The organism is Streptomyces cyaneofuscatus (assembly GCF_033109485.1).
GTDB classification, from domain to species: domain Bacteria; phylum Actinomycetota; class Actinomycetes; order Streptomycetales; family Streptomycetaceae; genus Streptomyces; species Streptomyces cyaneofuscatus.
Genome location: NZ_CP137002.1, coordinates 7,662,099 through 8,117,999 on the forward strand (window position 1 = coordinate 7,662,099; position 455,901 = coordinate 8,117,999).

Annotated in this window: 373 protein-coding genes, 24 pseudogenes and 2 riboswitches (1 of these 399 cut by a window edge); of the genes and pseudogenes, 230 read left to right on the forward strand and 167 right to left on the reverse strand. The window is 71.4% G+C overall.

The genetic code is table 11. The features are described from left to right. Both R2B67_RS33955 and R2B67_RS33960 read right to left on the reverse strand, forming a co-directional pair. Positions 1-1,449: the 5' portion of an FHA domain-containing protein gene (locus R2B67_RS33955; RefSeq protein WP_317824097.1), read on the reverse strand. The gene continues 915 nt to the left of window position 1, outside the view; only the first 1,449 of its 2,364 coding nucleotides appear in the window; its start codon is at positions 1,447-1,449; its stop codon lies beyond the left edge, outside the window. A 103-nt stretch (positions 1,450-1,552) separates the two neighbouring features. Beyond that, the gene (locus tag R2B67_RS33960; protein ID WP_026241989.1) at positions 1,553-1,969 is read right to left on the reverse strand and encodes an ATP-binding protein; all 417 of its coding nucleotides are present in this window, start codon (positions 1,967-1,969) and stop codon (positions 1,553-1,555) included. A 709-nt stretch (positions 1,970-2,678) separates the two neighbouring features. Between R2B67_RS33960 and R2B67_RS33965 the strand changes: the two genes are divergently transcribed. The 15 genes from R2B67_RS33965 to R2B67_RS34035 all read left to right on the forward strand — a co-directional run bounded on the left by R2B67_RS33965 (position 2,679) and on the right by R2B67_RS34035 (position 23,383). Next, a complete protein-coding gene (locus tag R2B67_RS33965) occupies positions 2,679-3,989 on the forward strand; it encodes an MFS transporter (RefSeq protein ID WP_317824101.1) in 1,311 nt (436 codons plus the stop codon). A gap of 69 nt (positions 3,990-4,058) precedes the next feature. Next, positions 4,059-7,196 carry a condensation domain-containing protein gene (locus R2B67_RS33970; protein ID WP_317824109.1) on the forward strand — a complete coding sequence of 1,046 codons (3,138 nt, stop codon included), beginning with the start codon at positions 4,059-4,061 and terminating at the stop codon, positions 7,194-7,196. Then, on the forward strand, positions 7,193-8,029 hold the full coding sequence (locus tag R2B67_RS33975) for a thioesterase domain-containing protein (RefSeq protein WP_317824117.1): 837 nt from the start codon (positions 7,193-7,195) through the stop codon (positions 8,027-8,029). Before R2B67_RS33970 ends, R2B67_RS33975 begins: the two co-directional genes overlap by 4 nt. 329 nt (positions 8,030-8,358) lie before the next feature. Then, positions 8,359-9,375: a hydroxymethylglutaryl-CoA lyase-like TIM-barrel protein gene (locus tag R2B67_RS33980; RefSeq protein ID WP_317824127.1), complete on the forward strand. Its 1,017-nt coding sequence runs from the start codon at positions 8,359-8,361 to the stop codon at positions 9,373-9,375. Positions 9,376-9,508: 133 nt separating this feature from the next. Beyond that, the gene (locus R2B67_RS33985; protein WP_317824135.1) at positions 9,509-10,351 is read left to right on the forward strand and encodes a fumarylacetoacetate hydrolase family protein; all 843 of its coding nucleotides are present in this window, start codon (positions 9,509-9,511) and stop codon (positions 10,349-10,351) included. Then, positions 10,348-12,102 carry a non-ribosomal peptide synthetase gene (locus R2B67_RS33990; protein WP_317824142.1) on the forward strand — a complete coding sequence of 585 codons (1,755 nt, stop codon included), beginning with the start codon at positions 10,348-10,350 and terminating at the stop codon, positions 12,100-12,102. The genes R2B67_RS33985 and R2B67_RS33990 overlap by 4 nt, the downstream gene beginning before the upstream one ends. 4 nt (positions 12,103-12,106) lie before the next feature. Further along, positions 12,107-13,879: an asparagine synthase (glutamine-hydrolyzing) gene (gene asnB / locus R2B67_RS33995; RefSeq protein ID WP_317824149.1), complete on the forward strand. Its 1,773-nt coding sequence runs from the start codon at positions 12,107-12,109 to the stop codon at positions 13,877-13,879. After that, complete coding sequence (locus R2B67_RS34000) at positions 13,876-15,315, forward strand: AMP-binding protein (protein ID WP_317824156.1); 1,440 nt, start codon at positions 13,876-13,878, stop codon at positions 15,313-15,315. The genes asnB and R2B67_RS34000 overlap by 4 nt, the downstream gene beginning before the upstream one ends. After that, positions 15,312-15,545, forward strand: coding sequence for an acyl carrier protein (locus tag R2B67_RS34005; protein WP_317824164.1), 234 nt, complete (start codon positions 15,312-15,314; stop codon positions 15,543-15,545). The genes R2B67_RS34000 and R2B67_RS34005 overlap by 4 nt, the downstream gene beginning before the upstream one ends. Then, entirely contained in the window at positions 15,532-16,764 is a 1,233-nt protein-coding gene (locus tag R2B67_RS34010) for a cytochrome P450 (RefSeq protein WP_237324536.1), read from the forward strand. Before R2B67_RS34005 ends, R2B67_RS34010 begins: the two co-directional genes overlap by 14 nt. Beyond that, positions 16,761-17,486, forward strand: coding sequence for an alpha/beta fold hydrolase (locus tag R2B67_RS34015; protein ID WP_317824172.1), 726 nt, complete (start codon positions 16,761-16,763; stop codon positions 17,484-17,486). The genes R2B67_RS34010 and R2B67_RS34015 overlap by 4 nt, the downstream gene beginning before the upstream one ends. Then, entirely contained in the window at positions 17,483-18,757 is a 1,275-nt protein-coding gene (locus tag R2B67_RS34020) for an APC family permease (protein WP_317824175.1), read from the forward strand. Before R2B67_RS34015 ends, R2B67_RS34020 begins: the two co-directional genes overlap by 4 nt. A 39-nt stretch (positions 18,758-18,796) precedes the next feature. Continuing rightward, entirely contained in the window at positions 18,797-19,537 is a 741-nt protein-coding gene (locus R2B67_RS34025; protein WP_317824176.1) for a thioesterase II family protein, read from the forward strand. A gap of 52 nt (positions 19,538-19,589) precedes the next feature. Beyond that, a complete protein-coding gene (locus tag R2B67_RS34030) occupies positions 19,590-19,898 on the forward strand; it encodes an NIPSNAP family protein (RefSeq protein ID WP_317824177.1) in 309 nt (102 codons plus the stop codon). A gap of 116 nt (positions 19,899-20,014) precedes the next feature. Beyond that, entirely contained in the window at positions 20,015-23,383 is a 3,369-nt protein-coding gene (locus R2B67_RS34035; protein ID WP_317824178.1) for a LamG-like jellyroll fold domain-containing protein, read from the forward strand. 108 nt (positions 23,384-23,491) lie between these two features. On the opposite strand, the gene R2B67_RS34040 is transcribed toward R2B67_RS34035, so the two are convergent. The 3 genes from R2B67_RS34040 to R2B67_RS34050 form a co-directional block, all read right to left on the reverse strand. Further along, positions 23,492-23,989 carry a hypothetical protein gene (locus R2B67_RS34040; protein WP_317824179.1) on the reverse strand — a complete coding sequence of 166 codons (498 nt, stop codon included), beginning with the start codon at positions 23,987-23,989 and terminating at the stop codon, positions 23,492-23,494. Between the two features lie 295 nt (positions 23,990-24,284). Then, positions 24,285-26,624 (reverse strand): AbfB domain-containing protein, encoded by a 2,340-nt coding sequence (locus R2B67_RS34045; RefSeq protein WP_317824180.1) that lies wholly within the window; start codon positions 26,622-26,624, stop codon positions 24,285-24,287. A gap of 49 nt (positions 26,625-26,673) precedes the next feature. After that, positions 26,674-29,118: an RICIN domain-containing protein gene (locus tag R2B67_RS34050; protein WP_317824181.1), complete on the reverse strand. Its 2,445-nt coding sequence runs from the start codon at positions 29,116-29,118 to the stop codon at positions 26,674-26,676. Positions 29,119-29,758: 640 nt separating this feature from the next. On the opposite strand from R2B67_RS34050, the gene R2B67_RS34055 reads away from it, so the two are divergent. The 7 genes from R2B67_RS34055 to R2B67_RS34085 all read left to right on the forward strand — a co-directional run bounded on the left by R2B67_RS34055 (position 29,759) and on the right by R2B67_RS34085 (position 39,126). Continuing rightward, entirely contained in the window at positions 29,759-30,844 is a 1,086-nt protein-coding gene (locus R2B67_RS34055; protein ID WP_018514882.1) for an ABC transporter substrate-binding protein, read from the forward strand. An 85-nt stretch (positions 30,845-30,929) separates the two neighbouring features. Further along, complete coding sequence (locus R2B67_RS34060; RefSeq protein ID WP_317824182.1) at positions 30,930-32,615, forward strand: sugar ABC transporter ATP-binding protein; 1,686 nt, start codon at positions 30,930-30,932, stop codon at positions 32,613-32,615. Beyond that, positions 32,612-33,586, forward strand: a complete 975-nt coding sequence (locus R2B67_RS34065; RefSeq protein ID WP_317824183.1) for an ABC transporter permease — start codon at positions 32,612-32,614, stop codon at positions 33,584-33,586. Before R2B67_RS34060 ends, R2B67_RS34065 begins: the two co-directional genes overlap by 4 nt. Then, positions 33,583-34,629: an ABC transporter permease gene (locus R2B67_RS34070; RefSeq protein WP_317824184.1), complete on the forward strand. Its 1,047-nt coding sequence runs from the start codon at positions 33,583-33,585 to the stop codon at positions 34,627-34,629. The genes R2B67_RS34065 and R2B67_RS34070 overlap by 4 nt, the downstream gene beginning before the upstream one ends. 59 nt (positions 34,630-34,688) lie before the next feature. Beyond that, positions 34,689-35,708: a LacI family DNA-binding transcriptional regulator gene (locus tag R2B67_RS34075; protein WP_317824185.1), complete on the forward strand. Its 1,020-nt coding sequence runs from the start codon at positions 34,689-34,691 to the stop codon at positions 35,706-35,708. Between the two features lie 210 nt (positions 35,709-35,918). After that, entirely contained in the window at positions 35,919-37,013 is a 1,095-nt protein-coding gene (locus R2B67_RS34080) for an aldose epimerase family protein (protein WP_317824187.1), read from the forward strand. Positions 37,014-37,122: 109 nt separating this feature from the next. Then, on the forward strand, positions 37,123-39,126 hold the full coding sequence (locus tag R2B67_RS34085) for a GTP-binding protein (RefSeq protein WP_317824188.1): 2,004 nt from the start codon (positions 37,123-37,125) through the stop codon (positions 39,124-39,126). A gap of 5 nt (positions 39,127-39,131) precedes the next feature. Here the strand turns inward: R2B67_RS34085 and R2B67_RS34090 are convergent, their stop codons facing one another. Next, entirely contained in the window at positions 39,132-42,161 is a 3,030-nt protein-coding gene (locus R2B67_RS34090; protein WP_317824191.1) for a carbohydrate binding domain-containing protein, read from the reverse strand. Between the two features lie 199 nt (positions 42,162-42,360). On the opposite strand from R2B67_RS34090, the gene R2B67_RS34095 reads away from it, so the two are divergent. Next, complete coding sequence (locus tag R2B67_RS34095; RefSeq protein ID WP_317824199.1) at positions 42,361-42,777, forward strand: acyl-CoA thioesterase; 417 nt, start codon at positions 42,361-42,363, stop codon at positions 42,775-42,777. 72 nt (positions 42,778-42,849) lie between these two features. Here the strand turns inward: R2B67_RS34095 and R2B67_RS34100 are convergent, their stop codons facing one another. Beyond that, positions 42,850-43,383 (reverse strand): EF-hand domain-containing protein, encoded by a 534-nt coding sequence (locus tag R2B67_RS34100; protein WP_317824207.1) that lies wholly within the window; start codon positions 43,381-43,383, stop codon positions 42,850-42,852. 259 nt (positions 43,384-43,642) lie between these two features. On the opposite strand from R2B67_RS34100, the gene R2B67_RS34105 reads away from it, so the two are divergent. Beyond that, positions 43,643-44,464, forward strand: a complete 822-nt coding sequence (locus R2B67_RS34105) for a helix-turn-helix domain-containing protein (protein ID WP_317824214.1) — start codon at positions 43,643-43,645, stop codon at positions 44,462-44,464. A 28-nt stretch (positions 44,465-44,492) separates the two neighbouring features. Here R2B67_RS34105 and R2B67_RS34110 read toward each other — a convergent pair whose 3' ends face one another. Then, on the reverse strand, positions 44,493-45,590 hold the full coding sequence (locus tag R2B67_RS34110; RefSeq protein WP_317825025.1) for a MerR family transcriptional regulator: 1,098 nt from the start codon (positions 45,588-45,590) through the stop codon (positions 44,493-44,495). A 268-nt stretch (positions 45,591-45,858) separates the two neighbouring features. Here R2B67_RS34110 and R2B67_RS34115 point away from each other — a divergent pair, with 268 nt between their 5' ends. Genes R2B67_RS34115 through R2B67_RS34130 form a run of 4 tightly spaced genes read left to right on the forward strand, consistent with a single transcriptional unit; the run spans position 45,859 to position 49,887 of the window. Then, on the forward strand, positions 45,859-46,899 hold the full coding sequence (locus R2B67_RS34115; RefSeq protein ID WP_317824221.1) for an iron-siderophore ABC transporter substrate-binding protein: 1,041 nt from the start codon (positions 45,859-45,861) through the stop codon (positions 46,897-46,899). Positions 46,900-46,934: 35 nt separating this feature from the next. Continuing rightward, positions 46,935-47,939 carry a FecCD family ABC transporter permease gene (locus R2B67_RS34120; RefSeq protein WP_237329349.1) on the forward strand — a complete coding sequence of 335 codons (1,005 nt, stop codon included), beginning with the start codon at positions 46,935-46,937 and terminating at the stop codon, positions 47,937-47,939. Further along, positions 47,936-49,009: a FecCD family ABC transporter permease gene (locus tag R2B67_RS34125; protein WP_317824228.1), complete on the forward strand. Its 1,074-nt coding sequence runs from the start codon at positions 47,936-47,938 to the stop codon at positions 49,007-49,009. Before R2B67_RS34120 ends, R2B67_RS34125 begins: the two co-directional genes overlap by 4 nt. Beyond that, the gene (locus R2B67_RS34130; protein ID WP_317824246.1) at positions 49,006-49,887 is read left to right on the forward strand and encodes an ABC transporter ATP-binding protein; all 882 of its coding nucleotides are present in this window, start codon (positions 49,006-49,008) and stop codon (positions 49,885-49,887) included. Before R2B67_RS34125 ends, R2B67_RS34130 begins: the two co-directional genes overlap by 4 nt. Here R2B67_RS34130 and R2B67_RS34135 read toward each other — a convergent pair. Beyond that, positions 49,818-50,969, reverse strand: coding sequence for a Dyp-type peroxidase (locus R2B67_RS34135; RefSeq protein ID WP_317825030.1), 1,152 nt, complete (start codon positions 50,967-50,969; stop codon positions 49,818-49,820). The genes R2B67_RS34130 and R2B67_RS34135 overlap by 70 nt on opposite strands. A 336-nt stretch (positions 50,970-51,305) precedes the next feature. Between R2B67_RS34135 and R2B67_RS34140 the strand changes: the two genes are divergently transcribed. The 7 genes from R2B67_RS34140 (at position 51,306) to R2B67_RS34170 (ending at position 62,247) form a co-directional block, all read left to right on the forward strand. Then, positions 51,306-52,541 (forward strand): cytochrome P450, encoded by a 1,236-nt coding sequence (locus R2B67_RS34140; RefSeq protein ID WP_317824253.1) that lies wholly within the window; start codon positions 51,306-51,308, stop codon positions 52,539-52,541. Between the two features lie 19 nt (positions 52,542-52,560). Then, the gene (locus R2B67_RS34145) at positions 52,561-53,694 is read left to right on the forward strand and encodes a type III polyketide synthase (RefSeq protein ID WP_317825032.1); all 1,134 of its coding nucleotides are present in this window, start codon (positions 52,561-52,563) and stop codon (positions 53,692-53,694) included. 104 nt (positions 53,695-53,798) lie between these two features. Next, a complete protein-coding gene (locus R2B67_RS34150) occupies positions 53,799-54,986 on the forward strand; it encodes a S8 family peptidase (protein WP_317824254.1) in 1,188 nt (395 codons plus the stop codon). 230 nt (positions 54,987-55,216) lie between these two features. After that, positions 55,217-59,506 (forward strand): discoidin domain-containing protein, encoded by a 4,290-nt coding sequence (locus R2B67_RS34155; RefSeq protein WP_317824258.1) that lies wholly within the window; start codon positions 55,217-55,219, stop codon positions 59,504-59,506. Between the two features lie 119 nt (positions 59,507-59,625). Beyond that, entirely contained in the window at positions 59,626-60,633 is a 1,008-nt protein-coding gene (locus tag R2B67_RS34160) for a LacI family DNA-binding transcriptional regulator (protein ID WP_317824264.1), read from the forward strand. A gap of 172 nt (positions 60,634-60,805) precedes the next feature. Then, complete coding sequence (locus R2B67_RS34165; protein ID WP_109976627.1) at positions 60,806-61,123, forward strand: cupin domain-containing protein; 318 nt, start codon at positions 60,806-60,808, stop codon at positions 61,121-61,123. A gap of 191 nt (positions 61,124-61,314) precedes the next feature. Continuing rightward, a complete protein-coding gene (locus R2B67_RS34170; protein WP_317824266.1) occupies positions 61,315-62,247 on the forward strand; it encodes a YihY/virulence factor BrkB family protein in 933 nt (310 codons plus the stop codon). Here the strand turns inward: R2B67_RS34170 and R2B67_RS34175 are convergent. Both R2B67_RS34175 and R2B67_RS34180 read right to left on the reverse strand, forming a co-directional pair. Next, positions 62,231-63,241, reverse strand: a complete 1,011-nt coding sequence (locus R2B67_RS34175; protein WP_317824268.1) for a zinc-binding dehydrogenase — start codon at positions 63,239-63,241, stop codon at positions 62,231-62,233. The genes R2B67_RS34170 and R2B67_RS34175 overlap by 17 nt on opposite strands. A gap of 64 nt (positions 63,242-63,305) precedes the next feature. Continuing rightward, positions 63,306-64,151, reverse strand: coding sequence for a M12 family metallo-peptidase (locus tag R2B67_RS34180; RefSeq protein WP_317824270.1), 846 nt, complete (start codon positions 64,149-64,151; stop codon positions 63,306-63,308). A gap of 225 nt (positions 64,152-64,376) precedes the next feature. Between R2B67_RS34180 and R2B67_RS34185 the strand changes: the two genes are divergently transcribed. Beyond that, positions 64,377-65,228 carry an ABC transporter substrate-binding protein gene (locus R2B67_RS34185; RefSeq protein ID WP_317824271.1) on the forward strand — a complete coding sequence of 284 codons (852 nt, stop codon included), beginning with the start codon at positions 64,377-64,379 and terminating at the stop codon, positions 65,226-65,228. A gap of 12 nt (positions 65,229-65,240) precedes the next feature. Here R2B67_RS34185 and R2B67_RS34190 read toward each other — a convergent pair whose 3' ends face one another. Beyond that, positions 65,241-65,666 carry a nuclear transport factor 2 family protein gene (locus tag R2B67_RS34190; RefSeq protein WP_317824272.1) on the reverse strand — a complete coding sequence of 142 codons (426 nt, stop codon included), beginning with the start codon at positions 65,664-65,666 and terminating at the stop codon, positions 65,241-65,243. A gap of 125 nt (positions 65,667-65,791) precedes the next feature. Here R2B67_RS34190 and R2B67_RS34195 point away from each other — a divergent pair, with 125 nt between their 5' ends. The 10 genes from R2B67_RS34195 (at position 65,792) to R2B67_RS34240 (ending at position 77,081) form a co-directional block, all read left to right on the forward strand. Next, complete coding sequence (locus tag R2B67_RS34195) at positions 65,792-66,346, forward strand: PadR family transcriptional regulator (protein WP_317824274.1); 555 nt, start codon at positions 65,792-65,794, stop codon at positions 66,344-66,346. Between the two features lie 232 nt (positions 66,347-66,578). Next, entirely contained in the window at positions 66,579-67,544 is a 966-nt protein-coding gene (locus R2B67_RS34200) for a carbohydrate kinase family protein (protein WP_317824276.1), read from the forward strand. 228 nt (positions 67,545-67,772) lie between these two features. Next, the gene (locus R2B67_RS34205; protein WP_317825034.1) at positions 67,773-68,807 is read left to right on the forward strand and encodes a beta-ketoacyl-ACP synthase 3; all 1,035 of its coding nucleotides are present in this window, start codon (positions 67,773-67,775) and stop codon (positions 68,805-68,807) included. Further along, positions 68,791-70,047, forward strand: coding sequence for a beta-ketoacyl-[acyl-carrier-protein] synthase family protein (locus tag R2B67_RS34210; RefSeq protein WP_317824277.1), 1,257 nt, complete (start codon positions 68,791-68,793; stop codon positions 70,045-70,047). The genes R2B67_RS34205 and R2B67_RS34210 overlap by 17 nt, the downstream gene beginning before the upstream one ends. Before the next feature lie 63 nt (positions 70,048-70,110). Beyond that, positions 70,111-72,165 carry an acyl-CoA dehydrogenase family protein gene (locus R2B67_RS34215; protein ID WP_317824278.1) on the forward strand — a complete coding sequence of 685 codons (2,055 nt, stop codon included), beginning with the start codon at positions 70,111-70,113 and terminating at the stop codon, positions 72,163-72,165. Positions 72,166-72,253: 88 nt separating this feature from the next. Continuing rightward, positions 72,254-72,535 carry an acyl carrier protein gene (locus tag R2B67_RS34220; protein ID WP_018514917.1) on the forward strand — a complete coding sequence of 94 codons (282 nt, stop codon included), beginning with the start codon at positions 72,254-72,256 and terminating at the stop codon, positions 72,533-72,535. After that, positions 72,532-73,755, forward strand: coding sequence for a beta-ketoacyl-[acyl-carrier-protein] synthase family protein (locus R2B67_RS34225; RefSeq protein WP_317824285.1), 1,224 nt, complete (start codon positions 72,532-72,534; stop codon positions 73,753-73,755). The genes R2B67_RS34220 and R2B67_RS34225 overlap by 4 nt, the downstream gene beginning before the upstream one ends. Positions 73,756-73,859: 104 nt before the next feature. Further along, positions 73,860-74,046, forward strand: a riboswitch (cobalamin riboswitch). 61 nt (positions 74,047-74,107) lie between these two features. Next, entirely contained in the window at positions 74,108-75,160 is a 1,053-nt protein-coding gene (locus R2B67_RS34230; RefSeq protein WP_317824304.1) for an ABC transporter substrate-binding protein, read from the forward strand. Between the two features lie 107 nt (positions 75,161-75,267). Next, complete coding sequence (locus R2B67_RS34235) at positions 75,268-76,299, forward strand: FecCD family ABC transporter permease (protein ID WP_239476149.1); 1,032 nt, start codon at positions 75,268-75,270, stop codon at positions 76,297-76,299. Next, positions 76,296-77,081, forward strand: coding sequence for an ABC transporter ATP-binding protein (locus R2B67_RS34240; RefSeq protein ID WP_317824319.1), 786 nt, complete (start codon positions 76,296-76,298; stop codon positions 77,079-77,081). Before R2B67_RS34235 ends, R2B67_RS34240 begins: the two co-directional genes overlap by 4 nt. 141 nt (positions 77,082-77,222) lie before the next feature. Here R2B67_RS34240 and R2B67_RS34245 read toward each other — a convergent pair whose 3' ends face one another. After that, complete coding sequence (locus tag R2B67_RS34245; RefSeq protein ID WP_317824326.1) at positions 77,223-78,269, reverse strand: PRC and DUF2382 domain-containing protein; 1,047 nt, start codon at positions 78,267-78,269, stop codon at positions 77,223-77,225. Between the two features lie 218 nt (positions 78,270-78,487). On the opposite strand from R2B67_RS34245, the gene R2B67_RS34250 reads away from it, so the two are divergent. Further along, entirely contained in the window at positions 78,488-79,234 is a 747-nt protein-coding gene (locus R2B67_RS34250) for an adenosylcobinamide amidohydrolase (RefSeq protein ID WP_317824333.1), read from the forward strand. Here the strand turns inward: R2B67_RS34250 and R2B67_RS34255 are convergent. The 8 genes and pseudogenes from R2B67_RS34255 to R2B67_RS34290 all read right to left on the reverse strand — a co-directional run bounded on the left by R2B67_RS34255 (position 79,227) and on the right by R2B67_RS34290 (position 87,365). Next, positions 79,227-80,522 carry a sulfite oxidase gene (locus tag R2B67_RS34255; RefSeq protein ID WP_317824340.1) on the reverse strand — a complete coding sequence of 432 codons (1,296 nt, stop codon included), beginning with the start codon at positions 80,520-80,522 and terminating at the stop codon, positions 79,227-79,229. The two genes, R2B67_RS34250 and R2B67_RS34255, sit on opposite strands and share 8 nt — an antisense overlap. Then, a pseudogene (locus tag R2B67_RS34260) lies at positions 80,519-81,417 on the reverse strand (homoserine O-acetyltransferase family protein). Before R2B67_RS34260 ends, R2B67_RS34255 begins: the two are co-directional and overlap by 4 nt. After that, entirely contained in the window at positions 81,414-82,775 is a 1,362-nt protein-coding gene (locus R2B67_RS34265; RefSeq protein WP_128852687.1) for a bifunctional o-acetylhomoserine/o-acetylserine sulfhydrylase, read from the reverse strand. The pseudogene R2B67_RS34260 and the gene R2B67_RS34265 overlap by 4 nt, the downstream one beginning before the upstream one ends. A 203-nt stretch (positions 82,776-82,978) precedes the next feature. Beyond that, positions 82,979-83,482, reverse strand: coding sequence for a thioesterase family protein (locus tag R2B67_RS34270; protein WP_317824345.1), 504 nt, complete (start codon positions 83,480-83,482; stop codon positions 82,979-82,981). Beyond that, on the reverse strand, positions 83,479-84,477 hold the full coding sequence (locus tag R2B67_RS34275) for a 3-hydroxyacyl-CoA dehydrogenase NAD-binding domain-containing protein (protein WP_317824347.1): 999 nt from the start codon (positions 84,475-84,477) through the stop codon (positions 83,479-83,481). The genes R2B67_RS34270 and R2B67_RS34275 overlap by 4 nt, the downstream gene beginning before the upstream one ends. 62 nt (positions 84,478-84,539) lie before the next feature. Then, complete coding sequence (locus R2B67_RS34280; RefSeq protein WP_317824349.1) at positions 84,540-85,433, reverse strand: beta-keto acid cleavage family enzyme; 894 nt, start codon at positions 85,431-85,433, stop codon at positions 84,540-84,542. Between the two features lie 83 nt (positions 85,434-85,516). After that, positions 85,517-86,383: a TetR/AcrR family transcriptional regulator gene (locus R2B67_RS34285; RefSeq protein WP_317824351.1), complete on the reverse strand. Its 867-nt coding sequence runs from the start codon at positions 86,381-86,383 to the stop codon at positions 85,517-85,519. Between the two features lie 106 nt (positions 86,384-86,489). Further along, a complete protein-coding gene (locus tag R2B67_RS34290; protein ID WP_317824353.1) occupies positions 86,490-87,365 on the reverse strand; it encodes a SigB/SigF/SigG family RNA polymerase sigma factor in 876 nt (291 codons plus the stop codon). A gap of 628 nt (positions 87,366-87,993) precedes the next feature. Between R2B67_RS34290 and R2B67_RS34295 the strand changes: the two genes are divergently transcribed. The 6 genes from R2B67_RS34295 (at position 87,994) to abc-f (ending at position 94,979) form a co-directional block, all read left to right on the forward strand. After that, positions 87,994-88,758 (forward strand): GNAT family N-acetyltransferase, encoded by a 765-nt coding sequence (locus R2B67_RS34295; protein ID WP_381074763.1) that lies wholly within the window; start codon positions 87,994-87,996, stop codon positions 88,756-88,758. Between the two features lie 178 nt (positions 88,759-88,936). Then, a complete protein-coding gene (locus R2B67_RS34300) occupies positions 88,937-90,145 on the forward strand; it encodes a PP2C family protein-serine/threonine phosphatase (protein ID WP_317824355.1) in 1,209 nt (402 codons plus the stop codon). Between the two features lie 78 nt (positions 90,146-90,223). Then, entirely contained in the window at positions 90,224-90,934 is a 711-nt protein-coding gene (locus tag R2B67_RS34305) for a TetR family transcriptional regulator (RefSeq protein ID WP_317824357.1), read from the forward strand. Beyond that, positions 90,931-91,713 (forward strand): SDR family NAD(P)-dependent oxidoreductase, encoded by a 783-nt coding sequence (locus R2B67_RS34310; protein WP_317824359.1) that lies wholly within the window; start codon positions 90,931-90,933, stop codon positions 91,711-91,713. Before R2B67_RS34305 ends, R2B67_RS34310 begins: the two co-directional genes overlap by 4 nt. A 74-nt stretch (positions 91,714-91,787) precedes the next feature. Then, positions 91,788-92,828 carry an NAD(P)-dependent alcohol dehydrogenase gene (locus R2B67_RS34315; protein ID WP_317824361.1) on the forward strand — a complete coding sequence of 347 codons (1,041 nt, stop codon included), beginning with the start codon at positions 91,788-91,790 and terminating at the stop codon, positions 92,826-92,828. Positions 92,829-93,161: 333 nt separating this feature from the next. Continuing rightward, complete coding sequence (gene abc-f, locus R2B67_RS34320) at positions 93,162-94,979, forward strand: ribosomal protection-like ABC-F family protein (RefSeq protein WP_455679984.1); 1,818 nt, start codon at positions 93,162-93,164, stop codon at positions 94,977-94,979. Here abc-f and R2B67_RS34325 read toward each other — a convergent pair. From R2B67_RS34325 to R2B67_RS34355, 7 genes and pseudogenes are all read right to left on the reverse strand, one after another. Continuing rightward, a pseudogene (locus R2B67_RS34325) lies at positions 94,915-95,310 on the reverse strand (NUDIX domain-containing protein); the annotation flags it as partial. The gene abc-f and the pseudogene R2B67_RS34325 sit on opposite strands and share 65 nt — an antisense overlap. A 106-nt stretch (positions 95,311-95,416) precedes the next feature. Next, positions 95,417-95,827, reverse strand: a complete 411-nt coding sequence (locus tag R2B67_RS34330; RefSeq protein WP_109976600.1) for a PTS-dependent dihydroxyacetone kinase phosphotransferase subunit DhaM — start codon at positions 95,825-95,827, stop codon at positions 95,417-95,419. Continuing rightward, positions 95,824-96,438 (reverse strand): dihydroxyacetone kinase subunit DhaL, encoded by a 615-nt coding sequence (dhaL, locus tag R2B67_RS34335; RefSeq protein WP_317825039.1) that lies wholly within the window; start codon positions 96,436-96,438, stop codon positions 95,824-95,826. The genes R2B67_RS34330 and dhaL overlap by 4 nt, the downstream gene beginning before the upstream one ends. Positions 96,439-96,512: 74 nt before the next feature. Further along, positions 96,513-97,505 (reverse strand): dihydroxyacetone kinase subunit DhaK, encoded by a 993-nt coding sequence (gene dhaK / locus R2B67_RS34340; protein ID WP_317824366.1) that lies wholly within the window; start codon positions 97,503-97,505, stop codon positions 96,513-96,515. 275 nt (positions 97,506-97,780) lie between these two features. Then, positions 97,781-98,428: a SpoIIE family protein phosphatase gene (locus R2B67_RS34345; protein WP_317824368.1), complete on the reverse strand. Its 648-nt coding sequence runs from the start codon at positions 98,426-98,428 to the stop codon at positions 97,781-97,783. A 119-nt stretch (positions 98,429-98,547) separates the two neighbouring features. Then, positions 98,548-99,045, reverse strand: a pseudogene (locus R2B67_RS34350) (GAF domain-containing protein); the annotation flags it as partial. Between the two features lie 915 nt (positions 99,046-99,960). Beyond that, positions 99,961-100,731, reverse strand: a complete 771-nt coding sequence (locus R2B67_RS34355) for a response regulator (RefSeq protein ID WP_317824370.1) — start codon at positions 100,729-100,731, stop codon at positions 99,961-99,963. 112 nt (positions 100,732-100,843) lie between these two features. On the opposite strand from R2B67_RS34355, the gene R2B67_RS34360 reads away from it, so the two are divergent. Both R2B67_RS34360 and R2B67_RS34365 read left to right on the forward strand, forming a co-directional pair. Then, positions 100,844-102,451, forward strand: coding sequence for a CHASE3 domain-containing sensor histidine kinase (locus tag R2B67_RS34360; RefSeq protein WP_317824372.1), 1,608 nt, complete (start codon positions 100,844-100,846; stop codon positions 102,449-102,451). Next, entirely contained in the window at positions 102,448-103,653 is a 1,206-nt protein-coding gene (locus R2B67_RS34365; RefSeq protein WP_317824374.1) for a PP2C family protein-serine/threonine phosphatase, read from the forward strand. Before R2B67_RS34360 ends, R2B67_RS34365 begins: the two co-directional genes overlap by 4 nt. 219 nt (positions 103,654-103,872) lie before the next feature. On the opposite strand, the pseudogene R2B67_RS36125 reads toward R2B67_RS34365, so the two are convergent. The 4 genes and pseudogenes from R2B67_RS36125 to R2B67_RS34390 form a co-directional block, all read right to left on the reverse strand. Next, positions 103,873-104,353, reverse strand: a pseudogene (locus R2B67_RS36125) (hypothetical protein). After that, complete coding sequence (locus R2B67_RS34380) at positions 104,275-104,742, reverse strand: redoxin domain-containing protein (protein WP_317824376.1); 468 nt, start codon at positions 104,740-104,742, stop codon at positions 104,275-104,277. The pseudogene R2B67_RS36125 and the gene R2B67_RS34380 overlap by 79 nt, the downstream one beginning before the upstream one ends. Positions 104,743-104,807: 65 nt before the next feature. Next, positions 104,808-105,347 (reverse strand): annotated as a pseudogene (locus R2B67_RS34385) (HARBI1 family protein); the annotation flags it as partial. Positions 105,348-105,449: 102 nt separating this feature from the next. Then, entirely contained in the window at positions 105,450-106,142 is a 693-nt protein-coding gene (locus tag R2B67_RS34390) for a hypothetical protein (RefSeq protein ID WP_317824378.1), read from the reverse strand. Between the two features lie 619 nt (positions 106,143-106,761). Between R2B67_RS34390 and R2B67_RS34395 the strand changes: the two are divergent. Beyond that, a pseudogene (locus R2B67_RS34395) lies at positions 106,762-106,997 on the forward strand (NAD(P)/FAD-dependent oxidoreductase); the annotation flags it as partial. 270 nt (positions 106,998-107,267) lie between these two features. Then, positions 107,268-107,495, forward strand: coding sequence for a hypervirulence associated TUDOR domain-containing protein (locus tag R2B67_RS34400; protein ID WP_317824380.1), 228 nt, complete (start codon positions 107,268-107,270; stop codon positions 107,493-107,495). 106 nt (positions 107,496-107,601) lie between these two features. Here R2B67_RS34400 and R2B67_RS34405 read toward each other — a convergent pair whose 3' ends face one another. Further along, positions 107,602-108,252, reverse strand: coding sequence for a class F sortase (locus tag R2B67_RS34405; RefSeq protein WP_317824382.1), 651 nt, complete (start codon positions 108,250-108,252; stop codon positions 107,602-107,604). A gap of 52 nt (positions 108,253-108,304) precedes the next feature. Continuing rightward, positions 108,305-108,925, reverse strand: coding sequence for a hypothetical protein (locus R2B67_RS34410; protein ID WP_114928974.1), 621 nt, complete (start codon positions 108,923-108,925; stop codon positions 108,305-108,307). 286 nt (positions 108,926-109,211) lie between these two features. On the opposite strand from R2B67_RS34410, the gene R2B67_RS34415 reads away from it, so the two are divergent. Continuing rightward, positions 109,212-110,690 carry an aminotransferase class I/II-fold pyridoxal phosphate-dependent enzyme gene (locus tag R2B67_RS34415; RefSeq protein ID WP_317824389.1) on the forward strand — a complete coding sequence of 493 codons (1,479 nt, stop codon included), beginning with the start codon at positions 109,212-109,214 and terminating at the stop codon, positions 110,688-110,690. A 199-nt stretch (positions 110,691-110,889) separates the two neighbouring features. On the opposite strand, the gene R2B67_RS34420 is transcribed toward R2B67_RS34415, so the two are convergent. Both R2B67_RS34420 and R2B67_RS34425 read right to left on the reverse strand, forming a co-directional pair. Next, positions 110,890-112,215, reverse strand: coding sequence for an APC family permease (locus tag R2B67_RS34420; RefSeq protein WP_317824392.1), 1,326 nt, complete (start codon positions 112,213-112,215; stop codon positions 110,890-110,892). A gap of 182 nt (positions 112,216-112,397) precedes the next feature. Further along, a pseudogene (locus R2B67_RS34425) lies at positions 112,398-113,699 on the reverse strand (catalase); the annotation flags it as partial. On the opposite strand from R2B67_RS34425, the gene R2B67_RS34430 reads away from it, so the two are divergent. From R2B67_RS34430 to R2B67_RS34480, 11 genes and pseudogenes are all read left to right on the forward strand, one after another. Further along, the gene (locus tag R2B67_RS34430; RefSeq protein ID WP_381075138.1) at positions 113,655-115,058 is read left to right on the forward strand and encodes a PP2C family protein-serine/threonine phosphatase; all 1,404 of its coding nucleotides are present in this window, start codon (positions 113,655-113,657) and stop codon (positions 115,056-115,058) included. The pseudogene R2B67_RS34425 and the gene R2B67_RS34430 sit on opposite strands and share 45 nt — an antisense overlap. Positions 115,059-115,255: 197 nt before the next feature. Next, positions 115,256-116,140, forward strand: coding sequence for a SigB/SigF/SigG family RNA polymerase sigma factor (locus R2B67_RS34435; RefSeq protein WP_317824402.1), 885 nt, complete (start codon positions 115,256-115,258; stop codon positions 116,138-116,140). Positions 116,141-116,532: 392 nt separating this feature from the next. Next, complete coding sequence (locus tag R2B67_RS34440; protein WP_317824410.1) at positions 116,533-116,775, forward strand: nuclear transport factor 2 family protein; 243 nt, start codon at positions 116,533-116,535, stop codon at positions 116,773-116,775. A gap of 17 nt (positions 116,776-116,792) precedes the next feature. Then, positions 116,793-116,897: pseudogene (locus R2B67_RS34445) on the forward strand (DUF4440 domain-containing protein); the annotation flags it as partial. 168 nt (positions 116,898-117,065) lie between these two features. Then, positions 117,066-117,359 (forward strand): hypothetical protein, encoded by a 294-nt coding sequence (locus tag R2B67_RS34450; protein ID WP_018514966.1) that lies wholly within the window; start codon positions 117,066-117,068, stop codon positions 117,357-117,359. Beyond that, a complete protein-coding gene (locus R2B67_RS34455; protein WP_381075140.1) occupies positions 117,349-118,788 on the forward strand; it encodes a sensor histidine kinase in 1,440 nt (479 codons plus the stop codon). The genes R2B67_RS34450 and R2B67_RS34455 overlap by 11 nt, the downstream gene beginning before the upstream one ends. Continuing rightward, positions 118,785-119,444, forward strand: coding sequence for a response regulator transcription factor (locus R2B67_RS34460; RefSeq protein ID WP_018514968.1), 660 nt, complete (start codon positions 118,785-118,787; stop codon positions 119,442-119,444). Before R2B67_RS34455 ends, R2B67_RS34460 begins: the two co-directional genes overlap by 4 nt. A 135-nt stretch (positions 119,445-119,579) precedes the next feature. Further along, the gene (locus R2B67_RS34465; RefSeq protein WP_317824431.1) at positions 119,580-121,013 is read left to right on the forward strand and encodes an SLC13 family permease; all 1,434 of its coding nucleotides are present in this window, start codon (positions 119,580-119,582) and stop codon (positions 121,011-121,013) included. After that, a complete protein-coding gene (locus R2B67_RS34470; protein WP_317824438.1) occupies positions 121,010-122,212 on the forward strand; it encodes a glycerate kinase family protein in 1,203 nt (400 codons plus the stop codon). Before R2B67_RS34465 ends, R2B67_RS34470 begins: the two co-directional genes overlap by 4 nt. Before the next feature lie 164 nt (positions 122,213-122,376). Beyond that, entirely contained in the window at positions 122,377-122,817 is a 441-nt protein-coding gene (locus R2B67_RS34475; protein WP_317824445.1) for a hypothetical protein, read from the forward strand. Positions 122,818-123,038: 221 nt separating this feature from the next. Next, entirely contained in the window at positions 123,039-123,695 is a 657-nt protein-coding gene (locus R2B67_RS34480) for an SDR family NAD(P)-dependent oxidoreductase (protein ID WP_317824453.1), read from the forward strand. Between the two features lie 111 nt (positions 123,696-123,806). On the opposite strand, the gene R2B67_RS34485 is transcribed toward R2B67_RS34480, so the two are convergent. The 3 genes from R2B67_RS34485 to R2B67_RS34495 all read right to left on the reverse strand — a co-directional run bounded on the left by R2B67_RS34485 (position 123,807) and on the right by R2B67_RS34495 (position 127,390). Further along, positions 123,807-125,477 (reverse strand): sensor histidine kinase, encoded by a 1,671-nt coding sequence (locus R2B67_RS34485; RefSeq protein WP_317824460.1) that lies wholly within the window; start codon positions 125,475-125,477, stop codon positions 123,807-123,809. 123 nt (positions 125,478-125,600) lie between these two features. Then, positions 125,601-126,407 (reverse strand): ABC-2 transporter permease family protein, encoded by an 807-nt coding sequence (locus R2B67_RS34490; RefSeq protein ID WP_317824468.1) that lies wholly within the window; start codon positions 126,405-126,407, stop codon positions 125,601-125,603. 2 nt (positions 126,408-126,409) lie between these two features. Continuing rightward, positions 126,410-127,390 carry an ABC transporter ATP-binding protein gene (locus tag R2B67_RS34495; RefSeq protein WP_317824476.1) on the reverse strand — a complete coding sequence of 327 codons (981 nt, stop codon included), beginning with the start codon at positions 127,388-127,390 and terminating at the stop codon, positions 126,410-126,412. Positions 127,391-127,678: 288 nt separating this feature from the next. Between R2B67_RS34495 and R2B67_RS34500 the strand changes: the two genes are divergently transcribed. Beyond that, the gene (locus R2B67_RS34500; RefSeq protein WP_381075141.1) at positions 127,679-128,323 is read left to right on the forward strand and encodes a response regulator; all 645 of its coding nucleotides are present in this window, start codon (positions 127,679-127,681) and stop codon (positions 128,321-128,323) included. A gap of 27 nt (positions 128,324-128,350) precedes the next feature. Here R2B67_RS34500 and melC2 read toward each other — a convergent pair whose 3' ends face one another. From melC2 to R2B67_RS34520, 4 genes are all read right to left on the reverse strand, one after another. Beyond that, positions 128,351-129,178, reverse strand: a complete 828-nt coding sequence (gene melC2 / locus R2B67_RS34505) for a tyrosinase MelC2 (RefSeq protein ID WP_018514977.1) — start codon at positions 129,176-129,178, stop codon at positions 128,351-128,353. Between the two features lie 62 nt (positions 129,179-129,240). Continuing rightward, a complete protein-coding gene (gene melC1, locus R2B67_RS34510; RefSeq protein ID WP_317824484.1) occupies positions 129,241-129,651 on the reverse strand; it encodes an apotyrosinase chaperone MelC1 in 411 nt (136 codons plus the stop codon). A gap of 381 nt (positions 129,652-130,032) precedes the next feature. Continuing rightward, positions 130,033-134,256 carry a bifunctional nitrate reductase/sulfite reductase flavoprotein subunit alpha gene (locus tag R2B67_RS34515; protein WP_317824486.1) on the reverse strand — a complete coding sequence of 1,408 codons (4,224 nt, stop codon included), beginning with the start codon at positions 134,254-134,256 and terminating at the stop codon, positions 130,033-130,035. 217 nt (positions 134,257-134,473) lie between these two features. Then, on the reverse strand, positions 134,474-136,255 hold the full coding sequence (locus R2B67_RS34520; RefSeq protein ID WP_317824488.1) for a cytochrome c biogenesis protein DipZ: 1,782 nt from the start codon (positions 136,253-136,255) through the stop codon (positions 134,474-134,476). A 176-nt stretch (positions 136,256-136,431) separates the two neighbouring features. On the opposite strand from R2B67_RS34520, the gene R2B67_RS34525 reads away from it, so the two are divergent. Next, positions 136,432-137,076, forward strand: coding sequence for a molybdopterin-dependent oxidoreductase (locus tag R2B67_RS34525; protein WP_317824490.1), 645 nt, complete (start codon positions 136,432-136,434; stop codon positions 137,074-137,076). A gap of 285 nt (positions 137,077-137,361) precedes the next feature. Next, the gene (locus R2B67_RS34530; RefSeq protein ID WP_317825064.1) at positions 137,362-137,484 is read left to right on the forward strand and encodes a hypothetical protein; all 123 of its coding nucleotides are present in this window, start codon (positions 137,362-137,364) and stop codon (positions 137,482-137,484) included. Positions 137,485-137,552: 68 nt separating this feature from the next. Here R2B67_RS34530 and R2B67_RS34535 read toward each other — a convergent pair whose 3' ends face one another. Together R2B67_RS34535 and R2B67_RS34540 are read right to left on the reverse strand one after the other, a co-directional pair. Beyond that, positions 137,553-138,035, reverse strand: coding sequence for a molybdopterin-binding protein (locus R2B67_RS34535; protein ID WP_317824492.1), 483 nt, complete (start codon positions 138,033-138,035; stop codon positions 137,553-137,555). A 163-nt stretch (positions 138,036-138,198) separates the two neighbouring features. Further along, entirely contained in the window at positions 138,199-138,618 is a 420-nt protein-coding gene (locus R2B67_RS34540; protein WP_026242010.1) for a TOBE domain-containing protein, read from the reverse strand. A 256-nt stretch (positions 138,619-138,874) separates the two neighbouring features. Here R2B67_RS34540 and R2B67_RS34545 point away from each other — a divergent pair, with 256 nt between their 5' ends. The 8 genes from R2B67_RS34545 to R2B67_RS34580 all read left to right on the forward strand — a co-directional run bounded on the left by R2B67_RS34545 (position 138,875) and on the right by R2B67_RS34580 (position 159,164). Continuing rightward, entirely contained in the window at positions 138,875-140,230 is a 1,356-nt protein-coding gene (locus R2B67_RS34545; RefSeq protein ID WP_317824495.1) for a lysine N(6)-hydroxylase/L-ornithine N(5)-oxygenase family protein, read from the forward strand. Between the two features lie 87 nt (positions 140,231-140,317). Then, complete coding sequence (locus R2B67_RS34550; RefSeq protein WP_237324424.1) at positions 140,318-141,376, forward strand: FecCD family ABC transporter permease; 1,059 nt, start codon at positions 140,318-140,320, stop codon at positions 141,374-141,376. 11 nt (positions 141,377-141,387) lie between these two features. Further along, positions 141,388-142,476, forward strand: coding sequence for a FecCD family ABC transporter permease (locus tag R2B67_RS34555; protein ID WP_317824499.1), 1,089 nt, complete (start codon positions 141,388-141,390; stop codon positions 142,474-142,476). Positions 142,477-142,540: 64 nt separating this feature from the next. Beyond that, positions 142,541-143,404, forward strand: a complete 864-nt coding sequence (locus R2B67_RS34560) for an ABC transporter ATP-binding protein (protein ID WP_317824501.1) — start codon at positions 142,541-142,543, stop codon at positions 143,402-143,404. Positions 143,405-143,555: 151 nt separating this feature from the next. After that, entirely contained in the window at positions 143,556-144,605 is a 1,050-nt protein-coding gene (locus tag R2B67_RS34565) for an ABC transporter substrate-binding protein (protein WP_317824503.1), read from the forward strand. Positions 144,606-144,651: 46 nt separating this feature from the next. Then, positions 144,652-146,439 carry an ABC transporter ATP-binding protein gene (locus R2B67_RS34570; RefSeq protein WP_317824505.1) on the forward strand — a complete coding sequence of 596 codons (1,788 nt, stop codon included), beginning with the start codon at positions 144,652-144,654 and terminating at the stop codon, positions 146,437-146,439. A gap of 56 nt (positions 146,440-146,495) precedes the next feature. Next, positions 146,496-157,433, forward strand: a complete 10,938-nt coding sequence (locus tag R2B67_RS34575) for a non-ribosomal peptide synthetase (RefSeq protein ID WP_317824507.1) — start codon at positions 146,496-146,498, stop codon at positions 157,431-157,433. 24 nt (positions 157,434-157,457) lie between these two features. Next, positions 157,458-159,164: an ABC transporter ATP-binding protein gene (locus tag R2B67_RS34580; protein ID WP_317825041.1), complete on the forward strand. Its 1,707-nt coding sequence runs from the start codon at positions 157,458-157,460 to the stop codon at positions 159,162-159,164. A gap of 37 nt (positions 159,165-159,201) precedes the next feature. Here R2B67_RS34580 and R2B67_RS34585 read toward each other — a convergent pair whose 3' ends face one another. After that, positions 159,202-160,299 carry an alpha/beta hydrolase-fold protein gene (locus R2B67_RS34585; RefSeq protein WP_317824509.1) on the reverse strand — a complete coding sequence of 366 codons (1,098 nt, stop codon included), beginning with the start codon at positions 160,297-160,299 and terminating at the stop codon, positions 159,202-159,204. Between the two features lie 222 nt (positions 160,300-160,521). Between R2B67_RS34585 and R2B67_RS34590 the strand changes: the two genes are divergently transcribed. Beyond that, positions 160,522-161,199, forward strand: a complete 678-nt coding sequence (locus R2B67_RS34590; protein ID WP_317824511.1) for a helix-turn-helix domain-containing protein — start codon at positions 160,522-160,524, stop codon at positions 161,197-161,199. A gap of 57 nt (positions 161,200-161,256) precedes the next feature. Here R2B67_RS34590 and R2B67_RS34595 read toward each other — a convergent pair whose 3' ends face one another. Continuing rightward, the gene (locus R2B67_RS34595) at positions 161,257-162,129 is read right to left on the reverse strand and encodes a universal stress protein (protein ID WP_317824513.1); all 873 of its coding nucleotides are present in this window, start codon (positions 162,127-162,129) and stop codon (positions 161,257-161,259) included. A gap of 234 nt (positions 162,130-162,363) precedes the next feature. On the opposite strand from R2B67_RS34595, the gene R2B67_RS34600 reads away from it, so the two are divergent. Next, the gene (locus R2B67_RS34600) at positions 162,364-163,269 is read left to right on the forward strand and encodes a universal stress protein (RefSeq protein ID WP_317824515.1); all 906 of its coding nucleotides are present in this window, start codon (positions 162,364-162,366) and stop codon (positions 163,267-163,269) included. A gap of 50 nt (positions 163,270-163,319) precedes the next feature. Here R2B67_RS34600 and R2B67_RS34605 read toward each other — a convergent pair whose 3' ends face one another. Next, positions 163,320-164,318 carry an Acg family FMN-binding oxidoreductase gene (locus R2B67_RS34605; RefSeq protein ID WP_317824517.1) on the reverse strand — a complete coding sequence of 333 codons (999 nt, stop codon included), beginning with the start codon at positions 164,316-164,318 and terminating at the stop codon, positions 163,320-163,322. A 215-nt stretch (positions 164,319-164,533) separates the two neighbouring features. Here R2B67_RS34605 and R2B67_RS34610 point away from each other — a divergent pair, with 215 nt between their 5' ends. Then, positions 164,534-166,291, forward strand: coding sequence for a sensor histidine kinase (locus R2B67_RS34610; protein ID WP_317825043.1), 1,758 nt, complete (start codon positions 164,534-164,536; stop codon positions 166,289-166,291). A gap of 75 nt (positions 166,292-166,366) precedes the next feature. Here the strand turns inward: R2B67_RS34610 and R2B67_RS34615 are convergent, their stop codons facing one another. Beyond that, positions 166,367-167,059, reverse strand: a complete 693-nt coding sequence (locus tag R2B67_RS34615) for a response regulator (RefSeq protein WP_317824519.1) — start codon at positions 167,057-167,059, stop codon at positions 166,367-166,369. A 243-nt stretch (positions 167,060-167,302) separates the two neighbouring features. On the opposite strand from R2B67_RS34615, the gene R2B67_RS34620 reads away from it, so the two are divergent. From R2B67_RS34620 to R2B67_RS34645, 6 genes are all read left to right on the forward strand, one after another. Continuing rightward, positions 167,303-168,640: a radical SAM protein gene (locus tag R2B67_RS34620; protein WP_317824521.1), complete on the forward strand. Its 1,338-nt coding sequence runs from the start codon at positions 167,303-167,305 to the stop codon at positions 168,638-168,640. A gap of 272 nt (positions 168,641-168,912) precedes the next feature. Continuing rightward, on the forward strand, positions 168,913-169,674 hold the full coding sequence (locus tag R2B67_RS34625; protein ID WP_030566284.1) for a DeoR/GlpR family DNA-binding transcription regulator: 762 nt from the start codon (positions 168,913-168,915) through the stop codon (positions 169,672-169,674). A 142-nt stretch (positions 169,675-169,816) separates the two neighbouring features. Beyond that, entirely contained in the window at positions 169,817-171,190 is a 1,374-nt protein-coding gene (locus R2B67_RS34630; protein ID WP_317824523.1) for an ABC transporter substrate-binding protein, read from the forward strand. Continuing rightward, on the forward strand, positions 171,187-172,152 hold the full coding sequence (locus R2B67_RS34635) for a carbohydrate ABC transporter permease (RefSeq protein WP_030566280.1): 966 nt from the start codon (positions 171,187-171,189) through the stop codon (positions 172,150-172,152). The genes R2B67_RS34630 and R2B67_RS34635 overlap by 4 nt, the downstream gene beginning before the upstream one ends. After that, positions 172,149-173,039 (forward strand): carbohydrate ABC transporter permease, encoded by an 891-nt coding sequence (locus tag R2B67_RS34640; protein WP_317824524.1) that lies wholly within the window; start codon positions 172,149-172,151, stop codon positions 173,037-173,039. The genes R2B67_RS34635 and R2B67_RS34640 overlap by 4 nt, the downstream gene beginning before the upstream one ends. After that, positions 173,036-174,025 (forward strand): zinc-dependent alcohol dehydrogenase family protein, encoded by a 990-nt coding sequence (locus R2B67_RS34645; protein ID WP_317824525.1) that lies wholly within the window; start codon positions 173,036-173,038, stop codon positions 174,023-174,025. Before R2B67_RS34640 ends, R2B67_RS34645 begins: the two co-directional genes overlap by 4 nt. A 99-nt stretch (positions 174,026-174,124) precedes the next feature. Here R2B67_RS34645 and R2B67_RS34650 read toward each other — a convergent pair whose 3' ends face one another. From R2B67_RS34650 to R2B67_RS34660, 3 genes are all read right to left on the reverse strand, one after another. Further along, positions 174,125-174,583 (reverse strand): peptidoglycan-binding domain-containing protein, encoded by a 459-nt coding sequence (locus R2B67_RS34650; RefSeq protein ID WP_317824526.1) that lies wholly within the window; start codon positions 174,581-174,583, stop codon positions 174,125-174,127. Between the two features lie 243 nt (positions 174,584-174,826). Then, entirely contained in the window at positions 174,827-175,618 is a 792-nt protein-coding gene (locus R2B67_RS34655) for an AraC-like ligand-binding domain-containing protein (protein ID WP_317824527.1), read from the reverse strand. A 9-nt stretch (positions 175,619-175,627) separates the two neighbouring features. Further along, complete coding sequence (locus R2B67_RS34660) at positions 175,628-179,314, reverse strand: ABC transporter ATP-binding protein (RefSeq protein ID WP_317824528.1); 3,687 nt, start codon at positions 179,312-179,314, stop codon at positions 175,628-175,630. A 447-nt stretch (positions 179,315-179,761) separates the two neighbouring features. Here R2B67_RS34660 and R2B67_RS34665 point away from each other — a divergent pair, with 447 nt between their 5' ends. Continuing rightward, positions 179,762-180,127 carry a hypothetical protein gene (locus R2B67_RS34665; RefSeq protein WP_018515003.1) on the forward strand — a complete coding sequence of 122 codons (366 nt, stop codon included), beginning with the start codon at positions 179,762-179,764 and terminating at the stop codon, positions 180,125-180,127. Between the two features lie 146 nt (positions 180,128-180,273). Next, entirely contained in the window at positions 180,274-180,981 is a 708-nt protein-coding gene (locus R2B67_RS34670; RefSeq protein WP_109981417.1) for a TetR/AcrR family transcriptional regulator, read from the forward strand. A 73-nt stretch (positions 180,982-181,054) separates the two neighbouring features. Here R2B67_RS34670 and R2B67_RS34675 read toward each other — a convergent pair whose 3' ends face one another. Further along, positions 181,055-183,244, reverse strand: a complete 2,190-nt coding sequence (locus tag R2B67_RS34675; RefSeq protein WP_317824529.1) for a pectate lyase-like domain-containing protein — start codon at positions 183,242-183,244, stop codon at positions 181,055-181,057. 364 nt (positions 183,245-183,608) lie between these two features. Here R2B67_RS34675 and R2B67_RS34680 point away from each other — a divergent pair, with 364 nt between their 5' ends. After that, a complete protein-coding gene (locus R2B67_RS34680) occupies positions 183,609-185,342 on the forward strand; it encodes a discoidin domain-containing protein (protein ID WP_317824530.1) in 1,734 nt (577 codons plus the stop codon). A 45-nt stretch (positions 185,343-185,387) separates the two neighbouring features. On the opposite strand, the gene R2B67_RS34685 is transcribed toward R2B67_RS34680, so the two are convergent. Beyond that, positions 185,388-186,398, reverse strand: a complete 1,011-nt coding sequence (locus R2B67_RS34685; protein WP_317824531.1) for a DUF3048 domain-containing protein — start codon at positions 186,396-186,398, stop codon at positions 185,388-185,390. Positions 186,399-186,755: 357 nt separating this feature from the next. Between R2B67_RS34685 and R2B67_RS34690 the strand changes: the two genes are divergently transcribed. The 3 genes from R2B67_RS34690 (at position 186,756) to R2B67_RS34700 (ending at position 188,497) form a co-directional block, all read left to right on the forward strand. After that, the gene (locus tag R2B67_RS34690) at positions 186,756-187,211 is read left to right on the forward strand and encodes a hypothetical protein (RefSeq protein WP_317824532.1); all 456 of its coding nucleotides are present in this window, start codon (positions 186,756-186,758) and stop codon (positions 187,209-187,211) included. A 264-nt stretch (positions 187,212-187,475) separates the two neighbouring features. Continuing rightward, positions 187,476-187,856: a hypothetical protein gene (locus R2B67_RS34695; RefSeq protein WP_317824533.1), complete on the forward strand. Its 381-nt coding sequence runs from the start codon at positions 187,476-187,478 to the stop codon at positions 187,854-187,856. Further along, on the forward strand, positions 187,805-188,497 hold the full coding sequence (locus R2B67_RS34700) for a hypothetical protein (RefSeq protein ID WP_317824534.1): 693 nt from the start codon (positions 187,805-187,807) through the stop codon (positions 188,495-188,497). Before R2B67_RS34695 ends, R2B67_RS34700 begins: the two co-directional genes overlap by 52 nt. Before the next feature lie 597 nt (positions 188,498-189,094). Here R2B67_RS34700 and R2B67_RS34705 read toward each other — a convergent pair. The 7 genes from R2B67_RS34705 to R2B67_RS34735 all read right to left on the reverse strand — a co-directional run bounded on the left by R2B67_RS34705 (position 189,095) and on the right by R2B67_RS34735 (position 197,927). Beyond that, a complete protein-coding gene (locus R2B67_RS34705) occupies positions 189,095-189,646 on the reverse strand; it encodes a membrane protein insertase YidC (protein ID WP_317824535.1) in 552 nt (183 codons plus the stop codon). Between the two features lie 230 nt (positions 189,647-189,876). Further along, positions 189,877-190,425: a CchlQ gene (locus tag R2B67_RS34710; protein WP_317824536.1), complete on the reverse strand. Its 549-nt coding sequence runs from the start codon at positions 190,423-190,425 to the stop codon at positions 189,877-189,879. Between the two features lie 46 nt (positions 190,426-190,471). After that, a complete protein-coding gene (locus tag R2B67_RS34715; RefSeq protein WP_317824539.1) occupies positions 190,472-191,308 on the reverse strand; it encodes an ECF transporter S component family protein in 837 nt (278 codons plus the stop codon). Further along, positions 191,305-192,957, reverse strand: a complete 1,653-nt coding sequence (locus R2B67_RS34720; RefSeq protein ID WP_317824541.1) for an ABC transporter ATP-binding protein — start codon at positions 192,955-192,957, stop codon at positions 191,305-191,307. The genes R2B67_RS34715 and R2B67_RS34720 overlap by 4 nt, the downstream gene beginning before the upstream one ends. Continuing rightward, positions 192,954-194,192, reverse strand: coding sequence for an energy-coupling factor transporter transmembrane component T (locus R2B67_RS34725; RefSeq protein WP_317824543.1), 1,239 nt, complete (start codon positions 194,190-194,192; stop codon positions 192,954-192,956). The genes R2B67_RS34720 and R2B67_RS34725 overlap by 4 nt, the downstream gene beginning before the upstream one ends. Before the next feature lie 7 nt (positions 194,193-194,199). Continuing rightward, positions 194,200-195,150: a hypothetical protein gene (locus R2B67_RS34730; protein WP_317824545.1), complete on the reverse strand. Its 951-nt coding sequence runs from the start codon at positions 195,148-195,150 to the stop codon at positions 194,200-194,202. Beyond that, positions 195,147-197,927, reverse strand: coding sequence for a prenyltransferase/squalene oxidase repeat-containing protein (locus R2B67_RS34735; protein WP_317824547.1), 2,781 nt, complete (start codon positions 197,925-197,927; stop codon positions 195,147-195,149). Before R2B67_RS34735 ends, R2B67_RS34730 begins: the two co-directional genes overlap by 4 nt. Before the next feature lie 363 nt (positions 197,928-198,290). Beyond that, positions 198,291-198,367, forward strand: a riboswitch (cobalamin riboswitch). Between the two features lie 119 nt (positions 198,368-198,486). Here R2B67_RS34735 and R2B67_RS34740 point away from each other — a divergent pair. After that, positions 198,487-199,905 carry a hypothetical protein gene (locus tag R2B67_RS34740; protein WP_317824554.1) on the forward strand — a complete coding sequence of 473 codons (1,419 nt, stop codon included), beginning with the start codon at positions 198,487-198,489 and terminating at the stop codon, positions 199,903-199,905. A gap of 43 nt (positions 199,906-199,948) precedes the next feature. Here the strand turns inward: R2B67_RS34740 and R2B67_RS34745 are convergent, their stop codons facing one another. Further along, complete coding sequence (locus tag R2B67_RS34745; protein ID WP_317824560.1) at positions 199,949-201,475, reverse strand: short-chain fatty acyl-CoA regulator family protein; 1,527 nt, start codon at positions 201,473-201,475, stop codon at positions 199,949-199,951. A 373-nt stretch (positions 201,476-201,848) separates the two neighbouring features. Here R2B67_RS34745 and aceA point away from each other — a divergent pair, with 373 nt between their 5' ends. The 5 genes from aceA (at position 201,849) to pgm (ending at position 208,890) form a co-directional block, all read left to right on the forward strand. Beyond that, complete coding sequence (gene aceA, locus R2B67_RS34750; RefSeq protein WP_317824561.1) at positions 201,849-203,129, forward strand: isocitrate lyase; 1,281 nt, start codon at positions 201,849-201,851, stop codon at positions 203,127-203,129. Positions 203,130-203,211: 82 nt separating this feature from the next. Then, positions 203,212-204,804, forward strand: coding sequence for a malate synthase A (gene aceB / locus R2B67_RS34755; RefSeq protein WP_317824563.1), 1,593 nt, complete (start codon positions 203,212-203,214; stop codon positions 204,802-204,804). Continuing rightward, on the forward strand, positions 204,801-205,670 hold the full coding sequence (locus R2B67_RS34760; protein WP_317824565.1) for a 3-hydroxybutyryl-CoA dehydrogenase: 870 nt from the start codon (positions 204,801-204,803) through the stop codon (positions 205,668-205,670). The genes aceB and R2B67_RS34760 overlap by 4 nt, the downstream gene beginning before the upstream one ends. A gap of 282 nt (positions 205,671-205,952) precedes the next feature. Continuing rightward, entirely contained in the window at positions 205,953-207,023 is a 1,071-nt protein-coding gene (locus R2B67_RS34765) for a chitinase (protein ID WP_317824568.1), read from the forward strand. A gap of 223 nt (positions 207,024-207,246) precedes the next feature. Further along, positions 207,247-208,890: a phosphoglucomutase (alpha-D-glucose-1,6-bisphosphate-dependent) gene (gene pgm, locus R2B67_RS34770; protein ID WP_317824572.1), complete on the forward strand. Its 1,644-nt coding sequence runs from the start codon at positions 207,247-207,249 to the stop codon at positions 208,888-208,890. Between the two features lie 73 nt (positions 208,891-208,963). Here pgm and R2B67_RS34775 read toward each other — a convergent pair whose 3' ends face one another. Beyond that, a complete protein-coding gene (locus tag R2B67_RS34775; protein WP_317824575.1) occupies positions 208,964-210,508 on the reverse strand; it encodes an MFS transporter in 1,545 nt (514 codons plus the stop codon). An 89-nt stretch (positions 210,509-210,597) separates the two neighbouring features. Here R2B67_RS34775 and R2B67_RS34780 point away from each other — a divergent pair, with 89 nt between their 5' ends. Then, a complete protein-coding gene (locus R2B67_RS34780; protein ID WP_317824577.1) occupies positions 210,598-210,999 on the forward strand; it encodes a winged helix-turn-helix transcriptional regulator in 402 nt (133 codons plus the stop codon). A gap of 14 nt (positions 211,000-211,013) precedes the next feature. Here the strand turns inward: R2B67_RS34780 and R2B67_RS34785 are convergent, their stop codons facing one another. The 5 genes from R2B67_RS34785 to R2B67_RS34805 all read right to left on the reverse strand — a co-directional run bounded on the left by R2B67_RS34785 (position 211,014) and on the right by R2B67_RS34805 (position 215,227). After that, positions 211,014-212,327, reverse strand: a complete 1,314-nt coding sequence (locus tag R2B67_RS34785; RefSeq protein ID WP_109981404.1) for an NtaA/DmoA family FMN-dependent monooxygenase — start codon at positions 212,325-212,327, stop codon at positions 211,014-211,016. Next, positions 212,324-213,148, reverse strand: a complete 825-nt coding sequence (locus tag R2B67_RS34790) for a creatininase family protein (protein WP_317824583.1) — start codon at positions 213,146-213,148, stop codon at positions 212,324-212,326. The genes R2B67_RS34785 and R2B67_RS34790 overlap by 4 nt, the downstream gene beginning before the upstream one ends. After that, complete coding sequence (locus R2B67_RS34795; protein ID WP_018515025.1) at positions 213,145-214,008, reverse strand: beta/alpha barrel domain-containing protein; 864 nt, start codon at positions 214,006-214,008, stop codon at positions 213,145-213,147. The genes R2B67_RS34790 and R2B67_RS34795 overlap by 4 nt, the downstream gene beginning before the upstream one ends. A gap of 40 nt (positions 214,009-214,048) precedes the next feature. Further along, a complete protein-coding gene (locus tag R2B67_RS34800) occupies positions 214,049-214,594 on the reverse strand; it encodes a nucleoside 2-deoxyribosyltransferase (RefSeq protein WP_237324389.1) in 546 nt (181 codons plus the stop codon). 120 nt (positions 214,595-214,714) lie between these two features. Beyond that, positions 214,715-215,227, reverse strand: a complete 513-nt coding sequence (locus R2B67_RS34805; protein WP_317824584.1) for a flavin reductase family protein — start codon at positions 215,225-215,227, stop codon at positions 214,715-214,717. Between the two features lie 743 nt (positions 215,228-215,970). Here R2B67_RS34805 and R2B67_RS34810 point away from each other — a divergent pair. Next, complete coding sequence (locus R2B67_RS34810; protein WP_317824585.1) at positions 215,971-217,776, forward strand: CTP synthase; 1,806 nt, start codon at positions 215,971-215,973, stop codon at positions 217,774-217,776. Here R2B67_RS34810 and rho read toward each other — a convergent pair. The 6 genes from rho to R2B67_RS34840 all read right to left on the reverse strand — a co-directional run bounded on the left by rho (position 217,743) and on the right by R2B67_RS34840 (position 223,919). Then, complete coding sequence (rho, locus tag R2B67_RS34815; protein ID WP_317824586.1) at positions 217,743-218,885, reverse strand: transcription termination factor Rho; 1,143 nt, start codon at positions 218,883-218,885, stop codon at positions 217,743-217,745. The two genes, R2B67_RS34810 and rho, sit on opposite strands and share 34 nt — an antisense overlap. Positions 218,886-219,216: 331 nt before the next feature. Beyond that, positions 219,217-219,447 (reverse strand): phosphopantetheine-binding protein, encoded by a 231-nt coding sequence (locus R2B67_RS34820; RefSeq protein ID WP_018515030.1) that lies wholly within the window; start codon positions 219,445-219,447, stop codon positions 219,217-219,219. Positions 219,448-219,452: 5 nt separating this feature from the next. Further along, on the reverse strand, positions 219,453-220,085 hold the full coding sequence (locus R2B67_RS34825) for an isochorismatase family protein (protein WP_317824587.1): 633 nt from the start codon (positions 220,083-220,085) through the stop codon (positions 219,453-219,455). Positions 220,086-220,145: 60 nt separating this feature from the next. Continuing rightward, complete coding sequence (locus R2B67_RS34830; RefSeq protein ID WP_317824588.1) at positions 220,146-221,795, reverse strand: (2,3-dihydroxybenzoyl)adenylate synthase; 1,650 nt, start codon at positions 221,793-221,795, stop codon at positions 220,146-220,148. Further along, the gene (dhbC, locus tag R2B67_RS34835; RefSeq protein WP_317824589.1) at positions 221,792-222,997 is read right to left on the reverse strand and encodes an isochorismate synthase DhbC; all 1,206 of its coding nucleotides are present in this window, start codon (positions 222,995-222,997) and stop codon (positions 221,792-221,794) included. Before dhbC ends, R2B67_RS34830 begins: the two co-directional genes overlap by 4 nt. A gap of 91 nt (positions 222,998-223,088) precedes the next feature. Further along, a complete protein-coding gene (locus R2B67_RS34840) occupies positions 223,089-223,919 on the reverse strand; it encodes a 2,3-dihydro-2,3-dihydroxybenzoate dehydrogenase (protein WP_317824590.1) in 831 nt (276 codons plus the stop codon). A 103-nt stretch (positions 223,920-224,022) separates the two neighbouring features. Between R2B67_RS34840 and fhuB the strand changes: the two genes are divergently transcribed. Beyond that, positions 224,023-226,401 (forward strand): Fe(3+)-hydroxamate ABC transporter permease FhuB, encoded by a 2,379-nt coding sequence (gene fhuB, locus R2B67_RS34845; protein ID WP_317824591.1) that lies wholly within the window; start codon positions 224,023-224,025, stop codon positions 226,399-226,401. Positions 226,402-226,415: 14 nt separating this feature from the next. Beyond that, positions 226,416-227,699 (forward strand): enterochelin esterase, encoded by a 1,284-nt coding sequence (fes, locus tag R2B67_RS34850; RefSeq protein WP_317824592.1) that lies wholly within the window; start codon positions 226,416-226,418, stop codon positions 227,697-227,699. A gap of 117 nt (positions 227,700-227,816) precedes the next feature. On the opposite strand, the gene R2B67_RS34855 is transcribed toward fes, so the two are convergent. Genes R2B67_RS34855 through R2B67_RS34865 form a run of 3 tightly spaced genes read right to left on the reverse strand, consistent with a single transcriptional unit; the run spans position 227,817 to position 236,820 of the window. After that, positions 227,817-229,280 (reverse strand): DHA2 family efflux MFS transporter permease subunit, encoded by a 1,464-nt coding sequence (locus tag R2B67_RS34855; protein ID WP_317824593.1) that lies wholly within the window; start codon positions 229,278-229,280, stop codon positions 227,817-227,819. Beyond that, complete coding sequence (locus R2B67_RS34860) at positions 229,277-229,480, reverse strand: MbtH family protein (protein ID WP_018515038.1); 204 nt, start codon at positions 229,478-229,480, stop codon at positions 229,277-229,279. Before R2B67_RS34860 ends, R2B67_RS34855 begins: the two co-directional genes overlap by 4 nt. Before the next feature lie 5 nt (positions 229,481-229,485). Further along, positions 229,486-236,820, reverse strand: coding sequence for a non-ribosomal peptide synthetase (locus R2B67_RS34865; protein ID WP_317824594.1), 7,335 nt, complete (start codon positions 236,818-236,820; stop codon positions 229,486-229,488). A 140-nt stretch (positions 236,821-236,960) separates the two neighbouring features. Here R2B67_RS34865 and R2B67_RS34870 point away from each other — a divergent pair, with 140 nt between their 5' ends. Continuing rightward, a complete protein-coding gene (locus R2B67_RS34870) occupies positions 236,961-238,160 on the forward strand; it encodes an amidohydrolase (RefSeq protein WP_317824595.1) in 1,200 nt (399 codons plus the stop codon). Between the two features lie 112 nt (positions 238,161-238,272). Here the strand turns inward: R2B67_RS34870 and R2B67_RS34875 are convergent, their stop codons facing one another. After that, on the reverse strand, positions 238,273-239,283 hold the full coding sequence (locus tag R2B67_RS34875) for an ABC transporter substrate-binding protein (protein WP_317824596.1): 1,011 nt from the start codon (positions 239,281-239,283) through the stop codon (positions 238,273-238,275). 149 nt (positions 239,284-239,432) lie between these two features. Here R2B67_RS34875 and R2B67_RS34880 point away from each other — a divergent pair, with 149 nt between their 5' ends. Continuing rightward, positions 239,433-240,224, forward strand: coding sequence for an ABC transporter ATP-binding protein (locus R2B67_RS34880; protein ID WP_026242023.1), 792 nt, complete (start codon positions 239,433-239,435; stop codon positions 240,222-240,224). 82 nt (positions 240,225-240,306) lie between these two features. Here R2B67_RS34880 and meaB read toward each other — a convergent pair whose 3' ends face one another. Genes meaB through R2B67_RS34895 form a run of 3 tightly spaced genes read right to left on the reverse strand, consistent with a single transcriptional unit; the run spans position 240,307 to position 245,438 of the window. After that, positions 240,307-241,302: a methylmalonyl Co-A mutase-associated GTPase MeaB gene (gene meaB / locus R2B67_RS34885; protein ID WP_018515043.1), complete on the reverse strand. Its 996-nt coding sequence runs from the start codon at positions 241,300-241,302 to the stop codon at positions 240,307-240,309. Positions 241,303-241,314: 12 nt separating this feature from the next. After that, positions 241,315-243,576: a methylmalonyl-CoA mutase gene (gene scpA / locus R2B67_RS34890; protein WP_317824597.1), complete on the reverse strand. Its 2,262-nt coding sequence runs from the start codon at positions 243,574-243,576 to the stop codon at positions 241,315-241,317. Further along, entirely contained in the window at positions 243,576-245,438 is a 1,863-nt protein-coding gene (locus R2B67_RS34895) for a methylmalonyl-CoA mutase family protein (protein WP_317824598.1), read from the reverse strand. Before R2B67_RS34895 ends, scpA begins: the two co-directional genes overlap by 1 nt. Positions 245,439-245,730: 292 nt before the next feature. On the opposite strand from R2B67_RS34895, the gene R2B67_RS34900 reads away from it, so the two are divergent. The 3 genes from R2B67_RS34900 to R2B67_RS34910 all read left to right on the forward strand — a co-directional run bounded on the left by R2B67_RS34900 (position 245,731) and on the right by R2B67_RS34910 (position 247,395). Then, positions 245,731-246,258, forward strand: a complete 528-nt coding sequence (locus tag R2B67_RS34900) for a DUF6325 family protein (protein WP_317824599.1) — start codon at positions 245,731-245,733, stop codon at positions 246,256-246,258. 77 nt (positions 246,259-246,335) lie between these two features. Next, positions 246,336-247,133: a tyrosine-protein phosphatase gene (locus R2B67_RS34905; RefSeq protein ID WP_317824600.1), complete on the forward strand. Its 798-nt coding sequence runs from the start codon at positions 246,336-246,338 to the stop codon at positions 247,131-247,133. Positions 247,134-247,182: 49 nt separating this feature from the next. Further along, positions 247,183-247,395 carry a hypothetical protein gene (locus tag R2B67_RS34910; protein WP_317824601.1) on the forward strand — a complete coding sequence of 71 codons (213 nt, stop codon included), beginning with the start codon at positions 247,183-247,185 and terminating at the stop codon, positions 247,393-247,395. Between the two features lie 85 nt (positions 247,396-247,480). On the opposite strand, the gene R2B67_RS34915 is transcribed toward R2B67_RS34910, so the two are convergent. After that, complete coding sequence (locus tag R2B67_RS34915) at positions 247,481-248,149, reverse strand: hypothetical protein (RefSeq protein WP_317824602.1); 669 nt, start codon at positions 248,147-248,149, stop codon at positions 247,481-247,483. After that, positions 248,146-248,727, reverse strand: coding sequence for a hypothetical protein (locus tag R2B67_RS34920; RefSeq protein WP_317824603.1), 582 nt, complete (start codon positions 248,725-248,727; stop codon positions 248,146-248,148). The genes R2B67_RS34915 and R2B67_RS34920 overlap by 4 nt, the downstream gene beginning before the upstream one ends. A 195-nt stretch (positions 248,728-248,922) precedes the next feature. Between R2B67_RS34920 and R2B67_RS34925 the strand changes: the two genes are divergently transcribed. Next, the gene (locus R2B67_RS34925) at positions 248,923-249,417 is read left to right on the forward strand and encodes a GNAT family N-acetyltransferase (protein WP_317824604.1); all 495 of its coding nucleotides are present in this window, start codon (positions 248,923-248,925) and stop codon (positions 249,415-249,417) included. Positions 249,418-249,427: 10 nt separating this feature from the next. Here R2B67_RS34925 and R2B67_RS34930 read toward each other — a convergent pair whose 3' ends face one another. Beyond that, positions 249,428-249,808, reverse strand: coding sequence for a VOC family protein (locus R2B67_RS34930; protein ID WP_109981381.1), 381 nt, complete (start codon positions 249,806-249,808; stop codon positions 249,428-249,430). 223 nt (positions 249,809-250,031) lie between these two features. Between R2B67_RS34930 and R2B67_RS34935 the strand changes: the two genes are divergently transcribed. After that, a complete protein-coding gene (locus R2B67_RS34935) occupies positions 250,032-250,565 on the forward strand; it encodes a DUF6328 family protein (RefSeq protein WP_317824605.1) in 534 nt (177 codons plus the stop codon). 5 nt (positions 250,566-250,570) lie between these two features. On the opposite strand, the gene R2B67_RS34940 is transcribed toward R2B67_RS34935, so the two are convergent. From R2B67_RS34940 to R2B67_RS34950, 3 genes are all read right to left on the reverse strand, one after another. Continuing rightward, a complete protein-coding gene (locus R2B67_RS34940) occupies positions 250,571-251,395 on the reverse strand; it encodes a VOC family protein (RefSeq protein WP_317824606.1) in 825 nt (274 codons plus the stop codon). A 100-nt stretch (positions 251,396-251,495) separates the two neighbouring features. After that, entirely contained in the window at positions 251,496-252,410 is a 915-nt protein-coding gene (locus tag R2B67_RS34945) for a cation diffusion facilitator family transporter (RefSeq protein ID WP_317824607.1), read from the reverse strand. Between the two features lie 54 nt (positions 252,411-252,464). Beyond that, positions 252,465-252,821, reverse strand: a complete 357-nt coding sequence (locus R2B67_RS34950; protein ID WP_018515056.1) for a DUF6479 family protein — start codon at positions 252,819-252,821, stop codon at positions 252,465-252,467. An 88-nt stretch (positions 252,822-252,909) separates the two neighbouring features. Between R2B67_RS34950 and R2B67_RS34955 the strand changes: the two genes are divergently transcribed. The 9 genes from R2B67_RS34955 to R2B67_RS34995 all read left to right on the forward strand — a co-directional run bounded on the left by R2B67_RS34955 (position 252,910) and on the right by R2B67_RS34995 (position 263,759). Continuing rightward, positions 252,910-253,875 carry an LLM class F420-dependent oxidoreductase gene (locus tag R2B67_RS34955; protein WP_317824608.1) on the forward strand — a complete coding sequence of 322 codons (966 nt, stop codon included), beginning with the start codon at positions 252,910-252,912 and terminating at the stop codon, positions 253,873-253,875. 90 nt (positions 253,876-253,965) lie between these two features. Then, positions 253,966-254,361, forward strand: coding sequence for a hypothetical protein (locus tag R2B67_RS34960; protein ID WP_317824609.1), 396 nt, complete (start codon positions 253,966-253,968; stop codon positions 254,359-254,361). Positions 254,362-254,409: 48 nt separating this feature from the next. Then, positions 254,410-254,973 (forward strand): (2Fe-2S)-binding protein, encoded by a 564-nt coding sequence (locus R2B67_RS34965; RefSeq protein WP_317824610.1) that lies wholly within the window; start codon positions 254,410-254,412, stop codon positions 254,971-254,973. Further along, a complete protein-coding gene (locus R2B67_RS34970) occupies positions 254,970-255,980 on the forward strand; it encodes an FAD binding domain-containing protein (RefSeq protein ID WP_317824611.1) in 1,011 nt (336 codons plus the stop codon). Before R2B67_RS34965 ends, R2B67_RS34970 begins: the two co-directional genes overlap by 4 nt. A 28-nt stretch (positions 255,981-256,008) precedes the next feature. Then, positions 256,009-258,105 (forward strand): xanthine dehydrogenase family protein molybdopterin-binding subunit, encoded by a 2,097-nt coding sequence (locus R2B67_RS34975; RefSeq protein ID WP_317824612.1) that lies wholly within the window; start codon positions 256,009-256,011, stop codon positions 258,103-258,105. Between the two features lie 171 nt (positions 258,106-258,276). Continuing rightward, entirely contained in the window at positions 258,277-258,735 is a 459-nt protein-coding gene (locus R2B67_RS34980) for an ATP-binding protein (protein ID WP_030566170.1), read from the forward strand. A gap of 162 nt (positions 258,736-258,897) precedes the next feature. Continuing rightward, a complete protein-coding gene (locus R2B67_RS34985; protein WP_317824613.1) occupies positions 258,898-260,310 on the forward strand; it encodes an NADP-dependent succinic semialdehyde dehydrogenase in 1,413 nt (470 codons plus the stop codon). A 45-nt stretch (positions 260,311-260,355) separates the two neighbouring features. Then, complete coding sequence (locus R2B67_RS34990; protein WP_317824614.1) at positions 260,356-262,734, forward strand: phosphoketolase family protein; 2,379 nt, start codon at positions 260,356-260,358, stop codon at positions 262,732-262,734. Positions 262,735-262,799: 65 nt separating this feature from the next. Then, positions 262,800-263,759: a D-2-hydroxyacid dehydrogenase family protein gene (locus R2B67_RS34995; RefSeq protein ID WP_317824615.1), complete on the forward strand. Its 960-nt coding sequence runs from the start codon at positions 262,800-262,802 to the stop codon at positions 263,757-263,759. A 49-nt stretch (positions 263,760-263,808) separates the two neighbouring features. Here the strand turns inward: R2B67_RS34995 and R2B67_RS35000 are convergent, their stop codons facing one another. Further along, entirely contained in the window at positions 263,809-264,924 is a 1,116-nt protein-coding gene (locus R2B67_RS35000; protein WP_018515066.1) for a baeRF3 domain-containing protein, read from the reverse strand. A gap of 141 nt (positions 264,925-265,065) precedes the next feature. Here R2B67_RS35000 and R2B67_RS35005 point away from each other — a divergent pair, with 141 nt between their 5' ends. Then, positions 265,066-265,662 carry a hypothetical protein gene (locus R2B67_RS35005; protein WP_317824616.1) on the forward strand — a complete coding sequence of 199 codons (597 nt, stop codon included), beginning with the start codon at positions 265,066-265,068 and terminating at the stop codon, positions 265,660-265,662. A 12-nt stretch (positions 265,663-265,674) separates the two neighbouring features. Beyond that, positions 265,675-267,027, forward strand: a complete 1,353-nt coding sequence (gene glsA / locus R2B67_RS35010) for a glutaminase A (protein WP_317824617.1) — start codon at positions 265,675-265,677, stop codon at positions 267,025-267,027. Between the two features lie 18 nt (positions 267,028-267,045). Here glsA and R2B67_RS35015 read toward each other — a convergent pair whose 3' ends face one another. Together R2B67_RS35015 and R2B67_RS35020 are read right to left on the reverse strand one after the other, a co-directional pair. Next, complete coding sequence (locus R2B67_RS35015; RefSeq protein ID WP_317824618.1) at positions 267,046-267,876, reverse strand: endonuclease I family protein; 831 nt, start codon at positions 267,874-267,876, stop codon at positions 267,046-267,048. Positions 267,877-268,081: 205 nt separating this feature from the next. Then, a complete protein-coding gene (locus R2B67_RS35020) occupies positions 268,082-268,636 on the reverse strand; it encodes a GH25 family lysozyme (RefSeq protein WP_030566155.1) in 555 nt (184 codons plus the stop codon). A gap of 164 nt (positions 268,637-268,800) precedes the next feature. On the opposite strand from R2B67_RS35020, the gene R2B67_RS35025 reads away from it, so the two are divergent. The 7 genes from R2B67_RS35025 (at position 268,801) to R2B67_RS35055 (ending at position 277,751) form a co-directional block, all read left to right on the forward strand. After that, positions 268,801-269,013: a hypothetical protein gene (locus R2B67_RS35025; protein WP_030566153.1), complete on the forward strand. Its 213-nt coding sequence runs from the start codon at positions 268,801-268,803 to the stop codon at positions 269,011-269,013. 126 nt (positions 269,014-269,139) lie between these two features. After that, the gene (locus R2B67_RS35030) at positions 269,140-270,294 is read left to right on the forward strand and encodes a methyltransferase (protein WP_317824619.1); all 1,155 of its coding nucleotides are present in this window, start codon (positions 269,140-269,142) and stop codon (positions 270,292-270,294) included. A 102-nt stretch (positions 270,295-270,396) separates the two neighbouring features. Then, positions 270,397-271,575 (forward strand): acyl-CoA dehydrogenase family protein, encoded by a 1,179-nt coding sequence (locus R2B67_RS35035; RefSeq protein WP_317824620.1) that lies wholly within the window; start codon positions 270,397-270,399, stop codon positions 271,573-271,575. 182 nt (positions 271,576-271,757) lie between these two features. Then, positions 271,758-274,373 (forward strand): tetratricopeptide repeat protein, encoded by a 2,616-nt coding sequence (locus tag R2B67_RS35040; RefSeq protein WP_317824621.1) that lies wholly within the window; start codon positions 271,758-271,760, stop codon positions 274,371-274,373. Continuing rightward, complete coding sequence (locus tag R2B67_RS35045; RefSeq protein WP_317824622.1) at positions 274,370-274,789, forward strand: helix-turn-helix transcriptional regulator; 420 nt, start codon at positions 274,370-274,372, stop codon at positions 274,787-274,789. Before R2B67_RS35040 ends, R2B67_RS35045 begins: the two co-directional genes overlap by 4 nt. A 10-nt stretch (positions 274,790-274,799) precedes the next feature. Beyond that, positions 274,800-275,216: a VOC family protein gene (locus tag R2B67_RS35050; RefSeq protein ID WP_026242028.1), complete on the forward strand. Its 417-nt coding sequence runs from the start codon at positions 274,800-274,802 to the stop codon at positions 275,214-275,216. Positions 275,217-275,357: 141 nt separating this feature from the next. Continuing rightward, positions 275,358-277,751 (forward strand): ATP-binding cassette domain-containing protein, encoded by a 2,394-nt coding sequence (locus R2B67_RS35055; protein ID WP_317824623.1) that lies wholly within the window; start codon positions 275,358-275,360, stop codon positions 277,749-277,751. A gap of 98 nt (positions 277,752-277,849) precedes the next feature. On the opposite strand, the gene R2B67_RS35060 is transcribed toward R2B67_RS35055, so the two are convergent. Continuing rightward, complete coding sequence (locus R2B67_RS35060) at positions 277,850-278,527, reverse strand: TetR/AcrR family transcriptional regulator (RefSeq protein ID WP_317824624.1); 678 nt, start codon at positions 278,525-278,527, stop codon at positions 277,850-277,852. 120 nt (positions 278,528-278,647) lie between these two features. Between R2B67_RS35060 and R2B67_RS35065 the strand changes: the two genes are divergently transcribed. Then, entirely contained in the window at positions 278,648-279,574 is a 927-nt protein-coding gene (locus tag R2B67_RS35065; protein ID WP_317824625.1) for an SDR family oxidoreductase, read from the forward strand. A 19-nt stretch (positions 279,575-279,593) separates the two neighbouring features. On the opposite strand, the gene R2B67_RS35070 is transcribed toward R2B67_RS35065, so the two are convergent. After that, positions 279,594-280,046, reverse strand: a complete 453-nt coding sequence (locus R2B67_RS35070) for a hypothetical protein (protein WP_317824626.1) — start codon at positions 280,044-280,046, stop codon at positions 279,594-279,596. A 274-nt stretch (positions 280,047-280,320) separates the two neighbouring features. Here R2B67_RS35070 and R2B67_RS35075 point away from each other — a divergent pair, with 274 nt between their 5' ends. Both R2B67_RS35075 and R2B67_RS35080 read left to right on the forward strand, forming a co-directional pair. Next, a complete protein-coding gene (locus R2B67_RS35075; protein WP_317824627.1) occupies positions 280,321-282,630 on the forward strand; it encodes a serine/threonine-protein kinase in 2,310 nt (769 codons plus the stop codon). 208 nt (positions 282,631-282,838) lie between these two features. Further along, entirely contained in the window at positions 282,839-284,434 is a 1,596-nt protein-coding gene (locus R2B67_RS35080) for a phytoene desaturase family protein (protein ID WP_317824628.1), read from the forward strand. A gap of 3 nt (positions 284,435-284,437) precedes the next feature. Here the strand turns inward: R2B67_RS35080 and R2B67_RS35085 are convergent, their stop codons facing one another. Then, entirely contained in the window at positions 284,438-285,601 is a 1,164-nt protein-coding gene (locus R2B67_RS35085) for an SGNH/GDSL hydrolase family protein (RefSeq protein WP_317824629.1), read from the reverse strand. Positions 285,602-285,827: 226 nt separating this feature from the next. Beyond that, the gene (locus R2B67_RS35090) at positions 285,828-287,723 is read right to left on the reverse strand and encodes a serine hydrolase domain-containing protein (protein WP_317824630.1); all 1,896 of its coding nucleotides are present in this window, start codon (positions 287,721-287,723) and stop codon (positions 285,828-285,830) included. 222 nt (positions 287,724-287,945) lie between these two features. Between R2B67_RS35090 and R2B67_RS35095 the strand changes: the two genes are divergently transcribed. Then, a complete protein-coding gene (locus tag R2B67_RS35095; protein ID WP_317824631.1) occupies positions 287,946-289,055 on the forward strand; it encodes an NAD(P)H-dependent flavin oxidoreductase in 1,110 nt (369 codons plus the stop codon). Continuing rightward, on the forward strand, positions 289,052-290,602 hold the full coding sequence (locus tag R2B67_RS35100; protein WP_317824632.1) for an acyl-CoA synthetase: 1,551 nt from the start codon (positions 289,052-289,054) through the stop codon (positions 290,600-290,602). The genes R2B67_RS35095 and R2B67_RS35100 overlap by 4 nt, the downstream gene beginning before the upstream one ends. A 60-nt stretch (positions 290,603-290,662) precedes the next feature. On the opposite strand, the gene R2B67_RS35105 is transcribed toward R2B67_RS35100, so the two are convergent. Continuing rightward, positions 290,663-293,089 carry an acylase gene (locus tag R2B67_RS35105; RefSeq protein ID WP_317824633.1) on the reverse strand — a complete coding sequence of 809 codons (2,427 nt, stop codon included), beginning with the start codon at positions 293,087-293,089 and terminating at the stop codon, positions 290,663-290,665. Between the two features lie 199 nt (positions 293,090-293,288). On the opposite strand from R2B67_RS35105, the gene R2B67_RS35110 reads away from it, so the two are divergent. Next, positions 293,289-294,788, forward strand: a complete 1,500-nt coding sequence (locus R2B67_RS35110) for an acyl-CoA synthetase (protein ID WP_317824634.1) — start codon at positions 293,289-293,291, stop codon at positions 294,786-294,788. Between the two features lie 103 nt (positions 294,789-294,891). On the opposite strand, the gene R2B67_RS35115 is transcribed toward R2B67_RS35110, so the two are convergent. Further along, on the reverse strand, positions 294,892-296,754 hold the full coding sequence (locus R2B67_RS35115) for a glycoside hydrolase family 18 chitinase (RefSeq protein WP_109981351.1): 1,863 nt from the start codon (positions 296,752-296,754) through the stop codon (positions 294,892-294,894). A 563-nt stretch (positions 296,755-297,317) separates the two neighbouring features. Between R2B67_RS35115 and R2B67_RS35120 the strand changes: the two genes are divergently transcribed. Beyond that, positions 297,318-297,455, forward strand: coding sequence for a hypothetical protein (locus R2B67_RS35120; RefSeq protein WP_317824635.1), 138 nt, complete (start codon positions 297,318-297,320; stop codon positions 297,453-297,455). A 99-nt stretch (positions 297,456-297,554) separates the two neighbouring features. Here the strand turns inward: R2B67_RS35120 and R2B67_RS35125 are convergent, their stop codons facing one another. The 5 genes from R2B67_RS35125 to paaK form a co-directional block, all read right to left on the reverse strand. Then, entirely contained in the window at positions 297,555-297,875 is a 321-nt protein-coding gene (locus R2B67_RS35125) for an STAS domain-containing protein (protein ID WP_237324328.1), read from the reverse strand. Positions 297,876-297,943: 68 nt separating this feature from the next. Beyond that, entirely contained in the window at positions 297,944-298,696 is a 753-nt protein-coding gene (locus R2B67_RS35130; protein ID WP_317824636.1) for an amino acid ABC transporter ATP-binding protein, read from the reverse strand. Next, entirely contained in the window at positions 298,693-299,571 is an 879-nt protein-coding gene (locus tag R2B67_RS35135) for an amino acid ABC transporter permease (RefSeq protein WP_317824637.1), read from the reverse strand. The genes R2B67_RS35130 and R2B67_RS35135 overlap by 4 nt, the downstream gene beginning before the upstream one ends. Next, on the reverse strand, positions 299,568-300,470 hold the full coding sequence (locus tag R2B67_RS35140; RefSeq protein WP_317824638.1) for an ABC transporter substrate-binding protein: 903 nt from the start codon (positions 300,468-300,470) through the stop codon (positions 299,568-299,570). The genes R2B67_RS35135 and R2B67_RS35140 overlap by 4 nt, the downstream gene beginning before the upstream one ends. A gap of 179 nt (positions 300,471-300,649) precedes the next feature. Next, on the reverse strand, positions 300,650-301,945 hold the full coding sequence (gene paaK, locus R2B67_RS35145) for a phenylacetate--CoA ligase PaaK (RefSeq protein ID WP_317824639.1): 1,296 nt from the start codon (positions 301,943-301,945) through the stop codon (positions 300,650-300,652). Between the two features lie 170 nt (positions 301,946-302,115). Between paaK and R2B67_RS35150 the strand changes: the two are divergent. Further along, positions 302,116-302,991, forward strand: a pseudogene (locus R2B67_RS35150) (alpha/beta fold hydrolase); the annotation flags it as partial. 44 nt (positions 302,992-303,035) lie between these two features. Here R2B67_RS35150 and R2B67_RS35155 read toward each other — a convergent pair. After that, positions 303,036-304,658 (reverse strand): acyl-CoA synthetase, encoded by a 1,623-nt coding sequence (locus R2B67_RS35155; RefSeq protein ID WP_317824640.1) that lies wholly within the window; start codon positions 304,656-304,658, stop codon positions 303,036-303,038. 166 nt (positions 304,659-304,824) lie between these two features. Here R2B67_RS35155 and R2B67_RS35160 point away from each other — a divergent pair, with 166 nt between their 5' ends. The 4 genes from R2B67_RS35160 to R2B67_RS35175 are packed head-to-tail and all read left to right on the forward strand — an operon-like array spanning position 304,825 to position 308,875. Further along, a complete protein-coding gene (locus R2B67_RS35160) occupies positions 304,825-305,670 on the forward strand; it encodes a crotonase/enoyl-CoA hydratase family protein (RefSeq protein ID WP_317824641.1) in 846 nt (281 codons plus the stop codon). 45 nt (positions 305,671-305,715) lie between these two features. Next, positions 305,716-306,663: a Zn-ribbon domain-containing OB-fold protein gene (locus R2B67_RS35165; RefSeq protein WP_317824642.1), complete on the forward strand. Its 948-nt coding sequence runs from the start codon at positions 305,716-305,718 to the stop codon at positions 306,661-306,663. Next, complete coding sequence (locus R2B67_RS35170; RefSeq protein WP_317824643.1) at positions 306,664-307,716, forward strand: thiolase family protein; 1,053 nt, start codon at positions 306,664-306,666, stop codon at positions 307,714-307,716. It abuts the gene before it with no gap. Next, positions 307,709-308,875, forward strand: a complete 1,167-nt coding sequence (locus R2B67_RS35175) for a thiolase family protein (protein WP_317824644.1) — start codon at positions 307,709-307,711, stop codon at positions 308,873-308,875. Before R2B67_RS35170 ends, R2B67_RS35175 begins: the two co-directional genes overlap by 8 nt. A gap of 23 nt (positions 308,876-308,898) precedes the next feature. Here the strand turns inward: R2B67_RS35175 and R2B67_RS35180 are convergent, their stop codons facing one another. Continuing rightward, positions 308,899-310,467: a hypothetical protein gene (locus tag R2B67_RS35180; RefSeq protein WP_317824645.1), complete on the reverse strand. Its 1,569-nt coding sequence runs from the start codon at positions 310,465-310,467 to the stop codon at positions 308,899-308,901. A 283-nt stretch (positions 310,468-310,750) separates the two neighbouring features. Here R2B67_RS35180 and R2B67_RS35185 point away from each other — a divergent pair, with 283 nt between their 5' ends. Next, positions 310,751-311,251 carry a hypothetical protein gene (locus R2B67_RS35185; RefSeq protein ID WP_026242033.1) on the forward strand — a complete coding sequence of 167 codons (501 nt, stop codon included), beginning with the start codon at positions 310,751-310,753 and terminating at the stop codon, positions 311,249-311,251. 120 nt (positions 311,252-311,371) lie between these two features. On the opposite strand, the gene R2B67_RS35190 is transcribed toward R2B67_RS35185, so the two are convergent. From R2B67_RS35190 to R2B67_RS35200, 3 genes are all read right to left on the reverse strand, one after another. Beyond that, the gene (locus R2B67_RS35190; protein WP_317824646.1) at positions 311,372-313,585 is read right to left on the reverse strand and encodes a terpene synthase family protein; all 2,214 of its coding nucleotides are present in this window, start codon (positions 313,583-313,585) and stop codon (positions 311,372-311,374) included. Positions 313,586-313,758: 173 nt separating this feature from the next. Continuing rightward, positions 313,759-314,472: a transglycosylase SLT domain-containing protein gene (locus tag R2B67_RS35195; protein WP_317824647.1), complete on the reverse strand. Its 714-nt coding sequence runs from the start codon at positions 314,470-314,472 to the stop codon at positions 313,759-313,761. Positions 314,473-314,999: 527 nt separating this feature from the next. After that, positions 315,000-316,136: an aminoglycoside phosphotransferase family protein gene (locus tag R2B67_RS35200; RefSeq protein WP_026242034.1), complete on the reverse strand. Its 1,137-nt coding sequence runs from the start codon at positions 316,134-316,136 to the stop codon at positions 315,000-315,002. 231 nt (positions 316,137-316,367) lie between these two features. Between R2B67_RS35200 and R2B67_RS35205 the strand changes: the two genes are divergently transcribed. Then, positions 316,368-317,864 (forward strand): DNA-binding protein NsdB, encoded by a 1,497-nt coding sequence (locus R2B67_RS35205; RefSeq protein WP_317824648.1) that lies wholly within the window; start codon positions 316,368-316,370, stop codon positions 317,862-317,864. A 93-nt stretch (positions 317,865-317,957) separates the two neighbouring features. Here R2B67_RS35205 and R2B67_RS35210 read toward each other — a convergent pair whose 3' ends face one another. Continuing rightward, the gene (locus R2B67_RS35210; protein ID WP_317824649.1) at positions 317,958-319,382 is read right to left on the reverse strand and encodes a PP2C family protein-serine/threonine phosphatase; all 1,425 of its coding nucleotides are present in this window, start codon (positions 319,380-319,382) and stop codon (positions 317,958-317,960) included. A gap of 272 nt (positions 319,383-319,654) precedes the next feature. Between R2B67_RS35210 and R2B67_RS35215 the strand changes: the two genes are divergently transcribed. From R2B67_RS35215 to R2B67_RS35225, 3 genes are all read left to right on the forward strand, one after another. Continuing rightward, on the forward strand, positions 319,655-320,503 hold the full coding sequence (locus R2B67_RS35215; RefSeq protein WP_317824650.1) for a phosphotransferase: 849 nt from the start codon (positions 319,655-319,657) through the stop codon (positions 320,501-320,503). A gap of 128 nt (positions 320,504-320,631) precedes the next feature. After that, positions 320,632-320,796 (forward strand): 50S ribosomal protein L33, encoded by a 165-nt coding sequence (gene rpmG, locus R2B67_RS35220; protein ID WP_018515115.1) that lies wholly within the window; start codon positions 320,632-320,634, stop codon positions 320,794-320,796. 88 nt (positions 320,797-320,884) lie between these two features. Continuing rightward, positions 320,885-321,145, forward strand: coding sequence for a type B 50S ribosomal protein L31 (locus tag R2B67_RS35225; RefSeq protein ID WP_317824651.1), 261 nt, complete (start codon positions 320,885-320,887; stop codon positions 321,143-321,145). A gap of 224 nt (positions 321,146-321,369) precedes the next feature. On the opposite strand, the gene R2B67_RS35230 is transcribed toward R2B67_RS35225, so the two are convergent. Both R2B67_RS35230 and R2B67_RS35235 read right to left on the reverse strand, forming a co-directional pair. Further along, positions 321,370-322,005, reverse strand: a complete 636-nt coding sequence (locus tag R2B67_RS35230) for a DUF1275 family protein (RefSeq protein WP_317825046.1) — start codon at positions 322,003-322,005, stop codon at positions 321,370-321,372. A 147-nt stretch (positions 322,006-322,152) separates the two neighbouring features. Continuing rightward, on the reverse strand, positions 322,153-322,653 hold the full coding sequence (locus R2B67_RS35235; RefSeq protein ID WP_317824652.1) for a tetratricopeptide repeat protein: 501 nt from the start codon (positions 322,651-322,653) through the stop codon (positions 322,153-322,155). Between the two features lie 146 nt (positions 322,654-322,799). Here R2B67_RS35235 and R2B67_RS35240 point away from each other — a divergent pair, with 146 nt between their 5' ends. From R2B67_RS35240 to R2B67_RS35270, 7 genes are all read left to right on the forward strand, one after another. Then, entirely contained in the window at positions 322,800-323,564 is a 765-nt protein-coding gene (locus R2B67_RS35240; protein WP_317824653.1) for a VanZ family protein, read from the forward strand. Positions 323,565-323,740: 176 nt separating this feature from the next. Further along, complete coding sequence (locus R2B67_RS35245) at positions 323,741-324,529, forward strand: DUF4389 domain-containing protein (RefSeq protein WP_317824654.1); 789 nt, start codon at positions 323,741-323,743, stop codon at positions 324,527-324,529. A gap of 102 nt (positions 324,530-324,631) precedes the next feature. Further along, positions 324,632-325,336, forward strand: coding sequence for a DUF4230 domain-containing protein (locus R2B67_RS35250; RefSeq protein WP_317824655.1), 705 nt, complete (start codon positions 324,632-324,634; stop codon positions 325,334-325,336). 286 nt (positions 325,337-325,622) lie between these two features. After that, the gene (locus tag R2B67_RS35255; protein WP_030566051.1) at positions 325,623-326,138 is read left to right on the forward strand and encodes a lytic polysaccharide monooxygenase auxiliary activity family 9 protein; all 516 of its coding nucleotides are present in this window, start codon (positions 325,623-325,625) and stop codon (positions 326,136-326,138) included. 194 nt (positions 326,139-326,332) lie between these two features. Further along, entirely contained in the window at positions 326,333-327,001 is a 669-nt protein-coding gene (locus tag R2B67_RS35260; protein ID WP_317824656.1) for a TNT domain-containing protein, read from the forward strand. Positions 327,002-327,007: 6 nt separating this feature from the next. Continuing rightward, a complete protein-coding gene (locus tag R2B67_RS35265) occupies positions 327,008-327,241 on the forward strand; it encodes a hypothetical protein (RefSeq protein WP_317824657.1) in 234 nt (77 codons plus the stop codon). Between the two features lie 155 nt (positions 327,242-327,396). Next, positions 327,397-328,401 carry an alpha/beta fold hydrolase gene (locus R2B67_RS35270; protein WP_317824658.1) on the forward strand — a complete coding sequence of 335 codons (1,005 nt, stop codon included), beginning with the start codon at positions 327,397-327,399 and terminating at the stop codon, positions 328,399-328,401. Positions 328,402-328,408: 7 nt separating this feature from the next. Here the strand turns inward: R2B67_RS35270 and R2B67_RS35275 are convergent, their stop codons facing one another. Further along, positions 328,409-328,774 (reverse strand): iron chaperone, encoded by a 366-nt coding sequence (locus tag R2B67_RS35275; RefSeq protein ID WP_018515126.1) that lies wholly within the window; start codon positions 328,772-328,774, stop codon positions 328,409-328,411. Positions 328,775-328,845: 71 nt separating this feature from the next. Between R2B67_RS35275 and R2B67_RS35280 the strand changes: the two genes are divergently transcribed. From R2B67_RS35280 to lepB, 3 genes are all read left to right on the forward strand, one after another. Then, a complete protein-coding gene (locus tag R2B67_RS35280; RefSeq protein ID WP_018515127.1) occupies positions 328,846-329,355 on the forward strand; it encodes a mycothiol transferase in 510 nt (169 codons plus the stop codon). A 112-nt stretch (positions 329,356-329,467) separates the two neighbouring features. Beyond that, a complete protein-coding gene (locus R2B67_RS35285) occupies positions 329,468-329,761 on the forward strand; it encodes a hypothetical protein (protein ID WP_317824659.1) in 294 nt (97 codons plus the stop codon). 136 nt (positions 329,762-329,897) lie between these two features. Then, positions 329,898-330,587, forward strand: a complete 690-nt coding sequence (gene lepB, locus R2B67_RS35290; RefSeq protein WP_018515132.1) for a signal peptidase I — start codon at positions 329,898-329,900, stop codon at positions 330,585-330,587. A gap of 190 nt (positions 330,588-330,777) precedes the next feature. On the opposite strand, the gene R2B67_RS35295 is transcribed toward lepB, so the two are convergent. The 4 genes from R2B67_RS35295 to R2B67_RS35310 all read right to left on the reverse strand — a co-directional run bounded on the left by R2B67_RS35295 (position 330,778) and on the right by R2B67_RS35310 (position 335,042). Next, positions 330,778-332,784: a PTS fructose transporter subunit IIABC gene (locus R2B67_RS35295; protein WP_317824660.1), complete on the reverse strand. Its 2,007-nt coding sequence runs from the start codon at positions 332,782-332,784 to the stop codon at positions 330,778-330,780. Between the two features lie 102 nt (positions 332,785-332,886). Continuing rightward, the gene (gene pfkB, locus R2B67_RS35300) at positions 332,887-333,834 is read right to left on the reverse strand and encodes a 1-phosphofructokinase (RefSeq protein ID WP_317824661.1); all 948 of its coding nucleotides are present in this window, start codon (positions 333,832-333,834) and stop codon (positions 332,887-332,889) included. After that, positions 333,831-334,592, reverse strand: a complete 762-nt coding sequence (locus tag R2B67_RS35305) for a DeoR/GlpR family DNA-binding transcription regulator (protein WP_317825047.1) — start codon at positions 334,590-334,592, stop codon at positions 333,831-333,833. The genes pfkB and R2B67_RS35305 overlap by 4 nt, the downstream gene beginning before the upstream one ends. 201 nt (positions 334,593-334,793) lie before the next feature. Then, on the reverse strand, positions 334,794-335,042 hold the full coding sequence (locus R2B67_RS35310) for a DUF6296 family protein (protein ID WP_018515136.1): 249 nt from the start codon (positions 335,040-335,042) through the stop codon (positions 334,794-334,796). Positions 335,043-335,228: 186 nt separating this feature from the next. Here R2B67_RS35310 and R2B67_RS35315 point away from each other — a divergent pair, with 186 nt between their 5' ends. Beyond that, positions 335,229-336,053, forward strand: a complete 825-nt coding sequence (locus R2B67_RS35315) for a PepSY domain-containing protein (RefSeq protein ID WP_026242040.1) — start codon at positions 335,229-335,231, stop codon at positions 336,051-336,053. Between the two features lie 66 nt (positions 336,054-336,119). On the opposite strand, the gene R2B67_RS35320 is transcribed toward R2B67_RS35315, so the two are convergent. From R2B67_RS35320 to R2B67_RS35335, 4 genes are all read right to left on the reverse strand, one after another. Then, positions 336,120-337,349: a serine hydrolase domain-containing protein gene (locus R2B67_RS35320; protein WP_317824662.1), complete on the reverse strand. Its 1,230-nt coding sequence runs from the start codon at positions 337,347-337,349 to the stop codon at positions 336,120-336,122. 297 nt (positions 337,350-337,646) lie between these two features. Beyond that, positions 337,647-337,826, reverse strand: coding sequence for a hypothetical protein (locus tag R2B67_RS35325; RefSeq protein ID WP_381075265.1), 180 nt, complete (start codon positions 337,824-337,826; stop codon positions 337,647-337,649). A gap of 64 nt (positions 337,827-337,890) precedes the next feature. Further along, complete coding sequence (locus R2B67_RS35330) at positions 337,891-339,924, reverse strand: ATP-binding protein (protein WP_317824663.1); 2,034 nt, start codon at positions 339,922-339,924, stop codon at positions 337,891-337,893. A 150-nt stretch (positions 339,925-340,074) separates the two neighbouring features. Further along, positions 340,075-341,049 (reverse strand): LLM class flavin-dependent oxidoreductase, encoded by a 975-nt coding sequence (locus R2B67_RS35335; RefSeq protein ID WP_317824664.1) that lies wholly within the window; start codon positions 341,047-341,049, stop codon positions 340,075-340,077. A 131-nt stretch (positions 341,050-341,180) separates the two neighbouring features. Here R2B67_RS35335 and R2B67_RS35340 point away from each other — a divergent pair, with 131 nt between their 5' ends. From R2B67_RS35340 to R2B67_RS35365, 6 genes are all read left to right on the forward strand, one after another. Further along, positions 341,181-341,885, forward strand: a complete 705-nt coding sequence (locus R2B67_RS35340; RefSeq protein ID WP_317824665.1) for an alpha/beta fold hydrolase — start codon at positions 341,181-341,183, stop codon at positions 341,883-341,885. 268 nt (positions 341,886-342,153) lie between these two features. Then, a complete protein-coding gene (locus R2B67_RS35345; protein WP_018515143.1) occupies positions 342,154-342,315 on the forward strand; it encodes a hypothetical protein in 162 nt (53 codons plus the stop codon). Positions 342,316-342,961: 646 nt separating this feature from the next. Then, positions 342,962-344,314, forward strand: a complete 1,353-nt coding sequence (locus R2B67_RS35350; RefSeq protein WP_018515144.1) for an ABC transporter substrate-binding protein — start codon at positions 342,962-342,964, stop codon at positions 344,312-344,314. Between the two features lie 3 nt (positions 344,315-344,317). After that, positions 344,318-345,286: a carbohydrate ABC transporter permease gene (locus R2B67_RS35355; protein WP_317824666.1), complete on the forward strand. Its 969-nt coding sequence runs from the start codon at positions 344,318-344,320 to the stop codon at positions 345,284-345,286. Between the two features lie 18 nt (positions 345,287-345,304). Continuing rightward, positions 345,305-346,258, forward strand: a complete 954-nt coding sequence (locus R2B67_RS35360; RefSeq protein ID WP_317824667.1) for a carbohydrate ABC transporter permease — start codon at positions 345,305-345,307, stop codon at positions 346,256-346,258. 193 nt (positions 346,259-346,451) lie between these two features. Then, on the forward strand, positions 346,452-348,053 hold the full coding sequence (locus tag R2B67_RS35365; RefSeq protein WP_317824668.1) for a glycoside hydrolase family 13 protein: 1,602 nt from the start codon (positions 346,452-346,454) through the stop codon (positions 348,051-348,053). 83 nt (positions 348,054-348,136) lie between these two features. Here R2B67_RS35365 and R2B67_RS35370 read toward each other — a convergent pair whose 3' ends face one another. After that, on the reverse strand, positions 348,137-349,105 hold the full coding sequence (locus R2B67_RS35370; RefSeq protein WP_317824669.1) for an aminoglycoside phosphotransferase family protein: 969 nt from the start codon (positions 349,103-349,105) through the stop codon (positions 348,137-348,139). Positions 349,106-349,350: 245 nt separating this feature from the next. Here R2B67_RS35370 and R2B67_RS35375 point away from each other — a divergent pair, with 245 nt between their 5' ends. Next, complete coding sequence (locus R2B67_RS35375; RefSeq protein ID WP_317824670.1) at positions 349,351-349,998, forward strand: lysophospholipid acyltransferase family protein; 648 nt, start codon at positions 349,351-349,353, stop codon at positions 349,996-349,998. A gap of 96 nt (positions 349,999-350,094) precedes the next feature. Further along, positions 350,095-350,898, forward strand: coding sequence for a VOC family protein (locus R2B67_RS35380; RefSeq protein ID WP_237324296.1), 804 nt, complete (start codon positions 350,095-350,097; stop codon positions 350,896-350,898). 33 nt (positions 350,899-350,931) lie between these two features. Here R2B67_RS35380 and R2B67_RS35385 read toward each other — a convergent pair whose 3' ends face one another. The 4 genes from R2B67_RS35385 to R2B67_RS35400 all read right to left on the reverse strand — a co-directional run bounded on the left by R2B67_RS35385 (position 350,932) and on the right by R2B67_RS35400 (position 354,839). After that, complete coding sequence (locus R2B67_RS35385; RefSeq protein WP_317824671.1) at positions 350,932-351,780, reverse strand: endo alpha-1,4 polygalactosaminidase; 849 nt, start codon at positions 351,778-351,780, stop codon at positions 350,932-350,934. 72 nt (positions 351,781-351,852) lie between these two features. Beyond that, on the reverse strand, positions 351,853-353,178 hold the full coding sequence (locus R2B67_RS35390) for a sensor histidine kinase (RefSeq protein WP_317824672.1): 1,326 nt from the start codon (positions 353,176-353,178) through the stop codon (positions 351,853-351,855). Next, positions 353,175-353,837: a response regulator transcription factor gene (locus R2B67_RS35395; protein ID WP_317824673.1), complete on the reverse strand. Its 663-nt coding sequence runs from the start codon at positions 353,835-353,837 to the stop codon at positions 353,175-353,177. Before R2B67_RS35395 ends, R2B67_RS35390 begins: the two co-directional genes overlap by 4 nt. An 87-nt stretch (positions 353,838-353,924) precedes the next feature. Further along, the gene (locus R2B67_RS35400) at positions 353,925-354,839 is read right to left on the reverse strand and encodes a LysR family transcriptional regulator ArgP (RefSeq protein ID WP_317824674.1); all 915 of its coding nucleotides are present in this window, start codon (positions 354,837-354,839) and stop codon (positions 353,925-353,927) included. A gap of 66 nt (positions 354,840-354,905) precedes the next feature. Here R2B67_RS35400 and R2B67_RS35405 point away from each other — a divergent pair, with 66 nt between their 5' ends. Beyond that, on the forward strand, positions 354,906-355,517 hold the full coding sequence (locus tag R2B67_RS35405) for a LysE/ArgO family amino acid transporter (RefSeq protein WP_317824675.1): 612 nt from the start codon (positions 354,906-354,908) through the stop codon (positions 355,515-355,517). A 32-nt stretch (positions 355,518-355,549) separates the two neighbouring features. Here the strand turns inward: R2B67_RS35405 and R2B67_RS35410 are convergent, their stop codons facing one another. Next, positions 355,550-356,188: a ScbR family autoregulator-binding transcription factor gene (locus R2B67_RS35410; protein WP_018515156.1), complete on the reverse strand. Its 639-nt coding sequence runs from the start codon at positions 356,186-356,188 to the stop codon at positions 355,550-355,552. Between the two features lie 226 nt (positions 356,189-356,414). On the opposite strand from R2B67_RS35410, the gene afsA reads away from it, so the two are divergent. From afsA to R2B67_RS35425, 3 genes are all read left to right on the forward strand, one after another. After that, the gene (gene afsA, locus R2B67_RS35415) at positions 356,415-357,284 is read left to right on the forward strand and encodes a 2-oxo-3-(phosphooxy)propyl 3-oxoalkanoate synthase (protein ID WP_317824676.1); all 870 of its coding nucleotides are present in this window, start codon (positions 356,415-356,417) and stop codon (positions 357,282-357,284) included. An 80-nt stretch (positions 357,285-357,364) separates the two neighbouring features. Then, positions 357,365-358,225: an NAD(P)H-binding protein gene (locus R2B67_RS35420; RefSeq protein WP_317824677.1), complete on the forward strand. Its 861-nt coding sequence runs from the start codon at positions 357,365-357,367 to the stop codon at positions 358,223-358,225. Positions 358,226-358,391: 166 nt separating this feature from the next. Further along, positions 358,392-359,078 carry a ScbR family autoregulator-binding transcription factor gene (locus R2B67_RS35425; RefSeq protein ID WP_317824678.1) on the forward strand — a complete coding sequence of 229 codons (687 nt, stop codon included), beginning with the start codon at positions 358,392-358,394 and terminating at the stop codon, positions 359,076-359,078. 9 nt (positions 359,079-359,087) lie between these two features. On the opposite strand, the gene R2B67_RS35430 is transcribed toward R2B67_RS35425, so the two are convergent. Next, on the reverse strand, positions 359,088-359,519 hold the full coding sequence (locus R2B67_RS35430; protein WP_317824679.1) for a GNAT family N-acetyltransferase: 432 nt from the start codon (positions 359,517-359,519) through the stop codon (positions 359,088-359,090). Between the two features lie 31 nt (positions 359,520-359,550). Next, positions 359,551-360,489: a helix-turn-helix domain-containing protein gene (locus R2B67_RS35435; protein WP_381075270.1), complete on the reverse strand. Its 939-nt coding sequence runs from the start codon at positions 360,487-360,489 to the stop codon at positions 359,551-359,553. A 153-nt stretch (positions 360,490-360,642) separates the two neighbouring features. On the opposite strand from R2B67_RS35435, the gene R2B67_RS35440 reads away from it, so the two are divergent. Continuing rightward, on the forward strand, positions 360,643-361,683 hold the full coding sequence (locus R2B67_RS35440; RefSeq protein ID WP_317824680.1) for an NAD(P)-dependent alcohol dehydrogenase: 1,041 nt from the start codon (positions 360,643-360,645) through the stop codon (positions 361,681-361,683). 73 nt (positions 361,684-361,756) lie between these two features. Here the strand turns inward: R2B67_RS35440 and R2B67_RS35445 are convergent, their stop codons facing one another. Further along, positions 361,757-362,119, reverse strand: a complete 363-nt coding sequence (locus tag R2B67_RS35445; RefSeq protein WP_317824681.1) for an ArsR/SmtB family transcription factor — start codon at positions 362,117-362,119, stop codon at positions 361,757-361,759. A gap of 159 nt (positions 362,120-362,278) precedes the next feature. Here R2B67_RS35445 and R2B67_RS35450 point away from each other — a divergent pair, with 159 nt between their 5' ends. Next, positions 362,279-363,412 carry an NADH:flavin oxidoreductase/NADH oxidase gene (locus R2B67_RS35450; RefSeq protein ID WP_317824682.1) on the forward strand — a complete coding sequence of 378 codons (1,134 nt, stop codon included), beginning with the start codon at positions 362,279-362,281 and terminating at the stop codon, positions 363,410-363,412. A 76-nt stretch (positions 363,413-363,488) separates the two neighbouring features. Next, positions 363,489-365,636 carry an FUSC family protein gene (locus tag R2B67_RS35455; RefSeq protein ID WP_317825049.1) on the forward strand — a complete coding sequence of 716 codons (2,148 nt, stop codon included), beginning with the start codon at positions 363,489-363,491 and terminating at the stop codon, positions 365,634-365,636. Here R2B67_RS35455 and R2B67_RS35460 read toward each other — a convergent pair. Beyond that, a complete protein-coding gene (locus R2B67_RS35460; RefSeq protein WP_317824683.1) occupies positions 365,599-367,227 on the reverse strand; it encodes an FAD-binding oxidoreductase in 1,629 nt (542 codons plus the stop codon). The two genes, R2B67_RS35455 and R2B67_RS35460, sit on opposite strands and share 38 nt — an antisense overlap. 61 nt (positions 367,228-367,288) lie before the next feature. On the opposite strand from R2B67_RS35460, the gene R2B67_RS35465 reads away from it, so the two are divergent. Continuing rightward, positions 367,289-367,936, forward strand: a complete 648-nt coding sequence (locus tag R2B67_RS35465) for a TetR/AcrR family transcriptional regulator (protein ID WP_317824684.1) — start codon at positions 367,289-367,291, stop codon at positions 367,934-367,936. Between the two features lie 60 nt (positions 367,937-367,996). On the opposite strand, the gene R2B67_RS35470 is transcribed toward R2B67_RS35465, so the two are convergent. Continuing rightward, the gene (locus R2B67_RS35470; RefSeq protein WP_317824685.1) at positions 367,997-369,895 is read right to left on the reverse strand and encodes an RICIN domain-containing protein; all 1,899 of its coding nucleotides are present in this window, start codon (positions 369,893-369,895) and stop codon (positions 367,997-367,999) included. A 330-nt stretch (positions 369,896-370,225) separates the two neighbouring features. On the opposite strand from R2B67_RS35470, the gene R2B67_RS35475 reads away from it, so the two are divergent. Continuing rightward, positions 370,226-370,783: a TetR/AcrR family transcriptional regulator gene (locus R2B67_RS35475; protein ID WP_449336632.1), complete on the forward strand. Its 558-nt coding sequence runs from the start codon at positions 370,226-370,228 to the stop codon at positions 370,781-370,783. A 345-nt stretch (positions 370,784-371,128) separates the two neighbouring features. Continuing rightward, positions 371,129-371,617: a DUF4430 domain-containing protein gene (locus R2B67_RS35480; protein WP_109981297.1), complete on the forward strand. Its 489-nt coding sequence runs from the start codon at positions 371,129-371,131 to the stop codon at positions 371,615-371,617. A gap of 59 nt (positions 371,618-371,676) precedes the next feature. Here the strand turns inward: R2B67_RS35480 and R2B67_RS35485 are convergent. Then, positions 371,677-372,099 (reverse strand): annotated as a pseudogene (locus R2B67_RS35485) (TetR family transcriptional regulator C-terminal domain-containing protein); the annotation flags it as partial. Between R2B67_RS35485 and R2B67_RS35490 the strand changes: the two are divergent. Continuing rightward, a pseudogene (locus tag R2B67_RS35490) lies at positions 372,087-372,543 on the forward strand (SDR family NAD(P)-dependent oxidoreductase); the annotation flags it as partial. The pseudogenes R2B67_RS35485 and R2B67_RS35490 sit on opposite strands and share 13 nt — an antisense overlap. A 7-nt stretch (positions 372,544-372,550) precedes the next feature. Here the strand turns inward: R2B67_RS35490 and R2B67_RS35495 are convergent. Then, complete coding sequence (locus tag R2B67_RS35495) at positions 372,551-373,525, reverse strand: MerR family transcriptional regulator (RefSeq protein WP_317824686.1); 975 nt, start codon at positions 373,523-373,525, stop codon at positions 372,551-372,553. Positions 373,526-373,618: 93 nt separating this feature from the next. Here R2B67_RS35495 and R2B67_RS35500 point away from each other — a divergent pair, with 93 nt between their 5' ends. Next, positions 373,619-375,154, forward strand: coding sequence for an alpha/beta hydrolase (locus tag R2B67_RS35500; protein WP_317824687.1), 1,536 nt, complete (start codon positions 373,619-373,621; stop codon positions 375,152-375,154). 60 nt (positions 375,155-375,214) lie between these two features. Here R2B67_RS35500 and R2B67_RS35505 read toward each other — a convergent pair whose 3' ends face one another. Continuing rightward, entirely contained in the window at positions 375,215-375,625 is a 411-nt protein-coding gene (locus R2B67_RS35505) for an Ohr family peroxiredoxin (RefSeq protein ID WP_317824688.1), read from the reverse strand. Positions 375,626-375,740: 115 nt separating this feature from the next. Between R2B67_RS35505 and R2B67_RS35510 the strand changes: the two genes are divergently transcribed. From R2B67_RS35510 to R2B67_RS35520, 3 genes are read left to right on the forward strand one after another with little or no spacing between them, the layout of a single operon-like run. Then, positions 375,741-376,229: a MarR family winged helix-turn-helix transcriptional regulator gene (locus R2B67_RS35510; RefSeq protein ID WP_317824689.1), complete on the forward strand. Its 489-nt coding sequence runs from the start codon at positions 375,741-375,743 to the stop codon at positions 376,227-376,229. A 58-nt stretch (positions 376,230-376,287) separates the two neighbouring features. After that, complete coding sequence (locus tag R2B67_RS35515) at positions 376,288-376,914, forward strand: hypothetical protein (RefSeq protein ID WP_317824690.1); 627 nt, start codon at positions 376,288-376,290, stop codon at positions 376,912-376,914. Beyond that, positions 376,911-377,747 (forward strand): class I SAM-dependent methyltransferase, encoded by an 837-nt coding sequence (locus tag R2B67_RS35520; RefSeq protein ID WP_317824691.1) that lies wholly within the window; start codon positions 376,911-376,913, stop codon positions 377,745-377,747. The genes R2B67_RS35515 and R2B67_RS35520 overlap by 4 nt, the downstream gene beginning before the upstream one ends. Positions 377,748-377,756: 9 nt before the next feature. On the opposite strand, the gene R2B67_RS35525 is transcribed toward R2B67_RS35520, so the two are convergent. Further along, positions 377,757-378,617 (reverse strand): isocitrate lyase/PEP mutase family protein, encoded by an 861-nt coding sequence (locus tag R2B67_RS35525; protein ID WP_317824692.1) that lies wholly within the window; start codon positions 378,615-378,617, stop codon positions 377,757-377,759. A gap of 286 nt (positions 378,618-378,903) precedes the next feature. Continuing rightward, a complete protein-coding gene (gene thpR / locus R2B67_RS35530) occupies positions 378,904-379,524 on the reverse strand; it encodes an RNA 2',3'-cyclic phosphodiesterase (RefSeq protein ID WP_317824693.1) in 621 nt (206 codons plus the stop codon). 390 nt (positions 379,525-379,914) lie between these two features. Here thpR and R2B67_RS35535 point away from each other — a divergent pair, with 390 nt between their 5' ends. From R2B67_RS35535 to R2B67_RS35545, 3 genes are all read left to right on the forward strand, one after another. Beyond that, positions 379,915-381,165 (forward strand): cytochrome P450, encoded by a 1,251-nt coding sequence (locus R2B67_RS35535; RefSeq protein ID WP_317824694.1) that lies wholly within the window; start codon positions 379,915-379,917, stop codon positions 381,163-381,165. Continuing rightward, a complete protein-coding gene (locus R2B67_RS35540) occupies positions 381,162-381,368 on the forward strand; it encodes a ferredoxin (protein WP_317824695.1) in 207 nt (68 codons plus the stop codon). The genes R2B67_RS35535 and R2B67_RS35540 overlap by 4 nt, the downstream gene beginning before the upstream one ends. A 109-nt stretch (positions 381,369-381,477) precedes the next feature. Beyond that, on the forward strand, positions 381,478-382,062 hold the full coding sequence (locus R2B67_RS35545; protein WP_317824696.1) for a DUF998 domain-containing protein: 585 nt from the start codon (positions 381,478-381,480) through the stop codon (positions 382,060-382,062). Between the two features lie 47 nt (positions 382,063-382,109). Here the strand turns inward: R2B67_RS35545 and R2B67_RS35550 are convergent, their stop codons facing one another. Both R2B67_RS35550 and R2B67_RS35555 read right to left on the reverse strand, forming a co-directional pair. Continuing rightward, the gene (locus R2B67_RS35550) at positions 382,110-383,294 is read right to left on the reverse strand and encodes a GDSL-type esterase/lipase family protein (protein WP_317824697.1); all 1,185 of its coding nucleotides are present in this window, start codon (positions 383,292-383,294) and stop codon (positions 382,110-382,112) included. Between the two features lie 28 nt (positions 383,295-383,322). Further along, complete coding sequence (locus R2B67_RS35555) at positions 383,323-383,895, reverse strand: TetR/AcrR family transcriptional regulator (RefSeq protein WP_317824698.1); 573 nt, start codon at positions 383,893-383,895, stop codon at positions 383,323-383,325. Positions 383,896-383,977: 82 nt separating this feature from the next. On the opposite strand from R2B67_RS35555, the gene R2B67_RS35560 reads away from it, so the two are divergent. Continuing rightward, positions 383,978-384,469 carry an FBP domain-containing protein gene (locus R2B67_RS35560; protein ID WP_317824699.1) on the forward strand — a complete coding sequence of 164 codons (492 nt, stop codon included), beginning with the start codon at positions 383,978-383,980 and terminating at the stop codon, positions 384,467-384,469. Positions 384,470-384,515: 46 nt separating this feature from the next. Here R2B67_RS35560 and R2B67_RS35565 read toward each other — a convergent pair. Continuing rightward, positions 384,516-385,108, reverse strand: a pseudogene (locus tag R2B67_RS35565) (NADPH-dependent FMN reductase). 114 nt (positions 385,109-385,222) lie between these two features. On the opposite strand from R2B67_RS35565, the gene R2B67_RS35570 reads away from it, so the two are divergent. After that, complete coding sequence (locus tag R2B67_RS35570; RefSeq protein WP_317824700.1) at positions 385,223-386,056, forward strand: helix-turn-helix domain-containing protein; 834 nt, start codon at positions 385,223-385,225, stop codon at positions 386,054-386,056. Positions 386,057-386,082: 26 nt separating this feature from the next. On the opposite strand, the gene R2B67_RS35575 is transcribed toward R2B67_RS35570, so the two are convergent. Continuing rightward, positions 386,083-386,652: a DoxX family protein gene (locus R2B67_RS35575; protein WP_317824701.1), complete on the reverse strand. Its 570-nt coding sequence runs from the start codon at positions 386,650-386,652 to the stop codon at positions 386,083-386,085. A gap of 247 nt (positions 386,653-386,899) precedes the next feature. Between R2B67_RS35575 and R2B67_RS35580 the strand changes: the two genes are divergently transcribed. The 4 genes from R2B67_RS35580 to R2B67_RS35595 all read left to right on the forward strand — a co-directional run bounded on the left by R2B67_RS35580 (position 386,900) and on the right by R2B67_RS35595 (position 390,364). Beyond that, complete coding sequence (locus R2B67_RS35580; RefSeq protein ID WP_317824702.1) at positions 386,900-387,412, forward strand: toxin-antitoxin system HicB family antitoxin; 513 nt, start codon at positions 386,900-386,902, stop codon at positions 387,410-387,412. A gap of 99 nt (positions 387,413-387,511) precedes the next feature. After that, positions 387,512-388,354 carry a DUF4097 family beta strand repeat-containing protein gene (locus R2B67_RS35585; RefSeq protein ID WP_317824703.1) on the forward strand — a complete coding sequence of 281 codons (843 nt, stop codon included), beginning with the start codon at positions 387,512-387,514 and terminating at the stop codon, positions 388,352-388,354. Between the two features lie 109 nt (positions 388,355-388,463). Then, positions 388,464-389,573 carry an efflux ABC transporter ATPase subunit, DrrA-related gene (locus R2B67_RS35590; RefSeq protein ID WP_317824704.1) on the forward strand — a complete coding sequence of 370 codons (1,110 nt, stop codon included), beginning with the start codon at positions 388,464-388,466 and terminating at the stop codon, positions 389,571-389,573. Further along, complete coding sequence (locus tag R2B67_RS35595; protein ID WP_317824705.1) at positions 389,570-390,364, forward strand: ABC transporter permease; 795 nt, start codon at positions 389,570-389,572, stop codon at positions 390,362-390,364. The genes R2B67_RS35590 and R2B67_RS35595 overlap by 4 nt, the downstream gene beginning before the upstream one ends. 97 nt (positions 390,365-390,461) lie before the next feature. On the opposite strand, the gene R2B67_RS35600 is transcribed toward R2B67_RS35595, so the two are convergent. Then, the gene (locus tag R2B67_RS35600; protein WP_317824706.1) at positions 390,462-391,724 is read right to left on the reverse strand and encodes a ricin-type beta-trefoil lectin domain protein; all 1,263 of its coding nucleotides are present in this window, start codon (positions 391,722-391,724) and stop codon (positions 390,462-390,464) included. A 526-nt stretch (positions 391,725-392,250) separates the two neighbouring features. Between R2B67_RS35600 and R2B67_RS35605 the strand changes: the two genes are divergently transcribed. The 3 genes from R2B67_RS35605 to R2B67_RS35615 all read left to right on the forward strand — a co-directional run bounded on the left by R2B67_RS35605 (position 392,251) and on the right by R2B67_RS35615 (position 398,336). Next, the gene (locus R2B67_RS35605) at positions 392,251-395,088 is read left to right on the forward strand and encodes a PQQ-dependent sugar dehydrogenase (RefSeq protein WP_317824707.1); all 2,838 of its coding nucleotides are present in this window, start codon (positions 392,251-392,253) and stop codon (positions 395,086-395,088) included. Further along, a complete protein-coding gene (locus R2B67_RS35610) occupies positions 395,085-396,842 on the forward strand; it encodes a ThuA domain-containing protein (RefSeq protein ID WP_317824708.1) in 1,758 nt (585 codons plus the stop codon). Before R2B67_RS35605 ends, R2B67_RS35610 begins: the two co-directional genes overlap by 4 nt. Positions 396,843-397,139: 297 nt before the next feature. Next, complete coding sequence (locus tag R2B67_RS35615) at positions 397,140-398,336, forward strand: glycoside hydrolase family 64 protein (protein WP_109981278.1); 1,197 nt, start codon at positions 397,140-397,142, stop codon at positions 398,334-398,336. A gap of 1,308 nt (positions 398,337-399,644) precedes the next feature. Here the strand turns inward: R2B67_RS35615 and tpg are convergent. From tpg to R2B67_RS35635, 4 genes and pseudogenes are all read right to left on the reverse strand, one after another. Continuing rightward, entirely contained in the window at positions 399,645-400,202 is a 558-nt protein-coding gene (gene tpg / locus R2B67_RS35620) for a telomere-protecting terminal protein Tpg (RefSeq protein ID WP_317824709.1), read from the reverse strand. Positions 400,203-400,214: 12 nt separating this feature from the next. Further along, positions 400,215-400,785, reverse strand: a pseudogene (locus tag R2B67_RS35625) (telomere-associated protein Tap); the annotation flags it as partial. 817 nt (positions 400,786-401,602) lie between these two features. Next, a complete protein-coding gene (locus R2B67_RS36130; protein WP_398869543.1) occupies positions 401,603-403,033 on the reverse strand; it encodes a DNA polymerase Y family protein in 1,431 nt (476 codons plus the stop codon). Then, positions 403,030-403,835, reverse strand: a pseudogene (locus tag R2B67_RS35635) (DNA polymerase III subunit alpha); the annotation flags it as partial. The pseudogene R2B67_RS35635 and the gene R2B67_RS36130, both read right to left, overlap by 4 nt. Here R2B67_RS35635 and R2B67_RS35640 point away from each other — a divergent pair. Beyond that, a pseudogene (locus R2B67_RS35640) lies at positions 403,821-404,645 on the forward strand (IS5 family transposase). The pseudogenes R2B67_RS35635 and R2B67_RS35640 sit on opposite strands and share 15 nt — an antisense overlap. Before the next feature lie 114 nt (positions 404,646-404,759). On the opposite strand, the gene R2B67_RS35645 reads toward R2B67_RS35640, so the two are convergent. Then, positions 404,760-405,155: a hypothetical protein gene (locus tag R2B67_RS35645; RefSeq protein ID WP_317824710.1), complete on the reverse strand. Its 396-nt coding sequence runs from the start codon at positions 405,153-405,155 to the stop codon at positions 404,760-404,762. A 6-nt stretch (positions 405,156-405,161) separates the two neighbouring features. Here R2B67_RS35645 and R2B67_RS35650 point away from each other — a divergent pair, with 6 nt between their 5' ends. Both R2B67_RS35650 and R2B67_RS35655 read left to right on the forward strand, forming a co-directional pair. Next, complete coding sequence (locus R2B67_RS35650) at positions 405,162-405,767, forward strand: hypothetical protein (protein ID WP_317824711.1); 606 nt, start codon at positions 405,162-405,164, stop codon at positions 405,765-405,767. Next, positions 405,751-406,245, forward strand: a complete 495-nt coding sequence (locus R2B67_RS35655) for a PilN family protein (protein ID WP_317824712.1) — start codon at positions 405,751-405,753, stop codon at positions 406,243-406,245. Before R2B67_RS35650 ends, R2B67_RS35655 begins: the two co-directional genes overlap by 17 nt. 35 nt (positions 406,246-406,280) lie before the next feature. On the opposite strand, the gene R2B67_RS35660 is transcribed toward R2B67_RS35655, so the two are convergent. Genes R2B67_RS35660 through R2B67_RS35670 form a run of 3 tightly spaced genes read right to left on the reverse strand, consistent with a single transcriptional unit; the run spans position 406,281 to position 408,209 of the window. After that, positions 406,281-406,688 (reverse strand): arsenate reductase ArsC, encoded by a 408-nt coding sequence (locus R2B67_RS35660; protein ID WP_317825052.1) that lies wholly within the window; start codon positions 406,686-406,688, stop codon positions 406,281-406,283. Positions 406,689-406,692: 4 nt separating this feature from the next. Continuing rightward, a complete protein-coding gene (gene arsB / locus R2B67_RS35665) occupies positions 406,693-407,811 on the reverse strand; it encodes an ACR3 family arsenite efflux transporter (protein WP_317824713.1) in 1,119 nt (372 codons plus the stop codon). After that, a complete protein-coding gene (locus R2B67_RS35670) occupies positions 407,808-408,209 on the reverse strand; it encodes an ArsR/SmtB family transcription factor (RefSeq protein ID WP_317824714.1) in 402 nt (133 codons plus the stop codon). Before R2B67_RS35670 ends, arsB begins: the two co-directional genes overlap by 4 nt. Before the next feature lie 106 nt (positions 408,210-408,315). Here R2B67_RS35670 and arsM point away from each other — a divergent pair, with 106 nt between their 5' ends. From arsM to R2B67_RS35695, 5 genes are all read left to right on the forward strand, one after another. Beyond that, positions 408,316-409,206, forward strand: a complete 891-nt coding sequence (gene arsM / locus R2B67_RS35675) for an arsenite methyltransferase (protein ID WP_317824715.1) — start codon at positions 408,316-408,318, stop codon at positions 409,204-409,206. A gap of 333 nt (positions 409,207-409,539) precedes the next feature. Further along, positions 409,540-410,196, forward strand: a complete 657-nt coding sequence (locus R2B67_RS35680) for a hypothetical protein (RefSeq protein WP_317824716.1) — start codon at positions 409,540-409,542, stop codon at positions 410,194-410,196. A gap of 403 nt (positions 410,197-410,599) precedes the next feature. Then, complete coding sequence (locus R2B67_RS35685; RefSeq protein ID WP_317824717.1) at positions 410,600-411,460, forward strand: alpha/beta fold hydrolase; 861 nt, start codon at positions 410,600-410,602, stop codon at positions 411,458-411,460. A gap of 334 nt (positions 411,461-411,794) precedes the next feature. After that, positions 411,795-412,172 (forward strand): ArsR/SmtB family transcription factor, encoded by a 378-nt coding sequence (locus R2B67_RS35690; RefSeq protein ID WP_317824718.1) that lies wholly within the window; start codon positions 411,795-411,797, stop codon positions 412,170-412,172. Then, entirely contained in the window at positions 412,169-412,678 is a 510-nt protein-coding gene (locus tag R2B67_RS35695) for an SRPBCC family protein (RefSeq protein WP_317824719.1), read from the forward strand. The genes R2B67_RS35690 and R2B67_RS35695 overlap by 4 nt, the downstream gene beginning before the upstream one ends. A gap of 118 nt (positions 412,679-412,796) precedes the next feature. On the opposite strand, the gene ligD is transcribed toward R2B67_RS35695, so the two are convergent. The 4 genes from ligD to R2B67_RS36135 all read right to left on the reverse strand — a co-directional run bounded on the left by ligD (position 412,797) and on the right by R2B67_RS36135 (position 416,230). Beyond that, positions 412,797-413,729 carry a non-homologous end-joining DNA ligase gene (gene ligD, locus R2B67_RS35700; protein WP_317824720.1) on the reverse strand — a complete coding sequence of 311 codons (933 nt, stop codon included), beginning with the start codon at positions 413,727-413,729 and terminating at the stop codon, positions 412,797-412,799. A gap of 46 nt (positions 413,730-413,775) precedes the next feature. Beyond that, positions 413,776-414,711: a non-homologous end joining protein Ku gene (gene ku / locus R2B67_RS35705; protein WP_317824721.1), complete on the reverse strand. Its 936-nt coding sequence runs from the start codon at positions 414,709-414,711 to the stop codon at positions 413,776-413,778. 271 nt (positions 414,712-414,982) lie between these two features. After that, positions 414,983-415,300 carry an STAS domain-containing protein gene (locus R2B67_RS35710; protein ID WP_317824722.1) on the reverse strand — a complete coding sequence of 106 codons (318 nt, stop codon included), beginning with the start codon at positions 415,298-415,300 and terminating at the stop codon, positions 414,983-414,985. A 204-nt stretch (positions 415,301-415,504) separates the two neighbouring features. Further along, positions 415,505-416,230, reverse strand: a complete 726-nt coding sequence (locus R2B67_RS36135; RefSeq protein WP_398869549.1) for a helix-turn-helix domain-containing protein — start codon at positions 416,228-416,230, stop codon at positions 415,505-415,507. Between the two features lie 48 nt (positions 416,231-416,278). Here R2B67_RS36135 and R2B67_RS35720 point away from each other — a divergent pair, with 48 nt between their 5' ends. Continuing rightward, positions 416,279-416,884, forward strand: coding sequence for a hypothetical protein (locus R2B67_RS35720; protein WP_317824723.1), 606 nt, complete (start codon positions 416,279-416,281; stop codon positions 416,882-416,884). A gap of 977 nt (positions 416,885-417,861) precedes the next feature. Here R2B67_RS35720 and R2B67_RS35725 read toward each other — a convergent pair. Further along, positions 417,862-418,251: pseudogene (locus R2B67_RS35725) on the reverse strand (IS5 family transposase); the annotation flags it as partial. 549 nt (positions 418,252-418,800) lie between these two features. Between R2B67_RS35725 and R2B67_RS36140 the strand changes: the two are divergent. Further along, a pseudogene (locus tag R2B67_RS36140) lies at positions 418,801-418,907 on the forward strand (site-specific integrase); the annotation flags it as partial. A 12-nt stretch (positions 418,908-418,919) separates the two neighbouring features. On the opposite strand, the pseudogene thrS reads toward R2B67_RS36140, so the two are convergent. Both thrS and R2B67_RS35735 read right to left on the reverse strand, forming a co-directional pair. Then, positions 418,920-420,145 (reverse strand): annotated as a pseudogene (gene thrS / locus R2B67_RS35730) (threonine--tRNA ligase). 268 nt (positions 420,146-420,413) lie between these two features. Further along, a complete protein-coding gene (locus R2B67_RS35735) occupies positions 420,414-420,548 on the reverse strand; it encodes a hypothetical protein (protein WP_317824724.1) in 135 nt (44 codons plus the stop codon). 74 nt (positions 420,549-420,622) lie between these two features. On the opposite strand from R2B67_RS35735, the pseudogene R2B67_RS35740 reads away from it, so the two are divergent. Further along, positions 420,623-420,760: pseudogene (locus tag R2B67_RS35740) on the forward strand (ATP-binding protein); the annotation flags it as partial. A 71-nt stretch (positions 420,761-420,831) separates the two neighbouring features. Here R2B67_RS35740 and R2B67_RS35745 read toward each other — a convergent pair. Continuing rightward, positions 420,832-421,728, reverse strand: coding sequence for a polysaccharide deacetylase family protein (locus R2B67_RS35745; protein WP_317824725.1), 897 nt, complete (start codon positions 421,726-421,728; stop codon positions 420,832-420,834). 332 nt (positions 421,729-422,060) lie between these two features. On the opposite strand from R2B67_RS35745, the gene R2B67_RS35750 reads away from it, so the two are divergent. From R2B67_RS35750 to R2B67_RS35795, 12 genes and pseudogenes are all read left to right on the forward strand, one after another. Next, on the forward strand, positions 422,061-422,882 hold the full coding sequence (locus R2B67_RS35750; RefSeq protein ID WP_317824726.1) for a nucleotidyltransferase domain-containing protein: 822 nt from the start codon (positions 422,061-422,063) through the stop codon (positions 422,880-422,882). Between the two features lie 83 nt (positions 422,883-422,965). Further along, positions 422,966-423,156 (forward strand): annotated as a pseudogene (locus R2B67_RS36145) (hypothetical protein); the annotation flags it as partial. Positions 423,157-423,336: 180 nt separating this feature from the next. Continuing rightward, on the forward strand, positions 423,337-423,582 hold the full coding sequence (locus R2B67_RS35755; protein ID WP_317824727.1) for a hypothetical protein: 246 nt from the start codon (positions 423,337-423,339) through the stop codon (positions 423,580-423,582). A 680-nt stretch (positions 423,583-424,262) separates the two neighbouring features. Continuing rightward, on the forward strand, positions 424,263-425,198 hold the full coding sequence (locus R2B67_RS35760; RefSeq protein ID WP_317824728.1) for a serine O-acetyltransferase: 936 nt from the start codon (positions 424,263-424,265) through the stop codon (positions 425,196-425,198). 55 nt (positions 425,199-425,253) lie between these two features. Beyond that, entirely contained in the window at positions 425,254-426,399 is a 1,146-nt protein-coding gene (locus tag R2B67_RS35765) for an ATP-grasp domain-containing protein (protein ID WP_317824729.1), read from the forward strand. Positions 426,400-427,133: 734 nt separating this feature from the next. Beyond that, positions 427,134-427,253, forward strand: a pseudogene (locus tag R2B67_RS36150) (HNH endonuclease); the annotation flags it as partial. A 376-nt stretch (positions 427,254-427,629) separates the two neighbouring features. Then, positions 427,630-427,782, forward strand: a pseudogene (locus tag R2B67_RS35770) (HNH endonuclease); the annotation flags it as partial. A gap of 102 nt (positions 427,783-427,884) precedes the next feature. After that, positions 427,885-428,295, forward strand: coding sequence for a DoxX family protein (locus R2B67_RS35775; protein WP_317824730.1), 411 nt, complete (start codon positions 427,885-427,887; stop codon positions 428,293-428,295). 96 nt (positions 428,296-428,391) lie between these two features. Continuing rightward, a pseudogene (locus R2B67_RS35780) lies at positions 428,392-428,562 on the forward strand (DUF4287 domain-containing protein). Between the two features lie 135 nt (positions 428,563-428,697). Then, positions 428,698-429,651, forward strand: a complete 954-nt coding sequence (locus tag R2B67_RS35785) for a DMT family transporter (RefSeq protein ID WP_317824731.1) — start codon at positions 428,698-428,700, stop codon at positions 429,649-429,651. Positions 429,652-429,720: 69 nt separating this feature from the next. Continuing rightward, positions 429,721-430,656, forward strand: coding sequence for a LysR family transcriptional regulator (locus tag R2B67_RS35790; protein WP_317824732.1), 936 nt, complete (start codon positions 429,721-429,723; stop codon positions 430,654-430,656). A 28-nt stretch (positions 430,657-430,684) separates the two neighbouring features. After that, entirely contained in the window at positions 430,685-430,828 is a 144-nt protein-coding gene (locus R2B67_RS35795; protein ID WP_317824733.1) for a hypothetical protein, read from the forward strand. A gap of 517 nt (positions 430,829-431,345) precedes the next feature. Here R2B67_RS35795 and R2B67_RS35800 read toward each other — a convergent pair. From R2B67_RS35800 to R2B67_RS35810, 3 genes are all read right to left on the reverse strand, one after another. Next, positions 431,346-431,891, reverse strand: coding sequence for an MFS transporter (locus tag R2B67_RS35800; RefSeq protein ID WP_317825054.1), 546 nt, complete (start codon positions 431,889-431,891; stop codon positions 431,346-431,348). A gap of 12 nt (positions 431,892-431,903) precedes the next feature. Next, positions 431,904-432,659 carry an MFS transporter gene (locus R2B67_RS35805; protein ID WP_317824734.1) on the reverse strand — a complete coding sequence of 252 codons (756 nt, stop codon included), beginning with the start codon at positions 432,657-432,659 and terminating at the stop codon, positions 431,904-431,906. A gap of 306 nt (positions 432,660-432,965) precedes the next feature. Next, positions 432,966-433,391: a DUF3592 domain-containing protein gene (locus R2B67_RS35810; protein ID WP_317824735.1), complete on the reverse strand. Its 426-nt coding sequence runs from the start codon at positions 433,389-433,391 to the stop codon at positions 432,966-432,968. Between the two features lie 268 nt (positions 433,392-433,659). Between R2B67_RS35810 and R2B67_RS35815 the strand changes: the two genes are divergently transcribed. After that, complete coding sequence (locus R2B67_RS35815) at positions 433,660-433,992, forward strand: DUF6234 family protein (RefSeq protein ID WP_317824736.1); 333 nt, start codon at positions 433,660-433,662, stop codon at positions 433,990-433,992. Positions 433,993-434,296: 304 nt separating this feature from the next. Here R2B67_RS35815 and R2B67_RS35820 read toward each other — a convergent pair whose 3' ends face one another. Both R2B67_RS35820 and R2B67_RS35825 read right to left on the reverse strand, forming a co-directional pair. Next, complete coding sequence (locus R2B67_RS35820) at positions 434,297-434,917, reverse strand: hypothetical protein (protein ID WP_317824737.1); 621 nt, start codon at positions 434,915-434,917, stop codon at positions 434,297-434,299. A 308-nt stretch (positions 434,918-435,225) separates the two neighbouring features. Next, positions 435,226-435,927 (reverse strand): restriction endonuclease, encoded by a 702-nt coding sequence (locus R2B67_RS35825; RefSeq protein ID WP_317824738.1) that lies wholly within the window; start codon positions 435,925-435,927, stop codon positions 435,226-435,228. A gap of 1,113 nt (positions 435,928-437,040) precedes the next feature. Here R2B67_RS35825 and R2B67_RS35830 point away from each other — a divergent pair. Next, the gene (locus R2B67_RS35830; protein ID WP_317824739.1) at positions 437,041-437,283 is read left to right on the forward strand and encodes a hypothetical protein; all 243 of its coding nucleotides are present in this window, start codon (positions 437,041-437,043) and stop codon (positions 437,281-437,283) included. 1,013 nt (positions 437,284-438,296) lie between these two features. Then, the gene (locus R2B67_RS35835; RefSeq protein WP_317824740.1) at positions 438,297-438,557 is read left to right on the forward strand and encodes a hypothetical protein; all 261 of its coding nucleotides are present in this window, start codon (positions 438,297-438,299) and stop codon (positions 438,555-438,557) included. A gap of 225 nt (positions 438,558-438,782) precedes the next feature. Here the strand turns inward: R2B67_RS35835 and R2B67_RS35840 are convergent, their stop codons facing one another. Beyond that, positions 438,783-439,811, reverse strand: a complete 1,029-nt coding sequence (locus R2B67_RS35840) for a hypothetical protein (RefSeq protein WP_317824741.1) — start codon at positions 439,809-439,811, stop codon at positions 438,783-438,785. Between the two features lie 278 nt (positions 439,812-440,089). Between R2B67_RS35840 and R2B67_RS35845 the strand changes: the two genes are divergently transcribed. Continuing rightward, positions 440,090-440,287 (forward strand): hypothetical protein, encoded by a 198-nt coding sequence (locus R2B67_RS35845; RefSeq protein ID WP_317824742.1) that lies wholly within the window; start codon positions 440,090-440,092, stop codon positions 440,285-440,287. A 556-nt stretch (positions 440,288-440,843) separates the two neighbouring features. On the opposite strand, the gene R2B67_RS35850 is transcribed toward R2B67_RS35845, so the two are convergent. Beyond that, a complete protein-coding gene (locus R2B67_RS35850) occupies positions 440,844-441,050 on the reverse strand; it encodes a hypothetical protein (protein ID WP_317824743.1) in 207 nt (68 codons plus the stop codon). A 250-nt stretch (positions 441,051-441,300) separates the two neighbouring features. On the opposite strand from R2B67_RS35850, the gene R2B67_RS35855 reads away from it, so the two are divergent. Together R2B67_RS35855 and R2B67_RS35860 are read left to right on the forward strand one after the other, a co-directional pair. After that, positions 441,301-442,980 carry a TrbL/VirB6 family protein gene (locus tag R2B67_RS35855; RefSeq protein ID WP_317824744.1) on the forward strand — a complete coding sequence of 560 codons (1,680 nt, stop codon included), beginning with the start codon at positions 441,301-441,303 and terminating at the stop codon, positions 442,978-442,980. A gap of 66 nt (positions 442,981-443,046) precedes the next feature. Next, positions 443,047-444,033 (forward strand): hypothetical protein, encoded by a 987-nt coding sequence (locus tag R2B67_RS35860; RefSeq protein ID WP_317824745.1) that lies wholly within the window; start codon positions 443,047-443,049, stop codon positions 444,031-444,033. Between the two features lie 230 nt (positions 444,034-444,263). Here R2B67_RS35860 and R2B67_RS35865 read toward each other — a convergent pair whose 3' ends face one another. After that, the gene (locus R2B67_RS35865) at positions 444,264-445,562 is read right to left on the reverse strand and encodes a helix-turn-helix domain-containing protein (protein ID WP_317824746.1); all 1,299 of its coding nucleotides are present in this window, start codon (positions 445,560-445,562) and stop codon (positions 444,264-444,266) included. A gap of 658 nt (positions 445,563-446,220) precedes the next feature. On the opposite strand from R2B67_RS35865, the gene R2B67_RS35870 reads away from it, so the two are divergent. After that, a complete protein-coding gene (locus R2B67_RS35870; protein ID WP_099126444.1) occupies positions 446,221-446,409 on the forward strand; it encodes a hypothetical protein in 189 nt (62 codons plus the stop codon). Positions 446,410-446,573: 164 nt separating this feature from the next. Here R2B67_RS35870 and R2B67_RS35875 read toward each other — a convergent pair whose 3' ends face one another. After that, positions 446,574-447,977 (reverse strand): hypothetical protein, encoded by a 1,404-nt coding sequence (locus R2B67_RS35875; RefSeq protein ID WP_317815759.1) that lies wholly within the window; start codon positions 447,975-447,977, stop codon positions 446,574-446,576. A 179-nt stretch (positions 447,978-448,156) separates the two neighbouring features. On the opposite strand from R2B67_RS35875, the gene R2B67_RS35880 reads away from it, so the two are divergent. Together R2B67_RS35880 and R2B67_RS35885 are read left to right on the forward strand one after the other, a co-directional pair. Further along, positions 448,157-448,282 (forward strand): hypothetical protein, encoded by a 126-nt coding sequence (locus tag R2B67_RS35880; RefSeq protein WP_317815758.1) that lies wholly within the window; start codon positions 448,157-448,159, stop codon positions 448,280-448,282. Between the two features lie 1,052 nt (positions 448,283-449,334). Further along, positions 449,335-449,631, forward strand: a complete 297-nt coding sequence (locus R2B67_RS35885; RefSeq protein ID WP_317815757.1) for a hypothetical protein — start codon at positions 449,335-449,337, stop codon at positions 449,629-449,631. Between the two features lie 877 nt (positions 449,632-450,508). Here the strand turns inward: R2B67_RS35885 and R2B67_RS35890 are convergent. Next, entirely contained in the window at positions 450,509-450,664 is a 156-nt protein-coding gene (locus R2B67_RS35890) for a hypothetical protein (protein WP_317815756.1), read from the reverse strand. Between the two features lie 413 nt (positions 450,665-451,077). On the opposite strand from R2B67_RS35890, the gene R2B67_RS35895 reads away from it, so the two are divergent. Further along, entirely contained in the window at positions 451,078-451,233 is a 156-nt protein-coding gene (locus tag R2B67_RS35895; protein ID WP_317815755.1) for a hypothetical protein, read from the forward strand. Between the two features lie 595 nt (positions 451,234-451,828). On the opposite strand, the gene R2B67_RS35900 is transcribed toward R2B67_RS35895, so the two are convergent. Next, positions 451,829-452,017, reverse strand: coding sequence for a hypothetical protein (locus tag R2B67_RS35900; protein WP_317815754.1), 189 nt, complete (start codon positions 452,015-452,017; stop codon positions 451,829-451,831). 412 nt (positions 452,018-452,429) lie between these two features. Between R2B67_RS35900 and R2B67_RS35905 the strand changes: the two genes are divergently transcribed. Both R2B67_RS35905 and R2B67_RS35910 read left to right on the forward strand, forming a co-directional pair. Beyond that, entirely contained in the window at positions 452,430-452,705 is a 276-nt protein-coding gene (locus R2B67_RS35905) for a hypothetical protein (protein WP_317815753.1), read from the forward strand. Positions 452,706-452,844: 139 nt separating this feature from the next. Then, positions 452,845-453,183, forward strand: a complete 339-nt coding sequence (locus tag R2B67_RS35910) for a hypothetical protein (protein ID WP_317815752.1) — start codon at positions 452,845-452,847, stop codon at positions 453,181-453,183. 91 nt (positions 453,184-453,274) lie between these two features. Here the strand turns inward: R2B67_RS35910 and R2B67_RS35915 are convergent, their stop codons facing one another. Next, on the reverse strand, positions 453,275-454,381 hold the full coding sequence (locus tag R2B67_RS35915; protein ID WP_317815751.1) for a hypothetical protein: 1,107 nt from the start codon (positions 454,379-454,381) through the stop codon (positions 453,275-453,277). 277 nt (positions 454,382-454,658) lie between these two features. Between R2B67_RS35915 and R2B67_RS35920 the strand changes: the two genes are divergently transcribed. Both R2B67_RS35920 and R2B67_RS35925 read left to right on the forward strand, forming a co-directional pair. Beyond that, positions 454,659-454,994 carry a hypothetical protein gene (locus tag R2B67_RS35920; protein ID WP_317815750.1) on the forward strand — a complete coding sequence of 112 codons (336 nt, stop codon included), beginning with the start codon at positions 454,659-454,661 and terminating at the stop codon, positions 454,992-454,994. A gap of 590 nt (positions 454,995-455,584) precedes the next feature. Then, positions 455,585-455,901 (forward strand): annotated as a pseudogene (locus tag R2B67_RS35925) (hypothetical protein); the annotation flags it as partial.

Here is a 455,901-nt window from a genome sequence, read left to right on the forward strand (position 1 = left end):
GTAGGTGGCCGCCCAGTCCCGGTCCCGGTCGTTCTCGAAGGCCTCGAACGCCTCGGGCCACTCGGAGAAACCGAAGAACGCGAGGGCGTCCTCGGGCGGTCCGTAGTAGGCGATGCGGCCGCCGGGCGCGAGGACGAGGAGCCGGTCGCAGACCTCCAGGCTCAGCACGCTGTGTGTGACGACGACGACCGTACGGCCGTCGTCGGCGAGGCCGCGCAGCATGTGCATGACGGAGCGGTCCATCCCCGGGTCGAGCCCCGAGGTCGGTTCGTCCAGGAAGAGCAGCGAGGGCTTCGTCAGCAGCTCCAGGGCCACGCTCACGCGCTTGCGCTGACCGCCGGAGAGACTGTGGATGGGCTGGTTCGCCCGTTGTTCCAGGCCGAGTTCATGGATGACTTCGGAGACGCGGGCCTGCCGCTCCTCCTTCGCCGTGTCCTGCGGGAAGCGGAGCTCGGCGGCGTACCCGAGGGCTTTGCGTACGGTCAGCTGGGAGTGGAGGATGTCGTCCTGCGGGACGAGGCCGATGCGCTGGCGCAGCTCGGCGAAGTCGCGGTAGAGGTCACGGCCGTCGTACAGGACGGTGCCGGTGTCGGCCGGGCGCAGTCCGGTGAGGGCGTTGAGCAGTGTCGACTTCCCGGCGCCGCTGGGCCCGACGACGCCGAGCAGGCACTTCTCGCCGACGGGGAAGGAGACTCCGTCCAGCAGCGTCTTGCCGCCCTTGCCCGCCTTGCCGACGGTGACCTCCAGGTCCTGGACGTCCAGCGACACCTCACCGGTGTCCACGAACTCCTGGAGCACCTCGCCGACGAGGCTGAACGCGGAGTGGCCGATACCGACGATGTCACCGGCGCCGACGACGGCCCGGGCGACGGGTTGTCCGTTGAGGAAGGTGCCGTTGTGGCTGCCGAGGTCGACGATCTCGTGCCGGCCGTCGGGGAGCGCCCGCAGCTCGGCATGGTGCCGGGAGACCGCGAGGTCGTCGATGACGAGGTCGTTGCCGGCGTCGCGGCCGATGCGCACGGTCTTCGCGGGCAGCGGCCGTACGGTGGTCGGCTGCCGGAAGGTGCCGGTGGCGGCGGGCATCGAGACGGCGGAGGGCCGGTCGGCTGCGGCGGGACGTCCGGGAGGCTCCCGGCCTTGGAGGACGGCGCGTGGGCCGTCGCTCGGGTTGCCGAAGTGGATGACGCTGCCGGCGCCGACGTCCGACTCGTGGATGCGGTGACCGCCGGTGTACGTGCCGTTGGTGCTGTCCTCGTCCTGGAGCATCCAGTGACCGTCCTCGGGGTGGAGGACCGCGTGGTGCCAGGAGACCCGGGCGTCGTCGATGACGATGTCGCTCTCGGGGTCGCGCCCGACATGGTAGTCCCGGCTCGGACTCATCACCGTGGAGCCGATATCGGTCTCCAGGACGAGCTCGGGCGCTGTCGGCGCTGCGGGCCGCTCTGCCATGTTCGAATTCTATCGAGACGTCACGATGGGCGCCCGTTGCGGCCGGGGGGCCGTCGCAGCCGGAGGGGAGAGGGTCCCGGAGGGGTGGAGGCAGAGGCAGGGGTCAGCGGAGCACGGTGGCGAGGATGACCTTCCCGCCGTCCGCCGACTCGCGGACCGTGAGCTCCTGGGACAGCCGCTGGACCATCGGCCAGCCGAAGCCGCCGGTGCGGCCCGTCAGGTCGGGCGTGCGGTCCTGCGGGTGGGCGGGGCTCGGATCGGCGACCCGGACATGGACGCCCGTACGGTCCGCGGTCAGCCGGAGCGCGGTGACGGCTCCGGCGTGCCGTACGGCGTTGGTGACCAGCTCGGTCACGAGGAGCAGCAGGTTCTGCACCACGTGCGCGGCCGGCGCCGGGTGGAGCCGTGCGATGAAGCTGCTGACCGCGTCCCGTGCGTCGGCGGCCCTCTCCGGCCGGCAGACGTAGTCCGTGCGGGTCTCCCCGTCCGGCGAAAGTGTCATCAGCATGCGGTCGTTCATGGCGGTCACCCCGTCGCGTGAGCTTTCTGTGTCAGCTCACGTACCCCCGGATCCGTCTTTCATGAGGAGGAGCCGTGGGAGGCCGGCGGCCGCAGATTCGTCAGCCCGTTGCCGCTCAGTGCCGGTCATGTGAGGACGAGCGGCCGGTCCGCTCCGTACCTTCTGGTCCCGTCAGGTGCGACATGCCGGCCCATGGGAGGCATGAGCCGCTATCCGGTCCCATTTCACGACGGTCGTGAGCCGCCCTGATGGCGAGAATACATATGGCTGGAATTTTGAGGGCCGGATGAAGCATCAGGCGAAAGATCGAGAGCGGTTCCGAAAATGTTCCTTCGGCGGTGATCAACGTCGATGATCCTTTCTCTCCTCGATCCGAAGGGGTGAGGTCGGGCAGGGTCGTTGAGCTGGTCCTCCGTTCCGTTTCGGACGGTAGCGGAAGTGATCGACTCCCGTATGGCAGAGAGGCATTGATGGCTTCTTTCGGCCATAAGGAGATTGCCTCGTGTGGCGCGGGACTGCTCGGGCAGACGAAGCCCGGCACACCACCAGCGAGTGCAGAAGAATTTGCTTCTTTGCCGTTGTTTTCCTTGCGGTGAATCCGGACCTGTGGGAGACGAGAAATGTTCCAGCGTGTTCACCGGCTTCAGCCGCACGCCGTCGGCTTATCCGTCTTCCGCGCCCGCAGCGACCTCGGCCGGGGTGACGGCTGATGTCGGAAGAGACCGAAAAGGCATCCCCCGGTCAGGCGGAGGAAGCGCCGAGAAGCCTGTGGCGCAGTCGTGACTTCCTGACCTTCTGGTCCGGTGAGGCGTTCTCCCTGTTCGGCGCGCAGATCACCAATCTGGCGCTGCCACTGACGGCGCTGCTCGTGTATGACGCCACACCTCAGCAGATGGGGCTCCTCAGCTTTCTCCAGCTGTCCCCCTATCTCTTCCTCTCCCTCGTCTTCGGGGTCCTGGTCGACCGGAACCGGCGCAAGCCGCTGATGCTCACGGCCAACGCGATCCGGATGGTTCTGATCGCCTCGGTCCCCTTGCTGTCGGCCCTGCACCTGCTCTCCATCGAGGGGCTGCTGATCATCGCCTGTCTGGTGGGCACCTGCTCCGTGCTCTTCGACGTCAGCTGGATGTCCTTCGTACCGACACTCGTCAAGGACCGGCGGCTCTACGTCGAGGCGAACCAGAAGCTCGGCGTCACCCAGTCCACCTCGGACGTGGCCGGTCCCGGCGCGGCAGGCCTCCTGGTCGGCTGGCTCGGGCCGCCCACCGCGCTGATCCTGGACGCCGTCTCCTACCTGGCCTCGCTGGTCAGCCTCCTGGCGATCCGGATCAAGGAACCGCGTCCGGCCCGTACGCGTGCCGAACGGCACCTGGGCCGCGAGCTCAAGGAGGGGGTGAACTGGGTGTTCGGGCACCGTCTCCTGCGTCCCCTGGCTCTGCTCGCCCCCTTCACCAACTTCTCGCTGACCAGCGTCTCCACGCTCTTCCTCCTCTACGGTGTCCGTGAGAAGGGCCTGAGCCCGCAGGTCATCGGCCTGGTCTACTCGGTCTCCTCCGTCGGAGCCCTCCTGGGGGCGCTCGGCTCGGCCGCGATCATCCGCCGCTACCCCACCGGACTGATCTACGGTGCCGCCCTGACCGGCATCTACGCCGGCCCGCTCCTGCTGATCTTCGCCGGCGGGCCGAGGCCCCTGATGATCGCCACCTTCATCCTCTCGCTGCTCATCAGCTACTTCGGCAGCGGCCTCTCGAACGTCGTTCAGCTGACATTGCGTCAGACGCTCACCCCGCAGTCCTTGATGGGCAGGATGAACGCGGCCTTCCGCACCCTGCTGTTCGGCGGTGGAGCACTGGGCGGGCTCTGCGGCGGGCTGCTGGGCGGAGCCCTCGGGCTCCGCAACGGCCTGGTCGTCCTGGTGATCTGCTCGGCGGCGATGGTCGTCCCGCTGCTCCTGTCTCCCGTCCTCCGACTGCGCGCCATGCCCGATCCCGCGAAGGAGACCGCCACCGTGGCCCCTTAGGCCCGCCTCCTCCCAGGACGATCTCGTTGCCCGCACCGCAGCCGCCCCTAACGCCGGAGATGAAGTGACATGCCCGCCAGCGAAGAACGCCAGACCTCACCCGTCCCGGCGGTTCACCCCGCCTCCTACGCCCAGGAGCAGCTGTTCTTCCTCGACGAGCTGGCCTCGGGCAACGCGGTCTACAACATCCTCATGGTGTGGCGGCTGAGCGGCCCCCTGCGGATCGACGCTCTTGAGGACGCCCTCGAACTGGTCGTCTCCCGCCACCAGGCCTTGCGCACCACCATCCGCCGCACGGACGAGGGCATCCATCAGGCGGTGGCCCCGCCCGAGTCGTTCACCCTGCCGGTCATCGATCTGTCGGACCTGCCCGCGGCGGACCGTGAGAAGAAGCTCGACGCGGAGATCGACACCCTGAACGCGCGCCCCTACGACCTCGGCCAGGGCCCGCTGCACCGCTTCGCCCTCTTCCGCCTGGGCCCCGACGAGCACGTGTTCTGCCAGGGCTACCACCACATCGTCACCGACGGCTGGTCCACCGGCCTGATCAACGCCGAGATATCCGCGGCCTACCGGGACCTGTGCGCGGGGACAGCCCCGTCGCTCGCGGACGTCTCCCTCGACTACACCGACTTCGCACGCGCGCAGCGCGAGCGGCTGGACGGCGCCGGGCTCAAGGAGGACCTCGACTTCTGGAAGGCGAAACTGGACGGCGTGCCGGTGCTCCAGCTGCCCGCCGACCGGACCGGGACGGTGGGCGGATCAGGCCGTGGCGCGACCTTGCACCGCACGCTGTCGCCCGATGTACGGGAGCTGGTGGCCCGGCTCGGCGATGGCGGAGCCTCGCCGTTCATGGTGCTCGCCGCCGCGCTGAACGTGGTGCTGAGCCGCGCCACCGGACAGAGCGACATCCCCATCGGCGTGCCCATGCTGGGCCGTCCTCAGCCACAGCTGGAATCCGTCGTCGGCATGTTCGTGAACATGGCGGTCCTGCGCTGCGACCTCTCCGACGACCCGTCCTTCCGGGACGTCGTGGACCGGGTGATGGACGGCACCTTCGAGCTGTACGATCACCAGGAAGCCCCGTTCAACCAGGTCGTCGACGCCGTGCGGCCGGTTCGGGAGCCGGGCCGCAACCCGCTCTTCCAGGTCAGCTTCCAGGTGCTGGGCGGCGGCACCTCCGGAGAGAACCTGAACCTGGAGGGTGTCACGGCCCGGCTGCTTCCGCAGGCCGCCGAAGGCGCCCGGTTCGATCTCGCGATCACGCTCGTGGACGACGGCCAGGCACTTGACGCGAGCGTGGAGTTCTCCACCGATCTGTTCGACGCCTGGCGCACCGAGGCCCTCCTCACCCAACTCGAAACGGTCCTCCGCGCCGCCGCGGAGAACCCGGACCTGCCGGTGTCCACCATCCCGCTGGCCGATGAGGGGGAGCAGGACCTGCTCCTGGAGGCGGGCCGCGGCGGCGAGGCGGGGGAGGGCAGCGGGACCGTCCCCCAGGCGGTGGCGCGTACGGCGCGGGACCGGCCCGGGACAGCGGCGGTCATCAGCGGCGCGACGTCCCTCACCTACGCAGAACTCGACCGCCGGTCCGGCGTGCTCGCCGCGGAACTCGGCGCCGCCGGTGTCCGGCAGGGCGGGCACGTCGTCCTGGTGAGCGACCGCTGGGACCACACCGCTGTCGCCGCCACGGCGGTGTGGCGCGCCGGGGGAGTACTGACCCACCTCTGCGTGGCCGAGGCCGTCGAACGGCTCGCCTTCGTCGCGGTCGAGACCGGTGCGACGGTGGTGCTGACCGACGACCGGGCGCGGCCCCGCCTACCGGAACCCTCCGGCTGGGCCCTGATCTCGGTGGACGCCCCGGAGGCGGGGGAGTCGCTCCCGGACCACCTCCCCACGGCGTGGCACGAGCCCGAGGTGCGGTTCCCTGCCCTGGTGCGTCACGCGCATGGCGAGGCCGGCGCCCCAGCAGGTCTCAGCCTCCCGCACAGCGCTCTGTCCTTCGACGCGGAGAGCCGCCGCCTGCTGCTCCGGCTGGACGCCGACAGCCGCCTGTTCCTCCCTCCGATCGCCACCGGCCCCCGGCACGGGGACCTGTGGGCGGCGCTGACCTGCGGGGCCACCGTCGTCGCCGTGGCTCCCGAGGACGCCTGGGACGCCGCCGCGGTGACCACGGCGCTCGTGGAACACCACGTCACCCACGCCCACCTGCCCCCGGCGCTGCGCGGGGCGCTCGACCCGACGGCACTGTCCGATCTGGTCTGCGTACGCGGCTCGGACCACGAGGTGCGCACCGCCGTGTCCGGGGCGTGGGCACAGGGCGGGCGGCACTTCGTCACCCTGCTGGATCTGCCCGGTGCCCCGGTGGCCGGCGCGCGGACCGGGGACGGAGACCTCGTTCCGTACCGGAACCGTTCGCTGTACGTCGTCGACGACGCCCTGAACCCGGTCCCGCGCGGCGTCGAAGGGCGCCTCCTGGTCGGCGGCGCACCCGGCACTCTCGCCGACGGCGCGCTCGGCCGGCCCGAGGGCGGGAGCGCACAGATTGGGGCGGACCCCTTCCGGCCGGGGCAGGCGGCCTTCCTCACCGACGAGCGCGCGCGGTGGGACCACGAGCTGCGCCTGGAACTGCTCGGCGGGCCCGGTGACCGGATCGCGTCGGGAGGCGTGGTCCTGCCGGCGGCCCGGGTGGAGGCAATGCTGTCCGGGCATCCCGACGTGTCGGCGGCCCTGGTGGTCCAGGACGGCACCGGTGCGGTGACTGCCTACATCCGTCCCGCGGACGGGCGCACCGCGGAACCCGGCGGCCTCGCCGACCACCTCGGCGCTCACCTTTCCGAACGGCTGATCCCGGGGCGGTGGGTGATGGTTCCCGAACTGCCCGTGCGTGCCGACTGGGAGACGGACCGCGAAGCCCTGCGCGACACGGCCGCAGCGGATCCGACCGGCCCGGACGGCATTTCCGCCCTCACCCCGACCGAGGAATCGGTTGCCGAGGTCTTCCGCGAGGTGCTGGATGTCGCCGAACTCGGCGCGGACGAGAGCTTCTTCTCGGCGGGTGGCAATTCCCTCCAGGCCATGCGAGCCATCAGCCGGGTCAATGCCGCCTTCGGTATCAAGCTCAGTGTCCGGGTCATGTACGGGAACGTCACCGTGCGGGCGATCGCCGAGCTGGTCGACGGCAAACTCCAGGAGGCGCGGTCATGACCCCTTCACCCGCACCGCTCGCGGACGTGGAACTCTTCGTCCCGCTCGATCCCCAGGGCACCGCGACTCCACTCGTCTGCCTGCACGCCAGCGCCGGATCGGCCTTCTCCTACCTCCCGCTGGCCCGACTCCTCGGCCCGGACCAGCCGGTGTGGGGCGTCGAGGCACCGGGATTCGACGGCAGCCAGGAACCCGTCTCCTCCGTGCCCGGACTCGCGGCCCGCTACACAGCCGCACTCCCTGAGGCACTGCCCGCCGGCCCGGTCCATCTGCTGGGCTGGTCGCTGGGCGGCCTGATCGCCTTCGACATGGCCCGGCGCATGGCGGAGGCCGGCGCCGAGGTGGGCCGGGTGATCCTGGTCGACGCCAGCCCGCCGTACGTGGTTCCAATGCCACCGGAGTCGGAGACCGTGCGCCGGTTCCTCCATGAGATCGCCGCCTCGCTCGGCCTGGACGTCCCCGCGGAGATCGACACCCTGGTCGCTGCCGCGGGCGAGGACGTGTCCGCCGTGTTCGAGGAGCTCGGCCGGCTGCGTTCGTGGCCGCCCGAGCTGGACGCCGAGCTGCTGAGCGAGCGCTACACGGTCTTCCGCGCGCATGCCGAGGCCGCCCACTCCTATGAGCCCTCCGGCCCGTACCGAGGACCGGCCTGGCATCTGCTGGCCGAGAAGTCCCCTCCTCAGGACGGACGTTGGGCGGAGCTGCTGCCCGACCTCACCGAGCGCCAGGTGCCGGGCGACCATCACACGGTCTGGCAGGGCGACAGCCTCCAGCAGCTCGCCGCCCATGTGCGGTCCGCTCTGAGCGGTCCGGCACGGCTCGAAGTCGATTGAATTCTTCATCGTTCCGCCCGGAAGCAAATATTCCCAAGGAATCCTGCAGCACGCTTGCTCATGAGGGAGAGTGGACCGTAATATCATTCGAGAAAGCGCAGGAATTGCTGAAGGTGCCGCCCCTCGTGGTGTGCCGGCCGCAGTGATTTTGCCCTGCTCGTACCCCACTTCAAGTGGTGGTCATTTCTTCGAAGAATTCGCATATGTCGAATTCCCCACGTGTTCTGGTGGAAGTTCAGACCGGCCTTCCGTCGACACGTAGTGACCATGTCCCGCACGACAGAAGCACATCTCGTGTCAATCGGTTCTCGCTCGTAAGGAGTAGCGGTATGTCTTTAACGGACGGCCGGCCCGCAGAAGTACAAGAGATCGACCTGCTCGACTGCACGCTCCGCGACGGAATGTACGCCGTGGATTTCCAGCTCGACGAGGAATTCGTTGCCGAGCTCCTCACCCGCATGAACGAGACGCCCGTCACCAAGGTCGAAGTCGGCCACGGCCTGGGCCTCGAAGCGGAGCGGACGGGCATCACGGCATGCAACATCGACCACCAGCGCTGGAGCGAACTGGCGGGCGCGACCCTCTCCGCCAAGCCCTGGGGCATGTTCGCCCAACCCGACTTCACCCGGCTGGAGACCGTGGAAGACCTGGTGAGAAAGGGCATGACCTTCCTCCGGGTCGGTGTCGAACCCGACCGGGTGGCCGCCCACCTCCCGTACATCCGGCAGGCCACCGAGTTGTGCGACGAGGTCTACGTGAACCTCATGAAGTCCAGCGCCACCCCGGTCGACCAGCTCGTGGACTCTCTCGACGGCCTTCCCGACGCGGTCACCGGCGTCTACGTCGTGGACTCCTACGGTGCCATGCTGCCCGACGCGGTCACCGAGTACGTGAGCGCCGTCCGCCGCCACTTCGATGTCGTCGGCTTCCACGGCCACGACAACCTGGGACTGGCCAACTTCAACAGCGTCACGGCGTACGAAGCCGGCGCGAGCATCGTCGACGCCACCCTCAACGGCATCGGACGGGGGTCCGGCAACGCCTCCCTGGAGGCGATCGCCGGCATCATCAAGCTCACCCGCGGCGACCTGTTCGACTACCAGGAGATCGCCCGGATCGCCGAGTACGCCCACGTCAACATGGAAGCCGTCCGCGAGGACCGCACCATGCAGGTGCTCGGTGCGGTGATCGGCATCCACTCCGGCTTCTTCCCGCTGGTGGAGCGGCTCGCCGCCGAATTCTGCACCGACCCCGCGCGGCTCATGGAGACCGCGGTGGAGATCGCCGACCACAGCCCCCGCAAGAACGACTTCCAGAGCGCCGCGGCACGCTGCTGCGCCGCCTAGGGGGTGTCCGGCGGACCTCCACCACAACCGCCGGCCCCGCTCCCGCACCACCGCGCCACGGCCGGGGCGTCCAGTTGAGCCCCGGCCTCCGCGCCGTACGCGCGATGACCATCGAGCACCTCAAGGAGCAGCAGTGAAACTGGCCAGGACCTCCCTCTCCGACGGCTCCGCCGAGATCGTGGTGAGCCTTGGTGGCGACTACCTTCCGGTGAGGGCGCTTCCGGGATACGCCGAGGCCGGGCGGCTCGCCGGACTCCTCGGCGAGCAGGAGTTGCGCGCGCTCGCCGAGACCGTCGAGCGGCACGGCGCACAGGTGGCACCGGTCGACTTCGATCCGACGCGGGCCGCCCCGCTCCCCGACCACGAAGCCGACATCTGGGGGGCCGGGCTCAACTACCTTCGGCACAGCGAGGACCTGGCGGCCCAGCAGCCCGCCTCCGGGCCCGGCTCCTACCTCCGGCCCGGCAACTGCCTCATCGGCAACAACGCACACATCGAGCTGCCCGAGCAGTCCGGGCGCGTCACCGCCGAGGCCGAACTCGGCCTGGTCATCGGAACCGCCTGCAAGAACGTGAAGCGGCAAGACTGGCGGTCCGTGATCGCCGGGGTGACCGGGGTCTTGGACATGACGGCCGAGGACGCCATCCGGGAGAACCCCCGTTACATCCCGTGGGCCAAGGGGTTCGACACCTTCTGCAGCGTCGGACCGGTCCTGATCACCATGGACGAGTTCCCCGACGGCCTCGACGGGATCCAGATCTCCACCGTCCTCAACGGCGAGACCGTCGCCTCCGCCACCCCGACTTCCATGAAGTACGACGTGGGCTACCTGGTCGAGTACTTCACCGCGGGCCGCACCCTCGCCCCCGGAACCATCCTGTGCACCGGAACGCCGGGCGCCACCGTGATCAGCGCCGGTGACTCGGTCCGGTCGGTCGTCGAGGGTGTCGGCACCCTCACCCACCCCGTGCGGTGACCGCCCCGTCCACCACCCACACACCCGACGCGAAGGAGGGCGAGGTGTTCGACCACCGCAGAACGGTCGTCGACCGGATCGACCAGACAGTACGGCGTCACCCCGACGCCGCGGCCTTGCGGAACGCCAGGCACGAGCTGACCTACCGTGAGTTCGGCGCCCTGACGGACGATTTCGCCCGGCTCGTCGCCGAACGCACCCGGCCCGGTGAGTTCGTCGGCATCCGGAGCCACCGCGACATCGGGGCGATCGTGGCGATCGTCGGAGCGCTCAAGGCCCGGCGCCCCTTCGTCGTCGTCGACGGCCGGGACAGCCCGGCCTCCAACAGCGCCAAGGCCGGTCTGCTGGGGCTGCGGTCGGTCGCGGACACCACGTCGCCTGACGGCCGGGTCACCCTCGACGACGTACCGGCCGAGTGGCTGCCCGCGGAACACCCGGACCGGCCGGCCCGGGCCGCACTGCCCGACGGCATCGGTTACGCCATCCACACCTCCGGCTCCACCGGCCGGCCCAAGTGCGTCCTGGTGCGAGCCGACCCGCTGGCCCACGTGGTGAGCGATCACGTGGACCGGCTGGAGGTCGGACCGGGTGCCCGGACCCTCCAGTTCGCCCGGCTCACCTTCGACGGCTGCCTCACCGAGATCCTCTGGACGCTCACCGCCGGCGCCTGCCTGGTGGTGCTGGAGGAGGCCCGGCTGACGCCCGGCACGATCCTTGCCGAGACCCTGGAGGAGTTCGGCATCACCCACCTCAAGACGACGCCGTTCGCCCTGACCGTCACCGAGCCCACTCCCGGGATGCGGCTGCGCCACGTGATCAACGGCGGCGGCCCGTGCCGGCCCTCGGTCATCCGCACCTGGTCCACGGCGGCCGCCTTCCACAACGCCTACGGTCTCACCGAGACCACCGTCTGCAACCTCCTCAGCGACCCCCTGGACGCGGAGGCGGAACGGCAGGCGGTGCCGCTCGGCACCATCGTCGGCGACTGCGACTACCACCTGCGCCCGGTGGCCGGCGAGGAGGCCTCCGCGGACCGGGGCGAACTCGTCATCACCGGGGAGAGCGTCGCACTCGGCTACCTGGCCGAGGACGGCCTGACCCCGTTCGGGGAACCTGGCGGCGAGGCCGCGTACGCCACCGGCGACATCGTCGAAGTACGCGACGGCGCGCTCCACTTCGTGGAACGGGTGGACCGCCAGGTCAAGGTCCGCGGCTACCGGCTGGACCCGGGCGAGATCGAGAACGCCGTCTGCCGCCAGGACGGGGTGCTCGACGCGGTGGTGGCCGCCGAGGCCCACGACGGCGCCCGAGGCGGCGGAGCCGACGTACTCGTCTGCTACTACCGCGGCGACGGCGACCCCCGCCTGCTGCGGAAGAACCTGGAAGGGGTCCTCGACCCCTACAAGATCCCCTCCGTCTTCGAACACGTCGACGTCTTCCCGCACACCCCGAACGGCAAGATCGACCGGGACGCCCTCGGCGCGGGCCGGCGCGAACAGCTCGCCCGTCAGGAGGCTCCGGAGACGGCGGGAGCGGACGAGCGCATCCTGCACCTCGTCCGCAATCTCACCGGAGTGGAGGACATCGCCCTGGAGGACAACTTCTTCGAGGTCGGCGGGGACTCCGCCACCGCCGTGGTCCTGGTCACTCAGATGCGCGGGCTCGGCTGGGTGGACGCCGGTGTCCGCGACGTCCTGCGCGCGGACAGTCTCCGGGTCCTCGCGGACCAGCTCCAGGAACGGGGCGTGTAGCGCCATGTGCGGCCTGTGCGGCACCTTCGCCCCCGACGGCACCCTCGACCGGACCGTCTCCGCCACCATGCACGCCCGGCTCGTCCACCGCGGACCCGACGAGAGCTATTCGCTCAGCACACCCACGCTCTCCATGAAGCTCGGCCGGCTCGGCATGACCGGGCTGCGCGACGGCTGGCAGCCCGCCGAGGACGCCACCGGCCGCTACGCGGCGGTGACCAACGGCGAGATCTACAACGCCTCCGAACTGACCCGCCGCCTGAGCATCGACAGCGCGAACCGGGTCGACGTGGCCCTCGTACCCGAACTGTTCGCCCGGCACGGCACCGACGGACTGAAGCTCATCGACGGCCAGTTCGCCACCGCGATCTACGACCGCCACCGGGACACCCTGCACCTGGGCCGGGACCGGTTCGGCATCTGCCCGCTCTTCTACACCGTCGCCGGCACCCACACCCACTTCGCCTCCGAACTCCGGACCCTGGTCACCTCGGTCCCCGGCCCGTGGAGGACCGACCTCACCGCCGTCGACCAGTACCTCTCCCTCGGCAACATCGTCGCGCCGAGAACCCTGGTCCGCGACATCCACGCCGTACCGCCCGGCTGCGTCGTCACCTTCGGCGACGGCGAACCGCAGGTGGTTCGCTACTGGCGCTACGGCGAGTTCGACACCTCCGCCCCACCCGCCTCCGGCGAGGAGATCCGCTCCACGCTGGGCGGCGCGGTCCACGACCGGCTGCGCGCGGACGTCGAGATCGGCGCCTACCTCAGCGGAGGGTTCGACTCCTCGACCCTGGTGATGGAGGCGACCCGCACGCTCGGCCGGGCACCCCGCACCTTCTCCGTACTCTTCGAGGACGCGGCCCTGGACGAAGGGCGCTTCCAGCGCGAGGTCTCCGGGGCCGTGGGCAGCGAGCACCGGGAGATCCCCTGCGGGCCCCGGGACATCGCCGCCGGGTTCGAGGACATGGTGCGGCACTGCTGCTACCCGCAGCGCGAGACGTACAACGTCGCCGCCCGCATGCTCTCCGACGAGGTGCGCCGGGCCGGGGTCAAGGGCGTCATCTCGGGGGAGGGCGCCGACGAACTGTTCTTCGGTTACGACTCCTACGTCTTCGACGCCGCGCGGCGCAGGCCGCCCGCCACCCGGGAGGAGAACGCCCACGCCTGGGGCCGGGCCGACTTCGGCTGGGAGGTCGACTGGGACCGGGCCGCCCGCCGGCGCGCCCACTGCTTCACCCCGCGCACCGAAGAGGCCTTGGCGGGAGCGGAGTTCTGGCGGGACCGGCTCATCCCCTACAGCGACAAGGAAGCCGCCGCCCTCACCCCCATGCAACTGCGCTCCATCGCCGACGTGTACGTGCAGCTCGGCGGCCACCTCCTCGGCGACCACGGCGATCTGATGCTCATGGCCAACTCCATCGAGGGCCGCTACCCCTTCCTCGGCAACGAGGTGGTGGAGCTGTCCCTGCGGACCGCCGACGAGCGGAAGGTGGCCGATTTCGAGGGCAAGGCCTGCCTCAAGGCCGCCTACGCCGACATCGTGCCCGCCCGGGTGGTGAACCGCGCCAAACAGGGCTTCACCGCCTACGGCCTGGACGCCGTCGCCGACGACCGCCTGACGGCGCGCTGGCGCGACCTCGTCGCGGCCAGCGGCATCTTCGCACCGGACGCGCTCGACCGGCTGACGGCCGATCCGGTACCCGACAAGTGGGACGTACGGCTGAGCCTCATCAGCATCAGCGCGATCATCGACGAGTTAGGACTGACGCTGTGACCGGAGCCGAGGCGGACGCCTGGCAGGAGGTGATCGGCGAGCACCGCTGGCGCTCCGCCGGGACGGTCTGGGTGGAGGAGGAGGTGGAGTACAGCCGGGAACAGGTCGGTGCCCTTGCGGCGGCAGTCGAACGGGCGGTCGGCCGGTGCGAAGGCGCCCGCGTGGTGTGCCTGCGCGCGGACACCCGGCTCGGCTTCTTCGCCGGCCAGCTCGGGGTGTGGCGCGCCGGGTGCGTCGCGGTGGCCGACGACGGGAGCCTGGCCGCCGACGCGCTCGACCGCGTACGCCCGGACCTCACCCTCTCCGTCCGGGGCACGGACGCGGGGGAGGGCGAACCGGTCCAGGAGGTCCACCGAGCCCCCGACCGGCTGCCGGCCGACCGCATCCCCGCCGACGTGGTGGCGGTCAACTTCACCTCCGGCTCCACCGGGCGGCGCAAGGCAGTCGCGGTCACCCGGGGCAACCTGCTCGCCCTGTTCGGCTGCCGCGGACTGGACGTCCCCACCGACGGACCACCGACGGCGGGCGGCTTCGCGGCCCCGGCCTTCGACGGCTGGTGGTTCGACACCTGGAAGGCGGTGGCCGCCGGCGGACGGGTCGTACGGCTTCCGCACGTCAACGAGGACGTGTTCGCCTGGCCCGAGCTGGCCGAGCGCTACCGCATCGACCGGGTCCTGCTGCCCGCCGCCGTCATCACCACGGTGGTCGGCGCCATGCCCGAATGCCTCGCGGGCATCCCCTGGATCTTCAGCGGTGGCGAGCAGTTCCACACCGCCACCTACCGGCAGGCCCGAGACGCCGGACTGGCGAACCGCTTCGTCAATCTCTACGGCCCCACCGAGGCGACCTTCGCCACCCACCGGTACGACCTCCCGGACGGCTTCGCGGCCGACGCCATCCCCATCGGCTTCCCGCTGGACGGCTGCGAACAGACCCTCCTCCCGGCCGGCGACTCCCCGGACCACCTGCGCCACCTCGTGGTCTCCGGCCCCCTGGTCTGCGCCGGCTACCTCGACGAGGGGCGTCTCACCGAGCCGTTCCCCACCCGGGCGGCACGGACCACCTACAGCACCGGCGACCTGGTCCAGCAGGAACCCTCCGGCGCACTGGTCTACGCGGGCCGCCTGGACAGCCAGATCAAGGTCAACGGCTCCCGCGTGGACACCGTGGCGCTCCAGACCGCCGCGACGGGCCTGGCCGGCGTACTGGACTGCCGGGTCGCCCAGGACGTCCGGGGCACCGTGGCCTTCGTCCATCTCGCCCCCGATGCCCCGGACGAGGAGGCTCTGCGGGGCCGCCTCGAACCGCTCGTCCGCTCCTTCTCCGACGCGATACGGCTCCACCTCGTCCACGCGTTCCCGACGAAGGCGGGCGGAAAGATCGACTTCCCCTCACTCCTGGACGACGCCCACACCGAAAGGGCCGGCAACCGATGACCGAGATAACCCCCGACCTGATCCTCGAATGCATCTCCAAGGTGTTCCACCGCGAACTCGACGAGGACACCGACATCTTCGAAGCCGGCGTCGACTCCCTCGTCGTGCTGCGCGTCCGTGCCCTGATCAAGCAGCAGACCGGCCTCAAGGTGCCGGGACACGTGTTCTTCGAGGGCCGTACGCCGGCCCTCATCGCCCGGAAGGCGGGAGCGCTCCATGTTGGTGGTTGAGAACAGCCCGCTCTACTCGGCCGAGTTCTTCGCCGCCGACGACCCCTGGTCCTACCTCAACGACCTGCGGGAGAACCACCCGATCTCCATCCACCGGCGGGCCGACGGCTACGAGTTCTACGCCCTGACCCGCTACGCCGACGTCTACGAGGCCTACGTCGACCACACGCGGCTCAGCTCGGCCTACGGCACGATGGTCGACGGCTCCTACCGCCCCGAGAAGGACTCGGCCTCCGGCCGGATGCTCATCGTCGCCGACCGGCCCGAGCACACCGCGCTGCGCCGCCCGATCAAGCACAGCGGGTTCAACCGCGAGATGCTGGAGAAGGTCGGCCGGACCGTGCGGCGCAACCTCCGCGCCTCTCTGGACCAGCTCTCGGTCGGCGACGTCATCGACTTCGACAAGGTCGTGGCACCCGAACTCCCCAAGGGCGTCCTGGAAGTCCTCTTCGGCATCGGCCCCGCCGACGCCCACACCCTGCTCGAAGCCACCCGCATGATGATCGGCTACCGGGACGAGGCCTATACCGGCGCCTCGCCCCTGGAGTCCCTGGTCGACGCCCAGATGGAGGTGCTGGACTTCATCGACGGCCTCATCGGGCAGCGTATCGAGTCCGGGGCGAGTGACGACATGATCGGCTTCCTCGCCCAGCTCGTCGCCTCCGGCGACATGCCGCGCGATGTCGCGCTCCTCAACGGACTCAACGTCGCCGTCGGAGGGAACGAGACCACCCCGCACACCGCCAGTCTCACCGTCGATGCCATCCATCAGGAGCGGGCCCAGTGGCTGAAGGTGGTCGCCGGGGACGTCCCCGCGGACGTGGCCACCCAGGAGTTCCTGCGCTGGACCTCCACCAACAGCTATGTGCAACGGCTGACGGTCGAGGACTTCGAGGTGGGCGGCGAGGTGATCCCCTCGGGCAGCTTCGTGACCCTGTGGAACATGGCCGCCAACCGCGACCCCGCCGTCTTCGACCAGCCCGACACGTTCATGATCGACCGTCAGGACAACAAACAGCTCGCCTTCGGCGCCGGCGTCCACCGCTGCATCGGCGCACCGGTGGCCACGCTGGAGATCCAGACCTTCGTCGAGGAACTCGCCGCCTGGGACAAGGCGTTCGTCGTCGTCAAGGAGCCGCAGCGGCTACGCTCGAACTTCATGCTCGGCATGACCGAACTGCGGGTCGAAGTGGTCGACGCCAAGGAACTGGGCGCATGAGCGGGACGGAGGAGGACAGCCTCCTGATCGCCTTTCCCGCCGCCGGCTCCGGCGGCACCACGATGGAGCAGCTGGAGAAGCTCGCCGCCCTGCGTGGCATGGGCTTCCTGGCCCTGCCGAACCCGCCGTCGGACGAGGCCGTCGAGTCCGGCAACTGGCAGCGCGACTGCCTGGCCCGGGTGTCCGGAGCACTCCAGGCGGACGGCGGCGGCCCGACGCTGCTCGCCGGGCACTGCATGGGCGGCTTCTCCGCGCTGCGGCTGCGCGACGAGCTCACCGCGCACACCGGACGGCCTGCCCCGGTGCTGCTCCTCAACACCCCCTGCCCGGACGGGGAGGGCCGCATCCCGACCATGTCCGTCCTGACGGACGACGAGATCGCCGAGATCCTGGCCCACGAGGGGTTTCCGCAGGACCTCCTGGACGACGAGGACGTACGGGAGGAGATCGCCGGGCGGCTGCGGGCGGAGGCCAAGGTCGCCGACGGCCTCGTCCGGTGGCTGCACACCGGCGGCACCGTGCCGGACGTCCTGCACATCCTGTCCACCCGCGGCGACTTCTTCATCCCGCCCCGGTACTGCGTCACCTGGCACGAACGCGTCCCCGGCGAGGTCCACCTGACGGTCGCCGACGGCGGCCACGCCATCGACGCCCCCCTGGCCGGACTGCTCGAGCGCTGTGTCGACGCCGCTCTGGCACCGAATCCGACGGAGATTGCGTGAAAGACCTGCACAAGTCGCTGGGCGGTGGGGTCGGGACCTTCCTGGCCCTGTCCACGATCCTGGGCAGCGGGATGATGATCCTGCCCGGAACCAGCTACCACACCCTGGCCCGGTCCGCCTGGATGCCCTGGGCGGTGGCCGCGCTCGCGGTGGTTCCCCTGCTCTACTGCTACGCCTGGCTCGGACGGCGCCACCCGTCCGCGGCCGGCGTGGCGCACTACGCCGAAGTGGCCTTCAACCCGTCGCTGGCGCGGACGTCCGGGACCGCCGCGACGTTCGCCCTGATGGCCGGCATCCCGGCCACCGCACTCACCGGCGGCCGCTACCTGGCCGAGTTCACCGGCTCGGCGCCCCTCACGTGGCTGTTCCCGCTGCTCGTCCTGTGCGCCGCCACCGCCGTCGCCTACGCGGGCACCGGATTGTCGGGGAGGCTCCAGGTCGCCCTCGTGCTGGCCCTCTTCGCGATGGTCGTCACCGTCGCCCTCGTGGCGCTCGGCTCCAGCGGCTTCGAGGCGCCCAGCACCCGCCTGCCGCCGGCCGGCTCCTTCGGCATGGTGCTCACCGCCGTCTTCGTCGCCTTCACCGGCTGGGAGACGGTCGCCTTCACCTTCGAGGAGCACAAGCGCCCCGACATCATCCCGCGGGTCTTCGCCGCCTCGTACATCATCGTCGTCGCCCTCTACGGACTGCTGCTCCTCAGTCTCTTCGCCACCGTCGACCCCGGCGAGGAGGGGCTGAACTCGGCGCCCCTGATGCTGCTCGCCGAACGGGCCCTGGGCGATCTGGGCCGACCGGTGGCCGTGGTCCTGGTGACCGGGGTCATCACGGCGAACGTCCTGGCCTCCGTCCTGGCCCTGTCCCGTCTCGTCTTCGGCATGGCGCGCAGCGGCCACCTCCCCTCCGCCCTGGTACGGCTGCGCGAACGGGACGCCAACCCCGTCACCGCGGTCCTGGCCGTGGGGGCGCTGCTCATCCTGATCGCCCTGCTGAGCACGAGCGGTCTCGTCCCACTGGAGCACCTGTTCACCTTCTCGGGAGGCGTCTACTTCGTCCTGTACGGGGTCGGGGCGGCGGCCTTCGCCCGGCTCGCGACCGGCGGCGTGGCCCGGGCCGTCACGCTGCTGTGCGCGGTGACCGTCATCGGGGTCACTCTGCTCGCGGGCCCGTCCATGTGGTTGTGCTGGGGCCTGTTCGCGGTCCTCGCCGTCGTCGTCGTGCTGACGCGCCGGAGCGGCCCGCGCACGGCCGAACCCGAACGGACCCGGGTGTGACCGGGTACTGCCGGATCCGAACAGCAGGAGGCAGCAGACATGACGGGTGACGGACACCGACTCGTCCTCTTCCCGGGTGCCGGATCGTTCGGCAGCGAGTTCCAGCCGCTGCGGGCGGCGGCCGGCCCTGACACCAGGATGATGCGCTACCCGGGCCGGAGCGAGGACCCGGCGGACGCGGTCTCCTTCGCCACGGTCGTGGCCGCGTGCCACGACCAGATCGCGCGCCTGCCGACCGGCCCGCCCCCGGTCCTTCTCGGGCACAGCTACGGCGCCTACCTCGCCTACGCGACGGCCCTGTCGCTCCACCGCCGGTCGGTGGAGGTCGCGCTGCTCGTGGTGGTGGGGGCCTCGGCCCCCGATCTCGCCCGCGTCCCGGCGGAGGTGACGGCTTCGGCCGAGGCGGCGCTGGACTATCTCGATGCCGCCGACCCGGAGCGGCTGGCCGCCGCGGCGCCGGAGTGGCGGGAGGCGGTCGCCGAGACGGCGCTCGCGGACCTCCGGGTGCTCGCGGAGATGGACGTGCCCTCCCCGCCCGACCGGGTGCCGTGTTCCGTTCTGGCCCTGCGCGGCGCGCGGGACCCGCTGACGAGTGACGCGTCGGTGGAGGCGTGGCGGCGGTTCAGCGACGGCGATGTCGTCCGGCACACGTTCGCCGGCGGCCACTCCGAGCTGCTGGGCGACCCCGGATGCGTCGGCCTCGTCCACGACCGCCTCGCGCCGGGGGCGGACGGCACGCGCCAGGGAGGCTACCGCGTCGGGCGTCCCCCGGCCCGGTGACCGCCCGGAGATTCGGCGCTGCCCGGGACGGGGGCGCGTCTACGCTCGGCCCATGATCACCTGTGTAGTGAGGTACGTCATCGATCCGGCGAAGGCCGAGGCGTTCGAACGCTTCGGCCGTCGCTGGATCGAGCTGGTCGGAGCGCACGGCGGCATCCATCACGGCTACTTCCTCCCTGCCGAAGGCGCCAGCGACGAGGCGCTGGCGCTCTTCAGCTTCCCCGGCCTCGCCGAGTACGAGCGGTATCGCGAACTGTTCGGCAAGGACCCCGATTTCATCGAGGCCGACCGCATCCGGGACGAGAGCGGTTGCGTGCTCCGCTTCGAGAGGACCTTCATGCGGCCGCTGCTGCCCGGTTGACATCCCGACCCCCGGAAGGGCCTACCGTGCACGAGCTCGTTAGGCTGTGCCGCACTTTTCTATCGTTGAAAATTCTCCGTGCACGACCGTTGTGCAGTGTTTGGTGTTGTGGCTCAATGTTCGACTATGTGCAGTGCCTCAGTGGTTCGAGGTACTCCCGGCTCTTCGACGAGGACGACGCCTTGAGACGACAACACCCGCGCCCCCGTGCCCTGTTCAGGGCCCTCACCTGCGCCGCCGCGCTTCTGATACCGGTCGGCGCCACCCTGGTCCCGACGGCCGCCGCCGCACCCGCCGCCCTGGCGCCGGCCACCGCCACCACCTTCACGGCCGACGACCCGGTCACCGATGTGCACGGGCTGAAGGGCGAGTACTTCAGCATGTCCGCCCCGGGCGCCCGGGACTTCGCGGAGCTCGGCGCCACCTCCCTGGACCCCGAGATCAACTTCCCCGGCCTCACCGGGACGTTCGAGTCGGCGACCGGCAGAACCGAGCACACCACCGCCCGCTGGACCGGGCAGCTCGAAGCGCCCGAGACGGGTTCGTACACCTTCTCCGCCATCGGCGACAACGGCTTCCGGCTCTTCCTCGACGGCAACGTTGTCATCGACCACTGGGAGCCCGACTGGGACAAGGAGCAGCACAGCGCGCCGATCGCCCTGAAGGCGGGCGAGAAGCACGACTTCAAGCTGGAGATGTTCCAGGATGTCGGCGGCGCCAGCATGTTCCTGCGCTGGCAGAGCGACACGCTCAAGAAGCAGATCGTGCCCGAGTCCGCCTTCACCCCGCCCGCGGACTTCGAGGTCTACCCGGTCGCCCTGAGCATCGCGAAGAACGGCAAGCGCCTCCAGGCCACCTTCAAGGACCGGGTCGCGAACTACGGCAAGGTCAAGGACCACCTCAAGATCGAGGTCGACACCTCCCCGATGCCGGTGAAGTCGGTGACCCGGGCCTCGGACAACCCCCGGGCGCTGATCATCGATCTCGCCGCCCCCGTACTCAAGGACCAGCGGGTCAAGGTCGTCTACGACGGCAAGAGCGGACTGACGTCGGGGACCGAGACCGTGCCGGAGATCGGCCGCACGGCGAAGAACCTCTCCACGCACCGCCTCACCACCACCTGGGGCGACAAGCTGGACAAGAACCACCCGCTGCCCGAGTACCCCCGGCCGCAGCAGGTCCGTGACCAGTGGAAGAACCTCAACGGCCCCTGGGAGTTCGCCGGGGCCACCGAGGGCGAGAAGCCGGTCTTCGGCAAGAAGCTCGGCGAGCGGATCATCGTGCCGTTCCCGGTCGAGTCCCAGCTCTCCGGGCTGGAGCGCGACGAGGACCACATGTTCTACCGCAAGCTCGTCACCGTGCCGAAGAACTGGTCGGTCGGCAAGGAGAGGAACGGCAAGGACAAGAACGGCCAGGACAAGCGGCTGAAGCTCAACTTCGACGCCGTCGACTACCAGTCCACCGTCTGGGTCAACGGCACCAAGGTCGCCGAACACACCGGCGGTTACACCGGGTTCAGCGCCGACATCACCGACGCGCTGAAGGGCACCGGCGCTCAGGAGATCGTCGTCGCCGTCACGGACAAGACCGGGCCGAACCAGCCCAAGGGCAAGCAGTCCACCAACCCCGGCGGCATCGTCTACACCCCGTCCTCCGGCATCTGGCAGACCGTCTGGATGGAGCCGGTCGCGCCCGCCGCCATCGACTCCCTGACGACCACCCCGAACATCGACACCGGCCGCCTCGCGGTCACCGTCAACTCCGCGAAGGCGTCCGGCAACGCCCGTGTCACCGCCGTCGCCCGCGACCGCAAGGGCAAGGCCGTCGGCACGGTCACCGGACCCGCCAACCGCGAGCTGAACCTCCAGCTCAAGAACCCGCGCCTCTGGTCCCCGGACGACCCCTACCTGTACGACCTCGACGTCTCCCTCACCGACGGCCGCTCCAAGGACAGCGTCGAAAGCTACTTCGGGATGCGCCAGCTGAAGATCGACAAGGTCGGCGGCTACCAGAAGCTCGTCCTCAACGGGAAGCCGTTCTTCTCCCTCGCCATGCTCGACCAGGGCTTCTGGCCCGACGGGCTGTACACCCAGCCCAGCGACGCGGCCCTCACCTTCGACCTGAAGGCGCAGAAGGACCTCGGCTTCAACGCCGTACGCAAGCACATCAAGGTGGAGTCGCCGCGCTGGTACTACCACGCCGACCGGCTCGGCCTGCTGGTGTGGCAGGACTTCGTCAACGCCGACATCGACAACGACGCGGGCAAGAACGCCTTCCTCACCCAGAGCAAGGAGTTGATGAAGCAGTTCCACAACTACCCCTCGATCAGCGGCTGGATCGTCTTCAACGAGGGCTGGGGCGAGTGGGACCGCACGGAGACCGGCAAGATCGCCGAGGACGTCAAGGCGCTGGACCCGTCCCGCGTGGTCAACGCGCACAGCGGGGTCAACTGCTGCGCGTCCAAGGGTGATTCCGGCAAGGGCGAGATCATCGACCACCACGACTACGTGAACAACGACCCGGCCTTCCCGGACGACCGCCGCGCCGCGATGGACGGCGAGCACGGCGGCTTCACGCTCCGGACGCCGGGGCACATGTGGCCGGGCGCACCTGCCAACATCTACTCCGGGGTGGCTGACAAGGCCGCTCTCACCGCGAAGTACGTCGACAACACCCGTACGTACTACCTCGCCGCCGCCGGCGCCGAGCTGTCCGGCTCCGTCTACACCCAGGTCAGCGACCTGGAGAACGAGCTCAACGGGCTCTGGACGTACGACCGTCGAGAGATCAAGGTCGACCCCAAGAAGGTCCGCGAGATCAACCGCCAGGTCATCGCCGCCGGGGCCAACGCCGGTCAGCGCGACGAGCTGAAGGGCGGCGGTTCCTGGTCGCTCGACGAGAACAAGGGCACCACGGCCCGCGACAGCGGCCCCAACAAGGCCCATCTCGCCCTGGAGGGCGGCGCGTCCTGGGCCCCGGGCGTCACGGGCTCGGCGCTGAAGTTCAACGGCGAAGGCCAGTACGCGCAGAGCACCGGCCCCGTCGTGGACACCACGAAGGACTACACCGTCTCCGCGTGGGCCTCGCTGGACGCCCTGCCCGGCAACTACGCCACCGTCGTCAGCCAGGACGGCCGGCGCACCGAGAACCCCTTCTATCTCCAGTACGGGCAGGGCGCGTTCGCCTTCTCCACCCCGGGCGGCAAGCGCGCCCGCCTGGAGATCACGCCGGAGACCGGGAAGTGGTACCACCTGGTCGGCGTCCGGCAGGGCGGCGAGGCGAAGCTGTACGTCGACGGGAAGCTCGCCGCCACGACCGAGGCCGGGCCCGCCGATGTGAGCACCGGCCCGCTCTCCGTCGGCCGGGCCCAGTACGCCGGGGCGAAGGGCGACTTCTGGAACGGGTCCGTCGACCAGGTCGGGGTGTACGACAAGGCCCTGACCGCCGATGAGGTGACCGCCCTGTACGGCAGCCGGAAGCCTTAGCGGTAAGTGAAGTCGGTCCGCTCCCGGCACCGGGAGCGGACCTTCGCCGTGATGGGCACGCCGGGGCCACCCTCGCGCATGAGGGGCCTGCGGTGTCAGGGGTCTCGCCTACTCCCAGCCGATCAGATATCCGCGGTGCCGGACGCATCCGCGGTCCGCGGTCAGGGTCGGCTCCCCCGAGTACCGGTCGGGCTTCAGCGACAAGTCGACATCGTGCTCACCCTCCGCCCGCACCCCCGGCAGGCCCGCTCCCCGTTCACCCTTGCCGGGCGCGGGGATGTCCTCGACCGTCAGGCCCTGCGCCGACCATGCCGCGCGGAGGGTAGCGACGGCAGCCCGGTACTCGGCGCCGCTCTCGAAGCGGGGTGCCCACGTGACGCGCGGCTGGTCGCGGGTGACGTCGTCACCGTCCGACCCGAACTCGTCCTTGCAGGAGGCGTTGGCCATCTCGTGGCCGTCCACGATGGAGGAGGGGTCCATTCCCAGCCGCCGTACCGCCTCCTCGCCCGCCTCCTCCGTGAGCCGCATGTGCTCGCGGAACTCCGACTCCGCCATCACCCGCCCACTCGCGCACCCTTGCGTGAGCGCCCCGAGGAGCAGGGCCACACCGCTCGCGATCAGGGCCCGGGCGCGGTGTCGGGGAGCGGAGCGGGGGTGAGGGGGCGTCCGGTGGGCGTGGCTGTCGTCATGCGCCCATGTCAGCAGGTGAGGGCCGCCCGGCAACACCGCTCAGCTACTCAGATGAGGCCGGTGCCGTGAACACCAGACCGGCCCGACAGCGACGGGCGCTTCCCGTCGCTGCCGGACCGGCCGGTTATCGCTCATCGGGCTCCGAGCTCATCCGCTCCGAGCGCAAATCGGCTCTCAGCTCATCGGCTCTCAGCTCATCGGCTCCCAAGGATCACGGAGCCCAGGGAGCGTCCACCGCCCACGTCGTGTCCTCGGCGAAGAGAGCGGGGCTGTCGAAGGCCCGTCCGCCGCCCGGGGTGGCCAGCCACACCTCCGAGTCGATGTGGCGCAGATAGCTGCCCGGCAGGTTGGCGCTGGTGAACCGCACCCCGCCGTTCCCCGCCACCGCGCACCAGGTCGCATCCGCCTTGAACAGCGCGGAGTTGTCGTTGGCGTCGCGGTGGACCCGGAAGTCCCGGTGGCGGAGGAACTGGCCGGGGTAGTTCCGGGACTCGAAGGAGTAGCAGTTGCTGTTGGCGAGGCCGGTGACGATCTTCCAGGTGGCGTCCGCCTTCAGCACGGCCGGGCTCCCGCTGTTCACCACCTCGGTGAAGGCCTGCGCGTCGTAGTGGCGCAGGTGCTTCGTCGTGTGCCCGGGGGTGGTGACCCGCAGCGACTTGAACTGGCCGGTGGGCAGCGTCACCGGGGGAGCGGGGTTGCGGGACGCCTGGATGAGGGCCTGGTTGGCGGCCTTCACCCGGGCGGTGTCGACCTTGACGACCTGGCGGTCGTAGGTCAGCAGCCCGTTCGCCTCGTTCTCCACGTCCGTGATCTCCGTGTAGACCGACGCGGAGAGCCCGGCGGGGAGCTGGCCGATCCGGATGGCGTCGAGCAGGCCGACGAAACGGTTGTTGAGGGCCGCGATGCTCGGCTGGTCCTCGTAGCTGAACCCGCCACCCGGGTACCACTCATGGCCCGGCACCTTGTAGCCGAGCCCGCCGAACTCGCCCAGCACGGCGGCCCGGGTCGCGGTCGGCGCGGTGTTGCCGGGGCCGACGTAGATGTGGTTGTCGACCACGTCACCGTTGCCGCCGTCGACCGAGCCGCAGCAGTTGACCCCGCTCATGTTGTTGACGAGACGCGAGGGGTCCTGGGCCTTGACCTCGTCGGCGATCCTGGCCTGGTCGTACTGGCCCCAGCCCTCGTTCTGGTTCACCCACATGACGACCGACGGCGAGCTGCGGTGCTGGTCGATGATGGCCCGGTACTCCGCCTCCCACTGCGTACGCGACGGCCCGTCCGGGACCTTTCCGGTGTCCATCGACGGCATGTCCTGCCAGACCAGCAGCCCCAGCCGGTCCGCCCAGTAGAACCACCGCTGCGGCTCCACCTTGATGTGCTTGCGGACCATGTTGAACCCGAGGTCCTTGTGGGCCTGGAGGTCGTACTTCAGGGCCTCGTCGGTCGGCGCGGTGTAGATGCCGTCCGGCCAGTAGCCCTGGTCCAGCGTGCCCGTCTGGAACACGAACTTCCCGTTGAGCACCGGCCGCAGGATGTTGTCGACCTTCGCCAGGCCCACGGATCGCATACCGGTGTAGCTGCCCACGGTGTCGGTGACCGCCGAGCCGTCGAGGAGGTCGGCCCGTACGTCGTACAGGAACGGGTCCTCCGGGCTCCACAGCCGCGGATTCGGAACGGGTACGGAGATCTCCCCGCCCACCCCACCGGTCGCCGAGCCCACCACCGTACCGCCGGTCGACACGGTGATCCGGGCGCTCCTGCCTGCCGCGCCGGCCGTCTGGACCCGCACCCGCAGGGTGCTGTTGCCGAGGTTCGGCGTCATGTCGAGGCGGGTGATGTGGGCGGAGGCGACCGGTTCCAGCCAGACCGTCTGCCAGATGCCGGAGGCTGCGGTGTAGAAGATCCCGCCGCCCGGATGCGGCTTCACATCGTTGATGCGCTGCTTGCCGACCGCCTGGCCGCCGGTCTGGCTCGGGTCGTAGACGGAGACCACGACCGTGTTCGTACCGCCGCTCAGCTGGGGCGTGATGTCGTATGCGAACGAGTCGAAGCCGCCCTTGTGCGCGCCGACCTGGGTGCCGTTGACCCAGACCGTGGTCTGCCAGTCGGAGGCCCCGAAGTGGAGTTTTACCCGGCGGTTGTTCCAGTTGGCGGGGACGGTGAAGGTCCGCTTGTACCAGAGCTTGTCGTTCTCGGTGATCCGGCGCTGGATGCCGGAGAGCGCCGACTCGGCGACGAACGGGACGCGGATCTGCTCGGGGAACGTGGCGGGCTGCCCGGCGTCACGGCCGGTGACGGCGAAGTCCCAGATGCCGTTGAGGTTCGTCCAGTCGGGGCGGGTCAGCTGCGGGCGCGGGTACTCCGGCAGCGGCTTGTCGACCGGGACCTGGTTCGTCCACGGCGTCGTCATGGGCGCCGGCTTCGGCGTCCAGGCGGCGGGCGCGGCGGCCGCCGGGGAGGTGCCGCTGCCGACGAGTGCGGTGGCCACCAGGGCGAGGAGGCCGGTGGTGGCCGTTAATCTCCGCCACCAGGTGCGGGGTGCTGGGTGCATGGTTGGTCCGTCCCTTTCTCGGTTGTACGGGGTGGGGTGAGCGGCGACGTCAGAGCAGCCGCCACAGATGGTCGGCCGTTCCGTTGTCGTCGTACTGGACGACATGGGCGCTGTCGGCCGTGGACATCCGGTCCACGCCGAGCACCTTGTCCGAATTCCGGTTGCGGACGCGGTACCAGCCGCCCCCGTCCGGGACGAGCTGCCAGAGGTGGTCGGCGGTGTCGTTGTCGTCGAACTGCACGACGTGCGCGCTGTTCGCGGTGGACATCAGGTCGACGCCCAGGACCTTGCCGGAGTGCCGGTTGCGGATCCGGTACCAGCCGTCGCCGTTGGCCACCAGCCGCCAGAGGTGGTCGGCCGTCCCCGTGTCGCCGAACTGGACGACGTGGGCGCTGTTGGCGGTGGACATGCCGTCGACGGCGAGCACCTTGCCGGAGTGCCGGTTGGCGATCCGGTACCAGCGGTCCGCCAGCCATGGTTCCGCTTCCGGGGCGGCCATCGGGAAGGACGTGATCCGCAGCCGCGCCGCACCCATCGGGATGAGCGTGACCTCCTCGACCGGCTCGGTGGAGCGCGCCGGGCTCGGCTGGAGGGGCGCGACCACGTGCTCGTCGTCCGCCGTCCACTCCGGGATGCGGCGGGCCCGGGCGGTCATCGTGAGCGGGGTTCCGGTATGGGTGAACGGGTTGTCGCCGGGGGCGCGGCCCGTGGAGCGGGGGCGCAGGTCCGCGGTGGGGCGGGCGGGATCCAGGACGAGGCCGTAGTTCCAGGGGCTCGTGGCGTGGACCGCGTACTCCGGGAACGTATCGCTGCCGCCGATCCGTTCGTACCGCTCCCCGATCCGGAGCGAGTACGTCAGCGGCCCGTGGTCCACGCTGACGGAGCGGTGGTTCTCCGCCCAGGTCCGTACGGCGGTCCGCTGCGGCAGTCGCAGGGTGACCCGGTCGCCGCTCGCCCAGGCCCGGTCGATCCGGGTGAAGGCCGGGCCGGCGGGGGCGGTGACCCGTCGGCCGTTGACCCGGATCTCGGGGTCCGTGCACCAGGCGGGGACGCGCAGGACGAGCGGGAAGCGCAGGGGTTTCGGGGTGGTGAGGGAGAGTGTGACCGTGTCCGTGAAGGGGTAGCCGGTCTCCTCGGTGAACGTCACCTCGGTGCCGTCCGCGACCTTCGCCGTCACCTGGCTCGGCGCGTACATCGCCGCCGCGAGCCCGCCGTCCGGGGTGGCGAGCCACAGCTCCTCGGTGAAGTAGGGCCAGCCCATACCGTAGTTGTGCGGGCAGCAGCGGTACTGGTCCACGCCCGGTAGGTACGCCAGCATCGCGAACGGGTTCTGGAACTGGCGGTCGCGCTTGGGCTCGTCGTCCAGGTCCACGCTGTTGGCGCAGGTGATGTAGTGGACCGCCTTGCCCGAGGGGTCGAGCGACGCGGGAAGCGAGTTGAACGCCAGCTCCTCGCACCGGTCCGCCCAGAGCGGGTCCCCGGTGATCCGGGTGAGCAGCTGGTGGCTCGCCATGAACTCGACGATCCCGCAGGTCTCGAACCCCTGGCGGGGGTCGCCGTGGCCGGGCCGGGCGTTCTCGTCCCCGGCGAACCCGCCGCCGGGGAACTGCCCGTAGGCGTCCATGGCCTTCGCGTACGTGCCGTAGGTGTTGCGGGTGTCGGTGGCCGAGCCGCTGCGCAGCGCGAACTGGGCCGGTTCGCGAAAGCCCTGGGCGATGTTGACGTTGTGCGGGTTGACCAGGTTGTCGCCCCAATTCGCCCCGTAACGGTGGATCTTGTCGACGAGGTCCATGAGGAAGGCGTCGCCCGTGCGGTTGTAGAGCCACATGGCGCTGTCCAGGCCGTCTCCCCAACGCAGAGCGATCCAGCTGGTGTTGAAGGCGCCGGGGCCCTGCGCGTTCATATAGCGGAAGAAGCGGCTGAGGAACGGGATGATCCGGGTGTCTCCGCTGTACTCCTGCCAGGAGCGCATCGCCTGGATCAGCGGCAGGAACGGCCAGAAGTCGGGGCCGCCGTTGAGCGAGGTCCGCAGCGCCTTGGGGCCGAAGAAGCCGTCGCTCTGCCCGGTGGCGAGGATCGCGTCCATCCAGCGGCGGGTGGTGGCCAGCGCGGCCGCGTCCCCGGTGACGATCGCGAGATCGGCGTATCCGCGCAGCCAGTACGGGACTTCCTCCCAGCCGCCACGGTCGGGGCGGACCCAGCCGGTCGCCGTGAAGTCCAGGAAGTGCGAGAGCTCCTCGTACCGGCCGCACAGCCCCTCCAGCTGGAGCTTCAACTGACCGGCCAGCCAGCCGCGCGCCTTCACCTTGCCCGGCGGGAGCTTGAGGAAAGCGGTGGGGTGCAGCGGCGCGGCGTTGGGGGAGTAGTGGCCGCCGGGCTCGGCCGCCACCCGGTGACGGTGGGGCGTCGCGGCGGTCGCCCACCGGCTCGATGCGCCGGTGGCGACGGCGGTGGCCACGGCGGTGGTGATGAGCTGCCTGCGGTTCAGGGGCATCGGTACGGCTCCTGCTCTGAGCCGGGGACCGCCTGAGCTGCGGACCGGCTCGGTGGGGGTGGTGGCCACGCGCGGTGCGGCGCGCGTGGCTGGTGCAGGGCGTGGTGCGGGTGCGCGGGCTGGTGCAGGGCGTGGTGCGAATGCGCGGGCTGGTGCGCGAGCCTGGTGCGGGGGCCTGGTGCGGAGGCCGCCCGGCCGGGGGAGCGGCGGGGCGGCCGGTCGGGCGCATGCTGAAGATCGCCGTCGCCCGGGCTTCCCGGCGAACGGCTCCGTTCTTGCAACGTTGGAAATGCGGCGTCCGGCGGTATGACAGCACGGCGCCGGGCGGCTGTCCAGAGGGTGCGCAGGAGTCGTTGCCGTACGGCGGGCCGCTGCGCGCACCCGCACTCCATCCGGTCGCCGACACATTTTGGAAACGCATCGACCCTGCTCTTGCCGCCCGTGCCGCACCGCATATATAACGTTGTAAACCGAGCCGCCGACAGCCCGAGCAGGCCCTCGTGACCACTGTTCCCGCACGTCGGAGCAGGGCTCTGAGGAGTGCAGTGGCATCAGCCGCCGAGCGGCCCATGCCTCGTCCCGCCATGCCCGACCGCACGCCGATGCGCGTGCCGTCAACCCGCCAAGGAGCGTTCCGCGCATGATGATCCAGCGTCGACCCCGTACCCTCGCCGTGGCCTGCCTCCTCGCCGCCACCGCCACGCTGGCCGCCGCCGGCTGTGCCAAGTCGGAGACCTCGAACACCGCGGGCGGCGACAGCAGCCAGGGTGCCCAGGAAGCCAAGTCCCCCGACTCCACCTCCGGTTCGGGCTGCTCGCTGGAGACCTACGGCGCGCCGAAGCTGGACCTGAAGAACGCCGTGGTCGGCTTCTCCCAGTCGGAGAAGGAGGCCAACCCGTTCCGCATCGCCGAGACCCAGTCCATCAAGGACGAGGCGAAGAAGATCGGCGTCAAGAAGCTCCTCACCACCAACGCCCAGTCCCAGCTGTCCAAGCAGATCAGCGACATCCAGGACATGCTGTCGCAGGGTGCCCAGTTCCTCATCGTCGCGCCGCTCAACTCCGACGGTCTGGAGCCCGCGTTGAAGGCGGCGGCGGCCAAGAAGGTCCCCGTCCTCACCATCGACCGCAAGGTCAACTCCACCGCCTGCAAGGACTATGTGGCCTTCCTCGGCTCCGACTTCGTCGAGCAGGGCAAGCGCGCCGCCGACGCGATGATCAAGGTCACCGGCGGCAAGGGCAAGGTGGCGATCCTGCTCGGTGCCTCCGGCAACAACGTCACCACCGACCGCACCAAGGGCTTCGTCGACCAGGTGAAGGCCGAGGCGCCCGGCCTGGAGATCGTCGCCCAGCAGACCGGCGAGTTCGCCCGCGACAAGGGCCAGCAGGTCATGGAGCAGCTCATTCAGTCCAAGCCCGACATCACCGCCGTCTACGCGGAGAACGACGAGATGGGCCTCGGCGCCCTCACCGCGATCAAGGCCGCCGGGAAGAAGCCCGGCAAGGACGTCAAGATCGTCTCGGTCGACGGCACCCGCAACGCCGTCCAGGCCCTGGTCAACGGCGAGTACAACGCGGTCATCGAGTCCAACCCGCGCTTCGGCCCGCTCGCCTTCGCCACCGCGCAGAAGTTCTACGCCGGTGAGGAGATCCCGGAGAACGTGATCATCACCGACCGGGAGTACGACGAGGCCAACGCCAAGGACTCGCTCGGCGGAGCGTACTGACCCGACCGGACGGCCGGCCGCTGTGAAGCCCTTCGCGCTCACGGCGGCCCGGCCCCATTCCCGTAACACCGGAAGGCCAGGATCCATGGCACCCACCGAAGCGACACCCCAGCACGCGGAGACCGCCGTGGCGGATGCCGTGCTCGAAGCCCGCTCGGTCAGCAAGCGGTTCCCCGGCGTCGTCGCCCTGGACGACGTCTCCTTCTCGCTGCGCGCCGGGGAGACCCACGCGCTCGTCGGCGAGAACGGGGCCGGCAAGTCCACCCTCATCAAGGTGCTGACCGGCGTCTACCGGAGCGACGACGGCGAGGTACGGGTGGCGGGCGCGCCCGTCAGCTTCTCCCGGCCCTTCGAGGCACAGCAGGCCGGGATCTCCACCATCTACCAGGAGGTCAACCTCGTCCCGCTGATGAGCGTGGCGCGGAACATCTTCCTGGGCCGCGAGCCGAAGAACCGTTTCGGCCTCATCGACTTCGGCCGGATGAACCGCGAGACCACCGAACTCCTCGACGGCTTCGGCGTCCGCGTCGACCCCAAACGCCCCCTGCACACTCTCGGCATCGGCACCCAGCAGATGGTCGCCCTCGCCCGCGCCGTCTCCGTGCAGGCCCAGGTCGTCATCATGGACGAACCCACCTCGTCCCTGGAGCCCCGCGAGGTCGAGACCCTCTTCCGGGTCATCGAGAACCTCCGCGGCCAAGGCATCGCCGTCCTCTACGTCAGCCACCGCATGGACGAGCTCTACCGCATCTGCGACCGGGTCACCGTCCTGCGCGACGGCCGCCACATCCACACCGGCGACCTGGCCGACCTGGACCGGATGCGGCTCGTCTCGATGATGCTCGGCCGCGACCTCGCCGAGGTCCGCCGCGAGGGCCTCACCAGCTTCGACGCCGCCGGCCACGAGGTGGCCCGTACGCCCGTCCTCACCGCCACCGGCCTCGACCGCCGCCACCAACTACACGACATATCACTCCAGTTGTACGGGGGTGAGGTGCTGGGACTCGGCGGGCTGCTGGGCTCCGGCCGCAGCGAGACCGCCAAGGCGCTGACCGGCGCGCTGCCCCTGGACGGTGGCGAGATCACCGTCGACGGCGAGCGCATCGGCCGCCCCACCCCGGCCGCCGCGATCCGCGCGGGCATCAGCATGCTGCCCGAGGACCGCAAGGCGGAGGGGATCATCCCGCAGCTCTCCGTACGCGAGAACATCGTGCTCGCCGCGATGCCCCGGCTCTCCCGGGCCGGGATCGTCTCCCGCGAACGGCAGGACCGCATCGTCGACATCTTCATGGAGCGGCTGCGCATCAAGGCCTCCAGCCCCGAGCAGAAGGTCGGCGAACTCTCCGGCGGCAACCAGCAGAAGGTGCTGCTCGCCCGCTGGCTCTGCCTGGAACCCAAGGTGCTGCTCCTGGACGAGCCGACCCGGGGCATCGACGTCGGCGCCAAGGCCGAGGTGCAGGGCCTCATCGACGACCTCGCGCGCGAAGGCCTCGCCGTCCTGCTGATCTCCTCCGACATCGAGGAGCTGATCGAGGGCGCGGACCGCATCGTCGTCCTGCGCGGCGGTTCCGTCGCCGGTGAACTCGCCGGTGACGAGGTGGCGGAGAGCCGCCTCCTCGAAGTGCTCGCCGACCACACGCCCGCCGCCGTGCTCCCGGACAACAGGCCCGCGTCCGTGCTCCCGGACCACACGCCCGCCGCCAAGCCTGCCGACCACACGCCCGAAACCGGCCGGAAGGCCCCGGCGGCCGGCCAGGAGGACCCCCGATGACCACCCAGGCCACCCTGCCACGCCCCGCGAAGCCGCTGGCCCGGCTGCGCGACCCCGCCTGGTACCAGGAGTACGGCGTGTACGCGGCCGTCGCCGTCGTCCTGCTCTTCAACGCCCTCTTCACCGAGCACTTCCTGACGGCCGACAACCTGCGCACCCAGCTCGTCCAGGTCGCCCCCATCGTGATCGTCGCGCTCGGCATGGCCCTGGTCATCGGCACCGAGGGCATCGACCTCTCCGTCGGCTCCACGATGGCGCTCGCCGCCGCCCTGCTGCCGCTCTACCTCGGTTACGGACTGGTGCCCGCGCTCCTGATCGCCCTGCTGGCCGGAGCGGTCGTCGGCGCGGTCAACGGGACGCTCGTCTCGCTCGTCGGGCTGCAACCCATCGTTGCGACCCTCGCCCTGTTCGTCGGCGGCCGGGGCCTGGCCCTGGTGATGGCGGACGGTCAGCTCAAGCAGATCGTCAACCCCGACATCCTGGCGCTCGGCACCGGCTCCTTCCTCGGCATCCCGCTCGTCGTCCTCATCGCGGGCGTGCTCGCCCTGGCCGTCGCCTTCCTGGTGCAGCGCACCACCTTCGGCCGCCAGATCGTCGCCATCGGTGGCAACCGACCGGCAGCCGCCCTGTCCGGGCTGCCCGTCAAGCGTGTCCTGATCGGCGTCTACATCCTCTGCGGCACGATGGCCGCGCTCGCCGGGATCCTCGCCACCGCCCGGCTCACCGCCAGCGACCCGTCCTCGCTCGGCACCCTCATGGAGCTCTCCGCCATCACCGCCGTCGTCGTCGGCGGCACCCCGCTCAACGGCGGCTCCATCCGGGTGCTCGGCACCGTCGCGGGCGCCCTGCTGATGCAGCTGCTGCGCGCCACCCTCGTCAAGCACGACCTGCCCGACTCCACCGCACAGATCGCCCAGGCGGCCATCATCATCGCCGCTGTCTACGTCGCCCGGGAGCGTCGGTCCCGATGAAGAACTCCACCTCCGCCGCCCCGGCCCCCCAGGTGCCGGCGCCGCTCAAGAACGCCCCCTCGCGCACCGAACCCCGGCCCGAGCGCTCCACCGGCTCCCGTATCGGCGAACTCGTCCAGCGCCAGGGCGTCCTCGCGGTCCTGCTGACCGTGATCCTCATCGCCTCGTTCGTCTATCCGACCTTCGCCAGCCTCGACAACGCCCGGGGCGTCACCGTCCAGGCCTCCTTCCTCGCGATCGTCGCCCTCGGTATGACCCTGGTCATCATCACCGGCGGCATCGACCTGTCCGTCGGCTCCGTCTTCGCGCTCGGGGGTGTTCTTGCCGCCTGGGCCTCGCAGTGGGGCTTCCTCGCCGCCCTGCTCGTCCCCCTGGTGGTCTGCGGGGCGATCGGCCTGGTCAACGGCCTCCTCATCGCCCGCGCGAACATGGCGCCCTTCATCGTCACGCTCGCCTCACTCCTCGCGGCGCGCGGCATCCTGCTCGCCTTCACCGACGAGGGCGCCACCACCTACCTGGTCCCCAAGGACTCCGCCTTCGCCGAACTCGGTCAGGGCAGCGTCTGGGGCTTCGGCTACCCGATCCTCATCGCCCTCGTCCTCTTCGGGGCCGGCGGACTGCTGCTCCAGCGGACCTCGTTCGGGCAGACCCTGTTCGCCGTCGGCGGCAGCAGCGACGCGGCCACCCTGATGGGCCTGCCCGTCGCCCGTACGAAGATCCTCGTCTACACGCTCAGCGGTCTGCTCGCCGGACTCGCCGGTGCGCTCAACGCCGCTCGCCTCTCCTCCGGCGTCACCATCGTCGGCGTCGGCATGGAGCTGGACGCGATCTCCGCCGTCGTCATCGGCGGCACGCTCCTCATCGGCGGCGCCGGATCGATCAGCGGCACCCTCTGGGGCGTCCTGCTGCTCGCCGTGATCCAGAACCTCATCAACCAGATCGGCTCGCTCAACTCCTCGTACCAGTCGGTGGTCAGCGGCGGCTTCCTTATCGTTGTCGTGGTGGCGCAGCGTTACCTCGCGCGCAGCCGGAGAACCACCTGAACTGGACGGGACCGTACGGACCGGGGCAGGGACGAGTCGAACCGAGTACAAGGAGTGCCGTGGGCGTCAGCCTCAAGGACGTGGCTCAACGGGCGGGCGTGTCCATCAAGACCGTGTCGAACGTGGTCAACAACTACCAGCACGTCACCCCCAAGATGCGCGCCAAGGTGCAGCAGGCCATCGACGAGCTCGGCTACCGGCCGAACCTCACCGCCCGCCACCTCCGCAAGGGCCGCACCGGCATCATCGCGCTGGCCGTCCCCGAGTTCGGCAACCCGTACTTCGCGGAGCTCGCCGGTGAGGTCGTCGACGCCGCCGCCCGGCACGACTACACGGTGCTGGTCGACCACACCGGGGGCCTGCGCGAGAAGGAGCTGCTGGTCAGCCAGGGGTTCCGGTCCCATGTCATCGACGGGCTCATCCTCAGCCCCATCCACCTGGAGACCGAGGACCTGATGGCCCGTACGGAGACGGCACCGCTGGTGCTGCTGGGGGAGCGGGAGTACGAGGCCCCCTACGACCACATCGCCATCGACAACGTGGCCGCCGCCCGCGAGGCCGTCGCCCACCTCATCGCCCTCGGCCACCGCCGGATCGCCTTCCTCGGCTCCCGTACCGGCCAGGAACGCCAGCCCGCCCACCTGCGGCTGCGCGGCTGGCGCGAGGAGCTGGTTGCCTCCGGCATCACCCCCGACGAGTCCCTCGTCGTCGTCACCGACGGGTACGGGAGGGACGACGGCGCCGCCGCCATGGCCTCGCTCCTCGACCGGGGCGAGCAACCCGACGCCGTCTTCGCGTACAACGACATGATCGCCATCGGCGCCATGCGCACCATCACCGAGCGCGGCCTCACCATCCCGGGCGACATCGCCGTCGTCGGCTTCGACGACATCGAGGAGAGCCGATACGGGACCACCACCCTCACCACCATCGCCCCGGACAAGGCGGCCATCGCCCGGCTCGCCGTCGACAGCCTCGTCGAACGCCTCGCCGGAACCCCGGTCGCCGAACCCCGGCGGCCCCGCCCCGGCTACCGCCTCGTCGTCCGCGAATCCACCGCGCCCCGCCCGTCCCGCTAGGGGGTGTCTTGCCGATCACGCCGGGCTCGCGGGGCCTGGCACCGCACCTCGCGGCGTTGTCGTCGGTCACCGACGCTCCGCGTCGACTCCCTCCTCCGCCTTGCGATGCACGGCACCAGACCCCGCTCCCTGATCCGGCCTGACCGACAAGACACCCCCTAGACCCGCCCGTCCCGCCAGCCGTCGTCCGCACCCCCCCAAGGACTCCTCATGCCCACCGTGCACCGCAAACCGTTCGGCCACGCCCCCGGGCAGGGCGAGACCGACCTCTGGACCCTCGAATCGGGCACCGGGGTACGGGCCGAGATCCTCACCTACGGCGGTGTCCTGCACAGCCTCACCGTGCCGGACACCGCCGGCACCCCGGGGCCCGTCGTCCGCTCGCTGCCCGCCCTCGACGACTACACCGACAAGAACCCCTACTTCGGGGCCATCGTCGGCCGGTACGCCAACCGCATCGCCCACGGCCGCTTCACCCTCGACGGCACCACGCACCACATCCCCGCCAACGACCGGGGCCACGCCCTGCACGGCGGCCCGGACGGCTTCCACACCCGGGTCTGGGAGGCGGAGGCCGACCGTACGGACTCCGCCGCCGTCCTCCGCCTCACCCTGCACAGCCCCGACGGCGACATGGGTTTCCCCGGAGCGCTCGACATCACCGCCACCTACACCCTGGACACCACCGGCACGCTCGCCCTGGAGTACACGGCCGTCACCGACCGGCCCACCGTCGTCAACCTCACCAACCACGCCTACCTCAACCTCGGCGCCGACGACATCCTCGGCCACACCCTCCAGGTCGACGCCGACCACTACCTCCCCGTCGACGCCACCTCCATCCCGGAGGGCCCTCCGGCCCAGGTGGCCGGCACGCCGTTCGACCTCACCACCCCGCAGCCGATCCGGAGCGCCCTCTCCCGCTCCCACCCCCAACTCGCCCTGGCCGGCGGCTTCGACCACTGCTGGGTGCTCCGCGACCCGGCCCCCGGCACCCTCCGCCGCGCCGCCCGCCTCACCGCCCCCGGCGACCGGCGCACCCTGGAGCTCTGGACCACCGAACCGGGGGTCCAGGTCTACACCGCCAACCAGCTCGACGGCGCGTTCACCGACGGCACCGGCCGCCGCCACGAGCGCCACGGATCGCTCTGCCTGGAGACCCAGCACCTCCCCGACTCACCCAACCGCCCCGCCCACCCCAGCACGGTGCTCCGCCCCGGTGAAACCCTGCGCAGCCGTACCGAATGGCGCTTTCCGCACCTGGGCTCCCAAGAAAACCGGTTGCGGCCTTCCACCGCCCCCTGATCTACTCCCCGCAAGCCACCAGGACGACCCAGGAGTTCTCTGACCATGCGCCGAGCTTTCGTGTTCCTCCCGACAGAAACTGACCTTTCTCTCAAGGACATGAAGCTTCTTGCATACGTTGAACCTGGGAATTCTGGCGCATGTCGACGCCGGTAAGACAAGCCTGACCGAGCGGCTCCTCCACACCGCCGGAGCCATCGACACCCTCGGCAGCGTCGACGACGGCAGCACACGGACGGACTCCCTCGCGCTGGAGCGCCGACGCGGCATCACCATCAAGTCGGCCGTCGTCTCCTTCGCCCTCGGCGCCACCACGGTCAATCTGATCGACACCCCCGGCCACCCGGACTTCATCGCCGAGGTGGAACGGGTCCTCGGCGTCCTCGACGGGGCCGTCCTCGTCGTCTCCGCGGTGGAGGGCGTCCAGGCCCAGACCCGGGTCCTGCTGCGGACCCTGCGACGGCTGCGCATCCCGACCCTGCTGTTCGTCAACAAGACCGACCGCCCGGGCGCACGCTACGACTCGCTGCTGACGAGCATCACCGAACGGCTCTCCCCGGACACCGTGGCCATGGGCTCGACCCGGCACCTCGGCACCCGGTCCGCTTCCACCACGCCGTTCACCGGGTCCGACCCCGGCTTCACCGGCGCGCTCACCGACCTGCTGACCCGCCACGACGACGAACTGCTGACCGCGTACGTCGACGACCCGGCGGCCCTCACCCACGCCCGGCTCCTGGAAGCCCTGGCCGAGCAGACCGCCCGGTGCCGCGTCCACCCGGTCTTCTTCGGATCCGCCGCCACCGGCGCGGGCATCGACGCCCTGGCCGACGGCATCACCGCCCTGCTGCCCGCCGCCGCGGGGGACGCGGAGGCGCCGGCCCGGGGCACGGTGTTCAAGGTCGACCGGACCGCCAACGGCGAGCGGACCGCGTACGTCCGCATGGTCGAAGGCACCGTGCGCGCCCGCGAGGTGCTGCGCTTCCGCAGCCCGGACGGCCGGGAGGGAGAGGGCAAGGTCTCGGCGGTCACCGTCTTCGAGGACGGCGGTGAAGTGCCGGCCCCCGCTGTCGGCGCCGGCCGGATCGCCAGGCTGAAGGGGCTGGCCGGCATCCGCATCGGCGACAGCGTGGGGGAGGCGCGGGCGGAGGCCGGGCGCCGCCACTTCGCCCCGCCGACCCTGGAGACGGTCGTCGTCCCCGTGCGGCCGGAGGACCGCGGCGCCCTGCACATCGCCCTCGGCCGCCTCGCCGAACAGGACCCGCTGATCGCCGTCCGCCGCGACGACCTCCGTCAGGAGGTGTCCCTCTCGCTCTACGGGGAGGTGCAGAAGGAGGTCATCCAGGCGACCCTGGCCGATGAGTTCGGGGTCGACGTCACCTTCCGTGGGACCACGACGATCTGCCTGGAACGGCCGGCCGGTACGGGGGCGGCCGTCGAGATCATCGACACGGACCCCAACCCCTTCCTCGCCACCGTCGGCCTGCGCGTCGACCCGGCCCCGTACGGCAGCGGGGTGGAATTCCGCCGAGAAGTGGAACTCGGCTCCATGCCCTATTCCTTGATGCGGGCGGTGGAGGAAACCGTGCTGTCAACTCTGACCCAGGGAATTCACGGCTGGCAGGTGACCGATTGCGTCGTCACCCAGACGCATTCCGGCTACTGGCCCCGGCAGAGCCATTCCCACGGCACGTTCGACAAAAGCATGTCGAGCACGGCGGGCGATTTCCGCCATCTGACCCCGCTGGTCCTGATGGACGCGCTGCGCCGGGCCGGGACCCAGGTGTACGAGCCGATGCACCGCTTCCGCCTGGAGCTGCCCACCGACACCTTCGGCGCCCTGGTCCCGGTCCTCGCCCGGCTGCGCGCCGTGCCCGGGCCGCCCGGGATGCGCGGGCCGCTCTGCACCCTGGAGGGTGAGCTCCCGGCGGCCCGGGTCCACGAACTCCAGCAGCTGCTCCCGGGGTTGACCCGGGGCGAGGGGATGCTGGAGTCGGCTTTCGACGGCCACCGCCCGGTGACCGGCCCGGTCCCGGAACGGCCGCGCACCGACCACGACCCGCTGCACCGCAAGGAGTACCTGCTGCGCACGGTGCGGCGGGTCGCCGGTTGAGGCCGCTACTTCAGGTACGGGCCCGCCGCGCCGATCTTCCCGGGCGCGGCGTTCTTCCCGCCGAGGTCCAGGACGTACACGCGCAGGTTCCCCTTCCCGGGCGCCGGGACCGCGAGCGTGCCCCCGCTCACCACCTTGGTGTCACCGGTCACGGCGTCCTTGTAGGTGCCGTTCGGGATGCCGGTGTACGTGGCACTCCCGGAGACCGTCACCAGGGCGAAGCTGTCGGTGCCGCTCGCCGCGTCGGTGTAGCGCCGCTTGTACGCCATGGAGCCGCTGATGCCCTCCGTGGAGTACTGGCCCAGCTGGAGGGCGGGTACCGCCCGCCGGATCTCGTTGAGCCGCTGGAGGTGCCGGGCCAGCGGCGCGGCCAGGGTGTCGGCGACCTTGCCGGTGGCCGAGGACACCTTCCCGAAGTCCGATGCCGTCACCTCGCCGGCCAGCTGGTCCCCGAAGTAGGCCCGCCCGGTCGAGGCCAGCGGGCAGCGGGGCCCGCAGTCGATCTGCTTCCCCTTCTGGAACTCGATCTCGGAGCCGTAGTAGAGCGTCGGGATGCCCCGGAAGGTCCACATCAGCGACATGTTCTCCGCCCACGCGTCTGTTCCGCCCGTGTACCGCTCGCTGCTCTTGTTGGGCCCGTAGTCGTGGCTGTCGACGTACACCACGTTGTAGGTGGCGTCGTTGTAGCTGTCGTCGGAGTCCTTGCCGTTGTGGAAGGCGTTGTTCGCGTCACCGAAGTTCATGTGCATCCGCATGTCGATGACGTTCATCCCGGAGAACCGGCTGCGGTCCGGTGCGTGGTAGGCGTTGCCCTTGAGGAACGCGTTGTCGGAGACGGGCTGGGACCCCGTGCCCTGCTGCTGCTCGTAGTCGTACATCTCCAGGGCGGCCTTCTCGTCGTCCGCGCTGTACTCCTTGCGCTCCTTCCAGGTGAAGAACTGCGCGGAGTGGTTGACCGAACCGCGGTTCCACTTGTCGTTGACGAAGGCGGCGACCTCGCCGAAGACGAAGAAGTTCTTGGCCGCCTCGGCGCCGAACTTCTGCGTGACCCGTTCCTGGATCGCGGGCAGGAAACGGCGGTTCCAGGTGGTGCGGGGGATGTGCACCGCCGTGTCGAGCCGGAAGCCGTCGACGCCCATGTCGATGTACTTGTTGTAGGCGCCGATCAGATAGTTCTGCACCTGGGCGTTCTCGGTGTTGAAGTCGGCGAGGTCGTCGTGGAGCCAGCAGGAGCGGGAGTCCTCGCCCTCCCAGTTGCCGATCCAGCAGTTGTGGTAGAGCGCCTTGGGGAACATACCCGAAGTGGGGCTCGGCCACTGGCAGTTGTAGATCCGGTAGCCCTCCGGTGAGGTGTGCCCGGTGGGTGTGCCCCAGCCCACGCAGGTGTTGCCGGTGGGCTCGGCCGTGGACCACAGGTCGCCGTTGTAGTACGACTTCCCCGACTTGGGCTCGACGGTGAGCCCGTCGTAGGTGAAGCCGTCGTTCCTCTCGTCGTAGTACCAGCTCCACTGGGTGTCGCGGACGCCGTAGGCCTTCGGGGTGAACAGGCCCTTGGCGCCCCAGCGCGAGGAGTGGTTGTGGATGACGTCCTGGTAGATCTTCATGCCCTTGGCGTGGGCGGCGTTGATGAGGTCCTGGTACGAGGCGCCGGCGGACTCCAGGCGTGGGTCGACCCTGTAGAAGTCGTAGCCGTGGTAACCGTGGTAGTCGTAGTCCGAGCGGTTGAGGACGACCGGGGTGACCCAGATCGCGGAGAAGCCGAGCCCCTTGATGTAGTCGAGCTTCTGCACCAGCCCTTTGAAGTCCCCCCGGAACATGGGGTCGTTGTTGGCCGCGTTGCCGGACTTCTCGTGCTGGCTGCCGCCCCGGTTGTTCGTGGGGTCGCCGTCGTTGAAGCGGGCGGTCAGCACGAAGTAGATCGGGTCCTTGCGGGGATCGGTGCCCAGCGGTGTGCCGGTCGCCGGGGCGGTGGGCTTCTCGCCGGTGGTGGCGGTGGCCGCCGCGGACTCGGCCGACACGTTCCCGGCGGCGTCGACGGCCCGCACGGTGTAGCGGTAGGCGGTCTTCGCCTCAAGTCCGGTGTCGGCAAAGACGGTGGAGCCGACATCGGTGACGAAGGTGCCCTTCGTGCCGCCCGTCCGGGTGACCTGATACTTCGTCACGCCCCGGTCGTCGGTGGAGGGTTCCCAGCTCACCAGGACGGACACCCCGTCGGCCGCGGCCTTCACCGCGGTGGGCACGGAGGGCGCCTCGGTGTCCGGCTCCTCGGCGGCGCAGGGGTCCTTCGCCGTGGCGGTCACCTTGCGGTCCTTCACGGTGGTGAGCCCGGCCGGGAGGGTGTAGTCGCTGCCGTTGTTGTTGTCCCAGACCCCGTTGCCGTTGTTGAACGTGGCCTGGAGGCCGGTGGCGCTGCCCAGGTCCACGGTCCGCCGCACCCAGCCGGTGCAAGCCGCCTCCATGCCGACACCCGGAACCGCCGTCCAGGCTCCGCCGTGCGGGCGGTAGTGCAGGTTGACGGTGGACCAGCCGACGGTGGACGTCGCGTAGTAGACGGACGCGGTGTTCGGCCCGCCGGGATCAGGCTCCTCCGGGTCCGTGCCCGCACACGGGTCGCTGTGCGCCACGACCCCGTCCTTGACGGTGATGTTCCCGGTGCCCAGGTCGTAGTTCTTGCCCGCGTTGTTGTCCCAGGTGCCCGAGCCGTTGTTGAAGGTGGCCTTCAGCCCGCTCGCACCGCCCAGGGGAACGGTCAGCTTGACCCAGTCGGTGCAGGCGGAGGCCATACGGGTGCCGGGCACGGCGGTCCAGGAGCCGCCGTCGGGGGCGTAATGCAGGTGGTACGCCGACCAGTTGCGGGTCTTCGTGGAGTAGAAGACGGTCGCCGTGGTCTCGGCGGCGGCGACGGGTGCGGTGGCCGGTTCGGCGACCGGAGGGGGAGCGGCTTCCGGTACGGCGGTGAGGAGTCCCAGCAGTCCGGCTGCCGCAACGGCCGCCGCGAGCGGGCGGCCGGGCAGTCGGCGGGAGGTGCGTCTCATACGTGTCTCCAGGGGAGGGGAGAACCCTGACGCGCCTCGGGGTTCGGCGAGGGGGAACACGGTCCGGCGGCAAGCTCTGCCGGAATGTTGCTGCAATCTCTTGCGCCGTGGAAGTTACCGGTGCATGACAGGCCCGTAAAGGGGTGCGGCAGAACCGGCTCACCGGAATGGACCACCGGGCGGGGGCGTTCGCACGGTCATGACCTTCTCCGTTGATGTGACCGTGCGCGGCTACGAGCTCGACACCCAGGGCCATCTGAACCAGGCCGTCTACCTCCAGTACGCGGAGCACGCCCGCTGGGAGCTGCTGCGGGCCGCCGGGCTCCCCCAGGAGAAGCTGCTGGCGGACGGCATCGGCCCGGTGCAGCTGGAGGTCACCGTGAAGTACCGCCGGGAGCTGCGGGGCGGCGAGAAGGTACGGGTCACCTGCCGTTTCGACTACGGCACGGGGAAGACGTTCACCCTGGCCCAGCAGGTCATCAACGAGGACGGCACGGTGGCCGCCGAGATCACCGGGGTGGCCGGCGTCCTCGACCTGACCGAACGCCGCCTCGTCCCGGACCCGCAGGGCCGCCTGGCCGCACTGGCGGGTAACCCGGACCTGCTGACCGGCTGAGCCGCCGAAATGGAGTGGACGCCCCTTGCCCGGTAGGCGGGGGCGTCCACGGTGCATCGAGGGCGGGGAAGGTCAGACGGGCGTGCCGACGACCAGGTGGTCGCCCGGGATACCGGCCTTGCCGGGGGCGTAGTAGTCCTTGATCCCGGCGACCCACGTCTCCACCCGGATGCGGTCCCCGTCGGTCGGCTCGAACGCGTCGAAGAGCGCGTCGATGTTGGCGGGCTCGAACCCGATCGCCGTCATCAGCGCCATGAACAGCGGCCGCTCGATCAGACCGTCGCCGTCCGGGTCGCCGAGCGCCGCGAGCGCCTCGGCGAACACGGCGATCGTCGCGTCGAACCGCTCCGGCGACAGCACACAGGCGGTGAACTCCTCGAAGCTGATCTCGCCGTCGCCGTTCTCGTCCAGCTCGGTGAGCAGGGTCGTCCAGTACCGCCGGAACGCTCCCCGCATCGCGTCCTTGGCCGCCTGGTCCGAGGCGTGCGCCTCACGTACGACGCGGTCGGCCATGATCTCGAAGTCGTCGGCCTCCAGGACCCCGTTGGCGTTGGCATCGAACAGGGAGAAGACGAGCGCGACCCGCCGGGTGGCCTCAGTGGTCATGAATCCGTCACCTTTCGCCGTACGGTCCCGCCGACCGGAGCCCCGGTCGGCCCACCCACTCTCCGGCCGGAGCGCGACTGGCACGGCGAAAGCCGTATCCCTTTCACCTGAAGGACGTAACCACCCTCGCGTAAACGTCGAGTTGAGGCAGACGGCGAGGCGCAGCGCCCCCGCACGCCTCGGTCCGGGCCGTCGGCGGCCGCGTCGTAGCGGGGGAGCGGGGGAACCTGTTCCCGCGCCCACCTTCTAAGCTGGGCGGATGCGCGTGAGGCCCACCGCCGGGGAGGCCGGACCGTCCGCGACCAGGGAGACCCGGTCGCTGCCCGCGCACGCGCCCGGTGCGGTCGACACCCCCTTCGTCATCAAGGGCTACGACGAGGTCGTCTCCCACGACACCCTCTGGGACGCGCACTCCCACCCCTTCCACGAACTGCTCTGGAACGAGCGGGGCGCCTCCTCGGCGGTGGTCGGCGAACGCATCTGGACGATCACCCCCGCCCTCGGCCTGTGGATGCCCGCCGGGACCCTGCACTCCGGGTCGGCGACGGCGGGGACCTGGTTCCGGGCGAGCTTCTTCGGCTTCCGTACGACGTCGTCGATCTCCGACACCCCGGTCGCCGTCGAGATCACCCCCTTGCTGCGCCTCCTGCTGGAACGGCTCGGCGAACCCGGCCTGGCCCCCTCCTCCCGGGCCGCGACCGAGGCGCTCGTGCTCGACGTCCTCGCGCCGTCGCCCCGCGAGCTGCTCGTCCAGGTCCCCACCTCCGCCCTCCTGCGCCCCATCGCGGACGCGGTCCGCGAGGATCCGGGCGACCAGCGGACGCTGGCGGACTGGGCGTCCGAGCTGGGGGTCAGCACCCGTACGGTCACGCGCGCTTTCAGCGCCGAGACGGGCACGAGCTTCGTACGCTGGGTCGCGACGGTCCGCGCCCAGCACGCGATCGGCCTGCTCACCCGGGGCTGGGACGTCGAGTCGGTCGCCGAACAGGTCGGCTACCGCTCCGCGAGCGCCTTCGGCGTGGCCTTCCGGCGGACCACCGGGCTGACCCCGGGCACGTTCCGGCCGGAGCTCACGCCCTGAGTCCACGCCCGGAACTCACGTCCCGAGCTCACGCCCTGAGCAGGCGGAGGCCGAGATCCGCCTCGTCGAGCCCGGCCAGGTCGCCGTTGCGTTCGGCCCACCGGCCGGAGGCGAGGTCGTCGCCGAGGCTGCGCACCGCACGCTCCTCCGCCTCCGGCCCGACTCTCGTCCACACCGACATCGCACGGCGCACCCGCTCCTCCAGATACGCCCCCGGCCGGCGCCAGTACGCCTCGAACAGGCCGTCGGTGCAGTCCCACGGGACGGGTACCGGCGCGGCGCGGCCGCCGATCGCGTCGGCCATCCCGGCGAGCGAGGGGAACTCCGCGAGGACGCCGGTGAACTCGGGCAGATAGTCGCGGGTGAGCCAGAACCGGTCCTGCCATCCGGGCTCGTCGGTGTCGAAGGTGAGCACCACCACGCGGCGGGCCACCCGCCGCATCTCGCGCAGCCCCGCGATCGGATCCTCCCAGTGGTGAACGGTGGAGACGGCCATCGCGACATCGAAGGAACCGTCCGCGAACGGCAGGCTCTCCGCCGCGGCGTCGACGCACGGCGCCGAGCCGGGGGGCCGCTGCCCCCGCATGACCGCCGACGGCTCCACCGCGGTCACCTGGCGGTCGGCGGGCTCGTAGGAGCCGGTGCCGGCCCCGACGTTCAGTACCGTCCGCGCGTCCCCGAGCGCGTCCCAGATCTGCGCGGCGATCCTGGGATCGGTCCGCCGGGTCGCCGTGTAGGCGTCGCCGATCGTGTCGTACAGCTGTGCACCGAGCACTTCCAGCTGCTCTTCCGGTGTCACCTTGAGCCCCCTAGCCCTTGTCCTGAGTTCCCTGTCGATGGCCGTCACCATCGCGTCGGCGCGATCACGCCGCTTCACCAGCAGGCCGCGCAGCCGGTGCAGGTGCGCGACCGCGTCGGCCGACGGGTCGTCGACCAGCTCCGCGATCTCCCGCAGTCCGAAGCCCAGCCGCCGGTAGGCCAGCACCTCACGCAGCCGTTCCACATCGCCCGCCGCATAGGCCCGGTACCCGGCGGCGGTCCGTGCGGACGGCCGGACCAGCCCGATGTCGTCGTAGTGATGCAGCGTGCGGACGCTCACACCGGCCAGCTCGGCCACGCGTCCCACGGTCCAGTGTTCTTCCACGGCACCGACTATGCGGCCTGACGCCACGTGAGGGTCAAGAGCCTTCCTCACCGCCCATCGCATGTCCTTATCGCTACAACACCTGTCTCAAACAGTTGATTGCGACAGTCGTACCTCCTCTCATAAAGTGCGAAGGCAAGCCTTACCTAAGCCGCTCTGCCTCCGCAGTGCACCCCTCCCACGACGGCGGCCCCTGCCCGGACGTGCGGGAAGCGGCACCCCGACCCTCCGGAAAGCCGGGTACTCACCCATGTCCTCACACCGCCTCCGCCTGCTCGCCGTGGCAGCCGCCCTCGTCTCCGTCGCCGCCTGCGGCGGGAGCGGGAGCGGTGACGCCGAGAACAAGAAGAGCGAGGGGAGCGCTGCCGGCGGCTTCCCGCTCAAGGTCGAGCACGCCCTGGGCACGACCACCATCCCCGCCGAGCCGAAGCGCGTCGCCACGGTCAACTGGGCCAACCACGAGGTGCCGCTGGCGCTGGGCGTCGTGCCCGTCGGCATGGCCTCCGCCAACTTCGGCGACGACGACGGCGACGGGGTGCTGCCCTGGGTCGAGGACCGGCTGAAGGAGCTCAAGGCCAAGACCCCGGTGCTGTTCGACGAGACCGACGGCATCGACTTCGAGGCCGTGGCCGACACGAAGCCCGACGTCATCCTGGCCGCGTACTCCGGACTGACCAAGAAGGACTACGAGACCCTCAGCGAGATCGCCCCCGTCGTCGCCTACCCGGACGCCGCCTGGGCCACCCCGTGGCGCGAGATCATCCGCACCAACAGCAAGGCGATCGGCCTCGCCGACGAGGGCGAGAAGCTGATCACGAAGCTCGACGGCGACATAGCGAAGACCGCCGCCAAGTACCCGCAGCTCAAGGGCAAGTCGGCGATGTTCATGACGCACGTCGACCCCAACGACGTCAGCGAGATCGGCTTCTACACCACGCACGACACCCGGACCCAGTTCTTCAAGGACCTGGGCATGACGACGCCGGGCAGCATCGCGAAGGCGTCCGAGGGCACCGACAAGTTCGCCCTCACCAAGAGCGCCGAGCAGATCGACGCGTTCGACGACGTCGACATCATCACCGGGTACGGGGACGACACGGGCGAGCTGCTGAAGACCATCAGCAAGGACCCGCTGCTCTCCAAGATCCCGGCCGTCAAGCGCGGCTCCACCTATCTCCTGCCCGGCAGCTCGCCCCTGGCCACCGCCGCCAACCCGACGCCCCTGTCGATCAGTTACGTGCTCGACGACTACGCCGCCGCCCTCGCCAAGGCCGCGGACAAGGTCAAGTGACCGCTTCCACCGACCGGCGCCCGCCGGACGCCACCATGGCCCGGCGTCCGGCGGGCGTCCGCACGCTCTGGCTCCTCGCCGCCGTCCTCGCGCTGGCCGCCGTCATGGTGGCGTCGATCGCCTTCGGCTCACGCGATGTGCCGTGGGCCGACGTCCAGGCGGCGCTCGGCGGCGCCGAGGAGACCCTCGGGCAGGCGGCGGCCACGAAGCGGATCCCCCGTACGGTTCTCGCGGTCGTCATCGGCGCGGCGCTGGGCCTGGCCGGTGGGGTGATGCAGGGCGTGACCCGTAACCCGCTGGCCGACCCCGGCATCCTCGGCGTCAACATGGGCGCTTCGCTCGCCGTCGTCACCGCCGTCGCGTTCTTCGGGCTCTCCTCGCCGACCGGCTACATCTGGGTCGCCATCGCGGGGGCTGCCCTGTCCGCCCTGTTCGTGTACACCGTCGGGACGCTCGGGCGGGGCGGGGCCACCCCGCTCAAGCTGGCGCTCGCCGGGGCCGCCACCTCGGCCGCGTTCGCCTCGCTCGTGAGCGCCGTCATCCTGCCCCGTAACGACATCGCCGGATCCTTCAAGCTCTGGCAGATCGGCGGCGTCGGCGGCGCCTCCTTCGAGCGCATCGGGCAGGTGGCGCCGTTCCTCGCGGTCGGCTTCGCCATCTGCCTGCTCTCCGCCCGCGCCCTCAACTCCCTCGCCTTGGGCGATGAGTTGGCGGCCGGGCTGGGTGAACGGGTCGCCGTCGCCCGGGCGGTGGCCGCGCTCGGCGCCGTACTGCTGTGCGGAGCGGCGACCGCCGTCGCCGGGCCCATCGGCTTCGTCGGCCTCGTCGTCCCGCACACCTGCCGGCTGCTCGTCGGCGTCGACCACCGTTGGCTGCTGCCGCTCTCGGCGCTGCTCGGCGCCGTCCTGCTCACCGCCGCCGATGTGGCCGGGCGGATCGTCGCGCGCCCGGCGGAGATCGACGTGGGCATCGTGACCGCGCTGATCGGCGCCCCCTTCTTCATCTACATCGTCCGCCGACAGAAGGTGCGTGCCCTGTGAGCGCCCCCGCCCTCACCCGGCCGGCCCCCCAGGAGGCGTCGCCCGCGTCCGTCGCGGCCGCCACCCGCCGCCGGATCCGCGGCGCCTCGCGCAGGCGCCTGGTGATCCTCGTCCTGGCCGTCCTCGTCGTCGCCGCGTTCGCCGTGACCCTGATGGCGGGCCGTACGTTCTACCCGCCCGGCGACGTCTGGCGCGTCATCCTCGGCGAGCAGGTGCCGGGCGCCTCCTTCACCGTCGGCCGGCTGCGGCTGCCGCGCGCGGTCCTCGCCCTGGTGGCCGGGTTCAGCTTCGGCCTGGCCGGTGTCACCTTCCAGACGATGCTCCGCAACCCCCTCGCCAGCCCCGACATCATCGGCATCAGCTCCGGGGCGAGCGCCGCCGCGGCCATCGCCATCGTCACGCTCTCCCTCGGCGAGGTGCAGGTCTCGGTCCTCGCCATCGCCGCCGGACTCGGCGTCGCCCTGCTCGTCTACTCCCTGGCGTTCCGGGGCGGGGTCGTCGGCACCCGGCTCATCCTCATCGGCATCGGCATCTCCGCCATGCTCGACAGCATCACCTCCTACGTCCTGTCCCAGGCCGCCGAATGGGACCTCCAGGAGGCGATGCGCTGGCTGACCGGCAGCCTCAACGGCGCCACCTGGGACCAGGTCCTCCCCGCCCTCGCCGCGGCCGCCGTCCTCACCCCGCTCCTCCTCGGCCAGGCCCGCAGCCTCTCCGCGATGCAGCTCGGCGACGACACCGCCTCCGCCCTCGGCGTACGGGTCGAACGCACCCGGATCACCGTCATCGTGGCCGCCGTCGGGCTCATCGCCTTCGCCACGGCGGCCGCCGGACCCATCGCGTTCGTGGCGTTCCTCTCCGGACCCATCGCGGCCCGGATCGTCGGCGCGGGCGGCTCCCTGCTGGTGCCCGCCGGGCTCGTCGGCTCGCTGCTGGTCCTCGTCGCCGACTTCACCGGCCAGTTCGCCTTCGGCGAGCGCTACCCGGTGGGCGTCGTCACCGGCGTCCTCGGCGCCCCCTACCTCGTCTACCTGATCATCCGCACCAACCGGGCGGGAGGCTCGCTATGACCACCGACCACCAACTGACCGCCGAAGACCTCACCCTCGGCTACGGCGACCGTACGGTCGTCTCCTCCCTCGACCTGGCCGTACCGCCTGGCGCGATCACCGTCATCGTCGGCGCCAACGCCTGCGGCAAGTCCACCCTGCTGCGCTCGATGTCCCGCCTCCTCGCCCCCCGCGAGGGCCGCGTCGTCCTGGACGGCAAGGAGGTGCACCGCCTCCCCGCCAAGGAACTGGCCCGTACGCTCGGCCTGTTGCCGCAGTCACCGGTGGCGCCCGAAGGCATCACCGTCTCCGACCTAGTGGGCCGGGGCCGCCACCCGCACCAGTCCATGTTCTCCCGCTGGAACGAGAAGGACGACGCGGCCGTGGCCTCGGCCCTGGAGGCGACGGCGACCGAACCCCTCGCCGACCGCGCGGTCGACGAACTCTCCGGCGGCCAGCGCCAGCGCGTCTGGATCGCCATGGCCCTGGCCCAGCAGACCGACCTGCTCCTGCTCGACGAGCCCACCACGTTCCTCGACGCCAGCCACCAGATCGAGGTCCTCGACCTGCTGACCGACCTCAACCGCTCGCGCGGCACCACCATCGTGATGGTGCTCCACGACCTCAACCTCGCCGCCCGGTACGCCGACCACCTCATCGCCCTCGCCGACGGCACGCTGCACGCCGCAGGCTCCCCGGCCGACGTGCTCACCGAGGCGACAGTCCGCGCGGTCTTCGGCCTGGAGAGCCGCGTCGTCGAGGACCCGGTCTCCGGCCGCCCCCTGATGCTGCCGATCGGCCGCCACCACGTGCGGGAGCGGCCGGGCCCTCAGGAGCCGAGCAGCGCGGAGCCGTACCAGTCCGAGGAGCCGGTCACCCCCGGCAGCGCGAGGAAGTAGCCGCCGCCCGTCGTGGTGCTGAAGTCGGCGAACCGCTCGCCCTCCAGCCGCTTCTGCACGGTCGCGAACTGCCGGGCGATGTCCCGCTGGTAGCAGCAGAAGACCAGCCCCACATCGAGGGTGCCGTCGGGCGCGAGGCCCCGGTCGATGTTGTAGCTCCGGCGCAGCAGCACCGAGTCCTCGCTCCCGGCGGTCCGCGGATTGGCCCGGCGGATGTGCGAGTCCAGCGGGGTCACCCGGCCCTCCGGGTCCCGCCCGTAGTCGGGCAGGTCGCTCTCCTTGCGTCCGTCGAGCGGCGCCCCGGTCGACTTGCGCCGGCCGAAGATCCGCTCCTGCTCGCCGAGGGGGACCCGGTCCCACGCCTCGGCCCGCAACCGGATGGTGCGCAGCACCTGGTAGCTCCCGCCGCGCGCCCAGCCCGGCCCCTCCGGCCCGACCCAGACCAGCCGGTTCATCTCCCGCGCGGACGCCGTGTCCGGGTGCGCGGTGCCGTCCTTGAAGCCGACGAACGACCGCGGCGCGCCCTCGGGGCGCGGCGGGTTGAGGAAGCCGTCGGTCCGCCACCGCGTCCGCAGCAGCCCCGAGGTCTCCCGCGCCAGATCCCGTACGACATGGAGGACGGCGTCCGGGTGCTGGGCGCAGACCTGCACCGAGAGATCGCCGTGGCAGCTCCCCGGCTCCAGCCGGTCCCCGGGGAACTCCGGCATCGGGACGAGTCCGGGCGGCCGTGCCCCCGCCAGCCCGTACCGTCCGTCGAACAGGGAGGCACCCACCCCGACGGTGATGGTCAGCCGGTCCTCCGGGCCCCGCACCGCCGCCACGTCCGGGTCCAGCGGGGTGACCCCGGCCGTCAGGGTGCGGCACCGCGCGGTCAGCTTCTTCAGGAGCGCCGCCAGTTCGGCCCGGTCGCGCGCGAGCACGTCGAAGGCGGCGAAACCACCGAACCGCTGCTGCCGGGTGAGGATCCCCGCCTGGTGCGCCCCGTGGAACGGCACCCGCCCGTCGTCGGCGCCGGCGACGGCCGCCGGCGCGCCGGAAGCGGCCCCCACCGCCACCGTGCCGGTCAGGCCCGCGGCCCCCACGACACTCGCGGCTCCCCGCACGAAGACCCGTCGGCCGGGACGCGTATCCCGGCGTTGGTCACTTTCCGTCATGGCCGTTCTCCTTCCGGGATCGCGGCGGTCTGCTCCGGCTCCTCGGCCCTACCGCGCGGAACGCCAGCTCAGCACGGTTTCCCCGGGCATGGCGGGTCGCTTGGGCCGGGCGGCTGAGCGCCGGGGCGTACGCCCCCCTGATCGGCTGACTGCGGAGGGTGAGTGACATGTTTCGCGGCCCGGCGGGGGACACAGGGGAGGTCTGTTCCCCGGCCCGGAGCCGGGACGGCCTCACACCCCGAACCGGCCATTGGGAGAACCTCGGTGGAGAACACCTCGGTGCAGCACGCCTCGGCGCAGGACACGGAAACCGTACGGAGCTGTCCGTTCGACTTCGCACAGCAACTGGAGTTCGACCCCCAGCTCAAGGAACTGCTGACCGAGGAGCCCGTCTCCCGTATCCGTATGGCGTACGGAGAGGGCGAGGCGTGGCTCGTCACCCGCTACGAGGACGTCCGGACGGTCACCACCGACCGGCGCTTCAGCCGCAGCGCCGTACTCGGCCGGGACTTCCCCCGGATGACCCCGGAGCCGATCGTCCAGGCCGAGTCCATCAACCTCATGGACCCGCCCGCCAGCAGCCGGCTGCGCAGCCTGGTCGCCAAGAGCTTCACCCCGCGCCGCGTCGAGCAGATGCGCGAGGGCACCCAGCGGGTCGTGGACCGGCTGCTGGACGGGATGGAGGACGAGGGCTCACCCGCCGACTTCGTCGCCCGGGTCTCCTCGCCGCTGCCGCTGATCACCATCTGCGAGGCCCTCGACATCCCCGAGGCCGACCGCCCGTGGCTCCGCGCCCACGCCATGACCATGATGAACGTCGGCGCGGCGGGCAAGGAGGACGCCGTACGGGCCAAGGCCGAACTGCGCGGCTACTTCACCGAGCTGACCGCCGAGCGCCGCCGCTCCCCGGGCGAGGACCTCATCTCCACCCTGGCCACCGCCCGCGACGGCGACGAACTGCTCGACGACAAGGAACTCGCCGTCATGGCGATGGTCCTGCTCATCACCGGCCAGGACACCACCACCTACGAACTCGGCAACATCGCCTACACCCTGCTCACCCGGCCCCAGCTGCTGAAGACGCTCCAGGCGGAACCGGAGCGGCTGCCCCGCACCATCGAGGAGCTGCTGCGGTACATCCCGTTCCGCAAGGGCGTCGGCATCCCCCGGATCGCCCTGGAGGACGTGGAGCTCGGCGGGGTCGCCATCAAGGCCGGCGACGTGGTCCATGTGTCGTACCTGACGGCCAACCGGGACTCCGCCAAGTTCGACCGCCCCGACGAGCTGGACCCCGACCGGCCGTCCGTCCCGCACATGACGTTCGGCTGGGGCGCCCACCACTGCCTGGGCGCGCCGCTCGCCACCATGGAAATGGAGGTGGCCTTCGCCACGCTCCTGGCCCGCTTCCCGGCCCTGCGTCTCGACGCGGAGCCGGAGGACATCCGGTGGAACACGACGTCCATCTGGCGTTACCCACTGGCTCTGCCCGTCACCTGGTGACGAGAGCCTCCGCTCCCAGATACGAGGAGAACCCATGGCGACCCTGTGCCGACCGGCCATCGCTGTGCCCGAACACGTCATCACGATGCAGCAGACCCTGGAGCTGGCCCGGGAGACCCACCACGGGCACCCCCAGCGCGACCTCGTCCTGAGGCTCATCCGGAACACCGGAGTCCAGACCCGGCACCTGGTCCAGCCGATCGAGGAGACCCTCAAGCACCCCGGCTTCGAACTCCGCAACCAGGTGTACGAGGCCGAGGCCAAGACCCGGGTCCCCGAAGTGGTGCGGCAGGCCCTGGCCAACGCCGGGACCGAACCGGCCGACATCGATCTGATCGTCTACGTCTCCTGCACGGGCTTCATGATGCCCTCGCTGACCGCCTGGCTCATCAACACCATGGGGTTCAGACCCGAGACCAGACAGCTGCCCATCGCCCAGCTCGGCTGCGCGGCCGGCGGCGCGGCGATCAACCGGGCGCACGACTTCTGCCGCGCCTACCCCGACTCCAACGTCCTCATCGTCTCCTGCGAGTTCTGCTCGCTCTGCTACCAGCCCACCGACATCGGCGTCGGATCGCTGCTCTCCAACGGCCTGTTCGGGGACGCCGTCTCCGCCGCCGTCGTACGGGGGCAGGGCGGCACCGGCATGAAGCTGGAGCGCAACGGCTCCCACCTGGTGCCCGACACCGAGGACTGGATCTCCTACGCCGTCCGCGACACCGGATTCCACTTCCTGCTGGACAAGCGGGTGCCCGGCACCATGGAGATGCTCGCGCCGGTCCTGAAGGACCTGGTCGACCTGCACGGCTGGTCGGTGCCCGCCATGGACTTCTTCATCGTCCACGCCGGCGGCCCGCGCATCCTGGACGACCTCTGCCACTTCCTCGACCTGCCGATGGAGATGTTCCGCTACAGCCGGGCCACCCTCACCGAACGCGGCAACATCGCCAGCTCCGTCGTCTTCGACGCGCTCGCCCGCCTCTTCGACGACGGCGGTGCGGCCGAGTCGGCGCAGGGCCTGATCGCCGGATTCGGACCCGGCATCACCGCCGAGGTCGCGGTCGGCAGCTGGACGCACCACGACCCGGCCGTCGACCCCGACCGGGAGCTGGCGGACCTGGAGCTCGACGCGGGCGTTGCGCTGTCCGGCTGAACCCGTGTTAAGGCGCCGCAGGCGGCGGGGACGAAGGACCGGGTATTCGCGCTTCGCGGCCGCACACCCGCACCGCGGACGTAACCCCACCCAAGGAGACCTGCATGCGCCTGCGCGCCCGATGGGCCCCGGCCGCCCTGCTGCTGATCGCCCCGCTGATCGGCACCACCCCGGCCACCGCCGACACCGGACCGGAAGGGGTCCCGGTGGAGCGGTCCGCCCGGGCCGTCCCCGGGCAGTACATCGTCACCCTGGAGCCCGAACTCTCCCCGGACACCGTCCTGGAGGAGTTCGGGCTCCGCCCGTTGTTCACGTACGGGAATGTCCTGCACGGGTTCGCCGTCACCCTCACCGCCACCGAACTGGAGGCTGTCCGGGCCGTCCCCGGTGTTCTCGCCGTCGAGGAGAACGCCGAAGTGGCCGTGGAGACGCCCCGGGCTGGCGGCCTCTTCCGGGCCCCCGCGGCCACCTGGGGCACCGACCGGATCGACCAGCGCGCCCTGCCGCTGGACGACACCTTCACCACCACCGCCACGGGTGACGGCGTGAAGGTGTACGTCGTCGACACCGGGATCGAGGCCGGTCACGCCGAGTTCGGCAGCCGGGTCGTCAAGGGCTACGACGCGGTCGGCGACGGCCGTGACGGGCAGGACTGCAACGGCCACGGCACCCATGTCGCCGGCACCGTCGGGGGTTCCGTCTCCGGGGTGGCGAAGGACGCCTCCCTGGTCGGCGTGCGGGTCCTGAACTGCCAGGGGCGCGGCACCTGGGCCGGCATCATCGCCGGGTTCGACTGGGTGGCCAAGGACGCGGCGGGCAGCTCGACCCCCGCCGTCCTGAACGCCTCGCTCGGCGGGGCCCGCTCCCGGGCCGTCGACGCGGCCGTCGAAGCCGTCGCGGACGCGGGCGTCCTGCCCGTCGTGGCGGCGGGCAACGAGGACCAGGATGCCTGTGACGTCTCCCCGGCCGCGGCCGACGGCGTGGTCACGGTGGGCGCGAGCGACCGCCAGGACCGGGAGACCGCGTTCAGCAACTGGGGCTCGTGTGTCTCGCTCTACGCTCCCGGCGCCGACATCGTCTCCGCGAAGCTCGGCGGTGGCACCGTCTCCCTGAACGGCACGTCCATGGCCAGCCCGCACGTCGCGGGAGTCGCCGCCCTGTACAAGCAGGACAACCCCTCGGCCACGCCGGCAGCTGTCACGCGCTGGCTGACCGACACCGCCACCCCCGACGTGCTCTCCGGCCTCGGCCAGGGCTCGCCGGATCTGCTGCTGTACACCGGCGGCCTCTGACACACCGCCGGCCGGGGCCGGTGAGCGACGGCCGAGGGGCCTTCCGCTCACCGGCCCCTTCTGCGTCCGGCTGTTGCCGGAACAGTGGACGGTCTCTCATTTCTCTGCAACTCTCTGACCGCACAACGCAAAACCGAGCCGTAGTGCGTGCAGAATCGCGTGTTTCCTGACTACGGATCCAGAGCCGCGCCCTCGTCGCGCCGTGCGCCGAGGCCGAAGATCGGGGAGCTATGAGAGCCCAACGCTGGAGATGGCGGGCGATATCCGCCTTGGTCACGACCAGTCTTCTGATGATCGGCTGGCCGTCGCTCACCGCTTCGGCGGCCGACGGCCCCAACCTCGCCGCGGGCCGGGCCGCGGCCGCGAGCAGCGCTCATGCCGAGTACCCCGCACCCAACATCACCGACGGCAACGCGTCGACGTACTGGGAGAGCGCGGGCGGCAACCTGCCCCAGTGGGTGCAGACCGACCTCGGCTCGGCCGCCCGGGTCGACGAGGTGACGCTGAAGCTCCCGCCGTCCTGGGAGAGCCGCACGCAGACCCTCTCCCTCCAGGGCAGCGCCGACGGCACCAGCTTCGCCACCCTGAAGAGCTCGGCGGCCTACTCCTTCAGCCCGGGCTCCGCCAACGCGGTGAAGGTGACCTTCCCGGCCACGCTGACCCGCTTCGTCCGGGTCCACATCACCGCCAACACCGGCTGGCAGGCCGCCCAGCTCTCCGAGCTGGAGGTCCGGGCGGCAGCCGCATCGTCGGGCAACCTCGCCGCCGGAAAGACGCTCAAGGCCAGTAGCAGCAACGGAAGTTACTTCGCCGCCAACGCCAACGACGGCAATCGGGCCAGCTACTGGGCGAGCCGCGAGAACGACTTTCCGCAGTGGATCGAGGCCGACCTCGGATCGTCGGTCCGGGTGGACCGGGTCGTCCTGCGCCTCCCCGACGGCTGGGCGGCCCGCAGCCAGACGCTGAAGCTCCAGGCATCCACCAACGGCACGGAGTTCACCGACCTCACCGCCTCCAAGGACTACCGCTTCGACGCGGCGGGCGGACAGTCGGCGACGATCTCCTTCGATCCCACGACCACCCGGTACGTACGCGTCCTGGTCACCGCCAACTCGGGCAGCACCTCGGCCCAGTTGGCCGAGCTGGAGGTCTACGGCCCCGCGACCGGCGACACCCAGGCCCCGACCGCACCGGCCGACCTGGCGTTCACCGAGCCCGCCACCGGCCAGATCCGGCTGACCTGGAAGGCCGCCACGGACAACACCGGCGTCACCGGCTACGACGTCTACGCGAACAACACCCTGCTGGCCTCCGTCGCGGGCAACGTCACCACCTACACCGACACCCGGCCCGCCGGGCAGACGGTCTCCTACTACGTGCGCGCCAAGGACGCGGCGGGCAACGTCTCGCCCAACAGCAACACCGTCACCCGCACCGGTGACACGGGCGACACCCAGGCCCCCACCGCCCCCACCGCACTGGCCTTCACCGAACCGGCCGCCGGCCAGATCCGGCTCACCTGGCAGGCGTCCACCGACAACAAGGGCGTCACCGGCTACGACATCTACGCCAACAACGTGCTGCGCGGCTCCGTCGCGGGCAACGTCCTGACGTACACCGACACCCAGCCGGCCACCACCACGGTCAGCTACGTCGTCCGGGCCAAGGACGCGGCGGGCAACGTCTCCACCGACAGCAACACCGTGACCCGCAACGGCTCCACGGGCGCCGCCTCCAACCTCGCGGTCAACAAGCCGATCACGGCCTCCTCGGTGGTGCACACCTTCGTCGCCGCCAACGCCAACGACAACAGCACCTCCACCTACTGGGAAGGCGCGGGCGGCAGTTACCCCAACACCCTCACCGTCCAGCTCGGCTCCAACGCCGACACCCAGAGCGTCGTCGTCAAGCTCAACCCGGACAGCAGCTGGGGCCCGCGCACCCAGCGCATCGAGGTCCTGGGCCGCGAGCAGAGCTCCTCGTCCCTCAACTCCCTGGTCGCCGCGAAGGATTACGCCTTCAGTCCGGCGAGCGGCAACACGGTGACCATCCCGGTCTCCGCCCGCGTCGCCGACGTCCAGCTGAAGTTCACCGCGAACAGCGGCTCCGGCGCCGGCCAGGTCGCCGAGTTCCAGGTGCTGGGCGCCCCGGCGGCCAACCCCGACCTCCAGGTCACCGGCATCACCGCGTCGCCCGCCACCCCGGTGGAGTCCGACACCATCACCCTGACCGCCACCGTCCGCAACGCGGGCGCGCTCGCCGCCCCGGCGAGCAAGGTCGAGTTCCGGCTCGGCGACTCCAAGACCGCCACCGGCAACGTCGGCGCCCTGGCCGCCGGCGCCTCCACCCAGGTCAGCGCGTCCATCGGCGCCCGGGGCGCGGGCAGTTACGTCCTGAGCGCGGTCGCGGACCCGGACAACGAGGTCATCGAGCAGAACGAGACCAACAACACCTACACGGCCGCCTCCCCGCTGGTCGTGCAGCCGGTCTCCAGCTCCGACCTGGTCGCGAGCTCCGTCACCACCTCACCCTCCGCCCCGGCGGCCGGCAACACGGTCACCTTCTCCGTCGCCATCAAGAACCAGGGCACCATCGCCTCCGCCGCCGGCAGCCACGGCATCACGCTCACGCTGCTGAACTCCCAGGGCGCCACGGTGAAGACCTTCACCGGCGCGCACAACGGGGTCATCGCGGCCGGCGCCACCACCGCACCCGTCACCCTCGGCACCTGGCCCGCCGCCAACGGCTCGTACACCCTGCGCACGGTCCTCGCGGCCGACGCCAACGAGCTCCCGGTCAAGCGCGAGAACAACACCTCCACCGAGTCCCTCTTCGTCGGACGCGGCGCCAACATGCCGTACGACATGTACGAGGCGGAGGACGGCACCACGGGCGGCGGCGCCCAGGTCGTCGGCCCCAACAGGACCGTCGGCGACATCGCGGGCGAGGCCTCGGGACGCAAGGCCGTCACCCTCAACAACAACGGCAACTACGTGGAGTTCACCACCAGGGCGGCCACCAACACCCTGGTCACCCGGTTCTCCATCCCGGACTCCGCGGGCGGCGGGGGCATCGACTCCACGCTGAACGTCTACGTCGACGGCACCTTCCTCAAGGCGATCGACCTCACCTCCAAGTACGCCTGGCTGTACGGGAACGAGGCCGCACCCGGCAACTCCCCGGGCGCCGGAGCGCCCCGCCACATCTATGACGAGGCCAACGTCATGCTGGGGAAGACCGTCCCGGCCGGGTCGAAGATCCGGCTCCAGAAGGACGCCGCCAACTCCTCCCGGTACGCCATCGACTTCGTCAGCCTGGAGCAGGTCGCCCCGGTCGCCAACCCGAATCCCGCCACGTACACCGTGCCGGCCGGGTTCACCCACCAGGACGTCCAGAACGCCCTGGACCGGGTCCGCATGGACACCACCGGCACCCTGACCGGTGTCTACCTCCCGCCGGGTGAGTACAGCACGGCCAGCAAGTTCCAGGTGTACGGCAAGGCCGTCAAGGTGGTCGGCGCCGGGCCCTGGTACACCCGGTTCAACGCCCCCGCCACCCAGGACAACACCGACATCGGCTTCCGGGCCGAGGCCAGTGCCAAGGGGTCCTCGTTCGCGAACTTCGCCTACTTCGGCAACTACACCTCCCGCATCGACGGTCCTGGCAAGGTGTTCGACTTCTCCAACGTGTCGGACATCGTCATCGACAACATCTGGAACGAGCACATGGTGTGCCTCTACTGGGGCGCCAACACCGACAACATCACCATCAAGAACTCCCGGATCCGCAACATGTTCGCCGACGGCATCAACATGACCAACGGGTCCACGGACAACCTCGTGACCAACAACGAGGCCCGCGCCACCGGTGACGACAGCTTCGCGCTCTTCTCGGCGATCGACGCCGGGGGAGCGGACATGAAGAACAACATCTACGAGAACCTGACCTCGATCCTCACCTGGCGGGCGGCAGGCGTGGCCGTCTACGGCGGCTACGACAACACCTTCCGCAACATCCACATCGCCGACACCCTGGTCTACTCCGGGATCACGGTCAGCTCGCTGGACTTCGGCTACCCGATGAACGGTTTCGGGACCCAGCCGACGAAGATCGAGAACGTCTCGATCGTCCGGTCCGGCGGCCACTTCTGGGGCTCGCAGACCTTCCCCGGGATCTGGCTCTTCTCCGCCTCCAAGGTGTTCCAGGGCATCCGGATCTCGAACGTGGACATCGTCGATCCGACGTACAGCGGCATCATGTTCCAGACGAACTACGTCGGCGGACAACCGCAGTTCCCGATCAAGGACACCGTGCTCACCGATGTCTCGATCTCCGGTGCGCGCAAGAGCGGTGACGCCTTCGACGCCAAGTCCGGCTTCGGGCTCTGGGCGAACGAGATGCCGGAGGCGGGCCAGGGTCCGGCGGTCGGTGAGGTCACCTTCAACCGTCTGAAGCTCAGCAACAACGCCCAGGACATCAGGAACACCACCTCCACCTTCAAGATCAACCTCAACCCGTAGGGAGGAGTCGGCAGACCGTACGAAGGGGCGCCTCCCGTTGGCTGGGAGGCGCCCCTTCCGCGTACATTCCTTGCATCAAGAAGTCTGAGAATTGCATAGTTTACGTTAGCCTTGCGGTCATGACGCGACGACTTGCTCAGGTTGCCAAGAAGGTTGGGGTCAGCGAGGCCACGGTGAGCCGGGTGCTCAACGGCAAGCCCGGGGTGTCCCGCGCCACCCGGCAGTCCGTGCTCACGGCGCTGGACGTCCTCGGCTACGAGCGGCCCACCCAGCTGCGGGGGGAACGGGCCCGGCTGGTCGGCCTCGTCCTGCCCGAGCTCCAGAACCCGATCTTCCCGGCCTTCGCCGAGGTCATCGGCGGCGCCCTCGCCCAGCAGGGACTCACCCCGGTCCTCTGCACCCAGACCAAGGGCGGCGTCTCGGAGGCGGATTACGTGGACCTCCTGCTCCAGCAGCAGGTCTCCGGGGTGGTCTTCGCCGGCGGCCTCTTCGCGCAGGCGGACGAGGCGCACGAGCACTACCACCGGCTCGCCGAGCGGCGCATCCCCGTCGTGCTGATCAACGCCCCGATAGAAGGCCTCGACTTCCCCTGCGTCTCCTGCGACGACGCCGTCGCCATCGAGCGCGCCTGGCGCCACCTGGCCTCCCTCGGCCACGAGCGCATCGGCGTGGTGATCGGCCCGTCCGACCATGTGCCCTCCCGCCGCAAGCTGGCGGCGGCCCGTTCGGTCGCCGAGGCCACCGGAGGGCAGCTGGCGGAGGAGGACATCGAACGGTCGATGTTCTCGCTGGAGGGCGGGCAGGCCGCCGCCTCCCGGCTGCTGGAGCGCGGCGTCACCGGCATCATCTGCGCCAGCGACCCACTGGCGCTGGGCGCGGTCCGGGCGGCCCGCAGGCGCGGCCTCGGGGTGCCGTCGGACGTCTCGGTCGTGGGCTTCGACGACTCGGCCTTCATGAACTGCACCGAACCCCCGCTCACCACGATCCGCCAGCCCATCGAGGCCATGGGCCGAGCGGCCGTGGAGCTGCTCTGCGCGGGCATCCAGGGCGGTGCGGTGCCGCCCGGGGAGCTGCTGTTCGAGCCGGAGCTGGTGGTACGCGGCTCGACCGCGAAAGCGCCCCGCTGAGGCACGGTGCCCCCGTGGCCGCCGACTTGTGCGTACAGCTGTCGCCCACTTGCGTAACATGCGGGAAATTCTGCGTTCATCCGACGGCCCCGCTCCAGGCTCCGCGATCCGCCCGGTCACCCCGCGTCCGGCACGATCGCGGGGCGGCAGGCGCTGCGGCAGAGTGGGCAGCATGGACGACCTCAACGCACTCGCCGAGGAGCACCTGACCGCCGCCCGCGCGTCCGCACACGGCCGCAGCGCGCATCTCCTCATCCAGGAACCGCCCCTGCGCCAGACGGTGATCGCCCTCACCTCCGGCTCGGCGCTCGACGAACACAACGCCCCGCCCGCCGCCTCCCTCCTGGTGCTGCGCGGCACGGTCCGCCTCACCGCCGGCTCCGGCGACGCCGAGCTCCCGGCCGGCACGCTCCACCCGGTCCCGCAGGAGCGGCACGGGCTGCTGGCCCTCCAGGACGCGGTGGTCCTGCTCACGGCCGTGAACGACTGACCGCCCGTCGACGGCTCACCGCGCGCCGACGAGGCACGGAACAGACGACCCACGGAGCATCCGGGAAGGCCGTACGGCCCGGGCAGGTGTGTCCGGGCCGGGACGTGGCAGGAGAGGATCGAGGGAAGCCGGGGCGTCCGTCGGACGAGCACCCCGCCCGCCGCGTCCGACCACGTCCCCGGAGAACCAGCTTGACCACCCAGACCGCCGCAGCCGCGGAACGCACCGCCCCCGCCGCCGGGCGCCCCCGCACGCCGCGCCACTGGCTGACCGCCCTGCGCCGCACCCCCCTCTCGCTGTGGAACGACGACATCACCGACTGGGCCGCCGCCCTCACCTACTACGCGATCCTCGCGCTGCTCCCGGCCCTCCTCGTCACCGTCTCCGTGATCGGCCTCGCCAACCCCGACGCGACCACCGCCCTGATCGCCGACATCACCGCCTTCGCCCCCGCCGAGTCCGGGGAGGCCCTGCGCCGCCCGCTGGAGGCCGCCACCGAGAAGCGCTCCGCCGTCTGGCTGCTCGTCGCGACCGGATCCGTCAGCGCCGTGTGGTCCGCGTGCAGCTATCTCGCGGTCTTCCGCCGCGCGATGCACGCCATGCACGGTGTGCGGGACAACCGCCCGCCCCTGCGGCAGGCGCACATCATCGTCGTCTCGGCGATCGGTCTGCTCATTCTTCTGATGACCAGCGCCTTCGCCCTCGTGATGACCGGCCCCCTGGCCCGCTGGCTCGGCCGCCGCGTCGGCCTGCCCCACGAGGGCGAGACCCTGTGGGTGGTCCTGAAGTGGCCGGTGCTGCTCTGCCTCGTCGCCTGCCTGATCATGGTCCTCTTCAGCACCGGCCCCCGCTCCGCGCGCGGTGTCCGCCGGGGCCTGCCCGGCGGCGTGCTGGCCGCGTTCCTCTGGTTGACCGCGTCGGCCCTGTTCGCCCTGTACGCGACCCAGGTCGGCAGCTACAGCAGGCTCTACGGCTCCCTCGCCGGCCTGGTCGTCTTCCTGATCTGGGTCTGGTTCGCCAACCTCTCGCTGCTCGCCGGGGCCCAGTTCAACGTGGAGCTGGACCGCCCGCAGCCGGTGAAGGCGCCGGAGCCGAAGGAGGACCCCGCTACGGCCGCAGGATGAGGCGGACCGGGTCGCCCTCCTTGGTCTCCATCCGCCGCACCGCCGTCGCCGCCTCCTCCAGCGGCAGTACGTCGGTGATCGACCGGGAGAAGTCCAGCCGCCCGCCCTCGGCGAGCCGGACGAGCTGCGCCACATGGTGCTCCTCGGAGCCGTAGTGCCCCAGGATCCGGTGCTGGAGATAGCTGAACCGGGTGGAGTGGGCGACCGTCAGCGGCTGGTCGCTCAGCCCCACCAGCACCAGGCGCCCCTTCGGTGCCAGCACGCCCAACGCCTGCTCCCGGACGGCGGGTGCGCCCGCGAAGTCGAAGGCCGCCTCCAGGCCCGCGCCGCCCGTCGCCCCGAGCACCTGCTCCCGCAGCAGCGGGTCGCCGGAGTCCAGCGCCAGATCGGCCCCGAAGTGCAGGGCCCGGTCGCGGGCGGCGGGGGCCGGGTCCACCGCGATCACCGGGTACGCGCCCACCGCCCGCAGGAGTTGCACGGCGTGCGCCCCGAGCCCGCCCGCGCCCCACACCCCGACGGCCTGCGCCGGGCGCACCTCACCGGTGGCGGTGACCGCCGCCCAGGGGGTGGAGACCGCGTCCGGGATGATCGCCGCCTGGTCGAGGGGGAGCGTGAGGGGCAGGGCGACCAGGGTGGCGACGGAGGCGAGGGCGTACTCGGCCCAGCCGCCGTCGTAGTCGACACCCCGCGTGTGGGTCCGGCCTCCGCGCCGCTCGCCCGCCTGGAGGACCACCCGCTGCCCGGCGCTCCAGCCGTCGACCCCCGGTCCCAGCGCCTCGACCGTCCCGGCCACCTCATGGCCCAGAGTGACCGATTCTGCTTCGAGATACAGGGGCGTGAGCGTGCCGTCGACAAGATGCACATCGGAGAGACAGACCCCGGCCGCCGCCACCTTCACCAGCACCTCGCCGGGCCCCGGCACCGGCTTCGGCACCTCCTCGACGGAGAGCGTGCGGGTGGGCAGGTGCAGGCGCACGGCGCGCATGCGGTCCATGGCGGGGTCCTTCTCGTGACGGCGTGACGGTTCGATCCGGTCACGGGCCACGGGACCCGGCCGGTCAGGCCTTCGAACGGTATCCGGCCACGATCGGCATCGTCTCGCGCAGCACCCGCACACTGTCGTTCGACGCGTCGCCGAGCCGGTGACCCTTCCAGAGCCCCTCGGCGCTGGAGAACCGGCTGATGCGCTTGCAGTGGGTGCCGCACGCGGCGCGGTACGCCATGAGGGTGTAGTGCCGCCCGTCCTCGGTGATCCAGCCGGTGTTGTACGGGCGGGTGCGGCTCACATTCATCGACCCGCCGCCGTCCGTCGCCAGCGTCGTGCGGTCGTGGGCCAGGCCCAGGTTGTGCCCGATCTCGTGGCTCGCCGAGTCCAGCTCGATCCCGTCGACCTCGACGACGGCGTACGCGTACTCGTCGGACGAGCTGTCGAGAGCGGACGTGTAGTCCGCCGTGCCGCCGCCGCGCTCGGCCCGCTCCACGACGAGCGTCACCAGATCGGCGCCGTACCGCTCACGCTGCTCGTGCACCTGGCGCCCGAGCCCGGAGGTGTGGTCCTTCAGTACGGCGTACGCGGCGCGGAACTCCTCCGAGCCGTCGTAGCCCTTCGCCGTGTACGGATGGACGACCCGGATGATCCCGCAGAGCCCGTCCGCGGCCAGCGAGCGGTTCATCCGGGTCGCGATCCGCTGGGCCGACGCCGGAACCCGGTGCTCGCCGCCGAGCCGCTCCGCGGCCTTGGGCGTGTGGACCACCAGGACGTCGACGACGGGACATCTCATCGCTCCCGAAGCCGCCGCCGGAGTGGCCGGGGCGCTCGCCGACGTATCGGTGAGGAACGGGGCGGCACAGAGGGACGCCGCGATGCCGACAGCCAGAACCGCTTTCAGGAGAGGTGCGCGCATGGGGAGTTGGCTCCATCCGGAGAGGGCGGGCGGAGGGGGTTGCCCTGGTCGCTGAACGTGCCTCTTTCTAACACTCAGTGACCCCGGCCGCCTGTCGCGCCGGATACCGGGTGGTACGAAGGTTGGTGCCGGGCCGAGGGGTGTCGAGGTGAAGAGGTGGGCAGGTACACCTGTACGAACTCGCACAAGCGGTACGGCAGTCGGTGGCAGAGGGGCGTGTGTGGCGTGACGGAACAGAGCGAATGGCGTTTCTCCGACGACCGGGGTCAGCTGTCGACGGCACCCCGGCGGCCCGAGCGGGTGCTCGCCTACGTCCAGGCCGGGGCGACGCTGTGGGGCCTCGGCATACGGCCGCAGGCGATCTTCGGCTCCGACCACGACGGCCCCGACCCCGACCGCGCCAAGACCGGGACGCTCCCGCTGGACGAGGTCGCGTACGTCGGCGCGGGCAGCGGGCTGGACGTGGAGCGGCTGCTGAGCGGCCGGCCGGATCTGGTGGTCGCGGTGAGCTACGGCAACGGCCATGTGTACGGGCTGGCGCCGGAGACCGCCAAGCCGCTGGAGGAGCGGGTCCCGGTCGTCGTCATCGATGTCAGCCAGGCCCGGACGTTCGAGGAGATCGGCGACCGGTTCGCCGAACTGGCCCGCTCGCTCGGCGCCGAGGACCGCGCCGACGCGGACGCCGACCTCGACGCCGCCCGGGAGCGGCTGCGGACGATCGCCGCCGCCGGAACGCCCCGCGTGCTCGCCCTCTCCCCGGCCGGACCCGACCAGGCCCATGTCGCCCGCCCCAAGATGTGGCCCGAGCTGCGCGTCCTGACCGAGCTCGGCGTTCACCTGGTGGAGCCGGCCCCGGGCCCCGGGGCCAACTGGTCCACCCTCGACCGGGCGGACACCTTCGCGCTGCGCCCCGACGTGATCCTCACCGACATCCGCGCCCACGCCGCCCCGCTCGACGAACTGCGCGGAGACGAGTACGGCGCGGCGCCCGTCGTGCCGTGGAACCCGGAGCCCCTGTACGGGCCCCGCGACCACGCCCGCTTCCTCGGCCTGGTCGCGGACGCGCTGGAGGGGTAGGCGCGCGGCCACCTACTCCGTCGGGACCAGCCCGTCGGCCACGAGCCCGGCGAGGACCGCCTCGCCGAGCGCGTGGACGGCGGACTGGGGGCGGACCATCACGGTGAACTCCTTGATCCGCCCGTCCTCGGCGAGGTGGACCATGTCGATGCCGTGGATCTCCTTGCCGTTCACGGTGGTCCGGAAGAGCAGGACCGCGGCCGGGGCCTCGGCGCCGTCCACGCTGGTCTGCGCTGTGCCCGCGAACTCTCCGACGTAACGGAAGTCCTCGAAGGTGCGCAGCAGCACCCCGAAGAGTCCCAGCACCATGGGCCGCCCCTCGAACGGGGTGAACTTCACCGGGCTGTAGAACCGGATGTCCTCGGTGAAGAGATCGTCCAGGGCGCTGAGGTCGCGGGTGTTCACGGCCGTGCGGAAGCGGTCCACTGCGCTGGTCATGGCGTCTCCTCGAAGGCTGTTGCTTGGGAAAGTGACTAGTCATAAATATGAGTAGTCACTTCCATGACTATCATGGGCCGCGCACTCCTGGACAGGGGTGGGTGGACAGGAGAGGGGGCGGTCCGATGGCCCTGCGTCACGCCGTGCTGGCGGCGTTGCTCGACGAGGAGCTGAGCGGGTACCAGCTCGCCAAGGCGTTCGACATGGGCGTCGCCAACTTCTGGCACGCACTGCCCCAGCAGCTGTACGCCGAGCTCGCCAAGCTGGAGAAGGAAGGCCTGGTCGCCGGGCGCGAGGTCGTGCAGGACACCCGGCCCAACAAGCGCCTCTTCCGGGTCACCGACGACGGCCTCGCCGAGCTGGAGCGCTTCGCGGCGGTCGCCGCCAAGCCCTCGTTCATCCGGGACGATCTGCTCGTCAAGGTCCAGGTGGCGGACCATCTCGACGCCGCCGAGCTGATCGCCCGGCTCACCGAGCGGGCGGAATTCGCCGAGGCCAAGGCCGCGCAGTTCGAGGCGCTGCTGAAGGGGATGCGCGGCGACCGGCCGGAGGGGGAGTTCCTGCGGTACGGGGAGCGGATCGGGCCCTATCTGACATGCCGGCGCGGGCTCGCCTTCGAGCGGGCCAACCGGGACTGGTGCCGGGAGGTCATCGACGTCCTGCGGGCGCGGTCCGCCTGATGGCCGCCGGGGTCGTGCTGGCCGTGGTCCTGCTCTGGGCCCGCCGGGCCGCCCCAGGTCCGCAGGTGCCCCTGCCTTCCGCGCAGCCCGTTCCGGCCGGATCGGCGCCCGAACGGTGACCGGCCGGTGCCCGATGGACCGGGTGGCTTCCGCCGAAGGGGCAGGATCGGGCTGAATGGGTGCGGAGGACCTGAGAGCACCCACGCGACAGCAGCTGAGGAGATCCACCCCCATGCTCGACCACAGCGAACTGCTGGTCGTCGGCGAATGCGTCGCCGACATCGTCCGGCAGCCGGACCAGGAGGACAGGGTCCACCCCGGCGGCAGCCCCGCCAACGTCGCCTACGGCCTGGCCCGTCTCGGCCGCCGCGCGACTCTCCTCACCCAGCTCGGCCCCGACCCGAACGGGCGGCTCATCCGGGACCACCTGGCCTCCGCCGGCGTCACCGTCCGTACCGACGGCTCCGCGGCCGCCACCCCGTCGGCCGTCGTCACCCTGGACGGGGCCGGGCAGGCCTCGTACGCGTTCGACATCGCCTGGACCCTCGCCCCGGTCACTGTGGAACCCGCCCCGGGCCATGTGCACACCGGGTCGATCGGTGCCGTGGTGGAGCCGGGGTCGGCCACGGTCCTGGACATCGTGCGGGGAGCCCGGGCCACCGCGACCGTCAGCTACGACCCCAATGTGCGGCCCGCCCTCATGGGCGACCACGCGGCGGCCGTGGCCCGGGTCGAGGAGTGCGTCGCGCTGAGCGATCTGGTCAAGGCGAGCGACGAGGACCTGGCGTGGCTGTACCCGGGGGAGGAGCCGGAGAAGGTCGCCGCCCGCTGGCTGGAGGGCGGACCCGCCGCCGTCCTCGTCACCCGGGGCGGTGACGGGGCCCTGGCCGTGCTGCCCGGCGGGCGGATCACGGTGGAGGCCGCGCCGGTCGAGGTGGTGGACACCGTGGGCGCGGGCGACGCGTTCATGTCGGGCACCCTGCACGCGCTGGCCGCGCACGGCCTCCTCGGCGCCGGAGCCAGGGGCGCCCTGCACGCCGTGGACCGGGACACCGTCACCGACGTACTGCGCCACGCGGTGGCCTCCGCCGCCGTCACCGTCTCCCGGGCCGGCGCCAACCCGCCCGACGCGGCGGAGCTCCGGGAGGCGCTGGCCCGTAGCGGGGCTCACGGAGTTTCCGGAGGCGCTCGCCCGTGACGGGGCTCAGGGGGCTTCCGGAGGCGCTCGCCCAGAACTGACAAACCGTCATGACCCGTTCGGCCCAGTCGAACGCACCCTCGCCAGGCGTCCCGCCGTTCGTCAACCGTTCGCAGTATGACAACGGGATCGGGGTAGCGGGTGGCGAGCAGACGGGCAGTGGGCAGCGGGGCGGGGCCGCAGGCGCGGGAGCGTGCCTTAGCGGGCGGTGGCGGCGGGCGCACGGCGGTGCTGGAGAGCGTGGCGGGCTGGGTGCCGGGCGAGCCGGTCCCCAACGACCGGCTGCCCGCCGGCTGGGGCGTCGACGACGCCTGGGTCCGCCGCCGTACGGGGATCGGCAGCCGGCACCGCGCCGCGCCCGGGACCGCCACCGGTGACCTCGCCTACGAGGCGGCCTCCCGGCTGCTCGCGGGCTCCCCGGCGGCGGGCCCGGTCGACGCGGTGGTCCTCGCCACCGCCACCCCCGACCACCTCTGCCCCGCCACCGCCCCCGCCCTCGCGGCCCGGCTCGGGCTCGGCACCGTACCGGCGCTGGACATCGCCGCCGTGTGCAGCGGCTTCGTCTACGGGCTCGCCCTGAGCCACGGCCTCGTCGCCTCCGGGCTCTACGAGCGCATCCTGCTGGTCGGCGCCGACGTCTACTCGACCTGGCTCGACCCCGACGACCGCTCGGCCGGCGTTGTCTTCGGCGACGGGGCGGGCGCTGCCCTGGTGGCGGCCGGGCGCACCGGTGACCCCGGTGAGCTGCTCGCCTTCGACCTGGGCAGCGACGGCACCGGCCGCGACCTGATCACCGTCCCCGGCGGCGGCGCCCGGGCCCGCGCGGACGGGAAACCGCCCGCGCTGTCGGACGCGTACTTCCGGATGCAGGGCCAGACCGTCTACCAGCATGCCGTGGAGCGGATGACCGGCTCCTGCCGCGTGCTGCTCGACCGGGTGGGCTGGGACCCGGCCGAGGTCGACCACTTCGTGCCGCACCAGGCCAACGCCCGGATCCTGCGCGCCGTCGCGGACCGGGTCGGCATCGCGCCGCAGCGCTGCGTCACCCATCTGGAGCGGGTCGGCAACACCGGCGCCGCCTCCATCCCCCTCGCCCTGGCCGACGCGGCGGGGCGCGGCGTGCTCCGGGGCGGGGACCGGGTGCTGCTCACCGCGTTCGGGGGCGGATTGACCTGGGGTTCGGCGGCACTTCGGTGGCCGGGGACCCCGCAGACCAACTCGACGATTTCTACGGAAGGAACACAGCATGTCGCAGTCCGCTGATCAGGGCCCCGGAGCCGCCACCGGCACCGCCATCGCGGTGACGGGGGTCGGCCTGGTGACACCCGCAGGGGCTGACGAGCACAGCTTCTGGGAGGGGCTGTGCTCCGGGCACTCCACCGCCCGGCACTGCGAGGAACTGGCCGGTCTCCCGGTCGACTTCGCCTGCCCGGTCGACTCCGTCGACCTGGACGAGGCGGTGGGCGGCCGCTCGGTGTGGCGGATGGCCCGGTTCGTGAAACTGGCCGTCGTCGCGGCCCGGCAGGCCGTCGCCGACGCCGGTCTCGACCCGGCGGTGTGGGACGGCGGCCGGGTCGGGGTCGTGCTCGGCGTCGGCGTCGGCGGTGTCTCCGTCCTCGTCGACAACGCCGCCAGGCTGGCCGCCTCGGGGCCTGAGGCGGTCTCGCCGCTGCTCGTCCCGATGATGATCCCCAACGCGGCGGCGGGCGAGGTCGCCATCGCCCTCAAGGCGGGCGGCCCGTCCCTCGCCCCCGCCACCGCCTGCGCCTCCGGGGCCACCGCGATCGCCGTCGCCCGCGATCTGCTGCTCGGCGGGTCCTGCGACGTGGTGGTGGCCGGGGGCGCCGAGTCGGTGCTGACGCCACTGGTGGTGACCGCTTTCGCGCGGATGGGCGCGCTCTCCACCCGTACCGCCGATCCGGCGGGCGCATCCCGGCCGTTCGCCGACGACCGGGACGGATTCGTGATCGGCGAGGGCGCCGCCATGCTCGTCCTGGAGCGCGAGGAGGCGGCCCGCGCCCGGGGCGGCCGGGCCCGCGCCCTGCTCACCGGGGCCGGTTCCAGCACGGACGCCCACCACCCCACCGCCCCGGCCCCCGACGGACGCGGCGCCCAGCGCGCGGTCCAGGCTGCTCTCGACCAGGCGGGCTGGGCGCCGGGCGATGTCGACCACGTCAACGCCCACGGCACCTCCACCCCCCTCAACGACGCCATGGAGACCACCCTCATCTCCCGGCTCTTCCCGCACCGCCCCCCGGTCACCGCACCCAAGGGCGTCATCGGGCACACCCTCGCGGCGGCGGGCGCGATCGAGGCGGTCGCCACCGTCCTGACGCTGGAACGTTCCCTCATCCCGCCGATCGCCAACCTGGACGCCCTCCCCGACGCGTTCCCGCTCGACTGCGTGGTGAAGGAGCCCCGCCACCAGCGGGTCGAGCGCGCGGTGAGCCACTCCTTCGGCTTCGGCGGACACAACGTGGCGCTCGCCTTCCAACGCACCTGACCCCGCAGGGCCGTTCGGGAACGGCGAGGGGTGTCCTCGCCGTTCCTTGATCGTTACTCTGTCGTGACCGTATCCACGCATAAACCACAACAGCCCTCCACGAACGATCTGCTCACCCGAGTGCTCTACGGCGACAACTTCCGCCAGGAGCACGGCTTCTGGCGACGGCTGCTCACAACAGAACCGTTTCGTCGATCCGGTGGCGGCACTCCCGACGAACGGCTCGCCCTCTCCTACCACCGGCTCCGCATCCTCAACGACGCACTGGACAGCGGCGCGAGGCTGGCCGCCGACCCCCGCGCCCTGGCCGCGCTGCACGAATGGCTCGGCCCGGTCGACCCGGCGCTGACCACCGTCGCGGGCATCCACTACAACCTCTTCCTCGGCAGTCTCCTGGACCACGATCCGGGCACGCTGCGCGACCTCTCGGACTTCCTGGAGCTGCGGAGTATCGGCACCTTCCTCTGTACGGAGGTGGCGCACGGCAACGACGCGGCGGCCGTCGAGACGACCGCGACGTACGACCGCGAACGCGACGGCTTCGTCCTGCACACCCCGAACTCCGGCGCCCAGAAGTTCATGCCCAACACCAGCCCCGCAGGCGGCCCCAAGACCGGAGTGGTGGCCGCCCGCCTCCTCGCCGACGGGACCGACCACGGCGTCTTCCTCTTCCTCGCCCCGCTCACCGACGCCGTCAGCGCCCTGCCCGGCGTACGGGTACGGCGGCTGCCCGCCCGCATGGGCTCCCCGGTCGACCACTGCCTCACCTCCTTCGACCGGTACTTCGTCCCGCGCAAGGCCCTGCTCGCCGGGGAGCAGGGACGGATCGGTGCCGACGGGCGGTTCACCAGCGAACTGGCCAACCGCAGAAGGCGGTTCCTCCTCTCCATCGGGCGGGTCACCCCCGGCAAGCTCTCCATGAGCGCCTGCGCGGTGGGCTCCGCCCGGGTCACCCTCGCCCTCGCCATCCGGTATGCGGGGCACCGACTGGTCTCCGGATCGCGGGGATCGCGACGGGTGCCCGTCTACGCGCACCGCACCCACCACGGCCCCCTCGCCGCGGCGATGGCCACCGTCTTCGCGATGAGCCTCCTCCACCGCAGGGCCCTGGACCGCTGGGAGTCCGCCCCCGCCGCCGACCGGGACGAGGCCGAGCGCCTGGTCGCCGTCGCCAAGGGGTGGATCACCTGGCAGGCGCGCGGCGTCATCGTCGAGTGCCGGGAGCGGTGCGGCGCGCAAGGGCTGCTGGAGAACAACGGCATGACCGAGCTGTTCACCGGCATCGAGGGCGCCATCACCGCCGAGGGCGACAACCTCGCCGTCCACGCCAAGGCCGCCGCCGAGATGCTGTTCAGCGTCACGGTCCGGGACGAGGAGGAGGCGGAGGGCCCCGGCGACCTGGACGACCCCCGCTTCCTGGGCCGGCTGCTCGCGGCCGTGGAGGACATCTGGTTCGACCGCGCCCGGGAGCGGATCAGCGCCGCCCCGCCCGGCGACCCGCTCGGCCGGTGGAACGCGGCCTCGGGTCCGGCGCTGCGCGGGGTGGAGGCGTACGGCTACCGCCAGGCGAGCGAGGCGTACGAGCAGGCTGCCGCAGCCCTGCCCGCAGGTGCGGCCCGCGAGCGGCTGACCGAGCTGCACCGGCTCTTCGCCCTCCGTTGGATCGCCCGCAACAGCGGTGACCTGCTGGCAGCCGGACGGCTGACTGCCGAACAGGTGTCCTCGCTGCCCGACGCGGTGGAGCGGCTCATCGCGACCGTGGCCCTCCACGCCCCCGACCTGGTCAAGTCGTTCGCGCTGCCGGAGCGCCTGATGTCGGACTGGCCGATCGCCGGACCCGGCTACGCGGACGCGTACGACGATCCGGACGGCTCCTGGCACCAGCGCCGCAGGCCGGGGGGAGCGGTGGGGCGCAAGGCGGGCGCGACCGGGCTCCGCACGGCGGATTTCCGGCGGCCCGCCTGCGGCAGCAAGCGGCGGCGCCCGCTGCGCGAGAAGGTGGCGGCGCTCGGCACCCGCGGGGTGCTGCTGGCGTACTGGGGAACCACGTCGATGCTCTCCCGGTGGTTCGAGAAGCCGCAGGTGAGCGCAGACGAATCGGTTCGCCCCAGGGCGTAACCGGAGGGGCATACTCCAGTTATTTCGGCGGTGGGCCTGTGCGTATCACCACCCGCCGTCCATGAGGCCGCCGATGAGAGGAAACACCGTGAAGAGCCAGAGCATCCACCCGAAGATCACCGAGGTGCTGACCGAGACGTTCAAGGTGCCCGCAGCCGAAATCCTGCCGGAGTCCACGATGGACAGCCTGGAGATGGACTCCCTGGCGGTCGCCGAGTTCGCCGTCATCATCAAGGAGACCCTGGGGGTCGCCGCCGACTCCGAGAAGCTCTACAAGGACGCCACGCTCGCCGACATCTCCGCGTTCATCGACGCGGCCGTCGGCGGCGAGGCGGCAGGCAGTGCGGTGCCGGTGAGCAACACCCGATGAACCGACCCGCCATCGCCGTCACCGGCCTGGGGATGATCACCCCGGCCGGCCACACCACCGACACCACCTGGGACGGGGTCTGCCGCGGGGAGTCCTTCGCGCGCACCGTCCCCGAACTGCACGGCTGCGCCGTCGACTTCGCCTGTACGGTCTCCGGCATCGACCTGGACGACGCGGTCGGCGGCCGGACCGCCTTCCGTATGGGCCGGTACGTGAAGTTCGCCGTCCTCGCCGCACGGGAGGCGGTGACCGACGCCGGGCTCGACCCCGCCCACTGGGACGGCGCCCGCGTCGCCGTCGTCGTCGGCACCAGCAGCGGCGGATCCGCCGGACTCACCGAACAGGCCGTCGCCCTGGAGCGGCGCGGCCCCGAGGCCACCTCGCCCTCGGGCATCCTGCTCACCATCCCGAGCATGCCCGCGGCCGAGATCGCCATCCAGATGAAGGCCACGGGCCCCAGCCTCGCCCCCTGCACGGCCTGTTCCTCCGGGGTGACCGCCCTCTCGGCGGCCCGCGACATGCTGGCGCTCGGGCAGTGCGACATCGCGATCGCCGGAGCCACCGAGTCGATCGTCTTCCCGGTCGCCATGACCGGCTTCGCCCGCTCCGGCGCGGCGGCCCTGCGGGACGGGGACCCCGCCCGCCTCTGCCGCCCCTTCGCCGCCGACCGGGCCGGGCTCGTCATGGGCGAAGGCGCCGCGATCATGGTACTGGAGCGGGCGGCGGACGCCCGGGCCAGGGGAGCCGCCCCCCGGGCGCTGCTGGCCGGTACGGGCGCCACGACCGACGCCCACCACCCGACCTCCCCGCACCCCTCCGGGGCGGTCGCCGAGGCCGCCGTCGACGCGGCGCTGGCCGACGCGGGGTGGCGGGCCGAGGAGGTCGGCCATGTCAACGCGCACGGGACCTCGACCCCCCTGAACGACGCGACCGAAGCCGCCCTCATCGGCCGGGCCTACCCGCACCGTCCGCCCGTCACCGCCCCCAAGGGCGTCCTGGGCCACTGCATGGGGGCGGCCGGAGCCATCGAGGCGGGGCTGACCGTCCTGACGCTCCAGCACGGCATCGTCCCGCCGATCGCCAACCTGGACGCCCCCGACCCCGGGTTCGCCATCGACTGCGTCACCAAGGCCCCGCGCGAGGTGCCCGTACGACGGGCCGTCAGCCACTCCTTCGGGTTCGGCGGACAGAACGCGGTGATCGCGCTCCAGGCTCCGTAAGCCGCCTCGCCAGCTGCCGGGCCGGTGCGGCGGGACGATCCCGCGCCGCACCGGCCCACCGGGGGAGCGGTCCGCGCACCGGCTCTGAGCTGCGCGAAGACCCGTGATAGCTTGCCGGGGCCAGTCGAACCCCAGCGACGGGGTCAGGGAATCCGGTGCGAGACCGGAACTGACGCGCAGCGGTGAGGGGGACGGGCGGGGCCACGGCCACTGGAGCGCACACGTGCTCCGGGAAGGCGTCCCGCCCGGACGAACCCGAGTCCGAAGACCTGCTGGCACCCGCGCCCCGCACCGGGGCACGGGAACCGTACGACGGGCTCCGCGGCTGGGCCCAGAGACACCGAGGTCCTCCGTGCTGTCCAAGGCCACCCCTGCCCCGATACGCACCGCCGCCCTGTTCGCGGCGGGCGTCGTCCTGCTCACCGCCTGCGGCGGCGGGACCACCGACTCCTCCGCCGACGGCGGCGGCGACAAGGCCGACGGCTTCCCGCTCACGCTGAAGAACTGCGGGCGCACCGTCACCGTGAAGGCGCCGCCCCAGCGGGCCGTCTCGGTCGACCAGGGATCGACGGAGATCCTCCTCTCGCTCGGCCTCGCCGACCGGCTCGCGGGCACCGCGACCTGGAGCGACCCGGTGATGAAGGGCCTGGAGAAGGCCAACAAGGGCGTCGAGCGCATATCGGAGAACCGGCCCTCGTCGGAGAAGGTCCTCGACAAGGAGCCCGACTTCCTCTCCGCCTCCTTCGCCTCCACCCTCGCCAAGGGCGGCGTCGCACCCCGCGAACAGTTCGAGAAGCTGGGCGTCCCCACCTACATCTCGCCCGCCGACTGCATCGGCAAGGACAACAGCGGCGGCGGCGACGGAGCCCGTACCGCACCCCTCACCATGGACAGCGTCTACACCGAAGTCCGGGAGCTCTCCCAGGTGTTCGGCGTCCCCGAGCGCGGCGACGCCCTGGTGAAGAAGCTCCAGGCGCGGGTGGCGAAGGCCACCGACGGCATCGACGGATCCAAGGCATCCCTCCTCTACTGGTTCTCCGACTCCAAGGCCCCCTACCTCGCGGGCTGCTGCGGCGCCCCCGGCGTCATCACCCGGGAGCTCGGCGCGAAGAACGTCTTCGACGACACCCACGACGAATGGCCCCAGATCAGCTGGGAGACCGTCGCCGACCGCAACCCCGACGTCCTGGTCATCGGCGACCTGAGCCGCACCATGCAGACCGCCGAGAGCGCCGAGAAGAAGATCGAGTTCCTGGAGTCCAACCCGGTCACCAGGACCATGGACGCCGTCAAGAACCGGCGGTACGTGCTGCTCAGCGGCCAGGCGATGAACCCGACCATCCGGACGGTCGAGGGGCTGGAGCGCGTCGCCGCGGGGCTGCGCGACTTCGGGCTCGCGGGGTGAGCAGCGGTGACCCGGCACTGAAGGAGGCCACGGACCCGAAGGAGGCCACGGACCCGAAGGAGGCCGCGGACTCGGACAAGACCGCGGACCGGAAGGCGTCGGCCGCGGTGGGCCCGGTCTGGAGCGGCGGCCCGCTCGCGGTGCTCCTCTGGACCGGCGGACTCCTGCTCCTGCTGCTCTCCATCGCCGTCGCCGTCACGATCGGGCCCGCCCGGATCTCGGTCCCCGACGTCTGGTCCGCCGTCGCCTCCCACCTCGGCTTCGGCGCCTCGGAGCTGAGCCCGATCCGCGACGGCATCATCTGGAACCTGCGCATGCCCCGCACCCTGCTCGCCGCCGTGTGCGGTGCCGGGCTCGCGGTGTGCGGCACGGTGATGCAGTCGCTGCTACGCAACCCGCTCGCCGACCCCTTCGTGCTCGGCGTCTCCTCCGGGGCCTCCACCGGGGCGGTCGTGGTGGTCGTCCTCGGCGTCGGCGGGGGAGCGGTGTCGCTGTCGGCCGGGGCCTTCGTCGGGGCCATCTGCTCGTTCGCCCTGGTCCTGCTGCTCAGCCACACCCTCGGCTCCACCACCGACCGGGTGGTGCTCTCCGGGGTCGCCGCGATGCAGCTCTTCTCCGCCCTGACCTCGTTCGTCGTGATGACCTCGGCCGACGCCGAGCAGACCCGAGGGGTGCTGTTCTGGCTGCTCGGCTCGCTCAGCGGCGTCGGCTGGAGCGAGGTCGCCCTGTGCACCGCCGTTCTCGCCGTATGCCTGGTCGTCTGCCTGGCCCACGCTCGTACGCTCGACGCCTTCGCCTTCGGGCAGGACGCTGCCGCCGCGCTCGGCGTGAACGTCGCCCGCACCCGGATCGTGCTGCTGTGCACCACCGCCCTGCTGACTGCCGCCCTCGTCAGCTCGGCCGGGGCGATCGGCTTCGTCGGCCTGGTCCTGCCGCACGCCGCTCGCGCGCTCACCGGCTCCGGGCACCGGCGCCTCCTGCCGGTCACCGCGCTCGCCGGGGCGATCTTCCTCGTCTGGGTCGACACGCTCGCCCGCACGGTGCTGGACCCGCAGGAGGTGCCGGTCGGTGTGGTCACCGCACTGATCGGCGTGCCCGCGTTCGTCGCCGTCCTGTACCGCACCCGGAGCACGCCATGAGCCTCACCGAGAACGGCGGCCTGCGCGCCGAGCGGGTCGGCCGGGAGGCCGGGGACCGCCTCATCCTCGACGGGGTCGACATCACCCCGCCGCCCGGCGCCACCGTCGGGCTGCTCGGCCCCAACGGCTCCGGCAAGTCCACCCTGCTGCGGATCCTCGCGGGCCTCCTCGCCCCGGACACCGGCACCGTCACCCTGGACGGCGACCCCCTCGCCGACCTCGGCCGCCGTACCGTGGCCCGCCGGATCGCCGTCGTCGACCAGCACGCCGTCACCCAGGTCGACCTCAGCGTCCTGGACGTCGTCCGCCTCGGCCGCATCCCGCACCGCCGCGCCTGGTCCGCCCCGGACCGTGGCGACGAGGAAGCCGTCACCGACGCCCTGCGGCGCACCGGCCTCACCGACCGGGCCGCACAGTCCTGGCACACCCTCTCCGGCGGCGAACGCCAGCGCGTCCAGATCGCCCGGGCCCTCGCCCAGCAGCCCCGCGAACTCCTCCTGGACGAGCCGACCAACCACCTGGACATCCAGCACCAGCTGGACCTGCTCGCCCTGGTCGCCGCACTGCCCCTCACCAGCGTCATCGCCCTGCACGACCTCAACCTCGCGGCGATGTTCTGCGACCGGATCACCGTGATGAAGGCTGGCCGGGTGATCGCGGGCGGCACCCCGGCCGAGGTCATCACCGAGGAGCTCATCGAGGACGTCTACGGGGTCCGGGCGGTGGTCACCCCGGACGGGCCGGAGGGACGTCCTTCGGTACGGTTCCTGCCGCGCCGCTGACCGTCGGCGCCCCGGTCCCGTATCGGACACCCTCCGGGCGGTCGCGTATCGGACAGCCCTCCGGGCGGACCCGTTGGCACGGGCCCGCCCGGAGGCCGAGGACATGGGAGCGGCCTTCCGGCCGCCGGAGGGGATGCGCCGTCAGCGGCGGCGCCCCTGGCCGAACTCGCCACCGGTGTCCTTGCCGGTGTCCATGTCCTTGCCGTCGCCGTAGTCGATCTTCTCCTTGCGGACCTCGGCGGAGACTTCCTTCTGCTCGGTGACCCGTTCGGTCTCCAGGCGGACCCGCTCCACCGGGACGGCCTCCTTGCGGACCGTGGCGCGCTCCGCGTGCAGCGTGACCTCCACGTCCTGCTCGCCGAAGTCCGTCGTCCCGGTCACCTTCTCACCGGGCCGCAGCGGCTCGCGGACCACCCGCACCTCCTCGTGGGAGACGGGCACGGACCGGGTGACCTCCTCGGTCACCACGTACTTGTGCAGCCTCGCCCGGCCGCTCTCGTACTCCTCCGTACCGACGTGCAGCTGCTCCTCGGAGCGGATCATCTCCTCCGTGCCGCTCATGTCGGCGGCCCGGGTGCCCGCCCCCGCGCCCGCCAGCGGGCGGGACGTGGCGGAGGTGTCGGTGTCGCGGTGCTTGCCGGTGCCGGCCATGCCGGCCGCTCCGGTCGTGCCCGCGGCCCCGGCGCTCGTGGTGGTCCTGCCGGTCGCCTTGGCGTTCGGCGGTGTGCCCGTGCCACGGGCCGCGCCCGCCGCACCGGCGCCCGCAGCACCAGCTCCGGCCGCGCCCATGGCGCCGGTTCCGGCGACGGTCCGGGCGTCGGCACCGGTGCCGGTGCCCTTGCCGGTGTCACCGAGGTTGCCGGACTTCCTGGTCAGGCCGTAGTGCCGGTAGAGCTCCTCCTCCTCGGCGACGGACAGGTGCGCGTCCGCGTCCACGCGAGGCGCTTCCTTGACCGTGTCCTTGGAGTGCGAGACATGCAGGTCGGAGCCCACTCGACGGGCTCCGGCGAGCGGTACGAAGCTCTCCTTCATGCCGAACATGCCGGTCTTGACCGTGACCCAGTCGGGCTTGCCGGTGTCGTCGTCGACGTACACCCGGCCCACGCTGCCGACCTTCTCGCCGTCGTTGTCGTACACGGTCAGACCGTCGAGCTCTCCGGAATCCGTGAAACCGTCAGCGGCTCCCATAACCGAACCCTCCTCGCTGGGCGCGCCCTGTGGGTGGCTCCACCAGATGTGGCACGTCCGGCTTCCATCGCGCCTCACCCGGTTGGACGCTGCAACCGCCCGGCCACCCGGCCGGAGGGGCCCCGGAGGCCCCGGGGTCCCTGCTGGCCCCGCACGACGCCGCTGGGCGGCCCCCGGATCAGTTAGGCCAATCGGGTGAGGGGGTGCGGGGCGCGCATATGATCGGCGGAGCACGGCAGCCCCGGGAGGACGGGCCACCGCCGGTCCCGCCGAGCCACCAGGGGTGCGCCATCCGTTCCGTACGCGTCCACCTGCCCGCCCAGCGCGGCGAACTGCGCGACCGGCACGAGGACGGCCACCACCTCCACCACCTCGTGTGGCGGCTGGGCCCGGGCGTGCGGGTGTGCAGCAGCGCGGTGCTCGGCGGCGGCATCGGCCCCCGGGCCTGGATCCTCAACGCCCAGGTCCCCGGCGGTTACCCGCGCCTCGACCCGGACCGCCACCTCGCCGAGATCGCCGCCTCCGAGGGGCTCACCGGCTCCGGCGCCGGGCTGATGACCGCCGCCGACGTCGCTGCGTACACGACCGGCCACGACGGCGGCGTCACCGCGACCGTCACCACAGGCCTCGGCGTACGGGGCTGGGCGGCCGCTCCTGACGTGGACTGTCTCCCGCACCGGCCGGGCACGGTCAACATCGTCCTCACGCTCCCCGCCGCACTCTCCGACGCCGCCCTGGTCAACGCCGTCGCCACCGCCACCGAGGCCAAGGTGCAGGCCCTCCTGGACGCCGGACTCGACTGCTCGGGCACCCCCACGGACGCCGTGTGCGTCGCCGCCCCCGAACCGGGGCCCGACGGCGGCGAACCCTTCGCCGGACCCCGCTCCACCTGGGGCGCGCGGATCGCGCGCGCCGTGCACACGGCCGTACTGGCGGGCGCCCGCCCGGCCCGGGACCTCAGCTGACGGTCACCGGGTGCCGCACCACCGCGTCGAACAGATACCCCTGCGTGTTGTGGGCCGTCGCTTTGGGCTGCGTACGCCCCGACCGGTCCGTGGCCCGGGCCAGCAGCTCCGTCGCGCCCTTGACCGTCGGCACCCAGTCCACCGACCACCGCACCCAGCTCCCGGCCCGGGGCACGTCGTGCAGCCGGGCCCGCCGCCAGTGCTGCCCGCCGTCGGTGCTGACCTCCACCGACTTCACCGGCGCCCCGCCCGACCAGGAACGGCCGGTCAGCACGGTGCGGCGATGGGCGGGGAACGAGGCGCCCTGCACCAGCTCGAAAGCGCTCTTCAAGGTCTGGCGGGTCAGCGGGGCGCTGCCCTCCGGCGGATACCCGGGACCGAACAGCCGGTAGAGGCCCGTGTTCCACGGGGTGAGCAGCGGATCGGCGCTCACCTCGATGTCCCCGACCCACTTGATGTTGGCGATGCCCACCCACGACGGCGCGATGACGCGGACCGGGTACCCGTGGTCGGGCGGCAGCGGCTCGCCGTTCATCTCGTACGCGAGCAGGACGTCGTCCAGCGCCTTCGCCACCGGCAGCGGCCGGCGCACCCGACCCAGGTTCACCCCGTCCGTGACGACCTCCGCGTCCAGACCGCGCGGCAGCACGTCCACCGCGTGCCGCCCGATCCCGGCCCGCCGCAGCACATCCCCCAGCCGCACCCCGCGCCAGCGGGCCGCCCCGATCGCCCCGAGCGTCCACGCGGTACCGCTGACCGCCTGCCCCTGCTGCGAGGCGAAGAAGCTGCGCCCGTTGCCCGCGCACTCCACGAACCCGGTGCGGGACACCGAGGGCAGCCGCAGGAGGTCCGCGTAACTGAAGTCCACCGGACCGCCGTTGAGCCCGTCGCCCCAGACCGTCAGCTTCCAGGTGTCCCGGTCGATCTGCGGGGTGGCGGTGTGGTTGCGGACGAAGAACCGGTCGGCCGGGGTGAGGAGCCCGGTGCCTTTCAGCGCGGCGAAGTTGGTCTCGGCGTTGGTGCCGCGCAGCGTGAACAGTTCCGGCGGCAGCGGTTTGACCACACCGGGCAGCCCGGCGGCCGCCTGTGCGGCTGCCGGGCTGCCCGGGGCGGCTGCCGCCTGTGCCGGGGCGGCGACCGAGGCCAGCGGTACGGCCGCCGAGGCGGCGGCGACGAGCTTCAGCAGATCGCGGCGGTCGATCCCGGCGGAACGCGCTGTTCCGGCGGACCACTGCCGCAGCCGTATCCGGTCGTAGGCGTCCTCGGACGGTGGGGGAAGCGGGCTCATGGAAGCTCCTCGTGGAGAAGGGGGGACGGGGTGAGTGGGGATGGTGGCGGAAGCAACTCCCGTACGAAGGAGCCCACCTGACTGGTCTCGATGAGGAAACCGTCATGGCCGTAAGGGGAGTTGACGAGCCGCAGGCCGTCGGACCCCGGCAGCAGGGCCGCCAACTCCTCCTGCTGGGGCGGCGGATAGAGCCGGTCCGAGTCGACGCCCACGACCAGCGCGGGCATCGCCGCCCGGCGCAGCGCCCGGGCGGTGCCGCCCCGGCCCCGGCCGATGTCGTGCCCGTTCATCGCCTCGGTGCGGCGGCGGCCGGGGCGGCGAGCACCAGCAGCGAACCCGTACGCTCCGGCCTGCTCACCGCCCACTCCAGGGCCCGCATGCCGCCCATCGAGCCGCCGACCACGGCCGCCCACCGGCCGATGCCCAGGGCGTCGGCCAGCGCCGCCTCGGCCGCCACCTGGTCCCGTACCGTCAGATACGGGAACCGGGACCCCCAGGGCAGACCGTCGGGCCCCGGGGAAGAGGGGCCCGTACTGCCCTGGCAGCCGCCCAGCACGTTCGGCGCGACGACGAACCACCGGTCGGTGTCCAGCGCCCGGCCCGGGCCGACCAGCGCGTCCCACCAGCCGGGAGTGGGGTGGCCGGGACCCGCAGGACCAGCGGCATGGCTGTCGCCCGTCAGGGCGTGCAGGACCAGGACGGCGTTGGAGGAGTCCGCCGCCCGCTGCCCCCAGGTCTCGTACGCCAGGCGGACCCCCGGTAGCCGGACGCCGGACTCCAGGGGCAGCGGGTCCTCGATCGTCACCCAGCGGCGACGACCGGGCGGGTCCCCCTCCCTCCGGCCACCGGAGGCCGGAGGGAGGGGAAGCGTGGCGGACGCGGCGCTACGGTTCAGGACGCCGCCTTCGCGGCCCGGAACCCTGCCTCCAGGTCGGCCTTCAGGTCGTCCACGTTCTCCAGACCGACCGAGAGCCGCACCAGTCCGGGCGTGGCCCCGGTGGCGACGAGCTGCTCCTCGGTGAGCTGGCTGTGCGTGGTGGAGGCCGGGTGGATGATCAGGCTCCGTACGTCACCGATGTTGGCGAGGTGGCTGAACAGCTCTACCGCGTCCACGAACTGCTTGCCCGCCTCGGCGCCGCCCTTCAGCTCGAAGGCCAGCACCGCTCCCGCTCCCCGGGGCAGATAGCGCTGCCCCGCCTCGTACCAGCGGCTGGACGGCAGACCCGCGTAGTGCACGGTCTCCACCTCGTCGCGCTGTTCCAGCCAGCGGGCCAGCTCCAGCGCGTTGGAGGTGTGCCGCTCCAGCCGCAGGCTCAGCGTCTCGACGCCCTGGAGCAGCAGGAACGCCGAGTGCGGGGAGAGCGCCGGGCCCAGGTCGCGGAGCAGCTGGACGCGGAGCTTGATGGCGAAGGCGCCCGGGCCGAGCGCCGGCCAGTACTGGAGTCCGTGGTAGCTGGGGTCGGGCTCGTGGAACTCGGGGAAGCGCTCGGCGTGCGCGCCGAAGTCGAAGGTGCCGGCGTCCACGACGACCCCGCCGATGGTGGTGCCGTGGCCGCCGAGGAACTTGGTCGCGGAGTGGATGACGATGTCGGCGCCGTGCTCGATGGGCCGCAGCAGAAAGGGCGTCGGCACGGTGTTGTCCACGATCAGCGGGACACCGGCGGCGTGCGCGGTGTCGGCGACCGCCCGGATGTCCAGCACGTCGCCGCGCGGATTGCCGAGCGTCTCGGCGAAGAACGCCTTCGTGTTGGGGCGGACGGCGGCCTGCCAGGCGTCGAGGTCCTCGGGGTCGTCGACGAACGTCACCTCGATGCCGAACCGGGGCAGCGTGTGACGGAAGAGGTTGTAGGTGCCGCCGTAGAGCGAGGGCGAGGAGACGATGTGGTCGCCCGAACCGGCCAGCGTCAGCAGGGCGAGGGTCTCGGCCGCCTGCCCGGAGGCGAGCGCCACGGCGGCGACACCGCCCTCCAGCGCGGCGATGCGCTGCTCCAGGACGTCCTGCGTGGGGTTGTGGATGCGGGTGTAGATGTTGCCCGGCTCGGCGAGGGAGAACACGTCGGCCGCGTGCTGGGTGTCACGGAAGACGAAGGACGACGTCTGGTAGATCGGCACCGCGCGGGCACCCGTCGTCGGGTCCGGGGCGGCGCCCGAGTGGATCTGCTTGGTCTCGAACGACCACGCGGCGCCGGGATCCTGCCGGTTGACGTCCTCGGGGGTGTGGCCTGCGGTGACGGAGTCGAGGGGCTGGCTCATGTGGTTCCTCGCACGTGGTTCGGTCGCCGTACGGCGTACGTCCGCCGGTCGGCGGAGGCCCGGGTGGCGACGGGCTGTTCACGGACCGTAGGACGTGCCGGACCGGCCCGGAAGCGTGTCGCCCCCTTGGCCACGAACCTGCAATACGGCGGCAACGCAGAGGCCGGCCCGGGGGTCCGGACCGGCCCTGCGCGGGTGGAGGATCAGCGCCGCGCAGGGACCTCGGCGATGGAGCGGCCCGCCCACTCCGGCGCCTCTTCGGTGAGCCCGTCCAGCCGCTCGCGTACGGCATCGGGGAAGGGCACCGCGCGGCCCGCCCGCTGGTCCACATGGAGGGCCAGCAGCTCACCGGTCGCCACCGGTCCGGCCTCCGGCTCCGGTACGTCGTCGGCCGCGCCGACCACGTACATCTCGTGGACGAAGCGCAGCTTCTTCGCGTCCGCGCCCAACAGTCGGGTGCGGACGACGAGATGGGCGTCCACGGCCACGTCGCGGAGGTAGCGCAGGTGCGACTCGACGGTGTAGAGCGAGCAGCCGGTGGATTCCCGGTAGCCGGCGTGCAGACCGGTCTCGATCATCATCGAGTCGGTGGCGTACCCGAAGACGAGGACGTAGAACGCCTCGCTCATATGGCCGTTGTAGTCGATCCACTCGGGCCGTACGGTCCTGCGAAAGAGGGGGAGGGTCGAGGAGTCGTTCTCGGTCATCGGGCGGCCTCCCCGGTGGCGGTGGCGCCGGGCAGCCGGCCGGTCGCCCGCAGCACGTCGATGACGCCCCGGTCGCGCTCGGCGACCAGATCCGCGATGGTCCGGCCCGCGGCGGCCTCGTCGCAGCCCGCCACCACCGCCTCGTACAGCGCGCGGTCCAGTTCGGGTGCCCCAAGCCGGGTCCAGGGGGACTTCAGCGAGGGGCCGAAGTGGTCGAGCATATGGGCCATGCCGCCTTCGCCGCCCGCCAGCGCGAACGTCAGCATCGGCCCCATGACCGCCCACCGCAGCCCGGGCCCCTCGATGATCGACGCGTCTATCTCCCGTACGGTCGCCTCACCGTTCGCCACCATGTGCAGGGCCTCGCGCCACAGCGCCTCCTGGAGCCGGTTGGCGATGAAGCCGGGGACCTCGCGGTCCATGGTGATGACGGACTTGCCCGCCACCTCGTAGAAGCGTGAGGCCCACTCCACCGCGCCGGGCGCGGTCAGTTCGCCGCCGACGACCTCCACCAGGGGGATCAGATAAGGCGGGTTGAAGGGGTGCCCGACCACGAGCCGTGCGGCGCCGGGGGTCCCCGTCTGCATGTCGGTCATCGGATAGCCGGAGGTCGAGGAGGCGATCACCGTACCGGCGGGGGCGGCCGCGTCCAGCCGGGCCAGCAGGTCCCGCTTGAGCTCCAGCTTCTCCGGCGCGCTCTCCTGGACGAACTCGGCGCCGGCCGACGCCTCTTCGAGGCTCGCGGTCACGGTCAGCCGGTCCTGCGAGGCGCCTTCGGCGAGCCCGAGCTGTTCGAGCGCGGGCCAGGCCGCCGCGACCAGCCGGCGCAGCCGGGCCTCCGCGTCGGGGGCGGGGTCCCAGGCGGTGACGTCGTAGCCGCGCGCGAGGAAGTGGGCGGCCCAGCCGCCGCCGATCACTCCGGCCCCGACGCACGCGACACGGCGTACGTCCTCCGGGGCGCAGGGAGCGAGGACAGGGGGAGTGGGAGAAGGCATGGGGGAAGGCACGGGCGGGACTCCAGCAACGTCAGGAAGGTCAAGAAGGGAGCGGCGGGCGGTCATATGCGCGGGCGGAGGCCGAGCTGCTGCCGCGCCTCGTCGGGCGAGGCGACCCGGGAGCCCAGAGCCTCGGTGATCCGCACTGCGCGCTCCACCAGCTGGCCGTTGGTGGCCTTGATGCCCTTGCCCAGATAGAGGTTGTCCTCCAGACCCACCCGGACGTGCCCGCCGAGCAGGATCGACTGGGCGACCCAGGGCATCTGCATCCGGCCGAGCGCGAAGCTCGCCCAACGGGCGCCCTCGGGCAGCATGTTGACCATCGACTGGAGCACCCCCGGATCGGCGGGCGCGCCCCACGGAATGCCCATGCAGAGCTGGAAGACCGTGGGATCGTCGAGCAGCCCCTCGGCGAGGAGCTGCTTGGCGAACCACAGCTGCCCGGTGTCGAAGATCTCCAGCTCGGGCCGGACCCCGAGCTCCTGGATGCGCTTCGCGCCGGTGCGGAGCATGTCGGGGGTCGAGACGTAGAGGTTGCTGCCGTCGCCGAAGTTCAGCGAACCGCAGTCCAGGGTGCAGATGTCGGGCAGCAGGTCCTCCACGTGCGGCAGCCGCTCCAGACCGCCGACCAGGTCGGTGCCCGGCAGCTGCTTCAGCGGGGCCGCCGGGTCGATGACCAGGTCCCCGCCCATCCCGGCGGTCAGATTGATGACGACATCGGTGCCGGTCTCCCGGATCCGCTCCACGACCTCGCGGTAGAGACGGGGGTCGCGGGAGGGAGCGCCGGACTCCGGGTCGCGGACGTGGATGTGCACCACGGCGGCACCGGCTCCGGCGGCCTCCACGGCGGACGCGGCGATCTGCTCGGGTGTCACGGGGACGTGGGGACTGCGGCCGACGGTGTCACCGGCTCCGGTGAGGGCGCAGGTGATGATGACGTCCTGGTTCACGGGCATGCGGGGGTGTCTCCTCGGCGTGGGGGGAGCGGGGTTTCGGAGGGGGAGCGGTTACGCGATGGGCACGGCACTGACGTACGGGGTCAGGCAGCCGGCGCGGTCAGGCAGGCGTCCACGTGGGCGGTGAGGGCGTCGTGCATGGCCTGGGCGCCGGTGCCCGTGCCGGGGCTGTCGGGCGCGGTGGCCAGGACCTGGGAGGCCAGACCGTCGATCAGGGCGGTGAGGGTGAGGGCCGCGCCGTCCGGGTCGACGGGACGGAACACCCCCTGCTCGACCCCGCGCCGGATCACGTCGGAGACGGTCGTCCGCCACTGCCGGTAGTACTCGCGGTGGAGCTGCCCGACGGTGGTGGAGCGCGCCGCCTCGGCCCAGAGGTCGAGCCAGACACACCACTGGCGGCGCTGCTGCTCGGTGCGCGGCGTCTGGAGGTCGAGCAGGAGGCGCAGCTCGTCACCCGCGTGGACGGTTCCTTCGGTGGCCGCTGCCCGGCGGCGGGTGTCCTCGTCCATGCACCACCGCACCGCCGCTTCGAGCAGCTCGTCGCGGCCGGGGAAGTGGTAGTGGATCGCGGCGGTGCTCGTGCGGCAGGCGGTGGCGATGTCCGCGACCCGGACGGCGTGGAACCCGCGTTCGGCGATCAGTCGGACGGTCTCCCGCACGATCTGCAGGGGTCTGCCGCCCTCGGGTGCCGGAGCGGGCTCCGACGGGGGTGCGGGTGGCGAAGTGGGCGGCACCGCGGGCGTGGACACGGCGCCCAGCAGCCAGTTGGCGTCCACGCCGCCGATGTCGGCGATCCGGGCCAGCTCCGCGGCGGTGAAACGACGGGAACCGTTCAGGGAACGCGACAGCTTCGACGGGTCGATGACGATCCGCCGGGCGAACTCACGTGCGCTGACTCCCGCCGCGTCGATCACCTGACGGACCCGCGCGGCCACCTCGTACTGCTGCATGGCGGCAACCGTAACGAGCTGGTGAGAAAATCTCAACGCAGAACTCAGAGCTAAAGCTCTACGTCAGGGAAATTGAGGATCTGACTGGTGCATCAGTCAGATCGCATCACTCCTGTGTGAGCATCCCGCTGCGCAGCTTGCCCAGCATCCGGCTCAGCAGCCGCGAGACATGCATCTGGGAGATCCCCAGCTCCGCACCGATCTGGGCCTGCGTCAGCTCCTGGCCGAACCGCATGTCGATGATCCGGCGCTCCCGCTCGTCCAGTTCGCCCAGCAGGGGAGCGAGGGTGTGCAGGTTCTCCACGGTCTCGATGGCGGGATCCGGCTCGCCCAGGACGTCGGCGAAGGTCCGCCCGCCGGTGTTCTGGGGACCGGATTCCGAGGAGTCGGTCGGCATGTCCAGCGAGCCTGCGGTGTAGCCGTTGGACGCGACGATCCCCTCGGTGATCTCCGCCTCGTCCATCCCGAGGTGCTCGGCCAGTTCCTGCACGGTCGGGTCCCGGTCGAGGTCGGCGGCGAGGGCCTCCTTCGCCTTGGCGAGGTCGACCCGGAGTTCCTGGAGGCGCCGCGGCACGTGGACGGCCCAGCTGGTGTCCCGGAAGAACCGCTTGATCTCACCGACGATGTACGGGACGGCGAACGAGGTGAACTCGACCTCGCGGGACAGGTCGAAGCGGTCGATCGCCTTGATCAGCCCGATCGTGCCGACCTGGATGATGTCCTCCATGTCGCCGCTGCCCCGGTTGCGGAAGCGGTTGGCGGCGAACCGGACCAGCGACAGGTTCATCTCGATGAGCGTGTTGCGCGCGTACTGGTACTCGTGCGTGCCCTCCTCCAGGACCTGGAGGCGGTCGAAGAAGACCTTCGACAGGGCCCGTGCGTCCATGGGGGCGATCTTTCCGGCATCCTCGATCCACGGAAGTTCCTCCGTGGTGCCCGTCCGCTGCTCGGTACCGGTGGTCTGCGCGGTGTGCGCCGTCATCTCGTCACCCTCCCCTGGTCGTAGGCCATGAGGTTTACTCGCCTGCCCGGCCGTCCGGTCCTCATGCGTGCGGGAAGGGGTTCGATCTCGCCAGGCGTCACGAGTTGGCCGAAAACGGCTGGAGAGCGCCCGAAACGGGCCCCGTTCGGCCCTGAAACACCGTCATGGGGAGAGGCAGAGCCACAGGGGGCGCACAGAACCGCCCCACCGGTACGGGGGAGCCCGGTGGGGCGGTCGCCACCAGAGTGCCACAACCGGCAGGCAGTTGGGACCGGACCGGCGCGGATTGGCCGACGGATGAGTCGAATTCGCCGCTCCTCCGGGCGGGCGCACGCCGGTCGTCGGCGTGCTCCGGAACCTCTCCCTCCGGGGTCGCGGAGCCGGCCGGGCACCCCGGTTGATTGCGGCATCGTGAACAGTTCCCCGGCACGGAATACGCCCTGCGTCCCTCAGCTTTTCGCGGGTGGCGGGCGCGCGGCGCCAGGGCACCGGGGTGCCCGCCGGAAGGAACCGCGCGATGGACCGGATCGAGGGAGAACATGCGCAAGCCGTACGCGTACGAAGAGTGCCGCGGAGGGGTGGCACGGGGTGCAGCCGAAAGGCCCGATCCGATCGCCGAGGTGGGCCCGTGAGCACCGTCGACCCCGCGACACGGGAGCAGGCCGCCGCCCCGCTCTCCGCCCCGTCCGCCGCCCCCGCGGCACCCCACCCGCTGGACAACCCCGCGCTCGCCTCGCTCACGGGCCCGCACGCCCACTTCGCCGAGCGCCGCGGCCGGATCCTGCGCTACCCCGTCGACGTCACCCCCTGGACCGCTCACCCCGCCGTCCCGGACGCGCGGGACTGGGCCGATCTCGCGGCGCTCGCCGGTCCGGGCGGAACCATCGGCATGAACACGCTGAGGGGGGAGCCGCCGCAGGGCTGGGAGATCCTTCACCGGATCGGCGGAGTCCAGCTCGTCGATGTGTCGGTGGTCCCGGAGCCCGACGCGGAGGCCGTACGGCTCGGCCCGGCGGATGTGCCGGAGATGCTGGACCTGGTGGCGCGCACCCGCCCCGGCCCCTTCCTGCCGCGCACCGTGGAACTCGGCACCTATCTGGGCATCCGCCGGGGCGGCGCCCTGGTCGCCATGGCGGGGGAGCGGCTGCACCCGCCGGGCTGGACCGAGATCAGCGGGGTCTGCACCGACGCGTCCGTACGGGGTCAGGGTCTGGCGAGCCGCCTGGTCCGGGCGGTCGCGTACGGGATCCGTGAGCGGGGCGAGACGCCGTTCCTGCACACCTCCGCCGCCAACGCGGTGGCGATCCGGCTCTACGAATCGCTCGGCTTCCAGCTCCGTGCCCACACCGAGTTCCTCTCCGTCCTGGCCCCGGTGAGTTCTCCGCAGCGGTGACCGGGGCCGACGGGCACCCGTACAGGGGGCCGAAGGTCCCGGGCCGGACGTCCCGGTCGGGACGTTCGGCCCCGCCTCCGGGCCCTATGCCCCCCTGCGCCGGGGCCCGGATGCCGGTCAACTGGAAGGGACCGTCCGGACCACGGGCGGCAGCGAGCGGCGAACAGGAGGAGCGGGCGTGTCCCTGGGGAAAGCGCGCAGGGCACCGGGCCGGAAGACGGTCCTTCCCGGCACGGACGCGGGCGCCACGGCGGCCACGGGCCGGATCGGGAACTGGGCGCTGGCCGGCCTGGTGCTGCTGCTGAGCGCGCTGATCGTCCTCCTCGACGTGGTCACGGGTGAGGACCTCCGGGTCGTCCCCCTCCTCGTGGTCGTCCCCGCCCTGGCCTCCGTCTTCTGCAGCCTCCGGCAGACCGTGTGGGTCGCGGTCTGGATCACGGCGGTCGTCGTCGGCTCCGGGCTCGGCGGGGACGGCACCTTCTGGGACTTCGTGTTCGGCATCGGCTTCACCGTGCTGGCCTGCGCCCTCGGCGTCGCCGCCTGCGCGGCCCGCATACGCCACGCCACCGAGATGGACCGGCTCCGCTCCGCCGCCGTCGCCCTGCAACGCCAGATCCTGCGCCCCCTGCCCGTCATCACCGACCAGGTCTTCGCGTACGGCATCTACGAGCCGATCGAGGAGGACCGCTTCGTCGGCGGTGACATCTACGAGGTCGTCCAGTCGCCGTACGGGACCCGCGTCATCATCGGGGACGTCCAGGGCAAGGGGATCGCGGCCATAGGGGCCGGGTTCGCCGCGATCGCCGCGTTCCGTGAGGCGGCGGTCCGGGAGCCCACGCTGACCGGGGTGGTGGAGGCGCTGGAAGCCGCCGTCGTCCGGCACAACGCGTTCTCCGCCCAGACCGGCGAGGCCGAACGCTTCGTGACCGCGCTGGTCCTCGGGTTCGACGAGGAGGACCGCGTACAGGCGGTGAACTGCGGCCATCTGCCGCCGCGGCTGCTGCACGATGGCCGCGCCTCCGCCGTACGGCTGGAGCGGACCTACGTGCCCCTCGGCCTCGCCGGCCTCAGCCGGGAGACCCGCATGGCGGAGTCGTTCGCCCTCCCGCCCGGCGCCACCCTCCTCGTCGTCACCGACGGGGTGACGGAGGCCCGCGACGCGGCCCGCGCCTTCTACCCGCTGGACCGGCGGCTGGCCGGCTGGGCCGGACACGGTCCGCGCGAGCTGCTGGACGCGCTCCGCGTCGACCTGGAGACCTTCACCGGAGGCATCCGGCGCGACGACGTCGCCGCGCTCGCCCTGGGCAGGGCACCGGGCGACGGCGGACCGCTGCCCGCGGCCGTCGCCGATGAGGTCCGACCGGTCGCGGGGGCCGTGAGCGACTGAGCGGCCCCGTACGGACCAGGTGAATGTCCCCACGAGACGAATGTCGCGCGGGGACATTTTCAGGTGTACGGTGCACATATGAGCCCGGAAGAGAAGGTCCCGGAGCGTCCGACGCCGGACCGGAGGACGCCGGAGCGGCGCAGCCGCAAGGCCCGCCGCACCCGCGACACCCTGGCGCAGGCCGCGTTCGAGCTGGTGCTGGACCGGGGGCTGCGGCACGTCACGGTCGAGGAGATCGCGGAGGCCGCCGACGTCGACCGTCGCACCTTCAGCCGGTACTTCGCGAGCAAGGAAGCCGCCGCCCTCGATTCCCTGCGCGGCGACGGCGACCGGATCAACGAGGCCCTGCGGTCCCGCCCGGCCGGGGAGCCCCCGCTCCTCGCCTACCGGCGCGCCGTCCTCGCCTGGCTCGCCGACCCCGAGGCGGAGCCCTGGCACCGCCGCCCCCGGATCTTCGACCTCCTGACCGTCGCCGAGGAGGAGCCGACGCTCTACGCGGCCTTCCACCACATCCGGGTGGACGCCCAGGAGGACTCGATCGCCATCGTCGCGGACCGGCTCGGCGTCGACCCGCGCCAGGACATCCGCCCCGCCGTCACGGTGGCGGCGGGAGCGGGCGCCCTGCTCGCCGCCCAGGCCGCCTGGGTGCGCGGAGGCCGCCCGGACGCTCTGCCCGCGCTGGTCACCGAGGCGTTCGACGCCCTGGCGGCGGACCTGCTCACGGCACCGAGCGCGTCGCAGGGCCGGGACAGCACCACAGAACACACAGCAGAAGAGGCAACCTCATGAGCACCACCAGCACCAGCCCCACCACCCCCTCGGCCGAGTTCGCCGGCCGGACCGCCCTCGTCACCGGCGGCGCCTCCGGAATCGGTCTCGCCGTGGCCCGGCTGCTCGCCACCGCCGGCGCGGCCGTCGTCGTCGCCGACTACGACGAGGAGAGCGCCCGCAAGGCCGCCGCCCAGCTGGAGAGCACGGGAGCGCGGGCGGCCGCCGTACGCATGGACGTCACCGACCCGGCCTCCGTCGAAGCCGGTGTGCGGTTCACCGTGGAGACCTTCGGCGCCCTCCACCTGGCCGTGAACAACGCGGGCATCGCCGGTCCGGCCGCGCCCACCGGGGCATACCCCGTCGAGGACTGGGACCGCGTCGTCGCCACCAACCTCAGCGGTGTCTTCTACTCGATGCGCCACGAGCTGCCCGCCATCGTCGCGTCGGGCGGCGGGGCGGTCGTCAACATGTCCTCGATCCTCGGCACCAACGGCTTCGCGGGCTCGCCCGCCTATGTCGCCGCCAAGCACGGAGTCGTCGGCCTGACAAAAGCGGCGGCGCTCGAATACGCGGCACAGGGCGTGCGGATCAACGCGGTCGGCCCTGGCTTCATCGACACCCCGCTCCTGCGGAACGCCGACCCGCAGGCCCGCGAGCACCTGGTCTCCCTGCACCCGGCCGGACGCCTCGGCACGGCGGAGGAGGTCGCCGAACTCACCGTCTTCCTCCTCTCCGACAAGGCCTCCTTCATCCACGGCAGCTACCACCTGGTGGACGGCGGCTACTCCGCCCCGTAACGGCGCCCGGGTGGCGGGCGGGGGATCCGCGGGCGACAAAGAGAGCACAGCGCAGCGAAGAAGCGAGGAGACCCATGAAAGCCGTCCAGTACCGGGCCGTCGGTGCGGCCCCCGAGGTCGTCACCGTGCCGGACCCCGAGCCCGGCCCCGGCCAGGTCCTGCTGAAGGTCACCGCCGCCGGTGTCTGCCACTCCGACATCGCGGTGATGAGCTGGCCCGCCGACCAGATCCCCTTCCCGCTGCCCCTCACCCTCGGCCACGAGGGCGTCGGCACGGTCGCCGCCCTCGGCGACGGCGTGGACGGCCTCTCCGTGGGCGACTCCGTCGCGGTGTACGGGCCCTGGGGCTGCGGCATCTGCGTGAACTGCGCCGAGGGCAAGGAGAACTACTGCCTGCGCGCCAAGGTGCTCGGCATCATGCCGCCCGGACTCGGCGCCCCCGGCGCCATGGCCGAGTACATGATCGTCGACGACCCCCGCCACCTCGTGCCGATCGGCGACCTGGACCCGGTGAAGACGGTGTCGCTCACGGACGCCGGACTCACCCCGTACCACGCGATCAAGCGCTCCCTGCCGAAGCTCGTGCCCGGCTCGACGGCCGTCGTCATCGGCACCGGTGGCCTCGGGCACGTCGCGATCCAGCTCCTGCGCGCCATGACGGCCGCCCGGGTCATCGCCCTCGACGTCACCGAGGAGAAGCTCGACCTGGCCAGGGCCGTCGGCGCGCACGAGGCCGTCCTCTCCGACGAGAAGGCGGCGGCCCGCGTCAAGGAGCTGACCGGCGGACTCGGCGCGCACGTCGTGCTGGACTTCGTCGGAGCCCCGCCCACCGTCGAGACCGCCGGGGCCGTCGCCCGGGTCGACGGCGACGTCACGATCGTCGGCATCGGCGGCGGCGCGCTCCCGGTCGGCTTCGGTTCGCTCCCGTACGGCACGAGCGTCAGCGCCCCCTACTGGGGCTCGCGCAAGGAGCTCGCCGAGGTGCTCGACCTGGCGCACGCGGGGGCCGTCGACGTCCACGTGGAGACGTACTCCATCGACGAGGCCCCGCTCGCCTACGAGCGGCTGCACGACGGCCGGATCAACGGCCGCGCGGTGATCCTGCCGAACGGCTGAGCCCGTTCCCGTACGCCGATCGCGGGGCCGGCGAAAAATCCCCGGCCCCGCTCCCCACCCGCCGTTACACTCGATGCCATGCGTTCGTACTACTACTTCCGCTGATTCCCGGCCCGGACAGCCGCCGTGTGACGCCTGACGTCACCGGCTGACGCACACCGGCCGACCGCCGAGCACCGCCCGTGACCGCACCGGGCGGGGTTCGGCCGTATCGGTCCCCGGTGTGCCGCTGTCCCTCCGCCGTCCGGACACCCACGTGTCACGCCCCGCCCCGGCGCGTCTCCGTACGCGCCGCCGCGGGCCGTCACCCCAGGAATCAGGGAACAGGCACCCATGCACCCCCAGCGCGACCGCGCCCAACTGACCATGAAGGACGTCTCCAAGGCGTACGGGGACCGCTCCGTACTCGACCAGGTGACGCTCACCGTCCGCCCCGGCGAGAAGGCCGCCGTCATCGGCGAGAACGGCTCCGGCAAGTCCACCCTCCTGCGTCTGCTCGCCGGGACCGAGCGCCCCGACAGCGGCGAGATCACCGTCCGCTTCCCCGGCTCCACCGGCTATCTCGCCCAGACCCTCGCCCTCGATCCGGCCGACACCGTGCAGGACGCCGTCGACGCGGCCCTGGCCGAACTCCGCGCCCTGGAGGCGGCCATCCGCGAGGCGGAGGAGTCACTCTCGGCGGGGCGCGAGGCCACGGAGGCGGAACTCGCCGCGTACGGAGACCTCCTCACCGCCTACGAGGAACGCGACGGCTACCGCGCCGACGCCCGTACCGAGGCCGCTCTCCACGGCCTGGGCCTCGCCCACCTCACCCGCGACCGTACGCTCTCCACCCTCTCCGGTGGCGAACAGTCCCGCCTCGCCCTCGCCTGCGTCCTGGCGGCCGCCCCCGAACTGCTGCTCCTGGACGAGCCGACCAACCACCTCGACGTACGGGCGGTGAACTGGCTGGAGGACCACCTGCGCGCCCACCGGGGCACCGTCGTCGCCATCACCCACGACCGGGCGTTCCTGGAGCGGGTCACCTCGGTGATCCTGGAGGTCGACCGCGACCTGCGCACGGTCACCCGGTACGGGGACGGCTGGGACGGCTACCGCACCGCCAAGGCCGCCGCCCGCCGCCGCTGGGCGCAGGAGCATCAGGAGTACCTGTGCGACCTGGCCCGTACGGCGGAGCTGGTGGACGCGGCCGGACAGCGGCTCGCTGCCACCGGCAAGGACCCGCAGCAGGGGTTCGGCAAGCACCGCCGCTCCCACGAGGCCAAACTCTCCGGCCAGGTCAGGGCGGCGCGCACCCGGCTGGAGGCGCTGCGGCGCACACCCGTACCGGCCCCGCCGAAGCCGCTCGCCTTCACCGGCTGCCCGGCCCTGGCGGGGGAGACCCCGTCCGGCCCCCTGGTCGAGCTGGAGGACGTCTCCGTGGGGGAGCGGCTCCACCTCCCCGCCCTGCGCGTGGCGGCCGGGGCGCGTCTGCTGGTCACCGGGGACAACGGGGCCGGGAAGACCACGCTGTTGCGCGTCCTCGCAGGGGACCTGGCGCCCGACACCGGGACGGTCCTCCGCCGCGCCCGGGTCGGCTACCTCCCGCAGGAGCTGCCCGCCCGGCCGACCCGGCGCACCCTGCTCGCCACCTTTGCCGCCGGGCGCCCGGGCTTCCCCGACGAGTACGCGGACGAGCTCCTCGGCCTCGGCCTGTTCCGCCCCGAGGACCTCGGCGTGCCGGTCGCGTCGCTCTCCATCGGCCAGCAGCGCAGGCTGGCCCTGGCACGGCTGGTCACCCGTCCGGCCGATCTGCTGGTGCTGGACGAGCCGACGAACCACATCGCGCTGAGCCTGGTGGAGGAGGTGGAGGCGGCGCTCGCGGCGTACCCGGGAGCGGTGGTCGTCGTCTCGCACGACCGAAGCTTCCGGGCCCGCTTCACCGGTGACGTCCTGGAGCTGCGGTCCGGCCACCCGGTCTCCCGCCCGAACCGGCCTACGCCTCCGGGGAAGCGGCGGCCTCCCCGCGCACCTGAGCGCGCAGCCGCTTCACGAAGACGCGCTGGCCGACGATCAGCAGTTCGGCGGCCTGCTCCGGCGTGCACCAGGCGAACCGGTCCATCTCCGGGAACTCCTGCTGCACGCCGGAGCCGCGCGGCCACTCCATCGTGAACGTCCCCGGCACCACGGAGGCCACCTCCAGCTCGGCCTGAACCGCCCACACGGTCACCGTCTTGCCGCTGCGCTGACGCGCCTCGCCGAGCGGCAGCCAGACCCCGTCCGGCACCGGCACCCCCAGCTCCTCCTCAAACTCCCGCCGCGCGGCCGCCGCCGGCTCCTCGTCGGGGCCGTACTCACCCTTCGGCACCGACCAGGCGGCCTCCTCCCGCCCCGCCCAGAACGGCCCGCCCATGTGCCCGATCAGCACCTCGACATCCCGCTCGCCCCCCGTACCCGTGGTCCGGAAGAGAAGAAGCCCCGCACTGCGCTTGCCTGCCGACATGTCGTCAAGTCTGCAAGCACGGTGTGCGGCACGCCAACCGACGGGCGCTGCACAGGCGGAAGGGGGCGGAGCCGCATGGCGGACCCCGCCCCCACCCGTCGTACGACTACGTCTTGCGGTAGCCGTACGCCTCCGAGGCCGCCGCCTCCACCGCGCCGATGTCCCCGCCCGACGACGCGGTCACCACGGCGGCGACCGCGCCCTCCACGAACGGCGCGTCGACCAGCCGCGTGTTCTCCGGCAGCTCGTCGCCCTCGGCGAGCATCGCCTTCACCGTGAGGACGGCGCTCCCGAGATCCACGAGAACCGCGACCCCGGCGCCCCGGTCCACCGAGGCGGCGGCCCGGCCGATCAGCTCGGCGCTGGTGCCGAGCCCGCCGTTCGGCAGCCCGCCCGCCGCCGCGACGGGGGCCGTCACGCCGCCGGCGGCAAGGCCCCGGGCCAGCTCGGCGACCGATTCCGCGACCGGACCGCTGTGCGAGACGAGCACGATGCCCACCTGCGGTGCGCCGCTCATGCCTCCGCACCCCCGTCCCGCGCGGTCTCCGCCAACGCCTCGACCAGCAGGGCCGCCGACGTCGCCCCCGGGTCCTGGTGGCCGATGCTGCGCTCGCCGAGATAGCTCGCCCGCCCCTTGCGCGCCTGCAACGGCACCGTGGCCTCGGCGCCCGCGCGGGCCGCGTCCGCAGCCCCCTGGAACGACGAGGCCAGGGCCTCCGCCGCCGGCAGCAGCGCGTCCAGCATCGTCTTGTCCCCGGCCTGCGCCCCGCCGAGCTGCCCCACCGCCGCCACACCCGCGGCGAACGCCTGGGCGAGCTGGTCCCGCGTCACCTCGGCGTCCTCGCCGAGCGCCTTGCCCGTACGGCGCAGCAGCGTCCCGTACAACGGTCCGGACGCCCCGCCGACGGTCGAGATCAGCTGCCGCCCCGCCAGGGTCAGCACCGCACCCGGAGTCGCGGGCGCGTCCTTCTCCAGGACGGCCGCCACCGCCGTGAAGCCGCGCTGGAGGTTGCTGCCGTGGTCGGCGTCGCCGATCGCCGAGTCCAGTTCGGTCAGTCGGTCCGCCTCACGGTCCACGGCGGTCGCGGTGGCCGCCATCCAGCGGCGGAAGAAGTCGGCGTCGAGCACATGATCTCCTGTTCCCCGGGCCTGTCCGGCACGGTCGGTACGGGTGACGAGCACGGCCGGGTCCGGCGCGGGGCTCACCGGCCCCAGCGGAGCGCGGGCGTTGCCACGGGCGCGTCCCACAGCCGCAGCAGCTCCTCGTCGACCTGGCACAGCGTCACCGAGCAGCCTGCCATGTCGAGCGAGGTCACGTAGTTCCCCACGAGCGTACGAGCCACCGGCACACCCCGTTCGGTGAGCACCCGCTGGACCTCGGCGTTGAACCCGTACAGCTCCAGCAGGGGCGTCGCCCCCATCCCGTTGACCAGCGCCAGCACGGGGCCGTCCGGCCGGAGGTCCTCCAGCACCGCGTCCACCGCGAAATCGGCGATCTCGCCCGAGGTCATCATCGGCCGCCGCTCCCGCCCCGGCTCACCGTGGATCCCGATGCCCAACTCCAGCTCACCGGAGGGCAGATCGAAGGTGGGGCTGCCCTTCGCCGGAGTGGTGACCGCGCTGAGCGCCACCCCGAAGCTCCGCGAGGACCCGTTCACCTGCCGGGCCACCGAGGCCACCCGCTCCAGGGGCGCGCCCTCGTCCGCGGCCGCCCCGGCGATCTTCTCGACGAAGAGCGTTGCCCCCGTACCGCGCCGCCCGGCCGTGAAGGTGCTGTCGCTCACCGCCACGTCGTCGTCCACCACGACCTGGGTGACCTGGATGCCCTCGTCCTCGGCGAGCTCGGCGGCCATCTCGAAGTTCAGTACGTCACCGGTGTAGTTCTTGACGACGAAGAGCACCCCCGCCCCGCTGTCCACCGCCGCTGCCGCCCGCACCATCTGGTCCGGCACGGGCGAGGTGAACACCTCCCCGGGACAGGCGGCCGACAGCATCCCGGGCCCGACGAACCCGGCATGCAACGGCTCGTGCCCCGACCCGCCCCCCGAGACGAGCGCCACCTTCCCGGCCACCGGCGCGTCCCGCCGTACGACGACCCGGTTCTCCACGTCGACGGTCAGCTCCGGGTGCGCGGCGGCCATGCCCCGCAGGGCGTCGGCGACGACGGTCTCGGGGACGTTGATGAGCATTTTCATGCCAATCTCCTGGTGAGCGTAGCAGAGGGCTTCGTGACCTGCGTTTTTCCAGGTCAGCAAGGGTGTGGCCAGTTGTGGATCTTGGCGGTCCGTGGCGGCTTGCCGCGCGTTGTGGCGGTACTGATGCTGCCTGCTCGCTGAGTTTCCTGACCAGTCGTCAGTTTGTTGGCGCGGTGCTTTTGATCTTGAGGGATGGCTTCTGGGCGCTTCAACGTGATGATGCCAACGTGGCGTGTGCGATGCCACCGCAAAGGCGGCTCGCGAAGATCCAGGGCTCAAAGCGTCAGGGGCGGGGGGTGGCCGGCGTTGGTCCAGGTCAGCTCCCAGCTCGATTCCTGGGGTGCGGGGCAGGGGCGCAGGTGGGCGTGGATGAGGGTGCCGCTGGCTCCGATGTCCAGGCGGGTGTTGGCGTGCTCGAACGCGGCGAGGGCGCGGGCGGGGCCGGCGCCGGGGTGGTCGAGGTCGGCCTGGCGGAGCATGCTGCGGACCTGTCCCATCAGGGTCGCGGCCCGCAGGTCGTGGCCGGTGATGTCCCCGATCGAGACCGCCAGCAGGGCCTGCTCCACGATGTCGACCTCGTGGGCCTCGTCCCAGCCCAGCACCAGGGTGCCCAGCGGGATCACCGTGCCGGGCAGCGGCACGCACACCGCGCTGGACAATCCGAGGCTGTGGAACGCCGCGACCGCCTCGGGGGCGTAGTCCCGGCGCAGCTCCGCCTCGTCGGTGACGACGATGGTGCGGTTCTCCTTCGCCGCCCGCGCGGTGGGCCACCCGGAATCCAGGTCGTAGGTCTCGTGGGCGCTCTCCATAGGCGCGCTGCCGGTCTCGTCGATCAGCCGCCGCAACCGGCCCTTGCGGGCGTTGTCGACCAGGACGAGGCCGACGTAGACGGGCTTCAGGTCGCTGGTGACCAGATCCCGCACCGTCGGCGGACCTCGCCCAGACCCGTGGTGTCGGCCAGGGCGTCGGCCGCGCTCAGCAACAGCTGCGAGCGGTCCAGCGCGCTCTGGTAGCGGCGGGCGCTCGTCTCGGCTTCGCCGAAGGCGTGCTGACGCTGGCGCGAGACGATCCGCAGCCGCAGCTCGGCACTGCACGCGGCGGCCAGGTCCTCCAGCAGCGCCAGTTCCCGCTCGCTCCACTGCCGGGGTTCGGTGTCGATCGCGCACAACGACCCCAGGACGTGCCCGTCACCGTCGGTCAGGGGCATCCCCGCGTAGCCGACCACACCCAAATTCGGAATGGCCAAGGACGCACAGGTGCGAGCGTCCTCACGGGCATCGGTCAGCACCAGGGGCTTCTCTTCGGCGACCACATGTTGGCACAGCGAGTGCGTCAACGGCGTCTGCCGGCTCTCCGCCCACGGATCGTTCAGCCCCACCATGCCCGGAAACACCTGCCGTGCCGGCTCCACCAACGACACCAGCGCCACCGGCACGCCCACCAGCTCAGCGGCGAGCCGAGCGAACCGCTCCATGCCTGCGTCTGACGCCGCGCTCAGCCCCGTTTCCCGCAGCGCACCGACCCGGCCCTCATCGCTCAGCAGCGACAGCGGAACGTCTCTGCCAGATCCCGCCATCACGCACTCCTGCAATCGCACCCAGGCGTCAAGACATTTGAGGCGCGGCAACAGTAGCCCAGCACGACACCCTCACGGCGATGCCGCCCGCACCACGTGGCTGGCCACATTCGGGGATCGGCCATCGTGACCGATACCCGAACGCTGTGTCCCCGGGCGCCGCACCGGGATCCACGGCAAGAAGGGACATTTGTGACGCGTCTCGGGGTAGACGGGCTCGCATGCACGGACAACATGCGCGTCCTACGAGCACTCTGTTCGGCCCGATGTCTCCAACTCAGGAAATGGCGAACAGCCAGGAAGGTCCCCGGCACTCTCGCCGTGGCCGACCCCTGGTCCGCTTGCGGCGTCGGCTCCTCGTCTACCGATCGATCGAGTTCCTGTCCTCCCGCGTCCCCGGCGGCCCCCATCCGGACGAGGAATGCCTCCTCCTGGTCCATATCCGCAAGGTCGTCGGCCAAGTCCGCTACCGGCTCTGTGATCATTGCGAACAAGGTGTCATCACCGGCGTAACTCTGGAAGAGCGCTTCCGTAGCACCGGGCTGGGAACCCGCGCCCTGTCGCATCTGCGCTCCCGTCACCCGCGCGTGAAATGGCGCAGCACCCTGAACCTGCGCGCGACACGTGATCTCCTGCGCCGCATGTCCATCCCTGCAACCGGTGCGACCGGCTCGTGCCCGCACACCGGAGAGCCGCGCCTGCGGCTTCAGAGGCCCTAAGAGGCTCGTGCCGGCATGCGGACATGGTGACTGACTTCGATCAGCCCATGACCGACAGCCCAGGCTCACGGGCCGAGGCGTTGGACGATCTCGTTCTGCTCGCCGTGCAACGACGTCACGCCGCGATGCCGTCTTCCGCACTTCGCGGCAGCCGGCGGGCTTACGGGTGCGGCCGGGTGGCGGTGTCGAGGTAGAACGCGTCGATGCTCTGGACGGCTTGCTCGAAGGCGTCCAGGTTGACGGGCTTGGTCACGTAGGCGTTGGCGTGGCTGGTGTAGGCGCCGGTGACGTCGTCCGGGGCGGTGGACGTGGTGAGGACGACGACCGGGATGGCCTGCAGTTTCTCGTCGGTCTTCAGGATCTTCAAAAGATCGTGGCCGTTCATGCGGGGCATGTTGAGGTCGAGGACGATGAGGTCGGGCCGGACCGTGCCGGGGGTACGGAGGTGCTCCAGAGCGGCAACTCCGTCGGTGACCTGGACCAGGTTGCGGGCTCCGCGCTCGGAGAGTGCTTCTTCGATGAGCATGGCGTCGGCGATGTCGTCCTCGACGAGCAGGACGTCGAAGGGGCGGGCGGGAGTGGTCATCGTCGGGTGCTCCGTGGGCTTTTCGTTCGAGTGGTGGAAGAGTCCCGGCCAGCGGCGCCGGGCGCCTTGGCGGGTCATGTCGCAGGCGGCGCCGATCTGTGGGTAGCCGGCACCCGCGCGGGCGGCGTCCGTGGCCGCCTGCCGCTGAAGGCGTTCCGTGGCCTGCTGCAACTGGTCCAGCACGTGGAGCAGTGTCAGCGGGTACGCCGCATCACCGGACGCGGGAGGTGCCGTGCTCTGCTGCAGCTGGCGGGCAAGACGATGCGCGAGATCGCCGATCCTCGCGTCCGCGATCGCGGCAGTCTCCTCAGGAGTGGTCCGCAGTACGAAGTCCTTGCCTGGCATACCCGGCACTGTAGGCCCCCGAGCACTGCGGCGACAACATGCGTTGTCGGATGGGTTTAGAGTGTGCTGGCCGCACTCCACCGAGCGGCTTCCCCAGCGAGGAGCGCTCAGGATGACCGGCGACGTACAGCAAGCGCGTGGACGAAGACTGTCCTCCTGGACGACCCGGCGCTGGCTCCGCGTGGGAGTGGCCGCGTCGCTGGTCGTGCTGACCCTGCTGGGAGCGACGGGCGCCTGGGTGATGGGACGCAGCCAGGCGATCAGCAACAACCTCACCGACGTACGGTCGCCTTCCCTCTCGACCGCGTTCCGCCTGGAGACGGCCCTGGTCAATCAGGAGACCGGGATCCGCGGCTACGGCCTGACCGGTACGGCGGAGTTCCTGGCCCCCTACCGCCAGGGAATCGCTGATCAGAGAACGTACACCCGGTCGCTCGGAGAGCTGCTCCATGGCGATCCGGCCCGGACGAACGACTTGAAGTCGGTCCAGGACGCCGTGGACGCGTGGCAGAGGGGGATCGCCGAGCCCGTTGCCGCCGCTCCGCCCGGATCACCCTCACCGCTGGCAGCGGAGCGGCTGGCCAACGGCAAAGCGGCCTTTGACGAAGTCCGCACAGCTCTGGCGAACCAGCAGGAGAGGCTGCGCGCGGACCGTGTCCAGGCCCGGGCGGATCTGCAGTCCACGGTGACCTTGCGGAACTGGGTGTTCGGCACCATCGCGCTGCTCATCGTCGTCCTCGCCGCCCTCATCTTCGAAGGGCTGCGCCGCGGCATCAACCGGCCCTTGGACCAGCTGGGTGCCGACGCCCGCATCATCTCCGCAGGCGACTTTGACCATCCCATCACCCCGACCGGCCCGGCCGACCTGCGGCGCCTGAGCGGTGAGATCGAGTCCATGCGCCGGCGCCTGGTACGGGAGCTGGCCTTCGCTGAGGAGGCGCGGCTGCGGCTGGACGCGCAGGCTGCGGATCTGCAGCGCTCCAACGCCGAGCTGGAGCAGTTCGCGTACGTGGCCTCCCACGATCTGCAGGAACCGTTGCGCAAGGTGTCCAGCTTCACCCAGCTCCTGCAGCGCCGCTACGGCGGCCAGCTCGACGAGCGAGCCGACCAGTACATCGACTTCGCGGTCGACGGGGCGAACCGTATGCAGACTCTCATCAGCGACCTGCTCAACTTCTCCCGCGTGGGCCGGGTCCACAACGCCCAACAGAGCATCGACCTGAACAAGACGCTCGAGGAGACTCTGTCGGCACTGAGCGTGGTCGTCGAGGAGACCGGGGCGACGATCACGCACGATCCCCTGCCCGACCTGGTCGCCGATCCCAGCCAGATGGCCATGCTCTGGCAGAATCTGATCGGCAACGCCGTCAAGTTCCGCCGTCCCGAGACAGCTCCGAAGATCCACATCACGGCGGCCCCGGAGGCCGGGCTGTGGCGATTCACCGTGACCGACAACGGCATCGGGATCCCGCCGGAGTACGCCGAGAAGATCTTCGTCATCTTCCAGCGGCTGCACACCAAGGACACCTACAGCGGCAGCGGCATAGGTCTGGCCATGTGCAAGAAGATCGTCGAATTCCACGGCGGCACCATCACCATCGATCCGGACTACCGCGACGGTGCTCGCATCGTCTTCACCCTGGCACCCGAACCACCGCAGATCCCCGGCCCGTCGGCCGCGCCGGAAGCCACGCGGCCAGAGGCGGAGCAGGCACGATGACCACCGCTGGGGAACAGGTTCCGGGCGCGCCCTCGGCTCTGCCCCTGTACCGCATCCTCCTGATCGAGGACGACCTGGGCGATGCCGTGCTCGTCGAGGAACTCCTCCACGACACGGGTCTGACCTTCGAGTTGACGACCCGCACCAGCCTGGCCGAAGCTCGTACCGAACTGGCCTCAAATCGGGCCGACTGCGTTCTCCTTGACCTGCATCTGCCGGACGTATCGGGCATTGACGCCCTCACCGCCGTACGGACGCTGGCACCGCACACCGCTGTCATCGTCCTGACCGGGCTCTCGGAGGCCCAGGCGGGCACCGAGGCGATGGCCGCCGGTGCCCAGGATTACCTCGTCAAGGGCAAGGTCGAGCCAGATCTCCTGCACCGAACCGTGCGCTACGCCGTCTACCGCAGCCGGACCGAACGCGCGAACGCCGAGGCCCAGGCAGCCCGACAGCGCGCGGAGGAGAACGCCCGACTGGAACGTGGCCTCCTTCCGCAGCCCATCCTCGACACGTCCACCGTCCGGGTCACCTCCCGCTACCTACCCGGCGCCGCACTGGCCCTGCTCGGCGGAGACTTCCTCGACGTCGTCGAAGGCGACGACGGCCTCCTCCACGCCGTCGTCGGCGACGTCAGCGGCCACGGCCCCGACGCCGCCGCCCTCGGCGTCTTCCTGCGCATCGCCTGGCGCTCCCTCGTCCTCGGCGGACACCGTGGCGAGGCCCTGCTCCACCTGATGGAACGCATCCTGATCGCCGAGCGAGGCAGCCACTCCCTGTTCGCCACCTGCACCCTTCTCACCCTGGACCAGCGCGCCGGCACCGTCACCCTCCACCTCGCCGGCCACCACGAGCCCCTGTTGACCACAGCGGAGGGCACCCACGAAGTGACGGCGGCGCACGGCGTGGCGCTCGGGATCGTCCCCGGACTTCGCTCCTGGCCCTCCACCACCGTCCCCCTCCCCGCCGCCGGAGCCCTGACCCTCTACACCGACGGCCTCACCGAAGGCCACAGCGGCGCGGACAACGACCGCCTCGGCGTCGAAGGACTCCTCACACTGATCGAAAACCTCCCCCCGGCCGACCCGGCCGTCCACGTCGACTGGCTCATCCAGGAGACCCACCGGCTGAACGCCGGACGCCATTCCGACGACCTGGCCGTCCTCCGTCTCGACTGGGGCGACGTGCCCTCCCAGCCCTGACGGAGACCTCGCCCTGCGCGCAAGGCAGTTGGTCGCCTGAACACGATTGCTGTGCCGTAGGAGCCCGGCACACCCCGAGCTGGAGAAAGGGCGACCGAGTCGCGGGGCGCCATCCAGCCCGACGTGGACGCACGTTGAGAGCCCGAAGACGCTGTGCGATCACGGGGCTGGCTGCGTCGCACCGGCTGCTGCCAGGCATCGGCCGGCGCGGCCCTTGATCTATCCGAAGGTGAAGGCGTACGCCTCAAGGCCCTGGTCGAAACGGATTTCGAGGCGCGCGGTGCGTGGGTCCTCATCGTCGGTGAGTCGGTGCAGGGTGGGCGAGCGGGACACGCTGATCGTCTTTGTCACCTTCCCGTCCACCAGGACGGTGACCCCCCCCGGTGCCGGCGAGGACGAGGTTCGCGTTCTTGGCCCGGTAAGTGAAGGCGAGGCGGGCCTCGGCTCCGGCGGTGAAGTGCTCGTACCCCGCTGTCCAGGTGCCGGCCAGGGAGAGCCTGTTCACCGGCAGCGGTTCGTTGGGGAAGCGGTACACGGCGGGCTTGCCGCCCGTGAGGGGGGTTCCGACGTAGCCGCGGATACGCAGGTTGCTGAGGTAGGTCTCGGGTGTGCGGTCGGCGGTCAGGTGTACTTGGCGGGCCAGAAGCCGTTGCGGTAGTTGTCCCAGGTGGTGAGCTTGTTGTCGAGCGCGACGGGCCAGGTCACGCCGAGCTTCTCGGCACCGGAGATGACGTTGGAGCGCTTCTTCTCGAAGGCGAACTCGGGGGAGTGCACCCCGATGATGCGCAGTCCGGCGTCCTTGTAGGCGCGCTCCCAGTCGCGCAGATGGGGCACGGCGCGCTGGCAGTTGATGCAGGAGTAGGTCCAGAAGTCGATCAGGGTGACCTTGCCGCGCAGGCTCTTGAGGTCGACGGGTTGGTCGCCGGGGGTGTTGAACCAGGAGTCGATGCCCTCCAGCGCCGGGGCCTTCCCGCAGGAGCGGAGTTCGTCGGCGCCGTCCTGGCAGCGGGAGAGTTCCTTGTTGGAGTCGTCGTAGAGCCCGGACAACTGCTGCCGGGCCGTTTCGTTGTCCTCGATCTTCTTCTGCACGCCGGAGGTGTAGTCCGGCAGTGAGCCCTTCTCGGTAACGTCTCGTGACGGTTCGTGATCTTGGGTTAAGTGGTGCGGCCGTGCTCCAGCTGGAGCAGGACGAGGGCGGCTCGGGCGATCCGGGTGATGCGGCCGGGGTCGAGGCTGACCCGGCGCAGGGCCTTGAAGGTGACCTTGAGCAGGGCGTTGGCCCGCTCGGAGGCACCGTGGGTGCCACGGATCACCTTGTTGAACGTCTGCTGCTCGGTGGAGAGCTGGCCGCCGTGCGGCTTCTTGACCGGGTGACGGAAGCCCCCCCGGCGTCTTCATGGCCCAGGTCCGTCAGGGTGGGCACGCCCAAGGTGGTCGAGAGTCGATCGAGGGTGGCGTTCAGGCCGTGGGTGCGGGCGCAGGTGGTGTCGTGCTCACGGGCCAGGGCGGACCGGAGAGACCCACAACGGCCAACCGTCGGGGGCGGGGACGACCTGTACGTTCCCGCCGTGGTGCTTGTGCTTTCCGGATCACCAGAGGTCGGCCCCGTTCGGTCCTGGGGCGGCGACGCGGTCGGTGCGGATGACGGTGCCGTGCAGGTTGAGGTGGGTGGAGCCGGCTGCGGCCGCGCGCTCGTGTGGAGCCTGTTGGTGTCCTGAACATGATCTAGGTCCTGGCTGTGCACGTCACTTCGCCGATTCCGATCCGTCTCCGACGATCAGTTCGTTCACGGGGGCTCAGCTCCGGGGTTCGGTTGGCTCCGGGATGTACCGGACGTCCTTGAGAGGCGCTGTGGGCTGTGCGCCGAACTTTTCCACGACGGTGCCGCTGGTGCCGACGTGCACGACCTGGAGGGCGACGCGGGTGTCCCATTCGCGCAGGTCGATCCGCACGCGGGGGGACCCGCTTTCGGGCTTCATATCCACGATCTGCTCGTCGAAGTATCCGGCCCGCTTGAGTGCGGCTCGCACTTCGGCGGCGCTCTCGCCCGTGCCCTTGAGGGCCGTGGTGATGTGCGCGGCGAACTTGTCCGCGTAGCAAACCTCGGGCTTGGTGAGCGGAACCGGATCCAGGAGGTTCCCGTCGGGCACGGCCGGTACGGGTTCATCGGTGGGGGGCGGATCGGCAGGCAGGGGAAGGCGGTCGCCGGGCTTGCCGGCGGGCTTGACGGAGGGGTCTTGGGCGACGGTGGGAATGTCGCTGGGGCCGAGGGGCTTGCCGGTCTTGGTGCCGTCCAGCGGCGGGCAGCCGTCGATGATCTCGAGGGACAGCTTCATGAAGTCAAGCTGCGGATCGCCGGCGTCCCCGCCCTCGGGTACGGAGACGACCTTGTCCGTCTCAATGGTTGCGGCCGAGGGAGTGCTGGAGCAGGCGGTGAGGGCGAACGCGCCCAGAGCGAGGGCGGTTGCGGTGTGTGCTATTCGGGACATGACGTCAACTTAGAGTCGCGCGCTGGCACCGCCATGAGTACACGTACTCATCTCGAAGCGGAAGAGTCGACTCGCGCCGCAAGGCAGCCAACTCGCCCCCAAACAGCAGACGTTCAACAAGGCCGCCCTCGTCCTGCTCCAGACGGAGCACGGCCGCACCACCTGGCCGAAAATCACGAAACGTCACGAGACGTTACCGAGAAGGGCTCATTGATGAGCATTTTCACGTCTGTCTCCTCGTCGGTGTGGCGGAGGGCTTGTCGGCCTGCGTTTTCCCTGGTGAAAGCAGGTACGGCGGATTATTGATCTCGGAGGTCCTCGGCGGTCCTCGCGCCCCATGATCCTGCAGACGCATCATGTGGAACACCTCCGAGGCATCCCAGCAGGTACCCCTCCGGTGGAGACGGCTCCCGCACAGCGCGGTCACCGCTCGCGGTGCGTCACGCCCGCGCCTGCGGCCGCCGACGCGCGCGACGGCGCCCGAGCCGACCGATGCTGAGAACAGCCCGCTTCCCGCACAGAGGATGACGCCCATGGTCGACGCAGTGGTGATCGGCAGCGGACCGAACGGGCTGGTGGGGGCGACCGCGCGGTCCACCCGGAATACGTCAACGACCTGTTCAGCTGGCTGATGTCCATGCTGGGGCAGTCGCTCGGCTTTCCCGTTCCGGTCGACGGCGCCGGGGCGCTCACCAACGCGCTGGTACGGCGGTTGCAGGGCCGCCGGGGAGGCCATTCTCGCCCGGCCGGCTGTTGGACGACATGCGGCGGTTCCAGTGGGACTCCGCCACGTTCAAGGTGGACTGGGCGCTCAACGGGCCCAGTCCCTGGATCAGCGCGGCCGCCGCATCGGCGTGGGCCTATACCCATGCCCCACACCGTGAAGGCGGACGCATGCGCGGAAGGGCGGCCCCGCACCACCTGAAACGAGGCTGAGGGCCGACGGGCCCCACAGGCGCCTTGTCCGCGCGAAACCGGCCCGTTCTGCTCCGGGGCCGTCGGTTCGGCTCAGCAGGCGATGACTTTCGGCTTTTCCCGCGGATGGGCTTTCCCAGCGGATGCGCAGCCGGGCTGCTGGGGCGAGCCTGGAGTGCGTGTGAACCGTCCGTAGGGAAAGGAATCGCCATGCCTCGACAGGGCAAACTCGGCAAGGGTGATGAAGTGTCGTGGAAGAGCCATGGCCAGGAAGTGACCGGCAAGGTGAAGAAGAAGATCACCGATCGCACCGAGGCGGCCGGCCGCACCGTCGACGCTTCCCCCGATGAACCGCAGTATGAGGTGGAGAGCGACAAGTCCGGCCGCTCCGCCGTCCACAAGCCCAGCGCCCTCCGCAAGAAGGGCCGTCACTCCTGAATGGCCGCCGGCAGGACTTCCGGTCCACCGCTCCCTGACTCCCGGTTGTGAAAGGGGAGGGGGCCGGCACCTCGCCCCCGAGGTACCGGCCGAATCCGGGCGGCGTTCAGGCCGCTGCCTTCTTCAGTGACGTGAGATGGGCGAAGACCACCACGTTCGCCGAGTAGCCCGCCTTCTCGTCGAACCGCCCGCCGCAGGTCAGCAGGCGGAGTTCGGGCCGCCCGGTCTCCCCGTACACCTTGTCGTCGGGGAACTTCTCCTTTGTGTACGTCTTCACCGCGTCCACGGTGAACACTGCGGTTTTGCGGTCTGCGCGCACCACGTTGACCTTGTCGCCCCGGCGCAGTGCGTTGAGGTTGAGGAAGATGGCGGGGCCGGTCCTGGTGTCGCGGTGGCCCACGAGCAGGGCTGTGCCGTCCTCACCGGGCGACGGCCCCTTCTCGTACCAGCCCGTCAGCTTGGGCTTGCTCAACGGCGGTGCTTCCAGCCGGCCTTTCGTGTCGAGGCCGAGTCCGGTGACCGGCGCCTCGATGAAGATGGCGGGAATGGCGACCTTGAGCGGGCGGGAGGGCACCAGGGGGGCGTGCGAGGCGGGCACGTGCTTCTCCGGTGTGTGCGGTGCCCGCCGGAACGGCTCGGGCGCGCCGCCCGCGGCGTCGCTGCCGCGGGCGGCGGTGACCGTCTGGGTGTCCTCGGAGGAGTCCGAGGACACCCAGACGATGCCGGCCACCAGAGAGAACGTCACGCACAGCGTCATGGTGAGACGGCACGCGCGTGTCGGTCCTCGTCGTCGCCGTCGGCAGTGGACGTTACGCCTCGCCACGGGCACGGCGACGGCGCATCATGATCAGCCCCGCGGCTCCTGCGGCGCCGGCGACCAGCGCGGCGGCGGCGGTTCCGGCGTTCGAGTCGCTCTCGGAGCTGATGGGCTCCATGTCCGGGACGCCGCCGCCGCCCGCGGGGACCGCGCCGATGGGCGGCTTGTGAGGCTTGCCGCCGCCGTGACCGCGGTCGGGGCACTCGACCTTGAAGCTCTTCTGCTTCGGGCCTGCCGGGACGACCCACACCAGCTGGTACGTGCCCTCCGGGAGCCGGTACGTCTCACTGCGCGCACTGCCGTTGATGAGCGGAAGGGTGTCCAGCAGGGTGGTGCCCGGCGGCACGGTCGGGGGCTGCTCGGTGATCGTCCAGGGGACCGAGGGGAACGACTCGAAGTTGCTCGCCGCCAGTACGAACTTGCAGACCTCGACCCCTTCGCGGTCACCGCTCGAGTGCCAGCTGACCGAGCGGATGTCGATGTCACCGCTGTCGCCGGGGACGGCATAGGCGGCGGGAGCCCCGGCCAGGGTGGCACCGGCTACTGCGACTGCGAGGGCCACCTTGGCGCCCGTGCGGACATTGCGGGATCGGACGGAACTGGGGATGCGCATGAAGGCTCCTTCAAGCCGAGATGATTGTCGTACTGATCACCTGATCGCCTAAGGGATGTCATGAATCGTCGTAAAAGTCAGATAAGACACGGGGATATTCCAGAAGTGCCCTGATCGGCAGATAGCGGACGAGTGGCATCCGGACTTCCGGACCGGGTCGAGGATGGGAGGCGGCAGCGTTGACGCGGCCGACGACCCCGGGGATGCGCGCCCGGGTGCAGGCGCTTTCCCTCTCCCGCGCCCTCCTTCGTCGTTTCCCCGCTCCTTCAATGGGAAGCTGCCGTTCATGGACCACTCGCAAGTTCCTGTACTTGACGCTCTGAAGGCGTACCACGCGCGAAATCTCCTGCCTTTCACACCGCCTGGCCACAAGCAGGGCCGCGGAGCCGACCCCAGAGTTCGAGCGGTCTTGGGAGATCCGGTCTTCGACGCGGACATGCTGGCCGTGTCCGGCCTGGACGACCGCACCTCGTCACAGCGGATCCTGAGGCAGGCACAGGAGCTGATGGCCGACGCGGTCGGTGCCGAGCACACGTTCTTCTCCACCTGCGGCAGCTCACTGTCCGTGAAGGCCGCCATGCTCGCTGCCGCCGGACCGCACGAGAAGCTGCTGGTCAGTCGAGACGCGCATAAATCCGTTGTCTCGGGCCTGATTCTCGCGGGCATCCGACCGGTATGGGTGGAGCCTCGATGGGATCCTGACCTGCACCTGGCACACCCGCCCACTCCTGAGGCACTCAGGTCGGCGTTCGCGGAACATCCGGACGCGCAGGGGGCCTTGATCACCAGTCCGACCCCCTACGGCACCTGCGCCGACCTGCAGGCCATGGCGACGCTGTGCCATGAGCGGGGCGTGCCGCTGATCGTGGACGAAGCCTGGGGTGCGCATCTGCCTTTTCACCCCGACTTGCCGACGTGGGCCATGGACGCCGGGGCGGACGTGTGCGTGACATCAGTCCACAAAATGGGTTCAGGTCTTGAGCAGGGGTCGGTCTTCCACCTGCAGGGAGACCTGATCTCCGCGAGCACGCTCGCCTCCCGAGCCGACCTGCTGGACACGACCAGCCCCTCGGTCCTCATCTACGCGGCTCTGGACGGATGGCGCCGTCAGATGGTGGAACACGGCCGTGGGCTTCTGGACGACGCTCTTTCCAGGGCCCGCAGCGTGCGTGCGGAGATCGAGAACATGGAGGGCCTGCACGTCAATGACCGCGCAGACTTCTGCGCGCCTGGGAGGGCCTTCGACATGGACCCGCTGCAGGTCTTCATCGATCTGAGCGGACTCAAGCTCAGCGGCTACGACGCGGCCGACTGGCTTCGACGGAACCATCGGATCAACCTGCACACGTCCGATCACCGGCGTATCAACGCCCAGCTCACTCATGCCGACGATGACACGACCACGGCACGCCTCCTTGATGGTCTGCGTGATCTCGTTGCGCACGCCGACGAGCTTCCTCCCGCTCCGGACATCCACGTTCCGGACCCGGGTGAACTCCGTCTACGGCAGGCGACGCTGCCACGCGACGCCTTCTTCGGTGACGTCGAGCAGGTGCCCGCAGGACAGGCGGTCGGCCGGATCTGCGCCGAAATGCTCACGCCTTACCCGCCCGGCATCCCCGCCGTCCTTCCCGGCGAAGTTCTTGACCGGGCCGTGGTGGAGTACCTCAGGACCGGTGTGGACGCAGGAATGCTTGTTCCCGATGCGGCCGACCCCACTTTGGCCACCATTCGTGTGTCCCTGCACGATGTCGGTGCCGACTGAAGGAGCCTTCACGCCCGGGCGCCAGGGGCACGTATCCTCCGCCGATCGCGGACAGACCGAGCCGAAGGACGAATCTCGGAACGCTCAGAAATGTCGTCCTCCGAGTGCCTCGACCCGGGCGTGCCTTTCCGCAGATGTCGCCGGCCACGTGCACGCCGCGCTTACTCCGCCCGCGGTGGGGCCTGCATGTACGGGCCGGTCAGGAAGCCCGGCGTGACCTGACCGACGCGATGGTGGCCAGGCCCGCGCCGACGGCGAGAACGATCGATCCCCGCAGCCAGACGTCCCGTTCGATCTGGGTGGCGAGAAGCACGCAGGAAAGGGCGCCGAGCACAGGGACGATCGTCGGTGCCCGGAAGTGGTCTTGGGACGTGGGGTCGCGGCGCAGGAGGAGGAGCGAGGTGTTGACCAGGAAGAAGACCACCAGAAGCAGCAGGACCAGCGTGGAGGCCAGCGTCGACACATCGCCGGTCAGTGCGAGGAGCAGCGAGAGCGCGGTGGTCGTGGCGATGGCGGCCCATGGGGTGCGGCGGACGGGAAGGACTTTCGCCAGGAAGCCGGGGAGGAGGCCGTCCCGCGCCATGCCGTAGGCCAGGCGTGAGGACATGATGCCCGTCAGCAGGGCGCCGTTCGCGACGGCCACCAGGGCGACGGCGCCGAACAGCTCGGTAGGGACGCCTCCGGCCGCCCGGACCACTTCGAGCAGCGGGCCGCTCGATTCCGACAGCGTCTCCGTCGGCACAGCGGCGGACGCGGCTACGCCGACCAGCGCGTACACCGCGCCCGCCGTCAGCAGTGCGCCGAAGAGCGCACGAGGGTACGAGCGCCGGGGGTCACGCGTCTCTTCGGCCACGTTGACGGACGTCTCGAACCCGACGAACGAGTAGTAGGCCAGCACCGCGCCACTGAGCACGGCGGCCACCGGCCCCTCGCGTGAGGTGCCCAGGTCGGTGAGGCGCTTCAGGTCTCCGTCCCCGCGGAGCACGATCCAGGCGCCGAGACCGATCACCAGGAGCAGCCCGCCGACCTCGATGACCGTGGCGACGACGTTGGCCCGGGTCGACTCGCTGATGCCCCGCGCGTTCAGCAGCGCCAAGACGGCCAGGAAGACGACGGTCACGAGCACGACGGGCAGGGTGATGAACTCGGAGAGGTAGTCCCCGCCGAACCCCCGGGCCAGGGCGGCCACCGACACCACACCGGCGGCGAGCATACAGAAGCCGGCGAAGAACCCGAGGAAGGGTCCGTAAGCCAGGGTCGCGTAGTGCGATGCGCCACCGGCGCGCGGATACTTGGTGACCAGCTCGGCGTAGGAGGCGGCCGTCAGCAGGGCCAGACACAGGGCCGCGACCAGCGGAGCCCATACGGCACCGCCGGACTCGGCGGCGACCTCGCCCACCAGGACGTACACCCCCGCTCCGAGGACGTCCCCCAGGATGAAGAAGTAGAGCAGCGGAGTGGTGAGAGCCTTCTTCAGCGGGGTCGGAGGGGCCGAGGCCGGGGGAGTCGTGCGAAGTGGTTTCACGTTGCGCCGGGTACCCAGCCCACCATCCACCAGTCGGTGAATCCCTCCGATGACCGTACGGGCATTCGCTCCTCGCCGGCGCGCCGCCTCGCATCGTCGGCCGGACCGCTTACGTGCGGCGCGGCACCGCTGACGACCGGCGGCCCCGGGACAGTCCGAGCCCGGGGCCGCCGGGACCGGTGTCAGACGGCCGGAGTGAACCGCTCCCAGGCCCGGTGACGGGCCAGCAGATCGGTCAGGCCGTCCAGGGCCGTGGCCGCGCCGTCGGCGGTCACCACGCCGGGTACGTCGGAGGTGAGGCCGGCGGCCTCCAGGGTTTCCAGGCCGTCCGCCCAGGCGCCGATGGCCTTCCCGTGCCGGAACGCCTCGGCGATCAGCAGCAGGACCCGGGGATCGATGCCGGCGGCAGCCGCAACGCCGTCGTCGACCTTGGCGTCGCGGGCTCCGTAGGCGTCGGCTCCGGGAGCGGGTGCGCCGGCGAGGAGGAGGGCGTCGAACTCGATGGAGCGCGCGGTGGTGAAGGTGCGCTGGACGGTGACCGGGTCGTCGTCGGGTCCGATGGTGCCGTCGGCCGGGGCGATGACCAGGGGGACCATCCTGGCGTCCAGGACTGCCTGCCGTACGGACCTGACGCCGTCCAGGTCGGCGTGCGCGTCGGCGACGATGCCGACGATCCGGCCGTCCAGCGGCCATGCCTGGCCGAGCTGGGAGAGCGCGGGGCTGGGGGCCGGGTCGGTGAGCGGGGTGTCGGCCGCCGGCGCGGGAAGGCCCAGGCCCGCGGCGACCTGGGCGCACAGTTCGCTGTCGATGTTGGCCAGTACGGTCAGGGCCCGTTCCTTGACAGCCTGCTCGTAGCACTTGCCGAGCTCGAAGGTGTAGGCGGCGATGATGTGCTCGCGCTCGGTGGGCGTCATGCTGAGCCAGAACAGCCGCGGCTGGCTGTAGTGGTCGTCGAAGGAGGCCGGCGCCTTGCGTTCCTTGACGCTCGCGGCGACCTCGGCGGGCACTTCGACGAACGCGCCGGTGTCCTCGCCGGCGAGGAAGGGGCAGCCGCCGTCGAGGCTGTTGGGGCGGTAGGGGGCGACACCGCGGTGGACGGCGGCCTGGTGCATGCCGTCGCGGAGCATGTCGTTCACCGGGGCGTGGGTGCGGTTGATCGGCAGCTGGCCGAAGTTGGGACCCCCTAGCCGGGTGAGCTGGGTGTCGAGGTAGGAGAACAGGCGACCCTGGAGCAGCGGGTCGTCGGTGACGTCGATGCCGGGGACGAGGTGGCCGAGGTGGAAGGCGACCTGCTCGGTCTCGGCGAAGTAGTTCGACGGGTTCGCGTTGAGGGTGAGCAGCCCGATCGGCTGGACCGGCGCCATCTCCTCGGGCACGATCTTCGTCGGGTCGAGGAGGTCGATTCCCGCGAAGTTCTGCTCCGGGGTGTCCGGGAACGTCTGTATGCCCAGCTCCCACTGCGGGAACGCTCCGGCCTCGATCGCGTGGACCTCCAGACGCTGCTCCACCCGGATGTCCGGGCGGACGGCGACGCGAGACGCCGGGGCGCCTGCCCGTCCTCGTCCTCGCGAACCCTTTCGGAGCGGGACCGTCTGGCTCTGCTCGCCGACACCACGGCCCAGCTGATCTACAACATCGACGTGGACGAGTCACTGCGCAGAGTGGTGGACCTGCTGCTGCCACGGATCGCCGACTGGGCGGTCATCGACCTGATCACGGAGACCGACGAGGTGAACCGGTCGCTCGTGGTCCACGCCCACTCCGGCGGCCTGAAGATACGGGAGGACCTGCAAGGGCCCATGCCGCCCGTGCCCGCATCCTCACCCATGCCGCTGTCCAAGGCCCTGCGCGGTGTGGCCTTCACCCTCGCCGGCCCGGAGACCTACGACGTACCACCTGACAGCGCGGTGGCGGTCGAGCAGCGGAAGCTGTTCACCGCGACCGGCATCAAGACGGCGGCCCTCGCACCCGTCAAGGGGCCGAGCGAGGTCCTCGGAGCCATCACGCTGGGCCGTACCGCGGGTGAGGAGCCGTTCAACCAGGCCGACCTGGACCTGCTGGAGAACATCGGCCGGCGCATCGGCATCGCCCTGGAGAACGCCCGCCACTACCAGCGCCAACGGCAGGTCGCCGCGACCATGCAGCGCTACCTTCTGCCCCAGCTTCCCCGGCCGGCCGGGGTGGAGATGACCGCGCGCTACCTCCCCTCGCCGGACGCCTCCCACGTGGGCGGCGACTGGTACGACGCCTTCCCCCTCCCCAACGGCGACACCGCCCTGGTCATCGGCGACGTCGTCGGGCACGACCTGGAAGCCGCCGCCGGCATGGCCCAGCTCCGCAACATGCTCCGCGCCTACACCTGGGCCCAGGACGATCCGCCGCACCACACCGTCGAACGCCTGGACCGGGCCATGGGCCACATCACCGACGTCTCCATGGCCACCTTGGTCCTGGCCAGGCTCACCATCGAACCATCCGGACACCGAGCCCTCCGCTGGACCAACGCGGGCCACCCGGCTCCGCTGCTCCTCGACTCCACCGGCAGGACGCGCTTCCTCGGCGAGGGCAGAGGGATCCTCCTCGGAGCCTCCGCCGACCGCTCACGGCCCGAGGCCCGGGTCCACCTGCCGCCGGGCTCGACGCTCCTGTTCTACACCGACGGCCTCATCGAGTCGCGCGGCCGGCCCTTGGACGCCGGCCTCAAGCGGCTGCGGGAAGCCGCCGCCGACCTGCGTCGGCGTCAGCTGGACGACTTCGTCGACGAGTTGCTCGTACGGTCACGTCCCGCCGACAACGACGACGACGTCGCCCTGCTCGCCATCCGCATCCCGCCCACCCCATGAACCGAGGGTCTGTCGGCTCCCGGCGCGCAGAGCAGACAGGCGACCGTGTTTGGGAACGTCGATCGGGGACATACGTCGGCTCGACGTGCTTGGGCAGACAGGCACACACTCGCGGGAGCGGCATCCGGCCGCCGTGAGGTGTTCCTTGTCGGTGCCCTCCCGTGTTGTCCGTGAACAGCAGTCATCGGGAGACGCGCATGACCACCACAACCCAACGTCTTCGGCCCACCGCCGCCTTGGACCACGGTGCAACCGCCACTGCCACTCCCACCGCGCTTCCGCGGATCGAGGATCCCGGGAAGGTCGCTCCGAAGGACGCACGAGCACTGGGGTCGTTGTTCTTCGAGCAGTTGCAGGTACTGGAAGAAGGCACGCAGGAGTATCAGTACGCGCGGAACACGCTGATCGAGATGAACCTGTCGCTGGTGCATTTCGCGGCGAAGCGCTTCCGCAACCGTGGCAGCGGAGAGATGGAGGACATCGTCCAGGTCGGCACGATCGGGCTGATCAAGGCGATCGACCGCTTCGAGCTGTCGCGCGAGGTCGAGTTCACCTCCTTCGCGATCCCTTACATCGTCGGCGAGATCAAGCGGTTCTTCCGCGACTCGACGTGGGCCGTCCACGTACCGCGCCGTCTGCAGGAACTGCGCGTGGCCCTGGCCAAGGCCAAGGAGAGTCTCACCTCCGTCCTGGGCCGTGACCCCGGCGTCGCCGAACTCGCCGATCACCTGAGCATGAGCGAGGAGGAGGTCATCGAGGGGCTCATAGCCGCCAACGGTTACACCGCGGGCTCCCTGGATCTGCCCATCGGCGCCGAGCAGAACAGCGCCGAGACGGTCACCTACGGAGACATCAAGGGTGACGTCGACCCGGCCATGGAACTGGTCGAAGACCTGCACGCGCTGGCGCCGCTGCTGGACCGGTTGGACGACCGAGATCGGGAGCTCGTCGCGATGCGCTTCGGCCAGGAGATGACACAGGCTCAGATCGGCGAACACCTCGGCATCTCGCAGATGCATGTCTCCCGGCTGCTGGCCCGGCTGCTCACCAAGCTCCGCAAGGAGATGCTCACCCAGAACTGACCGGCACGCGACAGCACTGACCGGCACGCGACAGCGAGGAGCGGGCCGCGGCGCCAGGCGGACATGATGCCAGGGCACTCGTCACCGTAAGGGGCATCGGCGAGAGCTCTGCGTGATCCTCGCGCCGCGATCCGCCGCGTGTCGAGCGATCGCCGTCAGCTTCGACGTCTCCTGTGGAAGAGGCTTCACCCCCCGATGCCGGACCTTCCCTGCGCACACGCAGACGGAGACCGAGAGGACTGAAGGACCATGAGGGACAACGCCGAGCAGATCCGAGCGCTCATCGAGGGCTGGGCCGAAGCGGTGCACGAGGGCCGTATCGACACGGTCGTCGCGACATCGAGGAGCTGGAGGTCACCGCGGGTGCGGACGTCACCTTCGCCCACGCCCTCGTGCGATGCGGCACGGAGGAGGAACTCACGGCTCACCCCGGGCTCCGGCTGCGGCTCACCCTCGGGCTGCGCAAGGAGGCGGGCCGCTGGGTGATCGCGCACGAGCACCACTCCTTCCCCGACCTCAGCACTCCCGGCGCCGAGGCCGAGATCCGCGCCGTGCACGATCACTGGTTCGACAGGACCGCGGCGAAGGATCTGGAAGGCGTGATGCGGCGCATCGCGGGGCACCGGGAACCGTGACCTGGGACGTTCCTGACATGCGCGTATTTGTCCGCGACGACATCGCCGTCGTCCGGGGCCTGAACCGCATGACCGCCGGGGAGGCCGACGGCACGACGGCTGCGTCCTGGTCACGGGGCACCCGGGTGCTCCAGCGGCGGAACGGCGGGTGGGTCATGATCCACCAGCACGTCTCCTACCCTTGCCGAGTTGCCACCGGCAGCCCCGGATGGACGGGAAGTGCATCCAAGATGAAGGATTGTTCATTTTCGCTTCATCTTCGTACCGCCCGGGACAGTCAGGGTGAACGCATGGCTTTCTCACCTCGTCTGGCGGCCCTGGCAGCCGTCGTCGCCGTGCCCCTCGGCATAGCGGCCACCAGCTATGCCATGACCGACACCCCGGAGGCACCGAAGGTGCCTCCCACCGTCCGGCTGGAGGAGACTCCGCGCGGCACACCGCCGCCGAGCGGGGTCACCTCGCCGACCGACGCCCCGTCGCCGAGCGGCTCCTCCACCCCGGCCCGTACACCGGACAGCTCCGTCGTCCCCGGCCCCTCGGCGGCCGACGACGATGACGACGACGACTTCGGTGATGACGGTTAGCTTCCCCAGAATCTCCGCCCGGGTACGGATCCTGCTGTGGCTGCTGGTGGTGATGGCCGTCGCGCTGGGCGCGGTCGCCATCACCGTACGCTCGCTCCTCCAGCGGGACGTGGACCACCGCATCGGCCAGCTGCTCACCCAGGAGACCGGCGAGTTCGCGAACTTCGTGCCGCAGGGGGTGGACCCGGACACCGGCGGCCGGTTCGACACCGCGGACAAGCTGCTCCGCGTCTATCTGCAACGGCAGTACGCGGACCCCGACGAGGAGCTGCTGGGGCTGACCGGACGGCCCGGCGACCGCCCCGGTGTCGTCCGGCAGCGCCGCGAACTGCCGCGGGACATCGCCCTGTGGCAGGACAACGCCTCGCTCACCCGGATCCATGCCTCCCCAGACTCCTTCGGGACCCTGGACCGCCCGCAGGGAGAGTTGCGCTGGGCCAAGGTCGCCATCGAGCCGTCCACGGGCGAGCAGCCCGGCGCGTTCGTCGTCGCCTTCCACCCGGAGCGCGAACGGGCCGTCGCCGACAAGACGTTCTGGACGCTGCTCGCCCTGTCCGGGGTCGCGCTGCTGATGACGACCGGGATCGGCTGGGCCGTCGCCGGACGCATCCTCGCACCCGTCCGGATCGTCCGTACGACGGCGGCGGAACTGACCGAGCAGGACCTCACCCGGCGTATCCCGGTGGAGGGCCGGGACGACATCGCGGCCCTCGCCGAGACGTTCAACGCGATGCTCGACCGCCTGGAGCGGGCGTTCGCCGCGCAGCGGGTCTTCGTCGACGACGCCGGGCACGAGCTGCGCACCCCCATCACCATCGTCCGGGGCCACCTGGAGCTGATGGGCGACGACCCGGCGGACCGGGAGGAGACGGTGCGGCTGGTCACGGACGAGCTGGACCGGATGAGCCGCATCGTCGAGGACCTGCTCCTGCTCGCAGGGGCCGAGCGCCCCGACTTCGTACGCCCCGAACCCGTCCAGCTCGCCGAGCTGACCGCCGACGTGTTCGTCAAGGTGCGGACCCTCGGAGACCGGGAGTGGCAGCTCGACGGCGTCGCTGACCTCGAAGTGCGCCTGGACCCGCAGCGGATGACGCAGGCGATGGTGCAGCTCGCGCAGAACGCCGTCCAGCACACCGTGCCCGGCCAGCGCATCCGTATCGGCTCGCGGGCCGAGGCGGGCCGGGACGGGACGGACCGCGTCGAGCTGTACGTCGCCGACCACGGGCCCGGGATCCCGCCGGAGGACGCCGAGGTGATCTTCGAGCGGTTCCGCCGGGGGACATCCCGGCGCGGCACCCGCACCAGCGGCGCGGGGCTGGGCCTCGCCATCGTCAAGGCCATCGCGGAGGGCCACCACGGCCGCGTCGAACTACGCCCGACCGAGGGCGGCGGAGCCACCTTCGTACTCACGCTGGAGACCGATTCATGAACCGCATACTGATCGCCGAGGACGAGGAGCGCATCGCCTCGTTCGTCCAGAAGGGCCTGCGGGCCAACGGCTTCACCACGGTCGTCGCCGAGGACGGGGACCTGGCGCTGGGCCACGCCCTGACCGGCGGGTTCGACCTGATGGTGCTCGACATCGGCCTGCCCGGACGGGACGGTTTCACCGTGCTGCGGGAGCTGCGCGAGGCCCGTGTCACGCTGCCGGTCATCGTGCTGACCGCCCGCGACTCCGTACGGGACACGGTGGCCGGGCTGGAAGGCGGGGCCGACGACTGGATGACCAAGCCGTTCCGCTTCGAGGAGCTGCTCGCCCGGGTACGGCTGCGGCAGCGCACCGCCGCCCGCGCGCCCGAGGTCACCATGTTGCGCAGCGGGAGCCTCGCCCTGGACCTGCGGACGCGGCGGGCCCGCGCGGGCGAACGGACGGTGGATCTGACGGCGCGCGAGTTCGTGCTCCTGGAGATGTTCCTGCGCCACCCCGGCCAGGTGCTGTCGCGCGAGCAGATCCTCTCCCATGTGTGGGGGTATGACTTCGATCCCGGATCCAACATCGTGGACGTCTATGTGCGCGCGCTGCGCCGGAAGCTGGGCGCGGAGCGTCTTGAGACGATCCGGGGCATGGGGTACCGCCTGCCCTGAGCCTGGCCCCGGGCACGCCCGGGGCTGGGGTGGAAGCAGGGTGCGGGCGGGGTGGGAGCGGCTCGGCGCATTCGATGAAAGGGCCTTCATCGGCCGCTCATCGGATACTCACCCCGCCTTCGGAGTCTGTACAGCGTGCCTCTACCACTCCGGCAGACCGTCGGCCTCTGTGCCGTCCTCGGACTCTGCGCTCTCCTCGCCGTCCCCGGCGCCGCCCCCGGCCTCGGTGCCGACGGCCGGCTCTGCCTCGCCGTCTTCGCCCTGGCCACCGCCGCCTGGATCGCCACTCCGGTGGACGACGCCTACATCGCGCTCGGCGCGGGCCTGGCGCTGACGGTCACGGGGGTGATCAGCAGCGAGACCCTGTTCGCCACCCTGGGCGACGAGACGGTGTGGCTGCTGATCTGTGCCTTCGTCCTGGCGGCGGCCGTGACCCGGACCGGTCTGGCCGGCCGGGCCGCCGTCTTCCTGGTCGGCGGGGCCAGGACCGTACGCCAGCTGGTGCACCTGACGACGGCCGGACTGGTCGTCACCGCGTTCGCCGTGCCGGCCACCTCGGGGCGCGCCGCCCTCGCCCTCCCGGTGTTCCTGGCGCTGGCCGCCGCCCTGCGCGAGCGCGCCCGGCTGGTGGTGATGCTGGCGCTGCTCTTCCCCACCGTCATCCTGCTGTCGGCCGTCGCGACCCTGATCGGCGCCGGGGCGCACCTGATCACCGTCGGGGTGCTCCTGGAGCAGACCGGGGAGCAGCTGAGCTTCGTGCGGTGGCTCGTCCTCGGGCTGCCGCTGGCCATCGTCTCCTCCCATCTCGCCGCCGAACTGGTGCTGCTGACGACGACCCGGCGGGCGGACCGCAAGGGTCCGGTCACCATCACGGCGGCACAGATCCAGGAACACTCCGAAACGGCCGTCGAAGGACCGTTCACCCCGGAGGAGTCCCGGTGCCTGCTCCTGCTGGCGACGGTCGTCGTGCTGTGGTGCAGTGAGCCCCTGCACGGGGTGTCGCCCGCCGTGGTCGCGCTCATCGGCGCGCTGGTGGCGACCTCTCCGGCGCTGGGGACCGTGCGTTTCAAGGACGGTCTGCGGACGGTTCCCTGGCCGCTGCTGCTGTTCATGGCCGCCACCATGGCCATGGGCGTCGCCCTCTCCGACTCGGGCGCGGCCGACTGGCTGGTGGGCTGGGTACCCCTCGGGGCGTCCACACCCCCCTGGGCGTTCCTGACCGGCGTGGTCGTGGTCAGCACGGCCGCCCACCTCGCGCTCCAGTCGCGCTCCGCCCGGTCCTCCGTCCTCGTCCCGCTGGTGGTCGCGGCGGCGATCGGGGCCGGGGTCAACCCGGTCGCGGCGGCGCTGGCCTCCACGGCCGCCGCCGGGTTCTGCCACACCCTGCCCTCCTCGGCCAAGCCGGTCGCGCTCTTCGCCGACGTGCCCGGTACCCCGACCTACACCCCGCGCGACCTGCTGCGGCTGTCCGCGTTCCTCGCGCCCCTCAGCGCGGCCCTCGTCCTTGCTTTCGCCCTCGCCGTCTGGCCGCTGCTCGGCGTGCCCGTCCTCCTGGAGACCCAGCCATGACCCACCGCATCGCCATCGCCCCCAGCGGCTTCAAGGAGTCCCTTTCGGCCGCCCGGGTGGCCGAGGCCATCGCCGTCGGCGTACGGCGCGTGATCCCCGACGCCGAACTCGACCTCATCCCGCTGGTGGACGGCGGCGAGGGCACCGCCGAGGCGCTGGCCCTGGCGGGCGGCGGCCGGCTGGTCCCGTGCACGGCGACGGGGCCGGTGGGCGAGCCGGTCGCCTCGCACTTCGCGCTGCTGGGCGGCGGCACAGCACCGGGGCCGCTCACCGCCGTCGTCGAGATGGCGGCCGTCGCGGGCCTTGCCCTGGTGCCGCCGGGCCTGCGCCACCCGGGCGCGACCACCACGTACGGCGTCGGCGAACTGATCCGTGCGGCCCTGGACTCGGGCGCCCGGCGCATCCTGATCGGCTGCGGCGACTCCGGCACGTCGGACGGGGGAGCGGGCGCCCTCCAGGCCCTCGGGGCCCGGCTGGCCGACCGGCACGGCCGTGAACTGCACCGGGGCGGCGGGGCGTTGCACGAGCTGGAGCGCATCGACGCCTCCGGCCTCGACCCGCGGCTGGCCCGCACGGAACTGCTCGTGGCCTGCAACCCGTACAACGTGCTGTGCGGGAAGCGCGGGGTGGCCCGGGTGTTCGGGCCGCAGAAGGGAGCGACCCCGGCGGAGGTGGAGCTGCTGTCCGCGGGCCTGGAGCGGCTGGCCGACGTCCTCACCCGGGACCTCGCCCCGGCCTTCACCCCGGCGACCGGCGCCCCGGTCGACCTGCGTACGGCTCCCGGCACGGGGGCGTCCGGCGGTCTCGGGGCCGGCCTCGCCGCCGTGGGCGCGCGTCTGCTCCCGCGGTACGACGTCCTGCTCGACGGTCTCGACCTCGACGCGCGCCTCGCCCGCGCCGACTTCGTGATCACGGCGGAGGGGGCGCTCGACAGCCAGACCGTACGCGGGAAGATCCCGGCGGAGGTCGCCCGGCGGGCGCACGCGTGCGAGGTGCCGGTTCTGGTGCTGGCGGGGACGATCGGGCCGGGCGCCCAGGACGTGCGGGCGGTGGGGGTGGACGCGTACAGCTCGATCCTGCCCGCGCCGATGACGCTGGTGGAGGCGATCGGGAGGAGCGGCGAGTTCCTGGCCGACGCCACGGAGCGCGCGATGCGGATCATGGCCCTGGGCACCCGGCTCGCACCGCTGGCCGCCTGACGCGCACGCTGTGCTGCGACGCCGGGGCGGACGTCTTCACCCCCTGGTTCACCCCCTTCGCTTCCGTCTTCGCGGGGATGTTCCCGGTATGCCGTGTCCGCCGGCCGGGGGTTCACCGTGGCCCTCGTGCGCGGGCGGCGACCGAAGGGGGCTACCTTGCTCGGATGAGCCTTCTCCATGATGTGGCCGAGCGCGACGGCTGGCGATGCTGGGTGTGCGACGAACCGGTCGACCCCGACAAGTCGGTGAACGACCCGCAAGGGGCCAGCGTCGACAGCCGTACCGCCGACCGGAAGGCCAAGGTCGCCGAGCGGCTCGCGCACCGTGGGTGCAACTCCCGCAAGGGAGCGGTCAAGGTGGTCATCGCCTGGCCGGACAGCCTGTACGTGGTCGAACCCGCGCCGCTGATCGCCGTCGCCTCCCGGCTGGAGCGCAAGGGGGGCCGTGAGATGGTGGGCCGCTGCCCGAGCAGGCAGGATGCCCAGGAGGCGGCGGACTGGCTCGTGGACCGGTTCTCCCGACTGGTGCCGGAACTGCCGGTGACCGCCGATGTCCAAGCGGGCGGCGGCCAGTTCCTCGTCACCCTCACCGCCGGCCGTCGCTGACCGGAAGCCACGCTCGTCCAGGAGAAGGGCGGCAAGGTGGTCCTGTTCACCGACACCTGGCTTTCCCGGCCTGTACTGATGCGCGTTCTCGAGCCGTCGGTGGCGGCCGGGCCGTCGGGCAGCCCGGCAGAGCCGGTCAGGTCATCGGGCGAGTCCGCCGCATCCGCCGCCGACCCGAGCCGAGAATGCCTCTCCGGGGATCATCCGACAGGAGGGCCGAAGTGAAGATCTCAGGCGCGCGCATCCTCATCCCGGGCGCCACGGGCGCCATCGGCAGCGCTCTGGCCGAGCAGCTGCACCAGCAGGGGGCGCACATCGCGATCGCCGGACGGGACGCGGCCGCTCTGACAAGGCTGGCCGACACCTGCTCCGGCGCGCCGTCCCGGCGCTTCGACGCCTACGACCTCGACTCCTGCGCGGGCACAGTCACCTGGGCGCACGAGGTGCTGGGCGGCCTTGACGCCGTCGTCGTATGCGTAGGGGTCGCCGGCTTCGGACGGGCCGAAGCCGTCGGGGACGCCATCGCCGAGCACCTGATCACGGTGAACGCGCTGGCGCCCATGGCGTTCCTCCGCGCCGCCCTCCCGCTGATGCCGCGCGGAGGTGTCGTGGCCGCTGTCACCGGAGTGGTGGTCGACCTGGCCCCGGTCGGCATGGCCGACTACACCGCGTCCAAGGCGGCCCTGGCGCTCTGGCTGACCTGCGTACGTCGCGAGCAACGCCGCAAGGGCGTGCACGTACTGGATCTGCGGCTGGACCACGTCGAGTCGGGTTTCGCCGACCGGGCCGTCATCGGGAGCCCGCCGTCCCTGCCGCGCGGACAGACGGTGCAGGAGGCCGTGAACGCGATCATGGAGGCGCTGAAGAGCGACGAGTGAAGCGGAAGGGCGTCACGGGCGTCACGCGCATCACAGGTGTCACAGGTGTCACAGGTGTCACAGGTGTCACAGGTGTCACAGGTGTCACAGGTGTCACAGGTGTCACGGGTGTCACGGGCGGCTTGCGGGCACGGTGTCCTTGGTCAGCAGCGTGTCGCCGGACCAGCAGAGCCGGTAGAGGTCGACTTCGTCCAGCAGGTCGCGGCCGGAACGGTAGAACTCGCAACGGGCGCCGGGTGGCCGGGGACCGGAACGGGCGTGGTCGGACGGGTAGGGGTAGGCACGGTCCGGCAGCAGAGGGGCCAGTTCGGCGCGCGGCCGGCCGGTGACCAACTGGTCGAACCGGGACGGAGGCAGCACGCTCGTCGTCAGCTGCCAGGCCAGGTAGACGGCGGACGGTACGAAGAAGAGGGCTGCGACCACGGGTGCCACGAAGGCGACGGCGGAGCGGCGACGGGCGTCGCTCCGTACGGTGGCGAGGCGCTGGGCGGACTCCGGTAGGTCGGCGCCCGGGACCAGGTCCGGGGCCGGGTGGGGAGCGGTGCCGGACGGCAGCGCGGGCCCCGGGGGACCGGTCGGCGTTGCGGGTGCCGTCACCGGTCCCGGCGACGGTATCCCGGTACGGGCGGTTGCCTGGTGCGGGAGGACGGCGGTGACACCGAACCCGTCTTTGTACGGTCCCGTCCGCAGGGAACCACCGAGGACCGTCACGCGCTCCTGAAGTCCTGTCAGTCCCCGGCCGACGCGGTTTGCTTGCGCCGGTCCGCCGGCCGACGGGACGGCGTTCATCACGCTCACGCGGGTGCGGCCCTCCTCGTGGGTGATGCGCACGCTGATCGAGCAGTCCGGCGCGTGCTTCGTCGCGTTGGTGAGTGCCTCCTGCACCACCCGGTACATCCCGCGTTCGACCAGGGAGGACAGCGGAGGCGACGCCCCGTGCCGCTCCCAGCGCACCGGCACTCCGGAGGCGACCGCCCGTGAGAGGAGGGCCTCGACGGTGTCGTCGACCGGCAGGCCCGTCCCCGTGTTCCCGCCGGGCGGGTCCCGCAGAACGGCGACGGTCTCCCGCAGTTGCTCCACCGCGTCCGCGATCGTCCCGCGCAGATCGGCGAGGTCCGCCCGGTCGCGGACGGTGAGGTCGGGCGAGAGCTCCAGGGCCCCGGCGCGCAGGGCGACCAGGCTCAGGGCGTGGCCGAGGGAATCGTGCATGTCGGCGGCGATCTCCGCGCGTTCGGTCAGCCGCGCCCGCTCCGCGACCAGATGTTGCCGCTCCTCCAGGCCGCGTGCCAACCGCCAGCCCTCCCGTACGAGTTGGCGTCGGCCACGCCAGTGCCGTCCCGCGAGCCAGGGGAGCAGCAGAGCTGCGGGCAGCACGGTCAACGCGTAGAACCACCACACCGGCTGCGCCCGCAGCACGGCGCACACCGCGAGGTCGACCGCAGCACATCCCGCGAGCACCAGGAGCGGCCGCCGTGCCTCGGCCACCCGGGCGCCGAGCAGACAGCTCATGGCGGCCAGCGACAGGACGTGGGCGTTGCCGGGGGTCGCGGTGTCGGCCAGGCCCCCTGCGCACAGCCCGTTGACCAGGATGACGGCGGCTCCCGGGCGGCTCCGGGACCACGGCACGGCCACCGCCAGGACGGCCAGCGGGAGGAGCAGGTCCAGCGTCAAGGAGGCAGTGGCCGCGTCCCGGAATCCGTAGCCGGTGGCGGCGGCGAGCACGACCCACAGGGCCGCGTCGCCGCACGCCGGCCGGGCTGAGGGAATGAGCGTGCGCAGCATGGTGGGTCGGCTCTCCTTCCGCTGGGTGTCTGCCGGATATCTGCCGGGTGTCTGCTGGATATCCGCTGGTTGTGCTCACCTGTCAGGGGAGATTCTGGCGGACGAGCCCGGACCCCCGCCCCCTCAGGCGTCCCGGCGTCGCAGCACGAAGAGACCGGCCGCATGGGCGGCGACGGCCCACACCAGCAGGATCAACAGGCTCACGGCGTCCGGGAACGGCGCCTTCCCGTCACCCAGCATGAGGTAGCCACCCACGGTCTGCGGCAGGTAGTCGTTGATGGCCAGCAGCACCGGACCCCCCAGGCCGACCAGCATGCCGGGCAGGGCGGACACCACGAAGAAGACCACGGCCATGGCGCCGGCCGCCGTCCGCAGAGCGAACGACACCCCCACGGTCAGCACGCAGACGAGGGCGCAGTACACGCCCATGGCGACGGTCTGGTACGCGACCGTCGACAGCTCGAAGCCGGCGTGCCCCTGGAAGGGGCCCCAGGCCAGGGCGATGCCCAGCACGGCCCACACCACCCCGGTGACGAAGCCCACCAGGGCGCTCAGCAGCGCCTTGGCCAGCTGCACGCGGGCTCTGACCGGCACCCACAGCAGCGAGGCGCGCACGCTGCTCGTGGAGTATTCGCTCGTCACCGTCGTCATCGCGAGAATCACCAGGGCGAACTGGGTGAGGATGACCGAGGAGACCGAGGCGTTGCCGACAGGCTGGACCGGCTTGTCGTTGATCCGGGCGATCGACCCGTAGTAGAAGGTGAAGACCGCCGTCACGATGACACCGGCCAGCAGGCAGACGTACGGCGTGCGAAGGGTCCATAGCTTGGTCCACTCCGAGGTGAACGCGCCGACGAACCCGCCCCCGGCAGGGCCGGAGTCCACATGGCCACGGCGGCCGTCACTCACGTCGGTCGATACGGTGCTCATGCTCATGCTTCCGCCCCCTGTGTCCGCTGATTGTCGATGCCGCTGGACACCGTGGCGCCGGACACCGCCTCGCCCGTTCCGTACTCCACGCTCTGCGCGGTCAGTTCCATGTAGACCTGTTCCAACGAGGCGGAGACGGCCCGCAGTTCGTGCAGCCGCACTCCCAGCCGGTGCGCCGAGTCACCCACCTGCTCGACCGTGCGCCCCTTCACGACGAGCTCGCCGGCCGCGGGTGACTCCACGCTCATGTCGCCGTCCCTCCGGAGACGGCCGATCAGCGTGGGCAGGTCCGCCACGTCCGGTGTGCGCAGGCGCACCGACGACAGGGAGCTGTTGGCCAGCAGGTCGGCCATCGGCAGGTCGGCCAGGAGCTTCCCCCGTCCGATGATGACCAACTGGTCGGCGGTCAGCTGCATCTCGCTCATCAGGTGACTCGACAGGAAGACCGTCCGCCCCTCTGCCGCCAGGGACCGCACGAGCTCACGCACCCAGCGGACCCCGTCGGGATCGAGGCCGTTGACCGGCTCGTCGAAGATGAGCACCTGGGGGTCGCCGAGCAACGCGCCCGCCACGCCCAGCCGTTGGTGCATGCCAAGGGAGAACGCCCCGGCGGAGCGCCGCGCCACCTTCGCCAGGCCGACCATCTCCAGCACCTCGTCCACCCGGCGCCGCGCGATGCCGTTGCTGCGCGCCTGTGCCACCAGGTGGCTGCGTGCGGAGCGGGCCGGATGCAGGGCCTTGGCGTCCAGCAGCGCGCCGACCTCGCGGATCGGGTGGCGCATCGAGGCGTACGGCCTGCCGCCGATGAGGGCTTCGCCCGCCGAGGGATGGTCCAGGCCGAGGATCATGCGCATCGTGGTGGACTTGCCGGCGCCGTTCGGGCCGAGGAAGCCGGTCACCCGCCCCCCTTTGATGTCCAGGGTCAGACCGTCCACGGCGACGGTCTCGCCGTAACGCTTGGTCAGTTCTCGAAGGGTGATCACAGAACTCCTCGGTGCCGGTCGCGGAACGCGGAAGCCGGCGGCGCGCCCACCGGACTGCCGGCACAGGGTGCTCAGCTCCGGAGCGGGCCGCCGCGATTTCCGTACGGGAGCGACGCTAGAAGTCCGGGGTCCCGGCGCCCATCGGTCGAACGGCAGCGGCGTTCTGCCCTTCGTCAGGGGTGCACCCCGTCCCGGGGCTGATCCCTGAAGCCGGCCGTCGGTACGGCGGTGCCCCGGCCGTAGGCTCACCACGTGGAAGAGACGACACCGGACAGCCGCCCGGTACGGGTGCTGATAGCCGACGACGAAGCGATGATCCGGGCGGGGGTACGGGCCATCCTCGCCCGGGACCCGCACGTCGACGTGGTCGCCGAGGCGGGCGACGGGCACGAGGCCATCGCCCTCACCCGCCGGCTCCGGCCGGACGTGGTCCTGCTGGACATCCAGATGCCCGGCCTGGACGGGCTGACGGCGGCGGCGCGGCTCCACCGGGAATCGGCGGCGGTGGGTGTGATCATGCTGACGACCTTCGGGCAGGACGAGTACGTCACCCGCGCCCTGGAAGAGGGCGCCGACGGCTTCCTGCTGAAGGCCGACGACCCGAGAGAACTCCTCTACGGGGTGCGGGCGGTGGGCGCCGGAGGTGCCTACCTGTCCCCACGGGTCGCCGGCCGGGTCATCGCCGGGATGCGCGCGCACCGGGCAGCACACCCGCACCGCTCACTGGAGCGCCTGACGGAACGGGAGCGCGAGGTGCTGGCCGGACTCGGGACGGGCCTGTCCAACGCCGAGATCGCGAGCCGGCTGCACCTCGTGGAGGGCACAGTGAAAGCGCACGTCAGCGCGGTTCTCGCGAAGCTCGGCGCACGCAACCGGGTGGAGGCGGCCATCTCCGCGTACGAGGCCGGCCTGGTCCCACGGTCCCCCCGCTGACCCCCTCCCCTCCCCGGGTGGCGAGTGCTACGCCAGCGTGTCGAAGGTGTAGAACTTCGTGTGATCCAGCATCTCGGCAGGCGTCACGTCGTTCCACGGGCGCATGACGTCGTTGAGGCTCACGACGTTCCGGGTCGCCCCGGCGGGCAGGTAGGCGGAGCGGGGGTGGCGCGCCTGCCACTGCGCCCAGAGCCGGTCGATGAACGCGTGGTGCAGCCAGAAGACCGGGTCGTTGGGTGAGGCGCCGGTGGCCATCTGGCCGCCCACCCACACATGCACGCGGTTGTGGAGATTGACGCCGCGCCAGCCTTCGAGGTGGTTGCGGAAACCGTCCGAGGCGCTGTTCCAGGGCGCGTTGTCGTACGTGGGCATGGCGAGGACCGAGTCGACCTCGGCGCGGGTCGGCAACTGCGGTACGCCGGACCCGAGGGCGCGGCGCAGGAAGCCGCGCCCGTCGACCGTCACCGTGACCGGCCATCTGCCGCCGCTGACGGCGAACGGCCCCTCGGTGACCTGCCCGTCCCTGCTCCGGCCGGTGCCTCCGAGGAAGCCGGGCGCCCACAGGGACGCCGAGGCGGTACGGTCCGCCGTCCAGTCCCAGTAGGGCAGGGCGACAGCGGGGTCGATGGCCTGGAGCGCCTGCTCGAACTGTATGAGGAATCTGCGGTGCCAGGGCAGGAAGGACGGCGACCGGTGACCCACCCGGTCACCGCTGTCGGTGTCGCTCATGATGAAGGCGTTGTGCGTGGTGACGAACGTGTCGTACTGGCCGGTGCGCTTGAGCTCCAGCAGCGCGTCGACGAAGCTGCGCTTCTCGGCGGCGGTGAGGCTCGCCTGGTTCTTGCGTACGGTCATGAGAGTGCTCCCCGGTTCAGGAAAAGGTCAGGTCGGCGGAATCGCGCGGGCGGGGGGCGGGTCTAGGTCAGGGGTACGAGTTCGGAGCCCTGGAGCTCGATCACGGCCGCCCGGGCGACCGCGCGCGGGGTGGCGAACGTCTCGTAGTGGTTGATGACGCTGACCCAGGTGCTGTCCGCGTTCTGCATCACGTGCAGTTCTTCGCCGTCGATCTGCACGGCGTAGCCCCCGTGATGCCCGTCGCCGTGCGACGGCGCGCCCTCGATGCGGCGCCCCCGGTAGGTCTCGCTGAACGGCTGCGGGCCCTCGTGCCCGGCGTGGCCCGTGTGCCCCTCGTGCCCCGCGTTGTGCTTCGGGTCGGCGGTCCGAGGTTCGGACGATGCCCCTGCCGTCCGCGCGAAGCTGGTCAGGACGAGGCCGGTGACAACGGTCGCGGTAGCCCCGAGGGCGCGACGACGGGTGAGTTGAGACATGGGAAAGTCCCCCAAGAGTGGCAGTGGTGAGCGGGAATCGAAGGCAGCTGCTCCCCGAACCCCCTTGAATGACGGCGCATCGCCGGAAGGGCGATCGACTCGGTCAGGGTCGGCGCGTCCGGCAGGCCGTTGCGGAATATGCCTACAGCCTCATGCGCGGGAGGCAGTAGTCGTGCCGGGGCGGTTGGCCGCCATACGGACAGGGTGAAGTGGGCAGTGCAGGGTTCAACCAAGTTGATCTTGCTGTTCGGGTGATGAAACGGGATCGCAGCAGAAGTTTCTGAGGAAGAAGCGTCAACTTCGTGAAGAATTTCCCGTCAAACGCCGAAAGTCGTGGCCTCACTCACATCCCGAAGCTGTCCGGAAACCCCCGCGTGGTGATCAGTAGACGTCGCGGACGTAGCGCCGGTCCGAGGCCAGGCGACGCACATACGCGGACGCCTCGTCGGCGTCCATGCCGCCGTGGGTGACGGCGATGTCCTTGAGGGCCTGGTCGACGTCCTTCGCCATCCGGGAGGCGTCACCGCAGACGTAGAAGTGGGCGCCGTCCTGGAGCCATTCCCACAGCCGGGGGCCGTGTTCGCGCATGCGGTCCTGGACGTAGACCTTGTTCCGCTGGTCGCGGGAGAACGCGAGGTCGAGCCGGTTGAGGTGGCCGGATGCCCGGTACGCCTCCAGCTCCTCGCGGTAGTAGAAGTCGGTGGCGCGGCGCTGCTCGCCGAAGAAGAGCCAGTTGGGTCCGGTATGGCCGCGGGCCCGGCGCTCCTCCAGGAAGCCGACGAAGGGAGCCACGCCGGTTCCGGGGCCGACCATGACCATGGGTGTGGCCGGATCGGCGGGCGGGCGGAAGTGCGGTGAGCGCTGTACGAAGACCTGGACCGGGCCGTCGTCGGCGTGGTCGGCCAGGTAGGCCGAGCAGACGCCCGTACGGTCCCGGCCGAGGTCGCCCGCGTACCGGACGACGGAGACCGTCAGCCGCACCTCGCCGGGGTGGGCGAGCGGGCTGGAGGAGATGGAGTACAGGCGCGGCTGGAGGCGCTTGAGGACGCCCGCCCACTCCGCCGCCGATCCGCGGACGGGGTACGCGGCGACGACGTCGGCGGCCTGGCGACCCCAACTCCATTTCGCCAGCGCGTCCTTGTTGTCGGAGCGCAGCAGCCGCTTCAGCTCGTGGCTGCCGGTCCGCTCGGCGGTGAATCTGAGCAGGTCGGGGGAGATGCGGGCGATGTCCAGGCGGATGCGCAGCGCCTCTTCGAGAGGGACGGCGGCGCCGTCGCCCAGGTCGACGGGCTCGTCGGGGTCGAGTCCGGTGAGGGCGAGCCACTCGGCGACGAGCGGGGCGCCGTTGGCCGGCCAGACGCCGAGGGCGTCTCCGGCCTCGTAGGCGAGTTCGCCGCCCCGGGTGTCGAAGGCGAACTGCCGGACCTCCTTCTGCGAACCGGGCAGAGTCAGCAGCCTGTTGCCGACGAGGAGGGTGGCGAACGGGGAGGCCTTGGTGTAGCCCGCCGGTGCGGCCGCGACGGCGGGCACGGAGGCGGGCGTGGGGGCCGGGGAGGTTGCCGCGGTGCTGGTCAGGGCGGTGACGACCTGCCCGAGCCACTGCTCGGCCGGCTCCTCGAAGTCGGGCTCGCAGTCGGTACGGGGCACCAGGCGGGTGGCACCGAGGGCGTCGAGCCGTTCGTCGAGGCGTCGGCCGTGGCCGCAGAAGTCGTCGTAGCTGGAGTCACCGAAGGCGAGGACGGCGTACCGGATCCCCTCCATCCGCCCGGCGTCCGGGGCGCACAGCGACTGCCAGAAGCCGGCCCCGTTGTCGGGGGCTTCGCCGTCCCCGAACGTACTGGTGACGAGGAGTACGTCGGTGTCGCCGCCGAGGTCCGCCGGGTACACGTCGGCCATGGGGAGCAGCTCGGGGGTACGGCCCGCCCCGGTGAGCCGGGCGGCGGCGCCCGCGGCGAACTCCTCGGCGTTGCCGGTCTGCGAGGCCCACAGGACGAGCAGGCGCCGGGGCGCAACGGTTGGCCCGGCCGCCTCAACGCCGTTCCGCCCGGGCGCGGGGGCGGGCGCCGCCCCCGGTGCCGTACGGGAGAAGATCCCGGCGAGGACACCGTCCACCCACAGGGCGTGACCTGGGTCGAAGGGCGCGTCCGGCGGCAGAACGGGCACGCGCCCGTCGGGCGGGTTCGCGGCGAGACCGGAGAGATAGCCGGAGAGGTAGCGGCGTTGCGGCTCCGCCAGCGGTACGGGGGTGAGGTCGGCGATCCCGAAGAGGGCGGCCAGCGCGTGCACGGGCGAGTCGGTGGAGGCTGCCGCGGCGGGCGGCTCCGGCGCAGGGGAGGAGACAGGGGACGAGGCAGGGGAGGCGGCAGGGGAGCCGGGAGCGGTCTCCGGCCGGGTGTCCGGGCGGCCGGCCGGTACGGGCGCGACCGTCCTGGCGAGCGTGACGGCACAGACCTTGAACTCGGGCTGGAAGGAGAGAGGGTCGACCGCGTCGTTGGTGACGGCGTTGATGCTGAGGTACTCGCCGAACAGGTCGTTCCAGTGGAAGGGGGCGAAGCAGGTGCCGGGCCGGACCCGGTCGGTGACCAGGGCGGGCAGGACGGCCCGGCCGCGCCGGGAGGCGACCTCCAGATGATCGCCCTCGACGACGCCCAGCGTCGCCGCGTCCTCGGGGTGGACCTCCACGAACGGACCGGGGTCCAGCCTGTTGAGCTTGGCGACCTTGCCGGTCTTGGTCAGGGTGTGCCACTGGTGCTGCAGGCGCCCGGTGTTGAGGACGAACGGGTAGTCGTCGTCGGGGAGTTCCACCGCCGGCAGGTGGGGCCGGGCGAAGAACCGCGCCCGTCCGCTCGCGGTGGGGAAGGCCAGACGGGGGCGGGTGCCGTCGGGGCGTTCCAGGAGGCGCTGGCTGACGCCGTCGTTGAGGTAGCGGACCGGGTTGCGGTCCGGGCCGTCGGCCGTCGGCGCCGGCCACTGCACGGGCGTGGTCCGCAGCCGCTCGTAACTCACACCGCGCACATCCCAGCCGGTCTTCGGGTTCCACGCCTGCTTGAGCTCCTCGAACACCTCCTCGGCCGAGGCGTACGTGAACCCCTCCGCGAAGCCCATCGCGCAGGCCACCCGGGCGATCAGCTCCCAGTCCGGCAGCGCCTGCCCCGGAGGGTCGAGGACACCTTGCACGAGGGTGAGGTTCCGCTCGGAGTTGACCATGACGCCGTCGGACTCGGCCCACAGCGTGGCGGGCAGGACGACATCGGCGTACGCGTTGGTCTCGGTCCCGGCGAAGACGTCCTGGGTGATGACGAGTTCGGCGGCCTCCAGACCGGCGACGACGGTCCTGCGGTTGGCGACCGAGGCGACGGGGTTGGTGCAGATGATCCAGCACGCCTTGATGTCCCCGGCCGCCATCCGCTCGAACATCTCCACCGTGCCGCGCCCGACCTCGGTCCGCAGCGAGCCTGCGGGGATGTTCCACAGGTCCTCGATGAATCCACGTTCGTCCTCGACCAGGACCGATCGCTGGCCGGGCAGCCCCGGGCCCATGTAGCCCATCTCCCGGCCGCCCATGGCGTTGGGCTGGCCGGTCAGCGAGAAGGGCCCGGATCCCGGGCGGCAGAGGGCCCCGGTGGCCAGGTGCAGGTTGACCAGGGCGTTGGTGTTCCAGGTGCCGTGCGTGGACTGGTTCAGGCCCATGGTCCAGCAGCTCATCCACTCCCCGGCCTCGCCGATCCACCGCGCGGCCTGCCGGATGTCGGCCTCCGGGATCCCGGTGATTGCCGCGACCTTCGCCGGCGGATAGTCCTTGAGGAAGGCGGGCATTTCCTCCCAGCCCTCGGTGAACTCGGCGATGAATGCCTCGTCCGTGTGGCCGTTCGCGACAAGGAGGTGCAGGAGACCGTTGAGGAGGGCGAGGTCGGTGCCGGGCCTGATCTGGAGGAAGAGGTCGGCCTTGTCGGCGGTGGCGTTGCGGCGCGGGTCGACGACGATCAGCTTGGCCCCGGCCGACTTGATCCGGTCCATCATGCGCAGGAACAGGATGGGGTGGCAGTCGGCCATGTTGGCCCCGACGACGAAGAACGCGTCCGCGCGGTCGAAGTCCTGGTATGAGCCGGGCGGACCGTCCGCACCCAGCGACAGCTTGTAACCGGTGCCCGCGCTGGCCATGCACAGCCGGGAGTTCGACTCGATCTGGTTGGTCCGGACGAACCCCTTGGCCAGCTTGTTGGCCAGGTACTGCGCCTCCAGCGACATCTGCCCGGACACGTAGAAGGAGAGCGCGTCCGGGCCGTGCTCGTCCAGGAGCGCCCGCAGCCTTCCCGCCACCGCCGTGATCGCCTCGTCCACGTCGGCCCCGGCGGGCTCGGCGCCGCGCTCCTCACGTACCAGCGCCCGCGACATGCGTCCGGGTGCGGCCATCAGGTCCGCGCTCGTCGCCCCTTTGGTGCAGAGGCGGCCGAAGTTGCTGGGGTGCTCCTTGTCGCCGGAGGCTCTGGCCGCGCGACGGCGGCCGTCGGCGGGGTCGCGCGTGATGTCGAGGACGATGCCGCAGCCGACCCCGCAGTACGAACAGACCGTACGGACGCTGTCCTTCTCCGAGCCAACCGGCACCGAACCCCCACTTTCCGCCCCGCGAACCACCTGGGGCCGACCCGCGCGGTCGGCGGCGGGCGGCCCTCCGACCGACACGGTAGAAAGGCCGGGTTTCCGCCTCGTCACGCTCCGGGAACGCGGGGGATTACACCTCACGCACACGACCTGGGAGCAGCGTGTGAGACCGTCGGCCCGCCCGGATGAGGCGACGGCCCATCCGAGGGTGATGACCGGTCTACCCGAAGGTGAAGACGTAGGCCTGGAGCCCTTCGTCGACGCGCAGTTCGAGGCGTGCGGTGCGCGCGTCCCGGTCGTCGGTCAGGCGGTACAGCGTCGGCGACCCGGTGACCGTGATCGTCTTGGTGGCCTCGCCGTTCACCAGGACGGTGACCTTTCCGGTGCCGGCGAGGACGACGTTGGCGTTCTTCGCGCGGTAGGTGAAGGCCAGGCGGGCGTCACGTCCGGCGGTGAAGTTCTCGTACCCGGCCGTCCACGTCCCGTCCAGCGACAGCTTGTCGACGGGCAGCGTGCCCTTCGGGAAGCGGTACGCGGTCGGCTTGTCGTCCACCAGGGGAGTGCCGGTGTATCCGCGGATGCGCAGGTTGCTCAGATAGGTCTCGGGCGTCCGGTCGGCGGCCAGATCGTCCATGGCGCGGTCCGTGGGCTCCGGCAGGACGACGGCCGGGTCCGCCTGCCGCAGCAGCTCGCGGATCATCTTCTCCGTCCGGTCGTACTGGCCCTCACCGAACTTGAAGTACCGGACGGTGCCCTCGGCGTCGATCAGATACTTGGCGGGCCAGAAGCGGTTGCGGTAGTTGTCCCAGGTGGTGAGGTCGTTGTCGAGGGCGACGGGCCAGGTCACACCGAGCTTCTCGGCACCGGAGACGACGTTGCTCCGCTTCTTCTCGAAGGCGAACTCGGGGGAGTGCACCCCGATGATGCGCAGTCCGGCGTCCTTGTAGGCGCGCTCCCAGTCGCGCAGATGGGGCACGGCGCGCTGGCAGTTGATGCAGGAGTACGTCCAGAAGTCGACCAGGGTGACCTTGCCGCGCAGGCTCTTGAGGTCGACGGGCAGCTCGCCGGGGGTGTTGAACCAGGAGTCGATGCCCTCCAGCGCCGGGGCCTTCCCGCACGAGCGCAGTTCGTCGGCGCCGTCCTCGCACCGGGACAGCTCCTTGTTGGAGTCGTCGTACAGACCGGACAGCTGCTGCCGCGCGGCATCGCTGTCCTCGATCTTCTTCTGGACGCCGGAGGTGTAGTCGGGCAGGGCCCGCTGGATGGCCGCGGTGACGTCGAAGGCCAGGCCCAGCGCCAGCACGATCATCAGGGACCCGGCGGCGATCCGCAGCCCCCGCGCCCGCCTGCGGAACGCGGTGACCCGGGCGGCGACCCGGCGCCCGGCGAGGGCGAACACGAGCAGCGGTACGGCGGTGCCGACGGCGAAGGAGAGGGTCAGCACCACGATGTCGGTGCTGATCTCGCCCCGGGCGCCCGCGATGGTGATCGCCGCCAGGACGGGCCCGGCGCATGGCACGTACAGCAGGCCGAGGCCAAGACCGAGGGCGAACGCGCTGCCCTCCTTGTTGACCTGGCGCTGCGGGATACGGGCGAAGGGCTTCTCCAGCAGGCGTTCGACGGGCGGGAGGATCAGGCCGAGCCCGATCAGGACGAGCAGCGCCAGGCCCACGTACCGCAGGATGTCCTGCGGCAGGCCGAGGGCGGAGATGATCGTCACGCCGAGCAGGGTGAAGAAGGCGAAGCTGACGACGAGACCGGCGACCACGGCGTACGGGCGCCGGTTGCGGGGCGCGCGCACGGGAGCCGCCGGGGCCGGGGCGGTGGCCACTCCGCCGCCGCCCCCGGCTCCGGCGCCCTTCGCACCCGGGGCCGACGTGGCGGCGTCGTCCCCTTGCCCGGTACCGCCGGCCAGGAACACCACGGGCAGGACGGGCAGGATGCACGGCGATACGGCGGTGATCAGCCCGCCCAGCACCCCGATGAGCACCAGCGTGATCATGACGTACCGCCTCTCGCAGGGAGAGCGGCACACTCAGCAGCCCTCTACTCAACTATTCGGTGCGGGACGATCACCGGATTGGACCTGCTGAGGAACCCGGCCACTCTGCGGGAGAATGTTTGTGCGAGGGCGTTCCCGCTTCTCGCCGTGCCGACCACGCAGGGAGATGGTCGTCCGTGGGCAGCAACCACCTGGCCCCGCCGCCTCCCCGGCCGCGGGCGCCCCGGCAGCTGCCGCCCGGGCAGCAGGGGGTGGCCGGCTGGCCGGTCTCCCACTACGGTCCGGTTCCCCGGTTCCGGCCCGAACGGTGGGACCTGAAGATCTTCGGCGCCACGGCCGAGGAAGTCACCCACAGCTGGTCCTGGGACGAGATCACCGCCCTCCCGCGCACCACCGTCGTCGCCGACCTGCACTGCGCGCAGGGGACCACCTCGACCGACCACGAGTGGTTCGGCATCCCCGCCGCAACGCTCCTCCGCCTGGCACCACCGGCCGCCGGGGTCACGCATGTGATGGCCTGGGCCGAGTACGGCTACAGCGCCAACCTGCGCCTGTCCGACTTCACCGCCCCCACGACGCTCCTGGCCACGCACCGCGGCGGCGAACCCCTCACCGCCGAGCACGGTTCCCCGCTGCGCCTGGTCGTGCCGCACCTCTACGGGTACAAGAGCGCCAAATGGCTCCGGGGCATCGAATACCTCACCGCCGACCGCCTCGGATTCTGGGAGGAGCGCGGCTACCACAACGTCGGAGACGTCTGGACCGGGAAGCGCTACAGCTACCAGGACGAGGACCACGCCGCCCCGCCTCCCGGCCGATGACGTCCGCCGTCACGTAGCGAAGAGACCCGCAGATGTGAGCCTCCTGATTGTCTAAGGCGGCAGATGCGGCAGATGCCAGCACATGGAGGACGGGGGGCATGACATCGGCGCGGGTTCGGCGGCTTCTACGAGCAGTTGCTCGACCTCGCCTGACACCCGGCCCTGGCGAAACCGACCCAGCCCACCCTGAACTCCGCACCTCCGCACCGAGGACCAGCCCCTTGACTCCGCATTCCCTGGCGTTCTACGTGGACGGACGTCGTCACCACCGGCACCCTGCTCGGCGTGGGCCCCGCCGACTCACCGGAGCGGGTCACCGAGGTCCTCGGGCCCGGCCTCGCCGAGAACACCTTCGGCGGCCGCAGCATGTGCCGTAACTACGGCCTCGCCGAGTTCCTGGCCGGGTAGAGGCATCGCGTCATCACTTCAGCCCGGCGGCGAGGCCGGTGATCCCGGTCCGGATCAGACCGCGCCGGCTACCGCGCCCCCGGCCAGGCGCCGACCCAGACCCGGTTGATGGCGCTGATGTAGCGCGCCCCGCACCGGTCGACGGGCACCACCAGCTGGCTGCCTGCCACGTCCAGGTCCTCACCGTCCAGCCGGGTCGCCAGGAGGACGGGGGCGTTGCCGAAATCGGCGTCGATCTCCGCCCAGGCCAGCACGGTGTGGTGGCCGTCGCCGCCGGACACCGCCAGGGCGAACCGGGAGCGGTCCTTGCGGTGAAGGGCGTCGAAGAGGGGCTGCGAGGCGAGGGCGACCTCGCGCAGCAGCGGGCCCTCGAACACGTGGCGCTGCGGTCCGCCGGTGGCGCAGTCGAAGACGACCTCCGCCCGGTGCTGTCTCCATCCGTCGCGCAGGTCACCCACCGTCAGAGTGGCGGGGCTGCCGACATCGCCGAGCAGGGCCAGCGACGCGAGCTGTGCGGCGGGGGCGCGGCGTGGCGCACCGAGTCGGCTCATGGTGATCCCCCATCCGGACGGCCCGCGGGGCGGCTGCCAGGAAGGTATGCCCAGCGGACGGCCCACCGAACCGTGCCTGCGAGGCCGTGTCCGCCTCCCGACTCGCTTCTGTGAAGCCGTCCTGGGGTTCGTGTTCACATCCACCGATGAGTGGGCGGCCGCGTCAGCGCTCCCGGGACTGGCTTCCCGGGCGGTCGATGTGCACGTTGGTCGACTTCACCCGGGCCGTCGCCAGGACGCCCACTTCGAGGCCGAGTTCGTCCACGGACTCGCGACTGATCAGGGACACCAGCCGGTGCGGGCCCGACTGGATCTCCACCTGGGCCACGATGTCGTCCATGGTGACTGCGGTGACGATTCCGGCGAACGCATTCCGCACCGACGTCAGAGCCCCGCCGCCGGGCACCGGATGGAGGCCGGCGGCGCGCTCGGTGGCGAAGGCCGCCAGGCTGACGCCGTCGATCAGCCGGTTCCCCGAGCTGCCGCGGTCCATCGCGAGGTGACCGCCGTCCGCCCATCGGCGGACGGTTTCCGGGCTCACGGCCAGCAGCTCTGCGGCCTGGCCAATGCTGTACGAAGGCACCTGCGCACTCTAGGCCAACGGCGTCGGCGCCGTGGTCACGCCACGTGACGCATGGCTCACCTCTGCTGTCAACAGGGCATTTCAGGACGCTAGTTGATGGTCCATCAAGTTCTCGATATCCGCTTTGCCCTATCGACAGCCTCGTTCCGATTAACTTAGGCTCACCTAAGTCGGGCTGGGCTGCTCTGTCGGCGTGCCCATCTCGCGTACCTTCCCCGGCGCCTGACAGGCGGCTTTCCCGCACGATGGGAGTGACATGTCACAGGTTCATCCTGGCGACGCACCACTGATCCATGACCTCATCGGAATCGGCTTCGGCCCCTCCAACGTGGCCATGGCGATCGCGCTCAGAGAGCACAACACACGCGTCGGCGGGCAGGAGCCGGTCACCGCTCACTTCTTCGAGCAGCAGCAGAGCTTCGGCTGGCACCGCGGCATGCTGATCGACGACGCCACGATGCAAGTGTCGTTCCTCAAGGACCTGGTGACACTCCGTAACCCGGCCAGCGAATACAGCTTCCTCTGCTACCTCCAGAGCAAGAACCGGCTGATCGACTTCATCAACCACAAAAACCTCTTCCCGCTGCGCGTCGAGTTCCACGACTACTTCGAGTGGGCGGCGGCCAAGGTCGACGACATGGTCTCCTACGGACACGAGGTCGTCGCCGTGACGCCCTTCGTCCACGACGGGACCGTGGAGTACCTGGACGTCACCGTCCGGTCCGGAGGTGGCCTCGAAGTGCACCGGGCCCGCAACCTCGTCATCGGCACCGGGCTGCGCCCGATCCTGCCGGAAGGCGTGCGGCGCGGCGACCGCGTCTGGCACAACTCGGATCTGCTGCGCAAGGTCGACGGTCTGGAGGGCACCTCGCCCTCGCGGTTCGTGGTCGTGGGAGCCGGGCAGAGCGCCGCGGAGAACGTCGCCTATCTGCACCGCCGCTTCCCCGAGGCCGAGGTCTGCGCGGTCTTCTCCCGCTACGGCTACAGCCCCGCCGACGACAGCAGCTTCGCCAACCGGATCTTCGACCCCGGGGCCGTCGACGACTACTTCGCCGCCCCCGACAGCGTCAAGAGCCAGCTGATGGCTTATCACGGGAACACCAACTACTCCGTGGTGGACATCGACCTGATCGACGACCTGTACCGGCAGATGTACCGCGAGAAGGTCCTCGGCACCGAGCGCCTCCGCTTCCTCAACGTCTCCCGGGTCACCGCCGTCGAGGAGCGGCCCGACAGCGTACGTACCACGGTGAAATCCCTCGTCACAGGCGAGGAGACACCTCTGGACGCCGATATCGTTGTCTTCGCCACCGGCTACAGCCCCGCCGACCCGCTCGGCCTCCTCGGTGAGGTCTCCGACCGCTGCCTGCTGGACGACGAGGGCCGCGTCCGGGTCGAGCGCGACTACCGCATCGCCACCGACCCCGCCCTGAACTGCGGAATCTATCTCCAGGGCGGTACGGAGCACACGCACGGCATCACGACGTCCCTGCTCTCCAACACCGCGATACGCGTCGGGGAGATCCTGGACTCGCTGCTGGACCGGAGCGTCAAATCCACCTCCGACGAGGCCCGCCCGGTCACCGACGGCACCGGCAGCGCCATCGCGTAACAGCCCTGAAGGCGCACCCGGACGCGGGTGCGCCCTCAGCGGCGTACCAGCACGTCCGGTTGATCAGTGGGGATAACGTACGTCCATATGAGCACGACTGCAGTTGAGCGCCCCGTGCCCAGGGGTGCAACAGAGGTCCGCCGCGGGCGGGTTGGGGGCTTGGGCACGCTGGTGGCGTTCCTCGCGCTCGTCGCGGCCCTGTCGCTGGCCGTGGGAGCCCGTGCGCTCAGCCCCGCCGAGGTCTGGCACGGGCTGTTCGCGGCGCCGGACTCCGACCAACGGCTCACCGAGATCCGCCTCATCGTGCAGACCGTCCGGGTGCCCCGGACCGTCCTCGCGATCGTGGCGGGCATCGCCCTTGGCGTCGGCGGTGCGCTGATCCAGGGGTACACACGCAACCCCATCGCCGACACCGGCCTGTTGGGCGTGAACAGCGGCGCCTCGTTCGCCGTGGTGTCGGCGATCGCCGTGTTCGGCCTCACCAACCCGTTCCACTACGTCTGGTTCGCCTTCGTGGGAGCGGCCGTGGCCGGCGTCGTCGTCTTCGGTCTGGCGAGCATCGGCAGGGGAGCGGGCAACCCGCTGACACTCGCGCTGGCCGGGCAGGGGATCACGGTCTTCCTCATGGCGATGACCACCGCGGTCGCGCTGACCGACCAGAAGTCCCTGAACGCGCTCCGGTTCTGGAACGCGGGTTCCGTGGCCGGGGTGGGATTCGACGTCATCTGGCCGGTGACCGGGTTCATCGGCGTCGGGCTCCTCCTGGCCCTGAGCGCCCTGCCCTCCCTCAACCTGCTCAACCTGGGCGACGACGTGGCGCGCGGACTGGGCGTGAACATCGTCCTGAGCCGGGCCGTCGGCATCGTCGCCATCACCCTGCTGGCGGGCGCGGCCACGGCGGCGTGCGGCCCCATCGCCTTCCTCGGGCTCATGGTCGCCCACGTGGCCCGGTACATGACGGGGCCCGACTACCGCTGGCTGGTGCCGTACGCCGGTCTGCTCGGGGCCGTCATCCTGCTGGCCTGCGACATCGTCGGGCGCCTGGTGGTGCGGCCCGGTGAGCTGGAGCCGGGGGTCGTGGTCGCCCTCATCGGCGCGCCGTTCTTCGCGGTCCTGGTGTGGCGAGGGAAGTTCAAGAGCGCATGAGGAAAACAGAGATGAACCCTACGGACGCCAAGTCGGCAAGTGTGACGCCGCCCCTCTCGCCCGGTGTGCGGTTCGGTCAGGTGTCGTTCGTCTGGCGGCCCTGGCTCGTCCTGGTCACGCTGGTGCTGGCGGCCTCCGCCTTCCTGGTGTTCTGCCTCTCCATCGCCGTCGGGGACTTCCCCATCGGCCTGTCGCGGGTGATCGCCACGCTGCTGGGCCAGGGCGAACAGGTCGACGAGTTCGTCGTGATGGACCTGCGGATGCCGCGCGCCCTGGCCGGTCTCGTCGTGGGCATCGCCCTGGGGGTGTCCGGGGCGATCACCCAGTCCGTCGCCCGCAATCCGCTCGCCAGCCCCGACATCCTCGGGATCACCAGCGGGGCCAGCGCGGTCGCGGTCTTCCTGGTGACGGTGTCGGGCGGGGCCGCCGCGGCGGTCGTCGGCTCGGTGGGGCTGTCGGCGGCGGCGCTCCTGGGCGGCCTCGGTACGGGGCTGCTGGTCTACTTCCTGGCGTGGCGGCGCGGGATCGACGGCTTCCGGCTCATCCTCATCGGCATCTCGGTGAGCGCCGTGATGCAGGCGCTCACGACCTGGCTGCTGGTGTCCGCCGACATCAGGGACGTGGCCCGGGCCCAGGCGTGGCTGGTCGGCTCGCTGGACGGCCGGTCGTGGGGCGAGGTCCACATCGGGTTCTGGGGGGCGCTGGTCCTGCTCGTCGTGGTGGCCGCCGCCGCGTTCTCGTTCAAGCCGATGCACCTCGGCGACGACGTGGCCGCCGGCCTGGGTGTCCGGTACACCAGGGTGCGGGCCGTCCTCCTGCTGTGCGCGGTGCTGCTGGCCGCCGTCGCGGTGAGCGCGGCGGGCCCTGTCCCGTTCGTCGCGCTGGTGGCGCCCCAGGTGGCGATGCGGCTGGCGAGGTTCCCGACGCCGCCGATGGTCGCCTCCGGCCTGCTGGGGGCGCTGCTGCTGATCGGTTCGGACCTCATCGCGCGGACAGCGCTGCCGGTCACCCTGCCGGTCGGGGTGGTCACCGCCGCGATCGGCGGCCCGTTCCTCGTCTACCTGCTGGTACGGGCGAATCTCCGCCGGACCGGACCGTGACGCCCTGAGGCGAACTCCCGCCGTGCGTAATAAGGTTAGGTGAGCCTAAACCCAAGGGGTGCTTGTGGTCGCGCAGTTCATCACCGAGACCCGGTCCGAGGCCGAGGACGTCCCACGGCTGGCGGCGAGGGGCGTCACGGTCGGCTACGGCGGCCGGGCGGTCATCGACGACCTGGACGTGGTGATCCCCTCGGGGGTGGTCACCACGATCATCGGCCCCAACGGCTGTGGGAAGTCGACGCTGTTGCGCACTCTGACCCGTCTGCTGAAACCGTCCAGCGGGACGGTGGTGCTGGACGGCGAGGACATCGACAGGCTCAGGACCCGGGATGTGGCGAAGAAGCTCGGCCTGCTGCCGCAGGCGCCCGTGGCGCCCGAGGGCCTGACCGTGGGGGATCTGGTCGCCCGGGGGCGCCATCCGCACCAGAGCTGGCTGCGGCAGTGGTCCTCGGACGACGCCGAGGTCGTGGAGCGCGCCCTGGCCATGACCGGAGTGGCCGACCTGGCCGACCGTCCCGTCGACTCGCTCTCCGGCGGTCAGCGTCAGCGTGTCTGGATCTCGATGACCCTGGCCCAGGGCACCGACCTGCTGCTCCTGGACGAGCCGACCACCTATCTGGACCTCGCGCACGCGATCGACGTGCTCGACCTGGTGGACGACCTGCACGAGTCGGGGTGCACCGTGGTCATGGTGCTGCACGATCTCAACCTGGCCACGCGCTACAGCGACAACCTCATCGTGATGCGGGCGGGCTCGGTCCTGGCGCAGGGGCACCCGCGTGACGTGATCAACGCCGAGCTGCTGCACGAGGCCTTCGGGCTCCAGGCCAAGGTGATCGACGATCCGGTGGGCGACCGCCCGCTCATCGTCCCGATCGGACGTACGCACGTCCGGCTCGAACCCGTGAGCGACGCCCGGGTGAAGTAGGTGTAGCCCAGGGGCACTTGGTGATTGTCTCAACATGATCCGAACGCGGGAAAGTTCCAAGTAAGGCTAGGCTCGCCTCACTTGGGCGAGATAGGGTTTGCTCGCCCTCATTCAGGGGCGCAGTGGACAGCGCGAAAGCAAGGGATTCCGGATGCTTCTCCATCGAACGACGCCCGCTCGGCCGTGGCGGCGGCTGGCCGCGGCACTCTCCGTCGCGACCCTCGGCGTCGGCCTTCTGGCGGGATGCGGTTCCGACACGGAGGCGAAGAAGAACGACGACGCCCCGGCCGCCGAAGCCGGCGCGTTCCCGGTCACGGTGGAGCACGCGTTCGGATCCACGAAGGTCGAGAAGGCCCCCAAGCGGGTCGTCTCGGTGGGCTACACGGACGACCAGGCCATCCTGGCCTTCGGCATCAAGCCCGTCGGCATGGTCGACCAGTACCCGAACCCGGTCGGCCAGACCCCCGACATCAACACCCAGTGGCCCTGGGTGAAGGACAAGTGGGGCGACACCCGTCCCGAGGTCATCATGAACAACGGTGACGCTGGCCCCAACTACGAGAAGATCGCCTCCCTGCGCCCGGACCTGATCATCGCGGTCTACTCCGAGGTCGACCAGGCCGCCTACGACAAGCTCTCCAAGATCGCGCCCACCGTCGGCCGCACCAAGGCTGAGAAGGAGCCCTTCAGCGCTCCGTGGCAGGACAACGCGGTCCACATCGCCAAGGCGCTCGGCAAGGAGTCCGAGGGCGAGGAGCTGGTGAAGGGCATCCAGGACAAGCTCGACGCGGCCAAGAAGGACAACCCCGCCTTCGCCGAGCAGAAGGCCGTCGCGCTCTCCTGGTACAAGGGCGCGGTGTACCCCTTCACCTCCACCGATGTGCGCGGGCAGCTGGTCACCGGTTCCGGCTTCGGCTACCAGACCGAGATCGACAAGATCGCCGACGGCAAGTTCTCCACCGAGCTGTCGCCCGAGCGCATCGACCTGATCGACGTCGACCGCATCTTCGTCATCAACGACAAGGCGGACACGGAGGCGCTCAAGAAGTTCAAGCTCTTCGCCAACCTGCCCGCCGTCAAGGACGGCAAGGTCTCCTACCTCCTGGACAGCGAGGGCCCGGCCATCGGTGCCGCCATGTCCCAGGGCACGCTGCTCTCCCTGCCGTACGCGATCGACGAGCTGGTCAAGGCGGCCAAGTAGCGATGACGGCCGAACCGCCCTCCCCCCACCGAGAACTGGCGATTGCGTGACTGTCACCGACACCGCCCCGGCCCCGGCGAAGTTGCGTACGGCGACGGGGAGGGAGGCCACCGGGTGGGTGGCGGCACACTGCCGCCGCGCCCCGTGGCTGACCTTCTCCACCGTGCTCACCACCGTGGCCGGGGCGGCCCTCCAAGTGGTCCCCGTGCTCCTGCTGGGCCGGGTGGTCGACGGGGTGGTCGGTGGCGAATCGCGCTCGGTGCTCGTCACGGTCGGGGTCCTGATGGGGGCGGCCGCGCTGTTCGGCGCGGCGGCCACCGCCGCCTCCACGTACCTGATCGGGCGGCTGGGGGCGGAGCTGCTGGCGCAGCTGCGGGAGAGCGCCGTACGGGCCGTGCTGGGGATGCCGAGCGCGCGCGTCGAGCAGGTCGGCCGGGGCGATGTGCTCTCCCGGGTCGGTGACGACGTGGCCGTCCTCTCCAAGGGCATCCGGCAGGCCATCCCCACGGTGTTCTCGGCCGGGGTGCTGGTGGCCATCGCCACGCTCGGCATGTTCGGCCTGGACTGGCGGCTCGGCCTGGCGGGTGCCTGCGCCCTGCCCGCGTACGCGCTCGCGCTGCGCTGGTACCTGCCCCGGTCCGCCCCCCTCTACCGCAAGCAGCGCATCGCCCAGGCCGACCGCGCGCAGGCGCTGATCAGCGGCCTCAACGGGATCGACACCGTACGGGCGTACCGCCTGGAGGGCGACGTCCGGGAGAAGGTCACCGCCGAGTCGTGGCGGGTGCGCAACCTCGGCATCGAGGTCTTCCGGTTCTTCGGCCGGTTCGTCGGCCGGGAGAACCGGGCCGAGTTCATCGGCCTCGTCCTGATCCTGGTGGTGGGATACGCCCTGCTGGAGGCCGACGCCGCCACGCTCGGCGAGGTGTCGGCCGCCCCGCTGATGTTCCACCGGCTGTTCACCCCGCTGGGCGCCATCATGTTCACCTTCGACGAGGCGCAGAAGTCCGGCGCCAGCCTCACCCGTCTGGTCGGGGTGCTGGGGGAGCCGGCCGAGGAGCGGCTGGTGGGTGACGCGTCCGTCGCCCGCGCCGAGGCTGTGCCGTACGCGGTGACCGTGGAGGAGCTGACGTTCAGCTATCCGGACACCGAGGAACCCGTCCTGCGGAACGTGAACCTGGCCATCCCGGCCGGCGGTTCGCTGGCGCTGGTGGGCGCGACCGGTGCCGGAAAGTCGACCCTGGCCGCGCTGATCGCCGGTACAGGGACCCCGCAGTCCGGAACCGTACGCATCGGCTCCTGGGACCTCGCCGGGCTCGACGAGGCAGCGGCGCGGTCCCTGGTGAGCATCCTGACCCAGGAGACGCACGTGTTCTCCGGGCCGCTCGCCGACGATCTGCGCCTCGCCGCACCCGAGGCGAGCGACGAGGAGCTGATGGACGCGCTGCGGACCGTGGGCGCCGACGGGTGGGTCGAGCTGCTGCCCGGCGGACTGCACGCCCCGGTCGGCGAGGGCGGCGAGCGCCTGGATGTGACCAAGGTCGCTCAAGTCGCTCTGGCGCGGTTGGTGTTGAGCCGCTCCCCGGTGGTCGTCCTCGACGAGTCGACCGCCGAGGCGGGCAGTGAGGGCGCCGCCGAGCTGGAGCGTGCCGTCCTGGCCGCCTGCGCGGGCCGTACCACGCTCTTCGTGGCCCACCGGCTGACCCAGGCGATGGCGGCGGACCGGATCGCCGTGCTCGACGCGGGGCGCGTGGTGGAGGAGGGGACACACGAGGAACTCGTGGCCCTGGGGGGCATGTACGCACGCCTGTGGCGCGCTTGGCGCGAGGGAAGTTAGGGCAACCTCAGTAAGGTTCGGCTGGCTTGATCGCCTGGAAGGGTGCTGAGTTCTCGATGACGGAACCGACCGCTCCGCGTGTACTGCTCTCTCCCGCCCACTTCACCGATGTACGCCGGCGCGTCGGCGACTACGGCGACCGGACCGTCGCCGAGGCGTCCGCCATCGGGCTGGCGTACTGGGCGACCGGGGCCGGCCCCGACGGCATCGACCTCACCCCCGGCACCTCGTTCGCCGATGTCCTCGGCTGGGTCGACAACGGCGGTGGCGGAAGCCCGGGCTGGGAGGTCGGCGCCGACGGCCTGAGCATCACGCTCCCCGACGGCGTCCGGCCGGACGAGGCGCAGCTCGCCCTGGACGACCTGGCCGGCTTCCCGGACCGGCCCGTCGGCACGATCGGCCCCTCCAGCATCGCGGCACGGATCGAGACCCTGGCCCGCTGGAACGACAACCGGGCCGACCGCGTCCGCCCGACCCTCATGGAGCTGTTCCGTGAGCAGGCCCGCGCCCGGCCGGACGCCGTCGCGATCGTCGACGAGCACCGCACCCTGACCTACCGTCAGGCATCTGAGCGATCAGCCCAGTTGGCCCACCACCTGACCGGACGTGGCCTCGGTTCCGAACAGGTCGTCGGGATCTCCCTCGGCCGCTCCGCCGACATGGTCATCGGCCTCCTCGCCGTACTCCAGGCCGGGTGCGCGTTCGTCCCGCTCGATCCGCAGTGGCCCGCCGCCCGCAGGGCCGTCGTCATCGAGGACGCGGGGGTCGTGCTCCAGCTCAACAGCTCGGGCGGGTCCGACGCCGCCGAGCCGGACGCCGTCGCCGTCGACCTCGGCGACTGGGGGTTCGGCTCCTACCCGGCCGAGGCGCCCGAGGCGGACGTCCACGCCACCTCACTGGCGTACGTCATCTTCACCTCCGGCTCCACCGGCCGGCCCAAGGGCGCCATGATCCGCCACGAGGCGATCAGCGAGCGCCTGCTGTGGCAGCGGGAGGAGATCCTGCGGTTCGGCCACGACGACGCGTCGCTGTTCAAGGCGCCGCTCTCCTTCGACATCTCCATCAACGAGATCTTCCTGCCGCTGGTCTCCGGCGGCCGGCTGGTGATCCTGCGGCCCGGCGGTGAACGCGACCCGCACCACCTGCTCAGCGTCATCGCCGAGCAGCGCGTCACCTTCACCTATCTGGTCTCCTCCATGCTGGACGTCCTCCTGGAGATCGAGGCCGGCTCCGGCCGCCTCGACAGCCTGCGCCACGTCTGGTGCGGCGGCGAGGTGCTGACCCCGGAGCTGTACGAGCGGTTCCGCACCCGGCTCGACATCCCCATGTACCACGGCTACGGCCCCGCCGAGACGACCATCGGCGTCTCCCACGTCATCTACCGGGGCGAGGCCGAGCGCCTGTCGACCTCGATCGGCAAGGCCAACCCCAACACCCAGCTCTACGTACTGGACGACGAACTGCGCCCGGTCCCGGTCGGCGTCGGCGGCGAACTGTACGTGGGCGGACTCCTCCTGGGACGCGGATACGTCGGGGCCCCCGGCCTCACCGCCTCCCGGTTCGTCGCCAACCCCTTCGCCTCCGACGGCTCCCGGCTGTACCGGACCGGCGACCTGGCCCGGTACGCCCCGGACGGGTCGCTGGACTTCCTCGGCCGGGCGGACAACCAGATCAAGATCCGCGGGATGCGCCTGGAGATCGAGGACGTCGAGGCCTCCCTCGCCGAGCACCCCCGCGTCCGGCACACCTGCGTCGTCGCCCGGAAGAACAGCGCGGGCGGCACCTACCTGGTGGGTTACGTCATCCCCTCGGGCGGCGGTGAGGAGCTCACGGCCGACGAGGTCACGGCCTGGGCCACCGCCCACATGGTCGAGTACATGGTCCCCGCCCACCTCGTCGTCCTCACGGAGTTCCCGCTCACCGCCAACGGCAAGATCGACCGCGCCGCCCTGCCCGAACCCACCCGGCCCACCGGCGGCCTCGTGGCCCCCGCCACCGAGAACGAGCGCCTGGTCTGCGCGGCGGTCGCGGCCGTGCTGCGGGTGGACGGCGTCGGCGTCGACCAGGATTTCTTCCAGCTCGGCGGCGACAGCATCCTGGCGATCTCCCTGCTCAGCGCCCTGCGGGACGCGGGCCTCCATGTGACGGCACGCCAGATCTTCACCCACAGCACCGTCGGGGCGCTGGCGGCGGTGGCGAGCCGCGACGACGTCTCCACCGTCGACCACGCCGACACCCCGACCGGCTCCGTCGTCGGATCGCCCATCGTGCAGTGGCTCGGCGAGACCACCGGCGCGATCGACGGCTTCGTCCAGTCGGTCGTCCTGAACACCCCGCCGGAGCTGACCCCCGACGCGCTCGACGCCGTCCTCGCCGCCCTGCTCGACCGCCACGACATGCTCCGCGCCCGGCTGGTGCGCGGCGAGCGCTGGAGCTTCGACATCCCGCAGGCCGGGCAGGCCGTCGCCGGGCAGTCCGTCGTGGGGTGGCAGGAGAGCGACGGGCCGCCGGAGGAGTGCGTCGAACGTGCCACCGAAGGGCTCGACCCCGACAACGGGGTCATGCTCCGCGCCGTCTGGCGCCGCGCCGCACACCAACTCGTCCTGGTCGCCCACCATGTGGTGATCGACGGCGTGTCCTGGCGGATCCTCATGGACGACCTGGCCACGGCCTGGCGGCTGTACGTGACCGGCGCCCCCGTCGAACTCCCGCCCGTCGGTACGTCGTTCAGGCGCTGGACCCAGCTGCTCGAGCGCGCCCCCTTCACTGGGGACCGTACGTACTTCCAGCGCGCCCTGCCCGGCGAGGACGCACCGATCGGCAGGCGCGCCCTCACCGAGGCCGACACCGTGGCCCGGGAGCGGGCCCGGACCTTCTCCGCCGGCCCCGAGGAGACGGCCGCCCTGCTCGGGGAGATCCCCGCCAAGTTCCACGCGGGCGTCAACGACGTCCTGCTCACCGCCCTGGCCGTCGCCCTCGCCCGGTGGCGCCGCGACCGGGGGCAGGAACAGACCTTCGCCCACATCGAGCTGGAAGGGCACGGCCGCGAGGGGCGGTTCGTGGCGGAAGCGGCCGGGTTCGAACCCGAACTGTCACGTACGGTCGGCTGGTTCACCACCCTGTTCCCGGTGACCGTGGACCCCGGCGCTGCCCCCGACCTCACCGACCCCGGCTACCTGGCCGCCGCCCTCAAGGCGGTCAAGGAGGACCTGGCCCGGGTCCCGGGCAACGGCCTCTCCTACGGCCCCCTGCGCTACCTCGGCGACACCGGACTCACCGCGCCCGCACCCCAGGTGCTCTTCAACTACCTGGGCCGCTTCGGCGCGGGCGCCGCCGGGCACTGGCAGCTCGCGGGCGCCACCGGCCAGTTGGGTGAGAAGCGCGACCCCAGGATGCGCCTGCCGCGTGCCCTGGAGTTCAACGCGATCGCCGAGCCCGGCGCCGACGGCGCGTACGAGCTGGTCACCACCCTCTCCTGGCCCGAAGGCGTGTTCACCGAGGAGGACATCGCCACCCTCGGTGCGTACTACGGCACGGCCCTGTCCGCCCTCGCCGCGCTGGAGGAGGGCGGCCACACCCCCAGCGACTTCCCGCTGGTGCCCCTCACCCAGGCCGACGTCGACGACCTGGACAGCGCGGAGCTGCGGGACATCCTGCCGCTGACGCCGTTGCAGGAGGGCCTCTACTTCCACTCGGTCTTCGACGACGATGCCACCGGCAGCTATGTCGAGCAGCAACTGCTCACGCTGGAGGGCGAGGTGGACGCCGACCGGCTCGCGGCGGCCGCCACCCGGCTGCTCACGCTCTACCCCAACCTGGCCGCCCGCTTCACGGCGCTCGCCGACGGCCGGGTCGTCTCCGTCGTCGAGAGCGGCACCCGGGCGCCCTTCACCACACTGGACCGCCCCGGCATCACCGACGAAGAGATCCGCGACCTCGCCGAACGGGACCGCCGCACCGGGTTCGACCTCGCCACCGGCCCCCTGATGCGCTACACCCTCATCCGCGCCGGAGCCGGCCGCACCGTCCTGGTGCAGACCGTGCACCACATCATCGCCGACGGCTGGTCCGTCCCGTCGATGCTCCGTGCTCTGCTGGCCGAGTACCACACGCCGGGCTCCGTGTACCCGCTCGGCGGCTACCGCGACTACGTCCGATGGCTGGCCGAACAGGACCAGGACGAGAGCGACCGGGTGTGGCGCGACGAGCTCGCGGAGCTGCCCGGCCCCTCCCTGGTCGCCGAAGGCCACACCCCCTCCGAGCACTTCGCCGACATCGCGGCCGACCCCGCCGACGACATCGACATCGCCGCACGGTCGGCGGGCGTCCCCGTGAGCGTGGCCGTGCACAGCGCGTGGGCGGTGACCCTGGGCTCCCTCCTGCACGGCCGGGACGTCGTCTTCGGCTCCACCGTCTCCGGCCGCGACGCCGAGGTCCCCGGCATCCGGGACATGGTGGGCCTGTTCATCAACACCATTCCCGTGCGGGCCCGTTGGGCCGCCACCGACACCGCGTACGACCTGCTCACGGCGGTGAAGGAACACCAGAGCGCGGTGCTCGCGCACCAGCACGTGTCGCTGGCCAGGATCGGCCGGCAGGCCGGCGCGGGCTCGCTCTTCGACACCCTGGTGGTGTTCGACGTCGCGACCGACGTGGCCGCCCTGCGCGGCCCCGACGACACCCTCGCCATCACCGCCATCGTCAACGAGGGTGCCCCGCACTACCCGTTGACGCTGGTCGTTGAGCGGGCCGGCGACGGCCGCCCCCGCTTCAACCTGATCTACGACGGGGAGCTGCTGCGCCGGGAGAGCGCCGAGACCATCCTGCACACGTTCACCCGGACCCTCACCGAGCTGCTGAGCCGCCCGGACGCCCCGGTCGACGAGCTGGCCCGTGCGGTGGACCCGCTTCCGGAGCGGGACGCGCCGACGACCCTGGGCGAGCTGTTCGACGCCGCCGCGCACCGCGACCCGGCGGCCACGGCCGTGACCCAGTGCGCCCTGGACGGCACCGAACGGTCCCTGACCTACGGCGAACTGGCCGCCGCCAAGGACGCGTCGGCCGCCGTCCTGCGCGTGGCTGGCGTAGGCCCCGGGCAGCGGGTCGCCGTCGCCGTCCCGCGCTCCCTGGAGCAGGTCGTCGCCCTGGTCGCCGTCGTCACCGCCGGAGGCGCGTACGTACCGCTCGACCTCGCCTACCCGGACGAACGGCTGGAGTACATCCTCGCCGACTCCGCCCCACAGGTCGTCCTCGTGGACCGGGACCAGCGCGACCGCTTCACCCGACTGCTGGAGAGCGCGGGCGTGGCGGCGCGGGTCCTCGTCCAGGGGGAGGAGAACCCGCCTGCCGCCGACCAGACCGCCGCACCCGTGGTGAGCCCGCAGGACCCGGCGTACGTCATCTACACCTCCGGCTCCACCGGACGGCCCAAGGGCGTCGTCGTCCCGCACTCCGCGGTGGCCACGCTCCTCGCCAACACCCGCCGGGACATGGGCTTCGGGCCGCTCGACGTCTGGGTCCAGTTCCACTCCTTCTCCTTCGACTTCGCCGTCTGGGAGCTGTGGGGCGCCCTCGTGCACGGCGGCGAACTGCTCGTACCCGACTACGCGTTGACCCGCTCGCCCGTCGACTTCCACCGGCTGGTCCGTGAGCGCGGGGTGACGGTTCTCAACCAGACCCCGTCCGCCTTCCACCAGTTCATCGAGGCCGACCTGCACGCCGGCGAACCGCTCCCGGAGCTGCGCCGCGTCATCTTCGGCGGCGAGGCGCTGGACCTCGGGCGGCTGCGCGGCTGGGTCGAGCGGCACGGGACCGGTGCGCCCGAGCTGGTCAACATGTACGGCATCACCGAGACCACCGTCCATGTCACCCACCGGGTGCTGACGGGCGAGGACTTCGCCCGCTCCAGCGACATCAGTCCGATAGGTGGCCCGATTCCCGGTCTGGCCACCTATCTGCTCGACGACCGGCTCCGACCGGTGCCGCCGGGCCGGGTGGGTGCCATCTACGTCGCGGGCGACCAGGTCTCCCTCGGCTACCTGGGGCGCCCCGGCCTCACCGCGAGCCGCTTCGTGGCGAACCCGTTCGCCGGTGACGGCTCCCGGATGTACCACACGGGGGACCTCGCCCGCCGGACGCTCGACGGCGAGCTGGAGTTCGCGGGCCGCGCCGACGACCAGGTGCAGCTGAAGGGGTTCCGGGTTGAGCTCGGCGAAGTCGAGGGTGCCATCAGGGGGTTGGCCGGTGTCGTCGATGTGGCCGTCACCGTGGCGGACAGCGGCGACCACCTCGTCGCGCATATCGTGGGCGAGGCGCCCGCCGACCTCACCGCCCTGCTCTCCGCCAAGCTGCCCGTCCACATGGTCCCGGGCCGCGTCCTGCCGCTCGACGTGCTGCCGCTGACGGTCAACGGCAAGCTGGACCGCAAGGCCCTCACCGAGCGCGCCGCACAGCTGGAGGACGCGCAGCAGGACGGCCCGGCAGCCACCACCGGATCCCAACTCGCCGCCCTCGTCGGCATCTTCGCCGAGACACTGCCCAGGACCGCCGTGGACGCCGACACCGACTTCTTCGGCGCCGGAGGCGACAGCATCGTCGCCATCACCCTGATCAACCGGGCCCGCGCCCTCGGCCTGCCGATCGCGCCCCGGGACGTCTTCCTCCTCAAGACCCCGCGCGCCCTCGCCGACCACCTGTCCACCCGTACCCCCCAGGCCGCGCCGACACCGCCCACCCGGCGCGAGGACGGCCCGCTGCCGCTCACGCCGATCATCCTGCGGCAACGAGAGCTGGGCGGCACGCTGACCCGGTTCGCCCAGGCCAGGACGCTGGTGGTGGCCGAGGGAACCGGCCTCGCCGACATCCGGCGGGCCGCGAACGCCGTCGTGGCCGCCCACCCGGCCCTCCGGCTGCGGCTGCACGTCGAACACGGCGTCTGGGCTCTGCGCACCGAACCCGCCCGCGAGGCCACCGTGGTCACCACGGACACCGCCGACCCGACGGCCGCCGCGAACGAGGCGGCCGGGCGGCTCGACCCCGAGGCCGGAGACCTCATCGCGTTCTCCTGGCCGGCGGCGAGCCGCACCCTGGTCGTCACCGTGCACCACCTCGCCGTCGACGCGGTGTCCTGGCTGATCCTCCTGGACGACCTGACCACTGCCCTGAGCGGATCCGCCCTCCCGCCGCCGACGACGCCGTACGCCGAGTACGCCGAAGCCCTCGCCGTACGGTCGGCGGAGTCGGCCGACGGTCTCGGACACTGGATCACCACCCTCCAGGCGCCGCCCCTGGCCCCCAGCCCCACCGACCTCCGCGAGACCACCGTCGTCCTCCCGCCCCACGTCAGCGACCTCGTGACGCGCACCGCCCCCGCCGCCCTGGGCGTCGGCCTCACCGAGCTGCTCTGCGGCGCCCTGCGTACCGCCCTGACGCACATCCAGCCCACCCCCACCGACCTGGCGATCGACCTGGAGCGCCACGGCCGCGTCCCGGCCCAGGAGCACCACGACTACACCCGTACCGTCGGCTGGTTCACCTCCATCGCCCCCGTACGGCTCACCCCGCACACCGACCCGGTGGCGGCGGCCCGCGAGATCGCCGACCGCCAGCCGGACGAGGAGGGGCACGTCGCGTACGGCAGGCTCCGCTACCTCAACCCGCAGACGGCCCCCCTCCTCACCGCCCGCCCCCAGGTCCTCTTCAACTACCTCGGCCGGGGCGGCGAGTCGCAGGCCCTCCAGGTCAACGGCGGCGAGCAGAACAGCCCGTACGCCGTCGAGGTCAACGCCTGGACCGACGACGCCACCGGCAGCCTGCACGCCGCCTTCACCCTCGCCGCGGGCATCCCCGACGCGCTCACCGACCACTGGCTCACAGCCCTGACCCAGATCGGGAACGCCTCCGCCACCGCCGAACGCACCGCACCGGTCACCCCCCTCCAGCGCGGCCTCTTCTTCCAGGCCCAGTTGGCGGGCGCGGCCGGACACTACGTCGCGCAGAGCTACTTCACCTTCGACCGGCGCCTGGACCCCGACGCCCTGGCCGAGGCGATGGCGTACGTCATCGGCCGCCACCCGGTCGTCGGCGCGGGCTTCACCTCCGACGACGACGGCAACCCGGTCCAACTCCTCAAGGCGGGCCGCCGGGTCGGCGTCCGCACGGTCGAGCTGACCACGGACACCGAGGTGGACGACCTGTGCACCCGGGACCGGGAGCGCGGCTTCGACCCGGGGGAGCCGCCGCTCATCCGGGTGACCGTCGTGCGGCTGCCGGACGGCCGGGACGGGCTGCTGCTCAGCTACCACCTGCTGCTCTGGGACGGCTGGTCCCGCGAGATCGTGCTGCGCGACCTGTTCGACGCGTACGAGGCCGTCGTCGCCGGCGAGCCGTGGGACGCGGCCCCGGCGGTGCCGGGCTTCGAGGAGTACGCCCGGGCGCTCGCCGCCAAGGACCCCGCCGTATCGGAACGCTTCTGGGCGGACCACCTGACCGGTCTCTCCGGTCCTACGTTGCTCGCCGGACCGGCCCCGGACCTCAGTGAGGAGCTGCCCGAGCCGCTCGTGCACACGCTCTCGGCCGAGCTGACGGAGCTGCTGCGGGAGGCCGCCCGCGTCCACGGCGTCACCCTGAACTCGGTGCTGACCGGCGCCTTCGGCCTCCTGCTCGGGGCCCGTACCGGGCGCGCCGACGCCGTCTTCGGCGTCACCGTCTCGGGCCGGGAGGGCGAAGGGCACGGCGACATCGTCGGCGTCCTGCTGAACACCGTGCCCATGTGGACCCGGGCCCGGCCCGAGGAGACGGTCGGCGCCTACCTGTCGGCCGTGCAGGCGGCCCGGGTGGCGGCGATGGACCACGAGCACCTCGGACTCGGCGAGATCCAGCGGGCCAGCGGGCACGACACCCTGTTCGACAACCTCTTCGTGCTACAGAACTTCCTGGACCTGGACGCCTTCGCCGCGATGAACGCCCGCCACGGCATCACCTCGGTCCGGGCGGACGACTCCACGCACTACCCGTACACCTGGGTCGTCACCCCCGGCGACCGGCTCACCGTCAAGCTGGAACACCGCCACGGCGACCCCGGCTCCGCCCGTCGCCTCCTGGACGACTACCTGCGGGTGCTGGAGGACGTGGCCCGCTCGACGACGGGGCGGATGGGCGCGCTGCGCGGACTGGGACCGGACCCCGAGCCCGCCGAACGCACGGACATCGGTACGGACACCGTCGTCGACCGCTTCGACCTCGCGGCCGACCGTCACCCCGACCGGATCGCCCTCGTCGCCGACGGCGCGACCATGACCTTCGCCCAGCTCCGCGACCGCAGCCGGGCCGTGGCGGGTGTGCTGGCCGGACGGGGCATCGGCCCGGAGACGGCCGTGGGCCTGGCGATCCCGCGCTCGCCCGACTGGATCGCGGCGCTCTTCGCCGTCCTGCGGGTCGGTGCCGCGTACGTTCCGCTGGAGCTGGACCACCCGGACGAGCGGATCGCGACCATCGTCGAGGACGCGCAACCTGAGGTGATTCTCACCGTGAGCAGCGTCTCGCCCCGGCTGACCGGCGAGCTGATCGAGCTGGACCGCCCGCTGCCGGCCGCCGAGCCGTACGTGACGTTCGCCCCCGACGATCCGGACCGGCTGCGCCACCCCGCGTACACGATCTACACCTCCGGGTCGACCGGGAAGCCCAAGGGCGTGGTGACCGAGTACGCCGGTCTCACCAACATGCTGATCAACCATCAGCGCCGCATCTTCGAGCCGGTCCTCGCCGAGCACGGCCACCGGACCTTCCGCATCGCGCACACCGTGTCGTTCGCCTTCGACATGTCATGGGAGGAGCTGCTCTGGCTCGCCGACGGCCATGAAGTCCACATCTGCGACGAGGAGTTGCGCCGTGACGCACCCCGGCTCGTCGCATACTGCGGCGAGCACGCGATCGACGTCATCAACGTGACCCCGACCTACGCGCAGCAGCTCATCGCCGAAGGGCTGCTGGACAACCCGCACCAGCGGCCCCCGCTCGTGCTGCTGGGCGGTGAGGCCGTCACCCCGACCCTGTGGCAGCGGCTCGCCGAGACCGAGGGCACGGTCGGCTACAACCTGTACGGTCCCACCGAGTACACCATCAACACCCTCGGCGTCGGCACCTTCGAATGCCTCGACCCGGTGGTGGGCGTGGCCATCGACAACACCGAGGTGTACGTCCTCGACCCCTGGCTGCGGCCGCTGCCCGACGGGGCCCCCGGCGAGCTGTACGTGGCGGGCGTCGGTATCGCCCGCGGCTATCTGGGCCAGAGCGCCCAGACCGCGCACCGCTTCGTCGCCTGCCCGTTCGGCGCGCCCGGCGAGCGCATGTACCGCACCGGGGACCTGGTGATCCGCCGGCCCGACGGCAACATCGTCTACCTGGGCCGTACCGACCAGCAGGTCAAGATCCGCGGCCACCGGGTCGAACTGGGTGAGGTGGAGGCCGTGTTCGCGGCCCATCCGGCGGTGCGGTTCGTCGCCGCCGTCGCCCAGCCCGACCCGCAGGTCGACGGCGCCTACCGACTGGCCGCCTATCTGGTCCTGGAAGGGGCCGAGTTGGCGGACGTGGCCAGTGAAGTCAGCTCCGGACTACCGGACTTCCTGCGCCCGACCCACTTCGCCCAGGTCGACAGCATCCCGCTGACCGTGAACGGGAAGGCTGACACCAAGGCGCTGCCCGAGGCACGGCCGCTCGGCGCGCTGACCACGGCGGGGGAGCGCGGACCGGACACCGAGACCGAGACCGTGGTCTGCGAGTTCTTCGCCGAGGCACTGGACCTGGACGACGACGAGGTGAGCGCGGTGAGCGACTTCGTGTCCCTCGGAGGGCACTCCATGCTGGCGGTGCGGCTGATCGGGCTGCTCCGCCGCGAGTACGGTCCAGTGATCACGATCCGTGATCTGTTCACCCTGCGAACCCCGGAAGCGATTGCCCGCCACCTTGATGAACCCCGCCACCTTGATGAAAACTGACACGCCTGAGGAAAACTGGCACGCCTGATGACATCTGACACGCAGCGGCCCCGCCCGGGAGCCGCCATCCTGCGGACCGCTCTGCGCCGCAACATCGGCGCCATGATCGCGGGCACCGTCCTCATGGGCCTGTACCAGGCGGCGGAGACCGCGTTCCCCATCGCGCTCGGGCTGATTGTCGAGCACACGATGCAGGACCGCAGCCTCGGCTCGCTCGGGGCGTCGATCGGCTCGCTCGCCGTGATCATCACGACGGTCTCGCTGTCGTGGCGGTTCGGCATGCGGGTGCTCCAGAAGGCCAACACGACCGAGGCGCACCGCTGGCGGGTCCAGGTGGCCGCCTGCGGGCTCCAGCCGGTGGCCAGGGATGATGTGGACGGGCTGAAGTCCGGCGAAATCCTCACCATCGCCACCGAGGACGCCGACCAGACCGCCGACATCATCGAGGTGGTGCCGCTGCTGGTCAGCTCCCTGGTCGCGGTGGTCGTCGCCGCGGTCGCGCTGAGCCTGGCCGACATACGGCTCGGCCTGCTGGTGATCGTGGGCACCGTCGGCATCCTGTCGATCCTCGCGGTGATGTCCAAGCGGATCGGCTCCAGCACCCAGGAGCAGCAGGCCAAGGTGGCGCGGGCCGGGGCCAAGGTCGCCGACCTCATCATCGGCCTGCGCCCGCTGCACGGCTTCGGCGGCAACCACGCGGCGTTCGGCTCCTACCGCAGGGTCAGCACCGACGCCAAGCGGCAGGCGATCACCGTCGCCCGGGTGAACGGGGCGTACGCGGGCACCGCACTGGCCCTCAACGCGGTCCTCGCCGCCGCCGTCTCGCTGACGGCGGGCTGGCTGGCGTTCGAAGGCCGGATCTCCATCGGTGAACTGGTCATGGCCGTGGGCCTCGCGCAGTTCATCATGGAACCGCTGAAGATGTTCTCGGAGATGCCCAAGTACGTGATGATCGCCCGCGCCTCCGCCGAGCGCATGGCGCTGGTGCTCTCCGCCCCGCCGGTGACGGTTCCGGGTCCCGAACGACCGGCCCCGGGTGGTGACCTGGAGGTCGACGGCGTCCGCCACGGCACCCTGCGGGGGCTCAAGTTCACCGTGGCCGCCGGGGAGTTCGTGGCGATCGCCCCCTACCAGCCGCGCGCGGCGGCGGACCTCGTCGCCGTGCTCGCCGTGAACGCCGCGCCACCCGCGTACGAGGGAGTGGTCCGGCTCGGCGGGCAGGAGCTCGCGGAGCTGTCGGTCGAGGCGGTCCGCGAGCACATGCTGGTCAACCCGTACGACGCGGAGATCTTCGGCGGCACCCTCCGGACGAACATCGACCCGTCGGGCAGCAGCCGTACGCTCCCCGAGGCCGTCGAGGCGTCCATGCTGACCGATGTCGTCGCCCTCCACCGCGACGGGCTCGACTACGCGGTCCGCGACCGCGGGGCGAACCTCTCCGGCGGGCAGCGCCAACGGCTCTCCCTGGCACGGGCGTTGGCCGCCGACACCGACGTACTGGTCCTGCACAACCCGACCACCGCCGTCGACGCGGTCACCGAGCAGCTCATCGCCCGCAACATCGCGAAGCTGCGCCGGGGCCGCACCACCCTCGTGATCACCAGCAGCCCGGCGCTGCTGGACGCGGCGGACCGGGTGCTCGTCCTCGACGAGGGCGTCATCACCGCGGAGGACACCCACCGCAACCTGCTCGCGGGCGATGAGGAGTACTGCCTGGCCGTGGCCCGGTGAGCCACCGCCGGGGGCGGGTCGCCGCCCCCGCCGGTGCTCAGCCCAGCGCCCAGGCGACATCCCTCAGGAGGGCCTGCCGCCAGCCCGCCCGGTCGTGGTCCGATGCGGACCGCGAGACCCGTACGGTCGCCCCGGCCCGCTCGGTGAGCGACTCGGTCAGCTCGCAGTGGGGCAGCATCCGTGTCTCGTGCTCCCCCACGTCGAACGCGCAGCGCAGGGAGGACAAGTCCGGCCCCTGGTGAAGGAGTTCGGCGACGGTCCCGCCGACAGGACCGCCCAGCGGGTCCGCCGACCCCTCGGCGCCGGGCGCCCACCAGAACGACCCCGACTGGCAGGCGATACGGGAGACCAGCTCCGGGAACTCCAGCGCCGCGTAGAGCGCGCTCAGCCCGCCAAGGCTCTGCCCGGCGACCACCAGCCGGTTCAGATCGGCCCGTACACCGGATCCGGCCACCAGGGGCAGCAGTTCGTCCCGGACCGCCTCCCACAGCTCGGGGCGGCAGGCGAACTCGGCCTCCCGGTCCTTGGCCGGGAGGAAGACCAGCGTGACGGGTTCCAGCTCGCCGGCGGCCACGGCGGACTCGAACGCGGTCATCGCCGGGTGGAGGTACAGCCAGTCGTCCCCGTCGAGCAGCAGGACCACCGGCCCGCCGCCCGCGACCGGGTGGACGCGCACGGTCCGCCGCCCGCCGAGCCGCTCGCTGCTCCAGCGCAGCCGGGTGTCGGGGAGGGGCAGGACGGCGTCCGGGCCGAGGGCGGGCCAGTGCGGCTGGGGCGGGGCGTCCGGGGTCGCGGCGATGGAGCGGTCGCCGCCCGCCCCGGCCGGGTTGAGGGGATCGGGGTGGCCCTCGCCGTCCACGAGGAAGCGGTAGGTCACCCGCAGCCGCTTGGGCATGGGGACCTCGGCGTACCAGCAGTCCGTGGCGGCCCACCGCCGCAGGGGGAGGGGCCCCGACCAGCTCTCGAAGTCGAGCTCGGCCGCAGACCCGCGCCACAGGAACAGCGTCAGCCAGCCGTCGTCGGCGGGGACCGCCAGGGGCGTCCGCGCCGCGGCCCAGAACGCGTCGGTGCCGGGCTTGCCGGGAAGGCCGAAGGCGGCGAAGGGGCTCTCCGCGTCGGCCGCGGGGGCGGTCATGCCTGACCAGGGAGACCGTGGGCCGGGAGCCGGATGAGCAGGCGCATGAACGTCTCCTGGTGGGAGGGGAGGGGGTTCGCTCCGAGTAAGGCGAGCCTAACCCGGAGATCCTCTCCGCTCCAGGGGCCCTCCGGCCCAGGGACGTTCCGCGCTGCGAGCCGTACCGGCTCTCGCTAGCGTGGGCGTGCGGAGCCCCGCCCCCACGAGCAGAAGGGCCTCACGATGGACCGACCACCGCACACGGCGAGAGGCGACATCGGCCGACGCGTCGCGGCGCGTCGCCTCCAGCTCGACCTGTCCCGGCAGGACGTGGCCCTGAGGGCGGGTGCCGCACCCGGCTACATCCAGTACGTGGAGGAGCAGTCCGCGACGCCCGGCATAGGCTTTCTGCTCCGGCTCGCCGACGCCCTGGAGACGACGGTCCAGGAGCTCACCGGCGGGACCGTGGACCTGCCGGGCGGGCTCGGCCGGGCGGCCCGGGGTGCCCGGATGGCCGAACTCGACGAGACCGAATGCCGGGCCCTGCTCGGTGACCACGGGGTGGGGCGGGTGGCGCTGAACGACGGCGACGGGCCGGTCGTCCTGCCGGTGAACTACCAGGTGGTGGACGGCGAGGTCATGTTCGGCACGGGAGAGACCTCCCCGCTCGCCGGAGCGGCCGGCACGCGGATCGCGTTCGAGACCGACCACATCGACGACGCCTTCAGCAAGGGCTGGAGCGTCCTGCTGGTCGGAACCGTCCGCGTCGTGGAGGACGAGGACGAGGCGCGCCGGCTCAGGGAGACGGCGTACTCGGCCCCCTGGGCGGGGGAGGGGCGTGAGCACGTCATGGTCCTGGTGCCCCGCCGGATCACCGGGCGCAGGATCATCGTGGACGACGCCCCGGGGGACGCGGGCTGAACCCGGTGACACCGGGCGGGGCGGGGCGGCTGCGACGGACGGGACGGCGGGCGCGGGTCACTCGAAGGGGACGACGGCGACCGGGGCCGGGCTGTGGTGGATCACGGCGTGTGCGACATGGCCGAGATGCGGGCCCACCGGGGAGCGCCGGCTGCGCCGCCCCACGACCAGCAGACCGGCGCTCCGGGACGCGTCGACGAGCGCGGCCGCCGCGGGCCCGACCACCGCCTGCTCCGTCACCCGGACGGCCGGGAACTTGGACCGCCAGGGCCGCACCATCTCGGCCAGCCCCTCGGTGGCCTTCCGGCCGAGACCGCTGCCGACGCCCGGGTCCAGGATGGCGGTGTACCCGTAGGCCGGGGACGGGGACCAGCTGTGGACGATCCGCAGCTCCTCGTCCCTGCGCGCGGCCTCACCGAAGGCGAAGGCGAGCAGCGGGTCGCAGGGCTGCTCGATGTCGACGCCCAGGACGATGCCCGAGCCGGCGTCGCCCGAGCCCGCCCCGGACGAGGCCGAACCCGACCGTACGAGCACCACCGGCCGACGCGCCCGGCCGACGACGGCGAGCGACACCGAGCCGATCAGGAAGCCGACGACACCGCCGAGCCCGCGCGACCCCAGCACGGTCACCTCGGCCTCGTTCGCGGCGGCGGTCAGTTCGGCGGGCGCACGGCCGCGCGCCATCTCGGTGGTCACATCGAGGCCCGGCCGGACGTCCCTCACCCGGTCGGCGGTCGCGCGCAGCAGGGTCTCGTACCGCTCGACCAGTGATTCGGCGGAGAGCACCGGCACCTCTGCGGTGACCGGCCACTCCTCCACATGGATCAGGTGGAGCGGGACGTCGAGCAGGGAGGCCTCCTCAGCGGCCCACAGCGCGGCCGCCAGGCTCTCGGGGGACTCGTCCATTCCGACGGTGACGTGGGGGGTCATGGCCAGGGCCTCCTCGGTACGCGGGGCTCCGGGTGCGGAACCCTGCGTCCAGCCTCCCCGCGGCGGAGCCCGCCGGGCGAGGGGCCGAGAGGGCCGGATCGGGGCCGAAGGACCCATGCACGGGGGCGGCGCCGCGGTGCGACGGTGGAGGAGTAGTCCCGGGCGAACCTGGGCCCTCGGGCCACCCGGAGCGCCCGGCCGTCCCGAGCCCCGGGCCACCCCTGAGGAGGAGCCATGACCAGCGACCTTCCCGACCCCGCGGAACTCGGCGCCGTCGTCGTCGGAGTCGACGCGTCCCCGCCGGCCCGGGCAGCCGCCCTCTGGGCCGCCGCCGAGGCGGACCTCCGTGGGCAGCCGCTCACGATCGTCCACGCCGCCGACATCGAGGGGCGTTCCGTTCTCACGTCGGCCGAGACCCTCCAGGCCCTCTGGGGCGCGGCGAGCGACGTGCTGGCCGAGACCGTCGACGCCGTACGGGAGAAGTACCCGGACCTGACCGTCACGAAGGAGCTCAGCCGTGGCGACGCGGTGGCCTCACTGCACGCGGCGGCCGACGACCGGGGCACGATCGTGGTGGGCAGCAGGGGGCTCGGCGGCTTCGCCTCACTGACGCTCGGCTCCGTCGGACTGGGCGTGGCCGCACGCACCGAGGTGCCGGTGATCGTCGTACGGGGCGAGCCCGACCGGGCGGCCACCGGGGTGGTCACGGCGGCCGTGCACGGCACGTCCGACCTCGACTGGCTGCTGATCGCCGCCGCCGAGGCGCACGTCCGCAACGCGTCGCTGCGGCTGCTGAGCGTCAGCAACGTGCTGACGTACGTCGGCCGGTTCACCACCATGCTCGACAGCGTCGGGGAGATCACCGAGGAGAAGGTGCACGAGACGGCCGCCATGGCCGACCGGATACGCAAGAGCTACCCCGGCCTCACCGTCACCCACGACGTCGAGACCGGGACCAGCGTGCCCGGCATCCTGGTCGAGGCCACGTCCATCACGGACCTGCTGGTCATGGGCGCCAGGCACCGGCTGATCGGGGGCGGTTCCGCGCTGGGCCGGGTGACCCACGCGCTGCTGCACCACGGGCACTGCCCCGTCCAGATCGTCCCGCCCGGCTACGCGGCGACGGACGACGGAAGCTGACCGCAGGGCTGTCTCACCCCACGACGCTCAGCACTCCACGGCCCACGACCTCATTCCACGACGCTCAGCACCTCACCGACCGGCCGTCGCGGCGTGGCCACTCCCCGGGGGCCGTAGCCGAACCGGAACACCATGTGGACGAAGCCGGTCAGGGAGCCGGGCTCGCGGGTCAGCGCGCGGAGCTCGGGCCATTCGAGGGGCTGCGACATCAGCGAGGTCGACAGCCCGTCGAGGGTGGCCTGCAGGAGTACGCGCTCCATGGCCTGCCCCGCTCGCAGCCAGTCGGCCGGGGAGTCGTCCATGGTGCCCAGGAGCGCGATCTGCGGACGCGTCTCGAAGGCGGCGACGGCCCGGCCGGGCAGGTCGCGCGGTGCGTCGAAGTCCCGGGCGGGGGCGCTCACCCCGTACTGCCGGGGGCCGAGGGCGTACGACGGGATGCCCTCGGTGGCCGGCCCCTCCCCGGGCCTGCCCGTATGCGTCCAGGAGGCGATCTCCTCGCGCAGCGCTGCGTCGGCCGACTCGAAGAGAGCGGCGTCGCGCACCAGGTCCAGGACCGCGTCCGAGTGCCAGGACCCCGGCACGATCAGCCGGCACCCCTCCAGAAGGGCGGCACCGCGGAGCCCGTCGACGATCTCCGCCGGGATCCGCTCGTCGGAGAAGGGGAAGCGGCTGGTGTGCCGCTGCCGCACGGCGGGGTAGAGGTCCGCCGGTCCCGGTCCCGGCTCCGCCGGACCGGGCTCCTGGAGCACGACATCGGCCAGATGCCAGGGGTCTCGGGGGTCGGGGAGCAGCTCGATCGCGGTGTCCCACCCGCGGTGGGCGGCGGACACCCGCAGATTGAACAGGGCGGCCCCGCACCCCAGGTGCAGCCCGCGCCCGTCCGGGTCACCGGCCGGCAGCGCGCGCGACGGGTCGCCGTACAGGGCGAGGACCCTGGTGCCCGCGCGATGGACGAACCTCCAGGGCTGGGCGTTGTGCATGGACGGTGCGGTGACGGCGTCCTCGACCAGCGAGGTCACGGTCTCCACGAGATGGTCGGTGGTTGGCATGGCTTCCTCTCCGGTGCTCCCTCGGCTCCAGCTTCCCGCCCGGCACGCCCGGCGCAGCAGGGGCCGAACGGCCCTGCCCACGGTCCGAACGGGGCCCTCTCCGTCCCCGCTCGCGGTGACCACGCACGGCTCGACATGAGGCGGCGCGGTGCGGCGGCTACGTTGGGAGCATGCGGACGCGAGCGGTCCGCCCCTCGACGCCGTCGGAGGTATCCATGGGCGGGGACGACCGCGAGGCCCCACGGGCCAGGCTCCCGCGCTTGAGACTCGACGAGCTGCTCGATGAGCTCCAGGGCCGCATCGACGAGGCCCGGGGCACCCGCGACCGGCTCAACGGCCTGCTGGAGGCCGTCATGTCCGTGGGAAAGGAGCTCGCCCTGCCCCAGGTGCTCCGGGGGATCATCGAGGCGGCGGTCGTGCTCGTCGACGCCGAGTACGGGGCGCTGGGTGTGATCGGCGACGACCAGAAGCTCGCCGAGTTCCTGCCCATCGGCATCAGCGACGAGGTACGGGAACAGATCGGCGGCCTCCCCTCCGGCCACGGGCTCCTCGGCGAGCTGATCCGGCACCCGGAGCCCCTGCGGCTGGCCGAGCTCTCGGCCCACCCGACCTCGTACGGCTTCCCGCCCCACCACCCGCCGATGCACACCTTCCTCGGCGTGCCCATCAGGGTCCGCGAGGAGGTGTTCGGCAACCTCTACCTCACCGAGAAGCGCGGCGGCACCGACTTCGACGCGGAGGACGAGGCCGTCGTCTCCACCCTGGCGGTCGCGGCGGGCATCGCCATCGAGAACGCCCGCCTCTACGAGGAGGGGCGGCAGCGGGAGCGGTGGCTCGCCGCTAGCTCCGACTTCACCAGCGCGCTGCTCTCCGGCTCGGCGGAGTCGGAGGTGCTGGAGGGAATGCTGGCCCGGGCCGTGGACATCGCCGGCGCCGACCTGGGCGTCTTCCACCTGGTGGAGCCGGACGGCGAACTGAGCGGCTCGATCGCCCACGGGGAGAGCGCCGGGGCCCACCGCGGCCTGGTGCTGCCGACCACCCGCGGCACCCTCGCCGGGGCCACGCTCGCCGCCGACGCCCTCATCACCGTCCCCGATGTGGGGAACGATCCCCGGATCACCGTACGGCCGGAGCGCTGGGACGGATTCGGTCCCGCGGTGGCCGTCGTCGTGGGGACCAAGGAGAAGCTGAGCGGGGTGCTCATCCTCGCCCGGCTCCAGGGCGGTCCGCCGTTCGCCGGACCGGAGATCGCCTCGCTGCCGGGCTTCGCCGGACAGGCCGCGCTGGCGCTCGAACTGGCCGAGCGCCGCCGTGCCGCCGAGCAGGTGAGCCTCCTGGAGGACCGGGACCGGATCGCCCGTGACCTGCACGACCTCGCGATCCAGCGGCTGTTCGCCACCGGGATGACCCTGCAGAGCGCCCGCCGCTTCGTCGAGCACCCGGAAGCGGCCGAGCGGCTCGGCCGTGCCGTCGACGACCTCGACACCACCATCAAGATCATCCGCTCCACCATCTTCGGGCTCCGCGAGCACGGGCCGACCGGAGACGCCCCGGGGCTCCGGACCCGGGTCGTCCAGGCGGTGGACACCGCCGTGCCCGCCCTCGGGTTCACTCCGGCGCTGCGGATGGAGGGGCTGATCGACACGGACGTGCCCCAGGACATGGCGGACCAGGTGATCGCGGTGATCGTGGAGGCCCTGAGCAACATCGCCCGACACGCGGGGGCGCGGGCGGTGGAGGTGTCGGTCGTCGCCGAGGGCGGTGTGCTGACGGTGACCGCGACCGACGACGGCACCGGCCTCCCGGAGGGTGCCCGCGGCAGCGGCCTGCGGAACCTGACCGAACGGGCCGAGCGGCTGGGCGGCACCCTGTCCGTCGAGCGGGGCCCGGCCCCGCGCGGCGGCACCGTACTGGAGTGGCGGGTCCCGCTGCCGACGGGGCGCGGGGGAGGGGCGTACGGGATGCCTGGGTGACCGCGACCTCTGCCGCAGCCCGGGCCGGGCGCCGGGGACCGCGTTCCACCCCGCCCGGACACCCGGGCGCCCGTCTCACCCCTCCTGCTGCCCGTGCTCCCGTACCTCCGTCGCGATGACGGCCGCCTGGACCCGCCGCTCCACCCCGAGCTTCCCGAGCAGCCGGGAGATGTGGTTCTTCACGGTCTTCTCGGAGAGGTAGAGCCGCCCGGCGATCTGCCGGTTGGTCAGTCCCTCGCCGATGAGGTCGAGCACGGACCGCTCCCGCTCGGACAGGACCGAAAGCCGCTCGTCCTCCACGGGACCGGACGGCTCGGGGGCGCGCAGGGTTCGCATGAGCCGGGCCGTGGTCGCCGGGTCCAGCATCGACTGGCCCGTCGCCACGGTCCGTACGGCCGACACCAGGTCCGACCCGTTGATCTGCTTGAGCACGTATCCGGCCGCACCGGCCATGATCGCGTCCAGCAGGGCGTCCTCGTCGTCGAAGGACGTCAGCATCAGACAGGCCAGCTCCGGCATCCGCGAGCGCAGCTCCCGGCAGACCGTGATGCCGTCCCCGTCGGGCAACCGGACGTCGAGCACCGCCACATCGGGCCGGAGCGCGGGGCCGCGGGCCAGTGCCTGCTCGGCCGTGGACGCCTCCCCGACGACCTCCAGCCCCGGCTCGGCCCCCAGCAGGTCGTGCAGCCCCCGGCGTACGACTTCGTGGTCGTCCAGCAGGAAGACCCGGATCGGGGCTCCGGCTGCGGCGGTCGGTGTGCCGGACATGTGCGGCCCCCGGTGGTCGGCTCGTCGGGCGTTCGGCCAGGGCCTCCGTCGGGGTGGGGCCCCGGCGGCCCCGTTCTCCCCGCATTGTCCCAGGGGCGGCGCCGAAGGGCCCCCTGGATCCGTTCTCCGCTGGTCAGTGCGGGTGGCGGAAGGCGTTGGCGTAGGCTTGCCAGCCTGACTGGACAAGACCTGCCCACCCGTGCGCGCGCCGTTGCGGTGGGGTGACTACGGAGGTTCGCGTACATGCCGAGCAGCAGTCGTACGGCACTGGTCGAGGACCTGATGGGGCGTTTCCCCGAGGTACCCCGGGAAGCCGTCATCAAGGAGGACCTGCTGCGCGGCGGCATGGCCTTCGACGAGTCCGCGCTCAGCGGCTCCATCGGCGGCGCCACCGGTGAGGTGAAGCCGAAGTCGTACTTCATCTTCTCCTTCGACCACCGCACGCTGCCCGAGCTCGGCGCCGCCGCGCTCAACCGGCCGCCGGAGGAGGTCGTCCTCACCGGCGGCCCCTACGGGCTGCGCCGCACCGTCGTGTCGGTGCGCGTCAACCCCGACTCCCCGTACGCCGTGCGCGGCGGCGAGGACGGCACGCTCGGCCTCTACCTCGACGGGGCGCGGATCGCGGACGTCGGGCTGCCGCCGATGCCGGAGTACTACCGCCACCAGCTGTCCAACGGCAAGTCGGTGATGGAGGTCGCCCCCACCATCCAGTGGGGCTACCTCATCTATCTGACGGTCTTCCGGGTGTGCCAGTACTTCGGCGCCAAGGAGGAGTGCCAGTTCTGCGACATCAACCACAACTGGCGCCAGCACAAGGCGGCCGGCCGCCCGTACACCGGGGTCAAGCCGGTCGAGGAGGTGCTGGAGGCCCTGGAGATCATCGACCGGTACGACACCGCCGGCGTCTCCCGCGCCTACACCCTCACCGGCGGCTCGATCACCTCCCAGGTCGCCGGCCGCGACGAGGCCGACTTCTACGGGCACTACGCCAAGGCCATCGAGGAGCGCTTCCCCGGCCGCTGGACCGGCAAGGTGGTGGCCCAGGCGCTGCCCCGCGAGGACGTGCAGCGCTTCCACGACTACGGCATCCGCATCTACCACCCCAACTTCGAGGTGTGGGACCGCCGGCTGTTCCAGCTGCACTGCCCCGGCAAGGAGCGGTACGTCGGCCGTGACGAGTGGCACCGCCGGATCCTGGAGTCCGCCGAGGTGTTCGGGCCGCGCAACGTCATCCCCAACTTCGTCGCCGGCATCGAGATGGCCGAGCCCTTCGGCTTCACCAAGGTGAGCGAGGCCATCGACTCGACCACCGAGGGCCTGCGGTTCTTCATGTCGAACGGGGTCGTGCCGCGCTTCACCACGTGGTGCCCCGAGCCGACCACCCCGCTCGGCAAGGCCAACCCGCTGGGCGCGCCGCTGGAGTACCACATCCGCCTGCTCCAGGCCTACCGGGCGACGCTGGAGGAATTCGGCCTCAACTCCCCGCCCGGCTACGGCCCCGCCGGACCCGGCCGCGCGGTGTTCTCGGTCAGCTCCTTCATGGACAGCCTCGAAGGCCTGGAGGAGGAGCCCGTCTCCTGACGCTCCCCGGGAGAACGGGCACCGTTCCGCGAGATCGGGCACTGATCGGGCGCGTCACCCGGCGGAGCGGACCCCGGGAGCGCCCGGAAAGCCCGGTGGTACGGGTGTGACCAGCGGCGGTCCACCGGGGGAAACGGGCAGGAACGGGCAGAGGGAATCCCGCGAAGAGCCTGGTCGAGCGGGTGACCCTGCTTGTAAAAACGTCACATGGGCCCGAACGGACCGGGTCGCCCGCCTGAACAGCGCCACCGCAAGAGCCAGGGATGTGTGTCGTGGACACCGACGAACGCCGCAGGGGAATTCTCGACACCGCCCGACGGGACGGATCGGTCGAGGTGAACGCCCTGGCGGTGGTGTTCAAGGTGGCCAAGGAGACCGTCCGCCGCGATCTGCACGTACTGGAGGAGCACGGTCTCCTCCGCCGGACCCACGGCGGCGCCTACCCCGTGGAGTCGGCGGGCTACGAGACCACGCTCGCGGTCCGCACCACCCGCAACGTCCCGCAGAAGTCGCGGATCGCGGCCGCCGCCGCCGATCTGCTCGGGGACGCCGAGACCGTCTTCGTCGACGAGGGCTTCACCCCCCAGCTCGTCGCCGAGGCGTTCCCCCGGGACCGTCCGCTGACCGTGGTCACGGCGTCCCTGGCCGTCGCCACCGTCCTCGCGGACGCCGAGAAGATCTCCGTCCTGCTGCTCGGCGGCCGGGTGCGCGGCTCCACGATGGCCACCGTCGACCACTGGGCCTCCAAGATGCTCGCCGGCTTCGTCATCGACCTGGCGTACGTCGGCGCCAACGGCATCTCCCGCGAGTACGGCCTCACCACCCCCGACCCGGCCGTCAGCGAGGTCAAGGCCCAGGCGATGCGCAGCTCCCGGCGCCGGATCTTCGCCGGGATCCACTCCAAGTTCGGCGCGGTGAGCTTCTGCCGGTTCGCCGGTGTCGGCGACTTCGAGGCGATCGTCACCGACGCGGGGCTCTCCTCGGCCGAGGCCCAGCGCTACTCCCTCATGGGCCCCCAGGTCATCCGCGTCTGACCGGCCGCCCCCGGTCCCGTCGACCGGCCGCACCACCCCTGAGACCACCGCGCCCCGCCCCCCGTCGGGGCGCGGTTCGCCCTGCCCGCGCCATCCCCGTACGACCCGATCACCGAGCCGCTACGACTGATCAGGAGTCCCCATGCGCCCTCACCCCCGCCGACGACACGGACCACGCCGCCGCCTCCCGCGCACGGCGGCCACGGCCGCGGCACTCGCCCTCCTCGCCACCGGCTGCGCCGGGGCCGGCGGGACCTCCTTCGGGGGAGGTGACGCCCTCAACGTCCTGATGGTGAACAACCCGCAGATGGTCGAACTGCAGAAGCTGACCGAGGAGCATTTCACCAAGGAGACCGGCATCACCGTCCACTTCACGGTGCTGCCCGAGAACGACGTCCGCGACAAGATCAGCCAGGACTACTCCAACCAGGCCGGTCAGTACGACATCGCCACCATCTCCAACTTCGAGCTGCCGTTCTTCGCCGAGAACGGCTGGCTGCGCCCGCTGGACGAATACGTCGACGCCGACCCGGGCTTCGACCAGCAGGACATCCTCCCGCCGCTGCGCGAGTCGCTGACCCACAAGGACGGCAAGCTCTACGCCCAGCCCTTCTACGGCGAGTCCTCCTTCCTGATGTACCGCAAGGACGTCTTCGAGAAGGAAGGGCTCACCATGCCCGCCAAGCCGACCTGGAAGGAGGTCGCCGAACTCGCCGCGAAGACCGACGGATCGCAGCGCGGGATGAAGGGCATCTGCCTGCGCGGTCTGCCCGGCTGGGGCGAGGTCATCGCCCCGCTCACCACCGTCGTCAACACCATGGGCGGCACCTGGTTCACCGAGGACTGGCAACCGCAGCTGAACTCAGCGGAGTTCAAGAAGGCGACGAAGTTCTACGTCGACCTGGTGCGCCAGCACGGAGAGCTCGGCGCCCCGCAGTCCGGGTACGCCGAATGCCTCAACAACATGACCCAGGGCAAGACCGCCATGTGGTACGACGCCACCGCCGGCGCCGGTTCGCTGGAGGCCAAGAACTCCCCGGTGAAGGGCAAGATCGGCTACGTACCGGCCCCCGTCGAGCAGACCAAGAGCTCCGGCTGGCTCTACACCTGGGCCTGGGGCATGCAGAACGCTTCCAAGAAGGCCGACGACGCCTGGAAGTTCATCTCCTGGGCCTCCGGCAAGGAGTACGAAGAACTCGTCGGCGCCACCAGCGGCTGGTCCAACGTCCCGGCGGGCAAACGCGCTTCGACCTACGCCCACCCCGACTACCGCAAGGAAGCGGGGGCGTTCGCCGACGTCACCCAGCAGGCCATCTCCGAGGCCGACCCCAACAACCCCGGCACCCAGCCGCGCCCCACGGCGGGCATCCAGTTCGTCGGCGTACCGGAGTTCACCGACCTGGGCACCAAGGTCGCGCAGGAGATCAGCGCCGCCATCGCGGGCCGCCAGTCGGTGGACGCCGCACTCGCCACCTCCCAGAAGCTGGCCGAGAAGGTCGCGGAGGAGTACCGATGACCACGACCACCGCCGTACGGCCGACCCCACCCCGGCCGGCCCCGCCCGGCAAGCGCCCCACCGGCAGCAGAGCCCGCGCCTGGGCGACCCGGGCGCCCCTGCTCCCCGCCCTCGTCTTCCTGATCGTGGTCACCCAACTGCCCTTCGTCGCAACCCTGGTGATCTCCTTCTTCGACTGGAACTCGCTCAAGCCGGACCAGCGCCACTTCACCGGATTCGCCAACTACGGCTCCGTCTTCACCGACCCCGCCCTGCGCGAATCGGTCCTCACCACCGTCCTGCTCACCGCGACGGTCGTGATCGTCAGCGTCGTCCTCGGCCTCGCCTTCGCCCTGCTCCTGGACCGCACCTTCTTCGGCCGGGGCTTCGTCCGCACCCTGCTCATCACCCCGTTCCTGATCGTGCCGGTCTCGGCGGCGCTGCTCTGGAAACACGCGCTCTACAACCCCGAGTACGGGCTCTTCAACGGCGTGCTGACCTGGTTCGGGAACCTCTTCGGCATCGAGTCCATCGCCCAGCCGGAGTGGACCTCCGAGATGCCGCTGATGGCCGTCGCCGCGGCCCTGGTCTGGCAGTGGACCCCCTTCATGATGCTGATCCTGCTGGCCGGGCTGCAGAGCCGCCCCGCCGAGATGATGGAGGCCGCCCGCCTCGACGGCGCCGGACCCTGGCAGATGTTCCGCTTCCTGACCCTGCCCCACCTGCGCCGCTACCTCGAACTCGGCGTCCTGCTGGGCTCGGTGTACATCGTGCAGAACTTCGACGCCGTGTTCACCATCACCGCGGGCGGCCTCGGCACCGCCAACCTCCCGTACACCGTCTACGAGACCTTCTACCGGGCCCATGAGTACGGACTGGCGTCCGCCGTGGGCGTGGTCGTGGTGATCGGCACCGTGATCATCGCGACCTTCGCGCTCCGGGTGGTCTCCTCCCTCTTCCGTGAGGAGGCGAGCCGCGCATGAGCGCCTCGACCGCAGCACCGCACCGCACCCGCGCCACATCCAAGGCCACCGCGCCGACGGCCCGCGCCCGCCGGCGCTCCACCGTCCTCGGCCTGACCGCCTGGGCCGTGGGCATCGTCTTCTGCCTGCCCGCCCTGTGGATGGTGCTGACCTCCTTCCACTCGGAGGCCGACGCGGCGACCAACCCGCCGTCCCTGGCGGCCGCGTTGACGCTCGACGGCTACCGCACCTTCTTCGGCGGCGGAGGCGGCCCGACCCCCTGGCCCCCGTTGGTCAACTCCCTCACGGCGTCGCTGTTCTCCACCCTCCTGGTGCTCCTGCTGGCGCTGCCCGCCGCGTACGCGCTCTCCATCCGTCGGGTGCGCAAGTGGACCGACGTGATGTTCTTCTTCCTCTCCACCAAGATGCTGCCGGTGGTCGCCGGTCTGCTGCCCATCTACCTGTTCGCCAAGAACACCGGGCTCCTGGACAACATCTGGCTGCTCGTCCTGCTCTACACCTCGATGAACCTGCCGATCGCGGTGTGGATGATGCAGTCCTTCCTCGCCGACGTCCCCGTCTCCATCATCGAGGCGGCCCAGGTCGACGGGGCGAAACTGCCCACCGTGCTGGGCCGGGTCGTCGCCCCCGTGGCCGCCCCCGGCATCGCCGCCACGGCCCTGATCTGCTTCATCTTCAGCTGGAACGAGCTGTTGTTCGCCCGGGTGCTGACCGGCGTGGTCGCCGGGACGGCGCCCGTCCACCTGACTACCTTCGTCACCAGCCAGGGGCTCTTCCTCGCCCAGCTGTGCGCGGCGTCCGTGGTCGTGTCCCTGCCGGTGCTCATCGCCGGCTACGCCGCCCAGGACAAACTCGTCCAGGGCCTTTCTCTGGGAGCAGTCAAATGAGGGCAGCCATCGTCGAAGCCCCCGGCAAGGTGTTCGTCACCACGGTCGACGACCCCACGCCCGGCCGGCGTGACGTGGTCGTGAAGGTGGCGTCCTGCGGGCTCTGCGGCACCGATCTGCACATCCTCCAGGGGGAGTTCGCCCCCACCCTGCCGATCGTCCCCGGCCACGAGTTCGCCGGCGAGATCGTCGCCGTCGGCACCGACGTCACCGAACTGGCCGTCGGCGACAGGGTGGCCGTCGACCCCTCGCTGCACTGCCACGAGTGCCGCTACTGCCGTTCCGGCCGCGGCAACCTCTGCGACAACTGGGCCGCGATCGGCGTCACCGTCCCCGGCGGAGCGGCCGAGTTCGCCGTCGCCCCGGTCGCCAACTGCGTCAAGCTGCCCGAACACGTCGACGTCACCGACGCGGCCCTGATCGAACCGCTCTCCTGCGCGGTCCGCGGCTACGACGTCCTGAAGGGCAACCTCGGGGCCGAGGTCCTCATCTACGGCTCCGGGACGATGGGCCTGATGATGCTGGAGCTGGCCAAGCGCACGGGCGCCGCCTCGGTGGAAGTCCTGGACATCAACGCGCAGCGCCTGGAGACCGCGAAGCTCCTCGGCTGCACGGGAGCGGCCGCCCGCGCCGAGGAGCTCGACCGGCCCGGCGGCTGGGACGTCGTCATCGACGCCACCGGCAACGCGGGTGCCATCCAGGACGGCCTCGGCCGGGTCGCCAAGGGGGGCACCTTCCTCCAGTTCGGCGTGGCCGACTACGCCACCACGGCGGTCATCGAGCCGTACCGGATCTACAACCAGGAGATCACCATCACCGGCTCGATGGCGGTCCTGCACAGCTACGAGCGGGCCGCCGCGCTCTTCGCGAGCGGGGTGCTGGACCCGGCCGTCTTCATCAGCGACCGGCTGCCGCTGGAGCAGTACCCGCAGGCGATCGACCAGTTCAAGGCGGGGGTGGGGCGCAAGATCGTGGTGCAGCCGTAGCCCCGGCCGAAGCGCGGTCGAGCGGCGAGCCGGTGAGGGCTCGCCGCTCGACGGTGGGCGCGGGCGGATTCGCTCCGCGCTACAGGGCGGTCGTCGGCGTCAGCAGTACGGGGCCTGGCCGTTGGCGTACCTCTTGAAGGCGGCCTGGGTAGCGGGGCCGGCGACTCCGTCGATCGCACCGGTGTACTGCCAGCCCCTGAGCAGACGCTGGAGCGCCGAGATCGTACCGGGCCCGACGGTCCCGTCGATGGCGCCGGTGCAGCCCTGGTTCCACGCCAGGCGCCGCTGCATCGCCTTCCAGCTGTTGGTGCCCAGCTGTCCGTCGAGTGCTCCGGTGTAGCCCCAGGCGCTCTTGAGGAGGCACTGCACGTTCCGGGCCTGCGTGGTGCTCAGACCCAGGTTGACCACCGCGAACGGGGTGACCTCGGCGCTCACCGAGCTCTTCCCGGCCGGCGCGGGTGCCGCGGCGGCCGTGCCCGCGACCGCCATCCCCCCGGCGGCGATCCCGACGGCGGTGGTGACACTGACGAGCGTCTTGAGCAAGACGTTCGATCGCATGCTGTTCCCTTCCGGGTCGTGACGCGGCAGCCCGGACGGCCGGCGTGCCGAATGGCAAAGGCGATAGGTGTCGAGCACAGGGCGATTCCCCCTGCCCCCTGTGGGCGACCCGGTCGTCGTGCGGTTCTCCCGGGGCCCACGACCACTCTGGCCGACCGGCGGCGAGCCGTCCTTGACCATCGGCGCCAGCCTGTTGACCCGTAGCGCCATCGTCCCAACAGGGGCTGCTACGCCGGAATCGGGTCACGTCCGGCTGCGGGCGGCAGGGTCGGCGACCGGTGCAGCTGGCGCGGGGAAATGAATTGCGCGGCGGCGACATTTCGCGGGGTCAGCGCCGGATCGTGACAGTTCCGCTGGATGTAGGAACGGATGAGGAGGAAGGTGCTTCTTCGTCTCGTCTCCGTAGAGAGAGGCCTCCGCGTCCAGTTCGCGAGCTGCTGGTGCGGTGACGAGATCCAGCAGAATCTGCTTGAGCCGGGGTATGTCGGACGGCTGATGCGCGGAGTTCCGGGAGATGAGATGCGACAGGAAAGGGGAGAGGACCGATCCGAATCCCTCCTGTCCCGAGATCCGATGGCCGAGTATCCGCCCGATGCCCTTTTCGGCCGTTGACGGAAAGTTGCTCCGGGGGATTTCGACACCGATCCCCACGGCCAGTTCATTCTCTTCGACCTCGACGTCGCACGGCTGTGAACTGTCCAGTATGTAAAGGTCTTTGACCGTGGAGAGGTGTCTCCGGTCGCTGTGGTCCACCCGGAGCCGGCCGCTTCCCGGCAGTACGAGAGTGATGTGGTAGAGCTCGGGATCGCCCCGGCGGGCCAGTTCGGTTGTCCGGCGATAGCGTGATGCCTGCATGGCCACCGGCCATAGCAGAACGTCGTCCAAGGTCAACAGCCGTGTATGACCCCAGAAGTCGGAAGAGTGCTGGCTGCTGATATGCATCGGGGACATCGTGGCCGCCATGGCCTCCCGCCATACGTCGAATCTGATGTCCGGTGCCACGTCGTCCGTTCGGAGAACCGTTTCGGGGAGCATTTCCCTCCTTCACCGCAGTTCCTCGGGCGCAGGCGTTGTTTCCGCCCGGAGTCCATGCCGCGATGATATCGAGGGAATCTCCTCGGCGCTGTGGGCTGCCAGCAGCGCGCGGTACGTCGGGCTGGTGGCGCGCAACTCCTCATGGGTTCCGGCCGCTTCCACCGAGCCGTCCGCGAGCACCACGATCCGGTCCACCTCGCGGACCGTGTCCAGGCGGTGGGCGATGACGACCGTCGTCCGCCCCGCCACCAGCCGGGCCAGCGCCTCCTGGATCCTGGCCTCGGTCTGCGGGTCGACGGCGGCGACCGCCTCGTCGAGGATGAGGACCGGCGAGTCCTTGAGCAACGCCCTTGCTATGGAGAGCCGTTGGCGCTGCCCGCCGGAGAGCCCCGAGCCCCCGTCGGCCAGATGGTGATCGAGGCCGCCGGGAAGCGCCCGGACCACGTCGTCGCACTGGGCCGCCGCCAGCGCCGCCCACACCTCGTCGTCGCCCGCCTCCGGCCGGCCGAGCGTCACGTTGAAGCGGACGGTGCCGTCGAAGAGGTATACGTCCTGGTGGACGGTGGTGACCAGCCCCATCACCCGGTCGCTGCCGAGCTCCCGCAGGTCGGCGCCGCCGATGCGGACCGCGCCGGAGTCCACGTCCCAGAGCCGGGCGGCGAGGTTGGCCACCGTGGTCTTGCCCGAGCCGGAGGCCCCGACGAGCGCGGTGATCGTGCCCGGCCGGCAGCTGAAGTCCACTCCGTCCAGTACGAGGTCGCTCTCCGCGCCCGTATAGGTGAACCGGACCTTTTCGAAGCGGAGTTCGGCGTCGGCCGGCTCGGCTGGGCGGGCGGGTTCGGTGAGGACGGGGGCGTCCCACACCTCACCGATCTTGCGGGCGATCTGCTCCTGGTTGCGCCGGTACCCGGCCAGCGCGGTCAGCTCCTGCACCGGCTGGTAGAGGACCAGCGACAGCAGCAGGAACATCAGCAGGACGGTCGCCGAGACCGACCCGGCGGCGTACAGCGCGGCGCCCACCACGATCAGGACCACCAGGCCGAGTTCGACGGCGATCGCGGCGAGCGCGGTCACCGGGGCGGCCCGCACCGACATCCGTACGCTCGCCGCGCGCAGCCGCTCCACCGCGTCCCGGTAGCGGCCCGCGAGCGCCGAGTCGGGGTGGGCGCGCAGGGCGGCGGCGCCGCGGGCCTGCTCGATGAGGATCAGGGAGGTCTCCGCCCGGGTGCGGTGGACATCGGCGAAGACCCGGTGGTAGATCCGGTCGCTCCAGGCGGTGAGCAGGAAGAAGGCCGGCATCCCCACCAGGGCGGCGAGCGCGAGGCGCCAGTCGATCACCAGCAGCGCGACCGAGACGTACACCGGCTGGAGAAAGGCTCCGGTGAGCATCTGCGGCAGGTTCTGGAAGTCGATCATGACGGTGTCGTTGGTGACGAGGGTGGAGATCCTGCCGTTGTCGACCCGGGAGAAGAAGCCGAGCGGGACCCGGCGCAGCCGTTCGACGACGGAGAGCTGGAGATCGGCCTTGGCCCGGGTGGCGATCGACCAGACGACCGTGTTGGTCCGGTCGACGGCGATCAGCCGCAGGACCAGCCCGGCGGCGAGGAAGCCGGTGACGCCCCAGACGTAGCCGTGCGTCAGGTCCGGGCCGCCGCTCTGCCGGCGGATCGCCGCGTCCAGCAGCAGGAACACCGCCGCGAGCGGGACCGAGCGGACCGTGCCCTCCAGCAGGAGCCGGGGGAGGCCACGGAGCAGCAGGTCGCGCCGCCCCCGGCCGAGCAGCGCGCGCCACTGGGCGAGGAACCCCAGCTCACCGACGCCGGGCCGGACCACCTCGCGCGCCGCCCGGGCCCAGCCGTCGGCGTTCTGGGCCGGGGCGGGCGGGGGAGGTGAGACCGCGACCGGGCCGCCCGCCCCCTCGCCGCTCAGATGCCAGCCCGTCGCCTCGCGGTAGGCGTTCCACAGCTCCTGGTACCCGAGGTCGGCGGCCAGCAGCTCGTCGTGGCTGCCGGTCGCCCGGATGCGCCCGTCCTCGACGACGGCGATGCGGTCGGCGGAGCGGACGGTGTCCAGACGGTGGGCGATGGCGATGACCGTACGGCCCCGGGTGAGCGCCCGGACGGCCTGGAGCGTGCGGCGTTCGGTGAGCGCGTCCAGGGAAGCGGTCGCCTCGTCGAGGATGACGACGGGCGCGTCCTTGAGCAGGGCGCGGGCGACGGAGATCCGCTGCCGCTGGCCGCCGGAGAGGTTGCCGCCCCCGGCACCGAGCGCGGTGGCCCAGCCGTCCGGGAGCCCGGCCACGAGTTCGCCGAGCTGGGCGGCCTCGGCGGCGGCGATCACCTCGGCATCGGTGGCACCGGGGCGGGCGATGCGGATGTTCTCCAGCAGCGTGGTGGCGAAGACGTACTCGTCCTGCTGCACGAAGGCCACCAGCCGGGCGAGCAGGGCCGGTTCGATGTCCCGTACGTCGACCCCGCCGATGGTCACCCGCCCGCCGCCGGTCTCCCAGAAGCGGGCGATCAGCCGGGCGATGGTGGTCTTGCCGGAGCCGGTGGCCCCGACGAGCGCGCACGTGGTGCCGTCGGGGACCTCCAGGGCGACCCCGTGCAGCACCGCGCGCCCGGCCTCGTACGCGAACTCGACCTCCTTTAGGGCGACATCGAAGCGGTCGGGCACCTGCGGCCGTGCGGGCAGGGGCAGTTCCTCCTCGGCGAGCATCTCCCGTACCGCCGTCGCGGAGAACTGGATCCGTACCAGTACGGTCGCGAGGACCCCGACCAACCCGATGACCGGCGTCAGATAGCCCAGCGCCACCACCAGGAAGAGGGCGAGGGTGTCCAGCCCCGTCCGGCCATCGACGAACCCGTGCCCGGCGACCGGCACCAGCAGCGCCACGGCGAAACCGGTCGCGACGGTCATCACCCCCACCAGCCAGCGCACCGGGCTGTGCAGCGTGCGGTCGTTCAGCTCGGCGCCCTCGATGACCGCCGCACGGGCCTGGTCGTAGCCCGAATCGTGGCGCAGATAGCCCCGGATGACCTTGATGCCCTGGAGGTAGGTGAGGATCGCCGTGTTGAGCACCGATGTGTGGGCCGCGAGGGCCGCGTTGTTCTTGTTCGCCAGCGCCATGCCGGTGGCGGACACGGCCAGCAGCAGCACCAGCGCCACGAGCGCCACCAGGCCGAGCCGCCAGTCGACGGCCATCAGCAGCGCGGTGGTGGCCAGCGGTACGGCCGCGGCCGCCGCGAGATCCGGTACGCCATGGGCGAGGGCCTCCTCCAACTGCTCGACGTCGTCGTGCAGCAGCTTCTTCATCTCGCCGGACGAGCGCCGCTGCACCCGGCCGAGCGGGATGCGCTGGAGCCGGTCTGCGAGCGCGAGCCGCAGCCGGGCCAGGATCCTGTACGCGGTCACATGCGCGAGGTGCGAGGAGGCCCCGGCCAGGACCGAGCGCAGGATGACGGCGAGTGCGGTGAAGGCGGCGATCCACCCGATCCGGCCCTGGCCCACGCCCTCCGGGCCCGGGGTGAACAGCTCGGCCGCGGTCAGGTACACGGCGACGTAGGGGGCCATGGAACAGGCGGCCGCCAGAACGGACAGCAGGGCCGAGACGACCAGGCCCCGGCGGTGCTCGGTGATGACCGAGCGGAGGGTGGGTGATTGCGTGAGGGCATGGCTGTGTTCGGGCGGTGTCATCGACTCTGCCTCGTCTGTGGAGTAAGGGTTGCCTCACCTTGACAGCCGGGGCGCATTAAATCAACGCTGTGTGTAATTAATTCGGTCACGCGTCGGCCGACTGGCGCTTCCGAGCGTTGGCGCTCGTGTCGAGCTGCCGGGTGCTACGCCTCTGACCTGCGGAAACTTGAGCGGAATCTGAGATTCACATAAGGGGGGTATCGGTCATTCCGCTTTTCGTGGGTGTTGACGGTGGTGACCCTTTTCTGGAGATGTGCACACTTTGCGCCTTGCTGGAAATCCGCAAGATCCTCTTTGTCTGTTCCCGGTGTTCGAGGGCTCTCGGCCGAGAGCCGACGGTCCGGTGGTCGCGGGCTCGGGCGCGGATTACTGTCCGGCTACTCGCGGTGGCGATGTCCATGATCCGCGGGTGAGTGGCGACTTGCCCCCATCGAATCGGAGAATCCCATGAGACTTCCTCGGACCACCGCCCTGGCCGGTGCCACGTGCCTGCTGCTCGGCACCGCCGCCATCACCGGCGCCGGCACCGCCGTCGCCGCGGAGCCCCGGGCGGCCACCTGCACCGTGACCGCCGTGCACACCGCCGTCACCGGCACTCTCAAGAAGTGCACCGAGTCCGACGGGCGCGTCCGAGTCGTCGGCACCTTGCGTGACACCACGCTGAGCAACGGAGCCACGGTCCTGACCGTGCGCGTCGGCACCTACAACCGGCAGTGGACCATATGTGACAGCGACAAGCCGATCGACACCGGATACCGGCCCGGCGGCGCGGTGGCCCTGAGCTGGGGTTCCGTCAGCGCGGACCGCTGCTGAGCCACTCTCTCCCCGGCGGCGGTCCGCGTACTCACCGGCCGCCCGCCGACCCGGGCCCGCCTCCGGAACCTCCGGGGGCGGGCCCGCCGCCACACCCCCTAGAATCGGCTGCGCCCCGCCCCCCCCAGACCGGAAGCCGACCCGCCATGACGTCACCCGGCCCCCGGCCCCGCCGCGGCCGCCCGCCCGCAGCCGAGCGGCCTCCGCTCGACCGGGACCGGATCGCGAGGGCCGCGCTCCGGGTCGCCGGCGAGGAGGGGTTCGGCGCTCTGACCATGCGGCGGCTCGCCGAGGAACTCGCCGTCACGCCAAGAGCGTTGTACAACTGCGTCAAGGACCGGCAGGAAGTCGTCGACCTCACCGCCCGACTGATGATGGAGCGGCTGCCCCGCCATGTGTACGACGTCGACGACTGGCGCTCCACGGTCCGCCGGATCTACCGCGCGGCTCGCGAGCAGTACCGCGCCGTGCCCCGCGCGACCCTGATCTCCCTGGACGAGCAGGTCACCCCGGCCGAGATCCACCCGGCCCGGCTCCTGCACACCGAGGAGATGCTGGCGTTCCTCTGTGCGATCGGGCTCGGGCTGGAGGACGCGGTGCACATCCGTGGCCGCTTCCTCCAGGACGTCTTCGCGTTCACGCTGCTGATCGACTACCGCTACGACCGCAGCGACGAGACCGTCCGGGCGCTGATGCAGCAGCCCGTGCCCGCGCCCTGGCTCGCCGCCCACCCCGACCTGGACGTGCCCCACGCCCGCGCCGCCGCCGGACTTCCCGCGCTCACCAGCGACGCGTACTTCGAACGGTACGTGGACGACGCCATCGTCCTCATCGAGCACCGGCTCCGTAGCTGAGCCCACAGGCAAGGAGCCCTCCGGCGGACGGTCGCGTCTGCCGGAAGGCTCCTGCGGTGTGATCGGGCGAGGATCAGGGGAAGTTGACGACCGTCGAAGGGATCGTCGACGTTCCCGAGGTCGGGGAGCCGATGTTGTTGATCACGTGCTGGTACTGCCCGTTGCCGCCGAGGGAGACGACCAGCAGGTTGTGGAACTTCACGCCCGGCTTGACCGGGGCCTTGAAGCCGTGTTCCTGGATGATCGTCGGGTCGACGTTGTAGTAGCAGTAGCTCCCCAGCCCCCAGCCCTCGTGCTGGTTCACCGAGTCGTCGACCCGGTAGGCCGCGTAGCCCTTCGTGCTGCCGTTCTGGATGGCCGCCTGGTTGGGGGCGTCGTACGCCTTCTCGTTCTGGAAGAAGATCGTGCGGCCGCGTTCGCCGTACCACTCCACGTCGTACTTGTTGAAGTGTTCGACGAACAGCCCGGTCGCCAGCACGTCGTCACCGTTGACGCGGACGCCGTAGTCGGCCCGGTTGGTCTCCCAGCCCCAGCCCTCACCGTGGTCCGCGCGCCACACCCAGGTGTGGTCGATGATCACGTCGTCGCTGTTGACCACCAGGCTGGTGGTCGCCTTGCCGGGGCCCGCGCCGCCGATGCGGATGAACACGTCCTGCACGGTGGTGGGGTTGACCGAGTGGTCGGCGGAGGCGCCCTGCGGGCCGACCTCCAGCAGCGTGGGCGAGTTGACCGGACCGGCGTCGATGAGGAAGCCGGCCAGCTTGACGCCGTCGACATCGGCGACCTTCATCGCGGTGATGCCGTTGTCCGGGATGATCGTGGCGAGGCCGAGCCCCAGCACGACGGTGTTGGCGCGGTTCACGTTGATCGTCTGGTCGATGTGGTAGACGCCGGGCGTGAACAGCAGGTTGAGGCCCTGGGCGAGCGCCGCGTTGATGGTCGCCGCGGTGGCGCCCTGCTTGACGACGTAGAAGCGGTTCAGCGGGATGGACTCACCCTGCTGGTTCCCGCCCTCCCAGGAGACGCCGCGCGCGTTGACCCGCTTTGCCGGGACGAACACCTTGTACTCGTTGCCGTCGAGGTAGAGGAACGGCTTCTCGCGCGAGATCGGCGTCGTGTCCAGCGTGGTGTACGGCGGGTTCGGGTAGCTGGACGCGGGCGCGCCCTGGACACCGGAGAAGGTCATGTTCCAGACCGCGTTGGTCCAGCCGCCGACCGAGCTGTCGCGGGTGTACCACTGCTGCTGGGAGTACGGGCCGACGGTGCCGTCGATCTTGCTGTCGGCGATGTAGCCGCCGCTGGCCCAGCCGTACCCGTCGGGCGCCAGGTTGAGCCCGCCCTTGATGTGCATCCGGCGGAAGGGCGCGGCCTGGGAGACCGCCCAGCGGTTGGTGCCGTTGACCGGGTTGAGGGTGAGGTTCTCCGCCGCGCGCCAGAAGTTCTGCGTGGCGTTCCCGTTGAACCAGCCCGCGTCCACGGTCACATCACCGTTGAAGGTGGTGGAGTTCGGGTTGAGGCCGAGACCGGCGATCTGGGTGTAGAACCCGATCTGCGCGTTGATGTTGTTGTACGTACCGGGCTTGAAGAGCAGCGCGTGCCGGCCGTTGCCGAACTGCGCGGACTCCTGCTGCCGGAAGATCTCGTCGACCTTGCCCTGGATGTTCGGCGTGGACGGGTCGAAGACATGGACGTTCGGGCCGAGGTCGCCGCCGCCGGGAATCTGCGGGCCGCCGCCCCCGTCCCGCGTACCGAAGACCTTGAACTCCCAGAGGGAGTAGCCGTATCCGGTGGCGCGCTGGGTGCCGGTGAGGCGTACGTAGCGGGCCTCGCCCGAGACGGTGAGCGTCTCGTTGCCGCCCTGGCCGGTGGTGGTGCTGTAGGCGTTGGTCCAGGTGGTGCCGTTGGTGGAGAGCTCGATCCGGTAGCTCTTGGCGTACGCGGCCTCCCAGGCGAGCTCGACCCGGCTGAGGGCCGCCGGGGAGCCGAGGTCGATCCGTATCCACTGCGGGTCGGAGAACGCGCTCGACCAGCGGGTTCCGGCGTTCCCGTCCACCGCGTTGGAGGCGGCGAAGGGGCCTTCGGTGCTGGAGGCGGTCGCCGGGCTGCCCTGGGAGAGCAGGACGGGCGCGGCCTGCGCCGGAGCGGCCTGCACCACTCCGAGCAGGGCCGCGACCAGGGCGGTCACCAGCGCGAAGCCTAGGGCGCGCCATCGGTGGAGTGCGGCCAGCGGGGGCCGCGAGGGTCTGACGAGGGCAGCAGACATGTCCTGAGCTCCTGAGTGTCATGTGCGCGGGGGTCGCGAGGGTCGAGGCGGGGGGCGGGCACAGGCTCCCTCAGAGGAGAGAGCGCTCTCTCGGTATGCGAATGATTCTCCCGCGTTTCGGCCGCGTCAAGAGTTGTGCACAGGATCGCCGGGATCGGCCCCCAGGGGCCTCTGATGTTTCATCTCCTGAAAGCAGAAGGGGAGTTGGCGGGGGGGGGCAGGGTGGCACGGGGCGGCGGGGTTCTGTCGGCGATCGCGTCAACTGCCCCGCAGACCCTTGACGGTTGGCGCCGCTGCCGCCACGCTCCCCACTGCGGGGGGAGCGCTCTCTCGGCCCGAACCCGCTACAGAGCAAGGAGTTCACATGAATGCCCGTGGAACACCACGGCTTCGAGGCGCCCTGGCCGTCATGGCCGCGGTGGCCCTCCTGTTCACCCTCTCGGTGGCCCTCGCCCCCGAACGGGCCGTCGCCGCCCCCGTCCTCGTCTCCCAGGGGAAACCGGCCACCGCCTCCAGCGCCGAGGGGCCGTTCACCGCTCCCAACGCCGTGGACGGCAACCGCGGTACCCGCTGGTCCAGCGAGTTCACCGACGACCAGTGGATCCGTATCGACCTCGGTACGAGCACAGCGGTCGGCCAGGTCGTGCTCGACTGGGAGGCCGCGTACGCCAAGGGCTACCGGATCCAGCTCTCCGCCGACGGCCAGCAGTGGACGACGATCCACTCCACCACCACCGGCACCGGAGGCGTCGAGACCCTCGCCGTCTCGGGCACCGGCCGCTACATCCGGCTGCTCGGCACCCAGCGCGCCACCCCGTGGGGCTACTCCCTCCACGAGTTCCAGGTCTACTCCGCCACCGGCGGCAACGAACCCGGCGGCGACGTCCTGCTCTCCTACGGCAAGCCCGGCTCCGCCTCCACCTCCCAGCACGACGGCACCTGCTGGGAGTGCGGCCCGGACAAGGCCTTCGACCGCGACCCCGCGAGCCGCTGGGCCACCAGCCCCGAAGGCGGCTGGACCGACCCCGGCTGGATCGCGGTCGATCTCGGCGCCCGCGCCGAGATCCGCCGGGTGGTCCTCCAGTGGGACCCGGCCTACGCCCGCGCCTACCGGATCGAGGTCTCCGACAACGGAACCGACTGGCGGACGATCCACCAGACCACCACCGGCACCGGCTTCAAGGAGACCCTGAACGTCACCGGTACCGGCCGGCACGTCCGCCTGTACGCCACCCAGCGCAGCGGCCAGTACGGCTACTCACTCTGGGAGTTCCAGGTCTGGGGCACCGGCGGAGCACCGATACCGGCACCGCCGCTGCCCGCCGACCCCACGTACGACCGCCTCGTCTTCAGCGACGAGTTCAACGGCCCCGCCGGCGCCGCACCCGACCCGGCCAAGTGGGTCCCGGAGACGGGCACCGGCCCCAACAACGAGCTGGAGTACTACACGAACAACAAGAACGCCGCCCAGGACGGCAACGGCAACCTCGTCCTGGAAGCCCGTCGCGAGGCGACGCCGGGCTCCTCCTGCCCGCGTGACCCGCTGAGCGGCAGCACCACCTGCCAGTACACCTCCGCGCGGCTCAACACCTACGGGAAGTTCCAGTTCACCTACGGCCGGGTCGAGGCACGCATCAAGGTCTCCGGCACGCAGGGGCTCTGGCCCGCGTTCTGGATGCTGGGCGCGGACTACTTCGACAAGGGGCGCCCGTGGCCCTACACCGGTGAGATCGACATCATGGAGCACGTCGGCAAGGAGCCGAAGACCGCCTACTCCACCCTGCACGCCCCCGCCTACAACGGCGCGGCGGGCTACGGAGGCCCCCATTCCCTGCCCGGGGGCGCGAACTACGCCGACGACTTCCACACCTTCGCCGTGGACTGGAACAGCAAGGGCATGACGTTCCGGGTCGACGGCCAGGTGTCCTTCCGGGTGGACCGGGAGGAGCTGGAGCGCACCCGCGGACCCTGGGTGTTCGACCACGACTTCTTCCTGATCCTCAACAACGCGGTCGGGGGCGACTGGCCGGGCCCGCCGGACAGCACCACCCGCTTCCCGCAGAAGCTGAGCGTCGACTACATCAAGGTCTGGCAGTAGTCCCACCTCCGGCGGGGGAGGGCACGGGCGTCCCCCGCCGGAGCCTCACCGTGCCGCGTACACGATCCAGAGCGGCCCCTCGGCCAGGTCGATCCGCTCGCCGTCCGGTGTGCTGAACCGGGTGTCCGCGTCCGCGGCGGTCCGCGCCCACCGTGCCTCGTACGCCTTGCCGTCGCGGAGCACGCTCGCGGTGCCCGAGCCGACGGTCTCGGTGAACGGGGTGTTGTTCCCGGACCGGTCGCCGAAGGCCGAGGGGCGTACGGTCACGTCCTGCACGATCACCGTGGCGGCCCCCAGCGGCTCCCCCTCGCTCGTCCGGGCGGGGGACCCGTCCATGGAGACCAGCCACCGCTCGCGCTCGGCGGACCAGGTGAACGTGGTCCGCGCGGCCGGGAAGCGGACCGTACGGCTGTCCTCGGCGCTCCCGCCGGGCGGCGCCGGGCCGAACCTCAGCCCCAGCGCCTCCACGGCCTCGATCCCGGAAGCGGTGTACGGGATCCGCTCCGGCCGCAGATACAGATTGTGCGGCGCCGGCCGCTCCGCACCCCGGAAGTACGCCCGGGGCGCGGCCGACGGCGGTACGGCGTCGAGCGGCGCCCGTTCGATGGCCGGCAGGAGCCTGCTCTGGGCCCCCGAGAAGGCGAGCACCGGCCGGTCGAACTGGCGCAGCAGCTCCAGATCGGTCTCCCGGGCGCTGCGGACCGGGCCGACGACCGGCGGAACGTCGGAGGAGTAGACCGCGAGGAGCCGGCTGAGCCCGGCCTCCACCTGCTCCACGTAGACGATGTCCGCCCGCTCCAGCCCGGTCTGCGGCCTGGCCGGCGCCACGTTGTCGATCTTCACGGCGAGCACTTTCGCATCGGTCGCCGTCCCCGACGGGCTGCTGCTCCGGCTCTCGGGCTCCGAGCCGTCCCCGCCGCCCGTACATCCGGCCGCGAGGAGGGCCAGGAGGAGCGCGGTGACCAGCGCGGCGACGGATGTTTTCGAGCGGGATGACGCCTTGGGGCGGGCCGGCGCCTCAGGTCGGGCTGGTGCCTTCGATCGGGCTACGGACATGGCGACCGCCCTTCCGGGGCACCGTCCGGCCGTCCCGGCGGAGCGCTGCCGCGTCGCTGCCCCTCATCCATCATCACGCGTCCGGCCGGTTCGCGGTTGCGTCAGGCGCAGGACGCGGTTGCGTCAGGCGCCGGGGTGGGCCCGTCGACGGAGCGAGTGGTCACTCCACGTGTTCGCGGTATGACAGAGCGGCGGGTGCCCCGCACGCCGCGACGCGCCCCGGCCTCGGCCGACATGGCTGGAACTGCACCGCGCCGCGCCCCCGATTCGGCTTCCGACGGGAGTGTTCGCTCTCTACGGTTGCACCAGTGGCGGGTTACGTGCCCGTACGGTGACGGGTGAGACAGAGGGGGGCCGATGGAAGCCGAGTTGACGGCACTGGCGGCATCGGGCGCGACGACGTTCGTGGGGCTGATGGCGACCGAGGCCTGGTCGCAGGTGCGCGGGCGGCTGGCCCGGTTCCTGGCGCGGGGCGAGGACAGCGAGGCGGTCGACGCCGAGCTGGAGGAGTCCCGCGATGAGCTGATCGCGGCCCGCCGCAGCGGCGACGAGGAGAGCGCCGAGGACATCGCGGCCGCCTGGCGGGTCAGGCTCCGCAGGGCCCTGCGCGACAACCCGGAGGCAGCGGGGGAGCTCAGGGACCTGCTGGACGAACTGGCCCCCCACCAGGCCCCAGGACCCACCGTCACGGTCAACAACAGCACCAACGGGGGCACCTATTACAGCCAGGTGATCCAGGGGCACGACATCTCCGGGCTGACCTTCCACAGCGGAGGTACGGCAGCGCCCCGGCCGGAACCGGGCACCACGTGACCACCCCGGGCGCCGGCGGCCACCGGCCCAGGCACATCGACGCGCGCAACGACCTGTCCGGCACCATCCACGGCCCGGTCGTCCAGGCCGCCACGATCCACGGCGGCATCACGTACACCGTCCAGCAGGCGCCCCCGACCGGTGTGCGGGTCACCCCCGACGAGATCCCGCCACTGATGGTGCGGTTCATCAACCGGACCGAGAGCCTCGCGGCCCTGGAGGAGGCAGGCACCCCAGGAGCACGGCGTCGGCGTCGGTTTCGCCGTGCTGCACGGTCCGCCCGGCGTCGGCAAGACCGCGCTGGTGGCCCGCTGGGCGGAACAGGGGCGGGAGCGGTTCCCGGGCGGACAGATCTACGTGGACTTCGCGAGTCTGCGGGGAGAGACGGCGGGGGCCGATGTCTCCGAGGCCGCCCGGTGCTGCCTGCGGTCCCTCGGCGTCGATGACGCCTGCATTCCGGCCTCGTTCGTGGACCGGGTCCGGCTCCTGCGGAGCCTGTCCGCCGACCGGCGACTGCTGATCTTCCTGGACGACGTCTCCCAGCCCGGCCAGGCCGCCGCGCTGATCCCGAAGGGCAGGGCAGCTTCCTCGTGGTGGCCGGCGGCAGCGGGCTCGGGGAACTCGTCGATGACGGCGCCCGGTTGATGGCCGTGGAGCCGCTGGACCGGGACAGCGCCCTGGAGTTGCTCGCCGACCGGTGCGGGGCGGAGAAGGCCGCCGCCGACCCGGCGTCGGCCGAGCGCCTGGTGGAGCTCTGCGCGGGGCTGCCGGTGGCGCTGCACGTGGTCGCCGGGCGGCTGGTGGCCCGGCCGCGCCTCACCCTGGCGGCGCTCGCGGCGGAGCTGGCCGCGGAGCCGCGCCGACTGGCAGGAATGTCCCTCGGAAAGGAACGGTCCGTGGCCGCCGCATTCGATCTCGTCTACCGCGAACTCGCCCCGGAACCGGCCCGCCCCTACCGCCTGATGGGCTGGCACCCGGGCCCCACCTTTGACGCCGGGGTCGCCGCGGTAGCGGCGGGCCTGGACCCGCGACGTACCGCCGAAGCCCTGGAGGCGCTGACCGGTGCCAGCCTGCTGGAGGAGACCCACCCGAGCCCCACCGGGGCGGAAGGGGCGGCGCGCCGCGCAGAAGCACCGAGGCGCTCTCCAGCACCCGCCGGTCCGGCTCCCGCTCATCGCAGGCGAGATGACGGAAGCGTCCGGCGGCCACGTCCTCGCCCGGACCGATCCCGCCCGGGCCGTCCTCCCCGTGCCGCGACACCGCCGCCGGCTGCCTGCGCACGGTGACCGCATCGGGTGCGGCGGTCGTGGTGACCGTCCAGGAGGTGACCCGCGTGCCCGTCTCCTCGGGCTCGGCGAGGAACCGCTCCTGCGGGGGAGCGGGCACCGGCTCGGCCAGGCCCAGCAGGTCGTAGAGCGCGGTACGGAGTCGGGGCAGCGCCTGTCCGGGCCGGTCCAAGGCGCCCTCGGCGACGGTGGCGAAGCGCTCCGGCCGCTGCGTGGCGAGGGCGGACACGATCTGTTCGCGCACATCACCGTGGACGTCGAGGCGGGGGGCCGCCCGCCCGAGCGCGGCCACCGCCGTGCCGGGGACGGCCTCGCTCCCGTAGGCCCCCAGCAGGACCGGTTTGCCGAGCGCCGCACCGTACAAGGTCACCGACCCGTGGTCGCCCACGACCACATCCGCCGCGACCAGGGCCGACCGCCAGGCGTGGATATGGGGGACGAGCATCAGCCCGGCGTCCAGCGCGGGCGCCAGAAGATTGCGGATCTGCCAGGAACCGTGCCCCGACCAGACATGGGGATGGACGATCGCCGCGACCCGGAACTCGTCGTACGGCAGCGCGGCGAGCACCCGGGCCGCCAGCCCCGGGTCCTGACCGATCAGCGATGTCGGCCCCCACGTCGAGCTGAGCACCACCAGCCGGTGCCGGTCGGCACGCCGAGCGCCCGGCGGTAGGAGGCCGCCCGGTCCGCGCTGCCCAGCAGTTCGTCGTAGCACGGGTCGCCCACCAGCAGCGTGCGTCCGGCCGCCTTCGGATGGGTGGAGAGCAGCTGCTCCTCCTGCCCCGGGTGCGAGATGGCCAGCCAGGCCCTGCCGGACTCCAGCAGGCTGTCCGGCACGACTCCCGACAGCCGGTCACCGGACGCACGGGAGTCCGGCACCTGCTTCTGCAAGCCGATGCCGTGGGGCAGTACGAGGACGGGGCAGTGGCCTTCGGGTACGTCGATGTTCTCGCTGGCGGTGAGGATCAGGTCGGGCTCGGCGTGGCCCACCTGCTCCCAGGGGATGACCCGGCAGCCCGCGTCGTGCGGGAGGTCCAGCACCCCGTCGTTGAACGCGGAGGTGGGGTCATGGGCGAAGACGACGGTGACCCGGCCGTCCCCGCGGAGGAGTGCGGGCAGGCATTCGAGGACCCGGACGGTCGAGGTCACCGTACGGGCCGCTACAACCAGGGGTCTTCTCGCCGTGAAAGGTGCTCCACCGCTCGGCGTCGGTCCCGACGGGAACGCGGAGAGGCTGGCTAGCGTGCATGGCCACCCCGAGAAGCTACGGGCACACCGCCCACTCGCGGCTATTGTCGGCTTATCGCATCTCAAGTTGCGCTGCAACCGTTTCGGGATCGGGCGGAAAAGTGGCGGTCGTCTTGTACGGTCATCGTCGCTCACGCCCCCATCGTCAGCTCATCCCGGCAGATCGGGCAGCGATCCTTGCCGTCCCAGTCGTCCCATCCGAAGGAAGCGGGCGAGAACGTCCGGTCCTGCAACTCCTCGCGCACCGCGACCCGGTAGGCCCAGACCCGGTCCAGGTAGGGGTGGTAGGCCTCGTGGAAGGCTGCGGACGTGTGCCCGGCGCCCGTGCCCACCACACGCTGGACCGCACGCAGTTGCGCGAACATAGCCTGGCCCGCGCCGGCCACATCGGCTGACGCGTCGATGAAGAACCGCTCCCGCACCTCATGGACGGCCGTCTCGCTCAGGGCCGCGCGGGCGGCCCCGTCCGGGTCGGTGGCGGCGTCCTGGTCCTGGGCGATCTGGCGCAGCCGGGAGTGGCAGTCCCCGACGGCCGAGATGAACTCGATGTACACCGCGCGCCGTCGTTCCGCCGCCTCGCGGTCGTTCTCGTGGCGCCGACGCAGATGGTCGGCCAGTACGGTCCCCGAGATGGCGATGAAGCCACCGCTGACCGTCGCGACGAGCGTTCCCCAGTCCACGACTTCCCCCAAAGAAGTGATCCCCGTTCCTGCGGTGTCCCCGAATCTACCGTGGGCCCTCCGCCTTCGGCTCCGCGAACCGCACCGGGGCCCGGAAGCGGGCCTTGCGGGCAGCCCGGCGGAACGTGGTGAGCACGGCGGGGCCGGCCAGGGTGATGCAGATGAAGTTCGTGACGGCCCGTCCGGTGTCCCAGCCGAGGGAGGTCGCCACGTCGAAGGCGAGGTAGCGCTGCCACTGTTCGGTGAAGGGTAGGCCGGGGAGATAGGCGATGGAGCTGTTCGGGTCCACCGAGAACGGCCAGAAGGACAGGTTCAGGAGGAAGCCGAAGAGATAGCCGGAGAGCGATCCGTAGACCGCCAGCATCATCACCTCGCGGCGGCCCGTGGCGCGGGGCAGCAGGCCCGCGAGCATGCCGACGAACGCGCAGCCGAACATCTGGTACGGCATCCACGGGCCGACCCCGCCGGTGATCAGGGCCGAGGCGAAGAGGGACGTGCAGCCCAGGGTGAAGCCGAAGCCCGGACCGTAGACACGGCCCGCCAGGACCAGGACGAAGAACACCGTCTCGATGCCCGCCGTACCCGCCCCGAGCGGTCGCAGCGCCGCGTTGACGGCGGAGAGCACCCCGAGCATCGCCAGGGCCTTGGAGTTGATGCCGCCCTCGGCGATCTCGGAGATCACCACACACAGGACGAGGACGAGCAGGACGCCGAAGATCAGGGGCGGGGCGTAGTTGGCCCCCAGGCGCCCCGGGGCGACCAGGAACGGCCAGAAGAAGGCGACCAGGCCGAGGAAGGCGGCCAGGGCGATGACGATTCCGGCGCGCGGGCCGATGCGGATGGCGCCGGCCGAGCGGTCGGTGAGGGGTGGAAGTTCTGTCACGTGCCCGCCTCCTCGGCCGGAAGCACGGAGACGACTTGATCGACCGTCAGGTATGGGAGGGGTGAGAGGATCTTCGCCACCTGGGGGGCGAAGACGGGGGAGGCGACGATCACTTCGGTGGTCGGGCCGTCCGCGACGATGTCCCCCTCCGCCATCACGACCACCCGGTCCGCCGCCCGGGCCGCGAACTCGACGTCGTGAGTCGAGATCACCACCGACCGCCCCTCGGCGGCCAGTTCGTCGACCATGGCGATGAGCTGGGTCTTCGCCCGGTAGTCGAGTCCCCGGGTGGGCTCGTCCAGCAGCAGGACCCGGGGTGCCGCCGTCAGCTGGATGGCGAGGACCAGCGCCAGCTTCTGGCCCTCGGACAGGTCGCGCGGGTGCGTGGCCCCGTCGATGCCGGGGGCCAGCCGGTCCAGGATCGCGCGGGCGGAGGGCCCGGGGCCCTCCCGTACAGCCGACTCGGTGTCCGCCTGGTCGAGTTCCTGCTTGACACTCTCCAGGTAGAGCAGGTCGGTCGGGGTCTGCGGGACCAGACCGACGAGTTGTCTGGCCTCGGCGGCGGGGAGCGACTTGGGGTCCCGCGAGTTATCCGCGGATCCACGATCGACGCGTACCGTACCGGACTTGCGCGGCCCCGAGCCCTGGAGCGCCCACAGCAGCGACGACTTGCCCGAGCCGTTGCGGCCCATCAGCGCGGTGATCTCTCCGCCCCGCAGATCGAGGTCCACCTCGCGGACCGCCGCGACACCCCGGTACGCCACCGTGACCCCGCGCGCCGTGAGCAGGGCCGCCCCCGGCTCCTGTGGCACCGGGCGGACCGGCGGGGGCGGGGTGGCCGCCAGGGCGGTGCGCAGCGGGGCGGCGGCCCGGCGGGCGTCCCGGACCGACAGCGGCAGCGGTGACCAGCGCGCGGCGCGGCCCAGCTCCACGATGGGCGGCGCGATCGACGACGTGGTGAAGATGTCCGCCGGTGCGCCGGAGACCACGCGCCCGTCGCCCGGAAGGTGGATGACCCGGTCCGCGTACTGCACCACCCGCTCCAGACGGTGCTCGGCCAGCAGCACCGTGACCCCCAGGTCGTGGACGAGCCGGGTCACCGCGGCCAGCACCTCCTCCGCCGCCGTCGGGTCGAGCGCGGACGTCGGCTCGTCCAGCACCAGGACCCGGGGGTGCGCGGTCAGCACCGAGCCGATGGCCACCCGCTGCTGCTGCCCGCCGGAGAGCTCGTACAGCGCCCGGTGACGCAGATCGGCGAGCCCGAGCAGATCGAGGGTCTCCTCCACCCGCTTGCGCATCACCGCCGGGGAGATCGCCAACTGCTCCATCGCGTAGGCGAGTTCCTCCTCGACCGTGTCCGTGACGAAACCGTCCAGCGGGTCCTGGCCCACCACGCCGACGACATCGGCGAGCTCGCGGGGCGGGTGGTCGGCGGTGGAGCGGCCGTCGACGGTGACCGTGCCGTACAGCGTGCCGCCCGTGAAGTGCGGCACGAGCCCGTTGACCGCACCCAGCAGTGTCGACTTGCCGACACCTGTATGGCCCACCACGAGGCAGAGCTCGCCCTCCTCGACCTCCAGGTTCACCTCCCGCAGGACCGGCTCGGCGGCCCCGTCGTACTCGACGGTGACCTGATCGAAGGTGATCATGCGGCGTCCTCGGTGCGTGTGCGTGTGCGTGTGCGTGTGCTTGTGCTTGTGCCTGTGGGGGTGCTTGTGCGCGGTGCGGAGACGTACGGGACGGGCGCGCTCGGCGGCGGAGCCAGGAACCCGGCCGCCCCGGCGAGCAGGATGGCCGCGGCCGGGACGAGCGGCAGCGTCGGCCAGCTGAGCGGATAGATGGACGGGTTCAACTCAGCAGGGTCGTAACCCACGTTGACGAACAGCAGCACCGCCGACAGCACCCCGCAGGACGCCACCGCCCACTCCGCGGACCGCCACGGATCGGGCCGGTACGTCGTCCGCGTCACCCGGCGCCCGCCGAGCCGCAGCCCGGCCAGGCAGAGCACCGAACCGGCCGCCAGCGCGGGCAGCCCGAGCAGCTTGGGCGCGGTCGGGTCGAGGAGCCCGTACGCCCCGGCGCAGAGCCCGCACATGCCCAGCAGCATCAGCGCCCCGGTCAGGCGCCGCGAGCCGGGCGTCGCTGAACCCGCCCGCCCGTAACCACGCGAATCCATCGCCGCGGCCAGCCGCAGCGACCGCTCCAACGCGTCCTCCAGGACCGGCACGACGATGCCGCGCAGCGCCTTCAACCCCTTGTTCCGCCCGGCCCGCAGGCGACGGGCGCGCGCCACCCGCTGGACGCTCTGCACCAGTTGAGGGGCGACGCTGATCGAAACCGTTACGGCGACGCCGAGTTCGTACAGCGCGCCCGGCAGCACCCGCAGCGCCCGTTTCGGGTTGGCGAGGGTGTTCGCCGCGCCGATGCAGCACAGCATGCAGGCGAGCCGGAGTCCGTCCGTGGCGGCCGACAGCAGTGCCTCCAGGGAGACCGGGCCGCCGAGCTGGATGCCCGCGTACCAGTCGGGGGTCGGGATGTGCGGGAGGGAGAAGAGGTGGTGGTCCGTCGGTCGCATACCGGTGGCGAAGATTGCTCGGAAGACCACCCTGATCGCGACGACCGTCAGCGCCAGATACAGGTAGTACTTGAAGCCGCGCGCCCACGGGGCCTCGGTGCGCCGCATCGTGATGACGTAACCGAGCACCGCCAGCACCAGGAAGAGCAGCAGCGGGTTGTTGGTCCGGCTCACGGCCGTGGCCAGCGCGAGCGCCCAGATCCACCAGGCGAGCGGATGCAGGGTACGCGGGAGCCGCCGTCCGCCGGTGTCCGGCCCAGGGGCGGGGGACACCGGCGGACCGGGCTCGGCAGCAGCGGTACGGGTCACGCGGGCGCTACTCCGCACGGCGGCGGCGCTTCGCGGCGAACACGGCCGCGCCGCCGATCACCGCCACGAGACCGGCCGTCGCCGCGATGGGCACCACCGAGCCGGAGTCGTGCTCCGCGTCCGCCGCCGGGGCCGCGTCCACCACCTTCGCGCCCTTGTCCGGTGCCGCCACCGCCTCACTCGGCGAGGCGGATGCGGAGGAGGAGGCCGACGCACTGGGGGAGGGGGAGGGAGAGGCGGACGGGGTCGCGCTCGCGGAGGGAGACGGCGAAGGGGAGGCCGTCGCCGTCTTGGACGGGGCCGCCGCGGGTGGCGGCGGGGCCGGGACGCCGCCGCCCGGCTGCTGCGGATCCGTCCGTACGGGATCGGGCTTGGGCTTCGGCTGGGGTGCCGGATCACCGCCCGTGGGGCGGGAGTTGTGGGCGCGCAGCTGGTTCGGCGTGAGCGTCGGGCGGCCCTTCGTGCCCCCGATGTCCGTCCCGCCGAAGATCCACAGGTCCACGCTGCCCGGCCGGGGCCGGTAGCTCATGGCGCCGAGCTGGCTGTACTCCCAGGTGTTCTCCCCGGGGTTCGCATGCCAGTACGACCAGTAGGCGGAGGCGGGCGGGGTGAGGACGCAGTCCTCCTGCTGGGGCGTCGGGTACTGCTTGCCACCCTGGTGGCCGCTGTAGCCGATCCGGCAGATGAACGCCGGCCCGTCGTGGCCGGTGCCGGTGGTCTGCCAGCCGCCCTGGTTGAGCAGCTCGTAGCCCGTGGTCGGCGTCGTACCGCAGGAGCGGTAGACGGGACCGCCCCAGTGGCTGAAGTCGACGGCCAGGACGACGCCCGACGAGGTCGTGCACCGGCCGATCGGCTGCGGGGCGGCCGTCGCCGGGGAGGCGGGCGCGAGGAGCGCCGCGCCGGTCAGGCCGAGTACGGCCAGGGCGTGGCCGACGGCCCGGCGGAAGCGGGTTCTCACAGGTCACCGCCCATGGCCGTACGACGGTGGCGCGCGGCCACGACCGTGCCCCAGCCCGCCAGGACGAGTGCGGCGGCCGCTCCCGCCAGGCCGAGCGCCTGCCCGCCGGTCGACGCGAGGCTGCCCCCGCCGCCGCCCGGACCGTCCGTGTTCACGATGCCCGGACCGCCGGTGGAGCCCGTGCTGTCCCCGGGCGTGACGATGACCGGGGCGGTGGAAGAGGACGGCAGCGGATTCGGTGTCGTACCGTCCAGGCTGCGGGTCAGCACGCCGAACGAGATGCCCGTCGCGCCGCCCACCGCCTGCGTCGAGGCGCGCACATTGGAGCCTCGCTGCCCCTTCTCGGCCACGTTGAAGCCGCCGTCCGCGTTCTGCTGCGAGGCGAGGAACTTCCGGGCCTTCGCGATCTGCTCGCCGTACTTCTCGGCGTCCAGGGAGAGGCCCTGCACGGCGAGCGCCGCCGAGTTCACCGAGGTGCCCGACGCGCCCGGGAAGCCGCCGCCCTTGAGCTGCCGCGAGGCGATCCAGGCCAGCGCCTTGTCCACGGCCGCCGCGTGGGCGTCGCCGGGGACCAGGTCCAAAGCCATCGCCGCCATCGCGGTGGAGTCGACGTCCGCGTCCCCCGTCGGCGGGATCAGGCTCGGCCAGGCGCCCGACGAGGGGTGCTGGAGACCGGCCAGATAGCCGATCGGGGCCTCGGCCGCCTTCGTCTGGCCCGCCCGCACCTGGGCGATGACGCCGAGGGACTGGCCGAAGACGGACATCGCGTAGGTGTAGGCACCCTTGTCGGTGCAACTGCGGTCCGGCAACGGGCTCTTGGCGGTGCAGACCGCGTCGGCGAGACCGGCGATCAGGTCCTTGCCGCCGAAGTCGCGCGGGTCGCGCTCGACGACCTGCGCGAGCACCGCCGCCTTGCCCATCGAGCCGCCCATGGCGTGCGCGGAGCCCGCGTTGGTCCAGTCGTGCACCGTACGGGCTTCGAAGTCCCTCCCGCCCTGGTCCAGGAAGTCGACGACCGTACGGAGCGCGTTGTTGTCGTGGCCCGTCGCCGCCAACGCGAAGGCGCCGTCGATGGTGAGGCCGAAGTCGGCCCGGGTGGTGGACCCGTCCGCCAGGTAGAACCGGCCCTGGCGGAGGTTGGCGGGGCTGGTGATGTAGGCGACGCCCTTCTTGAGGTCGGGGCCCTCACCGGGCGGCGGGGGCGTCGTGGTGGGCGGCGGTGTCGTCGTCGGGGGAGTGGTCGGCGGCTTCGTGGGCTCGGGCACCTTCGTGGTCAGGGTGACCAGGTCGGTGCCGCTGCCCGCCAGCACGGCGGGGGCCGTCGCGTAGAGCCCGGCCTCCTCGGCCCCCTCGTCGAACCCGAAGCCTCCCTCGGCGAGCTGCTCCCGCGACAACCACCAGACCGCCGTATCGGCCGCACGGACCTGACCGAGCGCGCGCAACGCCTGCGCGGCATAGGCGGTGGCCGGGACGGAGCCGACGGTGGACCCGTTGAACGCGGGGAACGCGCCGCTCCTGAGCTGAGCCTTCTTCAGATACGCGACGGACTTGGCGACGGTGGCGTCGTGACCGCCCGCCTCGTCCAGGACCAGGGCCACCAGGCCGGTGGTCATCGGGTCGCCGTCGCAGTTCTCACCGGGGCCGATGAGGATGCTGGTCACCGAGCCGTCCTCGCAGACCAGTTGGGTCAGCCGGGTCACGGTGTCGGCGGGCGGCACGATGCCGCCGCGCAGCAGCGCCAGGACGGCCAGCGCTTGGCCGTCACCGTACGAGACACCCGCGAAGTCGCCCTTGGCCGTGCACCCCGGGGCAGGCCCGGACCGGCAGACGTTCTTCTCCAGGTCACCGAGCAGGTCGTGCCCGCCGAAGTCGCGCGGGTTGCCCTCGGTGATCGACGCGACCAGCGCCAGCCGGGCCGCCGCGGTGGCGTCGGGCGCCTCCTTCGGGCCCGCCGCGTAGGCGTACTCCCCGGTGCCGGCGGCGAGGCGGGCCACCACCTTGTCCAGGGCCGGGCTCCTGCCGCCGGCGGCGGCGAGCGCGTACGCGGCCTCGGTGGTGAGGAAGTAGTTCGGGGTCTCGGAGCCCTCGTCCACGACATGGCTGCCGTCGTGCAGCTGCTGGGTCACCCAGCGGGCGGCGGCCGGCACGTCGATCTTGCCGACCGGCACGCTCGGGCCGTCCGTCGGGGTCTCCGACGGGTCCGGCGTGCCCCCTTTCGCGCGGACGTCGTCAGGGGTGAAGGCGGGCCGGCCGGTGGTGCCGCCGACGTCCGTGCCGCCGTACACCCAGGCGTCCACGTCGCCCGCCTTCGGCGTGCGGCTCATGGCACCGAGCGGGCTGTAGGACCAGCTCGCCTGGCCGGGCGAGGCGATCCAGTACGACCAGTAGGCGGTGGCCTGCGGGGTGCGGACGCAGGATTCCTTGGCCGGGGTCGGGTACTGCTTACCGGAGTTGAAAGCGGCGTTGCCGATACGGCAGATGAAGCCGGGTCCGTCGTGCTGGGTGCCTTGGGTGGTGAACCCGCCGTCGCGCAGGAGCTCGTACCCGGTGGTCGGGGTGGTGTCGCAGCCGCGCACCACACCGCCGCCGAACGGGCCGAAGTCCACGGCCACGACGGCGCCGACGGTGGGCGTGCATTTCTCGATCGGGTCGGCGGCCGCCGGGGCGGCGCCGGTGACGAAGGCCACGCTCGCGGCGAAGGTCACCGCTGCCGCCGAGAACAGCGAGAGGAGTCTTCTGCCGGACGCGCGCCGGTCATGTTGCTGTGCGGTCCCCACCACGGCCCCTCGTGTCGTCCGAGCGGGCCATGCGTGGTAGACGGCTCCCCGGAGACACGGCCGTGTAAGGGCCGCCCGCAGGGAGCTGTTCGAACCACGCCGTAGTCCGCGACGGCGCTTCTCGCTGAAATTCCAGGCCCCAGGCATTCCGGCTCGCCCGCGCGGTGGCGGGCCTACGGTTGCGGGTCAGCGCCGGATTCCGACCGGCTTCCCCTGAGGCTGAGTGCTTATCAGGCGGATTGGAACACGCTCTCGAAGAGACCGTCAAGGTGGTGTAAGTCTCGTTGGTTTCGCGCCCCCGTGCGCCCCGGCCGTCCCTGGCGCGCCCCTGCCGCCTCGGGTAGCGTCCTGGCCTGCCACGAGGGGGAACCCGGTGCGAATCCGGGGCTGACGCGCAGCGGTGTGGGACGGCAGGGGGCCGTTCCCGAGCCCGAATGCCCTGCTGGCAGCTGTACCAGCCAAGCCGTACCCACGCGTCCGGGCGCCGGCCACCCACCTCTGCCCTGTGCGTATCCGGGGGCGTGCGGTGCCGTGCGCCCCTCATCCCAGGAGCAGGCACATGCCCCGTTCTGTCACCTCACGCACCTCTCGCCGTCTCGCGCTCGTCGTCCCAGCTGCCCTGGGGGCCTTCGTCCTCACGGCGCTGCCCGCCGCCGCGACCTCCACCCCCGCCCAGATCGCCACCTCGAAGACCAACGGGGTGACGTACCTCAAGACCCTTCAGGCCGCGGACGGTTCGTACGCGGGCTCCGGGCTCTCCAACGAGTGGGCCTTCAGCGCGTTCGCCGCCGCCGGAACGGCCGCCGTGGACGTGACGCCCGGCGGAGACGCCACGAAGAACGCCCGTACCGTCTACCGCAATCTGCTCTCCACCCCCGGCTGGCCGTCCGCCACCCCCGTCGTCACCGACTACCAGCGCGGCACGCTCAACGCGTACGCCGCCGGGATCGACCCGGCCCGCGTCTCCGCCTCGCGCAACCTGATCGCCGACATCTACGGCTACTGGCAGAACGCCGAGGCCGGCTACTTCGGCCCGTCCGCCAACTACAACGGCACGGTCTTCGCCGCCCTCGCGCTGGGCGGCGCCAGAACCCAGGCGGGCGCCCAGCGCGTACCGCAGGCGCTCGTCGACAAGATCGTCACCCGCATCCGGGCCAACCAGCACAACGACGGCGGCTGGACCTACGCCAAGGCCGAGGGCAACGCGACCGAGCTGGCCAAGCCGGGCGACATCGACATGACGGGCGCCTCCATGGCCGCGCTCTGTGTCTCCGGCGTCCCGAACACCGACCCCGACATCGTCCAGGCCAAGGCGTTCCTCAAGAGCAAGCTGGTCAACGGCTCCGGCGCGTTCAACGCCCTGTACGGCATCAACACCAGCTCCAACGGCTGGGCGGTCTCCGGCCTCAACGCCTGCGGCATCAACCCGCAGACCGGCGACTTCCTCACCCCGGCGGGCAAGACCCCGATCGACTTCCTGATCGCCAACCAGTTCAACCCGGCCGGCGGCTTCAAGTACCAGCCCTCGGACACCACCCCGTCCGCCTACTCCTCCACCGACGCCCTGCGCGCCGTCGCCGGGGGCGGCTTCACCGCCGCTCCGCCCACCCCGGTCACGGTGGGCGCACCCAAGTGGGTCGCGGCGGCCGGCTTCACCTCCGGTACGGCGACGCAGCTGGCGCTCACCGTGGACGACGGCACCGGCACCCTGAAGGTCTGCAACGTCGCCTTCACCCCCACCGGCACCACGACCGACCTCGGCACCGTCCTGGCCGCCGCGTCGACCGCGTCCACCCCGGCCGGCTGCGTCACCTCCGTGGTCCCCGCCTCCGGGACGGGCACCATCACGTCCATCAACGGCAAGGCCAACACCGGCTCGGCGACCTGGAAGGTGTCCACCGACGGCTCGGCGTTCGCCGGGGCCACCCGTAACAAGGTGATCGGCGTCGGCGACACGATCGCCCTGCGCTTCTCCTGACCCGGTCTGGTGAAGGGGGCGCATACCGCACACCGCGCATCGCCTACGCGGGCGGCGCCCCCTTCACCGGGTACGGCACGAACGTGCTGCTGTTCTCGTCGATGGCCAGCGGCTGCCCCAGCGGCGGCACCGCCCGCTGCGGGCAGTCCAGCCGCTCGCAGATCCGGCACCCCATTCCGATCGGCGTCGCCGCCGAGGCGTTGTCCAGGTCGAGGCCGTCGGAGTAGACGAGCCGCCCCGCGTGCCGGATCTCGCAGCCGAGCCCGATCGCGAACGTCTTGCCGGGCTCACCCCAGCCGCCCCGGTGGCGCGTCACGGCCCGCGCGGTCCACAAGTAGCGCTGCCCGTCGGGCATGGACGCGATCTGTACGTGGATGCGCCCCGGGGCGGCGAACGCCTCGTACACGTTCCACAGGGGGCAGGTGCCGCCCGCGCGGGAGAAGTGGAAGCCGGTCGCGGACTGCCGCTTCGACATGTTCCCGGCCCGGTCGACCCGCACGAAGGAGAACGGGACGCCGCGCAGCCGGGGCCGCTGGAGCGTGGAGAGCCGGTGGCAGACCGTCTCGTAACCGAGCCCGAAGTGGTCGGTGAGGCGCTCGATGTCGTACCGGACCTCCTCCGCCGCCGTGTGGAAGGCGCGGTACGGGAGGATCAGCGCGCCCGCGAAGTAGTTGGCGACCCCGATCCGGGCCAGCGGCCAGACCGCCGACCCCTCGTCGTAGTCCTCCGACGCCAGCTGCGAGATCTCCCGGCCGTACTCGAGCAGCGCCAGCTGGGTGGCCATCCGGAACGCCTGCTGTCCGGGGCGGAGCCGGCTGGAGAGGTACAGCACCCGCGCGTCCGGGTCGTAGTGGTGCAGTCGGCCGGTGTCCGCCTCCCTGCCGCTTTCACCGCTGCCGTGCCGCGCCGGTCGGCGGCCCCCTGGTGCGCCCCCGGCCCGGCCGCCCCCGGCCCGGCCGCCCCCGGCCCGGTCCTGCCGGTCGTCGGCGGTGGCCAGGCGGATGCCGTGCCGTTCGGTGAGCCGGGCCGAGAGCGCGGAGACGACCGCGCCGGGGCGCACCCCGATCTCCGCCGCCAGCCCCTCCGCGGCCAGGTCCGCCTCGTGCAGATAGTTCTGCCGCCGGTAGAAGAACTCGCGGATCTCCTCGTGCGGGGAGCGCGGCAGGTCGGGCCCGCCGCCGCCCCGCAGCTCGGCGGCCTCCGCGAGCCGTCCCGTCAGCGCCTGGTTGCGCCGCCCCAGGTCGAGGAGGACGGAGGCGACCCCCGGCAGCCGGGAGGCGAGCTCGGACAGCTCGGTGGCCGAGACGCGTGCCGCGCCGACCTCGTCGGCGAGCGCCTCCCGCAGATCCGCCAGGACCCGGGTGGTGTCCCGCTCCGAGAAGAAGCCGGGGTCCACCCCGAACGCCTCGGTCAGCCGCAGCAGCACCGGGACCGTCAGGGGGCGCGAATCGTGCTCCATCTGGTTCAGGTAGCTCGGCGAGATCGCCAGCATCCGCGCCAGCTCCGCCTGGCTCAGCCCGCGCTCCTCACGCAGCCTGCGCAGCCGTGCGCCCGCGTAGGTCTTGCTCATGCCGGGACCCTTCGCACCTTGGTCAACATATCGACAACCCTAGCTGCGACGACGCCGTAGGAGGCCTTCGCAACCTTGGCAAAGTGCGCGGAAAGATTCGCAGAACTTGGCAGACGTCCCCGGTTGATGGCACTCAGTGCCACTGCCAGAGTTGTTCCTGCGGCCCACCGGACACCGGCTCCGGACCGGGGTACCGAGCACGATTTCACGCCCTGACGTCGTACTCCTCGGCATCCCGGACCGATCCGCCGGGCGCATTGCTTACCGTTCCACCTCGGAGGTCCGGTGGGCCGCACCCGGACCCCACGTCACTCAGTGACGAGGACTTCGCACCGTTCACACGATCGACCCACACGACTTCGGGAGTAACGCCATGGCGCAGGCAAGGACGACGGCGGAAGAGCTGGCGCAGCGGTGGGCGAGCGACCCCCGCTGGAAGGGCATCGAGCGCACCTACAGCGCCGAGGACGTGGTCCGGCTCTCCGGCAGCGTCCGCGAGGAGCACACCCTCGCCCGGCGCGGCGCCGAGCGGCTCTGGCGCCAGCTGCACGAGCAGGACTACATCCACGCGCTCGGCGCCCTGACCGGCGGCCAGGCCGTCCAGCAGGTCAAGGCCGGCCTCCAGGCCATCTACCTCTCCGGCTGGCAGGTCGCCGCCGACGCCAACCTGGCCGGCCACACCTACCCGGACCAGAGCCTCTACCCGGCCAACTCGGTGCCGAGCGTGGTCCGCCGGATCAACAACGCCCTGCTGCGCGCCGACCAGATCGCCACCGCCGAGGACGCGGGCGACACCACCGATTACCTGGCCCCCATCGTCGCCGACGCCGAGGCCGGCTTCGGCGGACCGCTCAACGCCTTCGAGCTGACCAAGGCGATGATCGAGGCCGGTGCGGCCGGTATCCACTACGAGGACCAGCTCGCCTCCGAGAAGAAGTGCGGCCACCTCGGCGGCAAGGTCCTCGTCCCCACCGCCCAGCACGTGCGGACCCTCAATGCGGCCCGCCTCGCCGCCGACATCGCGGACGTCCCGACCCTGATCGTGGCCCGCACCGACGCGCTCGCCGCCAACCTCATCACCAGCGACGTGGACGAGCGCGACGCCCAGTTCATCACGGGTGAGCGGACCGCCGAGGGCTTCTACCGGGTGCAGAACGGCATGGCGCCGGTCATCTCGCGCGGCCTCGCCTACGCCCCGTACGCCGACCTCATCTGGGTCGAGACCGGCACCCCGGACCTCGCCCAGGCCCGCGAGTTCGCCGAGGCCGTCCACGCCGAGCACCCGGACCAGATGCTCGCGTACAACTGCTCGCCCTCCTTCAACTGGCGGGCCGCGCTGGACGACGACCAGATCGCCAAGTTCCAGCGGGAGCTGGGCGCGATGGGCTACCGCTTCCAGTTCATCACCCTGGCCGGCTTCCACTCCCTCAACCACGCCATGTTCGACCTGGCGCGCGGTTACGCCGAGCAGGGCATGACCGCCTATGTCGACCTCCAGGAGCGGGAGTTCGCCGCCCAGGCGCAGGGCTTCACCGCCGTCAAGCACCAGCGCGAGGTCGGCACCGGCTACTTCGACCAGGTCTCCACCGCCATCAACCCCGCCTCCTCGACCACGGCGCTGACCGGGTCCACGGAGGAGGAGCAGTTCCACTAGCAGCCCCCACCGGGCGCGGGGGCTCCACCGCCCCCGCGCCCGGGGTCCGCCCCCCCGCCCACGCCCCGCTGAGGAGACCCGCATGACCACCCTTGTCACGACCGGCCGCGTCCAGGTCCTCGGCGTACCGGGCGACCGGCACGAGGAGGTCCTCACCCCCGAGGCCCTCGACTTCATCGCCCGGCTCGACGCGGCCTTCGCCGCCCGCCGCTTCGACCTGCTGACCGAGCGCCGCCGCCGCTCCGCTCTGCTGCGCGGCGGCACCCCGCTGGACTTCTCCCGCGCCACCAAGCCGATCCGCAGCGACCCCGACTGGCGCGTCGCCCGCCCCGCCCCCGGCCTCACCGACCGGCGGGTGGAGATCACCGGGCCGCCCCAGCGCTCCATGGCGGTCAACGCCCTCAACTCCGGCGCCCAGGTGTGGATGGCCGACTTCGAGGACGCCACCTCGCCCACCTGGGAGAACATCGTCGGGGGCCAGCTGACCCTGATCGACGCCATCGACCGCCGCATCGACTTCACCACCACGAGCGGCAAGGAGTACCGGCTCACCGACCGGCCCGCCACCATCATGGTCAGGCCGCGCGGCTGGCACCTCACGGAGAAGCACCTCGTCATCGACGAGCGGCCCATCCCCGCCGCCCTGGTCGACTTCGGCCTCTACTTCTTCCACTGCGCGCAGCGGCAGATCGACGCGGGCAGCGGACCGTACTTCTACCTCCCCAAGCTGGAGAACCGGTACGAGGCCCGCCTCTGGAACGACGTCTTCCTCCTGGCCCAGGACCTGCTGGACATCCCCCGGGGCACGATCCGCGCCACCGTCCTCATCGAGACGATCACCGCCGCGTTCGAGATGGAGGAGATCCTCTACGAGCTGCGCGAACACAGCGCCGGCCTCAACGCGGGCCGCTGGGACTACCTCTTCAGCCTGATCAAGAACTTCGCGCACCGCCCCGACTTCGTCCTGCCCGACCGGTCGACCGTCACCATGACCGCCCCCTTCCTGCGCGCCTACACCGAACTCCTCGTCCGCACCTGCCACAAGCGCGGCGCCCACGCCATCGGCGGCATGGCCGCCCAGATCCCCGGCGGCTCCCCGGAGGCCGTGGAAGCGGCGCTGGCCAAGGTCCGGCTCGACAAGGAGCGCGAGGCCGAGGACGGCTTCGACGGCTCCTGGGTCGCGCACCCGGGTCTGGTCCCGGTCTGCCGGACCGTCTTCGACGAGGTGCTCGGCGACCGGCCGCACCAGCTGGAACGCACCCGCGACGACGTCCACGTCACCGCCGAGGAGCTCGTCGCCGTACGACGTACCGCGGGGCGTCCGACCCCGGACGGCGTGCGCGACAACATCGCCATCACCCTGCGGTACTACGACGCCTGGCTCAACGGCCAGGGAGCCGTCGCCCTCAACGGCCTCATGGAGGACGCGGCGACCGCCGAGATCGCCCGGGTCCAGATCTGGCAGTGGCTCAAGCACAGGACAGTCGACCGCGAGACGGTGGAGCGCCTCTTCGAGGAGGAGCTGGCCACGCTCGGCGCCACCTATCCCTGGGCCCGCCTCGACCAGGTCCGCGACCTCTTCGAACGCACCGCCCTCGCCAAGGAGCTGCCCGCCTTCTTCACCACGGAGGCGTACGCACGCCACCTCGTCGGCCGCCCGGCGGTGCAGGCATGAGCGCGCGCATCACCAAGGCGGGAGTCGTCGGCGGCGGCCAGATGGGCGCCGGGATCGCCGAGGTCTGCGCCCGGGCCGGCGTGCACACCATCGTCTGCGAGGCGGACGCCACCGCCGCCGACCGGGCCCGCGAACGGGTCGCGATCTCCCTGGAACGAGCCGTCCAGCGCGGCAAGCTGGACCGCCTCACCGCCGAGGACGCCCTCGGCCGGCTGGTCTTCACCGGCGATCTCGACGCCCTGGCCGACCGTCAGCTCGTGGTCGAGGCCGTCGTCGAGAACGCCGAGGCCAAGACGGAGGTCTTCACCGTCCTCGACAAGATCGTCGAGGATCCGGGGGCCATTCTGGCCACCAACACCTCCGCCATCCCGGTGATGCGCCTCGGCATGGCCACCCACCGCGCCGACCACGTCCTCGGCCTGCACTTCTTCAACCCGGTGCCCGTGCTGCCGCTGGTGGAGGTCGTCCCCTCCCTGCACACGGCGCCCGCCACGGTCACGGCGGCCGAGGAGTTCGTGACCGGCGTGCTCGGCAAGACCGTGGTCCGCTCCCAGGACCGGTCCGGCTTCGTCGTCAACGCGCTCCTCATCCCGTACCTGCTCTCCGCGATCCGGATGGCCGAGTCCGGGTTCGCGACCGCCGCCGATGTCGACGCCGGGATGGAGCTGGGCTGCGCCCACCCGATGGGCCCGCTGAAGCTCGCCGACCTGATCGGCCTGGACACGGTGGCCTCCATTGCCGCATCGCTCTACGAGGAGTTCAAGGAACCGCTCTACGCCCCGCCGCCGCTGCTCCAGCGGATGGTGGAGGCGGGGCTGCTCGGCCGGAAGACCGGCCGCGGGTTCCACACGTACGACCGGGGCTGAGGGGCCCTTAGGGGGTGTCCGGCCCTGATCCACCGGACACCCCCTGGTCGGGCCGCGGTTGAGGGACCGCGGCCGGTGCCGAGCGGGGTGCGGAGCAGTTGACTGTGCTGCTTCCCACCCCGCCGCGGTGTTTTCCGGCCCCAAGCCGGGCACTCTGGTCCAGACCTCTTGACCGAAGGTCTGGACCATTCTACGGTTTTGGCAGGGTCACGACACTGGGCGGGTCGGGGCGAACCCTTCGCACCGTCGGCGGCCGACCCGGGCAGGAAGGACCTACGGACCATGGGCCGTACATCACGACTGCTGGGCCTCGGCCTGGCCGCGGCGCTCGTCGTACCGATGCTGGTCGGCGCCGCCCCGCCGAAGACCGCCGACTCCCCGAAGACCACGGCCGCCGAAACCTGCGCGGTCAAGTCGAAGCCCACCGGCAAGGTGCTCCAGGGGTACTGGGAGAACTGGGACGGCGCCGCCAACGGCGTGCACCCGCCGCTCGGCTGGATCCCCATCACGGACTCCCGTATCACCCAGCACGGCTACAACGTCGTCAACGCCGCCTTCCCCGTCATCCGTTCCGACGGCACCGTGCTGTGGGAGGACGGCATGGACAACACCGTGAAGGTCGCCACCCCGGCGGAGATGTGTCAGGCCAAGGCCTCCGGGCTCACCCTCCTCATGTCGATCGGCGGCGCGACCGCCGGTATCGACCTCAGCTCCAGCAAGGTCGCGGACCGCTTCGTCGCGACCGTGGTCCCGATCCTGAAGAAGTACAACTTCGACGGCATCGACATCGACATCGAGACCGGCCTCGTCGGCACCGGCACCATCAGCCAGCTCTCCCCGTCCCAGGCCAACCTCATCCGCATCATCGACGGCGTCCTCGCCGCCATGCCGCCGAACTTCGGCCTCACCATGGCGCCCGAGACGGCGTACGTCACCGGGGGCAGCGTGGTCTACGGCTCGATCTGGGGCGCGTATCTGCCCGTCATCAAGAAGTACGCGGACAACGGCCGGCTCTGGTGGCTGAACATGCAGTACTACAACGGCAGCATGTACGGCTGCTCCGGAGACTCGTACTCCGCCGGTACGGTCGCGGGCTTCACGGCCCAGACGGACTGCCTGAACCGGGGGCTCGTCATCCAGGGCACCACCATCAAGGTGCCCTACGACAAGCAGGTCCCGGGCCTCCCCGCACAGCCCGGCGCCGGCGGCGGCCATATGTCACCCTCGCTCGTCTCCCAGGCCTGGAACCACTACAACGGCTCCCTGAAGGGGCTGATGACCTGGTCCCTGAACTGGGACGGCTCCAAGGGCTGGACCTTCGGCGACAACGTGAAGCGTCTCCAGGGCCGCTGACTCCCTCGCCCCCCCGGACCCACCGCGCCCCCGGTCCCGCCCCGGACCGGGGGCGCGGTGCCGTCCCGGCCGGGCGGGCGGCGCTGCGAGGACGGCGTGAACCCATCACCCGCCGAGGCGAGGCAAGGGGACAGAATCGGGTACGGATCGGGGTGATCGTCCGCCCCGGGACGGCGGCCCGTTCCCCCGGGCCGGTGATGACGAAGAGGCAAGAGGAGACCCGATGGTGCACGCACGGGCCGGGCAGCCGGCGCAGTCAGCGGACCTGGTCGACGTGGCACGGCTGGTGACGGCCTATTACGCCCTCCACCCCGATCCGGCCGAGCCCGCCCAGCGGGTGGCCTTCGGTACCTCGGGCCACCGCGGCTCCGCCCTCACGGCCGCGTTCAACGACGACCACATCGCCGCCACCACCCAGGCGATCTGCGACTACCGGGCCCGCCAGGGCACCGACGGGCCGCTCTTCCTCGGCGCCGACACCCACGCCCTCTCCGAACCCGCCCGGGTCACCGCCCTGGAGGTGCTGGCCGCCAACGGCGTCACCGCCCTCATCGACAGCGACGACGGCTACACCCCGACGCCCGCCGTCTCGCACGCCATCCTCACGTACAACCACGGGCGCACCGAGCACCTGGCCGACGGCATCGTGGTCACCCCGTCGCACAACCCGCCCGCCGACGGCGGCTTCAAGTACAACCCGCCCAACGGAGGACCGGCCGCGTCCGACGCCACGTCCTGGATCCAGGACCGGGCCAACGCCCTGATCGAGGCCGGACTTGGCGAGGTCCGCCGCATCCCGTACGCCCGCGCGCTGGCCGCCGACACCACGGGCCGGTACGACTTCCTGACCGCGTACGTCGACGACCTGCCGTCCGTCCTGGACCTGGACGCCGTACGGGACGCGGGCATCCGGATCGGCGCCGACCCGCTCGGCGGCGCCTCCGTCGCGTACTGGGGGCGCATCGGGGAACGGCACCGGATCGACCTCACGGTGGTCAACCCGCTCGCCGACCCGACCTGGCGGTTCATGACGCTGGACTGGGACGGCAAGATCCGCATGGACTGCTCGTCCCCGCACGCCATGGCCTCGCTGATCGAACAGCGCGACGCGTACGCCATCGCCACCGGGAACGACGCCGACGCCGACCGGCACGGCATCGTCACCCCCGACGGCGGCCTGATGAACCCCAACCACTACCTGGCCACGGCCATCGACTACCTCTACACCCACCGCGAGGCCTGGCCCGCCGGAACGGGCATCGGCAAGACGCTGGTCTCCTCCTCGATGATCGACCGGGTCGCCCACGACCTCGGCCGCAATCTGGTGGAGGTCCCGGTCGGCTTCAAGTGGTTCGTCGACGGGCTGTACGACGGCAGCCTCGGGTTCGGCGGCGAGGAGTCGGCCGGCGCCTCGTTCCTGCGGCGCGACGGCCGGGTCTGGACCACGGACAAGGACGGCATCCTGCTGGCCCTGCTCGCCTCCGAGATCACCGCCGTCACCGGCTCCACCCCCTCCCAGCGGTACGCCCAGCTCACCGCCCGCTTCGGCGACCCGGCGTACGCCCGCGTGGACGCGCCCGCGACCCGCGAGGAGAAGGCGGTCCTGGCCAGGCTCTCCCCGCAGCAGGTCAAGGCCGACACCCTGGCCGGGGAGCCCATCACCGCGGTCCTCACCGAGGCACCGGGCAACGGGGCGGCGATCGGCGGCCTCAAGGTCTGCACCGACAGCGCCTGGTTCGCCGCCCGCCCGTCGGGCACGGAGGACGTCTACAAGGTGTACGCGGAGAGCTTCCAGGGACCCGAACACCTCGGCCAGGTCCAGGAGGAGGCGCGCGCCCTGGTCTCGGAGGCGCTGGGCAGCGCCTGAGCCCTGCTCACATGTCCGGTGGCCGGCCACTCGTCGGGGGCCGGCCACCGGACACGCACGGGCGGTACGGCTCTCAGACCTTGGCGGGCCGGGGTCGCAGCAGCGTAGCGGCCAGGGAGGCCGTCAGCGCCAGTACGGCCGCGGTGCACAGGGCCACGGTGGTGAAGCCCTGGTCGTACGCCGCTCTGGCCGCGTCGAGCACCTGGCCGGCTGCGGACGGGTCGAGCGAGGAGGCGGCGGCCTCGGCGGAGGAGAACGACTCCTTCGCCGCCTCCCGGGCGGACGCCACCAGCTCCGGGGTGTCGGGGAATCCGATGCGGTAGGTAACGGTCAGCACCGTGCCCAGCACCGCGACGCCGAGACCGGCCCCCAGCTCGAAGGACGTCTCCTGGATGGCGGCCGCCTCGCCCGAGCGGTCCGGGTCGGCTGCCGCCATGATGGAGTCCGCGCCCAGCGTCATCACGACTCCCGCCCCGTACCCCGCCAGCAGGAGCGGCGCGACCAGCGCCGGGTAGGCGCCGGTGTCGCCCAGCAGGGCCAGCAGGGCCATGGCGACCGCGAAGGCGCCGAGGGCCCCCGTCAGCGCCCACCGGTTCCCCAGGCGGGCCGAGACCCATGGGGCCGTGGTCGCTCCGGCGGCGTTGGCCGCCGCCAGCGGCATCAGGGCCAGGCCCGCGTGGACCGGAGTGAAGCCGCCGACCTGCTGGAGCCACTGGGTGAGGAAGAAGAGCAGGGCGACATAACTGCCGAAGCAGCCGATGACGCACACGGTGGCGGTGTAGAAGACGCGGTCGGAGAAGAGCGAGAAATCCAGCAGCGGTTCGGTGAGACGGCGCTGGCGGCGGACGAAGAGGTACAGCAGGGCCACTCCGGCGACCGCGGTCACGACGATCACGGTGCTGAGGCCGACGTGTTCGCCGGCTCGCTTGAGCGCGTACACCACAGCGGCCAGGCCCGTTACGGACAGCGCCACACTGGCCAGGTCCCATCGTCGGGGCCGCGGGTTGCGCGATTCGGGGATGATCCAGGCGCCGACCACGAAGATGGCCAGGGCGATGGGTACGTTGATGAGGAACGCGGCCCCCCAGCCCCACTGCTCGGTGACCAGCCCGCCCACGAGCGGTCCGATGGTGGCTCCGACGCTGTGCGCGGCGGTCCAGATGCCGATGGCCACCGCCCGCTCCCGGCTGTCGGAGAACACCACCCGGATGATGGCGACGGTGGACGCCATGATCATGGCGGCGCCGATGCCCAGGACCACCCGGGAGGCGATCAGCTGCGCGGTGGAGGAGGACAGGCCGGCGGCGGCGGAGGCGAGCCCGAAGAGCGCGAAGCCGCCGAGGACCATGCGCTTGCGTCCGATCCGGTCCCCCAGGGTGCCGCAGGTCACCAGGAGTGCGGCGAGGGTGAGCGAGTAGACATCGACGATCCACAGCAGTCCCGCGCTGCTCGGACGCAGGTCCAGGCTCATGCTGGGGACCGCCGCGTGCAGGACGGTCAGGTCGATGCCGCACAGCAGAAGGCTGGTGGAGAGCACGGCGAGCACCAGCCACCGCCGCTGTGCGGGCAGTTCGCCCGGTGGGGGAGAGGTGCGTAACGATGCTGCGCTTTGGGTCATGGCAGCACTATCGTGCGCGCGGTATCCCCAGGACAAGTACGGTCATTCATGTGTCATAGTGCCAATCTGTATACCCATGGAGGCTGTTGATGCGGAGCACGACAGGGCGGACGCCGGACTACTGTGCGATCGAGGTGGCGATGGAGGTGCTCGGCGGCCGCTGGAAGCTCGTCATCCTCAAACAACTCCTGGGAGGCAAGCAGCGCTTCAGCGAGCTCAAGCGGGCCATGCCGCAGATCACCGCGCGGATGCTCACCCGGCAGCTGCGCGCGATGGAGGAGGACGGGCTGGTGGAGCGCACCGTGTACCGCGAGGTGCCGCCGCGGGTCGAGTACACGCTCACCGAGACCGGCCGGGGTCTCGACGAGATAGCGGGCATGCTCGACGACTGGGGTCGCTGGTACCTGGCAACGCGGGGCGGGTCGTTGAACGGCCCGCCCCGGATGCCCGCACGCACGGACGGCCACCCGGTCGAGGGGGCCGTGCCGTAGGGGGTGTCTGGCGGTCAGAACTCCCGGAGGTTCTCGCGCAGCGTCGCGCCCGGTGTGTACACCGACCGCGTCAGGCCCCGGCGCTGGAGCGCTGGTACGAGCCCGTCGGTGACTTCGGCGATGTACCGCCGGTTCAGCCGTAGGAGCGGAGTCGTGATCATGAAGCCGTCGCCGCCCACCTCCTCCATGATCTCGCCCATCCGGTCGGCGACCTGGTCCGGTGTACCGATCAGCTCGACCGAGGAGACCAGGCCGCCCGCCCCGTCCACCGCCAGCTGGCGCAGGGTCTTGCCGCTGCCCCACTGCTGGAACTTGTCCAGCGAGCCCTGCTCGCCATTGGTGACGAGCTTGCGCGGCAGGGGCTCGTCCAGCGCGAACTGCATGAAGTCGATCTCGGTCAGGGAGGAGATCTGCGCCAGGATGTTCTGGGTGAACCGGGGTGAGGCGACCATCCTGGCCTGCTTGGCCTCCGCCTCCTCCAGGGTCTCGCCCAGGGTGGGCGTGACACAGAACAGCACCTTGATCTCGTCGGGGTCCCGCCCCGCCTCGGCCGCGTGCCGCCGTACGTCGTCACGGAACTCCCGCATGCTCTCGACGCCGCTGCCGATCGCGATGATCGAGTCGGCGTTGCGGGCCGCGAACCGCCGGCCGCGCGGTGAGGCACCCGCCTGGACGAACGCCGGCCGGTGTTGCGGCGACGGGACCGTGTTCAGCGGGCCGCGCACCGAGAAGTGCTTGCCCTTGAAGTGGACCGGGCGGACCTTGGTGTGGTCGGCGTAGACACCCTCGTCACGGTCGATGACGACCGCGTCCTTGTCCCAGGACTCGAAGAGCTGCTTGACGACGTCCACGTACTCGTCGGCCATCTCGTACCGCACTTCGCGCGGCGGCAGGACGTCCAGGCCGAAGTTCTGTGCGGCCAGGTCCTCCGCGCTGGTGACGATGTTCCAGCCGAACCGCCCGCCCAGCATGCTGTCCATCGTGGAGGAGAGCCGGGCCGTCATGAACGGCGGGTACGCCATCGTGGACAGTGTCGCGACGATGCCCAGGCTCCGGGTCGCCAGCCCCATGGCGACCGCCAGGGGCACCGGGTCGTGCTTGGGCGCCACCATGGCCTGCTTGAGCACGGCCTCCGCGGAGCCGCCGTAGCTCTCCGGCACCATCAGCTTGTCCTCGATGATGACGTAGTCGAAGCAGGCACGTTCGAGCGCCTGGGCGACCTCCGTGTGGAACTTCCCGTCCCACGGCCTGCCCCCCGAGCCGAACGGGCCCTGCCAGTCGTCCGGGGTGAAGTTGAAGATGAAGGCGAGATGGAACGGGCTGCTCATGAAGTCTCCGTCTGCTCGGTCGTGGCGGTCCCGGTGGATACGGCCCGGACGGGCAGCAGTCCCTCACCGCTGCGGACCAGTTCGACCGCCTCGGCGACGACATAGCGGAAGAGCTTCTCCCCGAGGGCCGCGCTCGAACCGTGGGTGGAGGAGAGCACGCCGTCGTTGGTGGTCCGGGTGACGTCGATCGGGTGCAGGTAGACGCCGCTGCGCGGCGGCCTGTCGTGTCCCGGCCTGGCCTCACGCACCAGATCGGGCCGCAGATGCAGCATCAGGCTGGTCTCGGTGAGCCCGGCGTGTTCCGCGTGCCAGCCGGGGAACTCCGGGAACTCCGCCCGCAGCCAGGACTCCTGGACCAGGCTCCACCAGCTGAAGGCGAGCACCTGCCGGTCGCCGAGAGCCTCCGACTGGCGCACCTGGTCGAGGGACTCGAAGAGGAAGGGCTCGTTCTCGAAGTGACCGTTCACCACCAGCAGCCGGGCGAACGGCAGCCGGGCGAGCGACAGCAGCTCCTCGCGGAGGAACCGGATGAGCGTGTCGCCGTTGACGTGCAGCGTGCCCGGGAACGACAGCCCCCCACCGCTCTGCGGCAGGGAACGGGCCGCCACCGGCTGCGCGGGGAGGACGAAAGCGTCGAGCTCCGCCGCGACGGCCCTCGCGAACTCCTCGGCGAGCACCGTGTCGACGGACAGCGGCAGATGCGGGCCGTGCTGCTCGGTGGCTCCCACCGGCCACACGAGGGTCTGGCCGTGCAGGGCTTCCAGAACCTCCGCGCTGGTCAGGTCCGCGTACGAGCGCGGCCCGGGGTACGGTCCGCTCATTGCAGCGCCTCCATCGGAGCGGCCGTGAGCTGCGCGGTCTCGTCGACGATCCGGTCCAGGGTGGCGTACATGTCGGTGTGCAGGGCGGTGTACACCTGGGTCACGTCCGCGCCGACCCGCAGATAGTCGGCCACGTCGCGGCCGGAGGCGATACCCCCGCACCCCATGACCGGCAGGGTGAACCCCCGCCGGCGCAGGCGCCATATCGCCGCGAGCACCAGAGGTTTGATCCCGGGGCCCGAATAGCCGTACACACCGCCGAGTTCGAGTTCACCGCTCTCCGGAGCCACGGCGGCCCCCGAGATGGTGTCGCTGATGGTGACGGCGTCCGCGCCCGCGTCGATGGCGGCGCGTACCCGGTCCTCCAGCCCTTCCCCGATGGCCAGTTTCACGGATATGGGCACGGAGACGCGGGCACGGACCTCGGCGGTGTACGCGTGCACCCGCTCCGGGGTGTCCTCAGGCAGCCCGGACTCCTCGTTGAGGCAGGAGATGCCGAGTTCGAGCGCGCGGCAGCCGGTGCTCTGGACCTGGGCGGCCAGGAGACCGAGCTCGGCCGGGGTGTCGGCGTGGACCGAGGCGATCACCGGCAGCCCGTCGGCGGCGAACGAACGCAGCACCTCCAGCCAGTGGCCGACCGAACGCTTGGAGTAGGTGGTGCTGTTCAGCATGCCGACCGGGAGCCGGAGAATGCGCTCGTCCAGGCCCATGGGCGGGCTCGGATGGATGGTCTTGGTGACGACGGCCCCCGCGCCCTTCGCGATGAGCTTGCGGATGTTGCGCTCCTGGTCGGTCAGGAGCCCGGAACCGACGAGGACGGGATTGGCTACGGGGATGCCTAAGATGGACAGATCGGACATGCGCTCCTCCGAGGGGCGATCGATGACCGGGGAGGCATGATCAGGCCGCGATGCCGGCGTCGACGGCCTCGCGCTGCCGCTCGGTGACGCCGAGGACGGCCTCGGTCAGCAGGCTCGGCTTGTCGAGGAACTGGTCGAAGTCGATGGTCCGTACGGTGCCGACCCTGTGCAGCCCCTTGAGGAGATGGCTCGCCGACTCCACGAACGGCTGCTTGGTGATGAGGACGACCGGCCGGCCGAGTGCGGTCGCCCAGCCCAGCTCCACGTGGGTGCCGTCGGTCCGGCGCAGTGTCAGGTCCTCCAGCACGGGCAGTACCGGGACGAAGACGTCGCACTTGCGCATCCAGCGGAAGTCCCGGACGGAGACCTGCTCCGGGGTGAACGCCGCGGTCTGCTCGCCGAACTCCTCCACCCGGTGGGCGGAGAAGGTGTTCGCGCCGTTCTCCTCCGCGACGGATATCGCCGTCTGAATGGCGTCCTGCAGTTCGGGAACGAATCCGTTCGGCAGGATGGCGTGCTGGATCGGGCCCCCTACGAAGACATCGAGTCCGGTCAGCAGTCCGGACGGAGGCGTTGTTTTCGGCATGGGATTCTCCAATTCGGCAGGATGGGGAACGTAGGGGCGAAAGCCGTCCCACGCAGAGAAGCGCGCCGAGGTGGGCGCGGTGAAGGGACGGTGCGCGTCCCTCGCAGGTGTGACGAATGGTCAGATGGAGGCGCTGTCGCGCAGGGCGGTGTAGCGGCCGCGGTGGTACACCAGAGGCCTCTCGGCCGGACCGGCATCGAGCCAGCGGACGTCCGCGACCACGATCAGGTGGTCACCACCGGGGTACTCGGTATTGATCTCGCATTCGATCCATGCCGATGCGCCGACAAGCAGGGGGTTTCCGCCTGGTGAGTAATTCCAGACAACACCTGCGAACTTGTCCGTTCCGGAGCGGGCGAACCTGTCGCTGAGCTGCTGCTGGTCCTCGCCGAGAACATTGATGCAGAAACGGCGCAGCCGGCTGATGGTGGGCCAGGTGGTCGATGCGCGGCTGACGCACAGAACGACCTGTGGGGGATCCAGGGAAAGGGAGGAGAATGCCTGACAAGTGAACCCGAACAGCCCGTCGTCGCCCAGGGCTGTCACCACGGTGACGCCGGAGCAGAAGTTTCCGAGTGTGGACCGGAAGGACGCCGAGGCGTGCTCGTCCAAGGCCGGGCGTGCGTTGCTCATCGGTAGGTGACCCCCCGCTCGTCAGGCATGCGGCCATCACCCAGGGGTGAGGGCTCGCAAAGGTTTCCCGTACATGAACTGGCGATGAAGCGTTCGCTGGCGTTGTGAAGGAATATCGGGCCGTCTGTTTTTCAGGGAGCCGAAACGGTTCTGCCCGGTCACCCCCGGTCCGAGCGAGATCAAGCATGCACCTGTCGAGCGGTTATGCCAACCATCTCCTTTTTGATGGCGAGAATCCTGCCGGACCTATTGCGCCATGAGGCCGGGAACGGACCCTTGCCCGGGGTCGGGTCCAGGGCTTCCCGCAGTGTGGTAATTCCTGGTGCAGTGCTCCGGAACGCCGTTCCGAGGACTGTGGGGATTGTTCGGACACCTTCATACGGTTGTCATGTGCGGCATCGTCTCGCCGGTCGTGATCTGGCCACTCCGGCCCCGGACCGTCAGAACCGGTGGCAATGCCCGAAAGGACAGGAAGGCCGAAGGGAAAGGGGCCGGATTTCTCCGTACCGGCGTCCGCCCGCCCGGTAACCTCTGCCCGAGCACCGACCCACCTCCGAGCACGGCCGCGGCCTGCCCCGACGGCTCCGCCCATCCTGGGCGGGTGCGGCTGCCCAGGATGGCCGCGCCCGGCCCCACCCCCCGGCCGGGAGCGCGGTGGCCGGTGGAAGGCGGCAGGGCCGGCGGCCGGGACCGCTCGACCTCCATGTGTTTCCCGCCATCGTTTCCACAGGAGCTGACCAGACATGCGCAGCACCGAACCGACCAAGCACATCTTCGTCACCGGGGGTGTCGCCTCCTCCCTCGGCAAGGGTCTGACTGCCTCCAGCCTGGGTGCTCTGCTCAAGGCGCGTGGCCTGCGGGTCACGATGCAGAAGCTCGACCCGTATCTGAATGTCGATCCGGGCACGATGAATCCGTTCCAGCACGGTGAGGTGTTCGTCACCAACGACGGCGCCGAGACCGATCTGGACATCGGGCACTACGAGCGCTTCCTCGACGTGGACCTCGACGGCTCCGCCAACGTGACGACCGGCCAGGTGTACTCGCAGGTCATCGCCAAGGAGCGGCGCGGGGAGTATCTGGGTGACACCGTGCAGGTGATCCCGCACATCACCAACGAGATCAAGCACCGTATCCGCCGGATGGCGACGGATGACGTGGATGTGGTGATCACCGAGGTGGGCGGGACGGTGGGTGACATCGAGTCGTTGCCGTTCCTGGAGACCGTGCGTCAGGTGCGGCACGAGGTGGGGCGGGACAATGTGTTCGTCGTGCACATCTCGCTGCTGCCCTACATCGGCCCGTCGGGTGAGCTGAAGACCAAGCCGACGCAGCACTCGGTGGCCGCGTTGCGCAATATCGGTATCCAGCCGGATGCGATCGTGCTGCGTGCCGATCGTGAGGTGCCGATCTCCATCAAGCGGAAGATCTCGCTGATGTGTGATGTGGACGAGGCGGCGGTGGTGGCGGCGATCGACGCGAAGTCGATCTACGACATTCCCAAGGTGCTGCACACCGAGGGTCTGGACGCCTATGTGGTGCGCAAGCTGGACCTGCCGTTCCGGGATGTGGACTGGGCCACCTGGGACGATCTGCTGGACCGTGTCCACCATCCTGATCATGAGGTCACGGTCGCGTTGGTCGGTAAGTACATCGATCTGCCGGACGCTTATCTCTCGGTGACCGAGGCCATGCGGGCGGGCGGTTTCGCCAACAAGGCCCGGGTCAGGGTCAAGTGGGTGACTTCCGACGACTGCCGTACCGCCGCTGGTGCGGCCGAGCGTCTGGGGGATGTGGACGGCATTCTGATCCCGGGCGGTTTCGGTGAGCGTGGGGTGGATGGCAAGGTCGGTGCCATCCGCTATGCGCGGGAGAACAGGATTCCGCTGCTGGGGTTGTGTCTGGGGTTGCAGTGCATCGTGATCGAGGCGGCGCGTTCGCTGGCCGGGATCCCGGATGCCAACTCCACCGAGTTCGATGCAGCGACCTCTCATCCGGTGATCTCGACGATGGAGGAGCAGGTCGCCTACGTCGAGGGTGCGGGTGACCTGGGCGGGACGATGCGGCTGGGTCTTTATCCGGCCAAGCTGGCGGAGGGTTCCCTGGTGCGGGAGGCGTATGCGGGTGAGCCGTATGTGGAGGAGCGGCACCGGCACCGCTACGAGGTGAACAACGCCTACCGTGGTGAGCTGGAGAAGAAGGCCGGGCTGGTGTTCTCGGGCACTTCGCCGGACAACAAGCTCGTCGAGTACGTGGAGTACCCGCGCGAGGTGCACCCCTATCTCGTCGCCACCCAGGCCCACCCCGAACTCCGCTCCCGCCCCACCCGCCCGCACCCGCTCTTCGCCGGTCTGGTCAAGGCAGCCGTCGAGCGCCATGAGGCAGCTCACAGGGGGGTGGAGACCGCGGACCGGCCGGGCCCGGCCGAAGCGTTCTCCGCGGAGACGTCGGCCGGACCGGCGGGGGCCGGACAGGGAGAGGATCAGAGGCGGCCGGGCACGGCCCAGGGGAGGGCTCAGCAGGCCCCCGGCACGGTGGGCTGCACCTGACGCAGGAACGTGGCGTTGTCCGGGGTGCGGCGGACCTTGTCCAGCAGCGCCTCCAGCGCGCCCTGACCGTCCCGGGCGTGCAGGGCGCGGCGCAGCGCCCGTACGGTGGAGAGCTCGGCGGGGCCTGTCAGCAGCTCCTCGCGGCGGGTCCCGGAGCGGGCGATGTCGACGGCCGGGAAGACCCGCCGGTCCGCGAGCGAGCGGTCCAGGCGCAGCTCCATGTTGCCGGTCCCCTTCAGCTCCTCGAAGAAGAACTCGTCGGCGCGGGAGCCCGTCTCGACGAGGGCCGTCGCCAGGATGGTGAGCGAGCCGCCCTCCTCGGCGGAGCGGGCCGCCCCGAACAGCTTCTTGGGGCCGGCCAGGGCCGCCGCGTCGACACCGCCGCTCAGAGTGCGGCCGCCCGATCCGGCCGCGTTGTTGTGGGCGCGGCACAGCCGGGTGAGGGAGTCCAGCAGGATCACCACGTCCTGCCCCTGCTCGACGAGGCGCTTGGCGCGTTCGACGGCCAGGTCGGCGAGGGCGATGTGCTCCTTGGCAGGCCGGTCGAAGGTGGAGGCGTACACCTCGCCGCGCACCGAGCGACGCATGTCGGTGACCTCCTCGGGGCGTTCGTCCAGGAGGACCACCATCAGGTGGCACTCGGGGTGGTTGGTGGCGACGGCGGCGGCGAACTGCTGGAGCAGGACCGTCTTGCCGGTCCGGGGCGGTGCGACGAGCAGGCCGCGCTGGCCCTTGCCGACGGGGGAGACCAGATCGACGATCCGGGGTGCCGCGCCGCCCTTCTCCGTCTCCAGCCGCAGCCGTTCGGTGGGGTGGACCGGGGTGAGGTCGCGGAAGTGGGCGCGGCCGGCCGGGGACTGCGGCGCGAGGCCGTTGACCCGGTCGACGGTGGCGAGGACGCGCGGCCGCTCGCAGCTCCCCTCGACGGCGTCGCCCTTGCGCAGGCCGTAGCGGCGGATCAGTGCGGGGGAGACCTTGATGTCGTCGGGGGAGGGGTGGCCGCCCTGGACGCGGAGGAGGCCGTGGCCGCCCGCGACGGTGTCGAAGAGCCCGGCGGCCCGGACGGGGCGCGGCTCGGGGGTGACGGGGCGTTCGAGAGTGGTGGTCATGGGAGGGGTCCTTTCGCGGACATGGCGAATGAAGGACCGGCGTACGGAGGGGCGGCATCGTCACGCCCGCACCGGGGCACGGAAGCCCGGCAGCCGGAAGGAGAGACAGCGAGAGAGAAACGCTGAGGAAGAAGCTGGATCGCCGGTCGTACGAGGACGGGCGCAACAGCGATGGAGAGAGAAACTCAGCACCGGTGCCCGACGAAGGGGCATCAACGTGTGCTCATCGCACTGTAGCACGGTCCACCGGGAAAACGGGTCGAGGGTGGTGCGGACCCGGTACTGCCGGGTCCGCACCACCCTCGGAAAGACTGTTCGCCGCCGCCTTCGCTCAGCCGGTCACCCCGAGCAGCGGCGCCCAGGCCTCCAGCGCCGGCTTCTCGGCCAGGTCGGCGAAGGCCACCTCGATCCCGTGGTCGCGGCGCCAGGCCGCCGCCAGGGACATCAGACGGACGGAGTCGAGCCCGTAGTCCACGAGGTTCTCGTCGAGCGGGATCTCCTCCGGCTCCTCGCCGAGGATGTCGGCGACATCGGCACGCAGCTGGTCGAGTGTCAGGGCCACAGCGGTCACTTCCCTTCGAAGACGGCTCGGGCGGTGGTGACGACGGCACACTTTCCGGCCGCCCAGCGCAGCGCCATCGCGTGGTCGTCGGCCGAGAAGTCCGCCACCGCGTCGGCCACCACGAACGCCTGGATGTCCTGCATCCACGCGTCGCACGCCGTCATCAGGACGCCGATGTGGGCGTAGACGCCGGTGAGGACGATCTGGTCGCGGCCCTGTTCGCGCAGCCGCTCTAGCAGATCGGTGCGGACGAAACCGCTGTACTTCCACTTGGTGATGACGGTGTCGCCGTCGTCGGGCGCGACCTCGTCGGCGATGGCCGCCGCGTGCTCGTCGGCGGGCAGGCCGGGGCCCCAGAAGTCCTGCTGGAGCCCGCGCTCCTCGGCGCTCTGGCCGCCGGGCTGCGCGGTGTAGAGGACGGGCACGCCCAGGCGCGCCGCCTCCTTCTTCAACTCGGCCACATGCGCGAGGAGTTCGGGCACGGGCGCGGCTTGCCGGTCGTACGCCGACAGGAAGTAGTTCTGCAGGTCGTGGACGAGGAGCACGGCGCGCGCCGGGTCGACGGTCCAGTCGACCCGGTTGGCGGGCAGCTCGTCGGCGGCCGGCATGGGATAGGGGGTGATGGCGGGCAGGGCCATGGTGGAGAGGGTTCCGTTCGAAAGGTGCGGGGACGTGTGCGGGGACGTACGGCGGTAACGTCAGAGGGCGGGGGCGGGAGCAGGGGCGGGGTCGGCGGTGCGGGCGGCCGCGTTGCGCAGGTCCTTCTTGGAGACCTTGCCGACCCCGGTCTGCGGGAACGCGTCCACGAACTCGACCCGGTCCGGCACCTTGTAGGCGGCCAGACCCCGTTCCCGTACGAACCGTTTGATCGCCACCGCCTTCAGCGGACCGGCGCCCGAGCGCAGGATCACGTACGCGCAGACGCGCTCACCCAGATACGGGTCCGGCTCCGCCACCACGTTCGCGTCGTGCACGGCCGGGTGGGCGAGGATGTGGTTCTCCACCTCCTCGGCGGCGACCTTCTCACCACCCCGGTTGATCTGGTCCTTGGCGCGCCCCTCCACGACGATGTGCCCGCTCTCCGTCACCCGGACGACATCGCCGGTGCGGTAGAAGCCGTCCTCGGTGAAGGAGCGGGCGTTGTGCTCGGGGGCTTTCCAGTAACCGCGGATCGTGTACGGGCCCCGGGTCAGCAGGTGGCCCGTCTCACCGGGCGCCACCTCCCGGTCCTCGTCGTCGACGACCAGGATCTCGTCGTCCGGCGAGATGGGCCGCCCCTGTGTGGTGACGATGGTCTCCACCGGGTCGTCCAGACGCGTGTAGTTGACCAGACCCTCCGCCATCCCGAAGACCTGCTGGAGCGTGCAGCCGAGCGCGGGACGCACCCTGCGGGCCGCCTCCTCGCTGAACTTGGCGCCGCCCACCAGCAGGACGTCCAGGCTGCTGAGGTCGTGCGCGCTGCCGGGCGCGGCCTCGGTCCACAGCAGGGCCAGCGGCGGCACCAGGCCGGTGATGGTCACGCCCTCGCGCTCGATCAGCGGGAAGGCCACCTCGGGCGAGGGCTGCGGGCAGAGCACCACGCGCCCCCCGGCGTACAGCACACCGAGCGAACCGGGGGAGGAGAGCGGGAAGTTGTGGGCGGCGGGCAGCGCCACCAGGTAGACGCTGTTCTCGTCGACCCCGCAGATCTCGTTGGAGCCCCACAGCGAGTAGATGTAGTCGTCGTGGGTGCGCGGGATCAGTTTCGGTACGCCGGTGCTGCCGCCGGAGAGCTGGAGGAAGGCCAGGTCGTCCGGGCGCGGACCGCCGTAGCCGACCGGCTCCTCGGCCACCTCGGCCAGCGCCTCGAAGTCGCCCGGGTCCCCCTGGGCGACGAACACGTGCTTCAGCGTGGGCACTTGGGCGCGGGTCTTCGCCGCAAGCTCCCGGTAGTCGTAGCCGCCGCTCTCGGCCGCGATGACGTAGGCGACCGCCTCGGTGAACTCGCAGAAGTAGGCGATCTCGGTCTCACGGTGGGCGGGCAGGGCGAAGACGGGCAGCGCGCCGATCCGGAACAGCGCGAAGATCACCTCGAAGAACTCGGCGATGTTGGGGAGTTGCACCACCACCTTGTCGTCCTTGGCGATCCCCCGGGCGAGGAACCCCGCGGCCAGCCGGTCGGCGCGCCGGTCGAGGTCGGCGTAGGTCCACCGGCTCCCGGCCACCGGGTCGACGATCGCGATCCGGTCCGGGTGCTCCTCCGCGCGCTGCCGCAGCATCTCGCCGAAGGTCTCCCCGCGCCACCAGCCGGCCGCCCGGTACCTCTCGGCGAACTCGGCGGGCCAGGTCGGCGCCGCTTGCGTACTCACAGCTCGGCTCCCACGGCGCTCAGGAAGGTGCGGAACTTGGCGCCGGTCTCGGCGGTCTCCGCCTCGGGCTCGGAGGCGGCGACGATACCCGCGCCCGCGTAGAGGCGGAGTGTGCGCTCCTCGGCCTCGGCGCAGCGGATCGTGACGACCCATTCACCGTCTCCGTCGGCGTTCCCCCAGCCGACGACACCGGTGAAGAAGCCGCGGTCGAACGGCTCGGTCTCCGCGATGACCTGACGGGCCGTCCGCGTCGGCGTCCCGCACACGGCGGGCGTCGGGTGCAGTGCCATCGCCAGGTCCAGCGCCGAGGTGGAGGCGGAGGAGAGGGTGCCGGTGACCGTGGTCGACAGGTGCCACATGGTGGCGGTACGGATCAGCGTCGGCCGGGCCGGAACGGTCATCCCGGTGCAGTGCGGGGCGAGCGCCTGGTGGACGGCGTCCACGACGACGGCGTGCTCGTGGAGGTCCTTGACCGACTCCAGCAGCGTCGCGGCGCGGCGGACGTCCTCGGCGAGGTCGTCGCTGCGCGGGGTGGACCCGGCGAGCGGGTTGGCGACGACCTGGTTGCCGTGGCGGGAGACGAGCAGCTCGGGGCTGGCGCCGATCAGGGTACGGTCCGGGCCGGTCGGCAGCGCGAAGGTGTAGCCGGAGGGGTCGCGGCGGGCCAGCCGCTGGAGCATCGCGGGCAGGTCGAGCGGGGCGTCGGAGGTGAGTTCCAGGGTGCGGGCCAGCACCACCTTGCTGAACTCGCCGCGCCACATGCGGGCCACGGCGGCGGCGACGCCCTCGCCGTAGACCTCGGGCGCGGGCACCGGCCGGATCTGCCAGTCGGTCGTGGCGGACGGTCCGGCGGGCAGGGCGATCATCGGGTCGGAGGCGAGCGGCGGGGCGGTGCGCACCGACGCCGGCACGTGGAGCGCGGCCGGTGCCGTGTGGTCGAACGGGATGGCGCCGATCACCAGGGGCGATTCCTGTCCGTCGGCGACGGCCTCGGCCAGGGCGGCGTCCACCCGCTCGGTCAAAGGTCTCTCGTCGTGCGGGACTTCGCGCCCCGGACCGCGTGCGAGCAGGGTGCGTCCGGGCGTGGCGAGGAAGTGGTCGCCCGGTGTGTAGCCGTCCAGGAGCGATGTGGCCGCTCCGACGGAGGGGTGGGCCGGGTCGGCCGGGGGGACGTGCGTGGCGACCTGGGATGCCGTCGACACGGGGACTCCATTCTCGATGGTCCCGTCAGCGGGTGCGGGGGGCTGGCTGGGAAGGTGAAGTGGTACGGAGGGTCGTGCGGGAGGCCGCCGGTCAGCGCAGGGTCGCGCCGCCGTCGACGTACAGCTCCTGGAGCGTGATGTGGCGGGCGCGGTCCGAGGCGAGGAACGCCACCGCGTCGGCGATGTCGGAGGGTTCGGCGATCCGGCCGAGCGGAATGCCGGTGCGGTACGTCGACGGGTCCCCGTCGATCACCCGCGCCTCGGCGCCCGGGTCGGTCCACAGGGCACGCTGCATGGCGGTGTCGGTGGAGCCGGGGGCGACGACGTTGCAGCGTACGCCGCTGCGGGCGAGTTCGAGGCCCAGACACTTGGTGAACATGGCGGCGGCGGCCTTGGAGGCGGCGTAGGCGGCCATGCCGGTGCGCGGGATCCCGGCGGCGTTGGAGCCGACGGTGACGATGCAGCCTCTTCTGCGGGCCGCCATCAGGGGGGCGACGGCCTGGGAGACGTGGAAGACACCGGTGGTGTTCACCGCGAAGGTGTCCGCCCAGTCCTGCGCGGAGAGCGTGGTCGCCGGGCCGGTACGCAGGATGCCCGCGACGTTCACCAGGATGTCCACCGGGCCCAGTTCGCGTTCGACGCGGGCCACGGTGTTCTCCACCGCGACCCGGTCCGTGACGTCCAGCACATACGAATCCAGGCAGCCCGCCGACCGCTCGCCCGCCGGCAGTTTCTCCTGCCGCCGGGGCCAGTCGGCGGCCAGCGCCTCGATGGTGTGGCCGGCCCGGTCGGTGGCGGCCACCTGGACGCCGAGGTCGGCGAGAAGTTCGGCGACAGCGGCTCCGATGCCTTGTCCGGCGCCGGTCACCAGGGCCGTTCGGCCCTCGAACTCGCCACTTGTGCCCGGTATGTGCTCAGGCATGAAAACAACCTCCCCCTGGGTGTTAGGTAAGGGTAACCTAAATTGATTCGACCGCCCAGAAGGGTGTCGAGCCGTCGATATACGGTTAGGTTAGCCTCACCTTATGCAAACGCCGCACACGGGGACCACGGCCTCGGCCCCCGAACATGACTCCTCGACCGCCCAGTTGGACGGAGGGGAGAGCGAACGGACGGCCAAGACGCCGCCCGCCGCAGCGGAGGAACCCGCTCCGGCCGCGGGCTCCAGACCCGGTGCCGTACCCGCTACGGAGATATCCCCGGGTAAGGAGTCATCCCCGGGTGCGGAGGCGGCCGCCTCGCGCGCGCCCTCGGCCGGTGGCCGCACCGTGGCGCTCGCCGTCGCCGGTCTCACGGTGGCCGTCCTGCTGCTCAGCGGCCTCTCCCTCTCCATCGGCGCGGGCGAGGTCGGCGTCGGAGGGGTGCTCGACTATCTGCTGAACCGGGACGGGGCCCGCGACAACGCCCGCCTCTCCCTCGTCGTCGGCGACCTGCGCCTCCCGCGCACCTTCACCGCGCTGCTCGTCGGCGCGGCCCTCGGTGTGGCCGGATGCCTCCTCCAGGCGGTCACCCGCAACCCGCTCGCCGAGACCGGACTGCTCGGCGTCAACGCCGGTGCCTCTCTCGGCGTCGTCGCGGGCATCGCGCTCCTCGGCTTCGATTCCGGTTACGCCTACCTGGTCTGCGCGTTCGTCGGCGCGGTGGTCGCCAGCGGCCTGGTCCTCCTCATCTCCGGACGGCGCGGCGGCGGCTCTCCCATGCGCCTGGTGCTCGCGGGGGCGGCGCTCGGCGCCACCTTCGGCGGACTCACCAGCGTCATCGTCGTCAACTCCGCCGAGACCTACGACAGATTCCGCTTCTGGGTCCTCGGCTCCCTCGCCGGAGTCGAGGGCTTCGGCGAACTCGGCCGCCTGGCCCCCGTCCTCGCCATCGGATTCCTCGTCGCCCTCCTCGTCGCCCGCCCGCTCTCCGCCCTGGCGCTCGGCGACGACCTGGCCCGCAGCCTCGGCCACCGGCCGCCCGTCATCCGCACGGTCGTCGCCATCGGCGTCACCCTCCTCACCGCCTCCGCCGTCGCGCTGGCCGGGCCCATCTCCTTCCTCGGCCTGCTCGCCGGATTCCTCGCCCGCGCCATCGCGGGCACCCGGCTGGCCGCCCGCCTCCTGCTCGCCGGACTCATCGGCGCCTGCGTGCTGGCCGTCTCCGACGTCGCCGCCCGCGTGGTCTCCCGGCCCTTCGAGGCCCCCGTCTCCGTGATCGTCGCCCTCATCGGCGCCCCCGTCCTCATCGCCATCGTCCGCGCCCAGCAGCTGGCCTCGATGGGCATGACGGAACCGGCCACCGAGGAGCGCGCCCCGGACCGCCCGCGCCGCTTCAAGCTCACGCTGCCGCGCCCCAAGCCCCGTACGCCCAAGGCTGTTCGCGTCCGCCCGCCGGACACCCTCGTCGTCCGCCGCGGCCCCCTCTCCCTGCTGGTCACCCGGCGCGCGGCCCTCGCCGCCATCGCCCTCGCCGCGGCCCTTCTGCTCGCCGTCGTCCTCTCCGCCTACGCGGGCCAGAGCGACATGGGCGTGGCCCGCACCTTCCGTGCCGTCTTCGGCCAGGGCGACCGCTTCGACGTCCTGCTCGTCCAGAACTTCCGCCTCGGCCGCATCGTCGCCGGACTCACCGCGGGCGCCGCCCTCGGCCTCGCGGGCTGCCTCACCCAGACCCTGGCCCGCAACCGCCTGGCCACCCCCGAACTCCTCGGTGTCAACGACGGGGCCACCGCCGCCGTCCTGCTCTCCGTCACCCTCAGCGCCACCGGAACGTTCGGCGCCTGGTGGGCCGGGCCGATCGGCGCCCTGGTCGCCGTCATCGTCGTCACCACGGTCTCCGGCGGCCTCGGCCAGCGCGGCTACCGCGTCCTCGTCGTCGGCCTCGCGATGTCCGCCCTGGCCTCCGCCATCACCCAGGTCGTCCTCTCCCGCCGGTCCCTCAGCTCCGCCAGCTCGCTCTACGTGTGGACCTCCGGCAGCCTCAACGGACGCAGCTACTCCGTAGCCGTCCCCGTTCTCATCGGCCTCGCGGTCCTCGTCCCCATCAGCCTCGCCGTCGCCCGCCACCTGGGCGTCCTGCGCTTCGACGACGCCACCGCCTCCTCCCTCGGCTCCGCCCCCGGCCGGGTCCGCGCTCTGGCTCTGCTGCTGGCCGTCGGCCTCGCGGGCCTCGCGGTCGGCATCTGCGGCCCGGTCGGCTTCGTGGCCCTCGCCTCACCCGTCATCGCCTCCCGGCTGGCCGGCCCGCTGCGGGTCCCGCTGGTCGGCTCGATGCTCACCGGGGCCGTCCTCGTCGTCGCCGCCGACACCCTCGGCCGGATCGTCTTCGACGGCGTCGAACTCCCCGTCGGCATCGTCACCACCGTCCTCGGCGGCCCGTTCCTGCTCTGGGTCCTCCTCGGCCGCTCCGCCGCCACCCGCGTCTGAAAGGCGGCCCGCACATGACCTACCCACCGCGCCGCAACCCGCCCGCCCCGCCCGTGTCCGCGGGACCGAACCGATCCGAGGTACCCACCGTGCGAAGCCCCTTGCTGCGTACGCTTCTTGAGGACGTACGCGAGGGCAAGCCGGACGCCGAGGAGGCGTTCTGGCGGTACGTCTCCGAAACCGGCGCCCCCCTCGTGGAACCCGACCCCGAGGGCGAGGCCGACCACCGGCTGGTCACCTTCGTCCGCCGCGAGGACCCCGCCCGCCCCGCCACCCACGTCCTGGCCCTGGTCCACACGGTCACCGACAAGGACCGGCACGCCGGCGACCTCGCCCCGCACCTGATGGAACGGGTCGAGGGCACCGGGGTCTGGGCCATCAGCCACCGGCTGCGCACCGACCACCGCGCCTCGTACCAGTTCCACGCCACCTGCGGCACCCGCGAGGACGCCCTGCGCGCCGACCGCCCCTCCTGGCGCCGGGTCCTCGACCAGGCCGAGCCCGACCCGCTCAACACCGGGGTCCCGCTGCCCTCCCGCGACGGCCGCAACCCCGCCTCCGTACTCGAACTCCCCGAAGCGCCCGACCAGTCGCGCATCCGGCGCCGCGACGAGGTGGACCGGGGCGAGAGCCTCGACACCGAGGTGGACGGCCGCCGGATCACGGTCCACCTCCCGCCCGGACACCGCCCGGAGGCAGGCCCGTACGCGCTCGCCGTGCTCCTGGACGGCGAGATGTGGGGACCGGTGCTCGGCGTCGGCGACATCTTCGACAACCTGCACGCGGACGGCGAAATCCCGCCCACCGTCGCGGTGTTGATCGACACCATGGGGCGCCGTATGGAGGACCTCGCGTGCAGCGCCCCGTTCGTCGACTGGCTCGCGGACACCCTGCTGCCCTGGGTGGAGCAGGAGTACGGGGCCGGGGCGGACGCGGCACGCACGGTCGTCGCCGGCCAGAGCGCGGGCGGCCTCACCGCCGCCTTCGCCGCGTTCCAGCGGCCCGACCGCTTCGGCCTCGCGCTCTCCCAGTCAGGCTCCTTCTGGTGGCCGGACGACGACCGCGAGGGCGAGTGGCTCACCGGCCAGTACGCCTGGGGCGAGCGCCGGCCCATCAGCCTCCACGTGGAGGTGGGCCACCAGGAGTGGATGCTGCTGGAGGAGAACCGCCGCTTCCGCAACACCCTGCGGGCCCGCGGATACGACGTGCGCTACCAGGAGTTCAACGGCGGCCACGACTACGCGTGCTGGCGCGGCGGCCTCGCGGACGGCCTGGCGGGGCTGCTCGGCCGCCCGTAACATCTCCCCACCCTCCGCCCGGAACGCCGAAAGGGGCGGGGCGGCATCCCCCTCCGGATGCCGCCCCGCCCCTTTGTCGTACCCGCTCGGCCCCTCCGGGCCTCGCGCTCTCCGCTCTCAGCCCTTGACGGCCGGAGCCTCGTCCGCCGCCAGGTCTTCACCCGGCGGCGGCGCGTCCTCGTCGTCGAACGGCGGCGGCTGCGGAGCCTCACGCGGCAGCCGCAGCGCGATGAGCGCCCCGACCGCGACGAGCGCCGCCGTCACCCAGACCGCCGTGCGGTACGGGCCCGGGTCGGCGGCGGCCTCCGTCACATGGCCGCCCCCGATCACCGCCGCACAAGCGGCGATGCCCAGCGCACCGCCGAGCGTGCGGACGATCTGGAACAGGCCCATGGCCTGGCCCATGTCGGCGGGCCCGATCGACTCGAACCCGGAGATCTGCACGGTGAGCACCGCCGTCCCGAGCACCAGACCGATCAGGAACATCAGCCCGCGCACGCTCCACGCGTTCTCCGCCACGCCCGGAATCGCGAGCGTCGCGAAGACCGCCGCGGCGACCAGCAGCGCCGGTACGGTCAGCAGCCGGGGGCCGAGCTTCGGCAGCAGCCGGTCCACCACCTGCGAGGCCAGCATCAGCCCCACCGCCTCCGGGAAGACGCTCAGCCCCGCATCGAGTGCCGAGGCGCCCAGGCTCGCCTGGTAAAGCAGCGGGAAGACGAACAGCACGCCCATCAGCCCGGCCGCGGTGACTCCGGCGAGCGCCGAGGCCGACCCGTACACCCGGTCGGCGAGCAGCCGCAGCTTCAGCAACGGCGTCTGCGCCCGCACCTGATGTAGGACGGCGGCCACCAGCAGGACGGAGCCCAGCGCCGCGCTGACGGCGACGGCGGGCCGGGTCCAGCCCTGGGACGGGCCGAAGCCGAGCGCGTACGTCAGCAGCCCCAGCGCCGGAGTGGCCAGCCAGAAGCCGACCGTGTCGAACTTCCCCTCCGGGCCCTCCACATGCTCGCGCAGACCGAAGACGCCGAGCAGCACCGCCGCCGTACCGATCGGCACGTTCACGAAGAACAGCCAGTGCCAGGAGAGGTGTTCGGTCAGCAGACCGCCCAGCGGCGGGCCGAGCGCGGGCATCAGAGCCGTCGGCACGATCAGCACCTTGGCCAGCTTCATCCGCTCGTGCGGCGGGAACGCCCGGAACAGCAGCGTCATCCCGACCGGCGTCAACAGCCCACCGGCCAGGCCCTGTACGGCCCGGGCGACGACGAGCGTGTTGAGGTCGGGCGCCAGACCGCAGACCGCCGAGGCGATCGTGAACGCGGTCAGCGCTCCGAGGAACACCCGCTTCGTCCCGAACCGGTCGCCCAGCCATCCCGCCACCGGCAGCCCCACCGCGAGGGCGACCAGGAAGGCCGTCTCGACGGTGTTGGCAGCGGACAGGGGGCGGCCGAAGTCGCCCGCGATCGTGTAGAGCGCCGGGTTCACGATCGTCGAGTCCAGGCCGTTCATGCACATGGCGGCCGTGTAGACGAGGACGACGGCGACCCGGGGACGTATCCGGGGCCGGATCAGCAGCCCGCTCACCGGGCGGTGACGGCGACGGGGCCGGCCCAGTGCGCGCTGATCCAGTCCAGCGCCTCCTGGCGGGCGCACGGACCGTGAGCCGTCGACCAGCCGGCGGGCACCGCCGCGAACAGCGGCCACAGCGAGTGCTGGCCCTCTTCGTTGGTCAGGACGAGGAACTCCCCGTCCGCGTCGAAGGGGTTGGCGGATGCGTCACTCATCGGTGTCACTTCTCCAGCTCGGTGAGTCGGTCGGCGACCACGCGGGCGATGTGCGCGATCGGTTCGGGCAGGGTCATGTCCTTGTGCGAGCAGGCCACGTTCGTGTTGTCGATGCGCCCGCTCACGTACGGCGTCCACGTCTCCGGTGTCAGGGTGTCGTCGATGGTGTCCACCGTGGCCCGGAAGAACAGCACATCGCCCCGGAACACCCGGTGGTCGTAGGCGCGTACGAGGTCGTTGGTGTTGAGGTAGACCTCGCCGAGGGCCTCGATCTTCGCGGCGGAGAGCGCGGCCAGCGGGGAGCCCTCGCGGCGCAGCACCTCCACCACGTTCGCCGTCGTCAGCTCCTTGTCGCCGAGGCTCTCGGGGCCGTAACCGCCCATGGTGAGCAGCGATTCGAGCGCCTCGGCCTGGTCGGGCACCGGCAGGTCGCGGAAACCCTCGGCGGGGTACGCGTCCAGGATCGCCAGCAACTCGACCTCGTGGCCCGCCTCCTGGAGCACCGCCGCGATCGCGTGGGCGATGATCCCGCCGGTCGACCAGCCGAGCAGCCGGTAGGGCCCCTCCGGCTGGACCTCGCGGATACGGGACGCGTAGTGGGCGGCCAGCTCCTCCAGCGTGGTCGGCAGCGGTTCGTCCGCCGTCGCCTCGCCGACGCCCTGGGCCTGGAGCCCGTAGATCGGCACATCGGCCGGGAGGTGGCGGATCAGACCGGCGTAGCACCAGCTCAGACCACCCGCCGGGTGCACACAGTGGACGGGGGAGCGGTCGCCGGGGCGGGCCGGCCGCAGCGGCAGGAGGACATCGAGCGGATCCTCCTCACGCGAGACGTCCAGCGCCGAATCCAGCGAGGCGGGCGTCGGCGCCTGGAAGACCGTGCCGATCGACACCTCGATGCCGAACGCGGACTTGATCCGCCCCGCGAGGCGCACGGCGAGCAGCGAATGGCCGCCCAGGTCGAAGAAGTTGTCCTCCACCCCGGCCGCCGGCAGCCCCAGCACCTCCGCGAAGATCGAGCAGAGCTGCTCCTCGCGCACCGTGCGCGGCGCCCGGCCCCCGCCGCCCACAGGAGCGCCCGGAGCGGGCAGCGCCTTGCGGTCCAGCTTGCCGTTGCCGGTCAGTGGCAGCCGGTCCAGCACCACCACCGCGGAGGGCACCATGTGCACCGGCAGCGTGGCCGCCGCGTGCTCGCGCAGCTCACCCGGGACCGGGTCGGTGCCGGGCGCGGGAACCACGTACCCGACCAGCCGCTTGTCACCCGGCACGTCCTCGCGCACGACGACCGCCACATCCGCGACCTCCGGATGTGCGGCCAACACGGCCTCGATTTCGCCCAGTTCGATACGGAACCCGCGGATCTTCACCTGCTGGTCGCCGCGCCCGAAGTATTCGAGCGCCCCGTCGGTACGCCGCCGGGCGAGGTCGCCCGAGCGGTACATCCGGGTCCCGCTCTCCCCGAAGAGATGCGCGAACGGGTCCGCGACGAAACGCCCCGCCGTCAGGTCGGGCCGCCCCAGATAGCCGAGAGCCACACCCTGACCGGCGACGTACATCTCACCGGTCACCCCGGGCGGCACCGGCTGGAGCCGGTCGTCCAGCACATAGACCCGCAGGTCCGGGATGTTGACCCCGATGGTGCTGGAGACCGCGGAGGCGGCCGTCTCGCGGTCGAGCGCCAGGTAGGAGACATGGACCGTGGTCTCGGTTATGCCGTACATGTTGACCAGCGTCGGCGCGTTCTCGTGGTGGCGCGTGTACCAGTCCGCGAGCCGCCCCAGCTCCAGCGCCTCACCGCCGAACACCACATACCGCAGCGCCAGGTTGTGCCCCGGGGCCTCCCGGTCGGCGGCGGCCAACTGGTAGAACGCGGACGGCGTCTGGTTGAGGACGGTCACCTGCTCATCGGCCAACAGCCGGAGGAACGCCTGCGGGTCACGGCTCGTCAGATGCGGTACGACGACGACCCGGCCGCCGTAGAGCAGCGCGCCCCACAGCTCCCACACCGAGAAGTCGAAGGCGTAGGAGTGGAACAGCGTCCACACGTCCTCAGGGCCGAACGCGAACCAGTGCTCGGTCGCCGTCATCAGCCGCGTCACATTGTGCTGCGTGACCACAACTCCCTTGGGACGGCCGGTGGATCCCGAGGTGTAGATGACGTACGCCGGGTCCTGCGGGCTCAGCGGCCGCGTCCGGTCCGACTGGCTCAGCGGCCCGTCGGGGAAGCCCGCCGCCTCGTCCACCGTGATCAGCGGCAGCTGGTGCGCGGGCAGCTTGTCCGCCGTCGCCGTGTCCGTGATCAGCGCGGCCGGACGGGCGTCCTCCAGCATGTACGCCAGCCGGTCCGCCGGGTAGTCCGGGTCCATCGGCAGATACGCGGCGCCCGACAGCGACACCGCGAGCAGCCCGGCCACCAGGTCCAGCGAGCGCGGCAGCGCGAGGGCCACGATGGAGCCGGGACCGATGTCGCGGGCCGCGAGCAGCCGTGCCAACGACTGCGCACGGGAGGAGAGTTGCGCGTACGTGAGCGACTCGCCCGCGCAGCTCACAGCCACCCGGTCCGGGTGACGGCGCGCCGCCACCTCGTAGACCTCCGCGAGCGTGAGCGGCACCGGCCGGTCGGCCGGCACGCCGTTGGCCTCGACCAGAGCGCGGTGCACCTCGTCCGCACCGAGCACGGGCAGCAGCCCGACCGGGGTCTCCGGCTCCGTGGCCGCGGCGGTCAGCAGCCGGGCCAGCCGGTCCGCGAGCGCCTGGGCGGTCGCCCGGTCGAAGAGGTCCGTGCGGAACTCCAGGAACCCGGCGATCCCGCCGTCGGCCAGCTCGCCCGCGTTGAGGGTCAGGTCGAACTTGGCCGTGCCCGACGGTACGGCGGCGAGCCGCGCGGTGGCGTCCGGACCGAAGGCGGCGGGGCCGTCCGCGATCGACTGCCAGGCCAGCATCACCTGGAACAGCGGGTGCCGGGCCAGCGAGCGCGGCGGGTTCAGCGCCTCCACGAGGTGGTCGAAGGGCAGCGCGTCGTGCTCGTACGCGGCGAGCGTCGTCGCCCGCACCCGGTCCAGCAGGGCGCCGAAGCCGGGGTCGCCGGAGGTGTCGGTGCGCAGGACCACGGTGTTGGTGAAGAAGCCGACGAGCCCGGCCGTGGTGTCGTCGTCGCGGCCCGCCACGGGGGTGCCGAGCGGGATGTCGGTCCCGCAGCCGTTGCGGGTCAGCAGGGCGGCGAGGCCCGCCTGCACGGTCATGAAGACCGTCGCGCCGTGCGCCCTGGCCAGCCGGCGCAGCGCCTCGTGGGTGGCCGCGTCGAGCGCGAAGGGCACGGTGTCACCGGCCGAGGTGGCGACGGGCGGGCGGGGCCGGTCGGTGGGCAGCTCCAGCTGGTCCGGCAGCCCGGCCAGCGCCTCGCGCCAGTGGGCGAGCTGGGTCTCGGCGAGCGGGGTCGGGTCGGCGGGGGTGCCCAGGAGCTGCTGGAGCCGGGCGGCGTGGTCGACGTACTGGCCGGCCAGCGGCGTGAACTCCGGGGCGGTGCCCGCTACGCGAGCGGTGTAGGCCGTGGCGAGGTCGCGGGCCAGGGGAGTGGTGGACGCGCCGTCGCCCGCGATGTGGTGGAGCAGCAGGAGCAGGGTGTGGTGGTCCGGGGAGTCGCTGAACAGCACCGTGCGCAGGGGCGGCTCGGCGGCCAGGTCGAAGCAGTACCGCACCGCCTCGGTGAGGTCGCTGCCGGGCTCCGCGAGGCGCAGCACCGGACGGGCCGCCTCATGACCCGGCGGAAGAATGACCTGGTGGGGGGCGTCGTCGCCATCCGCTCCGGGGGCGTTGTCAGTGGGCGGATATACCGTTCTCAGTGTCTCGTGACGGTCCACCAGATCGTGCAGGGCGAGCTGGAGTGCGTCCTGGTCGAGGGGGCCGTTGACGCTGAGGACGAGCGGGATGTTGTAGGTCGGGCTGGGGCCTTCGAGGCGGTGGAGGAACCAGAGCCGCTGCTGGGCCGGAGAGAGGGGGAGGGGACCGGTGCGGGGGAGCGGGGAGAGCGGTACGGACGCGGTGGCCGCGCCGCTGCGGGTGCGGACCTGGGCGGCGATGGCGGCCGCGGTGGAGTGGCGGAAGACGTCGGCGATGGAGAACGGGACGCCGAAGTGCTCGCGGACGCGGGCGGCCAGCCGGGCGGCGAGCAGGGAGTGCCCGCCGAGGTCGAGGAAGCCCGCCTCGGCGGCCGGGGGCTCCGCGATACCGAGCACGTCGGCGTAGAGCCCCCGCACGATCTCGGTGTGCGGGCCGCTCTCGCCGACGACCTCGGCCCCGATGGCGGGGGCGAGCGGTTCGGGGTCGGGCAGGGCGCGGTGGTCCAGCTTGTCGTTGGCGGTACGGGGGAGGGCGTCCAGCAGCGTCACGGTCGCGGGGACCATGTGCTCGGGCAGGGCGGCGGCCAGGTGGTCCCGGAGGGCGTTCGGGGTGGGGGCCGTCCCGCCCTTCTCCGCGACGGCGTAGGCGAGGAGGCGCTTGCCGTGCCCGGTCTCCCGGGCGATGACGGCGGCCGCCGCGACCTGCGGGTGGGTTGCCAGCCGGGCCTGGATCTCGCCGAGTTCGATGCGGAAGCCGCGGATCTTCACCTGATCGTCGCTGCGGCCCAGGAACTCCAGGGTGTGGTCCTCGCGGCGGCGCACCAGGTCCCCGGTGCGGTACATCCGGCCGCCGGGGCTGCCGTGGAGCGCGCCGAACGGGTCGGCGACGAACCGCTCGGAGGTCAGGTCGGGACGGCCCAGGTAGCCGAGGGCCAGGCAGGGCCCGGCGACGTACAGCTCACCGGTCACCCCGGCGGGCACGGGACGCAGGGAGGAGTCCAGGACATAGACCCGCGATCCCCGCACGGGTCTGCCCTCGGGCCGGTCCGCCGAGGGGCCGGGGAGCCAGTAGTAGGCGTCGACGGTCGTCTCGGTCGGCCCGTAGAGGTTGACCGGGTGCACCGCGTTGGCGGTGGTCAGCCGCTCCCAGAGGGCCGGGGGCACGGCCTCGCCGCCGACGACCAGGTGGGCCGGGTGGTGGCGGCCCGCGTCCAGCAGGCCTTCGGCGATGAGCGCTTCGGCGTAGGAAGGAGTGACATCGAGATAGTCGACGCGGTGGGTGTCGACGTACGCGGACAGGACCGCGGGGTCCCGGTAGGCGGCGTCGTCCAGCAGATGCAGCTCATGGCCGTGGACCATCCACAGCAGCGGGTCCCAGGACGCGTCGAAGGCGAACGAGGCGCTGTGGCCGACCCGGAGCCGCTCCCGGCCGGTGCGGGCGACGGCGGGTGCGATGTGGTCGGTGAGGTGGCCCGCGCCGAGATTGGCCAGCGAGGCGTGGCTGACGAGGACGCCCTTGGGGCGCCCGGTCGAACCGGAGGTGTGGATGAGATAGGCGGGGTCACCGGGCGCGGGAGCGGTGGTGAGCGGCCCGGCGGGGCAGCCGGCGAGGGCGTCGGCCGTCGCGGGCTCGTCGAGCGCGACGGTGGCGAGGCCGTGCGGCGGGAGCGCGGCCAGCGTCGCGGTGGTGCCGATGACGGCGACGGGCCGGGCGTCCTCCAGGACGGCCAGGGTCCGGGCGGCGGGGTGGCCGAGGTCCAGCGGCTGGCAGACCAGGCCCGCCTTGAGCACGGCGAGCAGGGCCACCACCATGTCGGCGGTCCGGGGCAGCGCCAGCGCCACCGTGGCACCGGTCTGCGCCGGGGCCCCGGACCCGGTCTCGGTCCCGCTCCCGGTCCCGGTCCCGGCCAGGAGGTGGGCCAGCCGGTCGGAGGCGGCGTCCAGCTCGGCGAAGGTGAGGGTGGCACCGGTGCCTTCCGCCTCCTCAGCGCCTTCCGTCGTCCCGGCCCCGGCCCCCCGGAACGTTCCCGCGAGGGTGGAGCGTACGGCGACGGCCTCGGGCGTCAGCGCGGCCTGGGCCGTGAACGCCTGGGGGACGGTCGGGGCGACGGCCGGTTCGGAGCGGCCCGCCGTGGCCTCGCGCACCTGGTCGTCGGTGAGCAGGTCCAGCGTGGCGACGGGCCGGTCCGGGGCGGTGAGCAACAGCTCGGTCAGGCCGTCGAGATAGCGCAGCCAGGTCTCCCCGTGGGCGGCGAGCCCCGCCTCCCCGTACGCGGCGGGGTGGGCGTCCAGCGTGAGCCGCAGCCCGCCGTCCGGTCCCGGCGCCGCGCCGGCCGCGAGGCTCTCCACGGGTCCGGCGGCGAGGTTGCGCACGGTGCCGGGAAGACCGGCGAAGTCCAGGGCGGTGTCGAAGGCCTTGATGTTGACCATGGGGCCGGTCAGCGGCGCGTCGGCCGACTCCAGGGCCAGATCGCGGCGGAGGTCGGCCTGCGGGTAGCGCTGGTGGCGGCGGACCGCGCGGATCTCCAGCACCACCCGGCGCAGCAGCTCCGCCCCGGTGTCCTGCGGGCGTACGGCGATGCGCAGCGGCAGCACGTTCACCGTCATGGCGGGCGTGCGCAGGGCGGCCGGCCCGCGCCGGTTGGTCAGCGGCAGGCCCAGCACCACGTCCTCGGTGCCGGTGAGCCGGTGCAGATGACCGGCGGTCGCGGCGACCACGAGCTCGGCCCAGGTCGCCTTGGCGGCGTGCGCCGCCCGGGAGAGCCGGTCCAGGGTGCTGGCGGGGAGGTCGGTGATCCGGTGCAGGAGGTCGCCACCGGCCGAGGCGTCGGGCGTGGTGGGTGCGGCCTCGGGGACGTACCCGGCCATCCGCTCCGCCCAGAAGGCGCGGTCCTCGGCATACTCCGCACCGGCCAGATACGCCGTCTCGTCGTCGGTCAGCTCGCTCAGCGGGGCGAACCGGCCTTCGGGCGCGGGCTCGTCGGCGACGGCGGCCGAGTAGAGCTCGGCGACCCGGCGTCCGATCAGCGAGAGCGCGTAGGCGTCGACGGCTATGTGGTGGACGCGCTGGTACCACCAGTGGCGGCCCTCACCGACGCGGATCAGCGCCTGCGTCATCAGCCCGTCGGCGGAGGCGAGGTCCACCGGCCGGGCCAGATCCTCCCGCATCCACGCCTCGGCCTGCTCCGGCGTCAGTTCCAGCCGGTGGACGACGACTTCCCCGTGAACGACGTGCTGCACCGGTGTGCCGTCGGTCTCGGAGACCCGTACGGCCAGCGTGTCCGCCTCGCCCACGGCTCGCCCGAGCGCCTCGGTGAACAGGTCCGCGTCGAGCGGCCCGTCGATCTCCACATAGTCGGCCGTGTTCAGCTCCGTGCCGAGCGGCGCCAGCTGGTGCGCGTAGTAGATGCCCGACTGGGCGGTCAGGAGGGGCAGCGCTCGGGAGGGAGGGCCGCCGGGGTGCGCTGCCGAAGAGCTGGTCGGGCGGTTCGGACGCTCATGCATGTGTGTGACGACTCCCCTGAAGGACAACGGACACCGGGCCACCAGGCTCCCCGGCACGCACTTAGGTAAGGCTAAGTTAACCTATTTCCGACAGTGCAGGCGACCGTCCCCGGGCGGTCCCGGAACGCCAGGAGAGACCCATGACCGTCCCCGGAACCGAACACGCCGCTACACAGGACGGCGAGGTGGCCGACGAGCGGCTCGGCGCCCTCAAGGCCGCCGTCCGGGACACGGTCACGATCCACGCGGAAGCCCTGTTCGACCTCAGCCGGCGCATCCACGCCGACCCCGAGACCGCCTTCGAGGAGCACCGCTCCGCCGCCCTCTGCGCCGAACTCCTGGCCGCACACGGCTTCGACGTCACCGCCCCCGCCCACGGCCTGGAGACGGCGTTCCGGGCCACGATCGGCTCGGGACCCGTCACCGTGGCCATCGCCTGCGAGTACGACGCGCTGCCCGGTCTTGGCCACGCCTGCGGCCATAACCTGATCGCCGCCGCCGGGGTCGGCGCGGCGCTCGGCCTCGCCCCGTACGCGGACGAACTCGGCCTGACCGTAAGGGTGATCGGCACCCCCGCCGAGGAGCGCGGTGCGGGCAAGGCACTCCTCCTGGAGGCCGGGGCGTTCGACGGGGTGGACGCCGCGATGATGGTCCACCCCTGCCCCTTCGAGCTGGCCGACTTCCGCTCGTTCGCCCTCGGCACCCTCGACGTCACCTACACCGGCCGCTCCGCCCACCCCAGCCTCAACCCGCACGAGGGCCGCAACGCCGCCGACGCGCTGACGGTCGCCCAGGTCGCCCTGGGCCTCCTGCGCCAGCAACTGCCGCCCCAGTGGCGGGTGCACGGCATCACCACGGCGGCCGGGACCTCGCCCAACGTGATACCCGACCGGGCCACCGCCACGTACGAGATCCGCGCGCTCGCCGCCGAGGACCTGCGGGAGCTGCGGCTGCGCGTCGAGGACTGCTTCCGCGCCGGCGCGCTCGCCACGGGATGCGAAGTGACCCTGGAGCAGCCCGAACCCGACTACCTCGACTTCCGGGGCGACGCGGAGCTGCTCCGGCTCTGGACCGCCAACGCCCGCGTGCTCGGCCGGGCCGAGTCCGTGGAGCGCCCGCCCTTCGCCTGTACGGACATGGGCAACGTCTCGCACGCGGTGCCGTCCATCCATCCGGTGCTGGACATCAGCGGGGGTGCCTGCGGCCCGCACGAGCCGGAGTTCGTCGCCGCCGCGGTGTCTCCGGCGGCCGAACAGGCCCTGCTGGACGGTGCGGTGGGCATGGCGTGGACGGCGGCGGACTTCGCGGCGGCCCGTAAGGCAGCCGCAGAATCCGCCTGACCCGGCGGAAACCGCCCCGCGGCCCGGCCCGGAGGAGATCCCGGGCCGGGCCGAACGGCGTTCCGGCGTGCGCCTGCGACTGCGTTTGTGACTGCGCCGGTGACTGCGACGACTACTTGGCGGAGAGCGCCTTGACGTAGTCCTCCATCACGACGTCGGCCGCCAGCGGCCCGCCGCGCGTCGACCACACCGAGCCGTCGACCGTCACGACCTGCTTGTTCTTGACGGCGCCGAGCTCCTTGTAGGCCGGCTTGCCCTGTACGTCCTTGAGCGCCTTGGCGCCGTCCGAGGTCAGCGTCGACAGGAACAGCCAGTCACCGTCGATCTCGTTGATCTTCTCCAGGCTCAGCGACGGCGTGTGCGCGTTGCCGTCCTTGTTCTGGGACTTGGGCCGCTTCAGCCCCATCTCCAGCGCGACACCGCTGGCGAACTGCTTGTTCTCCATCCAGCTCGGCCCGTCCGGGTTCCAGCGGACGATGGAGACCTCGGCGCCCTTGTTCTTGCCGAGCTTCTCACCGGCGGCCTTCGCGGCGGCCTCGTGGTCGGTGATGAACTTGTTGGCCGCGTCCAGCTTGTTGACGGCGTTGCCGACACCCCGGAAGAACAGCTTCCAGTCGTCGGTCGGGGCCATCGTCACCAGCGTGGCCGGGGTGATCTCGCGGAGCTGCTTGAGTACCTGCTCGTCCTGCATGTCACCGGCGAGGATCAGGTCGGGCTTGGCGGCGACGACCTTGTCCATGACCGGCTGGAGCAGGTTGCCGACGATGTTGATGCCCTCGACCTTGTCCGCCAGGTAGGCCGGCGGCTTGTCCAGGCCCTGCCCGTTGGTGATGCCGACCGGCTTGATGTCGAGCGCGAGCACCGCGTCCAGGTCCTCCTGGGTGAGCGTGACGATGCGCTTCGGCTCGGCGGGTATCTCCACGGCCGTCCCCGTGGCGTCCTTGACGGTCCGCGTCTTGGCCGAGGCGGAGTCCGCCTCGGCGGACTTCTCGCCGGACGGCTTGGACTCGGCCGAGTCGGAGCCCCCTCCGCAGGCCGTCAGGAGCAGGACGGCGGTGCCGAGCGTGGCGACGGCCTGAGCGGCTCTTCGGGAAGCGGTGCGGGCGGGGCGGTGCAGGTTCATCAAGGGCTCCGGGATCAACGGGACATGAAGCGACGAGGGTCCAACGGCAGCACAAGGGCGACCGTCGACCGCTCGGCGGGCTAAGGTTAGCCTTACTTTAGTGGCATCGGGCAAGGTGATGCCCCATTTCTTCGGAAAGGCCGGTCCTCGTGGACATCCGTGTTGAACAGCTCACCGCTGGATACGCCGGTCATACCGCCGTGGACCGTGTCGACCTGACCGTCGGCTCCGGCCAGGTGGTGGCGATCGTCGGCCCCAACGGCTGCGGCAAGTCGACCTTGCTGCGTTGCGTGGCCCGCCTCCACCAGCCGCGCTCGGGCAAGGTGTTCGCCGGCGACGCCGATGTCTGGCAGCTGCGCCAGCGGGACGCCGCGCACCGCATCGCCCTGCTGCCCCAGGCCCCGCAGGCTCCCGAGGCGGTGACCGTCGCCGGACTCGTACGGTACGGACGCCACCCGCACCAGGGGCTGTTCCGCCAGTGGTCGCACGAGGACGAGGAGGCGGTCACCCGCGCCCTGGAGGCGACCGGCACGACGGGCCTCGCCGACCGCCGGCTCGACCAGCTCTCCGGCGGCCAGCGCCAGCGATGCTGGCTCGCCATGGCCCTCGCCCAGGAGACCCCGATCGTCCTGCTCGACGAGCCCACCAGCGCCCTCGACATCGGCCACGCCGTGGAGGTCCTGGACCTGGTACGCGAGGTCGCGGCCCAGGGCCGGACCATCGTCATGGTCGTCCACGACCTGGCCGGGGCCGCCCGGTACGCCGACACCCTGGTCGCCATGCGCGCCGGGCGCATCGTCGCCTCCGGCCCGCCGCGCGAGATCGTCGACGCCGATCTCGTACGGGAGTTGTACGGCATCGAGGCGGAGATCCTCACCGCCACCTCCGACGGCACCCCCGTCGTCGTACCGACCGTGAGCGCGCCCCCGGTCGCCGCCTGACGAGCGTCGAGCGCAACCCCCTGAAACGCCGATGGGCCCCTCCGTCCAGGGGCCCATCGGTCTGTTCAGCTGTGGGTACGGCTCAGGCGTGCTCGTCGCCCCGGAACACGCCGAGAATCTCCTCGGCGGCCAGCGTTGCCGTCAACGTCCCCTCGCGGACCCGCTGTTCGAGCTCGGGCGCCAGCTTCCGCACGGCAGGGTGGTTGCGCAGACTGTCCAGCAGCTCGTCCCGGACCATCGTCCACGTCCAGTCCACCTGCTGGTCGCGGCGCTTGGCCGCCAGCCGGCCGGTGGACTCCAGGACCGTACGGTGCTGCTCCAGCCGCTCCCACAGCGTGTCGAGCCCGGTCGACTCGCGGGCGCTGCACGTGAGGACCGGCGGGGTCCAGGCCGCGTCCACCGGGTGCATCAGCCTGAGCGCGCCCGCCAGTTCGCGCGCCGCCGACCGGGCGTCGCGCTCGTGCGGGCCGTCCGCCTTGTTCACCGCGATGGCGTCCGCCAGCTCCAGGACACCCTTCTTGATGCCCTGCAACTGGTCACCGGTCCGGGCCAGGGTCAGCAGCAGGAACGTGTCGACCATGTTGGCGACCGCCGTCTCCGACTGCCCGACCCCCACCGTCTCCACGAGCACCACGTCGTACCCGGCCGCCTCCATCACCACGATGGACTCCCGGGTCGCCTTCGCCACCCCGCCCAGCGTGCCCGCCGTGGGGGAGGGGCGTACGAAGGCGGCCGGGTCCACCGCGAGCCGTTCCATCCGGGTCTTGTCGCCCAGGATGGAACCGCCCGTACGACTGGAGGACGGGTCGACGGCCAGCACCGCCACCCGGTGCCCGAGCCCGGTGAGCATCGTGCCGAGCGCGTCGATGAAGGTGGACTTGCCCACCCCCGGCACCCCGCTGATCCCGATCCGCCGGGCCTTCCCGGCGTGCGGCAGCAGCCGGCTCAGCAACTCCTGCGCCAGCACCCGGTGTTCGGCCCGCGTCGACTCGACGAGCGTGATGGCGCGCGCCACGAACGCCCGCTTGCCGTCGAGCACTCCCTGCACATAACTGTCGATGTCGATCTTGGCAGCCATCCGGTCAGCGGCTCACAGCTCGTGGCCGAGCGCGGCACCGAGCCGCGTCACCAGATCGTGGGCCGCGTCCGGGATCACCGTCCCCGGCGGGAAGACCGAGGCCGCGCCGGCCTCGTGCAGGGCCTCGATGTCCTGCGGCGGGATCACCCCGCCCACCACGATCATGATGTCCTCCCGGCCCTCGGCGGCCAGCTCCTCCCGCAGCGCCGGCACCAGGGTGAGGTGCCCGGCCGCCAGCGAAGAGACGCCCACGATGTGCACGTCGGCCTCGACGGCCTGCCGCGCGACCTCGCCCGGCGTCTGGAACAGCGGGCCGACGTCCACGTCGAAGCCCAGGTCGGCGAAGGCCGTGGCGATCACCTTCTGGCCCCGGTCGTGGCCGTCCTGGCCCATCTTGGCGACCAGGATGCGCGGACGGCGCCCCTCCGCCTCCTCGAACGCGTCGACCAGCGCGCGGGTGCGGTCCACCGAAGGGGAATCCCCTGCCTCTTTGCGGTACACACCGGAGATCGTACGGATCTGCCCGGCGTGCCGCCCGTACACCTTCTCCAGCGCGTCCGAGATCTCCCCGACCGTGGCCATCGCCCGCGCCGCGTCCACCGCGAGCGCCAGCAGGTTGCCCTCAAGGCCCGGGCCCGGGCTGCGCTCGGCGGCCGCCGTCAGCGCCCGCAGCGCCTCCTGGCACGCCACCTCGTCGCGCTCCTCGCGCAGCCGGCGCAGCTTCTCGATCTGCTGGGTGCGCACCGAGGAGTTGTCGACCTTGAGCACGTCGATCTTCTCGTCGGTCTCCACCCGGTACTTGTTCACCCCGATCACCGGCTGCCGCCCGGAGTCGATCCGCGCCTGCGTACGGGCGGCCGCCTCCTCCACCCGGAGCTTGGGGATGCCCGCGTCGATGGCCTTCGCCATCCCGCCGGCCGCCTCGACCTCCTCGATGTGCTGCCAGGCCCGGTCCGCCAGGTCGCGGGTCAGCTTCTCCACGTACGCGCTGCCGCCCCACGGGTCGATGACCCGGCAGGTGCCCGACTCCTGCTGGAGCAGGAGCTGCGTGTTACGGGCGATCCGCGCCGAGAAGTCGGTGGGCAGCGCCAGCGCCTCGTCCAGCGCGTTGGTGTGCAGCGACTGGGTGTGCCCCTGCGTCGCGGCCATCGCCTCCACACACGTACGCGTCACATTGTTGAACACGTCCTGCGCGGTCAGCGACCAGCCCGAGGTCTGCGAATGGGTGCGCAGCGAAAGGGACTTGGCGTTCTTGGGGTCGAACTGCTTGACCAGGCGCGCCCAGAGCAGCCGGGCCGCCCGCAGTTTGGCGACCTCCATGAAGAAGTTCATGCCGATCGCCCAGAAGAACGATAGCCGGGGCGCGAACGCGTCGACGTCCAGGCCCGCTTCCTGCCCGGCGCGCAGATACTCCACGCCGTCGGCCAGCGTGTACGCCAGCTCCAGGTCGGCCGTCGCCCCGGCCTCCTGGATGTGATACCCGGAGATCGAGATGGAGTTGTAGCGCGGCATCTTCTGCGAGGTGAACGCGAAGATGTCCGAGATGATCCGCATCGACGGGGTCGGCGGATAGATGTAGGTGTTGCGGACCATGAACTCCTTCAGAATGTCGTTCTGAATGGTCCCGGCCAACTTCTCGGGCGGTACGCCCTGTTCCTCGGCGGCCACGATGTACAGCGCCAGTACGGGGAGGACCGCACCGTTCATCGTCATCGACACCGACATCCGGTCCAGCGGAATGCCGTCGAACAGCTGGCGCATGTCGTAGATCGAGTCGATCGCCACGCCCGCCATACCGACGTCACCGGTGACGCGCGGGTGGTCGCTGTCGTACCCCCGGTGGGTCGGCAGGTCGAAGGCGACCGACAGACCCTTCTGCCCGGCCGCGAGGTTGCGCCGGTAGAAGGCGTTGGACTCCTCGGCCGTGGAGAACCCGGCGTACTGACGGATCGTCCAGGGCTGGTTGACGTACATCGTCGGGTAAGGCCCGCGCAGATACGGGGCGATCCCCGGGTAGCTGTGCAGCGCGTCCAGGCCCTCCAGGTCGTCCCCGGTGTAGAGCGGCTTGACCGTGATGCCTTCGGGGGTCTCCCAGAGCGGGGCCTCGGCGCCGTCGGCCTCCTTGGCCACGGCCGCCTGCCACTCCTCGGCTGAGGCGGCCAGGGGAGCGGAGGACTCCAGCGCGACCTCGGAAAAGTCCGGAACGGAGGATTTCCCGGAGGGTGTCCCGGCGGACGTCCCGGAGGATTTCTGTTCCGTGGGCGATGTCTGCATCACGCCACTCCCATGCGGTCGAGTACGGAGGTGAGAACGGCGACCGTGTCGCAGCCCGCGAAGACGTAGGAGTCGACATCGGCGTACTCGCCGGGGCGCCCCGCGAGGAACACCTGGGCCGCGCCCGCCGACTTCAGCGCCCCGGCCACCTCGGCCGCCTGCTCGGCGTACAGGGCATCCGAGGAGCAGAGACAGGTCACGCTCGCACCGGATGCGGTCAGCGCCTCGCCCGCCGTCGCCGCGTCCACCGACACCGGCTGGTGCACCGCCTCGATCCCGCCCGCCCCGAAGAGGTTGACGGCGAAGGAGGCCCGCGCGGTGTGCGCGGCGGCCGGTCCGAGCGCGGCGATGAACACCTTGGGCCGCTCACCCGTCGCCGCGAGGTGCGCGTCCGAACGGGCGCGCAGCGCCTCGAACGCCTCGTCGCGCCGCACCCGGGGCAGACCGCCCGGGGCGCCGGCGTACGGATCGGGCGAAGGCTCGCGCTCCACCGGCCGCTCGGAGGGCATCGGGAACTCGCTGACCCCGGTGATCGGCTCCTTGCGGCGGGCCAGCTTCGCGCTGCGCGCCGCCCAGGTGGCGGCGAGCCGCTCCGCGACCATCCCCGAGCGCAGGGCCGCGGGCAGTCCGTCCGCCCGCTCGGTCTCCTGGAAGAACGCCCAGGCGGCCACCGCGAGTTCGTCGGTGAGCCGCTCCACGTACCAGGAGCCGCCCGCCGGGTCGATGACCCGGGCCAGATGCGACTCCTCCATCAGGATCGTGGAGGTGTTACGGGCGATGCGCCGGGCGAACGCGTCGGGCAGCCCCAGCGCGTGGTCGAACGGCAGGACGGTGACGGAGTCGGCGCCGCCGACCCCCGCGCCCAGCGTGGCGAGCGTGGTGCGCAGCATGTTCACCCACGGGTCGCGGCGCGTCATCATCACCGGTGACGTCACGGCGTGCTGGCGCTGGCCGCCCGCCCCGGGCGCCCCCGACACCTCGGCGACCCGCGCCCACAGCCGGCGCGCGGCCCGCAGCTTCGCGATCGTCAGGAACTGGTCGGCGGTGGCCGCGTAACGGAACTCCAGCTGCGCGCAGGCTTCTTCCACCCCGAGCCCGGCCGCCGTCAGCGCCCGCAGATAGGCGACACCGGTCGCCAGGGAGAGCCCCAGCTCCTCGGCGGCCGAACCGCCGGCCTCGTGGTACGGGAGCGCGTCCACGGCGATCGCCCGCAGCCCCGGGTACTCCGCACCGCAGACCTTCGCCCAGCGGACGGCGGCGGTGAGGTCGGCCTCGATGCCGGTCCTGGCCTCGTGGCCGAGCGGGTCGGCGCCCAGAGTGCCGCGCGCCTCGCCCTTGGCGACGCCCCGCTCCTCGTACAGCCGCAGCAGTTCGGTTGCGGCGGCGTCCAGGTCGGCCGGGGCGTCGAGCACGATCGGCGCCAGGTCGAGGTAGACGCCGTCCAGCGAGCGGGCCAGCGACTCCACGGGGACGCCCGCGGGGCCGCCCACGGTGAGCCAGAGCGAGGTGACCCCGTTCTCCAGATCGCCGAGCACCGCCTCGTTGAGCCGGACCGGGTCGCTCAGGGCGTGGCGTTGGCGCACGTCCCAGCCGCCCGCCGCGTTCCCCTCGGCCCTGCTGCCCCGGGTGAAGGGCGCGAAGCCGGGGAAACCGGTGTCCGGCGAGGTGTCGTGCGCGGTGTAGAGGGGCCGGGTGGTGAGCCCGTCCTCCAGTGTGGTGGACAGCGCTTCCTCGGCGGCCGAGCCCGAGACTTCCTTGCCCGACTTGCGCAGAACGCCTTCGACGAGGCTCTGCCACTGGTCATGGGAGGGGTCGGGGAACGCGGCGGCCGGAGAGAGCCCGTCAGCAGGCTGGACCGTCATGCTCAGATGCTAGGCCAGCGCGGGGAACGAGCAGCAGGGGCACGTGCTGTGACCTTGCCCTCTCCGGTCCGCACTTGATCCTTTACATACCGTCGCGTTACCGGCGCGACGGCGCCGAGCGGCGGGGAAGCCGGAACGGGCCGGGCGCAACACGGCCATGCTCAAAAAAGGGGGGAATGAGACGGTTGATGCATATTATGTGCGAAGTTTTCCGTTTTCTTGTGTCATCCCTTGCATGCCCGTATCCACCCCGGAGCCCTCGTGGCCGCCGGGATGCGGAGAGGACGCGACCGTGGCCGTCGGACCTGTGGAACACCTCGTCATCGCCTTCCCTGGCAGCGGCTTCACCGGGGCCGTCGTGCCCGTCCTCGCCGATGCCGTGGCGTCCGGTGCCGTGCGCGCCGGAGATCTGGCCTTCGTCCGTCGCGCCGAAGGCGGTGCGCTGACCCCGGTGGAGCTGGCGGAGCTCGACCCGGAGGGGACGGTTCCGGCCGACGGGGCGGAGGGCGGGGCGGCCGTGGCGCTGAGCGCCGGGAACGTGGAGGTGCTGGAGCGGAGTGTGCCGCAGGGCGAGACGGTCGCCCTCGTCGTCCGGGAGGACCTGTGGACCTCGCAGCTCGCCCGCACCTTCCGGGAGGCGGGCGGCGCGTTCATCACCCATGAGCGCTTCGGTGTGACCGGGTCCGACGCCGACGCGGACGAGGCGGCGGAGGGGGACGACATCATCACCCGGCTGGAGCGGCTCGCCGAGTTGTGGGGGCGGGACGTGCTCACGGACGCCGAGTTCGCGGAGCAGAAGGCCAATCTGCTGGCGGACTGAGTTCCGGCCGGTGGGCCGGTGGGTCGTTGGGCCGATGGAGCCCCAGGCGTTCTCATCAGGGAAAGAGGCAGTTCATCGTGCAGACCGCCCGGACCGTTCCGGCCGCCACCGTTGTCAATCTGCGCGACCTGGGGGGCATCGCCCTGGGCCGTGACCGCCGGGTTCGGCAAGGTGTCCTGTTTCGCTCGGGACAGCTGAGCGACCTGGACCCGGGCCGCGACCGGGCGGTGGCCGCGCTCGGCATCCGTACGGTCGTCGACCTGCGCACCGCCGACGAACGGCAGTGGTCCCCGGACCGGCTCCCGGACCGGGCCCGGCTCTTCGTCGCCGACGTCCTCGGCGACCACCCGGGCGTGGCGCCGGCCCGGCTCAAGGCGCTGCTCGCCGATCCGGCCGAGGCGGACCGCGCGCTGGGCGGCGGCCGGGCCGAGGAGCTGTTCGCCGAGACCTACCGCAAGATGGTGCTCTCGCCCGGCGCGGCGGCCGCCTACCGGGCCTTCCTGGAGACCGCCGCGGACCCCGCCGCGCGGCCGGTGCTCTTCCACTGCACGGCCGGCAAGGACCGCACCGGCTGGGCGGCGGCCGTCCTGCTGATGATCCTGGGGGCCTCCCGGGAGACCGTGCGGCAGGACTTCCTCGCGGTGAACCCCGCGGTGCGCGCCGCGTTCGCCCCGTACGTCCAGAAGTTCCTGGACGGCGGCGGTGATCCGGCCGTTGCGGCGGCGATCGTCGAGGTGCGCCCCCGCTATCTGGAGGTGGCGCTCGACGCGATGGACGAGCGGTGGGGCGGCCTCGACGGGTACGTACGCACCGGCCTGCGCATCCCCGAAGCCGTGCTGGAGCGGCTGCGCGAGGGGCTGGTGATCACCGGCTGAGCCCCGGTGCGGGCAGGGTACCGGCGTGACAGTTATACCCCCAGGGGGTATGTTGGCGGGATCGGAGAACGTCATCGTCCGCTGGGGGACAGCCATGAACACCGGACTGAGGATCGCGGCCTTCGTCGCCGCGGTCGCCGCCGTCTTCGCCATCGCCTTCGGTGTCGGCAGGGTCGCGGGGCCGGACCCGGACTCGGACCCCACTCCCGGGCCTTCCATCCATCAGCCCTCCGTCCATCAGGGGGAGAGCCACGAACGCTGAGTGCCCCGCCGCACGCCGAATGGGCGGGTCACGCCGGGTACGTACCCGGTGCAACCCGCCCATTCGGCCTTCGCGCGGTCGCCTCTCAGAGGCGGACGAGGCGTTCCGTCAGATCGCGGTACTGCTGGAGGGCGATGCGCAGATCCTCCGTCTCCGCGTCCGACCGCTCACCGTCGCGGTCGGCACGCAGGAGGCGTGACCGGTCGGCGAGGGCCTTCGTGAGCCCGGCGACGACCTCGTCGAAGGCCGCATCGGCCTCCTGTACCGCCTGACGCGGGTTCTCCACGAAGCCGGCCACCGCCTGGTGGATGCGCGCGTCGAACTTCTCCCGCTCGTCGGCGCTGAACAGCGGACGGTCCTTGCCCGTCGCCGCGTCCCTACCGGTGTCCGTCGTTGCTCCGGTGCCGGTGCCGGTGCCGGTGCCGGTGCGGGAGCTGGAGGCGGTGGCACCGGTGCGGGAGCCGGAGGCGGTGTCCGTCGTGCGACCGGTCTCCCGGGCCGCTTCCGTACGGGCGGGGTCGGCATGCGTCTTGGCGGCGTGGGGCGTTCCGGACGCCGGGACGGGAGCGCCGTCGGGGCGGTTGCCGGGGGTCGTTTCCGGGGAGGTGGCCGGCTTCGCCGCCGATGCCGGTACGGGGGTGCCGAGCGGGTCGCCGGGAGGCGTGACCGGCGGGACGCGCTCGGCCCCGGTCGAGGGGGTGGCCCGGTTCGCGGTGCTGCCGGTGCGGTCGTTGTCGTTCGGAGTCTGCGTCATGAGGTGCCCTGTCCCTTGGTGAGCTGTCGGTTGTCGTTTCGGCGCGGGGCCGGGCCGTCCGCGAGGAGGGCGTCGAAGAGGTTCCGGGCGTCGACGAACGCCTCGCGCATCTCCTCGGTGCCGGTGCCGTCGTTCCGCGCGGTGTGCACCCTGCGATAGCCGTCGACGTGGCGGGGGTGGTGGACCGAGAGGGCGTCGGCCCGTTCCTCGAAACTCTCTCCGGAGGGGAAGCCCCGGTCGCGGGAGAGATCTGCCAGCAGCGAGTCGGCCTCGTGCAGCGCCTGCTGCGGCGAGTCCACGAACTGCTCCTGGGTGCGGGCCCAGCGGGCGGTGTAGTCCGCGCGGGCCGCCTCGGTCAGCGGCCGCTTCTCCAGGTCTCCGTGGAGCTTCACCCGCTCGCCGAGCTCCTGCTCCGCGGCCTTGGTGTCTCCGCCGTGCCGGGCGACCACCCGGTCGTACTCGGGGCCGAACCGGCTCTGCAGACTCCGGCCGCCGACCGGACCGCGACGGATGACGAAGAAGTAGACGGCGGCGGCCACGACGAGGACCGCGACGATGATGATGATCGCTGTTGTCACGGCTGTCGCCCCCACCGTTCGCCGGCCGGCACGCGACTCTCTTGTCGCACAGTCGTCAACCCCTCTCGGTCCCGGCCCGGCGGAACGACCACCGGGCGACGTGCTGACCGTGTACCCCCGAACAGCCGTTCATGCGGGCAAGCCCCGCCGGATTGCCGTGGATCGCCGAAGGAGCGCGTGCGTAATACTCGACGCATGAGATCAGGCGTTACGCACTCCGGGCGCGGCCCGCACCGCCCGGACCCCGTGATCCGCCGGGCCACGGCGCGTGACGCCCGCAGGCTCACCCGGCTGGTCCGGACGTCACGCGCCTACGAGGGCCCGTACGCCCCGATGGTCGCCGGATACCGCGTGGGACCGGACTACATCGAGGCGCACCGGGTCTTCGTCGCCGCCGACCGCGCCGACGACCGGGTCCTCGGCTTCTACGCGCTGCTCCTCCAGCCGTCCGAGCTCGACCTGATGTTCGTCGCCGACGAGGCGCAGGGGCTCGGCATCGGGCGGCTGCTCATCGGCCATCTGTGCGAGGAGGCACGGCGGGCGGGCCTGACCGCTGTACGGATCGTGGCGCACCCGCCCGCCGAGGACTTCTACCGCACCGTGGGCGCCGAACCCGTCGGCACCGTCCGGGCGAACCCGCCCGCGGTGATGTGGGACCGCCCCGAACTCCTGCTCCCCGTGGGGCCCTGAAGGCCTGCGCTCAGCCGCCGTACGGGCGGGTGATGATCTCCAGGCCGTGACCGCTCGGGTCGGGGAAGTAGACACCCCGGCCGCCGTCGTTGTGGTTGATCTCGCCCGGGAGCTTCTGATGCGGATCGGCGTGGTACGCGATCCCCAGCTCCTGGATCCGGCCGAACGCCGCGTCGAACTCCGCCTCCGAGATGAGGAAGGCGTAATGCTGCGGGGTGATGGACGCCTCGGGGATCGTCGCGAAATCCAGGGTGACGCCGTTCGCGAGGACGACGGGGATGAACGGGCCCCATTCCTCTCCGACTTCCAGGCCCAGCAGATCCGCGAAGAATTCGGCGGACTCGCGGTTGTCGCGGGAATGAATGATGGTGTGGTTCAACTCGACCGACACGGTGGAATGCCTCCAACGGGCATCTCACGGGCTACCTCCACGTCTCACCCGGACGGTGACCGACGCGCGATGCCGTGGCAGAGATCTTAACGACATGGCGCGACCCGGTCGAGTGGGAAGCGGGCGTCGAGCCCGGTGGATTGGTTCTGTACGACCGGGGCATCTGTAGTCCCGGATCGAACGGGCGTGTCAGCGCCCGGTCATATCGAACAGAGGGGGTCCCGTGTCGGAGGCCAATGGCAGAGGCCGCGAGGAGACCGAGGACGAGAGAGCGGACCGGCAGTGGTCCGAACTGCTCCAGGAACTGCGCGTGGCCCAGACCGGGGTGCAGATCCTCTTCGGCTTTCTCCTCGCCGTGGTGTTCCAGCCGAGGTTCGGCGACCTTTCGGAACTGGACCGCGACATCTACGTCATCACGGTGGTGCTGGGCTCGGCGACCGTTGCCGCGCTCATCGGCCCTGTCACCTACCACCGGCTGCTCACCGGCCGCCGGATGAAGCCGGAGACGGTCATCTGGGCCTCTCGCATGACCGTGCTCGGGCTGGTGCTGCTGTTCCTGACGATGTGCTCGACCCTGCTGCTGATCATGCGGGTCGCCCTCCACAACACCTTCGCTCTCTGGCTGGTCGGCGGGATAGCGCTGTGGTTCCTCGCCTGCTGGTTCATCTTCCCGCTCTGGGCGCTGGCCCGCGGCCGCTCCGGGCTGCGCGAGGACGACCCGTTGACCAAGGGCTCGTCCGCCGGGAAGCAGGGCTGAGCGCTTCAGCTCTCCGGGCCCACCGGGCCGCGCAGGTCGGTGACCGTGAACAGCGCGCCGTCGGGGTCCCGCAGGGTGGCCTCCCTGCCGCCGAGGGCGGACCGCTCCTCGACCAGGGAGCCGCCCTGCCGTTCGGCCGCCGCGACCGTCACGGGGACGTCGTCCACCGGGAACTGCACCTGCCAGTGCGGGCGCACCACCGGATCGACGGCGGCCTCCACCGCCCCGGAGCTGATCCGGGCCAGCGGCCGCCCCTCGCACCGCACGATGACCTCGTCACCCTCGTAGGCGACGTCGCAGCATCCGGGACGGCCGCTCGCCCAGTCGAGTACCTCGCCGTAGAAGATGGCCGCGTCGAACGCGTTGCGGGTCCGCAGGCGCAGCCAGGCGTGCGCGTGGCCGTCGGGGGCCGGCGGGGAGGCGGAGGGCTCGATGCGTTCCCAGAGGCCGAACGCGGCACCGTCCCGGTCCGAGGCCAGGACACCGCGCCCCTTGCCGAGCGTCAGCGGCCCCACCGCCACCGTGCCGCTGCGCTCCCGGACCCGGCCGGCGGCCACATCGGCGTCCTCCACCGCGAAGTACGGCGTCCACGCCACCGCGACCTGGTACGCGGTCGACACGGCGAAGATGCCCGCCACCGGGATGTCGCCGCGCCGGGCCACGGAGAACTCCGCGCCGAGATGCCCCGGGCGGAACGACCAGCCCAGCACCTCGGAGTAGAACCGCTGGGCGGATGGAAGGTCCCGCGTCATCAGGGTGACCCAGCACGGCGCGGCGGACCCCGTCAGGGGCGCTGCCGAGGGGGCTGTACGGGGATCGCTTCCGGTCATGGTCCACTGCCTTCTCACGGGTGTGCGGCGCGGGAGCGGCCGCTTGCGGTCCAGCACCCACCCTCGGACGGCCCGTGCGGCGGCGCAACGCGGGACGCGCTCAGAGCCCGATGCGCGGCGGGGCGTTGGTGATGTCCAGGAAGACCTGGTCGGCCTGCGGCCACCGCTCGCCCATCGCGTGCCGGATGCGCATCGAGACCTCCTCCACCCGCTCGCTGTCGATGCCGGGGGCCAGGTCGATGCGGGCCGCCACCAGGACGGAGTGCATGCCCAGGCGCATGGTGAGGAGTTCGGCCACGTTGTCGATCTCCCTCTGGCGCATCAGGAAGCCCACGAGTTCCCGTTGCAGCTCCGGATCGACGGACTCGCCGATCAGCTGGTCCCGGGCGTTCCGGCCGAGCCGGAAGGCGACGTAGACGAGGAGCAGCCCGATGCCCAGGGAGGCCGCCGCCTCCCAGACCACGCTTCCGGTGGCCAGGTGCAGCGACATGCCGGCGATGGCCAGGCTGACGCCGAGCGCCGCCGTGCTGTCCTCCGCGATGACGGTCCGCAGCGCCGGGTCGATGGCCGCGCCCTTCTTGCCGCGCGCCTGGTGCAGGGCGCGGGTCAGGGAGGTGCTCTCGGCGACGAAGGCGACGCCGAGCACGATCAGCCCGGCGGTGTAGCCGGTGGGGGACTCGTCGTCGTCGCGCCGCAGTGCGTGGAGACCCTGGTAGAACGAGAAACAGCCGCCCATCACGAAGATGCCGACCGCCGCGAGGAGCGCCCAGAAGTAGCGTTCCTTGCCGTAGCCGAACGGGTGACGGGCATCGGCGGGGCGGCGGCTGCGCCGGAGGGCGGCGAGCAGGAAGATCTCGTTGAGGCTGTCGGCGACCGAGTGGGCCGCCTCGGACAGCAGCGCGGGCGAGCCCGAAATGAGCCCGCCCACGGTCTTGGCCGCCGCGATCACCAGGTTGGCCGCGAGCGCGACCAGAACGGTGAGGCGGGTCTGTCGGTCGAGGGCCGACCGGCTCATCACTACCTCCGGTGACGAGGGGGCCGGCGGATCCGTCCCCCGTAGGGGAACGGATCAGCTGCGCGGAGGATCCGTATCGGTGCGCGGATCGTCCTGGTGGGGCGGGAGCGGCGCGTTGCCGTGGTCGTCCAGCTGGTGCGGGTTGAGGGCCCTGCCGTCGGTGGGGAAGCGGTCGGAGGCGTGCGGGTCGTGCGCGTCGATGTGCGTACGCCCCTCCGGCTTCGGGGGCTGCTCATGGGGGAGCGGCGGCGGCAGCTCGGCGTCCTTCTTCCGCTTGCCGAGCAGGAAACCGCCGATCAGCAGACCCACCACGGCGAGCGCGGCGATGGGGAAGAGGACGGCCGCCAGCGCGCCCGTCCCGTCGGCGAGTGGGGCGGCCAGTGCCTGCGAGGCTCCGTTCGATACGTCCATGGTTGCCGCATACCCCGGGAGGAGGGTGTCAGTCGGCTGTTCACATCAATTCATGTTTTATGAGTATCTCAGGGGAAAAGCGTTTCGCATGGTGCGAATCGGCTACACGATGATGACCGAACAGACCGGACCCCGAGAGCTCGTACGGGACGTGGTGGCTGCGGAAAACGCGGGATTCGACTTCTCCGTCACCTCCGACCACTACTTCCCCTGGCTCCGGGAGCAGGGCCACGCCCCGTACGCCTGGGCGGTCCTCGGCGCGGCCGCGCAGGCCACCGAGCGCATCGGCCTGATGACGTACGTGACCTGTCCGACCACCCGCTACCACCCGGCCGTCGTCGCTCAGAAGGCCGCGACGCTCCAGATCCTCGCCGAGGGCCGCTTCCGGCTGGGCCTCGGCTCCGGCGAGAACCTCAACGAACACGTCGTCGGCGGGGGATGGCCCGCCGCCCATGTGCGGCTGGAGATGCTCGAAGAGGCCGTGGAGATCATCGGCGCCCTCTTCGACGGCGGGAACGTCAACCACCACGGCACCCACTTCGACGTCGAGAACGCCCGGCTCTGGGATCTGCCCGGGACCCGGGTGCCGATCGGCGTCGCGGTCTCCGGCCCGGCCTCCTGCGCCCTCGCGGGCCGCAGCGCCGACCTGGTGATCGCGACCGAGGCGAAGAGCGGCCTGCTGGACGATTTCGACCGGCACGGAGGCACCGGGAAGCCCCGGGTGGGCCAGCTGCCCGTCTGCTACGACCCCGACCGCGACGCCGCCGTCGCCCGCGCCCACGAACAGTTCCGCTGGTCGGTCGGCGGCTGGAAGGTCAACTCCGAACTCCCCGGACCGGAGAGTTTCGCCCAGGCGACCGAACTCGTCCGCAAGGAGGACATCGCCTCCGCCATCCCGTGCGGACAGGACGTCGACACGTTCGTCGACGCGGTGCGCGCCTACAGCGACGCGGGATTCACCGAGATCGCACTGGTCCAGGTGGGCGGGGAACACCAGCAGTCCTTCATCTCGTGGGCGGAGAAGTCCCTCCTGCCCGCTCTGCGGGAGCTGTAGCCCTCTTCGGCCCTCCCGTGTCGCCGTCGGCCCGGTGCGGGGTGAGGCTGGAGTGGACCCCAGGGCCGGCGTCCGACGGAAGGAACCTTCGTGAACAACACCCCCGAACGAAGCGGCGACGCGCCCACGGCCGGCCACGGCGAGGAAGTGCTGGTCTCCCTGAGCCGGTGCGACCTCGCGGACGCGCGGAGCGTGTTCGGCGTGCTCGGCAGCACCTTCGACTCCGACCGCGTCGCGGGCGACGAACCCGAGGCGACGAGCGGCCCCCGCCCGACCGTCTGGGTCACCACCGTCGACGTCTCCGAGCCGAAGGCCGCCGCCCACCCCGTGAAGCTGACCGCCCCGGTCACGGTGGACGCCCAGGGCGGCTACTGGGCCGTCGACCGGCTCCGCGAGCACCTCACCGGCGCGTTCGCGGTACGCGTCGTCGGGACGGCGGCGGGGGACCAGGAGCAGGAGGTACGGCTGCGCCTGGAGAACCGCTGACGCGCCCTCGTCGCCCCGACAGCAGCCCGAAGTGAAAGGTGTTCGAGCATGGATTCCCTCGCCCTGGAGACGGTCACCGCACCGGAACCGGTCACCGTCGAACGGTCCACCGTGACCCTCCACATCAACGGGGAGGAGACCGAGGTGACCCTCGACCACCGCACCACGGTCCTGGACCTGTTGCGGGAGCAGCTCGGCCTGACCGGCGCCAAAAAGGGCTGCGACCACGGCCAGTGCGGAGCCTGCACGGTCCTGGTTGACGGCCGCCGCGCCAACAGCTGCCTGCTGCTCGCCGTCGCCCAGGACGGTGCGGCGATCACCACGGTGGAGGGCCTCGCCGACGGCGACACCCTCCACCCCCTGCAACAGGCGTTCGTCGAGCGCGACGCCCTGCAGTGCGGCTACTGCACGCCCGGGCAGATCTGTTCGGCCGTCGGCATGCTCCAGGAGGCCGCCGACGGCCACCCGTCGCACGCGACCCCGCCGGACGCCCTGACCGCCGACCGCGCCCCTCTCGACGCGGAGGAGATCCGCGAGCGGATGAGCGGCAACCTGTGCCGGTGCGGGGCCTACCCCCGGATCGTCGAAGCCATCGAGGACGTGACCCCGTGAAACCGTTCGGCTACCAGCGACCCACCACCACCGCCGAGGCCGTACGGCTCTGCGCGGAGGGAGCCGGAGCCCGGTTCCTGGGCGGCGGCACCAACCTCGTCGACCTGATGAAACTCGGCGTCGAGGAACCCGGCCTCCTCATCGACGTCACCAGGCTCCCGCTGGACCGGGTGGCCCCGGCCCCCGACGGCGGCCTGCGGATCGGCGCCACCGTCCGCAACAGCGACCTCGCCGCCCACCCCGACGTACGCCGCGACTACCCGGTGCTCACCCAAGCCCTGCTCGCCGGGGCCTCGGGGCAGCTCCGCAACACCGCCACCACCGGCGGCAACCTCCTCCAGCGCACCCGCTGCTCCTACTTCCAGGACGTCTCCAAGCCCTGCAACAAACGGCTCCCCGGCTCCGGCTGCCCCGCCCGCGAAGGCTCCCACCGCGACCTCGCGATCCTCGGGCACTCGGCCGAATGCGTGGCCACCAACCCCTCCGACATGGCCGTGGCCCTCGCCGCCCTCGACGCGACCGTGCTGCTGCTGGGGCCCGAGGGCGAACGGGCCGTCCCCGTCACCGAGTTCCACCGGCTGCCGGGGGAGAACCCCGACCAGGACACCGTGATCAGGCCCGGCGAGCTGATCACCGAGGTGGTGCTCCCGCCGCCCGCCCCCGGCACGGTCTCCCGCTATCGCAAGGCCCGCGACCGGGCCTCGTACGCGTTCGCCCTGGTCTCGGTCGCCGCCACCCTCCAGGTGGAGGCCGGCCGGGTGGAGCGGGCCACGCTCGCGTTCGGCGGCGTCGCCCACCGGCCCTGGCGCGCCCGCCGGGCCGAGGCCGAACTGCTCGGCGCCCCCGCCACCCCCGCCGCCTTCCAGCACGCCCTGATCGCCGAACTGGCCGAGGCGCGGCCCCTGCGCGACAACGCCTTCAAGGTGGACCTCGTCCGCCGCGTCGCCCAGGACGTCCTCGGCGAACTCAGCGAGCCGCACGGTCCCGAGGCCGGCCCGACCATCTGACACCCCACCGACCGGAGGCCCCGCCGCCATGTCCCACGCCCCGCAGCTCACCGGTGCGCCCGTCGTCCGCAGGGAGGCCCGGGACAAGGTCACCGGCGCCGCCCGGTACGCGGCCGAGCACACCCCGCCCGGCACCCTGTACGCCTGGCCGGTCCCGGCCACCATCGCCGCCGGCCGGGTCACCGCCGTACGGGCGGTCGACGCGCTCGCCGTCCCCGGCGTCCACACCGTCCTCACCCACGACAACGCGCCGGCCCTCGCCGAACCCGAGGACCCCATCCTCGCCGTCCTCCAGAGCGACCGGGTCCCGCACCACGGCTGGCCGATCGCCCTCGTCGTCGCCGACTCCCCGGAGGCCGCCCGGACGGGCGCGGGGCGGCTGCTCGTCGAGTACGAGAGCGACGAGCACGACGTGACCCTCACCGAGGACCACCCGGGCCTCTACACCCCCGAGGAGGCCAACGGCGGCTTCCCCGCCGTCCGCAGACGCGGCGACTTCGAGCGGTCCTTCGCCGCCGCCCCCGTCCAGGTCGACGCCACCTACCGCCTCGTCTCGCTCCACAACCACCCCATGGAGCCGCACGCCGCCACCGCGTGGTGGGAGGACGGGCATCTCACCGTCCACGACTCCAGCCAGGGCTCCAACGCCGTACGCAAGAGCCTCGCCCGGGTCTTCGACCTGGACCCGGCACACATCACCGTCGTCTCCGAGCACGTCGGCGGCGGCTTCGGCTCGAAGGGCACCACCCGCCCCCAGGCGATCATGGCCGCCATGGCCGCCCGGCACACCGGCCACCCGGTGAAGATGGTCTTCCCCCGCGCCCAGCTCGCGGAGGTCGTCGGCCACCGGGCCCCCACCATCCAGCGGGTGCGCCTCGGCGCCGACCTCGACGGCGCCCTCCAGGCCCTCTCCCAGGAGATCGTCACCCAGACCTCCACCATCAAGGAGTTCGTCGAGCAGGCCGCCGTACCCGCCCGCACGATGTACGGATCCCCGGCCAGCACCACCACCCACCGGGTGACCGCCCTCGACGTCCCCAGCCCCTCCTGGATGCGCGCGCCGGGCGAGGCCTCGGGGATGTACGCGCTGGAGTCGGCCATGGACGAGCTGGCCTCGGCGCTCGGCATGGACCCGGTCGAACTGCGGCTGCGCAACGACCCGGTCACCGAACCGGACAGCGACCGCCCCTTCAGCAGCCGGGGCCTGGCCGCCTGCCTGCGCGAGGGCGCCCAGCGGTTCGGCTGGCACGGCCGCGACCCCCGCCCCGCCGCCCGCCAGGAGGGCCGCTGGCTCCTCGGTACGGGCGTGGCCTCGGCGACGTACCCCGTCCTCGTCTCCCGGTCCTCCGCACGCGCCCACGCGGCGGCCGACGGCACCTTCCGGATCGAGGTCAACGCCACCGACATCGGCACCGGCGCCCGGACCGTCCTCGCCCAGATCGCCGCCTCGGCCCTCGCCACCGACGTGGCGAGCGTCGACGTGCGGATCGGCTCCACCGACCTGCCCACCGCCCCGCTCGCCGGCGGCTCCTCCGGTACCGCCTCCTGGGGCTGGGCCGTGCACAAGGCGGCGACCGCCCTGGCCGGCCACCTCGCTGACCACCGGGGCCCGCTGCCCGCCGAGGGGTTCACCGCCACCGGCGACACGGAGGAGGAGACCGCCGCCGAATCCCCGTACGCCCGGCACGCCTTCGGAGCCCACTTCGCCGAGACGGCCGTCGACTCCGTCACCGGCGAGGTCCGGGTCCGCCGGCTCCTCGGCGTCTACGCCGCCGGGAAGATCCTCAACGCCCGCACCGCACGCTCCCAGTTCACCGGCGGCATGGTCATGGGCATCGGCATGGCGCTGACCGAGGGCTCCGCCATCGACCCGGTCTTCGGCGACTTCACGGCCAAGGACCTCGCCGCCTACCACGTGCCCGTCCACGCCGACGCCCTCGACATCCAGGCGCACTGGATCGACGAGGACGACCGCCACCTCAACCCCATGGGCTCCAAGGGCATCGGCGAGATCGGCATCGTCGGCACCGCCGCCGCCATCGGGAACGCTGTCCGCCACGCCACCGGGGCCCGGCTGCGGGAACTCCCGCTCACCCCGGACCGACTGCTGCCGTACCTGGTCTAGCGACCGGCCGGACGCCTCTCACCAGGGCCGACAGCTCATCTGTTGCGGGGACGGCACACCCGAGTCACCCTGTTGAGTGACCCAGAAGTGATTGGTGCTCACGCTTCGTGTTCGGGGGTCGTTGGTACGACGGGGTGAAGCATGTGGGCCTCGCGGTGAGGAGCCTCGACGATGACCGTTCCACTCGACCGGCACTATTCGGTCGAACTGCAGGTGTCGGCAGAGCGCGTTTCCCAGGTGCGGCGCATCGTCGCCGCGCACCTTCGTCACTGGAGTCTCGAACTCCAGGTCCGGCCGGTGTGCCGGGCCATGGACGAACTCCTGACCAACGTCCACCGGCATGTCGGCGACGCCAACACGTGCGTCCTCGAACTCCGCTGGACCGGCCGGCACGTCACCGTGTCCGTCGCCGACAACAGTGCCCGGATGCCACGGCTGCTGCCGTCCGGCGGCGGACTGAGCCGGGTGATGGCCCTCAGCGACAGCTGGGGCACCTGCCGGACTACGGACGGCAAAGTGGTCTGGTTCACCCGCTACGCCCAGGCGCCGCAGGCAGCGCGACTGCTGCCGTCCCCGCCGCTGCCCGGCGCGGGCGAGTCGCGCCGAGCCCCGCTCGCGGCGCTCGTATAGATCTCCGACAGCTCGCACACCCCGGCCGACGCGGAACGTGCCCCACCCGGCACGCATGATCCGCGTCGGCCGGGTACGTGCGGAAGGGGCCGCGTTGCGCCCGACCGCACGGCGCGGCACCGTCGAAGTACCGATGCGTACCGATGCAAGGAGGCCACTGCCATGCCCATCGCGACGGTCAACCCCGCGAACGGCGAACTGATCAGGTCCTACGACGCGCTGGGCGAGGAGGAGACCGAGCGCAGGATCGCCGCCGCCCACACCACCTTCCAGCAGTACCGCACCACCCCCTTCGAGCAGCGCGCCGCCTGGCTGAACCGGGCCGCCGACCTGCTGGAGACGGACCGCGACACCATCGCCCGCACGATGACCCTCGAAATGGGCAAGCCGGTCACCGCGGCCCGCGCCGAGGCCGCAAAGTGCGCCAAGGCGATGCGCTGGTACGCGGCCAACGCCGAGCGCCTGCTCGCCGACGAGCACCCGGACCCCGCCGACGTGACGGACTCCGGTGCCTCGCGCGCCCTGGTCCGCTACCGCCCGCTCGGTGTCGTCCTCGCCGTGATGCCGTGGAACTTCCCCCTCTGGCAGGTCGTGCGGTTCGCCGCGCCCGCCTTGATGGCGGGCAACGTCGGCCTCCTCAAGCACGCGTCGAACGTCCCGCAGACCGCGCTCTACCTGGAGGACCTGTTCCACCGCGCCGGATTCCCGGCCGGCTGCTTCCGTACCCTGCTGATCGGCTCGGGCGCCGTCGACGCCGTCCTGCGCGACCCCCGGGTCGCGGCGGCCACCCTCACCGGCAGCGAACCGGCTGGCCGCGCCGTCGCCTCCACCGCCGGTGACGAGGTCAAGAAGACCGTGCTGGAGCTGGGCGGCAGCGACCCGTACGTCGTGCTGCCCTCGGCCGACGTCGAGAAGGCCGCGGCCACGGCGGTCACGGCGCGGGTCCAGAACAACGGCCAGTCCTGTATCGCGGCCAAGCGGTTCATCGTTCACGCCGAGGTGTACGACACGTTCGCCGAGCACTTCACCGCCGGGATGCGGGCCCTCACCGTCGGCGACCCGCTGGAGGAGTCCACCGACATCGGGCCGCTCTCCAGCGAACAGGGCCGGACGGATCTGGAGGAGCTGGTCGACGACGCCGTGGAGCGTGGCGCCACCGTCCTGTGCGGCGGCGGCCGGCCCGACAAGCTCGGTGGCGGCCTGGAGAACGGCTGGTTCTACAACCCGACCGTGCTCGCCGGAATCACTCCCGCCATGCGCATCCACCGCGAGGAGACCTTCGGCCCGGTCGCCACCCTCTACCGGGTCGCCGACCTCGACGAGGCCGTACACCTGGCCAACGACACGCCGTTCGGGCTCAGTTCCAACGTGTGGACGCGGGATCCGGGGGAGCAGGAACGGTGCGCCCGCGACCTGGAGGCGGGCGGGGTCTTCTTCAACGGGATGACCGCCTCGCACCCGGCCCTCCCCTTCGGCGGGATCAAGCGCTCCGGTTACGGGCGCGAACTCGCCGGGCACGGCATCCGCGAGTTCTGCAACGCCACCACGCTCTGGTACGCCCCCGAGAAGTCCTGACGCAGCCTTCCCTGTTTCCTTCCACCCCAAGAGGAGACCCGCTCCGTGAGCGACACGCAGACCCCGCCCGCCCTCTCCGACGAGGAACTCGCCGCGCTCGACGCGCACTGGCGCGCCGCCAACTACCTCGCCGTCGGCCAGATCTACCTGATGGCCAACCCCCTCCTCACCCGCCCGCTGGCCCCCGAGGACATCAAGCCGCGGCTGCTCGGCCACTGGGGCACCTCACCGGGGCTCAACCTCGTCCACACCCACCTCAACCGCGTCGTCAAGGACCGTGGCATCGAGGCGCTCTGCGTCTGGGGCCCCGGCCACGGCGGTCCGGCCGTCCTCGCCAACTCCTGGCTGGAGGGCAGCTACTCCGAGACCTATCCCGACGTGCCCCGCACCACCGAGGGGATGGGCCGGCTCTTCAAGCAGTTCTCCTTCCCTGGCGGGGTGCCCAGCCATGTCGCACCGGAGACGCCGGGCTCCATCCACGAGGGCGGCGAACTGGGCTACGCCCTCACCCACGCCTACGGGGCCGCCTTCGACCACCCGGACCTGCTGGTGACGTGCGTGATCGGCGACGGCGAGGCGGAGACGGGACCGCTGGCCGCGTCCTGGCACGGCAACAAGTTCCTCGACCCGGTCCACGACGGGGCCGTCCTGCCCATCCTCCACCTCAACGGCTACAAGATCGCCAACCCCACCGTCCTGGCCCGGCTCCCCGAGGACGAGCTCGACCAGCTGCTGCGCGGCTACGGACACGACCCGCTGTACGTCACCGGCGACGACCCGGCCACCGTCCACCGGGCGATGGCCGCCGCCATGGACACCGCCGTTAAGCGGATCGCCGCCCACCAGCGCGCGGCCCGCGAGCACGGGGCGACCGAGCGCCCCCGCTGGCCCATGATCGTCCTGCGCACCCCCAAGGGCTGGACCGGGCCCAAGGAGGTCGACGGGCTGCCCGTCGAGAACACCTGGCGCTCCCACCAGGTCCCGCTCTCCGGAGTCCGGGACAACCCGGAGCATCTGCGGCAGCTGGAGGCCTGGCTGCGCTCCTACCGCCCCGACGAGCTGTTCGACGCCGACGGCCGCCCCACCGAACAGGTCCTCGCCTGTGTCCCCGAGGGGACGGCGCGGCTCGGCTCGACCCCGTACGCCAACGGCGGTCTGCTCCTGCGCGACCTGCCGGTGCCCGCCCTGGAGGACCACGCCGTACGTGTCGACAAGCCGGGCTCCGCCTCCCACTCGCCGACCCAGGTGCTCGGCGGACTCCTGGCGGACATCATGGCCGCGACGGCCGAGCGCCGGGACTTCCGGGTGGTCGGCCCGGACGAGACCGCCTCCAACCGGCTCCAGGACCTCTACCGGGCGACCGGCAAGGCCTGGCAGGCGCGGACCCTGCCCACCGACGAACACCTCGCCCGCGACGGCCGGGTGATGGAGGTGCTCTCCGAACACCTCTGCCAGGGCTGGCTGGAGGGGTACCTCCTCACCGGACGGCACGGGCTCTTCTCCAGCTACGAGGCGTTCGCCCACATCGTCGACTCGATGGTCAACCAGCACATCAAGTGGCTGCGCACCTCACGCCGGCTGCCCTGGCGGCGCCCCATCGCCTCCCTCAACTACCTGCTCACCTCGCACGTCTGGCGCCAGGACCACAACGGCTTCTCGCACCAGGACCCCGGCTTCGTCGACCACATCCTCAACAAGAGCCCCGAGGTCGTCCGCGTCTATCTGCCGCCGGACGCCAACACCCTGCTCTCCGTGGCCGACCATGCGCTCCGCAGCCGGGACTACGTCAACGTCATCGTGGCGGGCAAGCAGCCGACCTTCGACTGGCTCACGATGGAGGAGGCCCGCGCCCACTGCGCGCGCGGGGCCGGGGCGTGGGAGTGGGCCGGGACCGAGGACGGCAGCCGGGAGCCCGACGTGGTACTCGGCTGCGCCGGGGACGTCCCCACCCAGGAGGTGCTGGCCGCCGCCGACCTGCTCCGCCGCCACCTCCCGGAGCTGGCCGTACGGGTGGTCAACGTGGTCGACATCGCCCGCATGCAGCCGCACGAGGAGCACCCGCACGGGATGACGGACGCCGAGTACGACGCCCTGTTCACCCGCGACAAGCCGGTGATCTTCGCGTACCACGGCTACCCGTGGCTGATCCACCGCCTCGCCTACCGCCGGACCGGCCACGCCAACCTGCATGTCCGCGGCTACAAGGAGGAGGGCACCACCACCACGCCGTTCGACATGGTGGTCCGCAACGACCTGGACCGCTACCGGCTGGTCATGGACGTCATCGACCGGGTGCCGGGGCTAGGCGTCCGCGCCGTCGCCGTACGCCAGACGATGGCCGACGCCCGCACCCGCCACCACGCCTGGATCCGCGAGCACGGCGTCGACCTGCCCGAGGTGGAGGAGTGGAGCTGGGGCGGCTGAGGCGGCCGGGGCAGTCGGGGTGATCATGAGGGTGTCCGCCTGACCCCGTCCCGCCGGAGACCCCCATGAAGCTGCGCTGCGCCGTGATCGAGGACTTCCAGTCCGCCGCCACCACCGTCGCCGACTGGTCGTCCGTCACCGCCGACGTGGACGTTGTCACCTTCACCGAACACCTGGGCAGTACGGAGGAAGTCGCCGCCGCCCTCGCCGAGTTCGACATCGTCGTCACCCTGCGCGAACGTGTCCCGTTCCCGGCGGAGGTGTTCGCACGCCTGCCCCGGCTCCGGCTGCTGATCGCCTCCGGCATGCGCAACTCCGTGATCGACTTCGCCGCCGCCGAGCTCCACGGCGTCACCGTCTGCGGCACCGCCAGCTCCTCCACCCCGCCGGTCGAACTGACCTGGGCCCTGCTGCTGGGCCTCGCCCGCTCCATCGTCCCCGAGGCCAACGGCCTTCGCGGGGACGGGCCCTGGCAGTCCACACTGGGCGCCGACCTGCACGGCCGGACGCTCGGCCTGCTGGGGCTGGGCAAGATCGGCAGCCGGGTCGCCCAGGTGGGCCGGGCCTTCGGCATGGAGGTGGTGGCCTGGAGCCAGAACCTCACGGAGGAACGTACGAAGGAGGTCGGCACCGCGCTCGCCGCGTCCAGGGAAGAGCTGCTGGAGGCCGCCGACTTCGTCTCCGTACACCTGGCACTGAGCGAGCGCACCCGGGGGCTCATCGGCTCCGCCGAGCTGGCCCGGATGCGCCCCACCGCCTACCTGGTCAACACCAGCCGGGCCGCCATCGTCGACCAGGACGCCCTGCTCGCGGCCCTGCACGCCGGGACCATCGCGGGCGCCGGGATCGACGTGTTCGACACCGAACCCCTCCCGGCCGGCCACCCGATGCGCACCGCCCCGCGGCTGCTGGCCACCCCGCACCTGGGGTACGTCTCGCGCGCCAACTACGCGACGTACTACGGCCAGGCGGTCGAGAACATCCGGGCGTTCCTCGACGGGGAGCCGGTGCGGCGGATCGGCTGAGGGCGCCTCGGCGGCGGCGACCAGGGCACCCTCGGCCGCGCACCGAGACTCAGAACCGCAACGCCGCCGCGATCCGCCCGTGCCCGGCCAGCGAGTCGTCCTCGACGAACACCACGTCCGCCCCGCCGTCCAGCGCCGCCTCGATCAGCTCGTCCACGATGTCCTCGCGGACCTCCGGATCGTCCGCCTGCGTGGTCCCCTCGGCGACCGGCTCCAGATGTCCCTCGGTCACCCGGACGGTGGCCTGGAAGTGCTCCTCCACCGCGATCAGCCCCACCCGGCCCTCCCGGACGGCGGCCCACACCTCGTCGAGCCCGGCGGCGAACGCGTGGGCGCTGCGCGCGTTGTCGAGGCGCCGCTCTACGTCGGCCGTGGCCTGCCGGGCCCCTTCCTCCAGCGCGGGCCGCAGCTCCTTGAGGACCTCGGCGGGCGGCAGGTCGGCCGGCGCGCCCTTGGCGACGCGTCCGACGGCCGCCTTCGAGCCCTCGCCGACCTCGTCCAGCAGGGAGAGGGCGGGCGGCAGCCCCATCACGTACAGCGGACGCGGGTCGGCGGCCAGCACGGCGCGCAGCTTCTGGTCGACGGTACGGAAGAAGTTCCGCGTGTCCTCGTAGGTGAACGTGCTGGGGGTGTCCCCGATCCGCTCCTCGCGCTGCGGGTTGGGCGCCTCCTTCGGCGCGGTCAGGGGGAACCCGCCGGTCTCCCGCACCTCGATGCCGCCGTCCGTGCCGTTCCACAGGGTGGCGTGGTCGGCGGCGACGGTGAGCGCCCAGTACGGACGCGCCTGGGCCTTCGCGGCGACCAGGTTGCGGGTGAGGTAGCTGTCGCTGAGCACCACCCGTTCGGGTGCGGTGCGCGGCAGCTGCCAGATCTGGTGCTCGTCCGCCGTGGCGAGGATGACCAGCGAGTCCAGGGCCCGGCGCGGGTCCACCTCGTCGACCGCCCGCTCCAGTTCGGCCCTGATGGCGGCGGCCGTCTCCCGGCTCACCTGCGGATCGGCGTCCAGCCGGTGGCCCGCCTCCGCCACCAGGTTGCGCAGCCGCACCGGGTCCTGGTTGTTGTCCGGGGCGGTGCGGTGGGTCGGCATGGTCAGGGACAGGGCCGGATAGGGCCGGGTCGCCCGCAGCTCCCGCAACAGGCCGGCGGTCAGGGCGTCCGTGTCCATCGTTCCCTCCCAGGGCTCGAACCCGCTCCCGTATGAAGCGGATGCTTCGACGAGTCAATTCATACCGTTTGATTCTAATATGGGCGAGTTGGTGATCATTCTTCTCGTGGTTTTCGTCTTCTTCCCTCCCGATTGGACGGAATGTCCGTGAAAGCGCATCCCTTCTCGCGCAGGGCCCGCGTCCTGGTCCCCGCCGTGGCCGCCGCCCTCCTGGCCGCCACCACTGCGGCCTGCGACTCCGACACCACGAGCGAGGGCACCTCGAGCAGCGTGCGGACGCTCACGCCGGACCATTCCGAGCACGAGGAATCGCCGTCCGAGGAGCAGAGCCCAGGCACCCAGCAGAGCCCGGACGCCCAGCAGAGCCCGCGCACCCAGCAGAGCTTCGCCGCATCCGTCTCCGCCGAGACCGAACGCGTCCGGCAGGAGGCGGTCAAGCGGCTCGACGGCGTCGAGGGCCGGGGCAACGCGGTCGCCGACGTTTCGGTGAGCGGGCTGCCCGTCGCCGCGGCGGAGGAGGTCCGCAGCGCCCGCGTCCGGGTCACCAACCCCACGGACGAACCGGCCTTCTACGCGGTGAAGGTGGAGTTCGTCGACGCGGAGGACAAGGTCCTCGACACGGTGGTCGTCGGGGTGGAGGACGCCCCGCCGGGCCGTACCGTCGACGCCCAGGCCAACAGCCGCAAGGCCGCCGGGGTGAAGACCTTCCCCCGGGTCGCCCAGGCCGAGCGCGGCTGAGGGGCGGCGCGGATGAGTGCCGCCGACGCGGTGACCGACTCGCTCAACAGGATGCGCGCCGAATTCGGCGACCTGCCCGGTGGCCGCCCGGCCGACTACATCCCACAGCTGGGCCTCGCCGACCCGGAAGCCTTCGGGCTGGCCCTGGTCAGCATGGACGGGCACCGCTACAGCGCGGGCGAGGCCGATGTCCCCTTCACCATCCAGTCCGTCTCCAAACCGTTCATCTACGCCCTCGCGCTCTCCGTCCTCGGCCTGGACGAGGTGAGCCGGTGGGTGGGCGCCGAGCCGAGCGGCGACGCGTTCAACGCCATCAGCCTGGAACCCGGCACCGGTCGGCCCGCCAACGCGATGGTCAACGCCGGGGCCATCGTCACCACCGCCCTGATCCCCGACACCCCCGGCGAACCCGCCTTCGACCGCATCCTGCACTGCCTCGGCCGCTTCGCCGGGCGTGAACTGGACGTTGACGAGGAGGTGTTCAGCTCGGAGTCCATGACCGGCGACCGCAACCGGGCGCTCGCGTACCTGATCCGCGCCACCGGCACCATGCCCGTCGACCCGGTCCTCGCGGTGGACCGGTACTTCCGCCAGTGCGCCGTACGTGTCACCGCCGTCGACCTCGCGACGATGGCCGCGACCCTCGCGTACGGCGGGCTCAACCCGGTCACCCGCGACCAGGTCGTCTCGCCCGAGGTCGCCGCCCGGGTGCTCGCCGTCATGGCCACCTGCGGGATGTACGACGGCTCGGGGGAGTGGCTCCTGCGGATCGGGCTGCCCGCCAAGAGCGGGGTCTCCGGCGGCCTCATCGCGGTCGGCCCCGCCCGCTTCGGCCTCGCCACCTACAGCCCGCCGCTGGACACCGCCGGCAACTCGGTGCGCGGCCAGGCGGCGCTCAGGGCGCTCTCGGAGCGGTACGGGCTCCACCTGATGCTCAACCCCGCGCTGCCCGGCTCCACGGTCAGCCTCGTCACCACCGCCGACGACCTGCCGTCCGCGCCCTCGGCCGAGCACGAGAGGGTCCTGCACGAGAAGGTCGGGGTGGTCGCCGCGCAGGGGGCCATCGACTTCACGGCGGCCGAACGCGTGCTGTACGCGCTGGACGAGTCGGGGGTCGACGGGAGGGGTTCGGTCGTGCTGGACCTGCACGACGTCACCGCCGTCGACTCGGTGGCCCTGGGGATGCTGCACATCGGTCTCGGCCGGCTCTCCGCCGACGGCCGCCGCGCGGCGGTCGTCGACCCGCGCGATCTGCTGGGCCCGCCGGACGTCGTACGGGCGGGCACCGGCCAGGACCTGCCGCGCTACGCGACCCGCGAGGCCGCGGTGGAGGGCTGCGCGAAGGTCCTGGCCGGGGAGGGCTGATCTCCTGCCTGCCCGGGACTACCAGATCGCCCCGACCCACTCGGGGTGGTCGATGAACGGGTTCCGGTTGTGCTGGAACTGCTCGAATATCACGTCGTTACGGCGCTTCTCGAAGGCGTCCGGCGGGTCCTCCTGGCTCCACTGCTTCAGCACGGACAGCTTGCCCATCTTCGGGGCGGAGCCGTTGTTCACCTGGTCGTTGGGTTCGAGGTCGGCGAAGGAGTCGTTGCCCTCGTAGCGCACCGCCATGTAGAGGATCATGCGGGCGACGTCGCCCTTGACCGCGTCGCGCGGTTCGAAGGAGTCGCCGTCGGTGTAGTTGCCGGGCGCCTCGCCCAGCTGGCTGCCGCCGTTGTCGAAGTCCTTGTTGCCGCGGGCGGAGTTGACCGAGACGTCCTCGGGGCGCAGATGGTGGATGTCGGTGCCCGGGCCCGTGGCCGTACCGAAGTCGCCGTGCGACTTGGCCCAGACGTGCTCGCGGTTCCACTGGTCGGCGTTGCCGCCGTTGTCGTTCTTGGACTGGGAGCGCCCGGTGTAGAGGAGGATCACGTTGGAGGAGTTGGCGGGGTCCTCGTCGGTGGCCTTGAGCGCGTCCCACACCTGGCTGTAGGAGAGCTTGGTCTGGTCGCTGATGATCGTGTGCAGCGCGGCCTTGAGCTCGGTGCCGGTCTTGCCGAGGGCGTCCTGGTAGTACGTGTCGTCGAGCGCCGCGGCGAGGGTGGTGGGACGGTCGGGCGGGGTGTCGGCGGCGGGCGCTGCGGGTGCGGCTGCCGCGGTGCCCGCGAGGACGGCGGCGGCGGCCGCGGTGGCCAGCAGCGGACGCGCGTAGAACTGATGACGACGGGACATGTGGGGTGTCCTCTCGGAACGCGGGCACCACGACTCCTGCCCTGGGTGGGGGCGCTCGCCGTAGCGGCCGTGCGGTGTGTGGTACGCGGGAGCCTTCCACACGCACCGTGGCCCGCGTGTGAACGCTGTGTACCTATCATGTGCAGGTCAAGATTGAGCCTGGTCGGGCCCCTGGAGCAGCAACGCTCCGGGGCCCGGAAGGCTGTTACCCGGCGGCGGCCCAGTCGCGCAGGGCCCGGACCGAGTCGAAGTCGGCGACGTTCTTGTCCAGGGGGTCGTCGGTGTACTGATGGATCCGCCAGGACGCCTCGATCCTGGGCTTGCCGGCGGAGACGTAATCGGCGATCCACAGCCCGTCGCCCGCGTAGTCGCTGGTGTCGTGGGTGCGCCAGAAGGCCCGGTTGCAGTAGAGCAGCACCCGGTGGCCGGGCCGCTCCCGCTTCACCTCACGGATGAAGCGGTCCTTCTCCGCGCTGCTCGCGCGCGTCCCGCCGCCGGTCTGCTCCCAGTCGACGGCGAGCAGATCGCCCTCCTTCTCCGGGGTTTTGCTCAGGAAGTACGCCACCTGGTCCTTGATGTCCCCCGGCCACAGGAAGTGGTAGAAGCCGACGACGCACTCGGCGTCCCGGGCCCGCTTCACCTGGGCATCGAGGCGGGGATTGACGTAGGTGCGGCCCTCCGTGGACTTGATGAAGACGAAATCGAGGCCGTCCGTGTCGTAGGAGGGCTGGTAGGCGCTGACGTCGACGCCGTGGAGCATGGGCACCGCCTCAAGAGATGAGAATCGACATTCCGGTTCTGCCCACGCCCCGTACGGCCCAATGACCGGTTCACTCTCCCGGGTGGCCCACCGGGCCCGGCCCCCTCGGATGCGGCCCGGGCCGCGCGGCGCGAGAATTGCCGCAAGGACGAGGAGGAGGCGGCATGAGCGAAGACCCCGAATCCGTATCCGCGGCCGTGCCCGAGGCGTCGGGTGTCACCCCCGACCGGCTTCTGCACACGGGCGCGAGCGACACGCCGAGCGCGGAGGACGTGGTGCTCGCCTCCGGGCGGGACCTGACCCCCGAGACCCTGGAGTGGGCGCGGCGCAAGCTGGCCGACGAAGGGCGCTCCGCCCTCGACAGGCAGCTGCCCTGACGGAGCCCCCGGCTGTGCCCGCAGCCGGGCGAGGCCGCCCGGTGGGCCGGGCGGCCAGGGCGATACGACCGAGGGGCCGGGGAGCGTGTGGGGCGCCCCCGGTTCCTCGGTTAGCCTGAGTGACATATGAACCGTTTGACGACCTCACAGGGCACTTTCGAGCTCGCCCGCTTCCCCGAGCACCCCAGCGACCCCTTCCGGGCCTGGGACGCCGCCGACGAATACCTGCTCCGCCGGCTGACGGATCCCGAGACGGGCCCTGTCGACCTCTCGGGCACGGTCGCCGTCGTGGGGGACCGGTGGGGTGCCCTGGCCACCGCGCTGGCCGCCCCCCGGCCCGTCCAGATCAGCGACTCCTACCTGGCCCGGCGCGCCACCCAGGCCAACCTGGACCGCAACGGCCTCGACCCGGACGCCGTGACGCTGCTGTCCTCGCGCGACACCCCGCCGGACCGGATCGACGTGCTGCTGGTCCGGGTGCCGAAGTCCCTGGCGTTCCTGGAGGACCAGCTGCACCGGATCGCCCCGGCCCTGCACGCGGGCACGGTGGTCATCGGCACCGGCATGGTCAAGGAGATCCACACCTCGACCCTCAAGCTCTTCGAGCGGATCGTCGGCCCGACCCGCACCTCCCTCGCGGTGCGCAAGGCGCGGCTCATCTTCGCCACCCCGGACCTTGAGCTGCCGCGTACGCCGAGCCCGTGGCCGTACCGCTACGAGCTCCCCGCCGACATCGGCCCCGTCTCCGGCCGTACCGCCGTCAACCACGCCGGGATCTTCTGCGCCGAGCGCCTGGACGTCGGCACCCGCTTCTTCCTGAAGCACCTGCCCACCCGCGGCGGATCCGTCAAGATCGCCGACCTGGGCTGCGGCAACGGCGTCCTCGGCCTCTCCGCGGCGCTCGCCAACCCCGACGCGCACGTCACGTTCGTCGACGAGTCGTACGGGGCGGTCGCCTCCGCCGAAGAGACGTTCCGCCTGGGTGCGCCGGAGGGTGCGAAGGCGGACTTCCTGGTGGGCGACGGACTCACGGACCTCGCCCCCGGCAGCCTGGACCTGGTGCTCAACAACCCGCCGTTCCACTCCCACATGGCGACCACCGACGCCACCGCCCGCACGATGTTCACCGGCGCGCGCACCGCGCTGCGACAGGGCGGCGAACTCTGGGTGGTGGGCAACCGGCACCTCTCGTACCACACCCACCTGCGCCGGATCTTCGGCAACTGCACCACGGTGGCGGGCGACCCGAAGTTCGTGGTCCTGCGCGCCGTCAAGCGCTGACGGCGGAGACCGGGCTCCCCGGCCCTTCCAGATTCTTGCAACACGTTCTACTGTGTGCGCCGCCGTACACGGGCGACGCAGACGCGAGACTCTGGAGGGGCCGTGCACCTCGAATACACGCCTGAGCAAGAGCAGTTGCGCACCGAACTCCGTACCTACTTCGCCGCCCTGGTCCCCGACAACGCCTACGCCCGCTACGCGGAACCCGCAGCCCAGAAGCGCTTCTACCGCGAGACGGTCCGCCGGCTCGGCAGCGACGGCTGGCTGGGGGTGGGCTGGCCGAAGGAGTACGGCGGCCGGGGGCTCACCCCGATCGAACAGTTCATCTTCTTCGACGAGGCGGCCCAGGCGGGCGTGCCGCTGCCATTGATGGCGCTGAACACGGTCGGGCCCACGATCATGCAGTTCGGCACCGACGAGCAGAAGACGTACTTCCTGCCGAAGATCCTCGCCGGGGAGATCGACTTCGCGATCGGCTACAGCGAACCGGACGCCGGCACCGACCTCGCCGCCCTCAAGACCCGTGCGGTCCGCGACGGGGACGCGTACCTCGTGAACGGCCAGAAGATCTGGACCACCAACGGCGACACCGCCGACTGGGTCTGGCTCGCCGTCCGCACCGACCCCGACGCCCCGCCGCACAAGGGCATCACCATGCTCCTGGTCCCCACCAGCGACCCCGGCTACTCCTGCACCCTGATCAACACGCTCGCCTCGCACGACACCACGGCCAGCTACTACGAGAACGTCCGCGTCCCCCTCACCCACCGCGTCGGCGAGGAGAACAAGGGCTGGCGGCTCATCACCAACCAGCTCAACCACGAACGCGTCACCCTCGCCGCCCACGGCACCATGGCGGTCCGCGCCCTGCACAACGTCCAGCGCTGGGCCGCCGACACCAAGCTCACCGACGGCCGCCGCGTCATCGACCTCCCCTGGGTCCGCACCCGCCTGGCCCGCACCCACGCCCGCCTGGACGCCATGAAACTGCTCAACTGGCAGATGGTCTCCGCCCTCCAGAACGCCACCCTCACCCCCCAGGACGCCTCAGCGGTCAAGGTCTACGGCTCCGAGGCCCGCCGCGACGCCTACGCCTGGCTGATGGAGATCGTCGGCTCGTCGGGCCCCCTGAAGGAGGGCTCCGCCGGCGCGGTACTCCACGGCGAACTGGAACGCGGCTACCGATCGGCGGTCATCTTCACCTTCGGCGGCGGCAACAACGAGATCCAGCGCGAGATCATCTCCTGGATCGGACTGGGGATGCCGCGGGTGCGGCGGTGAGCGTGCGCGACCGCCCATGCCGGTTGTCACGGACCCGGGCCCGTTGCCACCGGAGGGGCGGGGTCGGACCGCGTTCCCGGTCGGCTTGCCAGGCAGCCGGAATGTAGAAGACTTGGCTACGAAGGCGAACGCGATCAGAGGCAGCCATGTTCTCTCGTTCCGAGCACCAATCCCCTGCGGATGTGTCCTCGCTACGAGCGCCCCATGTGATGCGTTCAGCCGCGCTGACGGTCGCCGTCCTCATCGCCCTGGCAGCCGTGGTCCACGCTGTCGGCGGCCAAGGACGCTCCTGGGAGACGACGGGATGGATGGACGTCGTCCAGGGTCCCGCCGAGTGGTTCATGCAGTTCGTCGAGGGCGCTTCCCGCCTCGTGAAGGGGGGCAGCGACGGCGCCCTGTTCAGCGCCAGGCTCGGTTGTCTGCTGCTTCTCATCCTCCTGTTCGTCGCGCTTCGGCGCTGGATGCTCATGTACTACGCCCATAAGCCCGGGGCCGTGGACGTGAAGAAGCTCGTCTCCTCCGCTCCGGGTATGGAGCAGCAACTGGAGGGGCTGACCGCACAGTTGCGCAAGCAGCTCTCGGAGACGTACCTCTACCCTCCGACCGCCCTGCCCGCCGAAGCGCCGGCGGACAACTTTCTCGATCTGCTCGGTGACGTGGACCTCGAACCCAAGAGGCTGGGCACGAGCCTGCTCCGCCTCTTCAGCCGCCTGCGACCGAAGATCGCGTACACGGTTCGCGGAGTCCTCCGGCGGAGGGAACAGGAGCCCGGTTTCGGTGTCACCGTCACGGTCACCTCGTACGCGATCCGGGGCAGCCGTACGGAATCGATCTGGGGTCCGGCGTGGGAGGACGCGATACAGGAGGCCGGATACTGGGTGATGGCGACGCTGGTGCCCGTCACCCGGGCCGGCCGGCGGCCCCCATGGCAGGGGTGGTGCGGCCGGGACCTGCCGCCCGATCTGTTCGCCGCGTACCAGCAGGCCCGGGAGCTCAGCCAGGAGCGGAAGTTCGACGACGCGCTGGACCGCTACTACGAGGCGCTGCGGCTCGACCCGACCAACCTGTACCTCCGCACCCAGATCGCCGGGATACAGGAACAGCTCTGGCTGCACCTGGACGCCCTGGAGACCTACTACGGAGCCATCCGCCTGGACGGCCGGAACAGCGCGCAGCGCGACGCACGGACGGGGATGCGCTCCTGGGATCCGCGCCGGACCCTCCGCCACCGCTACGGATGGTGGCGCAGCGGCCTCCTGGAGGCGCGCTTCCGCTACGCCGTCGTCCTCGGGGTGGCGGAGCGGACCGCGGAGCAGTGGTGCAAGATCGACGATCCGCCCTGCCCGCGGCGGGCACACGCCCGACAGCAGATCCGGCAGGCTCTCGGCCCCGCGCTCGCCGCACGGCACTGGCGCGCCTTCCGGGGGCTCATGCCACCGGGCCGTGCCGAGCCGTTCGGGCCGGACCAGGAAGGGCTCGTGCGGGAGTGGCTGGAGACGGAACTCGGGGAGGAGCGGCGCCGCTACCCGGTCGTCCGTGAGATCTTCCAGCTCGCCTGCAGGGAGGAGATGCAACAACTCGCCGCGGACTACCCCCGCATGATCCGCCTCCGGCACCCGTTCGTCCGGGCTCACGGAACGCTCACCCGGACCTCCCTGCGGCTCAACCGGGATGTATGGGCACCCCTGCGACTGGCCTGGGCCCACGAGGACGCGGGGCGGGACCGCGTGGAGCTTCTGGAGAACCCCTTGCCCTGGCCCTCGTCCGCGGAGACCCTCGCGCGCAGGACGAAGGCGGCCAGAGGCGCCTTCCGCGGAGTGCGCCGGTGCCTGTCCGGAGGCTGGCGTCTGTCGCAGGACAACTACAACGCCGCGTGCGCGTACGCGGTGGCGATGAACGGAACCGACGGGCAGTCGGCGAGCCGGGAACGCAGAGCCCTCGCCGACCTGGCCGTGGACGAACTGGAAGGCGCGGCACAGGCCGACGTGAGTGGCTTCCACCCGGTCACGAGGTCCTGGCTGCTCATCGAGGACCCGGATCTGGAGAAGCTGCGCCAGGAGAGCCGCTTCATCCGTTTCGAGCGGGAGACGTATCCCCATTCCGCACCGGACCGGCACCGGCCCGAACGCCCTCTGCGGCCGGAGATGAAGGCCTACGGCAGACAACTCCTGAGCGGATGCGCCGCGGTCATGGAACACACGTGGCGCCTGCGGCGCGGGCAGCTTCCCGCCGAGCCGTACGTCCTGGTCGAGTGGTTCGCCGGGGAGACCGAGCTCTGGCGATGTGTCGACCGTATCGCCTCCAACCAGGGGCGCAACTGGCGTGACCGCCAGAGACTCCTGCAACGTGTCAGGGAGGTCGCCGACACGAGGCTGCTGGTCAGATGCGGGCTTCCGTCGAGCCTGCCCGAGATGGACGACCTGCTGGACGAAGCGGCCTGGGACACGGTCGACGGCGTGCAGGAAAGGATCAGCAGTTTCGAGGAGACGTTCGAGAAGCGCCTTGCGGCGTTGAGCCTCGCCGTGGCGGCGGGAGCGAACGGCTCGGCCAACCGCCGCTCCCCGATCCGTCTCAGCACCCAGTGGCTGGCCGCGGTCCGGCGGAACGGCGCATCTCCGGCCGCCGTCCAGCAGGCCGCCGCCCAGCAGGCGTGCTCGGACTACGAGACCGCCTGGCGGGCCGTACGTGATCTCCTCGACCCCGACGAGAGCGGCGCGGCGCTCTCCGACGCGCTGCGGCGCTTCCACGCGCCTCGGGCTCTCATCGGAACGGGCCCCCGTGGGACAATGACCCCGTGACGCTGGAGGACCTCGTCCGGCTGCGCCGGGCCCGTGACCGGATGGACCGTGACTACGCGGAGCCGCTGGACGTGCCGGCGCTGGCGCGCGGCGCGCTCATGTCGCCGGGGCATTTCTCCCGCAGCTTCCGTGCCGCGTACGGCGAGACCCCGTACAGCTATCTCATGACCCGCCGGATCGAGCGCGCCAAGGCGCTGCTGCGCCGTGGGGACCTGTCGGTGACGGAGGTCTGCTTCGCCGTCGGGTGTACGTCGCTGGGGTCGTTCAGCTCCCGCTTCACCGAGCTGGTCGGCGAGAGCCCCAGCGCCTACCGGGCGCGCCCCCACGAGGAGGGTGCCGCCATTCCGGCGTGTGTCGCCAAGATCCACACGCGACCGGTCAGGAATGGAGAAGCGAAAGCCCTGCCCCGTCCGTAGCGTGAAGCACATGAACATCAAGCTCGCACAGACCTTCATCGCCGTCGACGACCACGACAAGGCGCTCACCTTCTACCGGGACGTTCTCGGTCTTGAGGTACGCAACGACGTCGGGTTCGAGGGGATGCGCTGGGTGACGGTCGGCTCCCCGGCACAGCCGGACGTGGAGATCGTCCTCGAACCGCCGCTCGCCGACCCGAACGCCCCCGCCGCCGACCGGCAGGCCATGGCCGAGCTGCTGGCCAAGGGCCTGCTGCGCGGCGTCATCTTCTCCACCGACGACGTCGACGCCACCTTCGAACGCATCCGTGCCGCGGGCGGCGAGGTGCTCCAGGAGCCGATCGACCAGCCGTACGGTGTCCGCGACTGCGCCTTCCGCGACCCGGCCGGCAACATGCTGCGCTTCAACCAGCCGCGCAAGGGCTGAAGCCGGCCGATCTACCGGTTCCGCTGCCGTGCGGAGCCGGAGCGGCAAGAATAGAACGCACTGTTCGAATATGGTGAGACCGGGCCGGGGCCGCAGCAGGCGTGTGCGGAGCGGCGGCCCCGCGCGACAGATGGAGAGACGATGAGCAAGGCCGAGAGAACCGGATCGCGGTCGCCCGCGCAGCCGGTCGCCGACAGCCACGAAGTGATCCGTGTGCACGGGGCGCGCGAGAACAACCTCAAGGATGTCGACATCGAGATCCCCAAGCGCCGGCTGACGGTGTTCACCGGGGTCTCCGGCTCCGGCAAGAGTTCTCTGGTGTTCAACACGATCGCCGCGGAGTCGCAGCGGCTGATCAACGAGACCTACAGCGCCTTCGTCCAGGGCTTCATGCCGACGCAGGCGCGCCCCGAGGTCGACGTACTCGAAGGGCTGACCACGGCGATCATCGTCGACCAGCAGCGGCTGGGCGCCGACCCCCGCTCCACCGTCGGCACCGCCACCGACGCCAACGCGATGCTGCGCATCCTCTTCAGCCGGCTCGGCAAGCCCCACATCGGCTCGCCCAACGCGTTCTCCTTCAACGTCGCCTCGGTCACGGCCCGCGGCGCGATCACCGTCGAGCGGGGCGCCGCGACGAAGACGGAGAAGCAGACCTACACCCGTACCGGCGGCCTGTGCGTCCGCTGCGAGGGCCGGGGCACGGTCACCGACATCGACCTCACCCAGCTGTACGACGACACCAAGTCGATCGCCGAGGGCGCCTTCACCATCCCCGGCTGGAAGTCGGACAGCTGGTGGACCGTGCGGACCTACGCCGAGTCGGGCTTCCTCGACCCGGACAAGCCGATCCGCAGGTACACCAAGAAGGAGATGCAGGACTTCCTCTACCGGGAGCCGACCAAGGTGAAGGTCGAGGGCGTCAACCTCACCTTCGAAGGGCTGATCCCCAAGATCCAGAAGTCCTTCCTCTCCAAGGACAAGGAGGCGATGCAGCCGCACATCCGCGCCTTCGTGGAACGCGCGGTCACCTTCACCACCTGTCCGGAGTGCGAGGGCTCCCGGCTCAGCGAGAGCGCCCGGTCCTCGAAGATCAAGAAGATCTCCATCGCCGACGCCTGCGCGATGCAGATCAGCGACCTGGCCGACTGGGTGCGCAAGCTGGACGAGCCGTCGGTGGCGCCGCTGCTCACCGCACTGCTGGGGACCCTCGAATCGTTCGTGGAGATCGGCCTCGGCTACCTCTCGCTCGACCGGCCCTCGGGCACCCTGTCGGGCGGTGAGGCGCAGCGCGTCAAGATGATCCGCCACCTCGGGTCCAGCCTGACGGATGTGACGTACGTCTTCGACGAGCCGACCATCGGGTTGCACCCGCACGACATCCAGCGGATGAACGACCTGCTGCTGCGGCTGCGGGACAAGGGCAACACCGTGCTCGTCGTGGAGCACAAGCCGGAGGCGATCGCCATCGCCGACCATGTCGTCGACCTCGGCCCCGGGGCCGGCAGCGCGGGCGGCACCGTCTGCTTCGAAGGCACCGTGGAAGGGCTGCGGGCCGGCGGGACCCTCACCGGCCGCCACCTCGACGACCGGGCCGTCCTCAAGGAGCAGGTCCGCACACCCTCCGGCACGCTGGAGATCCGCGGCGCCTCCGCGCACAACCTGAGGGACGTCGATGTCGACATCCCGCTCGGGGTGCTCTGCGTGGTCACCGGGGTCGCGGGCTCCGGCAAGAGCTCCCTCATCCATGGGTCGATCCCGGCCGGGGAGGACGTGGTCTCGATCGACCAGACCGCGATCCGCGGTTCGCGGCGCAGCAACCCGGCCACGTACACCGGACTGCTCGACCCGATCCGCAAGGCCTTCGCCAAGGCCAACGGGGTGAAACCCGCCCTGTTCAGCGCCAACTCCGAGGGCGCCTGCCCCACCTGCAAGGGCGCCGGGGTCATCTACACCGACCTGGCGATGATGGCGGGCATCGCCACCGTCTGCGAGGAGTGCGAGGGCAAGCGGTTCGAGGCCTCGGTGCTCGACCACCACCTCGGCGGCCGCGACATCAGTGAGGTGCTCGCGATGTCGGTGGACGAGGCGGAGACGTTCTTCGCCGAGGGGGACGCCCGCACCCCCGCCGCGCACAAGATCCTCGCCCGGCTCTCGGACGTCGGGCTCGGCTACCTCAGCCTCGGCCAGCCGCTCACCACGCTCTCCGGCGGCGAGCGCCAGCGGCTGAAGCTCGCCACCCACATGGGCGAGAAGGGCGGTGTGTACGTCCTCGACGAGCCGACCACCGGTCTGCACCTGGCCGATGTGGAGCAGCTGCTCGGGCTGCTGGACCGGCTGGTGGAGTCGGGCAAGTCGGTGATCGTCATCGAGCACCACCAGGCGGTCATGGCACACGCCGACTGGATCATCGACCTGGGCCCCGGCGCCGGGCACGACGGCGGCCGGATCGTCTTCGAGGGCACTCCGGCCGATCTGGTCGCCGACCGCTCCACCCTCACGGGCGAGCACCTCGCGGCGTACGTGGGGGGCTGACGGGGAGCGTCCCGTACGTTGCGCGACTTGGTACGGGGCCGGGGGGTGTTCCCCCGGCCCCGGCCTCGTAGCGGCACATCACCGTCCGGGGGGCCGGGTCACCCCCGCGCCAGCACCCCCGCCAGCAGCACCTGCAGCATCTCGCGCAGCGTTGCGGTGAAGTCCAGGCGCAGCGCGGCCAGTTCGGGGTCGGCCTCATAGGCGGCCAGCATCGCCGCCGACGGCTGCGCATGGGTCCAGATCGCCCCCGTCACCAGCAGGGTTCCGGCAGCCACCCGGCCCGCGTGGTGGGCGTCCAGCTCGGGTACGCGCCACTCGATGAGGCGCCCCAGCTCCATCACGTTCGCGATGGCCGCGCGCTTGTACTCGGCCGCCACCTCCGCCGACACGTTCCGCTCCAGCACCGCGGCCTGGGCGCTGATGAGGTCGCAGAGCACCGGCCGGGCGGCGAGCGAGCCGGCCAGAACGACGGCCACCCGGTCCGCGCGCTCGGCGACCGGAGCCCCGTCGTCCACCTCCGCCGCGAACTCCTCCTCCAGGCCCGCCAGCCAATCGCGCTGCGCACTGCCCAGCAGCTCCAGCAGGACGGCCTCGCGCGATTCGAAGTAACGCAGCACGTTCGACTTCGCCAGCCCCACGCGGCGGCTCAGTTCGTTCAGGCTCACCTGCGCCACGGGCAGCTCGGTGAGCATCGTCGCCGCGGTGTCGAGGATCGCCTGCCGGCGTACGGCGCGCTGCTCCTCGCTGCGGGCGCGCCGGAAGGGCGTCTCTGTCATGCCACCAGACTACAGACCCTCGGTCTGTTGTTATCGGACCGGCGGTCTGCTAACTTCGGAGAGGTAAAAGACCGACGGTCCTTTGTCTTGAGGTCCGGTCTGCCGTCGAAGGAGCCCGCCATGTACACCGTGCCCGATCTGGCCGGAAAGCTCGCTGTCGTCACCGGCGCCAACAGCGGCACCGGAAAGGAGGCCGCCCGCCGCCTCGCCGGGGCCGGCGCCCATGTCGTCCTGGCCGTCCGCACCCCCGCCAAGGGCGAGCAGGCGCGCACCGAGATCCTGGCCGACCACCCCGGCGCCCGCGTCGAGGTCCGCCGCGTCGACCTCGCCGACCTGGCCTCCGTCGAGGCGTTCGCGGACGGGCTCATCGCCGACGGCACCCCGCTCGACCTGCTGCTCAACAACGCCGGAGTGATGGCCCCGCCCACCCGGATGACCACCGCCGACGGCTTCGAGCTCCAGTTCGGCAGCAACTACCTCGGGCCGTTCGCCCTCACCGTCCGCCTGCTCCCGCTGCTCCTGGCCGCCCCCGCGCCCCGGGTCGCCACCATGAGCAGCGGCACCGCTAACTACGGCCGGATCCACTTCGACGACCTCCAGTGGGAGCGCCGCCGTTACAGCCCGAACCTCAGCTACGCCCAGTCCAAGCTGGCCGACCTCATGCTGACCCGGCAGCTGGCGGACATCGCCGCCGAGCGCGGCTGGAACCTGCTCAGCACCGGCGCCCACCCCGGCTACACCCGCACCAACCTCCAGACGGCGGGCGCGAGTCTGGGGCGCGACAAGCCCAAGCGCTCCCTGCTCAACTCGTTCACCGTGCTGCCCTACCAGCTCCCCGAGCAGGGCGCGGAACCGCTGCTGTACGCGACGGCCGACCCGGGGGCCGTCCCCGGCGGCTACTACGGGCCGGGCGGCCGTTTCGGGCTCGTCGGCCCGACCGCTCCGGCCCGCATCACCCGCCGTGCCCTCGACCCCGCCGCGAACGCCCGGCTCTGGGCCACCGCCGAACGGCTGACGGGGGTCTCCCTGCCCGCCACCGTGTCCTGACCGGCGTCGCAAAACCCGCTCAGGACGGCGGCCGGTCCCGGTTGAGCCACGACGGGACCTCGGGAACATCCGCGTCCCACGCCCGCTCGGGTTCGGGTTCGGGCGGAGGCTGAACGGCGCGGCGCCGCACGGGCGGAGGCGGCTGCACCGGTTCCGGTTCCGGCTCGGGGACGGCCTGCGGCTCGGGCTCCGGCGCGGCGCTGTCGTAGAGCTCCTCCAGCACCGTGAACCGGCAGTGGAAGCTCTGCCACGCCCCGTCCAGGACCAGCACGAACCCGTCGCGCTCCCGGTAGAGCCGCCGGCGCTTCGGGCTGGCCGGATGCAGCGGCTTGTACACCTCGGCCCGCTGCCGCAGCGCTTCCAGCGCCTCCTCACGTGTACCGTCCACATGGTCCATGACGCCGGCCGACCAGACCCGGCGCTGGCCGCCGAGGCCGAGGTTCTGCTCCACCAGCAGCCCCCATCTGGGCATGAGTTCCCCCGTTCGTCGATCGCTCCACCGTGCCGCGACAGCCCCCTGCCGCGGAAGAACCCCGCGTCGCACCATTGTTCCTGATCTTGTTGCGCACCCATGCGCCACCCATGCGCCACCCGTGCGCCGCCCGTGCGCTGCCCATACGCCGCCCGTACGTCCCCGCCTTCTCCCGCCGAGCCGCGTGCCGACTCCGCCGGGAGGCCGCCATACTGGACGGGCCGGGGAGGGCGCAGCGGTAGCGGCGGGGAACGACGGGGGCGGGAAACGGCAGATGGCGGACACCAGGCTGATCCAGAGCCGGTACCGGCTGCTCGATCTGATCGGGCGCGGCGGCATGGGCGAGGTGTGGCGGGCGCGCGACGAGTCGCTGGGCCGTCTGGTCGCCGTCAAGTGCCTCAAGCCCATGGTCCCCCAGCACGACCAGGCCTCCACCCGCATCCTGCGCGAACGCTTCCGCCGCGAGGCCCGGGTCGCCGCCTCCCTCCAGCACCGAGGTGTCACCGTCGTCCACGACTTCGGCGAGCACGAAGGTGTCCTCTACCTCGTCATGGAGCTGCTGGAGGGGCACAACCTGAGCCAGCTCCTGGAGGAGAACCAGCAGCGCCCGCTCCCCGTCGACCATGTCGTCGACATCGCCGAGCAGGTCGCCGACGCGCTCGGCTACACCCACCGGCAGGGCATCGTCCACCGTGACCTGAAGCCCGCCAACATCATGCGGCTGACCGACGGCACGGTGAAGATCTGCGACTTCGGCATAGCGCGCCTCGGCCACGACATCAACGTCACCTCCCGCCTCACCACCACCGGCATCGCCATGGGCACCCCGCACTACATGTCGCCCGAGCAGATCGGCGGGAAGGAGGTCGACCACCGCAGCGACCTCTACTCGCTGGGCTGTGTGCTGTACGAGATCGCCACCGGCGTACCGCCGTTCGACCTGGACGACGCCTGGGCCGTACTCGTCGGGCACCGCGACACCCAGCCCGAGCCGTTGCGCACCCACCGCGCCGAACTCCCCGGCTTCTTCGACCGCGTCGTCCTCGACCTGCTGGCCAAGGCCCCCGACGAGCGGCCCGCCGACGCGGGCGACCTGCGCCGCCGCATCACGCTCGGCCGCAGCGGCGAGCACGAGACGCTGGGGCCCGCCCCGTCGCCGCCGGCCCTCTCCGGCACGTACCGGACCCCGGAACCCGCCGTCCGTCGCCCGGCCCCCGAACTGCCCGCCTGGACGCGGAACATGAAGCCCGGGCACCCGGCCGCCGGCTCCCTGAAGAGGGGGCCCGGCCTCCCCGACCCCGCTGCGGGACTCACCGGCCGGTGGACCACCGCGCGTGCCACCACCGTCACGCCACCCGGCACCGACAGCTCCACCGCCGCCACGCCCCCCGGCACCGACAGCTCCACCGGTGTGCCGCCCGCCCGCCCCGCCCCCACGCCCGAACTGCTCGCCGCGCTCGCCGGCCGCCACAGCTCGGGCATCGACCTGGGCCGCCTGGGCCGCTGGGAGGAGGCGGGCGACGTGCACCGCGCGGTCGCCGCCCAGCGCGAGAGCGTCCTCGGCCCGGACCACCCGGACACCCTCGCCAGCCGTCACGAGATCGGCCTCACCCTCAGCCGCACCGGCCGGGCCGCCGACGCGCTGCGCGAGTTCGGCCAGGTCGCCGCGGGCCGCGAACGCACCCTGGGCCCCGACCACCCGCAGACCCTCGCCGCCCGGCAGGAGACCGCTCACGTCCTCGGGCAGCTCGGCCGCCACTTCGAGAGCCATCAGGTGTACGCGGCGGTCCTCGCCGCCCGTGAGCGGTCCATGGGCCCCGACCACCCGGAGACCCTGCGCTGCCGCCACCACCTCGCCCTCAACCTCAGCCGCCTCGGCCGGCCCGAGGAGTCGTGGCAGTTGGCCCGTCAGGTGGCCGACGACCGGGCCCGGCTGCTCGGCGCGACCCACCCCGACACGCTCGCCACCCGGTACGAGGTCGCCTACACCCTCGGTCGGCTGGGGCGCTGGGCGGAAGCCCTGGAGAGCTACCAGGACGTCGCCCGGGCCCGCGCCGCCACTCTCGGCCCCGACCACCCCGGCACCCTCGCCGCCCGCTACGAGGCGGGCATCAGCCTCGGCCGGCTCGGCCGCAGCGCGGAGGCCCTGGAGCTCTTCCGGGCCCTGGTCGCCGACCGTACGCGGGTGGGCGGCCCGTCCGACGCCGAGACCCTGCGCGCCCGCCACGGTCTGGGCGTCAACCTGGGCCGGATGGGCCACTGGGAGGAGGCGGTCACCGAGGCGCGCGAGGTGTGCGCGATCCGGGAGACCACCCTCGGCCCCGACCACCCGGACACCGTGCTCAGCCGCCGCGAGGTCGCCGTCGCCCTGGGCTGGCTCGGCCGGTGGGCCGAGGCCCTCGTCGCGTACCGGGAGGTCGCCGAGGCGCGCGGCCGGGGCCTCGGCCCGGACCACCCGGAGACCCTGGCCGCCCGCCACGACGAGGCGCACTGCCTGGACCGGCTCGGGCGGAAGAAGGAGTCCGCCGAATTGTTCCGCACCCTCGCCGCCCACCGGGCCCAGAACGCGCTGCCGCCGCACTGACCACGGCCCCGACCGGCCCGACCACGGCCCCGACCGGCCCGACCACGGCCCCGACCGGCCCGACCACGGCCCCGGGCCTGCCTGCCTGATCATGGCCCCGGCCTGCCTGACCACGGCTCCGGCCTGCGGCGACGGGCCCGGGACCCCGGCCGGGCGCGGCCGTGCGGTCCCTCTGGCCGGGACGCGGTTCCCCGTGTTACGAAGGTGCATGCCCGCACCTGAGCCGTCCGCACCCCAGCCGTCCGAACCCCACCAGCCGCCCGCGCCCGCCCGGGACCGCTACGACGCCGTGATCGTGGGCGGCGGCCACAACGGTCTGGTCGCCGCCGCCTACCTCGCCCGTGCCGGACAGTCCGTCCTTGTCCTGGAACGCCTGGACACCACCGGGGGAGCGGCCGTCTCGACCCGGCCCTTCGCGGGCGTCGACGCCCGCCTCTCGCGCTACTCCTACCTGGTCTCGCTGCTGCCGCAGAAGATCGTCCGCGATCTCGGCCTCGACTTCGCCGTACGCAAGCGGACCGTGTCCTCGTACACCCCGGCGGTGCGCGACGGACGCCCCACCGGACTCCTCGTCGGCGGCGACCGGACGCGGGAGTCGTTCGCCGCGCTGACCGGGGGAGAGCGGGAGTACGAGGCGTGGCAGCGCTTCTACGCCATGACGCAGCGCGTCGCCGAACGGGTCTTCCCCACCCTCACCGAGCCGCTGCCCGCACGGGATGCGCTGCGGGCCCGGATCGACGACGCGGAGGCCTGGCGGACCCTGTTCGAGGAGCCCATCGGGGTGGCCGTCGAGCGGAACTTCACCGACGACCTGGTACGCGGCGTGGTGCTGACCGACGCCCTGATCGGCACCTTCGCCGACGCCCACGACCCCTCGCTGCTCCAGAACCGGTGCTTCCTCTACCACGTGATCGGCGGCGGAACCGGCGACTGGGACGTCCCCGTCGGCGGCATGGGCGCCCTCACCGACGCCCTCGCCCGTGCTGCCCGTGCGGCGGGCGCCGAGATCCGCGTACGGCACGAGGCGACCCGGATCGAGACCGACGGCACCCACGCCGAGGTCACCGTCCGCACCCCCGACGGCGAACAGGTCATCGCCGCCCGCCGGGTGCTGGTCAACGCCTCCCCGCAGGCGCTCGCCGCCCTCCTCGGACAGACCCCGCCGGAGCCTGCCGAGGGCGCCCAGCTCAAGGTGAACATGCTGCTCACCCGGCTGCCGAAACTCCGCGACCGGTCAGTGGACCCCCGGCAGGCCTTCGCCGGTACGTTCCACATCGCCGAGGGGTACGGGCAGTTGGCCGACGCCTACCGGGACGCGGCGGCCGGACGGCTGCCCGCCGCCCCGCCGTCGGAGATCTACTGCCATTCGCTGACCGACCCCTCGATCCTCGGCCCCGACCTCGCCGCGCGCGGCTACCAGACCCTCACCCTCTTCGGCCTCCACACCCCGGCCCGCCTCTTCGCCGCCGACAACGAGGCGGCCCGCGCCGCCCTGCTGAAGGCCACCCTCGCTGAGCTGGACGCCCACCTGGAGGAGCCGATCACCGACTGCCTGGCCCTCGACGGGAACGGGGAACCCTGTATCGAGGCCAAGACCCCCCTCGACCTCGAACGCGATCTGCGGCTGCCCGGCGGCCACATCTTCCACCGCGACCTCTCCTTCCCGTACGAGAGCGAGACCACCGGGCCGTGGGGCGTGGAGACCGCCCATGCCAACGTCCTGCTCTGCGGTGCGGGCGCGGTGCGCGGTGGCGGGGTCAGCGGGGTCCCCGGCCACAACGCGGCGATGGCGGCGCTGAGTTAGTCCTCATCTCAGGTGCCGGCGTTCGACGGCGGCGGCGATGGCGGTGTGGCCCGCGGGCCCGGGGTGCAGGCCGTCGCCGCTGTCGTACGCCGGCAGCAGCCGGGAGGGGCGGTCCGGGTCGCGGAGCGCGGCGTCGACATCGACGACGGCGTCGAAGATCTGCCCGGCGCGCACGGCCTCGTTGACCTGCTCGCGCACCGCGTCCTGCTCCGGCGTCCAGCGCGTCCACCCCTCGAACGGGGCGATGGTGGCGCCCACCACCCGCAGCCCGGCGGACCGCGCGCGCAGGGCCAGTTGGCGGTAGGCGGCCACCAGCCGCGACGGGTCGCGCTCGGCGGGCACATGGAAAAGGTCGTTGACGCCCAGGTGGACCAGGACCGTCCGCAACCCCGGCAGCGACAGCACGTCCCGGTCGAAGCGGGCCTGGCCGCCGGGCCCGTACGGGGCGCTGTCGAGCAGCAGCCGGTTGCCGCTGACGCCGAGGTTGGCGACGGCGGAGCCGGGCAGTCTGCGGGCCAGTTGGTCGGGCCAGCGGAGGTCCGCGTCGTCGGGTGTGCCGGAGCCCTCCGCGATGGAGTCGCCCAGCACGGCGAGGACCGGGCCGCGCGCCCCGGTCGTCTCGACCCCGGTCAGGAGGAGGACGGACCGGGTGCGGATGCCGTCGACGGTGTGCCAGGCGTGGGTGTTGCGGTGGAAGGAGAGCGGACCGGTGGGGCCCGGGAGCCGCGTCTCGACGGTCAGCAGGGCCCCGTCCTCCACCCGGAGGCCTTCCACCCGGTCGCTGGTGAGGGTCGCGCCCGCCGCCAGCCACCCTTGCGGCCGTCCGCCGAAGGTGACCGGCCGGCCGTCGGCGGTCACCGGACCCACCAGCACCGGCGCGGTCCCGAAGGCGTGTGCGTACCGCAGCCGGACCTGCCCGCCTGCCGAGAGCCGCAGCCGGGCGGTGCAGAGCCCGTCGGTGAGACCGGCGGCCGCGAGCGGGTCGGCCGCCGTGGGCGCGGTCTGCGCGGTGGCCCAGGAGGTGGTCCACGGGGTGGCCGAGGACGCGCGGTCGGACACAGGGTGCGTGGCCGCCCGGGCGTCCGGGGCGGTGAGGGCCGTCGTGACCCCGGCCGCCGCCGCGTACAGCAGACCCCGCCGCGCCGGCACGGGAACCCGGCCGCTCACCGGGAGGCCTGCCGGGGAGAGGGGGCGGTGCCCGCCGGAATGCTGCTCATGGGGTGTGCCTCCTGGGGTCGGCCCTGGGGGACGCGCACGTCGGGCGGCACCTGGGCCGCGCTCCGGACGGGGCCCGGCGACGTCCAACAGCCCCTGGGCGGAACGGTGCCGCCATTCTGTCGGCAGCCGGCGGCGCGCGACAGCCCATTACACAGCGCGCCGCCCGCCCCGCCGCTCAGTCGGCCGACAGCACCCAGCCCGTCGCCCCGATCCGCCCCGCGTCCCGGGGCCGCTCGGAGTCGAAGACCGTGGCGTGGCCGTCCCGCACCCGCAGGGAGTCCACGTACGCGCCGCGCCCCACGTACAGCTGGTCCGTGGTGTACCGCCACCGCAGCTGGACGCCCTTGCCGCGCCAGGGCGACAGGTCCGCCTCCAGCCGGTGCCACACCCGCCCCGACCAGCCGGAGACCCAGCCCTCCGGGTGCGGGCGCGGGTCCGGGCGGTGGTGGCCGGGGCCCGGGCCCACCGTGGTGAACGGCACCGGCTGCCACCCCCCGCCCGCCGACACCTCCAGCACCAGCCGGTCGGCGCCGGGTTCGGTGTCCCACCACAGGGCGCACTCCAGCCGGGAGCGTGCGGAGGCCAGGCGCAGGACGGGCAGGGTGAGCGTGGCGGTCGACGCGCCCGCCATCCCGGAGAACCAGGCGGTCCGCCCCCGCTCCGGCCGGACCGGGACGGCCCGGGCCAGCTGGTTGGCGGTCGCCACCCGGGGCGCGCTGCCCGAGCGCCAGCTCCGTACCGGATGGACCGAGTTGCCCAGCACGATCAGGAACGTGTCGGTCGACGGGTCGAGCACCAGGCTGGTCCCGGTGAACCCGGTGTGGCCCGCCGAGCGCGGGGTGGCCATCGCGCCCATGTACCAGTGCTGATAGAGCTCGAAGCCGAGGCCGTGCTCGTCGCCGGGGAACGCGGTGTTGAAGTCGGTGAAGAGGAGGTCGACGGAGTCCTCGGAGAGGATGCGGGAGCGGCCGTAGACCCCGCCGTTGAGCAGTGTGCGGGCGAGGACCGCCAGGTCCCAGGCGCAGGAGAACACCCCGGCGTGACCGGCCACCCCGTCGAAGCTGTAGGCGTTCTCGTCGTGCACCTCGCCCCAGACCAGACCGCGTTCCAGACCGGACCACGGCAGCCGGGCGTCCTCGGTGGCCGCGATCTTCGGCTTCCAGGAGGCGGGCGGGTTGTAGCGCGTGCGGTGCATCCCGAGCGGAGCGGTGATCTCGTCGCGGAGCAGGGCATCCAGAGTGCGGCCGGTGATCCGTTCCAGGATCAGTTGCAGCGAGATCAGGTTCAGGTCGGAGTAGAGGTAGGCGCTGCCGGGGGTGGACGCCGGGACCTCGTTCCACAGCATCCGGAGCTTCCCCTCGCGGGTCGGCTCCTGGTAGAGCGGGATCCAGGACCGGAATCCCGAGGTGTGCGTGAGCAGCTGACGGACCGTGATGGCCTGCTTGCCGCCGCCCGCGAAGTCCGGGAGGTACGAGGCCACGGTGGCCTCCAGCTCCAGCGCCCCGCGCTCGATCTGCTGCACCGCCAGGATCGACGTGAACAGCTTGGAGATCGAGGCCAGGTCGAAGACGGTGTCCTCGGCCATCGCGATCTGCTGATCCGCCGGGAACTCCACCCCGGTGTCCGCGCTCTCGTCGTACGCCGCGTAGCGCACCGCCTGGCCGATCGGCCGGTGCAGCGCCACCGTGCCGCCCCGCCCGGCGAGCAGCACCGCGCCCGCGTACCAGGGGTGCTTGGGGGAGTCGGCGAGGTACGCCTCCGCCTCCCGGACGAGCTGGTCCAGCGGCCCCTGGAGCAGCCCCGCGCGGGCCGCGCTGCCGCGCCGCAGTGTGGGCCGGTGCCCGGGCCGGTGCGCCCCTGATCCCATGCTCGCTCCCGCGTCCGCCGTCACCGGGCCGCTGCCCGGCGCGCCCCGTTCGGCCGCCCCGGCCAGGGGGATCGGCGCCAGGGCGAGTGCGCCGCCCAGTGCCAGTATCCCGCCGCCGAGGCGCCGGCGGCCGATGCCGCTCCCGGTGCCCTGCGGAAGCCCGCCTGCCGCCGTGTCCCCGTTCTCCGCCGCGTACCCGGTCATCCGCAACCCCTTCCCGTGCCCGGAGCCGGCCCCGAGGGCTGAGCCCGCGAGCGCCCCGGCGCGAAAGTAACTTCCGAAATCTCGCCGAGCAGTGAAAGTTCCTGCCGCCGCAGAGATTACTGTCGCCCCCGCCGTCCCGTACGCCTCCGGGCCCGCAAAGAATCTGACACTGCATCAGAAAATCTCTTCCCTCGTCCGTCCGGCTGCGGCATCCTGCCGCCCATGGAGACGGAGCTGAGCAGAGAACTGGGCATCGAGCACGCCATCTTCGGCTTCACGCCGTTCCCCGCCGTCGCGGCCGCCATCAGCAGAGCCGGGGGTTTCGGCGTGCTCGGCGCGGTCCGCTACACCGACCCGCAGGAGCTGGCCCGCGACCTCGACCGGCTGGACAAGCTCGCCGACGGCAGGCCGTACGGCCTCGATGTCGTCATGCCGGCCAAGAAGGTCGAAGGAGTCACCGAGGCCGACGTCGAGGCGATGATCCCGGACGCGCACCGGGGGTTCGTCCAGGACCTCCTCACCCGCTACGGCGTGCCCGAACTCGCCGAGGGGGAGGCGTCCGGCTGGCGCATCACCGGCTGGATGGAGGAGGTCGCCCGCAACCAGCTGGACGTGGCCTTCGACCACCCCATCAAGCTCCTGGCCAACGCCCTCGGCTCCCCGCCCGCCGACGTCATCGAGCGTGCCCACGCCCACGGGGTCCTCGTCGCCGCCCTCGCCGGAAGCGCCGAACACGCCCGCCGGCACGCGGCGGCGGGCATCGACGTCGTCGTCGCCCAGGGGTACGAGGCGGGCGGCCACACCGGCGAGATCGGCTCGATGGTGCTCGTCCCGGAAGTCGTGGAGGCCGTCGCCCCGCTGCCCGTGCTCGCCGCCGGAGGCATCGGCAGCGGCGACCAGGCCGCCGCCGGGCTCGCCCTCGGCGCCCAGGGCGTCTGGCTCGGCTCCCTCTGGCTCACCACCGAGGAGGCCGACCTCCACTCGGCCGCCCTCACCCGCAAGCTCCTCGCCGCGGGCTCCGGCGACACCGTCCGCTCCCGCGCCCTGACGGGCAAGCCCGCACGCCAGCTCCGTACCGCATGGACGGACGCCTGGGACGACCCGGCCGGACCCGGCACGCTGCCCATGCCGCTCCAGGGGCTGCTGGTCGCGGAGGCCGTCTCCCGGATCCAGAAGTACGAGGTCGGGGAGCTGCTCGGCACCCCCGTCGGGCAGATCGTCGGCCGGATGACCAGTGAACGCAGCGTCCAGGCGGTCGTCGACGACCTGACGCGCGGCTTCGAACGGGCCGTCACCCGCATCAACCGCATCGCCGGAAGGAGCGCCACGTGAACCAGCCGCCCAACGGCTTCTGGGCCCAGGCCGCAGCCGATCCCGACCGCACCGTGCTCGTCGCGCCCGGCGGTGAGGAGTGGAGCGCGGGGAGGCTGCACGCCGACGTCAACCGCATGGTCCACGGGCTGCGGGCGGCCGGGATGAGCGAGGGCGACGCGTTCGCCGTCGTCCTGCCCAACGGGACCGAGCTGCTCACCGCCCACCTCGCCGCCTCCCAGGCCGGCTTCTACCTGGTGCCGGTCAACCACCACCTCGTCGGCCCCGAGATCGCCTGGATCGTCGCCGACTCGGGCGCCCGCGTCCTCATCACCCACGAACGCTTCGCGGCCGCCGCGACCGCCGCCGCCGACGAGGCCGGACTCCCGGAGAGCCACCGCTACGCCGTGGGCACCGTCCCCGGCTGCCGCCCGTACGCCGACCTGCTCGACGGCCACCCCGCCACCCCGCCCGAGAACCGCACGCTCGGCTGGGTCATGAACTACACCTCGGGCACCACCGGCCGCCCGCGCGGCATCCGCCGCCCCCTGCCCGGCAAGCTCCCGGAGGAGACGTACCTCGGCGGCTTCCTCGGCATCTTCGGCATCCGACCGTTCGACGACAACGTCCACCTGGTCTGCTCGCCGCTCTACCACACGGCAGTGCTCCAATTCGCGAGCGCCGCTCTCCATATAGGACACCCGCTCGTTCTGATGGACGGCTGGTCGCCCGATGGGATGCTCCGCCTCATCGACACCCACCGCTGCACCCACACGCACATGGTCCCGACCCAGTTCCACCGGCTGCTCGCGCTGCCCGACGAGGTGAAGGCCCGTTACGACGTCTCCTCGATGCGCCACGCCATCCACGGGGCCGCGCCCTGCCCCGGCCATGTGAAACGCGCCATGATCGACTGGTGGGGGAGCTGCGTCGAGGAGTACTACGCGGCCAGCGAGGGCGGTGGTGCGTTCGCCACCGCCGAGGACTGGCTGAAGAAGCCCGGTACTGTCGGCAAGGCCTGGCCGATCAGCGAACTCGCCGTCTTCGACGACGACGGAAACCGGCTGCCGGCGGGTCAACTTGGCACGGTCTACATGAAGATGAGCACCGGTGGCTTCAGCTATCACAAGGACGAGACCAAGACCCGAAAGAATCGGATCGGTGACTTCTTCACCGTCGGCGACCTCGGTGTGCTGGACGCGGACGGCTATCTCTTCCTCCGCGACCGCAAGATCGACATGATCATCGCGGGTGGCGTGAACATCTACCCCGCCGAGATCGAGTCCGCCCTCCTCACCCACCCCGCCGTCGCGGACGCCGCCGCCTTCGGTATCCCGCACGCCGACCGGGGCGAGGAGGTCAAGGCCGTCGTCGAACCGGCCGAGGGGTACGAGCCCGGGGACGCGCTCGCCGCCGAGATCCTCGCCCACTGCGAGGAGCGGCTCGCCGGCTACAAACGCCCCCGTTCCGTCGACTTCATCGCCGCGATGCCACGCGACCCCAACGGCAAGCTCTACAAGCGGCGGCTGAGGGAACCCTACTGGGAGGGGCACCCACGCCCCCTGTAGAACGCCGGGTCCGCGAGCGACACCCCCTCGCGGACCCGGCTCAACTCCCCTCTGCGTCTTCTACCGCCGCTCGTGCACCCGCACCACCTTCAGCTGCGGCGAGCGGGCGATGTCCTTCTCGCAGAACCGGGACGTCACCCAGCGCTCACCCGAGAACAGCCGCGTCTGGTCGCTGTAGTGCGGCGAGTTCGGGTTCGAGGACTGCGAGTACGTGAGCAGCGTCCGGGCCACCGGGCACCGGCTCTTGTCCCAGCCGACCGCCTGGATGTAGCTGGACCCGGCCGACACCCCGGCGTAGCCGCCCGCCGCCGGGTTCCACACCGGCTCGATCTTGTTCCAGATGCCGAGCGACTCCGTACCGCCGCCGACCGGGATGCGCTTCCCGTTCCGTACGACGAACTGGTGCTCACCCAAAGGCGCGTTGAGCGCGATGCCCGCCGACTTGAGCTCTGTCACCGTGTCGGCCAGTGCCTTGCCCACGCCGGGCGCGGCGGTGTTCAGGCCGCGCGGGGTACGGACCGGATCGGCCGCGTCGAACGGCACCTTCCACAGCTCCGTCCCAGGCACGGTGGAAGCCGCCTTGCGCCAGAACCGGTCGAAGAGCAGCGCGCCCCGGCTGTCGCTGTCCACGCTCCGGTCCCACCGGCGCAGCACGGGGCAGGCCGCCGACACGTCGACCGGCGTACCGTCGCTGCCCACGGCGGTCCCGCCGGGCAGGGCGGCACACCACTTCGCCACGTCGGCCGCGACCAGGTCCCCGGTCGGCGCCCGGTTGGCGAGCTGCTGGCGCTCCAGGTCCGTGACGCGCAGCCGCCCGCGCTCCGCCATCGCCGCGACATCCTCGATCGCGCCCCGGGTCCGGATGGACCGCTGGGTGGCGGTGGTGCCGAAGACCCGCTCGTAACCGGTCAGCGGCCGCTCGGCGTTGGTCAGCCAGGCGCTGTCGTTGGAGTTCTCGACGTACGGGGTGTTCTTCAGCGTCGGCATCCGGCCCGGCCCGAAGATCCCCGGCTGCACCGCGTCCCGGTCGCTGCCGAGCGCGCACGCCTGCTTCGACCCGTCCAGCACCGCGAGCCCGGCCGACGGGTAGGTGGCCTGGCCCAGCGGGGTCGAGCAGCGTGCCGCCAGCTCGTCCGTGATCCTCGGGAGCACCTGCGACTGGGAGAAGAAGGAGTTCCCCGACCGGTCGGCGGCGATCGTGTTCACCCAGGGCAGCCCCTGGGAACGGTGGAGCGCCCGCTGGATCCCGGCGGTGGAGCGCGCCTTGCTGAAGCCGAGCGAGGTGTCGGCGCTGCGCAGGTTCACCGCGTTCGGGTCGTTCAGCGCGTACGCGGTGCTCGCTGTCCAGGGCAGCGGCAGCGCCGCCCCCAGCGAGGTGACCACCGGGCCGTACCGGGTCCACCACTGGGTCCGGGTCACCGGGGCGGCGTCCTTCACCGGCACGGTAACCGTGCGCTGCGTCATCCGCTGCGGCTTCCCGTCCACCAGATAGACCGTGGGATCGGCCGGATCCAGGGTCAGCTGATGGAGGTTGAGCGTGACGCCCGTCGCCACCGTGTGGCTCCATGCCACGTCCGCGTTGTGCCCGATCGAGACCGTCGTCGAGCCGAGCAGGGACCCGCCCGCCACGTTCAGCTCGCCCGGGATCGTCTGCTGCGACTGCCAGAAGCGGCGGCCGCCGTCCCACGGGTAGTGCGGGTTGCCGAGGAGCAGCCCGCGCCCGTTCGCCGTGGTGGACCCCCGGAAGGCGACCGCGTTGGAGCCCATGTCGGCGTGTCGAGTCGAGAGGAGGCGCCGGGCCGCCGCTGCCGCCTCCTTGGGGGTGACCCCGGCGGCGGGCGGTGCGGCCGTCGGGGGCTGGGCGGCGGTGATGCCGTCGATGCCGCGCCCCTGGCCGCCGAGCACTGCCAGGGCGAAGCCCCGTACCGCCACGTCCAGCGCGGTGACCGGCCGCACCCAGGAGGCGCCCCGGCAGGCGGGATCGGTGATGCGGTCGCGGTTCTGCCGGAGCCAGGCGTTGTACCCGGCGGCGAAGCCGCGCATCGACTCCTTGGCGTCCAGGCTCGGACCCGCGGGGGCCGGGACCTTCAGCAGCTTCTCCACGGTGCCGCTGTCCCGGACGCCCCGGAAATACAGATCGCTGGAGAGGTTCTTCGCCGCCGAGGAGAGGGAGAAGTCCGGAGCGGCGTCCGGGCCGAAGAACTTCGACCGCTCGCCGCGTACCGTGACGAACCCGTCCGCCAGCGTGCACACCTGGTCGGCGGCCTGCGCCCAGCCGGTGCCGAAGCCCAGGTTCGCGTAGTCCTTCGCCACGATGTGCGGAATGCCGTACTCCGTGTACCGGACGGTGGCGGAGAGGTCGCCGCCCGACGGATGCCGGGCCTCCGGCGTCGCTCCGGAGGCGGCGGCCGGCGGCAGCGACGCCGACACGGTGAACAGGGCGAGGCCGGAGACCGCGAACAGTCTGAGGCGGTTACGGAAGGTCAAGGGTGTTCCTCCCAACAAGGCGGGTGACGAAGGAGGTTGCCCGAGAACCCGCCGGGCAGCCACGCGCCACTCAGCCAGGGCGCCGCGCCCCCTGTCAACCGTCTGGTCGGTATCCAGCCGCGCCCCGACACCCCCGGCACGCCCCGACACTCCCCACCGGCCCCTTGACCCGCCGGGCCCGGCCGCACAGGATCACGCCATGACCGGTGTACGCAGCAGCACAGTCGACGGCGTCCTCACCCGCAGCGCCCGCCGCACCCCGGAACGGACCGCCGTGCGGTACGCCGACCGGGCCTGGACCTACGGTGCGCTCGACGCGGCGGTCTCCACCGCGGCCGCCGTCCTGACCGGCGAACACGCGCTGCGCCCCGGCGACCGGGTGGCCTCGTACGCCCACAACTCCGACGTCTACCTGATCGCCTTCCTCGCCTGCGCCCGGGCCGGGCTCGTCCACGTCCCCGTCAACCAGAACCTGACCGGCGACGACCTGGCGTACCTCCTGGACCAGTCCGGTTCCGCCCTCGTCCTCACCGACCCGGACCTCGCGGACCGCGTCCCCGCGGGCCGTCCGGTACGCGCCCTGCGCGACGCGCCGGGCTCGCTCCTCGACGCCCTGGACACCGAGCGGCCCTTCACCCCGGAGCGCGCCCCCGGCTCCGGCGACCTGGTGCAGCTCCTCTACACCTCCGGGACCACCGCCCTCCCCAAGGGGGCGATGATGACGCACGGGGCCCTGGTCCACGAGTACGTCAGCGCGATCACCGCCCTCGGTCTGGCGGCCGGCGACCGGCCCGTGCACTCGCTGCCGCTCTACCACTCCGCCCAGATGCATGTGTTCCTGCTGCCGTACCTGGCGGTCGGCGCGGAGAACATCATCCTGGACGGGCCGGACGCCGGCCGGATCTTCGACCTGGTCGAAGCGGGCCTGGCCGACAGCCTGTTCGCCCCGCCCACCGTCTGGATCGGCCTCGCCAACCACCCGGACTTCCCCTCCCGCGACCTCTCCGCCCTCCGCAAGGCGTACTACGGGGCGTCGATCATGCCCGTACCCGTCCTGGAACGGCTGCGCGCCCGCCTCCCGCACCTGGCCTTCTACAACTGCTTCGGCCAGAGCGAGATCGGCCCGCTCGCCACCGTCCTCGGCCCCGACGAGCACGAGGGCCGGATGGAGTCCTGCGGCCGGCCCGTCCTCTTCGTGGAGGCCCGTGTGGTCGACGAGGAGGGCCGCGAGGTCCCGGACGGCACCCCGGGCGAGGTGGTCTACCGCTCGCCCCAACTCTGCACCGGCTACTGGGACAAGCCCGAGGAGACGGCGGACGCCTTCCGCGACGGCTGGTTCCGCTCCGGCGACCTCGCGGTCCGCGACGCCGAGGGCTACTTCACCGTCGTCGACCGGGTGAAGGACGTCATCAACTCCGGCGGTGTCCTGGTCGCCTCCCGCCAGGTGGAGGACGCCCTCTACACCCACCCCGCCGTCGCCGAGACCGCGGTCATCGGGCTGCCCGACGAGCGCTGGATCGAGGCCGTCACCGCCGTGGTGGTCCTGCGCGGCGAGGCGAGCGACACCGAACTGATCGGCCACGCCCGCGAGAAGCTCGCCCACTTCAAGGCGCCCAAGCGGGTCGTCTTCGTGGACGAACTCCCGCGTAACGCCAGCGGGAAGATCCTCAAGCGGCAGCTGCGGGACCGGCTGGCCTGACGGGCCGCCTGACCGGCCGCGCTGACCCGGCCCTCGGAACAGACGTCGAGCCCGCCCCCCCCCACGTACGGGGGAGGGCGGGCTCAGTGCCGCGTACCGGTGCCTACTTCAGACCGTTGCTGATGGCGGCCACGAGTTCACCGTTGGCGGTGTCGCCGTTGAACTCCCAGAAGAACGCGCCACCCAGGCCCTGGCTCTTCGCCCAGGCCATCTTGGTGCCGACGGTCGCCGGGGTGTCGTAGCTCCACCAGTCGTTGCCGCAGTGGGCGTACGCCGTGCCGCCGACCGTGCCGGTGGCCGGGCAGGTGGTCTTGAGGACCTTGTAGTACTGGTTACCCGGCTCGACGCCGGCCGCCGGGCCGGTGGCGGTGCCGCCGGGGGCGGACTGGGTGACGCCGGTCCAGCCGCGGCCGTAGAAGCCGATGCCGAGGAGCAGCTTGGAGGCCGGGACGCCCTTGGCCTTCAGCTTGGCGATCGCGTCCGCCGAGTTGAAGCCCTGGGCCGGGATGCCGGGGTACGAGGTCAGCGGGGAGTGCGGGGCCGTCGGACCCTGCGCGGACCAGCTGCCGAAGTAGTCGTACGTCATCACGTCGTACCAGTCGATGTACTGCGCGGCGCCGCCGTAGTCGGCCGCGTCGAGCTTGCCGCCGTTGGAGCCGTCCGCGGTGATGGCCGCGGTGAGCAGGTTGTTCGGGCCGAACTTGGCCCGCATGGCCTGCATCATGTTCTTGATCGACGCCGGGCCGCTGCTGTCACAGGTCAGACCGCAGGCGTTGGGGTACTCCCAGTCCAGGTCGATGCCGTCGAAGACATCGGCCCAGCGCGGGTCCTCGACCAGGTCGTAGCAGGACTGCGCGAACGCGGTCGGGTTCTGGACGGCCTGGCCGAAGCCGCCGGACCAGGTCCAGCCGCCGAAGGACCAGAGGATCTTGATGTGCGGGTACTGCGCCTTCAGCTTGCGGAGCTGGTTGAAGTGGCCGCGCAGCGGCTGGTCCCAGACGTCGGCCTTGCCGTCGACGGAGTTGGCGGCGGTGTAGGACTTCTCGTAGTCCTCGTACGCGTCGCCGATGGTGCACTTGCCGTTCTGCACGTTGCCGAAGGCGTAGTTGATGTGCGTGATCTTCTCGGCGGAGCCGGAGGTCACGAGGTTCTTCACCGTGTAGGAGCCCCAGTTGGTGAAGTAGCCCAGGTTGATCTTGCCGCCGCCGGGGTTCTCGCCGCCACCGCCGCCGGTGGTGCGGACCGTGGTGGCGGCCGAGGCCGGACCGGTCTGGTCGGCGGTGTCACGGGCGACCACGGTGTAGCTGTAGTCGGTGCCGGCGGTCAGACCGGTGTTGGTGTACGTGGTGCCGGTGACCGTGGCGACGGTGGCGCCGTCGCGCTTGACGTCGTAGTTCTTGACGCCCTTGTCGTCCGTGGCGGCCGCCCAGGACAGCTTCACCGAGGTGTTGGTGATGTCGCTCGCGGTGGGCTTGCCCGGGGCGGAGGGGGCGTTGTCACCGGGAACGGTGGGGCCGCCGTCACAGGGGTTGCCGTTGAGCTTGCAGCCGGTGGGCGCGCCGGAGCCGGAGCCGTTGAAGCCGAAGGCGACGGACGCGCCGGGGGCCAGGGTGCCGTTCCAGCCGAGGTTCTTCGCGGTCCAGTGGTTCGCGGAGTTGGTGACGGTCGCGTCCCAGGCGGAGGTCACCTTGGTGTTCGCGGGGAAGTCCCACTCGACGGTCCAGGAGGTGAGCGTGGTGGTGCCGGTGTTCTTCACCGTCCACCTGCCCTCGAAGCCGGAGCCCCAGTCGGAGGCCTTCGTGTAGGTGGCGGTGGCCGAGGCCGCGGCCTCGGCGGGGCTGGCGAGGCCGACCATGGCGGCCAGCGGGAGGAGCAGGGCGGTGGCGCCGGCGAGGACCTTGGACCGCTTGTTCGGGGTGATGCTCCGCGTCGATCTGGTGCGGTGCCATCGTGGTTCAGTGCGCAAGGGGGCTCCTCGGGGGGACGTCCGGAGGGCAGGGGTGGGTCCCTGGCCTGACAAGAAAACCCTGCGCGGCCTTGAGTACGTGGTGTCTCTCCTGGGGGCTCCCGCAGTGTCTCCGCGACCCTAAGAAGGCCTAGACCAATCGTCAAGAGGTCTGGACCAAAAGATCGTTGAGGGGATCCCGCCCTACTCGTCCGGCACGGGCCCCCGCCCCGGCAGCGAACAGAGACTGGAGAGAGCGACATGACGGACCCGGTCGATCAGGCGCCCGGCAGCGGTCACCCCGCGGACGAACCGTCCGGGACCGAACTGGCCGGCGGCGGCACGACCGTCGTCATCCGGATCGGCGACACCGTCCGGCGTCCGGTCCGCGGGCCTGGGACCTCGCCTATGCCCTCTACCGCTTCGCGCCGCTCACCCACCCGGCCAACACCGACGGTTTCGGAAAAGCGGAGGAACAGGCACGCCGCGCACGCCTGTTCCTCGACGCCTACGGCTGCACTCGGAACCAGCGCATCGCCGCCATGGACACGGTCGCCGTCCGCCTGCAGTCCTTGGTCGCATTCATGCGCCGGTCCGCAGCCGACGGCGACGAGAACTTCGCCCGTCACCTCGCCGACGGCCACGCCGGCCTCTACCTCCGCGACATCGACCACATCAAGACCCACACGGCCACCTGGCAGAGGTACATCGCCAACCACTGACCCTTTCAGGGTGGGGTCGGTGGTGCGACCGGGTCCGTCCAGCTACCTTTCACCGCCTGCGCGTCGGCCCCCGCGGGGAACCCGGTGTCAGGTCGGCCGTCAGAGGGCGCGGGCGGTCTCCAAGGTCGGGTAGATCCGCAGGTAGGTGTCGACACCCGCGAGGTCGAACAGCCGGGCCACCCGCTTGGAGGGGGCCGCGATGCGCAGATCGGTGCGCTGGTGGGTGTTGAGGATCATCCGCAGGAAGGAGGAGTCGGCGAACGTGATGCTGCTGGCGTCCAGCACCACTCCGCCGTGGACGGCGGCCATCGTCTCGATCTCCGCTCCGAGCGAGGTGGTGTTGTCCATGTCGAACTCTCCGCGCGGGGAGATCACGGGCAGCGGCGAGGGTCTGGAGCCCTCCGGGTCTGGAATCGTCACCGGGGGATGCTATCGCCAGGCGGTCGGCGTACCGAGGGCGTGGTGCCCGCCAGCGGGCGCAGTGCTCCTCACAGCCGCCCCGCCTCCACGATCCGCCGCAGGAACCTCTGCGTACGCTCCTCCCGGGGCGCACCGAACACCTCTGCCGGTGTGCCGCGTTCCAGCACCACCCCCGCGTCCAGGAAGCAGACCTGGTCGGCGACCTCGCGGGCGAAGGCCATCTCGTGGGTCGCGATCACCATCGTCATGCCCTCGTCCTTCACCTCGCGGACCAGGCCGAGCACCTCGCCCACCAGCTCCGGGTCCAGGGCGGCGGTGATCTCGTCCAGGAGCAGCAGCCGGGGCCGTACCGCCAGCGCCCGGACGATCGCCGTACGCTGCTGCTGGCCGCCGCTGAGCCGGTCCGGGTACTCGTCCGCCTTCGCGCCGAGCCCGAGCCGCTCCAGCAGCTCGCGGGCCTGTCCCTCGGCCTCGGCGCGGGGGAGGCCGTGGACGCGCCGCGGGGCGAGGGTGATGTTCTGGAGGACGGTGAGGTGCGGGAAGAGGTTGTACGCCTGGAAGACCACCCCGATCCGCCGGCGCACCGCGTCCGCGTCGGTCCGGGGGTCGGTGATCTCCTCGCCCTCCAGCCAGATCGCCCCGTCGTCGATCTCCTCCAGGAGGTTGGCGCACCGCAGGAGCGTCGATTTCCCGGATCCCGAGGCGCCGATCAGCGCGGTCACGGTGTGCGGGGCGACCTCCAGGTCCACGTCCCGCAGCACCAGCGACGTACCGAACGACTTGCGGACCGCCTCCATCCGCAGCACGGGCGCTGTGCTCATACCAGTCCTCCCTGGGCCCGTCGCCGGTCCATCCGGGCCGTCACCCAGTCGGTGAGCCGGGTCATCGGGATGGTCAGCGCGACGAAGACCAGCCCCGCCACGACGTACGGCGTGTAGTTGAAGTCCTTGCTGGCGATGATCTGCGCCGCGTACACGGCGTCGACGGCTCCCGCGATCGAGACGAGCCCGGTGTCCTTCTGGAGGGAGACCAGGTCGTTGAGGAGCGGCGGCACCACCCGGCGTACCGCCTGCGGCAGGACGACGAACCGCAGCGTCTTGCCGCTGCTGAGCCCCAGCGACCGGGCGGCGGCCCGCTGCGAGGGGTGCACGGACTCGATGCCCGCCCGGAAGACCTCCGCGACGTACGCAGAGTACGTCAGCACCAGGGCGGCGCCGCCCAGCAGCACCGGATCGGAGGTCACCCCCTCCAGGCGCAGCGCCGGGACCCCGAAGACCACCATCAACAGGCAGATGATCAGCGGCAGTCCACGGAAGAAGTCCGTGTACGCGGTGGCCAGCGCCCGGATCGGGAAGAACACCGGCCCGCGCAGCGTACGCGCCACCGCCAGCAGCAGGCCGAACGTCAGCACGGCGCTGCCGCACACCGCCAGCAGCCGCAGGTTCAGCCACAGGCCCTCCAGGACCTGCGGCAGCGCGATGCGCGCGTAGTGCGGGCTGAAGAACGTCTCCTGCGTACGGTCCCAGCCGGGCGAGCCCGTGATCAGCAGGAACAGCACCACGCCCACCACCAGCGTGCTGGTCGCGGCGATCGCCGTCGCCCGCCGGGTACGGGCCCGCCGGTGGCGTTCACGGGCGATCCGGCGTTCGGAGGGGACGTAGGTGTCCTCCCCGGGGAGCGTCTTGTGCAGCGTCACTTGAGCACCGGCGCGTCGACGGCGTCGGAGAGCCACTCCTTCTCCAGGGCGGCGAGCGTGCCGTCCTTCCGCAGGGCGTCCACGGCACCGCTCACGCAGGAGGTGAGCGTGGACTCCTTGTCGAGGACCAGGCCGAACTGCTCCGGCTTGTCGGCGGAGTTGGGGAACTGGCCGACGACCTCCGCCTCCGGCACCTCGGCCCCGGTGATGTAGAAGGCGGTCGGCAGGTCCACCACGATGGCGTCCACCTGGCCGGTCTTCAGCGCCGACTTGGCGAAGTCGTTGCGCTGGTAGACGGCGGGCTTCGTGGTGGGCTTCACCAGGTCGTTGATGAACTCCAGGCTGGTGGTGCCCACTTGGGCGCCCAGCTTGACGTCCTTCAGGTCGGCCACACTCTTCGCCCCGGCCGCCTTCGACGACTTGAGCGCGACGACCGCCTGGCGTACGTCGTAGTAACCGGAGGAGAACGCCACGGCCTTCTTCCGGGACTCGCTGATGGAGACCTGGTTGATGTCGAAGTCGAACTTCTTGGCACCGGGCGCGAACGCGCTGTTGAACGGCACGTGCTGCCAGACCACCGCATCGCGGCCGTAACCGAGCTGCTTCGCCACGGCGTACGCCACCGCCGACTCGAACCCCTTGCCGTTCGACGGCTCGTCGTCGGAGAACCAGGGGGCGTACGCGGGCTTGTCCGTGCCGACGGTCAGCTTGCCCTCGACCTCGGTGGCGAGCCCGCCCGGCGCGCACGCCCCGGTCGTCGCGCCGGCCTGGCCCGAGGCGCCCGAGGCCTTCGGCTTCTCCTCCGCTTGCGGGGCGCAGCCGGTCAGGGCGGCGCAGAGGACGACGGCGGAGCAGACGGCGGTGACCGTGGTGACCAGGGAACGGTTGGCGAGATGCATAGCGGGAGACTGGCAGTGCCCGGGCCTCTCTGTCGAGATTTTCGAGCAGGTGTCCGCATAGTGGGAACGGGTGTTGCGGTGGTGTGAACGCGCCGGTCACGCGTGCCGTTCGCACCACCGGGACCACCCCGTCACCGGGTCCGTCCACGCCAACCGGACCCCCCGGTCACCTGCGCTGTTCACCTCGTGCCGGACTCCCGCAGATCCACGATCCGCCGGATCTTGCCCACCGAGCGCTCCAGCGACTCCGGGTCCACGATCTCGACCCCCACCGACACCCCGACCCCGTCCTTCACCGCAGCCGCGATCGCGGCCGCCGCCTTCTCCCGGTCCGCCGCCGTCGCGTCCGCCCGCGCCTCCGCCCGTACCGTCAGCGCGTCCAATCGGCCCTGGCGGGTCAGGAGGAGCTGGAAGTGCGGGGCGACGGCGGGCGTACGCAGCACGATCTCCTCGATCTGCGACGGGAACAGGTTCACCCCGCGCAGGATCACCATGTCGTCGCTGCGCCCCGTCACCTTCTCCATCCGGCGGAAGTTCCGGGCCGTCCCCGGCAGCAGCCGCGTCAGGTCCCGGGTGCGGTAGCGGATCACCGGCATCGCCTCCTTGGTGAGCGAGGTGAAGACCAGTTCGCCCTCCTCCCCGTCCGGCAGTACCTCACCGGTGAACGGATCCACGACCTCCGGATAGAAGTGGTCCTCCCAGATGTGCAGCCCGTCCTTCGTCTCCACGCACTCCTGCGCCACCCCGGGGCCCATCACCTCGGAGAGCCCGTATATGTCGACGGCGTCGATGGCGAACCGGTCCTCGATCTCCCGGCGCATCGCCTCTGTCCACGGCTCCGCGCCGAAGATCCCCACCTTGAGGGAGGTCGTGCGCGGGTCGACGCCCTGCCGCTCGAACTCGTCCAGCAGCGTCAGCATGTAGGAGGGCGTGATCATGATGATCTCGGGCCGGAAGTCCTGGATCAGCTGCACCTGGCGCGCCGTCATCCCGCCCGACGCCGGGATCACCGTGCAGCCGAGCCGCTCGGCCCCGTAGTGCGCGCCGAGCCCGCCGGTGAACAGCCCGTACCCGTACGCCACATGGACCTTGTGGCCGGGCCGGCCGCCCGCCGCGCGGATCGACCGGGCGACCACGTCCGCCCAGGTGTCCAGGTCCCGCTCGGTGTACCCGACGACGGTCGGCCGCCCGGTCGTGCCGCTGGAGGCGTGGATGCGCCGGACGTCCGCCTCCGGCACGGCGAACATCCCGAACGGGTAGTTGTCGCGCAGGTCGGTCTTCGCCGTGAACGGGAAGCGGGAGAGGTCGGCGAGCGTACGGCAGTCCTCGGGCCGCAGCCCGGCCGCGTCGAAGGCCGCCCGGTAGAACGGCACGTTCTCGTAGGCGTGACGCAGGGTCGTACGGAGCCGTTCGAGCTGGAGGGCCTCCAGATCGGCGCGGCTCAGCTGTTCCGCCGCGTCCAGCATGGCTGTCATCAGGGCCCTTCCTCTCCCGAACCGGGCGACCGATCATTCGGTCGATCTTCCTGGGAGCAGTAATTCAGGAGGCCGGGGGCGCTGGCAAGGGGGGCGCACGGACCCGTTCCGGATCGACTCGCAGCGGAGCCCGGTGCGAACGTCTGCGTGTTCCTGTTTGGATGGACGGCATGCCGACCTTCTCCGCGTACGACACCACCCCGCTCGCCTACCACCTGGTGGGGGAGGGCGAGCCGCTGATCTGCCTGCCCGGCGGACCGATGCGGGCGAGCGCGTACCTCGGAGACCTCGGCGGGCTCTCCGCCGTACGGCAGCTGGTCCTGCTGGACCTGCGCGGAACGGGAGAGTCCGCCGCACCCGAGGACCCCTCGACCTACCGCTGCGACCGGCTCGTGGCCGACGTGGAGGCGCTGCGCGAGCACCTCGGCCTGGACCGGATCGACCTGCTGGCCCACTCGGCGGGCGCGAACCTGGCCCTGCTGTACGCCGCCCGGCACCCGGAGCGGCTGCGCAGCCTGACCCTCATCACCCCCTCCACCCGGGCCGCCGGCATCGAGGTGACCGACCGGGATCTGCGCGAGGCAGCCGAGCTGCGCAGCGGCGAACCCTGGTACGCCGAGGCCCGGGCCGCCCAGGAGGCGCTGCTCGCCGGCGGGCCCTTCGCCGAGCTGTGGCCCGCCGTCCGGCCGCTCACCTACGGCCGCTGGGACGACACGGCCCGGGCCCACGCCGCCGCCTCCGCCGGGCAGACCAACCCCGAGGCGCGCGGCCGCTACGACGACGGCGCGTACGACCCCGCCACCACGCTCCCCGCTCTGCGCGAGCTGTCCGTGCCGGTGCTCGTCCTCGCGGGGGAGTACGACGGCCACCCGAGCCCGGACCGGGCGACGGAGCTGGCCGCGCTCTTCCCGTACGGCGAGTTCACCGTCCAGCGGGGCGCGGGGCACTTCCCGTGGCTCGACGACCCGGGCTCCTTCTCCCGTACGGTGGCGGCGTTCCTCGACCCGGACGTCCTCACCGTGCAGGCGGGCGGCGTCCGGCTCGCGTAGCGGGAGCCCGGGCTGATCGGGCGTGGTGTGACCGGTGAGCCTCACATCCCGGTGCCGGCGGCCGCCGCCACCGCCTTCGCCCACCGGTAGTCCGCCTTGCCGCTCGGCGAGCGCTGGATCCGGTCGGTGAGGACCAGGGCGCGCGGGATCTTGTATCCGGCGAGCCGGGTCCGGCAGTGGGCCTGCACCGCGTCGAGGTCCAACGCCGCTGCTCCCTCGCGTAGTTCGAGGACGGCCGCGACCCTGCTGCCCCAGCGCTCGTCGGGGACGCCCGCGACGAGCGCGTCGTACACGTCCGGGTGGGACTTGAGCGCCTGCTCCACCTCCTCCGGATAGACCTTCTCCCCGCCGGTGTTGATGCACTGCGAGCCCCGGCCGAGCACGGTGACGATGCCCTCCGCGTCGACGGTCGCCATGTCACCCAGCAGCACCCACCGCTCATCGCCCTTGCGGAAGAAGGTGTCGGCGGTCTTGGCCGGGTCGTTGTAGTAGCCGAGCGGCACATGGCCGCGCTGGGCGATGCGGCCCACCTCACCGGGGGCCACCGGTTCGTACGTCGCCGGATCGACCACGGCCGTACGGGCGTTGACCTGGACCCGGAAGCCGCGCTCGGGGCCCGAATCGGCGGTGGCCGTGCCGTTGAAGCCGGACTCGGAGGAGCCGAAGTTGTTGAGCAGCATCACGGTCGGCACGAGCGCCTGGAACTCCGCCCGCACCGAATCCGACATGATCGCCCCGGAGCTGGAGACGGAGAACAGCGACGAGCAGTCCGTCCCGCGCAGCGGCCCGTTGAGGGCGTCGATCAGCGGACGCAGCATCGCGTCCCCCACCAGCGACACGCTGGTGACCTTCTCCCTCTCGATCGTCCGCAGCACTTCTTCGGGGGCGAACTTGCGGTGCACGACGACCCGTTGACCGAAGTTGAACCCGATGAACGCGGTAAGCGTCGAGGTGCCGTGCATCAGTGGGGGAGTGGGGAAGAAGGTGATGCCGTCTCCGCCCGCCGCCACCCGCTCGGCCAGCTCCTGCGGGCTCTTCACCGGCTCACCGGTCGGCGCGCCGCCGCCCAGGCCGGAGAAGAACAGGTCCTCCTGGCGCCACATCACCCCTTTCGGCATCCCGGTGGTGCCGCCGGTGTAGATGATGAACTGGTCGTCGGCAGAACGTGGTTCGAAGCCGCGCGTTGGGGAGCCGGATGCCTCGGCCTCGGTGAAGGGGACGGCCGCCAGGCCCGGGAGTGCGGCGGCGGACCCCACCCGGACCAGGTGACGCAGTGCCGGAGCCTGTGCGGACGCCGCCGCGACCCGCTCGTCGAACTCGCCGTCGAAGACCAGCGCCGCCAGATCCGCGTCCCGGTAGAGGTAGACCAACTCCTCCTCCACGTAGCGGTAGTTGACGTTCACCGGCACCAGGCGCGCCTTCAGCGCTCCCAGGACCGTCTGGAGGTACTCGATGCCGTTGTAGAGATGCAGCCCCAGGTGCTCGCCCGGGCGGAGCCCCGCACCGATGAGGTGGTGGGCTATCCGGTTGGCGGCGGCGTCCAGTTCGGCGTAGGTGAGGCGCCGCTCGGCACCCGTACCGGGATGGTCCACGTACAGGAGCGCCTCGCGGTCGGGGACCACGTCCACGACCGACTCGAACAGGTCGGCAAGGTTGTACTCCACCGTTCCTCCTGACCCCGGGTGACTGGCGACTCGGCCGTCATTAGAGCGCCGGGCGGCACAAGTGGGAAGGGGTGGCGTCGAAAGAATCTGACGAGCTGTCAGAAAACTATTGAACTGCGACCCCGCCTACTGCAACCTGTTCCAGGTCTGCAGACGGGAGTTCGTCATGGGCGGTACGGAAGACCTCGGTACGGAACACGTCGGTACGGAACACGTCGGTACGGAACACCTCACCGTGGAGCGCCGGGGCGCCACGCTGGTGCTCACCTTGAACCGACCACAGGCCAGGAACGCGCTGTCGCTGCCGATGCTCGTCGGCCTGTACGACGGGTGGCTCGCGGCCGACGCCGACGACCAGGTGCGCTCGGTCGTCCTGACCGGGGCGGGGGGTGCGTTCTGCTCCGGCATGGACCTCAAGGCGCTCGCGGGCGGCGGGATGGAGGGCGAGGAGTACCGGGAGCGGATGACCGCCGACCCGGACCTCCACTGGAAGGCGATGCTGCGCCACCACCGCCCGCGCAAACCGGTGATCGCCGCCGTGGAAGGGCCCTGTGTCGCCGGCGGCACCGAGATCCTCCAGGGAACGGACATTCGCATCGCCGGTGAGGGCGCCACCTTCGGGCTCTTCGAGGTCCGGCGCGGCCTGTTCCCGATCGGCGGCTCCACCGTCCGGCTGCCCCGCCAGATCCCCCGCACCCACGCCCTGGAGATGCTCCTCACCGGCCGCCCGTACACCGCCGACGAGGCTGCCTCCATCGGGCTCATCGGCCGCGTCGTGCCCGACGGCACCGCCCTGGAGGAGGCCCTCGCCGTCGCCGAGCGGATCAACGCCTGCGGGCCGCTCGCCGTCGAGGCGGTCAAGGCCTCGGTCTACGAGGGCGCCGAGCTGACCGAGAGCGAGGCGCTGGCCGCCGAACTCAAGCGCGGCTGGCCCGTGTTCGCCACCGAGGACGCCAAGGAGGGCGCCCGTGCCTTCGCCGAGAAGCGCCCGCCCGTCTACCGGCGCGCCTGAGCCGTGGGCCCCGGAGCCCCGAGTCCTGAGCCTTTGGAGAGTGCCATGACCGACGTCCTCAGCGCCCCGCTGGTGGTCGAATTCCCCTTCACCCGATCTCTCGGCCCCGTCCAGAGCGCTTTCCTCACCGGACTGCGCGAACGCACTGTCCTGGGCGTCCGCATCGACGACGGCACAGTGCTCGTGCCGCCCGTCGAGTACGACCCCGTTACCGCTGGCGAGCTCCGCGAACTCGTCGAGGTCGCCACCACCGGCACCGTCACCACCTGGGCGTGGAACCCGTCCCCGCGCCGCGACCAGCCGCTGGAAACCCCGTTCGCCTGGGTCCTCGTCCGCCTCGACGGCGCCGCCACCGCGCTCCTGCACGCCCTGGACGCCCCCGGACCGGACGCCGTACACACCGGCATGCGGGTCCGGATCCGCTGGGCGGCCACCCGCACCGGCGCCATCACCGACATCGCCTGCTTCGAGCCGTACGACGGTGAGCCCGGCCCCGCCGAACCAGCGCCCCACGACGGGGAGTTCGCCGACCCCGTCACCGGCATCGTCGCCCCGGCCCGCCTCGACTACGTCCACTCCCCGGGCCGCGCCCAGAGCGCCTACCTCAAGGCGCTCGCAGGCCACCGCACCGTCGGCGAACGCTGCCCCGCCTGCCGCAAGGTCTACGTACCGCCGCGCGGAGCCTGCCCCACCTGCGGCATCGCCACCGCCGAACAGGTCGAGGTCGGCCCGCGCGGGACCGTCACCACCTTCTGCATCGTCAACATCAAGGCGAAGAACCTGGACATCGAAGTCCCGTACGTCTACGCCCACATCGCCCTCGACGGCGCCGACCTCGCCCTCCACGGCCGCATCGCCGGCATCCCGTACGACCAGGTCCGGATGGGCCTGCGCGTCGAGCCCGTCTGGGCCGAGGGCGCCGCCCACCCCGACCACTACCGGCCCACCGGGGAGCCCGACGCCGACTACGACACGTACAAGGAGCTGGTGTAGATGCGAGACGTGGCGATCGTCGCCTTCGCCCAGAGCCCGCACCGGCGGCGCACCGACGAACTCTCCGAGGTCGACCTGCTGATGCCCGTCCTCCACGAGGTGCTCGGGGCGACGGGGCTGAAGGCGAACGAGATCGGGTTCACCTGCTCCGGCTCCGCCGACTACCTCGCCGGACGCGCCTTCTCCTTCACCATGGCCCTCGACGGCGTCGGCGCCCACCCGCCCATCTCCGAGTCGCATGTCGAGATGGACGGGGCCTGGGCGCTGTACGAGGCCTGGGTGAAGATCATGACCGGTGAGGCGGACACCGCGCTGGTCTACTCCTACGGCAAGTCCTCACCCGGCGAGGTCCGCGACGTCCTCACCCGCCAGCTCGACCCGTACTACCTCGCCCCGCTCTGGCCGGACTCCGTCTCCCTCGCCGCCCTCCAGGCCCAGGCCCTCATCGACGCGGGCGACACCGACGCGGCGGCCCTGGCCTCCATCGCCGCCCGCAGCCGCACCGACGCCACCGCCAACCCGTACGCCCAGCTCACCGGCGACGTCCCCGCAGGCGACCACCTCGTGCACCCGCTGCGCACCGGCGACTGCCCGCCCATCGGCGACGGCGCAGCAGCCGTCATCCTCGCCGCCGGGGACACCGCCCGCGCCCTGTGCGCACGGCCCGCCTGGATCCGCGGCATCGACCACCGCATCGAGGCCCACAGCCTCGGCGTCCGCGACCTCACCGACTCACCCTCCACCCGGCTCGCCGCCCAGCACGCCGGAGCCTTCGAACGCCCCTTCGACACCGCCGAGTTGCACGCCCCGTTCACCTCGCAGGAGGTCGTCCTCCGCAAGGCCCTCGGGCTCGGGGACCACACCCGGATCAACCCGTCCGGAGGCGCGCTCGCCGCCAACCCGATCATGGCGGCGGGCCTCATCCGGCTCGGCGAGGCCGCCGCCCGCATCCACCGCGGCGAGTCCGACCGGGCCCTCGCCCACGCCACCTCCGGGCCCTGCCTCCAGCAGAACCTGGTCGCCGTCCTGGAAGGGGAGAGCGCTCATGCCTAAGGAGCCCGTCGCCGTCGTCGGCATCGGCCAGACCAAACACGTCGCCGCCCGGCACGACGTCTCCATCGCCGGACTGGTCCGCGAGGCGGCGGTCCGCGCCCTGGAGGACGCCGGACTGACCTGGAGCGACATCGACGCCGTCGTCATCGGCAAGGCCCCCGACTTCTTCGAGGGCGTCATGATGCCGGAGCTGTATCTCGCCGACGCGCTCGGAGCCGTCGGCAAGCCGATGCTCCGCGTCCACACGGCGGGCTCGGTCGGCGGATCGACCGCGCTCGTCGCCGCCAACCTCGTCGCCGCCCGCGTCCACCGGACCGTCCTGACCCTCGCCTTCGAGAAGCAGTCCGAGTCCAACGCCATGTGGGGCCTCTCCCTGCCCGTCCCCTTCCAGCAGCCCCTGCTGGCCGGGGCCGGCGGCTTCTTCGCCCCGCACGTGCGCGCGTACATGCGCCGTACGGGAGCCCCCGACACCGTCGGCTCCCTCGTCGCGTACAAGGACCGCCGCAACGCGCTCAGGAACCCCTACGCGCACATCCACGACGCGGACATCACCCTGGAGAAGGTCCAGGAGTCGCCCATGCTCTGGGACCCGATCCGCTACTCCGAGACCTGTCCCTCGTCCGACGGGGCCTGCGCGATGATCCTCACCGACCGCGCGGGCGCGAGCAGGGCCCCCCACCCGCCCGCCTGGGTGCACGGCGGCGCCATGCGCAGCGAACCGACGCTCTTCGCCGGCAAGGACTTCGTCTCCCCGCAGGCCGGGAAGGACTGCGCCGCCGACGTCTACCGGCAGGCCCGGATCACCGACCCGCGCCGGGAGATCGACGCCGTCGAGATGTACGTCCCGTTCTCCTGGTACGAGCCGATGTGGCTGGAGAACCTCGGCTTCGCCGGTGAGGGCGAGGGCTGGAAGCTCACCGAGGCGGGCGTCACCGAACTCGACGGCGACCTGCCGGTCAACCCGTCGGGCGGTGTGCTCTCGACCAACCCCATCGGCGCGTCCGGCATGATCCGCTTCGCCGAGGCGGCCCTCCAGGTACGGGGACGGGCGGGCGAGCACCAGATCGACGGGGCCACCAGGGCGGTCGGCCACGCCTACGGGGGCGGGGCGCAGTTCTTCGCCATGTGGCTCGTCGGCTCCCAGCCCCCGCCGGGCTGACGCGTCTGAGAGGGCGCGCCCTCTCAGGGCAGCGGGCAGCTGACCTGAAGCACCCGCTCGGCCAGCCGGCCCGTGAGGCGGCCGTCGGTGACGGCGGCCTCCTCCAGCCAGTCCGCCACCGTCAACTGCTCCACCAGCGGCTCCAGCTCGTCGGGCTCGACGGCGCACCAGGAGGTGAGGACCGCCAGGTCGACGCCCTCGCCCTCGGCCCCCAGCCGGCCGTCGGTCGTGGTCCTCACGGCCAGGGCCAGGGCGAGGAGCCGGGTGGCGGCGCCGGTCTTCTTCTTGCGGAGCTTCTTGTCCCCGACGACCCGCTGCGCCCAGCCACTCAGCTTGGGGCGCGTCTTGCGGCCGAAGTCGAACGGGCCCTGTCCATCGTCGTCGGGCATCAGGGACGGGATGGTGATCGGCGTGGGGCTCTCGGGCCGGGATTCGAGCAGGTCGTCGGCGGTGCCCGGGATGGACAGCCAGCCGGAGTCCACGAGCCGGCCGATCAGCTCCTCCGGCTCGGTCAGGGGCAGGCCCCGCACGTCCTGCCCCACCAGGTTGCCGGTGCCGGTGAGCGCCGAGCGCAGGGTCAGCATCACCGCCATCAGACGGGCCTCCGGACCGGGCAGCGGGGTGTGCTCGGCGACGTGGGCGAGGACCGTCCGCGCGTGCTCCCACTGCGTGAGACCGGGCAGCAGGCGGTTGGTGACCTCTCCCTCGCCGACCGGGCTCTGGCCGGTGCGCTGCTGGTGCTGGAGGAGGGCGGCGGCGGCCGCCTGCTCGGCGCGTTCCGCGTCCAGCCGCAGCTCGGTCTCCCCGGTGACCTCCGCCCACGTGCGGAAGGCCTTCGCCTTACGGGAGTGGAGCTCGGCGAGCTGCTCCAGGTCCGGTTCGGGGCGCTCCTGATAGGCGCGGAAGAGGTTGCCCAGCTCGATCAGCTCGTCGCGCAGGGCGATCGGGTGCAGGTCGTGCGGCACGAACCGCTGGGCGATCTTCCCGGTGCGGCGGTTGCGCCGGGGCTTCGTGCGAGGGGCGGGCGCAGCGCGGGGGACGGGCACGGGGGCGGGGGACGAGGCGGCGTGGGAGAAGTGCGGGCCGACCGGGGCGGGCGGCGGGCCCGCGGCTCCACGCGCTCCTGCCGCGGGGGCCGGCCCGCCGGCGGCCCGGGCGGGGGCGGCCGGGGCGGTGGCGACGATCTTCGCCGAGGGATGGGCGGCCGCACAGCGTGCGCAGCACTCCAGCGCCTGCCACCAGCGGCCCTGCCGGTCGTTGATGACCGCGAGGACGACCGGGCCTCCGCACCGCAGGGCCGGGGCGCGGTCGCGTGGGCCGTCGGCCCGGACGTGCGTGTGGCACTCTTCGGCCCGACAGGCGCAGGCTGCCTGGGGCCGGGGCCCCGGGGCGGCCCGCAGATGCGTCGCGAGGTGAGCGACGGCGGCCGTGCGGCCGACGGCGGCGGAGGGCAGAACCTGGGGGGCGCAGGCCGGACGGCCGCACGAGACGCGTACCGCCGCACCTCCCCGGTCGGCCGGGTCCAGGCGCACCATCCACGCGCGCCCCACCACCCGCTCTTCCAGCCCGCTCACTGTGCCCTCCACCGTCATCCTGTCCTCTCTCCCGGCGTATCGCCGTACCCGTGCTGTCCGGCGTATCGCCGTTCCCGTACCCGTACGCGCCGCCGCCGCTACGGACGGGGCACGGCGGTGATCCAACGGTATGCGGCATGGAGCCCGGTCGCGGGCGAACTTGCTCCGATTCCACGCGGAAGAGTCTGCGCCGGGGTCCCGCCCGCGCTTCCCGCCGGCGGGCGGAGGGCCGATGGGGCGGGGCGGTGTTCCGTCCCGGGCCCGGCTCCGCAACGTGAGCCGGGCCACGTAACATGGCTGCATGTCCTTCCTCCGCCGCCGTAGCGCCGCAACACCCGCGGGCCCGGACTTCGATGTCCTGGCCATGGACCCGGGGGACTGGCCCGGCAACCTCGGCGCCGGTCTGCTCCCCGCCCCCGACGGCAGCTGTCAGGGCGTCTTCCTCCGGTACGACCTGTACGGCGGCCGTGGCCCGGCCATGATCATCGGTAATCTTCCGGCCGGTTCGCCCGCCCGCGAGACCGAGGACGGCCAGGTTCCCTTCGAGGTCGCGCAGCTGCTGCTGGCCCTGGAGAACGACGAGCCGATCGAGGTCGTCAGCAGCGAGGACGTCCCCGTGATGCAGGGCGACAACCTGCTGATCGTCCGCCGGGTGAAGCTCTCGGAGAGCCGGATCGCCTGCGTCCAGTTCGACCGCAGCGACGGGGTGCTCGTGACCATCGCCAGCTGGGACCGGCCCATCACCGACGACCTGTACACCCTCCTCAAGCCCCTTCCGGCAGAGCTGTTCCAGCAGGGCTGAAACGTCACTGCATAGGCCTCCCGCATATGCGGGAGGCCTATGGTCTACCGTGCATCCGGCCCCGGCCCGTCGCGAGGTTCACGCGACGGGCCGGGGCCGGATGCTGCTGCTGCGGTGGGACTACGCCCTGCTGCCCGCCAGCTCCGCCATCAGCCGCGTCACCTGCGCCGCCGAGGTGCCGAGCCCCGTGGGACCGCTGAGGTGCCAGGGAGCGCCGTGCCCGCGCCGCAGGTCCTCCTCGCGGTACCGGCGGCAGCCCCGGTGCCAGATCAGGATGCCCGCGAGCCAGTGCTTGAGCTCCTGCACATAGCCCGCCAGCACCTCCCGCGCCTCGGCGTCCAGGCCGAAGTCGTCGTACAGCACCGGAAGTTCGACCTCCGCCACATGCAGGAACTGCCGCAGTCGCGACTTCATCAGGTCGTGCACGATCGCCACGCCCGTCGGATAGTCGACCCCGAAGAAGTTCTGCACGACCAGGACGCCGTTGTGCACCTCCCCCTCGTACTCGATCTCCTTCTGGTACGAGAACAGGTCGTTCAGCAGGCACGCGTAGTCCGCCGCGGCGTTCTCCAGCGACTGCATCGGGCCGCTGCGGTAGACCGCCTCCGGTACCGTCCTGCCGTGCCCGAGCCTGCACAGGCTCATCGTCAGGTTCGAGCCGAAGGTGTCCCTGCGCATCTCGACGTAGTCGACCGGATCAGGGATACGGTTCTGCGCCTGGTTGGCCAGCTCCCACAGCCAGCTCTCGGTCATCGACTCGATCGCGGTCCGGAAGGTGCGCCGTGCGCCCAGGTCCATGGGTTCGGCGGTCCTGCGCCACAGGTCGCCCAGCGACCGCTCCAGCGCGTTCACCGGCTCCGGGATGGCCTCACCGTCCAGCGGCATGAAGAGCGAGAGGCGCTCATTGGCCAGCCGCGCCCCCGCCAGGTCCCGGGACCGCCCGTGCACCACCGGGAACCAGTCGTCACCGTACGTACCCCAGGCCAGCCATGCCGAGGAGATGTCCAGCTCCTCCGGTGAGGCGTCCGGATGGATGCCCGCCGCGCACAGGGGGAGGTCGATCGCGACGATCCGTTCCTCGTCCCAGATGTGCGAGCCCGGAACCCCCGGCTGCGCCTCCAGGATGCCCATCCGGCGCGCCCAGTCGACGAGCCGTACCCGGGCACCCTCCAGGTGCGGGCTCAGCGTCGTCCCGAACGGCAGCTCCAGGTCGGGGATCAGGGAGGGGCCCACGTGCTGGAACGGCAGATGGCTGTGGCTGCGGGCCCGCGCCGTCTCCGAACGCGGCGTGAACTTGATCGAGGCGGCGGACATGCCGAAGCCCGCCACCGCCTCGCCGGCCCCGCCCCCGTTCATGTACCGGCTGGAGCGCATGTGCCACTCATGGCCTCCGGACTGCCAGTCCTGGAGCCCCTTGACGTACGCGAGGACGGACGCGGTCTGCGTCGGGTCGAGGCCCTTCTCCGCGCAGAGCGGGCCCAGTTCGGTGAGGACGGTGTTCTCGAACTGCTGGAGCCGTGAGGTCAGCAGGTCGTTGACGGCCTCGGCGGCCTCCTGTGTGGAGCAGCCGAGGAACTTCTCCAGGACGAGGACCCCGTTGCTGTTCTCGCCCTCCTCCTCGACCTCGCGCTGGTACGAGAAGAGGTCGTTGCGCAGGTGCACCCCGTCGGAGAAGGCGTCGCGCAGCACCCGCAGCGGGCGGGCTCCGGCCACCTGGGCGGGCACCTCCGCGCCGGCCGCGTACTCCACCAGCCCGGCCGACCAGGGGGCGCCGCCGACCTTGCGGCGCATCTCGATGTACTCGACGGGGTTGGCGATACGGCCCTCGTTGATGTTGGAGAGCTCCCACATCGACTCGTTGAGCAGGTTCTCCGTCGACTCCGCGAACCGGGCCCGCCAGGCGTCCGACATCGCGGGGACCGTACGCGTCCACAGATCGGCGAGGCCCGCCTCGACGGGGTTCTCCGGCTCGGGGGTCGCGGCCCCGCGCTCCATCGGCATGAAGGCGGGCAGCCGGTCCAGATACCGCTTGGCGCCCTCACGGTCGGGGGTGCGCTTGAACAGCTCCAGGAAGTGGTCGTCGAAGAAGAAGACCCAGACATACCAGTCGGTGACCAGGGACAGTGCCTCGGCCGAGCAGTCGGGGTGGGTGTAGGCGCAGAGCAGGGCGTAGTCGTGCGCCTCCAGGTCCTTCTCCTCCCAGATGCCGGATCCCTCCAGCATCCCCATGCCGCGCGCCCACTGACGCGTGTGCGTCCGTGCCGCCTCGACATGAGGGTTGAGCCGCGCCGGATACGGAACATAGAAGTCCGGCAGTGAGAAGGGCTGTGCCATGTGCGTCAGGCCTTTCCGAAGCCTCCGCGCGGCGAGCGCGCGGACCAGTAGTGGTGTCCGCGCCAGCTCTACCCTTCGGCCAACCGGGGCACGCGCCAGGGCGATTAGTCGGATAATCGCGGTCTGATCTGTGCCCGCTCGGTGGCGGTCCGCTCTCTGTGGGCGGAGTCGACTCAGTAGGCGGAGTCGACGTTGTCGATCGAGCCGTACTTGTCCGCGGCGTAGTTGGCGGCGGCGGTGATGTTGGCGACCGGGTCGGTCAGCTTCTTCGGGGTGCCGTTGACGTGGTAGGCGTCGAAGGTCGGCTGGATCACCTGGAGCAGGCCCTTGGAGGGAATGCCGTTCTGCGCGTTGATGTCCCAGTCGTTGACGGCGTTCGGGTTGCCGCTGGACTCACGCATGATGTTGCGGTGCAGCCCCTCGTAGGAGCCGGGGATGTTCTTCTTCTTCATGATGTCGAGCGACTCGCGTATCCAGCCGTCGAGGTTGTTCTTGTACTGCTTGGGTGCGGCGACGGCCTTGCGCTCGGTGGAGCGGTTGGCGGCCTGCTTCTCGGAGCGCGCCTTCTCGGCGGACTTCTTCGCCTCGGCCTTACGGTCGGCCACAGCCTTCTCCGCGGCGGCCTTGCGCTCCGCCACGGCCTTCTTCGCTGCGGCCGCGTCGGCGGCGGCCTTCTTCGCGGCGGTCTCCTGGGCGGCCTTCTTGGCCGCGGCTTCCTTCGCCGTGGAGACACCGGCGACCTTCTCCGCGGCGATGGAGGTCTTGGCCGCGGCGGGCTGTGCGTCGCTCTGCCCGCCGGTCGCGGCGATGGCCGTGACGGAACCGGCCGCGACGAGCACGGCGGTGGCGAGCTTGTGGGAGCGGGTGATGCGGATGGTGCGGGGCATGCGTGAGCTCTTCCTTTTGGGGACGGGGACTGCGGCCGGTGGCCGCGTGAGCAGAGACCGAGGGGGATCGGCTGCCGACCGCCGGGGGCGCTCGTCGCAGGCTCGGTCTCGGTGCTTGCCGGGATCCATGGTTAACGGCCACCTGGACAAGAGGCAATGACCCTATTTACTACTCCTGGTAGGAGAATGAGGGGAATATCGGCTTTGGGTGTTTCACGGCGCCGTGGGGGAGAGCTCGCACCCACTACCGTGATTCGTAGGTGACGTGGGTCTCGTGGCGCGCCTCACCCGGGGAGGGCATCGGGATGCCGCAGAGTCAGTGCCCTGTCACGCAGCGCGGAACGCGGAAAAGCGCGCTGCGGGACCGGTTTGTCGGCACCGGTCGCGCAGCGCGCTCCCTTTACACAGTGGTTTCTTCGTCTTACACAGTGGTTTCTTCGTCGTGGGTCTGCGGGGGAAGGCGGCCCACCCGCCTTCCCCCGCAGACCCACGCGGCCGCGTCGTCGGCGCTGATCACGCGTGCGCGATCAGCGCGTCCCGACCGCCGCCCGCACCGCCCGCCGCGCCATCGCGCAGTCGTCGTGCAGCCTGCGCAGCAGCAGCCGCTGCTCCTCGCCCGAGGAGAGCGCCCCCGGCCGGTCCTGGCCCGCGCCCACGGCGGGCGCCTCGCGCATGGTGCGCTGCACGGCCGTCTCGTAGTTTCGGATCTCCCGGGTCAGGACGAGCATCAGGTTCACCAGGAACGCGTCCCGCGCGGCCGGCCCCCTGGCCTGCGCCAGCTGGCTGATCTGGCGTCGCGCCACCGGGGCGTCACCGAGCACCGCCCACAGGGTGGCCAGGTCGTAGCCCGGCAGATACCAGCCCGCGTGCTCCCAGTCGACCAGCACCGGACCGGTCGGGGACAGCAGGATGTTGGAGAGCAGCGCGTCACCGTGGCAGAACTGGCCCATGCCCTGGCGGCCGCCCGCCTGGGCCAGACCGTGCAGAAGCTTCTGCAGATCGCCCAGGTCACGGTCGGTGAACAGGCCGAGCTCGTGGTAGCGGGAGATGCGCGAGGCGTAGTCCAGCGGCGCCTCGAACAGCCCGGGCGGCGGCCGCCAGGCGTTCACCCGGGCGATCGCACCGAGCGCCGCACGGATGTCGGCCCGCGGTGGCGCCTCCGCCGGGTGCCGGGTCAGCGCGGCCACCCGGCCGGGCATCCGCTCGATCACCAGCGTGCAGTTCTCCGGGTCCGCCGCGATCAGCCGGGGCACCCGAACCGGGGGCCGGTGCCGGACGAACGCGCGGTATGCCGCTATTTCGTGCTGGAACCGCTCGGTCCAGGCGGGGGAGTGGTCCAGTAAACACTTCGCCACGGCGGTGGCCCGCCCGGTGGTGCCCACGATCAGGACCGAACGGCCGCTGCGCCGCAGCACCTGGACCGGGTTGAACTCGGGGCAGATGCGCTGCACGGAGGCGATGGCCATCCGCACCTGCGCGCCCTGCGGCCCGGAGAGGTCGATGCGTCCGCTGAGAGGTCCGGCACCCGGTCCCGCCGCCCGCCGGGTCCGGCCCAGACCCTGCGCCGGCGCGCCGGCGTGGGGGGCGAGATACGGCCCGCCGCCCGTCCCCATGGGACGGAGCGGCCGGGGCGGGGCGGACACGGAGGACGATGCTGTGTACATGGGCGAGACAGATCCCTTCGTGCGCCGACAAGTTACGTGCGCCAACCCGGCCGACGGCCGTTCGGCACCCTGGGGAGTACCTAGGGCTGCCGGGCGGGGTGGCGCTTTCCTACCTGACACCGGGTCACGGGTGGCAGACCATCTGGCGGACCCTGGCGAACCCTGGCGAATAGTCACAGCGCATCTGACAGGGGGTTAGTGTCAAGTCAGCCGAGAACCTGGGGGCTTGACGTGACCGGAGAACCCAACACCCGCCTTTCTGACCTGTTCGGCCTGGCCGGCTGGTCCAAGGGCGAACTCGCGAGAATGGTGAACCGGCAGGCGGCGGCCATGGGCCACCCGCAGCTGGCCACCGACACCTCGCGGGTCAGGCGCTGGATCGACATGGGGGAGTCCCCCCGTGATCCCGTGCCCGAAGTGCTGGCAGCCCTGTTCACCGAGCGGCTCGGCCGTGTCGTGACCATCGAGGACCTCGGGTTCGGCCGGCGCGGGCGTGTGGGGAAACGGCGTGACGCGGGGAAGGAACACGACCCCGATCAACTGCCGTGGGCGCCCGAACGGACGGCAGCGGTCCTCACCGAATTCACGGGAATGGACCTCATGCTCAACCGACGCGGCATGGTGGGCGCGGGCGCCGCGCTCGCCGCCGGCTCAACCATCGCCGGCCCCATGTACGACTGGCTGCGCAGCAGCCCCGCTTCCGCGGCCGACGCGCCACGCGCCAACGATCCCCAGCACGCCGACCCCGCCGGTTTCGACCGGTACGAGGCCGCGCCCGTGGGCTCCGAGGAGATCGAGGCCCTGGAGCACTCGGTCGAGGTGTTCCGCGCCTGGGACGCCTCCCGCGGCGGCGGCCTCCAGCGCAAGGCCGTCGTGGGCCAGCTCAACGAGGTGGGCGGCATGCTCGCCTACCGCCACCCCGACCATCTCCAGCGCCGTCTGTGGGGCGTCGCCGCCAACCTCGCCGTACTCGCGGGCTGGATGTCCCACGACGTCGGCCTCGAACCCACCGCCCAGAAGTACTTCGTCATCGCCGCCCACGCGGCCAGGGAGGGCGGCGACCGGCCCCGCGCCGGTGAGGCGCTCTCCCGCGCCGCACGCCAGATGGTCCACCTGGGGCGCCCCGACGACGCCCTCGACCTGATGAAGCTGGCGAAATCCGGCTCGGGCGACGAGACCCTGCCCCGCACGCAGGCGATGCTGCGCACCATCGAGGCCTGGGCACAGGCGGCGATGGGCAAGGGCCAGGCCATGCGGCGCACCCTCGGCGAGGCGGAGGAGCTCTTCGTCTCGGACAAGGGCGACGTGCCGGCGCCGAGCTGGATGCAGATGTTCGACGAGGCCGATCTGCACGGCATGCAGGCCCTGGCGTTCCGCACCCTGGCCGAGCACGACCCGGCCGCCGCCGTCATCGCCCAGCGCCACGCCAAGCAAGCCCTGGAGTTGCGGGTCAACGGCCGTCAGCGGTCCAAGCTCTTCGACCACATCTCACTCGCCTCGGCCTGCTTCATCGCCAACGACCCCGAACAGGGCGACCGGTACGCCCGGCTCGCCCTCGTGTCGATGGGGGAGACCTCCTCGCACCGCACCTGGGACCGGCTGCGCGAAATGTACCGGCTCACCGGCCAGTTCGAGGGTTACGCCAAGATCCAGGACCTCCGCAAGCAGATCGAGCTCTCGTTGCCGCAGAGCCCGGTCGCCCACAAGCCCAGGGGTACGCAGGCCTGATCCCCGTACATGCACGCCGGCGGAGGCCGTAACCGCCGTGCGCGCCCACCGTCATGACGCCCCGGCCGCTCTGAACACCGGTCCCGCGCTTCCTCACGCCCCGATCCGGGCGACCAGCACACACGCGTCGTCCAGGCGCTCGGCCCCGCCGAACTCCTCGACCACGCCCCGCACGCACTCCTGTGCGTCACGGGCCTGGGCGAACCGGTGGGCGAGGGCGAGCAGTTGCTCCGGGCCCGCACCCCGGTCGCCGCGCCGCGTCAGGCCGTCCGTGTGCAGCACGAGCACGTCGCCGGGGAGCAGGCGCACCTCGTCCTGCTCGTAGGCGACAGGGGAGGCGGCACCGAGCAACGCCCCCTCGGGGAGCGGCAGTCGGCGCCCCGTTCCGTCGCGGAAGAGCAGGGGTGCGGGGTGTCCCGCCTGCGCCCAGGAGAGGAGGCCGGTCGCCGGGTCGAAGCGGCAGCACAGCGCGCTGCCCAGGGCGGACCGCACCGATGTTTCGAGGAGGTGGTCGAGGTGACCCATCAGGGCGCCCGGCTCGATACCGGCGACGGCCATGCCGCGCAGCGCGCCGAGCATCATGGCCAGGGCCGAGGTGGCGGGGAGGCCGTGCCCGGACAGGTCGCCGACGCTCAGCAGGGTCCGGCCGTCCGGCAGCTCCATCGCGTCGTACCAGTCGCCGCCGATGAGGCCGCCGGCCGCGGAGGGGAGGTGGTGGGCGGCGATGTCGAGGGCGCCGGGCCCCCCGGCCGGAAGGAGGAGCGAACCGCGCCACGGGGGCAGCACGGTCTCCTGGACCTCGGTGGCCGTCCGGTGCCGCGGGCGCTCGACGGGCTCGTCGCGCCGGGCCGAGTCCCGGTTCCGGCTGACGCTCTCCTCGCCGCGGCGCAGCTCGCCGATGTCCCGGAGCACGGCCCACATGGAGGCGGTGCAGCCCTCGGAGTCGAGGACCGGTTCGCCCGTCATGTGCAGCGTGCGCACCTGGCCGTCGGGGCGCACGATCCGGAACTCCCCGTCCATCGGCTGCCCGTCCACCAGACAGCCCGTCACCATCGAGGTCAGCTTCGGCTGGTCGTCGGGGAACAGGACGGACGGCAGGTCGTCCAGGGAGAGGGGAGGTGAACCGGGAGGCCGGCCGAAGATCTCGTACAACTCCTCCGACCAGCTGACCTCGTCGGTGAGGAGGTTCCATTCGGCGCTGCCCACCCGGTTCGCCGAGGAGCCGGCCGACGCGCCGTCCGCGCTCACGCGGTCGTCCCGGTCCGCCGAGCGCTGGGCCGGCGGGCCGGCCTTGAGCTGACCCAGATGCTGGTCGAGGTTGTCGAGGTGCTGGACGGCCAGGTCGCACAGGGCGCGCTGCCAGCGCGCCTGGGGGTCGTCCTCGTCGGTCACCGCCGCGTTCCGTCCCACGGCTTCCACATCTCCGCGCAGTCGGCGCGCACGGTGGATCAAGGCGTCGACGGCATCGTGCGCGGGGGGCTGTGGTGCGGGGCGGTCCGCGAACAGATGGGACGGCATCTCGTACTCCGATACAGGCGCGGTGCGGCCGGGTCTCAGGGGTCGGCCGCTCTCGACTGTCGCACAGGCTGCGGCGGCCCGTAAGGGATTCGACCACACTCGATGCGTTGTTGCTTCTGGCATATGCCACCGGCTGCACACGACGGGCGAGCCTCCGAACGGGCGTACGGTTGAGGGGTGTTGGCCCTTCCCCGTGGCATAGGCGGCCGCGGTGAGCGGGCTGACAGGGAATGCGCGTGCGCGCGACCGGGCCGCCCGGCAGGATGCCTCGCATGCCCGAGCAGCCGAGTGTCATCCTTCCCCCGCGGTCCGTCCTCGACGCCTTCGGCGTGCGCGGCGTCCCCGAGCCGCTGACCGGCGGTCAGGGGCGCAGCGTGCGGGTCGGCGGGGCCGTCCTGAAACCCGCGGAGGGAACCGAGGGCGAGTCGGAGTGGGCCGCGTCCGTCTTCGAGCGGCTGCCCCGGGGTGCCGGCTTCCGTGTGCCGCGGCCGCTGCGGTCGGCCGGAGGGGACGCCGTGGTCGAGGGCTGGACGGCCGCCGAGTTCACCGAAGGCCGCCCCGGCCCCAGCAGGCAGTGGCCCGGGGTCGTCGCCACCGGACGCGCCTTCCATGCCGCCCTGCGCGAGCTGCCCCGCCCCGCCTTCCTCGACCGCCGGACCCACCCGTGGGCGGTGGCCGACCGGATCGCCTGGGGTGAGGAGGAGACCGCCGTGGTCCAGGAGCTCGCCGAACCGTTCGCCCGCCTGCTGTCCCTGCGGCGGCCCGTGGAGGCGGCGGCGCAGATCGTCCACGGCGACCTCACGGGCAATGTGCTCTTCGCGCCCGGCCAGGACCCCGTCGTCATCGACTTCTCCCCCTACTGGCGCCCACCCCTCTATGCGGAGGCCGTGGTCATCGGCGACGGCCTGCTCTGGTACGAGCCCGCCCCCGGCCTCCTCGTCGGCGGGGGAGCCGACCCCCGCTGGCGCCAGATGCTGATCCGGGCCCTGATCTTCCGGCTGGTCGCGCTGAGCGGACTGGTCGGCCCGTCCTGGCGTGCCGGGGAGAAGGAGGCAGCTCGCTTCCTGGCGGCCACGGAGGCCGTGGAGCGCGGAACGTACGAGGGTCGGACGCGGCTCTGAGAGCCGCTGGGGGCGGGGCTCTCCGGCCCGGGAATGGAGACGGGGCGGGTCGCGTTACCCCATCAGAACGAAAACGAATCCCATTCCCGTTACGGGAGTGGGGTCGTCGAGCATCACGGGAGGCGCCCATGGCACGCAACGAACTCAGGCCCGTCGTGACCCTCCGGTCCACCGCCGGAACGGGGAGCAGCTACGTGACCCGCAAGAACCGCCGCAACACCCCCGACCGGCTGGAGCTGCGCAAGTTCGACGCCGCCGCCGGGCAGCACGTCCTCTTCCGCGAAACCCGCTGACCGGATCGCGCGGAGGAAACCCGCACGTCACCGTCACCGCCACCGCACCTGTCGCCGCCGACGCCGTCGGTGAGGAAGGAACGCATCCATGAAGCCCCGTATCCACCCCGTCTCCCGCCCCGTGGTCTTCCGCGACCGAGCGGCGGACGTCGCCTTCCTGACCCACTCGACCGCCGACTCCGGCGCGCGCGTGACCTGGGAGGACGGCAACACCTACCCCGTCATCGACGTGGAGACCTCGTCGGCGAGCCACCCGTTCTACACCGGGCGCCGTCAGGTGCTCGACACGGCCGGCCGCGTGGAGCGGTTCCGGCGTCGTTACGGCACCGACGAGGCGTCCCGGAGCTGACCGTCGCCGGTCCCGACCGGCGCCGGAACCGGGGATTCCGTGCCGTGGATCACATCCGCGGGGGCGGGTTCCCGGGAACAGTCCGAGATGGTTTATCGTTCATCTATACGTGGGTGTGAGGGGGACAGTGTCCCCGGGCCTCACCACAGCCCATGGGGAAAGTTCGCACAGCCGAAGCCCCATGGAGCCCCTCGCCGAGAGGCGACCGCCCTTCACGCCCGCACTCAGGCCGCCCCGGCTGGATTCCCCCGATCCGGCCGGGGCTTCCCCGTGTTCCGGCCCCCGCGCCACCCGGTCTCGAGAACCGTCGCACCCGCCACCAGGACCACCGCACCCAGCGCGGCCCCGGGGCTCCACCACCGCTCCGTCAGCGCCGCGAGCGCCGCCCCGGCCACCACCGCCCCCAGCCGGCCCAGCACCCAGCCGTCCCCCGGCTCCAGCCGGCGCGCCGCCGCACGGCCGGCGAGCGAGGTGAGGGTCCCGGTGAAATAGTTCGTCGGCGTCACCCGGACCCGCCCCTGGACGCCCATCGCCAGCGACACCAGGGCCAGCAGCCCGAGCCGGTCACCGTACGACGCGACCAGCCCGAACCCCCACAGCGCGGCCGCCACCCCGAGCAGTACCGACTCGGTCAGCAGCGTCAGACCCAGGGGGAGTCCGGCCATCAGCGTCCCGGCCGCCACCCCGCACGCGTACGCCGCCAGGGCGGTGACCACCCGCTGCGCCACACCGTCCTCGCCCGCCCCGGCCGCCGAGGCACCCAGCAGGACCAGATTCCCGGTCATCACCCCCGCGAAGACCTGGCCCACACAGAGGAAGGCGAACGCGTCCGCAGCCCCGGAAGCCGCGGACAGGAGCAGCAGCGCCCACCCGGCGCGCCGGGAAGAGGCGTCGGCCCGTGACGCGACGGAAGAGGGGGACGGGGGCGGGGGAGGGGAGTGCACGCGAGCATTCTCGGTACGCACGCGCTCCGGTGCCGCGCGCCGCGCTGGATGCGGCGCGCCCGGTCACATGGTCTCGTGGAGGTCCTTGGCGTAGTGCTCGATGGCCGGCCGGTACTGCTGGACGTGCCGGTCCTCACTGGTCGACGCCACCACCCGCAGCAGCAGCTGCATCGCCTCGTGGTGCTCCTCCGTGTTGAACAGCGCCATCGCCAGGAACGTCTGGAGCGCCCCGTCGTCCGGGAACTCCTCGACGCCCCGGCGCAGCGTCTCCACGGCCTGCCCGTACCGCCCCAGCACCCGATAGGTACTGCCGAGGCCCAGCAGCGCCCCCCGCCGGTCCTCCGCGCCGAGCCCCGTTCCCGCCACGCTGCGCTCGTAGTACGCCACCGCCTCGGTCTCCAGGCCCAGGACGTCATGGACCCACGCCGTCCGGTAGGCCACCTCCGCGTCGTCGGGGAACTCGGCGGTCAGGGCGAGCAGCCGCTCACGTGCCTCCTCGGCCCGGCCCTCTTGGCGCAGCCGGTCGGTCTCGGCCAGCTGATCCTTCTTCTCACGTGCACTCATGAGATCCATCGTCGCAGGCGGCACCGGGTGGCCGGGTGATTTTCGGGCCCGGACGCCCACCCGGGTGTTTTCCGGCCCGGCCGGGGCATCTGTCCGCCATGACTGCAGAGACGAACCCCCGTACGCGACACGGGGCATGGGCACGCGTGCTGCTGAGGGTGACCGTCCTGACCGTGGTGCTGCTGGGACTGGTGGCGTTCTCCATCCTCCTGGCCAAGGTGACACTCACCCCCTCGCCGGCCTCCGAGGACATCGTCACGTCGAATCTCCAGCCGGGCCGGTCGCTGCGCCAGTACGCCGAGGACTACACGTTCCTCGCCGCGTGCAAGCAGGCGGGCGGCAATGTGCTGCTGGGCGTGCCCTTCGGACTGCTGCTCCCGTTCCTCGTGCCGCGCCGCCTGCGGATGATCAGCATGACGCTGCTGACCGCGGCCGCCATGGTCCTCGTGGAACTGGTCCAGGGCGCCCTCGTCACCGGCCGCGCCTTCGACATCGACGACGTCATCCTCAACACGTCGGGTGCGCTCCTCGGCTACCTGCTGCTGGGCCGCCGGATCAGCCACAGCTACCACGTGCGCGCACACACTCCGCGGGCCGAGGCGGTCGAGCCGCAGGCGGAGCCGAAGGCCGCGGAAAGGGAGACACCCTCCCGGACCAAGGCCAAGACCGCGACGAAGGCCGGAGCGAAGACGAAGACCGGGACGACGAAGACCGGGACGACGAAGACAGGCGCGACGAAGGCCGGGACGCCTGCCCGGGGTACGACCAAGGCGAAGGAGCCGGTCGAGACCGGGACGCGGACCGGCTCCACGCGCCTGCCGAAGGCCAGGGGTTCGAGCGGCCGTCCCACCGCCGACGCCGGACAGCCCGGCTCCGGCCGCGCCCTGATGGACCGCCTGCGCAGGCGCTGACCGTAGCGGGGGCATAGGCAGAGGCGGGGGCACGGGCAGAGGCAAGGGCTGCCCGTGCCCCCGACCGCTCCACCCGTTCGGGCCGCGGCCGTTTGCGGGCCGTCCCGTGCGGCCGCAGCGTGGGGGCATGTCCTGCGCGCGGCTGCCGCACGGATCCCCTGCCGAGGAGGAGCGACATGGCCGACGGCCGGTGGAGCCCGGGCCGCAAGGAGACCGACGCCGACGAGTTCCGGCCCGTCCTCGACATCGTCGAGCCCGGCCGCCAGCGCCGGCTGACCGTCTTCTTCCGGCTGCTGCTCCTGATCCCTCACTTCATCGTGCTGTTCTTCCTGCACATCGCCGCCTTCTTCACCGTCATCGTGGGCTGGTTCGCCGCTCTGGTGCTGGGACGGCTGCCCGACCCCGTCTTCCGCTTCCTCGCCCAGTTCCTCGGGTACGACATGCGCGTGTCGGCGAGCCAGATGCTGCTGATCGACCGCTACCCGCCCTTCGCCCTGACCCCGCCGCCGGACTATCCGGTCCAGATCGACGTACGGCCCACCGCTCTCAACCGGCCCGCCGTCCTCTTCCGGATCTTCCTGATGATCCCGGCGGCGATCGTGCAGAGCCTCGCCGTCTACGGCTGGTGGGCCCTGTGCTTCGTCTGGTGGGTCATCACGCTGGTCCTCGGCCGGATGCCGCGCCCCCTGTTCGAGGCGACCGCGGCCACCCTGCGCTACCGGATGCGGTTCTCCGCGTACGCCATGATGCTCACCCCGGCCTACCCCAAGGGCCTCTTCGGCGACGACGACCTCGCCGTGGCACCGGAACGCTCCCGCTCCGCCACCCGGCCGCTGGTCATGAGCAGCGCCGGCAAGTGGCTCGTGGTGCTCTTCCTGGTTCTCGGCCTCGCCGGCAACGTCACCACATCGGTGACCACCACGACGACCTCCGACGACACGACGGAGCTGACCGGCCGCCCTTAGGGGATCAAGGCCTGAGGCCCGTCGTCTGCATCCGTCTACCCGAACTGGCTGATTCAGCGCGGGAGATGGGTTGAAAACGCGCCTGGGGGTCACATGCAGTCCATGACGTCCAGCGACGCAACCACGGATACCGCCCCGCAGAGCGGGAAGAAGCCCACGCCCCGTCCCGGGCGGGGCCTGTTGAAGGCCGTCGGCGTCTGCGCCGCCGTCCTGGCCCTGATCTTCGCCGCCGGCAAGCTCAGCCTGCTGCCGGGCCTCGACAGCCTCTTCGGCGAGGAGACCCACGACCGGTCCGGCCCCGCGGTCCTCAAGTCGATCCAGGACATGAGCGCGTACGAGGCTGCCTCGGGCAACTTCCAGGTCGTCGTCGACCTGGAGAAGGACGCGAAGTTCCTGCCCGACGCGGTACGCGGCACCCGCACCCTGTTCGTCGGCGCGGGCACCGTCGGCGCCTCCGTCGACCTCGGGAAGGTCACCGAGGACGGGGTCGTCATCAACGAGGACCGCACCACGGCCGAGATCCGGCTGCCGCACGCGGTGCTGGGCAAGCCGGCCCTGGACCCGGACCGCTCCTACGCCGTCTCCAAGCAGCGCGGCATCCTGGACCGGCTCGGCGACCTCTTCTCCGACAATCCGAGCAGCGAACAGGCGGTCAACCAGCTGGCCGTCCGGCACATCGGTGAGGCGGCGAAGGAGAGCGGGCTGACCGCCCGGGCGGAGAAGAACACCGCGGACATGCTGAAGGGGCTGCTCGGCTCCCTCGGCTTCGAGCGCGTCACCGTCCGCTACGGCGACGACCAGGGCTGATGGGCTCCGGCGACCGGCGCGGTGACCGTCCGTCGCGGGCCGCGCCCGGTCGTCGTCCCACCCGCCCCTCGTGCTGCCACTCGTACCGATCCCTTGACGCGTACGCGACGGTGAGTATGGTCTAGGCCAAGTGCAAGGCCTTTCCGGCACCGGTCATCAGGCCTGTCCGGCAAGGGACTTGTGGCCCTTCGCGCCTCGTAGGCCCCACACTCACGAGGCCTCGCCGTCGAAGCCGGGTCCCCCACGGCCCGCCACCGTGCGGTGCGGTCTCAAGTGAAGGAGAAGCATGCACACGAAGAGGAAGACCGCCCTCGCCGTCGGCGCCGTTCTGGCCCCGGTCCTCGCCCTGAGCCTCCCGGCGAGCTCCGCCAACGCCCACGGCTACATCTCCAACCCGCCCAGCAGGCAGGCCCAGTGTGCCGCCGGCACGGTGAGCTGCGGCTCGATCAGCTACGAACCGCAGAGCGTCGAGGGCCCCAAGGGTCTCACCAGCTGCAGCGGCGGCAACAGCGGATTCGCCGAGCTCGACGACGACTCCAAGGGGTGGGCGGTCACCCCGGTGAACCGCTCGCAGCAGTTCGAGTGGAAGCTCACCGCCCGCCACTCCACCAGCACCTGGCAGTACTTCGTCGGCGGCGAGAAGATCGCCGAGTTCGACGACGGCGGCGCACAGCCCGGCGCCACCGTCACCCATCAGGTCGACTTCGGCAACAAGACCGGTCAGCAGAAGGTGCTCGCGGTCTGGAACATCGCGGACACCGTCAACGCCTTCTACGCCTGCATCGACGTCAACGTCAGCTAGCGGCAGGCACTGTTCCGCCCATCGCGCCCCGTCCGGGCCCCAGCTCCACCCGGCCGGGGCGCGGTGCTGTTCCCTCAGGGGTCGACGCGGCCCGTCCTGGCTGGAAAGCGGCATGGCGCGGATGCTCCAGGTAGCCGAGCGGTTACCCTTCGTCAGCTGTCTGATTGATCATCAGTGTTCGAGGGGATCCCTGAATGAACCGCATGCGTACCGTACTTGCCGCGCTCGGCATCACCGCCGGACTGATCACCGCCCCCGCCGCCAACGCCGCCCCGCAGCCGGACGCCCCGGCCGCCGCCGAGCGGCACGAACCCTGCACCGGCGAATACCGCGGCGATGCCCGGCTCGGCCCGAAGTGGCTGCCGAACAAGCGCCTCGCCCCGGTCGGCCCGCTGCTGAAGGGCTACCAGCGCACCGGCGACCTCTCCCCGCAGGCCTTCCTCAAGAAGTACTGGGAGGGGCCCGCGGACACCGGAAGCTGGAAGTACCCGCCCAACGACGGCTTCGGCGAGGTCAACGGCGAGATCGACAAGGAGCCCGCCAAGCTCCGCCCCGGCCAGCGCCTGGACCGCTTCGGCTCGGAGTACGGCGGCTACCTGGCCCCGGCCGGTGACGCCTACGCCGAGCGCGCCCTGCCCCCGCAGAACCTCAACACCCGCGAGGCGGCGACCCCCTGCGACTACCGCGTCTACAAGGTGGCCAAGCCCTTCTGGGTCTGGCAGGGCAGCATCGCCCCGTGGTTCGAGCAGCCTGGCGGCGGCCAGCAGATCAAGCTCGACCCCGTCTTCCTGAACCCGGGCGAGGGCCAGCGGCTCAACGTGAAGTGGCTGCTGGAGAACGGCTACCTCACCTCGGCCGCGTAACACCTCATGAACCGCCAGGCGTTGCACGCCGCACTCATGGAGGCCTCGATCCCCGGCGGCTACTACCGGATCGAAGGCGTCCACGAGCCGGTCCCCACCCCGCCCGACTTCCTCTTCGTCCGGCGGGCGGCGGACGGCGGCTGGGAGACCGGAGCGCACGAACGCGGCCGGGACGAGATCCTCGCCCGCCACCCGGACGAGGCAGCCGCCTGCGCGCACCTCCTGCGGCTGCTCGTCTGACCGCCCCCCGCACTCCCTTTGCCGTTACGGCAAAGATCCTTGTGCGGGCGGCGGACGCCCCCGAATGATCGTGACCGGGCGGCCGGGCTCCGGTCCGGCCGTCCGACCGCACCGTCACGACCGCCCCGTACCCCTGGGGCGCCCGAGGAGGAACCGTGCCACAGCCCCCGACGGACGACCCCACCACCCCCGCCGAAAAGGGCGCGGTCCACCGCCTGGTGAACACCCCCGGCGGCCGCATCCACCTCGTCGAGCAGGGCACCGGCCCCCTCGTCCTCCTCGTCCACGGCTTCCCCGAGTCCTGGTACTCCTGGCGCCACCAGCTCCCCGCGCTCGCCGCCGCCGGATACCGGGCCGCCGCCATCGACGTACGCGGGTACGGGCGTTCCGCCAAGCCCGCCACCACCGACGCGTACCGGATGCTCGCCCACGTCGCCGACAACACCGCCGTCGTCCACGCCCTCGGCGAGGAGACCGCCACCGTCGTCGGCCACGACTGGGGCTCGCCCATCGCGGCGAACAGCGCCCTGCTGCGGCCGGACGTCTTCACCGCCGTGGGCCTGCTCAGCGTCCCCTACGCGCCCCGGGGCGAGCACCGCCCCACCGACGGCTTCGCCCGGATCGGCGGGGACGAGGAGTTCTACGTCAGCTACTTCCAGGCCCCCGGCCCGGCCGAGGCGGAGATCGAACGGGACGTACGCGGCTGGCTCACCGGCTTCTACACCGGGCTGACCGGCGGCGCCCTCACCCCCGAGGAGCACGGCCGGCTCTTCTTCGTACCCCCGGGAGCGCACCTCGCCGACCGGTTCCCCACCGGCCCGCTGCCCGCCTGGCTCACCGAGGCCGACCTCGACGTCTACAGCGGGGAGTTCGAACGCTCCGGCCTCACCGGCGCCCTCAACCGCTACCGCAACGTCGACCGGGACTGGGAGGACCTCGCCGCCTGGCACGGAGCGCCCATCACCCAGCCCTCCCTCTTCATCGGCGGCTCCCTCGACGCCTCCACCACCTGGATGGCGGACGCCATCGACGCCTACCCGGCCACCCTCCCCGGCCTGTCCGCCGCCCACATCCTCGAAGGCTGCGGCCACTGGATCCAGCAGGAGCGCCCCGACGAGGTCAACCGGCTGCTGACGCGGTGGCTGGACGGGCTGCGGTAGCCCCGGCTCAGCAGGCGGGGCCGGGGGTCGCCGCCGTCGCCCGCAGCAGATCCCGTACGAGCGTGAAGTCGATCTTCTCCGGCGTACGGAAGCGGAGGCAGCCCTTGCCCATGTCGTGGCCGGCCAGCCGGTCCGCGAACGCTTCCCGGACATCGGTGCGCAGAAGATAGACCGAGATGTACTGCTTCTGGCTGGCGAAGGCGACCTCGCCGGTCCCGTCCCGCTCGTAGGCGGGCATGCCGTACGCCATCACCTCCCGGAACCCCGTCAGCTCCGCGCGGCACAGCGCGCGCAGCTCGGTGAGCGCGCCCCGGCGGGCCTCCGGCAGCTCGGCGAGGTACTGGTCGACGTCTTCCGCGCTGCTCTGCACCATGAGCCGATCCTAAGCGGGTGGCGCGTGTGTCGGAGCGTGGTCGGCGCGGGCCAGGAGGCGAAGGTGAACGGATGAACAGTGCGAACATGCTGGCCGAGGCGTTCGACCGGGTCGCGGAAGCGGTCCACGCGGCGGCCGAAGGGCTCTCGGCCGACGACCTCAATGCCAGGATCGACGACGGAGCGAACTCGATCTCCTGGCTGATCTGGCACCTCACCCGGGTCCAGGACGACCACATCGCCGACGCCGCGGGCACCGGCCAGGTCTGGCTCACCAAGGGCTGGGCCGAGCGCTTCGGGCTCCCCTTCGACGAGGAGGCCACCGGATACGGGCACAGCAGCGACGAGGTCGCCGCCGTCCGCGTCGACTCCGCCGACCTGCTCCTCGGCTACTACGACGCCGTCCACGAACAGACCCTCGCATTCGTCCGCGGACTGGACGGCCGCGCCCTCGACCGCATCGTCGACGAGGCCTGGTCGCCCCCGGTCACCCTCGGCGTCCGGCTGATCAGCGTCATCGCCGAGGACCTCCAGCACGCGGGCCAGGCCGCATTCGTCCGGGGCGTACGGGAACGCGCGTGAGACGGGGTTGCGGAGGAAGCACCTCCGCAACCCGTGCACCCTCCAGGGAGCGGTGCCATACTCGGAAGCAGTCCGCCGCAGAGGCTTGTCATCGTCCGAAAGGCGACACGTCATGAGCTGGGCATCGTGGACGACCAGCGGTGTCTTCGCGGGAACAGGCGGAGTCCGCACCGAAGAAGCCGGCATCCTGAGCGGAGACCTCACGGTGCACACGACGTGGTCCGACGGCCAGGCGTCCGTGGCCGTGCAGTACAGCGGCTCGTCCGACTGGTTCACCCTGACGGGCAGCCCCGTGCCGTGCGCCTCCGAGGAGGAGAGCCGGGCCTTCCACCAGAGCGTCGTCGAAGCCGTGCGCGCCGGCGACGGAGCCACGGTCCCGCCGGACGGCACCGCCCCCGCCTCCTAGCGTTCCGCCCCCGTCTCCCGGCCCCCGTGGCCGACAGGCGCGACCCGCCGCGTCCGCCTCGCCCCATAGAGTGACCCGACAAGATCCGTTCCCTCATCGGGGCGGGTGCGCGGGACACGGGGCGAGGAGCGGCGTAATGGTGCGTGCGGGTGCACGGCGGGCGGGGACGAGAAAGAAGCGGCCGTTCTGGGTGGAGCTCCCGCTCCTCGTCGGGATCGCCCTGATCCTGGCCCTGCTCATCAAGACCTTCCTCGTCCAGGCCTTCTCCATCCCGTCGGAGTCCATGCAGAACACCCTGCAGAAGGGCGACCGGGTCCTCGTCGACAAGCTGACCCCGTGGTTCGGATCCGAGCCGGAACGGGGCGAGGTGGTCGTCTTCCACGACCCGGACGGCTGGCTCGACGATGTGGCCGTCGACCCGCCCAACACCGTGCAGAAGGTGCTGAGTTTCATCGGCGTTATGCCGTCCGCCGAGGAGAAGGACCTCATCAAGCGGGTGATCGGCGTCGCCGGTGACACCGTGGAGTGTGTGGGCGACGGACCGGTGAAGGTCAACGGCAAGGCGCTGGACGAGCCCTATGTGTTCCCCGGCAACACCCCGTGCAGCAACGACGACAAGGGCACCTTCAAGGTCACCGTCCCGCCGGGCAAGCTCTGGGTGATGGGCGACCACCGCCAGGCGTCGGCGGACTCCCGCTACCACAGCGACGACCGCAACAAGGGCATGGTCCCGGTCGATGAGGTCGTCGGCCGGGCTGTCGTCGTCGCCTGGCCGGCCGGCCGCTGGGACACCCTGCCCGTCCCCGCCACCTTCTCCGCACGCTGACGGCTACCCGGGCCGGCCGAACCTGCGTACGTAGCGCCGCTGCCACGGGGTCTCCACCGCGCACGGGTGATACCCGCCGCGTCCCAGCTGTCGGTCATGCCGTCGAATCCAGCGGCGGGAAGCGGGCCGGGAGCAGGGAAATGGGGCACAAGATCAGAGATCTTGTGCCCCACTCCCTGAGCGCGACGGGTCAGGCGGTCACACCCACCCGGGCGTCGGCGGCCGTGACCCCCGCCTCGTCGGCGGGTACCGGGACCGTGCGGCGGGCGCCCTTGAGCAGGACGACCAGCGCGGTCGCCACGAGGGTTCCGGCGGCGATCGCCAGCAGGTACAGGAACGGTTCACCGATCAGCGGGACGACGAAGATCCCGCCGTGCGGAGCGCGCAGGGTGCACCCGAAGGCCATCGACAGCGCACCGGTGACCGCACCGCCCGCCATCACCGACGGGATCACCCGCAGCGGGTCGGCGGCGGCGAACGGGATCGCGCCCTCGGTGATGAACGAGGCGCCCAGCACCCAGGCCGCCCGCCCGTTCTCCCGCTCGGTCTTCGTGAACAGCTTCTTCCGTACGGTGGTGGCGAGCGCCATCGCCAGCGGCGGGACCATCCCGGCCGCCATGACCGCCGCCATCACCTTGAGGCTGCCGTCCGTCGGATCGGCGAGACCGCCGACCGCGAACGCGTACGCCACCTTGTTCAGCGGGCCGCCCATGTCGAAGCACATCATCAGGCCGAGGACGACACCGAGGATGACCGCGTTGGAGCCGGACAGGCCGTTCAGCCAGTCCGTGAGGGCGCTCTGCAGCGCGGCGATCGGCTTGCCGACCACGATGAACATCAGGAACCCGACGACCGCCGACGCGATCAGCGGGATCACCAGCACCGGCATGATCCCGCGCAGCGTCGGATGGACCGGGACCCGCTGGATGGCCATCACCACCGCACCGGCCAGCAGTCCCGCGACCAGACCGCCGAGGAACCCGGCGTCGACGGTGAGCGCGATCGCCCCGCCGACGAAGCCGGGCACCAGCGCGGGCCGGTCGGCCATCCCGTACGCGATGTACCCGGCGAGCACCGGCACCAGGAAGCCGAAGGCGGCGGAGCCGATCTGGTTGAGCAGCGCGGCCCAGCTGTCCGCCTGGCCCCAGACGAAGTGGTCGGCGACCGACTTGGCGTCCGCGATCTCGTAGCCGCCGATGGCGAACGACAGGGCGATCAGCAGACCGCCCGCCGCGACGAACGGCACCATGTAGCTCACGCCGGACATCAGATACGTACGCAGCCGGACCCCGAAGTGCGCACTGTCCGCACCCGATCCGCCGTCCGCACCGTCCGCCGGCCCGTCCCCGCCCTGCGGTACGGCGGCGACCTCCCCGCGCTCCGCCTTGCGGCGGGCCTCCGCGATCAGCTCGGCGGGCCGGTTGATGCCCGCCTTCACCCCGACGTCCACGAGCGGCTTGCCCCGGAAGCGGGCCTTCTCCCGCACCTCGACGTCATGCGCCCAGATGACCGCGTCGGCCCGGGCGATGACGGCGGGGTCCAGCTTGCTGAAGCCGGCCGACCCCTGGGTCTCCACCGTCACCTCGACGCCCTCGGCGAGCCCGGCCGCCGTCAGGGACTCGGCGGCCATGTAGGTGTGGGCGATGCCGGTGGGGCAGGAGGTGACGGCGACGATCCGGAAGGGGGCGTCGTCCTCGGCGGGAGCGGCCTCTTCGGCTGCCGCTATCGGCGTCGTGGCTTCGGCCTCCGGCGCCGGCTCCTCGCCCCGGATCAGCGCCGCGACGGCGGCCGGGTCGTCCCCGGCGCGCAGGGCGGCGGTGAACTCCGGGTCCATCAGCCTGCGGGCCAGACCCGACAGGATCGTCAGATGGTCGTCGTCCGCCCCGGCCGGAGCGGCGATGAGGAAGATGAGGTCCGCCGGGCCGTCGGCCGCGCCGAAGTCGATGCCCCGGGCGCTGCGCCCGAAGGCCAGCGTCGGGGCGCTCACATGCTCGCTCCGGCAGTGCGGGATGCCGATCCCGCCGTCGAGGCCGGTCGGCATCTGCGCCTCGCGGGCGGCGACATCGGCGAGGAAGCCGTCGAGGTCGGTGACGCGCTGCGCGCCCACCATCCGCTCGGCGAGCGACCTCGCGGCGGCGTCCTTCGTCGTGGCGGACAGATCGAGGTCGACCAGTTCCGCGGTGATCAGCTCACTCATCGCGGTGCTCCTTGCTCGGGGACCGCCGGGCGGCGGCTCGGGGGGATGGAAGGCGTCGGGCTCGTACGGGGGAGTGCGGGGAGTGCGGGGGGCGTCGGGCGTTCATGGGGCGGGCTCCGTCAGCGGGCGGTCCCGGGGGACACCGGCGCTCAGCGCGACCGCCGAGGGGTCGAGATCGGCCGGGGTGGGCATGAGGCTCCCGGCCAGCTGTACCGCCGCCGCCCCGTGGGCGACGGCCGAGACGAGCGCCCCCGGCCCTTGGCCGCCCGCCGTCAGGAAGCCGGCGAGGGAGGCGTCCCCGGCGCCGACGTTGCTGCGTACGGTCGCCACGCGGGCCGTCGCGAAGTACGCCCCCGACGCCTCGACCAGCAGCTGCCCGTCGGCCCCCAGACTGGCCAGCACCGCCCCGGCGCCCAGCTCACGCAGCTCCTCCGCCGCCTTCAGCGCGTCACCCACCGTGGCGAGCGGACGGCCGACGGCCTCGGCGAGCTCCTGGGCGTTGGGCTTGATCACGTCGGGCCCCTCCCGCAGCGCGGCGGTCAGCGCCGCACCGGAGGTGTCCAGCGCGATCCGCGCCCCGGCCCGGTGGCTCCGCGCGACCAGCTCCGCGTACCACTGCGGCGGCAGCCCGCGCGGCAGGCTTCCGCAGCAGGCGATCCAGTCGGCGGACGCGGAGCGCGCGCGGACCGCCTCCAGGACGTCCTCCGCCTCGGCGGCGCTGAGCTCCGGCCCGGTGGCGTTGATCTTGGTCAGGGTGGAGTCCGGTTCGACGAGCGTGACGTTGATCCGGGTGGAGCCGGTGACCGGGACCCCGGCGGCCTCGATGCCGTGCTCGCCGAGCAGCCGGGCGAGCAGCGCGCCCTCCGGCCCGCCCATCGGGGCGACGGCGACGGTGCGGTGGCCGGCCGCGGCGACCGCTCGGGAGACGTTGACGCCCTTGCCGCCCGGGTCGACGCGGTCGGCCGTGGCCCGCAGGACGGTGCCGCGGACCAGGTCCGGCAGCTCGTAGGTCCGGTCCAGGCTGGGGTTGGGGGTGACGGTGAGGATCATGCGCGTACTACTTCCGTGCCCCGGCTCTCGATGGAGCGGGCGTCGTCGGGGCTGAGGCCGGTGTCGGTGATGAGGAGGTCCACGTCGGTGAGGTCACCGAAGCGGGCGAAGTGCCGCTGCCCGAACTTGCCCGAGTCGGCGAGCAGGACGACCCGGCGGGCGGCCTTGACCACCGCGCGCTTCACGGCGGCCTCGGCGAGGTCGGGGGTGGTGAGGCCGCTGTCGGGCGAGAAGCCGTTGGTGGCGAGGAAGACGACATCGGCGCTGATCTCGGCGTACGCGCCGAGCGCCCAGGCGTCGACCGCCGCCCGCGTCCGGTGCCTCACCCGGCCGCCGACCAGATGCAGCGCGATGCCCGGGTGGTCGGCGAGGCGGGCGGCGACCGGCAGGGCGTGCGTCACCACGGTCAGCGCCGCGTCGACGGGGACGGCCGCGGCGAGCCGGGCCGTCGTGGTCCCGGCGTCGATGATCACGTTGCCGTCCGCCGGCAGCTCGGCGAGGGCCGCCTGCGCGATGCGGTCCTTCTCGCCGGCGGCCACGGCGTCGCGCTCGGCGAGGTCGGGCTCGAAGTCGAGCCGCCCGACCGGGATGGCACCGCCGTGCACCCGGCGCAGCAGCCCCGCCCGGTCCAGCGCCTTGAGATCCCGCCGGACGGTCTCGGCAGTCACCTGGAACTCCTCGGCCAGGGAGAGCACGTCGACCCGGCCGCTCTCCTGGGCGAGGCGGAGGATCTCCTGCTGACGCTCCGGTGCGTACATGTGGTTTCGTATCCGTTTCATGCCCGAGTCTGTGGTTTCGCGCTCAGGTTACGTTCGAGGTTCGGGAAAGTAAACATATGCGGGCGAGAAGTGGGCATGGGTGGGCGTGGGCGGGTGCGAGGTGGGCACCGACGGGCGCACCGTTCGGCGGGGCGTACCGTTTCGCCGGTACGCCCCGCCTGTGATCCGTGATCCGTCCGCTCAGCGCCTCCCGGGAACCCCTTCGGCGAGTGGCCGCGCGAGCAGGGGGGTGCCGGGGACCTGGTGTCCTCCGCTGGCGAGCATCCGCACCTCGCCCCGGTCGCTGATCTCGGCGCGGACGATCCCGGTCTCGTCCTCGTACACGGGAGATCCGCCCGCTCCGGTCCGGTCGGTCAGCCGGACGGCGACCACGTCGTCCTCGGCGCCGGACATCTGGAAGATGAGTTCGTAACGCTCCGTGTGCTCCATGACGGCCTCCCGGCGGGGCCATGACGACAGCCGGCCCCACTCCCCATTGTTTCGCACCCGGGTGCGCCCCGCCCGGGGAGCGGTGCGCGGCCTCGCGACGGCCAACGGGCGGAGGTGTCCGGTCGATCGGGTGACCCGGCCGGTAGGGCAACATGACTGATCGCGGGGAGGGCTAGGCATGCGTACATGAGACTTGAGCCCCGACGAAACAACCGTCTTTCCCTACGCTCCCGCAACCTCAGGGCGACCGGTGCCGCCGCCTGCCTGGCGGCCGCCGCTCTTCTGCTGACGTCATGCGGTCAGAGCTCGGACAGTGCGACGTCCGCGGCCACCGAAGCCGCGAAGGTCCTCCCGCAGAGGACGACCGCGTCCCCGTCGGCCACCGCCGACCTCACCGAGGACCAGCAGGAACGCAAGAGCGTGCTGGACGCCACCAAGGTCACCTTCGACGACGCGGCGACGACCGCGGTCGGTGAAGTGGCGGGCGGCAAGCTCGTCGACCTGGACCTGGAAGGTGTGGACGACGACGACCGCGACGAGAGCCCCAGCCCGACCGGCAGTCCGACCGGCAGCCCCAGCCCCACCGGTAGCCCGAGCCCGACCGGCAGCCCCACCGCGACCGGTTCGCCGAGCGCGAGCCCGGGTGCCGACGGCCCCGTCTGGGTCGCGGAGGTCGCCGAGAAGGACGGCACGGTCCACACCGTGCGGATCAACGCGGTCGACGGCAAGGTGATCGAGGCCCGCGTCGACGCGGACCAGGACGCCGAGGACAAGAAGCAGACGGCCGACCGGCTCGCCCAGGCCACGCAGACGCCCGAGCAGGCGGCCAAGGTCGCCACAGAGAAGAAGAAGGGCACCGTCACCTCCGTCAGCCTGGACGAGGCCGACGGCAACGACGGCAACAGCGTCGTCTGGTCGGTCGACGTGGTCGGCTCCGACTGGAAGAAGACCACGTTCGACGTGGACGCCAAGAACGACACCATCGTCCGCGAGGAGACCGACAACGACTGACCGTCCCCGGACGGGTCACCGATACGTGAGGAAGGGGTACGCCGGACACCCGGCGTACCCCTTCTCCTATGCCCTGTGCGGCGTGCGCCGCTCCAGCAGCCGGCAGACGAAGTCCTCCTGGAGGGTGCGGAGGGTGGCCAGCAGCCGCGGGTTCGTCACGCTGTTGACCTGCGAGGTGAGCGAGACGGTCAGCGACCGCTTGCCGTCCTTGGTGGCCGCCGCCAGCTGGGTATAGCCGGGGAAGTTGCCGGTGTGGCCGTACACGGTCCCGCACTTCGTCCGGTACGCGAAGAGGGCGAGCCCGGCCTCGTTGCGCCCGGGGCCCGCCGGTTCGGAAGCGCCCGCGACGAACGTGAGCTGCTTACGGCGGATCTTCGGGCTCAGGTCCCGGCCGCCGGCCCAGGCGCGGATGAAGGTGCCGAGGTTCTCGGGCGTGGAGACGATGCCGCCGGACGCCCATACCCCGGAGGCGCTGATCGCCGTGGAGAGGTCCTCCGGCGGGTTGGGCGGGTCCACGTCATAGCCGTGCAGGTACGGCTTCGGCAGCCGGTACCCCTGGGGGAGCGAGGTGGCGCGCAGCCCCAGCGGCCGGTAGACGATCTCGGCCAGCAGCTGCTCGTAGCGGGTGCCCGTCGCGGCCTCGGCGATCAGGGCCACGGCGATGTTGTCGGAGTTGGAGTAGCGGTACGCCGAGCCCGGCCGGAACCGCAGCGGTTCCCCGGCGACGTACCGCAGCAGCTTGCGCGAGTCGAAGTGGCGGCGCGGATCGGCCGCGAACTCGGCGATGAACGTGGGGGACTCGGTGTAGTCCGGCAGCCCACTGGTGTGGTTCAGGAGCTGGGCGACGGTGACCCGGTGCCAGGCGGCGGGCAGGCGGGGCAGCCACCGGCCGAGGGTGTCGTCCAGCGAGAGGCGCCCCCGGTCGGCCAGGTGCAGCGCGACCGCGCCGCTGAAGGCCTTCGCCACACTGGCGATCCGCATGTGGTCGGAGGGCTGCGGCGGGCGGCCGGTGCCCACCTCCGACGTACCGGCCCGGTACACCTCGCTGCGGCCGCCCGCCGTCAGTACGGCGATGGCCCCGGGCGGTCCGCCCGGGGTGTCGACGAGCGCCTGGAGCCTGCGCTGCAGCTCGCGGTCGGCCGGACGGTGCGGTCCGTGCGGGCCGTCGCCCCCGTCACCGCCCGCCCGGGCCGGGCCGGTCATCAGCCCGGCGAGCGAGGCGGCGGCCAGCACGGCCACGACGGCTCTTCGCCGCAACGGCCGGGAAGGGGCGCGCAGAAGGGGACGAGTGGGCACGGGCTACCTCCTGAAGGTGGGTCGGAACGGGCGGGCCGGGCCTCAGGAGGAGGGGGGAGGGGCGGGGCGGATCGGGCCGGACATCCCTGGGCGTCCCGGGCCTGATGCCTCGACGACCCCGGGGTGTCCTGGGCCTGCTTCCCCGACGACCCCTGGGCGTCCTGGGCCTGACTCCACGACAGCCCCTGGCCGGCGGCTGCCGCGAGCCCAGCATCGGGCGGCCGGGCGGGGCCCGCCCCCGGAGTGGACCATCCGGCCGTCTCGCCTTACCCCCCGGCGCCTCTCAGGAAGTGCCGCTCACCGGGCCGGGGAAGCGTCCCCGCGCAGATCGAGGACGTACCGTCGCCCCGGCCGGGCACCGAACATGACGTCCTCCACCGGTTCGAACCCCGTACGGGCCAGTACCGCGCGGGAGCCCGCGTTGTCGAGCGTCGTCTCCGCCCGCAGCGCGGTGAGCCCGTACTCCGCGACCGCCACCCCGCAGGTCAGGGAGCCGCGTCGGCGGGCCGACTCCCGGAGCCGTTACGGCGGACGGGCCCGGTCACGAGGGGAGCTCCCGCTCCAGGGCGTGGGCGAGGCCGCGCTCGGCGTCGTCGGCCGAGGCCCGGCGGTAGGCCCGTTCGTACGCCGTGTTCCCGGCCGCCTGCCGGGCCCGGAGCTCCCACTGCTCCCGGATCGCCCCGAGCTCGGGGGTGCCGCGGTGCGGGTGGCCGATGATCCGCCAGTACGTGTGTCCGGTGCCGGAGGTACGGGCCGCCGCCACCCCGTCCCCCTGGGCGGCGATGGCTCCGGCGAGCAGGTCGAGGCCCAGGGCGATGCCGAGGCTGTCGTGGAGCTCGTGCTTGCTCGCCAGCATCGCGCGGGCGTGGCTCTCCGCGTGGCGGGGGCGGCCCTGGAGAAGGTGGATGAGGGCGAGCTGGTGGTCGGCGTAGGCCCGCGCCCAGTGCTCGCCGAAGCGCAGGCTTATCCGCTGGAGCCGGGTCGCCTCCTCGTACGCCTCGTCCAGGCGGCCCAGCGCGGACAGCGCGAAGAGGCGTATCACCCGGCAGCGCATCTGGGAGGGGGCGTCGGCGGGGTCCCCGGGGTGGAGGCGCAGGGCATGGTCGCTGACCAGGTGCGCGGTCTGCGGGCGGCCCATCATCAGATAGGTGAAGCTCATGGAGTGGGCCGCCGAGAGCGCCCCTTCGGCGTCCTGCCCGAGACGGGCCGCCTCCTCGCACTCCGTACCCACGCGGCGGGCCGCCTCATGGTCCCCCTGAAGGGTCAGCGTGATGCCGAGGGCCCAGAGCGCGCGGGTGCGGTGCGGACCGGCCGAGAGGGGCAGGGCCAGCACCCGCTCCAGATAGGTCCGGGCCTGGTGGAGGTGGCCGCAGCAGCTCCAGAACAGGCCGGCGCACCCGGCCATCTCCATCGCCCGCTCGGGGTCCTCGGACAGCAGATGCTCCAGGGCCGCGCAGAGATCCGCGTGCGTGGAGGCGACCCTGCGGTACCACTCGACCTGCTGGGGGCCCAGCCAGCCGGCGTGCGCCTGCACGGCCGTCTGCGCGAAGTGCCGGGCGTGCCGGTCCGCCAGGAGTGCGTCCTCGCCCAGTTCGGCCAGCCACATCGCCCCGTACTCGCGCAGTGTGTCCAGCATCCGGTAGCCGTCACCGGTCCGCCGGAGCACGGACTGCTCGGCGAGGCTCTCCAGCGCGGGGCCGATCGCCTCGGCGCCGAGGGGCCCGCCCGCGCACACCGCCTCGGCGTCGGCCGCCATGATGACGCCCCGGAAGACCGAGAGCCGCGCCCAGAGCAGGCGCTCCAGCGGGGCGCAGAGCTCGTGGCTCCAGCCGATGGTGGTACGCAGGGCGCGGTGGCGGCGGGGCCAGAGCGTGTCGTCGCTGAGCGCGTCCAGCCGGGAGGCCAGCCGCCCGGTGATCTCCTGCGCGCTGCTCTCGCGGAGCTGGGCGCAGGCCAGCTCGACGGCGAGCGGTATTCCTTCGAGGCGGCGGCAGATCTCCGCCACGGCGGCCGTGTCTCCGGGAGAGTCGAGCACCAGCCCGGGGACGACGGTGGCGGCCCGGTCGTGGAAGAGCCGGACGGCCTCGTCGCCGTCCTCGCCCGCGGAGAGCGGGTGAACCTCCAGGGCGTGCTCGCCCTCCGCGCCGAGCGGCTGCCGGCTGGTGGCCAGGACGGTCAGCCCCGGGGCGGCGGCGAGCAGTTCGGTGACGAGCTGCCGGCAGGAGTCGACGACCCGCTCGCAGCAGTCGAGGACGAGCAGCAGATGCCGGTCGGAGAGCCATTCGCAGAGTGCGGCCACCGGTCGGCGGGAACTGTGGTCCAGCAGCCCGACGCCGTCGCACACCGTCGTGCTGAGCAGCTGGTCGTCGTCCAGATGGGAGAGGTCGGCCCACCACACGCCGTCCGCGTACCGGTCCCGGACCTGCCCGGCGGTCTGCAGGGCCAGCCGGCTCTTGCCGACCCCGCCGCTCCCGCTGAGAGTGACCAGCCGGTGATCACGAAGTGCCCGGTCGATGCTGTCCAGTTCGCTGTCGCGGCCGACGAAGCTGGTCGTCACGACAGGGAGGTTGCCCATCACGCCTGCCATCCTGCCTCGCCGAGCCCCGCGGCCTCCGTTCATAGCGAAAAGCAGTCAAGAACGGCTGACAATGCCCCCTGTCCGATCAGAAGTTGACACATACGGAAGGCGGGATCCGCGGCCGTCCGGAGGGCGGGGCCCGAGCCGTCAGACCACGCCGGCCAGCGACTCCAAAGCCCCGAGCGGGTCCGGTCCGACCGGGGCGAGGACGGCGTCGGTGACGCCCGCAGCCCCGAGCTCGCCGAGGCGGGCGCGGGCCGTCTCCGGCGTTCCCGTCACCGCGAGCCGCGCGACCCAGGTATCGGGCAGGCGGCGGACGAACTCCTCCCGGGTCGCGCACGCCGCCCGCAGCTCCGCCAGCTCCGCGGCGAACGGGAGCGGCGCGATGTGGGCGTGCCACTCCGGCTCGCCGATCCACTCCAGCCCGGGGCGCGCCGCCGCCAGGGCCGCCGCGGGATCGGCGCCGACGGAGCCGATGTTGTACGCGACCAGCCGGTGCGGCCGGGTGGCGGCGATCTGCCCGAGGGCGGCCCGTACGTACTCGGGGGCGACGGGCTCGGCGAGGATCGTCCCGTCGGCCACCTCACCGGAGACGGCGAGGGACTTGGGGCCCCGGACGCCCGCCAGGATGTCGGGCACCACGTCGGGCAGCGCGTCGCGCTCCAGCCGGACGCCGTCGAGGTGCACGTACCGCCCGCGGACCTCCGGAGCCTCGCCGCGCAGCAGTGCGCGCAGGGCGTCGATGTACTCGTGGAGGAAGGTGAGCGGGCTCCCCGGCCACTGGCCGACGCTCCGCATCCAGCCGGGCATGCCGTGTCCCACGCCGATGTCGGTCCGGCCGGGGAAGAGCTGGGCCAGGGAGGCGATCTCCATCGCCGCGAACGCCACGTTGCGGGCACCGGCGGGCAGCAGCCCGATGCCCAGCCTGATCCGGGACGTGGAGGCCAGTACGGCGGCCGCCTGGGCGATCCCGCCGCGGAAGCCGAGATCCTCCACCACCCACACCGAACCGAACCCCAGCTCCTCGGCCCGGCGGGCGAACGGCAGGATCAGATCCGTGGACAGATCGCGCGGCAGCAGGACGCCCACGGCGGGGGAGGGGGCGGGGGTGGCGGAAGGCACAACTGTTCTCCTCGGGCTCTCGGTATCGGTACAGGGATCGGTGTACGGAGAACCTGGCGAACGCGGCCCCCCAGGAGTCGAAGGGCCAGGAGCCGAAGGGCACTGTCAGACCCCTGCGTTACGTTGCTGCCATGACGAACTTCGTACTCGTGGCAGGTGCCTGGCTCGGCTCGTGGGCGTGGAGCGATGTGCTGCCCGGCCTCCGCGCGGCCGGGCACACGGCCCATCCGCTGACCCTGTCGGGCCTCGCCGACCGGCGAGGCGCGCAGGCAGGACAGCAGACCCATGTCGACGACATCGTGAGTCATGTCGAGCGCCTGGACCTGCGGGACGTCGTCCTGGTCGGCCACAGCTACGCGGGCATTCCGGTCGGACAGGCGGCGGAACGGATCGGTGACCGGCTGGCCCGTGCGGTCTTCGTCGACTCCAGTGTCCCGGCCGACGGCGAGTCCTTCGTGTCGGGCTGGCCGGAGGGCCGGGCGCAGGTCGAGGCGGCGATCGCCGCGAACGACGGCTTCTGGCCCGTGCTGACGGCCGACGACTGCGCGGGCCAGGAGCTCGGCGACGAGGAGACCGCCCGGATCGTGGCGGGAGCCACACCCCACCCGGGCGCCACCCTCACCGAGCCCGCCGTCCTGCGGGGCTCCCTCGGCGAGCTTTCCGCGACGTACGTCAAGTGCCTGCTCGACGGCCCCGAGCCGGGCCCCGACGTGGCCGCGCTCCTGAAGGGCGAGCGGTGGGAGCTGGTCACCATGGAGACCGGCCACTGGCCGATGTTCTCCCGGCCGGACGAGCTCGCCCGCGTCCTCCTGGACGCCGCCGGAACCGCGCGATGACGGAACACCCGGAGATCACGTACATCGGATGCGCCCGGTGCGGCACCCAGATCGCCGGGCTCGACGGCCGGTACGCCTGCTCGGGCTGCGGCTGGGTGAACGAGTGGACCGAGGGGCACCGGCCCCTGCCCGGGAGCCGTTCCGGCAGGTCCGGGGACGTCTCGGTCCCCGGACCGGGAATCGCGGCGCCCGCCGCCCACCACGTACACTCGCCCCCGCTCCGCCGACCGGCGGGGCTTTCCGCACCAGACCAGACGGGGAAATCCGCATGAGTTCCGCAGACAGCACCGAAGCACCGATCTACGCCGGCCTCGTGGAGGAGCAGGGAGACGTGCTCGCCGAGGTACGGCGCGTGGCCGAGGAGGTCCTGCGCGACGCGGACCGCGCGATCGACTTCGGCGCCGTACGGTCGTCCGCCGCCTACCGCTAGGACGGCTAGGACGCCGGGGCGCAGGGCGCCACGGCGCCAGGGCAAGCCGCCCAGGGATGGGCATGTCCATCACGAGACGATAAACGTCGTGCAACTATTGCCATATTCTTGCGTATCCGAGGCGACGGCTTACTGAAGAAGCGTCGTCGGCGAGAGTGGGTGGGGCCGCGGTCCGGCCGAGTGCCCGAAGGGGTGCCGGTGTCGCCGCGGCCACCCGGCGGTCGGGCGTGAGAGATTCGCCCCCGCCCCCGGTGAGCGGCCCGCACGTCCGTGCGGAGAGCGCTCCCAGACTGTCCGTGACGGACGGCGGGCGACCGTGCCATCGCCGCCGCGTCCGGCCTTCGTCGCCTCCCCGCATCCGCATTCCGCCCGCGCTCCCCGAGCCGGCCCGCAGCCCGTCCCCGCTGCCGCCGCTTGCGGACGTTGCGCAGGCGACCTGCCCGTAATAGCCGGATCCACCCCTCCGTGTACAGCCTTCCGTCCGTACTTCTGCGGATGCTTGTCGCATGCGACGGGCCAAGGCTGTCAATGATTTACGAAATCAACGTGACATCTTGCGGACATTCGTCGGCGGTGGTTGAGTGTGGTCCGCCGCACAGCTCGGGGCTGTGGGCTTCCCGCACTCCTGCCCTTAAGGGGTCCACCGATGAGAAGTTCTGTTCTTCGTCGTACCTGCACCGCCGCCGTCGCCACCGCACTGGCCGTCACCGGCCTGGCCGCCTGCAACTCCGAGGGCGAGAGCGCCGCGGACGGCAAGACGCGCATCACGGTCAACTGCTGGCCCCAGCCGAGTGCGAAGATCGACCACCAGCGGTTCGACGAGGACGTCAAGACGTTCGAGAAGCAGAACCCGGACATCGACATCACCGCGCACGACGCCTTCCCGTGCCAGGACCCCAAGACGTTCGACGCGAAGCTGGCCGGCGGTCAGATGGAGGACGTGTTCTACACGTACTTCACCGACACCGAGCGCGTCGTCTCCATCAACCAGGCCGCGGACATCACCGAGTACGTCAAGGACCTCAAGGCGTACAAGGACATAGCCCAGCCCCTGCGCGACGCCTACACGGTCGACGGGAAGATCTACGGCGTCCCGCGCACCAACTACTCCATGGGCCTGCTCTACAGCAAGGCGCTCTTCACCAAGGCGGGCCTCGACCCGGAGAAGCCCCCGGCCACCTGGCCCGAGGTCCAGGCCGCCGCCAAGAAGATCGCGGGCCTGGGCAACGGCACCGTCGGCTTCGCCGAGTACAGCGCCCAGAACCAGGGCGGCTGGCACTTCACCGCCCACATCTACTCCCAGGGCGGCTCCGTCGTCAGCGAGGACGGCAAGAAGGCCACCGTCGACACCCCCGAGGGCAAGGCCGTCCTGCAGAACCTCAAGGACATGCGCTGGCGCGACAACTCCATGGGCGCCAAGCAGCTCCTCATCATCAACGACACCCTCCAGATGATGGGCTCCGGCAAGCTCGGCATGTACCTCGCCGCCCCCGACAACGTGCCGCGCATCGTCAAGGAGGCCGGCGGGAAGTACGAGGACCTCGCCTTCGCCCCGATGCCCGGCGGCAAGGGCACCCTCATGGGCGGCGACGGCTACATGTTCAACAAGAAGGCCACCCCCGAGCAGATCAAGGCCGGCCTCAAGTGGCTGGAGTGGACCTTCCTCACCCCCGGCCAGGGCTACATGAACAACTACGCCCGCGCCGCCGAGGACAAGTCACCGGTCGGCCTGCCCGAGCCGCGCCTCTTCACCGGCGCCACCGACGCCAAGGACCAGGAGCTGAAGAAGGCCTCCGCCAACGTCCCGGTGGAGAACTACCAGGCGTTCATCGACGGCGGCCAGCAGCTCGACATGAAGCTGGAGCCCAAGCACGGCCAGCAGATCTACGCCGTCCTCGACGGCGCCGTCTCCGCGGTGCTCACCAAGAAGGACGCCGACATCGACCAGCTCCTCAAGGACGCCCAGTCCAAGATCGACGGAATCCTGACCCGGGGCTGATCCATGAAGACCACGTCCCAGCCCGCACCACCCGCGGTGACGCGGCCCGCCGGCACGGCGCCCCCCTCGGGGGGCGCCCGCCCGGCGGGCCGCGGGCCGCTGGGCCCGCTCCGCCGGAAGATCGCCGACCAGGCCACCGCCTACGCGTTCCTGACCGGCGGTCTCCTCTGCTTCATCCTCTTCTCCTGGTATCCGGCCATCCGGTCGGTGATCATCGCGTTCCAGAAGTACACGCCCGGCTCCGCCCCCCAGTGGGTGGGCACCGCCAACTTCACCCGGGTCTTCCAGGACCCGGAGTTCACGGCGGCCTGGCGCAACACGCTCACCTTCACCGTGCTCGCCCTGGTCATCGGCTTCGCCATCCCGTTCGTCATGGCCCTCGTCCTCAACGAACTCCGCCACGCCAAGGCGTTCTTCCGGGTCGTCGTCTACCTGCCGGTGATGATCCCGCCCGTGGTCAGCGCCCTGCTGTGGAAGTGGTTCTACGATCCGGGCGCCGGCCTCGCCAACGAGGTGCTCGGCTACCTCCACCTGCCCACCTCGAACTGGACCAACGGCGCCGACACCGCACTGGTCTCCCTCGTCATCGTCGCCACCTGGGCCAACATGGGCGGCACCGTCCTCATCTACCTCGCCGCACTCCAGGGCATCCCCGGCGAGCTGTACGAGGCGGCCGAACTGGACGGCGCCTCCCTCTGGCAGCGCATCCGGCACGTCACCATCCCGCAGACCCGCTTCATCATCCTGATGCTGATGCTGCTCCAGGTCATCGCGACGATGCAGGTGTTCACCGAACCCTTCGTGATCACCGGAGGCGGGCCGGAGAACTCCACCGTCACCGTGCTCTACCTGATCTACAAGTACGCCTTCCTCTACAACGACTTCGGCGGCGCGTCCGCCCTCAGCGTGATGCTCCTGCTGGTGCTCACCGCCTTCTCCGCCCTGTATCTGCGACTCACCCGCACCGACTGAGAGGAGCGGCCGCCCACCATGACCCAGACAGCTCCGCCCCCGGTACAGCAGCCCGTCGCCACCCTCGCCGGCCGGCCGGCGGACGCACCCGCCGAGCGCTCCGTACGCACCATCGTCTCCCCGCTCGCGCTCGCCGGGCGGCGCGGCAAGGTCACGTACTGGTCGGTGTTCGCCCTCGTCGTCGTCCTCTTCGCCTTCGCGTTCCTCTTCCCCGTCTACTGGATGGTCACGGGCGCGATGAAACCGCCCGAGGAAGTGGTGCGCACCCCGCCCACCCTCGTCCCCGAGCAGTGGCAGGTGACCGGCTACACCGACGCCTGGGACCTGATGCGGCTGCCGACCCACCTGTGGAACACGGTGGTCCAGGCGACCGGCGCCTGGGTGCTCCAGATCGTCTTCTGCACGGCCGCCGCCTACGCCCTGTCCAAGCTGAAGCCCGCCTTCGGCAAGGTGATCCTCGGCGGCATCCTCGCCACCCTGATGGTCCCGGTCCAGGCCCTCGTCGTACCGAAGTACCTGACCATCGCGGACATGCCGCTGATCCACGTCAACCTGCTGAACGACCCGCTGGCCATCTGGCTGCCGGCCGTCGCCAACGCCTTCAACCTCTATCTGCTCAAACGGTTCTTCGACCAGATCCCGCGCGATGTCCTGGAGGCCGCCGAGATCGACGGCGCGGGCAAGCTCCGTACGCTCTGGTCCATCGTGCTGCCCCTGTCCCGCCCGGTGCTCGGCGTCGTCTCGATCTTCGCGCTCGTCGCCGTCTGGCAGGACTTCCTCTGGCCCCTGATGGTCTTCTCCGACACCGAGAAACAGCCGATCAGCGTCGCCCTGGTCCAGCTCTCCCAGAACGTGCCCCTGACCGTGCTGATCGGCGCCATGGTCATCGCGAGCATCCCGATGGTCCTGATGTTCCTGGTCTTCCAGCGGCACATCATCGCCGGAATCAGCGCGGGCAGCACCAAGGGCTGACCGGCCCGTCAGCACCGGGCGGTCACCACCGGGCGGGACCTGAGGCCGACCGTACCGCCCACCCCGGACCCGCCGCCGCCCCCGGCCTTCCCGCCCCGCTCCGGGGCGGCGGCGCCAGAACCCCCAGCTCCTCCCTGTTGCGCGACCGGCACACCCCGCCGGCGACCGCGCCCGTCCGAAAGGAACCCGCCTTATGGAAGGCAGCCAGCTTGCCGCCGACGACTGGTGGCGCTCGGCCGTCATTTACCAGGTCTACGTGCGCAGCTTCGCCGACGGCGACGGCGACGGCACCGGCGATCTGACGGGCGTGCGGTCCCGGCTGCCCTACCTGGCCGAACTCGGGGTCGACGCACTGTGGTTCACCCCCTGGTACCTCTCCCCGATGGCGGACGGCGGCTACGACGTCGCCGACTACCGGGTGATCGACCCGGCCTTCGGCACGCTCGCCGAGGCCGAGAAGCTCATCGCCGAAGCCCGACAGACGGGCATCCGCACCATCATCGACGTCGTCCCCAACCACGTCTCCGACCAGCACGTCTGGTTCCGGGCGGCGCTCGCCGCGGGCCCCGGCAGCCCGGAGCGCGAACTCTTCCACTTCCGCCCCGGCCGCGGCGAGGACGGCGAACTCCCGCCCAACGACTGGGAGAGCGAGTTCGGGGGAGTGCCCTGGACCCGCACCGAGGACGGCGAGTGGTACCTGCACCTCTTCGCCACCGAACAGCCCGACCTCAACTGGGCCCACCCGGCCGTACGCCAGGAGCACGAGGACGTCCTGCGCTTCTGGTTCGAGCGGGGCGTCGCCGGGGTCCGCATCGACTCCGCCGCCCTCGTCGCCAAGGACCCCGCCCTCCCCGACCTCGCCGGACACCCGGGACCGCACCCGTACGTCGACCGGGACGAGCTGCACGACATCTACCGCAGCTGGCGGGCCATCGCCGACGAGTTCGACGGCATCTTCGTCGGCGAGGTCTGGCTCCCCGACTCCGAGCGCTTCGCCCGCTACCTGCGCCCCGACGAACTGCACACCGCCTTCAACTTCAGCTTCCTCAGCTGCCCCTGGGACGGCGAGCGGCTGCGCCGGTCCATCGACGAGACCCTCGCCGAACACGCCCCGGTCGGCGCCCCCGCCACCTGGGTCCTCTGCAACCACGACATCACCCGGACCGTCACCCGCTACGGCCGTGAGGACACCAGCTTCGCCTTCACCGCCAAGGCGTTCGGAGTCCCCAGCGACCCGGAACTCGGCACCCGCCGCGCCCGCGCCGCCGCCCTGCTCTCCCTCGCCCTGCCCGGCTCCGTCTACCTCTACCAGGGCGAGGAGCTGGGCCTGCCGGAGGCCGACGTACCGCTGGACCGCATCCAGGACCCGATGTACTTCCGCTCCCAGGGCCGCGCCCCCGGCCGCGACGGCTGCCGCACCCCGCTGCCCTGGGCGGCGGACGAACCGTACGCGGGCTTCGGCTCCACGGTGGAACCCTGGCTGCCGCTCCCGGCGGACTGGTCATCCCGCGCCGCCGATCTCCAGGCCACCGACCCCGGCTCCATGCTGTCGCTGTACCGCGAGGCCCTGCGGCAGCGCCGTTCCCTGCCCGAGCTGCACACCGGGCAGCTGCGCTGGCTGAGCGAGGAGCGGGACGTCCTCGTCTTCGCGCGCGGCGCCACCCTGGTCTGCGTGGTCAACCTGGCCGAGACCCCCGCCGAACTCCCGGCGCACACCGGCGTACTGCTGTCCAGCAACCCCCTGGACGAGGACGGCCGGCTGCCGAAGGACACGGCGGTGTGGCTGGCGGTCTGAGCTCGTACGAGGAATCCGCCCCCGGACGCCGCCGCGCTGTCCGGGGGCGTTCTTCAGGCCGCCACGACCGCCCCGGCGCCGGATCATCCGGACCGGTGCTCCAGCAGGGTCACGGCGAGGGAGACCTGCGAGGGTTCCAGCGCGGTTTTGCCGTCCTCGATGTCCCAGAGCGCGTTCTGCAGCACCCGGCCGAGCGTCCAGCCGGTGGCCCGCCGCCGGTCCAGCGCGAGCGCCTCGGTGAGCTGGTCGAACCGGTGCAGCACCGGGCCCGTCACCCCGCCCTCCACCACCCTCTCCCAGCGGATGTCCAGGGCGGGCCACAGCTCGAACCCCGGGTCCCCGGCCAGCGGCTCGGGGTCGATCGCGAGCCACGGCTCACGCTCACCGGCCAGCACGTTGCCGTCGTGCAGATCCCAGTGGAGCAGCCGGTCACCCGCCTCACCGGCCAGTTCGGCCACGGCGGCCGCACACGTGCGTACGAGCTCCCGTTCCGCCGGATCACGCAGCAGCACCAGCGCCTCGGGCGCCCGCGCCACCATCGCGGCGGCGATATCGCCGAGCCGGCGCATCCCCGGCGGCGCGGGCACCGCCGACAGCCGCGCCATGAGCCCGGCCAGCACCCCCATCACCACCGCGTCGTCCGGCTCCGCCGACAGGGGGCGCGCCGCGTCCAGCCGCTCCAGCAACTGGGCGCCCGCCACCGGGTCGACCTCGATCAGCCGCACCACCCCGTCGCCGTCCCAGGCCCGGAGCCCGGCGGCCACCCCCGCGTTCTCCTCACCGGGCGGCTGGAGCTTGAGCACGGCGCGGGTACCGTCCGCGCGGACCACCGGCAGCACCAGCCCGGCCATGCCGTGGGCGACCGGCCCGTCCCGACGGAGCTCCCAGCAGCCCAGGAACTCCGCCGCCAGCCGGGGCAGCGCGGCCAGCCACGCCCGCCCCCGGGCATCGCCGGGCGCACCGTACGACGCGACCAGGGCGCCGGGGACGTCGAAGGCGGGGGAGGGGGAGGGGCCGGAGGGGATGGAGGGGATGGAAGGGCCGGGGCTCATACGGGGCAACTCCTCGGAGAACGCCCCCTGATCGCGTCGGGAGGCAGCGTCGGGCGACCCCCGCAGTCTGCCGCCTGAGCCGCACGCCCCGCGCACCGCTTTCCGCCGGGGCAGGGCAGAAAGGCCGAGCACCTCACCCACCCCCGGTTGAGTATCCGCACTCAGGTCCGAGGCCCACGCCGCCACGACGATGAACACGACCGCGAAGCCCAGGTCACCCCTCCCACCAGGACCCCAGGAGAACCGTGCTCAGCAACGTCGCAGCCGCCGTCGTCCCGTGCCTCGGCCGCCTCACGGTCACCTCCGACCACGGCAGCGCCCCGGCCCCGGGCTCCATCATCGTCGCCAACCACACCTCCCTCGCCGACCCCGGCGTCGTCCTCGCCGCACTGCTGCGCCTCGACGTCGAACCGGTCGTCCTGGCCACCGCCGGCCTCTGGCGCATCCCGGTCCTCGGCCGGCTCCTGGAACGCGGCGGCCACGTCCCCGTACACCGGGGCACCCACCGGGCGGCCGACGCCCTCGACACAGCCGCCGCCGCGCTCAGGTCGGGCCGCCACGTCCTCATCTACGGGGAGGGCCGGATTCCGCCGCGCCGGGACGCGGCCGAGGCGCCGCCGGAGAGCTTCCGCAGCGGCCTCGCCCGCCTGGCCCACGCGTCCGGCGCGCCCGTCGTCCCCCTCGGGCAGGCCGGCGCCCGCCGGGTGACCTCCGGCTCGGTCGCCAAGCAGATCGCCGGGTTCCTCACCGCCCCCGCTCGCCGCCCCCGCCTCCACGTCCACCTGGGTTCGCCGCTGCACCTGCCCCCGGGCGTCGAAGCCGCGACCGCCACCGCCCGCGAGGCCGTCACCACCGCCTGGCGCACGGCCGCCCGGCACCTGGGGAGTGTCTGACCATCCCGCGTGGGCAGGCGACGCCCGGGTGGCGCCGGTGACCCGGGCGGCGTAGGTATGTAGGGCATGGTGTTCCGGCGAGGAGACGGATCGGCGATGACGGAGGCAGAGCGGACCACACCTGTGCACGGCGTTCCCTGCTGGGTCAGTCTCATGACCCGGGACCTGCGCGCCGCCCAGGATTTCTACACGGCCGTCTTCGGCTGGGACTTCCGCTCCGGCACCCTGGGCGAGGGGTTCACCGTCGCGCACGCCGACGGCCTGCCCGTCGCCGGGATCGGCCGGATCGGCCCCGGCCTGCCCACCGCCACCACCTGGACCCCGTACTTCGCCGTCGCCGACGTGGACGCCACCGCCGCCCGCGTACGGGAACGCGGCGGCACCATCGCCGTCGGCCCGCTCCGGCTCGGCCCCGGCAGAGGAGCCGTGGCCGCAGACCGCGAAGGGGCCGGGTTCGGCTTCTGGGAGGGCCGGACCCCGCCCTGGTCCATCGGCCGGGGCAGCGCACCCGCCTCGCTCGAACTGCGCACCAGCCACGCCTTCGACGCCGCGATCTTCTACTCCGAGGTCTTCGGCTGGGACCCCCACGACCCCGGCGGCTGCGAGGTCGGCTACGTCTACCAGCAGGACACCGTGGTCGTCCGCCAGGGCGGCCACACCGTGGCCACCCTGCGCGGCGGCGGCGACGGGGCGTCCCCCGACCCCCGGCTGCGCCCGCAGTGGCACGTCCGCTTCCGGGTCGACGACCTGACGGCGGCCACCGAGGCCGCGCGGAAGGCGGGCGGTGAGGTCTCCCCGCCGACCGTCTCCCCGGACGACGGCCCCGAGTCGATGATCGGCGACCCCCACGGCGCCTTCTTCACGCTCACCTCCCGCCGGTCACCCGCAACCCCCGAGTGACCGGCCCCGGTCGAGTCACCGGCCCGGTCCGTATCAGCAGGTCCGGAAGACGTACCCCTTCCGCCCCGCCGGCCGGACGTCGAGGTCGCGCTGGACCACGGAGAGCTTCGCGCCCGCGGCGGAACACGCCTTGGAGAAGTCGCGGGCGGTGTATTCGATGACGAAGACCCTGTTGCCGTACGCGGTGGCGTAATCGGCGCACTCGTCGTAGCGGCCGCACTCCTCCGCGACCGCGAAGTCGAAGCCGATGCTCTTGCGCTGCCCCAGCAGGTCGGTGGTGTTCTTCTGGCCGATCGCCAGCCCCGCCGCGTGCGCCCGGGTGGCCAGCAGCTTGGCGAACGCGGCGTTGTGCGCCTTGGTGAGCCGGCCACCGGAGCGCTCGTACGAATCGAGGTTGTCCGGCTCCACCGCCTGGAAACCGGCCTTCGCGCAGCCGTCGATCCAGCCGCCGACGATCTTCGCGAGCCGGGTCCGCTTGGCGGAGGTCGAGGTGTCGAGCAGCGCCTCACCCCAGGCCTCGTCGTTGACCGGCCTGCCGCTGCCGTCGCGCAGCAGCAGGTCCGGGTTCTTCTTCTGCCACCAGTCCATCGCGTCCGGCTGGGTCTGAAAGGCGTTGACGTAACAGACGTTGTACAGACCGCGTACGGGCTTGGCGCCCCGGTCGCGCGAGAGCGCCTTGACCCCGGCGGGCGGGGTGTAGGCCCCGCCGATCTGGTAGTCGAACGTGGCGTTGGCCTTGGGGAGGACAACCTTCGGCGCGGGCTTGGCCGCGAACGCGCTGGAGAGCAGGAACCCCGCCCCGGCTGTCAGGGCGACCCCGCCGGCCAGGGCCGCGAGGGTGGAGCGGCGACGGAGGAAGGGGGTGGCGGCGTGCTGGGGCATGGGGGCTCCTGTGCGTGGTCTGCGTACCTGCCCCCGCATCATGGACGGCCGATCATGAGCGAATCGTGAGCGTCACCTGTCGCCCTTCCGTCTCCGCCGCGACCGGACCGGCGCCAGCCGCAGCACGAACACCGCACCGCCGCCGGTCCGGGCCCGCACGGTCAGCCCGCCCCGGTGGGCGAGGGCCACCCGCCGCACCAGCGAGAGGCCGATGCCCGTACCGCCGCCCGGCGAGCGGAAGCGCTCCATCAGCTCCGGCAGCCGCCCGGGCTCCACCCCCGGACCCCGGTCGGCGACCGAGACCTCCGGTCCGCGTACGGTCACGAGCAGCTCGGCCCCACCCGGCTCCCCGGGCGTACGGCCGTGGCGTACGGCGTTGTCGAGCAGATTGCGTACGGCCACCCGCACCAGCGCCGCGTCCGCGTCGACCACCGACTCCTCCAGCCGCAGCTCCAGCCGGTGCCCGCCCTCCGGAAGATCGGCGCACACCTCCTCCACGAGCTGGTCCAGCCGCAGCGGCTCGGCCCGTACCGACTCCACGGCGGCCTCCAACCGCCCCCGGGTCAGCAGGTTCTCCACCACATGGCCCATCCGGTCCGCCGCCCGCCGGATCCTCGGCAGATGGGCCGCCGGCTCGCCCGAACCGCGCTCGGCCATCTCCACCGAGCCGCGCATCACCGCCACCGGGGTCCGCAGCTCGTGCGCCGCGTCGGCGAGCAGCCGCTCCTGCTGCTCCAGCGCCTGCCAGGCGGGCCGCATGGACCGCCCGGAGAGCACATGGCCGGTGAGCGCGGCCAGTGCGGTGAGGGCGGCGCACCCGACGACGAGGGAGAGGACCAGGCTGCGGTGCTCGGCCGACCCGTACGCCGGGTCCCCGACCGCGACGGCCGCGCCCGCCACCTCGTCGGTCGCGTCGTGCCAGAAGGGCACGGCCAGCAGCCGCACGGGACCGCCCGTACGGTCGCGAGCCTCCTCCCGCACCGTCTCCTCGGTGCGCATCGCCGAACCCGCCGCCCGGGCGAGCGCCGCGGCCGGTACGTCGAACTGCTGGACGCTGCCCCGGAACACCACGGCCGGGCCCTTGCCCGGCCGCTCCTCCAGCACCACGATCTGCGGCGTGCCCGCGGTCGCCTCGTCGTCGGCCAGGCCGTCGAGGCGGATGCGGTCGTCCTCGTAGTAGACGAGCGAGGCGGCGACGGAGGCCCGGCGGCGCATCTCGTCGTACTCGGCGGCCTCCCGGGACCGGTCGTCGGTGCGGATCACCAGCCAGGACAGGCAGCTCAGCCCGACGAGGGTGATCAGCGTGTACGCGGCGGTCAGCCGCAGCTGGAGTCGGCGCAGCCCTCTCCGGGCCGGGGAGCCGCGCCGCGCGGACCCGGCGCCCGCCGTCCGGGTCATGCCGTGCCCAGCAGGAACCCCTGGCCGCGCACGGTGTGCACGAGCGACGGGGTGCCGAGCTTGCGCCGCAGGCCCGCGATGACGGCGTCCACCACGTTGGAGACCGGGTCGGCCATCTCGTCCCAGCAGTGCTCCAGCAGCGCCGTACGCGTGACGACGCTGTCCCGGTGCACCAGGAGCTGCTGGAGCACGGCGTACTCCTTCGGGCTCAGCGAGAGCAGCACCCCGCCCCGCCGCACCTCCCGCCGCGCCAGGTCCATCACCACGTCCGCGCAGCTCAGGAAGGCGGGCAGCCGCTCGGCCGCCCGCCGGGTCAGGCTGCGTACCCGCAGGACGAGCTCGCGCATCGCGAACGGTTTGGCCAGGTAGTCGTCCGCCCCGCTCTCCAGCCCGCGCACCCGGTCGTCCAGGCCGTCCAGAGCGGTGAGGCAGAGCACGGGCACCGACCAGCCCGCCCGGCGCCGGCTCTCCAGCCGTGCGAGGGAGTCGCCGGAGGGCAGCATCCGGTCCAGGACCACACAGTCGTACGCGGTCACGTGCAGCATCACGTCCGCCTCCGGCCAGTCGTCCGCACCGTCGACGGCGAAGCCCGCATCGCGCAGCCCCGCCGCGAGCACCGCCCGCAGGTCGTCGTCGTCCTCCACCAGCAGCACGCGCAAGGAGACGCCTCCGGGTCTCTCGGGATGGCCCCCGGGCGCTTCCCGTACGGAACCGGGAGCCCTGACCTGGGGGAGAGACCCGCCATCCTAAGGGGCCCCGTCGAGAGCCTCGGCGGCCTCCGCCGCCACGGCCTCGGCCACGGTGGCGAGGGCCGGTGAGTCCAGCTTCCACTGCTGCCAGTACAGGGGGACGTCCACGTGACGGTCCGGGGCGAGGGCGACCAGCCGCCCGGCGCGCAGCAGCGGGCGCGCCTGGACGTCGGGCAGCATGCCCCAGCCCATCCCGGCCGCCACGGCGTCCACGAACCCCTCCGACGTGGGCACGAAGTGGCGCCGGGAGCCCGCCCGCGGACCGCATCCGAGCGCGCGGACGAAGGAGTCCTGGAGGTCGTCGCGCCGGTCGAAGTCCACCACCGGGGCGTCCGCGATCAGCTCGGGCAGCGGGGTCGCCGTCCCCAGCCCGAGCCACCGCCCGGCGAAGGCCGCCGTCGCCACCGGCAGATAGCGCATCCGGCCCAGGCTCCGCACCGAACAGCCGGACACCGCCTCGGGCGAGGACGTCACCGCCGCCATCACCAGCCCCTCGCGGAGCAGCGCCGCCGTATGGTCCTGGTCCTCCCGGCGCAGCTCGTAACAGATACCCAGCTCCTCCGGTACGCGCCCGAGGGCGGGCAGGAACCAGGTCGCCAGGGAATCGGAGTTCACCGCCACGGTCAGCCGAGTCGGCTCGCCGGGGCCCGACATCCCGAGGGCCGACTGCGCGTCCTGCTCCAGCCGGGCCAACTGGCGGGCGAAACGCACCAGGACCTCACCGGACTCGGTGGGCCGCACCGGCTTCGTCCGCATCAGCAGCACCCGCCCGGTGCGCTGCTCCAGGGCCTTCACGCGCTGGCTGACCGCCGACGGCGTCACATGCAGGGCGTTGGCCGCCGCGTCGAAGGTGCCTTCGTCGACGACGGCCACCAGGGTCCGCACCTGGTCGAGAGGAAGCTCAGGCATCACAACAGCTAAAGATACGTAAGAATCATTAGCTGTACATGGATGCGGGATCTCCCTAGCGTCGGCACCATGACCAACGCTCTGACCACCGCGGTCGCCGGGTTCGGTACCGGCCTCTCCCTCATCGTCGCCATCGGCGCCCAGAACGCCCTGGTCCTGCGCCAGGGCGTCCGCCGGGAGGCCGTATCCGCGGTGGTGGTCATCTGCGCCCTGTCCGACGCCGTCCTCATCGCCCTCGGAGTCGCCGGGGTCGGTGCCGTCGTCGTGGCCTGGCCGTCCGCCCTGACCGTGGTCTCCCTGCTGGGAGGGGTGTTCCTGATCGTCTACGGCCTCCTGGCCGCACGCCGGGCCTTCCGCCCCTCCGCCCTGCACCCGCAGGACGCGCCCTCCGGGGCGAAGCGGGGCGTCGTGCTCGCCTGCCTCGCGATGACCTGGCTCAACCCGCACGTCTACCTGGACACCGTCTTCCTGCTCGGCTCCGTCGCCGCCGACCGCGGCCCGTTGCGCTGGACCTTCGGGCTGGGGGCGATCCTCGCCAGCGTGTGCTGGTTCGCCGCTCTCGGCTTCGGCGCCCGGCTGCTCAGCGGGGTGCTCGCCCGCCCGTCGTCGTGGCGCGTCCTGGACGGGCTGGTCGCCGCGATGATGATCGGCCTCGGAGCCCGGCTGGCCCTGACCGCCTGACCGCCCGCCCCCCTGACCGGCCGCCGGCGGGCTCAGTACGCCGGGATGAGCCGGGCGAGGCGGGTGGTGCGCTCGGGGCTGAGGTCCAGCGCGGTGAGGATGGAGGGGTTGGCGATGCTGGGCAGGATGTGCCGCTGGAGCGTGACGTAACGCTGTTCCAGATCGCGGTAGTTGGTGAGGGTCTGCGAGACCGCCTGAATGCCGGTGAAGGCCGCGACGTAGAGGTCGGCGGTCTCCGTGGGGTTGACGTGCGGGAGGAGTTCGCCGTTCTGTTTGGCTTGGGCGAGCAGGTCGTGGGTGGTCTGCTGCCACCTGAGGAAGGGGCCGGTGCGATCCAGGCCCTGGGCCTGCTGGTCCATGGAGAGACGGACACCGGCACGGGTGAGGAGACTGGTGTGGAGACGGTGGCTGAACAGCATCCCCATGTCCACGAGCTCCTGGAGCTTGAGCGGTTGGTCCGGAGTGGGCGGTGGGGGGTCCTGGGCCTCGATCACACCGAGCGCGAGCTCTTCCTTGGACGGGAAATGGAAGTACAGCGCGCCTTTGGTCACTCCCGCGATCTTGAGTATCTCGGTGATGGTGGCGGCCTGGTAACCGTGCTTCTCGAAGGTCTCGGCGGCTGCCATCAGGATGGCCTGGCGGGTACGGATCGCCCGGTCCTGCTTGGCCATCTCTGTCTCCTTCGTCGGACGGTGCCGGTCGTGGGGCCGGGCGGGCAGCCGGTGGGGATAGAAAAAAAACCGCTTAGTCTGTATCTTATCAGCGCGTGCGCACCCAGAAACGACTCGCCCGTCACATGACCCCTGGGGGGGAGTTATGCCCGAAGCAGCAGTCTTGACCGACCCTGTAGCGGCGTCGGCCGTGGCCTCGGAGGCCCGAGTGGTGCATCCGGTGGGAATGGAACTGGTTCACAGGAGCAGGGCGGAGGACGCCTTTCCGCGCAACTGGGAGCGGCTGGGGCCGGACCGGTTCCACGTGGAGGCTGTGCTTCCGCACGATCATCCGTTCTTCGCCCCGGTGGGAGCGGACCGTCACGATCCGCTGCTGGTGACGGAGGCGATGCGGCAGGCGGCGATGCTGGCCTTCCACGCCGGGTACGGAGTCCCCGTCGGCTACCACTTCCTGATGGCCGATCTGGACTACGCGACCCACCCCGATCACCTGGTCGTGGGCGGCCTGCCCACCGTGATCGACGTGGAGGTGACCTGCTCCGAGCTCAAGTGGCGCGGCGGGCTGCCGGTGCAGGGCCGCGTGGACTGGGTGGTGCACCGTGCGGGCCGGCTGGTCGCGACCGGGATGGGGGCGACGAGGTTCACCAGCCCGCGTGTCTACCGGCGGATCCGCGGCGGATCGGCGGAGCCGGGCGTGGCGATACCGCGGACGGCGCCGGTGGACCCCACCCGGGCGGGGCGCGCCAGGGCGCAGGACGTGGTGCTCTCGGAGAGCTCCCGCGAAGGGGTCTGGGAGCTGCGGGTGGACACCCGTCACCCGACGCTGTTCCAGCGGCCCAACGACCATGTGCCGGGGATGCTGCTGCTGGAGGCGGCGCGGCAGGCGGCGTGCCTGGCCGCCGGGGACGGCGGGTTCGTCCCCGCCGAGGGGCGTACGCACTTCCACCGGTACGCGGAGTTCGGCAGCCCGTGCTCGATCGCCGCGGAGGTCCTGCCGGGCGGCCCGCCGGGCGAGGCGAGGATCCGGGTGACGGGCCATCAGGACGGCGAGCCGGTCTTCGACACGGTGCTGACGGGCCCCGTGACGGCGGGCTGAATGCAGCCGTGCGGCGCGCGTGTGAGCGGTGTGTTGCGCCTGGACGACAGGCTGATGACGGTGTGTGAGGAGTACGTGGCGTGATTCTGGTGACAGGGGCGACCGGGGCGGTCGGCCGCGAGAGCGCCCGTCTGCTGGCGGCCGCCGGTCCGGTGCGGATCCTGGCGCGGCAGCCGGAGCGCGTGACGGTGCGCGGACCCGAGGTCGACATCGTGGTGGGGGAGTACGGGGACCGCGCGTCCCTCGACCGGGCGCTGCGGGACATCGACGCGGTGTTCCTCGTGACGAACAGCCCCACGGAGCCCGATGACGCGAGGGTAGCCGCGGCGGCCGCGGCGGCCGGAGTGCGCCACCTCGTCAAGCTGTCGATGATGGCGGTCGAGGAGCCGGACGCGGACGACTTCATCACCCGGCTCCAGCGCGGCAACGAACAGGCCATCAGGGAGTCCGGGGTGCCGTGGACCTTCGTCCGCCCCAGGACGTTCATGTCCAACACGCTCTCCTGGGCGAAGGGCATCGCATCGGACGGTGTCGTGCGGGCCCTCCACGGGCGGTCGCCGGTCGCGTGCGTCGATCCCCGGGACGTGGCGGCGGTGGCCGTCGCGGCCCTCACCGGTACGGGCCACGAGGGACGGGCGTACGGGGTGTCGGGCCCGGAGGCGATCAGCGCGTACGAGCAGACGGCCCAGCTCTCCGAAGTGCTGGGCCGTCCGCTGCGCTTCGAGGAACTGCCCCTGGGCCGCGCGCGCGAGGCGCTGCTCGCGAAGTATCCGCAGCCGGTGGCCGAGGCGTTCCTGGAGAGCGCGGAGCGCCAGCGGGCCGGGGCCAAGGCGGCGGTGGTGCCCACCGTCGAGGAGCTGACCGGCCGCCCCGCCAGGCCGTTCCGCACCTGGGCCGCGGACCACGCGGAGTCCTTCGGCGCGGCCTGGCGACCGGCGTAGGGACGCTGGTGCCGACCGCGCATACGTTCCCCTGGAAATCAAACCGGTAAGTTGGTTTGATATTCCTCATGACGCTGCTTCACCGCTCCGGCGGAGCGCCCCCGGCCTTCGGAGCCCACAGCCCGGGGCCCCATCCCATCCGTTTCTCCTCCCGGCGGAGGCCACGGTGACCAAGCAGGTGCGCGCAGCGCGTACCCGCCAAGCCCTGATCCGCTCAGCGGCGATCGTGTTCGAGCAGCACGGGTACGGACAGGCGCGCCTGGCGCTGATCAGTTCCGGCGCGGGCGTCAGTACGGGGGCCCTGCACTTCCACTTCGAGAACAAGGCCGCGGTCGCCCAGGCCGTGGTCGCGGAGGCGTCGCACGGTCTGCTGGAGGTGTCCGGCTCCATCCGCCGCAGGACGGACACGGCCCTGCAGACCTTGGTCGACACCTCGCACGCCCTGGTGGACCTGCTCGGCCGCGATCCGGTGACACGGGCCGGATTCCGGCTCAGCTACGGCGGGGAGCGGGGCGGTGAACCCGGCCTGCCCGCGCAATGGCAGAGCTGCGTCGGGGAGCTGCTCGACGAGGCGGCCGCCGTCGGCACCCTCGTGGAAGGCGTCTCCCGCACGGACGTCACCGCCGCGACGGTCGCCGCGACCACCGGGTTCGAGGTGCTCGGACGGTGCGACTCCCAGTGGCTTTCCGCCCGGACGCTCACCGGCTTCTGGCGGCTGCTGCTGCCCTGCCTCGCCGCCCCGGAGATCCTGCCGCTCCTGGACCCGTCGGGGACCGTCGCGGCCACGGAGGCCGTCGCCACGGGCCGGCCCGAACGCGAGACGTACGGGATGGAGACGGCCGCGCCGATCTGACCTCGCGGCTCAGCCCGCGCCCATCGAGCGGTACATACCGATCGAGTCGTGCGCGGCGGTGTCGGCGAAGCCGAACTTCTCGTACAGGTGGCGCGCGGGCCCGTCCGCGATCAGTGAGACGTACGCGGTGGCGGGCGCCCGGCGTTCGAGCTCTTCCGTGAGCGCTGCCATGATGCGCCTGCCGAGCCCCCGGCCCTGGTGCGCGGGGTGCACGCAGATGTCGACCACCTGGAACGCGGTGCCGCCGTCACCGATGATCCGCCCCATGCCGATCGGCTCGCCCTCGTGGTGGAGGACCACGCCGTGCCAGGTGTTGGGCAGGGCGATCGCGACCGCCTCGGGCGCCTTGTCGGAGAGCCCGGCGTCGGTGCGCAGTCGGCGGAAGAGCTCGACGGACGGTACGCCCACCCGGAGCTCGTAAGGGTCAGTGGTGTATTCCATGCATTACACGATAGAGCAACGGCCGGCGCGCCTATCCGGCCTGGCCCCGGCCCGCCCTGCCGCCCGGGTCGACCCGCTCCACATCCGCCCGCCGCGCGTCCGCACCCCAGCTCGCCAGCAGCCGCAGCGCCTCGGCCGAGGCGGAGTCCGGTTCCGCGTGGTAGGTCACCACGTACTGCTCCGGATCGTCCGGCAGATGCAGCGTCTCGTACGACAGGGCCATGTCCCCGACGAGCGGATGCCGGATCAGCTTCGTGCCGTGCCCCTTCTCCTTCACGTTGTGCGTGGCCCACAGCCGCCGGAACTCGTCGTTCTTGACGGAGAGTTCACCCACCAGCGCGGAGAGCTGCGGATCGTCCGGGTGGCAGCCCGCGTACAGGCGCAGATAGCTGACCATGTCCGAGGCCTTGGAGTCCCACTCCACGAACAGGTCCCGGTAGGCGGGGGAGAGGAACACGAGCCGCGCCCAGTTCCGCTCCTCCGGCGGCAGCGCGCCCCAGTCGCCGAAGACCGCCGCCGCCATCGGGTTCCAGGCGAGGATGTCGGAGCGGGCCCCGGAGACGTACGCGGGAATGCCCTCCAGGCTGTCCAGGAGGTGCAGCAGTCCCGTCCGCACCCGCTGCACCCGCGCCGGGCGGCGCTTCTTCTTGTGCTGGGCGGGCTTGGCCATGTGCGTCAGATGCGCGTGCTCGGCGTCGCTGAGCCGCAGCGCCCGGGCGATCGCGTCGAGCACCTCGGCCGAGACGTTGCGCCCGTTGCCCTGTTCCAGGCGGGTGTAGTACGCCACCGAGACCCCGGCCAGCTGCGCCAGCTCCTCCCGCCGCAGCCCCGGCACCCGGCGGGCCCGGCCGAACTCCGGCAGCCCCACGTCCTGCGGCTGGAGCCGGGCCCGCCGGGTGCGCAGGAACTCGCTGAGCTCGGCGCGCCGGTCGAGCGGCTCGGGGGCGGAGGGGTCGGGCGAAACGTCCATGGAACCCATTATTCCTGGTCGTACGCGCGGAAGCCTGTCCCCGCCAGTAGTAGGACCACTGGACGTAGGCAAAGCGGTGACCTGGGTAAATGCTGTGCGCCCCCTGATGCTGGGAGACGTACTCACCGCATCACCCAGAGGAGAACCTCCGGCATGACCACCGTTGCCGCTTACGCCGCTCCCCGTGCCAAGGCCCCGCTGGAGCGCACCACGATCGAGCGCCGCCCGGTGGGCGAGTTCGACGTCCTGATCGACATCAAGTTCGCCGGTATCTGCCACTCCGACATCCACCAGGCCCGCGACGGCTGGGGCGAGGGCATCTTCCCGATGGTGCCCGGCCACGAGATCGCCGGGATCGTCACCGAGACCGGCCCCGGCGTCACCAGGTTCAAGGCCGGCGACCGCGTCGGCGTCGGCTGCATGGTCGACTCCTGCGGAAAGTGCGACGCCTGTCTGATGGGCCGCGAGCAGCACTGCGTCGAGGGGAACACCCAGACGTACAACGCCCTCGACCGCAGCGGCGAGCCGACCTACGGCGGCTACTCGACGCACATCGTCGTGACCGAGGGGTTCGTCGTCGGTATCCCCGAGGGCATCGCGCTGGACGAGGCCGCGCCGCTGCTGTGCGCCGGCATCACCACGTACTCCCCGCTCCGCCGCTGGGGCGCCGGCCCGGGCAAGAAGGTCGCGGTCATCGGCCTCGGCGGGCTCGGCCACATGGCCGTCAAGATCGCGCACACCCTCGGCGCCGAGGTGACGGTGCTCTCCCAGTCGCTGCGCAAGAAGGACGACGGGCTCAAGCTGGGCGCCGACCACTACTACGCGACCAGCGACCCCCAGACCTTCGAGGAGCTGGCCGGAACCTTCGACATCATCCTCTCCACGGTCTCGGCCCCGCTGGACTTCGGCGCCTACCTCGCCCTGCTGCGGACGGACGGCACCCTGGTCAACGTGGGCGCGCCCGAGGAGCCGGTCTCGCTCAACCTCTTCTCGCTGATCGGCGGCAACAAGTCGCTGGCGGGCTCCGCGATCGGCGGGATCGCCGAGACCCAGGAGATGCTGGACTTCTGCGCCGTGCACGGCCTCGGCGCAGAGATCGAGGTCATCGCGGCGGGCCAGGTCAACGAGGCGTACGAGCGGGTCCTCGCGAGCGACGTCCGCTACCGCTTCGTGATCGACACCGCGACCATCTGAGCGATCTGTCCAGCGGTTGTACGCCGGGTGCCCCGGGCCCTCGAAAGGGCCCGGGGCACCCGGCGTACAGGGCTTATGCGGAAGGCGCGACCGAGCGCCGCGCCGCTTCCAGGACGGCCGCCAAAAGCCCGGGGAAGCGGGCCTCCAGGTCGGTCTCGCGCAGCCTGCTCATGCGGGAGGTGCCCTCGTAGTGCTGGCGGATGACGCCCGCCTCGCGCAGCACCTTGAAGTGGTGGGTGGTGGTGGACTTGCTCACCGGGAGGTCGAACGCGATGCAGGCCATGTCCGCGTGGCCGTCGGCCAGCTCGCGCACGATGGTCAGCCGGACGGGGTCGGCCAGCGCGTGCAGCACGCCCTCCAGACGGATCTCCTCCGTGGACGGGTGGGCGAGCCGGCGCCCGGACGGGGCGGCGACCTCGGGTTCGGACGTGGGCATGGGCGGCCTCCTCAGGTCTCGCATCTCTAAAGTACGAACATCCTCGTAGTTTGACAACTCCCGTACTACGAGGTCTATCGTACTGGCCATGGCGGTCCTGCCCTTCCAGCCCGGGCAGGGCGCCGGCTCCGTGCCCCGACCCCTTGAGGAGACGTTCCGGTGAGTGCTCTGTTCACGCCCCTGACCCTGCGGTCCCTGGAGATCCCCAACCGCGTGTGGATGTCGCCGATGTGCATGTACATCGCGGCCTCCCACGGCCCGGAGGCCGGGGTGCCGACGGACTTCCACCTCACCCACCTGGCCTCCCGTGCCGCCGGCGGCGCCGGGCTCGTGATGGCGGAGGCCACCGGCGTACGCCCGGACGGCCGGATCAGCCCCTGGGACCTGGGCCTGTGGAACGACCGCCAGCAGGAGGCCTTCACCCGGATCGCCGCGGCGATCGCCTCCCACGGATCGGTCCCCGCGATCCAGCTCGCCCACGCCGGCCGCAAGGCCTCCACCGAGCAGCCCTGGAACGGCGGCGCGTACGTCCCCGAGAGCGACGGCGGCTGGCAGCCCGTGGCCCCCAGCCCCGTCGCGTTCGACGGACAGCCCGTCCCGCACGAGCTGACCGAGGACGAGATCCAGCAGCTGGTACGCGACTTCGCCGCGGCCGCCGAGCGCGCCCTCGCCGCCGGATTCCGGGTCGTCGAGATCCACGGCGCCCACGGCTACCTGATCAACTCCTTCCTCTCCCCGGCCGCCAACCACCGCACCGACGCCTACGGCGGCAGCTGGGAGAACCGGCTGCGCTTCCCGCTCCAGGTGGTCGACGCCGTCCGCGCGGTCTGGCCCGACGACCTGCCCGTCCTCTTCCGCACCTCGGCCACCGACTGGCTGACCGAGAACGACGAGGACCCGCGCGAGGGCTGGACCGGTGACGACACCGTCCGCCTCGCCAAGGAGCTGACCGCCCACGGCGTCGACCTCCTCGACGTCTCCACCGGCGGCCTGGTCCGCGACGCGCGGATCTCCGCCCACCCCGGCTACCAGGTGCCCTTCGCCGCACAGGTGCGGCAGGCCGGCGACATACCGGTCTCCGCGGTCGGCCTGATCCTGGAACCCGCCCAGGCCGAGGAGATCGTCGCCTCGGGCCAGGCCGACGCCGTCATGCTCGGCCGTGAGCTGCTGCGCGACCCGTACTGGGCCCACCACGCCGCCGACGCCCTCGGCGCCGAGCCCCGCTGGCCCGACTCGTACGGCTACGCCGTCGTCCGCCGCCGCACCGCCGAGAAGGAGCCGGCGAAGGCCTGACCCACCACCCGACCACCGCCGGACCCGCCCGCCATCCCGAGCGGGCGGCCCGGCGCGGGCCGACAATGGCGCTGTGATCCCCACCGGGCAGGAGAGGGCGACCATCGTCCGCCGGGCCGTCCGGGTCGCCGTCGCGGCGAGCGCCGGGTTCTACCCGCTGCTGTACGGCGCCGGGCTCCCGGTCATGGCGCTGTACGCCCTCTTCGCCCCCATCGCCGTCGGCCTGCTCTCACCCGTCCCCGGCTCCGGCCGCCAGCGGGTCTCCGTCATGCTGCGGGCGCTGCCCCCGGCCCTGGTCCTGGCGACCCTGGGCACCCTGCTCGCGGTGCAGACCTGGGCGGCCGTCGGCGGCATGCTGGCCGTGGGGTTCGTGCTGGCGTTCGCCGCGGTGGGCGGCCCGCGCCCGGCGGGCGTCGCGCCGGGCCTCCAGCTCTTCTACATCCTCGCCTGCTTCCCGCCGTACGCCCCCGGGACGCTCGGCCAGCGGCTGGCCGGGCTGACCCTCGGCGTCCTGGCTCTCGCCGCCTGCGAACTCCTGCTTCCCGACCCGCCCGCCGCGTCCTACCCGGAACGCCTCGCCCGCGCGCTCGGCGAGGCGGCCCGCGGTGCCGCCCCCGGCGGCGTACCGCCCGAGAAGCTGCGCGAGGCGGGGGCGAGGCTGCGGCTGGCGTCCGTACCACCGGCAGAGCGCCCGGCCGGCGCGGGGCGGACGGACCGCGCCCTGGAACAGGGCGGCCGCGCGGTCCGCAGACTGCTGGACCAGCTGGCCACGCTCGCCGAGACACCACCCGCAGGCCCCGACCCCGCCTCCGCCGCCCTCCTGGACCGGGTGTCCGAGCTGTGCACCACCTGCGCCCGGTTCCTCCGCACCGGAACCGGGCCACCGGTGGCCGGAGCCCTGGAGGAGGCGATGCGGGACTTCCAGGCGGAGCGCGTACGCCTGGCCTCCGGGCCGCCCGGCGAGCGGCCACCGGTCGAGGTCCTGCGCCGCCAGTCGCAGGTGCTGGCGCTCGCCGAGTCGGCGCGGATGGCGGAGATCACCACGGACATCGCCGTACACGGCCACCCCACCGAGCCCGCCGTCCCGCGCCGGCTGTTCTGGTACGCGGAGCTGTCCACGCCGAGACTCTGGGCCCGGCGGGTCACCGGCAACGTGACGTTCCGGTCGGTGCTGTTCCAGAACGCCCTGCGGACCGCGCTCGGCCTCGCGGCGGCCCGCGCGGTGGCCGGTTCCCTCGATCTGTCCCACGGCTTCTGGGTGCTGCTCGCCGTCCTGACCCTGGGGCGCACGACGGCCGGCGCGACCTGGCGGGCGGTCCGCCTGGCGGTCGCCGGGAACGCGGCCGGAGCGCTCGTGGCGGGAGCACTCCTGATCGGGCTGGGCCCGCACACCGACGCGTACGCGGCCCTGCTCGCCCCGGTGATGCTGGTGGCGTTCGCCCTGGGACCGCTGCTGGGCATCGCGTACGCGCAGGGGTTGTTCACGCTGGTCGTCGCCACCGCGTTCGCCCAGATCGAACCGGTCACCTGGCGGCTCTCCGAGGCCCGGATGATCGACGTCGTCACCGGCAGCGTGATCGGTCTGCTGTGCGGGCTGCTGGCCTGGCCGGCCGGTGCGCGGCGGGAGGTCCACCGGGCCATGGCGGAGCTGCTGCGTGTCTGCGCCGAGCTGGTGCCGGTGACGGCACAGGCGCTGCTGACACCGGCTGACGGTTCGCGGGCTGCCGGGCCGCAGACGCTGCCGGACGGTTCCCGGACTGCCGGGCCGCGGACCCTGCCCGGCGTCCACCGGCTGCGCCTCGCCGAAGCGGCGTACGCGCAGTACCGCACGGAGGCCCCGGGGGAGGACACCCGTACCGACTGGCACGCCATGCTCATCGCGGCGAACCACATGCTCCTCGGCGCCCACTGGCTGCCCCGCTTCGGCCTCCGCCCCGAGGCCGGCGCGAGCGCCCCGGCCGCCGCCTGGGCCCGGGCCACGGCCGAGGAGCTGGTCGCGGAGACGGACCGGATCGCCGCCGAGCTGACCGGCGCCCCGGCGCCCGTACGGCGGTGGACCGCACCGGACGGCCCTCCGCCGACGCCGCTCTCGGTCGACCTGGAGGTGTGGATGACGAGCCTCGCCCACCAGCTCACCCGGATCGACTCCTCGCTGACCCCGCCGCCGGGCCCGGACGCTCCCCCCGTCACGCCGTCGCGGCGTCGAACAGCACCCCCGGGTTGAGGATTCCGGCAGGGTCGAGGGCCTGTTTGGCGGCCCGCAGCGCGAGCGCGAACGGCTCCGGGCGCTGCCGGTCGTACCCCGGCCGGTGGTCGCGGCCGACCGCGTGGTGATGGGTGACCGTCGCCCCCTGCTCCCCGAGCACCTCCATGGCCGCGGCCTTGATCTCGTCCCACATCGCCACCTCCGCCCCGCGCCGGCCAGGGGCGATCACCGTGAAATAGGGGGCGGGACCGTCCGGATAGACATGCGTGAACCGGCAGTTGATCAGGCCCGACGCACCGGTCACCTTCCGGACGGCCGCCCCGACGTCCCGGTGCACCGCCTCGTACAGGGCCGGGAACCGGTCCCAGGTGCAGGCCGTCTCGAACGTCTCGCTGATCACGCTCATCCGGGCCAGCCCGTCACGGAGGTACGGCATCCGCAGGAACGCCGAACGCCAGGTGCCGGCGGCCGAGTCGCCGTCACCGGACGCCGCCTCCACCGGGGAGCCGCCGTGCTCCCGGGCCAGCGCGACGAGTTCGGCGAGCCGGCCCTCCACCGGGCCGTGCGCCGACTCCACCCCCAGCACCAGCACGCTCCCGTCCCCCGCCGCCACGCCCGACAGGGCCGCCTCACCCGGATCGAGCAGCCGGCAGTTGGCCGGGTGCAGACCCGACTGCGCGATCGCCCGGACAGCCTCCACCGCGTCGCGGAACCGCTCGAACACCACCGAGGCCGACGCCTTGTGGGAGGGGCGGTCCTGGAGCCGCATCCACGCCTCCGTGATGATCCCGAGCGTGCCCTCCGAGCCGAGGAACAGCCGGTCGGGGGAGGGCCCGGCCCCCGAACCCGGCACCCTCAGCGACTCGCTCACCCCCGAGGGCGTGACCACGCGCAGGGATTCGACCAGGTCGTCGATGTGCGTGTGGAGGGTGGCGTAATGGCCACCGGCACGGGTGGCGAGCCAGCCGCCAAGGGTCGAGAACGCGAAGCTCTGCGGGAAGTGCCGCAGCGTCAGCCCGTGCGGCCGCAACTGCGCTTCCAGGTCAGGGCCGAGAACACCCGCCTGGATCCGGGCGGCGCGGCTGACCCGGTCGATCTCCAGCACCCGGTCCAGCCCCGACAGGTCCAGGGAGAGGACACCGGGATGCTCCCCGGCGCGGTACTCGACCCCGCCGACGACCGAACTGCCCGCCCCGTACGGGACCACGGCGACATCCGCCCCGGCGGCCCAGTCGAGCAGCTCCCCCACGTCCCGCTCCTCCCGGGGGCGGGCGACCAGATCCGGCGCGGCCGCCAGGTCCCCGTACAGCGCGCGGACCACGTCCCGGAAGGCCTTGCCGTAGGTGTGGGCCGCCCGGTCGGCCGGGTCGGAGGACACGAGATGGGCGAGGGCGGCGGGCACGCTCACCCGGACCGCCGGCAGCTCCAGCGAGGCGATCGACGGAACGGGGAGCGGTGACTCCGCCGCCCCGGGGACCAGAGCGGCGAGCGAGACACACTCGGCGTCGGGCAGCGCCTGGTCGAGGGCGCCCCAGCCCCACCAGGAGCGGACGGAGGCGCTGTCGGGCCGGGGAGGAGGGGAAGGAAGGGAGGAGCTGCGGTCCGCCATGAGCGTATGACCTTCCGGTAATTTACCTCTGGGTAATTTACTGGAACGTATAGTCTCAGGCATGAACACGGCAAGAGCCTCGTCGTCCGCCGCCACCCCGCCCGCGAAGAGCGCCCGGGGCGCCGGGACCAAGGGAATCCCCCGTGCACGCCGCGAGGAGCAGATCCTCGCGGCGGCCGTCGACGAGTTCGGCCGCCACGGCCACGCCTCGGCGTCGATGGCCGCGATCGCGGGACGAGTCGGCGTCACCAAGCCGATGCTGTACACGTACTTCGGCTCGAAGGACGGCCTCTACCTCGCCTGCCTGGAGCACGTCGCACCCCGGCTCGTCACCGCGATCGAGGAGGCGATGGCGGGGGAGAGGCCCGCGGCGGAGACTCCCCACCGCGTGCTGAGCGCCGTCTTCGGTGTCCTGGAGGGGCAGCGGGGCGCCTGGTTCGTGCTGTACGACCGGACGCTGAAGCCCGGCACCGACCTGCACGCCGCCGCGCACCGGCACCGGCGGACCATCGACGACCTCGCCGCGTCCGGAACGGCGGACCTCCTGCGCGGGCACGGCAACGAGGACCCGCTGGACGCCGACGCGCTCAAGCACGTGTGGACCGGCACGGTCGGCGCGCTGGTCGGCTGGTGGACCAGCCACCCGGACCAGTCGGCGCAGGACATGGCGGCGCGCTGCGCCCGGCTGCTGACCGCGATCCGGAGCTGATGCGGTACGCGGTCGGGCCCCGCCGCGTGCGACGGGGCCCGATGTGAGCGATGCGCGTGGTCAGCCGGTCAATGCGAACGACTGGGCGGCGGACCCGTTGCACGGCTGCTGGGAGAGCCGCGCTCCGTTGGCGGTGGAGGAGTTGTCGACGGTGAGGCACTTGCCGCTGTGGCGGGCGACGAAGCGGTACCGCCCGTTGGTGGCCAGCGGCTCGGGCCGCCACTGCTGGTTGGTGGAGCCGACGTAGGACCAGAGGTGGACCTTGGTGCCGTCGGCGGTCGCCCCGGCGCCGCCGTCCACGTCCCAGACCTTCGCGTTGTGCCGGTTCACCACCTGGTAGTGGCCCCCGCTGGTCGGCCGGAACTGCCAGCCCTGGTTGGCCCCGGTGCCGCAGGCCCACTGCTGGAGCGCGGTGCCGTCACCGGTGCCCCAGTCGGCGGCGTCCAGGCAGGCACCGCTGTTGGTGTTCTGCACCCGGTACCACGCTGCGGGGTCGATCGAACCGGCCGGAGGCTCGGTCGTACCGCCGTTGCCGTCCCAGGTGAAGGTGGCGACGGCACCGGCGGGCAGGGTGTACGCGAGCGACTTCCCGTTGTCCGTCAGCGAGAACCGCTGGGATGCGGAGGCGGTGTTGACGACGACGGCCGCGCGGGTGCCGTCCGGGTTCTGGAAGGCGACGTTCTGCACGCCCCCGGCGCCCTGGCTGGTGGAGCCGATACGGGTCGCCCCCGGCTTGATGAACTTGGTGACGTGCCCCAGGACGTAGTACTCGGCGTTCCGGGTGACCTGGCCGCCGGCGATCTCGACGATGCCGTTGCAGCGGTTGGTGCAGTGCCCCTGGTGGGGGCCGCCGTTCTGGTCCAGGGCCAGGTTCCAGTTGATGACGGTCTCACCGCCGTTGCGCATGTTCTGGACGACGAGGTTCTCGGCGTGCCACTTGAGGGTGTCGCCGAACGTGGTCGCGGGGTTGGCGCTGTCGGTGCCGGAGCACTCGGTGAAGAAGACCCGCTTCCCGGCGTTCACGATCTGCTGCTGCGCCGCCGGGGCTCCGCCGTAGCAGTGGAAGGCCGCGCCGATGATGCGCTGGATGCCACCGGTCCGGGCGAAGACGTCGAGCGGGTAGTTGGGGTGGTCCCAGTTGTGGTCGTACGCCAGCAGGTTGGTGGGCAGGTTGGCAGCGGTCAGCGTACGGTCCAGGACCTGGAAGAAGTCCGCCTGCTGCGTGGCCGTCATGCTCATCGACGGGTAGCTGGTGGCGAACTCGGGCTCGTTCTGCGCGGTGAGGTCGGTGAGGGTGATGCCCTCCTGCCCGTACGCCCGGATCGCCTTGACCAGGTAATCGGCGTACGCCTGGTAGTGCTCGGTCCTCAGGCTGCCCCCGTTGAGGGAGTTGTTGGTCTTCATCCAGGCCGGGGGAGACCAGGGGGAGCCCATGAACCGGATGGCGGGGTTGATCGCGGTGGCCTGCTTCAGGACCGGGATGATCTGGCCCCGGTCCCGGTCGATGGAGAAGGAACCCCGGGTGTCCTCGTAGGTGTACGCGTTGGAGTTCGCGTCGAAGTCGGTGCTGCCCAGGGGTTGGCGCAGGTAGTTGAGCCCGATGCCGTCCCCCTCCGCGGAGAACAGCGACCGCAGGAGTGAGGTGCGCCGGTCCTGCGGGAGGCTCTGGATGAGGTGGGCGGATGCGCCGGTCACGGAGGCGCCCGCGCCGGTGAAGTTCTGGCCCTTGCTGTTGGCGTCGATCCGGATGTCGACGCCCTGCGGGGTGCCGGTGAACGGCACGCTTCCGTCGGCGGTGAGCTTCCTGCTGCCGTCGGTGGTGGTGACCCAGACCTGGGCGACCGGGTCGGCGGCCTGGGCGGTGGTGACGGTGGCGTTGAGGCCGAGTCCGGCGACGGCCACGACGAGCGCGGCACCTGCCGCGCGTGCTCTGAGGCGCAGGGGACGGGGGTGAGGCATGTGCGGCTCTCTCCTTGGGTCGGTACGTCGATACCTGGAGACATCGGCGGGGCAACGGCATGAAACCACACCCACTAAGTGCTTAGTAAGTAGTCGGAAGCGGTGTTCTGCCGCCCGGGGAGATCTCTCCCGGATCACCGCCCGGAGCAGGCTTAAGCTGACCCGGTGAGCAACCAGTCAGTGGGCAAGCAGCCAGTGGGCAACCAGCCGGTCGGCAAGCAGCCGGTGGGCAAGAAGTCAGTCGGCCGGCCGGCGCGCCGTCCGGCCCAGCCCCGTACGCCGCGCAGCCCGGAGGCCCAGCAGCGGCAGCAGGACATCCTGTCCATCGCCATGGACACCTTCGCCGCCCGCGGCTACAACAACGCCTCGCTCGCGGAGATCGCGGACCGGGTCGGCCTCACCCAGGCGGGCGTCCTGCACTACTTCCGCTCCAAGGCGCTGCTCCTCACCAGCGTCCTCGAACTCCGCGACCGGGCCGACATCGAACAGCTCGGCCCGGACCGCCCGCAAGGGCTCGACTTCCTGCGCCACCTGGTGAACACCGCGCTCCGCAACGCCGAGCGCGAGGGCATCGTCCGGCTGTACGCGGTCCTGTCGGCCGAGTCCGTCACCGACGACCACCCGGCCCAGGACTACTTCCGCGACCGCTACGACGGACTACGGGTCTTCGTCGCCGACGCCCTGAGCGAGGCGTGCGAACTCCCCGCCGACCGCGCGGAGATGACCGGGAACGCGGCCAACGCCATCATCGCGGTCATGGACGGCCTCCAGGTCCAGTGGCTGCTCTCGCCGGACTCCGTGGACATGGCCGCCTCGACGGATCTCGTGGTCACGTCCCTCCTCGCCACCCTGGCACCCGAACGGTTCGGCCCGCCTTCCCCCAGCTGACCGCCGGATGCGGACGACGTATCGGTCCATTCCCCGGCCGGACGCGGGCAACTGGCCGTAGCATGCGAGAGCTTCGGCGATCCGGAGCGACAACTGAATGCGTGCGCGACTGGGGGAAGCCGGTGGGAATCCGGCACTGACCTGCAACCGTGTGCGGCCCGCCGGGCCGCGAGTCGGACAGCCCGGCGCGTGACGTGTACCGCTTCCCCTGTCATGGTCTGCAGTGCGAAGCCCCGCGGCCCCGGTCCGCCGCGCGTACGCCGCGAGACGCGCGGACGGACGTGGCGCGGACGGTCGGGCTCCGGTGCGGCACGGCAGGCCGCCCCGCACCGGAAAGGCACTCTCGTGCATCTGACATCCGCCCGCCGCACCCTCGTCGTCACGGCCGCACTCGGCCTCGCTCTCGCCTCCGCACCCGCTGTCGCCCAGCCGCAGGCCAAGGCGTCCACGAACGCCCCCGTGAAGGTCTCGCTCACCGTGAAGGGCCCGGACGGCCGCCTCTTCAAGGGAAAGATCAAGACCAAGGGGCATGACGTGACCACCGCCACCGGCGGCACGCACCGCTGCGACGGCACCAACGGCGGAGCCAACCCGAGCGCCGTTCCCACGCCGACCGCCGCCCTCGACGACGCCGCACGGAAGAGACACTTCACCTGGGACGGCACCTGGTACGCGTCGTTCGACGACTTCTCCGTCGACACGATAAAGAACGTCAGCGGCGGTGGTGTCGCCTACTGGAACATCGCCGTCAACGGCACCTCGATCCCGGTCGGCGGCTGCCAGTTCAAGCTGCACGCAGGAGACAAGGTCGCCTTCACCTGGACCGCCTTCTAAGGCTGCGGAGCCCGCGGCGCAGCCGGGCCCCGGGCCGTCCAAGGCCCGGGCCCGGCAGTTCAGCCGGCCTCGGGCCGGTCCGCCCCGGCCGCCGCGTGGCGGAGCTGGTCGATCCCGGTGTCGAGCGCGGCCCTGAGGTGGGCCGAGCTGCCGGTGGACATCATGATCGACACCCCGCCCTGGATCCCGGCCAGCAGGGCGGCCGCGTTCCGGTCGGCGTCCACGGAGGCCGGGATCAGCTCACGGTCCCGGAGCGTACGGATGCCCTCCGCGATGCGCTCCTGCCACTGGCGCATCAGCTCGGCCACGATCGCCCGCGCCCCCGGCTCCGAACGGCCGACCTGAAGGAAGAGCGACCCCAGCGGGCACTGATCGTTCTGGAGCTCGTACCGCTCCACCACCGCGTCCCGCCACCGGTACCAGGACTCCCACGAGTCCAGGCAGTCCAGATGCGGCTGCTGGTCCTCACACCGACGAGAAGACGTTCGACCGTGTCTACGCCGTGAACGTCAAGGCCCCCTACTTCCTGACCGCCGCCATCGCCCCGGCCATGGTGCGGGCGGGAGGCGGGGCCGTCATCAACCTCGGGTCCTGGGTGGCCCGCCTCGGCATCCCGGTCGGCACCCTCTACAGCTCGACCAAGGGTGCGGTGGAGACCCTGACCCGGTCCTGGGCCGCGGAGTTCGGCCCCCGGGGGGGTCAGGGTGAACGCCCTCGCGCCCGGCGTGGTCGTCCCGCCCGCCGCCGAGGGCGAGGCCCACCCCGGCGAGATCATGATGCAGGGCACCCCCGCCGGCCGCATCGGCACCCCGGACGCCATCGCCCACGCCGCCGTCTGGCTGGCGAGCGACGAGGCCGCCTTCGTGCACGGGACGGTGGTGGACGTCGACGGAGGGCGCGTGGGGGCCGCGGTCATCGCCGCCTGAGCGCTGGTCACCGCCGCGCGCACCCGCCCATACCCGTCGACAGTTGGTTGTCCAACGCCTCCAGGAGCCAATCGTGGGCCGTCCCGGGCGTGGGCCCCAGCTCGCCGCCCGGAGCGCCGAGCACCTCGGCTGTCAGCTCCCAGTACCGGTCGATGCGCGGATCGCCGGCGAGCTGACCGGCGAGCCGACGGCGGAATCCTGGAGTGTCACGGATGCCGTACGTGCTCGCGTACGCGTCCACGAACCCGTCCAGCGCCTCACCCGGACCGGGCTCCGTGCCTCGCCGTATCTCCCCGCCCGCCAGGTCGTACGCCGTCGCCAGCCCCGCGTACAGCACGGCCGACTCACGGGCCCCGGCAGCGCTGTGCGCCCTGGGCTGGCACGGGCCGCCGCCGCTCCCTCCGCACGGCCGGGTCACGAAGGCGTACAGCCGGGCGAAGGCGAGCACCTGCTCCGGCCGGGGGTCGTCGGGCGGTTGCGGTACCGCCACCTCCAGGAACGCCCCCACGGCCCGCGCCGGCATCCGGGCGGGCAGCCACGCGCGCCAGAACCGGACCAGCGCGGCGGTGCTCGGCGGAGCGGCCACCGCGCCGACCAGGCGCAGCCGGGCGGGCCGCTCCTCCGGCGGGCAGTCCCGTACGAGCTGGAGCGCGGCCTCCCGCCAGCGCAGGGCCCTGAGCTCGGAGCCGAGTACGCGCAGCCGGCCGTCGACCGCCGCCTCCAGCACATCGGCCGCGTCCCCGGCGTCCTGCTCGTCGAGGACGCTGCGTACGTCGGCCACCGGCAGGCCGAGACCGCGCAGCGAGCGGATCAGGCCCAGCCGCTCCACGGCCTCCGGGGCGTACCTGCGGTGCCCGCCCGCACTGCGGGACGCCTCCGGCAGCAGCCCGCCGTCCGAGTAGAAGCGGACGGTCTTGACGCTGACGCCCGCGAGTTCGGCCAGCTCACCGATCGTGCACAGACCGTCGTGCGACGAGAACACTTGAACCTCCCCCAAGAGGAGTTCCTACGGTACCGGCGAGCGCCGGCGGAGAACCGGGCCGGTGCGCGCACGAGCGTGTGACGAGGAGGAACCATGACCGTATTCATCCTGGTGGCGGGGGCGTTCACCGGCCCGTACGTATGGCGGGACACGGCCGCGCGACTGGTCGCGGAGGGCGCCGAGGTGCATACGGTGGCGCTCACGGGGCTCGGCGGGCGCCCCGCTGCTCCCGGCGAAGCCGTCGACCTGGAGACGCATATCGCGGATGTGCTCGAGGTGATCGACTCGGTGGCGGTGGAGAGCGGCGGCGACATCGTGCTCGTCGGCCACGACTACGGCATCCACCCGGCGCTGGGCGCGGCGGACCGGCGGGCGCGGTCGGTCGCCCGGATCGTCCATCTGGACTCCGGGATGCCCCGGGACGGCGTCCCGGCCCTGGCCGCGGTGCCCGACCAGCGCCTGCGCGAGGAACTCACCGAAGGCGGGGGCGGGGAAAGGGGAGTTCAGGGAGGAAAGGCCGGTGACCTGCCGCCGCCCGCCCGGGACGCGTGGTCCCGTTGGGGGAGCACCGCCGGACTCTCCGAGGTGCAACTGGACGGGCTCACCGCCCTCGCGGCACCGCAGCCGCTGGGCACACTCCTCCAGCCGCTACGGCTCACCGGTGCCGTGGCGGCGGTCTCCGTGACCGGGGTGCTGTGCACCGGCAACGGGCCGGGCATCGAGCTCGTCCAGCTGATGGTGGACCTCGGCGAACCCGCGATCCAGGCCCTCGCCGACCCCCGGGTGACCTTCTTCGAACTGCCCACGGGCCACTGGCCGATGCTGTCCTGCCCCGCCGAGCTGGCCGAGGTCCTGACCGATGCGGCGGCCGGCCGGGGCCACCGGCTGAAGCCCGCCGACGCCGCCGAACCGCCCCCGCATCTGCGCCCGTTCCTCCTCGACGTACCCGAACGCCCCCGCGAACGGACCGGGAACACCGACCTGTACCTGCCCGAGGGGCCGGGGCCGCACCCGGCCGTGGTGTTCGTCCACGGCGGCCCCGTACCCGCCGGGGCACGGCCGACGCCCCGGGACTGGCCGACTTTCACGGGGTACGCCCGGTACGTCGCCGGGCACGGAGCCGTGGCCGCGACCGTGGACCACCGGCTGCACGCCTTCACCGACTACGAGCGGGCCGCCGAGGACGTGGCCGCCGCGGTGGAACGGGTGCGGGCCGACCCCCGGGTCGACGCGGACCGGATCGCCCTGTGGTTCTTCTCGGGCGGCGGCCCCCTCACCGCCGACTGGCTGGCCGCGCCCCCGGCCTGGCTGCGCTGCCTGGCCGTCAACTACCCGATCCTGGCCCCGCTGCCGAGCTGGGGGGTGGCGGATGCACGCTTCCACCCGGTGCGGGCGGTCGCCCGGGCGCGGAAGCTCCCGATCGTGCTGGTCCGGGCGGGCCGCGAAATGGCCGAGATCGCCGCGACCGTGGAGGAGTTCCTGACCGCGGCGAGGCGCTGCGGAGCCGACGTCGAGGTGGTCGACGTACCGGAAGGGCGCCACGGTTTCGAGACCCTCGGCCCGACGGACGAGGCGCGCGACGCCGTACGCCGGGCGGTCGGGGCGGTACTGGCCCGCCTGACCACCTGACCGCCTGACCGCCTGACCATCCGGCGTACGGGATCGGCCGCCCGGATACGGGATACGGGACTACTCGATGACCAGCTCGACGTCGATGTTCCCCCGGGTCGCCTTGGAGTAGGGGCAGTAGGCGTGGGTGGCCTCGACCAGCTGCCGGCCGACCTCTCCGGTGAGGGAGTCCGGCAGCTCCACGCGCATGACGACCGCGAGGCCGAAGCCGTTGCCGTCCTTGCCGATGGAGACCTCGGCGGTCACGGAGACGTCCTTCGTGTCGAGCTTCATCTCGCGGGAGACGGCGGCCATCGCGCTGGCGAAACAGGCCGCGTACCCGGCCGCGAAGAGCTGCTCGGGGTTGGTGCCCTTGCCGTTGCCGCCGAGGGCCGGGGGCAGGGCCAGCGGCAGGTCGATCTGGCCGTCCGAACTCACGGCACGGCCCTCGCGGCCGTTGGCGGTTGCGGCGGCGGTGTACAGCGCGTCCATGGGGTGACCCCTCCTTGTCGGTGCCGCGAACGGATCGCCGCGGTCACGAACACAAAGATTGCACATCATTAAGTTGTGCACAACTCAATGGCGTGGTCGGCGGTACGCTGGTTCCATGACGCCTGCTCCGAACGCCTCGCCCGACCTCCCCGCCGTCCCCGACGAGGAGTTGCTGCGACTGGACCACCAGGTCTGCTTCTCGCTGCACGCCGCGTCGCGGGCGTTCGGCGGCTTCTATCGGCAGGCGCTCAAGGATCTCGGCCTCACCTACCCCCAGTACCTGGTCATGCTGGTCCTGTGGGAGGAGGGCCCCCGGCCGGTCAAGGCCATCGGGGAGCGCCTCCGGCTGGACTCCGGGACCCTCTCGCCCCTGCTGAAGCGGCTGGAGGCGGCGGGGCTTGTCCGGCGTGAGCGCAGCCGTGAGGACGAGCGATCCGTCGTCATCGAGCTCACCGGTGAGGGTGCGCGGCTGCGTGAATCCGCGCTGTCCGTCCCTCGGGGGGTGCTCGCCGCGACGGGCCTGTCCGTGGAGGAGGTTCTCGGACTGCAAGAGGTGCTCGGCCGCCTCGCCACGGCCCTGACGGAAGCCGCCGAAGCCCGGTGACCGCCTAGTGTGACAGTTTCTCTTGTCGTCAAGCGCTTGCGACAGCTAAAGTTGTCGCATGGATGAAACAAGAGCCGTCCCCACCCCGGCCCGCCACGACGAGAACTTCTGGAACGTCGTCATGACACCTGTGGAGCCCGCCTGGAGCGAGCCCGGCGACGACGACTCGTTCGTCATGGACGAGAAGGTGCTCGACGCGGTCCGCGCGCTGGCCGAGCGGATCTCGACGCGTGCGCTCGCCTACCGCACCGCCGGCGAACCGTTCGACGCCGCGCTCATGGCCGCCCCGGACGTCCAACTGGCCACGCTCCGGGCCCTGTACGAAGCCAAGCGCTCCGTCGACCGGCTGGCCGAGAGCGCGGCCACCGCGGCGGGCCGCAGCGGAGCCAGCTACTCCCAGCTGGGCGCGGCCTGGGGCGGCATCAAGCGCCAGTCCGCCCGCCTCAAGTGGCCGCACGCGGTCGTCAAGAGGTCGGCCGGCGAGTCCGTACCCCTCCGGTACGCGGGTGGCTCCGCCGTCATCCACCATGACCCGGGCGTGGACGCCTGGTGGTACACCGCCACGGCGGCCAACCGGCAGGAGGAGGAGTCCGAGGCCGTTCACGCCACGTCGGCCGAGGCCATCGCCCGGGCGACCGATTTCCTCCTGACGCACGCCCGGCCCGCGCCGCAAGAATCCGCATGACCCGGGCCGTGGACGCCCGACGCGACGACAGCCCCGACGAGCCCCGGCGGGCGCAACTGGCCCGCATCTTCGACGAGGACGCGGAGCTGTACGACCGGGCCAGGCCCGGATATCCGCCCGCGCTCTACGACGACCTCGCCGAGCTCGCCGGCGCCCGCCCCGGCAGCCGCGTCCTGGAGGTGGGCTGCGGGACCGGTCAGGCGACGGTGCCCCTGGCCGCACGGGGCTGCCGGATCACCGCTGTCGAGGCCGGACCCCGCATGGCCGCGATCGCCCGCCGCAACCTGGCCGGCGCCACGGACGTGGAGGTGGTGACGGCCCCGTTCGAGAGCTGGCCGCTGCCCCCGGAACCGTACGACGCGGTGGTCTCGGCGACCGCGTTCCACTGGATCGACCCGGCGGTGCGGATGACCCGGGCCGCCGACGCCCTGCGCCCGGGCGGGGCGCTCGCCGTGGTGCGCGGCCAGCATGTCAGGGGCGGCACCGAGGAGTTCTTCGCCGAGGTCCAGCGCTGCTACGAGCGCTTCGACCCGCAGACCCCACCCGGGCTGCGGCCTCCCGCGGCGGCCGACGTCGACCCGTCGGACCACGTACGGGAGGTGGCGCGCAGTGGCCGGTTCGCTCCCACGGTCCTGCGCCGCCACGAGCAGGACCTCACCTTCACCACATCCGGCTACCTGGAGCTGCTGCGGACCTTCTCCGGCCACCGGGCGCTTCCGGAGGCAGCCAGGAACGGGCTGCTGGGGTGCGTCGAGGCCCTGATCGAGGGGCGGTACGGAGGCAGGGTCACCAAGCGGTACCTCTTCGAACTGGCCGTGTCGCACACGCGCTGACGTCCCGTGTCAGACGGTCCGGAGCCCGGCCGGGTGGTGCCGGCTGATGTTCTTCTCCAGCAGGGCGGTCGAGGCCCGCACCCCGACCGACGTACCGGGTGAGAACTCCGGGAGCCGCCCGTCGGCCTCCTTCAGCTCGCTGAGCGCGGTGTCGATGGCGGCGTGCGCGGCGAACAGGCAGGGCGTGCTGTAGATGGCCACCTGGCATTCCAGATCGGTGAGTTCGGAGAGCGAGAGCCTCGGCGACCTGCCGCCCGCGATCTGGTTGAAGAGCAGGGGCTTGTCGTCCATGACCTTGCGGATGCGGCGGATCCACTCGACATCCCGCACCCCGTCGACCAGCACCACATCGGCATCGGTCTCCGCGAGTGCCTGCGCGCGGCGCAGGATGTCCTCCTCCTCGGTGGCGTCGGTGCGGGCCACGACCACCAGGTCCCGCCGGCTCTCCAGGACGAGGTTCAGCTTCTCCAGGTACTCGGCCAGCGGCAGCACCCTCTTGCCGTCCGCGTGGCCGCACCGGCGCGGCCGCTGCTGGTCCTCCAGGATGACGCCGGAGGCCCCGGCCCGCTCCAGCCGCTGCACCACGTGGCAGGCCACCTCCGGGTCCACGTAACCGTCGTCGATGTCGACCAGCAGATGGTGGGCGGGGAAGGCGAGCCGGAGCCGCTCGACGAACGCCACCATGTCCGGCCACGCGATGAAGCCGATGTCCGGCAGCCCGTAGTGGGAGGCGGCGAAGCCGAAACCGGAGACGAAGAAGCCGTCGTAGTGCCGGGCGGCGACCGATGCCGAGTACATGTCGTAGATGCCGACGAGCGGGGTCGTTCCCGGCGTGCGGATCTGCTCGCGCAGCGCGCTTCCGTAGCGCATGTCTCTCTCCTTGGGTGCGGCCGTGCAGCGCGGGTGGCGACGGACGCACCCGGCGATCGGCGTGGGCACTCGCCGCAACCATGATCCTTTTGCGAGTGCTCGCATACGTATACCGGCCCGGGTGTGCTTGAGCCGCGGCGACACGCGGCCCCGACTCGTGCCGCGCGGCGCCGCGTTGACGACGTACGGCGTTGATCGCCCCGCCCCCCGGACAGCCCCGCCCCCCGATAGCACCGCCCACCGCCGGCACCACACCGACCGCACCGGTCACTGTGACGGTCAAGGGTCAGGATCCGTTACCGAAACTCCAGGCCTCGATGTCGCGGTAGCGGATCGGCCCCGGGCCACGGCCGAAGTTGCTGCCGACCAGATGGAGCCGCTCGGCCTCCCACATGCGGCCGGAGAACGCGGCGAGTCCCGCGGCGACCTCCACGGCGGCGCGGTGGTCGCCCCGGCGGGAGCGGGCCAGAGTGAGATGGGGCCGCAGCGGCCGGTCCGGGAAGGAGACACCGCAGGCCTTGACGATGTCGCGTACGTCGGTGGCCAGCCGGTGCAGCCCTTCGAGGTCTCCCTCGATCCCGCTCCACAGGACCCGCTCGTCGAAGTGCCCACCGCCGTGCAGCGCCAGCCGCAGGGGCCGGCGGTGGGCGGTGAGCCCGGCGAGCGGGGGCATCAGGAGCGGGACGGTGGTGAGCGGGAGCTCGCCGAGGAACGCGAGGGTGATGTGCCAGTCCTCGATCCGGTTCCAGCGCAGGCGCGGGTACTTTTCGTAGGCCGGACCCAGCGCCCGCGCCAGTTCGTCCTTGGCGTCGTCGGGCGGGGCGAGTGCCAGGAACACGCGGATCGTCGTGGCCGGTCCACGCTCGTCCACGGCGGGCTCGGCAGCGGCTTCGGGCGGTTCGTTCACCTGCCGTACCGTACGTGGCGGCCCTGCCCCCGGCGCAACACGGGTCTCACCCACGGGGCCTGTGGCCGCCGGTGACGACATGAGGGGGCTCTCCTGGCCGCGCGAGGACGCGCCGTCGGCGTACGGCATGATTCAGGCCCCGCCCTCCCGTCCGGTTCAAGCCGCTGGCGGCCCGGTGGTCACGCCCGGCGCGGACCGGGCGCCCCTTCGGAGCTGAGCCGATGCGGTGCGGTTCGAACGCGTACGAATGGCACCGGCCAGATCCACGGCCCCGGTGACCTGGCCGGTCTACCCGTCGACCGGATAGGTGCCTTAGGCATCCAATGGTGAGGAAGCGCGGAACGACCGGCTCCGCGCGCACGACCGAGCACTGCGAGGCGACCCGATCCCATGACGGAATCCACCACGGACCCGGCCCGCCAGGACCTCGACCCCCACGCCCTTGCCACCGCCCCGGCCCCCGCCACGTCCTTCCCCCAGGACCGGGAGTGCCCGTACCACCCGCCCGCCGGCTACGCACCGCTCCGCGAGGAGAGCCCGCTGAGCCGGGTCACCCTCTTCGACGGACGCCCGGTCTGGGCGGTCACCGGACACGCCCTGGCCCGCCGGCTGCTGGCCGACCCGCGGCTCTCCAGTGACCGCAGCCACCCGGACTTCCCCATCCCGGCCCAGCGGTTCGCGAACGCCCAGCGGCGCCGCGTGGCCCTGCTCGGCGTCGACGACCCCGAGCACAACACCCAGCGCAGGATGCTCATCCCGGCCTTCTCGGTGAAGCGGATCGGCGCGCTCCGGCCGCGTATCCAGGAGACCGTGGACCGGCTGCTCGACGCGATGGAACGACAAGGGCCGCCGGCCGAGCTGGTGAGCGCGTTCGCCCTGCCGGTGCCGTCGATGGTGATCTGCGCACTGCTCGGAGTGCCGTACGCCGACCACGCGTTCTTCGAGGAGCGCTCGCAGCGGCTTCTGCGCGGCCCGGGAGCCGACGATGTCGACAGGGCGCGTGAGGAACTCGAGGAGTACCTGGGCGCGCTGATCGACCGCAAGCGGACCGAGCCCGGGGACGGGCTCCTCGACGAGCTGATCCACCGGGACCACCCGGACGGACCGGTCGACCGCGAACAGCTGGTCGCGTTCGCCGTCATCCTGCTCATCGCAGGACACGAGACGACGGCGAACATGATCTCGCTCGGCACGTTCACGCTGCTGCGCCACCCCGAACAGCTGGCGGCGCTGCGGACCGGCGGGACGACGACCACCATGGTGGTCGAGGAGCTGCTGCGGTTCCTGTCCATCGCCGACGGCCTCCAGCGTCTGGCGGTCGAGGACCTGGAGGTCGACGGGGCGACGATCCGCAAGGGTGAGGGCGTGGTCTTCTCGACCTCGCTCATCAACCGCGACGCCGAGGTGTTCCCCGGCGCCGAGACGCTGGACTGGGACCGCTCCGCCCGCCACCATCTCGCCTTCGGCTTCGGCATCCACCAGTGTCTCGGCCAGAACCTTGCCCGCGCCGAGCTGGAGATCGCGATGCGCACGCTGTTCGAGCGGCTGCCCGGCCTCAGGCTCGCCGTGCCCGCGCACGAGATCCTCCACAAACCGGGGGACACGATCCAAGGGCTGCTCGAACTCCCCGTGGCCTGGTGAGCGGCGTGGGGATCCAGGTCGACAAGGAACGCTGTGTGGGGGCCGGAATGTGTGCGCTGACCGCGCCGGACGTGTTCACCCAGGACGACGACGGCATCAGCGAGGTGCTCCCAGGCCGGGAGTCGACGACCGGGACCCATCCGCTGGTGGGGGAGGCCGTACGGGCCTGCCCGGTGGGGGCGGTGGCCCTGTCGTCCGACTGACGTACCCCCGCTCCACCGCCCCGGGACGCAGAGGGGCCCGCCCCCCCGGGTCCCGTGGCTCGGCACCCAGGTCAACGACAAGCAATGATGAGGCATTTATGATGCCTTGATGCGATCTGCTCCTTGGTGGGCTCTGCTCCCCTCCGGGTGTGCCCCGGTGCTGCTGGTCGGTTCCTGGACGATCGCGCAGCTGCGGCAGGGCCCGGCGTACGACCCCGCGACGCAGACCCTGAGCGTGCTGGCGTCCTACGGGGCCGGCAGCTACTGGCTGATGACAGGCATGCTGCTGGTGCTGGGCACGTGCTACGTGGTCACGGCGCACGCACTCCGGGAGGCGGCGTTCGCCGGACGGGTCGCCCTGGCCGGCGGCGGACTGTGCGCCCTGGCCCTGACGTTGGTTCCGGCACCGAGCAGCGGCGGGGCCCTGGAACACGGGGCCGTGGCCACCGCGGGCCTCGTCCTGCTGGCGGTATGGCCTCCCCTCGCCGCCGTCTCAAGGAAGGGGCCGGTCCCGTGGGGGCTGAGGCTGGACGTGTCGCTCGCCGCGAGCGCGTTGATGGGGGCGACCGCGTTCTGGTTCCTGGCCGAGTTGCAGAGCGGGGGCGCGCCCGGCGTCGCCGAGCGGGTCGTGACGTTCCTTCAGGCGCTCTGGCCCTTCCTGGTGGTGGTCTCCTGCCGGCGGAGCGTGCGCTGACCGGGAGTGCGTGGCCGTAGGCCTGAAGGAGGGGCGGGCTCCTGTCATCAGCGGTTCTCCGCCGCGAAGGGCCCGCCGTCGCCGAACGCGAGGCCGGCGAAGCGTTCGGCGATACGCCGGTGGGTGGCGGGGTCCGGGTGCAGGTCGTCGGGCAGCGGCAGCTCGGCGTGGTCGGTCGCGCCGTAGAGGGCGAGGCCGTCGAGGTGGTGCAGGTGAGGGTCGGTGGCGGCGCGCTGCCCGACGAGCCGGGCCAGCTCGTCCCGGATGACGGTGAGCGTCAGTTTCCCGGCGGCGGTCTCGGCGGGATCCCCGGTGGCGACGAACCGCAGCCGCCCCTCGCTCATCGCGCTGAAGTCCGGGGCGCACGGGCCGGGCGTGTTCTCGTGGATGGGGCAGAGGATCGGCGAGACGACCAGCAGGGGCGTGGTGGGGTGCCCCTCGCGGATGGTGTCGAGGAACCCGTGGACGGCCGGGCCGAACGCGCGCAGCCGCATCAGGTCGGCGTTGACGAGGTTGATGCCGATCTTGACGCTGATCAGGTCGGCCGGGGTGTCCCGTATGGCGCGGGCGGTGAACGGGTCGAGGAGGGCGCTGCCGCCGAACCCCAGGTTGATCAGCTCGGCCCCGCCGAGAGCCGCCGCCAGTGCCGGCCAGGTGCCGGTCGGGGTGGCGGCGTTGGAACCGTGGCTGATGGAACTGCCGTGGTGCAGCCAGACCGGCCGGCCGCTGGGCTGCGGGGGGTGGACCGGCGCGTCGGTGCGCAGGGCGACGAGTTCGGTGGTCTCGTCGTGCGGCAGCCAGATCTCGATGCGCTTCTCACCGTCCGGCAGGCCGGTGAACCGCAGGGTCTCCACGGGACCCGGGCGGCTGTGCGCGGTCCCCGAGGCCAGGTCGACGGTGAGCGTGTCGCCGTCGGGCGCACTCGCCCGGCCCGCGAGGTGACCGTCCACGAGGAGCTCGTACACCCCGTCGGGGCGCGGCGGCGCTCCCGGGTAGACCCGCTTGGTGGCGACGACGTCCAGCTCGACGGCGGTGGCCCGGCTGCGGAAGGCCAGCCGGACCCCGGAGGGCTGCGACTCGGCCATGGCCAGCTGTCCGTCGGGGATCTGCTCCCGGGCGTGGGCGGGCAGCCGGTGGGGCAGTACGCCGCGTCCGGTGCGCTCCAGGTCGAGGGCGCCGCGCAGGACGTCGAGGGTGATGGGGGTGGCGGTCCACCCGTGGTGGGTGTTCATCTTCTTAGCTCTTCTCGCAGGGTGAGGGTCAGGAGGGGGCGGGCCAGTTGCGCAGCAGGGCGTCGAGTGCGCCCAGGATCTCGGTCCAGCTCTCCTGGGAGGCGGGGGCGCTGTGGCTGAACCCGCCGGCCGCCTCCAGGCCGACGTAACCGCTGAAGACGCTGCCCAGCAGCCGTACGGCATGCGTCTGCTGGACCTCCGTCAGGTCGTAGCCGCGCAGGATGGCCCGCATCATCCGGGAATGCCGTACGCCGGCGCTCGCCGCTGCCGCATCCGGGTCGAGCCGGAACCGGGCCGCGGCGAAGCGGCCCGGATGCCGGCGGGCGTAGTCGCGGTACGCGTCGGCGAAGGCGCTGAGCGCGTCCTTGCCGGCCCGCCCCGCGATCGCGGCGGCCGCCACGTCGGCGAGCTCTTCCAGGGCGAGCAGTGCGATCTTCGTCTTGAGATCGTGGGCGTTCCTGACGTGCGAATACAGGCTCGCGGTCCTGACGCCCAACCGCCGGGCGAGTTCGGAGGGGGTCACCTGCTCGAAGCCGATCTCGTCCGCGAGCTCGGCCCCCGCTCTCACCACGCGCTCCGCGGCCGGTCCTGCCTTCGCCATGCCACCCTCCGAACACTTCCCAGTGATTGCCTAAGGAAATATACATTTGCCTAATGATTTTAGGCAAAATAGCGTGGCTGTCATGAAACCGCTGACCGAGCAAGAGATCCGTACGTCGTTCGTGAACTGCACCAAGGGCGAGGCCAAGCGCCTGAGCATCCCCCGTGACCTGGCCGAACGGCCTTGGGATGACCTGGACTTCCTGGGCTGGCGCGACCCGCAGGCCCCCGACCGGGCCTACCTCGTCGCCGGCTGGGACGACCGCCCGGTCGGCGTCCAGCTGCGCTCCTCGGACGCCGGCTCCTGGCAGACCCGCCGCAGCATGTGCTCGATGTGCGTGACCGTCCACACCGGGGGAGTCTCCCTACTGGTGGCCCCGAAGTCAGGGAAGGCCGGCCAGCAGGGAAACTCGGTCGGCGCCTACATGTGCAGCGACCTGGCCTGCTCGCTCTACGTACGCGGGAAGAAGGACGCGGGCGTCGGCGCGCGGCTCAAGGAGTCGCTCACCCTGGAGGAGCAGATCCAGCGGACCGTGGGGAATCTCGCCGCGTTCATCGCCAAGGTGACCGGCTGACCCCCGAGCCCCCATACATCACGGGGGTCGCATCCGGTCGCCGCGATCAGGCGGGGAAGGGCGCCGCCCGGCGTGCCGAGCGGAGCGAGGTCGCCCACCAGGCCAGCTGGTCGAGCAGCGTCTTGGCGTAGCCGGGGCCTCGGGTGCGAGGGGGCGGCCGTCCTGCCAGGTGGTGAAGTAGTTCGGGCAGGCGAGGCCCTCACGGATGGTCACCGCGTGCAGTTCCGTCAGGACGTTCTCCAGGTGCAGCACCGCGTGCCGGCCGCCCGCGGCACCGCCGTAGCTGACGAAGGCGACGGCCTTGGCCTCCCACTGGGTGAAGTGCCAGTCGATGGCCGCCTTGAGTGAGGCGGGGTAGCTGTGGTTGTACTCGGGCGTGACGACGACGAACGCGTCGGCGCTCTCCAGGGCGGAGGTCAGCTCCGCCATCCCGGCGGGCCGGGGGTAGGCGTCACCGGCGTACTTCGGCGATGCGGCGGGCAGGGCCAACGGGAGGTCGGAGTCGGCCAGATCGACGACGGTCACGTCGAACGCACCGTGCGTATCGGCCTGTTCGGCGACCCATGAGGCCACGGCCGGGCCGAACCGCCCCTCCCGGACGCTTCCGATGATGATCACGAGCTTGGGCTTGTTGTCCATGACCACCACGATCCGGACGCGGCGCGACTCCCGCCAGACCGTGCTCAGGCTGGCCCCCGCAGGGCCACCCTGGGCGCTCCCGGGGCCGGGGGAGGACGTCGTATCCTCCCGGGCATGGGTTCGCCGTTGGGGGATTTCATCCGGGCCAGGCGCGACAGCGTCCAGCCGCAGTCGTTCGGGATGCCGGACTGGGGGCGCCGCCGGGCGCCGGGGCTGCGGCGCTCCGATCTCGCCGCGCGAGCGGGCGTCAGCGTCGAGTACCTGACCCGGCTGGAGCAGGGCCGTGACCGCAACCCCTCGGTCGCCGTGGTGAACGCCCTCGCCGACGCCCTCGCTCTGGACCTGCCGGACCGCGAGCACCTGCGCTATCTGTCGAAGATCACCGGCGGCGAGTGCACGGCGCACACCCGGGCCGAGCCACCGCGCCGCGATGTCCGTCCGCCGGTTCTGCGGACACTCGGCCTCCTGGAACCGGGCATCGCCATGGTGACCAACCGGCTCGGCGACGTCCTCGCCCGGACCACCGGCTTCGACGCGGTGGCCAGGGACACCGGACTGCTGGACGCCGACACGCCGAACCTCACCCGTTACGTCTTCACCGACCCCCGGGCCCGTACGTTCTTCGCCGACTGGGACGAGGCCGCGGACGAGCGGGCCTTCGAGCTGTGGCACGGGCCTTCGGGGGTGAGCTTCGAGTGGTTCACCGCGGAACTCGCCCCCGCCGCGGGCCCCGAGCTCACCCGCCGTCTGAACCGGCACGTGGTTCCGCGACGAAGGCCTCTGCGGCTCCACCACCCCTCCGGGTGCGAACTGGAGCTGGTCCGCGAGACCCTCGAACTCCCCGAGGACGCCCAGCAGCTGGTGGTCCTCCTCCCGGCCGACGAGGCAACGGCCCGGGCGGTCGACGGGCTCACGGGCCGCACCGCCGGCCGACTGCGGGCGGTCTGAACCCCTCCGGCAGCGGCGCCACCGGGTTACGGCAGCCGCTTGCGGGCCGCCTCGACGACATCGGTGACGCTCTCCACCGTGCTGCCCGCCACATCACCGACCCGGCCGGCGGCGGCGTGCGCCTGGTGGGCGACGGCGTCGGAGGCATGACCGGCGGCATGGCGGGTGCGGTAGGCGAGCGAGGGCTTGCCGTGGGTGTCGGCGGCGGCGATGAGGAGCCCGCCGAGCAGGGACGCGTTCTTGAGGAACTGGATCCGCTGGGCCGCGCGCTTCTCCGGGTCCTCGATCGTCCAGAAGCTATGGGCGGCCAGCGTCGTCGGCACCAGGGTCACGGCGAGAGCCGCCGAGGCCAGCCGGGGCGCACGCCCCAGCGCGAGCAGGAGGCCCGCACCGAGCTGTACCGCGCCGTTCAGGCGTACGAGGCTCTCGGGATCTTCCGGCAACAGGGACGTCCGCCGTCCGATCGCCGAGGTCACGCGATCGGTCACGGGCTCGGCGACAGGAACCAGGGGCGCGGGATGGCGCACCGCGTTATATCCGCCACTGACGAACATCGAGGCGAGCAGGGGCCGGGCGACTTTACGCAGAACAGTCATGACGGTCGGCTGCCCCGCCACGCGGAGAAGCACACGCTTCCACGCCCGGCGTCCGTCGTTCGGCGGCAGTTCGCAGAGGGCCGCCCCCCTCCTGACGGGGAAGCCCGCAGAGGGCCGCCCTCTCCTGACGCCGTCTGGTGCCGCGTGGTGCCATGAGCAGGCGCCGTGGCGTCATGTGGTGCCACCTGGTGCTGTTCGGCGCCATAAAGGCTTGCGAATGGCGCCACTGTGATGCCATCATGGCGTCATGGACCTCACTCCGTATGTCGACTCCCTCCGCCGCGAACTCGCGGTGGCCGCCGAAGCCGGCGGCGACGAAGCCCGTGCGCTGGCGGAGAGGCTCACCGCCCCTCTGGAGTCGGCGACCAGGCTGACCATGCTCCATGTGCTCTCCGCCGCGATGGACGAGATCACGCGCGAACTCGCCCCCGGTTCCGTCGATGTGCGGCTGCGCGGGCTGGACCCCGACTTCGTGGTGACGCTGCCGCAGACCGGCGACGGGGCCACCCCGGAACCGGCCGAGCCCGTCCAGCCGCTCAAGGCCCCGGCCGACGGCGACGAAGGCCCTGCCGCCCGGGTCAATCTGCGTCTGCCGGCCCACCTCAAGGCCCGCGCCGAGGAGGCCGCGGCCGGTGAAGGGCTGTCGGTCAACGCGTGGCTGGTCCGGGCGGTGGCGTCCGCCGTCGAGGGTGGCGCCCGGCCGCGTACGACGGAGAAGACCCGGACCGTCGGGCAGAGCTTCACGGGCTGGGTGCGCTAGCCGCCCCGGCTCCGTACCGCTGCCGCTCCGTACCACTTCACGTACACACCACGTCCCACCAGCGGGGACGTCTCCAGCACCCATGAGGACGGGACAGCCATGCCTTCTTTCGACACACCCGAACCGATCTCGGTCACCGCACATGTGGAGGCCGGTTCCATCCACTTCACCGCGGGCGACGGCCCCGCCACCGTCGTGGACGTACGGCCACGGGACCCGAAGCGGGACCAGGACGTGCGGACGGCCGGCCAGACCGGGGTCACGTACGCGGGCGGCACGCTCACCGTGAGGACGCCCAAGCCCGGACTGCTCGGCCGCACCGGCACCGTCGACGTGACGGTCGGACTGCCCGCGGGATCACACGCCGAGGTGACCGGCGCCTGGCTCCAGGTGTTCGGCGAGGGCCGGCTCGGCGAGGTCCGCGTGAAGACCTCGTCCGGCGACGTGCGCCTCGACACGACCGGCCCGCTGAAGCTGACCGCGTCGCACGGCTCGATCACCGTGGACCGGGTCGAGGGCGCGGCCGAGATCGCCACCAGTTCCGGGAGCGTGCGCGTCGGCCTCGTGGACGGCCCCGCCGTCCTGAAGAACTCGCACGGCACCACGAGTGTCGAGGAGGCCAGGGGCGACCTGCGGGTGAGCGGCGCCAACGGCGACATCCTCATCGCGCGCGCCGAGGGCTCCGTCACCGCCACCGCCGCCAACGGCACCCTGCGCGTCGCCGAAGTGTCCTGCGGGACCGTGCAGTTGGAGACCTCCTACGGTGCCATCGAGGTCGGCGTCCGCGAGGGCACCGCCGCCTGGCTCGACGTCAGCTCGGACTCCGGCCAGGTGCGCAACACGCTGACCGCCTCGAAGGCCCCGGAGGAGAGCGCGGACACCGTCAAGATTCGCGCCCGCACCCGGTTCGGCAACATCGACGTCCGCCGCGCCAGGCCCTGACCGGCAAGGGCCGAGAACTGACCGGCGGGGACCGCTCGAACGGCTCGTCGGCTCTCACGTCATCCGCATACGAACTCTCACATCAACCGCACGCGAAGGGGAGAACCCCATGCCTGTATCTGTCATGCCCACATCCAGCAGAGGTGGCGCTCATCCGCCCCTGCCCGCGGTCTCCGCCGTCGGTCTGCGCAAGGCGTACGGCGACCACACCGTCCTCGACGGCGTCGATCTGCACATCCCGGCCGGATCGGTGTTCGCCCTGCTCGGGCCGAACGGCGCCGGCAAGACCACCCTCGTCAAGATCCTCTCCACGCTCATCACCGCCGACGGGGGACAGGCCCAGGTCGCGGGCCACGACATCACCGCCTCCCCCGACGGGGTACGGGCCGCGATCGGCGTCACGGGGCAGTTCTCCGCCGTGGACGGGCTGATCACCGGCGAGGAGAACATGCTCCTCATGGCGGACCTGCACCACCTCCCGCGACGCGAGGGGCGCCGGATCGCGGCGGAACTGCTGGAGCGACTCGGCCTCGCCGACGCCGCGAAGAAGCCCGCGCAGAGCTACTCGGGCGGAATGAAGCGCCGCCTCGACATCGCGATGACCCTCGTCGGCGCCCCGAGGATCATCTTCCTCGACGAGCCGACCACGGGCCTGGACCCGCGCTCCCGGCACACTCTGTGGCAGATCATCCGCGAACTCGTCGCGTCGGGCACCACCGTCTTCCTGACCACCCAGTACCTGGAGGAGGCCGACCAGCTCGCCGACCGTATCGCGGTGCTCAACGACGGCAGGATCGCCGCAGAAGGCACCGCCGACGAGCTGAAGCGGCTCATCCCCGGCGGACACGTACGGCTGCGCTTCCTCGGCCCGGCCGCGTACCGGAGCGCCGCGGCCGCGCTCGGCGACACCGTCCAGGACGAGGAGGCGCTCACCCTGCGGATCCCGAGCGACGGCAGCCAGCGTGAGCTGCACGCCCTTCTCGGACGGCTGGACGCGGCCGGCATCGAGGCGGACGAATTGACCGTGCACACGCCCGACCTGGACGACGTGTTCTTCGCCCTGACCGGCTCCACGGCGCCCGACCGATCCCGCCGGCCCGTTCCGTCCCGCCGGCCCGACCGGCCCGGCGAGCAGCCCGACCAGCCCACCGGGCCCCAACAGTCCACCGGGCCCCACCAGTCCACCGAGCCCCACCAGCCCAAGGAGGCCGCCCGATGAGCTCTCTCTCCCTCGCCGTACGCGACTCGTCCACGATGCTGCGCCGCAACCTCCTGCACGCGCGGCGCTATCCGTCCCTCACACTGAACCTGCTGCTCACGCCGATCGTCCTGCTGTTGCTCTTCGTCTACATCTTCGGCGACGCGATGAGCTCGGTCATCAGCGGCGGCCAGGGCCCGGACCGCTCCGCGTACATCGCGTACGTCGTCCCGGGCCTGCTGCTGATGACGATCGGCAGCACCGTGGTCGGCACGGCGGTGTCCGTCTCCAACGACATGACCGAGGGCGTCATCGCCCGCTTCCGTACGATGGCGATCCACCGCCCGTCGGTACTCGTCGGCCATGTCCTCGGCAGCGTGCTCCAGTCGGTCATGAGCGTGATCCTCGTGGGCGTCGTCGCCGTGGCCATCGGCTTCCGCTCCGTGGACGCGACCGCCCTGGAGTGGCTGGCGGCCTTCGGGCTGCTGGTCCTCTTTGCCACGGCGCTCACCTGGATCGCGGTCGGCATGGGCCTGGTCAGTCCGAACGCCGAGGCCGCGAGCAACAACGCGATGCCGCTGGTCCTGCTGCCACTGCTCTCCAGCGCCTTCACGCCGGTCGGCTCCATGCCCGGCTGGTTCCGGCCGATCGCCGAGTACCAGCCGTTCACCCCCGCCATCGAGACCCTGCGCGGGCTGCTGCTCGGCAGCGAGATCGGTGCCGACGGGTGGCTCGCCGTCGCATGGTGCCTGGGGCTCGCCGTGCTCGGCTACTTCTGGTCGGCCGCGAAGTTCGACGGCGACGCGGCATGACCGAGCCTGCCCGGCGACGGAACTCCGTCGTCCGGGCAGGCTCGGGTTCAGCGCGCGGTGGGTGCGAGCCGTGAGCCGGCCCCGGCGGGGCTACCGCTCATGCCACGGTCCACTTCTGGTTGGCGGCTCCGGTGCAGGTCCACAGCTGGGCGCGGGTGCCGTTGGCGGAGGAGTTGCCGGTGGCGTCGAGGCACTTGTCGGCCGGGACGGAGACGATGTCCTGCGCGCCGGAGATCCCCCACCGCTGGGCGCCCGTCCCGTTGCAGTCCCAGAGCTGGACGAGGGTGCCGTTGGCGGTGGCCCCGTCCTTGGCGTCGAGGCACTTGCCGAGGGCCCGGATCGTGCCGTCGGAGCGTACGTCCCACTGCTGGGCGCCCGTCCCGTTGCAGTCGTAGAGCTGGACGGCGGTGCCGTTGGCCGAGCTGGCGCCCGCCACGTCGAGGCACTTTCCGCCGATGCCCCGGATGGTCCTGGCGCCGGGCGGCGGGGTGGTGGTGTCGGTGCTCACGCGCACGTAGTCCACGATGAGCTGCTGCGGGAAGCGGGTCGAACTGTCGGGGTCACCGGGCCAGTAGCCGCCGACCGCGAGGTTCAGGATCAGGAAGAAGGGCTTGTTGAAGACCCACTGCCGGCCGCCGAGGTCGGCGGGGGTGCGGGTCTGGTAGACGTTCCCGTTCACCGACCACCGGATGGAGTTGGGGCTCCAGTCGATGGCGAAGGTGTGGAAGGCGTCCGCGAAGGCCGCGCCGCCGGGCAGGGTGTAACCGGCGCCGATGCCACCGGAGCCGGAGTAGCCCGGTCCGTGCAGTGTGCCGTGCACGGTGCCCGGCTCGAAGCCGACGTTCTCCATGATGTCGATCTCACCCGAGGCGGGCCAGCCGACGTTGCCGAAGTCGTTGCCGAGCATCCAGAAGGCGGGCCAGATGCCCTGGCCGCGCGGGAGCTTCATGCGCGCTTCGACGCGCCCGTACTGGGCGGTGAACTTCCCGGCCGTGTTGAGACGGGCCGAGGTGTACTCGCACCGCCCGTACCAGCAGTTGTAGTTGGCCGGGTTCTCCCTCTTCGCCGTGATGACGAGGTTGCCCTGGCCGTCGAGCGCGGCGTTGTTCGTCCCCGAGGTGTAGAACTGCCGCTCGTGGTTGTTGACGTTGTCGCCGGTCTCCAGCTGCCACCTGGAGGTGTTGACGCCGGAACCCGCCGGCCCGTCGAAGTTCTCGTCGAAGGTGACGGCGGCGGGGGCGACCGTACCGGAGTCCGGGGCCGGCGCGGCCTGTACGGCGGTGGGGGAGAGGGCGGCGAGAGAGAGGCAGGCGGCAGCGGCCAGCCAGGTGAGGGATCTGTGGCGCCAAGGCGTACGCACGGGGCATCACATCGCTTTCGTGGGGGTGTGAGGGGATGGGGAGAGCGGAGTGCAGGGCGACGTGTGCATGACAGAACGCCGGGCGCGCTGACGGCCGTGTTATGGACACGAAGTGAAGTGATCTGGGGATCGCCGGGGACAGCAGCGTTCAACAGTTGGCGCTACTGATTTAAGGAGCGCGCCGCAGACCCGTCAAGACGTTCGTCTGGACCAATTCCCTTCACGGACGGTCGACTTGACGTCCCACCGCCCGACGAGAGAGCAGCCTTCCCGGTGCCGTGGCGGCGTCTCTCGCCTCCCTCGGCCGAGGAGTCCAACCAGTCGCTTTGTCTCCCCAGTAGAGAAAGTTGAGGCCAGGTACGTCAAAGGGCTTTCTGGTCCGCGAAAAAGCCATTACCTTCCTGCTCTGTACCGAATGACAAGGCCTGAGTGCTCCTCCCTCCCCCCGGGAGCACCCATGCCTCCCCGGCGCGACGGCGCGCGCCTGTGCTCCAGACCTCACCCCGTCACCACACGGAGGATGCGCGTGCACAGGAGACTCACCCGACCCGTCGCGGCGCTGGCCTGCGCCCTGCTCGCCGCAGCGGGTGCCCTCACCGCCCAGCAGAGCCCCGCCGCGGCGGCGCCCGAACCCGGGACAAGCGTCGCTGCCGACGAGTTCCAGCAGGTCACCCTCGCCAAGGGGGTGGCCGAGACCGGCGAGCCGATGACGCTCGCCGTGCTGCCCGACCGGTCCGTCCTGCACACCTCACGGGACGGCACCCTCCGCCTCACCGACGCCGCGGGCACCACGAAGACCGCCGGGAAACTGGACGTCTACTCGCACGACGAAGAGGGCCTCCAAGGCGTCGGCGTGGACCCCGCGTTCACCACCAACCGCTTCGTCTACCTCTACTACGCGCCGAAGCTGACCACGCCCTCCGGCGACGCGCCCGCAGGCGGATCCGCCGCGGACTTCGCCCCCTTCGACGGCGTCAACCGGCTCTCGCGCTTCGTCCTCAGAGCCGACGGCACCCTCGACCCCGCCAGCGAGAGGAAGGTGCTCGACGTCCCCGCGAGCCGCGGCCTGTGCTGCCACGTCGGCGGAGACATCGACTTCGACGCCCAGGGCAACCTGTACCTCTCCACGGGTGACGACAGCAACCCCTTCGCCTCCGACGGCTACACCCCCATCGACGAGCGGCCGAACCGCAACCCCGCGTACGACGCGCAGCGCTCCTCCGGCAACACCAACGACCTGCGCGGCAAGGTGCTCCGGATCAAGGTCGCCGCCGACGGGAGCTACACCATCCCGTCCGGCAACCTCTTCGCACCCGGAACCGCGAGGACCAGGCCGGAGATCTACGCCATGGGCTTCCGCAACCCCTTCCGGATGAGCGTCGACAAGCCCACCGGCATCGTCTACCTCGGCGACTACGGCCCCGACGCGGGCACGGCGAACGCCGGGCGCGGACCCGCCGGACAGGTCGAGTTCAACCGCATCACCAAGGCCGGCAACTACGGCTGGCCCTACTGCGTCGGCAACAACAGCCCCTACGTGGACTACAACTTCGCCACGTCCACCTCGGGCGCCACGTTCTCCTGCGCCGCACCGAAGAACACCTCGCCGAACAACACCGGCCTGACCGACCTGCCCCCGGCCCAGCCCGCCTGGATACCGTACGACGGGGGCTCCGTCCCCGAGTTCGGCAACGGCTCCGAGTCACCCATGGGCGGGCCCGTCTACCGCTACGACGCCGCCTCGACCTCCACGGTCAAGTTCCCGCAGAGCTTCGACGGCGACTACTTCGCGGGCGAGTTCGGCCGCAAGTGGATCAAGCGCATCGAGCAGGGCTCCGACGGCACCGTACAGTCGATCAACGCGTTCCCCTGGCAGGGCACCCAGGTCATGGACATGGCCTTCGGCCCGGACGGCGCGCTCTACGTCCTCGACTACGGCACCGGCTACTTCAACGGCGACGCCAACAGCGCGGTCTACCGCATCGAGTACGTCACCGGAGGCCGCGCCCCGCTCGCCAAGGCCACCGCGAACCGCACCTCGGGCCAGGCCCCCCTCGCGGTCGCGTTCTCCTCGGCCGGGACCTCCGACCCCGACGGCGACCCCCTCACGTACGCCTGGAAGTTCGGCGACGGATCCACCTCCACAGCCGCGAACCCCTCGCACACCTACACCGCCAACGGCCGCTACACCGCCGAACTGACCGTCTCCGACGGCACCGGCAACACCGCCACCGCCTCCGTCGTCATCACCGTCGGGAACACCGCACCGACCGTCACCCTCGATCTGCCCGCCGACGGCTCGATCATCGACCCGGGCGCGGCCGTCCCCTTCAAGGTCACCGTCACCGACCCCGAGGACGGCACGATCGACTGCTCCAAGGTGAAGGTCACCTTCATCATCGGCCACGACAGCCACGGCCACCCGCAGACCTCCGCCACCGGCTGCTCCGGCACCGTACAGACCATCGCCGACGGTGAGCACGACCCCAACGCCAACATCTTCGGCGTCTGGGACGCCGAGTACACCGACAAGGGCGCGAACGGCCAGCCCGCCCTGACCACGCACGACCAGAACATCAGCCAGGGCAGCAAGCGCCAGGCCGAGCACTTCGGCGGCTCCGCCGGCATCCAGATCGTCGACAAGGCCTCGGCGAACGGCGGCAAGACCGTCGGCTACATCGACAACAACGACTGGATCTCCTTCACCCCCTACATCCTCGGCAACGCCACCAAGCTGACCGCCCGGGTCTCCTCCGGCGGTGCGGGGGGCACGCTGGAGGTACGGGCCGGCTCACCCACCGGCACCCTGCTGGGCTCGGCCGCGGTCCCCGTCACCGGCGGCTGGGACACCTTCCGGGACGTGAGCGCGGACCTGACCAACCGCCCGGCCTCCACCACCACGCTCCACCTCGTCTTCAAGGGCGGCAGCGGCTCGCTCTTCGACCTGGACGACTTCACCTTCACCACCGGCCAGACCACCCCGGCCGGCCGCGACCTCAAGGGCATCGGCGGCAAGTGCGCCGAAGCCGCGGGCGGAGCGAGTGCGGACGGCACCCAGATCCAGCTCTGGACCTGCAACCAGACGGCAGCCCAGAAGTGGACGCCCGGCACGGACGACACGCTGCGCGCCCTGGGCAAATGCCTGGACGTCAGCGGCGCGGGCACGGCGGACGGGACGAAGATCCAGCTGTACGGGTGCAACGGCACAGGCGCCCAGAAGTGGGTGGCACAGCCTGATGGCACGTTGAAGAACCCGTCCTCCGGCAAGTGCCTGGACGCTTCCGGAGCTTCCTCGACGGACGGCACCAAGCTCCACCTGTGGACCTGCCACACCGGCGCCAACCAGAAGTGGACCCTGTCATGAACCGACGCCGCACTCGCCTCGCCTGCTGGGCCGCCGGCGCCCTGCTCGGCGCCGCCGTCCTGCCCCCGGCGGTCTCCACGGCCTCCGAACAGGCCCCGGCCGCCCCCGCCCGTGCGGCCGCGGCCGCCGCCGACCCCGCGTACGACGTGCTGGTCTTCTCCAAGACCGCCGGTTTCCGCCACGACTCCATCCCGGCGGGCATCGCCGCCCTGCGCCAGCTGGGCGCCGCCAACAACTTCACCGTCACGGCGACCGAGGACGCCGCCGCCTTCACCCCCGCCACCCTCGCCGGCTACGAGGCGGTGGTCTTCCTCTCCACCACCGGCGACGTCCTCAACGCCGCCCAGCAGACCGCCTTCGAGGGGTACATCGAGGCGGGCGGCGGCTACGTCGGCATCCACGCGGCGGCCGACACCGAATACGACTGGACCTGGTACAACGGCCTGGCCGGCGCCCTGTTCAAGTCCCACCCGCACATCCAGCCGGCCACCGTCAAGGTCGAGGACCGCGCCCACGACGCCACCGCGCACCTCGGCCCCACCTGGCAGCGGACCGACGAGTGGTACGACTACCGCACCAACCCGCGCAGCTCGGCCCACGTCCTGGCCTCGCTCGACGAGTCCACCTACAGCGGCGGCACGATGGGCGGCGACCATCCGATCGCCTGGTGCAAGGACTACCGGGGCGGGCGCGCCTTCTACACGGGCGGCGGCCACACCCAGGAGTCCTTCGCCGAGCCCGCCTTCCGCCGCCACCTGCTCGGCGGCATCCGCTGGGCCGCTGAGATGACGGAGGCCGACTGCCGCCCGGAGACCGGCTACACCACGCTGTTCGGCACCTCCGGGACGGCGGGCTGGAAGCAGGCGGGCCCGGGTTCCTTCACGCACGCGAACGCGACCCTCACCTCCCAGGGCGGCCTTGGCCTGTACTGGTACCAGGCCAGGGAGTACACCTCGTACTCCCTGAAGCTCGACTGGCGCCAGAGCGGGGACGACAACAGCGGCGTCTTCGTGGGCTTCCCCGCTTCCGACGACCCGTGGTCGGCCGTCAACAACGGCTACGAGATCCAGATCGACGCCACCGACACCCCCGACCGCACCACCGGCGCCGTCTACGGCTTCAAGTCGGCCGACCTGGCGGCGCGGGACGCCGCGCTCAACCCGCCGGGGGAGTGGAACACGTACGAGATCCGGGTCGAGGGCGAGCGCCTCCAGCTCTTCCTCAACGGCCGCAAGATCAACGACTTCACCAACACCGACCCCGTGCGCAGCCTCCAGCAGGGGCACATCGGCCTGCAGAACCACGGCGACGGCGACGACGTGTCCTTCCGCAACATCCGCATCAAGGAGCTCGGAGGCGCGACCGGCCCCAGGGAAGGAGCCATCACGGGAATCGGCGGCAAGTGCGTCGACGTGGCCAACGGGTCGAGTGCGGACGGCACCCAGATCCAGCTGTGGACGTGCAACCAGTCGACAGCCCAGAGGTGGACGGCCGGCGCGGACGACACGCTGCGCGCCCTGGGCAAGTGCCTGGACGTCAGCGGCGCCGGGACGGCGGACGGTACGAAGATCCAGCTGTACGGGTGCAACGGCACGGGCGCCCAGAAGTGGGTGGCACAGCCTGACGGCACGTTGAAGAACCCGTCCTCGGGCAAGTGCCTGGACGCCTCGGGAGTCTCCTCGGCGGACGGTACCAAGCTCCACCTGTGGACCTGCCACACCGGCGCCAACCAGAAGTGGGTCCTCCCCAGCTGAGGGGACCTCTCGACTCCGGGGCCGCCGCGGGAGGCGGCGACCCCGGAACCGGCCGCCACACGGGGCCGGTGACGGCGGCGGGGCGCAACGCCGAAACGCGCCGCCGCCGTTCTCAGCCCGGTAGCCGGACCGCACCGCTTTTCCCGCAACCGACCACTGCATTAAAAGAGTTGAGACAAGCTCGTTGACAGCCCTCCCGCGCCGCAGGATTCTGAGAGCGCTCTGAGAGCGCTCTCATATTCAAGGTGATGCGCTCACCGTTCCACCCACGGATCCACCCCGATGAGGAGGACGAGCATGCCCGCTCCCTGGAAAAGCCTCGCTTCACTGACCGCCGCGCTGGCCCTCGCCGCAGGTCTGACCACCGTCGTCGGTGAGACCGCCGCCGAGGCGGCGGTCCCCGCGACCATCCCCCTGACCTTCAAGAACGACTCGGGCCGCAGCGACCAGATCTACGTCTACAACCTGGGAACGGAGCTCTCGACGGGCCGTCAGGGCTGGGCCGACGCGAACGGTGTGTTCCACCCCTGGCCGGCCGGGGGCAACCCGCCCACCCCGGCACCGGACGCGTCGATCACCGGCCCGCGCAATGGGCAGTCGATGACGATCCGAATGCCGAAATTCTCCGGCCGGGTCTACTTCTCGTACGGCCAGAAGCTTGTCTTCAAGGTCACCACCGGTGGTCTCGTCCAGCCCGCGGTGCAGAATCCGAGCGACCCGAACAGGAACATTCTGTTCAACTGGACCGAGTACACACTCAACGACGCGGGCCTGTGGATCAACAGCACCCAGGTCGACATGTTCTCGGCTCCCTATTCCGTCGGAGTCAAGGCCCCCAGCGGAACGGTCAAGACCACCGGCCGCCTCAAGCCGGGCGGCTACAACGCCGTCTTCGCCTCCCTCAGGAACCAGCCCGGAGGCTGGTCGGGCCTCATTCAGACCAGGCCTGACGGAACGGTCCTGCGCGCTCTGTCACCCGGCCACGGAGTCGGCGCCGGCGCCCTGCCGTCCGGCACCTTGAACGACTACGTCAACCGGGTCTGGAGCCGCTACAGCAGCTCCACGCTGACGGTGACTCCGTTCGCGCACGAGCCGAACACCAAGTACTACGGCCGGGTTTCCGGGAACGTCATGAACTTCACCAACAGCGCGGGCGCGGTCGTGACCTCGTTCCAGAAGCCGGACTCGGACAGCGTCTTCGGCTGCTACAAGCATCTGGACGCCCCCAACGACCTGGTACGCGGCCCGATCTCCCGCACCCTGTGCGCGGGTTTCAACCGCTCCACCCTGCTGAACGGCGCGAACCACCCCGACAACAACGCGGCGAACTTCTACAAGGACGCCGTGACCAACCACTACTCCCGAGCCATCCACGCACAGATGGTGGACGGCAAGGCGTACGGCTTCGCCTTCGACGATGTGGGCGCCCACGAGTCGCTCGTCCACGACGGCAACCCGCAGGAGGCCCTGATCACCCTCGACCGGTTCAGCTGACCCGTCTCTGTTCCCGGGCGGGGTGCGCCGCGGACTGCTCCGACCTGTACCTGGGGGAGGGGGAGACCGCTCGCACCCGGCCCGGGAAGCGCGGCGGAACAGACGCATGTCCGGACGCATACGACGTGGCCCGGTGCTGCGTGGTGCCCTCGCCGCGGTGGTGGCGGGCGCTGTGATGACGGGGATCCTCAACGCCCCGGCGCAGGCCCCCGCTCCCGACACGGCCCCCGACCCGTCGGTGGCCGCCGCGGCCAAGCCCGCAACGACCGAGGCCGAGGCGCTGGCCGTCGCCGCCCGGAGCGGGCAGCAGGTCGAGGTTCTCGGCATGCGCACCGCGCGCAGGGAGGTCTTTGCCGAGCCCGGCGGACCTTCACGGCACGCGAGTACGTTGACCCGGTCCGTACCTTCCAGAACGGTACTTGGGTCGACATCGACCGGACCCTCGTACGGGTCCTGGTTCGCCTGGTCGCCCATCTTCAGCCGGTACGTGGCGGCCACGGCCTCCAGGTTCATCAGAGCCCGATTCCCCGGAAGACAGCCCCAGCCGTTGCTGCCGTCATCACCGCCCGTCAGCAGCCACAGTGCACTCAACTCGACGGGTATCCGAGTGCTGAGGCCGTCATCCAAGGCGGCGATGTCGACAGGATCGGCTCCAGCACGGAGCGCGCCATAAGAGTCGGGAGCATTCAACTCCAGCCAGCGGGTGATGCACTGCCACGCGTCGGCGATCTCTCGGATGGCACCGGCCTCGGCGGCGGGCCGGCGTCGCTGGGCACTCTGGTCCTCGCTGTGCTCCCGGACGGCGGGCTGCGTGGAGGGAACCGGGTTCACGTACCTGATCTCGATCCGGTCAGGCTCGCGAATGTAGCCGATAGTCAGCGTTGGGCAGTCCTCGAAATGGTCGCCATCGACTGTCACGCTGAGGATGCCGGGCAGACCCGAGACCTCACCCATGTCCGGGTCATCAGCGAGCTGGCCCGCCAGCACTTTCAAGGCGTACGGGACCCCAGCTCCGAGCTGGGCAGCAGAGTCGCGTATCTGAGGGGGGATCTCGACGTTCACGCCTGGCGCTCCTTGCTGGTCGAAATGAGGGCAGCCCTCACACAGTAGGTCGCCTCAGCACGTCGCCTGAAACGTCTAGGGGCGGCAGGTGATGCGGTGATGCTTCTGGCCGATCCTTGGGCGACGGATGCAGCGGGGGCGTCGTCCGTCGCGCGGCCGGGCGTTCACAGGGCTCGGGCGCCACGGAAGCCGCCCGGCCGTGCTTGCGTCACCCGGCGCGTGGACGCGCCGGGACATCACCCCTGCCTACAGCCGGAACTGGAGGTCGAGGACGTTGGTGAGTTCGACTTCGAGTCCGTGCGCGCGGCGTCCGTTGTCGCGGAAGTAGGTTTCGCCGAGGGCTTCGGCGGTGAGCTGGAGCAGTTGGTTCTCGTCGAGGCCGGCGGCTTGGGCGTCGAGGAGGCGGGCGGCGTGGTGGGGTGGGAGGGCGAGGGTGAGGTGGCGGACGCGGGACTGGTCGGTGGATCCGGCGGCGGCGGTGTAGCCGAAGCGGGCCTGGACGTCGATCATGATGCCGTCGGTGGTGGCTGTTTTCTGCCGGGCCCGGGCTCTGACCTGCGGCTGCCACCGCGTGCGGACCTCCCCTTCCAGCCGGGTGGCCAGCTGCGGGCGGGGCTGCTTGATCCGGCCCTTCACATATCGCTCCACCGTGCGCCGGCTGATGCCGAGCAGCTCGGCGACCTGATGGGTGCTGCCCCGGTGCTGGCGCACCAGGTAACGCATCTGGGCGCCGGCGGACTTGGGCGCCGGGCGCGTGAACGCCTGCTGCACGGCCCGGCCGGGCTTCTCCTCAACGGTGAGCATCCGCCGCGCTCCCTATCCTCCGGTGTCCCGGGCGGTGACCTCACCGGTCTTGATGTACCGGGCCAGGTTGGCGACTTTGCCCTCCGCAGCGAGCTGTTCCAGCACCCCGATACCCCACAGCACGTTCTGGGTGCCCTCGTGCTTGACCATGCCGGGGGAGATCCCGAGACGGAATGACCCGGGCACGGTCTTGCCTCTTGGTCGTAGGGCAGGACGTCCAGGGGGCTGGGGCCGTCGGCGGTGTAGACGGCGCAGTCGGACAGGACCGCGACCGGGTAGCGGCCGGTGGCCGCGGCGAGGGCGACCATCTTGCGGTGCATGTTGACCCGGGCCCGCGAGATGACGGCAGCCCGGATGTCGGGGCGCCACGTCGGCCGGGCCAGCGCGGGCCACGCCTGCCCCGGCACCCACCCGCCGCCCCGGGCCTTCTCCTGCAGCTTGCCGATGCCGCCCTTGACGGTCATCTTCACCGCGTCCACCACGATCCCCAGCTCAGGATCCCGCCCCTTGTAACCGTCCATCGCCTTCAGGAACTCACCGAGGGCAGCTTCTCCGCAACCTTGAGGTCGGCCATGGTGGCGACGGCGAAGCCGGGTGCTGGCCCAGGGATTCGCCGGTGAGCTGGGCGGTGGCATTGCTGATCTGGTCGATGGCTCCTCCAAGCCGCCCCCCGACCTGGGTGGCGAAGGCGCCTGTCGACACAGCAACAGCACGCAGAAGCGATGGTGGTTGAAGCGGCGTAGGTTCTCAGTCGATACCGTCGAACGGTCGGGTGAGGTATCCAGAACTGGCCGCGCACCGAGGCCAGGCCAGTCCGCCTTCTTCGGAACCGCCTCGATCACCCACAGCGTGAACGTACTCTGCCCGACAGGACGGCCGCGCTGCAGCCAGTTCTGGACGAACTGCGTTCCGGTGCACATGGCGTACCGGGATTTCACGGCGAACAGCCGGCCTCCTTGGAGGCCCTTCTTGCACTCGTTCTTCGTCATGGTCCGTGACGGTTCGGGGTACGTCGCCGCGGCCGGAGACAGGTCGCCGGTGGCCACCTTTCCTGACAGGTTCGAAGCCTTGCGCAGGTGAAGGCTGGCCGGGGTGACCGCCTCGGCCGGTGCCTGCCCGGATGCCCCGGCGGTTACGGGAGCGCGGCCTTCCAGTCCACCCCCTGGCGTTGCAACGTGTTGAGGGACGGGGCGGTGGCCCCGGCCGGGAGCGTGTAGGTGTGCATCTCCGTCCTGTCCGGGCGGGGATCGACTGACGCGCTTCCCGGCATTCCCAACGGCAGTACTGCTACCGCAGCCAGAGCTGCCCACACCTGCCTGCGGCGGGCATGGCGATAGTGGATCCGAAACAAGAGGCCCCCCTCGACTCGCGTGCCGGCGCCCGGCACGAACGGTCCCTGCCTATCGCAGACCCACGCCTAGGTGGCCAAAGCGGCCGCAAGTATTCACACATTTGGCCGAATTGGTGCTCTTGGCATTGCCCAAGCCGCTCCAGGACCCGAAGGTGGCAGCCCGATCAGCTTGTTTTTCACGTCCGCCGCTGAAGTACCAGTTGACCACCAGTGGCCGATGCGACAGTGGTGGGACCTTGGTGTGATCATGTGCGTTGTCGAGACGCTGTTGATCATGCCAAGGCCGCGAGGGTGACTCTGCTGCACGACGCTGTCCGCGTCGAGTCCCTGACCGTGTTCTCCCGGTTCCGGACCGACTTCTACGACTGCCTGACCGCCCGCGCGGACGCGTTGTTCGAGCTGACGGACTGGTGCCCCACCGTCCGCGACCCGCGCGAAGCGGTCCTTCCGCTGCGGCGGTTATCCTCGCCAGCTCGGTAGAAAGCCGCTGCGGCTCCGGCGATGCCCGGACGGTAGCGGGTCGCGGGGCCTTGTCCAGCGCGGTCTCCAGACGGTGGAGTTTTTCGTCGCGGCTGTCGAGGGTGAGCTGGTGGACGGCCTCCTCGGCGGGGAGCAGGCGTTCCGCGCGCAGGGTGAGAGTGCGGACGCGGGCGCGTTGAAGACCGAGGCCAGTGAGGAGCTTGCGGGTGGTGGCAGCGAGGGCCGGGGAATGGGTGGTGGCTTCGGTGAGGGCTCGGGCGCGGGAGGTCTGAGTGCGGTCGGCGTAGGCGACGGTGAGGGTGAGCGCTTGGGCGATCTCTCCGCTCGCCCGTAGTCGGCCGCCGACTTCTTCAGCCAGGCCCAGCACCGTGCTGTGACGCCGCTCGGGATCGAGGTCGTCGTGGTCGAAACGGTGACCGGCACTCAGGGACTTGGGGGCAACGCCGGGGACGACGGGGCGTTCGTCGAGTCCGCGGGCCCGGTCGTGGGCTTGGCGGGCGGCGGCAGCTCCGAGGATGCGTTGGAGGGTGGTCAGTCGGGTGTCGGCGATGTCGCCAACGGTGTTGATCCCGTAGCGGGCCAGGGTGCGGGCGGTCTTGGGCCCGGTGCCGGGGAGAGCGGAGGCCGGTTTGGTGCGCAGGAACGCGGCGATCTCGTACGGGTTGTCCCGCACCACCGTGGCCGCGCCCGGCGAGGTGGCGTCGGCGGCCATCGCCGCGATCGAGCGCGTAGGCCCGGCCCCAGCCGAGCACTCCACGCCGTGGAGGGCGAGCAGCCGCAGCCGGAGCACGGCGACCAGACCATCGGTGTCGCGGCCCCAGTAGGTCAGGGCGCCGGTGAGGTCGACGTAGGCAGACCAGTCGGCGGGCTGGGGTTCGACGCGGGAGCTGATGCCGTCGACGACCGTGAGCAGCTGCCTGTACAGCTCCTCAGTCCGTTCGGCGGGGTGGAAGTGGATCCGCAGGATCGCGCGCGTACGCGGCTGGCTGGTGGTGTTCATCCTGGGCTCCCGGGGCTTTTGTGGCCGAGACGGGTGAGGTCGGCCGAGCGGTTTCCGGCGGGCTGGAGGTCGCTCCAGGGGTGCAGGCGGGCTCCAGCGGTGCCGTCGGGAATCGTCCGCCCGGGTCCGGGCTGGGCGGGTGTGGGGGAGGGATCCTGGCCGAGCAGGTCGAGGACGGCCTGGGGCCCGGGGGTAGCGCGAGCGGTCGCGAGTTCATCGAGGTCCCAGGCCATCTCGCCGACGACGGTGCGCCGGGGGCCGCGGGCTTCCACGGTGCCGCGTACGAGGAGCAGCCCGTGGTGGAAGACGGTGTACGCGCACCACTCGTGGGAGTCTTCGAAGAACGCCAGATCGACCAATCCGCTGCCGTCTTCGAGGGTGACGAAGATGATCCGTTTGCCTGAGGCGATGGGCGGGGTCTGGGTGGAGGCGCGGACGCCGGCGACCAGGACGCGCTCTCCGGGGTGCATCGCCCGCAGGTGCTTGGCGTCGGTGGCGCCGATCTCGCGTAGGAGGCGGTGATGGTCTTCCATGAGGTGCCGGGAACGTCGATTTTGAGGACGCGGAGTTCGGCGTCGAGGCGTTCGCGGGCGGTCATCTCCCGCAGCCCGGACGCCCCGGCCGTGTGCGGGGTGGTGGCGAGCGGCAGCTGCCCGGCTCCGGGGCGGGTGCGGGCTTGGCGGTGGAGCTCGGTCGCCTGGAGCAGCAGGTCCCGCCGGGACGCCTCGCCCTTGACCTGGTCGAGGGCGCCGATGCTGATGAGGCGTTCGACGGTGGGGAGCTTGGGGTGGGTGCGGGCGTAGATGCTGAGTGGGAGTTCGTCCGGCCGTTGCTGCCCGTGTCGTTGCGGGGGCGGAAGCGGCTGGACGACCGTAGGGTCCTGAACGGGATCGTGTGGAAGTTCCGGACCGGGACAGCCCTGGCGGGACGTGCCCGAGCGCTATGGTCCGTGGGCCACGCTGCATACCCGTTTCCGCAGGTGGGCGGCGGACGGGACGTTCGACCGAATGCTGCGGGCCGCCCAGGCGAAAGCGGACGCGGCGGGCGACATCGAGTGGCTGGTGTCGGTCGATTCCACGATCGTCCGGGCCCACCAGCATGGGGCGGGGGCTCGAAAAGAGGGCTCCGCGACCCGGCCCCCGGGCGGTCCAGGGGTGGCCTGACCAGCAAGATTCATCTTGCCTGTGACGGCAGAGGCCGTCCGCTCGGCTTCGTCGTCACGGGCGGCAACACCAACGACTGCACCCGGTTCACCGCCGTGATGGAAGCGATCCGGGTGCCCCGGATCGGACCGGGGCGACCCCGCACCCGGCCCGATTACCTCCTGGGCGACAAGGGCTACAGCTCGAAAGCGATCCGCGCCTGGCTCCGCCGCCGCGGCATCCCTCACACGATTCCCGAGCGTGCCGACCAGGTCGGCAACCGGGCCAGGCGGGGCAGTCGCGGTGGCCGCCCGCCGGCCTTCGACCGCGAGGCCTACAGGCACCGCAACGTCGTGGAACGGTGCTTCAACCGCCTGAAGCAGTGGCGCGGCATCGCCACCCGCTACGACAAAACCGCCCAGTCCTACAAAGCGGCCGTCACGCTCGCGTCACTCCTGATGTGGGCGTGACATTTGACGACAGAACCTAGAGGTGTTGATGTCGACGGGTAGGACGGGGACGTTGTGGCGGCGGGCGTCGGCGACGATGACGCGGGCTGGTTGTTCGCGCTTAACTGTCATGTCTCATAGGGTAGTTGGAGCGAACCCTCGAACGCATTTGTTGGGTGTTCCGTCGGACCCGGCCGGGTCCGGCACCGCCTCAAGAGCAAGCTGATCAAGGGAAAGAAGCACGGGGGCGTCTGGGACGAATGGGTCGTCGCCGCCGAGGCCTACGAGGCGGCCGGCGTCGCCCGCGAACTCGCCGGCCCCGACGCATCCCACCTCTTTCCCTCGGCCCTCAACTTCAGCGGCCGCGACAGCCGTTACGAACGATTCTTCGAGTGGGTCAACAGCGAAGAGGGGGCCCGTCTCGGGCTGGCTCCCATTCCGCCGGATCCGCTCATCCTGCGGCGGACCTTGGCCCTTGAGATCGCACACCGCCCCGGTGGACTGCTGGCCGCGAAGATCCAGCTCAAGCACCTGTCCGTGGTCACCACCGAGGGCTACACGAACCGGCCCGGAGGCGCACAGGCCAAGTTCCTCGCCGAGATCGGCGAGGCCGAGCACGGCCGCAACCTCGCCCTGACCCTGGAGGCCTTCCGCGACTTCCAGGCCGGCCGCCAGCCGGCCGGGCTGGGTGCCCGGGATCTGATCAACTTCTTCAAAACCGTCGAAAGTGAACCCCAGAAGGGCGCATCGGCTCCGCAGGTCAAACCCAGTGACCAGGAAGTGATCAACCTGCTGGCGCAGCGGGCCGGCACCTTGCACCTGGGCATCGCGAACTACTGCTGGTTCATCGACCCGGACAAGGCGCTCTGCCTCAAACTCGCCCAGGCCAAGGACCGCAGTCGCCCCTTGGTCGGGATGTGTGACTCCGCCCGATGCCCGCAGGCCACCCACCACCCCTGCCACCGGCCCGTCTGGGCATCGGCCGCGGCCAGCAGCGGGGTCTTCATCGGCAAGATCGGCCGGTCCCAGAAGGACGAGAAGGCGCGGCTCACGGCGGAAGCAGAGCGGGCCGACCAGGTCGTCGCGGGCATCGACGCGGCGCTGGTGGCTGCCACTGGAGGAGCACATGGGCAGGATCAGTGAGAGCGACCGGAGCCGGAACGAGGAAGCGATCCGGGCCGCCATGGACCGCCTCCTTCGCGGAGAACTGCCGCCCGGCGGCCGCTGCGACCTCAAGACCCTCGCGGCCGAGGCCGGAGTGACCCGCACCGGCTTCTATCCGAAGAAGGACCGCGACGGCAGCGTCCGTGAAGGGCCCTACCAGCACCTCGGTGACGAGTTCGTACGCCGCCTGGTGGCTCGCCGGGAGGCCGGGGAGATGCCGGACCCCAGAGACGCACAGATCGAGCGTCTCAAGGCCCAGAATGCCGAGTTGAAGGACCGCGTCGCCGCCAGGGACACGGCCATCGAGGAGCTGACCGCGTTCAAGAAGCTCGCGCTGTCCCGGCTCGCCGCCCAGCAGGAAGAGATCATGCGCCTGCGCAGCCCCGATCCGGCGCCGCCGGCCCGGCTCACCGCAGTCTCCCGGAACCACGGCGACGTCATCGGAACCTGCAGCTGACACTCCCGGCGGGGCGAGCCGCCTCGGACAACCGGTCAGCGGCCGGGCAGAAGGTCGGCGAGAAGGGCGGTGATGCGGGCTTGGATCTCGTCGCGGATCGGCCGGACCGCCTCGACTCCTTGCCCTGCCGGGTCGTCGAGTTTCCAGTCGAGGTACTTCTTGCCCGGGAAGACGGGGCAGGCGTCCCCGCAGCCCATGGTGATGACCACGTCGGAGGCCTGGACGGCTTGGGTGGTCAGCACCTTGGGCACCTCGGCGGAGATGTCGATGCCGACCTCGTTCATCGCTTCGACGACGGCCGGGTTCACCGAGCCGGCGGGGGCCGAGCCCGCGGAGCGGACCTCGACCTTGCTCTGGCCGAGATGGGTGAGGAAGGCGGCGGCCATCTGCGAGCGTCCGGCGTTATGGACGCACACGAACAGCACCGACGGCTTGGAGAGCATGGTGTCAGACACGGGCAGGGCCTTCCTCGGCGGCGGCCGCAGGGGCCGACAGGGGCTGGGAGCTGGGAAAGTAGCGGCGGGCGGCGAGCGCGACATAGACCAGACCGATCAGCACCGGCACCTCGATCAGTGGGCCGACAACACCCGCGAGGGCCTGCCCGGAGGAGGCGCCGAACGTCGCGATGGCCATCGCGATGGCGAGCTCGAAGTTGTTGCCCGCGGCCGTGAACGCCAGCGTCGTGGCCCGTGGATAGTTCAGTCCCACGGCCTTGCCCAGGGCCATGGAACCGGCCCACATGAGCGCGAAGTACACCAGCAGCGGCAGCGCGATCCGCGCCACGTCCAGCGGCTGCGAGGTGATCGCATCACCCTGCAGGGCGAACAGCACGACGATCGTGAACAGCAGCCCATACAGCGCGAACGGGCCGATCCTGGGGATCAGCTTCGCCTCATACCAGGTGCGTCCCTTGGCCTTCTCGCCCAGCTTGCGGGTCGCGAACCCGGCGGCCAGCGGGATGCCGAGGAAGATCAGCACGCTGCGGGCGATCTCCCACACCGACACGTTCAGCCCGGTCGTCTCCAGACCGAGCCAGCCTGGCAGGACCGAGAGATAGAACCAGCCCAGCAGGCTGAACGCGATCACCTGGAACACGGAGTTGAGGGCGACCAGGACCGCGGCGGCCTCGCGGTCTCCGCAGGCCAGGTCGTTCCAGATGATCACCATGGCGATGCACCGGGCGAGGCCGACGATGATCAGTCCGGTCCGGTATTCCGGCAGGTCCGGCAGGAAGATCCAGGCGAGCGCGAACATCAGCGCCGGCCCCAGCACCCAGTTCAGGACCAGGGAAGGGATCAGCAGGCGGCGGTCCCGGGTGACGGAGTCGAGCCGGTCATAGCGGACCTTGGCCAGCACCGGATACATCATCACGAGCAGAGCGAGCGCGATCGGCAGCGAGACCCCGGCGACCGTCACCTTCGCCAGTGCGTCCCCCAGGCCTGGGACCAGGCGGCCCAGGCCCAGACCGACGCCCATCGCGATGAGGATCCACACCGCGAGGAAGCGGTCCAGGAACGACAGCCGGGCCGCGACCGGCCCCGCCGGGGCGGTCGTTGTCTCGCTCACGACGCGGCCCCCGCCGGAGCTTCCAGGGGCTCAAGGTGCTGAGTCTGCGGGTTGGCGAGGGCGGCCGAGAGATGGTCGGTCATCTCGGGCAGCAGCCGGTAATACACCCACGTCCCGCGCCGTTCGGAGGCGATCAGGCCGGCCTGCTTCAGCAGCTTGAGGTGGTGGGAGATCGTCGGCTGGGACAGATCGAAGGCAGGGGTGAGGTCGCAGACGCAGATCTCCCCGCCCTCCCGCGAGGCGATCATCGACAGCAGTCGCAGCCGCACCGGGTCACCCAGGGCCTTGAACACCTTCGCCAGCTCGACCGCCTGGTCCTCGGCCATCGGGGCGGTCAGCAGGGTCGGGCAGCACCCCTCGGCGTCCTGGCCGATTACCACCAGCTCTTGTTTTGACATGCCTCTATGTTGACGTTTTTCGATCCAGGGCGCAAGGTTGCATCGAGAAACGTCAATGCAGCCCGATCCGGGCCCCGCCAGGCCCTGTCATCGAGGAGTGAAGGTCATGAGCGAGCAGTCCACCGACCTGCGTGAGACCGTCCGTCAGCGCTATGCCGCGGCCGCCGTCCAGGTTGCCGAGGGCGGCACCGCCTGTTGCGGACCGGCCGCCATCGAGGTCGACGAGAACTTCGGCGGGACCCTCTACGCCGCCGACGAGCGCGATCAGCTGCCCGCCGAGGCCGTCGCCGCCTCGCTGGGCTGCGGCAACCCCACCGCCGTCGCTGACCTCCACGAGGGCGAACGCGTCCTGGACCTCGGCTCCGGCGGCGGCATCGACGTCCTGCTCTCCGCCCGCCGCGTCGGCCCCACCGGCAAGGCCTACGGCCTGGACATGACCGAGGAGATGCTCGCCCTCGCGCTCGCCAACCAGAAGAAGGCCGGCGCCACCAACGTCGAGTTCCTCAAGGGCACCATCGAAGCTATCCCCCTCCCGGCGAACACGATCGACGTGGTCATCTCCAACTGCGTCATCAACCTGTCCACCGACAAGCCCGCCGTCTTCGCCGAGATGATCCGCGTTCTGGCCCCCGGCGGCCGGATCGGCATCTCCGACGTCGTCGCCGACGACACCCTCACCGCCGACCAGCGGGCCGAGCGCGGCGACTACGTCGGCTGCATCGCCGGGGCCCTCTCCTTCGCCGAATACCGCCACGGCCTCGAAGCCGCAGGCTTCACCGACATCGAGATCACCCCCACCCACGCGGTCGCCGACGGCATGCACTCCGCCATCGTCCGCGCCGCTAAGCCCGCCGCCAGCGAAGCCCTCACCAGCAAGAGCGCGACCACCGACTCCTGCTGCGGCGTCACTGCCTGCTGCACACCCGCCGAACAGGCCACCGATCCGACCACCACGATCGACAAGGCCAAGAACGCGTCCGGCTGCGGCTGCAACTGACGACACCACTGCCCGGCCCGTCACCCTCAAGAGGGACATCCGGCGGTCCGGCAGAGCGACACAACCGCCCGCTCTGATCCGACACGATGCCTCGTCCCGAACCAGCCCAACGGGACACGACCAGCGCGGGACACAGCGACTGCGGAAACAAGGGCGGCCACATGCCCGGGTCAGAGCGGCCGGGCCGGAGGCTCACGTGTGCGACTCAGCCGGATCTGCCCGATGAGCGCTGGACCTGTCCAGCCGAATCACGGCCATGCTCAGTGGCTGCTGCCACCGGCGGCGACAGCGCCTTGAGCGCGGGAAACAGCTCAGCCCTACGGAGGTAACGTCATGATCATGAACCTGCACGGCGACGCCATACCCGAGGGGCTGTCCCGGCGCGCGCGGTCCTTCGTCGCGATTCACGGTGTCAGGGCGGACGCCACGCCCCTGGAGCCGTACCGAGAGCAGTGGCTCGCGCTGGGAATACCTGGGGAGGTCGTCGACCGGGCGGTGGCGTACCAGGAACGCTGGGGCGGCCTGGTCCTCCCTCCAGCGCCGGTGTACGAGTGCGGTCCCCGCTACCTCTACGCCGATGTGCCCGAGCCCGCTCACGGGGGCGGGTGGTGGTTCACGGGCGGCGAACCGCGGGCGTCGGTCGCCTTTTCCTTCATGATCGGCCCGAACGGCGAGTTCGGCCTGTGGGGCGATGTGTGGGCTCCGCTGTACGCCTCTGTCGAGGGCTGGGTGGAATCGCTGGCGCTCACCCACCACGCCTCCCGCTGGGCCAAGCAGGTCACCAGACTGCACGGCGCCGAGGTCGAGGCCCTTTCGCTGGAGGGTTTGGAGCCGGTGGAAGAGGTGCAGGGCATCGTCGACACATGGTGGCGCGGCCCGGACTCGCTGGTGGCGCTGCACAACGGCGAGGCAGAATGCTTCACCGGCCGCGCGCGCCGCGTGGCACTTGTGTACGCGGGGCTCGACGAGTGGGGGCTGCACGGGCACTGAGCCCCAAGGGGCGCGCGTTTTCGAACTGCCGTCGAGCCCTCGCCCCTCAGGAAGACCTATAGGGCCCCGCGCTCCGGGCCGGGAGTCCTTCTGGTCGGACAAGGCCAGCCCGACGAACCTCTCGGTCGCCGAGGACCGAGCCGCGAAGGCCGCCGAATTCAGAAAGATCCAGATCATCGCGTGGACCAGGACGGATTTCTCTGGAGCCAACCTCCCGACATGCGCGGCAGGTTGCGCATGGCAGCTGTCCAACCGAGCCAAGTACGGCGCTCAGTCACAATCGCGTAGCTGAGCGAGAGCGTTGGCAACCGAGGTCGACAGTTGGCGGAGTGCCCGGGCTCCTCATGGGCAGGTGGGACGGTGGGGTAGCTCTGACCGAGCCCCCGAGCGGGAGGGGCACTTCGTGTTCGAGGACTTCGCCACCAGGACGGTGCGCACAAGTGAGGCGTCCGTCTTCGTTCGGTACGGGGGCGAGGGCCCGCCTCTGCTGTTGTTGCATGGCCACCCGCGCACGTCGGCGACCTGGCACCGGGTCGCGCCCCTCCTGGTGCGGCGCGGGTTCAGCGTCGTCTGCCCCGACCTGCGCGGGTACGGGCGCTCTCGCGGCCCAGCGCCCGCTTCGGACCATGTCCCGCACTCCAAGCGCGCCGTGGCCCAGGACATGATCGAAGTCATGCGGGCGCTCGGGCACCAGCACTTCGGTCTCATCGGCCACGACCGGGGAGCTGCTGTGGCACTGCGCCTGGTGCTGGACCACCCTCCCGCGGTGACCCGGGTGGCGTTCCTGGACGGCCTGCCCCTGAGCGAGCACCTGACCCGTGCGGACGCCCGGTTCGCCACCGCGTGGTGGCACTGGTTCTTCTTCGCCCAGCCGGAGATCCCCGAACGCGTCATCAACGCCGATCCCGACGCCTGGTACCGCGGCGACCCCGAAGCCATGGGGCAGGAAAATTACGACGATTGGCGGACCGCCACCCGCAATCCAGACGTCGTCCGCGCCATGCTGGAGGATTACCGCGCCGGGCTCACCGTGGACCGCCGGCACGAGGAGGCCGACCGTGCCCGAGGCGCGCGGATCGCCTGCTCCGTGCTGGTCCTGTGGTCGCTACGAGACGACCTAGAGGACCTGTACGGCGACCCGCGCACCATCTGGCGCGACTGGGCCGACGACGTCCGGGGCCACGGCATCGACTCAGGCCACCATGTGGCCGAGGAAGCCCCCGGCCCGCTCGCCGCCGCCCTGGGCGACTTCTTCAACAGCTGACGCTGCCTCGCTCGCCCCGGAAAGGCGTGTGCGTAACACGATTGAACAAGCTGGTTGACGGCTATGAGCGCAAAGTCGGGGCCTCAGGCCCCCGCCCTGGGGCTGCCAGTGGGGTGGAAGAGGGTTTGGCGTCCACCTGAGTCGCCGGTTTGCCCTGCAGCTGGCGGTCCGCGGCGCTCGCCGCCGCGCGTGAAGCCGGCCCCGTCCCCTCGCGCCGCCCCCGCGCACCCCGCTGATCACCGGCGTGGCCAGACACCGGGCTCCCCGTCTGGGAATCCTGGATCCGTGGGATCAGGGATTTGCTTATTGGTAACCCATGGGTTACCAATAAGGGGTGGACCCGTTCGTCGCCCTGGCCGACCCCGTACGCCGTGATCTGCTGCGCGCACTCGCCTCCGGCCCGGCCCGGGTGGTCGACCTCGCGGCGCGGCATCCGATTAGCAGGCCTGCGGTGAGCAAGCATCTGCGCGTGCTCACCGAGGCAGGGCTGGTCACGGCCGAGGACCGCGGTCGCGAGCGTCACTACGCGCTCGCCCGCGCGGGTCTCGCCCCGGTCCGGGACCTGCTCGACGAACTCGCCGGGCGCTGGCCCCCGATTCCCGAGAGCGCTTTCGACGCCCTCGACCTGGAGGTCCGCAGAACGGTCCACGACCGCCGGGCCGGCACCGATGCCGTTCCCGGTACCGGAAGACCTCAGGAGGACTCCGCATGACCAGCACCCCCACCGGGCGTCGCGTGACCGTCGACGGCCTGGACAGCATCGCCTTTGACCGCACCTTCCGGGCCGGCATCGAAGATGTCTGGGCGGCGGTCACCGAGTCGGACCGGCTGGCCCGCTGGATCGGCGAATGGACCGGCGACCCGTCGACCGGCTCGGTCGACTTCCGGATGCTCTACGAGGGCGACGAGCACCAGGCCGAGGTCTTCACCATCCAGGAGTGCCAGGCCCCCAGCCGTCTCGTCCTCATCTCGCAGGTGCCCGGCGAGGACGTCGTCTGGCACATGATGCTCACGCTCGCCGAGCACGAGGGCACCACCACCCTCACCTTCACGCAGTCCGTCGGCGACGACCCGGCGATGGCGGGCGGCGTGGGCCCCGGCTGGGACTACTACCTCGACCGGCTCGTCGCCGCCGAGACCGGCGGCGACCCGGCATCCGTCGACTTCAGCGACTACCACCCCGTCCACACCCAGCACTACCTCGACATGTTCAGCTGAGCCCGACGAGCCGCGATGTACCAGCCGGACGCTTGCCCAGTGGCCAGGCGGTCGCACAGGAGAGAGCACAGAGCGTCCTGCTGTTTCCACCCCGCCTCAACCGCCCGCCGGCGCACTCTTAGACCAGACCGCCGGGAGCAAGGTCGGGACGCAGCCGGTGCCAGGAAGGGTGGCGCAGGCGTCCGGCGCGAGTGCGGGAGGTGTAGCGGACCTCACCGACAAGCCGGGGGAGTACCCACCGGGCCCCTGCTACCGGCGGTACCTGCGCGAAGGGGCAGCTGTCGATGGCCGCCGCCTGGAGGAGTTCGGCAAGGCAGATGCGTTCGGTCTCGCTCCAGCCGGTGCCGACGCTGCCCGCGTAGTGCAGCACGCCGTCGTGCCGCTCGCCGACCAGGACGGCCCCGGGCAGACCGGTCAGCCGTCCGCGTCCGGGGACCCACCCGCCGATCACGACGTCGGCGAGCCGGTGCACCTTGATCTTCACCCAGGTCTTCGAGCGTGCCCCGGGCTCGTACCGGGAGGCAAGCCGTTTCGCGATCAGCCCCTCCAGCCCGGCTTCCCGGGCCATCTCCCACGCCTCAGCCCCGTGCCCGGTGATCGCCGAGGGCGTTGCCCAGGCGGGCCCGGCGAGCCCGAGACTTGTCAGCAGTTCTCGCCGCTCCGCGTACGGCAGCCCGGTCAGGAGCCGGCCGTCGAGGTGCACGACGTCGAAGAGCATCAGGTGCGCGGGCACCCGGCCCGCCACCCGTGCGGCCTTCGCGGGAGCGCTGGCGAGGCCCATCCGCTGCTGGAGGCGTTCGAAGTCGCTGCGGCCCTGATCGTCAAGGGCGACGATCTCTCCGTCCAGCACGGCGCTGCGCGCGCCGAGGGCGTCGGCGAGGGGGAGGAATTCGGGGTAGACGGCGGTGATGTCTGTACCCGAACGAGCGCGCAGGAGAATAGAGCCGTCGCCCGGCAAGTAGACCATGGCCCGCTGGCCGTCCTGCTTCACCTCGAACGCCCACTGGTCCTCCACCTCCGCCGGCGGCAGCGGGCCCGGTGTTGCGAGCATCGGCTCGATCCTCGGCAGCACGGCGCCCGCAGCGGTAGGGGGAGGGTCAGGAGGCACTGCGCTTCTTCGCGGCCGCCTTCTTCGTCGTTCTCTTCGACGCCGTGGACTTCTTCGAGGCGGCCGTCTTCTTCGCAGGAGTCTTTCTGGCGGTCTTCTTCGACGGCCGCATCTCGTGCACGGTGGCGTCCTTGCCGTTCTCACCGCGCGATTCCTGGGCCGCCTTGACGGAGGCGTTGAGGGCGGCCATCAGGTCCACGACCTCGCCCTTGTCCTGCTCCCCGTCCTCGGCCGGGGCCGGGGGGGCCTTGCCCTCGGCCTTCGCGGCGATGATGTCCTCCAGGGCCTCGCGGTACTCGTCGTGGAAACCGGAAAGGTCCTTGATCGTCATCCGCTCGGCCAGCTCCAGAGCCTGCTCGATCTCCTCCTCGCCGATCTCGACCTCGCGCGGGGCCAGCTCGTCGGGGCTACGGACCTCGTCGGGCCACTTCATGGAGTGCAGCACGATCGCCCCTTCGCGGATGCGCAGGAGGCCCAGGCGCTCGCGGCCGTGCCATGCGAATTTCGCCACCGCGACCTTCGAGGACCGCTCCAGGGCCTTGCGCAGCAGGGTGTAGGGCTTGGCGGCGACCTGCCCGTCGGCGGCCAGATAGTAGGAGTCGCTGATGCGTACCGGGTCGATCGTGTCGGCGTCGACGAACGCTGCGATCTCGATCGCCTTCGCCGTCGGCAACGGCATCCTTTCGAGCTCCTCGTCCGTCACCGCGACCGTCTGATCCTTCGCGATCTCGTAACCCTTACCGATCTCGTCCTGAGAGACGACCTCACCGTCGATCTCGCACACCTTCCGCGTCCGCACCCGCCCCATGTCGGCGAGGTGCACCCGGTGGAAGCGGACGTCGTGGTCCTCGGTCGCGGACACGATCTTCACCGGGATCGTGACCAGCCCGAAGCTGATGGCACCGGCCCACAGTGGTCGCGGCATCTTCTCCACCTCCAGTGCCCCCGTGCCGTTGCTCGGCGAGGAAGGGCCGGGAAGGCCCGGTCGGAAGCGCCGGGCCGGCTACGTCGTATCTGCTGATCCTCACGCGGGGCAGAGGAGCCCGCATCTCCACCAGCGCGGCTTATCGTGCGGCCGGCCCGGATCGGCCATCACGAGTGGCGCTCTACGTACATCGTTCTCGCGCTGCAGATCTCCGGGGCCGGGCGGGGCGCGCAAGGGACACGCCCCGCCACAGCAGCTATCGACGGTGGGGTCAGGCGTTCTGGGCTTGCTCGACGGTGAGGTAGACGCAGAGAACGGCGTCCGCGCCGACGACGGCGAGCAGGCGTTCGATCGTCTCGGAGGGGGCGGCTATGCGCAGATCGGTGCGTTGGTGGGTGGTGAGAAGGAGTTTGAGGAACATGGAGTCGGCGAAGGTGATGCCGCTGGCATCGAGGATGACGCCGGTGTTATCGGCCAGGGCGGCGTCGATCTGTGCCTGGAGGGGTGGGAGGGAGTCCAGGTCGAATTCGCCGCGGGGTGCTATGACGGCCAGCGGCACGCTGCTCAGTCTGCGTTCGGGGGTCGACATGGAGGTGAGTATTCCCTGCCGTGAGATCGCGTCAGGTGCCAGGGGCATACCCCGCTGCCCGCAGGGCGGGAGGAGTGCCCTGCCGGGCAGCTCTGGCTGGACACCAGCCAGGGGTGGGGAGCAGGTCCGTGGCGCCAGTGAGATCCCGGCCGTGCTGAAGGAATACCGACGAGGATTACAGCAGGCTCTGGCCTGCTGCACCCCTCACTTATGGTCGCGGGGCGGCCTGCCTCGGCTTCGGCAGTCGGCCGGGGGCCCACAAGCGTTTACACGCCCCCGTCGTGGCGCCCTGCTCCCCGCGTATCCCTCCGCGCCGGAGGCGCCCCGCGCGTGATCTGCACGGACACGCGTTTGCCGACGGCTTCTCGGCGGAGTTCGAAGTCCTGGCAGACCGTGAGAACGAGCTCCAGTCCGTGCTGTCCGACGCGAAGGGGAGGGGAGCATGGCGCCGAAGTCCCAGCGGACGGATGCGGCGCGGGGCCGGGCCCGGTTCCGGTTCCGGCGCGGACGGTTCCGGGCTCGACACGGCCTGCACAGGCGTGGGCGCGGGCGAGGCCGCTCGACGGGCGCGGTCCGCCTCAGCCCAGGCCACCTGGCGGGCCCGCCGTTCCTCCTCGTTCGCCCCGTACAGCAGGGGGGCGAGGCGGTCGACCACGGTGATTCCTCCGGGACGGTCGTGCCCGAGCAGTAGCGGTGGAGGGTAGACGCGCTGACGCTCAGCCGCCGGCCCAGCGGCTCGTAACTTCTCCCGTCCCGCGCCTTCAGTGCGCGCACAAGTTCCGCGAACTCCTGGACGGCGGCTTCCTTCGGCACTCCATCCCCCTCGACCGGCGTCCCATCCTTCACGTCCCTGCACGTCAGCGAGGGTGGAATCGTTCCGGGACGAATCGTGGGCGCGTGATCGTTGCAGCCGGCGGGCGCCGGCCGCACGCTGGTGGAGCACTGACCGAAGAGCGACCCGACGGGGGACCCACCACCATGAACAAGCTCCGCACCGCACTCGCCGCCGCAGCCGCAGCCGCACTGGGCCTCGCGGCCCTCGCCACGGCCCCGGCGCAGGCCGCTGCACAGCCCGCCTTCCTCGCCGCCTCCCAGATGCCGCCGTCGTCGACGCCGTGGACCGCCACCCAGGTCTTCACCGGCGTCCCGGAGAACGGCGGCGTCCTCTGCGCCCCGTACAAGATCCCGGCACAGAACACCCGCTACCGCGAGTTCAGCACCGAGCTCGACACCAACGGCGTCCAGGTCACCACCGTCGCCCGCACCGAAGCCGACGCCGTGAAACTGGTCAACACCCTCCGCGGGGCCCTCGCCGGCTGCGGCCCCCTGCTGGAGCAGCAGAACCCCGGCCTGCAGGCCGTCAGCGCGTCCCACGGCAAGCTCGCCGTCGAGGAGGGCGCCTGGGTCTACAGCCTGGACACCTCCGACCCGCAGATCGGCAGCTCCGACATCCACCTCTTCTCCGTCGGCCGCGACGGCCGCACCGTCACCCTCGTCCGCTGGGGCCAGATGGGCGACCTCGAGGACGCCCCGCTGACCGCCTTCCGCACCACGACGAAGACCGCCGTCAACAAGCTCCACTGACCCGGGGACTCCCCCCAGAGCTGACCACAGCTCGACAGCGGCGCGACCGGAACCCGGGCGCGCCACTGTCGAGCCCACCTGCCCCGCAGACGGCAGAGAGGGGCCGGACTGCGGCGGGGATTCCGCACCGCCGAGGTGCGGTCACCGCCCGACATGAACACCCGTAGCGGTCCGCGTCCCGCCCCGCTGAGCACCTGCTCCCACGTACGGCCCCGCTCCTCGATGCCGACCCCACCACCATCCCCGGCCCGGCGCTCCCCCTCCTCGACCAGGGCCCCGCCGCACCTCCACATCGCCCAGGACCGAGGTGAACACCGCCTAAGGGTTTCAGGTCTTCCCCCTGTTGTGATGCTCTGGCCCCGCATCCTGTCCGCCGGTTAGTGTGTTCGCCGGGGCGAAGTTGGCTAACTCCATACATCAACGCCGGCGTTGCATGCCGACGCCGGGGGGAGCTTGTGGCTGGTTGGTGGCGAAAGGAGTCCCCGCCGGAGAGGGAAGTGCCGTTGACGGGCGAGCCGGAGTTCTCGGCCGGGTCGGCGCGCGGGACGCTGCCCGCGCATATCGACGGACCTGGCGGACGGCGGGCGGTGGCGCTCGCCGTGCACGATGACGGCGTGGTGCTGACCGACGGCGATGAGCGCCAGAGTGTTCTGGCGGAACCTAGCCCTCGCCCTCACGCTCGGGGAGACCGCCTTCGAGGGCCGCGACCGGGCCCGCCCCCCTGCGCCAGGCCCGGTCAAGCCCGAACCCGTCACCGGCGACGCGGTGGTCCTCAGCCGCCGGGTCTATCCCGTCAATGAGGTGATGAGGCCATCACCCGCCGAATCCGCCGGGAATTCAGCTCCGCTGAGTCGGCCCTGCGCGACGACCGACCCCGCCCGTACACCGCTGGAGAGGGCCTCCGGGCTCAAGGGACCCGGCCGAGGCGCGGAGCGAGGCTCCCGAAGCAGTGTCCGCACTCCGAGCCGACGAAGCCTGAGACCGCCCCGCGACCGGCCGAGCGCCTCGCCCTCCCAGAGCCCCCTTTTCGGGCCCCGGCCGCGTGCTGATGGGCCCGGACCGTGGTCGAGTCCACACAGGCGACCGTCCAGTCGACCCGCCCGACGGCATCGAAGTGCTGCTGGACGTGGGCCGGCAGGCGGTCCCAGGTGCCGTCAGCGGACCAGTACCGGAAGCGTTCGTAGACCGTCTTCCACGGCCCGTACCGCTCGGGCAGGTCGCGCCAGGCAGCCCCCGGTGGACAGCTTCCACAAGATCCCGTCCACCACCTGCCGCCGGTTCCGAACAGGCCTGCCCATCCGGCCCGGCGCCAGCAACGGAGCGATCAACGCCCACGATTCATCAGTCAGTTCATGCCTACGCACCACGAACGGAGCAACGAGCCAACGACTTTCCGGACACGGCCTAGGAGGCCGGTCTCGTAGCCGAGGGCGACGGCGTGAGGGAGTGTCCGGGCCCGGAGGAGGATGCGCGCACGATTCAGCAGATGGCCCACGGTCTCCGGCCGGATCCGTAGGGTCTGGGCAATATCGACCTGCGTATGACCTTGGGCCAGGAGGCGGGGCGCGGCCAGCTCGTGTTCGGTGAACAGGTCCTTCACGTGAGGATCGGCTGGTCGATGTGCTGGTGCTCGGTCTCCGCTCCGATGCCGGCGGCCTGGAGCCGGGCGGCGAGTTCTTCCGCGACGACGACGGAGCTTTTCCGGACTAAGGGGAGACGGCCAGAATCGAGGAGAAGCAGCCGTGGAGCCGCACGAAGAACGAGCGGGCCAACCGCCATCGCTGCGGAAGCGAGGGCGGTCGGCTCACCGGCTTCGACAGGGAACAGGCACAAACGTCGCAACGGGGTTGAGCGGACGATCAACCGCCTCGGTGGCCGCGATTCGACTCTGCCTCCGAGCGTGATCCGCCGAGCCTCAGTCGAGACACAGGAAGCTGAAGAACGTCCGCCGTTACTTGAAGCCCTCGCCTGACGCCATCGCGGAGATCACCGGCTCCTCGCCCCGGGTGACAGCAGGCGCTGATCTCGACGCCTGCTATGAGGTGGGGTCAGCCCACAGGTCGGTGCTGTGGGTCCCGATGAGAGCGCTGATGTGGGTGAGTGCGTCGCTGACCGGCTGCGGGTCGAGTCGGCGTCCGTCACGCAAGCGCAGTGCGACGTGATCGTCAGCGGCCTCCTTGGGGCCGATGACGGCTTGGTAGGGGACCAGGCGTGCCTCTCGGATTCGGGCGCCCAGGCTGCCGCGGTCCGGTCCCGCGACCTGGGCACGCAGTCCGAGATGGGTGCAGCGTTGGGCGAGGGCTGCGGCGTTCGGCAGTTCGGTGTCGGAGATCGGGAGAATGACCAGCTGAGTGGGGGCGAGCCAGGCGGGGAAGGCGCCGCCGTGCTGTTCGATGAGATGGGCGACAGCTCGTTCCACGCTGCCAATGATGCTGCGGTGAACCATGACCGGGCGGTGTTTGGCGCCGTCCACGCCGATGTAGTGCAGGTCGAATTGCACGGGCTGGTGGAAGTCGACCTGGACGGTGGACAGGGTGGACTCCCGGTCGGCGCCGTCGGTGACCTGGACGTCGATCTTGGGGCTGTAGAACGCGGCCTCTCCCTCGGCTGCCTCGTAGGGCAGGCCGGAGCGGTCGAGGACGTCGGTCAGCAGGGCGGTGGACCACTGCCACTTCTCGGGTGCGGCAACGTACTTCCCACCGGGACCCGGGAGGGACAACGGTACCGAGTGGGGGTGATTCCGAGTGCTTCATACGCCTGGCGGATCATCTCCAGCGCCGCCTGCGCCTCCTCGGCGACCTGGTCCAGGGTGCAGAAGATGTGCGCGTCGTTGAGCTGGATGGCCCGCACACGGGTTAGTCCGCCGAGCACGCCCGAGAGTTCGGAGCGGTACATGCCGCCCAGTTCGGCCATCCGCAGGGGCAGTTCGCGGTAGCTGTGGGAGCGGGAGCGGTAGATCACCGCGTGATGGGGGCACAGGCTCGGCCGCAGGACGACCTGCTCTGCGCCGAGGTTCATCGGGGGGAACATGTCGTCGCTGTAGTGCGCCCAGTGCCCCGAGATCTCGTATAGTTCCCGCTTGCCGAGGACTGGTGAGTACACGTGCTGGTAGCCCGCCCGCCGCTCGGCGGCACGGATGTACTCCTCCAGGGTGTGCCTCACGGCCGCGCCGTCGGGCAGCCAGTACGGCAGGCCGGCGCCGATCAGCGGATCGGTGTCGAACAGGCGCAGTTCACGGCCGAGCTTGCGGTGGTCGTGCACGGTGGTCATCGCGGTCTCTTGCTGTTTGCGGAGCAAGTGACCGGGCCTACGACGAAGCCCCGGGGCACTTGCCCCGGGGCTTCGGATCAGATCGTCTGTCAGCGCGCCGGGACACTCTCCGGCGTCGTCGTCATAGCAGCGCGCTTCATGTCGCAGACGTTAGCAGGATGTACCGCGGTTCACACGGTCATTCCTCGGTCGGGAGATCCGCCGGACAGCCCCTGGATGAGAGCGGCCCTGCCTGCGGCGGGCCGGTGATGCGGGCTGATCAGCTTTGTGGCCGGGGTTCTCCTTCATCCGGTTGAGTCGGTGATGCGTCGTCGGTGAAGACGGGCATGCCGAGGTTGACCAGTTGAGGGCGTCCGCCGGTGGGGATGTTCTTGAGGCTCTTGAGCTTGGCCATCGCCGCGTCGAAGCTGACCGGGAGTCCCTCGACCTCGCCGAGCCAGCCGTTGGCGCGTGCTTCGCGGATGCTTGAACGAGTCGTTCGGCGGCCGGAGCAAGACCTTCACCGACCCCAGGCCCTGCGCGGCCATCGTCGACCGGCTCACGTTCAACGGCAGCATCATCGAGACCGGTACCGACTCCTACCGCCTCGCCTCCACTCGGGCATGAGTCGAGGAAACCACCAAGGCCAGCTGGCCGCTTGAGGGCCCGCTGTTCAGATGGGCAGCGGGCTGGGTCACTCATTGCAAGCTGGCGCTCTGGGACCAGACATGCTGGATTGCTTGGTAATCGATCACGTGGATGTCCTCCTGCTGGAGCACCTCACGGGTTAGCGGCGATGTCAGGAACTCGTAGTCCGTTCGGCGCACGAGCCAGCCACCGTCGACGGCCTGCAACTCCTCATCGGCCAGGCTGGGATGCAACGCCCATTCGTTGAGTCCGGCGGGCAGGTCACCTAGCAGCTGAACGTATCGGGCCGCTTTCCCCTCGATGCCGAGGGAAAAGCTGTCCAGGAAGTCGTTGTCGGTGACCGGCAGGCCCTGCTGCCGTGTCGACCGGCGCGCTGGTTCGAGCCAGACCCGGACCGCGAGTCCGTACTCCGCGGCCAGCGCGACCGTGAGGTCCAGGATGTCGTCGCGGCCGCCATCGGCCAGGCAATGAAAGTCCAGATGGGTCGGCGTGAGCCCGGTGTCGGCGACAACAGCGATCTGGGCACGGAATTCGACCTCGACCTCATCAGGCCGAGCCTGGCCGAGCAGAGCCGCCCGTCCAGCGGGCGTCGAGGGAAACAGTGTGCCTGCTGAGTCGAGCAGCGAGGGAACCCGTTCCCTGTCAGTCAGCGGTCCCCAGGGCATGCTGGGAAAGTCGGACACCAGGGTGAGGTGGATCCCGAACGGGACCTGCGGCCGTCGACTGAGCAGATCCAGGGCATGCGACGCCGCCGGAGGCGGGACCATCAGGCTGCACGAACTGGCGATGCCCTCTTCGACCGACTCGATCACTGCGGCGTTGATCGCGGGATACATCCCGAAGTCGTCGCAGTTGATGATCAGCTGTCGGACATCGGGCGGATGCCCCAGTAACTCACTCGACTTGGTTTCAGGCGTGAAGGCTTCGGGCCCACTGCTTTCGTCCATGCCCGCAGTCTGAGGCCCAGCCGGACGTTGCGCACCAGGGTATCCACGCGGCACCACGGCAGTGCCGTCACTTCTCGTCGACATCAACGAGCTTGTTGACCACCCAACGCCGCCGGAACCGGTCAACAAACGCTGCTGCTCGGCATCGACAGAGCCACCATCGACTGACCAGCTCAAGCGACGGCACCGCGGCGAGGTCCAGGCCCTGCGGCAGGCCCTCGAAGCCCCCCCCAGAGCGAAAACCTCGAACTGCGAAGCTGCCTCGGCCCTGGCACAAGCCGTCACCGGTAATCCAGTCGCCAGGACCGGCCCCGTTCGGCAGACTCCACCCAGTGGACCAAGTAACGAAGATCGCGAACCGGGTGACCGGCGTCGGCGGCATCGTCGCGGTCTGCCTCGGCGGCAGCCGGGCACGCGGCACGCATAGTCCCGACTCCGACGTCGATCTTGGCCTCTACTACCGTCCTCCGCTGGACACCGCCGCCCTGCGCTTGCTCGCCACCGAGCTGACCGGCGGCGCAGCCGAAGTGACCGAGCCGGGCGGGTGGGGCCCCTGGGTCAACGGCGGTGGCTGGCTGACCGTCGACGGGGCACACATCGACTGGATCTACCGCGACCTGGACCGCGTGCACCGGATCTGGCAGCAGTGCCAGGCCGGGCACTTCGAAGTAGGCACCCAGGCAGGCCACCCGCTCGGGGTCTACTCGCACGCCTACGCCGGTGAGGTGGCCTTCGGACGCATCCTCGCAGACCCCACCGGTGAACTGGCCGCCTTGAAGGAGCAGATCCAGACCTCATACCCGCAGCCCCTACGTGACTCGCTGGTCACCAACGCGCGATGGGAGGTGCCGTTCACTTTGTCCATCGCCCGCAAAGGAGTAACCCGAGGCGACGCCTTTCACATCGCCGGCTGCCTGTTCCGCGTGGTGGGACTCCTCGTGCACGCCCTGCACGCCCAATCCGGGTGCTGGGTGCTCAACGAGAAAGGAGCCGTACATGCGGCAGCGCAGCTCCCGACCGCTCCGGCCAACTTCTCCGCACGCGCCCACGCCCTGTTCAACGCACTCGGCGCCACCCCGGACGAACTCACCGCCGCGATCGACGACGCGGAACAGTTGGCCGCCGATGTCTTGGACAACCTCTCTCCGGGGTGACAAGGCGCACTGTCACGGACGCGACCCTAAGTGTTCAACCTGCACAAAGACTCGGGCCCGCCTGCCCGTTTGTCCCGGATACGCTGTGGACCACGAAGTACATCGACGCCGCCGTCGCCCAGCTCCGCGCCGAGGGCCACGAGATCCGTGACAAGGACACCGCCTGAACCTGCTCGGCCGCTACAGCTTCACCGCCTCCACCCCGGCCGCCGGCGTTCTGCGCCCGCTGCGCGACCCGGACGCTCCGGAGCTTGACGAGGACGACGTTGGAGGCGAGCCGGCGAAGATCGCCGACGTACGCACCGCGTACCTGGAAGGCCGCTCCATCGCCGCCCTCGCCCGCGACCACGACGTCAGCCGGGGTGCCATCCGCGCCGCCGTCGCCGACCTCCTGCCCGACCACACCACCACCGGGGAGGATGCCCCTGCCCCGGAGCTACCGGTCACCCTCGACATGCCAGGCAAGGTCGCCGACTACCTCCGCACCACCGGGCTGGAGCCCGTCGAGCGCGCCGCGCTCGACCAAGGCGTCGCCGTACGGCGCGAGGGCTACGCCCTGCGCGTCAGCGCCATCCCCGCCGTACACCGCCAGCTCCTCGCCGCTGCCAGTCGCTCGACGGCGGCCAGGACCTCCCCGCGCTCCCGGCAGCGCAAAGCCCGCCGCGAGTACGAGAACCGGGTCAGCGCCCTTACGCCCTAACCACGTTCTCAGCGCCAACCGCTGTACCGATGTTCCCCCGAGCCCGGAGTTCGGAGTCGTGATCGAGGCGCAGACCGGGGCCGCCGCTCTGGCCGCCCACCGCATGAACTCACACGACCAGAAGCGTCGAACCGGCCACGACCACCAGCCCTCACGGGGCGGCACCGTGACACCGGCGGCCCTCTGCGACCGGGCTCGGCCGTCCCTCCGGGCGCCTCGACCGGAGGGAGGGAACAACGATGGCCCCGACACAGGGAGCTGAGTCGAGGCCACCACCCGCACGCGTCCCGCCGTGGGGCGACGGAACAGTGCATCTGTCACCCCGACCAACGCGGCCCGGGCCCACAGGTCACGCAGCAGACGGCGAACGGGCGCCGGTCGGTGCACGCCGTGGCAGTTCCGGATCGGTACAGGATGCGCCCATCAGCTCGAAGGAGCGATCCGCCGGCGGGGCGTCCTGCCACGCGGACGCCAGCGTTAGCTCTCCGTGGCCTGGGTGACGGCGGTGAGCGCTTCCGTCGAAGCGCCGAGAGTCGCAGGTCATGAGGGGCGGGCTCACTCGACTGGCCTTGCCCGGGGAGGGGCGGGGCCTGGCATGGCTGAGAATCGAGGCTGGGAGGAAGGTCATGCGATTTCCGACAATCCCACGGTTCATAATTGAACGTGATCTGTGTGGCATCGTGGACTGGCTCGGCGTCGTCGACGGACCCGAGCTGTCCGACCGGGTGGTGCGGCAGGTGCTGTCGAAGGTCGGAGCCCAAGTGGCCGAGGACTTGGCTGCCTTCGCGGGGCGTGACGCCGCGGCGCACGGTGATCAGCGCTACATCTACGCCGGCTACCTCAGCTTCCGGTCGGTGATGGCCTACCGGCTCGCCCACACCCTGTGCACCCTGCGCATTCCCAACATGCCGACGGGCCTGCTGGCAGCGAGTGCCCGCAAGATCTCCGAGCAGGCGCGGCTGGCCACCGGCGTCGAGGTCCACCCCGGTGCAACAATCGGCCGCCGTTTCGTGGTGGACCACGGATCGGGAACGGTCATCGGCGAAGACTCCGAGATCGGCGACGACTGCTACTTCGTGCAGAACGTTGTCCTTGGGTCGAGAGAGATCGTCTCGAATTCCGGCGGGCCGGCGCGGCCACGCCGCCATCCCTGCATCGGCAGCCGCGTGCAGATCGGCGGTGATGTATGCGTGTTCGGGCCGGTGCGGGTGGGCGACGACTGCCTCATCGACCCCGGGGCGCGCGTCACCACGGATGTCCCGGACGGCGCACGGGTGAGGGTGGTGTCCACGACACAGGTCGCCCTGACGGATGACGCGCCGGTCGTGCACGGGGTCGCAATGGTGGAAGGCCGCCTTGTCATCACTGGTCGCAGGCTCCGTGGGGCGCGGCCCGTCGTCGTGGACGAGGAGCGGATCCCCTGTGGGTTCCTCACTGTGGTGAAGGCCGGCGACACCGAACTGCACTGCCTTCCGGAGGGTTCCTGGCCTGTTCGTCCGGCCGCTCTCGGGCTGCTCGTCCACGGCCTGATGGCCTGCTACGTCCAGCCCGTCGCCGACATCCTGGACCGGTTCCGCACGGAGGAGAACAGCCTCAGAGCAACGGCCCGCAGCTGAACTCGCGGCACAAGGACGTCCCGGCCCTGCGCCGGCCGCGGAAAGGCGGATCGCCATGCGTGCCACCCGCACCGTGGAAAGAATCGACCTCTTCGAGTCGTATCTGGCGCGGCACCCACGGCTGCGGCTGCGGATCTCCTGTCCCTCCCAGGAGTTCTCGGAACTGGAAATGGCGCAGGGCGTCGGGCGCTGGCTCTCCTGTGTCCGAGGAATGTGGGAGTCCCTTGACGTCGGAACCCAGTCGGACCTGGCACTGCTGATGTTCCAGGCACCAGCTGTACCCCACTGCGTCGAGCAGTACGTACTCGGCCTCATCCCGCCGGGTGCCACCGGGCTGGACGACCGGCCGCAGCGGCACATCCTCGTCGGGCTGAACGACGCCTCCGACCGGCACCTGAGCGAGAAGCTGCTCGACCGGCCGGATCTGCTGCGCAGGATACGTGCCCTGGTCATGCGCGCCAGAGAACGCGGCCACGCCGTCGAGCCCTTGTCCTGCTATCAGGCCAGCGCCCGCATGGACGAGCTTGCCGAGCGGCTCGGATTGGAGTGCCGGGAGACACCCACCCGGACCCTGGGGGCAGGCTCGAAAGCGGGCAGTCGGCAAATTTTCCGCGCGGCGGGCCTGCCCCACGCCGCCGGCACCTACGCCCCGGCCTTCGGCCTGCCGGAACTGGCTCGGCAGACGGCCGGTCTCGTCCGCTCCCACGGCCCCGGCAAATGGCTACTGAAGATCAACGAGGGCTACGGCTCCGGCCATGGCCTAGCCGTAGTGACGGTTCCCGCCGCCACGCGCGAAGCAGCCCTGTCGGCCCTGCGGGCGCTCCAGCCACTGACCCGGAGTATCACGCGCGCCCAGTTCCTCAGCGGCCTGTCAGCCCATGGGGCGATCATCGAGCAGTACCTCGAAACCCCTGCGGCAGGAAAAAATGCTCCCCGAGCGCCCTGCTGTTCATCGGTCAGGATGTCGGCGGCGCAACCAGCATCCAGCTCCTGGGCACCCACGACCAGATCCTCGGCGAAGACCTGCAGTACCTCGGGTGTCGCTTCCCGGCATCAGCCGCCTACCGGGACACCATCATCACGATGCCCCTCGCTGCCACCGAGTCACTCGGCCGGGCCGGCGTACGCGGGCATGTCGGCATCGACTTCCTCGCCTGCAAGGGCGACGACGGCCGGTGGGACGTCACGGCCATCGAACTGAACCTACGTCAGACCGGCACCACCCACCCCCACCGCACGGCTCGTGCCCTGGTCCCGGGGACCTGGCACGAGGACGGCCGACTGACCCACCGCGGCACCGAGGTCCATTACATCGGCACCGACGGTCTGGTCTCACCCGCCTATCGGGGCCTTACCACCCCGGCCGTGATCCGCGCGCTCAACAGCCGATCGGATCTGACATTCGACCACGCACGCGCACGCGGCGTGGTCCCCCCTTCTGGACCGCCCTCGAACCCTTCGGCAAACTCGGCGCCACCATCATGGGCCGGTCTCCGGAGGAATGCGTCCTTCTGCAAACCCACTTTGTCGAACTCCTCGACGACCTCTCCACACAACGGATCCGCACCAGGACGATCTGACAGCCGCACCTTCACCGACCCCCGCCTCTGCGTGTCCATCGTCGTCCGTCTGACCCGCAACGGCACGATTGAGGCATGCCCGACTCCTACCGCTTCGCCAGCTCCCGAGCCGAGGAGCCTGCTGTGGCCAGCTGGCCCCTACGGGTTCCACCTCGACGGCCCGCCGCCCTCACGAGCGGCGGGCGTCTCCGGCTGACACCGCACCGACCCGGACGTCCGGCGGGGAGGTCGAACGGGGCCCCGGGACCGTATTGCGTATGGGTCCGGGCCCCTTGGTGTGTCCGTACGTGTGGATAGGGTCTGGGCAGACCGCGCCGTATGGGTGTGCGGGACAGGTCCGGGTCTCCTGGAGTAGTGGGTGGCCACCAAGCTTCGCTGGGGCCTCACTGCGGATGAACGTGAGCTGGGGACGTTGAAGGTGTATGCAGAGGGTCCGTGCGAGGACACCATCGTCCGCTACACACCGGCCGCCTGACCGCTCGTCCGCTGAGGTGTGCCCGGCCGCGGGGCTCCCCGGCCGGGCACGGCTGTCATCCGCCTCCATAGTTGCTTCTCGCGCCCGGCGTTCGTTCGTACGCAGCCCACCGCCGTCGCCGAGACGGGGCTGTCAGGCCGCATGCGATGTCGCGGCGAACCCTGCCCGCTCCGATACCTCTCGCGGCGCCCCGGGCACTCTCGTGTCGCCCACTGCTCTTCGCGGTTGCACCCTGCCCCGCAACGTCACCGGCACCACCGACGTCCGCGCCATCGCAGCCGGCGCGCACCACTTTGTCGCCCTCCAGGGCGCCCCCCCGAAGACTGAGCCACAGCGGGGCGAGCCACGACCAGGCACGTCCCGCACCTCACACCCGTACGCGAAGGACCAGGGCGGACGTCTCGCTCGTCGCGGTGACCGCGCGCACCAACCGGCAGAAGTCGGTTCAGGATCCGGCGGACTGGATGCCGCCGTCCTCACAGGCGCAGTGCCGGTACGGGGGGAGTGGGCGGCCACCAAGCTCCGCTGGGGACAATGAACGCCTCCCGGAAACCGATGAGTTCGGGGGGGCGGCGGTCGTCTATATCTGTGACCGGGCACTGTGCCCGGCGCCACTGTGAAGGACCCGGCCATGACCTCCACCGCGCTCTCCGCCGCCACCGCCCCCGTCGTCTCCCGCCGCGCCGACCGCGCGCTGTGGGGTCTGCAGATCCTGCTGGCCCTGTTCTACGGCCTCGCCAGCGCCGCCCCGAAGCTCGTGGCGCACTCCTCGGCCACCGTCACCTTCGACGCGATCGGCTGGGGCGACTGGCTCATGTACCTCACCGGCGTCCTGGAACTGGCCGGTGCCGTCGGCCTGCTGGTCCCGCGCCTGGCGGCGCTCGCCGCCCTCGGCCTGGTCGGCGTGATGCTCGGCGCCGAGGTGTACACCTGGGCCTTCCTGGACGGCGTCAACTGGGCCACCCCGCTGATCGCCGCCACCCTCCTCATTGCGGTCGCGTACGGCCGACGCCACACCCTGACCGTTCCACGCCGCCGTTGACCGCACCCAAAGAGCACGAAGAGAGGAGAACGCGCCGTGACCCTGCAGACTGCACGAACCAAGGGCCCCGCCAGCTACTTCCCATCCATCGAGAAGATGTACGGACCTCCTCTCGAGGAGTGGCTGGACCTCGTCCGCTCCTCGCCGCTGACCTGGCACACGGAGCTGGTCTCCTGACTCAAGGCCGAGCACGGCTTCGGTCACGGGCACGCCAACGCCCTGGTGGCTTACGTCCGCGTAGAGAAGACGGGGGACGCCGGAAAGTAGTCGGCGCCGCCGAAGTCGATCGCTTACGGCGCCCGCGGGGCGGCAGTAGACAGTCCGCAGCGAATAAGCATGACTGAAGTGTTCTTCAATAAAGACTAACTGGAACTTTCCGTTCCGGGGCCGGAAGCTGGATCCATGTTCCCGCGAATGGTCTCCCCCCGTTTTCTTGCCCTGGCCGGCACCGTCGTGCTGTGGGCCTCGGCCTTCCCCGCCATCCGGGTCGGTATCGACGGCCTTGGAGTGGCGGGGCTCTCGTTCCTGCGGATCGTGATCGCGGCCGTGGCGCTGCTGCTGGTGGCGCCACTGGCGAAGGTCCGGCTGCCCCGGCGCCGGGACCTGCCGATGATCGCTTTGTGTGGGATCACCGGCATCACCGCCTATCAGGTCCTGCTCAACTGGGGCGAGGTAGAGGTGGCGGCGGGGACGGCGAGCCTGCTGATCGCGATCGCTCCCGTCTTCAGCGTGCTGCTGGGCAGCCTCTTCCTCAAGGAGCGGCTGAGCCGGAACATCATCCTCGGCAGCATCGTCGCGATCGCCGGCGCGGCCACCGTCAGCCTGGCCAAGGGTGTCGGCGGCTTCACAGTCTCCGCCCTCATCGTCCTGGCCGCCGCCATGTTCCAAGGGGTCTACCACTTCGCCACCAAGCCTCTGCTGCGCCACTACACGGGCCTGGAGGTCGCCACCTACGCGATGGCCGCCGGCACCGTCTTCGCTCTGCCGCTGGTCCCGGCCACTTGGCAGGCGGCCCTCGATGCGCCGGCCGACGCGCTGGCCTCCGCGCTCCACCTGGGCCTGCTGCCCTCCGCGCTTGGCTTCGTCATCTGGGCCTACGCCGTCGCCCGTCTGCCGCTCGCAACCTCCACAGCGGCCCTCTACCTAGTGCCGCCCGTGGCGCTGGTCATCTCCTTCGTCTGGCTGGACGAGGTGCCCCACCTCGTCGAGCTGGTAGGCGGTGCAGTCAGCGTCGCAGGGGTGATCCTCATCAATCGGCGCAAGCAGCCTCAGCGCTCCTACGCCCCCGAGAGCAGGCGCCCACCCAAAGCCATCCCAGGCCGCCGTGCTGCCGCCCGCCGCATATCGACACGGTGAAACGCCCTCGCACGGCATGCGCTGCGTCGTTGAACTCTAGCCAGCCCCGAACCGAGCAAGGAGCCGTCCGTGCTTGACGTACGCCGTCTGCGCATCCTCCAGCACCTCGCCGCATACGGGACCGTCGCGGCCACCGCGGAGGCCCTGCACCTGATTCCACCTGCCGTCTCCCAACACCTGGCCGCCCTGCAGAAGGAAGCCGGCACGCCCGTGGTGGAGAAGCAGGGGCGCACCCTGCGCCTGACGGCGGCCGGGGAACTCCTGGTGGCACACGCCGAGACCATCCTGGCCGAGCTCGCGGCAGCCGAGTCCGGGCTGGCCGCCCTGCAAAGCGGCCGGCACGGCATCGTGCGGATCACCGCGTTCGCCTCCGCCGCCCGCACTCTCATCGCGCCCCTGTGGCAACGCCTGGTCGACACCGATGCCGCCCCGGCGCTCGCGCTGCGACTGTCCGTTCAGGAACCCGAGGACGCCCTCGACGAATTGCGCAAGCGCTCCACCGACCTTGCCGTAGTCCACAGCTACACCGTGCTGCCGCGCAGCTTTCCCGCCTCCTGCGAGCAAGCCGTCCTCTTGGAGGAACCCGTGCTGCTCGTCCTGCACCCCCACCAGGCTGACGCGCTGGGACTTGCGGCCGGACAGTCGGCGGACCTGTCCCGCCTGGCCCATCTCCCGTGGCTGACCCCAGGGCCGGAGACCTCCTGCTACGAGATGATCCAACGTGCGTGCGGCGCGGCCGGGTTCGTCCCGGACATCAGGGCCCGCTGCAGCGACTTCTCCGTCCTGGCGGCCCTGGTCGCCGCGGGAGCGGGGGCTGCCCTCATTCCCCGGATGGCACTGCCGGACACCACCGCGTTCCTCAGCCTCCACCCACTGGTCCATCCCGTCTCCCGGACCATATTCACCGTTAGCCGTGCGGGCACCGGCAAGCACCCCGATCTGCGGCGCGTGCTGGAACTGCTTCACGCGCCAGCCCCGCCACACCACGCGACCGACCAGCGGTAACCGCTCAGCCCTGGCTGCCCGGCTCGGCGTGCTCCTGGCCGACGCCCCCGCCACGGGCGAGCACCGCGCCACGTCTGGTGAGACCTACACCGGACTCGCCACCGGCCTGGTGGTCGAGGTGCTGGCCGGGACGGGCCGCCACGGCACGCTCAACGTCATACGCGCACGCTGACCAGCACCCAGGCCCCGCCCGGGATCTTCTAGTCTCCGTAGCTCTGGCTGGACCCAATGTTGAGAACGGGGACGTTGTTCTCAGTCAGGATCTCGGCGTTGTCCAGGGCGATGAGATCACCCTTCTGGGAGTCAGCGGCGGGGTCGCTGTAACCGCCGTTGGGTTTGAGGTCGGCACCGCCGCACTGGTTGAGGGGCGCACCGAGTGGCACCCCCGAGCAGGTTGCCGTCCACGCTCCCGGTGCCCGCAGTGGTGGTTCCGGCCGAGTGCGGCCGGGTGTCGTGGTTGGCGCAGTCGGCAGCGAAGGCCGGGGAAAGGAAGTCCCCGATGCCTCCGGCACTGGCGGGCGTGGCTGTGCCCAGGCCGGTGCCGATGGCGGCGGCAGCGATGCCGAGAACGATGAGCGGTCGGCGAGAGGGAGATGTCATGCCCGCTCAACGACCAGGTCGGCGAACGGTGACCCAGCCCCGGAGCGTCCCCGCCGTGACCGGGCCCGCGCTGCTTGCGGGGGTCGTTGTCAGCTCTCCGGGTCGCGTTGCGGCGGGATGTGGGGGGTGTGGGGTTGCGGCTGTGTGGCGGGGGCGGTCTTGTGCGGGGTCCGGGCGGCGCGGGCGTTCGCGAGTCCTGCCAGGAGGCCCAGGGGGAGGGCGCAGAGCCAGATCAGGGCCGGGGGGCCGATGCGGCCGAGGGCGAGTCCGGACATCGGGCCGATCGCGGAGCCGATGTCCTGGGTGGTGGACAGGGCGGCCTGGTAGGTGGCGGTACGGCCGGTGGGGGCGTGGCGGCTGAGGAAGGCGGAGGTGGCGGGGCCGTAGATCATCATGCCGAAGGAGGTGACGAGGGCCGCCGTGACGAGGGCGGGGTAGCCGAGGCCGGCGGCGGCGAATCCTCCAAGGCCCACGCCTTGGAGGGCTGCGCCCAGGAAGAGGAGCCGGCCGGTGCCCCGGCGTCGGGCCCAGCGGCTGATGCGCATCTGGAACAGGATGATGGCGAGGGCGTCGACGGCGAACAGGGCCGCGTACGCGGTGGGGCTGATGGATTCTACGCGGTTCAGCAGGACCAGGCCGTCGGCTTCTCACCAGGTGAACGTGATGGTCAGCAGGCTGCCGCCGAGAATCAGCAGGGCCAGCCGGCGGTCGCGCAGGATGTGGGTGAAGGAGCGGTGCAGCTCCTCGGCCTCTCCCTTCTCCGTGGTCTCGGGGCCCAGGGCGCGGTCCGTGGGCACGGCGACGAACACGACGACCGCGGCGCCGACTAGCAGCACACCCGCTGCGGCGAAGACGCTCGACAGCGAGAAGGTGACGGCGACCGCTCCCAGGATCGGACTGACGATGCCGCCGACGCTGGCTACCATGCGGGTCAGGCCGTAGGCCTGGTGGAGGTCCTCCCCCGCGTGCAGGTCGCCGATGAGGGCGGCGATCGTGGGATGGAACGCCGACTCGAAGAGCCCTGCCGCCAGGAACAGCAGGATGGCGAACACGGCGTGGTGGACCAGGAACACGCTGCCGTAGCCCAGGGCCATCCCCGTGGTGGAGAGCAGCAGCATGCGGCGGTGCCCGATCCGGTCGGCCAGCGCGCCGCCGACCAGGCCGCCGGTGAACTCGCCGACTGCCTGGACGAGGAAGAGGGCCCCGGCCGCCGCTCCGCTGAGTCCTCCGGCGCGGTGGGCCCACAGGATGACAAACGGCAGCATGATGCCGTCAGCGAGCGCGCCGAGGCGTCGTCGCAGTAGTAGGTCGGGATCGCATAGCGGTCCAGGCCCGCCGTCAGCTGCCACACCAGGCCCACATAGACGGCGACTTCCTCCATGTTGTTGTTGTTCACCGCCCACTCGGTGTACGGCGTCCCCTCCTCAGGCCATTCCTGCCAAAGGCCAGGCCAGTGCCGAGTCACCGCCAGGTCATCGCCCGGGAGGTAGTGGAAGAGATGGACGCCGTCTGTCGTAGAAGCCTCAAACCGGATCGGATGCACCGCGCCAACCTAGCCCTGGGCAGCTCGGCGATGCCCCACAATTTCGTGTCCGCGAGGCCGGGTGGCCGGGATCTCTCGTCGAGCGGGAGTGTCGATCGGGTGATCGCGGTCGGTGCCGGGCATGGAAGCAGGGCCTCGTGGTAGCTCGGAGGGCGACGCCCGGTGATCAGTGAATGATGCCGTTCTCGTGAAGTATGACCAGCACCATGCCCAGGAGCATGGTGATTTCCGCAGCAGCGAGAACGCCGAGTGAGAACCAGGCCTCGGAGCGGGCGTTGAGCTCCCTTCGGCTGCGTACGAAGCGGTGCGGGTGCCGCGGGTCGTACACGAGGACGGCTGCCTTTCCCGGCTCGCCCCAGCGGCCTCCGCTGAGCGGGGATGCGTAGATGACCCGTCGACCGGACGGGGTCACGAACTCGAAGCTGGTCGAGTAGCGGCCCTCGGAGGTCGATATCGTCCGGCACTTCCCGGTTGCGGAAACGCCGACCCTTTTCAGGTGCCGGCGGAGCCACAGCGGATAGATTCCGAAGCAGACGAGAAAAGGCAGCGGGAACAGCACGCAGACAACAGCTACCCACATCAGTCCTGACATTCGTCGATGGTCACACGCCAGGCAACCGCCAGGAAGATCGATATGAGACACAGAAGCAAGCAGACGGACGTGCTCGGTGTCAGGTGGTGGTGGCCCAGTCGATGCCGAGGGCGGCGAGCTGTTCGCGCTACTGGTCGGTCAGTTGCATGTTGAGGTGAGTACGCGTGCTCATGCGCGCCGCGGCCCGCCCCGGCATCCTGCTGGCATAACGAACTCCTCTGTAGTGGCGGAGCGTTGGTGCCCCTGGTCGCATCCCACACCACGGGGTGTGGATCTCGCCTTCGCCATCTCGCTGTTCCTGCTGGTGACCGCGTGGCTGGTGCTGGACTGGGTGCTCGGTCTCGGCATGGATGTGTGGGCGGCGCAAGGCGATCAGAGCCAGATCGATGTGGCCGGCCTCGCTCACATCGGGCGTACGCAGGTGTTGCTGGTCGTCGTACTCACCGTGGCGGTTCTCGCAGAAGTTTGTCGTGCCTGGCGGACGGTGGTGGCACAGGCGCTGGTGGCCCTCCTGGTAGGCGGGGTATTGATGGTGGCGCAGCACCAGTGGGACACCAGCCACACATCACCTGGGTGTATCCGCTACGCGGCCCACTGTTGAGAGGTGCGCGCTCGGGCCGCGACAGTCGTCTCAGGTGGTGGCCCATTCCAGGGCGTGGGCGGCGAGCTGCTCGATGTCCAGGGGCGGTTTTTCTGATCAGTGGGTGGTGGGCTGGCCTGGGCTGATCAGTTTGGTGTGGGTGGCGATGGTGTTCCGGGTTGAGCTTTCGCCGCTTGATGGTGGGGGGCCGGGTTTCAGTTCTCTGAGCTGAGCTGTTGTTTCATCAGGTGGAGCGGGTGCTGGTCAGGTGTGGTCATGTTCCGGGTGTGTTGCTCAGGTTCGTTGAGTGCTGTTATGCGGTCATTCAGTACAGGGCGGTGTCGATGTCGCGGGCGGTCCAGGGGCGGATGGGGTCTGGAGCGGTGGTCAGGAGCTGGTCGATCGCTTCTATACAGCGGCTGTAGCGTCCGGGTGCGTGGCTGAGGTTGATGCCAAGGGCGTGCAGTCCGTCGTGGGCACGGCGGTCGTAGACAGCCATGCGGTCCGGTGCGGCTGCTGTGAGGACGGCGGAGGCGAGGGCGTCGCCAGAACGGAAACCGGGTAGTGAGGCCAGGGCTGCTCGGCCGGCTCGCGCTGCCGAGCGGCGGCTGAGAGAGGTGTCCTGGGCGGCGGCCGTGGCCGCGGCGGTTGCGCGGCGCACGTCGGAGTCCGCGAGCGCCATGAGCTCAGCGGCCCAGGGCGTATCGGCTCTGAGCCGTTTCCACATCAGCAGTGCTCCGATGTCGGCTTTGCCGATGCTTCCGCTGGTGCACGCACGGCGTGTCACTTCCTGCAGGGTCTCGTCGTAGTAAGGGCTGACGGTCTCGGTGTAGGCCTGGTGGGCAGTTGCGAGGCGGTGCCATCGATCGGGCGCGAGGGCGAGTGGTTGGTCTGTCACGGCTTGCTGCTCCGTCTTGTCCGCCGGGATGAGGGAGGGGGTGGTCATGCGCTGACTGGGGGGCGGTGTTCCCAGAGTGCTTTGAAGATGTGTGCCGGTGTTCGTTCTGGGGGTTGTCGGGGTCTGCTGCTGGGGCGGCGAGGAGTGGGTCGAGGCGGCTGCCCGGCTCGCGGGGACGCTTCGGCTCGGCGGCATGCCGTGCGCGACGTGGACCGGTGGGAGTTGCGGGATCTGTAACTCCTCTGGCGTGGCTGGTCTTGTCTTTCATCTCGGGGTCGGTGGTGACAGCCGGTGCTTTCGGAGCCGTGCGTGCGGGCTTCGCGGCCGTGCGGGCTACCTCGGTGGTGATGCCGATATCAGTGAGGAGCTGCTGCTGCTCCTCGCTGAGCTCGTCGTGGCGGTCGCCCGCTGCCGGCCCAGGTGGCGAGGGTGCGCCGGTCGGTGAGGTGCATGTGCAGCTGCGTAGCGAGGGGTGCGCAGCGGGTGGTGAAGCGGCCGTTGGTGACGAGCAGGACGATGTCGGCCCCGTAGAGCTGGCGGGCGGTGCCGTTGACGCGTTGGAGGTCGGGGGTGCCGACGGGGGAGCCGCGGTCGCCGTCGCGGCGGTGTTTGCACTGGATGACCCAGGTCCGGCCGAGGGGGTTGGTGGCCAGGACGTCGGCGCCGTTGTCGCCGGCCCCGCCGATCTGCCGGGCGTCGGTGCACCCGTCGCGGAGCATCAGGTCACGGACCGCGTACTCGAAGTCGCGGTGGTGCAGGGCGTCCAGCTGCGGCAGCCTGTACCGCAGGGCCTGCTGCCGGACCCGGTCCCAGGCGCGTTGCTGCTGGAGGCGGTGACCCCACACCGCCCCGCCCACGATCGCGGCGGCGCCGAGCACGATGAGGATCCACCAGTTCGCCACCAGCCAGGAGAGCACCGCCCACACCACCGCGGCGGCCATGACCCCGCCGGCCGCGAGGACCAGGAGCTGCTCCTCCTGCCGCTTCCTTCTGCTGGGGCGCCGCTTGCGCGGTCGCCGCGCGGGCGGCCGCCGCCCGGGAGATCGCCGGGCGCTCACCGTCCGGCCTTGGGTGAGGGGAAGCGGATCGGGTAGGACACCGTCGGCTTCGGCATCGGCCGCGGTTTCTCCCACCCGGGGAACTTGACCGGATACACCCCCGGCGTAGGGCGAGGGTACGGCTTCCCGTCAGGACCCGTCGACGGGCTCCCGTTCCCGCCGGCCACGATGACGAACCCGACCAGCACGATCACCGCCATGTTCTGGCGCGCTCCCGGTGCCCACCGGGAATAGCCTCTGACCTGCGTTCCGTCCGCCCGCTTGTACGGCCTGACCCACGGCACCCGCGCCCCCGCTCGACGTGATCCACAACGACCGTTCATCGTCGCACCGGACCCTGACGGGAGGTCAGGGAATGGGGAGGGAAGACCGGAATCGAGTGGACGAATCCAGCCGCCATCGAACGCCAACTCGATTTGTGTGAACCGGAGTTGAGGGTTCGTTGTCAGTGGTGCTGCTTAGCGTGGACGGTCGCCGGGAGCCCCCGGCCCCGCCCTCTGTCGCGAGGAACTCTCACCATGACCCGCGTCCGCGCACACCGCCGTGCCGACGGCACCTACGTCAAGGCCCACAACCGCCGCACCCGCCCCCGGACCACCACCACGAACACTGCACCCCCCGTACGGCGGCCGCCCGCCGCGCCCCGGTCCGCGCCGTCCCGCCGCCGGCCGGGCCAGCTACTCGCGTACGGAGCTACCAGCGCGCGGACGGAACCCGGGTCCGCAGCCACCACCGCACCCTCACCCCCAGCACAGCCGCGGCCGGCACCGGGATCGGCGGCCTGCTGCTGCTCCTCCTGGTACTCGCCGCTCTCGCGCCCGGAGGGATCCCGGGCACCCCCGGGGAAGGAGCGGGACCATCGGCCCCGACCACCCTGGCCCCCGCCACCGGGCCGGGGCCCGGCAGGTAACCGGCATCCTCCGCTACACAACCGCCACCTGACCCCGCCCCGCCGGACGGGAGCGCCGACGGAGCTCTTCGCAGCCGACCGGTCCCGCCCGTGCCCCACATCGCGAGCGGGCCGGGATTGTCAGTGGCCGCTCGTACCGTCGAAGGCAGGTGCTGGAGAAACCGGGACCTGGGCTGGAACGGAGCGGACCATGGGCGATCGACGTGAGCAGCCACAACCTCAAGCGGCTCCTGGCCGACAGCACCGGCACCCCGGCCCGCTCCTACCAGGCCGCCTTCGCCGAGCTCGCCGAATCCCACCAGAGCCGCCCAGCCACCGAGATCGTGCCGTTGCTGCGCCGGGCGGCGGACGAGGCGCTGCTCGGGTTCACGGCCGCGGACCTCTATGAGCAGGCGGAGGCGATCCGGACCGGACGGCGGTACGTGCTGCGCATCCGCGTCACCTAGACCGGGACCCGGCGACTACGGGGTGGCCGGCCTATCCGTCGACGCGCGGAGGGCTCCTGACGGACTCCGCACTCAACGCTGCACCTATAACGGCATGCCAGGGCCATCTTCGGCAGTCCAGAGCGAGACATCGGTTCCTCACCGCGCGCGGCCGTCTTCTTCGGTGCCGATGCCAATGCTCTTGCTAGGGAAGGCCAGCGGGTGCCCTGGGGGTGGGGTGCGCATGCCGGCGTAGATGCGGGCGCGGACGCCAGGCTGGTTCGGCTCGCGTCAGGTGGAGGTGGCCGAGACGGCCACCTGCGGCCGCAGTCTCCGCACGTCCACGTTGTCGTATCCGGTCGCGCCTGCGGGTTTCGGCTAGGGGCCCTCGGGTGGTGCAAGCGGTACACTGGAAGAGAAACAGATCACCGCAACTTCCCAAGTATGACCGGCGCTTGACGCCCTATCAGCCAGTGACTAAACTGGACTTAGCAAGGGGGGTGGTTTCGCCTACCCTGAAAAGTTGGGTCCTGCATCGCCACAGGTGTGTCTGGACCCATTTTGTTTGCCTAATTGAATGAAAACCAAAGTGCCCTCCGGTGGCCGCCGGGGGGTTTTCGCGTATATGGAGGCTTTTGGGCAGTTTTCAACCCTGCTGGGGTCGCGTCACCTCAGTCCGTCCCTGCTGGTAGCGATCATGCGGTCCGGCAAAGCGGTGGTCGCGAGGCTTGGCCTTCGACATCCGTACGTGCAGAACCACCCGCTGCGCCCACCGCGCTCAAGTTCACGAACAAACCGCTCAACGGTGAACCTCCCTCCCACCCGGGGCCAGGAGGACGCCTTCTGCCCGCCCCACTGACTTGGGGCATCGGCCTCCCATAGCGCCACTGCCCTACCCCCGCGCGCTCCGAAGCGGGGTCACATCTATCGAAAAGAGAAAAAATGACTCACTCAAACCTTAACCAGACGAAGTCGTATCGGAGCCCGGTGCTCCACGCGACCACCTCTGCCGAGCCGTCTTTCGGCGGTGCCCGATGATGCTGGTACTCATCTTCGGTGTCGCCATCTGCGCGGCCGTTACCTACATGTCCATTCGCCACGACAAGTTCGGACCGGCGCTGCTCGCCGGCCTGGCAGCGGGGACCCTGTTCTTCTTCGTCGCCTTCTTCGTCATGGAGAAGCACCCCTCCGCCATGCTGCCGACAGTTGCCCCGCCGGCACTCTCTCCGACGGTGGCGCCTGCTCAGCCGGGTCTTCCGACGGTGGCGCCTGCTCAGCCGGCATCTTTGTCATAGTCCGGCTGTGAGCGGCAAACGAGCAATTCTTCTCTCCGAGGGCGTGAGCCCTCCCATCAGAAACGATGCAGGGCCCGGCCGTACGGCCGGGCCCTGCATCGTGCCAGGCCGTGTAGAAGGACCTAGCGTGCCGTCCTGTGGACGGTGTTTCCTGTGGCGGGACGATCCGGCGTTCACCGTGGGGCTCGGTGGAGGCGGCGGTCCTGGCGTGCCGGGCAGGTTCCTCTACTGAAGTGGTCGGCCCCACTCTCCGAGAGTGTGACGGCGGTGGAGTACCGGCAGGACGACCTGGCCGCTGTCTCTTCCGAATGCTTCGGTTTGCAGGATGATCCTGTGAGCGACCATGTCGCTGCTGTCGTCGGCGAAGTCCTGCCACTTTCCGTCGTCGTGCCGCTTGGCGTGGCGGATCACGTCCAGGAGCTCGAAGGCCTCGAGTGACTGGTGCGTCTCATACGCGTCGCGGCCGAGTCCGTAGAAGCCGTGCCGGACGTCGCTGAGTACGTAGGCTTCTGTGATGGTCGACCCGTCCTCGAGCTTGCGGTGCGAAGGGTCGAACTTCGTTACGTCGAACCACATGAGCAGGGCCGCGATCTCGCTGGTCGTCAGTACGTGGACCCAGCCGTTCGTGAAGAACCCGACGGGGATCTCCACGAACGCCTCGGTGTCGGCGGGGACGGTGTACGGGATGTTCGCCGCCCCGGCCTCATTGCTCCTGCCGTTCTCGCACAGCAGGAGAACGCCCCGGCGAACCTGGCCCTTGACCCCCGTTGCCGACGCGAGCAGACCCATCTTCTCCAGCGTCTTCATGGCCTCGGCGATCTGCCTGACCTTGTTCGTTCTGACCGAAGCGGCCTGGACCCCGGGACCTGCGTACCTCGCGATGGTTGCCACCAGACCCCGCCAGGAGTCGGGCCGCTCCGCTATCGGCTCGATCGGGTAGGGGTCGGGCCACTCCTTGCCGGCCGAGACCTCGCACTGCGCGGCGAAGAGCATCAGCAGGTACAGCTTCAGTGTCAGCCCTCTCGGCGAGATCATCTTCGCTGAGAGCGGGCGCTTCGACTTCGGCAACGGCTTCCGCTCGTCTTCGACCAACCCGGCGGACTTCTCCAGCCGGATGAAGGAACGCCTGATCCTCACCACGTCCGGCCTGCCGCGCTCGTGGATCTCGCGAGCCTTCTCGATCGCGTCCGGGAGTTCCCCCCTCAGCAGGTCCTTCAGCTGGTCCATGCGGACCTCGACCTTGCCGTCACCCATCACACGCCCCCAAGTTCCTTCGACTTCTTATCCCCTACGGATTAATCCGTATGTTGCGTCATCCATCTCTCTATCACCTGTCATCGATCATCAGGGTCAAGTGGTGATGTCCTCATGCGGATCAATCCGTTCGTCAGCATACCTGATCGGATGTCAAGTCGCCTGCACCATGGAGTCCTCGCCCGAGAACAGGGCGGGGAACCGCAGGACCAGGGCAGCGAGCCGGGAAGCAGAACTGCCCTGGTGCCTGTGCCACAACAGGAATGAGGTACTCCTACGTGTCGATCGACCGTACAGCAGCAAATCGGGCAGGTCGCGAGCCGGGGCGCTCCGGAAGCGCCCTGAACTGGTGCGAGTTCATCTTCAAGGTCCTCTGCGTCGGAAGCGGGCTCACCTTCTTCTTCGCCGGCTTCCCGCTGGTCGGCCTCGCCCTTCTCGGCGTGCTGGGCATCCAGGTCACCATCAACCGGACCTGACCCCAGGACCCCGCAGGGGGTTTCGTCAAGGAGCCCCCCTGCCCGTACGACGAGGGCCCGTACCACCCGGGTGCGGGCCCGGTCGAAATGCTGGGGGGAGGGCTCCGTCTTCTTGTCCTTGTCGTCGCTGGTCTCGCTGCCGGTAAGGAAGGCGGTCACGACAACGCCGCCGAGGACGGCGATGTTCCCCCGCGGCGGCCGCCGGCATCCGCCCCTGCGGCGCCGCTCGGGAGTGCGCCCCATGCTGGAGATCCTCTCGACGACCGCGACCTCGACGACCGCGGAGTCTAGGAGGTGTTGCCCGGCCAGAGGAACCGTGCCCGGGCAGCTGATCGTGGTACCGCTCTCTCCGGGGGCGGGCCGGCGGAGGGAGCGGGGGACGGACTCCGGCTTGTTGTCCTTGTCGTCCTTCTTGCCGCCGGCGTGCCGGGAGGCGGCCCGGGGTGGTGAGGACGGTGGTGCCGAAAGCCCCGGTGGTGTTCGGGGTTCGTGACGGACGTGGGGCCCTCCCGAGGTTCTCGGGAGGGCCCCACGTGATGTCGGTGTGCTGTGCCGGTCAGATCAGTCCGAGCTTCTCCTCCAGGAAGTAGACGAACATCGCGGTGCCGACGAAGGAGAGCGTGCTGTAGCCGGTGCTCTCCATGCCGGTCGCGCCCAGGTGCCTGCTGAGGAGCACGGCGACCAGGGCGCCGATGACGCCCGCCAGGACGCCGATGATGAGCGCCATGACCTTGACCGTCGTGGTGGTGGGTGTGATGGGCATGTGGTCCTCGCCAGGGTCCCGTGGTGCCGCGGCGCGGCTCCTTCTTCAAGCCCAGCGAGCGGTCCGTGCGGTGACCAGGACACAAGCGGGCGGAGTTGGGCAACTGTGTGCGAGACCGTGTCCTCCCAGCTCAGCGCACATCTCCGCACACCACCGCACAAGATCCATAAATCACTTCATAACCCACTGATGTGCTCTGATCGGGCATCAGGGAAGCTGGATGGTCCTACCTGAGAGGGGTATCCGGCACATGAGCCCGCAGCAGACCTGGGACGAACTCCTCACCCAGATCATCGAGGACCCCGACGCCGCTTCCTGGCGGGACTTCAGACATGCCTTCAGCTTGTTCTACGGGGTGGCCCAGAATGACGGCCTCAGCCTCCGGATCCTGGAGAGCAAGGCCCGGAAGATCGATCCCGGCACCCGCGCCTGGCGCACCTGGGGTGACCACACCGCGATGCCCGCAGAGGGCCCGGGAGAGGTCAAGCCGCCCCGGTGGCGGGACGTTGAGGTCCTTGCCCGTGTATGGGTCGAGCGCTTCTTCCCATCAGCGCAGTGGGAGGAGCAGACCCGGGTATTCGTGCGGCGCTGGGCGGATGCCTACTGGGCGTGCGGCGGTAACGCGGGTCCTCATTACCCGCGGCCTGCGCCCACCCGTACGGGCATCGGCGCTGCGACGGACGCCGGTACTGGTGGCGCCGTCGAGACCGGCATGAGCTCCGCGACGGGCGCGCTTCCGGATACCACCACGAGCACCTCGGCGTTGAGGGACGGCACCTTGTCCGAGGAGCTGCCGGCGTCCGGGGAGTCGGCCGTGTCCGAGGCGGGCTTACCCGTGGCCGGCGTCACCGGTGCCTCGGCGCCGGAGGCCGGCGGACCGTTGGAGGGGGCGGCGTCGTCCGCGTCGGGCCTCACCGCCGAGCCGGACCTGCCGGAGGAGGTTGTCACGCAGCCCTCGGCGTTGACGGGCACTTCGACGGACGAGGAGGTGGCCTCGTCCAGCGAGGTGTTCTCGTCCGAGGAGGTGGCCTCGTCAGGCTTGCCGGCGGCCGCGGTCACGGCCACCTCGACGGCGTCGGGCGGCGCCTCGGGCGTGGGGAAGACGTCGTCGGTGCAGGGTGTGCCCGGGGATGTGAACACCGGTGAGCTCACTCCGGTCGACCTCGTCCCCGACGAGGTCGAGCCGCCCATCTACCGGCGACCCCGCTTTGTGCTGCTGGCCGGGACGACCGCGGCCGTGGTGCTCGGCGTCATCGCCACCCTGGTCTTCCTCAACAACCGCGGCGGCGACCGCAACGACATTGCGGGCGGTGCACCGCCGTCCACGAGCGTCTCCTCCCCGGCGGCTCCGACATCGTCGGCGAGCGTCAAGGCATCCACGAAGCCCTCCGAGGCCGGCCCTCAGCCTCCCGCGGCGACAGGCTCCGGCGGGGACGGAATCTCGAGTGTCCTGTCGGGCGGAGCGACCGGGGGAGCGGACGGCGGGACGAACGGGGACGGCGGCACGGATACCGGCACCCCGGAGGGCAACACCACGCCGGAGACCAAGCCCACCCGGGACGACGTCCCGAACACCACCGGTTCCAACAGCGGTGGTACGAGCAGCCCACGGCCCCAGACCTACGTCGACGCCACCATCGAGTGGTCCAACGACGAGGAGACCAGCACCACCGATCCCAAGGACCCCAGCGCGATCGTCAAGGTCTATCCCTCCTACAAGACGGACTACCAGGGGAGACATTCGGCCGAGTACTACCGGACCGCCGAAATCAGGGTGAAGTGCCAGGCCACCGGCGGCCGCGAGATCGACACGAAGAGCAAGTACGCCGGCCCGAGCGGCCGCGCCGGCATCTGGTACCTGATGGATACCCAGCAGTGGGTACCCGCGGTGTACGTCGACACCAAACGCGACTCCCTGCCCACCTGCTGAACCACCCGCCCACCACGGCCTGATCCGTACCCCGCTGCACCGCGCACCAGCGAAAGGGACCGCACCATGGCACCCGACCCGGCCACCACCCCCAACCGCAAGAGGTCCTGCACCCTCGTGCTGAGCGCCGCCGCGGTGACCGCGATCACCGTCACGGCCCTGGGCATCGGCTACACCGCCGGCCGCGCCGAGCCCGGCACCGAGGCCAAGAGCGTGGAGATGACCGGCAAGACCGGGAACAACCCCCACCCGGAGATCACCCGCGACTCAGGGCTGAGCCGGGTGAAGGCCGAGACCGCCGGTGGTGCCGTCCGGATCCGCCCCTGCCCCGGCCCGGCCCCCTACGGCAGCCCGGACTGCCCCGAGTCCTCGATCACCTATGTGCCCGACGGCACCCTGGTGCAGATGTGGTGCTGGACCGACAGCATGAACGCCCCCGAGGGCTACCCCGCTGACCGCAAGCGCTGGTTCTACGTCTACCAGCCCACCGACACCCCCGACACACGCCCCGAGGGCTACCTCTACTCCGCCTTCATCCCCACCTCCGAGCAGATCACCACCCGCGAGTGCACCACCCAGATCCTGCTCGAACTGCGCCCACTGCCCCCAGCACCGCCCGACCCCACCTCCGAGGACACCGTCGGCCCCGCCCCGACACACGCACCCACCACCCCTGCGCCCGCGAGCCCCCCGCCGCCGCCCCCGACAACACCCGCACCGGAGCCGGAGCCCAGCACGCCACCCGCTCCCGAGCCGACCAAGGCCCCCGACCCGCGGCCGGTCCGGGAACAGACCGGCCAGCACGGCAGCGGCACCTTCCGCGACCCGCACGGAGCCAAGGGGCCCGGCGAGCGGATCCCCGCACACACCTGGGTCGACGTCGAATGCCGTACGCACGGCTCGGGAGTCGCGTCCGTGCGGGGCTGGTGGTACCGGATCTCCTCCAGCCCCTGGACCAGTCAGTACTACGCGCCCTCGATGAACTTCATGAACGGCGACGAACCCGGCCAGACCCCGCCCACGGACACCGACTTCTCCGTACCCGTCTGCTGACCGGCCCAGGGGCCGCGAACCTCCGAGGGGATGGAGCTCCCGCTCGCACCGAGTGCCGGGCACGTTGTGGCACAGTCGTCCGCACCCGGGCACGCCCTTCACGTCGCAGCGGGACGTGGTGGCTCCATCGGCCGTGTTCTCGGGGTCCGCGGAGTCGAGGAGGGGCCGCGCGAAGATCACGTTTCCCTCCCGGGAGCTGGATGTTGCCGCGCGGCCGCCGGTGCGGGGGTTCAGGTGGTGATGCCGAAGTGGTGGAGCCACCACAGTCCGGTGTTGGTGACGCGGGTGGTGGCCAGGAGGTGGATGCCCAGGGCGAGTGCCGGGAGCGAGGCGAACAAGGCCCACCGGTGGACCTTGAGGGTCAGGGGCCGGTGGTCGCCGGTGAGTCCGTCTGTCATGACGGAGATGACCATCAGGATCGCGTAGCCGATCAGAGTGAAGAGAAGGCCGGCGATGGCGAGGAGGACGAGCCCTGTCAGCGACGGCCCGTCCTTCGACCCGCAGGCGGCGGCGAAGGCCGCGCAGTTCAGGAGGATGAGGAGGGGGGCACCGGTGCTGGCGAGCATGTTGATGGTCGCGAAGAGCGGCTCGAGCGGCCAGATCAGGCGACTACGGCGCTTGTCCTGCGGCGCCGGAGTGACCGGGGTCTGCGGCCGTGGGGCAGGCACCTGCGCGGGCCGGGTTCCCGGCTTCTTCTGCGGGGCGCCGCGTGAAGCACGGGTTGTTCCCGTTCCGGGGGAGGCTGTCGCGGTGTGTCCGGCACTCTGCGAGGCCACGACACTGTTGGGCTCTATCGACCTATCGGGAACGGTTTTTTCCTCGCGGAGCCGGGCCAGCTGGCCGCGCAGGGCCTTGACCTCTCGGCGTAGCTGCTGGAGCTCATCCTCGCGGCGTTCCGCTTCTTCCTCCTTGCGTTCCATGTCTGCGTTCATGCTGCGTACGAGCTCACCCGCGTCCGCCAGCAGCATGTTCTTGTCCCGCAACTCCCGTTGCAGCTGATCCCGTTCGGCCTCGAGTTGTTGCCTGAGCCGCTTCTCCTGGGCGAGTTCCTTCCTGATCTCCTCGTTGAGCTTTTCCAGGTCCTCGTCCAGCTCGGCCCGCCGCCGAGCGGTAGCGACCCGTATCCCCTCCATAGCCTCCTGCACCGCGGCGTTCTGACTGGCCAGGGCCGTTTCTTCAAAAGCGGCGCGCTCCTTCTTCAGCCGCTCGATCTCTTCTTCCGCCCGGCGCACCTTGGCCCTAGGCGTCTGGGCTTCCTGCGCGTTCTTTCGCAGACGGTGCAACTCCGCGTGAGCTTCCGAGGACAGCGGACGCCCGTGATCGGAGACGAACACCGCCAGGGCGTCCACGAATCTCTCGGGAGCGACCGCTCCCCCGTTGAGGTAGCGGCTCACTGTGCTTTCGTCGAGATTCGCCTTCCTAGCAAGCTGGCCCTGCGTGACATCACGGCTGTCGCAGACGGACTGAGACGCCGCTTTGAGAGCCCCGGCGTACAGGGTGGCCTCTTCGGTGACCGGCTTCCTACTCACGTGCGCCCCCTCGCTCCAGGCTTGCATGATGCCGCCTGCTGCCAGCTCACCGCACGGCCTTGAACCAGGAGTCCCGTTGCCTATCACCCGGAAACGTCGTTGCCCCCTTCCGGCAACGGCACAGCACGGTGATGTTGGAAGCGAACCCTGCACCTCGCAGGGAACGACGAACGGAGAACCACGATGCCGGCGAAGCACCACGCCGCTCGCCCCGGACCGCACCGGGCAGACCCTGACTCTGAAGGCGGGAGACGGACCGGCTCACCCCGGGGCGCGGTAGCGCTCTGCGCCGACCCAGGACCCACGGCACTGTTCCCCGCTCAGCCCGCTGCCCGGTGGTCACGCCTCGCCTGGGCGGTTCGTGTGACCGACGGCCCCCGATAACAGCGCAGGAGTCCCCTCCCGGCCGTCACATCGGCCATCCACCCCTCCCCACAGGAAGCCAGGAGTAGGGGTTGCGCCGCTAACACCGCCGCATCGCACTGTGCTCCCGGCAGTCTCGACCACCCGGTTGTCCAGCCCTCGCGAATCCGCTCCGACGACCCGTCATCAGCTCGCCGACGAGACCTGGATCGGATTCTCGCGAAATATTGAATGGCCGGCGGCTGGTGCGGACTGTTGTCCCCGCGCTCACCCGGAGCGCCCCTTTCACCCCACGATGGAGAACACCGTCATGTCCTCGCTCGCCCTGCTCGTCGCCGTGCTCCTGGTCCTGGTCACCGTCATGTTCGTCGGCGCACTTCTCTACCTCGGGCACCACCACCCGAAGCTGATCGCCCCGCTGACGCTCGCCATGGTCGGCGCGGCGTTCGTCGCCGCCCTCGTCGTCCCGATCGTCACCTCATGACGCCCCGGCCACCGCCCCGCGCCTCACCGAGAAGACGGACGAGAGGCGTCCGGGAGGCACCGGCCGACCGCGACCGAGGCTGCCGGAGAGCCTTGCCCGGTGCGTGGATCAGGTCCGTGCCGCGGCCACCTGGACCTGCCCGAGAGGGTGGCCGCGGCTGGCACTCACGTGGCGTCGTAGGCGAGGGTGGCGAGGTGGAGTGCTTGGGTGAGGCTGGCTTCGTCGGTCAGGTCGATGCTGACGCGGTATGCCCGGTGCCCGGTATCAAGGGTGCGAGCTTGCGTGGCGCCTATCGCGTCAAGTTGTTCGCGGGTGTGGTGGAGGCGGAGGTTGATGCTGCTGTGTTCGGCGTAGACGTAGGCGAAGCCGCCGAACTGTGAGCCCTGGCGGCGCAGCCGGAGGTAGCGGCTGTAGTCCAGGGGAGCGCCCGGCTTGGCGTTCTGGCGCTTGATGCCGTGCACCTGGACGTTCTCCCACCGGGTTGCCTCGGCCAGGAAACGAACGAACAGATCGGGCGCCGGACTGCGCCGCAGCAGCGCGCGCACCGCCTCCTGTCCCTCATCCGGCACGCCGGGAAGAGGCAAGGCCGCGCTCACAGAGGGGCCCGCCAGGACCTCGGGGTTGTCTGGTGGGTTGTCCTGGACAACCCACCAGGTCGCGGGTTCGGGGAGTTCGCTGCTCAGGCGGTTGAGGGTGGTGTTGTCTTCGTCGTTGACCTGGCTGGCGCGGTCGAGGACGGTGTCGATGTCGTCACCGACCGGATCCGCTGACACCGGCCCCGCCTCGGCCTCGTCGGCCAGCGCGGGCAGCGGGGGCAGGGTGTTGAGGGGTGAGGTGGTGTCGCCGGCGCGGAGGCGGTCGAGTTCGTCGGTGAGCCGGCGCAGCTGATTCTGAAGGACAGCTTCGAGGGTTTCGGCCTGGCGCTGTTTCTCCTCCGCCCGCCGCAGCTCCGCCCGGGCCCGCTGTTCCTGCTCCTCCGCCCGGGCCAGCTTCCGCTCGGCATCCTCCAACGCCTCACTTCGCGGCCGGGAACGCAGCTGGTCGCGTTCCTCGACCAGGCTGGCGACTCGCCGGTCGAGCTGGTGGATCATGTTCAGCAGGACCATGACGAGTTTGTCGGAGTTGTTCTTCGCCCGCTCGACCTCCGCCCGCTGCTCCAGGGCCCGGGTGAGCCGGTCGTACGTCTCGATCTGCAGTGCCTGCGCCGCGGCGAGTTCCACCGCATACCCCGCACCCGGCCCAGCCACGACGGGCGCGCCCGGAGTGGTGCGGGGCGCGGGGCGCATCGCTTGTTCGCGCAGGGCGAGAGCTTCTTCATGGCGGCGCTGACGCAGGTCGGGGCGGACCGTCGCTCGGATCAGCGCGGCGATGAACGCCTGCGTCGGTACCTTCCCGGCGAGGTAGACCCCGGTCTGGGCCTTGCTCATGCTGATCTCGCCGCTCAGCACCGCGAGGGTCTTCCCCGAGTCGTCCACGTGCCGGCGCAGCGCCTCGGCGAGCTTGCGTGCCGCAGGGTTCTCGGCGCGGATCGGCCCCCACGGCCTGCCCCCGCCTACCTTCGGTGTCATGTGAGCCCCCGCCCCTGGGCTGCTGGTGTCCGGCCTGTCCTGGACAAAGAGCCCCTGGTCCGGAACTTACCTGCGTTGTCCGGCCCCTGACTCCCGGACGGCCCGATCCACCCCCACAGTCACCTCCCTTCAGCCGCCGAACACCCCCGTTCCGCGGCACCACTCGGGGAGGACCCTTCATGCTCGACCACCTCAACACCGCCCTCGCCGCTATCGGCGCCCTGGCCGCACTCGCCCAGCTCGCCCTCGACGTCCACCACGCCCGCAACAGCGACCGGAAGAACAAGGACGACCAGGAGCGGTGAGACCCCACGGCCAACGGCGTGCCCGGGCAGAGACCCGGGCACGCCGCTGGCCTCCCGTTGCTCCTGGTGGACCGGCTCGCACCGCACGCGGGCGGCAGCCTCCCGCTGTGCCTGGCGCGGACGCGCTGTCCCGCAGCCGTCCGCCCCGGTGCCAACTCCCGCGCTATGCGGCGCCCGCCGGGCCGTACGAGCGCCAGCGAGCGGGCCACCGACGCAACTGGAAGGGAGAGCACCTGGTGCTCTCCCTCACCGCGCTGGTGCCCGCCCGCACCATCACGGGGGCGGTGAAGTCGGTGTTGTGGCGCGGTCGCCCACCACCGCCCCGCCCCGTCACGGTGGTGTCAGCAGCTCGCCCGGGGGACTTGCGCGACTTGCCCCGCCGCGTCGCATGGTGCTGCCACAACCCCCTGACAGACCCATGCCCGCCCCGGGAGAACCAGCCGTGAGCAGAAGGGCATTCGACTTCCTAGACCCCATGCGTGAAGGCATGTCGCTGGTGCTGTCCGGGACCCAAGGGGCGAAGCCCTACCCGTATCCGATCGAAGGGAGCCCGATGTCCTCGCCCGTGTCCCTGCTCCTGGTGCTCGTCGTCGCCCTGGCCCTCGTCGAGCCTGCCCGGCCCGTCGGGCGGCCCGAATGCCACATGGCGCACCGTCAGGCTCCGCCCTGTGGCGGCCGGGTGGAGTTTGCCCCACCATCAGCGTCGCGTGATGCGCATCACAGGATTTCCATCCGACATTTCTGCGGCTCCGCCCCATAACGGAGACACGGAGGTGCTCCGGTAGCAGGGCCGGAGTGCCGATTCAATACCCGCAACCCGGCAAAAGAGCAGGTCAAAGCATTGAATGCCTCTGCTCTGCCCGATCGAATGAGGCCCGCCGGACGGGACTTGACCCGCTAACCCCCACTTCCCTCATCGTGCTGCCCGGCACCACCACCGCGCCCTGAACCGCTCTCGCGCTGCTGTCCCTGCCCCACCCCGCGACGCAAGGGGTGCAGGTGCTCCACGATCCGCGCTCGATCACTCCCGACCCTTGAAGGACGTATCCGTCATGACGACGATCGACTCCACCCCGACGCCCGACCCGACCACTCCCGCACCGGACCCCGCGCCGGCCCCGGTACCGCCCGCCCCCGCTCCGAGGGCTGTGTTCCTCCTGGCGGGGGCCATGTTCGTGTTCGTCCCCATCACCATAGCCATGGTCTTCTTCCTGCTGGACCGCCCGAACGTGCGGGACTCGATGGACGCCACGGGCTCGTTCCTCGGCGGGACCGCCGGATGGGGCGCTCTGATCCTGTCGCTCGTGCTGTGTGCCCTCCAGGCGTACAGGGACCGGCCCTCCCCGTGACTAGCCGTACCCCGGGCACGCCCAGCTCCGTGGGGTGCCCGGGCGGCGGCGGGCCCCGGCGGGGGCGCCGGTCGCTGTCGGCTGATCAGCTCCGGAAGTACCGTGAACCGTATTGCATAGCAATACGAAACCGCAGGTCACAGGCCACATGGGTGTGGCGCAGGTACTGATGTTCTGTCAGAGTGAGGGGGCGTCCAGTCGTCATGGAAGTCCGATGGACGGGGGGAGCTTTCATGCCGTGTGTCCACTCCAGCTCGCCGTTCGGCTGGCAGCCTGCCAAGTCTCACCGCGGGGGTGTCGTTCTTGCGGGCTACGACACATGGGTGCCGGGCAACTCACTTATGCTGATGCCTGCTTCACCTGACCGACTCCTCTTGCGCTTCACCATCCGGTGAAGGCCCTGACCCCAGGGCTTTTGGGGTCAGTTGGGAGAAGCCGATGGAACCGAAGGACGCATGTTCCTGCGAGTCGCGTCTGTCGTACCGACAGAAAGCACTGCTCGCCTGGGCGCCTGCGATCGTGGTGATCATCGAATGCGTGACGCAGCTCGTCCGATGAAGGTGGGACGAGAGGGAACACCGGCCGGACGGGCCAGCTCAGCAATGGGCCCGGCCGAATGGAACACGGCCGGGCCCACTCACTGCTGACGCGAGCGATGGGCCTGTACCGGCTGGAACCGGTGCGGGCTCTTCGTTTCTCTCGTGCCTACTACGCAGTTTCTAGCATGCTCGTTGCCTACTTTATTGCCAATAAAGTAGGCAGCAAAGTCCATCGTACGGGAGCCGCACCTCCAGGTGCCTGGCGTCGAGGCGAGCGTGAGCTCGACTTACCTCCGCAGGTCAGAGCGCCCTCACGGTCACAATGCCGGCTTCGGGTGCTATCGGCGGTGTGCTGCGAGGGTGCCGCCGACGGCGCAGACTGCGGTGGTGGTCGTGCCGAGCACGGTCGCGGCTTCGGGGCCGCCGCCGGCTATCGCGAGGACGGTGACCCCGGCCATGCCGAGCACGCCCACGACGAGCGTGGCCCAGCCCATCGGGTTGGCCTGACGGTGGTCTCGGGTACCGTCGGGAGGAGTACCTGGTTCAGGTACGTCAGTGGATGCCATGGTGCCTCTCTTCCTTCTCCGCATCGGGACGGGACAGCGGCCCCTCGGCAGACGCGAGGGAGATCTGCGTACGGCGGCCGTCCAAAGCAAGCCGTACGGGGGTCTCCCTCAGTCATGAGCGGACCTCGTCATATGAGCCTAAGGGGCGGCCCCGACACGCATGCACGCGTACTGCGTGCCTCACGGCGAGCATCAGCCCCGCCGGGCCTCCTAGTTGACGAAGTTGCCGCAGGTCAGCCCTTGGGCCACTGCTGATGAAACCGTCACGCCTGTCCGATGGACGGGCTCTCGGCATGGAACGGGGCAGGCACGTCACCCTTGAGAAGCGATGGATACGTGGCTTGCCCTTCGCCTTCTTGATGAACCCCTTCGCCTTGATGTTCCTGGCGGCCTTGATGGCGTTCACCTTTTCGGTATCGGTGAACCTCGACCTTGCGACGGGTGCGGCACACCAGCAGGTCTCCCCCTGCCCTTTCGGAAGAAGAAACCGCTTCTGAACTGCTCCGCGGGTATGAGGGGCTAGCTGGAAGGAGGTTGGAGAAGCTTCTCCCCGTCGTCGTTGATGACGTTCATCTCCGGCGTGGCATCCGTGGAGCCGTCAGCCTGGGGGTGCTGAACGCGCGGGACGTGTAGGAACAGCCGCCGGATTCCCGTTTCCGCCCAGGGCAGGGGCGGGGGGCGCCGGCTGGAACTCTGTGCGCTCCCGGACCAACTTCGGGATGCTGGTGGATGCGACGCTGCTGCCGTACAGCTTCGAAGGCTGTGTGAGGACCAGCCCGCCGACCTTGCAGAAGCGCTCGGTCTTGCCGTCTACCAGAGTGCGGTGTCCTCGACTAACACGATGCTGGCATCGGACACGGTGGCCTGCTTGGGCGAGGAACATCTCGACGACCAAGCCGCGCTCGGGAGAGTCGAAGTCGGTGGTGCTCATCGTGTACAGCACGAATCGAGCCCGTCCTGGAGACGTCGGTCTCGACGACGGCGAAGTCTAGGGGGACGCAGTTCTCGCCGTTGGCGGCTTGCTGTCGGGAGGGGCCTGTCCGTGGCCCCCGTGAGCACGGCTGCCGGTCCGGTCGGGTGTGGCCCCTCCCGTCACTCGGCGGAGGTGGGGCCGGTGCTGAGCGGGCGTCGCCCGGCGGGCCGGGACACGGGCTGGGCGGCGGTGGCACCATCCAGGCGCTCCGCCGCGAGAACGGCGCGCGGTACGGCCTTACCGGGCGGCGCCCCCTGGTTGTCGACGGCGGGTGCGGGTCCGGTGCCCAACGGGCGGCGGGTGGTCACCCGACGATTCTCTCCCTGGCAGGGCTACCGACTCCCTTGAGAGCAAGTGCAGGGGTTGCGGGGCTTACCCCGCCGCAGTGCAGTGTGCTGCCACATGCCGACCGAACCGATACACAAGTCGGCCGTCACTTCTTCGCCCTACCCCTCCATAACTAAGGCGTAGAAGACCAGGGGCTAGCGCTCCACGCTTCCTGCCGAACGGGACTTGCGCCGCTTGGCCGGCCACACCGCATGGTGCGTCCAGTAGTCCCGACCACCGGTTTGTCCAGTCCTCGCGAATCCGCTCCACGCCCCGTCACCAGCCCATCGCAGAGGCCCGGATCGGATTCTCGCGAAATATTGAATGCCCGGCGGCAAGTGCGGACTGTTGACCCCGCGCTCACCCGGAGCGCACCAACGAAGGAGAGATCTCATGACGACGACGATGACGAACGCACCGGCCTCGACGACCGCTCCGGCACCCGTGGTCCCGCCCCCGCCCGCTCCGGCCCCGGTGCCGGTTGCCGCGTCGCGGCGGTCCGTGCACCTCCTGATGGCAGCAGTCGGCTGCCTCGCGGTGGTCTGCCTCCTGTACGTCCTGGTCGACCGCCCCGGCCTCCGGGGTCCGTTGGCGGACCTCGCGACGATCATCACCCCCCTGGTCGGTGCCGCCGGTCTCTTCCGGGGCGCCTCCCGGGCGAGCCAGTGACCCACCGGGCCGCAGGGCCCGGCGTGCTCCTGGTGGTCGTCGGCGTACGTCACCTCCGTGACGTACGCCGGGCCTTGCAGCCCGGGGCCCGGTGGGCAAGCCCTCCTTCGAGAGGGGCTTGCCCAGGGGCCGGGCGGGCTTGCCCACGGGGCGGTCGGGCGTCGACCGCACCTTCCTCTATCGCCACCGCGACCTCCTCGCTCAGATCCACGCCCAGGCCGCCGAACCCGTCACCGCCCCCGGCGGCCGAGGCCCGGCCGTCAGCCGGGCCTCGCTCAAGGCCGACCTCGCGGCCGCCGACGCCCGCACTGCCCGCCTCGCCGCCCAGGTCCGCCGCATCGAAGCACGACTGAGCGAAGTCCTCGGCGACCAGGTCTGGAGCGAGTCCGGTGTCGGCGGACCCGAGGACACCGAACAGTTCAAGGCCCGGATCACGACCCTCGAACAGCAGCTGATCGACTTGGAGTTGAAGCTCTAGGAACGGGACGACGACCTGGCCGCGGCCCGCGCGGCCAACCGTGAGCTGATGGCCCAGTTCAATCGCCAGGATTCAGCACGCTCGTGAGGTCTCACATTCCGTTTTCAGCCTGCGGAATTTTAGAGTCTTCCTGCGCTGGGAACTGGCGAAAACGCCAGATTCGCAAAACGTGATCTTCCCTCGCCCAGTAGTCTTCAGGGACCAACTGGGCGAGGAGGGCCGGCTCGGGCTCGTCACGCAAGGCGCGGATTTCACCTTCATCGGTAGTGACGGCATCCAGGAACCGGAGGGTATACAGCTTGCTTAGCGGACCGAAGAAGGCGAATCCCTGCTCCGCGATCAGGCGTGCGCCATCATCGTCGGTCTCTGGCCGGTAGATGAAGTCAACCCTCTCAACCCGACCTTGATCATCAAAGTAGCTCTCCATGGTCTCTTCCCAGTCACCATGCCAGACCAGGAACCATGCCAGTTTCTGTTCATCGGAGTTGGTGATTACCCGCCCGGCACTACGCAACTCCACCCCGCCAATGGTGAGCGCCCGCCAGTCATTCCCCGCCAGCTTTTCCTTTTCCGGGTCCATTGCCACCGAGAACGTGAGGGGTGGCTCAGACGCGAGCATTCCGTCGCCAAGAAGCGATTGCATTTCATTGGCCTTGATGGCGTCGACGAAGGGTAGTCGCTGTTGACTTCCGACGCGGTTGAAGACGGATGGGTCGACCAGCGTCCACATGCCCATCCGGCTCCAAAAATGTGCATAGAGCAGCCGACCGCCCGTGGCCTGAGCATAAGTCTGAGCTGCGGCCATGTCTTTGGCGCGGACCTTTGCCTCAAGACCAGCTGGAGGCACATTCTTTACTTCGATCAGGAGTTGGGTGCCATCCCCCAGGACAACGCGGAAGTCTGGCGGTTGAAGCTCCCCGTCTGAGTCATCGAAGTAGAAAAGACCAGAGTCTTCGGTCTTGATCAGTCGGACAGAACCGAGGGCAACCACCACTGCTTCGAACGCGTACTGGGTCAGCCAGCCCTGCAGCCTGGAGATGTTGCCCAGAGACTCGCCGAGGGCATCACTGATCGCTGTGACACTCTCGGCATGCCGGTCGCTGAGCAGCCGTTGCCCATCAGGAGACGGCAGCGCCAGTTCGATCAGCGGCATGACTTCGAGCCCCAGATTGCCCTTCCGGCCCCGTCGCAACGTCATGTGCCCGCCCCCGTGTCGTTCGCCCTGCCCCGCAGCCGGACTCATCGCCGACCTCGCTGAGGTCTATGCCTACACCTCCCAGCCGAGACGTGCCTCTGAATTGACCAAGAGGCACTTGAAGCGAATCTTGAGGCGGACCCGTGCACCACACCTGTTGCATCCGCTACAGTGCTCGCGACCGCTCCTGAGCTGCGGAAACTCCACCCGCACACTCGCGGCGCCCCGGAGAAACGTCGGCGACTTCGACGCCTCGGGCGCCGACATCGAACGGGACTGGGTGGCCCGCACTGACTGCTGGGCCCATGTGGAGCGGATCCTGCTCACCCACGGCCAGGTGCGCGAGCACGCGCTGCCCGCAGCGGTGGGGAAGGCCGGTGACCCGCGCTGGGCGAAGTTCGCTGCCCGCTACCGCCTCGATCCCACCCGGCCGGTGCAGTGGGAGGTGGAGGCACTGGACCCGGCCGATCTTCAGCGCCTGGTCCTGGCCGCCGTCGCTCCGTACATCGACCAGGCCGTCCTCACCGACTGCATCACGCAGGAGGAACACCAGCGCGGGCAGCTCCGGGCGTTCACCGAACGGTGGCCCCGCCCGTCACCCGGCGATGACGGGTGACTCCCGAACTCACGAACACCGGGGCCGGTGAACGGGTTGGCCGGCCCCGGGGGAACGAACAGAAGTGGCCCCACCTCGCCTCGGCACGACGCGCATCGCTTGCGCATCGGGTTGCCTACCTGGTTCCGCATCAGGTCGCGCATCTGGTTGCGGTTCGCGTTGCCCAACGGGTTTGCGTACCCGGATTCGGCGGCGGGCCGTTGTCGCAGGCCCGGGTGCCCTCGGGCAGCGGACCCGCAGTGCTGACACCTCTTCCCACCCCGATGGGAAGAGGCGTCTTCCCGTTCTCCCGGGCGGGTTGCACCGGGCGGGGGCTGCACGGTTGTTCACGCAGGTGCCTCCAGAGTTGCACCGGGGGTTGCACCGGAGGTGTGAACCCCCATTGCGTGTTTCCGGGTGTTCTTGCTGGTCAGGCCTGGTGGGCAAACCGGGCAAGCGCGCCGACACCTCTTTCCCCGCGTAGCCGGAGGAAGAGGCTCTCTCCTCCTGGGGCGGCGCCGGTGGCACGGCCGGGATTCTGCTGTAACCGGCCCTGTGCGCCGGGTTACGGTGATCATCACTGTGACCGGCGACCGTACGGGGGCCCACTGATGACGATGCGACACGGGGCGGGGCTGTGCGCGGCCGTGACGCTCGTGCTGGTCCTGACCGGCTGCAGGGGAGGCGACGACGATCCGAAGCCGGTCTTCCCCACCCTGAAAGCCCCTTCGCCCACCACGACCGCGTCCGCGTCGGTGGACCCGCAGGCAGTGGAGAAGACGGCGGTCCTCGCTTCGTACACGGCGATGTGGACTGAGCAGATGAAGGCCTACCGCAAGGCGGACGCGAAGGGCACCGATCTGGAGCGGTACGTCACGGCGGAGGCGCTGGGCCAGTTCCGCAACGACCTGGACCGGATGAAGCAGGC

What these genes read in the sequence shown, in the direction of transcription:
- R2B67_RS33960 (WP_026241989.1), bottom strand. Translation starts at nt 1,969, where the DNA reads ATGAACGACCGCATGCTGATGACACTTTCGCCGGACGGGGAGACCCGC.
- R2B67_RS33965 (WP_317824101.1), top strand. Translation starts at nt 2,679, where the DNA reads ATGTCGGAAGAGACCGAAAAGGCATCCCCCGGTCAGGCGGAGGAAGCG.
- R2B67_RS33970 (WP_317824109.1), top strand. Translation starts at nt 4,059, where the DNA reads ATGCCCGCCAGCGAAGAACGCCAGACCTCACCCGTCCCGGCGGTTCAC.
- R2B67_RS33975 (WP_317824117.1), top strand. Translation starts at nt 7,193, where the DNA reads ATGACCCCTTCACCCGCACCGCTCGCGGACGTGGAACTCTTCGTCCCG.
- R2B67_RS33980 (WP_317824127.1), top strand. Translation starts at nt 8,359, where the DNA reads ATGTCTTTAACGGACGGCCGGCCCGCAGAAGTACAAGAGATCGACCTG.
- asnB (WP_317824149.1), top strand. Translation starts at nt 12,107, where the DNA reads ATGTGCGGCCTGTGCGGCACCTTCGCCCCCGACGGCACCCTCGACCGG.
- R2B67_RS34005 (WP_317824164.1), top strand. Translation starts at nt 15,312, where the DNA reads ATGACCGAGATAACCCCCGACCTGATCCTCGAATGCATCTCCAAGGTG.
- R2B67_RS34010 (WP_237324536.1), top strand. Translation starts at nt 15,532, where the DNA reads ATGTTGGTGGTTGAGAACAGCCCGCTCTACTCGGCCGAGTTCTTCGCC.
- R2B67_RS34015 (WP_317824172.1), top strand. Translation starts at nt 16,761, where the DNA reads ATGAGCGGGACGGAGGAGGACAGCCTCCTGATCGCCTTTCCCGCCGCC.
- R2B67_RS34025 (WP_317824176.1), top strand. Translation starts at nt 18,797, where the DNA reads ATGACGGGTGACGGACACCGACTCGTCCTCTTCCCGGGTGCCGGATCG.
- R2B67_RS34030 (WP_317824177.1), top strand. Translation starts at nt 19,590, where the DNA reads ATGATCACCTGTGTAGTGAGGTACGTCATCGATCCGGCGAAGGCCGAG.
- R2B67_RS34035 (WP_317824178.1), top strand. Translation starts at nt 20,015, where the DNA reads ATGTTCGACTATGTGCAGTGCCTCAGTGGTTCGAGGTACTCCCGGCTC.
- R2B67_RS34045 (WP_317824180.1), bottom strand. Translation starts at nt 26,624, where the DNA reads ATGCACCCAGCACCCCGCACCTGGTGGCGGAGATTAACGGCCACCACC.
- R2B67_RS34050 (WP_317824181.1), bottom strand. Translation starts at nt 29,118, where the DNA reads ATGCCCCTGAACCGCAGGCAGCTCATCACCACCGCCGTGGCCACCGCC.
- R2B67_RS34055 (WP_018514882.1), top strand. Translation starts at nt 29,759, where the DNA reads ATGATGATCCAGCGTCGACCCCGTACCCTCGCCGTGGCCTGCCTCCTC.
- R2B67_RS34060 (WP_317824182.1), top strand. Translation starts at nt 30,930, where the DNA reads ATGGCACCCACCGAAGCGACACCCCAGCACGCGGAGACCGCCGTGGCG.
- R2B67_RS34065 (WP_317824183.1), top strand. Translation starts at nt 32,612, where the DNA reads ATGACCACCCAGGCCACCCTGCCACGCCCCGCGAAGCCGCTGGCCCGG.
- R2B67_RS34070 (WP_317824184.1), top strand. Translation starts at nt 33,583, where the DNA reads ATGAAGAACTCCACCTCCGCCGCCCCGGCCCCCCAGGTGCCGGCGCCG.
- R2B67_RS34080 (WP_317824187.1), top strand. Translation starts at nt 35,919, where the DNA reads ATGCCCACCGTGCACCGCAAACCGTTCGGCCACGCCCCCGGGCAGGGC.
- R2B67_RS34090 (WP_317824191.1), bottom strand. Translation starts at nt 42,161, where the DNA reads ATGAGACGCACCTCCCGCCGACTGCCCGGCCGCCCGCTCGCGGCGGCC.
- R2B67_RS34095 (WP_317824199.1), top strand. Translation starts at nt 42,361, where the DNA reads ATGACCTTCTCCGTTGATGTGACCGTGCGCGGCTACGAGCTCGACACC.
- R2B67_RS34100 (WP_317824207.1), bottom strand. Translation starts at nt 43,383, where the DNA reads ATGACCACTGAGGCCACCCGGCGGGTCGCGCTCGTCTTCTCCCTGTTC.
- R2B67_RS34105 (WP_317824214.1), top strand. Translation starts at nt 43,643, where the DNA reads ATGCGCGTGAGGCCCACCGCCGGGGAGGCCGGACCGTCCGCGACCAGG.
- R2B67_RS34115 (WP_317824221.1), top strand. Translation starts at nt 45,859, where the DNA reads ATGTCCTCACACCGCCTCCGCCTGCTCGCCGTGGCAGCCGCCCTCGTC.
- R2B67_RS34120 (WP_237329349.1), top strand. Translation starts at nt 46,935, where the DNA reads ATGGCCCGGCGTCCGGCGGGCGTCCGCACGCTCTGGCTCCTCGCCGCC.
- R2B67_RS34130 (WP_317824246.1), top strand. Translation starts at nt 49,006, where the DNA reads ATGACCACCGACCACCAACTGACCGCCGAAGACCTCACCCTCGGCTAC.
- R2B67_RS34150 (WP_317824254.1), top strand. Translation starts at nt 53,799, where the DNA reads ATGCGCCTGCGCGCCCGATGGGCCCCGGCCGCCCTGCTGCTGATCGCC.
- R2B67_RS34155 (WP_317824258.1), top strand. Translation starts at nt 55,217, where the DNA reads ATGAGAGCCCAACGCTGGAGATGGCGGGCGATATCCGCCTTGGTCACG.
- R2B67_RS34160 (WP_317824264.1), top strand. Translation starts at nt 59,626, where the DNA reads ATGACGCGACGACTTGCTCAGGTTGCCAAGAAGGTTGGGGTCAGCGAG.
- R2B67_RS34165 (WP_109976627.1), top strand. Translation starts at nt 60,806, where the DNA reads ATGGACGACCTCAACGCACTCGCCGAGGAGCACCTGACCGCCGCCCGC.
- R2B67_RS34175 (WP_317824268.1), bottom strand. Translation starts at nt 63,241, where the DNA reads ATGGACCGCATGCGCGCCGTGCGCCTGCACCTGCCCACCCGCACGCTC.
- R2B67_RS34180 (WP_317824270.1), bottom strand. Translation starts at nt 64,151, where the DNA reads ATGCGCGCACCTCTCCTGAAAGCGGTTCTGGCTGTCGGCATCGCGGCG.
- R2B67_RS34190 (WP_317824272.1), bottom strand. Translation starts at nt 65,666, where the DNA reads ATGACCAGCGCAGTGGACCGCTTCCGCACGGCCGTGAACACCCGCGAC.
- R2B67_RS34195 (WP_317824274.1), top strand. Translation starts at nt 65,792, where the DNA reads ATGGCCCTGCGTCACGCCGTGCTGGCGGCGTTGCTCGACGAGGAGCTG.
- R2B67_RS34200 (WP_317824276.1), top strand. Translation starts at nt 66,579, where the DNA reads ATGCTCGACCACAGCGAACTGCTGGTCGTCGGCGAATGCGTCGCCGAC.
- R2B67_RS34210 (WP_317824277.1), top strand. Translation starts at nt 68,791, where the DNA reads ATGTCGCAGTCCGCTGATCAGGGCCCCGGAGCCGCCACCGGCACCGCC.
- R2B67_RS34225 (WP_317824285.1), top strand. Translation starts at nt 72,532, where the DNA reads ATGAACCGACCCGCCATCGCCGTCACCGGCCTGGGGATGATCACCCCG.
- R2B67_RS34240 (WP_317824319.1), top strand. Translation starts at nt 76,296, where the DNA reads ATGAGCCTCACCGAGAACGGCGGCCTGCGCGCCGAGCGGGTCGGCCGG.
- R2B67_RS34245 (WP_317824326.1), bottom strand. Translation starts at nt 78,269, where the DNA reads ATGGGAGCCGCTGACGGTTTCACGGATTCCGGAGAGCTCGACGGTCTG.
- R2B67_RS34250 (WP_317824333.1), top strand. Translation starts at nt 78,488, where the DNA reads ATGATCGGCGGAGCACGGCAGCCCCGGGAGGACGGGCCACCGCCGGTC.
- R2B67_RS34255 (WP_317824340.1), bottom strand. Translation starts at nt 80,522, where the DNA reads ATGAGCCCGCTTCCCCCACCGTCCGAGGACGCCTACGACCGGATACGG.
- R2B67_RS34265 (WP_128852687.1), bottom strand. Translation starts at nt 82,775, where the DNA reads ATGAGCCAGCCCCTCGACTCCGTCACCGCAGGCCACACCCCCGAGGAC.
- R2B67_RS34270 (WP_317824345.1), bottom strand. Translation starts at nt 83,482, where the DNA reads ATGACCGAGAACGACTCCTCGACCCTCCCCCTCTTTCGCAGGACCGTA.
- R2B67_RS34275 (WP_317824347.1), bottom strand. Translation starts at nt 84,477, where the DNA reads ATGCCTTCTCCCACTCCCCCTGTCCTCGCTCCCTGCGCCCCGGAGGAC.
- R2B67_RS34280 (WP_317824349.1), bottom strand. Translation starts at nt 85,433, where the DNA reads ATGCCCGTGAACCAGGACGTCATCATCACCTGCGCCCTCACCGGAGCC.
- R2B67_RS34285 (WP_317824351.1), bottom strand. Translation starts at nt 86,383, where the DNA reads ATGCAGCAGTACGAGGTGGCCGCGCGGGTCCGTCAGGTGATCGACGCG.
- R2B67_RS34290 (WP_317824353.1), bottom strand. Translation starts at nt 87,365, where the DNA reads ATGACGGCGCACACCGCGCAGACCACCGGTACCGAGCAGCGGACGGGC.
- R2B67_RS34305 (WP_317824357.1), top strand. Translation starts at nt 90,224, where the DNA reads ATGAGCCCGGAAGAGAAGGTCCCGGAGCGTCCGACGCCGGACCGGAGG.
- R2B67_RS34310 (WP_317824359.1), top strand. Translation starts at nt 90,931, where the DNA reads ATGAGCACCACCAGCACCAGCCCCACCACCCCCTCGGCCGAGTTCGCC.
- R2B67_RS34315 (WP_317824361.1), top strand. Translation starts at nt 91,788, where the DNA reads ATGAAAGCCGTCCAGTACCGGGCCGTCGGTGCGGCCCCCGAGGTCGTC.
- abc-f (WP_455679984.1), top strand. Translation starts at nt 93,162, where the DNA reads ATGCACCCCCAGCGCGACCGCGCCCAACTGACCATGAAGGACGTCTCC.
- R2B67_RS34330 (WP_109976600.1), bottom strand. Translation starts at nt 95,827, where the DNA reads ATGAGCGGCGCACCGCAGGTGGGCATCGTGCTCGTCTCGCACAGCGGT.
- dhaK (WP_317824366.1), bottom strand. Translation starts at nt 97,505, where the DNA reads ATGAAAATGCTCATCAACGTCCCCGAGACCGTCGTCGCCGACGCCCTG.
- R2B67_RS34355 (WP_317824370.1), bottom strand. Translation starts at nt 100,731, where the DNA reads ATGCCAGGCAAGGACTTCGTACTGCGGACCACTCCTGAGGAGACTGCC.
- R2B67_RS34360 (WP_317824372.1), top strand. Translation starts at nt 100,844, where the DNA reads ATGACCGGCGACGTACAGCAAGCGCGTGGACGAAGACTGTCCTCCTGG.
- R2B67_RS34365 (WP_317824374.1), top strand. Translation starts at nt 102,448, where the DNA reads ATGACCACCGCTGGGGAACAGGTTCCGGGCGCGCCCTCGGCTCTGCCC.
- R2B67_RS34390 (WP_317824378.1), bottom strand. Translation starts at nt 106,142, where the DNA reads ATGTCCCGAATAGCACACACCGCAACCGCCCTCGCTCTGGGCGCGTTC.
- R2B67_RS34400 (WP_317824380.1), top strand. Translation starts at nt 107,268, where the DNA reads ATGCCTCGACAGGGCAAACTCGGCAAGGGTGATGAAGTGTCGTGGAAG.
- R2B67_RS34405 (WP_317824382.1), bottom strand. Translation starts at nt 108,252, where the DNA reads ATGACGCTGTGCGTGACGTTCTCTCTGGTGGCCGGCATCGTCTGGGTG.
- R2B67_RS34410 (WP_114928974.1), bottom strand. Translation starts at nt 108,925, where the DNA reads ATGCGCATCCCCAGTTCCGTCCGATCCCGCAATGTCCGCACGGGCGCC.
- R2B67_RS34415 (WP_317824389.1), top strand. Translation starts at nt 109,212, where the DNA reads ATGGACCACTCGCAAGTTCCTGTACTTGACGCTCTGAAGGCGTACCAC.
- R2B67_RS34435 (WP_317824402.1), top strand. Translation starts at nt 115,256, where the DNA reads ATGACCACCACAACCCAACGTCTTCGGCCCACCGCCGCCTTGGACCAC.
- R2B67_RS34450 (WP_018514966.1), top strand. Translation starts at nt 117,066, where the DNA reads ATGGCTTTCTCACCTCGTCTGGCGGCCCTGGCAGCCGTCGTCGCCGTG.
- R2B67_RS34455 (WP_381075140.1), top strand. Translation starts at nt 117,349, where the DNA reads ATGACGGTTAGCTTCCCCAGAATCTCCGCCCGGGTACGGATCCTGCTG.
- R2B67_RS34460 (WP_018514968.1), top strand. Translation starts at nt 118,785, where the DNA reads ATGAACCGCATACTGATCGCCGAGGACGAGGAGCGCATCGCCTCGTTC.
- R2B67_RS34470 (WP_317824438.1), top strand. Translation starts at nt 121,010, where the DNA reads ATGACCCACCGCATCGCCATCGCCCCCAGCGGCTTCAAGGAGTCCCTT.
- R2B67_RS34475 (WP_317824445.1), top strand. Translation starts at nt 122,377, where the DNA reads ATGAGCCTTCTCCATGATGTGGCCGAGCGCGACGGCTGGCGATGCTGG.
- R2B67_RS34485 (WP_317824460.1), bottom strand. Translation starts at nt 125,477, where the DNA reads ATGCTGCGCACGCTCATTCCCTCAGCCCGGCCGGCGTGCGGCGACGCG.
- R2B67_RS34490 (WP_317824468.1), bottom strand. Translation starts at nt 126,407, where the DNA reads ATGAGCACCGTATCGACCGACGTGAGTGACGGCCGCCGTGGCCATGTG.
- melC2 (WP_018514977.1), bottom strand. Translation starts at nt 129,178, where the DNA reads ATGACCGTACGCAAGAACCAGGCGAGCCTCACCGCCGCCGAGAAGCGC.
- melC1 (WP_317824484.1), bottom strand. Translation starts at nt 129,651, where the DNA reads ATGTCTCAACTCACCCGTCGTCGCGCCCTCGGGGCTACCGCGACCGTT.
- R2B67_RS34520 (WP_317824488.1), bottom strand. Translation starts at nt 136,255, where the DNA reads ATGATCACGCTGGTGCTCATCGGGGTGCTGGGCGGGCTGATCACCGCC.
- R2B67_RS34535 (WP_317824492.1), bottom strand. Translation starts at nt 138,035, where the DNA reads ATGAGCCGACTCGGTGCGCCACGCCGCGCCCCCGCCGCACAGCTCGCG.
- R2B67_RS34545 (WP_317824495.1), top strand. Translation starts at nt 138,875, where the DNA reads ATGTCACAGGTTCATCCTGGCGACGCACCACTGATCCATGACCTCATC.
- R2B67_RS34550 (WP_237324424.1), top strand. Translation starts at nt 140,318, where the DNA reads ATGAGCACGACTGCAGTTGAGCGCCCCGTGCCCAGGGGTGCAACAGAG.
- R2B67_RS34555 (WP_317824499.1), top strand. Translation starts at nt 141,388, where the DNA reads ATGAACCCTACGGACGCCAAGTCGGCAAGTGTGACGCCGCCCCTCTCG.
- R2B67_RS34565 (WP_317824503.1), top strand. Translation starts at nt 143,556, where the DNA reads ATGCTTCTCCATCGAACGACGCCCGCTCGGCCGTGGCGGCGGCTGGCC.
- R2B67_RS34575 (WP_317824507.1), top strand. Translation starts at nt 146,496, where the DNA reads ATGACGGAACCGACCGCTCCGCGTGTACTGCTCTCTCCCGCCCACTTC.
- R2B67_RS34585 (WP_317824509.1), bottom strand. Translation starts at nt 160,299, where the DNA reads ATGACCGCCCCCGCGGCCGACGCGGAGAGCCCCTTCGCCGCCTTCGGC.
- R2B67_RS34590 (WP_317824511.1), top strand. Translation starts at nt 160,522, where the DNA reads ATGGACCGACCACCGCACACGGCGAGAGGCGACATCGGCCGACGCGTC.
- R2B67_RS34595 (WP_317824513.1), bottom strand. Translation starts at nt 162,129, where the DNA reads ATGACCCCCCACGTCACCGTCGGAATGGACGAGTCCCCCGAGAGCCTG.
- R2B67_RS34600 (WP_317824515.1), top strand. Translation starts at nt 162,364, where the DNA reads ATGACCAGCGACCTTCCCGACCCCGCGGAACTCGGCGCCGTCGTCGTC.
- R2B67_RS34605 (WP_317824517.1), bottom strand. Translation starts at nt 164,318, where the DNA reads ATGCCAACCACCGACCATCTCGTGGAGACCGTGACCTCGCTGGTCGAG.
- R2B67_RS34610 (WP_317825043.1), top strand. Translation starts at nt 164,534, where the DNA reads ATGGGCGGGGACGACCGCGAGGCCCCACGGGCCAGGCTCCCGCGCTTG.
- R2B67_RS34615 (WP_317824519.1), bottom strand. Translation starts at nt 167,059, where the DNA reads ATGTCCGGCACACCGACCGCCGCAGCCGGAGCCCCGATCCGGGTCTTC.
- R2B67_RS34620 (WP_317824521.1), top strand. Translation starts at nt 167,303, where the DNA reads ATGCCGAGCAGCAGTCGTACGGCACTGGTCGAGGACCTGATGGGGCGT.
- R2B67_RS34630 (WP_317824523.1), top strand. Translation starts at nt 169,817, where the DNA reads ATGCGCCCTCACCCCCGCCGACGACACGGACCACGCCGCCGCCTCCCG.
- R2B67_RS34635 (WP_030566280.1), top strand. Translation starts at nt 171,187, where the DNA reads ATGACCACGACCACCGCCGTACGGCCGACCCCACCCCGGCCGGCCCCG.
- R2B67_RS34640 (WP_317824524.1), top strand. Translation starts at nt 172,149, where the DNA reads ATGAGCGCCTCGACCGCAGCACCGCACCGCACCCGCGCCACATCCAAG.
- R2B67_RS34645 (WP_317824525.1), top strand. Translation starts at nt 173,036, where the DNA reads ATGAGGGCAGCCATCGTCGAAGCCCCCGGCAAGGTGTTCGTCACCACG.
- R2B67_RS34650 (WP_317824526.1), bottom strand. Translation starts at nt 174,583, where the DNA reads ATGCGATCGAACGTCTTGCTCAAGACGCTCGTCAGTGTCACCACCGCC.
- R2B67_RS34655 (WP_317824527.1), bottom strand. Translation starts at nt 175,618, where the DNA reads ATGCTCCCCGAAACGGTTCTCCGAACGGACGACGTGGCACCGGACATC.
- R2B67_RS34660 (WP_317824528.1), bottom strand. Translation starts at nt 179,314, where the DNA reads ATGACACCGCCCGAACACAGCCATGCCCTCACGCAATCACCCACCCTC.
- R2B67_RS34665 (WP_018515003.1), top strand. Translation starts at nt 179,762, where the DNA reads ATGAGACTTCCTCGGACCACCGCCCTGGCCGGTGCCACGTGCCTGCTG.
- R2B67_RS34670 (WP_109981417.1), top strand. Translation starts at nt 180,274, where the DNA reads ATGACGTCACCCGGCCCCCGGCCCCGCCGCGGCCGCCCGCCCGCAGCC.
- R2B67_RS34675 (WP_317824529.1), bottom strand. Translation starts at nt 183,244, where the DNA reads ATGTCTGCTGCCCTCGTCAGACCCTCGCGGCCCCCGCTGGCCGCACTC.
- R2B67_RS34680 (WP_317824530.1), top strand. Translation starts at nt 183,609, where the DNA reads ATGAATGCCCGTGGAACACCACGGCTTCGAGGCGCCCTGGCCGTCATG.
- R2B67_RS34685 (WP_317824531.1), bottom strand. Translation starts at nt 186,398, where the DNA reads ATGTCCGTAGCCCGATCGAAGGCACCAGCCCGACCTGAGGCGCCGGCC.
- R2B67_RS34690 (WP_317824532.1), top strand. Translation starts at nt 186,756, where the DNA reads ATGGAAGCCGAGTTGACGGCACTGGCGGCATCGGGCGCGACGACGTTC.
- R2B67_RS34720 (WP_317824541.1), bottom strand. Translation starts at nt 192,957, where the DNA reads ATGATCACCTTCGATCAGGTCACCGTCGAGTACGACGGGGCCGCCGAG.
- R2B67_RS34740 (WP_317824554.1), top strand. Translation starts at nt 198,487, where the DNA reads ATGCCCCGTTCTGTCACCTCACGCACCTCTCGCCGTCTCGCGCTCGTC.
- R2B67_RS34745 (WP_317824560.1), bottom strand. Translation starts at nt 201,475, where the DNA reads ATGAGCAAGACCTACGCGGGCGCACGGCTGCGCAGGCTGCGTGAGGAG.
- aceA (WP_317824561.1), top strand. Translation starts at nt 201,849, where the DNA reads ATGGCGCAGGCAAGGACGACGGCGGAAGAGCTGGCGCAGCGGTGGGCG.
- aceB (WP_317824563.1), top strand. Translation starts at nt 203,212, where the DNA reads ATGACCACCCTTGTCACGACCGGCCGCGTCCAGGTCCTCGGCGTACCG.
- R2B67_RS34760 (WP_317824565.1), top strand. Translation starts at nt 204,801, where the DNA reads ATGAGCGCGCGCATCACCAAGGCGGGAGTCGTCGGCGGCGGCCAGATG.
- R2B67_RS34765 (WP_317824568.1), top strand. Translation starts at nt 205,953, where the DNA reads ATGGGCCGTACATCACGACTGCTGGGCCTCGGCCTGGCCGCGGCGCTC.
- pgm (WP_317824572.1), top strand. Translation starts at nt 207,247, where the DNA reads ATGGTGCACGCACGGGCCGGGCAGCCGGCGCAGTCAGCGGACCTGGTC.
- R2B67_RS34775 (WP_317824575.1), bottom strand. Translation starts at nt 210,508, where the DNA reads ATGACCCAAAGCGCAGCATCGTTACGCACCTCTCCCCCACCGGGCGAA.
- R2B67_RS34780 (WP_317824577.1), top strand. Translation starts at nt 210,598, where the DNA reads ATGCGGAGCACGACAGGGCGGACGCCGGACTACTGTGCGATCGAGGTG.
- R2B67_RS34785 (WP_109981404.1), bottom strand. Translation starts at nt 212,327, where the DNA reads ATGAGCAGCCCGTTCCATCTCGCCTTCATCTTCAACTTCACCCCGGAC.
- R2B67_RS34790 (WP_317824583.1), bottom strand. Translation starts at nt 213,148, where the DNA reads ATGAGCGGACCGTACCCCGGGCCGCGCTCGTACGCGGACCTGACCAGC.
- R2B67_RS34795 (WP_018515025.1), bottom strand. Translation starts at nt 214,008, where the DNA reads ATGTCCGATCTGTCCATCTTAGGCATCCCCGTAGCCAATCCCGTCCTC.
- R2B67_RS34800 (WP_237324389.1), bottom strand. Translation starts at nt 214,594, where the DNA reads ATGCCGAAAACAACGCCTCCGTCCGGACTGCTGACCGGACTCGATGTC.
- R2B67_RS34805 (WP_317824584.1), bottom strand. Translation starts at nt 215,227, where the DNA reads ATGAGCAACGCACGCCCGGCCTTGGACGAGCACGCCTCGGCGTCCTTC.
- R2B67_RS34810 (WP_317824585.1), top strand. Translation starts at nt 215,971, where the DNA reads ATGCGCAGCACCGAACCGACCAAGCACATCTTCGTCACCGGGGGTGTC.
- rho (WP_317824586.1), bottom strand. Translation starts at nt 218,885, where the DNA reads ATGACCACCACTCTCGAACGCCCCGTCACCCCCGAGCCGCGCCCCGTC.
- R2B67_RS34825 (WP_317824587.1), bottom strand. Translation starts at nt 220,085, where the DNA reads ATGGCCCTGCCCGCCATCACCCCCTATCCCATGCCGGCCGCCGACGAG.
- R2B67_RS34840 (WP_317824590.1), bottom strand. Translation starts at nt 223,919, where the DNA reads ATGCCTGAGCACATACCGGGCACAAGTGGCGAGTTCGAGGGCCGAACG.
- fhuB (WP_317824591.1), top strand. Translation starts at nt 224,023, where the DNA reads ATGCAAACGCCGCACACGGGGACCACGGCCTCGGCCCCCGAACATGAC.
- fes (WP_317824592.1), top strand. Translation starts at nt 226,416, where the DNA reads ATGACCTACCCACCGCGCCGCAACCCGCCCGCCCCGCCCGTGTCCGCG.
- R2B67_RS34860 (WP_018515038.1), bottom strand. Translation starts at nt 229,480, where the DNA reads ATGAGTGACGCATCCGCCAACCCCTTCGACGCGGACGGGGAGTTCCTC.
- R2B67_RS34865 (WP_317824594.1), bottom strand. Translation starts at nt 236,820, where the DNA reads ATGCATGAGCGTCCGAACCGCCCGACCAGCTCTTCGGCAGCGCACCCC.
- R2B67_RS34870 (WP_317824595.1), top strand. Translation starts at nt 236,961, where the DNA reads ATGACCGTCCCCGGAACCGAACACGCCGCTACACAGGACGGCGAGGTG.
- R2B67_RS34875 (WP_317824596.1), bottom strand. Translation starts at nt 239,283, where the DNA reads ATGAACCTGCACCGCCCCGCCCGCACCGCTTCCCGAAGAGCCGCTCAG.
- meaB (WP_018515043.1), bottom strand. Translation starts at nt 241,302, where the DNA reads ATGGCTGCCAAGATCGACATCGACAGTTATGTGCAGGGAGTGCTCGAC.
- scpA (WP_317824597.1), bottom strand. Translation starts at nt 243,576, where the DNA reads ATGCAGACATCGCCCACGGAACAGAAATCCTCCGGGACGTCCGCCGGG.
- R2B67_RS34895 (WP_317824598.1), bottom strand. Translation starts at nt 245,438, where the DNA reads ATGACGGTCCAGCCTGCTGACGGGCTCTCTCCGGCCGCCGCGTTCCCC.
- R2B67_RS34910 (WP_317824601.1), top strand. Translation starts at nt 247,183, where the DNA reads ATGTTGGCGGGATCGGAGAACGTCATCGTCCGCTGGGGGACAGCCATG.
- R2B67_RS34915 (WP_317824602.1), bottom strand. Translation starts at nt 248,149, where the DNA reads ATGACGCAGACTCCGAACGACAACGACCGCACCGGCAGCACCGCGAAC.
- R2B67_RS34925 (WP_317824604.1), top strand. Translation starts at nt 248,923, where the DNA reads ATGAGATCAGGCGTTACGCACTCCGGGCGCGGCCCGCACCGCCCGGAC.
- R2B67_RS34940 (WP_317824606.1), bottom strand. Translation starts at nt 251,395, where the DNA reads ATGACCGGAAGCGATCCCCGTACAGCCCCCTCGGCAGCGCCCCTGACG.
- R2B67_RS34945 (WP_317824607.1), bottom strand. Translation starts at nt 252,410, where the DNA reads ATGAGCCGGTCGGCCCTCGACCGACAGACCCGCCTCACCGTTCTGGTC.
- R2B67_RS34950 (WP_018515056.1), bottom strand. Translation starts at nt 252,821, where the DNA reads ATGGACGTATCGAACGGAGCCTCGCAGGCACTGGCCGCCCCACTCGCC.
- R2B67_RS34955 (WP_317824608.1), top strand. Translation starts at nt 252,910, where the DNA reads ATGGTGCGAATCGGCTACACGATGATGACCGAACAGACCGGACCCCGA.
- R2B67_RS34965 (WP_317824610.1), top strand. Translation starts at nt 254,410, where the DNA reads ATGGATTCCCTCGCCCTGGAGACGGTCACCGCACCGGAACCGGTCACC.
- R2B67_RS34975 (WP_317824612.1), top strand. Translation starts at nt 256,009, where the DNA reads ATGTCCCACGCCCCGCAGCTCACCGGTGCGCCCGTCGTCCGCAGGGAG.
- R2B67_RS34980 (WP_030566170.1), top strand. Translation starts at nt 258,277, where the DNA reads ATGACCGTTCCACTCGACCGGCACTATTCGGTCGAACTGCAGGTGTCG.
- R2B67_RS34985 (WP_317824613.1), top strand. Translation starts at nt 258,898, where the DNA reads ATGCCCATCGCGACGGTCAACCCCGCGAACGGCGAACTGATCAGGTCC.
- R2B67_RS34995 (WP_317824615.1), top strand. Translation starts at nt 262,800, where the DNA reads ATGAAGCTGCGCTGCGCCGTGATCGAGGACTTCCAGTCCGCCGCCACC.
- R2B67_RS35000 (WP_018515066.1), bottom strand. Translation starts at nt 264,924, where the DNA reads ATGGACACGGACGCCCTGACCGCCGGCCTGTTGCGGGAGCTGCGGGCG.
- R2B67_RS35005 (WP_317824616.1), top strand. Translation starts at nt 265,066, where the DNA reads ATGTCCGTGAAAGCGCATCCCTTCTCGCGCAGGGCCCGCGTCCTGGTC.
- glsA (WP_317824617.1), top strand. Translation starts at nt 265,675, where the DNA reads ATGAGTGCCGCCGACGCGGTGACCGACTCGCTCAACAGGATGCGCGCC.
- R2B67_RS35015 (WP_317824618.1), bottom strand. Translation starts at nt 267,876, where the DNA reads ATGTCCCGTCGTCATCAGTTCTACGCGCGTCCGCTGCTGGCCACCGCG.
- R2B67_RS35020 (WP_030566155.1), bottom strand. Translation starts at nt 268,636, where the DNA reads ATGCTCCACGGCGTCGACGTCAGCGCCTACCAGCCCTCCTACGACACG.
- R2B67_RS35025 (WP_030566153.1), top strand. Translation starts at nt 268,801, where the DNA reads ATGAGCGAAGACCCCGAATCCGTATCCGCGGCCGTGCCCGAGGCGTCG.
- R2B67_RS35030 (WP_317824619.1), top strand. Translation starts at nt 269,140, where the DNA reads ATGAACCGTTTGACGACCTCACAGGGCACTTTCGAGCTCGCCCGCTTC.
- R2B67_RS35050 (WP_026242028.1), top strand. Translation starts at nt 274,800, where the DNA reads ATGAACATCAAGCTCGCACAGACCTTCATCGCCGTCGACGACCACGAC.
- R2B67_RS35055 (WP_317824623.1), top strand. Translation starts at nt 275,358, where the DNA reads ATGAGCAAGGCCGAGAGAACCGGATCGCGGTCGCCCGCGCAGCCGGTC.
- R2B67_RS35060 (WP_317824624.1), bottom strand. Translation starts at nt 278,527, where the DNA reads ATGACAGAGACGCCCTTCCGGCGCGCCCGCAGCGAGGAGCAGCGCGCC.
- R2B67_RS35065 (WP_317824625.1), top strand. Translation starts at nt 278,648, where the DNA reads ATGTACACCGTGCCCGATCTGGCCGGAAAGCTCGCTGTCGTCACCGGC.
- R2B67_RS35070 (WP_317824626.1), bottom strand. Translation starts at nt 280,046, where the DNA reads ATGCCCAGATGGGGGCTGCTGGTGGAGCAGAACCTCGGCCTCGGCGGC.
- R2B67_RS35075 (WP_317824627.1), top strand. Translation starts at nt 280,321, where the DNA reads ATGGCGGACACCAGGCTGATCCAGAGCCGGTACCGGCTGCTCGATCTG.
- R2B67_RS35080 (WP_317824628.1), top strand. Translation starts at nt 282,839, where the DNA reads ATGCCCGCACCTGAGCCGTCCGCACCCCAGCCGTCCGAACCCCACCAG.
- R2B67_RS35090 (WP_317824630.1), bottom strand. Translation starts at nt 287,723, where the DNA reads ATGACCGGGTACGCGGCGGAGAACGGGGACACGGCGGCAGGCGGGCTT.
- R2B67_RS35095 (WP_317824631.1), top strand. Translation starts at nt 287,946, where the DNA reads ATGGAGACGGAGCTGAGCAGAGAACTGGGCATCGAGCACGCCATCTTC.
- R2B67_RS35110 (WP_317824634.1), top strand. Translation starts at nt 293,289, where the DNA reads ATGACCGGTGTACGCAGCAGCACAGTCGACGGCGTCCTCACCCGCAGC.
- R2B67_RS35120 (WP_317824635.1), top strand. Translation starts at nt 297,318, where the DNA reads ATGCGCCGGTCCGCAGCCGACGGCGACGAGAACTTCGCCCGTCACCTC.
- R2B67_RS35130 (WP_317824636.1), bottom strand. Translation starts at nt 298,696, where the DNA reads ATGAGCACAGCGCCCGTGCTGCGGATGGAGGCGGTCCGCAAGTCGTTC.
- R2B67_RS35140 (WP_317824638.1), bottom strand. Translation starts at nt 300,470, where the DNA reads ATGCATCTCGCCAACCGTTCCCTGGTCACCACGGTCACCGCCGTCTGC.
- paaK (WP_317824639.1), bottom strand. Translation starts at nt 301,945, where the DNA reads ATGACAGCCATGCTGGACGCGGCGGAACAGCTGAGCCGCGCCGATCTG.
- R2B67_RS35160 (WP_317824641.1), top strand. Translation starts at nt 304,825, where the DNA reads ATGGGCGGTACGGAAGACCTCGGTACGGAACACGTCGGTACGGAACAC.
- R2B67_RS35165 (WP_317824642.1), top strand. Translation starts at nt 305,716, where the DNA reads ATGACCGACGTCCTCAGCGCCCCGCTGGTGGTCGAATTCCCCTTCACC.
- R2B67_RS35170 (WP_317824643.1), top strand. Translation starts at nt 306,664, where the DNA reads ATGCGAGACGTGGCGATCGTCGCCTTCGCCCAGAGCCCGCACCGGCGG.
- R2B67_RS35175 (WP_317824644.1), top strand. Translation starts at nt 307,709, where the DNA reads ATGCCTAAGGAGCCCGTCGCCGTCGTCGGCATCGGCCAGACCAAACAC.
- R2B67_RS35180 (WP_317824645.1), bottom strand. Translation starts at nt 310,467, where the DNA reads ATGACGGTGGAGGGCACAGTGAGCGGGCTGGAAGAGCGGGTGGTGGGG.
- R2B67_RS35185 (WP_026242033.1), top strand. Translation starts at nt 310,751, where the DNA reads ATGTCCTTCCTCCGCCGCCGTAGCGCCGCAACACCCGCGGGCCCGGAC.
- R2B67_RS35190 (WP_317824646.1), bottom strand. Translation starts at nt 313,585, where the DNA reads ATGGCACAGCCCTTCTCACTGCCGGACTTCTATGTTCCGTATCCGGCG.
- R2B67_RS35195 (WP_317824647.1), bottom strand. Translation starts at nt 314,472, where the DNA reads ATGCCCCGCACCATCCGCATCACCCGCTCCCACAAGCTCGCCACCGCC.
- R2B67_RS35200 (WP_026242034.1), bottom strand. Translation starts at nt 316,136, where the DNA reads ATGTACACAGCATCGTCCTCCGTGTCCGCCCCGCCCCGGCCGCTCCGT.
- R2B67_RS35210 (WP_317824649.1), bottom strand. Translation starts at nt 319,382, where the DNA reads ATGCCGTCCCATCTGTTCGCGGACCGCCCCGCACCACAGCCCCCCGCG.
- R2B67_RS35215 (WP_317824650.1), top strand. Translation starts at nt 319,655, where the DNA reads ATGCCCGAGCAGCCGAGTGTCATCCTTCCCCCGCGGTCCGTCCTCGAC.
- rpmG (WP_018515115.1), top strand. Translation starts at nt 320,632, where the DNA reads ATGGCACGCAACGAACTCAGGCCCGTCGTGACCCTCCGGTCCACCGCC.
- R2B67_RS35225 (WP_317824651.1), top strand. Translation starts at nt 320,885, where the DNA reads ATGAAGCCCCGTATCCACCCCGTCTCCCGCCCCGTGGTCTTCCGCGAC.
- R2B67_RS35235 (WP_317824652.1), bottom strand. Translation starts at nt 322,653, where the DNA reads ATGAGTGCACGTGAGAAGAAGGATCAGCTGGCCGAGACCGACCGGCTG.
- R2B67_RS35245 (WP_317824654.1), top strand. Translation starts at nt 323,741, where the DNA reads ATGGCCGACGGCCGGTGGAGCCCGGGCCGCAAGGAGACCGACGCCGAC.
- R2B67_RS35250 (WP_317824655.1), top strand. Translation starts at nt 324,632, where the DNA reads ATGACGTCCAGCGACGCAACCACGGATACCGCCCCGCAGAGCGGGAAG.
- R2B67_RS35255 (WP_030566051.1), top strand. Translation starts at nt 325,623, where the DNA reads ATGCACACGAAGAGGAAGACCGCCCTCGCCGTCGGCGCCGTTCTGGCC.
- R2B67_RS35260 (WP_317824656.1), top strand. Translation starts at nt 326,333, where the DNA reads ATGAACCGCATGCGTACCGTACTTGCCGCGCTCGGCATCACCGCCGGA.
- R2B67_RS35265 (WP_317824657.1), top strand. Translation starts at nt 327,008, where the DNA reads ATGAACCGCCAGGCGTTGCACGCCGCACTCATGGAGGCCTCGATCCCC.
- R2B67_RS35275 (WP_018515126.1), bottom strand. Translation starts at nt 328,774, where the DNA reads ATGGTGCAGAGCAGCGCGGAAGACGTCGACCAGTACCTCGCCGAGCTG.
- R2B67_RS35280 (WP_018515127.1), top strand. Translation starts at nt 328,846, where the DNA reads ATGAACAGTGCGAACATGCTGGCCGAGGCGTTCGACCGGGTCGCGGAA.
- R2B67_RS35285 (WP_317824659.1), top strand. Translation starts at nt 329,468, where the DNA reads ATGAGCTGGGCATCGTGGACGACCAGCGGTGTCTTCGCGGGAACAGGC.
- lepB (WP_018515132.1), top strand. Translation starts at nt 329,898, where the DNA reads ATGGTGCGTGCGGGTGCACGGCGGGCGGGGACGAGAAAGAAGCGGCCG.
- R2B67_RS35295 (WP_317824660.1), bottom strand. Translation starts at nt 332,784, where the DNA reads ATGAGTGAGCTGATCACCGCGGAACTGGTCGACCTCGATCTGTCCGCC.
- pfkB (WP_317824661.1), bottom strand. Translation starts at nt 333,834, where the DNA reads ATGATCCTCACCGTCACCCCCAACCCCAGCCTGGACCGGACCTACGAG.
- R2B67_RS35305 (WP_317825047.1), bottom strand. Translation starts at nt 334,592, where the DNA reads ATGTACGCACCGGAGCGTCAGCAGGAGATCCTCCGCCTCGCCCAGGAG.
- R2B67_RS35310 (WP_018515136.1), bottom strand. Translation starts at nt 335,042, where the DNA reads ATGGAGCACACGGAGCGTTACGAACTCATCTTCCAGATGTCCGGCGCC.
- R2B67_RS35315 (WP_026242040.1), top strand. Translation starts at nt 335,229, where the DNA reads ATGAGACTTGAGCCCCGACGAAACAACCGTCTTTCCCTACGCTCCCGC.
- R2B67_RS35330 (WP_317824663.1), bottom strand. Translation starts at nt 339,924, where the DNA reads ATGGGCAACCTCCCTGTCGTGACGACCAGCTTCGTCGGCCGCGACAGC.
- R2B67_RS35340 (WP_317824665.1), top strand. Translation starts at nt 341,181, where the DNA reads ATGACGAACTTCGTACTCGTGGCAGGTGCCTGGCTCGGCTCGTGGGCG.
- R2B67_RS35345 (WP_018515143.1), top strand. Translation starts at nt 342,154, where the DNA reads ATGAGTTCCGCAGACAGCACCGAAGCACCGATCTACGCCGGCCTCGTG.
- R2B67_RS35350 (WP_018515144.1), top strand. Translation starts at nt 342,962, where the DNA reads ATGAGAAGTTCTGTTCTTCGTCGTACCTGCACCGCCGCCGTCGCCACC.
- R2B67_RS35355 (WP_317824666.1), top strand. Translation starts at nt 344,318, where the DNA reads ATGAAGACCACGTCCCAGCCCGCACCACCCGCGGTGACGCGGCCCGCC.
- R2B67_RS35360 (WP_317824667.1), top strand. Translation starts at nt 345,305, where the DNA reads ATGACCCAGACAGCTCCGCCCCCGGTACAGCAGCCCGTCGCCACCCTC.
- R2B67_RS35365 (WP_317824668.1), top strand. Translation starts at nt 346,452, where the DNA reads ATGGAAGGCAGCCAGCTTGCCGCCGACGACTGGTGGCGCTCGGCCGTC.
- R2B67_RS35370 (WP_317824669.1), bottom strand. Translation starts at nt 349,105, where the DNA reads ATGAGCCCCGGCCCTTCCATCCCCTCCATCCCCTCCGGCCCCTCCCCC.
- R2B67_RS35380 (WP_237324296.1), top strand. Translation starts at nt 350,095, where the DNA reads ATGACGGAGGCAGAGCGGACCACACCTGTGCACGGCGTTCCCTGCTGG.
- R2B67_RS35385 (WP_317824671.1), bottom strand. Translation starts at nt 351,780, where the DNA reads ATGCCCCAGCACGCCGCCACCCCCTTCCTCCGTCGCCGCTCCACCCTC.
- R2B67_RS35390 (WP_317824672.1), bottom strand. Translation starts at nt 353,178, where the DNA reads ATGACCCGGACGGCGGGCGCCGGGTCCGCGCGGCGCGGCTCCCCGGCC.
- R2B67_RS35405 (WP_317824675.1), top strand. Translation starts at nt 354,906, where the DNA reads ATGACCAACGCTCTGACCACCGCGGTCGCCGGGTTCGGTACCGGCCTC.
- R2B67_RS35410 (WP_018515156.1), bottom strand. Translation starts at nt 356,188, where the DNA reads ATGGCCAAGCAGGACCGGGCGATCCGTACCCGCCAGGCCATCCTGATG.
- afsA (WP_317824676.1), top strand. Translation starts at nt 356,415, where the DNA reads ATGGAACTGGTTCACAGGAGCAGGGCGGAGGACGCCTTTCCGCGCAAC.
- R2B67_RS35430 (WP_317824679.1), bottom strand. Translation starts at nt 359,519, where the DNA reads ATGGAATACACCACTGACCCTTACGAGCTCCGGGTGGGCGTACCGTCC.
- R2B67_RS35435 (WP_381075270.1), bottom strand. Translation starts at nt 360,489, where the DNA reads ATGGACGTTTCGCCCGACCCCTCCGCCCCCGAGCCGCTCGACCGGCGC.
- R2B67_RS35440 (WP_317824680.1), top strand. Translation starts at nt 360,643, where the DNA reads ATGACCACCGTTGCCGCTTACGCCGCTCCCCGTGCCAAGGCCCCGCTG.
- R2B67_RS35445 (WP_317824681.1), bottom strand. Translation starts at nt 362,119, where the DNA reads ATGCCCACGTCCGAACCCGAGGTCGCCGCCCCGTCCGGGCGCCGGCTC.
- R2B67_RS35460 (WP_317824683.1), bottom strand. Translation starts at nt 367,227, where the DNA reads ATGGCGGACCGCAGCTCCTCCCTTCCTTCCCCTCCTCCCCGGCCCGAC.
- R2B67_RS35465 (WP_317824684.1), top strand. Translation starts at nt 367,289, where the DNA reads ATGAACACGGCAAGAGCCTCGTCGTCCGCCGCCACCCCGCCCGCGAAG.
- R2B67_RS35470 (WP_317824685.1), bottom strand. Translation starts at nt 369,895, where the DNA reads ATGCCTCACCCCCGTCCCCTGCGCCTCAGAGCACGCGCGGCAGGTGCC.
- R2B67_RS35475 (WP_449336632.1), top strand. Translation starts at nt 370,226, where the DNA reads ATGGACACCTTCGCCGCCCGCGGCTACAACAACGCCTCGCTCGCGGAG.
- R2B67_RS35500 (WP_317824687.1), top strand. Translation starts at nt 373,619, where the DNA reads ATGACCGTATTCATCCTGGTGGCGGGGGCGTTCACCGGCCCGTACGTA.
- R2B67_RS35505 (WP_317824688.1), bottom strand. Translation starts at nt 375,625, where the DNA reads ATGGACGCGCTGTACACCGCCGCCGCAACCGCCAACGGCCGCGAGGGC.
- R2B67_RS35510 (WP_317824689.1), top strand. Translation starts at nt 375,741, where the DNA reads ATGACGCCTGCTCCGAACGCCTCGCCCGACCTCCCCGCCGTCCCCGAC.
- R2B67_RS35515 (WP_317824690.1), top strand. Translation starts at nt 376,288, where the DNA reads ATGGATGAAACAAGAGCCGTCCCCACCCCGGCCCGCCACGACGAGAAC.
- R2B67_RS35520 (WP_317824691.1), top strand. Translation starts at nt 376,911, where the DNA reads ATGACCCGGGCCGTGGACGCCCGACGCGACGACAGCCCCGACGAGCCC.
- R2B67_RS35525 (WP_317824692.1), bottom strand. Translation starts at nt 378,617, where the DNA reads ATGCGCTACGGAAGCGCGCTGCGCGAGCAGATCCGCACGCCGGGAACG.
- R2B67_RS35535 (WP_317824694.1), top strand. Translation starts at nt 379,915, where the DNA reads ATGACGGAATCCACCACGGACCCGGCCCGCCAGGACCTCGACCCCCAC.
- R2B67_RS35545 (WP_317824696.1), top strand. Translation starts at nt 381,478, where the DNA reads ATGCGATCTGCTCCTTGGTGGGCTCTGCTCCCCTCCGGGTGTGCCCCG.
- R2B67_RS35550 (WP_317824697.1), bottom strand. Translation starts at nt 383,294, where the DNA reads ATGAACACCCACCACGGGTGGACCGCCACCCCCATCACCCTCGACGTC.
- R2B67_RS35555 (WP_317824698.1), bottom strand. Translation starts at nt 383,895, where the DNA reads ATGGCGAAGGCAGGACCGGCCGCGGAGCGCGTGGTGAGAGCGGGGGCC.
- R2B67_RS35560 (WP_317824699.1), top strand. Translation starts at nt 383,978, where the DNA reads ATGAAACCGCTGACCGAGCAAGAGATCCGTACGTCGTTCGTGAACTGC.
- R2B67_RS35570 (WP_317824700.1), top strand. Translation starts at nt 385,223, where the DNA reads ATGGGTTCGCCGTTGGGGGATTTCATCCGGGCCAGGCGCGACAGCGTC.
- R2B67_RS35575 (WP_317824701.1), bottom strand. Translation starts at nt 386,652, where the DNA reads ATGACTGTTCTGCGTAAAGTCGCCCGGCCCCTGCTCGCCTCGATGTTC.
- R2B67_RS35580 (WP_317824702.1), top strand. Translation starts at nt 386,900, where the DNA reads ATGGACCTCACTCCGTATGTCGACTCCCTCCGCCGCGAACTCGCGGTG.
- R2B67_RS35585 (WP_317824703.1), top strand. Translation starts at nt 387,512, where the DNA reads ATGCCTTCTTTCGACACACCCGAACCGATCTCGGTCACCGCACATGTG.
- R2B67_RS35590 (WP_317824704.1), top strand. Translation starts at nt 388,464, where the DNA reads ATGCCTGTATCTGTCATGCCCACATCCAGCAGAGGTGGCGCTCATCCG.
- R2B67_RS35595 (WP_317824705.1), top strand. Translation starts at nt 389,570, where the DNA reads ATGAGCTCTCTCTCCCTCGCCGTACGCGACTCGTCCACGATGCTGCGC.
- R2B67_RS35610 (WP_317824708.1), top strand. Translation starts at nt 395,085, where the DNA reads ATGAACCGACGCCGCACTCGCCTCGCCTGCTGGGCCGCCGGCGCCCTG.
- R2B67_RS35615 (WP_109981278.1), top strand. Translation starts at nt 397,140, where the DNA reads ATGCCCGCTCCCTGGAAAAGCCTCGCTTCACTGACCGCCGCGCTGGCC.
- tpg (WP_317824709.1), bottom strand. Translation starts at nt 400,202, where the DNA reads ATGCTCACCGTTGAGGAGAAGCCCGGCCGGGCCGTGCAGCAGGCGTTC.
- R2B67_RS36130 (WP_398869543.1), bottom strand. Translation starts at nt 403,033, where the DNA reads ATGAACACCACCAGCCAGCCGCGTACGCGCGCGATCCTGCGGATCCAC.
- R2B67_RS35655 (WP_317824712.1), top strand. Translation starts at nt 405,751, where the DNA reads ATGGGCAGGATCAGTGAGAGCGACCGGAGCCGGAACGAGGAAGCGATC.
- R2B67_RS35660 (WP_317825052.1), bottom strand. Translation starts at nt 406,688, where the DNA reads ATGCTCTCCAAGCCGTCGGTGCTGTTCGTGTGCGTCCATAACGCCGGA.
- R2B67_RS35670 (WP_317824714.1), bottom strand. Translation starts at nt 408,209, where the DNA reads ATGTCAAAACAAGAGCTGGTGGTAATCGGCCAGGACGCCGAGGGGTGC.
- arsM (WP_317824715.1), top strand. Translation starts at nt 408,316, where the DNA reads ATGAGCGAGCAGTCCACCGACCTGCGTGAGACCGTCCGTCAGCGCTAT.
- R2B67_RS35680 (WP_317824716.1), top strand. Translation starts at nt 409,540, where the DNA reads ATGATCATGAACCTGCACGGCGACGCCATACCCGAGGGGCTGTCCCGG.
- R2B67_RS35695 (WP_317824719.1), top strand. Translation starts at nt 412,169, where the DNA reads ATGACCAGCACCCCCACCGGGCGTCGCGTGACCGTCGACGGCCTGGAC.
- ligD (WP_317824720.1), bottom strand. Translation starts at nt 413,729, where the DNA reads ATGCTCGCAACACCGGGCCCGCTGCCGCCGGCGGAGGTGGAGGACCAG.
- ku (WP_317824721.1), bottom strand. Translation starts at nt 414,711, where the DNA reads ATGCCGCGACCACTGTGGGCCGGTGCCATCAGCTTCGGGCTGGTCACG.
- R2B67_RS35710 (WP_317824722.1), bottom strand. Translation starts at nt 415,300, where the DNA reads ATGTCGACCCCCGAACGCAGACTGAGCAGCGTGCCGCTGGCCGTCATA.
- R2B67_RS35720 (WP_317824723.1), top strand. Translation starts at nt 416,279, where the DNA reads ATGAACAAGCTCCGCACCGCACTCGCCGCCGCAGCCGCAGCCGCACTG.
- R2B67_RS35735 (WP_317824724.1), bottom strand. Translation starts at nt 420,548, where the DNA reads ATGGCCAAGCTCAAGAGCCTCAAGAACATCCCCACCGGCGGACGCCCT.
- R2B67_RS35745 (WP_317824725.1), bottom strand. Translation starts at nt 421,728, where the DNA reads ATGGACGAAAGCAGTGGGCCCGAAGCCTTCACGCCTGAAACCAAGTCG.
- R2B67_RS35755 (WP_317824727.1), top strand. Translation starts at nt 423,337, where the DNA reads ATGCCAGGCAAGGTCGCCGACTACCTCCGCACCACCGGGCTGGAGCCC.
- R2B67_RS35765 (WP_317824729.1), top strand. Translation starts at nt 425,254, where the DNA reads ATGCGTGCCACCCGCACCGTGGAAAGAATCGACCTCTTCGAGTCGTAT.
- R2B67_RS35775 (WP_317824730.1), top strand. Translation starts at nt 427,885, where the DNA reads ATGACCTCCACCGCGCTCTCCGCCGCCACCGCCCCCGTCGTCTCCCGC.
- R2B67_RS35785 (WP_317824731.1), top strand. Translation starts at nt 428,698, where the DNA reads ATGTTCCCGCGAATGGTCTCCCCCCGTTTTCTTGCCCTGGCCGGCACC.
- R2B67_RS35810 (WP_317824735.1), bottom strand. Translation starts at nt 433,391, where the DNA reads ATGTCAGGACTGATGTGGGTAGCTGTTGTCTGCGTGCTGTTCCCGCTG.
- R2B67_RS35820 (WP_317824737.1), bottom strand. Translation starts at nt 434,917, where the DNA reads ATGACCACCCCCTCCCTCATCCCGGCGGACAAGACGGAGCAGCAAGCC.
- R2B67_RS35835 (WP_317824740.1), top strand. Translation starts at nt 438,297, where the DNA reads ATGATGCTGGTACTCATCTTCGGTGTCGCCATCTGCGCGGCCGTTACC.
- R2B67_RS35840 (WP_317824741.1), bottom strand. Translation starts at nt 439,811, where the DNA reads ATGGGTGACGGCAAGGTCGAGGTCCGCATGGACCAGCTGAAGGACCTG.
- R2B67_RS35850 (WP_317824743.1), bottom strand. Translation starts at nt 441,050, where the DNA reads ATGCCCATCACACCCACCACCACGACGGTCAAGGTCATGGCGCTCATC.
- R2B67_RS35855 (WP_317824744.1), top strand. Translation starts at nt 441,301, where the DNA reads ATGAGCCCGCAGCAGACCTGGGACGAACTCCTCACCCAGATCATCGAG.
- R2B67_RS35860 (WP_317824745.1), top strand. Translation starts at nt 443,047, where the DNA reads ATGGCACCCGACCCGGCCACCACCCCCAACCGCAAGAGGTCCTGCACC.
- R2B67_RS35870 (WP_099126444.1), top strand. Translation starts at nt 446,221, where the DNA reads ATGGAGAACACCGTCATGTCCTCGCTCGCCCTGCTCGTCGCCGTGCTC.
- R2B67_RS35875 (WP_317815759.1), bottom strand. Translation starts at nt 447,977, where the DNA reads ATGACACCGAAGGTAGGCGGGGGCAGGCCGTGGGGGCCGATCCGCGCC.
- R2B67_RS35880 (WP_317815758.1), top strand. Translation starts at nt 448,157, where the DNA reads ATGCTCGACCACCTCAACACCGCCCTCGCCGCTATCGGCGCCCTGGCC.
- R2B67_RS35885 (WP_317815757.1), top strand. Translation starts at nt 449,335, where the DNA reads ATGACGACGATCGACTCCACCCCGACGCCCGACCCGACCACTCCCGCA.
- R2B67_RS35890 (WP_317815756.1), bottom strand. Translation starts at nt 450,664, where the DNA reads ATGGGCTGGGCCACGCTCGTCGTGGGCGTGCTCGGCATGGCCGGGGTC.
- R2B67_RS35905 (WP_317815753.1), top strand. Translation starts at nt 452,430, where the DNA reads ATGACGACGACGATGACGAACGCACCGGCCTCGACGACCGCTCCGGCA.
- R2B67_RS35915 (WP_317815751.1), bottom strand. Translation starts at nt 454,381, where the DNA reads ATGACGTTGCGACGGGGCCGGAAGGGCAATCTGGGGCTCGAAGTCATG.